Source organism: Gymnodinialimonas ceratoperidinii, from assembly GCF_019297855.1.
GTDB classification, from domain to species: Bacteria; Pseudomonadota; Alphaproteobacteria; order Rhodobacterales; family Rhodobacteraceae; genus Gymnodinialimonas; species Gymnodinialimonas ceratoperidinii.
This window is the reverse complement of record NZ_CP079194.1, coordinates 2,178,195-2,634,547: the sequence shown is the minus strand read 5'-3', so window position 1 is coordinate 2,634,547 and position 456,353 is coordinate 2,178,195. Positions and strand designations below refer to the sequence as shown.

The following is a 456,353-nucleotide window of genomic DNA, read 5'->3' as shown; positions in this document are numbered from 1 at the left end:
GGGGAGAGGGCGGTGACCGCGCCAATGCCCTCGTCCGAGATCATTTTCTGAACGCCTCGTATCGTCAGGCCGCGATCGTGGAGGAGCACCTTGATACCGCCGACCAACTCCATGTCGGCGGGGCGGTAGTAGCGCCGCCCACCGGCGCGTTTAACCGGTTTGATTTGCGGGAATTTCGACTCCCAGAACCGCAAGACGTGAGCGGCAACATCCAGCCAGTCAGCGACCTCGCGGATCGTGCGGAAGGCTTGCGCGGATTTGGCCATGTCTCACGTCCTCTGCTCCGACACGCCCGTGCAATCAGGGAAGCGCGCCGATAATCGGTGCCTCTGCCGGCTTGCCCTCTCGCGGGACAATGCGGCCCTCGTGCTACTTGCGGTTGCCCGCTGCAACACGGTCTTTCATCAGGTGCGACGGGCGGAACGTCAGCACGCGGCGCGGGCTGATCGGCACTTCTTCCCCGGTCTTCGGATTGCGTCCCACGCGGGCGGTCTTGGAGCGGACCGAGAAGGTTCCGAACGAGGAAATCTTGACCTGTTCCCCGTCCACCAATGCGTCCGACATCATCTCCAGAACACGCTCCACCAACTGCGCACTTTCGTTGCGCGACAGACCGACTTCGCGGAACACCGCTTCGCTCAGGTCCATGCGCGTCAAAGTTTTTGCTGACATCAATTCCGTCCCCCTGTTTCCGCAGCAGGATGAATTATGCGGTTTATTTAGTCAATCCAGTGTGTTGCGGGGTGACGCTTCACCGGCAGATGAACGCTTACCAGCGCAGCACCACGGAGCCCCAGGCAAGACCGCCGCCGATGGCTTCCGTCACCAGCAGATCACCGGGCTTGATGCGCCCTTCCTGAACGCCCACGGACATCGCCAGCGGGATGGAGGCGGCCGACGTATTGCCATGGTCCTGCACCGTCACGATGCACTTATCCATTGGCAGTCCGAACTTCTTCATCGTGCCCGAGATGATGCGGATGTTGGCCTGATGCGGCACGACCCAGTCGACATCGGGGATGCCGACGCCGGCTTTCTCTAAGGCGGTGGAGGCAGTTTGTGTAAGCTTTTCAACAGCGTGGCGAAAGACTTCCTTGCCCTGCATCTTCAGAACGCCGGTGGTCCCGGTGCTCGACACGCCGCCGTCGACATAGAGCAGATCCTTAAAGGAGCCGTCGGAATTCAGATCGGTGGCGAGGATGCCGTGATCCTCCGAGGTGCCGGCGCTCTCACGCGCTTCAAGGATCAGCGCGCCCGCGCCGTCGCCAAACAAAACGCAGGTGGTGCGGTCCGACCAATCCATGATCCGGCTGAAGGTTTCGGCCCCGATCACCAGCACCCGCTTTGCCTGGCCCGAGACGATCAAGGCGTTGGCATTGGCGAGCGCGTAGACGAATCCGGCGCAGACGGCCTGCACGTCGAAAGCGAATCCCTTGGTCATGCCAAGCCCCGCCTGCACCATAGTGGCGACCGAGGGGAAGGTGAGATCCGGGGTCGAGGTGGCGACGATGATCGCATCAACGTCCGCTGCTTCAAGCCCCGCATGGGACAGCGCTTTTTGCGCGGCGGCCACGGCCATCTGGCTTGTCGTCTCGCCTTCGGCGGCGAAGTGGCGCCGCTCGATTCCCGACCGCGACTTGATCCAGGCGTCCGACGTCTCCAGGCCTTCCATCGCTTCGAACTCGGCGTTCGGGACCACCCGCTCGGGAAGGTAGTGGCCGATACCAACGGGAACCGCACGGAGTGTCATTCGGATGATTCCTCTTGTTGGATGGCGAGTGTCGCGGCGGCCTCTGATTGCGCGATGCGCGCGGCCAGCCGTTTGTGAAAGCCCGTGGCCGACAGCTGTGCCGCAAGCTGGATCGCCGCGGCGACGCCGGTCGAATCGGCAGAGCCATGGGACTTTACCACAGTGCCGTTGAGGCCGAGGAACACGCCGCCGTTGACCCGGCGCGGGTCGATGCGTTTCACCAGCCGCCGCAAGGAGGTATAGGCCAGCAGCGCCGCGATGCGGGAGAAGGGGGTCTTCTTGAACGCTTCGGACAATTGCTCGCGGATCAGGCGCGCGGTGCCTTCGCCGGTCTTCAGCGCGACATTGCCGGTGAAGCCATCGGTCACGATCACGTCGACGCGGTCCGAGGGCAGGTCTCCGCCCTCCACGAAGCCAACAAATTCGAAATCGGCGGCCGGGGCCACGCGCTCGATCATGTCGGCGGCGACCTTCAGCTCGGCGCGGCCCTTGTGCTCTTCCGTGCCCACGTTCAGCAAGCCGATGCGCGGCCGCACGAGGTCGAGCCCGTTACGCGCATAGCTCGCGCCCATCAGCGCATATTGCAGCAGGTCCTCGGCATCGGCGCGGATATCGGCGCCCACGTCGAGCATCACGTTGAAGCCCGAAGGGTTGCGCGAGGGCCAGAGGCAGGCAATGGCGGGGCGGTTGACGCCTTCCAGCTTGCGCAGGCGGATCATCGAGATCGCCATCAGCGCACCGGTGTTGCCACAGGACACCGCGACCGAGGCCTCTCCGGCCCGGACTGCTTCGATCGTCGACCACATGGAAGTGTCTTTGCCGTTGCGCATCACGTGGGACGGTTTGGCGTCCATCGTGACCACGCCCTTGGCGTGCCGGATCTCGCAGATCTCGGCCAGGCCGCGCTTCTTGGCGATCAGACGTTCCAGCTCGGGACCGTCACCATGCACGATGAAGCGCAACTGCGGGTTGGCAGCCGCAGCTTTCGACAGGCCGGAGACGACAGCGCCGGGGCCAAGATCGCCCCCCATCGCGTCAATGGACAAGACGGTGTCTTCCACCGCACCTTCCGTTAACGCTGCACCATCGCTCATGTATTCCGGCCCGCCTCAGGTCAGGCGGCAGTTAGGCCGCGTCTTCGTCAAGATCGACTTCGTCTTGTACGACAACGTCACGCTCGTTGTACACGCCGCAGGAAGGGCAGACGTGATGCGGGCGCTTCAGCTCGCCGCAGGACGGGCATTCGTTGGGGTTTGCTGCAGTCAGTGCATCATGTGCGCGACGCATACCGCGCTTGGAGCGCGTGATCTTACTCTTGGGGACAGCCATGTCACAACCTCGGGTTTGGGACCGCGCCGCCCACCGTTGGGCCTTGCGTCTCTAATCTAAATTTCGTCTCGCGTGCCGATTGTCTGGTGTCACTTTCAGGCCGGACGCGAAGCTTCGCGGCATGGCCCAGGCGACATCAAAACCGGGGTGCGAATGAGGCCGGGAACATACTCTGATTCCGCAGCCATGCAAGCCCTATTCCCCAATGCCGTTCAGAGCAATGGGTGACCTGCATTCAGCCCTCTTTTTCAGGGTCTTCGTCGGCACTGCTCAGCTTATCGCGCAGCGCGGCGAGGCCGGCAAGGGGCTTGGCGTCCTGATCGGTCATCGGCGCGACGCCCGGCGCGGCGAAAACCGCCTCGCCCAGTTCGACACCTTCGGCGCGCGGATAATCGGGCAGGGCAAGGGCAAGCGCCTCGGACATCAGGTCGTGCAGGTTCAGCTGCTGCGGCAGGGGCTCGGGCGTATCATCCTCGGGGATCTCGAAATCCTCCTCGGTCGGCTCGGGCATGTCGGCGAGGTAGCGGCGCTCGACCTCCGTATCGATCCGGGTGGTGACAGGCTCCAGCGTGACGACGCATTCCTGCACCGCCGTCGCGCCGAGGGTGGCCTTCAAGTGCCAGTCGTTCTTGCCAGAGGGCTGCAACACCCCTTCCAGCCGCAGCTTGCGAAGGCCGAGCAGGGACAGGTCCTCGGCGATTTTCTTGCGGACTGCCGCATCGGGTTCCACCGAAAACGTCGTATCCTTGGCGCGGCCCAACCGCGCGAGGGCCAGAACTTCAGGTTTCATGGGGCCTCCGGCATCAATAAATTCGGGGCATCATCAGAAGGTGAGGGGGCTTTGCTTGCCCCAAGCGCGCCCCTGCGTTAAGCCGATATTCAGCTTCGTGTGCGTTCGCAAGTCGTGTACGGTGCCCTCGACCTGTTTTGCCGCGCGCAATCAGGCCCCAACGAGAGCCCCCTATGGGGCCACAGAGCATGTTCAGGCAGGACCATTCGTGATGCGTCAGTCTTTCTTTTCCACCCTCCGCCCCGCGATCCGGCGCGTTGGATTTGGTTTGGTCCTCGCAGGCGGCCTTACGGCCTGCGCGGCGACATACACCAATCACGGCTACGTTCCCCCGCCCGAGGTGCTCTCTGAAATCAACATCGGCAGCACGCGTGAGCAGGTGGCCGAAGCCGCAGGCTCGCCCGGCACTGGCGGCGTGATGCGGGACGAGGCGTGGTTCTACACCCAGTACCGTGTGCGCAATTTCACCTACAACGCCCCCGAAGTGATCGAGCGCGACATCGTCGCGATCTCCTTCAACGAGGGCGGCCGGGTCTCGAACATCGAGCGCTTTGGTCTGGAAGACGGCCAGCTGGTGCAATTGTCGCGTCGGGTCACGGAAAGCTCGGTCCGGGATATCTCGTTCCTCAGCTCGATCCTGTCCAACTTCGGCCGGATCAACATCGGCGACGCGCTCTCCGACTAAGCCTCTTGCGCGCCGCTGCGGCACTGCCCATCATCTTGGAAACGAAGGCTGACAGCCCATTGCCGCCGCGATGGAGATGGCTGTGGAACGCCGGGCCACTGGGTTCAGGAGCGAGCCGATGGTGACACCTCTCACCCCGCGCTTCGGTGCGCGACTGGCCACGAGCGAGGCCGATTTCGCGGCCGCGCGCGCGCTACGGGCCCGGGTGTTTCACGGCGACAGGGGGGACCGTTTCGATGCGATCTGCCGCCATGTTCTGGTCGAGGACAGCCTCGACGGCAGCCTCGTGTGCTGCTTTCGGATGCTGCATCTGGAGAACGGGACCGAGATCGGCCGCAGCTATTCCGCCCAGTATTACGAGCTCTCGGCGCTGTCGCAGTTCAGCGGACCGATGGTCGAGATGGGGCGCTTCTGCGTCGATCCCGACCGCCACGATCCCGACATCCTGCGCGTCGCCTGGGCTGCGATGACGGCCTATGTGGACGCACGCGGGGTGGAGATGCTCTTCGGCTGCTCCTCCTTCACCGGCACCAGCGCGCGCGCCTATTACGACGCCTTCGCGCTGCTCAAGGACCGCCACCTCGCCCCGAAGTGCTGGCTGCCGCGGGTCAAGGCGCCCTCGGTCTTCAAGTTCGCGGCCCGGTTGCGCCGCAAGCCCGATCTTCGCGCCGCGCAGGCGGTCATGCCGCCGCTTCTGCGCACCTATCTCCTGATGGGGGGGTGGGTCAGCGATCATGCGGTGATCGACGATCAGATGAACACGCTGCACGTCTTCACCGGGCTGGAGATCAGCGCCGTCCCGCCCGCCCGCGCGCGCCTGTTGCGCAGCCTCGCGGGGGAGGGGCCGGTTTTCCACCATTAGCCAGACGTGCCCCGACCCATTAGCGTGATGGCGAAACACGATTGGAGGTTACATGTCTGAATCCACGCCGGAAACCACGCCTGAAACTGGCGCCGCCAACCCGGTCTTGGACCTGCTGGCCCGTACGCCCGCGCCTGAGCTTGTCGGCGGTCTCTCGATCCCCGACCTCCGCGCCCGTCCGATCACCGTGCGCTACGGAGAGGGCAAGCCCGGCATCTCCGCCCTGTCGGGCGCAACCCTGCCGCTGTTTCTCGGAGCAGTTCTGGTGCTGCTGTCCTTCATCGTGGTGATCAACGTCATCCGTCTCGGAGAGGTGAGCCTGAACGCCGGCATGGGTATCGTGCTGCCACTGGTGATCGCGGCTTTCGTGGCGGGGCCGGCGCTGCTGCGGGCTCGCGCCGGCAACCTGCAATGGCGGCGCGAAGCCAGCATCTTCGCGGATAGGGTCGAGGTCTCCGACCGCACGGGAGAGCATGACGTCTCCTGGAGCGCGCCGCTCTCCGAGTTCAAGGACGTGCACCAGGCCTTCACCTATATCCCGGCCCGTAACGGCGAGGGCGACGGGCTGGAGCTGGAGGTCGTCCACCTGCGCCATCCGGAGGCGGGGAAATCAATCTACGTGTCCGGCACGCGAAAGGTGACGATGGGCGGCATGAGCTTTTCGGACATGATCAAAGCCGGACGCGAAGGCCGCAAGGAAGAGGTGACGGCCGCCGTCGGCGACACCCGCAATCCCGCCGTCGAGGCGCTCGTCGCGGAATTGGTGGAACTGACAGGCTTGCCCCTCACGCCGGACTTCAAGTGATGCGGCCCCCTTTGACCTAGACGCAACCGGGCGGGGCCGCAGCGTAGCGCGGCTGCTACCCGAACTGCGATGTATGTTGGCGCGTGACGTCTTCGAGCCTGAGAAGAGCCGCTGCGAGCGGGAACAGGCGCGAGCCCTTCGCGCTGCCTCTCCCGTCGCCGCGCCGATGGCACCGAGACACGCCACGTCACCGAACCCATACCGCCCAGGGCAGCGCACGACCGCCTTCACCGCACAAGCAACGCCGGCACCTGCGCTGGGCGGCGTCGGCGGCGGGACCAGCAGGTATCTAGCCAGGTCCCGCCCAAGGGGCGCAGCTCGGCCCCTGTGCCTCGCTTGAAACGGGCCAGACCGGGCGCGAGGCTCTTGTCAGCGGCGCCGAGGTCGATCCGCTCGGCCCCCATGGCCTGCAACTCGATCATCGCGCGCCACATAAGGGCCGGTCCGGCCGACATCCTGCGCCCCTCCGCGGTGCTCCAGCCGATCTGGTAGGTGGCCTGCCGCCCGTGGCGCAGGAACAGCATGGCCCCGACGCGGTGGCCCATGTGGTAGGCGGTGAAAACCTGCACCGCGCCCGCCTGACAGGCGGCCATGGCCGCGATCATGTCGGGCGGCAGAGGCTGGTACCACTTGCGCAGCGATTGAATGGCCTCGGCCTTGAAGAGCCAAAAGCGCTTGTCGGGCGGCATCGGGCGGCGCTGGATCACGAGGTTCTGTGCTTGGCCATGGCGCAGCCTGTTGCGCCACTTCTGGTGCAGCCGCGCCGCCATTTTGTCGAGGCAGGGATCAAGCGTCAGTTCCGCCACGATGCGTGGCGCGAAAAGCCGGTGATACCCGGCGGCAGCCAAGGCGCGGGCGTCCGCCTCGGTCTCGGCGTTCACGACGAGGTGTTTGGCATCCAAGGTCTCTCGTAATTGCGCCGCGTCAGACCTCGATAGCTGCAAATCGGCCCTTGACAGAAGCGCCAGATCGCCCACGAAACGCAGCCTGCGCCGCAGAACCACCGCGCGGCGCGGACCCAGTTCCACCATCTCGCCGTCTCCGCCGACCAGTCGCGTCGCCGCGAGCCAGAGGGGGCTTTGCTGCAGCGGCATTCGCGGGACGGGATCGCGGGCGCCCGCGCCTTCAGGGGGCGGAAAGCGCCTGACAGCTTGCGCGGGCAGCGGAGCGGTTTTCTCGGAATAGGCATCGAACATAAGGGGAACATTGCCCCCGATTCCATGAACCCCCAGTTAACGCGGCCGCAAAAAACGCCGCCGCGCTTTTCAAGCCGCTCTAGGCCGTCAGCCTTCCAGCACCACCAGCGCGTGACGCTTCCTGCCGGCACTGAGCTTGATCGGCGTGCCGAGATCGCCGGCCCCGATGACCAGACCGGCATCACCCAGGGCCTCGTCATTCAGGCGCGCACCGCCCTCGGCGATCAAGCGCTTGGCGTCCTTGCCGGATTTGGCGAGGCCCGAGCGGGTGATCAGCTGCACCACGGAAATTCCGTCGCCCACGTCTGCCGCGCTCAGCGTCAGGGTGGGGAGGTCATCGCCCGTGCCGCCCTTCTCGAACACCTCTCGGGAGGTCGCCTCGGCAGCCTCGGCGGCCTCAGAGCCATGGAGGAGCGTCGTGACCTCGTTGGCGAGGATCACCTTGGCGGCGTTGATCTCGGCGCCTTCCAGCGCGCCCAGGCGCTCGCATTCCTCGACCGGCAGCTCGGTGTAGAGTTTCAGGAAGCGGCCCACGTCGGCGTCGGTCGTGTTGCGCCAGAACTGCCAGAACTCGTAGGGGCTGAGCATGTCGCCGTTCAGCCAGATCGCGCCGCCTTGCGATTTGCCCATCTTGCGCCCGTCCGAGGTCGTCAGGAGCGGCGTCGTCAGCCCGAAGATCTCCTTGTCGATCACCCGGCGCGTCAGGTCGATGCCGTTGACGATATTGCCCCATTGGTCGCTGCCGCCCATCTGCAGGATGCAGTCGTGGCGGCGGCTAAGCTCAAGGAAATCATAGGCTTGCAGGATCATGTAGTTGAACTCGAGGAAGCTCAGGGACTGCTCGCGGTCCAGCCGCGACTTCACCGATTCGAAGCTCAGCATCCGGTTGACGCTGAAGTGACGCCCGATGTCGCGCAGGAAATCGAGGTAGTTCAGCCCGTCGAGCCATTCGGCGTTGTTGAGCATCACCGCCTTGCCCTCGCCGTAGTCGAGGTAGCGCGCGAAAACGCGGCCCATGCCCTCGATATTGGCGTCGATCTGCTCGGGCCCCAGAAGCGGGCGCTCGTCGGCGCGGAAGCTCGGATCGCCCACCTTGGTGGTGCCGCCGCCCATCAGGGTCAGGGGGCGGTTGCCTGTCTTCTGCCACCAACGCAGCAACATGACGTTCAGCAGGTGGCCCACATGCAGCGACTGCGCCGTTGCATCATAACCGATATATGCCGTCAGAGGCCCTTCCAGAAGCTTTTCGTCAAGGCCTTGCAGATCGGTGCAATCGGCCAGGAAGCCGCGCTCGACGATGATGCGAAGGAAGTCGGATTTGGGCTGGTAGGTCATGGTGGCTTGGGTCCAGAGTAAACATGGGGGCCGGGATACGGCGCGGATGAGGTCTAACGGGAATGACAGGCAAGGAAAAGAGGGCCGGAAGGGCTGGCGCGCAGATGCCTTCGATTTGGGCGGCGGGCGCGATGTCGGGCACGTCTTTCGACGGGGTGGACGTGGCGGTGCTGCGAACGGACGGGGTCGAGATCGCGGCTTTTGGCGAGACCCGCGAGGTCGCTTATTCCGAGGCCGACCGCGCGGTCCTGCGCGGCGCGATGGGCGCCTGGCCCGGAGAGGCGCGCGCCGATGCGGCGGCGCGGATCGTCGAGGCGGCGCATATCGCGGCCATGGTGGATCTGCCGGCGGTGGATTTGCTCGGCTTCCACGGTCAGACCCTGGCCCACGACCCGGCCGGAGGGCGCACCCATCAGGTCGGGGACGGTGCCACGCTGGCCCGGGCGCTCGGGGTCGAGGTGATCTGGGATTTCCGCAGCAGCGATATGGGTATGGGCGGGCAGGGCGCGCCGCTCGCGCCGTTCTATCATTGGGCCTGTGCCCGCTGGATCGGCGCCAAGGCCCCGGTGGCGTTCCTCAACCTCGGCGGTGTCGGCAACATATCCTGGGTGGACCCGGGCATCGCGGCCCCGGAACTGCCCGGCGCGTGCGTGGCCTTCGACACCGGCCCGGCCAATGCGCCGATTGACGACATGATGGTGCAACGCGGCCTCGGCGCCTTTGACGCCGGAGGGGTGCTCGCCCGCGCGGGAGAGATCGACCTCGCGCTTCTGGAGGAGACCTTGAGCAGCCCGTGGTTCGACATCGCGCCGCCCAAGGCGCTTGACCGGGACGCTTTCGCGGACGTCGGCGCCGCCGTGGCGCGGTTGAGCGACGCCGACGCGGCCGCGACCCTCACCGCCGTCGCCGCCGGCGCGGTAGCCCGCGCGATGCCGCATCTGCCCTCCCGCCCCGAAGACCTGTTGGTGACAGGGGGCGGACGGTTGAATGCGACGTTGATGGAGATGCTGAGAGAGGCCACCGGTTGCAAGGTCTGGTCGGTGGACGAAGTGGGCCTCGACGGGAACGCGCTGGAGGCTCAGGCTTTCGCTTATCTCGCCGTCCGCGTGGCGCGCGGGTTGCCGACCTCGTCTCCGACCACCACCGGTGTGGCCGCGCCCGTGGGTGGCGGGCGGCGGTCGCGTCCTGCGGGGGCGGTCTTGGGGTAAGGCCGCGGTTGGTGCGCCTCTGCTGGGCGATGCGCGCGGTGATGGGGTGGGATTGAGTTGTATTGGCCAAGATGAAGGGGGAGCGGGCGCGCCCGAGTGGCGGGCGTGGGGGCTTGCGGCGTAGGGGTGGCGTGGTGCGCCTTGTTGGTGGCTCAGGGGCAGAGGGGCAGGTGGATCATCACCGCGGTCCCCAGGGGGCCGGTCCGAATCCGCAGGGCGCCGCCGGATTGCTCGGCAAAGCCCATCGCGGTGGAGAGGCCGAGGCCGGAGCCTTTGCCGACGGGCTTGGTGGTGAAGAACGGCTCTGCGGCGCGGCTGGCGACCTCAGGGTTCATCCCCGGTCCGTCGTCGGCGATGGTGAAACGCAGATGGGCATCCTCGGGGTTTTCGGCCGGGTCGCTCCCCGCCTCGGTGGCAGGTCCAGCGATCAGGTCGACCGCGACCGTGATCGACCCCTCGCCCTCGACCGCTTCCTGCGCGTTCAACACCAGATGGAGCAGCGCCTTGTGGAGGCGCCCGGCATCGGCAAGGACGCAGGCCGGTTGCTCGGGCCAGCGGTGCTCCAGCTGGATGCGGGCCGGCAGCATGCGCCGCGCCATGACGCAGAGGTTCTTGGCGATCTCGCGCGCGTCGTGGCGCTCGACCTCAAGGCGGGTCCGTTGGGCGAAGGCCAGCATTTGCACGATCAACTCGCTCGCGCGGTTGCCCGCCTTGCGCGCATCGCTCACCAGCGCGTCCTTTTCCTTGGCGTCTTCAACCTCGTTGTAGAGCTCCAGATTGCCGAGCATGGCGGTCAGGATGTTGTTGAAATCATGCGCAATCCCGCCAGAGAGCCGCCCGATGGCCTCCATCTTCTGCTCATCGAGGTTGCGCTGCGTGGCGCGCCGCAATTCGGCGCGGGCCTTGCGGGTCGAGATCAAGGTCATCGTGTAATAGAGGCCCACCACGGCGCAGAGCACCGCGATCAGGCCCTGTTCCAGCGCGGCGACCCCGGATGGCATGAAGGAGTAGGCCGCGATCACCACCAGCATCCAGCCGACCAGAACATCGAAGGTGCGTGCGAAATCCGGGGTTTCGGGGCGGTAGAGCGTGAAGATCGCGAAGGCGATCACCGCCAGTGCCGCGCAGAAGGACAGGAAGGGATCACCCGCCACCAAGAGGTAGACGGGCATTGCCAGGTAGATCAGCGTGAGCAGGCAATACCCCCCGACGCAGAGCCGTTTCTGCCATCGTGCCGCCATGCCGCGCGCGGTCAGGGCGTGGTAGTTCGCGGTCAGGGCAAGGAGATAGGCCGCCGCCCAGACGGGCCCGAGGCTCGTGCCCTCATAGGCCCAAAGCGCAATGCCACCGATGATGATGCCAAAGCACCGAACGAGCAATTCGCGCCGCGAGCCGAACTCGGAGTGGAGCAGCAACGCGAGGTCGGAATCGATCGCATGGCGGTCGAATGAGAGCTCATTCGAGGTCGGTCGTGACATGGGGAGAGTACCTGTCCGTGGGTAGGGCAAAAATACCATACCCACGGACCGGCGCGCTTGTCATCCCGAATTTTCGGTAATTCTTCTCGGGGCTTAAGCGCTCATCCCCGGAGAATGGAGCGGCCTGCGTAGACGGCGGTTTCCTCCAGCTGCTCCGCGATGCGGATCAGCTGGTTGTATTTCGCCAGCCGGTCCGAGCGCGCGAGCGAGCCGGTCTTGATCTGACCGCAGTTGGTCGCCACGGCGAGGTCGGCGATGGTGGCGTCCTCGGTCTCGCCCGAGCGGTGCGACATGACCGAGGTGAAGCGCGCACGGTGCGCCATGTTCACGGCGGCGAGCGTTTCGGTCAGGGTGCCGATCTGGTTCACCTTCACCAGAAGCGAGTTCGCGGCCTTGCGGTCGATCCCGTCCTTCAGGCGGGCGGGGTTGGTGACGAAAAGGTCGTCGCCCACCAGCTGCACCTTGTCGCCGAGTGTCTCGGTCAGTGCAATCCAGCCCTCCCAGTCGTCCTCGCCCATGCCGTCCTCGATGGAGAAGATCGGGTAGTCGGCCACCAGGTCCGCGAGGTATTTCACGTTCTCCTCGCTGCTCAGGCTCTTGCCTTCGCCCGACAGCTCGTACTTGCCGTCCCGGTAGTATTCCGTGGCCGCGCAATCGAGCGCCAGCACCATGTCGTCGCCCGGCTTGTAACCTGCCTTCTCGATCGACTTCAGTACGAAATCCAGCGCGTCGCGGGTGCTGGAGAGGTTGGGCGCGAAGCCGCCCTCGTCACCGATCCCGGTGGAGAGGCCCGCGGCCGACAATTCGCCCTTGAGGGTGTGGAACACCTCCGAGCCCATCCGCACCGCTTCCGCGATGGAGGTGGCGGCAACCGGCATGATCATGAATTCCTGGATGTCGATCGGGTTGTCGGCATGCTCGCCGCCGTTGATGATGTTCATCATCGGCACCGGCAGCACATGGGCCATGGTGCCGCCCACGTAGCGGTAGAGCGGTTGCGCGGTGAAATCGGCGGCCGCCTTCGCGGTGGCCAGCGACACGCCGAGGATCGCGTTGGCGCCCAGACGCCCCTTGTTGTCGGAGCCGTCGAGTTCGCACATCGTCTGATCGACGGCGACCTGCTCGGTCGCGTCAAAGCCCACCAGCGTGTCGGCGATCTCGCCGTTGACCGCCTCGACGGCGGCCAGAACGCCCTTGCCCTTGTAGCGGTCCTTGTCGCCGTCGCGCTTCTCCACCGCCTCGTAGGCGCCGGTCGAGGCGCCCGAGGGCACGGCGGCGCGGCCCATGGTGCCGTCTTCCAGCGTGACATCGACCTCCACCGTCGGGTTACCCCGGCTGTCGAGGATCTCGCGGGCGTGGATGTCGATGATAACGCTCATGGGCGGCTCTCCTGAAGAATGCTGTTGCGGGCGCTATAACAGAGGAGCGCCCTCACGCGAAGCGCTGTGTTAGCGGTAACATGACGCACAGGCGCGCCCCATGCGCAGCGCGTCCTCGCGCAGGCTCACCCCTGCAAGGAAAGCCGCTCGCGCCAAAGCGTGTAGAGTCCGGTCGCAATCACGATGCCAGCGCCGATCAGCGTCCATTGGTCGGGGCGCTCGTTGAACACAACGAAGGCGAGGATCAGCGCGAAGACCAGTCGCGTGTAGCGGAACGGCGTGACGGTCGGGATGTCACCCACCCGCATGGCCGCGGTCACGGCATAATAAGCCACCAGCGCGAAGACGAGCGCGGCGCACAACTGCGCGGTCAGAAGCGCGTCGGGCAGGGCGGCGCCCCCGGTCCCGGCCAAGAGGATCAACCCCGCGATCCCCGCCGCAAGAAACCCCCAAGCGGCCAGCAAATGCGTCGAGACCTCGCGAGAGATCGCCCGCGTCGCCAGGTCCCGCCCGGTCAACCCGATGACAGCGCCAAGCGCCCAGAGGCTGTTTGCGTCAAACCCCTCGAGCCCCGGCCGCACGATGATCAACACGCCGACCAGACCGATCAGGATCGCGACCCACCGCCGCCACCCGACGCTCGCACCCAGAAACAACGCCGCGCCCAGGGTGACCATCAAGGGGTTGGCCTGGATGATCGCGGACAGAAGCGACAGGTCGATTACCGAAAGCGCAAAGGTGAAACACATCGTGCCGAGGATCTCTGACATCAGCCGAAAGACGAAGGGTCGGGTAAAAAGCGCCCGATCGGCGATCCGCTCGCCCTTGATTGCCGCCCAGACGCCGAACACCAGCGCCCCGCCAAAGCCGAAGATCGCCACGACCTGTCCCACCGGCAGCGCGCCGAGGGTCAGCTTGATGAAGGTATCCGCCAGGGCGAACCCCAACATCGCCAGCGTCATCCAGCCCATGCCCTTGAGATTGTCCATCCGCGCGCTCCGCCCTGTCATTGTCGACGAGAGCCCTACGCCCGTTCCCCGGCAGGCGACACCCCCCATTTCCCCGTTCTTCAAATATCCTGGGGGTCTGGGGGCAAAGCCCCCATAAAACCCTCCACGCCCCACGCACCACCAAAGCCAAACCACAACCGCACAGCCAATGGCCCCGCCAAGGCGCGAGCCTACTTCTTCTTCAGCGGCACCCCGTAAAGCTCCAACCGATGCCCCTTCAGCCGATAGCCCAGCTTCTCGGCAATCCGCTCCTGTAAGGCCTCAATCTCGGGGTCGACGAATTCGATCACCTCGCCCGAATTCATGTCGATCAGATGGTCATGGTGGTCGCGCTCGGCATCCTCGTAACGAGCGCGGCCGTCGCCGAACTCCAGCTTGTCGATGATCCCGGCCTCCTCGAAGAGCTTCACCGTCCGGTAGACCGTCGCGATCGAGATTTTCGGATCCACCGCCACCGCACGCGCATAGAGCTCTTCGACATCCGGATGATCGTCCGAGCGCTGCAACACCCGGGCGATGATCCGTCGCTGCTCTGTCATGCGCAGACCCTTGGCAGCGCAGCGGTCCTCGATGGTGTCGGTCATGGCGGGGTCCTCGCGCGGGATCACTGGATGGCGGCCTCCGGCCAAACGCCCGAAGTGCGCCGGGGTCTAGGCGATTCACCCGCGCGGATAAAGCCCCCGCGTCGCCGCGCCCTTGCACTGGCCCGGCCGCCTGCAACGCCACCCGCAGCCCGCCTTGACACCGCCGCAGCCGCCCGGCACTGCCGACGGGCACGCTACAGGGGACGACAAGGATGGACCGAAAAACGCAGATCGACGCCTTCGGCGCGATCTCTCTCACCGGCTTCGCGCTGCTTCTGGCCTTCAACCAGGTGATCATCAAACAGGTCAACGAGGGCCTGCAACCGGTCTTCTTCGCGGGCCTGCGCTCGCTCGGCGGCGCGGTGGTGATCTTCCTCTGGATGAAAGCCCGCGGCCTCTCCGTGGCGATCAAACCCGGCACCGTGCCGGCCGGCCTCGCCATCGGCGTCGTCTTCGCCTTCGAGTTCATCTGCCTCTTCTGGGCGCTCGACCTGACCAGCGTCACCCGCACCTCGGTGATTTTCTACACGATGCCCATGTGGCTGGCGCTCGCCGCCCATTTCCTGATCCCCGGAGACCGCCTGACCCCGATGAAATCCGCAGGCCTCGTGCTGGCCTTCATCGGCGTCGTCATCGCCCTGACCCTGCGCGGCGACAGCGCCGGAGAGACCTCTCTGCTCGGTGATTTCCTGGCACTCCTGGGTGCCATGGCCTGGGCCGCCATCGCGCTCTGCGCGCGGGCCACGAAGCTCAACCAGGTTCGGCCCGAGATGCAATTGCTCTGGCAACTCACCGTCTCCGCCCCGGTGCTGCTGCTTGCCGCGCTGTTCTTCGGCCCGCTCCTGCGCGAGCCCGAGTTCATCCATTGGGTCGGCCTCGGCGCCCAGATCCTCGTCATCGTCTCGGCAGGCTTCCTGTTCTGGCTCTGGCTTCTGTCGATCTACCCGGCCAGCTCCGTCGCCGCCTTCTCGTTCCTGTCTCCGGTCTTCGGCGTCGGCCTCGGCTGGCTGATGCTGGACGAACAGGTGGGCGCCGGCCTGCTCGTCGCGCTGACCCTCGTCTGCCTCGGCCTGATCCTGATCAACCGCCCCCCGAAACGGCGCTGAGCGCCCTTCATCTTTTCAAAAATACGGCGGGGAGTTTGAGGGGCTGGCCCCTCAATCCCACGCCGGCCGCCACGCCCTCACGTACCGCAGAACGTCCGCGTCACCGCCTCCGACGGGGCAGGCGCGGCCTGCAGGTCGGCAATCTCGGGCCGGTCGTTGAACGGGTCGCGCAGCGCCGCGTTGAGCCGGTGGAACGGCGCGTAATCTCCGCCCACGGCGGCCTGTATCGCCTCTTCGACGCGATGGTTGCGCGGGATCAGGGCCGGGTTCACCGCCTGCATCCGGGCCATCCGCTCTGCCTCGGACACGCCTTCCTCGGCCAGTCGGGCACGCCAGGTCTCCAGCCAGGCCGCAAGCGGTCCAGGGGCCGCCCAGGCCTCGGCGGCGCGCTCCGGCTCGGGGCCCGAGAGCGCGCGGAAGCTCCGGGTGAAATCGGCGCCGCCTTGCTCCATCCGCGCCAGAAGGTCGAAGGCCAGCGCGGCATTCTCCTCGCGCGCGCCCTCCAGTCCCAGCTTCGCGGACAAGACACCCTGCCACGCCGCATCGAAGCGCGCGGCAAAGCCGTTCACTGCCTCGGTGAAGGTCTCGATGGCCGCCTCGCGGTCCGGCATCAGCGGCAACAGCGCCGTGGCCAGTTGCGCGATGTTCCATGCCGCGATCTGCGGCTGCTGGGCGTAGGCATAGCGGCCGAACTGGTCGATGGACGAGAAGACCTTCATCGCCTCGTAGGTATCCATGAAGGCGCAGGGGCCGTAGTCGATGGTCTCGCCCGACAGCGCCATGTTGTCGGTATTCATCACGCCGTGGATAAAGCCCAGGCCCATCCAGCGCGCCACCAGTTCCGCCTGTGCCTGCATGACACCATTCAACAGACCCAAAGGCCCCTCGGCACCGGGATAATGGCGCGCGATCGTGTGATCCAGAAGCGCCTGCAACGCCTCCACATCGATGCGGGCGGCGAAGAATTGGAACGTGCCCACGCGGATGTGAGAGGAGGCGACCCGCGTCAGTACCGCGCCCGGATAGGCCCTCTCGCGGAGCACGGTCTCCCCGGTGCTCACCGCCGCGAGGGCGCGCGTGGTGGGAATGCCGTAGGCCGCCATCGCCTCCGAGACGATATATTCGCGCAGCACCGGCCCGAGCCAGGCGCGCCCGTCGCCGTTGCGTGAATAGGGGGTCGGGCCCGCGCCCTTCAACTGTACGTCAAACCGCGCGCCATCGGGTGCCACGACCTCGCCCAGCATCACAGCGCGCCCGTCGCCCAGTTGCGGAGACCAGCCGCCGAACTGATGCCCCGCATAGACCTGCGCCAGCGGCGCCGCGCCCTCGGGCACCTCGTTGCCGGCGAAAATCTGCGCCAGCACCTCCCGGTCGTCGCCCAGCGTGATGCCGAGCCGTGCCGCCAGATCCTCGTTCACCGCGATCAACTCGGGCTCGGCCACCGGCGTCGGCGCGAGGCGGGTGTAGAAACGGTCGGGCAGGGTGGCGTAGCTGTTGTCGAAGGGAAAGGCGGGCATGGCGGGTCCTTTGAAGCTGAAGCGCCCTCCGCATGTAGGGGCTTTGACCGGTCGGGCCAATGGGCGGGCGCAAGGGCGCGCTATGCCTATGCCCCTCACGGAGAGCTTCGTCGCACCTCGATCACGACCGGCAGGCTCCGAAACTGTCCCAGCGCCCGGCGCGCGATGGCGTGGGTCTCGATCACGACACTGCCCCCGCTCCCGGCCCCCTCGACCGGGCGCAGAACCGCGTCTTCCGGCTCGAACCAGAGGTAGGTCTCATGGCCCAGCACCGTCCCGGTGCCATCACCCGGCGCGCCATTCAGGGTGATCCCCATGACAGAGGTCTCCGCCCCCTCGGCAAAGGGCGCCTCGGGCGTGGAGGAGCTCAGCGTCAGGCTCAGGCGCGGGGGCAGGGGAAAGCCCAGGTGCATCTGCGCGAAGGACAGTGTGACGTCTCGGGCGCCGATCTCGGGCGGCGCGCTCTCGGTCAGGGTAAGCGTCACCCCCTCCAGCGTCAGAAGCGCGAGGGCTGGGCCGTCGGCCATCGCGGGCTGGCCGAGCGACAAGAGCGCGGCGGCACAGGCAACCCCGGCCGCCCGCGCCGTCACAGACGCCCGATCCGCTCGGTCAGCAGCTCGAAGAACCCGTCCGCATCCAGATCCCCGATGAAAAGCGCGTTCTTCTCGCGGTCGGTGACACCCCACCAATCGGCGACCGTCATGCCGCGCGTCAGCGGCGAGGTCACTTCGATCTCCACGTTGATGTGACGGCCATGGAACAGGTCGGGACGGATCAGGTAGGCGATCACGCAGGGATCATGGAGCGGTGCGCCCGCACTGCCGTATTTTTCCTTGTCGAACCGCTCGAAGAAATCCGTCCATTCGGCGACCATCGTGCCCGGACGCGTGCCGAGATCGCGGAAGGCCTGCACCCGCGGCGCGGTGGTCAGCGCCTTGTGGGTCACGTCGAGCGGCATCACCACGATGGGACGGCCGCATTTGAACACGATTTCAGCGGCTTCCGGGTCGACGTAGATGTTGAACTCCGCCGCCGGGGTGATGTTGCCGACCTCGAAATAAGCGCCGCCCATCAGGATGATCTCCTGCACCCGCTCGACGATGTCGGGCGCGCGCATGAAAGCGGTCGCGATGTTTGTCAGCGGCCCCATCGGGCAGAGCGTCACGCTTCCCGCAGGCTCATCGCGCAGGGTGTCGATGATGAAATCCACCGCGTCCTTGTCCTGCAAGGGCATCTGCGGCTCGTCCATCGCAGGCCCGTCCAGGCCGGTCTTGCCGTGCACATGCTCTGCCGTCACCAGCGGCTGTTTCATCGGCCGGTCGCAGCCGGCGAAGACCGGCACATCGGGCCGTCCGGCCAGCTCCGCCACGATCCGCGCGTTCTTCGCGGTCAACTCCAGCGGCACGTTGCCGGCAACGGCGGTCAGGCCCAGAACCTCGACCTCGGCAGAGGCGAGCGCCAGAAGGATGGCTACCGCGTCGTCCTGTCCGGGGTCCGTGTCGATGATGATCTTGCGTGCCATGGTCTCTCCTCCAACGCCGGCATCAAAGAGCAGCGCCCGCACAGATGCAAGACGCCACGCGCGCGCCGGGTGACGCGCGGTCCGCCTGCCGCGCTTGCGTCGCGCGCGTCCGCAGCCGCCACAAAAGCACCGCCCTTGTCGCCTGCGACTTGACGGGACGCGCGCGGCGGCGCATCTCACGATCCATGCGTATCCTGATCTACATCCTTGCGGCGCTTGTCGTCGTGACCCTTGCCGCCGCGCTCTATGTCCGTCTGGCGCCCGTCGACACCGCCCGCTGGCATGTCGACCCCGAGACGGTGACGCCTCCCACCACGCCCAACTACGTGCTGCTCGCAGGCGACCGCGCCGTGGCGATCGACGCGCCCTCCCTCTCGGTCGCGGGCCGGTTGCAGGCCGCCGCCGAAGCCGAGGGCGCCACGCTTGTCGCCGGAAGCCTCGGCGAAGGCTTTGCCACCTACATGGTCCGCTCGCGGCTGATGGGCTATCCCGATTTCATCTCGATCCGCTTGGTGCCCGAGGAAGAGACCACGCGCCTCCACCTCTTCTCCCGCTCGGCCTATGGCAGGAGCGATTTCGGCGTGAACACCGCGCGGGCGCAGCGCTGGCTGACCGCCGCACGCGGCGAAGGGAGCACGGTGTAATGGTTGTCAGCACCCTCCCGCGGGACCGCCTGCGCCAGATCACCGACCGGTTCGAATACCTCGAAGCGCAGCTCAACGGCGGGCCTGATGCCTCCGATATCGCCAAGATCAGCCGCGAATATGCCGAGCTGAAACCCGTCGTCTCCGAGATCGAAACCTACGAACAGCTTCTGGCCGATCATGCCGAGGCGCAGGAGATGCTGGAAGACCCGGACATGAAGCCCCTCGCGCTGGAGGAGCTGCCGCGTCTGGAAGCCGCCATCCCCGAGGCCGAGAAGAGCCTGCAACTGGCGCTTCTGCCCAAGGACGCCGCCGACGCGCGCCCGGCGATGATCGAGATTCGCCCCGGCACCGGCGGCGACGAGGCGGCGCTCTTCGCCGGGGACCTCCTGCGCATGTACACCCGCTACGCCGAGGCGCGGGGCTGGCGGCTGGAGATCGTCGACCTGCAGGAAAGCGATCTGGGAGGCATCAAGGAATGCACCGCGCGGGTGGAGGGCGAGAACGTCTTCGCGCGGCTGAAGTTCGAAAGCGGCGTCCACCGCGTCCAGCGCGTGCCCGAAACGGAATCGGGCGGCCGCATCCATACCTCGGCGGCCACCGTCGCGGTGCTGCCCGAGGCCGAGGAGGTCGATATCGAGATCCCCGCCACCGACATCCGCATCGACACCATGCGCGCTTCGGGGGCAGGGGGCCAGCACGTCAACACCACCGACAGCGCCGTGCGGATCACCCATGTGCCAAGCGGCATCGTCGTGGTCAGCTCCGAGAAGTCGCAGCACCGCAACCGCGAGATCGCCATGGCGACGCTCCGCACCCGGCTTTACGATCTCGAACGCCAGAAGGCCGATGACGCCATGGCCGCCGACCGCAAGGCGCAGATCGGCTCGGGCGACCGCTCCGAGCGCATCCGCACCTACAACTTCCCGCAAGGACGGCTGACCGACCACCGGATCAACCTCACGCTCTACAAGCTCGATGCCGTCATGCAGGGCGATCTGGACGAGATCGTGGACGCGCTGACCGCCGAGGATCAGGCCATGAAACTGGCCGAGATGAACGGCTGACGTGACCCGCCTTCGCGACATCCAGACCGCCTACATCGACGCCGTGAAGGACTTCACGAGCCTCTACGAGGCCGGGCGCGAGGCGAGCCTCGTGATTACCCATCTCACCGGCATGAGCCGCACGCAGCAAAGCTTCAGCGGCAATGAGCCCTTCACCGGTGACATGGCGCGGTTCGAGGCGATCATCGCGGCGCGCCTCAACCGGCAGCCGCTGTCGCAGATCTTGGGCCAAGCCCCGTTTCGCGACCGGATGTTCCGGGTGACACCTGATGTGCTCGCCCCGCGCGCCGATACCGAGGTGCTACTCGATGCGGCGCTTGCCACCGCGCCGCGCGCCATTCTCGACCTCGGCACGGGGCCGGGCACCCTTGCCCTGACGCTTCTGGCGGAACTGCCCGAGGCCCACGCCATCGCAAGCGACATTTCCTCCGCCGCGCTGGCTGTCGCCGCTGATAACGCACAGGCGCTGGGCGTGGCCGACCGGGTGCGCTTCGTGCAAAGCGATTGGCTGGCCGCCATCGAGGGCAGTTTTGATCTCATCGTCTCCAACCCGCCGTACGTCGATGCCGAAACCTACGCCCGTCTCGCCCCCGAGATCACCCGGTGGGAGCCAGCCATCGCGCTCACACCCGGCGGCGACGGGCTGGACGCCTATCGCATCATCGCGGCCGAGGCGCCCGCCTTCCTGCGCCCCGGTGGGCATCTCATGGTCGAGATCGGCTTCGATCAGGGCGCGGCGGTTGCGGCGCTCTTGGAGGCGGCCGGCCTGAGCGACATCCGCATCGACGCCGACCTGAACGGAAAATCGCGGGTTGTCAGCGGAGTTCAGCGCTAAATCGCCGCGTTTATGGGGCGAAATGGCCGTTTCGCGTTATTTTTGACTAGACTCACCCCACCCCACATGTTTACTCACCTGCAAGCGTGATCCGAGGCTTATCGAGCCCGCCGCGCTTTTCTCGCCAGATCGCGCAGTGCCACACCCCGGCACAGACGACGCGCAGACTGAGACTTCCCGGGCCCCGCCAATGGTGCGATGTGGCCGCCAACCAGGACCACTGGATTAGTACACACATGAGATCTTCGAAGAACCGCTCGCGGTCCAAAGGTAACCGCAACCGCAATGGCTCGGTTGGGAATATCGTCAATCGGGTTTTCGACTCGTCCGGCCCCGAGGGCAAGGTGCGCGGTACGCCGCAGCAGATTGTCGATAAGTACAATCAGTTGACCCGCGATGCGCAGCTCTCCAACGACCGCGTGGCAGCCGAAAGCTTCCAGCAGCACGCCGAGCATTACACCCGCCTTCTGGCGCAGGCGCAGCGCGAGCAGGAAGCCAAGCAGGCGCAGCACCAGCAGAACCAGGGCGGCGGCAACCAGAACAACAACCAGGGTGGCAATAACAACCAGGGTGGCGGCAACCAGCAGGGCGGCAACGACCAGCAGGGCGGCAACCAGGGGAATAACCAGGGCGGCAACAACCAAGGTGGCGGCAACCGTCGCAGCCGGGGCGGCAACCAGGACAACCAGCAGGGCAACCAGCAGCCCCAGGACCAGTCGTCCGAGCAGAAGCCCGATCCCGCCAAGGCCGAACAACCCTCCGAGACCCAAGGCTCCTTCGACGCGGTGATTGATCCCGCCGAGGGCGATAGCGGCCTCGTCGAGACGCCCGAGAGCGCCCCCAAGCCCAAGCGCCCGCGCACCCGTCGCCGCAAGGCCGACACGCCCAAGGAGGCACCGGCAGCCGAGGCAAACGCGGCAAGCTCCGACGGCAAGGACGACAGCGGCAGCAACGGCGGCGACGACAAGCCGTCCTCCGAAGCCGCCGAATAAGCAAACACCGTGTGGTTTCATCCCGACAAAGGGGCCTTCGCGGGCCCCTTTTTTCGTGCGTGGAGGCCTCGTCGCCTCCGCCCGATTGCGCGTCAGTCTTCGGGCTTGATCACATCCGTCATCTGCCGCGCCAGCGCGCAGAAGCCCTCCAATGGTACCTGCTCGGCGCGGTCGGTGGGCTTCAGTCCGGCTGCGGTCAGGCGGTCCTCGATATCCGGGGTTAGCCCCTTCAGCGCGGCGCGCAGCATCTTGCGGCGCTGGCCGAAGGCCGTGGCCACCACGCGGCTCAACACGCGGGCGTCGGCCTCGTAGCGCGGCTCGGGCAGGGCGGTCAGATGGACCACGGCGGAATGCACCTTGGGCGGCGGCGTGAAGGCCTCGGGCGGCAGGCTCATCACGATCCGCGCATCCGTGCGCCACTGCGACAGGATCGCCAGCCGGCCATAGGTCTTGGAGCCCGGCTGCGCCACGATCCGCTCGGCGACCTCGCGCTGGAACATCAGCGTCAGGCTCTCCCACGGCGGCGGCCAGGAGGCCGGGGTGAGCCAGCGCACCAGCAGCTCGGTGCCGACGTTGTAGGGCAGGTTTGCCACGATCTTGCGCGGGGCCGACAGCTCGGCCTCCCAATCCAGCTCCAGCGCATCGGCGTTGAGCACCTTCAGGCGGCCGGGGTAGGCGGCCTCGATCTCGGCCAGCACCGGCAGGCAGCGGGGGTCCTTCTCCACCGCCACGACGCGCCGCGCGCCCTCGGCCAGCAGCCCGCGCGTCAGGCCACCGGGGCCAGGGCCGACCTCCAGCACATCCGAGCCGCTCAGATCCCCGGCCAGCCGGGCGATCTTGGCGGTCAGGTTCAGATCCAGCAGGAAGTTCTGCCCCAAGGCCTTGCGCGCCGACAGCTCGTGGGTCGCGATCACCTCGCGCAGCGGCGGCAGGTCGTCGATGCCGCTCATGCCAGCCCCCCGAAACCGGCCCGCGCGCGGGCCATGTCGCGCGCCATTTGCAGCGCCGCGATCATCGAGGTCGCATCGGCCACGCCCTGTCCCGCGATGTCGAAGGCGGTGCCGTGGTCGGGCGAGGTGCGGATGAACGGCAGGCCGAGGGTCACGTTCACGCCGCCCGCGAAATCGATCGTCTTGATCGGGATCAGCGCCTGGTCGTGGTACATCGCCACCGCCGCGTCATAGCGCGCGCGGGCGGCGGCGTGGAACATCGTGTCAGCCGAGGCGGGGCCGGCAAGGTCCATCCCCTCGGCGCGCAGGGCATCGAGGACGGGGGCGATCATCTCGATCTCCTCGCGCCCCATCGCCCCGCCTTCGCCCGCATGGGGGTTCAGCCCTGCGACCGCGATGCGCGGGGCGGGGATGCCGAAGTCCTGTTTCAACGCGGCCTCGGTGATGCGCAGCGTCTCGCGCAGGACCTCGGGCGTGAGCGCGCCCGGCACGTCCTCTATCGCGATGTGGATCGTCGCGGGCACCACGCGCAATTCGGCGCAGGCGAGCATCATCACCACCCGCTCCACCCCCGCCAGATGGGCGAGGTATTCCGTGTGGCCGGGAAAGGCGAAGCCCGCGCCGTCCTTCAGCGCTTTCTTGTGGATCGGCCCGGTTGTCAGTGCCGAGGCGTCGCCGGCCCGAACCAGCTCCACACCGCGCGCGATCACGTCGATGACGCCCTGCGCATTGGCCGGGTCGGGCGCGCCCGGCACGGCGGGGGCGGCAAAGGCATGGGGCAGGACGGGCAGGCCGTCTTCGCTGGCGATCGCCGCTTCGGCGGGGTGGTCGATCTCGACGATCCGTGCGCCCTGTCCGGCCAAATGGGCCGGATCACCGATCACGAAGAACGGCAGCGAGGCGCCAAGGGCCGCCCAGGCGCGGGCCGCGATCTCGGGACCGACCCCGGAGGGCTCGCCCACCGAAACCGCGACAGGGGCCGTCGGTGAAGGGGTCATTCAGTTGACGTAGTTGATGCGGGCCTCGGCGCGCAGTTCTTCAAGGTAATTCGCCGCCAGACGCTGCAACTGCTGCCCGAAGAGCCCCCCACGGATGGCGTCGATCCCGGCCTCGGGCTCGGCGCTGACCCGGTCGCAGAGCATGACCGCCAGCAGCACCGTGCCGTTGTTGCGGGTCACGGCGGTCGACATCTCGTGGTTGTCGAGCGTCCGGATCGCCAGCGCGATGTCCTCGGGCACCTGCGCGGGCGGCACCGACTGACGCTCGAACCCGCCGGGGATCACGCCGTTGAAATCGTTGCAGACGTCGACGGCATTGTTGAGCCGCGCGGCCTCGGCCAGCGCTTCTGGCGTGCGGCCGCCGGGCAGGGCGATGGTGACGTAATCGATCGCGGTGATGGGCAGGCGCGGCGAGGTGACCTCGCGCTGGCCGCGGAACTGGAACAGCGCATAGGCCTGACCGCCGCCAAGGGGCACCGGCTGCGTCACCTGGCCGTAGCCCATGCCCATGAACATCTCGCGCAGGCCCTCGGGCAATTCGTTCAGCGGACGCCAACCGGTCACACCGCCCGCCTCGCGGGTGGGGGCGGCCGAGAACCGCTGCGCGGCCTGCGAGAACCGCTCCACGTTGCCGTTGAGGTCACGGCCCAACCGGCCCAGTTCCGACTGCAGGTTGGCCTGGTTATCCGGGGTCACGGGAATGATGATCTCGGCCAGCGAAATCTCGATGCCGCCGCCCAGAACCGTACCAAGCTCCAGCGCCCGTTCCACGTCTTCGTCGTCGATCTCGACGATCGGGCGGAACCGCGCGTTGACGACATTGCGCCACGTGATGCCGTTGGCCACGAAGTCGCGCACCGTCTCCGGCGCGATGCCCTGCTGTGCCATCTGGCGCAGGAACTGCTCGGCGCCGAGGTTGGCACGGGCGGCGAATTCCTCCAGCCCGGTCTCGATCGCTTCAGGCGACGCTTCGGCACCCACCGCAAGGGCGGCGTCCAGTTGCAGGCGCTCGTTGACCAGCGCCTCGATCGCCTGTTGGCGCAGATCGCCCTGGGCGTTCAGCACTTCAAGGAAACGCATCCGCTGGCTGATCTCGAAGTTGGTCACCACGCTGTCGTTGACCTCGACGGCGACCGAGAAGGGGTTCTGGGCCTGCGCCGGGGTGCTGACCGCGCCGCCCAGGCAAAGTGCCGCGACCAGCGCCGCGCCAAGACCTGTTGCCCGCCGCATACGGAGTGCTGCCATGAGTATGCCGTTCATCCGTGAACCCCTGTCCGTTCCTACCTGCCCACCGCTTTGCGCGGGGGCGTCATCCATTCGCGACCCTTGCCGGGTCATCATCCGCGACAACTGCGCGCCACCGAGCGGCCTTCGCGACCGGCCCCGAAACCCGCAAGTGATACCGTCAGGCCAAAGCTGGTCGACGGCTCCACCCTGCTCGAAGACGTATATCGCCGCGAGACCGAAAACTCCATATCCAGACACTCATTCCCGTAGCCCAGGGTCAGGCCGGTCCGCGTGGCTTCGTTGTCGATGAAGTCATAGCGGAAATCCAGCCCTGCGTCCCACCCGCTGTCGAGCGTGTATTCGCCCTCGAACGCCAGCTCGGCCAGCGGGTCGTCGCGCTGCTCCCCCGCGTCCGCATCGAGGAACGTATAGGTTGAAACCACGTCGGTGCGCGCGCCGCTCCATGCGAGGGCGAACTCGCTGGAGGTGAAATCGAGCGTGGTGTCGAAAAGCGAGCGGCTGATGATCTGGAACTGGTCGGAATAGCTTACATGCGCCGCGAGGAGGAAATCCGACTGCACCCCGTCGAGGCCTGAGCCGTCGGTGAATTGTCCCTCGTCCTCGGCGCGCAGCACGACGCCGCCGCCCACGCCCACGCTCCAGCCGGAGGGCGCGACGCGGTTGTAGGTCAGGCCGAGGTTGGCGCGCGTGCCGGTCTCGCGCCGGTCCGAGCCGGGCAGCCGGTCGAGCGCGAAGAGGTTGGCCTCGTCGAATTCCACGATGAAGCTGTCCTCGTTGGGCGCGGCCTCACCGATGGTGTCGGACCAGACCAGTTGTGCCACCGGCTCGATCACGTGGCTGACGCCGGAGCCGGTGACCGCCTGCAACGGATAGCGCAGGGTCACGGCGGTATAGGGGGTTAGCCGGTAGACCGTCGTGTCGAAGGAGCTGTCTTCCTGCGTGTTGTAGATGCCACCGTGCAGCGCGCCCTCGACCGTGGCCAGCAGGCCGCCGAAGGTCTCGGACCGGCGCCAGTCGAGCGAGCCGGTCACCCGGAACACGTCGCGCCCGTCATCGCCGTCGACGTCCGAGTAGCGGTAGAACCCGGTGCCCTCCAGTTCGGCGGTCAGGATACCGCCCACGACCGGCGGGGTGATGCGACGGGTGATCTCGGCATGGGCGACGCGGGTCGGCAGGGTCTCGTTGTCGACCCCGTCGCGCAGGGATTGGTAGAGGGTGGCCGAGGCCTCGACATATTCATCCCGCGCGACCCGGCTCAGGCGGGCGTAGCTTTCCAGGATGGTCGGGCTGTCGAAGCCATAGGTGGTCAGGTAGCCCCGGTCGCTCACCGCCTGCACTTGCAGGTCGAGCGTGAAGTCGCGCGGCACTTCGAAGCTGGCGTCGGCAAACAGGTAGGCGCGGGTCGCATTGTCGGTCAGATCGTCCCACGACACTGCGCCCTCGGCCTCCAGCTCTCCGTTGCGGAACGCCTGCCGGTAGCGCAGCTCCACCGTCTGGCTGCCAAGCCCGATCCAGGGCGTCACGGTAATGTCCGCATGGTCGCCCAGCTCGATGAAATAGGGCACGCGCAGTTGCGTTCCGGTCACATCATCCGCGTTAATCGACGGCGCCAGAAAGCCGGTCGCGCGCTCCAGCGTCGGGTCGGGCAGGCGCATCCGGGGCAGGAAGAAGACGGGAATACCCATCACCCGGAACTGCGCGTTCTCGAAATAGAGCTGCTGTTCCTCGGCATCGTGGACGATCTGCCGGGCGCGGATTTCCCACAGGGGCGTCGGGTTGTCGAAGCAGACCTCGCAGGAGGAAGCGACGGCCTGGTAGAGCTGCGTATAGCGGCCCTCGGTATGGGTGATCTCGGTCGCGGCGATCTGCAACTGACGGTCCAGAACCAGCCGCGCCGATTGCAGGACGCCGTCTTGCAGGTCAGCGGAAAGTTGAGCGAAATCAGCCACAAAGACCACGTCGCCGGTCTCGTCCACCAAGGTTAGCGGGCCTTGCACCCGCAGGTTGTCCGCCGTGCCGTCATAGGTGATGGATTCCGCGCGCAGGCGCATACCGTCGTAGAACACCTCCACCGCGCCAAGAGCCGTCACGGTGCTGCTGCCGTCGAAGCGGATGTTGTCCGCGATCAGCGTCGCCGGCGCAGAAGATTGCTGTGCCGCCCCCGGCGAGCAGAGGCAGAGTAGCGCGGCCATAGCGGCCGCCGTCATATGTCCAACGCGCCGGGTCACCCATCCTCCGTATGCAATAAAAAGCCGAGCGCCAAGAGGATTGCTGCAATTGGTGGCGTCCAGGCCACGAGAGGGGCCGCGACCTGTCCGGATTCGCCAAGCACTTCGGCAAAGCGCCGGATGAAGACGACGCCGAACCCCAGCAGGATCGCCGACAGCACCATGACCCCGGTTTTGCCGAACCGCGTGTGGCGCATGGTGAAGCCCGCGCCGATCAGGACCATCGCGGCCAGCAGCAGCGGCGAGGACAGCTGCATCTGGAACCAGGTGCGATGTTGCAGCGCCGCGAAGCCCGCGTCGTTGAGCTGCCGGATGAAGGCGGGCAGCTCGAAGATCGGCACCGTCTCGGGGTCGCCGAAACTGTCGCGGATCTGCTCGGCGGTCAGGGTCGAGGGCAGCAGCAGCGTCTCGAAACGGCGCGCATCCGCCTCGGCGTTGAGAGAGCCCGCCACTGGCCAGCGCTTCACGTCGGTCAGCGTCCAGGCGTCGCGCTCCAGAAGCGCCTCGCGGGCGTCCATCCGCTCCAGCAGCAGGCCATCGGCATCAAAGGTGAAGAACGAGGCGTCAAAGAGATGCGTGCCCTCGGAATTGGTCGCCGAGGCGCGGATCACCGTCTGCTCGCTGCCCACCCCCTGCCGCAGCCACAGGCCTTGGCCGGTGACCGAGACCGACCGGCTCTCCGAACCCAGAAGCCGCGCCAGCGTGACGTCGTATTGCCGCGCCGTGGCCGCCACCAGCGGGTTGAGGATCAGCAGCGACAGCCCGCCGATGATCAGGGCCACCACGACGGGGGAGGCCGCCGATTTCAGCGCCGAGCGCCCCGAGGCACGCACCACCACCAGTTCCGACGTCCGCGCCAGCCCGAGGAACAGGATCAGTGTCGCCAGCATCACGAACAGGGGCATCAGCCCGTTGAGGCTCCGCGGAAGGTTCAGAAGCGCCAGCTGCAGCACCGCGACGAAGCCCTGGTCGGTCCCGAGGCGGCGAAGCTGATCGGCCATGTCGATGGGCAGCAGGATCGCCACGAAGACCGCCAGAACGATCCCGAAGGCCACCATGAAACGCCGCGCGATGTAGAGGTGCAGTATCATGCCGGAATGCTCCGCCAACGGGTCGACCGGCGCATCGCGAGCGTCACCATGCCCGCCGCGATCAGGGCCGACAACGCAGGTTGCGCATAGGCCATCGGCCAGGCCTCCGCATCGGCGCGCACCGCCGCCTCTCCGGCATTGCGCACGATCTGCATCGGCAACACGAGCGCCACCGCGACCAAGATCTGTTTCCACACCCCGAAGCGCGAAAAGCTCCCGAGCATCAGGGATGCCGCTCCGATCAGCGGCACGAAGATCACGAACAGCGATTGCGCCAGCCTGTCGTGCCCCTCGAACACCATCTTCGCCAGATCGAGGTTCAGCGCAGCGGCCAATTCCGCGTCCGCCGTCAAAAGCAGCGGCGTCGGCAGTTCGCGCACATCCACGCGCCGCCGCCCGCCATCATTCAGCAGGCTGTCCACGCTATAGGTGAAATCATTGAACGAAATCGTCGAGAGGCGGCCGGTCTCGAGGTCCAGCGTCTGCGCCAGCCCGTCGAACATCACCAGCCGCGGCCCGGTTTCCGAGCGCACCAGCAGCGCATTCGTCGCCGTGTAAGTCACCTCGACGCCCTCGGTCGAGGTGTCCTGCAGGAACAGGTCGCGAAACTCGCCCAAGGGGCTGATGTCGCGAATGTAAACCGTCAGGCCATTGCCGGGATGAATAAACTCGCCCGCGCGCAGGAACCGCCCCGTCAGATCGTCGCGCACCTCCGCTTGCCGCTGTACGAATTGCGACCGCGCCGAAGGGGCGAGGACATTGCTCAGCAGCGCCACCAACAGCGCCATCAGCAAGCCGAAGGCCAGCACCGGCCGCAACAGCCGCAGCGCCGACAGGCCGGCGGTCTGCAACACCACCAGTTCCGAGTCACCGATCAGCCGGTTGAAGATGTAAAGCGTCGCCACGAAGGCCGAGACGGGCAGGATCAACTGCACGATCCATGGCAGCGTCAGGGCCGAGAATTCGAGGAAGACGCCCACGTTCTGTCCGTCCGCGATCAACGAGTCGAACAGCCGCGCCGCCTGGTTGACCCAGTAGACCGACACCAGCACGAGGCTGAAAAATCCGAACAGCATGACAAGCTGTCGCAAAATATACCGGTCGTATTGACCCAAGGGTCATCCTCCGAAGCAATCAGGAGCCAGACTGGCACCCCCCACATGCGGTGTCCGGATGGCAGCCCGACCGCGTCATCTATGTTTTAGATGAGTTTTTCAGCCTTGCGTAGGGGCGATCTGGCCAAGGGCGGCACAGCGCCCTAAGGTCTGGCGCGAATGTCACGCTTTTCGCCCATCAGGAGCCTTGAATGACCGACCTTTTGTCCATCGATTATGTTGAAACCGACCTTGATGCCCTCGCTGACGCGGACGGCAAGCTGGCGATTCTCGTCACGCCCGATGGCAAGCTGGATCCCGCCGGTCGGCGGGTGAACCGTCTGACCAAGCAGGCGGTGGCGCGGCTGGTGGACTCTGAGGCATGGGAGAAGGTGAAAACCGGCGAAGGCTTCACCATGGGCTTCCCCGCCGGTCTCGCGGCCGAGGCGTTGCTGGTCGTGAAGCTCGACCGTCGCCCCTCCGTCGCCGATGCCCGCAAGGCGGGCGCTTCGCTTGCGAAGTTCAAGGGCAAGGCAGCGCTGACCCTTTGCGCCGGCGCCTACCAGCGCGCCGCCGACATCGCGCTCGGCCTCGCGCTGCGCGCCTACGGCTTCGACGACCACCTCACCAAGGAAAAGCCCGAGGCCAAGGGCGTCACGATCCATTGCGCCAAGCCTGACGAGGTCAAACCCGAGGCCGAGACCGCCATGGCCGTGGCCGAGGGCGTCTTTTTCACCCGCGATCTGGTGAATGAGCCCGCCAACGTGCTGACCACCACCGAATTCGCCAACCGCCTCTCGGCGATGACCGACCTCGGGCTGGAGGTCGAGGTGCTGGAAGAGGCCGAACTGGCCGAGCTTGGCATGCGCACGCTGCTGGCGGTGGGCGAGGGCTCGGAAAGCCCCTCCAAGGTCGTGGTGATGAAATGGAACGGCGGCGGTGACGAGAAGCCGCTGGCGCTGGTCGGCAAGGGTGTCGTCTTCGACACCGGCGGCATCAGCCTCAAGCCCGCAGGCGGCATGGAAGACATGACCATGGACATGGGCGGGGCGGGCGTCGTCTCGGGCGTCATGCGCACGCTGGCGCGACGCAAGGCCAAGGCCAATGTCGTGGGTGTCGTGGGCCTCGTCGAGAACATGCCCGACGGCCGCGCCACGCGCCCCGGCGACGTGATCCGCTCGATGAAGGGCGACACCGTCGAGGTCATCAACACCGACGCCGAGGGGCGTTTGGTCCTCTGCGACATCATGTGGTACGCGCAGGAACGGTTCGAGCCCGCCGGCATGATCGATCTCGCCACCCTGACCGGCGCGATCATCATCGGGTTGGGTCACGAGAACGCGGGCGTCTTCTCCAACTCCGATGCGCTCTCGGGCGCATTCCTGAAGGCCGCCGGTGCCGAGAACGAGGGCGCCTGGCGGATGCCTCTTGGGGATGCCTATGACAAGCTGCTGAAATCGCGCGTGGCCGACATGGCCAACGTGGGCGGTCGGGCCGCAGGCTCGATCACCGCGGCGCAGTTCCTGCAGCGCTTCGTCAAGGACGAAACGCCCTGGATCCACCTCGACATCGCGGGCGTGGCCTCGGTCAAGTCCGAGACGGCTCTGGCTCCGAAGGGTGCCACGGGTTGGGGCGTCATGGCGCTCGACCGGCTGGTTCGGGATGATTATGAAAGCTGAAGTTCTGCATGAAGAACGGCGCGTAAGTCATGGGTGAGGCGTATTTTTATCACCTCACCCAGTCGCCGCTCGACATGGCTTTGCGGATACTTCTGGGCAAATCGCTGCAGGCCGGTTGGCGGATCGCGATCCGCGGCCGGACCGAGGCGACGCTCGATCGGCTCGACCTCGCGCTCTGGTCCGTGCCGCCCGATAGCTTCCTGCCCCATGGCCGCGCGGGTGGCGACCATGATGCCGCGCAGCCGGTGCTTCTGACCACCGGAACGGCGGGCAATGATCCGACCTGCCTCGTCACCATCGAGGGCGCGCAGGTGGACCCCGCCGAAGTGGGCGCAATGGAACGGGTGATGGTGCTCTTCGATGGCTTCGACGAGGGCGCGGTGCAGGTTGCGCGCGAGCAATGGAAGACCCTGACGGCGGCGGGCTGTGCGGCGAAATACTGGTCCGAGGCCTCGGGCCGCTGGGAGATGAAGGCCGAGAGCCCGCGCGCCTAGCGCTCGAGGATCAGCCGGCCGTCGGCGATCTCCAGCCGGGAGAAGCGGTTGAGGTAGGTCATGCCCAGAAGGCTCCCCGACATGTCGCCACCGTTGACGATGACGCGGACGTTTTCATCGACGATGCCGCCCAGCGACAGGGTCTCGACCCTTGTGGGGGCGGTTTCCACCCTGCCGTTGGCCGTGGTCGCGCGCCCCGAGAAGATCAGGTCATCGGTCTTGATCCCCGCGCGCACCGCGTCCGGGAGGCTCAACACGATGGCCGAGGCGCCGGTATCGACGACGAAGCGGGTCGGCACGCCGTTGACCTCGAGCGTCAGGTAGAAATGCCCGTCCGAGGCCCGCGGCACCGTGATCGCGCCGCTCTGCATCACCGATTGCCGCGGTGCGATCTGGTTGCTGATCTCGGTCCAGAGCCCGACGGCGACGATGGCGCCGAGGAAGATGAACCCCCAGACCGCGAGGTAGCGCGCCATCTTGCCCAATTGTCCGCGCTGCCCCCACAGGAAATACCCCGCCACCGCGCAGAGCAGGACGATCAGGTAGATCAGGCGGGGAATATCCTCGGTTTCCATCAAAGGCTCCTCTCGGAGAACATATAGCGACGGATCAGAAAACTTGCAGGTCTCGGAAGCCGTCAATGACGAACTGCACCGACAGAGCCGCAAGGAGCATGCCCAGAAGGCGGGTGACGACGTTGATGCCGGTGGGCCCCAGCAGCCGCTCCAGCGGGGTGGCGAGCATGAACAGGAAGAAGACGAGGACGATGACCAGCGCCATCACCGCATGGATCGCGATGATGTTGAGCGTGGTGTCGTCCTGACCGGTCAGAAGGATCATCGTGGCGATGGAGCCGGGCCCCGCGATCAGCGGGATGGCGAGGGGGAAGACGGAGGGGTCGTCGCCCTCGGGCTCGGCATCGGCGGTGCCTTGGCGGCGCTGCGTGCGCCGCTCGAACAACATGTCGAGCGCAGTGAGGAACAGCAGGATGCCGCCAGCCATGCGGAAGGCGGCCATGGAGATCCCCAGAAAACCCAGAACCGCCTCTCCGGCGAGGCCGAAGAGCGTCAGGAGGCCCGCGGCCACAAGGCAGGACCGGATCGCGATGGAGCGTCTTTGCCGCGTTGTCATGCCCTGGGTCAGCGCCACGTAGAGCGGCGCGAGGCCGATGGGGTCGATGATGACGAAAAGCGTCACGAAAGCGGGGATGTAGAGCGTCAGATCCATGTGCCCGACCTTAACCGGATTGCGCAGCAAAGCTGCATGACTTTTTCAAGGGCAAGGGGCGCTGCCCCTTACGCGTGCTTTTCCGGTGGAAAAGCCCGCTGACCCCGGAGTTGTAGGGCCAAGATGAAGGGGCTTCACCCTTTTGCGGCATCGAGCCTTGCCTGCGCCTTTTCCCAGAGGTCTTCGGCGCGCGCCAGACCCTCCATCACCTCGGCGTATTTCTTCTGCCAGGTGGTCAGCTCGCCCACGCGGGCGTCCTCGTAGAGGGCGGGGTCGGCGAGTTTCTTGGCCAGTTTCTCGCGCATGTCCTCGATCTTCTCGACCCGCGCTTCGGCCTTCTTCACTTCGGAGCGGAGCTCCTTGACCTGGTCCTGGGAGAATTTCTTCGGCTTGGGTTTCGCCGGTTTCGCGGGCTTGGGCTCGTTGCCCAGAAGGCTCTGGCGATAGGTCTCCAGATCGTGGGCATAGGGGGCTACGTGGCCATCCTTGACCAGCCAGAGGCGGTCGGCCACGAGGCTGAGCAGGTGCATGTCGTGGGAGACGAGGACCACGGCGCCTGTATAGGCGGTGAGCGCCTCGACCAGCGCCTCGCGGCTTTCGATGTCGAGGTGGTTGGTTGGCTCGTCGAGGATCAGCAGGTGCGGCGCATCAAGGGTGGCCAGAAGCAGCGAGAGCCGCGCCTTCTGGCCACCGGAGAGCTTGGCGACGAGGGTTTCGGCCTGATCGGCGCCAAGGCCGAAGCCCGCGAGACGGGCGCGGAGTTTCGGCGGCGCATCCTCGGGGCGCTCGCGGCGCAGGTGGTCGAGCGGGGTCTCGTCGAGGTGCAGCTCATCGACCTGATGCTGCGCGAAATAGCCGATGCGCAGCTTGGACGAGGCGGTGACGCGGCCCTCCATGGTGGCGAGCTTGCCGGCGAGCAGCTTCGACAGGGTGGATTTGCCCTGACCGTTGCGGCCCAGAAGCGCGATGCGGTCGTCCTGATCGAGGCGCAGGTTCAGGCGCTTGAGCACCGGCGTGTCGCCGTAGCCCACGGCGGCATTGTCCATGGCGACGATGGGGGGCGAGAGTTCCTCGGGCTCGGGGAAGGTGAAGACGGTGCGCGCGGCATCCTCGGGCGCGCGGATGGTCTCCATCTTCTCGAGCATCTTGACGCGCGATTGCGCCTGCTTGGCCTTGGATGCCTTGGCCTTGAAGCGGTCCACGAAGCTCTGCAGGTGGGCGCGTTGGGCGTCCTGCTTCTTGGCGGCGGCGGCCTGCACCGCGCGGCGTTCGGCGCGGGTCTTGGCGAAAGTGTCGTAGCCGCCGGTGTAATAGGTCAGCGTCTTGTCGGACAGGTGCAGGATATGGCCCACGGCGCGGTTCAGCAGGCCGCGGTCGTGGGAGATGATCAGCACCGTGTGGGGGTATTTCGCGAGGTAGGCTTCCAGCCAGAGCGCGCCTTCGAGGTCGAGGTAGTTGGTCGGCTCGTCGAGCAGCAGGATATCGGGTTGCGAGAACAGCACGCCCGCCAGCGCCACGCGCATCCGCCAGCCGCCGGAATAGGCGGAGCAGGGGCGTTGCTGGTCGGCGTGGCTGAAGCCCAACCCGCGCAGGATCGTGGCGGCGCGCGCCTCGGCGCCCCAGGCGTCGATGTCGGCAAGGCGGGCCTGCACCTCGGCGATGCGGGTGGGATCGTCGGAGGTGTCGGCCAGCAGCGCGGCGCGCTCGGTATCGGCCTCCAGCACCGTGTCGATCAGCGAGGTGTCCGAGGAGGGGACTTCCTGCGCCACGCCGCCGATCTTGGCGCCGGCGGGCAGGGTGATCTCGCCCGTATCAAGGCCCAGCTCACCGCGGATGATGCGGAAGAGCGTGGTCTTGCCCGTGCCGTTGCGGCCCACGATGCCGACCTTGTGGCCCGCGGGGATGGTGACGGAGGCGCCCTCGAGCAGAGTGCGGCCGGCGACGGAATAACCGATATCAGACATGCGTAACATGGGGCGCGGCCTAGCAGAGGCGCGGGGCCTCCGCTAGGGCTTCTGTTTAGCGTCCCGACAGCGCCTGTATCATCGCGCGGGCGTCGTCGGGCGGGCGCTGCTCGATGCGTCGGTTCACCCGGCCGTCGCGGCTGCGCGCGAGCAGCCCGTGATCGACCAGCGAGCGGCGCAGGAGAGCGTGATCGCCGAAGCTGTGGCGCGCGTTGAGCACTGCGTTGACCTCAGGCTCCGAGAGCTCCCGGCGCGGCGGCAGGTGATGCCACATGACCCAGAGGCACAGCGCCTGCACCATGGTCTGTTTCGGCCAGCGGGTCATCTGGCCGGTCTCGTCGAAACAACGCAGCGCGCGGCCCACGCGAGAGGAGGGGCGCGGCGCTTCCGGTGCAGGAGGGGCGGCGGCCCGGCGGGCCTGCTGATTGCGGTAGCCTGCGGCCTTGGCGATCAGGTCCATCAGCTTGGCGTGGCCGATGGGCTCGGCGGTGCTGTCGCGGGCAAGCGACGTGCGCAGCGACTTGGTGAACAGGGAGAGGTCCGCGATATAGAGCGGCTCGGGCGAACGGGTCATGGCAATGCCTTCCGGATACGTGCCTCCCCGCGGCGGGGGTCCGAGTGTCGCCCTTGTCGGTGGCACATGTCAGACATATGAAACCGGATCGTTCATGGCAGGTTTGGCGTGAGGCGCGCGCGCCCCGGCGACGACAGGGTGAACTGCTGACCCATGGGGCTTGCATAACGCGGGGCAGGGCGCGCGTAAACCGGGTCCGTGTCGAGAAGTCTTTCCAAAGCCGCGCGCCCATGCTAGCTGCGCCGCGAAATCTCAACCCACATCGGAGCTGCCCCATGGCCATCCAGCGTACATTCTCGATCATCAAACCCGACGCCACCAAGCGCAACCTGACCGGCAAGATCATTGCCAAGTTCGAAGAGGCCGGTCTGCGCATCGTCGCCTCCAAGCGCATCCAGCTGACGCTGGCCCAGGCGCAGGCGTTCTACGGCGTCCACAAGGACCGCCCCTTCTTCGACGAACTGTGCGAATTTATGATCTCCGAGCCGATCGTCGTTCAGGTGCTGGAAGGCGAAGACGCCATCGCGAAGAACCGCGAAGTCATGGGTGCGACCAACCCCGAGGAGGCTGCCGAGGGCACCATCCGCAAGGAATTCGCGCTGTCGATCGGTGAGAACTCGGTCCACGGCTCCGACGCGCCCGAGACCGCAGCCGAAGAAATCGCTTTCTTCTTCTCCGGTCTCGAGCTGGTCGGCTAAGCGACTGCGCTCAGGCGTTTGACAGATTGGAAGGGGCCGTGCCGACGCGCGGCCCTTTTGCTTTCGGAGCGGCCTTGCCGGTGCGCTCCAGGTGCTTGCGCAGCAGCGCCACGTTTCGGCGGTTGGCCTTGAAGCCCACGTCGAAGATGTCACCGATCAGGGGGATCGAGCCGATCACCGTGTCGATGCCGACATTGCCGGCCATGCGCAGCAGATGGGTGTTCGGCACGCCCAGATCCCGCGCTTTCCATAGGATGTAGCCTGCCGGTGCCAAGGCCAGTGTGTCACCGATGCCGGGCACGAGGCCAAGCAGCGAGTCGTAGCCCAGACGGATCGACGTGCCGGGGATGCGGAAGGCGCTGTCCATCTGCCCGGCGAGGGCTTCGAGACGCTCCAGTTCCTCCTGTGCGGTTTTCACGGCCATGGCTCAGGCCGACCGCGGGCTGCGCGCAATGATGTAGATCGCGTGGACGATGCCCGGCAGGTAACCCAGGATCGTCAGCAGGACGTTGATCCAGAAGTGCTTGCCGAAGCCCACTTCCATGAAAACGCCAAGCGGCGGCAAGATGATGGCGATGATGATGCGGACGAGGTCCATGGCGGGTGCTCCGGTGTAAGATCGTGTTCGATCTTTCAACGGATCAAGGCGCCTTAAGTTCCATGGTCACGCCTGCGCGATGCCTCTTGGGGTGGATCTAGATACTCGCCCAATCCGAGAACCGTACCGGGGTGGGGAGTTCCTTTTTCGGCGATTGTCCCTTCGCGGGCTTTGGCTTGTGGGTCGGCATTATACTGCTCCGTTTTTATCGTTGACCTCACGAAACGCTGCTCCGCAAATGGGGCGAACACCGGTACTTAAATGTGGCAGAAATGTGGCTGCGTCCCTAAGGCAACACCTGCGCGCGGCCCAAGATACCCGTGCTGCCCGGAGCAGATCCGACGGTGCCGAGGCTTCATCCAACATTCCACGCGGCTCGCGCGCTTTCCGTCGCGGAAATCGTAATTGTTTCAACGAACTCCACGATTTCTCACAGCTTTGTGGTGACGGTGCAGAGGTCGATAATCCCTGTGCATATGCGCACCAAAATTCGCGCAAAAATTGCAATTCGTGTCTGGAAGCACCGCGATCTTGGGTCCATATGCCTCTCATCGGCACGGGGCAGACAGGCCTCGACGCCGAAACCAAATCAACCATGGGCCGGCCCGAATCCGGCTCGCCATAACGTCACGCAAAGGACAAAAGTCATGAAAAAGATCGCCCTCATCGCAGCCCTCACCGCCGCCATCGCCGCTCCCGTCGCAGCTCAGTCGACCTCCACGGCGTTTGCCATCGCGCATTTCAACGCCTCCGCAGACAGCGCGTCGGAGGTTGTCGATTTCCGTGGCAACGAGAACGTCAAGCAAGTCTCCACCGACGGCACTTCGACGCTGGCGCAGACCTTCTCGGTCCTCAATCAATCCGCTGACACGCCTGCCGACGTGACCGGCACCAACGGCGCGACCGTTGTCTCTGGCGGCCCGGCTTACGGCGCCGACATCTTCGACCGCCTGAGCGCCGAAGACTAAGGGCACGACCAGACCCTTTTCTATGGTCTCTCCCGACCTGGGGCGTCCTTCGGGGCGCCCTTTTTCGTGGGGCGGGGGCGCCAGATTTCCCTTGGCCGAACGCAATCTCATGCTACCCATGCTGCATGCGACATCTCACCCCTACCACCGCCCAGACCGCGCCGCTTCTTGCGACGCTGACCGACATTCCCCGGCCCTCGGTGGCGGCCCATGCGCCCGCCGATCTGCTGCGCCGGTGCCCTGAAGCCGCCGAGACGCCGTTCTGCGATCTGCCGGATCTGGCCGAGCGCTTCGGCATCGCCGCGCTCCATGCCAAGGACGAACGCAACCGGATGGGCCTTGGCAGCTTCAAGGCGCTGGGCGCGGCCTATGTCATCGCCTGCGACGCGGAGCAGGGACGCGCGAAGGGGCAGGCCTATTACACCGCCAGCGCCGGCAACCACGGGCTCTCGGTCGCGGCGGGCGCGCAGGCGTTTGGCGCGCGGGCCGTCATCTACCTCGCCGCCACCGTCCCCCCGGCCTTCGCCGCCCGGCTCGAAGCGATGGGGGCCGAGGTCCGGTGGCGCGGCGATGTCTACGAGGACAGCATGGCCGCCGCGCAGGCCGATGCCGAAGCCGAGGGCGCGGTGCTTTTGTCGGACAGCTCATGGCCCGGATATACCGAGCGTCCGTGGCGCCTGATGGAGGGCTACCTCGTGCTGATGCAGGAGGCCGCCGCGCAGATCTCTGAGCCGCCGAGCCATATTTTCCTGCAAGCCGGTGTCGGCGGCCTCGCTGCCTCCGCCGCCGCCTATGCGCGCGAGGTCTGGGGCGACGCGCCGCGCATCATCGTGGTCGAGCCTGATGCGGCGCCCGCGCTCTTCGCCTCGGTCGAGGCCGGCGCGGCACAGGTCACCGAAGGCCCGGCCAGCGCCATGGGGCGGCTCGATTGCAAGGAGCCGTCGCTGATCGCGCTCAAGGGATTGGCCCGTGATGCCACTGATTTCATGCTGATTTCGGAGGAGGACGGCGCGAACGGCGCAGAGATCGCGGCGCAGGCGGGCCTGCCCTCCACCCCCTCCGGCGCGGCGGGCCTTGCGGGGCTTTGCGTCGCTACATCCGCGGCAGATCACGCCTCCGCCTTCGGTCTCGATGCCGCCTCGCGGGTTCTGGTGATCCTCAGCGAAGGCCCCGAGGGGTGAGCCCGCCGCGCGGCTTCCCGGCGGCCGAGTTCCGCGACCGCACCGCGCGGGCGCAGGCGCTGATGGCCGAGGCCGGATTGGACGCGCTGCTGCTCACCACTGAGCCGGAACTGCGCTATTACACCGGCTTTCTCACCCGTTTCTGGGAAAGTCCGACGCGCCCGTGGTTTCTCGTTCTGCCCGCCACCGGCGATCCCATCGCGGTGATCCCAAGCATCGGGGCGCATCTGATGGGACAGACGTGGCTTCAGGACATTCGCACGTGGCAAGCGCCTGATTACGACGACGACGGGATCGGGCTTCTCGCCCAGACCCTTTCCGACTGCGTGCCCGCCACGGGCCGGATCGGCGTGGCCGACCAGATGGAGAGCCATCTGCGGATGCCGCTTTCGGCGTTGCGCCGCTTGGAGGGCTTGCTCGGCGCGCGGCAGATCACCGGCGACGCCACGATCACCCGGCGTTTGCGGCTGGTGAAATCCGACGCCGAGATCGCCAAGATCACCGAGGCCGTCCGGATCGGCGACCGGGCCTTCGACCGTGTGGCCGAGATCGCGCGCCCGAAGGTGGCGCTGTCGCAGGTGTTTCGCGATTTTCAGCGGCTCTGTCTGGAGGAGGGGGGCGATTGGGTGCCCTATCTCGCCGGCGCCGCCGCGCCCGGCGGCTACGGCGATGTGATCTCTCCCGCCGATGATACGCCGCTCGCGACAGGCGATGTGCTGATGCTCGACACCGGCCTGATCCGTGACGGCTATTTCTGCGATTTCGACCGCAACTTCAGCCTCGGCCCGCCCTCGGACGCGGTGGCCGAGGCCCATGCCGCCCTGATCGAGGCGACACAGGCAGGCTTCGCCGCCGCCCGCCCCGGCGCGCGCATCTGCGACCTGTTCCACGCGATGAACACGGTCGTGAACCCGAACGCCGCGCGGGAGGGGGGCGGCGCTGACGCCGGTCGCTTGGGCCACGGTTTGGGAATGCAGTTGACGGAATGGCCCTCGATCATCGCCGCCGATGAAACGGTGCTGGAAGAAGGCATGGTCCTGACGCTGGAGCCGGGTGTTGCGCTGGCGGGCGGCAAGATCATGGTTCACGAGGAAAATATCGTCATCAAGAGCGGCGGCGCAAGTTATCTCTCGCGTCCGCAAGATAGGGAAATTCGTGTGATATGAACAGCTTACCCTATGTGCGCACGCTTGATCACCCCGCGCCGCTTGGGCTCGTGGTCCTTCAGGCAGATGAGAGCCTCGAGCATGATTTCCGCCGACTTCTTCCCGAGGATGCCGAGCTTCTGGTGACCCGCATCCCGTCCTCTCCCGAGGTCTCGCCCGAGGGTCTCGCGGCGATGGAAAGCGATCTCACCGCCGCCGCCAGCCTCCTGCCGCGCGGCACCCGGTTTTCGGCCGTGGGTTTCGGCTGCACCTCCGGCGCCGCCCAGATCGGCACCGCCGAAGTCGCCGCCCGGACCCGCGCCGGGGTCGATGCCGCCGAGGTCTCCGACCCCGTCACCGCCCTGATCGCGGCGTGTCATGCAATGGAGATCCACCGGCTGGCGCTCGTCAGCCCCTACGTCGAAGCCGTCTCGGCACGGCTGATGGCGGTCCTCTCCCGCGCGGGCATCGAGATCTCCGCCTTCGCCAGCTTCAACGAAGCCTCCGAGGCCCGCGTCGTCCGCATCGCCCCGGCCTCCATCGCTGACGCGGCCCGGTCCACCGCCGCCCACGCGCCCTGCGACGCGGTCTTTCTTTCCTGCACCAACTTGCGGACCCTCGATGTCATTGCCCCGACCGAGCGCGCCCTCGGCATCCCGGTCCTCTCCAGCAACCTCGTCCTTGCCTGGCACATGGCGCAGCTTGCCGGCCTCGACGCGCTCCGGCTCGACACGTGCCTGACGCGTGCGGCCCCCGCCTAATCCTGCGCGGCCCAATCCTGCAATGCGGCCACCACGTCGTTGGTCAGGGACTGCAGGTCTTCCTGCACCGCCAGCGCGGGGCAATCCTGCTTCATCCGCGCTTTCATGTCCCCGAGGCTGAAGCGGTTTGGCGCGTCGAGGGTCTTTAACTCGTCCCATGTCACCGGCACCGCCACCGGCGCGCCGGGGCGGGCGCGGAGGGAGTAGGGGGCCACCGCTGTCGATCCCCGCTCATTGCGCAGCCAGTCGATGAAGATCCGGTCCCGCCGTTTGGCCTTGGACATCGTCGCGGTATAGCGGTCCGGAGAATGGCCGGCGATCACATGGGCGAAGGTCTGAGAGAACAGCTTCACCGTGTCCCACCCGCGCGTACGCCGCAGGGCCATCCAGACATGTACGCCCTTGCCCCCGGTCACGATCGCGCCGGAGCGCAGGCCAAGCTCGGCCAGCGCGTCGCGCACCTCGAAGGCGGCATCGCGCACCCTTGGCCAATCCATCCCTTCGTCGGGGTCGAGATCGAACACCAGCCGGTCCGGCCGGTCGAGCCTGTCGACCCGCGCGCCCCAGATATGCGCCTCGATGCTGCCCATCTGCGCCGCTGCGATCAGGCTCTCGGGCCGGGTGGCATAGAGGTAATCGGCCTCGTCGCCGTCGCTCTCCTCGATCGCGATCTTCGAGAGGCTGTCCGGCATCCCGCCGTTGTCGTGCTTCTGGAAGAAACACTGCCCGTCGATGCCCGACGGACAGCGGAAGAGCGACAGCGGGCGGTGTCCTGCCAGCTCGATCATCCGCTCGCCCACGGTCTCGTAATGGCGGGCCACGTCGCCCTTGGTGCATCCGGCCTCGGGGTAGACCTGCCGGTCCGCGTTGCTGATCCGAACCCCGGCGACCTTGCTTTCCATGGTGGGAATGTCCTTCTTGGGTTGCTCCAGCCGCACCGCGCTGGCGGGTTTGTCGTGCCGCAGCCCGATGAAGCTGCCGTGGCGGATATGGCCATCGGCGGTGAATTCGGTGAAGTCGATCTCCGCCACCAAATCGGCGCGCACCCATTTCGCGGTGCGGGCGATCTCGTCCGGCGTGCCTTCGGCGGGCGGGGTCTTGCGAGGCGTCATCTCGCGCGCCAGCTCGCTCATCATGTCCTGCGAAAAACCGGTCCCGACGCGGCCCTTGAAGCGGAGCGTGTCGCCCTCGTGGCTCGCCAGTAGCAGCGAGGCGAAGGGCCGCCCTTTCTTGTCCGAGGGCGAATATCCCACGATGACGAATTCCTGCCGACGGGTGCATTTCACCTTGAGCCAGGACTTCGAGCGTCGTCCCCGATAGGGCGCATCGATGCGCTTGCTGATGATCCCCTCGGCACCGGCCTTGCAGGCACGCTCGAAAACCTCGGGTCCGCTGCCCAGAACATGCTCGCTCAACCGCAGCGGGCCACCCTGTGGCGCCCCGCTCAGCAGTTTCGCTAGCCTCTCGCGGCGATCCATCTGGCCCTCCTTGCGGAAATCCTTGCCATCGAGCGAGAGCAGGTCGAAAGCGAAAAACACCAGGGGCGCGCCGGTCTTGAGGGCGCTTTGCAACGACGAAAAGGCCGACCCCTCGATCCGGGCGGCCATGACCTCTCCATCAAGCAGCGCGGCGTCACAGGGCAGGGCATCGAAGGCATGGGCCAGCCCGTGGAAGCGGTCGGTCCAATCCTTGCCGGAGCGGGTGAACAACTGCACGCCGCCCTTGCCGATGGAGGCCAGACAGCGGTAGCCGTCGAACTTCGTCTCGTGCATCCAATCCTCGCCCGAGGGGGCGTCGCTCACCAGCGTGGCGAGCTGCGGTTTGACGAAAGCGGGCCGCTTGCGGCGGCGCTTGGGGGTGGTATCGGGCAACTCCTTGGCGGGGGCGTCCTCGGCGATTTCCGCCATGGTGCGCCCGGTCTTGACCGAGATCGCCTCGCCCTCGATCAGCGCGTTGGGGCGATCCTCGGCGTAGTCGTCACGCTCCTTGATCAGCAGCCAGTTCTCGCGCTTTTCCTTGCCGCGCATCCGCACGAGGGTCCAGCCGCCCTTCATGTGCGTACCTTGCAGGGTAAACTTCAGCTTGCCTTCCTTCAGCCCCGCCGCCACGTCGCCTTGCGGCGCCCAGGTGCCATCGTCCCAAAGCATCACGGTGCCGCCGCCGTATTGCCCCTTGGGGATCGTGCCCTCGAAGTTGCCATAGTCCAGCGGATGATCCTCGGTCCGGACCGCGAGGCGCTTTTCGGATGGGGCGGGCGAGGGGCCCTTGGTGACGGCCCAACTCAGCAGCACGCCGTCCCATTCGAGGCGGAAATCGTAGTGCAACCGCGAGGCCGCGTGTTTTTGCACGATGAAGCGATAGCCGCCCGCGCCCGAGCCGACCTGACCGCGCGGCTCCTCGGTCTGTTCGAAGTCGCGCTTGGTGTTGTAGGTTGCCAGTCTGTCGGGAGTATAAGCCATCAGGACGCCTTCTTGCGGGTGCCTTTCTTCTTGGCGGCCGTGCTCTTGCTGCTCTTGGCCTCCTTCAGGCTCTCCTTCAGGGCGCTCATCAGGTCGATGACGTTCTCACCGCCGCTTGGCGCTTCATCGTCGGTGCGCACCCGCGGCGTTTTCTTGTTCTTGATCTTGGCGTTGAGCAGTTCCTGCATCGCCTCGGCGTATTTGTCGGTATAGGCGCTGGCATCGAAAGGCGCGGTCTTGCGCTCGATCAGCGAGGTCGCCACGTCGAGCAGTTCCTTGTCTGACTCGTCGTCGGTGATGTCGGTGAAAATCTCGTCCGCCTCGCGTAGCTCGTCCTCGTAGCGGAGCGTTTCCATCAGCAGGCCATCGCCGCAGGGTTTGACCGCCGCGAGATACTCTTTCCCGCGCATGGTGACCTGACCAAGCCCGACCTTGCCGGCCGAGCGCAGCGCGTCGCGCACGACGCGGTAGGCATCCTGTGCCAGATCGTCGGCGGCGGTGATGTAATAGGGTTTTTCGAAATAAAGGGGCGGGATTTCACAAGCTTCGACGAATTGGACCAACTCGAAGGTCTTCTTGGTCTCCAACTTGATTTCGTCGATCTCCTCGGGGTCGAGCAGGATGTATTCGTCGCGCTCGACCTCGTAGCCCTTCACGATATCCTCGGCGTCGACGGGCCCGATGCCCGGCACCGATTTCTCATAGCGGATGCGTTTGCCCGACGGCTTGTGAATCTGGCGGAAAGAGACCCGTGCGCCGGTCTTGGTGGCCGAGAAAATTTCGACCGGAATGGATACCAATGACAGGCGGAGCTGTCCTTTCCAGAGCGCGCGGGGGGCCATAGCAACTTCCTTTCACAGGGGCGTGATTAGAAAAACGTATGATCCGCCAGTTGGTTCCGTGAAGCGCGCGGCCGCCGGTGTGGGCGACCGCGCGGAGGGTCTAGCCGCCCACCAACTCGCCGCCGTTGGGATGCAGCACCTGGCCGGACATGTAGGAGGAATCCTCGCAGGCCAAGAACAGGAGCGACGGGGCGACCTCGTTGGGTTGACCGGGGCGCCCGAGCGGAGCGTTCTTGCCGAAGTCCTCCACCTTGTCCTCGGGGAAGGAGGCGGGGATCAGCGGCGTCCAGATCGGACCGGGGGCCACGCCGTTCACGAGGATGCCGTCCGGGGCCAGCTTGCTTGCCATGGCCCGCAGGAACGACAGGATCGCGCCCTTGGTCGAGGCGTAGTCGATCAGCAAATCCTGCCCCTTGTAGGCCGTGATCGAGGTCACGCAGATGATCCGCGCACCTTTCTTGAGGTGCGGCAGCGCGGCCTGCGTCATGAACATCATGCCGAAGATATTGGTCTTGAACGTGCGCTCGATCTGCGCCTGTTCGATGGCGGTCGGGTCATCCTGCGCGTGCTGCTCGCCCGCGTTGTTCACAAGGATGTCGAGCTGGCCAAAGCGGCTCACGGTTTGCGAAACGGCATCCTCGCAGACGCTCTTCTCGCCGACGTCACCCTCGATCAGCAGGCACTCGGAACCCTCGTCCTCGACCAGCTGCTGCGTCTTCTTCGCGTCACGGTCCTCGTCCCGGTAAAGGATCGCCACCCGCGCGCCCTCGCGGGCATAGAGCACCGCCGTCGCACGCCCGATCCCCGAGTCGCCCCCGGTGATCAGCGCCACCTTGTCCTTCAGGCGCCCGGAGCCGCCATAGCGCGGCATGTATTCGGGCTGAGGGTTCATTTCGTGCTCCAGTCCCGGCTGCCGCTGCGGGCTCTCCATCGCGTCGAAATTCTGGCTGGTCATCTGAGAAACCTCCGTCGCTGACTGTTGCATCCGCACCCCGATGCCGCAGGAACCCCGCGCGTTCGGAAAGGCGATCGACGTCAGCTCAATCAATGCCGCGTGCGTTCAACGAGACAACAGGTGGCCGCGGAGGAGGGTTCCCAACGGCGATCAGCATGGCAAAAGCCTGCCGAGGAGGGGCGTGCGACCGTATAGATGGTTGGCGCGAGCGTGCTTTAATTTTTAGGGAATTTTGGCTCCGGCGGTAGGGATCGAACCTACGACAAATTGATTAACAGCCCGGAAGTGGCCGTACATCAAGTCATTGAAAAATTTGAGATTATCCCTGTATCCTTCTGAAAAGAAAGCAATTTCTGGACAGTCACGGACACGAGGAGACAAGCGAATGCCAGATGATACCCACGATTCGGTTTACACAGGGTCTACGTGTAGACCTGAACGCGCCCCACTGAAAATCACTCAAGCTGTCTTGAACGGCCTCGTTCCGCCAGCGTCCGGCTACAAGTTGGCGCAAGACACTTATCTGCCGGGGTTCGGTGTTCGTATTACGTCCAAAGGGGCGATCAGTTTCATTCTGAACTACCGCGCGTCCGGTCGGCTTCGGCGTTTCACGATTGGTAGATATCCGGATTGGACAGTGAATGCTGCCCGAAAGAGGTCGCAAGAACTGCGTAGAATGATCGACGTAGGGATCGATCCGATGGCCGAGAAACAGGACGCACGCCAAGCGCCCATCATCCGTGATTTGTTTGATCGCTACTGCCGGGACCACTTGCCCAAGAAACGCCCTTCAAGCCAGCAAACTGACCGCCAGATGTGGGAGAATTTCATCCTACCTGTTTTGGGGGCTTTGAAGGTAGCAGACCTTACTTTCGATCACTGCGATGCGCTCCACCGCAAGATATCGGCTAAGACGCCAATCCAAGCCAATCGAGTCATTGGCCTCCTTCGCAAATCCTGCAATCTGGCTATCCGTTGGCGTTGGATCGATCAGAACCCGGCGCAAGGCATTGCCCTGAATCCTGAGAACAAGCGGGAGCGATACTTGACGCCCTCTGAGATTGGCCAGCTCAACGACGCGATGGAAAAGCACCCTGAACAGACTTCGTGCGACATCATCCGGTTCTTGATCCTGACAGGGTGTCGTTCAGGTGAAGCGTTCCGGGCGCGCTGGGATCAATTCGATCCAGAGTACCGAGTTTGGACGAAGCCAGCCGCGACAACAAAACAGAAGAAGCTGCATCGGGTTCCGGTGTCCGGCACTGTTGCCCAACTGCTAACGCATCGTCGCGCCCAATCGGATAGCGAGTGGGTTTTTCCTTCTCATACTGGAAAGCCGTTCGTTACCATCCGACGGACATGGTTCAGCTTGTGCGAAGAGATTGGTCTTGAAGATGTACGGATGCACGACTTGCGCCATACGTTTGCAAGCCTGCTCGCCTCGCAAGGCACAAGCCTTCCGATCATCGGAGCGATGCTTGGCCACACGCAACCAAACACGACGGCCCGCTATGCGCACCTCTTCGATGACACCCTTGCAGCCGCTGCCGAAAGGGTAGCTTCGTCAGTGAGATAGCTCTTTCTTGAGGCCAAAAGGGGACAATTCAGGCGTTGCTATTGCAAACGAGGCCAAGCCGCGCCAATTCTTCAGTACGTCCACGAGATAGAACAATGAGCACAAATAGAGATAGCGCATAAAAGGATATGGGAGAGCTCCGGTTAGCAGACAGCTGCGACGACGCGACGGGCCCCATGGTGATGTAAGAGCGCTCAAACCGACGACATTAGACCGAAGCAAGGACGTGCAACCGTAACTTGAATCTTCCGTACCCGGACAGCGGGTCGGCATGGTTTGCAACGGAGGTCTCGTCGTGTCTGAACACCACAAGATTTTTCTCACAAAACAAGAAGCGGCGCATTTTCTTAGGATCAGCGTTCGCACCCTCACGCGCCGTGAAAACGAAGGCATGGGTCCACCACGTATCAAGCACGGCGCAAAAGTCGTCTATCGGCGGCAATCGCTAGAGCGCTGGCTTGAGGCCTTAGAGCGCCAACCTGTGCGCCTCCGGCTCTGACTTGCAGGATGCAAGGACAGCTGTCCACGCGCGCGACGCGCGCCCGTCAGGGAGCGGGCGCGGCGCGCGGGTGGTCAGGTGGCCGGAGGCCGCCTCTCGATAAGTAGTATCAAACGGTGACGTTTTGGGCGTGGGGAACACGGAATCCCGACGGAACGACAATCCCGGAGAATGAAATGTTCAAAATCAAAATAAGCCCTTTGGGGGTTACCGGCGGAGCTGCGGGCGGAAATGGCGGGCAACACGGCAAGCGTCAAAAGATCAACGGATGGTCACTGCAATCTGCACGGGGAAATACTCGCTTTCTGCGGTCCGTACTGGTCGATCAGCTCCCGCCGTTTGGACTCGCTTTCACCTTCACAATTCGCGATATGCCAACCCCTAAGGAATGGAAGAGACTAAAGCTGAAACTCGTCCGTGCCTTGAATGATAGGTTCGGGTGTATCTGCTGGCACATGGTCACAGAGTGGACGAAAGAGGGGCGCCCACATCTCCATGGATGCGCCTTTTGGATCGAGACCCATGCGGACATCGTTTGGGACCTTGAAGACGCATGGCTCGCGTACACGAAATGCTATGGCACCTCTGAGCGCGCGCAGTTGGTCAAGATCATCAGGGGGGCAGACGGTTGGTTCATCTACATGGCGAAACATGCCGCAAGAGGGCTTGGTCACTATCAACGCCAAGCAGATAGCCTCCCGCCTGAATGGAAGGCGCAAACAGGCCGTGTTTGGGGGCGCGGCGGCCGATGGCCTACCGACGTTCAAGAGAACAATGTCACGGCAGCCGAGTTCTATATGTTCCGCCGTTCGACGGAACGTTATGCGAATTCCAAGGCGCGGGCAGAACTCAAACAGGCCCTTAAGTATGGAAAGCCGCAACAAATCAAATCCGCACGGAAGCGTTTGGTGTTCCTTAAGAAGCTACGGAAGGCGTTCGGTGGCGGTGAAACGGCCAGCTCGATTAGAGGAATCAACGAGTGGGTGCCGTGGGAGGTTTCCGGCAAGTTGTTGCGGTTTGCCCTGAAGGAGAATGATACGAGGGGTAAAACTGAAGACATTGGTGAGATTTTTTCCTCGCATGGCCTCTGCGAAACAGACATTCCTTACTAGCCCGCCTGCGAGTGGCTTGCTGCGCGAGGTGACGGGACAGGGGGAATGTTGCGATAGAAGGGACGGGGAGAGGACCTTCGCTGCGTACTGCCCCAAGGCCTGCTGAGCGGACAAATCAGCCATTCGCAAATCCGGTCTCAGAATCTGCTATCGAACTAGTCGCTAATCTGGACAGGTAATATGTTTCAGATGCTACGCTGAAGTTTCAAAACTTCTGTATTTTTTCCATCGACGGTCACCCTATGTAAAACGCCATCAGCCTCAATTTCAAAAATGTGACGAACATATCCGAGATTGAGGGTCGGAACATTCTCTTGAATGCTGTCACTTTGAGGCATATCACCTATTCTTTCATCGTCACCAATGTGTCCAGGTCGGTAGCTCAAAAGCCGAATCGTCTTGGGTAGACCGCCCAATTCTTCAAAGACAGCTTCGACTGCAATCGCGGCCGCACCGTTTCGCGCAAGGACAACCTGCCTTCCAAAAAATGACCGTAATCTTCCACCGATCTCGGACCAAGCCGTCAGGTTCTCACTTATCGGTTTGCCAAGGAAAAAAGCGCCAAGGAGAACAGTCCAGATTGGAACCGTCGTCGTTGCAATGATCGTCAAGAACGCGGGTATATCGGCACCGGGGCCAATGTTCGCTTCTGCAAACTCACAGTCAAAATCACGCTCAAGACTGCGTCTAAAACGGTGACTTTCTTCTTCCCACGCGTCATCATCACCGCCGTAGGTTTCATCTATGATCAGGATGAAAATTTGTGAGCTTTCTTCTTTTGGCTGTGGCATCTGATTCCTCACGTTGGCTCTACATCTAACCAGCTTATGGAAGTCTAGTTTGAATAACGAGTCTTCTGCAGCATGAAACACGATTACACATTTTTCCGGCGTGTGATTGGCAAGCGGTCATTCGGTGGAGGTACGAGCTCGCAAGCGAACCCGTGGAGGAGAGGACGACCGGGATGGCCTGCATGATTTCAGGGGCGCTCACCTTGAGACGTCTCGGGTCTATTTTTTGCATGATAACGACGATGGCCTCGACCGCCCACAGGAGTTCGGATATGCCAAACAGGCCCAATGGGGCGACGATCGAGCTGGGAGGGATTAAACTTGAGTGCGCGCGTCAGAGAATTCTTCAGGCGTTGGATTATTCAAGCAGTTTCGGACCAATTCTACAGCTTCGGGACGGCGATCAGTTGGTCCGCACTCTCAAGTATCGGAAACTCGCGCATTGCACGGCTGACGATCATTATGCCGTTCGTCGGCTACCTCATCGTCTTCAACTCGACGCTTTCAGATTATTTTTCGACGATTCTGCCAGCGGATCTAGCGCACGAAAGTGGCGACCTCTGGACCTTCCTCTACTCCCGGAATCTCTACTTCCTTTATTTTGGCCTGCTGCTATTCGGGGGGGGTGTGGCCCTCTTCAACGTCGTTGCACCATCCCAAATACGTCGGTTCCCAGCAGCCGAAAGCTACATTGCGGCGATGGACACCATAAGGACGCCCAACTTGGTCATCGGGAGCTTCGAAAACACCATCGGCATGTATTTTGCTAGCCTCCACGGCGAAGAGCGAAGTTCAATGTTCGTCGCTCGAAGAATTGGCTTTCCCTCGGACGTAAGCGGCGACCTGCACCGGTTTGTCGAACGCCTGTTTCTGGCGACGGAGTTTTCTGACGAGGACTTCGAACCGGCCGAAGACCGACTCGGTAGTCGCTTTTGGACTGGCTCTGGCTACCTAATGACCGACGAAGTTTTGGACGTAGCATATTCAGGACGACGGGCGGACCGCATCTTGCATGTTGCTTTGTTGGACGAAGCCGTCGCACATCCGACCGACGTCTTCTACCTTGAGCATCGTGCGCTTGAGTATCACCGGAGCGCCGCGCGAATTATCGTCTTTCTGTTCTACGCTATGGGGTCGGCTTTGCTGGTCTTCCCATCAATCCTCACGAGCATTTTGATTTTGAAGTTTTGGTAGGCACTCGACCGACCATCTGCGGGGCAGGCCGCGCGGCGCCTTGCGTTTATGAACGACAGCAGTGCCAGAGCTGCACTGCAGCAATTCCAACGCTCGCGACTGTCCGGTTCGGGCCGAGAGCGACGCCGCGCGAGAGGCGACGAGGCGCTTGGACCTGCGGTGCAGCAAAGTTCGGGGACGAGTCCACCATGCCCATCGCAGTCTTGCCACTGAGCTGAATTCATGTCGTGATGAACGGCCATTTTTAGGCGTAACATTCGGAGAACCCTTTTGGCCGTATATAGGATTTCGTACGAAGACCTCCCCGGTGAGGAGTTCAAATCGCAAAGGGCCGTAACAGCCTACTTAAACGGCGAAGAGAAAGCCTGGTCGGCAATGCTAGATGTCCAGCAGGGGAACCTAGTTGCCTTGAATGTTCGAGGCCCAAGGAATGATATATTGACGCTTGGCCGAATTGTGGAAACGATAAGTGAACTACGCAATTTCGTTGGAGATGTGGAGGTCTTCAATCACAGGGCCGACGGCAAAAACAAGGCCTTAGCTTTGCCGCCGCCGAGCAAGTCTCCGGAAGGAGCAGCTATTCTCAGCCTATTTGGAAGCCATAGATCAGCAGCGGCGATCTATATGTTGGAGGCCTTTATGGTCGACAGTCGCTCCTTGCGGGTTGCGAACGGCCATCAAAACAATATGCAGAAACTTGAGCAGGGAAGAGTCGCTCTCCAAACAATAAGCGCTGTTTTGTCTGTCGTGCCAAACGCGGGCGATCTCCAACAAATGAAGGTCGGAGCAGTTCAGGCCGAGAATGAGCTCGCCAGAGTTCACGAGTTGATCGATGACGGTGCGGCGGCGAACGACGCCCACACGGAACAGTTTGGCAGGCTGTTCAGGGTGTTTAGATACCTTGAAGAACGTCGGGATCGAAAATTCATGAACGCCGGGGTGTCGCGGGCCCAGAAATTCGATGGGCGAATGGACGAATTTGAAGAGATGATTCAGCGATATCGCCAACATATGGAGCTCGATGCACCGGTTGTTCTCTGGGGCAAAAGGGCCGGGCAGCACAGAACACGGTCTGTTGCCGCGTTAAAGTGGTTTTTCGGGCTAGGAGTGGCGACTGTTGCCGCCGCGATTGTCACAGCCGTTGCTTTCGGTGATGAGATCGCTGCATCATTTTCGCGAGAGGTCTGCACCATTCGAGACGGAGTCCAGACCTGCGAAATCATGTTTAACTACAAGGGGCCTGTCCTAGTCGCCAGCCTGCTCGTGACATTCTCTGTGCTGCTCTGGGCCACGAGGCTGCAATATCGTATGTTTCTGAGCGAACGCCATCTTAGTCTTGATGCGGAGGAGAAGACAGCATTTGCGAAGTCCTTTGCTGCCATTACTCAGGATAAGTCAATTGCCATGGAAAACGAGAGCATCGTGCTTGCGGCGTTGTTTAGGCCTACCCCAGATGGGATCATCAAAGACGAAGAGGGAGGGCTCGACCCTTCAATCTCCGCAGCAGTGGCAAAATTTCTAAGTCGGTCCTGAGGCAATCACGCGCGCCCGCAACGAATGGCAACCTTGTCCGCTGTGCGGTCGTTGGTTCCGCTAAGGGGCGTGCTTTGGATGAAGGTCCGCTTCGGAGAAGCTGCAGCGCAGTTTTCATCTAGCCTGTGAACGTCTGGTTAGGGCCGTTCGCTACTCTTTTACCTATCGGGCAGTGCCTAGGGGGATCGAGAAGGGGGCCATGGCGAATGGTCCCCTCGGGGTCTGATCTTGGGGCAACGCTAGAGGGCAGCCCGACATCCCGCGCGTAAGACGCGCCGAGCAAAGCGAGGGTAGGTGCGGGGTGCCTTGGCGGCCTGTTTGCCAGAATCGTTAGAGAGCAGATTTTGTCGGCCAGTTCAAAGAGTGAGACTGGATGTCGCAGTTTACACAGCGTCTACATGAAAAGCCGACAACATTCCGGCCAATTAATCAATGACCGTAAGTAGCTGATTTTTGTGGTAAAACTGGCTCCGGCGGTAGGGATCGAACCTACGACAAATTGATTAACAGTCAACTGCTCTACCGCTGAGCTACGCCGGAACTGAGGGCGATATAGCAAGGGTCTTATGGGGCGTCCAGTGGGGGATGTCGGAAAATTTCACTCGGCGCGAAAAAGGCTGTTGGCGTGGAGTGGGGCGGGGGTGGTGATCCGGGCGCGGGTGTGGAGGTCGATGAGGTGGGCCAGCACGTTGCGCGCGGCGGCGGGCAGGAGGGCGGGGGCCACCTCGGTGTAGATGTGGCGGGCGAGGGTCTCGGCGTTGGCGGGGCCAATGTCTTGCAGGGCTGAGAGAATCTGGGCCTCGCGGGATCTGCGATGCTCCAGAAGGGCGCGGCAGCGGGCCTGTGGCTCGGTCACCGGGTCGCCGTGGCCGGGGTAGAAGACGCGGTCGTGGCGCGCCTCCAGCTTTTCGACCGAGGCGAAGAAGGCGGTCATGTCGCCGTCGGGCGGGGAGACGAGGGAGGTCGACCATCCCATCACCAGATCGCCGGAAAAGAGCGCGTCGCCGTAGGTGAAGCTGAGGTGGTTGGCCATGTGGCCCGGCGTTTCAAGCACGGTGATTCCGTCGAAGGCATCACCCTCGGTGATAGGCTCGTCGGGGGCGAAGGCCTCATCCACGCCTTCGCCGCCGCCTAGCGCCGCGCCGAGCTGCGTCATCACCGGGCTCCGCCCCCAGTCTGACGGTCCGGCGGCAAGCACCGGCGCGCCGGTTGCGTCGGCCAGCGGGCGGGCCAGCGGCGAGTGATCGAGGTGCGAATGGGTCACGAGGATCTTCGTGATCCTCTCCCCGGGCGCCAGCGCGTCGAGGATCGCCTGCAGGTGCGCACGATCGGCAGGGCCGGGATCGATCACGCAGACATCGCCCTCGCCAAGCAGGTAGGTCTGGGTGCCGGTGAAGGTCATCGGCGAGGGATTGTTCGCCGTCACCCGGCGCACGCCCGGTTCCAGTGTTTCGCTTTGCATGATTGGCCCCGTCCCGCTTAGATACGCCCCATGAAGCCATCGGCATGGATCAAGCGTTTCCTGCCCCGCAGCCTCTACGGGCGTGCGGCGCTGATCCTGATCGTTCCGGTGGTCACCATCCAGCTTGTCGTCAGTTCCGTCTTTCTGCAACGCCATTTCGAGGATGTGACGCGGCAGCTTACCAATGCGCTGAGCCTCGATTTCAACCTCCTGCTCGACACGTGGGACGCGGAGGGGCCGGAGGCGGCGGAGGCGCTGGCCTCGGCCCTGGACATCGAGATCACGACACCGCGTCCGATGTCTGACGATCAGTGGTATTTCTACGATCTTTCAGGCGTCGTGGTGATCGAGGTCCTGCGCCAGAACGTGCCCGGCGTGCAGGCGATCGACCTGCGCAGCAACGAGCGGCAGGTCTATGCTGTGGTCGAAACGGCGGGTGATCCCATAGCGCTGAGCACCACCCGGCGCCGTGCCTCGGCCGCGGCTCCGCACCAATTGCTGGTGATCATGGTGGGCACCGGGATCCTGATGACGCTGGTGGCTTACGTTTTCCTGCGCAATCAGCTGCGGCCGATCCGGCGTCTTGCGGGAGTCGCAGAGGCTTTCGGCAAGGGGCGGAGCCTGGAGTATCACCCCTCTGGCGCGACGGAGGTCCGCTCGGCCGGGCGGGCTTTCCTCGACATGCGGGGCCGGATCGAAGGCTACGTGGAGCAGCGCACGCTGATGCTTTCCGGTGTGTCCCATGATCTGCGCACCCCTCTGACACGGATGCGGCTGGCGCTGGACATGATGGAGGACGGCGCGGACCGCGACGCCTTGATCAAAGACGTAGAGGAGATGGAGACCCTCGTGGGCACCTTCCTCGACTTCGTGCGCGGCGACGCGTTGGACGACCCGAAACTCGTCGATCCTTTGGCGATCATCGAGCAGGTCGTGGAGAACGCCCGCCGGGGCGGCGGGGAGGTCAGCCTCGAGATGCCCGAGGCGGTCGACAAGGTGATGCTGCGGCCGCTCGCGATCCAACGGGCGGTCACGAACCTCGTGTCCAACGCACTGCGCTATGGCACCCGCGCGGCGGTGACGGTGGCGGTGCGGGAGCGGACGTTGCGGATCACGGTGGAGGATACCGGGCCGGGCATTCCGCCAGAGCAGCGCGAAGATGCCCTGCGGCCCTTCATCCGGCTCGACGCGGCCCGCAACCAGAACCTCGGCTCGGGCGTGGGCCTTGGCCTCGCGATCACCCAGGACATCACGCGACGCCATGGGGGATCGCTGGCGCTTGGAGAGAGCGCAAAACTGGGCGGGCTGCGGGTGGACCTGACCCTGCCGCGATGAGGCGTAACAGGCCGGGAAAACGGGGTTTTGGTAGGCCCGGCAGGACTTGAACCCGCAACCAAAGCGTTATGAGCGCTCTGCTCTAACCAATTGAGCTACAGGCCCCCGATGGCGCAGGACTAGCAGAGCGCTTTGGCACTTTGAAGAGGTCTTTGACGCGGCAAGGACACGCGCCCGTCAGGCGGCTTCGCGTTGCGCCATCTCGTGCAGGTGGTGCTTGAGGTTCTTGCGCCGCGCGTGGAGGCCGTAGGTCTCCAGGAACATCTCGGGCGCCTTGTGGCCCCGGACGTCTGTCATCGCCTCAAGCGCGCTGCGCCCGTGGACGTTGTGTTTCCACAGCGCGCCCGCCGTGTGGTAATGCGCGATCGTCTGACGCTGGCCTTCGCCGTTACCCAGACCCTGAATGTTGAAATTCATGTGCTGGCCCATCGTCACGACGGGCATACCGCGCAGGTAGCCAAGGATCGGCAGGGTGAACTGGTCGATGTTGGGGCGCGGGTAGTCGTGGGTCACTTCACGCTCGAAGCGCAAGGCCGTCTCCAACCAGTCGCGACCGAAGTTGAGCGATACGCCGTCGTCGGTCCGCTCCCGGAACACGATCACGCCCGCGTTAAAATAGGGCAGGGACGTCAGCTTGCGGCCCCCCAGAAGCTGCACCCGATCCGTGGGCAGGGGCATGTCGAAGGCGCTGTAGAAGGCCTCCCAATCCTCGTCAGCGCCTGTGGAAGAGGCGTAATCCGAGACACAGGCCGCGACCAAACCGTCGCCCAGTTCATCGGAAAACTCGACAGGCTCCGTCAGGACCGTGTCGGTATCGAGAAAGACCGAGATGTCGCAGTCGCGCGGCTCTGCGGCGGCGAGGATCTTGTTGCCGTGAGGGTAGGGCGAGAGCCAGGGCGCGTGACCGCCATTGGTGTTCGGGATCAGGCGAAGTTCGACATCAGAGGCTTCCAGAACCTCCAGCGTGAATTCCTTCATCTCGTCCCGGTAATCCTCGCGGACGTAGGCCACGGCCTTCTGATGCGGCATCAGGTGACGCTTGAGGGTCGAGGCCAGAAGCGTGGCTTGGGATTCGAGTTTGACACCATCAACGATGAAGAAAACTTCGGTCTTGGGGGGCGTTGTCACTGTGGTGCCTCGTCTTATTGGTTTCTCTTTTCTTTCGGCTACTGCTCGAATTTGTCTAAAATTGGGCGCATTGGGACACAAAGGGCGCGCTGTGGCGGTATTGTTGCGGTGAAGATTGGCGCGCGCCGCGCCTGATGTGCATGGACGGGACCCTTGCGGGCTGGTAACTGGGCGGCGTCTGCGAAAAGGGGCCTTCACATGAGCGACACGAAACCGGACGCGCTGACCTACGCGGCAGCTGGCGTTGACATTGATGCCGGCAACGCGCTGGTCGACCGGATCAAGCCCGCCGCTGCGGCGACGACGCGCTCCGGCGTCATGGCGGGCCTCGGCGGTTTTGGCGCGCTATTCGACCTCAAGGCGGCGGGCTATTCGGACCCGGTTCTGGTGGCCGCGACGGACGGCGTCGGCACCAAGCTGAAGATCGCCATCGACACCGGAAACTTCGACACGATCGGCGTCGACCTCGTGGCGATGTGCGTGAACGACCTCGTTTGCCAAGGTGCGGAGCCCTTGTTCTTTCTTGATTATTTCGCCACCGGCAAGCTGGACGTCGATGACGCAGCGCGCATCGTGGAAGGGATCGCGGCCGGTTGCTCGGCCTCGGGTTGCGCCCTGATCGGCGGCGAGACGGCCGAGATGCCCGGCATGTATGCGCCGGGAGATTTCGATCTCGCGGGGTTCTCGGTGGGGGCGATGGAGCGCGGGCAGACCTTGCCCGATGGCGTGAGCGAGGGGGACGTTCTGCTCGGCCTGAGCTCGGACGGGGTTCACTCCAATGGCTATTCGCTGGTGCGCCGCGTGGTCGAGCGTTCGGGCCTTGATTGGGACGCGCCGGCGCCTTTTGCCAGCACCAGCCTGGGGGAGGCGCTTCTGGCGCCGACGCGGCTCTACGTGAAGCCCGCCCTTTCGGCGATCCGCGCGGGCGGCGTCCATGCGCTGGCGCATATCACCGGCGGCGGGTTGACCGAGAACATCCCGCGCGTTCTGCCCGAGGGGCTTGGCGTCGACATCGATCTGGACGCATGGCCGTTGCCGCCGGTCTTCGGCTGGCTGGCTCAGGAAGGCGGCTTGGCGGAGGCGGAGCTTCTCAAGACGTTCAACGCGGGCCTCGGCATGGTGCTCGTGGTCGCGGAGGAAGCGGTTGAGGGGCTGACGTGGACCTTGCAGGAAGCCGGTGAATCCGTGCACCGCATCGGCACGGTCACGGCGGGCGAGGGCGTGCGCTACTCGGGCGCGCTTCTTTGAGCAAACGGGTTGCCATCCTGATCTCGGGCAGTGGCTCCAACATGGTGTCGCTGGCCAATTCGATGACCGGGGATCACCCGGCGCGGCCCTGTGTCGTGGTCTCGAACGTGCCCGGTGTCGCGGGGCTTCAGAAGGCGAAAGACCTCGGGATCGCAACGGCTTGCGTCGATCACAAGCCGTTCGGCAAGGATCGCGACGGGTTCGAAAAGGCGCTGTCGGAGGTCTTGCGGGACCACGCGCCCGACATCATCTGCCTTGCCGGTTTCATGCGTATCCTGACGCCCGGTTTCGTCGCGGACTGGGAGGGGCGGATGCTCAATATCCACCCTTCGTTGCTGCCGCTCTACAAGGGGCTCAACACCCATGCCCGCGCGATTGCGGCGGGCGACGCCGAGGCCGGTTGCACCATCCACGAAGTGACCGCAGCCCTTGATGACGGCCCGATCCTTGGACAGGCCCGGGTGGCGGTCGCGCCCGACGATACGCCGGACACGCTGGCCGCGCGGATACTGCCGTGGGAGCACCGCCTCTACCCGGCGGTGCTGGAACGGTTCGCGGCGGGCGATCGCACGCCGTTGTTCCTGCCGTAAGCATGACCCCTGCGCCTGCGCCGTTGCGAAATTTTCACATCGGCTTTTCATCTGTGCGCCACTGATCTACAAAAATATCACCCTGTTTCTTCATGAAGATCGCCCTCCTGTGCCGCATACAATCACGACGACCCAAGCCCTCGCAGACTATTGTTCCCGTGCGGCCACGCATCCCTATGTCACTGTAGACACTGAGTTTTTACGAGAACGCACCTATTTCGCACAGCTTTGTCTGGTGCAGGTGGCGCTTCCCGGCTCGGACGAGAGCGACGCGGTTTTGATCGACCCTCTGGCCGAGGGCATCTCGCTGGAGCCGCTTTACGATCTGTTCCGCAACCCCAACGTGGTGAAGGTCTTTCACGCGGCGCGCCAGGACCTGGAGATTTTCTTTGTGGAAGGCGGCGTCGTGCCCGCGCCGCTCTTTGACACGCAAGTCGCGGCGATGGTCTGCGGCTTCGGCGATCAGGTTGGATACGAGACGCTGGTGCGCAAGATCGCCAAGGCCGATCTCGATAAATCCTCCCGCTTCACGGATTGGTCGCGCCGGCCGCTGTCGGATGCGCAGAAGTCCTATGCGCTCGGCGACGTGACCCATTTGCGCCAGATCTACGAGCACCTCTCGGCGGAGCTGGAGCGCACGGGACGCACCCATTGGTTGCAGGAGGAACTGGCGCAGCTGACCGACGCGGAGAACTACGTCGTCGATCCGGAAAATGCGTGGAAGCGCTTGAAGTTGCGCACGAATTCAGGCCGCACGGTCGCCATCGCGCGCGAGCTTGCCGCGTTCCGCGAGACCTATGCGCAGGAAAAGAACGTGCCGCGCAACCGCGTGGTGAAGGACGACGCGCTTCTGGAGCTTGCCGGAACCAAACCCAAAACGGTCGCGGACCTCAGCAAATCTCGGCTGCTGCTGCGGGATGCACGCAAGGGCGCGATTGCCGAAGGGCTGGTTGCGGCCGTGGCGCGTGGCATGGCGATCCCGAACAGCGAGATGCCGAAGGTTGCCGCCGGTCGGGACCGTTCGAACCTCAACCCGGCGTTGGCGGACCTCTTGCGGGTGCTGCTGAAGGCCAAGGCGGAAGAGGCGGGCGTGGCGACGAAGCTGATCGCCTCGAGCGCGGATCTGGACGATATCGCCTCGGGCTATACCGACGGCAAATGGGCCTCGGGTTGGCGGAAAGAGGTCTTCGGGGCGGATGCGCAGCGGCTGCTGAGCGGCGAGATCGCGCTTTCGGCCAAGGGCCAGAAGGTCAAGATCGTCGCCGCCTGAAGCGGAACACTATCAGTAGGTTAACGGCGCCCGACGGAGCGGCGGTTGTTCTGCGCAATCACGGTGATCGCGCGGATGCCGGCGAGCTCTCCCACGGTCAGCTCGGCACCGACCGCGATGCGCTGGATCGCCGTCGCGGAGGGAGTGAGCGGCGGGGCGGCGCGGAACTCGTAGGTCAGCTCGGTCTGCGAGGCGTCGACCAGCACAAGTTCAGCGTCGAAATAGCCGTGACGCGGCACCAGCCCGGTGGCGCGCACGATGGCGCCCGAGGTCGTCTGTTCGACCGAAAGCTGCGTGACTTCGGACACAAGGCTGCGGCCGTCGACGATGATCTCGGTGGTCGCAGGATCGACCGCGATGCGTTGCTCGCGATCGCCACCGAACCAGTTCAACGGATTGATCCGGCTGTCACAAGCCGCAAGCGACAGGATGGCGGAGACAACAAGGATGGCGCGCAGCATGGATCAAACCCTCAGACAATAGCTTGATAAGATGCGTAAACGATCGCGAGAGGCTTGGAAACCCGGCCCGTGGGACACGCTCTTTACGACGTGCCCCGAACACCCTACCTCAGAGGGGTGTAAACCAACGCGCCGGAGACGCCCATGGCCAGCGAAGCCTTTGAAGAAATCGCCGAAACCTTTGAATTCCTTGACGATTGGGAAGAGCGCTACCGCCATGTGATCGAGCTTGGCAAAGCGATGGAGCCGATGGACGACGCGGTGAAAGTGCCCGCGACCAAGGTTGACGGCTGCGCGTCGCAGGTCTGGATCCTGCCACGGGTGGAGGGCCGGGTTTTCGATTTCCAAGGCGACAGCGACGCCATCATCGTGCGCGGCCTGATTGCGGTGCTCCACGCGCTCTATGGCGGACTGGACGTGAAAGAGGTTCTGGCGGTGGACGCTCCGGCGGAATTGGCGCGTCTGGGGTTGGACGAGCACCTGTCTTCGCAGCGGTCCAACGGGGTGCGCGCGATGGTGGAGCGTATACGTCTGTTGGCAGCCGAGCAGGCGGCGGCGTGACGCTTCGCGGGCGTCGGATCGAGTTGTATTGGCCAAGATGAAGCAGGGAGCGCGGTGAATGGCGCCGCGTCCGTGGCGTTCTATGCCGATCGGCAAAAGGAAAGGCCGCCCGGTGAGGGGCGGCCTTTTGCGTTGGTGATCTATTGCGATCTAGCGGTCCTTGATGTCCACGTAGTCGCGCTGCTTCTCGCCGGTGTAGAGCTGACGCGGGCGGCCGATTTTGAGGGCCGGGTCGTCAAGCTGCTCTTTCCACTGCGAAATCCAGCCCACGGTGCGCGAGAGCGCGAAGATCGGGGTGAACATCGAGGTGGGGAAGCCCATCGCCTCGAGAATGATGCCGGAGTAGAAGTCGACGTTGGGGAAGAGCTTTTTCTCGGAGAAATAGGGATCCGCGAGGGCCTGTTTTTCCAGCTCCATCGCAACCTGCAGGAGCGGGTTGTCTTCCACGCCGAGCAGGTCCAGCACCTCGTCTGCGGATTGCTTCATCACCGTCGCGCGGGGATCGAAGTTCTTGTAGACGCGGTGGCCGAAGCCCATCAGGCGGTAGCTGTCGTTCTTGTCCTTGGCGCGGGCAATGAACTCGGGGATGCGGTCGACGGTGCCGATTTCCTTCAGCATCTCCAGGCAGGCCTGGTTGGCGCCGCCGTGGGCCGGGCCCCAGAGGCAGGCGATGCCGGCGGCGATGCAGGCGAAGGGGTTGGCGCCGGAAGAGGACGCCAGGCGCACCGTGGAGGTGGAGGCGTTCTGTTCGTGATCGGCGTGAAGCGTGAAGATCCGGTCCATGGCGCGTTCGAGGATCGGGTCGACGACATATTCCTCGGCGGGGACCGCAAAGCACATGCGCAGGAAGTTCGCGGCATAGCTCAGGTCGTTGCGCGGATACACGAAGGGCTGGCCGATGGTGTATTTGTAGGCCCAGGCGGCAATCGTGGGCATCTTGGCGATCAGGCGGTGCGAGGCGATCTCGCGCTGGCGCTCATCGTTGATGTCGGTGCTGTCGTGGTAGAAGGCGGACATGGCACCGACGACGCCGACCATCACGGCCATGGGATGCGCGTCGCGGCGGAAGCCACGGAAGAAGTTGGCCATCTGCTCGTGCAGCATCGTGTGATGGGTGATCGTCGTCTCGAACTTCTCCAACTCGGCCTCGGAGGGCAGGTAGCCGTAGAGCAGCAGGAAGCACACTTCGAGGTAATGTGACTGGGACGCCAGCTGGTCGATCGGGTAGCCGCGGTGCAGAAGCTCGCCCTTGTCGCCATCGATGAAGGTGATCGAGGAGGCGCAGGCCGAGGTGGAGGTGAAGCCCGGATCATGGGTGAACACACCCGCCGTGCCGTAGAGCTTGCCGATGTCCACGACATCGGGGCCGAGGGTGGGCGAGTGGATCGGAAGATCGACGGAGTTTCCGTCGATGGTCAAAGTGGCGGTTCTGGTGTCGGCCATGGTCGTCCCTTCGTAAGGCGCGCGCGGCGGGATGCCGGCGGGAATTGGGTCCGGGAGGCGAGCCTCCAAACGGGTAGGGGGCGTCCGATCCACGCTCGGTCTTCCCCCGTTGATGCTGCCCTCGCGATCAGGCGAGGGAGGCGGCCTCGTCAAGGCGGGCGAGCGTTTCGTCCCGGCCAATGACAAGCATCATATCATACACACTGGGCGATACCGTCCGCCCGGAGAGAGCCGCCCTGAGCGGTCCTGCCAGTTTGCCGAATTTCAATCCGTGGGATTGCGCGGCGGCGTTCAAGACGCCCTCTAGCGTGTCACGGGACCAGCTAGCATTCTGCAACTGCGCAGTCAATTCCTTCAGTATACCACGGGATACCGGGTCGAGCGCAGCGCGGGCTTTCTCATCATAGTCGAATGGCCGATTCTCCAATACAAACCGCCCCTTATCGAGCAGATCAGGCAAAGACTTCGCCCGATCCTTGAGGCAATACATCGCACGGGTCAGCCCATCTTGCTGCGCCTGCGAAAGCTCAGACTGCCCGGTGAGTTTTAAGAAATGGTTGATCTGGGCGACAAGATCGGCGTCCTCGGTCCGGGCGATGTGCCAGCCGGTGACATTGGCCAGTTTCTTCATGTCGAGCCGCGAGGGGGATTTGCCGATACCGTCGAGGTCGAACCATTCCAGCGCCTGTTCGTCGGTGAACAGCTCGTCATCGCCGTGGGACCAGCCGAGCCGCGCGAGGTAGTTGCGCATCGCGGACGCGGGGATGCCCATCTCGGCATATTCCATCACCCCGGTCGCGCCGTGGCGCTTGGAGAGTTTCTTGCCGTCGTCACCATGGATCAGCGGGATATGGGCCCAGACCGGCTCGGGCCAGCCCATGGCGTTGAAGATTTGCACCTGCCGCGCGGCATTGTTGAGGTGGTCGTCGCCACGGATTACGTGAGTGATGCCCATGTCGTGGTCGTCCACCACGACGGCGTGCATGTAGGTGGGCGTGCCGTCCGAGCGCAGCAGGATCATGTCGTCGAGCGTCGCGTTCTGGATCGTGACATCGCCCTGCACGCGGTCGCGGATCACCGTGGTGCCCTCGCGCGGGGCCTTCAGGCGGATCGCGAAGGGGGCGTCGGGGTGCTCGCTTTCCGGCGTGTCGCGCCAGGGCGAGAGGAAGAGGGTGGAGCGGCCCTCGGCGCGGGCGGCCTCGCGGAAGGCGGCGATTTCCTCTTGGGTGGAGAAGCATTTGTAGGCGTGGCCTTGGGCCAGCATTTGCTCGGCCACTTCGCGGTGGCGGTCGGCGCGCTCGAACTGGCTGATCGCCTCGCCGTCGTAATCGAGGCCGAGCCAGTCCAGCCCGTCGAGGATCGCTTGCGTCGCCTCGGGCGTCGAGCGGGCGCGGTCGGTGTCCTCCACCCGCAGCACGAAGCGGCCGCCGCGGGCGCGGGCGTAGAGCCAGTTGAACAGGGCTGTACGGGCCGTGCCGATGTGCATGTAGCCCGTGGGCGAGGGGGCGATCCGGGTGACGATTTGCTGAGCGTCCGACATGTAGAAGACCTTTCCGGCCCTGGTCAGGCCGCGCGCGTTAACCTTTTGGCAACCATGATCTGGCACCTTTGGGGGCTAGGTAGCTTGGGCGCTTGATCCGGGCAAGGGCCGGAGGGGATCCGGCGCGGGCAAACAGGGTCGGTAACGATAGGCGGGCGTTTTGAACTTAGGCGCGGTGAACGCGGTCCAGCAGGGCCAGAGAGGTTCGTTGATGCCATGGTCCGCCGTGGCGCTAGGCCTGGGCGTGGCCTTGTACTTCAACGCGCGCGTCGAACCGGGCGTCGGGGCTTACGCCGTGGCGGTCGGCGTGGCGGCGGCGGCGGCCTGGCTCGGGGCGCGGCGTCGGGAGGTCTGGGGGCCATTGAGCCTGGCCGTGGTGCTCGCGGCCCTCGGGTTCTGCGTTGCGGGCGCGCGCGCCCATTGGGTGGCGGGGCCGGTCATCGACTTTCGCTACTACGGCGCGATCGAGGGTCGCATCGTGGGCATCGACCGCTCGTCCAGCGATGCGGTGCGGCTGACGCTGGACCGCGTGCGGCTCGACGACGTGCGCGATGTGCCGCGGCGGGTGCGGATCGCGCTCCATGGAGAGCAGGGCTACATGGTGCCTGTCCCGGGCGCGATTGTCTTTACGACGGGGCACCTCGCCGGGCCGAGCGGCGCGGCGGAGCCCGGCGGCTTCGATTTCCAGCGCCATGCCTGGTTCCAGTCCATTGGCGGGATCGGCTACACCCGCGCACCTGTCCTGCTGCTTGCGCCGCCCGAGGCGGGGTTTGCGCCGCTCTTCAGCTTGCGGATGCGGATGTCGGCCGCAATTCAGGCGCAGGTTCCGGGGCAACCGGGTGCCTTCGCGGCGGCCGTGCTGACCGGCGACCGGTCGGGGCTGTCGCTCGGCTCGATACAGGACATGCGCGACAGCAACATCGCGCATCTGCTGGCGATTTCAGGCCTGCACATGGGGCTGTTGACGGGCTTCGTCTACACGACCCTGCGCGCGTTGCTGGCCCTGATCCCGGCAGTCGCGCTGCGCTACCCGATCCGCAAATGGGCGGCTGCCGCGGCGCTTGGCTCGGGTGCGTTCTACCTCGCGCTGTCAGGGGGGAACGTGGCGACGGAGCGGGCGTTCATCCAGATCGCGGTGATGTTCACGGCGGTGCTGATCGACCGGCGCGCGATCACCCTGCGCTCGGTCGCCATCGCGGCGATCATCGTGCTGTTGCACCGGCCCGAGACGCTGATGTCGCCAGGCTTCCAGATGTCCTTCGCCGCGACCACGGCGCTCGTGGCCGCCTTCACGGCGCTGCAGGGGGCCACCTGGATGCGGAACTGGCCCGGGTGGGTGAAGGCCGGGTGGGCGTTGTTGACCTCGTCGATCATCGCGGGCGGAGCCACGGCACCCTTCGCTGCCGCGCATTTCAACCGGCTCGCCGTCTATGGCCTTGGCGCGAACTTGCTGACCGTGCCGATCATGGGGTCGGTCGTGATCCCCTGCGCGGTTCTTGCCCTGCTGCTGACGCCATTCGGGGCGGCATGGATGGCGTTCTGGATCATGGAACACGCGCTGGTCTGGATTCTCGGGGTGGCCGATCAAACGGCGCGCTTGCCCGGCGCGGTGCGGATGGTGGCCTCACCGCCCGACGCGGTTCTGCCGCTGATTGCGCTGGCGGGGATCGCGCTGTGCCTCTGGCGCGGGCCGGGGCGCTGGTTGGCGCTGGCACCAATGGCGCTCGGCGTCTTCCTCTGGCAATTCGCCGAGCGCCCGGCGCTGCTGATCTCTGAGCCCGGCGGGCTGGTGGGGCAGATGTCGCCCGAGGGGCGCGTGCTGAGCCGGTCACGGGGGGATGGCTTCGTGGCGCGTATCTGGCTGGAGAATGACGGCGACCGCGCCGATCAGGCCAGCGCCGCGAGCCGGGCGGGCTGGCACGACGCGGATCCCGGCTTCACCACCATGCTCGGCGATCTCAGCCTTTGGCACGGCACCGGACGCGCGGCATCGCGGCGGGTGGAAGAGGCCTGCGCACGCCATGATATCATCGTGGTGAACCTTCCACCGGAAGACCCGAGCGCCGCGCTCCAAAGGGCGGAACGCGAGACGCAGCGCCATCTGGCTGGGGCCGAGCCCGAGCGGCCCGCACCTTGTCTGCTGCTGACACCTCGCAATCTGTCGCGGACAGGCGCGCTGTCGCTCGGGATGGAGGGGGACGCACTGCACGTCGACACCGCGCGGGAGGGGCAGGGGGAGCGGCTGTGGTCGAACTGATCGACCTCGCCTGCCGCGCGCGCCGCGCTAGGTTGACCGCCATGGCCCGAATGCGAAAGAAAACCGATCTACCGTCGAAAACCTGCGCGATCTGCGGGCGGCCTTTTTCGTGGCGCAAGAAGTGGGCCGATGTCTGGGACGAGGTGCGCTACTGCTCGGAGCGCTGCCGCCGGGCGCGCTGATCTATTGCCGGGCCACCCCCCTTGGCTTACATCCGATAGGGAACTGGGCGGAGGGAGATCCAATGACAACGCGTGTGGAAAAGAATGGCCTGCAGGTGGCCGAGGAACTGGCAACTTTCGTGGAGACGCAGGCTCTGCCCGGCAGCGGCGTCAGCGCCGAGGATTTCTGGGAAGGGTTCTCGGACCTCGCCCATGACCTCGCCCCCCGGAACGCCGCTTTGTTGGCGCGACGCGACGAATTGCAGGACAAGATCGACCAATGGCACATCGCGCGGCGGGACACGGCCCATGATCCTGACGCCTACCTCGAGTTTCTCAAGGATATCGGGTACCTCGTGCCCGAGGGCGAGCCGTTTCACATCGACACCACGAAGATCGACCCCGAGATTGCAACCGTCGCGGGCCCGCAGCTTGTCGTCCCGATCACCAATGCGCGCTTCGCCCTGAACGCGGCCAATGCCCGGTGGGGCAGCCTCTACGACGCCTTCTATGGCACCGACGCCATGGGCTCGCATCCGCCGAAGGGTGGCTATGACAAGGGCCGGGGCGCGCGGGTCGTGGCCCGGGTCCGCGTCTTCCTCGACGAAACCTTCCCGATCGACGGCGCCTCCCACGCCGATGTGCGCCGCTATCATGTCGAGAAGGGCGCGCTGCTGGTCGATGACAAGCCGCTCTCGGACCCGGCGCAATTCGCGGGCTACCGGGGGCGCGCCAAGGCGCCGGACGCGGTGCTCTTGGTCAACCACGGGCTGCACGTGGAGCTGGTCTTCGACCGCGGCCACGTGATCGGCGCGCGCGATCAGGCGGGGCTGGCGGATGTGCGCATCGAAAGCGCCGTTTCCGCGATCATGGATTGCGAGGATTCCGTGGCCTGTGTCGATGCCGAGGACAAGGTGCTGGCCTATCGCAACTGGCTTGGCCTGATGAAGGGCGATTTGTCGGAGACCTTCGAGAAGGGCGGCAAAACCGTGACCCGCGCCCTCGCCGAGGACCGCGTCTTCACCGCGCCTGACGGGGGTGAGCTGACCCTCAAGGGCCGCGCCCTGATGCTGGTGCGCAACGTGGGCCACCTGATGACGAACCCCGCGGTACTGCTGCGCGATGGTTCGGAAATCTACGAAGGCCTGATGGACGCGATGGTGACGATGCTGATCGCCAAGCACGATCTGGCACGCGACGGCGGCAATTCCGTGGCCGGGTCGGTCTACGTGGTGAAGCCGAAGATGCACGGCCCCGACGAGGTGGCCTTCACGGATGAGATTTTCACCCGCGTCGAGGCCGCGCTCGGCATGGCGCAATATACCGTGAAGATCGGCATCATGGACGAGGAGCGCCGCACCTCGGTCAACCTCAAGGAATGCATCCGCGCCGCCAAGCACCGGGTGGCCTTCATCAACACCGGCTTCCTCGACCGCACAGGCGATGAAATTCACACCTCGATGGAAGCGGGTCCCTTCTCGCGCAAGGAGTTCATCAAGCGGAAGGGCTGGATCACGGCCTACGAAGATCAGAACGTCGACATCGGTCTGGAATGCGGATTGCGCGGCAAGGCGCAGATCGGCAAGGGCATGTGGGCCAAGCCCGACGAGATGGCCGCGCTCTTGGAGCAGAAGATCGAGCATCCGCGCGCGGGGGCCAATTGCGCCTGGGTGCCATCGCCCACGGCCGCGACGCTGCACGCGCTGCACTACCACAAGGTGAACGTGGCCGAGGTGCAGAAGAAACTGGAGGCCGGCGGCAAGCGCGCCTATGTCACCGCGCTTCTCGACATTCCGCTTGCCACCTACCGCCGCTGGACCCGCGAGCAGGTGATCCGCGAGGTGGAGAACAATGCCCAGGGCATCCTCGGATACGTGGTGCGCTGGATCGATCAGGGCGTCGGATGCTCCAAGGTGCCGGATCTGAGCGGTGTCGAGCTGATGGAGGACCGGGCGACCTGCCGGATCTCGGCGCAACACATCGCCAATTGGCTGCACCACGGCGTGGTGACGGAAGCCGAAGTCGGCGAGGTGTTCCGGCGCATGGCGAAGGTGGTCGATGAGCAGAACGCGGATGACCCGCTCTATCAGCCGATGGCGCCGGGCTATAACGGCATCGCCTATGCCGCGGCGCTCGATCTGGTGCTGAAGGGGCGACAGCAGCCCAGTGGCTATACCGAGCCTGTGCTGCACGCGCGCCGTCTGGAGTGGAAGGCGGCCTGAGGGAAGGGGGCGCTGCCCCCTTGGCGCATCCCGTGGATGCGCCTACCCCCGCCGTATTTTTGAAAAGATGAAGCGGCGGATTTCGTTGGAGTAGATAAGAAAACGCCCCGGCGCGGGTTGCGGCGGGGCGTGTCGTCGCGGCGTGCGCCAACTTTTACATTGGTGGGGGCGGCGGGGGCGGCATGACGGTGAAGAGCTGCGCCAGCTCGGCGACTTCGCCGGCCTTCTTCCAGCCGTCCTGTCCAGCCGTCCAGACCATCGTGTCGCGGGTCATCGAGCCGTCGCCGGCCATCTGACCCAAGGTGGCTTTCGAGAAGGGACCCTTGGTCGCGCCATTCTCGGCGATGTGCCAGACATGTTCGACCGGCGGCGGGGGCGGGGCCGCGTGGGCGGCCTGATGCGCCTGCTGGGGCTGGTGCATGTTGCTGGCCATCTGGTTGGCCATCGCCATGCCCATGCCCATGCCGAGCCCTTCGCCCATGCCGGAGCCGGGGGTGGAGGCGGCGGCGGCCATGGCCTCGGCGGTCTGGAACTGGGTGTATTTGTTCAGATCGCCGACAACGCCCATCGAGGTCCGCTTGTCGAGTGCCTCTTCCACCGCGGGGGGCAGGGAGATGTTCTCGATGTAGAGCTCGGGCAGGGTCAGGCCGTAGGAGCTGATGGTGGCGGAGATCTTCTCGGCCACGACCTCGCCCAACTGGCCGGTGTTGGCGGCCATGTCGAGCACCGGGATGCCGGAGCCTGCGACGGCCTGGCTGAACTGTTGGACGATGATGTTGCGGATCTGGTGGGTGACCTCGTCGGTGGTAAATTCACCGTCGGTGCCGACGATCTCGGTCATGAAGAGGCCGGCATCTTCCACCTTCACCGTATAGGTGCCGAAGGCGCGGATGCGGGTTGGGCCGAAATCGCTGTCGCGGATCATGATCGGGTTCTTGGTGCCCCACTTGAGATCGGTGAACCGGGCGGTGTTCACGAAGTAGATCTCGGACTTGAAGGGGCTGTTGAAGCCGTGATCCCAGTGCTGCAGGGAGGTCATGATCGGCATGTTGTTGGTCTCGAGCATATACATGCCCGGGGTGAAGACATCCGCCAGTTGGCCTTCGTGAATGAAGACCGCGACCTGTCCTTCGCGCACCGTCAGCTTGGCGCCGTACTTGATCTCGTGGCCATAGCGCTCGAACCGGTAGACCATCGTGTCGCGGGTGTCATCGGTCCACTCGATGACGTCAATAAATTGACCTTTGAGAAAATCCATAATGGCCATGCGCAAGCAACTCCCACTGAAATGTTGTTCGTTTTCCCGAATGATATAGGTACGACCGCCGCCGATCTACAGGGAAGTGGGGGAGGGAAACCTTACCGGGTTTTCACCCCTTCGGGCCGAGGTGGCGAAATCGGGGGCGGAATGAGTTGTATTGGCCAAGATGAAGGCGGGAGCGGCGCGCGGTAAGGTCTGGCCCGGGATCAGGAGGGGCCGCCGACGAGATCGGCCGCGATCGCGCGCACGATGGGGCGGGCCTCGTCCGGGGTCATGCCGATGGTGAGGCGGTCGTCATAGAGGATGCGCAGGAGCGCCTCGTCATGGCGGGTGAGGAGGGCAAATTCCTCGTCATCGTTGAAGATCGTCGGGCGCGCGGAGCGGCTGTCGTTGGGAAGGCCCAGGCCCTGGGCGATTTCCTCGTGGACGCATGAGCGGCGCAGGAGATCGGGGTGTTCGTCGCGGATCACGGCGATGGCGGCGATGTATTCGGAGGTGCCGGAGGGGGAAAAGGCGAAGATCGAACAATAGGTGAGGCGCCCCATGTTCTGGATCTCGCGGATGGTGGCGTCATTGATGCTCGGCACCAGCTGTCGCAGGAGCGGCTCGGAAGCAGCGAGGGCATCGGCGTTCATGTAGAGGACGTGGAAATTGCCGCCGGCGTTCACCGTGCGGATCGGATGGCCGGTGAGCCGGGCCAGACGGGTCGCGTAGGTGGAGAGGACGGACCGGTCCTCGGCCTGCTGGCCTGCCTCGACCGAGGCGCCGAAGTGCGGTTGCAGGCGCACGGGGCCGCGCCAGCGCCGCAGGGTGGAGGGGGTCTGACGGGCGACGAAGCGGCCGTTTTCAAGCTGGTATTCATCGTAGAGCGCGATGCGCTCGAAATTGGTGGCGAGATCCCCGGCGCCAAACGGCGCGTCAGGGCCGCCGCCATCGGTGCGCAGCAAACCGCGCCCGACGAGGCGGGCCTCGGCACCTCGATAATAGCGCGCGAGGCTCTGGCTGAGGTCGGAGGGCGCCTGCGGTTCCGGCACGGCTTCGGCCTCTTCCCGGGGTTCAGGCCGGGAGGAGGTATCGGGCGCGGAGGTGACGCAGGCCGAAAGGGCCAGCGTCAGCGCCACGGGAAAAGCCGTGAGAAGGCGCATGTGCCGGGCCTCAGTCCTGGGCGGTCGCGGCAGTGCCGTCGATCACTTCAGGCTCGGCCATGGGGCGGCGGGCCGAGGCGGAGGCGAGGGTTTCGCGCAGCTCGCGCTCCATCTTCTCCATCTCCGCTTCCGCCTCGCGGCGCTTGCGCTTGCCTTCGTCGGCGATCTCGAGGCTCTCGTTGATCGTGGAGATCAGCTCGGCGTTGGCGTGCTTGACCGCTTCGATGTCGAAGACGCCCCGCTCCATTTCCTGACGGACCATGCGGTTGCTCTCGCGCAGGTTCTCGGCGTTGCGGGTGAGCAATTCGTTGGTGAGGTCGGTGGCCTCCTTCACGGCGCCGGCCGCGGCGGCGGAGCGCTGGATCGTCACCGCCTGGGCCAGCTGCGTTTCCCACAGGGGAACGGTGTTCACGAGGGTCGAATTGATCTTGGTGACCAGCGACTTGTCGTTTTCCTGCACCAGCCGGATCGAGGGCAGGGACTGCATTGTGACCTGACGGGTCAGCTTGAGGTCATGGACCCGGCGCTCGAGGTCGTCGCGCGCGGCGCGTATGTCGCGCAGTTCCTGCGCCTTGATCACCTGGTCATCCTCGAGCGCGGCGTTCACTTCCGCTTCCTTGGCGGGGATCGTCTGCTCATCCAGCTCTTTCAGCTTCTCTTCACCGGCGGCGATGTAGAGCGCCAGCTCATCGTAGAAATCGAGGGTCTTTTCGTAGAGTTTGTCGAGGGACTTGATGTCCTTCATCAGCACGTGCTCGTGCTCCAGCAGATTGTCGGTGATCTTGTCGATCTGCTCCTGCACGTCTTCGTATTTTGCCATGAAATCGTGGATCGGCTTGGCCTTGCCGAAGAGACGCTCCCACCAGCTCTGCTTGCGGTTGGGGTCCAGCTCGTCGACCGAGAAGCCGCGGATGGTGCCGACGATCTCGCGCAGGCTGTCACCGGCGGGGCCGGCATCCTTGTTCTTCACGCCGGCCAGCATCGCCTGCGAGATCTGCTGCAACTCGGCCTGGGCGGAGGAGCCGAAGGACACGATGGAGTTCGTGTCGGTCATGTTGATCTCGGCCATGCGGGAGCGGATCTGTTCGCTGGTGGGCGCATCGGCCTCGGGCAGGGGGACCAGGTCGGCGGAGGGCTCGGGCAGCACGACGGCATTGAGTTCGTTAACCAAGGTTTCGACTTCCTGGGCTTTGGTATGGGTCTCGGATTGCATGGTCTTTATTCCTGTCGTTCCAGATATTTTGTTTCGCGGTTCAGTCGGTCTTGCAGGACCTCGATCTCCACGTCGAAATTCGTGCGGTCATCAATCAGAAGCGTTTCTTTGCGGGCAGCGAAGTTCTGTTCAAGATCATCGAGAAAGGCGATGTAGTCACTGCGCACCTTGTAGTCGGTCTTGCGGGTGTAGAGGTTGGCAAACTGCACCGTCGCGTCGCGCGCCCCTTTGAGGTAGACGCCAAGGTAGCGCCGCGCGGCATTGAGGTCGCGGGGGTCTTCCTCCACCTGCCGGAACAGCCCGCGGGCCACGTCCTGAAAACGCGCGACCCGGGCTTCGAGTTGCGGGTCGCGGACGCGCGCGATGGCGTCCTTTTGCTCGGCGAGAAGCTTCTCGGCCTCGTCGATCTTGCGCGCCACCCGGTCGGAGGTGAAGCTGTCCATCCCCTCCATGCCCTTGTTCTTCAGCGGGTCCAGCCCGAAGGAGAAGAGATGCAGGCCAGCGGCAAGGAAGCCTACGACATTGGCGGCGAAGAGCGCGCCGGGGCCGAAGTTCGAGCCGCCAAGGATCAGGAGCGCCACGCCGACGCCGGTGCCGACCGCGCCGAAAATCTTGCGCGGGATCGCGGGTTTGCGGGCGACCTTGCGCTCGTTGAAGGCATCCTCCGCGCGCACGCCGTCACGGGTCAACCACGCGGCCAGCATCAGGAGCGCGCCGCCAAGGAGATCGACGGCCATTTCAGTCACGCCCGAGTTGAACAGCACCGAGAAGATGGTGAGCAGCGGCAGGATGAACAGGATGTTCAGCTTCGCGCCGTGACGCATCGGCTTACGGCCGCGGAAAGGCGCGATCTCCATCTTCTGATGGGTCACCGTTTCACGCGGCGTCTCGCCATCGCGCTGCCCCGAGGGGCTGAACTCGCCGCCATACCGTTTTGCCATGCTAAAGCGCTCCGAATCCGCCAAAAATCGCGCCGAGGATCACGAGGACCAACACGAAGAAAGACACACCTTGAAGAAAGCTGGATGACATTTGCGCCCCGTCCTTGCCGTTTCGTTCTGCCTGCCACGATCGGCAAGCTGTGTCACCCGTCACGATATGCAGGTTTTCCGGCGAAAACCAGAGAGACAGGCGGTTCGCCGCCGGGTGGCGACGTCTCGGGGAAGAGATCGGGGCACAATCGCGTGATCGCAAGGGGCGCGCGGGGGGAAAGCGCGCCTCGGCCTCCCCCAATGCGGCGGGTCTGGCGCGGCGCGCTTGCGACTTGACGCCCTGCATCCGCAGGCGTAGGCCACCTCCCGTGGTGATTTGTGAACCGGATTGCGGGCCACGTTAAACATTCCGCTAAAGAGGTCGAGGCCGCTGCAAGGCAGCGCCGTCCCCGACCATAGACATGGGACCCAACGTTGTGGTCGCCCGATGAATGGAGAATGGGGTATGACAGATACCACCAAGAAAAACTGGTCCAAACGCACCCGAGCGGTGCATGCCGGCAGCCGCCGCTCGCAATATGGCGAACTGTCCGAGGCGATGTTCCTGACGCAAGGATTTGTCTACGACACCGCCGAAGACGCCGAGGCGCGTTTCATCAAGTCGGGAGACGATGAGTATATCTACGGCCGCTACGGCAACCCCACCGTGGCGATGTTCGAGGACCGGATCGCCGCGCTGGAAGGGGCGGAGGCGGGTTTTGCGACGGCCTCGGGCATGGCTGCGGTCTCGGGCGCGCTGACCTCGATGCTGCGCGCGGGCGATCACGTGGTCTCCTCGCGCGCGCTTTTCGGGTCGTGCCATTACATCCTCGACGAGATCCTCACCCGCTTCGGGGTCGAGGTCACTTTCGTGGACGGCGTCGACCTCGACCAATGGCGCGACGCGGTGCGTGCCGACACCAAGGCGGTCTTCTTCGAGTCGGTCTCCAACCCCACGCTGGAGGTGATCGACATCGCCGCCGTGGTCGAGATCGCCAAGAAGGTTGGCGCGACGGTGATCTGCGACAACGTTTTCGCCACGCCGGTCTTCTCCGACGCCTTCGCCCAGGGCGTTGATGTCGTTGTCTATTCCGCGACCAAGCATATCGACGGGCAGGGACGTTGCCTGGGCGGTGTGATCCTCGGCTCCGAGGAGTTCATTCGCAAGACGGTGGAGCCCTACCTCAAGCATACCGGCGGCGCGATGAGCCCGTTCAACGCCTGGGTCATGCTGAAGGGCCTCGAGACGCTGGACCTGCGCGTGCGCGCGCAAGCGGCCTCGGCGCAGGCGATTGCCGAAGCGCTCGACGGCGCGCCGGGCGTGGCGCGGGTGCTCTATCCCGGTCTCGCCGGGCATCCGCAGCACGCGCTTTGCATGAAGCAGATGGGGGCGGGCGGCACCGTTGTGGCGGTCGAAGCCGAAGGCGGGCAGGCCGGCGCCTTCCGGGCGCTCAACGGCATGGATATCTTCACCATCTCCAACAATCTGGGCGATGCGAAATCCATCGCGACCCATCCCGCGACCACCACGCACCAACGCCTGACCGACGAACAGCGCGCCGAGATCGGCGTGACGTCCGGGCTCTTGCGGCTCTCGATCGGGCTGGAAGACACCGACGACCTGATCGCGGATCTCCTGCACGCATTGGCGCCCGCATGAACGGCCTTATCATCCGCCCTTACCGGCCGGCGGACGCAATCCCGTTGGCCACGTTGTTCCACCGCGCCGTGCGCGAGGGGGCGGCCTGCGCCTATGACGCAGAGCAGCGCGAGGCATGGTCCCCGGCGCCGCCAACCGGCGAAGGCTGGCGCGCGCGGGTGGAGGAGGCCGAGACGATCGTCGCCGAGCGGGACGGCGCGTTGTTGGGCTTCATGACCCTTGATATCGACAGCGCCTACCTCGACTTCGCCTACGTCGCGCCTCAGTTCATGGGGCATGGCGTGGCCTCGGCGCTCTATGCAGTGATCGAGGGGCGCGCGCGGGTGAAGGGCCACAGGGTGATGGAGACCGAAGCGAGCCTGCTGGCAGAGCCGTTCTTCCGTCGTCAGGGATGGCGGGTGATCAAGCGGCAGGAAATCGAGCGCGGCGGGGTCAAGATCCCCAACGCCCGCATGGAAAAGCGCCTGATCCGGCGGTTCGCAGCCGCATGAAACCGTTCCTGATCCTGCAACTGCGCCCCGAAGACGCGGCCGCTGACGAAGAGTTCCAAGCCTTCATGGCGCGCGGCGGTCTGGCGGCAGACCAAGCGGCGCGCGTGCGGCTCGACGAAGCGCCGCTTCCCGCGCTTTCGTTGGATGATTACGCAGGTGTCATCGTCGGCGGTGGTCCGGGCTGCGTCTCGGACGACCCGGCGGAGAAAGACCCGCTGGAGGCCCGGATCGAGGCCGATATCATGGGATTGATGCCCGAAATCCTGTCCCGCGATATGCCGTTCCTCGGTTGCTGCTACGGCATGGGCATTCTCGGCGCGGCCCTGGGCGCGCCCGTCGGCAAGGGCCGCTTTGGCGAATCCATCGGAGGTGTCGCTTGCGAGATTACCGATGCGGGCGCGCGCGACCCCTTGCTGCGCGCGCTGCCGTCGCAGTTCCGCGCGCTGGTGGGACACAAGGAAGCGGTGGAGGCATTGCCCGAGGGCGCCGTACACCTCGTCGCCTCCGCCCCCTGTCCGTTCCAGATGATCCGGACGGGCAAGAACGTCTACGCCACGCAGTTCCACCCCGAAGCCCGGGGCGAAAACTTTGCCAACCGCATCGATATTTACCGAAATCGCGGTTATTTCGCGCCCGAAGATGCGGACGCGCTGTCGGATGCGGTCATGGCGGAAGAGATTACCGTGCCGGAAAAAATCCTCCGGAATTTCGTCCAACGCTTCGAGTAGAGGGCTCTTTCGCGGCGGAAATCGCGTAATTTGCGCGAATGCGTCGCAAATCAACGCTTGGGTTCCGGGTAAAAGTCGCCATATCTAGGGCACCTACAATTTTGCAAAAGGGGGTGGCACGTGAACGTTCATGTTAAGACCGCCGACCAGAAACCATCCACCGGCCAGGCCCAGGAAGCGCTCGATTTATTGAGTGCCTGGGCGGCGGAGGCCTCCTCGGAACAGATCGAAGCTTTGAGCCCGCAGATTGCGGGCCTGCTGCGCGCGCAGGGGATTTCGGCTGACTATCCGGCCGATTTCGCGCCCGATGCGGCCTACCTCGCGTCCCTGCCGGACCTCCAGAACGGCCCGGCGGCGCTGATCAAAGGTGCCCATCGGCGCATCCAGCATGTGGGGATCTCGAATTTCCGCCTGCCGATCCGCCACAAGTTGCGCGATGGCTCGCAAATGGCGCTGGAAACCTCGGTGACCGGGACGGTCAGCCTTGAGGCGGACCAGAAGGGCATCAACATGAGCCGCATCATGCGGTCGTTCTATACCCATGCAGAAGAGGCCTTCGGCTTCGATGTGATCGACGCCGCGCTGGATGATTACAAGGCCGACCTCGGCAGCTTCGACGCGCGCATCCAGATGCGCATGAGCGTGCCGATGAAGGTCCAAAGCCTGCGGTCCGGGCTCTCCGGCTGGCAATATTACGATGTGGCGCTTGAACTGGTGGAGCAGGACGGCGTGCGGCAGCGGATCGTGCACGTCGATTATGTATATTCCTCGACCTGTCCCTGTTCCCTTGAGCTTGCCGAACACGCGCGCGCCACGCGCGGACAATTGGCCACGCCCCATTCGCAACGGTCCGTCGCGCGCCTCTCGGTCGTGCTGGCGGGCGAGGGGCTCTGGGTTGAAGACCTGATCGAAATGGCCCGCCGCGCGGTGCCGACCGAGACGCAGGTCATGGTCAAGCGCGAGGACGAGCAGGCGTTTGCGGAGCTGAACGCCGCCAATCCGATCTTCGTGGAAGACGCCGCCCGCCTCTTTGCCGCGCAACTGCTGGAGCATCCGGGCGTGGGTGATTTCCGCGTGCTGGCGAGCCATCAGGAGAGCCTGCACAGCCACGACGCCGTGAGCCTTCTGACGGAGGGAGAGACATTCGCCGATGCGAGCCTCGACCCGAAACTCCTCGGAACGCTCGTCCATCCAAGCTAATGTTTTACACGAGCATCGGCTCGTAACTCATTGACATTAAAAAGCCCCCGCATATTCGCAGGGGCTTTTTTGTTTGTTGAGCTGAAAGGCTCAGCCGCGGCCATACCCCGCCGGGTCGGTGATGTTGCCGCCCCAGTCGCGATCGGTAATGCCCGAGCGATAGCCGCGCGGTGCGCCCCGGCCCAGACCGACCGGATCGGTGATGTTGCCGTTGTCCACATCGGTCACGCCGTAGGGGACACAGGCGGTGACACCCATGGCGCCCGCACCCAGACCGGCCAGACCAACGCTGCGCAGGACGGTCCGACGGTCGACGCGCTTCGAGGAAATCTGATCCGCCGACAGGGGTTTACCCTTCGAGGCGTTCTTGTGCTTCTTGTCGTCGTGGTTGTCGTCCATCTGGTGTCTCCCTTGCAAATCAGCTGAGTAATATGTCCGCCCCGGTGGTATCCCGGGTTGTCTTGTCAATTATCCTTGTCGGTCGCAGGCGCCGTATCGTGATCGGTCGCGGCTGCGTCGGAATCGCTATGGGCATCGGAATCCGTGCCCGGTGCCCCGGAGGCGGGGCCAGCCCGGCGCGGGTAGGTTGCGATGTCGCTGTCGTTGAGCGACTTCGCTTTGCCCTTGGGGTCATCCTTCGCCATAACATCCATCCCCTTCTGCGGCCCCGCGGATGTATTGCGGCGCCATTGATCCCGGCTGGAGCCGCAAAATATCGGCTCTCTCGCGTCTTTTGGTTGACGCAAGGGTAGCCGGAGAGGTGCATCAAATCAATTCTTTACTGCATGATGCCCCGCCACCCATGGCGAGGCTGACAAGCGCCCATTCCGCCAAGCGCCCGCTTGACAGCCACGGCTCGGCGCGCCAACGCTCCGCCCATGTTCGATCTGCGCCCGGTGGGCTATGTCCTTGGCCTTTTGGTCCTGACCCTCGGGGTGACGATGGCGGTGCCTCTGGCCGCTGACGTGCTGGCAGGCAACGGCCATTGGGGCGCCTTCGCGGAGTCCGCGGTCGTCACCATCGGGTTGGGCATGTTGCTGACGATGGCCTGCGCCAATGGCGTCACCGAGGGGCTGTCGATCCAGCAGACCTTCTTTCTGACCACGGGCGTCTGGCTGGTGCTGCCGCTCTTCGGCGCGCTGCCGTTCATTTTTGGCGAGCCGGACGCCCGGCTGGTGGATGCGGTCTTCGAAGCGATGTCGGGCCTCACCACAACCGGTTCCACCGTCCTGACCGACCTCGACAACCTGCCTGCGGGCCTGAACCTCTGGCGGGGCCTGATGCAATGGTTCGGCGGCATCGGGATCATCGTTGTCGCCATGGTGTTCCTGCCCGAGCTGCGGGTGGGCGGCATGCAGATCTTCCGCTCGGAATCCTTTGATACGATGGGAAAGATCCTGCCACGCGCGGGGGAGATCGCGAGCCGGATCTCGGTCATTTACCTCGGGCTGACGATTGCCTGCGGCCTTGCGTTTCTCGCGGTGGGCATGGAGCCGTTCGACGCGTTGATGCATGCGCTTACGACCATGTCGACGGGGGGCTTTTCGAACTACGACGCCTCTTTCGGGGCGTTTCAGGGTCCGGCCGAATACGTGGCCTCGGTCTTCATGATCCTCGCGAGCCTGCCCTTCGTGCGCTACATCCAGCTCGTCGCGGGCACCGCGCGTCCCTTCTTCCTCGACACACAGATCCGCGTCTACCTCACCATCATCGCGATCCTCACCGCGACGTTCACGCTCTACCGGCTGTTTCTTCTGGGCGATCCCATCGAAGTCGGGATGCGCGAGGGCATCTTCAACGTCACATCGATCATCTCCGGCACCGGGTATTCCAGCACGGACTACCAGCTCTGGGGGCCGATCGTTCCGGTGATGTTCTTCTTCATGGGCCTGATCGGCGGCTGCGCCGGGTCGACGTCATGCTCCATCAAGGTTTTCCGCTACCAGCTTCTGTTCGCGTCCATCTCGACACAGGTGAGGCGCATCTACGCGCCCCACGGCATCTTCGAGCCGCGCTTCGAGGGGCGCCCCGTGGCGGAGGAGGTCATCTCGTCGGTCATGGCCTTCTTCGTGCTGTTCTTCGTGCTTCTGGGCATCTTCTCGGTCGTCCTTGGCCTCACCGGGCTGGACGTGGTCACCTCGATCTCGGGGGCGGCAACGGCGCTTGGGAACATCGGGCCGGGGTTGGGGGACGTCATCGGGCCGAGCGGTAATTTCGCGTCGCTCAACGATGCGGCGAAGTGGATATTGGCCGCCGCGATGCTGATCGGAAGGTTGGAGATCATGGCGGTTCTGGTGCTCTTCACCGCGACCTTCTGGCGGACCTGACGTCTAAGCCGCCGCCGCAATCGCGCGGCCTGCCGCGACGCCGGATGACCAGGCCCATTGGAAATTGTACCCGCCAAGCCAGCCCGTCACATCCACCGCTTCGCCGATGGCGTAGAGCCCCGCAACCTGTTGGCTTTCCATGGTTTTGGACGAGATCCCGTCGGTCGCGATCCCACCGAGCGTGACCTCTGCCGTGCGGTAGCCCTCGGACGAGGTCGGCGTGACCGGCCACGCTGTCAGACGGTCGCAAAGCGCGCGCAGGGCGCTGTCGGATTGATCCGCGAGGTTGCCGCCGAGGTCCCATGCCTCGCCCAGATGTTGCACCAGTTTCTTTGGCAACAGATCAGCCAGCACCGTCGTCAGGGCCTTCGCCCCCACCTGCGTGCGCCGGGTGCGCAGGGTGTCGTAGAGGTCGATCTCGGGCAGAAGGTGCAGGGACAGCGTATCCCCCTCGCGCCAATAGGACGAGATCTGCAGGATCGAAGGGCCCGACAGCCCGCGATGGGTGAAGAGCATCCCCTCATCGAAGCTGGTGCCGTTGCACGACACGCGCGCGGGGACAGAGGTGCCGGAGAGGGCGGCGAAATGGGCCTTGGTATCGCCTTCGAAGGTCAGCGGCACGAGGCCGGGTCGGGTCTCGGTGATCCGGTGACCGAATTGTTCGGCAATCCGGTAGGCGAGGCCGGTGGCACCCATCTTGGGGATCGACTTGCCCCCCGTGGCCAGCACCAGATTGCGCGCGGTGACCGGGGTGGTTTTCCCCTCACGGCTCAACCGCACGTGGAAGAGACCGTCGCGGTGGGAGACCTCTTCGACGCCCGTTTGCAGCCAGAGCTTCGCCGCCCCCATTTCGGCCATGAGCATCGCGATGATGTCCTTGGCCGAGCGGTCGCAGAACTGCTGGCCGAGGGTCTTCTCATGGTAGGGGATGCCGTGGGATTGCACGAGGTCGAGGAAATCCCACTGGGTGTAGCGGCTAAGCGCTGATTTCGCGAAGTGCTTGTTCTCGCTCAGGAAGTTCTCGGGGCCGGTATAGATATTGGTGAAGTTGCAACGCCCGCCACCCGAGATGCGGATCTTCTCTCCCGGCGCCTTGGCGTGGTCGATCACCAAGGTATCGGGACCGGCGTAAGCGGCGCACATCAGGCCGGCGGCACCGGCGCCGAGGATGAGCGTGTTGACGTGGTGGGCCATGGCGGAACACTCGTGCTTCAGGCGTTGCCGGTGCGCCGATTGCAGGGGCCTGCGCCGCGCGCCGAACGCCGCGCGCGGGCGCCGTAGGGATCAGTCGGCGAAGTTGCGGCTGACGCGCAGCTGGTCCCAGGCCCAGACGACCTCTTGCAGCTTCTCTTCGTCCGAGCGGTCGCCGCCGTTCATATCGGGGTGCAGCACCTTGATCAGCGCCTTGTAGGCCTTGCGGATCTCGGGCTTGGTGGCGTTGTCCTTAATTTCGAGGATCTCCACCGCGCGCCGCTCGGTCGGGGGCAGGCGGCGGCCTTTGGAGCCAGCGCCGCGGCCCGGGTTCTGCGTCGCGTTCTGGCCCAGAACCTGGTGCGGATCCTCGATGCCAAGCCGCGACCAGGCGCGTTCTTCGGCCGAGCGTTTCAGCGGCTTGGTCGGGCGATCCCAGACGCGGTCACGGTCCATCTGGGCGTTCATTTCGGCCTCGGTGGTGCCTTCGAAGAAGTTCCACTTCAGGTTGTATTCGCGCACGTGCTCGCGGCAGAACCAGTGGAATTCTTCGAGGTTGTCGGGTCCCTTCGGCGCGCGGTACTGGCCTTGCTCCTGACAACCCTCACCCTCGCACTGGCGCTGCGATGTCTCCACCGCGCCAGACATGCCACGACGCCCGGTCCGACGCTTCTTCTTGTCGGACTTGACGCTAAGATCGAAATTGAAGGGATCTTTGTCGGCCATGGGAACGCACCTGTATTATTGGGAGTAAGCAGTTTAGTGTTTTGGCGGCTGAGGGGAAGGTCTGAGAGGGTTAAAATGACGACACGGGCAGAGAAAATTGAAGCAGCTTTGCGACAGGCCTTCGCGCCGCGCGTGTTGGAAGTTGTGGATGATAGCGAGGCCCACCGGGGCCACGCGGGATTTCAGGAAGGCGGCGAGAGCCACTTCAACGTTTTTCTCGAAAGCGAGAAGTTTCAGGGTGTTAGCCGCATCGCGCGGCACCGGATGGTGCATGACGCCATCGGCAAGGACCTGATGTCAGAGATCCACGCCCTGGCCCTGACGCTTCGCGACTAGGGGTTTTGGCGTCGCGTCGTCGGTCTTCCAGAGATTTGTCACCTCCTCGTCGCTGTCGTTGTCAGCTTCGTCCGCATCGTCGCTGTCGCCAACCTCGTCAGGCGTCTCGTCCGCGTCGGCCTCCAGCTCGATTTCATCGGCCAGCGACTCGTCCCGCGAGCCGTCCACGACCCGTTGGAACACCAGCAGGTTGCGGTAGACCGTCGTCTTGTTGGTCAGGCCCGCGCGCTCTTCCTGCGGCAGCGTATCGGCGCGCAGGTAGGTCCAGCCGTCGGCGGCCATCTCGTTCATCAGCTCCTCCACGGAGCGGGCGAAGAGCGCCGCGCCTTTCAGGCCACGCTGCTTGCGGGCTTTCTCGGGGGCGGGGACAACTTTGTATTCGGTTCTCATAAACGCCTCGGCTGCTGGTAAGGGCGGCGTTGTTTAGGCCGGACGGGTGAGAGGCGCAATGGCATTCCGGGCAGTCCGGCGGGGACTTGCTGATTTCCTGTGCGCAAAGCGCGGGCGAGCCTGCCCCGGCCAAAGTTAACCCCGCCGCCGGAGATCAATCCGAGCGGCGGGGTCATATGTGGGCGCCGACACCTTCAGGATCGGCATGAAACGGCTGTTCAGCCGTTCAGCTTCTGCGCCACGATCTGGTTGACCGCCTTCGGGTTGGCCTTGCCGCCAGTGGCTTTCATGACCTGACCCACGAACCAGCCCGCGAGCTTCGGGTTCTGCTTGGCCTTCTCGACCTGATCGGGGTTGTTGGCGATGATCTCGTCCACCGCGGCCTCGATGGCACCGGTGTCGGTCACCTGCTTCAGCCCCTCGGTTTCGACGATCTCCCCCGGCGAGCGGCCGGTGGTGTAGCTGATCTCGAACACATCCTTGGCGATCTTGCCCGAAATCGTGTCCGCGCCGATCAGCTCGATCAGTTCCGCCAGCTGCGCGGGCGTGACCGGACTGTCGGCAATCTGGCGCTCGTCCTTCTTGAGGCGGCCGAACAGCTCGTTGATGACCCAGTTCGCGGCCAGCTTGCCGTTCTTGGTGCCGGCGGTCACCGCCTCGAAATATTGCGCCGCAACGACATCGGCGGTTAGGACGCTGGCGTCATAATCCGACAGGCCGAAATCGCCGATGAACCGCGCCTTCTTGGCGTCGGGCAGTTCCGGCAAGTTCGCTTCGATCTCGTCGACGTAGGCCTGATCGAAGACCAGCGGCAGCAGGTCGGGATCGGGGAAGTAGCGGTAGTCGTGCGCCTCTTCCTTGGACCGCATCGAGCGCGTCTCGCCGCGGTCGGGATCGTAGAGGCGGGTTTCCTGATCGACCGTGCCGCCGTTCTCGATAATCGCGATCTGGCGCTTGGCCTCGACCTCGATGGCCTGCTGGATGAAGCGCATGGAGTTCATGTTCTTGATCTCGCAACGGGTGCCGAGATGCGAGAAATCCTGCGTCTCCTGGTATTTCTCGTACTGACCCGGCGCGCAGACCGAGACGTTCACGTCAGCGCGCAGGTTGCCGTTCTGCATGTTGCCGTCGCAGGTGCCGAGGTAGAGCATGATCTGGCGCAACTTCACCACATAGGCCGCGGCTTCCTCGGGCGAGCGGATGTCGGGCTTGGAGACGATCTCCATCAGCGCGACGCCGGTGCGGTTGAGATCCACGAAGGACAGCGCCGGGTCCATGTCGTGAATCGACTTGCCCGCGTCCTGTTCCAGATGGATGCGCTCGATCCGCACGATGCGGGCAGAGCCGTCGCCCAGTTCCACCAGCACTTCGCCTTCGCCCACGATCGGGTGGTAGAGCTGGCTGATCTGGTAGCCCTGCGGCAGGTCGGGGTAGAAGTAATTTTTCCGGTCGAAGGCCGAGGCGAGGTTGATCTCTGCCTTCAGCCCAAGACCCGTGCGCACCGCCTGCGCCACGCAGGCCTCGTTGATGACAGGCAACATGCCGGGCATGCCCGCGTCCACGAAGGCCACGTTGGAGTTCGGCTCGGCGCCAAATTTGGTCGACGCGCCCGAGAACAGCTTGGCGTTGGTGGAGACCTGCGCGTGAACCTCCATTCCGATCACAAGCTCCCAATCTTGCTTGGCGCCCGAGATCACGCGGGGTTTCGGTGTGTCGTAGGTCAGGTCGAGCATGGGAGCCTCCGGAAAGTGTCGGAGGTGGTTTAGGGCAGGGGCGGGGGCCGGGCAAGAGTGTGATGGAACACGAGCGGTCACCACACGTTGGCCTCCTGTAACCAAATAATAGGAGAGAAACGCCATGCCCGAGATGAGCAACGCAAAGATCCTGATCATGTCCACCCACGGTTTCGAGCAATCGGAGCTGGAGGTGCCGCTGAAAAAATTGCGCGACGCCGGCGCGGAAGTGCATGTCGCGGCCCCGGAATCCGGTGAGATCACCGGTTGGGACAACGACAATTGGGGCGACAAGGTCAGCGTCGACCTGACGATCGACCAGGTGAACCACGACGATTACCACGCGCTGGTTCTGCCCGGTGGCCAGATCAACCCCGATATCCTGCGCACCAAGTCCGAGGCGGTTTCGCTGGTCAAGAAGTTCGTCGATTCCGGCAAGATCGTCGCTGCGATTTGCCACGGCCCCTGGATGCTGGTGGAAGCCGGTGTCGTCGAAGGCCGCGAGATGACGTCCTACCCCTCGATCAAGACCGACCTGATCAACGCAGGCGCGAAGTGGGAAGACAGCGAAGTGGCGATTTCCAACGGGATCATCACCAGCCGCAATCCCGATGACCTCGACGCCTTCGTCAACAAGATCATCGAAGAGGTGAAGGAAGGCCGTCACGAACGCGACGCCGCCTGATTCTTTCGCGGGCTTGAACCGGCCCGATGAACGCTGGAAAGGCCGGAGCGCTATAGGGGCGCTTCGGCCTTTTTGCGTTGAAACGAGACATTTTGGGCGGGATTCAGCCGCTTTTTCCTGTCTGCACAGGCCTCTGGCTTGATTTGCCCCGTCTGGCCGCGCACCTCCGGTCGGTCTGCAAATGACTGCCATGCAAGAGTGATTAGAGTGATGAGTATCCTTTCCCGTATGACCCGCCTCGGCGTGAGTCTGATTGCCGTGATCGGCCTGACGGCCTGCAACGCCCTGTCCGATGTCTCGCTGCCGGGCTTCGAGAGAGAAGCCGCCGTTGTCGAAGTGCCCGTGATGCGGTGGGATCACCGCCCCGATGGCGCCTCCTGGACGGCAACCGCCTTCTCCGCGCTGGAAACCCATGCCGCCGTGCTGCCAACGGTGCTGCCGGCCGATATCGCCAACTGGTGCCCGGCCTACCCCGACGCCCCGCTGGAGAACCGGCAGGCCTTCTGGACCGGTCTCATGTCGGCGCTCGCCCGCCACGAGAGCACGTGGAACCAGCAGGCCGTGGGCGGCGGCGGTCGGTGGTTCGGCCTCGTCCAGATCAGCCCCGCCACGGCGCGGCACTACGGCTGCGCGGCCACCAGCGGTCAGGCGCTCCTCGACGGTGATGCCAATGTCGCCTGCGCCATGCGCATTTGGGCCCAGACGGTCCCGCGCGACGGTGTCGTTGCGGCCAGCCGAGGCGGTGTCGCTGCCGATTGGGGGCCCTTCGTTCAAGGCTCGAAGCGCGAAGAGATGCGACAGTGGATTTCGTCGCAGCCCTATTGCACCCTTTAACCTGCCTTTAGGGCGCGTCTGCCATGCTTGGGGGTGGGTCTGACCCAACCCCTTGCAAAACTGCATAAATTTCGGGCATGTACAGTCTGTGCCAAACCCGGGGGGGTGGCTGCCCATGGACGCTCTGCGTCTTTTCACAATCGCCGGCGTGCTTTCAGCCGCCGGGGCCTTCGCGCCCGGACTTGCCTTGGGGCAGGTGGAAGGCGTGGGTGAAGCGGTCGCAGAACAGGCCCAAGCGGCCGTCGAAGTCACGTCTGGCGTTGTCGGAGCCGACACGGTACTGGAAGGGGCCGAGCCGGGAGCGGCGACGTTGCTCCACGTGCCCGATCCGGGTGCCGAGGCCCCTGAGATTGACATCCCCGCCGTCGAAGAAGCCCCTGAAATCAGTGAGTTGGCGCCAGCATCCAGCCTGCGCCCGGTGCAGCGCGATATATGGGCCGTCCCGGCGGCCCGGTGGGATGAACACCCGCGCGGCGGACGTTGGACGCAAGCCGTCCTCTCGGCCCTGCGCGGTCCCGGCGCGTCTCTGCTTGAGACCGAGCCGAATGACATCCGCGCCTGGTGCCCCGGCTACCTGGAGGCCAGCCCCGAGCAACGCGCGGCCTTCTGGACCGGCCTGATCTCGGCGCTGGCGTGGCATGAAAGCACGCACAACCCGCGCGCCGTGGGCGGCGGCGGACGTTGGTTCGGGCTGGTACAGATCGCGCCCGCCACCGCGCGCTGGCGCGATTGCGACGTGGGCTCGGGCGAAGCCCTGCTGAGCGGGGCGGCCAATCTGCGCTGTGGCATCCGGATCATGGGCATCACCGTGCCGCGCGACAACGTGGTCGCTGAAGGCATGCGCGGCGTCGCGGCGGACTGGGGGCCGTTCCATTCCGCGCGCAAGCGCGAGGATATGAGGAATTGGGTGCGGGAGCAGGATTACTGCCAAGCGCCGGTGCCCTCCACGCGCCCGGTCATGCGGCCGCTGCTCACCCGTGACGGGGAGGGAGCCTCACCTCGGGATCGCACCCTGCCGCGGCCGACGCCGCGACCGGAGAGCATTTAGAAATAGGGTTACGGGGTCTCAGACCTGCTCGCGAACCGGGATACCGCGGTTCGTCGCCTCGCGGATGAGATCGTAGGGATCCGGCAGGCATTCGACGGGCAGGACGATTTCGGTGCCATCATCCAGCATCAGGCCGATCCGCGGGTTCTCGCTGCGCATGATGACCTTCAGGTAGGCGATCTGCGCGGTCGGGATCACGATGTCCTCCGCTCCGCCCATCACGCTCCACGCCGACCGCGTCATGCGAATGCCGTAGGTCGGCACGTTCATCAGCTGCCACAGACAGACCAGAAACGCCGGCACCATCAGGAGCAGCACGAGGCCGGGGGTGATTTGCCAGAGAAAGACGGAAAGGGCGCTCAGTCCTGCAAAGCTGAGGATGCTAAGGCCGGCGCTGCCGGGACGTGTGGCATATTCGAATGTATCGGTCATGGGATTGGATATAGAGCGGCAATTGTGCCGAAATCAGGGAAGGCGTGCGACCGGCGCGCGGCGCATTCGCGGCTTTCTCGACGTGGCGCAACGGGTGGAAGCGAGAGGGCGGGCGGAGGCTGCGCCGCGGGTCTCGCTCGATTGCCCGATGGGCAAGGCGAAGGCAGGCTGCTAGACCGGAGCCATGACCCACGCGACGCCTTCCTTGAGCCCTTCGATGACGCCCGCAGCCGGACGCATTCCGGCGCTCGACATTGCCCGAAGCCTCGCCTTGCTGGCCATGGCGGTATTCCATTTCGTCTTCGATCTGGAGATGTTCGGCCATGTCGCGCCCGGCACGGCGGGCACCGGGTTCTGGCGCGGGCTGGCGATCGCCACGGCGGGCTCGTTCCTTTTCCTTGCGGGGGTGGGGCTCTGGCTGTCCCACGGCGCGGGCATCCGGTGGCCCGCCTTCTGGCGACGCTTCGCGATGATCGCGGGGGCGGCCGCATTGGTCAGCCTCGGGACCTACATCGCGTTCCCGCAGGCCTTCGTCTTCTTCGGCATCCTGCACGCCATCGCCCTGTGCAGCTTGCTTGGGCTGCTGGTCCTGCGTTTGCCTGTGGTCGTCATATTGGCTCTCGCGGTGGCGGTGTTCTACGCGCCCGACGCGCTGCGCGGACCCGCTTTTGATGCGCCCTGGTGGTGGTGGAGCGGCCTGCAGACGGTGCGGGTGAGTACCGTGGACTACGAGCCGGTCTTCCCGTGGTTCGCCCCGGTTCTGGCCGGGATCGCGGCCTCCAAACTGGCGTCGCAGAGCGGATTGTGGGCGCGGCTTTCGAACCCGGCCCCCTCGCGCGCAGCGCGCCTTGCAGGGCTGCCGGGACGCTATTCGCTGGTGATCTACCTGATCCACCAGCCGATCCTCATTGGCCTGGTCTGGAGCGCCACATACCTGTTGCGGTAACGCGCACGCCTAGCGATCGGCCCGCGCGCTTAACGATTTCCCGTCAGGCCGCGCGCATGCGGGCGACCATCTCTCCAAGGTCCCGGCTCAGGTCCGGCGTGGCGGCCATGCGGTCCAGCGCCGTGGCCATCATGCCTTGGCGGTCCGCGTCGTAGCGGCGCCATGTCTCGAACGCGGTGGACATGCGCGCGGCGGTCTGCGGGTTGGCGCTATCCATCTTCAGGAGCCAATCGGTCACGAAGGTGTAGCCCGCGCCCGAAGGGTCGTGGAAGGCGGCCGGATTGGCCACCAGACCGCCCATCAGCGACCGGAACCGGTTCGGGTTCTGCCAGTCGAAAAGCGGGTGCTGGCTGAGCGCCGCCGCGGCGTTGAGCGCCTCGTTCGCAGGCGCGCTGGCGACAGAAATCATGAACCACTTGTCCATCACCAGACGGTCGTGCTGCCATTGCTCCTCGAAGGCTTTCGCGGCGGTGCGGTCACCGTCGCGGATCAGGACGGAGAGCGCGGCCAGCTGATCGGTCATGTTCGTCGCCCCATCGAACTGCGCGCGCGCCAGATCGAGGTTGTCGGGATTGCTGAGCAGCGACAGGGCCGTGTTGCGCAGGGCCCGCTTGCCGGCGCTCGCGGCGTCGGGCGAATAGGGCGTGTCCGGATCGACAGCGTTGTAGAAGTCCATCAGGGTGTCCTGCATCCACGACCCGAGCGCGCGCATATGCTCTGTCCGCACGTCGGAGATCAGCACCGGGTCAGGCACAACGCCCGCGTCCACCGTGGCTTGGGTGAGATCGTCCTCGGAGGGGAAAGTCAGCACCAGCGCCACGAAGGCCGGGTCCAGCGAGGCATCGGCGCAGAAGTCCTTCAGCGCCTGCCAGACCAGACGGCGGCGCGCTTCGGCCGCCGCCGAGATGTCACGCGCGCAGATCTCTTCCAGCAGCATCTCGCGGAGCAGGCTGCGCCCGGCTTCCCACCGGTTGAACGGATCGGTGTCATGGGCGAGGAGCAGCGCGCGGTCCTGAGTGCTCAACGGGGCGTCGAGAATGACGGGGGCCGAGAAGCCACGCAGCAAGGAAGGGACCACGTGATCTGGGGCCTTGCCGCCAGCGAGTTCGGCCAGATCAAAGTTGAGGTCGACACTCGGGCTATCGAGGTCGATCAGCGTGGAGGGCAGGATCTCGGTGCCGTCGCCCGCCAGAAGTCCCATGGAAACCGGGATCTTCGCAGGCTCTTTCATCGGTTGGCCCGGGGTCGGCGGCACCTGTTGCGAGAGGGTCATGCGCAGCGTGTCACCGTCGCGCGTCCATGTGGCCGAGACCTTCGGCGTGCCCGCCTGACTGTACCAGCGCTTGAACTGGCTCAGGTCCGTCGCGGCGATTTCTTCGAAGCAGGAGAGCCAATCCTCGATCGTGCAGGCCTCTCCGTCGTGGCGTTCGAAGTAGAGCTCGCATCCCGCCCGGTAGAGGTCCGCGCCCAGATAGGTGCGCAGCATACCGATCACCTCGGCGCCTTTCTCATAGACGGTCGCGGTGTAGAAATTGTTGATCTCGATATAGGTTTCGGGCCGGACATTGTGGGCGAGGGGGCCTGCATCCTCGCGGAACTGGCGCGCGCGCAGTTGCAGGACGTTGCCGATCCGCTCCACCGGCTCGGAGCGCATGTCGCCCGAGAACTGCTGGTCGCGGAAGACGGTCAGACCTTCCTTCAGGCAAAGCTGGAACCAGTCGCGGCAGGTGATCCGGTTGCCGGTCCAGTTGTGGAAATACTCGTGCGCGACGATGGCTTCGATGAAGGCATAATCGCGGTCGGTCGCGGTCTCGGGCGAGGCGAGGACATACTTCGAATTGAATATGTTCAGCCCCTTGTTCTCCATCGCGCCCATGTTGAAATCGTCCACGGCGACGATGTTGAACACGTCGAGATCATACTCGCGGCCATATTCCTCCTCGTCCCATTTCATCGATCGCTTCAGCGCATCCATGGCGTAGGCGCATTTGTCCTCGTCGCCCGCGCGCACCCAGATGTTGAGGTCGACAGGCTTGCCGGAAGCGGTGGTGAAATGATCGGAATGGGCCACCAGATCGCCCGCGACCAGCGCGAACAGATAGGCGGGCTTGGGCCAGGGATCGTTCCAGAGGCTGCCGTCAGACGCCTCGGGATTGCCGTTCGAGAGCTTCACCGGCAGGTCGCTGTCGATGTGGACGGTGAAAGGCGCCATGACGTCGGGGCGGTCGGGGTAGAAGGTGATCTTGCGAAACCCCTCGGCCTCGCACTGGGTGCAATACATGCCGTTGGACATGTAAAGCCCTTCCAGCGCGGTATTGCCCTGAGGGTTGATCTCAACCTCGGCCTCCCAGACGAACGGCGCGTTGGGGACGGGGCAGGTGAGGCCATATTCCGTCACGTCGGGAGAGACAGGCGCGCCGTCGATCGCAGCGGAGATCAGCGTAAGCTGCTCACCATGCAAGAAAAACCGGGGGTCCGTTGCTTCGGGATTGGGGCGAAACTTGATCCGGGATTTTACGCGGGTGGCGGTGGGATCGAGGGTGAAGAATAGCTCGACGCTGTCGATCAGGTAGCCAAAGGGAGAGTAATCGGCGAGGCGAACGGGCTGCGGGGCTTGGGTCATCTGGTCCTCCGGGACGTGTTGCGCGGAACCTAGGACGCAGAGCCGGGGGCTGCAATGGGGGGCCAGGCTTGCGTCGTTGCGGACGCCTGAAACCGCTTGCCGACCCGCTGCGCGCCACCAGAATAAACGAAAGGACCAGACCACCTCGGTAGTCTGATCCTCGCAACACGCCCTGCGCGCCAATTCGTGTAGGAGACGGGCCGGAGATCCCGACCGCCCCCAACCTCAGTAGGTGCGGATCAACCCGACCAGCTTGCCCTGCACCTTCACCTGATCGTCGCGGAACACCCGCGTCTCATAGGCCGGGTTCGCCGCCTCGAGCGCGATCATGCCGCCCTTGCGCCGCAGCCGTTTCAGGGTGGCCTCGTGATCCTCCACCAGCGCCACGACGATATCGCCGTTGTCCGCGGTCGAGCCTTCTTCGATCACCACGATGTCGCCGTCATTGATGCCAGCCTCGATCATCGAGTCGCCCTTGACCTCCAGCGCGTAATGATCGCGCCCGGTGCCGAGCATTTGCTCGGGCACGGCAACATGGGAGGCCACCGAGGAAATCGCCTCGATCGGGACACCGGCGGCGATCTTGCCCATGACAGGCAGGTCACGCGCGGCAGAGGCCCGGACAGCCATGGCGCCAGCGGGCGGATCGGTCTTGTCGCCCTCGATCACGCGGGGCGCAAAGCCGCTGTCTTTCATGGCATCGGGCATCTTCACGATCTCGATCGCGCGGGCGCGGTGTGCCAGACGTCGGATGAAACCCCGTTCCTCCAGGGCCGTGATCAGCCGGTGAATGCCGGATTTCGACCGCAGATCAAGCGCTTCCTTCATCTCGTCAAAGGAAGGCGGCACGCCATCGCGCTGCATCCGCTTGTGAATGAACTCCAAAAGATCGCGTTGTTTCCGCGTCAGCATGCCCGTCTCCCTCGCAATGTCGTAGCGTTTGGCGCCGTTTTTATGCCCCGGCGCGGTGCGCCGAAAACAAAGCAAGCACATTTCGTGCCTGTTCAGGGTATGTTCTACACCTGTTCCCGCCGACCTGTCAACGAATCGTCAAAACATCTGGTGCAGCGGCACGTATTCCACCATCTCGCCCGCTTGCGTGCGGGGCGCATCCACCGGCCGGACCAACAGGCCCGAGGCCCCCGAAAGCACCGTCAGGAGCGAGCTGTCCTGGCTGCCATAGGGCGTGATGATCGGCAGGTCTTCCCCGGCAGAGATTTCGGCACGCATGTAGTGCTCGCGCGGGCCATTGGCGGGAAGCTCGACCCCGAGGCGGGCGCGAAGGCGAGGCCGCGCACCGGCGGGCAGGCCCATCATTGCCTGCAACATCGGGATCAGGAACAATTCGCCACAGACCATGGCCGAAACCGGATTGCCCGGCAGCCCCAACAGGACCGCATCGCCCAAGCGCCCGGCCATCAGAGGTTTTCCGGGCCGCATGGCGACCTTGTAGAACGCCCGATCCAGCCCGCGCGAGGCGGCAACATCGCCCACAAGGTCGTGATCCCCCACGGAGGCGCCGCCCACGGTGACGATCAGGTCGGCTCCCGCGGCGAGGTCGAATACCTGCTCCAGGCTCTCGCGGTTGTCGCGCGCAATCGGCAGCAGACGCGCCTCGGCGCCTTCGGCCTCGATCCGCGCCTTCAGCCCGTAGGTGTTCGACGCGATGATCTGGTCAGGGCGCGGCGATTCTCCGGGGGTGACCAGCTCGTCCCCCGTGGCGATGAGCGCGACGGTTGGTCGACGCGAGACCTCCAGCAGCGGCACGTTCATCGAGGCCGCCAAGGCCACATCCGCGGGAGAGAGGCGGCGCGGCGCAGACATCGTATCGCCCGCGACAAAATCCGCCCCCGAGGGCCGCACGTTATGGCCCGAGCCGAGGTCACGCCCAAGGGTGATCCGATCGCCCTCGCGGCTCACGTCTTCCTGAATGACAACGCGGTCGGTCCCGTCGGGCAGGGGCGCGCCGGTGAAGATCCGGAGCGCCTCGCCGGGTCCGATCGTGCCAGACCAATGGCGCCCGGCCGGCGCCTCGCCCACGACCTTGAGGCGCCGCCCCGGGATCGCCTCGACGTCACGCAGGGCATAGCCATCCATGGCCGAGGCGCTGAACGGCGGCTGGTCGCGCGTCGCGGTCACCGGGGCCACCAGCACCCGCCCGCCGGCGTCGGTCAGGGCCACCCGCTCGGAGCCCACAGGCGCGGCAAGATCCAGACAGGCGGCCAGCGCGTCCTCAACCGAAATCATCGCGCCACTCCCCGCGGCGCAACGCCCAAGACGCCAAGGCCCGATCCCTTCTGGATCCAACGCGCTGTGTCTCGCGCGCGGCTCATGTCACCTCCGCCTCGAACCGGCCCGACTTGCCCCCGTCCTTCAGGACAACCCGCAACCCACCGACTTCCATGGTCTTCTCCGCCGCCTTCAGCATGTCATAAACCGTCAGCGCCGCGGTAGACGCGGCCGTCAGCGCTTCCATCTCGACCCCTGTCTGACCGGAGGTCTTCACGGTCGCCTCGATCCGGACGCCGGGCAGATTCGCGTCCACGACCAGATCGACCGCAACCTTGGTAATCGGCAGAGGATGACAGAGCGGGATCAGATCGGCGCAGCGTTTCGCCCCCATGATCCCGGCCAGCCGCGCAACGCCCAGAACGTCGCCCTTTTTCGCCGTGCCTTGCGCCACCAGATCGAGCGTCTCTGGGCGCATCCGCACGAACGCCTCGGCGACGGCAATCCGATCCGTGACAGCCTTGCCCGAGACATCGACCATATGGGCGCGGCCTTCGCCATCGAAATGGGTCAAACCGGCCATCAGCGGTCCCCGCGAGCGACGGGATCCGCCAAGAGCGCGCGCGTGGCGCCGGTCACGTCATCCTGCCGCATCAGGCTTTCCCCGATCAGGAAGGTCCGCGCCCCGTGATGCGCCATATCGGCAAGATCGGCAGGGGTGAAAAGCCCGGATTCCGAGATCACCATTCGGTCCTCAGGCACCCGAGCCGCCAGGGTCCGCGTGGTCTCCAGCGTGGTCTCGAAGGTGTTCAGGTTGCGGTTGTTGATACCCAGAAGCGGCGAGTTCAAATCCATCGCCCGGTCCAGTTCCGCGCCGTCGTGCACCTCGATCAACGCGTCCATCCCCCAATGCCGCGCGGCGTCCTCCAGCTCCGCCGCCTGCCCATCGCTGACGGACGCCATGATGATCAGGATGCAATCCGCGCCCCAGGCCCGCGCCTGGGCCACCTGGTAGGTATCGTAGAGGAAATCCTTCCGCAGGCAGGGCAGGTCGACCGCGGCGCGCGCGGCGACAAGAAACTCCGGCGCGCCCTGGAACGAGGGCGTATCGGTCAGGACGCTCAGACAGGTCGCACCGCCCGCCTCATAGGCTTTCGCCAGCGCCGGCGGATCGAAATCCTCGCGGATCAACCCCTTGGAGGGGCTGGCTTTCTTGATCTCGGCAATCAGGCCGTAGCCCGTCTCCTGCGCCGCCCAAAGCGCGTCGGCAAAGCCGCGCACACGCGGCGCGGCCTTTGCAGCCTCCTCAACTTCGGACCGGGACCGTGCAGCCTTGGCGGCCGCCACTTCTTCAAGCTTGTAGGCTTTGATCTTGTCTAGAATGGTACTCATCATTCCCCCTTAAGCCATCCCCCGGCCCGCGCCAAGATGCCCGCGGCCTCGGCGCGCGGCTCCTTCATCTTGGCTGGTACAACTCCGGGGCAGGCGCGCTTTTTTCCTTGGAAAAAGCCGCCAGGGGCAGAGCCCCTCGCGCCCTTGGGCGCCAATATATCGTGCCGCAGGCACAATTCCCGAAAGGGTCAGGCGCCCGAGGTGACGCGGGCGACCGCTTCGACAGCACGTTTCGCCGCGCCGCTGTCGATCGCCTCGCGCGCGATTTCCACGCCATCGCGCAGTTCCGTCACCCGACCCGCCACGATCAGCGCGGCCGCGGCGTTCAACAGAACAGCATCGCGGTAGGCGCCGGGCGCGCCGGCAAGCAGGTCGCGGAACGCCTGGGCGTTCTCGTCCGGACTTCCGCCGAGGATGTCCCGGAAAGGATGCACCGGCAGGCCCGCGTCTTCCGGGTGGACCACCCGCGACCGCAATTTGCCGTCCTTCAATTCCACCACGTCCGTCTTGCCCGAGATCGAGATTTCATCCGTCCCGTCCGAGCCATGCACCAGCCAGGCGGCCTCAGAGCCCAGTTCCTTCAATGTCTCCGCCATCGGGTAGATCAGGTCGATGGCAAAGGCGCCCGTCAGCTGCCGCTTCACCCCCGCGGGGTTGGTCAATGGCCCCAGGATGTTGAAAATCGTCTTGCAGCCGAGTTCCTGCCGGATCGGCATCACGTGCCGGACCGCGGGGTGATGCATCGGCGCCATCATGAAGCCGATACCGGCCTCGGCGAGCGACGCCTCGACCACCTCTGCGCCGACCATGACGTCGATCCCCATCTGGGAAAGCACATCCGCCGCGCCGGATTTGGACGAGAGGTTGCGGTTGCCGTGCTTGGCCACCGGCACGCCGGCGCCCGCCACCACGAAGGCCGTCGCGGTCGAGATGTTCAGCGTTCCCATGCCGTCACCGCCGGTGCCGACGATGTCCATCGCGCCCTCGGGCGCCGTGACCGAGACGCATTTCTCCCGCATCACCTGGGCCGCCGCCGCGTATTCTGCCACGGATTCGCCCCGCGCGCGCATCGCCATGATCAGCCCGCCCATCTGCCCCGCGGTGGCGGTGCCGTCGAACATGTGGCGGAAGGCCTCTTCCGCCTGGGCGCGCGAAAGGGGGCCCTCGGAGGCCGCGAAGATGATCGGCTTCATCAGGTCGGAAGGGGAGGCGTCGGTCATGCGGGCTCTTTCGTGAGGGTCAGAAAATTCTCGAGCATTGCGTGGCCGTGCTCGGATCGGATGCTTTCGGGGTGAAACTGGACACCCTCGATCGGCAATGTCATGTGGCGCAGGCCCATGATGGTGCCATCTTCCAGCTCCGCGGTGATCTCCAGCACGTCGGGCAGGGTGGCGCGGTCGACGACGAGGCTGTGATAGCGCGTCGCGTTCAGGGGCGAGGGCAGGCCGCGGAAGACGCCCTTGTCGGTATGCTTCATCGCGCCGAGCTTGCCATGGACGATCTCGGCATGCTGCACGACGCGGCCGCCAAAGGCCTCTCCGATCGTCTGGTGACCGAGGCAGACGCCCATCAGCGGCATCCCCGCGCCAGCCGCGGCCTTGGTGAGCGCGAGGCAAATGCCCGCGTCTTCAGGATATCCGGGGCCGGGGCTCAGCACGATGCCTTGCGCACCGGATGCCATCGCATCCTGCACGGTGATTTTGTCATTCCGCACCACGCGGACGTCCGCCCCCAACTCGCCCAGATAATGCACGAGGTTGTAGGTAAAACTGTCGTAGTTATCGATCAGGAGGAGCATCCCGGAGTTCCTTGACGAAGGGGCCGCAGAAAAGGGTTAAAGGCGGCGCGGGCCCACGCTATACATGTTTCAAAGCGAGCGGCAGGGGTCAAGCGACGGTACGCTTGCCTGCCCAGAAGAATAGCCGGGCAAACGGACCGGCAAAACGTGCGTGGGGTGTCTCGCGCCGAGCAGACAGGAGCAGGGCCATGGGCGGTCTGAGTATTGGCGTTTTCTGGGGATGTGTCGTGTCGGCATTGGGCCTTGCCGCCCTCTCGCTCAGCTTTCCCCTGCCGCCGGAACAAACGGACGACGTCACGATCACTGTGCCGATCACCCAAGTGGAAGACCCCGTGGCTGAGACCCCGAGTGCCCCCACGGTCATCGTGGAAGAGGCGCCCGACGCGGATGACGCGGTCGTTGCCGACCTCGACGCCGAAGACGACGCCGAGACCAGTGCCGACGCAGAGACGCCTGCTGTCGGCGAACCGGCGCCCGCGCCGGAGGCAACGCCGGCAGCCTCGCCCGAGGCCGACCCTGCGCTGGCCGAGACCGGAGCAGAGGCCGAGGCCGAGGAGAGCGAAAGCGAAACGCCCGCGCGGAACGACGAGGCCGCCCCCGCTACCGAAGTGCCCCTGCCGTCGGGCTCGGAGTTCAACCGTCCCCCGCCCGAGCCTGAAGCCGCCCTGCCGGAGCCTGACGCCGCCCCGATATCGGCCGCGCCGCAGGCCCCGGTTCTGGCCGGCAATGAAATCGCGCCGCGGTTCGACACCATGCCCGCCTCGCAGCCCTCGGTCGCCGCTCAGGCGCCCTCCGCGATCCGCAGCGCCCCCGCGGACGCCCGCGCGCCCGCCAGTCCCGCGACTTCCCCGGCGCCCGTGATTGCCTCGGGCCCAAACGCGTTGACCCAACCCGGTCTCAGCGACGGACCACAGGTCCGCACGGCGCGGCTGCCGCAGGTCGTGACGGCGCCTGAGCCGGAGCCTGAGCAGGTGCCGGCGCCAGAGCCTGAGATGCCTGAGACAGAGGCCGTCGCTGCGGCAGAGGCTTCGGCGGAGGTTGCAGAGGAGCCCGAGACCGCCGACGCGGGGCCCAACGTGCCCTTGGTCGATATCGAGACCCCGAGCTTTCCGACCGTCGTGGATGTGGAAGCCGTTGGAGGTGCCCTGCCAAGCGTAGGCGCGGCCGCCGCATCTGGGAGCCGATTGCCTCAAATCGCGCCCATCGCCACGCCCGAGGCGGCAGATGACGCGGCTGAGGCTTCGACGGAGGGCGAAGCGCCGGTGTCCGAGACCGTGATATCGGCCGAGGTCCTGCCCGCAATCCAGCGCTTCGCGGCAGATTTCGACCCGACAGAGGCGCGGCCGCTGATGGCCGTGGTCCTGATCGACGACCCCGAAAACCCGATGGATCTGGACACGCTTTCCGGCTTCAGCTTCCCGGTAGCCTTCGCCGTGGACCCCCTCGCGCCCGATGCCGAGGCGCGCGCGGCAGCCTTCCGCGCGGCGGGGTTTGAGGTGGTGATCCTGGGCACGGTGATCGTTGACGGAGCCACCGCTTCGGACATCGAGGTGGCGCTGGCCGGCGCGCAGGAGATCCTGCCGGAAGCCATCGCGGTGATGGACACGCCGGAGGGGCGCATCCAAGGCGACCGACCGGTGCTCGACGCCACAGTCGCAGCACTTTCGCGCAGTGGCCACGGCTTGCTGGCTTTCCCGCGCGGGTTGAATGCGGCAGAACAGACCGCCGCGCGCGAGGGGGTGCCGGGGGCGACGGTGTTCCGCTCTCTCGACGACGAGGACCAACGCGCCACGGTGATCACGAGGTTCCTGTCACGCGCGGCCTTCGCCGCGGCGCAGGAGGGGACGGTGATTGTCGTCGGGCGCACCCGCCCGGACACGGTAACGGCGCTGTTCTCCTGGGCCTTGAGCGGGCGGACCGAGGCTGTTGCCCTGGCCCCGCTGTCGGCCACGATGTTGCGGTCGGCGGAGTAGTCTCGACGTCTGGCTTTGGTCGGACGGTAATTTTGCGGAGCCTTCGGCGCGCCTCTTGTTTCAGGGGCTTTGCCCCCGTCCGAGGCCTGGTCGGCCTCGGCCTCCCCCACGCTCCCGCGGGGGGATATTTTGGGAACGGGGAAGATGGGGGCGGGCTGCGTCGGGCCGGGGCTACGCGTTGTTGCGGGTGAAGAGGCTGGCGTCCTCGGCGGCTTTGCGGATGGCTTGGGACTTGTTCACGGTTTCCATGAACTCGGCCTCCGGGTCGCTGTCGTAGACGACGCCACCGCCGGCCTGGATGTAGAGCTTCTCGTCCTTCACCACGGCGGTGCGGAGCGCGATGCACATGTCCATGTCGCCGTTGGCCGAGAAATAGCCCACGCCGCCGCCGTAGACGCCGCGCTTCTCGGGTTCCAGCTCGTCGATGATCTCCATCGCGCGGACTTTGGGAGCGCCGGAGACGGTGCCCGCGGGCATGCCTGCCATGAAGGCGGAGAGGGCGTCGTGATCTTCCGAGAGCTCGCCCACGACGTTGGAGACGATATGCATGACGTGGGAATAGCGCTCGACGATGAATTCCTCGGTCGGGCGCACGGTGCCGATTTTCGAGACCTTGCCGGTGTCGTTGCGGCCCAGATCGAGCAACATCAGGTGCTCGGCCAGTTCCTTCTCGTCGGCCATCAGGTCGGCCTCCAGCGCGCGGTCCTCCTCGGGCGTGGCGCCGCGGGGGCGGGTGCCGGCGATGGGGCGGATTGTTACTTCGTCATCGAAGACGCGGACCAAGATCTCGGGCGAGGCGCCGACGACCTGGAAGCCGCCGAAGTTGAAGTAGAACATGAAGGGCGAGGGATTGGTCCGGCGCAGAGCACGGTAGAGCGCGAAGGGGGGCGTCGGGAAATCCAGCGTCCAGCGCTGCGAGGGGACGACCTGGAAGATGTCGCCCTTGCGGATGTAGTCCTTCGCGGTCTCCACCGCCGCGAGGTAGTCCGCGTGGGTGAAGTTGGAGATCGGCTCGCCCAGGGGGCGGGCATCGCCCATCTCGCGCGCGGCGACCGAGGGCGCGCGTTCCAGGTCGCGCAGGGCGTCGGAGACCCGTTCGGCGGCCTGCGCATAGGCCGCGCGTGCCGAGAGGCCGCTCGATTGCCAGGCGGGTGAGACCACGGTGACCTCTCCCTTCACCCCGTCGAGCACGGCGATGACCGAGGGGCGGATCAGCACCGCGTCTGGCAAGCCGAGGGGGTCGGGGTTCACGTTGGGCAGATGCTCCACTAGCCGGATCATGTCGTAGCCGAGGTATCCGAAGAGACCCGCCGCGGCGGCGGGCAGATCCTCGGGCATGTTGATCGCCGATTCCGCCAGCAGCGCGCGGATCGCGTCGAGTGGCGCCTCGGCGCAGGGCTCGAAGCTGTCGCGATCATAGCGGGCGGTGCGGTTGATGCGTGCTTCCTCGCCGCGGCATTCCCAGACCAAATCGGGCTTCATGCCGATGATCGAGTAGCGCCCGCGCACCTCGCCGCCGGTGACCGACTCGAGGATGAAGGCATCACGCCCGGCATCGGTCAGCTTGAGCATGACCGAGACGGGCGTATCCAGATCGGCGGCAAGACGCGCGTGGACGAGCTGGTTTTCGCCCCGCTCCCAGGCGGCGCGAAAATCCTCGAAGGCGGAGAGTTGCGCCATGGGCGGGCCTCAGGGGAAAGAGGCGTGGACCGAGTTGATCACGCCCTGGTTCATGGAGATGCCCGCGTCGGCCTGCAGCGCCTGGCCGTATGCCTCGAAGATATCGGTGGCCATGGATTGCGCGATCGTCTGGTTCATGATCGTAAGCAGGACCGAAGTGTCTTCCCCGTCGCGGATGCCGGAATTGATGGCATCGAGGCGCACGATATGGGCGGCTTCGGCGCCGGGGATCATGACCACGTCGCCGGGCGCGTCGAGCTGGAAGACCTGCGCCACGGTGGTGGCGGGCAGGTCGGGCAGCAGGTCCTGGCGGCGGATCAGACGCTCCTCGGCGGTGTCACCGAGATCGTCGAGCGTCGCCCCTTGCGCCAGCTGTGCGACCAGCTGCGAGGCACGGTCGGCGACGGCTTCGCGCAAGGCGGTGGCCTGCCAGGCGTTTGCGACCTCTTGCTCGATTTCTTCCAGCGGTGGCAGGGCCGGGGGCACGATCTCGTCGAGGCGCAGCGCGAAGAGGCCGCCGTCGCTCAGGTCCAGCAGCTCGGGGAAATCGCTCTCCTCCACCGCGGCTGCCGCGTCGCGGAAGTTGTCATATGCGGCGATGCCTTCCTCGGAGGCTGTCGTGTAGTCGAGGGTGCCGAGGACCATCGCGGTGTCTTCGCCCAATTCCTCGAGCGTGGCGCCGGAGGCCAGCAGGTCATCGATCTCTTCCCGCATGTCATCGATGGCGCGGCGCGCGCCTTCCTGCGCCAGCTCGGCGCTGAGGTCTTCACGGGCATCCTCGAACGGCACTTCGGAGGCTTCGAGCACCGCGTTGACCCGGAAGATGGCGGGGCCAAGGGGCGTCGGCACGGGGCCCAGGATCTCGTTCTCGTCATCGCCGAAGATGATCTCGGCGGCGGCGTCACTCAGGTCATCGGGGGCAACCTCGCCCATGTCGACGTCGGCCAGCGTCAGGTCACGCTCTTCCACCAGCGTGTCGAAGTCCGTTTCGTCGGCGGCAATGGCGGCGAGCGCTTCCTCGGCGGCCTCGTCAGAGCCGAACACGAGACGTTCCAGCAGGCGGCGCTCGGGCTGCACATATTCATCAATGCGCTCGTCGTAGAGCTCTTGCAGCGCGTCCTCGTTGATCTCGACGTCATCCATAATGGCGGAGGGGATCAGCCACGCATAGGTGATCCGGCGCGCCTCGGGGCGGGTGAACCGCTCGGGGAATTCGTCGTAATAGGCTTCAAGCTGCGCGTCGGTGGGGTCGGCAATCGGCTCGGGCAGATCACGCTCGGTCACCGCGAGGCGGGTGAAGTCGCGGGTCTCGGACTGATAGGCGGTGAGGATTTCGGCAAAGATTTCCGGCGGAGTCAGCCCACCGATCACTGCCGTCTGCAACAGGGCGCGGGCCACGTCCTCGCGCGTGTCCTCTTCGAACTCGCGCGGGGTAGAGCCTTGCTGTTGCAGGACGAATTCGTAGGAGTTGCGGTCAAACTGGCCCGAGGTGTTCTGAAACGCCTGGATCTGCGAGATCTGCCGCGCCACTTCGCCGTCGCCCACCGAGATGCCCATCTCGGCCGCCTCGTGGCTGAGGGCGGCACGGGCGGTCAAACCGGCCAGAACCTGCTCGTCGATACCGCGCGCCCGGATCTGCGCGAAGCTCACCGCCTGGCCGCTCTGCGCGGACTGCGCGTTGATCTCGTTGTTGAGCGCACGGAAGTAATCCTCCGCCGTGATCTGCGCATTGCCCACGGCACCCACCTGCGAGGCGCCACCGCTGAACGAGCCGATGCCGAAACCGGCCAGGGCGACGAACAGAAGCCCGAGGAGGATCCAGACAAAGAGGGTCGAGACTTTTTTCGCAGCGGAGGTAGCCATTTTGATCAGGCCCTTTCAGTGGTTAGTTGCGCAAACGGATACGCATTTGGCCCAAGAGGAGCAAGGGAATGCTGACGCCTCGGGATAAGTCTCTGCGGCCTGGCTACAGGGAGGTGATCGGGGCGAGGCGATTTGCCAGCTCATCCAGCCCGGCACGATCGGCGTTGGCGAAAGCTACCCGAAGCGTCGCCTCGGCCTGACCGGCACCGCCCTGGGCGCGGGTGGGGCCGAACATGGTGCCCGGAAGCACCAGGAGATGCGCCGCGTCCACCAGCCGTTTCGCGACCTCGTCGGAAGGCATATCGAAGGGATGGCGCACGTAGGCGAAATAGGCGCCCGAGCCCAGAAGCTCCCACTCCGGCAGGCGCGCGAAGCTCTGACGCACCGCATCGCGCCGCGCCAGGATCTCGAGCCGTTCCCCCGCAAGCCAGTCGCGCAGGTTCTGCATGCCCCAAAGCGCGCCGACCTGGCCGATCTGGGGCGGACAGATGGCCACGGTGTCGAGGAATTTCTCCACCTCCGCCAGCCGCGCGGGCGAGGCCATGATCGCGCCGACCCGGTGCCCGGTCAGACGGTAGGCTTTCGAGAAGGAATACAGGTGGATGAAAGTGTCGTCCCAGTCAGGGTCTTCGAACAGCGCATGGGGCGCGCCTTCAGAGGAATGGAAATCCCGGTAGGTCTCGTCCACGATCAGCACAAGGTCGCGGGCACGCGCCAGGTCACGGAAGGCCGCGAGCAGGGCAGGGGGATATTCGACGCCCGCGGGGTTGTTGGGGCTCACCAGAACGATTGCCTTGGTGCGCGGCGTGATCAGAGAGGCGGCGCGCTCAGGGTCCGGCAACAGATCATCGCCGGTCGTTATATAGGCCGCCCGCACGCCCTGCATGTCGAGCCACATCTGGTGGTTGAAATAGAACGGCAGCGGCACGATCACCTCGTCGCCGGCCTGCGCGATCGTGGACATGACCGAGGTGAAGGCCTGGTTGCATCCCGATGTTATGGCAACCTGCGAGGGCTCGATCACGCCCCCGTAAGAGGCCGACCACTGCGCCGCCAATTCGGCCCGCAGGGCGTCATGGCCCAGAACCGACCCGTAGAGATGCACCGAAGGATCGCTCAGCACCGCGTCGGCCATGGCCTGCATCAGCCCCTCGGGGGGCGGATCGACCGGCGCGGCCTGGCTCAGGTTCATCAAGGGCCGCGAAGCGGGGAAGTCCTTGCACTCGACCCACCGACGGGCCTCCATGACGGGGGGCGGAAACGTCGCCTCCATATTCGGGTTCACCGGTTTCATGGCACGCTCCCCCCGGAGGGCGCACGCGACGCTCCTCCTTCATCTTGGTAAATACAACTCAATCCTGCGGCTCGAAACGGCACCCGAACATGAGACACTCCGGGCGCCGCAGATGCATCGCAGTCTCTTTGAACGGGCTCTTAGAACGGAATCTCGTCATCCAGATCCGACCCGCCGCCGCCAAAGCCGCCGCCGCCGCCCGATCCACCACGGTCATCACCGCCGAAGCCGCCACCGGAACCGCCACGATCGTCATAGCCGCCGCCACCACCGTAGCCGCCGCCACCACCACTGCCGCCGCCTTCGCCGCGCCCGTCGAGCATGGTCAACACGCCGTCGAAGCCCTGCAGGACGACCTCGGTGGAATACCGGTCCTGCCCGCTCTGGTCCTGCCACTTGCGGGTCTGCAACTTGCCCTCGATGTAGACTTTCGAGCCCTTGCGCAGGTATTGCTCCGCGATGCGCACAAGGCCCTCCTGGAAGATCGCGACCGAGTGCCACTCGGTCTTTTCGCGGCGCTCGCCGGTGTTGCGGTCCTTCCAGGTCTCCGAAGTCGCGATCCGCAGGTTGCAGACCTTGCCGCCGTTCTGGAAGCTACGCACTTCGGGGTCGCGCCCCAGGTTGCCGATTAGAATGACTTTGTTGACGGACCCGGCCATCGAATTCCCCCTCGTGGACTGCTGAGGCGCCCCGATTCCGGGCGCTTGGTTGGTGTCCGGTTAGACCATCCGATCAAGGTTAAGAAAAGCCTTAAACCTTTCGGAATTATCCTCCCCCTAGGAATAGCGCGTCCGGGGCGCTATATTCTGCCGCAAATCCACAAGTGAACCGAGGCCTGATGTTTCACCTGCGACCTTTCCCTGCGTCTGCCCGAGTGTCCTTGCGTGACCTCGCGCAGGGCACCGGCGCCATCCTTGCCGCAGGCGCTCTCGGCGCGTTGCTTGCGCCGTCCGCCTCCGCTCAAAGCGGGCTCGATCGACTGGACCGCGCGATGGGTGTGCTCGATGGGCGCGCGGCCACGCAATACGAGTTCTCCTCGCGCCTGCGTCCGGGCTCGGTCGAGACCCGCGCACTGCCGGAATTCGAGGGCGGCTATAATGGCCCGTTCCTGGAGGTCGCCCGCTCCGCGGCCCGGCGCCACGGGGTGCCGGAGGATCTGTTCCTGCGGCTCGTGCAGCAGGAATCGGGCTGGAACACGGCGGCGCTCAGCTCTGCCGGCGCGGTCGGTCTGGCACAGCTGATGCCGGACACGGCGGTTCTGCTTGGTGTCGATCCGGCCGACCCTGTGGCAAACCTCGACGGGGGCGCGCGCTACCTGTCGCAGCAATTCCGCCGCTTCGGCACGTGGCGATTGGCGCTTGCGGCTTATAATGCGGGTCCAGAGGCGGTCGAGCGCCACGACGGCGTACCGCCCTATGACGAGACCCAACACTACGTTCGCGTGATCCTTGGCACGCGAAGCTGAGCCGCCCGAGCCGCGCGACACCTCCACGCCCGGCGCGGATGCCCCGCGTGCTCTCGCCGAGGCGGAAGGCACCGCGGGACGGCTCGACGCCGTTCTGCGGCTGCTGGAGGCGGTGATGTTCTGCTGCCTCTCCACCCTCGTCGTCTTCTGGATCGCGGACCGGATGCGGGGCCTCGATTTCGAGCCCATCGTTGTCACGCCCTGCGTCGACGCCGCCTGCACGCCCCACACGGGACCAATAGCCTCGCGCCCCTTTGCCGCCTATACCGAGGCGCTGACGCCCTCCGGCCCGAGCGCCTTCTCGGCCGTCAATACCTGCGCCCAACTGGTCGAAACCCTCGAGCAACGTGGCGAGGATGGGGAAGGGGTGGGCCGGATCATCGAGTTGATGCGCAGCCGTGGCACCGTCGAGATCCTGTGGGCCGATGAGGCGACCCTGACGATCGTGCCCGGACCGCGGAACGACGGTTTCCTCGAAGTGATCCGCGACGGTCTTTCGATGGCGCCCTCACGCGGGTGCCATCCCATCAACTACAAGCCCGTGTTCTGGCCGTTGTTCCTTGGGTGGTCCCTGCTGGCTTGCCTGCGGGTGTTTCGCAACCGGCAGCGGGAATGGGCCAGTCGCTGAAGTGTTGCGGATGAAATGGCAGCTGAGAAGCGCCGGGGGCCAGCCCCCGGACCCCCGCCCGTATTTCTGAAAAGATGAAGGGTGCGGTGGGTTACAGGTGACTGAGAGGTGTGATGCGGGATCTTGGGTGACTTACGTCTCGGGGGTGTCGACTTCCGCGCCGAGGGCGATCAGGCGGGTTTTCAGGGAGGCAGCCCTCGGGTCGCCTGCTTCCAGCGCGTGGACATAGGCGTGGGTGAGGTAGAAGGCGGCGCCCTGAGCCTCGGTTTCCGCGTCTGCCGCGGCGACGTAGAGCGCGATGACCTCGGACCAGTCGCCGGTTTCCCGGGCCCGTCGGAGGGCGGTGTCGAACCGATCCGAGGCCAAGCTCAGCGCGCCGTTTCGATCTTTTCGGCGACCCAGGCATGGAAGAGATGCGTGGGCCCGTCCATCGCCGGGGAGAAACGCCCGCCGTCAAAGCCCTCCGCCGCGCGGCCCCGTTGCATGCCCTCGACGACGAAGATGTCTTCCTCGAACACATCCTTCCATTGCCGCGCGTTTCGGGCACGCAGGGCCGCATCGGTATCCGGGGTGGCATAGTAGATATGGACGTGCTCGCGGGTGCGGTTATGGGCGACGGGTTCGAGCACGATGGCATAGGCGTGATCGCGGTGAACTCCCATCAGCACGTTCGGGAAGACCGAGATATATTCCGCCCCGGCGTCCCAGTGGGGGCCGAGGTTCCGGAAGTCGGGGAAGACGGCGCCGTCCTCGCCCTTGAGTTGTCGATAGACGTAGGTGCCCTGACCGGAGAAGTGACCGGCCGCCTCAATGTGATAGTGATCCTCGAGCCGCGAGTAGGTGTTGAGCGCGGGATGCACCCAGGGCAGGTGATAGCTCTCGCAGTAGTTCTCGACGGCGAGCTTCCAGTTCGTCGCGAGATCGAGCGTGAAGCTGCTGTCCGGCCCGCCATGAAACATCGGTTGGTCGAACTCCGCCCATCGCTGCAACAGGTCCTCGTGGACCTCCTCGAAGGATGCGGCCGCGCCGGAGAGGTTGATGAAGACCACGTCACGCCAGATGTGGCTGCGCACTTCGGCGAGGCCGAGGGTGGTGCGATCAATGCCGGGGTGGGCGTTCTGTCCGGGGCCGCCCACATGGGGGGTAGCCACCAGCTTGCCCGCCTTGGAGTAGCACCACGAATGGTAGGGGCAGCGGATCGCGCCTTCGATCTTGCGGGGCTGATCGACGAGGATCATGCCGCGGTGGCGACAGATGTTGAAGAAGACGCGCAGCGTGCCGGTGTCATCGCGCAGGAGAAGGAGCGGTTGCCCGAGAAACTCGATCGGTTTCGCGTCACCCGCTTCGGGCACATCGGCGCCGACGGCCAGAGCGGCCCACTGATTGCGCAGAACGGCGTTGTTTTCCGCCGAGATCGTCTCGGGGTCGGTGTAATGGCTGTTGGGCAGGCCATGGGCGCGGTCGATGGGGGCCATTACGTCGGCAAGGGGGCGGATCAGATCATCAGGCATGGCGCAAACTCCGACTAAAGATTGCATTCAGCCTGTGTTCAAAACCGGGGGTGCGTCTTGCCAAATCCCGACAGAAAATGGGCATGCAAAGACACGCGCGCCCGTGACGGAGGCGGGCGCGAAGCGCTTTAGACGCGGAGGTAGCCGCCTTTTTCGCAAGGCGGCCACCGGGTCAGGTGCCGCCCAGAAGATCGGTCACCGAGGCGCCGGGGGGCAGGTCCAGCGCGGCGCGCAGGGCCGCGCGGCCGCGTGCCAGCCGCGAGGTGACGGTACCCGGTGCAAGCCCTGTCTTCTGCGCGATCTCGGCATAGCTCAGCCCCTCCATCGCGCGCATCCGCAAGAGGACCTGCTGATCCTGGGGCAAGGCGGCCAGCGCTTCCAAGGCCTCGGCACAGCCAAGCCGCGTCACCCCATCCGAGCCACGCGGCGCGGAAACCTCGTCGGGCGCCATCTCGGCGGGTTGCGCGAGGGAGCCGCGGCGATAGGCGCGGTGTCGCAAGGTCGCGAACGCATAGGCGCGCAGGTCATCGATCGGGGGCTGATCCGTTGCGCCCTCGGCCGCCATCGCCATCCGCGACCAGACCCGCAGCAATGTTTCCTGCACGAGGTCGTCTGCCTCATCGCCCGTGCGCGTCAATCGCCGCGCCGTCCGCTGCATGTCCGCCATCAATGCAGTGAAAGTGCGCGACAGGGGAAGGGCGGCTGTGGCGTCCTTCTCCCGCGCGGGGCGTGAGGGGTGGTGCATGGGGGCCTCGCAGGTCTGAAACGCGGATGCTTGATCGAACGCTGATCCCGCCTTGCCGCGACCGCAAGATGCGCCGCTCCGCGCGCCCGCTGGCGGCCGCTATCCCGCCCATGGCGGGCGATCCTTTGCCGATGGGGAAAACACCAGCGGGACGTTGCCCCTGTCGCGCCCTATATTGAGCAGGGAGCCGCCGACCGGGGCGATCCTTGGCGGCGCACCGGACGAAACTGGCCTCAGTAGGCTCTTCCCTCATAGATGCCCCACCGATCCCGGAGGGTCGCATCTGACACGCAACAACAAAGGGACCAATCCCATGCGAAACGATGACAATAAAATCCGCCTTGGCGTGATCTCCGCAGCCGCCGCGGTTGCAGGCTTGATGGTGACGGCAGGTCTTGCCGGTGCGCAGATCGCAGATGTCGATGCCGACCCCGATGGCATGGTCAGCTTCACCGAGCTTCTGATGATCATGCCCGATATGTCGGAAGAGGAATTCACCGCGCTGGATGCGGATGCCGACGGGGTGCTGAACGCGGATGAGATTGCCGCGGCGCAGGAAGCGGAACTGCTTCCCACGGAATAAGGCGAGCCTTCTCGGGACCTGTGCCACAAAGGCAGGTCCCGAGGTCGGACGCGGGGGCAGGGCAGACAGCCTCCGCGTCTTGATAATGCTTTGCGAATCCGTGGCGCGGCCTCGGAGAGGGTGTCGATGATCACCCGTCGAAGGGGTCGGCGATCGGTGCATAGCCCGGCAGGCTGCCGCGATTGAGCCCCCAGACTTCCGTCAGATAAGCGTCCTGCGCAATGACAATGCTATCGAGGGTCGATCGCGCCGCACTGCTTTCATCCGCCGCGTCGAGCGGCTCGATGGTCACGAACGAGAGCACCGTGTCGCTGTCCGCCACCTCGTAGGTGGTGAAATAGGCGGCAAGATCGCCGAAAATCCCGCCACGCCCGACGTCCTCAAAGACGATGCCTTCAGATCCGAAGCGCGCATGCAGATCCGCGCGGGTGGTCTCTGCGAAGGTGAGCCCGCCCAGACCGGTCGCAACCGGGCCCGGCTCGGCAGGACGCAACTCGATGAAGACAACGCCGCCGGTCTCGCTGTCGGCGATGGCGGTCATCATCACCCCGTCCAGCGCGGCCCAGACCGACCGTGTGTAGGGCGCCTGAACCGCGGTGTCGTCGGCTATCGGCATCGCCTCGGGGATCGGCGCGCCCAGGGTGAGGCCGTGCAGGCTCTGCGCTGCGGCGGGCAGGCCCGCGAGGCCCACGCCCAGAGAGAGAAGCATCAAGCGGGCAAGGCGCATCACGTGCCTCGGGCGATGGCCGCGACGCCGGTGCGCGCCAGTTTGATCTCGCCCAGGGGTCGCATCAGGTCGCAGAAGGCATCGATCTTTTCCGGCGTGCCGGTGATCTCGAAAACGAAGCTCTCCAGCGTGCTGTCGACAACGTTGGCGCGGAAGATTTCTGCGATACGCAGCGCTTCCACCCGGTGTTCGCCCTTGGCCACGACCTTGATCAGCGCCAATTCCCGGCTGATGAACGGCCCGTCCACGGTGAGGTCCGCGACCTCGTGCACCGGCACCATGCGGCCCAACTGCATCTTGATCTGGTTGATGATCTGCGGCGTGCCCGAGGTCACAATGGTGATGCGCGAGCGGTGCCCGCCATGGTCCACCTCCGCCACGGTCAGGCTTTCGATGTTGTAACCGCGCCCCGCGAAAAGCCCGATCACGCGCGCCAGAACGCCCGGCTCGTTCTCGACCAGGATCGCGAGGGTGTGAGTCTCGATCACGTCGGACAGATGCGACCGAAGATCATAGGCGGAATGGCTGGTGGAGCCTTGTTCGATGTTGAGAGCCATGGGGCGTTCCTTTTCAGGGCGATGGTGTCTGGGCTAGGGCATTTGCAGGCGGGGAAACGCCTCGGCCAAAGGGGTTGCAAAAGACGGGGCGTCGGTCTCGTCGACCGGGTCGGCCCCGAAGATGTCCGGGTGGGCCGCGATGTAATCTGCGTGGTGCAAACTGGCGGCAATCAGGATGGCGTCGGCGGGCGGGGCAGGCGGGAGCGTGCTGCTTGTCTCCGAGAGCGTGCGGTCGGGGGCGACGAAAGCGGTCTCCAACGTCAGATCGGGGTGATCCGGCAAATCGAAGAAGAGCGTCCAGTCGACGGAGACCTCTCCGGCAAAGATCGTCTCGGTCTCGCGAGCGCGGGGAGAGCCCTCGGAGCCCGCCGCAGCGCGCGTCTGCGCGAGGGTGCTTTCCCCCACCGTCAGCCCGTCGCTCTGTGGCGGCCGCATCTGCGCGCCGATTGCACCAAGCCCAAGCGAGAGGATGCGCCCGCCGCCATGCACGACATGGAGTTGCCGCTCGTAGGGCAGGGGATAGCGCGCCACGGTGCGGCCCTCGGCGGTCTGCAGCTCGAACGGCTCGCCCAGACGCGCCAGCTCGGCCGTCGGCATGCCGGGCAGCAAGCCGCGAAAGTCCTGTGCCGCTGCGGACAGGGCGAAGAAGCAGAAAAGGGCCGCGGTGCGGATCATGAGATCGGAACCCCGCAAGCCGGCTCCGGCGGAAGCTGCGGGAAATCGGCGTCAAAGCTCTCGAGGGTCTGGAACGGGTGTTCCTGCAGAACGAACGGTGGGGTTCCGTCGCGCAGGGCGTAGCGGTCGCCCGGAAAGACGCCGCCCTCCACCACGGTCTCGAACAGGTCCACCTCGTCCCAACAATGAAAGCCGCCGGGATCGAGCGGCCCAAAACCACCGGCCGGATATTCGTAGCAGACCTGCGCGCCACCAACGGGCAGATCGAAGAGATCCGAGCTGTCGAGCCCCCCATCGCGGCCCGTGTCACTCGAGCCGTCATTCTGCAGCTCGCGAAGCTCGGCGTCCGAATAGACACCCCACGAGCCGACGATCACCTCGGGCAGGTCGTGGTACCAAAGATAGGCGGTGCCATCCCCGGCGGTATATTCGATCTGGTTCCCCGAGCCGTCATAGAAATGCACCGTCCGCCCGCAGAGCAGGTCAAACAGCGCCTCCACGGCCTGAGCCTGGACGGGTAGGGGGGCTGCGACCACGACACAAAACGCAGCCGCCTGCAGTTTCCGAAGACCACTCACCCGTCCCATGCTCACACCAACACGCCGCCTGCGTCGCCGATCACGCCTTGGGTGTCGGCCTCGCCGAGAAGCATCTCGTTGTGGGCCTTGCCCGAGGGGATCATCGGGAAGCAGTTCTCGTGTTTCTCCACTACGCAATCGAAGATCACCGGGCCGTCGTAGTTGATCATCTCCATGATCGCATCGTCGAGGTCCTTGGGGTCGGAGCAGATGATCCCCTTGGCACCAAAGGCCTCGGCCAGCTTGACGAAATCGGGCAGCGCTTCGGACCAGCTTTCGGAATAGCGTTCTCCGTGGAGGAGTTCCTGCCACTGGCGCACCATGCCCAGGCGCTCGTTGTTGAGGATGAACTGCTTGAAGGGCAGGCGATATTGCACGGCGGTGCCCATTTCCTGCATGTTCATCAGCCACGAGGCCTCGCCCGCGACGTTGATCACCAGCGCTTCGGGGTGGGCAACCTGCACGCCGACCGAGGCCGGGACGCCGTAGCCCATGGTGCCGAGCCCGCCCGAGGTCATCCAGCGGTTGGGCGCATCGAAGCCGAGGAATTGCGCGGCCCACATCTGGTGCTGGCCCACTTCGGTCGTGATGTAGCGGTCGTGGCCCTTGGTCAGCGCCTCCAACCGCTCCAGCGCGTATTGCGGCTTGATGACGGTTTCCGAGGCCTTGTAGTCGAGGCAACGCACGGCTTTCCACGTCTCGATCTGCTCCCACCATGTCTTGACGGCGGCGCGCTCCGCTTTGCGGCCGCGCGCTTTCCAGACCTTCAGGATGTCTTCCAGCACGTGGCCGACATCGCCAATGATCGGGAAATCGGCGTGGATCACCTTGTTGATCGACGAGGGGTCGATGTCGACGTGGCCCTTGCGCGAGTTCGGCGAGAAATCCGAGATCCGGCCGGTGATGCGGTCGTCGAAACGCGCGCCGATGTTGATCATCAGGTCGCAGCCATGCATCGCGAGGTTGGCCTCGTAGGTGCCGTGCATCCCGAGCATGCCGAGCCACTTGTCGCCCGACGCCGGATAGGCGCCCAGACCCATCAGGGTCGAGGTGATCGGGAAGCCCGTCGCCTCCACCAGTTCGGTCAGCAGCGTGCTCGCCTCGGGGCCGGAGTTGATCACGCCGCCGCCGGTATAGAAGACGGGCCGCTCGGCGGTCTCCATCGCCTCGACGAGGCGGGTGATCATCTCGATGTCGCCCTTCACCTTGGGCTGGTAGTGGCTGACCTTCGCCTTCGGCTTTGTCGTGTATTCACCGGTCGCGAATTGCACGTCCTTGGGAATGTCGACCAGAACCGGGCCGGGGCGGCCCGAGGTGGCGATGTGGAAGGCCTGATGGATGGTGTCGGCCAGACGGTCGGTTTCCTTCACCAGCCAGTTCATCTTGGTGCAGGGGCGGGTGATGCCCACGGTGTCGGCCTCCTGAAAGGCGTCGGAGCCGATCATGAAGGTCGGCACCTGTCCGGTCAGGCAGACGATCGGAATGCTGTCCATCAGCGCGTCGGTCAGGCCGGTCACGGCGTTCGTCGCACCGGGGCCCGAGGTCACCAGAACGACGCCGGGCCGCCCGGTGGAGCGGGCATAGCCCTCGGCCGCGTGAACCGCGCCCTGCTCGTGCCGCGCGAGGATGTGGCGGATCGCGTTCTGCTGGAAAAGCTCGTCGTAAATCGGAAGGACAGCACCGCCGGGATAGCCAAATACCGTGTCGACACCCTGTTCCTTCAGGGCCTCGACGATCATCTTTGCTCCGGTCATCTGCTGTGACGTGCTCTGTGACATGGGCGCTTGATCCTTCTTTATCGCGCTTCATCGGTCGTGTGCGACTTTTGCAGTCCAAAAAAAAGCCCCCGGAGGAAGATCCGAGGGCGCATGGTTCCAGATATGGATGTCGTTACCGACCCATGCGCCTTTTTCCTACAAGTACGAGAATGCCGGACATTTCCGAGCCTCCTGATATCGCGTGGGCCGGACGTTATGACCGGGGGTTTTGCGCGTCAACAGCCAAACGCGCGAACCCGTGAAGAAAATGTCGTTTGAGCGGCGTTTTGCGCAACTAATATCGCGCGCTCGGCTTAACAGAACCTTCATCTCACCGTCACCGGACTGTCGTGGAGCCTCCCTAGATCGGCGTCAGACGCGCGAAGGAGCGCGGGCTGCCACAACGACACAGAGCTAGGACATCGAGATGAAACGCATCGATACAAGCGACATGAGCTGGGACGATTGGGACGCGCAGGTGCGCCCCGAGCCCGAGGTGACAGACTTCGACCGGGTGGTCGAAACAGCGATGACGCGCCGCGCCGTTCTGGGCTCGCTGGTGGCATTGGGCTCCGGCGCGGCGGTGATGGGCACCGCGATGCTCAAGGGCACCACCGCACATGCTTATGGGCAGTCCGACTTCCCCTTCGAGCCGATCCCCGCCTTCACCGACAACACCATCCACGTTCCCGAAGGCTACACCTGGCGCCCCGTCGCGCGGTGGGGCGACAAGCTCTTCTCCGACGCGCCGGAATTCGATAACGGCCATGGCGCCGAAGGCTCGGACCGGATCTTTGGCGAGAACACCGATGGCATGGAGCTGTACCGCGTCGGCGATGCCGAGGTGATCGCGGTCAACCATGAATACGTGAACCCCGCGCTCAACATCCCCGAGCGTGAGACACCGACCGAAGAAGACGTGATGACCCTGATGAACCTGCAGGGTGTGACGGTGATGGAAGTGGCGCGGGGCGAGGAAGGCTATGATGTCGTCGTCGACAGCCCGCTCAACCGCCGTATCCATCATAACACGCCGATGCGCATCTCGGGGCCTGCCGCCGGCCATGCGCTGCTGCAGACCTCGGCCGATCCTTCCGGCACCGAGGTTCTGGGCACGCTCAACAACTGTGGTTCCGGTCGCACGCTCTGGGGCACCTATCTGACCTGCGAAGAGAACTTCAACGGCTACTTCGGGTCCACGGACGCCGAGCTGGAACTGCCCGAGGGGTTTGCGCGCTATGGCATCCAGCACGACAGCCGCTATGCCTACGAGCTCTATCACCCGCGCTACGACATCGCGCAGGAGCCGAATGAAGCCCATCGCTTCGGTTATATCGTGGAGATCGACCCCGCCGATCCCGAGAGTCAGCCTGTCAAACGCACCGCGCTTGGCCGCTTCAAGCACGAGAACGCCGCGATGACTCTGGCCGAGGACGGCCGGGTTGTCGTCTATATGGGCGACGATGAGCGCGGCGAATTCATGTACAAATACGTCTCCAACGGCACCTACGTCGAGGGCGGCCCGACCGACGGTCTGCTCGACGACGGCACGCTCTATGCCGCGTCCTTCAACGAGGACGGCACCGGGAGCTGGCTGGCCCTGACCCCTGACACGACGGCCATGGATACGGCGATGATCTGCATCCACACCCGTCAGGCGGCCTCCAGTGTCGGCGCCACCACCATGGACCGGCCCGAGTGGGTGGCCGTCTCCACCACGCTCCCCGAAGCCTATTGCTGCCTCACCAACAACTCGCGCCGGGCCGAGGGCTTCACCAACGCCGGTGGCGACCTGGCCGAACCCGCCCCCGGCACGCCGAACCCGCGTGGTGAGAACCGTTACGGTCAGATCGTGCGCTGGCGTCCCGAGGGCGGCGACCACGGGGCCGATGCCTTCACATGGGACCTCTACGTCATGGCCGGCAACCCGGTCGTGGGCCTGGGGTCCTACGCGGGGTCGGACAACGTCACCGAGGGCAACATGTTCAACTCGCCCGACGGGATGCAGGTCGACAGCAACGGCCTGATCTGGATCCAGACCGACGGCGACGACAGCAACGAGGGGCCGTACTCCGGCATGGGCAACAACCAGATGCTGGTGGGCCACCCCGAAACCGGCGAGATCGCCCGCTTCCTCACCGGCCCGAGCGGATCGGAAGTGACCGGCCTGACCTGGAACAGCGACCGCACCGTGGCCTTCGTCGGCATCCAGCACCCCGGCGGCACATGGCCCGACGGCGGCGACAGCCTGCCGCGCTCGTCGGTCATCGCCGTCTGGCGCGAGGACGGCGCGGCGATCGGCTGACCACCGGGTCTATAGCTTGGAGAAGAGGGGAAGGGGGCCGCAGGACGTTGCGGCCCCCTTCGCGTGCGGGTGCCGCTGTGCGCGCGCTCCACAGGGTGAATCACCCCCGGCGTGAGACGGGCGTTGCGCACCCCTCGCGCTGGTCAAAAAAGCGGCAGGCGGCGCGGACGCTGCATCTTCTGTGAGCAACGCGCGGCATCGGGCGTCCGAGCCGGAGGGGTTCGCTGGCATCGAGACCCGTTACAGCCCATATTGGTAAACTTTTTTTACAAAACCCACACAAAGCCGCAGAAAAACTGTTTTCGGACGGCGAACGCTTCGCTAACGTGCCCTTACTTAAAAAATCCACCGGGCGTCCAGGAGGGGCGCTTGGGGACAAGATCCAAACGGGGAGGAATACCATAATGGATCGTCGTTCTTTTTTGCGGACTTCTGCAGTCGGCGGGGCAGCCGCTGCTTCCACCACACTCGCAGCACCGCTCTACGCGCAAGGCAACCGTGAACTGACGCTCGTGACGTCGGTGCCGGATGGCTTCGCGATCTTCGATGACGCCGCGCAGCTGGCCATCGACTACATCGCCGCCATGACGGACGGTCAGCTGACCTTCAACAAGAACTCCGCCGGTACCCTCGTGGGCGCCTTCGAGGTTTTCGACGCGGTTTCCTCCGGTCAGGCAGACGTCTACCACTCGGCCGAATACTACTTCCTCAACCAGCACCCCGCCTTTGCCTTCATGACCTCCGTGCCCTTCGGCATGACGTCGCAGGAAATGGCCAACTGGTACTACCGTCGCGGCGGTCAGGAAATGCACGACGAACTGTCGTCGCTCTTCGGCCTGAAGCCCCTGATGTGCGGCATGACCGCGATGCAGCCCGGCGGCTGGTTCAACACCGAGATCAACTCGGTCGAAGACCTCCAGGGTCTGCGTTTCCGTATGCCCGGTCAGGGTGGTCAGGTTCTCGGTCGCCTCGGCGCATCGGTCCAGAACATCCCCGGTGGTGAAATCTACCAGGCGCTGTCCTCTGGCCAGATCGACGGTGCGGAGTGGATCGGTCCCTACGCGGACGAGCGGATGGGCTTCCAGGAAGTCACCAACACCTACTATGCCGCTGGTTTCCACGAGCCCGGCTCGGCACTGCACTTCGGCTTTAACCAGGAAATCTGGGAATCGCTGACGCCGACGCAGCAGCAGGTCTGCAAAGTGGCAACCGAAGCCGCCCACGCGCAGAACACCGCGCTTTCGCTGGCCGAAAACGGTGCCGCGCTGGCCCGTCTGCAGTCCGGTGGCGTTCAGGTTCGCCAGTTCCCCGACGATGTGTGGGATGCCTTCGGCACCGCCGCCGCCGAGGTTCGCGAAGAGAACATGGGCGACGAGATCTACGCCAACATCGCGAACTCCTACTTCGAGAGCCTGCGCGAGTCCGCCGGTTGGTACGAGATCGCCGACGGCGAGTACCAGCGTCAGCGTAACCGCGTGAACAACGCCGGCTGATCGCTGCACCAACGCAAGTCCTCCCCCATTCTGCCTCGCGGCGGGGTGGGGGAATTTGCAATCGTCCTGACGCGCAACCGCCCCTTGGGTTGCGCTGCTGACCGAGACCGCTTCGGCTGGAGATTCTCAACATGCTAGATCTGATCCTTTGGGCTCTGACCGAGTTCGTGATGGCGCCGGTGAACATCGTGACCGCGCTGCTCAACCCGAGTTCCTGGCTCGACTGGTCCAATCCCGAAGCGCTGGCGCGGTTCATGTACTACGGGGCCTCGGTCGAGCTGTTTTTCGCGCTGTTCTTCATCTTCAGCGTCATCACCATCGTCGGTTTCTTCAAACGCGAGTTCCTCTGGGGATGCGTCCGCGTGCAGGAAGCCTTTGCCAACGCCATCGGCCGCACCGCCGCTTGGGTCGGCCTTCTGATGGTGCTTCAGCAGGTGATGATCGTCTTCCTGCAACGGATTTTCCGGGTGCCCGACATCTCCTTCGGGCCGCTTGGCATCACCTTCACGCAAGACCTGTCGTGGTGGGCGGAGGAGCTGAAGCTCTATAACGCCATCATCGTGACCCTCTGCGTGACCTATACCTTTGTGCAAGGCGGCCACGTGCGTGTCGATCTTGTCTATTCCGCCGTGAAATTCCGCACCAAGAAGGTGCTCGACATGTTGGGCGCGATGTTCTTCATGCTCCCCGTCGTCACGCTGACCTACATGTACGCGTGGTTCTTCATGTGGCGTCACCTCGTGGTGCCGAACCCCTCTGCGTCCGGCACGCTGGACCGCATGCTGATGCAGTCGCGCGCCCTGCGCTGGAACGTCGAGACCATCGGCTTCAGCCCCAATGGCTTCAACGCCTACTTCCTCTTCAAGGTGCTGATCGTGGCCTATTGCGTGCTGGTCTTCCTGCAGGCGTGGTCGATGTTCTGGCGCTCCTATCTCGAATGGAAAGAGGGCGAGGCGAGCGAGAACAAGTATCTCGACCGCGATTACCTGGGCGACGAGGCCGAAGAGCTCGAGCACGCCATCCACTCAGGCACGACCTGATCCACAACAAGACAATGCGCCAGCGATAGGCGCAGCATAGGGACGAAAACAGATGCTATTTGGATTGGACGGGGTAGAAATCGGCCTGATCATCGTGTTCCTCACCTTGTTTGGTGGGATCATGACAGGCTTCCCGGTGGCTTTCGCCATCGGCGGGGCGGGGGTGATCTCTTTCGCGATCATCGCGGCGTTGGACAGCTCGGGTCTGTTGATCCACCAGGCGGTGGACGTGCGCTCGGCCGACTACATGGCGCTGATCGCCGACGGGGTCCCGCGAGAGACCATCTCAACCTTCCGATACCCCAGTTTGCCAAGGGTTGAAGAGGCGCTCTTCACCGGCGGGTGGGAGACGGCGCTCGACCGCAACCTGTCGTTCATCGTCAACCGCATGAACGAGCGCGTGATCGCGGGCCAATCCATCGAGATCCTTCTGGCCGTCCTGATGTTCGTGATGATGGGCATCACGCTGGAACGCTCGAAGATCGCCAACGACCTGCTGACCACCATGGCGCGCGTCTTTGGCCCGCTGCCGGGCGGTCTGGCCGTTTCCATCGTGATCGTGGGCGCTTTCCTTGCCGCGTCGACCGGCATCGTCGGCGCCACCGTGGTGACCATGGGTCTGCTGGCCCTGCCCACGATGCTGCGCAACAACTATTCACCGGAGCTTGCGACCGGCGTGATCGCCGCCTCGGGCACACTCGGGCAGATCATTCCGCCCTCCATCGTGATCGTTCTGCTCGGCACCCTTGCCGGTGACCTCTACGCCACCGGGCAGGAGGCGCGCGCCGTGGCCGCCGGGTGCCGTGACGCGCTGACCTACCTCGGCCAGCCCGCCGTGCTCTCAGTCGGTACGCTCTTCCAGGCGGCGCTGCTGCCGGGGATCTTCCTCGCCTTCCTCTATGGCGCCTATTCCTTCGGCTACGCGCTGGTGTTCCCGTCGAAAGCGCCCGCGGTGCAGATGGGCGAAAGCACCGGAGAGCCGGTGACGCGCAGCGAAAAGCTGACGTGGTTCCTTGGCGTGCCCGCCGCGATCATCATCGGGGTGAGCCTTGCGGCGACCTCCGGCCTGATCGGCGGCCAGTCGATATCCGTCTCGGACATGTCCGACGGTGCGGCCAGTGCGTCGCTGCGCACAAATGTCTCTCCGCAATGTGCCGAAGGCATGATCGCGCTGCATGGTCAGGAGGCGTGGGACGCCGCCGTGGCCGAGCAGGCGGCGATCGAGGCTGCGGGCGATGATGCCGCCGCGACCGAACGGACCGATGAAGAGATGGTCGTCGCGACCGATGCCGCCCTTGCGGCGGTCGCGCCCATCGGCAGCGGTGTCGCGGCGCTCTTCACGCTGCTGGCGCTGACGCTGGCGCTGGCCCGTGGCATCTCGCCCACGGCCTCTCCGGTGCCGCTTCTGATCGGTGGGCTTGGCGTCGTACTGGCGTTTATCGCGGACATCCTGTTCATCGGGCCGCTGACGGGGCCGGGGGCGACGTTCCTGATCCTCGCCATCCCCTTCGCGCTGACGGCCTACGGCTGCTACTACGCGGTCGGGCGCTTGGCGCAGAACGAGCTCTTGCGCGTAGTCTTCCCACCGCTTGTGCTGATCGTGGCCGTTTTGGGCTCGATCCTCGGCGGGATCACCAACCCGACACCTGCGGCAGCGCTTGGCGCGGCAGGCGCGATCATGCTGGCGGCCTACCGCAAGTTCGGAGACGACCGGCGCGGGGCGAAGATCATCGTCGGGGCGGCTTTCGCCGTGGTGATCATGATCATCGTCGGGGTGAACTTCGACCTGCGCATGTCGCGTGAGGCGGTGAGCCTGGCCGACTGGATCGCTTATATCGTGACCCAGGCCGCCTATCACTTCGCGTTCTTCGGCCTGCTCTTTGCCTGCTGGACGCTTTTGCGCACGAGCGTTCTGGGTCCGGTGGTGCGCGAGACCGCGAAGGTCACCAGCATGGTCTTCACCATCCTGATCGGCTCGCAGGTGCTGAACCTGACGCTGATCGCCTTCGGCGGTGAGCACTACATCCAACAGTTCCTGCGCGCCTTCGATCAGGAATGGGTGGTGTTCCTGCTGGTGATGGCGATCCTGTTCTTCCTGGGCTTCGTGCTCGACTTCCTGGAGATCATCTACATCGTGATCCCCATCGTCGGCCCGGTGATCTATGGCGGCACGCTGGACCCGAAATGGGTGACGATCATGATCGCGGTGAACCTGCAGACCTCGTTCCTGACGCCGCCCTTCGGCTTCGCGCTCTTCTATCTGCGCGGGGTGGCGCCGAAATCGGTGACCACGGGCCATATCTACCGCGGCGTGCTGCCCTTCGTGGGCATCCAGGTGGTGGGCCTCGCGATCCTGTGGTTCTTCCCGGGGATCGTGACGATCGTGCCGGACCTGCTGCCGAACTGACGGTCGGCGGGCAATCGTAAAATCGGGGAAGGGGGGCCGTGGGCCCTCCTTTTTCGTTATGGCAGCGCGGAGGAGAGTGCGGACCCTCCGGGGGCCGTATTTGGGAAAAGATGAAGGGGCGGGCGATCAGGCGGCGGGCTCGATCAGGTCCCAGAGGTTGCCCCAGGGATCGCGCCATTGGGCGACGATGCCGTAGGGCTCGTGGCGCGGTGTTTCCAGCAGGGTGCCGCCGGCGCGCGTGATACGGGCTGCGTCGCGGGCGAAATCGTCGGTCTGGAGGAAAAAGCCCACACGGTCGCCGGCTTGGGCGCCGCGCGCGCGGTCTTGCTTGGGCGTTGTCGCCTGCGCCAGCAGAAGGGCCGGACCCTCCGGTGTGGGGGCCACGGTGACCCACCGTTTGCGGCCTTGGTCCTCGTCTGAGAGGAGCGTCCAGCCGAGGCCGTGGACGAAGAAGTCGATGCCGGCGTCGTAGTCCGGCACCAATAATGTCACCAGGCTCAGGCGCATGGGTTCAGTCCAGGGGGTCCTGATCGGAGGCGAAAGGCGCCCGCAGGCCGAGGTCTCCGCGCAGATCGGGCAGGGTGATCTGGGCCACTTGCTGCGCGATCGGATCGTTGGAGAGGGGATGCGTCTGGGTATCGTATTCTTCGGGCGCGCCGATGTCCTGCCACTGGCCGTTCACGTGAACCTCCAGCGCCGGGAAGTTCGCCTTGTAGCCCATCTTCGCCGAGCCGGGCACCCAATAGCCGAGGTAGACATAGGGCAGCACCGCTTCGCGGGCGAGGGCGACATGGTCGAGGATCACGTAGGTGCCGAGCGAGTTCTTCTGCAGCTCGGGCGCGAAGAAGGAATAGACGAGGCTCAACCCGTCATCGAGAATGTCTGTCAGGCAGACCGCGGCCAGCTCATCGGAGGCCTCATCGCGGTATTCGATGACCCGGGTTTTCACCGGCGTTTCCTCGATCATCGCGGCAAACTCGAAGACATCCATATCCGCCATGCCACCGTCGGCGTGGCGGGTGTCCAGGTAGTCACGGAACAGCGCGTATTGCTCTTCCGTGGCCCAGGCCGAGCGCGGGTTGCGGCTCAGCCCTTCGTTGCGCTTGGCGATCCGTCGATGGCTGCGCTTCGGCTCGAAATCCGCGACCCGGATGCGCGCCGACAGGCAAGCCGCACAATCAGCACAAGAGGGGCGGTAGAGCACATTCTGGGACCGGCGAAAGCCCTGCTTGCTGAGCGAGTTGTTCAGCGCCTCCGCCTGATCGCCTTGCAACGCGGTAAACAGCTTCCGCTCGCGGCGACTTTCCAGATAGGGGCAGTCCTGCGGCGCGGTCACATAGAATTGCGGCGCGATTGGCAGCGTATGGCGCATAAATTAAGGTCCCGTTTACTTCGCAACAGACTGCAACACGGGAGCGGCACGGCGCAACTTCTTTCTGGGACGTGGTTACCGCGCTGCAAAAAGACGCTCTTTTACCTCACGCGGCCGAGCAGTTGAGCATCACCGCACCGACCGCTTCATCGGGCAGGCCACGGTTGAGGGGACGGCCGATCATCATCGCGATCGAGATCAGTTGGACGACAAAGAACGTTGCGGCGAAAAGGTAGCTGCCGGTGTGGACAGCCGCCTCGGCGCTGGTCAGGCGCGCGCCGGTGGGGCCGCGCAACTCGATGTTCATCAACCGCATTCCGAGCGTGGCGGACCGGGCCTTGATCGTGCTCCACCGGTAGAGGAAAGCGACGCCAAGATGCACCGGCACCCAGAGCAGGAACGCGATTCCTGCTGTGAACAGGCTCAACAGCAGCATCATCACGAAGATGAGCGTGGCGTCGATCATCCACGCAAACAGGCGCTTGGGCACGACGCCCTCGTAGAAGGCGCTGTCATAGGTCGGATCGGGCAGGGCGGCACAGGACATGGTATGGGACATGGGGATTTGGCGGGGCCTTTGAAAGGGGAAAATGCCCCTGCGCGGTGCCACTCAAGGCCTCGCGCAGGGGATTGGCTGGGGAGCGGAGGCTCAGGCCTCGGCGCTGTCGTCGGACTTGGCGTTCTTCGCGCGATCTTCCATGAAGGCATCGAACTCGGACTTGTCCTTGGCATCGCGCAGACGTTGCAGGAAGGCCTCAAACGCGCCTTGCTCTTCTTCCAGACGCTTCAACGTATCAGCCTTGTAGGCGTCGAAGGCGCTGTTACCGGAAGAGTTGAACGTCGGGCTGTGGCGGCGAGATTTGCAGGATCCGTTGAACATGCGTTTGCTCCATATCATGTAGGCGAGAAGGGCGAGACCAAGCGGCCAGAAGAAGATGAAGCCAAGAACCATGGCAGCGATCCAGGCGCCTTTGCCGCGGGCATCCAGCCAGTTCTCCGCCTTGGAAAACCAACCCTGGCCTTGTTGCATGAGGGTGGGGGCGGTTGTGGTGGTCATCGGGGTGTCTCCTTTGGTGGGGTGCTCATGAATGTAAATGTTAATCACATTAACTCATATGGGAGGGCTGCCGATCCACGCAAGGGGCGAAGTAAATCTTTTTTACATTGGAGGGTGATTTGCGGCACGAACCGTAGAATGGCCAGCGGGCAGGGGACCGAATACCTCGGTCGTATCAACAAGATAGACCGGGAGCCGCGCGCCCAAGTCACGGCGCCCGTTCATGTGGCACTATATATGCGCTACGTCCACCAGCAGCGGGCCGCGCCTCAGTCCGCGCGACTGCGGCCCTCGAAACGCGGCAGCATGGCCGAGAAATCGCGCCCAAGGCCGTCTTCGTCCTCCACGAAGCGCCGATAGAGCGCTAGCGCGGCTTCCCCCATCGGCGTGTCGGCATCGGCGGCCTCGGCGGCCGCCTGCGCCAACCCGAGATCTTTCAGCATCAACTCCGCCGCGAAACCGGGCTGATAGTCGTTGTCCGCCGGGCTTTTCGGGCCGACGCCGGGGGCCGGGCAATAGGCGTTCATCGTCCAGCTGTACCCCGAGGAGGTTGAGACGACGTCGAACATCGCCTGCCGCGACAGGCCGAGTTTGTCGGCCATTGCGAAGGCCTCGCAGGTCGCGATCATGGTGACGCCGAGGATCATGTTGTTGCAGATCTTCGCCGCCTGACCGTTGCCCGCCGGGCCGCAGAGCACCGCTTTCTGCCCCATGATGTCGAAGAGCGGCGTGACCGTCTCGAAGGCCTCCTCGCCGCCACCCACCATGAAGGTCAACGTGCCGCTCGCCGCTCCGCCGACGCCACCCGATACGGGCGCATCCAGCCAACCGAGGCCCGCCGCCTCCGCATCCGCCGCCACCGCGCGGGCCGCGTCGACCTCGACGGTGGAGCAATCGACGAAGATCGCCCCCTTGGGCATCGCGGGAATGACCTCACTTGCCACCGCATGCAGGATGGCGCCGTTCGGCAGCATGGTGATGACCACATCCGCGCCCGCCGCCGCCTCGGCCGCGCTGGCGACAGAGGCCACCCCTTCGGGCACCTCAGCCGTCGTGTCGAAGCCCATAACCTCGTGCCCAGCCGCGACGAGGTTGGCGGCCATCGGCGCGCCCATGTTGCCAAGCCCGATAAATCCGATCCGCATCAGTCCATACTCCATTCATCTGCGCCGAGGGGCTGCAGCATCTGCGCCACCTCCATCAATGTCACATCCGCCGGTGCCGCGTGCTTCCACTTCGGCGAGCGATCCTTGTCGATGATCGCCGCGCGGATGCCCTCAAGGAAATCGCCCCGCTCCATCGACCGCGCGGTGAAGCGGTACTCGTTGCGCAAGGCATGCTCGATATCGTCGCGCATCCGCGCGCGGTGCACCAGCTCGATCGTGCAGGCCATGGCGAGGGGAGAGTTCCGCTGCATCTTCTTGAGGGCCGCCTCTCCGATCTCGGACGGCGCATGGGCAATATCGATCAACACGTCGCGCAGGGTCTCGCCGCCAAACAGGTGGTCGATGCCCGCTTGGGCTTCCTTGAGCGTGCTCTCGGGCGGGGTCGCGGCCGCCCGATCTACAGCCTCGTGATCGCCACTCAGCAACTCGGCCTTGAGCGCCGGCCACTCAGCCTCCGGCACGTAATAATCCGCGAACTCCGCATGAATCGCATCCCCCGGACCCATCCGGGTGGCCGTCACGCCCAGGTACTCCCCAAGCCGCCCCGGCGCCCGCGCCAGCAACAATGTGCCCCCCACGTCCGGGACCAGACCGATCCCGCATTCCGGCATCGCCATCTGCGAGCTCTCGCAGACGATCCGATGCGAGCCATGGCAGCCGATCCCCACGCCGCCCCCCATGGTGAAGCCCTGCATGAAGGCCACCACCGGCTTGGGAAACCGGAACATCTTGGCGTTCATCCGGTATTCGTCGGCCCAGAACCGTCTCCCGTACTCGAAATTGCCCGCCGTGCCGGTCTCGTACATCTCCTGAATATCGCCGCCCGCGCAGAAGGCGCGCTCTCCCTCTGCGTCGATCATCACCAGCGCCACAGCGTCGTCCTCGGCCCAGGCGTCCAGCGCGACTTCGATGGCAAGGCACATGTCGTAGGACAGCGCGTTCAACGCCTTGGGCCGGGTCAGCGTGATGCGTCCCGCGCGTCCCTCGATGCGAATATCAATGTCCTTCGACAAGCGCGCCTCCCTCAGGCTTCATCTTTTCATAAATACGGAAATCCAACCACGCCGCCGGGTGCCACCCTCAGCCGCGATCCGCCAGCATCTGCCGCGAAACGATCATCCGCATGATCTCGTTCGTCCCCTCGAGGATCTGGTGCACCCGCAAATCGCGCACGATCTTCTCGATCCCGTAATCGGCGAGGTAGCCATAGCCCCCGTGCAACTGCAGACATTGGTCGGCAATGCGCGAGCCGGCCTCGGTGCAGAACTTCTTGGCCATCGCGCAGGCCTTGGTGGCATCGGGCGCGCCCTGGTCGAGCTTCCAGGCGGCCTGTCGTAAGAACACCCGCGCTGCCTCCAACTCGATCTCCATGTCTGCCAGCCGAAACTGCAAGGCCTGGAACTGGTCGATGCTCTGGCCGAAGGCCTTGCGCTCGCCCATGTAGGCCAGCGTCGCGCGCAGCGCCGCCGCCGCCGCCCCAAGCGAGCAGGCCGCGATGTTCAAGCGTCCGCCGTCGAGCCCCGCCATGGCATAGCGGAACCCCTTGCCCTCTTCGCCAAGCAGGTTGCCGGCCGGCACCGCGCAATCGTCCATCTGCACCGCGCGCGTCGGCTGCGACCGCCACCCCATCTTGTCTTCCAGCCCGCCGAACGACAGCCCCTCGGCGCCGTCCTCGACGATCACCGCCGAGATCCCCCTCGGCCCGTCCTCCCCGGTGCGGCACATCACGATGTAGGCGTCGGAATAGCCCCCGCCCGAGATGAACGCCTTGGTACCGTTGAGCACATAGCCCTCGTTGCTGCGCGCGGCCCGCGTCTTCAGCGCCGCCGCGTCAGAGCCCGATCCCGGCTCCGTCAGGCAATAGGAAAACACGGTCTCCATGCTCAGCGCGCGGGGCAGGAAGGTCTCCTTCACCGCGTCCGAGCCGAATTTCTCGATCATCTTCGCGCACATGTTGTGGATCGAGAGAAATGCCGCGACCGAGGCGCAAGACTCCGACAGCGCCTCGAAGACCAGCGTCGCCTCCAGCCGTGACAGGCCCGAGCCGCCGTTCTCTTCACTGACGTAGAGGCCCGCGAAACCCAGTTCCGCCAGCTTCGGCCAGAGTTCCTTCGGGATGTCGCCCGCGCGTTCCCAGTCGCGCGCATGGGGGGCGATCTCGGCCTCGCCGAAGGCGCGCGCCATGTCGTAGACGGCCTGCGCTTCCTCGCTCAGTGCAAAATCCATGTCACTCCTCCCCGACACCAGAATTGAACGCTCGTTTAATTAACGAGTGTTACACGAGTATTGCAAGCAGATGCGCGGCGCGGATTTCCTCACAGATCGATGTGGAATTCATCGATCAGATGCGCCACCACGCTCCGCATCGCCGCATCGTGCGACCCGCCTGCCGCGCGGGTCCCGTCATAGACCTTGCGCTGCCGATCCGCGCTGGTCTCAAGGGCCATATCGCGCAGGCGCTGAACCTCGTCGATGCAATCCAGCACCTCGGCATCCTCCTCCACCAGCGCCAGCAACTCGTCCACCAGCTCCGGCAAGGGCACGACTTCGCCCCGACCGAAATCGATCAACCCCTCCTTGTTGCCGTATCTCTGCGCGCGCCACCGGTTCTCGTTGATTAGGAACCGGTCGTAGACCCGCCACCGCTGGTTCGTCCTGCGCAACCGCATCAGCATCCGGATGAGACACTGGATCAGTGCCGCCAGCGCAAGCTGATCCTCCAGCCGCGGAGAGACGTCGCAAATCCGCGTCTCGAGCGTTGGAAAATTCGCCGAGGGCCGCAGGTCCCACCAGATCTTCGAGCTGTCCTCGATCAGGTCGAGCTCGATGAGAAGCTCCACCATCCGTTTGTATTCGTCGATCGACGTCAGCTCCGGCGGCAGGCCCGTGCGGGGCATGTTGTCGAACACCGTCACCCGGTAGCTCGCCAGCCCGGTATCGCGCCCCTGCCAATAGGGAGAGGACGTCGACAGCGCCAGAAGATGCGGCATGAAGTAACTCAACTGCCGCATGATATCGACGCGGTCACTCTCCGACGGCAGGCCCACATGGCAATGGGCGCCGCAAATCAGCATCCGCTCACTCACGCTGCCCATGTCTCGGGCCAGCTGGTTATAACGGTCCTTGTCCGTGTGGCTCTGGTCCTTCCAATCGGCAAAGGGGTGGCAGGAAACCGCAACCGGCGCGAGGCCGAAGCGTCCGGCGCATTCCGCGACCGAGCTGCGCAGCCGGCGCAGGTCCCGCCGCGCGTCGGCAATCGTCGCGCAGACACCGGTGCCCACCTCGATCTGGCACTGCAGAAATTCCGGGCTCACCTGATCGGCCAACTCGTCGACGCAGGCCTTCATCAAGGCCTCCGGCGCCTCGACCAGCTCGCAACTCTCCTGATCCACGAGAAGGTATTCCTCCTCAATGCCAAGGGTGAAATGTTCATCGGTAAACCGCATCGCCAAGACCCTCCTCCTGCTTCCGTCAGCGTGGCGACGCGACCCTTTCTTGGCAAGGGCCGGGACGGGGAGGATGCGGCGAGATTCAGCCGAGCCTCCCGCGCGGCACGCGGCAGCGGGCGGGTTGCGTCGGTCAGGATTTCCGCAATCGCGGCCCGCGCAGTCTTGCGGCACATAAAGGCCACCGCTCCGCATCGGAGCCATTTCAGACCCACGCATTTCAAGGAACCCACATCATGAACCGCCGCGCCTTTCTCAAGACGACCCTTCTTTCCGCCCCCGCGATCCTCACGCTCTCCAGCCTGCCGGCGCGCGCCGGAGCCACCGGCTCCACGCTGATCGAGACCGCGGGCCTCTCCGCCTCGGGCAGCGCCGACATCCCGGGCTTTGGCCCCGGCGGCAACGGCCGCGTCTCCATGACCTTCACCTCCGGCCCGGCAATCGTCGCCCAATTCGGCCCCGCCGCGATCACCCGCCTCGTCAACGCAGCGAGCGGCGACCGCTTCGGCGTCCTGTTCAACGGCATCAACGGGGCCGCGAGCCACCAGACAGCATGGACCCTCGACGCCAACGCAGCCGCAGGGGCCCGCGCCCGGTTCCGCGTCGACGGCGGGCTGGAGGCCGAGGCCTCAGCCGTCATCGGCGGCGATCAGTACCAAGGCGCCGGCGTGGCCGCGATGATCCTCGCCGCCCTCTCGGCCGGTGCCACTCTGCGCAACGCGCCCACGAACCGCGTGCAGGCCCTGGTCCGCCCCCATGCCGCGCCTTCCGGCATGGCCTTCGGCCTTGAGGTTACCGTGCAGGCGACCTGAACCCGAAAAACCCTGCCTTCCACCGCGGTAAGGGTTTCCCGACCCGCCGCGGCGCGAAGGTAGGGTTTCCCGCAATCGCTCCGACGGCGCCCAAAAGCTATCCATGGAACAAGACATTCAAGGTGACGTTGACCCCCCAAGCACCCGCTCAGCAAAGGACACTGCCATGTTCATCCGCTCGATCCTCAGCATCGCTGTTGTCGCCAGCTTCGTCTTCGGCGCGGTGGCAGAGGCCTCTCCGCAACGCCCGACTACCGGTCTCACCGCCCAGATCGACGGGTTGACCGCACCGGCGCCCCGGACGGGCGCCCAAACCGGCGGCCTCGGCACAACGCGCTGACCCCCCACGACCCTTCTCCCAAACGACCCTCCCTGTTGGACTTCACCCCTCGGACCTCCCTCCGAGGGGCTTTTTTTTCACCACAGCACCCTCACCACGACACCCGCCCCCACTTCCCCGTTCTCCAAATATCCCGGGGTAGCCGTGCTTTAGCGCGGCAAGGGGCAGCGCCCCTTCACCTTCTTACAAAAAAATGAGGGGTCCCGAAGGACCCCTCACAATAGCCAACCGCCAAAGCGCCGACTTACTCCATGACGGGAATGGTAAACTCGCCACCTTCCTTGATGCCTGAGGGCCAGCGGGAGGTCACGGTCTTGGTCTTGGTGTAGAACCGGAACGCGTCCGAGCCGTGCTGGTTCAGATCACCGAAAGAGGATTTCTTCCAGCCGCCGAAAGTGTGGTACGCCAGCGGCACCGGGATCGGCACGTTGATGCCCACCATGCCGACGTTGACGCGGCTGGCGAAGTCGCGGGCGGCGTCACCGTCGCGGGTGAAGATCGCGGTGCCGTTGCCGTATTCGTTATCCATGGTCAGCTTCAGCGCTTCCTCGTAGGAGCCCGCGCGCACGGTCGAGAGGACCGGGCCGAAGATCTCCTGCTTGTAGATCTCCATGTCGGGCGTCACGTGGTCGAAAAGATGCGGGCCGACGAAGAAGCCGTCCTCATACCCCTGCAGCGAGAAGTCGCGGCCATCCACGACCAGCTTCGCGCCCTGGTCGACACCGGTCTGCACGAGGCGCAGGATGTTTTCCTTGGCCATCGGTGTCACGACAGGGCCGTAATCGACATCGTCACCGCTGGTGTAGGGGCCGACCTTCAGGGCTTCGATCTTCGGCACCAGCTTCTCGATCAGGCGGTCGGCGGTTTCCTCACCCACCGGCACGGCGACCGAGATCGCCATGCAGCGCTCGCCCGCGGCACCATAGCCCGCGCCCACCAGCGCGTCGGCGGCCTGGTCCATGTCGGCGTCAGGCATGATGATCATGTGGTTCTTCGCGCCGCCAAAGCACTGCACGCGCTTGCCGTTGGAGCAGCCCCGCCCGTAGATGTACTCGGCGATCGGGGTGGAGCCCACGAAGCCCACGGCCGAGATCGTCTCGTTGTCGAGGATCGCGTCCACGCTCTCCTTGTCACCGTTGATCACCTGCAACACGCCGTCGGGAAGGCCCGCTTCCTGCATCAGTTCCGCCAGCATCATCGGCACGGAGGGATCGCGCTCGGAGGGCTTCAGGATGAAGGCGTTGCCGCAGACGAGGGCAGGGGCCATCTTCCACAGCGGGATCATCGCGGGGAAGTTAAACGGGGTGATGCCGGCGGCCACACCCACGGGCTGGCGCATGGAATACATGTCGATGCCGGGGCCGGCGCCGTCGGTGAATTCGCCCTTCAGATTGTGGGGCGCACCGATGCAGAATTCCACGACCTCGAGGCCGCGCTGCACGTCGCCCTTGGCGTCGGGGATGGTCTTGCCGTGCTCGCGCGAGAGCGCCTCGGCCAGCTTATCCATGTCGCGGTGCAGCAGGCTCACGAATTTCATCATGACGCGCGCGCGGCGCTGCGGGTTGGTCGCGGCCCAGGCCACCTGCGCCTTCGCGGCATCATCGACCGCAGAATCGAGCTCTGCCTTGGAGGCCAGCGCCACCTTGGCCTGAACCTCGCCCGTGGCCGGGTTCCAGACGTCCTGCGTGCGGCCCGAGGTGCCGTCGACATGCTTGCCGTTAATCCAATGACCGATCTGTTGCATCGTTCTCTCCCAAAAGCAGTTGCGTTGGGGCGCTTATAAGCTTGCATTTGTGCCGGGAAAAGAGACAGGTTCGCAGGGTCATTTTGCAAAAATAGGCGTATGGCAGGAGGGCGCGGCACATGAACTGGGACGATCTGCGTATATTTCTCGCCACCGCGCGGGCCGAAAGCCTGACCGCGGCGCGTGGCAGCCTGCGGATGGATCCGGCCACCATCGCCCGGCGCGTTGCGCGGCTGGAGGCCTCGGCGGGCACGGCACTGTTCCTGAAATCACCCCAAGGCTACCGGCTGACCGAGGCGGGCCTGCGGCTCCTGACCCATGCCGAGGAAGCCGAAGCCGCCCTGTCGCGCGGGATCGGTGCGCTCACCGGCAGCGCCGAGCAGCTTTCCGGGGCCATCCGCATCGGCGCGCCCGATGGCTGCGCCACCTATCTGCTGCCGCAGGTCTGCGCACGCATCGCCGAGAAGCATCCCGGCCTCGATCTGCAAATCCTCGCCCTGCCGCGAATCGTGAACCTCTCGCGCCGCGAGGCTGACTTGGCGATCACGGTCAGCCGGCCCAAGACCGACCGGCTGGAAGGGGAGAGGCTGAGCGATTACAAGCTGTCGCTCGCGGCCTCCAAGGATTGGCTCGCCCGCAACGGCACGCCGCAGTCTCTGAGCGATCTGAAGAACCTTCGGATGATCGGCTACATCCCCGACATGATTTTCGACGCCGAGCTCGATTACCTCTCGACCCTGGGCGTCGACCGGGTGCCGCTGGCCTCGACCTCGGTCTCGGTACAGCTGGAAATGGCGCGTGCCGGCGGCGGGCTGGCGGTCGTCCATGATTTCGCACTGCCTGCGGCTCCGGAATTGCAGCGCGTCCTGCCCGACGCGGTGGCGCTGACCCGCACCTTCTGGCTGACAACCCACGCCGGTCCCAAGGATGCGCGGCTGGAGCGGATCACCGGCCTGCTGCGTGACGGCATCCGCGCGGAAATTGCCCGGCTGGAGGCCAAGACGGCCCCGCCCCAAGCCGCCGCGACAGTCCCCCGCCAGCGCTGAATGTCTTGACAGGTCGGCAAGTTAGCGACGACGCTGAACCATCATCTCGTGAAGGAGGCGCCAAGATGCTCGTACAACAGATCCTCAGGGACAAGGGCGGAGACTCGGCGGGAGGGGATGTCGTGACGATCACGCCCGACGCCTCTGTCGGCGACGCCGCGAAAGTTCTGTCCGCGCGCCGGATCGGCGCTCTGGTCGTCTCGTCCGAAGGCACCGATGTGGCGGGGATCTTGTCCGAGCGCGATATCGTCCGTGCCATCGGCGCCAACGGGCCGGGATGCCTCGCGGATCCGGTCACCACCCTGATGACCGCCGACATCATCTCGGCCACGCGCGACGAGACGGTGCAGTCGGTTCTGGCGAAAATGACCCAAGGCCGCTTTCGCCACATGCCGGTCATGGACAACGCCAAGATGGTCGGCCTGATCTCCATCGGGGACGTCGTGAAAGCGCAGCTGGCCGAGTTGTCGATGGAAAAAGAAGCGCTGGAAGGCATGATCAAGGGCTTCTAGCGCCGCAAAACCCGCGCTTCTGGTTGCAACCAGCCCTGCAATCGTGTTTGCGTCCTGCCCTAGTAAAAGGGGGGCGGCCATGCGCACAGGGCTTTATCCGGGGACATTCGACCCGATCACTTTGGGTCACGTCGATATCATCAAGCGGGCCTGCAAGCTGGTCGACAAGCTGGTGATCGGCGTGGCGATCAACCGCGACAAGGGGCCCTTGTTCTCGCTGGACGAGCGGCTCGCCATGGTCGAGCACGAATGTGCCAAGATGACCGACGCCTTCGGCACCGAGATCGTCGCCCACCCCTTCGAAAACCTGCTGATCGACTGCGCCCGCGACGTGGGCGCGGAATTCATCATCCGTGGCCTGCGCGCGGTTGCGGATTTCGAGTACGAGTACCAGATGGTTGGCATGAACCGGAAGCTCGATGCCAGCGTAACGACCGTATTCCTGATGGCGGAGGCCGAACATCAGGCCATCGCCTCGAAACTGGTCAAGGAAATCGCGCGTCTCGGCGGCGATGTGTCGTCATTCGTGACACCCTCCGTCTTCGAGGCGTTGAAAGAGAAATATCCCCGCTAGATGCGGTCTGACACTGTTGAAAGAAGGAGAGCCGAAATGGCCGACTACAAAGATCCCGAAAACACCATCCTGATCGAGCTGAAGGATGGCACCGTCGCCATCGAGTTGCTGCCCGACGTGGCGCCCGAACATTCCAAGCGGATGAAGGAACTGGCCCGCGAAGGTGCCTATGACGGTGTCGTCTTCCACCGCGTGATCGACGGCTTCATGGCCCAGACCGGCGACGTGCAGCACGGCAAGAAGGATGGCAACCTGCGCATGGCGGGCACCGGCGGCTCCGACAAGCCGGACCTTCCGGCGGAATTCTCCAAGCTGCCCCACTCGCGCGGCACGCTCGGCGCGGCCCGCTCGCAGAACCCGAACTCGGCCAACAGCCAGTTCTTCATCAACTTCAAGGACAACGATTTCCTCAACGGTCAGTACACGGTCTATGGCCGCGTGATCTCGGGGATGGAGCATGTCGACGCCATCACCAAGGGCGAGCCGCCCGCGAACCCCGATGAGATGATCGCGGTCAAGGTGGCCGCCGATGTCTAAGCACCTCGCGTCTGCAGGGGGCGCGCTGCTCGCGCTGCTCCTGACGGCGCCGCTTGGCGCCACCGGCATCGAGATCGACGTGGCCGGAGAGGCCGAGGGCACCATCGTCATCGACCTCTTCGAGGACGTGGCCCCGCTGCACGTGGAGCGGATCACCACGCTGGCCGAAGAGGGCGAGTATGATGACGTGGTGTTTCACCGTGTGATCGACGGCTTCATGGCGCAGACCGGCGATGTCGAATTCGGCAACCTCGGGCAGGACATGCGCTATGCGGGCCGCGGCGCCTCGACCTATGACGACGTGCCGGCCGAATTCTCGGACCTGCCGTTCGAGCGCGGCACCCTCGGCATGGCCCGGTCGCAGCGTCCGGACTCGGCCAACAGCCAGTTCTTCATCGTCTTCGAGGACGCACCGCACCTGAACGGGCAATATACCGTTTTCGGTCAAGTGGTTGAGGGCATGGACGTGGTCGACATGATCCGCCGGGGCCGGGGCCGCAACGGTGCCGTCACAGGCGAGCCGGACCGAATGACCGCCGTTCGGGTACTGGATTACGATCCCGAAGCGCCCGAGCCGGAAGAGGCAGACGAGGCCGCATCCGAGTAATCGCGGGCGCGCAACTCTGCGTGAGGCGGCCTGTATGGAAAGGCCGTCCTGTGACATCCTGAACGGGCGCGCCGCATCTGGCGCGCCCGTTTTTTGTGGCCGTTTGCCCGTGGGAGGATGTCATGCGCTGGAGTCTCGGACTGATCTTGGGCCTGTCGCTCGGCCTCTCGGCCGCCGCTCAGGGCATCGACCCCACGGCGGGATGGCCCAACACGGATTTCTCCACCGCGACGGTCGATCTCTCCGAGGTCCACTCCGGCGGCGTGCCGCGTGACGGGATCCCCGCCCTCGACGCGCCGAGGATGATCCCGGCCGGGGAGGAGACCGCGCTCGAAGGCGCCGAACCGGTGCTGACCGTGGCCCTCGACGGCGCCCCCGCCCGCGCCTATCCGCTGCGTTACCTGACCTGGCACGAGATCGTGAATGACATGGTCGGCGACCTCCCCATCGCGGTCACCTATTGCCCGCTCTGCAACTCCGCCATGGTGTTCGACCGCCGCGTGGCGGGCGAGGTCCTGAGTTTCGGCGTCTCGGGCAACCTGCGCCACTCGGACATGATCATGTTCGACCGCCAGACCGAAAGCTGGTGGCAGCAGGCCATTGGCGAGGGGATCGCCGGGGTCCATGCCGGGGCGGAGCTGGCGCAGCTGCCGGGGTGGCTCGAATCCTGGGACAGTTTCCGGCAAGCCTATCCCGAAGGGCTGGTCATGGCAGAGCCGCGTGGCTACCGGCGTCCCTACGGCCGCAACCCCTACGTGGGATACGACAGCTCCGGCTGGCCGTTCCTCTATTCCGGCGAGCAACCGCCCCACGGGATCGACCCGCTCGCCCGCGTCGTGCGCGTCGGGGACCAGGCCTGGCCGCTGGAACGGCTGGCAACGGAAGGATCGGTCGCCGAGGCCGGGGTGACGATCACCTGGGCGGCGGGCACTGCCTCGGCGCTGGACGCGGCACGGCTTGCCGAGGGCCGCGACGTCGGCCAGATCCGGGTCCGCGACGGGGCAGGGCGGGACATCCCCCATGACGTGATGTTCGCCTTCGCCTTCCACGCCTTCTGGCCCGAGGGCATATGGATGCTCAGGCGATAGCGCGGCCCATCCGCCCACGCGCCGCGGCTATGGCTTGATCTTCTCAGGGCCTTGGCCTAGCTGCCTTGCATGGCCAGACCTCCTCTTTTGCAGCTTTCCGACATCGCCCTGACCTTCGGCGGCGATCCCGTGTTTTCCTCCCTCGATCTCGTGGTGCAGGCGGGCGACCGCATGGCGCTCGTGGGGCGCAATGGCTCGGGCAAGTCGACGCTGATGAAGGTCATGGCAGGCCTTGTGGAGCCTGACGCCGGCAGCCGCGTCCTGCCCGATGGCACCACTGTGGGCTACCTTGAGCAGGAGCCCGATTTCACCGGCTTCGAGACGCTTGGCGACTTCGCCCTCGCCACCCTCGGCCCCTCCGAGGCCTGGCGTGTGGAGGCGGCGGCCGAGGGCCTCAAGCTGAACCTTTCGGCCCGCGTGGACGCGGCGTCCGGCGGGGAACGCCGCCGCGCCGCGTTGGCGCGTCTGCTGGCGGAAGCGCCCGAGCTGATGCTGCTGGACGAGCCGACCAACCACCTCGACATTGACGCCATCGAATGGCTGGAGGGCGAGCTGAAATCCACCAAGGCGGGTTTCATCCTGATCTCCCACGACCGCGCCTTCCTCAAGGCGTTGGCGCGCGGCACGCTTTGGCTCGACCGGGGCGTCGTGCGCCGCCGCGATGGCAATTTCGACGGTTTCGAGGAGTGGCGCGATACCATCTGGGCCGAAGAGGACATGCAGCGCCACAAGCTCGACCGCAAGATCAAGGCCGAGGCGCGGTGGGCCGTCGAGGGCATCTCGGCACGGCGCAAGCGCAACCAGGGGCGGGTGCGCGCCCTGGGCGATCTGCGCGCCGAACGCTCCGCCATGATCCGCCGCCAAGGCACCGCCGCGATGCAGTTGGAGGCCGGCAGCGCCTCGGGCAAGCGGGTGATCGAAGCGCGTGGGATTTCAAAGGCCTACGGCGAGAAGGTGATCCTGCAACCCTTCGATATCCGCGTCCTGCGCGGTGACCGCGTGGCTTTCGTCGGCCCCAATGGCGCGGGCAAGACGACGCTTCTGAAGATGCTGGTGGGCGAGCTCGAGCCCGACACCGGCAGCGTGACCCTTGGCACCGGAATCGAGATGGCGGTCTTCGATCAGACCCGCTCGGCGCTGGACCCCAACGCGACGCTCTGGGAGAGCCTGACCAACGATCCGCTCCTGGGTGTCTCGGGCCGCTCGGACCAGGTGCTGGTGCGCGGCGCGCCGCGTCACGTGGTGGGCTACCTCAAGGATTTCCTCTTTGACGAGGCCCAGGCCCGCGCCCCTGTTCGCTCGCTTTCGGGCGGTGAGAAAGCACGGCTCCTGCTGGCGCGGATCATGGCGAAGGAGAGCAACCTTCTGGTGCTCGACGAGCCGACCAACGACCTCGACGTCGAAACGCTGGACCTGTTGCAGGACCTGCTCGGCGACTACCCCGGCACGGTTCTGCTGGTCTCCCACGACCGCGATTTCCTCGACCGCGTGGCGACGGCCACGGTGGCGCTGGAAGGGGGCGGGCGGGCCGTCGTCTATGCCGGCGGCTGGACCGACATGCTGGCGCAACGGGGCGACAAGCCACGCCCGGATTCCGAGAAGGCGCGCGCCAAAGCCACCAAGGCGCAGGCCGCTCAAGCGGTTGAGAAGACGCCGAAATCCGCGCTCTCCTTCACCGAGAAGCACCGGCTGGAGGAACTCCCCAAGGTTATCGCCCGGCTCGAGGCCGAGATCGCCAAGCTCTCTGAATTGCTCTCCGACCCCGAGATTTACGCGACGCAAGCCGTGAAGGCGCAGAAGGCGCAAGATGCGCTGGCGGAGCGGCAGGCGAAGCTGGAAGAGGCCGAGATGGAGTGGCTGACGCTGGAAGAAAAAGCCGGTTAACGCATCACGCTCATTTGTGTGATCGCTACGCCAAGCCCCATCACCGCGATGCCCGTCAACCGCAGCCCCGTCACCGGGTGTACCTGCGCTCCGAAGAGGCCGAAATGGTCGATGACGGCGGAACTGACGAGTTGCCCCACGAGCACGAAAAAGACGGCGTTGCCGACGCCAAGGCTCGGCGCGACGAAGGTGATGCTGAGCACGTAGAAGGCCACCAGAACGCCGGCGAAAAACAGGTGCCTCGGCTGTCCGGGGATGGCGCGCAGCGCCTCCGGCCCGGTGACGAGCAGCGTCAGCACCGCCGCCGCGAAGGCCACGATGAACAGCACTGTCGCCGCCGCCGCCGGAGAGCCGATGTTCGCGCCCAATCGCGCGTTGAGGGCTGCGAGAATGGGGATGCCAATGCCGGCGGCGAACATGATGAGAACCTGCGTGGGCATCGCGTAACCTTTTGATCAGGAACAGATCCCGCCGATGGGCGCATCGTCCCACGGCAGGCGGATCGGCGTGCTATCGACCCGGTCGCGGATCGGGGTGACCGGCATGACCTGCCCGATCAGCGCCTCGAGCCGCGCGGTCCGCGCGCCCTCGGGGTCCGTAGCGCGACAGCAGACGTATTCCTCCACGAGCGAGGCCTGCTGCTCGTAGCCGTAGGAGAGGAAGGGGCGCGGGTCGTCGTTGGAGAAGAGGTAGGGGTCCTCGATCCGGGCATGCTCGGCGAAGGCGCGGAAAGGGTGGTAGCCGGTGATCTCTCGGTTCTGCCACTGCCAGACATGGGTCATCTCGTGGGCGAAAAACATCGCCGCGACGAGGCCGCGGGTGCCGTCGGGAAAGCGGGTGTAATCCTCGATCACCAGATCCTCGCGCAGGTGCAGCGTGTTGAAGAGCACGATGCCGCCGGTCTGCGAAGAGATCGTGGGGGTCTGCGGCGGCGGAAAGATGCGCTCGCGGCAGGTGACGGGGGGGCGCGTGGGGTAGGTCTGGGTGATGAGGCCGACGAAGGGATTGCGCGCGATGCGGACCGGGCGCGGGTCGAAGGTGTCGCCTTGCAGCTCGGCCATGTAGGCGGCCTCGGCGTCCGTGAGGGGGCGGCCGCAGGCAGCGAGCAGGAGGGTCGCGAGGATCAGGAAAGCGAGGCGCATGGGGCGAAGGTGCCGGGAATTGGGCGGGGGGACAAGGGTGGGGTCAGAACGTAATGTCGCGCAATACTGCTTGAAATATGTCGATCGTCGGAATTGCGAGGAGGACGTAGCCTACGATTGCGCAGGATACCGACAGCATTCGTGCAAATGGTCTTCGGGCAACTTGCCCTGTGTACCATTCACGCGACAATGCTCTGGTGTATTCCCCATGCGCACGAACCAGATCGACCTGCCGCCCGAACGCTCGTGCAAATCGAAGCCCGCGTTCCCCATTGGCATCTTCTCTCGTGTATTGTTCGATTAGCGTGGTGCACAACGACCAAGAGGTCTTGTTGTCCACATCGACCTCCATCGCTTGGATTTCTTCGATTGCGTATCCGCTCAATACCCTGTCCGCGAAGCTCAAGTCCGACTTCGCAAAGTCGAGTACAGGAGGGCGCAGCATCAGGAAAATCGCCGTGCCCACGAACAGACTAATGGCCCCGAAGAATGCCAAACGAAGCTTGACGAGGCTCGAGATCCAAAAGGGTGATGCGACGGTATCGTCGGCACCGGCCAGAAGGTCGAATGACAGGTAGGCAGCAACGCTATCATTGAAAATGATGAAGTAACCAATGAGAGGGATCAGCGCTACGACACGACTGATTTCGTTATTCGTCAAGCGTTCAACAGAGTTCCATAATAGGAAGGCGTTATTGAACGCTCGCCCCTTCAAACGTCCAGTTCCTCCACGAAACGCGCGTTCTCCTGGATGTACTGGAACCGCAGTTCGGGCTTCTTGCCCATCAGACGCTCCACCAGATCGCCGGTCTCGCCGGGCACGTCGTCGTCGACCGAGACGCGGATCAGCTTGCGCGAGTCGGGGTCCATTGTGGTCTCTTTCAGGTCCTTCGCATCCATCTCGCCCAGACCCTTGAAGCGCGAGACGTCGATTTTTCCCTTGCCACCCAAGCCCTTGGCCAGCATCTCGTCGCGTTCCTCTTCGTCGAGGCAATAGACGCGCTTGGCGCCTTGGGTCAGGCGGAACAGCGGCGGGCAGGCGAGGTAGAGGTGACCCGCGTCGATCATCGGGCGCATCTGGCTGAAGAAGAAGGTCATCAGAAGCGCCGCGATATGGGCGCCGTCGACGTCGGCGTCGGTCATGATGATGATCTTGTCGTAGCGCAGGTCCTCGAGGTTGAACTTCGTGCCCATGCCGACGCCAAGTGCTTGGCACAGATCGGAAATCTCGGCGTTCTGCCCCAGTTTCGAGGAAGCCGCGCCAAGCACGTTGAGGATCTTGCCCCGCAGCGGCAGCAACGCCTGGTTCTTGCGGTTGCGCGCCATCTTGGCGGAGCCGCCGGCCGAGTCGCCCTCGACGATGAACAGCTCGGTACCGCTGCGCGCGCCCTGGCTGCAATCGACCAGCTTGCCCGGCAGACGCAGCTTCTTGGTGGCGGACTTGCGCTGTGTCTCTTTCTCCTGCTTGCGGCGCAGGCGCTCCTCGGCGCGGAGCACGAGGAAGTCGAGGATCGCGCCCGCTTCCTTGGTGTTCTGGCCGAGCCAGTTGTCAAAGTGGTCGCGCACGGCCTGTTCGACCAGTCGCTGCGCCTCGGTCGTGGCGAGGCGGTCCTTGGTCTGGCCCACGAATTCCGGCTCGGAGATGAAGCAGGAGACCAGCGCGCAGGCGCCAGTCTGCAGGTCGTCGCGGGTGATGTTGGCGGCCTTCTTGTTGCCCGCCAGATCGCCGTAGGCGCGGATGCCCTTCAGGATCGCGGCCCAGAAACCGGCCTCGTGGGTGCCGCCCTCGGGGGTGGGCACGGTGTTGCAATAGGACTGGATGAAACCGTCGCGCGCGGGCGTCCATGAGATCGCCCATTCGACCGAACCGGGAACGGAGAAGCGCGACTGGAAGTCGACTTTCCCGGCGAAGGGTTTCTCGGTGTAGGTGGCGGATTTTCCCAATGTTTCCATCAGGTAATCGGAGAGGCCGCCGGGGAAGTGGAAGACGGCTTCCGTGGGCGTTTCGCCGTCGTCGATCGCCGATTTCCAGCGGATCTCCACGCCCGAGAAGAGGTAGGCCTTGGAGCGGACCATCTTCATCAGCCGCGCGGGCTTGAAGCGGTGCGAGCCGAAGATCTGCTCGTCGGCATGGAAGGTGGTGGTGGTGCCGCGCCGGTTGGGGGCGGCGCCGATTTCTTCCACCGGGCCGAGGGGGATGCCGCGCGAGAAGCGCTGCTCGACCAGCTTGCGGTCGCGCGCGACCTGCACGACCATCGAATCCGAGAGCGCATTGACCACCGAGGCGCCGACGCCGTGCAGGCCGCCCGAGGTCTGGTAGGCCTTGCCCGAGAACTTGCCGCCCGCGTGCAACGTGCAGAGGATCACCTCCAGCGCCGATTTGCCGGGGAACTTCGGGTGCGGATCGAAGGGCATGCCGCGGCCGTTGTCGCGGATGGTGACGGCGTAATCCTCGTGCAGCTCGACCTCGATCCGGGTCGCATGGCCCGCCACGGCTTCGTCCATCGAGTTGTCGAGGACTTCCGCCACCAGATGATGCAGCGCCCGCTCGTCGGTACCGCCGATGTACATGCCGGGGCGTTTGCGGACAGGCTCCAACCCCTCGAGAACCTCGATGGAAGAGGCGTCATAGGCCTGCGCGTCGGGCGTGCCGGAGAGGAGGTCATCAGCCATTGTACTGCTCTATATTGTGGGCGGTTTTCGCAATAATGGCAGGTTTGGGGGGCAGGGGAAAGACCACAGCGCGCCTGACGTGAGCGATAGAGACGCAAAACGCCCACCGGGAGGGCGGGCGGTGCAAGTCTTAACGGCGTTAACCTATTGAGGGTGTCAGCGCGTCGAGATCAGTTGGTGTTCGCCGGGGCATCGCCGGCGGTCATGTAGTAGGGGTCCGAGCCGTCGAAACCGAAGTAGTAGTTCAACATGCCCTCATCCACCACGTTGCGCTGGTAGGCGACGGAGGCCAGCGCCACGAGTTCCACGATCTCGTCCGAGGTGATCGTGCCTTCTTCCAGCGCTTCGATCCCGGCGGCAAGCTCGTTGATCAGCGTGTGGTTCATCAGCCCGTTGGCAATGTCGTAGGCGGCCTCGACGTCGGCCTCGGAATAGGCGCCGGTTTCGAGAATCGGCTCGAAGTGGTTGGCGAAGAATCGGATCCACTCATCGCTCAGCTGACGGGAGCGCAGTTCGGCGTCCATCCGCATCGCGAGATCGTCGAGGGCGTCGGTCATGATGGCCGTTGTCGCGATGGCCAGCCCAACCGCCGCCGAAGAGATGACCGTCCAGTCGACAGTGATCGCGCCGCGGTCCTCGCTCAGGTAATTGGTTACTAGTTTAAACAGGGTCACCAGGGGCCTCACATTTGCTGAGGCGGTTTTGGGGGATGAAAGGGGCAAGAATGTGGCGCTTTGAACACTGATCCGTGAACAATGGTGGCAAGGTTAAGCAACAATCCGCGCCTGTTTCGGGCTCTGACTTGCGGTCCGTGGGCGGCCGGACAATATGGCGTCATGCGTTTCCCGAGCTTTCATCCCCGCACCGTGATGACCGCGGCCCTGGCCGCCTGTGCCGGGCTTGGCCCCGCTGCGCTGACGGCGCATCCGCATATCTTCGTGGACGCCGGGCTGGCCCTTGTGATCGAGGAGGGGCGGGTGACCTCCGTCGAGGTGACCTGGGTCTACGATGAGCTTTACTCGTTGATCTTGATGGAAGATTACGACCTCGACGCGGATTTCGACCTCGCGCTGACCGAAGAGGAAGTGGCGCGGACCTTGGGGTTCGATCTCGATTGGTCCTACGGGTTCGAGGGCGGATTGGTGATGCACCGCGACGGGGCGGAGCTGACGCTTGGCGCGCCCGAGCCGGTCTCGCTCGAGCTGGTGGGCGAGGGACAATTGCGCACGACCCACCGCCGCCCGGTGGTGGATGAAGGCGGTGTCGCGCCCCTAGTGGCGCAGGTCTTCGACCCTGAGTTCTACGTGGCCTTCGAGATGACCGGAGACATGTCGGTGATTGGTGCAGAATGCGAAACGACGCTGGTGCGCGCCGATCTGGACGCGGCCTATGCCGGAATGGAAGAGGCGATGGACGCGATCGGCGGCGCTGTCGCGGCCGAGGACAACTTCCCGGCGGTGGGCGCATTGTTCGCCGACCGCGTGGCGTTCGATTGCGCGCCATGAGGGCGAAGGTGGCGCTGACCGTGGTGCTGGCCCTGCTGGCCGCCGGGGCGCTCCTGTGGCTTGTGGGCGCGGACCGCGTTGTCACGGCCTGGGCGCTGGACGGCCAGCGCGAGGCACAGGGCGCCATGGCGGGCGCCTTGCGCCGCCTGCGCGGGGGCGATCCGGCGGCGGTGCTCACGCTGATGGCCGTGTGCTTCGGCTACGGGTTCTTCCACGCTGCAGGACCCGGTCACGGCAAGATGCTGATCGGCGGCTACGGCGCGGCGCGGCAGGTCGGGGCGCTGCGCCTCTCGGCGGTCGCCATGGCCTCGAGCCTGGCACAGGGGGCCACGGCCATCGTGCTGGTCGGTGCCGGCGTCTGGCTGGTCGGCTGGAGCCGGGACGCGATGACGCGTATGGCCGACGAGATTTTCGCCCCCCTCAGCTTCGCCGCCATAGCCGCCGTGGGCCTCTGGCTCGTCTGGCGAGGCGCCCGCGGGATGTGGCGGTTGCAGCAAGCGGCGGGACAGGAGGGCCACCACCACAGCCACGATCACGACACACCAGCGCAGTACCACGCCGGCGACGGCCACATCTGCGAAACCTGCGGCCATTCCCACGGACCCTCTGCTGAAGACCTCGCCCAAGCCACTGGCTGCAAGGAGGTCGCGATCCTCATCGCCGCGGTCGCGATCCGGCCCTGCACCGGCGCGCTCTTCGTTCTGATCCTGACGGCGCAGATGGGCGCGTTCTGGGCCGGTGTCCTGGGAACACTCGCAATGGCGCTTGGGACGGCAAGCGTCACCGTCGTGGTGGCCATCGCCGCCGTCGGACTGCGCCGCGGCGCGCTGGCGAGCCTTGCCGAAAACGCGACGCTGGCGCGGGCGCAGGTGGTGCTCGAACTCGCCGTCGGGGCCCTCGTCGCCGTGATCGCGACGCAACTGGCCCTCGCCGCCCTCTAGACGTTGCCGCCCGCCGCGCAAACGCCGTGCCTTGCCCCCGCCGAGCGGCGCCCGTAAGGCTTTCAACATGTCTCTGAAATCCCACATCCGCGCGACGTTGAAACTGGGCCTCCCCCTGATCGGAGGTCAATTGGCGCAGGTCTTTATCGGCGTGACCGATACGGTGATGATCGGCTGGTACGGGGTCGAGGAACTGGCCGCCGTGGCGCTCGGCTCGTCCTATTTCCACCTGATCCTGATCCTCGGCATGGGCTTCGGTCTGGCGGTCATGCCGATGGTGGCCTCCGCTGCGGCGCGCGATGACGAGCAGCAGGTGCGCCGGGTCACGCGCATGGGTCTGTGGATCGCGCTCGCCTTCTCGGCGCTGGTGATGCCGCTCTTCTGGTTCTCGGAAAGCCTGTTCCTGATGGCTGGCCAGACGGCCGAGGTCTCGGCCAATGCGCAAACCTACCTGCGCATCGCCGGTTGGGCGATCTGGCCCGGCTGCCTGCTGATCGTGCTGCGTTCCCACCTCAGCGCTCTGGAGCGCCCCAACATCGTGCTCTGGGCATGGCTTGGCGGCGTCGCCCTGAACGCACTGATCAACTGGGTGCTAATCTTCGGCAACCTCGGCGCGCCGGAATTGGGCATCGCGGGGGCGGCCTCGGCCTCGGTCTTCACTCACCTGCTGATCCTTGGCATCCTCGCGATCTACGCGGCCCGCGCGGAGGGGTTGCGGCAATACACCTTGTTCATCCGCTTCTGGCGCCCCGATTGGGAGGCGCTCTGGCAGGTCTTCCGGCTTGGCTGGCCGATCGCCATCACGCTCCTGTCCGAGGCCGGCCTGTTCATGGCGACGATGATCATGATGGGCTGGATCGGCACGATGGAACTGGCCGCCCATGGCATCGCGCTGCAGGTGATCTCGGTGACGTTCATGATCCATATCGGGCTCAGCTCCGCCGTCACCGTGCGCGTGGGCCGCGCCTGGAGCCGCGATGACGCGCCGGGCCTGTTGAACGCGGCCATCGCGGCGCTGCTGCTGTCTTTCCTGACGGTCGCGGCGACGATGGTGGTCCTGATCACGCTGGCCGAGCCGCTGGTCGGCCTCTTCGTGGACCCGGCCGATCCGCTGCGCCCGCAAATCATCGCCATTGGGGCGAGCCTGCTGGTCGTGGCGAGCATCTTCCAGCTGGCCGATGCCGCCCAGGTCATGGCCCTCGGCCTGCTGCGCGGGGTGCAGGACACCAGCGTGCCGATGATTTACGCCTTCATCAGCTATTGGATAATCGGCGTACCGCTGGCCTACGCCCTGGGCTTCCCGCTTGGCTGGGAGGGTGAAGGCATCTGGGCCGGCCTCGCCATCGGCCTCGCCGTTGCCGGCCTGGTTCTGGTGATCCGCTTCTGGCGCATCGCCGCCCGCCTGAGCACGGCACAGACAACCGGGACGCAACCCGTCTGATCCGGGGTCCCGGAAACGCAGCAAACCCGGCACCTGCCAAAGCCTCTGGAATGTCTCGCGCATGGCCGAAGTCGTGCAGAAGAATGGATATTTGAAGAACGGGGAATGAGGGAAGAGGTGAGGTCAGCCCCCAGCCATGACCAGGGGCCTTCCCCGTTCACGGTCATCGGCTTCCCAGCCTGTACCGCTCCGACAGCATAAACGTCGCATGGTTAAAGAAGTGTTACCTGCGTCTTCCCTGTTCCAGAAATATCCCGGGGGGAGGGGCTATTCCTCTGGAATAGCCGCGGGGGGCAGCGCCCCCACCACGCACGCAAAGGGTCCTACCCCACGGCGCAGGCTCGCTTGCCGCGCACGACCGAGAATAGTCTCGCGATGCCGACGCAAGTTCCAACGACGATTGCTTGTCTGGTCTGTTCCGCTCACGCGCGCGCCAGGCCGCCCAGCACCCTGACCCAGGAGCGGATGCCGCGGTGGAAGCTTTCGACGTCGTATTTCTCGTTCGGAGAGTGGATGGCGTCGTCGTCCTTGCCGAAGCCTGCGAGGACGGAGTCCATGCCGAGAATTTCCTTGAAATGCCCGGCCACGGGGATTGATCCGCCGCAGCCGATGTAGGCGGCCTCCTCGGGCCATTCGGCGCTGAGCGCTTGGCGGGTCATCTCGAAGATCGGGTGGCTGGTGTCCATCTGGCTCGCGGCTGAGCCAATGGCAGGGGCGAAGCTGACAGTGCAATCCTCGGGCATCTGGGCCTGCACCCAATCGACGAAGTTCTCGTGCAGGCGCGCGGGGTCCTGGCCCGCGACGAGGCGGAAGCTGATCTTCGCGTGCGCCTCGGACGGCAGGACAGTCTTGAAGCCGGCGCCGGTGTAGCCGCCCCAGATGCCGTTGACCTCGGCCGTTGGGCGCGACCAGATCATCTCGAGCGCCGTGCGGTCCTTTTCGCCCGCCGGGTGGCTGAGGCCCACGGCGCCCAGAAACGCCTCGGCGTCGAAGTTCAGCGCCTCCCAGCTGTCGCGCAGCGCGTCGGAGATCTCGGGCACGCCGTCGTAGAAGCCGGGCACGGTGACGCGGCCGTTCTCGTCGTGCAGCGCCGAGAGGACGTCGGACAGCACCCGGATCGGGTTCATCGCGACGCCGCCGAACATGCCGGAATGCAGGTCGATGTCGGCGCCCTTGATGGTCAACTCTTCCTTCATCATGCCGCGCAACTGGGTGACGATCGCGGGCACCCCTTCGGCAAAGAGGCCGGTGTCGCAGATGAAGGCGAGGTCGGCTTTCAGCTCATCGGCATGGGCTTCCATGAACGGCACAAGGGAGGGCGAGCCGCTTTCCTCCTCGCCTTCGAGAAAGATCGTGAGGTTGGGCGGCAGCTTGCCGGTCTCGGCCTTCCAGGCGCGGCAGGCCTCGACGAATGTCATCAGCTGGCCCTTGTCGTCCGAGGCGCCGCGGGCGCGGATCACCTTCTTGCCGTTTTGCTCCTCGATCGCCGGGTCAAAGGGATCGCGGTGCCAGAGCTCCAGAGGATCGACCGGTTGCACATCGTAATGACCGTAGAAAAGCACTCGGGGCGCGTCGGGGGCTTCGGCGTCGGGGCCGCTGTGGGCGACGACCATCGGGTGGCCCGTCGTCTCGCGCACCGTCGCGTCGAACCCCATGCCCGAGAGGTCCTCGGCGAGGATCTGCGCCGCGCGGGCGACATCGGCGTCATAGGCGGGATCGGTCGAGATCGAGGGCACCCGGAGAAGCGCCATCAGCCGCTCCATCGCGGCGTCGAGGTCGGTATCTACACGGGCGAGAACGGCGTCGAGGGTCATGGGAGGCATCCTTTCGCGGAAATTTCGGCGCATCTTGGCGGCTGTGCGCCGGGGCTGCAACGCGATAGCCGGAGGCGTGTACGCGCACAGGTGACGGAGCAGGGGCCAGCGCGAGAGGGCCGCTGTTGTCGGGAATGTGATCAGCATTGATTACCGCGATCGCGGCGAGCAGGCGTAGCCTGTTGGCATCACGGGACCCAACTCCAGCAGGACAGCCAGACATGACAACCCGCCTTCTTCTTTCCGCCGTGGCCCTTGCGGCCACCTCCGGCGTGGCTTTCGCCGATGCCCATTCATGCACCTTCGAGGCCGAAGTCGCCGATTTCACCCAAGACCAGATCGACGCGCTCTATGAGTGCGTGCGCGACGACCTGCCCGCGGCCTATGGCGCCGGCGACAACGAGGTCGCGGCCACCTATCGCGAGTGGCAGGCCGCCTCCACCGGGCCCGCTGCGCCGGGATTTCACGGCGGGCGCTTCCTCAATACCTTCGTGAACGAGGTGGGCTACGCCGAATACATCCGCTACGAGGAGGATGACGAGGCCTTCGAGATGCCCGTGGGCTCTGTCATCGCGAAGGAATCCTACACCCTGCGCGACGGCGCTCCGCGCATCGGGCCGCTGTTCATCATGACCCGCGGCGAGACGGCGGAATACCCCGAGACCGATGGCTGGATCTATTCCGCGGTCCAGCCCAACGGTGACCCCATGGGCATCTCGCAGAGCTTCTGCCACGATTGCCACGGCGGCTTCGCCTTCGGTGACAGCCTGGGCTACCCGGCCCTGGAGGTCCGCCTCGGCCAATAAACGCCGCCTCGGTCAAGACAAGCAGCGGCCCCTGACCCGACGTTACGGGGCCGTTTCATCATTTGTTTCGCGGGTTTGACCCAGATCAAGGCCTGCCTCGCGGCAAAATGTAGCTTGGCGTTACGGGGGCAGGCGCAATATGTCTGGCCCATGGCGGGAATCCCCGTCAAAGCCATCGATCTGCAGAGGCGGTACGCGCCTCGAACAGGAGACCGCCAGTGAATTACGATTCCGCGCTCGACGCTGCCCTCGGCAAGCTGCACGAAGAAGGTCGCTATCGCACGTTCATCGATATCGAGCGTCGCAAGGGGCAGTTCCCCCATGCGATCTGGAAGAAGCCCGACGGCTCCGAGCAGGAGATCACCGTCTGGTGCGGCAACGACTACCTCGGCATGGGCCAGCACCCGGTGGTTCTGGAAGCGATGCACGAGGCGCTGGAGGCCACCGGCGCAGGCTCGGGCGGCACGCGCAACATCTCGGGCACTACGGTTTACCACAAGGCGCTGGAAGCGGAGCTGCGCGACCTGCACCAGAAGGAAGCGGCGCTGGTCTTCACCTCGGCCTATATCGCCAATGATGCCACGCTCTCGACGCTGCCCAAGCTGTTTCCCGGCCTGATCATCTATTCCGACGCGCTCAACCATGCCTCGATGATCGAGGGGGTGCGCCGCAATGGCGGCGCCAAGCGCATCTTCCGCCACAACGACGTCGCCCATCTGCGCGAGCTGCTGGAGGCCGACGATCCCGCCGCGCCGAAGCTGATCGCCTTCGAGTCGATCTATTCGATGGACGGCGATTTCGGGCCGATCGCGGAGCTGTGCGACCTCGCCGACGAATTCGGCGCGCTGACTTATCTCGACGAGGTTCACGCGGTTGGCCTCTACGGCCCGCGCGGCGCCGGGGTGGCGGAGCGCGACGGCCTGATGGACCGCATCGACATCATCAACGGCACGCTCGGCAAGGCCTTCGGTGTCCATGGTGGCTATATCGCGGCCTCCGAAAAGATGTGTGACGCGGTGCGCAGCTATGCGCCCGGTTTCATCTTCACTACCTCGATCCCGCCCGCCGTGGCGGCGGGGGCGGCGGCCTCGGTCCGGCACCTGAAGACGGACCAGGCCCTGCGCGACCTGCATCAGGAACGCGCCGCCGTGCTGAAGCTGCGCCTCAAGGGCATGGGCCTGCCGGTGATCGACCATGGCAGCCACATCGTGCCGGTGATGGTGGGCAACCCCGTCCACACCAAGGCGATCTCCGACGCGCTGCTGGCCGATTTCGGCATCTATGCGCAGCCGATCAACTACCCCACCGTGCCCCGCGGGACGGAGCGTCTGCGCTTCACGCCTTCGCCGGTCCACGATTCGGGCATGATCGACGGGCTGGTGCGCGCGATGGACGGGTTGTGGTCTCACTGCGCCCTGAACCGGCAGGATCTGGTTGGTTAATTAACTGCCTGATCGTTAAGCATGATTGCGCCAATTTGGCGCGCTCATCCCTAGTCCCTTAAGAATCCACAGAAATGGCGGCGCGATCTCGCCGAGGCATGCATATTCCCGGATCACCGGGGTGCATTCGTGCAACGCGCCATGGTATCTACCTTGCAAGGTGATCGAGGCCTTTGGGAATCGCGCCGATTGGGGTAACATATAGATCTACTAAGGCGCACCACTACTAGGCATAGTGGGTTAACCATAGAATCGGGGCAGGCCGCATGGGCCAGGACAACGGCCAGTATTGGGACCATGAAGCAGAGGGTCAGACCGCTGAGTCCGACCTGCGTGCGCTTGAGGTAACCGAGCCTTCGACGCCGCCGGCGTTCGATGGCTATGACCTCAACGATGTGCCCCTCGGCGACCTGATGCGCGGCGAACGGGCCACGCTGGGCAAGTCGCTGCTCGACGTCGAGCGCGAGTTGCGCATCCGCGCCACCTACATCGCCGCGATCGAAAACGGCGACGTGGGCGCCTTCCAGTCGCCGGGCTTCATCGCCGGCTACGTCCGATCCTACGCACGCTATCTCGGCATCGATCCGGAGTGGACTTTCCGTCGCTTCTGCGAGGGCACGGGCTTCCGCGGCATCCACGGCAACAGCAGCCAGCAGGGGACCGAGGCCAAGCGCATCGTCTCCGCCTCGCCGCGCCGGATGGACCCCAACGAGGTGATGGCCTCCTCCCGAATTTCCTTCGCACCCACGCGCGAGAGCCTGTTTTCCCGGGTCGAACCCGGCGCGCTCGGTTCGGTCGCCGTGCTCTTGGTGCTGGCGCTCGGCATCGGCTACGGCGCCTGGGCGATCCTGAACGACATTCAACGACTGCAAATCGCACCAATCGACGAGGCGCCCGCGGTGCCACTGGCACAGCTGGACCCGCTGGAGGGCGTCGGCGGCAACAGCTTCGGTGACGATCAGAGCTTCGACATCGCGCTGCCGGGCCCCGAGGCAAGCAACACGCTCTACCGCCCGCGCGCGCTGGAAGCGCCGGTGCTGACGCCCCGCGACGGGGCGCTGGCCACGCTGAACCCCGATGAGGTCGGCACGCTGCCCGCCGGATTGAGCGGTGCTTCGGCCGCCGCAACACCCGCAACGGCTAACGCTGCCGGCACCACCACGCCCGCCGAGACCGCATCCGGCAACGGCGCCGTACAGGTCACCGCTGGTCGCGCGGATGAAGTGATGATCTTCGCCACACGGCCGACCTGGGTGCGGATCACCTCGGCCAGCGGCGCGACGATCTACGAAGCGACGCTCAACGCCGGGGACAGCTACGTGGTGCCCGAGACCGACAGCGTGCCGCGCCTGCGCTCGGGCAATGCAGGCTCGCTCTATTTCGCGGTGAACGGCGTGGCGCTTGGTCCTGCCGGCACAGGCGCCACCATCGTGCGCGACGTGGAACTGACCGCCGATGCCGTGACCGCAACCTATACCATGGCCGATACCGACGCGGACCCGGACCTCACGCAGGTGGCCTCGCTGATGTTCGACGCCACGAACGTGCCCGACGTGGCCCCGGTCGTGCCCGAGACGCCACGCCCCGCGCCAGCGATGGCCTATAACCCCACCGGTCCCGCCGCCACGCCCGCGACACCCGAGCCGCAACCTCTGGCCCTGTTCCCGGAAATCCCCGCCGACGTCGCCGCCGCGATCATCGCCAGCAACGCGCTGCCGGTCACCGTGCTCACCCCCACCGACGCGGACGAGCGCCCGATCCCGCGCCCCTGAAGGTCGTAACCGCGCACCCTCCAGAACTCGCGCACCCTCCACGACTAGCGCATGGGCTCGACTCCGCTCTGCGTCCCCGCATCTTCATCTTTTCAAAAATACGGCAATACCGTCCTCGCCCCCGCGCGCGCCGGTCTTTTTTGCCGCGACGCCGCCTCGTCACATTGTCCCGCCCGCCCGAGGCCTCTATCTAACGTCCAAGCAGCGCGAAAAGGCCCGTCATGTCTCACAACCCGATCCGACCCTGGCGCAACATCGAGCGACGCACGAGCCGCCAGATCATGGTCGGCAATGTGCCCGTGGGTGGCGACGCGCCGATTTCCGTGCAGACGATGACCAACACGCTGACCACTGACGCCAGCGCCACGATCAAGCAGGTCATCGCGGCGGCCGAGGCGGGGGCGGACATCGTGCGGGTCTCGGTGCCCGATGCCGACAGCGCGCGGGCGATGAAGGAGATCTGCCGCGAGAGCCCGGTCCCGATCGTGGCCGACATTCATTTCCACTACAAACGCGGCATCGAAGCCGCGGAGGCCGGCGCGGCCTGTCTGCGGATCAACCCCGGCAACATCGGCGATGCGGCGCGCGTGAAAGAGGTGGTGCAAGCCGCCCGCGACCACAATTGCTCGATCCGCATCGGCGTGAACGCGGGCAGCTTGGAAAAGCACTTGCTGGAGAAATACGGCGAACCCTGTCCCGAAGCCATGGTCGAGAGCGGGATGCATCATATCAAGCTGTTGGAAGACAACGACTTCCACGAATTCAAGATCTCGATGAAGGCCTCCGACATCTTCATGACCGCCGCCGCCTACACGCAGTTGGCCGAGCAGACGGACGCGCCCTTCCATATGGGCATCACCGAGGCCGGCGGCTTTGTCGGCGGCACGGTGAAATCGGCCATTGGCCTTGGCAACCTGCTCTGGTCCGGCATTGGCGACACCATGCGCGTCTCGCTCTCCGCCGATCCGGTGGAGGAGGTGAAGATCGGCTTCGAGATCCTCAAATCCCTCGGGCTGCGCCACCGGGGCGTCAACATCATCTCCTGCCCCTCCTGCGCGCGGCAGGGGTTCGACGTGATCAAGACGGTCGAGAAGCTGGAGCAGCGGCTGGAGCATATCAAGACGCCGATGTCGCTCTCGATCATCGGCTGCGTCGTCAACGGCCCCGGCGAGGCGCTGATGACCGACGTGGGTTTCACCGGCGGCGGGGCGGGCAGCGGGATGGTCTATCTCGCGGGCAAGCAGAGCCACAAGATGAGCAACGACCAGATGGTCGATCATATCGTCGAGCAGGTCGAAAAGCGGGCGGAGGCAATCGAAGCCGCCCGCGGCGCGGAGGGTCCGGCTTTGGGCGCGGAGGCGGAAAAGGTCTAGCGCCAGGCTTGCCGCCGTCGCGCCGGTGGTGCGTGTCGGAATTGAGTTGTATTGGCCAAGATGAAGGAGCCGGTGGTTGAGAGCCGCGGGCCGGATCGCTAGGTTTCGAGGTGAGGGCAGAGGAGGCTCCGATGGGCTTGCAGGCAGTGGTGGAACGCAACGAAGACGGGATCGCGACGGCGCTGGATATCCTGACGCAAGCTTACGGCGACCGGGTGGAGCGGGGGCAGGCGCTGCGCGAGCAGCATGGCCACACAACGACATGGCTGCGCAACCAGCCGCCCGACGCGGTGATCTTTCCGAAGAGCACCGAGGAAGTGCAGGACATCGTGCGCATCTGTGCGACCCATAGGGTGCCGATCATCGCCTTCGGGACCGGTACCTCGCTTGAGGGTCATGTGAATGCGCCGGCGGGGGGAATCTCGCTCGATTTCAGCCAGATGGATGCGATCCTTGAGGTCCATGCCGAGGATATGGACGTCGTGATCCAGCCCGGTGTGACGCGCAAGGCGTTGAACGCGCATCTGCGCGATACGGGGTTGTTCTTTCCGATTGATCCGGGCGCCGATGCTTCGCTCGGCGGCATGGCCGCGACGCGGGCCAGCGGCACCTGCGCGGTGCGTTACGGCACGATGAAGGACAGTGTTCTCGCGCTGAAGGCGGTGTTGCCCTCGGGCGAGATCGTCAAGACCGCCGCGCGGGCGCGAAAGACCTCGGCCGGCTATGATCTGACACGGTTGATGATCGGCTCGGAGGGCACGCTCGGGATCATCACCGAGTTGACGCTGAAGCTGCAGGGCATTCCAGAGGCGACCTCGGCGGCGACCTGTTCCTTCCCGAGCCTCGAGGCGGCCTGCAATGCCGTCATCACCAGCTTCCAATATGGGCTGCCGGTGGCGCGGATCGAGTTGCTCAACGCCTTGCAGGTGAAGGCCTGCAACGCCTATTCCAAGCTGTCGCTGCCCGAGGCTCCCTTGCTGTTGCTGGAGTTCCATGGCTCGGAGAGCGGCGTGACCGAGCAGGCCGAGATCTTCGGCGAGATTGCCGGCGAGTTGGGCGGCACCGGCTATACGTTCACGACGCGCGAGGAGGACCGCAACAAGCTTTGGCAGGCGCGTCACGATGCCTATTGGGCGGCGCTGCAGCTGCGGCCCGGGGCGCAGGGCATTTCGACCGACGTCTGCGTGCCGCTCTCGCGCCTGGCCGAATGCGTGACGGCGACGGAGGCGAAGCTCGCGGAGCTCGGGATTACCGCTCCCATCGTGGGCCACGTGGGCGACGGCAATTTCCATACGCTTCTGCTGGTGGACATGTCCGACCCGGCGGAAATCGCCAAGGCCGAGGGCTATGTCGGATGGCTGGCCGAGCTGGCGATATCGATGGATGGCACCTGTACCGGCGAGCACGGGATCGGGCAGGGCAAGGCCAAGTATCTCGAGCGTGAACTGGGCGCGGGCGCCGTGGGCATGATGGCCGCGATCAAGCGCGGGATCGACCCGGACAACATCATGAACCCGGGCAAGATCCTGCTTCCCGCTGCGGGGCTGGCCTGATGGTGCGCCCGATCCGTTCGGCTGTCCCGTCTGCCCATGCCGAGCCGCATCTGTCCGGCCGTTCGGGCTGGCTGCGCGCCGCCGTGATGGGGGCCAATGATGGCATCCTCTCGACCGCCTCGCTGATCGCGGGGGTGGCCGCGGGCTCGTCGAACCATGCCACGATCATCCTCGCGGGTTTCGCCGGGTTGGTCGCCGGTGCGCTGTCGATGGCGGCGGGCGAATACGTCTCGGTATCGAGCCAGGCCGACGCGGAGCGCGCCGACATGGAGCGCGAGCGCGACGAGTTGGAGAACAACCCCGAGGCAGAACTGGCGGAATTGACCGCGATCTACGTGGAGCGCGGCCTCGCGCCGGATCTGGCGGAGCGCGTGGCGATCGACCTGACGGAAGTGGACGCGCTGACCGCGCATCTGCGCGACGAGATCGGCCTGACGGACCTGTCGCCGCCGCGTCCGGTTCAGGCGGCGGTGGTCTCGGCGCTGACGTTCGCTGCGGGGGCCGCGGTGCCGCTGGCGGTGTCCTGGGTGGCACCACTGGATTCGGTCGTGCTCTGGGTCGCGGTGGCGACGCTGGCGGCCTTGGGCTCGCTGGGCGCGCTCGGGGCGCAGGCCGGTGGCGCGCCGCAGGGGCGCGCGGCGCTGCGGGTGATCCTCTGGGGCGCTTTGGCGATGGCTGTCACCACGGCAATCGGGGCGCTGGTGGGGCAGGCCGTCTAGCGCGGTCTAGGCCCGGCTTTGCGGTGCCGGGCGTGCGTGTTTTTCCGAGAAAGACCGGCGCGCGCGCCGTTAACCCATTGCTAACCATTGGCCTTTAGCGTGAAGGCACGGTTTGGCATGACCTCGTCCACCTGACAAATCGCATGGTTGCTATCCTCGCACGGCCTTCGCAGGCGGTCTCTCTGGACGTGCGTGCCTCAGTCGGAGGACTTGATGTCAGTAAGTGCCCTGTCCCGTCGCCAGAAACGGCTGATGTTCCTGACGTTCGACTGGGGATTGGTGCCGATTGCGCTCTACCTTGCCTATGCGCTGCGTTTCGGGACGGCGCTGCCTCTGCAACAGATCCTTCCGTCGCTGCCGCAGTTCATGGTGATCGCGTCGCTGGCGCCCTTGCTGATCGTGGTCTACCGGCTGCCGTGGATCAAGCTGACGGCGCTCGACATCACGTCGCTTGTCCGCATCGCCTCGGCGGCGGCGGTTTTCGGCATCGTTGCGATGGCGGTGAGCTATGTCCTGACCCTCGGGGCGCCGCGGTCGGTCCCGATCATCTTCGCGGTGATGTTCTTCGGCCTCTCGGTCGGCGGCCGCACCGTCGCCTGCCTCCTGCTGCAACGCCCGTGGTTCCGTCCGGAAGGCGTGCCGGTGGCGATCTATGGGGCAGGGGCGGCGGGCATCCAGATGGCCTCGGCCCTGCGCCGCTGTGCCGAGGTGCACCCGGTCACCTTCGTGGATGACAACCCGGCGCTGCACGGGCTGATCATATCGGGCCTCTCAGTCGCGCCGCCCAAGCGCCTGCGCACCATGGTGGCGGGCGGCCACGTGGAGCGGGTGCTCGTGGCGATGCCGTCGCTTCCCAAGACAGAGCTCGACGCCCTGCTGACGCGGCTGGCGGATCTGCCCTGCGAGGTGCAGGTGCTGCCCTCCTACGTGGACCTCATTTCGGGGCGGGAGAGCGAGATGAAAACCGTCTCGCCAGAGGCGCTTCTGGGCCGGGACAAGGTCGCGCTCGACGTGCCTGACATCGCGACAGCCTATGCCGGACGATCGGTGATGGTGACCGGCGCGGGCGGGTCGATCGGATCGGAATTGTGCCGCCAGTTGCTCGACTGCAACCCGGCGCGGATCGTGTTGTTCGAGCGGTCGGAGTTGGCGCTCTACCAGATCGACCGGGAGATCCGCGCGCTTGCCGAGGCGCGGCGCATCGAGGTGGCGACACGGCTCGGTTCGGTCTGCGACGCGGGGCGGCTCCGCGCGGTTATGGCCTCCGACGGGGTAGAGATCGTCCTGCATGCGGCGGCCTATAAACATGTGCCGCTGGTCGAGGGTAACGAGCTGGAGGGCGCGCGGAACAACACCCTCGGCACGCAGGTCGTGGCGGCGGCGGCGGAGGCTGCGGGCTGCGAACGCTTCATCCTGATCTCGACCGACAAGGCGGTGCGTCCCACGAACATCATGGGCGCAAGCAAGCGGATGGCCGAGCTGGTGGTGCAAGACATGGCCTCGCGGCCGAGCGGCACGCGCTTCTCCATGGTGCGCTTCGGCAATGTGTTGGGCTCCTCCGGCTCCGTGCTGCCGCTGTTCCAGGAGCAGATCCGCAAGGGCGGCCCGGTCACGGTCACCCACGCAGAGGTCACGCGCTACTTCATGACCATCCCCGAGGCGGCGCGGCTGGTGTTGCTGGCAGGGGCCTATTCCACCGGCGGAGAGGTCTTCGTGCTGGATATGGGCAAGCCGATGCGCATCCTCGACATCGCCCGGCGGATGATCCAGATGTCCGGCGCCACGGTGCGCGAAGGGCGCGAGACCCACGGCATTCCGATCGAGATTTCGGGCCTGCGTCCGGGGGAGAAACTCTACGAGGAATTGCTGATCGACTCGGCCTCTCTCGTGGCGACCCCGCATGAGAAAATCATGGTGGCGCAAGAGCATAGCCTGAGCCAGATCGAAGTCGCGGGGATGTTGCGAGAGCTGCGTTCAGCCGTGGACGACGACGACGCGGGCCGGGTGCGCCGCACGGTGGCGGCTTTCGTGAAGGGGTATCAGGCGCCGAACGACGGCGCCGGTCCCAAGCCCCGCCCGACAGGGCTGACGGACGCGACCGCGCGGGCCGCGTCTGATGTACCGGCCTAGGCCGGGACCGCTCAGCGCAGGTCGATCGCGCGGCCGGTCCGCGCGCTTTCCTGCGCGGCCATGCCCATGCGCACGGCCGCCGCCCCGTCCGCCAAGGTGACCTGCGGCTTGGCGCCGTTGCGCACCACGTCGAGGAATTGGACGTGCTGGTAATAGGTCGATCCGTGGTGGTCGCCTGCCGTCAGGAGATTGGCGTCGACCGGGGTCTCGTGCACCACCTGTCCGGTCGCGGGCATCCGCGGGCTCACCACCACCTTGGGCACCGGCGCGGGGCCGAGGTCGGTGTTCCAGAACCGGGTCGGGCCGGGGACCTTGGCTTCGATCTTGCCGGCGGGACCGACGGCGCTGATCTCTTCCTGATAGGCGCTGCCCTCGGCGAACATGCACAGCTCCAGCATCGCGCGGGCGCCGCCGGCGAAGTCGAGGATCGCGTAGCCGTTGTCCCAGATATCCGAGGTCTCGCCGTCATAGACCTCGTCAAGGTGGTTGACCGATTGCCCGGCGCTGGCCATGACGCGGATCGGCTCGTCATCGAGGATCAGCCGCATGAGGTCGAAGAAATGGCAGCATTTCTCCACCAGCGTCCCCCCGGAATTCCGGTTGAAGCGGTTCCAGTCGCCCACCTTTTCGAGGAACGGAAAGCGATGCTCGCGGATCGTCAGCATCTTGATGCCCCCGGTCACCCCACCCGCCATCTCGCGGAACTTGGCGATGGGCGGCATGTAGCGGTATTCCATCGCCACCCAGATCGGCGCCTTGTAGCTTTCCAGCGCGGCGACCGCCTCGGCGTCTTCCGGCGCGGTGTAGAGCGGTTTTTCGCAGAGAATCGGCAGCGTCACCTGCGCGGTGATCTGCTTGAGTTGCCCGACGTGGCAGTGGTTCGGCGAGGCGATGACCAGCGCATCCAGATCATCGCGCGCCAGCAGCGCGTCGAGGCTGTCGCAGCGCACCGCATCGGGCGCCTGGGCCTGCGATCTCTCCGCCATCATGTCGTTGGGCTCGAAGAAGGCCGCCACGGAGGCGCCCTCTTGCAAACGGATGTTGCGGATGTGCTCCTGGCCCATCATTCCGGCGCCTATGAGACCGTATTTGGTCATGCTAACTCCCTCGTTTTGTTGGCCATTTCAGGCCTCCCGTGTCCGCCGACGCCCTCAGGGCACCCGCGCGTAATATTGTGCCTTCTCCGGATTGAACCACGTCCAGGACGCCTCGCAGGGGGCGCCGTTCTGGTCGTAGGCGCGGCGCTCGATGAAACCCGCGAGCGTGCCTGCCGCGAGCCCCAGTTCCGGCGGCGTCCAATCCGGCAATCGCGCGGCGCTGATCATGTCCTCGGCCTCGCGGATGTGCAGGCCGAGCCGGTCCGCGTAGGTCCGGTAGAGCGATTCCGAGACCGTGCGCGCGTTCAGCCCGGCCTCATCATGCCAGCGCAGATCGAGCCAGATTTCTTCGACCGCGACGGGGGTGTCGGCCAGAAACCGAAGCCGGCGCATTCGGATCCCTTCATCGTGGGCGCGCCCGATATCGGGCAGGGCGTCGGGCTTCGGCGCCTTGCGAATATCCAGAAGGCGCGCGGTCGGCAGGCCGCCGCCGGTGCCGCGCAGCTCGAGCCGGAAGAGCGCATAGGTGCCGATGTTCGTCGCACCGCCCAGTACGTAATTGCCCGATCCCTGCCGACGCTCGATCAACCCCCGCTCCTCCAGCAGGTGCAGGGCCTTGCGCAGGGTCGCCACCGCCACACCATGGGCGCGCGCCATTTCGCGCTCGGGGGGGAGCTTCTCTCCGGCGGCCAGCCGCCCCCCGCCGATGTCGATCGTAAGGGTCTCGGCGATGCGCAGATAGGTGGGCAGGGCGCCCGTTGCCTCGATGGGAGACCGGTCGGTTTTCGAGCCCTCGGACATCACGACCTCCCGCGCGGTTTCCGAAATTGATATACCATTGATATACCTCTCCCGGATTGCTACGCCTTGAGGTCAGAGGGGTCAAGAGCCCGCATCGGCGAAAGGGAGAGTGCACATGACTGTGGTTCCGGTCACATCCGCAGATCTGGACGCGGCGGAGGTCAGCTGGTTCGCAGCGCTCTGCTCGGACGACTACGAATTCCTCGGCGTGCCTGACGGTAAACTGCGCTCGTCATGGGACCATTGCAGCGGATTGGTGCAGGAGGCCGAGGCGCAGGGTTTCCGCAACATCCTCTGCCCCTCGTCCTATCAGGTCGGTCAGGACACGCTGTCCTTCGTCGCCGGTTGCGCGCCGATTACCAGCAAGATCAACCTCTTGGCGGCGGTCCGCTGCGGCGAGATGCAACCGATCATGCTCGCGCGGACCATCGCGACGCTCGATCACATGCTGGAGGGGCGGCTGACGGTGAACATCATCTCGTCCGATTTTCCCGGTGAGAAGGCCGAGAGCGCCTACCGCTACCAGCGCTCGCGCGAAGTGGTGGAGATCCTGAAGCAGGCCTGGACGCAGGACGAGATCAATTACCACGGCGAAGTCTATGATTTCGAAGGCCTGAGCACCGATCCCGTGCGGCCCTATCAGACCGGTGGCCCGCTGCTCTACTTTGGCGGCTACTCGCCGTCGGCGCTGGAACTCTGCGGGCAGCATTGCGACGTCTACCTGATGTGGCCCGAGCCGAAAGAGGCGCTGGCGCAGCGGATGCGGGACGTGAACGCGGTCGCCGAAACCTATGGCCGCACGCTGGATTACGGGCTGCGGGTGCATATGATCGTCCGCGATACGGAGGCCGAAGCCCGCGAATATGCGGAGCATTTGACCTCGAAGCTCGATGACGAATACGGCCAGTTGATCCGCGAACGCGCGCTCGACAGCACGTCGCTCGGGGTCTCGCATCAGGCCAAGGCGCGCGAATTGGCGGACAAGTTCGGCTACGTGGAGCCGCATCTCTGGACCGGCATCGGCCGTGCCCGTTCGGGCTGCGGCGCCGCACTGGTGGGCTCGGCCGATCAGGTCCTGACCCAGATCGAGGAATACAAGAAGATGGGCATCCGCGCCTTCATCTTCTCGGGCTATCCGCATATGGATGAGTGCAAGCACTTCGGCCGGCTCGTCATGCCGGAGCTGAAAACATGTTCATTGCCAGAGGTTTACGGGCGCGTCCCGGACTCGGTGCCAGCAACGCCATTGGGCGTGGGGGAGAGACGATGACAAAAGTCGAGATGGATCGGATTGACGTGGGCGGGGTTGAAATGTCCCGCATCGTCTATGGCATGTGGCGCTTGGGAGATGGCGAGGATACCTCCGCCGCCCATGTGCAGGCGAAGGTCGAGGCCTGTCTGGCGCAGGGCATCACGACCATGGATCAGGCGGATATCTACGGCGGCTACGAGGCCGAGGCCCTGCTTGGCCACGCGCTGAAGGCGGCGCCGGATCTGCGCGACAGGATCGAGATCGTGACCAAATGCGATATCGTGGCGCCGATCGGGAAGCATTCCGACAAGCGGGTGAAATATTACGACACCAGCGCGGATTACATCACCCGCTCGGTCGAAAGCTCGTTGAAGAACATGAACATCGACGTGATCGACCTGCTGTTGGTCCACCGCCCCGATCCGCTGATGGACCACGCCGACACCGGGGCTTGCCTCGACGCGCTGGTGGCATCGGGCAAAGTGCGCGCGGTGGGGACGTCGAACTTTCGCCCGTGGGATTGGGAGCTGTTGCAATCGGCGATGAGCACACGGCTCGCCACCAACCAGATCGAAGCCTCCGTCCTCTGCCACGTGCCTTTCACCAACGGCGACGTGGCCTTCCATCAGCGTCACGGCCAGCCGATCATGGCGTGGTCACCGCTCGCGGGCGGCGCGCTCTTTGGCGAGGAAGGGGCCGCCGTGAGGGCGGTTCTGGAGCGGATCGGCAAGGGGCATGGCGTCGGCGCGGAGGCGGTTGCGGTGGCATGGTTGCTGCGTCATCCGTCGCGGATCCTGCCGGTGATGGGGACCAATAACCTCAACCGGATCAGTGCCTTGTCGGACGCTCTTAAGGTATCTCTTGACCGTCAGGACTGGTACGAGATCTACACGGCGGCGCTTGGCCACGAGGTAGCCTGAGGCGCACAGGACGCGCGGTTGCGCCGCGCGTCGAAGCCCTGTCTCAGCCCCGTGCGAGGTGGCTGGCGCAGCCGGTCAGCGCGGCGTAATCGTCGCTGACCACGCAGACGCCGAATTGCTCCATGAAGGTCGAGAACCGGCCCTTGGAGCGGAAGGCGGCGGCGAATTCGAATTGCTCGAGGTAGGGCGCAAACGCGCGGGTGACGCCGCCCACGAGCGACACGCCGCCAAAGGGCAGATGCGACAGCGCGAGGTTCCCGGCCACGTCGCCCAGAACCTTCACGAACAGCGCGCCGGTGTCCGTCGCCAGCGCCTCGCCCTCACCAATGCGCGCCAGAATGTCCGCGGGATCGACGGTTTCGCCGTGAAGTGCCGCGTGAAGCTGGCTCACGCCCCGGCCGGACAGCACCTCTTCGACGGAGGGGTAGCCCTGCGAATCCGTCAGGTTCTCCAGCAGCGGGTGCAGCTCGGTGATCGAGGTCGGCAGGCTCACGTGACCGGCTTCGGACGGGGGCACGAACCGGCCCGCCTTGGTGTCGAAGACCGGGCAGGCGTTGAAGCCGGTGCCAAGGCCGATGACAAGTTTCGCCGCCGTTTCCGGCACTTCGGGCTGTGGCAGGATGGTTTCGAGATCCGCCTCCGCGATATTGCCGATGGCGTGGCCTTGCGCCTGCAGATCGTTGAGGACCGCGACATGCTCAGCCGTCAGCGCCTCGGCCAAGACGGCCTTGTCGATGCGCCAGTCAAGGTTGGTGAGCGTGCCGACACCGTCATGCACCGGGCCGGCCATGGCCACGCAGACCCCGGTGATGCCATCGGCATTCTGCCCGCTGTCTTCCAGATAGCGCGCGATGACCGAGGCGATCCCGTCGAATTCCGCGTTGCGATACCGCCGGACGCTGTCCACCTGGACCGTCGCCGCATCGGCCAATGCGACGCGGGTGTTGGTGCCGCCGATATCGGCGACCAGCGAGAGAGCTGGGGGAACCATAAGTCTATTTCCTTAACGCACTGTTAGCGCCACCAGTTTGCCAGCCTGACGCGCGCTGCGCCACCCAATAACCAGCCCGGCGGTCATGCCCACCATTTTGCCAGAGCGTGATAGGACGCTTTTGGCGTCCGTGCCAAGGTCTCAAAATCAACATGGACGAGGCCGAAGCGCTTCTCGTAGCCCAGGGACCACTCGTAGTTGTCGAGCAGGGACCAGACGAAGTAGCCCGCAACCGGCGCGCCTTCGGCGATGGCGGCGCGCACGGCGTCGAGGTGATCGCTCAGGTAGGCGATGCGCTCGGGGTCCGGGGTAGGGGCCGAGGCCATGCCGTTCTCGGTCACGTAGATCGGCAGATCGCCGGTATATTCGCGCGCCGTGCGGGTGAGGAAATCCTGCAGGCCGCGGGGGTAGATCTCCCAATCCATGTCGGTGAGGGGACCTTGCGTGCCCGCGTAATCATAGGCCGGCCAGGGCGCGTCGGTGCCGCGGAGCCGCTTGCGCGTGTAATAGTTAACGCCGACCCAATCCAGCGGAGAGCGGATGGTGGCGAAATCGTCCTGCCAGCCCTTCGGCAGATGCGGCTCCAGCCCCTCCAGCACCTCGGCCGGGTATTCGCCCTTGAACAGGCCGCCCAGGAAAAACCGATTGTAAATAGCGTCATAGCGGGTGGCGGCGGTGACGTCGGCGGCGCTGTTTGTCAGCGGCGTGGCCCATTCGAAGTTGCACACGGCGCCGAGGTTGCTGACGCCCAGACCCTTCATCACCTGCGTCGCGCGCCCGTGGCTGAGCAGCACGTGATGCATGGCGCGGGCGGCGGCGCGGATGTCGCGCATGCCCGGGGCGTGGTGGCCCTCGAAATGCGAAAGCCAACTGACGCACCACGGCTCGTTGATCGGGGCGGCGGACCAGGTCCGGTCGCCGATGCGCGACATGATGACTTCGGTGAAATCGGCAAACCAATCGGGCATGTCGGCGTTGCGCCAGCCGCCCAGATCGGCCAGCGGTTGCGGCAATTCCCAATGGTAGAGGGTCACGGCGGGCTTGATCCCGCGCTCCAGCAGGCCGTCGACAAGGCGGTCGTAGAAATCGAGCCCTTCGACATTGGGGCGCCCGCGCCCCTCGGGAAGAACCCGCGCCCAGGAGGTGGAGAAGCGGTAGACGTCGGCGCCGAGGTCCCGGATCAGGTCGAGGTCTTCGTCCATGCGGTGGTAATGGTCGCAGGCAAGCGCGCCATCCTCGAACCGCACGACATTGCCGGGGGTGGCGGCGAAGCTGTCCCAATGGGTCTGCCCGGCACCGCCCGCGGCGTGGCCTTCGATCTGGTAGGCAGAGGTGGCGACCCCGAAATCGAAGCCTTCGGGGAAATCGGCGCGGGTGAAGTTCATCGGATATCCTTAACGGCGTTAACTTTTCGGCGCGGTGCGCTCATGACGGGGCAGGGCCGGTGGACCGCCCGAGGCTCAGGTCGGTCTCCCACAGCTCCTGCAGCGGCGGTTGTGACGGGTTGTCGATCAGCGCCAGCAGCATCTCGGCGCAGCGCTCTCCGGCGGCGCGGATCGACGAACGGGTGGCGGTGAAGGCGGGCCCCTCGGGCGCGTTGATCCCGTCGTTGGCCATGTAGCTCAGCACATCATCGTGGCAGATGATCGAAATATCGCGCCCGGTGCGCAAGCCCCGCTCGCCGGCGGCGCGACGCACACCGATGGCGGTGATGATGGAGGAGACGAGGAAGGCCGTGGGGGCGTCGTCCTGATCCAGAAGCGCGCTGGCGGTGCGGTGGCCGTATTGCTCGGTCATCGCGGCGGAGTGCATGAAGGCGGGGTTCACCGGCACGCCGCGCGCGGCCATGGCCTCCTCGAACCCGCGGCGACGGCGCAGGGCGAAATCCAGCGTTTCCTGTCCGTTCAGCAGGCTGATCCGCCGGTGACCCAGATCCAGCAGCAGGTCCGTGGCCCGGCGAAAGGCGCGGGCGTTGGCGACATCGAGCCAGCTGTAGCCGGCAGGCTCGGCGGTGCGGCCGTGGACGACGAAGGGCAATTCCAGGTCCTGCAACAGCGCGATGCGCGGATCGTCGAGCTTGGGTGCCTGCACCATCACGCCATCGACGGAGGCATTGGTCGCCATCTGGCGGTAGGCGTCCTCCACTCCTTCAAGCGGCACCATCGAGAGCAGCAAATCATAGCCTTCGCGCGCATAGACCCCGCCCGCGCCGGTGATGAAGTCGGCGAAGATCGGGTTTACCAACTCCTCCTTGCCCGAGAGGGGGATGACGTGGCCGATCGCCATGGAGCGGCCGGTGGCCAGTTTCCGGGCGCGCGAGTTGGGCGTGTAATTCGCAGCCTTCGCGGCCGCCTGCACCCGCAGCCGCGTCGCCTCGCTCACCTCCGGATAGCCGTTCAGGGCGCGGCTGACCGTGGTCTGGCTCAAGCCAAGCTGTTCGGACAATTGCCTGAGGTTCATCGGTTGCGGGGCTTTCAAAGCGGTTTGGTAGCTTCCAAAGCTAGGGAAGGATGCCGGGGCTGTCAAAGAGGATTTTGACGCTCAGTCCCGTGAAAGGCCGGAAAATGAGGCGCTGCAAAGCCTCCGAAAAATCCGTTGACAGATGGTTTTTCTTGCGCGACTTTGCGCATGGTTCAAAGCGCTTTGAAAGCTGGTGGAGATCGGGGAGTTTGCACCCCGCAGCCCAAGGCGCAGGTTCAACTGACTGGGAGGTCACCAATGAAGACGATTTATCTCGCCAGCGCCGCCGCGCTGGCATTTTCCGCGAGTGGTGCACTGGCCGATGGCCATGTGTCGCATGTTTTCCCCGTGGGCGAGGGCGCCTTCAACTGGGATAGCTACAATGCCTATGCCGATGCCTTCGACCTGTCCGGTCAGGAGCTGACGATCACCGGTCCCTGGACTGGCGCGGACGCCGAGCTGGTGAACTCGGTCATCGACTATTTCGAGAGCGCGACGGGCGCGACGGTGCAATATTCCGGCTCCGACAACTTCGAGCAGGACATCGTGATCGCCACGCAGGCTGGCTCGGCGCCCAACATCGCCGTCTTCCCGCAGCCCGGCCTGATGACCGACCTCGCATCGCGCGGCGCGCTGACGCCGCTGGCGCCTGAAACCGCCGACTGGGTGCGCGACAACTACGCCGCGGGCGACAGCTGGGTTTCGCTCGGCACTGCTGCCGGCCCCGAGGGGGAGGAGGCGCTCTACGGCTTCTTCTACAAGGTCGACCTGAAATCGCTGGTCTGGTACTCGCCCGAGGCCTTCGAGGAGGCCGGCTACGACGTGCCGGAAACGATGGAGGAGCTTCTCGCGCTCAACGACCAGATCGTGGCCGACGGCGAGACGCCGTGGTGCATCGGTCTGGGTTCCGGCGGCGCGACGGGCTGGCCCGCGACCGACTGGGTCGAGGACCTGATGCTGCGCACGCAGTCGCCCGAGGTCTATGACGCATGGGTCTCCAACGAGATGCCCTTCGACGCGCCCGAGGTCGTCAACGCGATCGAGACCTTCGGCACCTTCGCGCGCAACGAGGACTACGTGAACGGCGGCGTCGAAGCGGTGGCCTCCACCGACTTCCGCGAAAGCCCGCTGGGCCTCTTCTCCTTCCCGCCCGAGTGCTACATGCACCGTCAGGCCTCCTTCATCCCGACCTTCTTCCCGGAAGACGCGGAGGCGGATTTCTTCTACTTCCCCGCCTACGAGGGTGAAGACCTCGGCTCCCCGGTTCTGGGGGCGGGCACGCTCTTCGGGATCACCGACGACAGCGAAGCGGCGCAGGCCTTCATGGCCTTCCTGCAGACCGAGATCAGCCACGAAGTCTGGATGGCGCAATCGGGCTTCCTGACCCCGCACCAGGGCGTCAACGCCGAGCTCTTCGGCTCTGACACCCTGCGGCAGATGAACGAGATCCTGCTCGATGCCACCACCTTCCGCTTCGACGCATCCGACCTGATGCCGTCCGAGATCGGGCAGGGCATCTTCTGGTCCGGCATGGTCGATTACGTCGGCGGCGAAGACGCCGCCTCGGTCGCGGGCCGCATCCAGGATCGCTGGTCCGAGATCCAGTAAACGCCTCAAAAGACTGCCGCTTCCCGCCGCGCGCGGGGGGCGGCCTTGGCCGGGGCTGCGGTGCCCGGCTTGCTTCTGCCTCCCGGCGCGGTAGGCTGGTCCACGCACATCGGAGGGCGCGCGCATGTCGCCAATTCTACAGGGCATCATCACGATCATTGTCGGTGTTGGCGGCTGCGTTGGCTATTTCTACGCAGCGAACCTCTTTCTCGACAAAGTGCTGTTCCCGGCCCGTGGCCCCAACGCCGGGCGCAACATCAACCGCGCCAACATGGTGCGGCCCTGGGTCTTCCTCTTTCCCGCCGTCTTCGCCCTCGGCCTCTATCTCATGTATCCGGTCGTGGGCTCCTTCGTGCGCTCGCTCTATGACCGCTCGGGCAACGACTTCGTGGGGGCGGGCAACTACGTGCGCCTGTTCAACAACCCCGATTTCCGACAGGCCTTCTTCAACAACATCCTCTGGGCGCTGGTCGTGCCCGCCGTCACCACCTTCATGGGCCTGCTGATCGCGCAGCTGACCGACCGGTTGAGCTGGGGCAACATCGCCAAATCGATCATCTTCATGCCGATGGCGATCTCCTTCGTGGGCGCCTCGCTGATCTGGAAGTTCGTCTACGCCCAGGACCCGGACCTCGGCATCATCAACGCGATCCGCGCCAGCTTCGGCGGCGCGCCGCTCGACCCGCTGCAAATTCCGTTCTGGAACAACTTCCTGCTGATGGTGATCCTGATCTGGATTCAGACCGGCTTCGCCATGGTGATCCTCTCCGCCGCCCTGCGCGGCGTGCCGGAAGAGACGATCGAGGCCGCCATCATCGACGGCGCCAACCCGTTTCAGGTGTTCTTCAAGATCAAGGTGCCGCAGATCATCGGCACCATCGTCGTGGTCTGGACCACGATCACGATCCTCGTACTGAAGGTCTTCGACATCGTCTACACGATGACCGGCGGTAACTATGGCACCGAGATCCTGCCGTCCTTCATGATGGATTTCATGTTCCGCGATGACGGGCAGGCGACGGCGGTGGCCTTCGTCATCATGCTGGTGGTGCTGCCGGTGATGATCTGGAACATCGTGCAAGCCCGCAAGGAGATGCGCTGATGGCCCACCCCCATCCGGCAGACGCAAGGAGCGCGCACAATGGATAACATTGCAGGCCAGAAATCCGGCCTCTCCATCGTCACCAACGTGGTGGTCTTCCTGATTGTGTTGATCTGGCTGATCCCGACCGTGGGCCTCTTCGTCTCGTCGTTCCGCGACCGCGAGCAGATCAGCGTTTCGGGCTGGTGGGAAGCGCCGTTCTCGGTCGAGTTGACCTACCGCACCCGCGCCGATGACGCGCCCACGCGCGACGGTGATCTCTACGTGGCACAGGGCAACATCTTCGAGACCGGAGAGGTGCAGGATCAGTTCACCTCGGGCGCAAGCTCCATCGCCGCCTTCGGCCTGCGCGGGCGTGAGCCGGGGGCCTTCGCCGCCGGTGAAACCGCCGAGAACAACGACGGCGGCACCGTGGTGGTCAACGCCGACGGCTCTTACGTCTACACCTCCACCGAACCGCTCGATGAGCGCGGCCCGCGGCTCTATTTCCTTGCCGAGACGCCGCCCGATTTCACCATGGGCAACTACGCCCAAGTGCTCACCGGCCTCGATGAGGAGGAACGCGCGCAGGAGATCGCGTCCGGGTCCAGTTTCGGCGAGCTGCTGTTTGAGGAGACGGGGATTTTCCGCAATTTCGTCAACACGCTGACCGTGACGATCCCGGCCACGATCATCCCGATCCTGATCGCGGCTTTCGCGGCCTATGCGCTGGCGTGGATGGATTTTCCGGGCCGTGGCTTCCTGATCGCCTGCGTCGTGGGGCTTCTGGTGGTGCCGCTGCAACTGGCGCTGGTGCCGCTGTTGAACCTGCACAACCAGATCGGCATCGGGCAGAGCTTCCTCGGCATCTGGCTGGCCCATACCGGCTTCGGGCTGCCGCTCGCCGTCTACCTGCTGCGCAACTACATGGTCGGCCTGCCGCGCGACATCATCGAAAGCGCCAAGGTCGACGGCGCGACGGATTTCCAGATCTTCACCAAGATCATCCTGCCGCTGTCCTTCCCGGCGCTGGCCTCCTTCGCCATCTTCCAGTTCCTGTGGACGTGGAATGACCTGCTGGTCGCCAAGGTGTTCCTGCCGTCGGCCGGGGATGCGCAGGTGATGACCGTGAAGATCGCCGACGATCTTCTGGGCTCGCGCGGCGGCGATTGGGGCATCCTCGCCTCGGCCGCCTTCGTTTCCATCGCGATCCCGCTGATCGTGTTCTTCTCCATGCAACGCTACCTCGTCCGCGGCCTGCTGGCCGGGTCGGTGAAGTAAACCCTCAACGCTTCGAGTAATTCATGACTGCAAACCTCGCCCTGTCGCCTGACCAGATCCTTGCCCCCGATGCCGATTGGTGGCGCGGTGCGGTGATCTACCAGATCTATCCGCGCAGCTTTCAGGACAGCAACGGCGACGGCATCGGCGATCTGAACGGGATCACCGCGCGCCTGAGCCATATCCAGAGCCTCGGCGTCGATGCGATCTGGATCTCGCCCTTCTTCACCTCTCCGATGAAGGATTTCGGCTACGACGTCAGCGATTATTGCGACGTTGATCCGATGTTCGGCTCGCTGTCGGATTTCGACGTTCTGATCGAGACGGCCCATACGCTTGGGCTGAAGGTGATGATCGACCTCGTGCTGTCCCATACCTCGGACCAGCATCCGTGGTTCATCGAGAGCCGGGCCGACCGCGACAACGACCGGGCCAATTGGTACGTCTGGTCCGACCCGAAGGACGATGGCACGCCGCCCAACAACTGGCTCTCGATCTTCGGCGGCTCGGCATGGCAATGGGACGCGGGGCGCGAGCAGTATTACCTGCACAACTTCCTCGTCTCGCAGCCCGACCTCAACTTCCACGAACCCGCGGTGCAGGACGCGCTGCTGGACGTGGCCCGTTTCTGGCTCGGGCGCGGGGTCGATGGCTTCCGCCTCGACACGATCAACTTCTACATCCACGACAAGCAGCTCCGCTCGAACCCGGCGCTGCCCAAGGAAGAGCGCGACGACACGATCGCCCCCTCGGTGAACCCCTACAATCACCAGCTGCACCTCTACTCCAAGAACCAGCCCGAGAACCTCGATTTCCTGCGCCGCTTCCGCTCGGTGCTCGACGAGTTTCCCGCCACGACCACCGTGGGCGAGGTCGGTGACGCCCAGTTCGGGCTTGAGATCATGGGCCAGTACACCGCCGGCGATGACCTCGTTCACATGTGCTACACCTTCGAGTTTCTCGCCAAGGAAAGGCCCACGGCCGCGCGGTTTGCCGATGTGCTCTCGCGCATCGACGCCGCCGCGCCCGACGGTTGGGCCTGCCTTGCCTTCTCCAACCACGACGTCGTCCGCCATGCCTCGCGCTGGGAACTGCCCCCGGCGGCCATGCGCGCGCTGACGACCCTGATGATGTGCCTGCGCGGCTCGCTCTGCCTCTACCAGGGGGAGGAGTTGGGCCTGCACGAGGCCGACGTGCCTTTCGAGGCGCTGCAGGACCCCTATGGCATTGAATTCTGGCCCGAATTCAAGGGCCGCGACGGGTGCCGCACGCCCATGGTCTGGGAGATGTCGAACCAGAACGCCGGCTTCAGCGAGGGCCAGCCCTGGCTGCCGGTCCCGCATGAGCATCTGTCCCATTCCGTCGCCGCGCAAGAGGCTGATCCCGGCTCTCTCCTGCACCACTACCGCCGCGCGATTGCCTTCCGCCACGCCCACCGCGCGCTGGTCAAAGGCACCCACGCGGACGTTCAGGCCAGCGGCGATATCCTGCATTTCACCCGCAGCCACGGCGACGAGACCCTGTTCATCGCGATCAACCTCTCCGGCGACCCCGCCGAGATGGCCGCGCCCGAGGGCAACTGGCTGCAGATCGGACAGGAACTCGGCTCCACCGGCCTCGCGCCGGACGGAAAATTGCATCTTGGTCCGTGGCAGCCCGCGCTCGCGCTGCGCATGAACGCTTAGTTAAGGGAGTCAGACGGATGGCCGAATTGAAGCTCACGGATGTCGAAAAGACCTACGGCGGCACCGTTCAGGTGCTGCGCGACATCAACCTCGAGATCGAGCAGGGCGAGCTTGTCGTCTTCGTCGGCCCCTCGGGCTGCGGCAAATCCACCTTGCTGCGGATGATCGCCGGTCTCGAGAAAATCACCGGCGGCACGCTGGAGATCGACGGTCAGGTCGTCAACGACGTTCCCCCCTCCGAGCGCGGCATCGCCATGGTGTTCCAGTCCTACGCGCTCTATCCGCACATGACCGTGCGCGACAACATGGCCTTCGCCCTGAAGATCGCGGGCGACGACAAGGCCACGATCAACGCCAAGGTGCAGGCCGCGGCCGAGAAGCTGCAGCTGGAGAATTTCCTCGACCGTCTGCCCAAGGCGCTTTCGGGCGGCCAGCGCCAGCGCGTGGCCATCGGACGCTCCATCGTGCGCGATCCCAAGGTCTACCTCTTTGACGAGCCGCTCTCCAACCTCGACGCCTCGCTGCGGGTCGCCACCCGCATTCAGATCGCGCAGCTGAAAGAGGAAATGCCCGACAGCACAATGGTTTACGTGACCCACGACCAGGTGGAGGCGATGACGCTCGCCTCGCGCATCGTGGTGCTTGCGGGCGGCGGCGTGGCGCAGGTTGGCGCGCCGCTGGACCTCTACGAGCGGCCCAATTCCACCTTCGTGGCGAAGTTCATCGGCTCTCCGGCGATGAACCTTCTGGGCGGCACGATTGTGGGCACCGGCGCGGTCACCACCGTGAAGACCCACGAGGGCGGCGGCACGATCACCTCCGACTACCCCTCGACCGAGGCCGACATGGGCGCCGAGGTCGAGGTCGGCATCCGCCCCGAGGACATGGAAGAGACCGCGACCGGGGATTTCGCCTTCGAGGGCAAGGTCGCCATCACCGAGGCCTTGGGCGAGGTCACGCTCCTTTATTTCGACACCGACGCCCCGGATCAGGAGCCCATCATCGGCAAGCTGCCCGGCATCCACAAGGACCTGCGCGGGTCCAACGTCAGGCTCACCGCCGCCGCCGACAAGGTGCACCTGTTCAAGGACGGCATCTCGCTGCTCTACCGTGATCAGAAGGTGTTCCTGCCGGGTGTTCAGCCCCATTGATCCCCGGCCATCCGGGCGGCCCGCGCCGAGGTCTGAGACCCGGCCGGGCAGGGCGCTTGGAAAGACCCTTTCGACTGTGAGATAATGGGCACGGGACACCCTTCAGCCCTGCGTTTTCGGCCTCTGGACGTGTTAGCGCTAACATGATAGCAGATGCCCAACCAACCTCACGGGAGGAGCTTCCATGCCGCTCGACAACCGCATTCAAGAGATCACAGACCGCATCATCGACCGCTCGCGCCCGACCCGCGAGCCCTATCTGGACCGGATGCGCAAGCTCGCCGAAGACGGCCCCCGCCGGGCGCATCTGACCTGCGGCAACCAGGCGCACGCCTATGCGGCGATGGAGGGCGACAAGGACGCGCTGGTGGCAGCACGGGCGCCCAATATCGGGATCGTGACGGCTTATAACGACATGCTTTCCGCACACCAACCCTTTGAAACCTATCCACAAAAGATCAAGGACGCCGCCCGCGCGGTGGGGGCCACGGCACAGGTGGCCGGCGGCGTACCAGCGATGTGTGATGGCGTCACCCAGGGCCAGGTGGGCATGGAACTCTCGCTGTTTTCGCGCGACGTGATCGCCATGGCCGCGGGCGTGGCGCTCAGCCACAACACCTTCGACGCGGCGCTCTACCTCGGGGTCTGCGACAAGATCGTGCCGGGCCTCGTGATGGCGGCGGCGACCTTCGGCTACATGCCCGCGCTCTTCGTGCCGGCGGGCCCCATGGTCTCCGGCCTGCCCAACGACGAGAAGGCCCGCGTGCGCCAGCAATTCGCCGCCGGCGAGGTGGGCCGCGACAAGTTGATGGAGGCCGAGATGGCCTCCTACCACGGGCCGGGCACCTGCACCTTCTACGGCACGGCGAACTCAAACCAGATGCTGATGGAATTCATGGGCCTGCATCTGCCCGGCGCCTCCTTCGTCAATCCCGGCACCCCGCTGCGCGAGGCGCTCACCGTCGCCGCGACCGAGCGCGCCGCTGCGATCACCGGGCTCGGCAACGCCTATACGCCGGTCTGCGACATCCTCGACGAGAAGGCCTTCGTGAACGGCCTCGTGGGCCTCATGGCCACGGGCGGCTCCACCAACCTCGTGATCCACCTCATCGCCATGGCGCGCGCGGCGGGGATCATTCTGGAATGCAGCGATTTCAACGACATATCCGAGGTGACCCCGCTGATGGCGCGGGTCTATCCCAACGGTCTGGCGGATGTGAACCACTTCCACGCCGCCGGCGGGCTCGGCTACATGATCGGCGAATTGCTCGACGCGGGCCTGCTCCACGACGACGTGAAAACCGCCGCCGGTGATGGCCTGTCGCTCTACACGCAGGAACCCGCGCTCGAAGACGGCGCCTTCCACTACCGCGCGGGCACCAAGTCCAGCCTGAACGAAAAGATCCTGCGCCCGGTGACCGAGCCCTTCGCGCCCACAGGCGGTCTGGCCGAGCTGAAAGGCAACCTCGGCATCGGCGTGATGAAAGTCTCCGCTGTCGACCCCGAGCGGCACTGCATCGAGGCACCGGCGGCCATTTTCCATTCGCAGGAAGCGGTCAAGGAAGCCTTCAAGATCAAGGAGCTGGACCGCGATGTCGTCGTCGTCGTCCGCTACCAGGGCCCCAAGGCCAACGGCATGCCCGAGCTGCACTCGCTCACGCCGCTGCTCTCGATCCTGCAAGGCCGCGGCCACCGCGTGGCCCTCGTCACCGATGGCCGCATGTCCGGCGCCTCCGGCAAGGTGCCCTCCGCCATCCATGTCGCCCCCGAGGCGCTGGACGGCGGGCTGATCGGCAAGCTGCGCGACGGGGACATCGTCCGCGTCGACGCCACGAAAGGCACCCTCGATGTGCTGGCCGAGGGGGTCGCGGACCGCGCGCCCGAGCCGGTGGACCTCTCCGCCAATACCCATGGCGTGGGCCGCGAACTCTTCGAGATCTTCCGCCAGTCCGCCGGTCCCGCAACCAATGGCGCCGGCGTGGTGGTCTGACACCGCCCCCGCGCCGCACGCTCGCTCCGGGCTTCATCTTGGCCCGTACAACTCCCGCCGGAGGCTCCCGTCCCATCCGCGACCGCCCCGGCCAATTGGAAAGACGCCCATGACCCCGCAAGCCCAATCCGTCGCCGCCCACCGCATCGCGGCCCTCGCACCGATCATTCCCGTGCTCGTCGTCAACGACCCCGCCCATGCCGCGCCGCTGGCCCGCGCGCTGGTGAAAGGCGGCCTTCCCGCCCTCGAGGTCACGCTGCGCACGCCCTGCGCGCTGGAGGTCATCTCCGAGATGGCCACGGTCGACGGCGGCGCGGTCGGGGCAGGGACGTTGCTCACCCCGCAGGATGTCGAGAACGCCAAGGCCGCCGGCGCCACCTTCGGGGTCTCGCCCGGCGCCACGCAGCGCCTGATCGACGCCTGCATCGCCAACGAATTGCCGCTGCTGCCCGGCGCCGCCACGGCCTCCGAGGTCATGGCGCTGTTCGAGCAGGGCTTCGACATGCTGAAGTTCTTCCCCGCCGAAGCCAATGGCGGCGCCCCCGCGCTCAAGGCCATCGGCGCCCCGATCCCGCAGGTCTCCTTCTGTCCGACCGGCGGCGTCAGCATGGCAAACGCCAAGGATTACCTCAGCCTGCCCAACGTCGTCTGCGCCGGCGGCTCCTGGGTCGCGCCGAAAACGGCAGTGGAGGCCGGCGATTGGGACGAGGTCGAACGCCTCGCCAAAGAGGCCGCCGCGCTCCCCCGCTGAGGGTTCCACGCAACGCCAAATAATTTTCTGCAGACGGTGCCGGACGCGGCGGCAAAACGCCGAAAAATCCTGCCTTGTCAGCAGACAACAGCCCGCCTGCGGCCTTCACCTGCTTGTGAGGTGTATTCACGCTGCAACACCTTAGCTGTGACCCGGAACCAGCGCCAAAACGATGCGTTGGCTTCACGGAACCAAAACAGTTTCCAGACACGGAAAAGAGGAAAACAGCTATGAAATACGCAGTATTCGCAGGCACGCTCACCGGCCTTCTCGTCCCCGCCGCAGCTTTCGCTGGCGGCGTTGCCCCGACACCCGCCCCGGCACCCGCGCCCATCGTGGCCCCCGTCGCGCCGCTCGGCACCGACTGGACCGGCGCCTACGGCGGTATCCAGCTCGAGTACGGCGACGTGCAGACCGACGACACCGCACCTACCGTCGGCGACCTTGACGGCGACGGCGCCCTCTACGGCGTCTTCGGCGGCTACCGCTACGACCTCGGCAACGTGGTTGTCGGCGCCGAGCTGGACCTGAACTTCGCAGACATCGCGCTGGAAGATTCGGGCGGCGCTGAGATCGGCACCGTGGAATCCGTCCACCGTCTGGGTGGTGAGGTCGGCTACGACGCAGGCCCCGCACTCTTCTACGGTACCGCTGGTGTGGCCCAGGCCTCCGCTGAAATCGGTGGCACCGACTATGACGACACCGGCTTCTTCTACGGCGCTGGCATCGACTACATGCTGACCGACCAGGTCACCGTGGGTGCGGAAGTTCTGCAGCACGAGTTCGATGACTTCGACGGCACCGGTCAGGACATCTCTGGCACGTCCTTCGGCATCAACGCGGCCTTCCGCTTCTAATCTGCGGCAAGCCACAAGATCGGCCCGCTCCCATCCCGGGGGCGGGCCTTTTTCATGGGTTACTCACGCGCTCCCGCGCTTACGCCGCCTTTTCCGCCAGCTTGCGCGCCGTGAAGGCAAAGAGCCGGTCCAGCGCCTCGGCAAAGATCTCGTCGGGCAGGGTCAGCGCGACCCGGATATGCCCCTTGGCCGCCTCGCCGAAGCTTTCGCCCGGCATGATCGCCACGCGTTCCTCATCCAGCAGCATCTCGCCGAACTCCAGCCCGCTCAGCCCCGTCGCGCGGATGTCGAGCATCACGTACATGGCGCCCGCCGGCGGGATCGCCTTGATCGCCTGCTGGTCGGCCAGCCGCGCCAGCACCATGTCGCGACGGCGGCGGAACGGGGCCGCGACCTCGGCCTCGACCTTCGGGCCGCGCGACAGCGCATAGGCGCCCGCGTCCTGAATATAGCCCGGCACGCCATAGGTCGTGTGCGTCGAGAGGTTGATCAGATGGCCGATCGCCTCCGCCGACCCCGCGATCCAGCCAAGGCGCGAGCCGGTCATCGCGTGGCTCTTGGAGAGCGAGCCCACGGTCAGCGTCCGTCCGAACATGCCCGGCATGCTCGCGAAGGGGCGATGGGTGCCCTCCCAGACCTGCGCGTCATAGACCTCGTCCGAGATCACCCAGAGGTCGCGCGCCTCGGCCACCCGCGCGATCCCTTCGAGGGTCGCGTCGGAATAGACCGCGCCGGTGGGATTGTTGGGCGTGTTGATCAACAGGCTCTTGGCGCCTTCGCTGGCGTCCATCAGGTCCGCCTCGCGCGGCTGGAACCCATCCTCGGGACGCGCCGCGACCGCGCGCGGCACCGCGCCGACGCCCCGGATCGTGCCGGGGTAGGTGGCGTAATAGGGGTCGAACAGCAGCGCCGTGTCGCCATGGTCGCAGGCAAGGCTGTGGGCGGCGAAGAGCGCCGACTGCCCGCCGGGGGTGATCAGCACGTTCTCGGGGCCATAGGGAATATTGGCGAGCGATTGCAGGCGGCGCGCCACCAGCTCGCGCAGGTCTCGGGTGCCGGGCACGGCCGCATAACCGGTGTGGCCGCCCCGTGCAGAGGCCGCCATCGCGTCGAGGATATCCGGCGCGGTGCGGGTGTCATGCTCTCCGATGGTGAGTTCCAGCACCGGCTCGCCGGCGTCTTTCAGGGCGCGCGCGCGGTAGAACAGGCTCCAGCCGTCGTCACCGCCGCCGGTGATGCCGCTGAGGCGATTGGAAAAGGCGGGCATGGTAGAACCTCCAAAAACCGGGTCACGGGAATTGCGCGAAGGTGCTGCGTCATTTCCCGTGGCGCAACCCCAAATTCCACGTCCCCCGGCGCACCGGTGTCGCGCGCGATCTTGTCCCGTCACGGCCAGCCGTGCTAGGGGATTGCCATGACACACACATTGTCCTGTCCCGGCTGTCTCATTATCCGCTAAGTCTTGCGGACCGGCTACGTGTGGTTTCCTCTTTTCTGCCCATCTGCTAGCCCGGTCTCGCGCTCTGTTCCCGCCTGCCCGAAAGCCTGATCCATGGTAGAAATCCGCCTCAAGAACTCGAAGTCCCGCAAGATCGAGGTGTTGCAGCCGATCATCCCGGGCAAGGTCTCGATGTATCTCTGCGGGCCCACGGTCTATGACCGCGCCCACATGGGCAACGCGCGCTCGGCGGTGGTCTTTGACCAGCTCTTCCGGCTGCTGCGCCATGTCTACGGCGCCGAAAACGTCACCTTCGTGCGGAATTTCACCGACGTGGACGACAAGATCAACGCCCGCGCGGCGGAAGAGGGGCGCGAGATTTCCGATCTGACCGCCGAGACCGCGCAATGGTATCTCGACGACACCCGCGCGCTTGGCGTGCTGGACCCCAACCACATGCCCCGCGCCACCGGCTACATCGCCGAGATGATCGCCTTCATCGAGGATCTGATCGCCCGCGATTTCGCCTATGCCCGCGACGGTCACGTGCTGTTCCGGGTGCGCCGCTTCGACGATTACGGCGCGCTCTCGGGCCGCTCGGTCGACGACATGATCGCGGGCGCCCGGGTCGAGGTCGCGCCCTACAAGGAAGACCCGATGGACTTCGTGCTCTGGAAGCCGTCGACCGACGATATTCCGGGGTGGGAGAGCCCATGGGGCCGGGGGCGTCCGGGCTGGCACATTGAATGCTCGGCCATGGCCCATGCGCTTCTGGGCGAGAGCTTCGACATCCATGGCGGCGGCGCGGACCTGATGTTCCCCCACCACGAGAACGAGGTCGCCCAGTCCTGCGCGGCGGGCCACGGCTTCGCCAACATCTGGATGCACAACGAGATGCTGCAGGTCGAGGGTCGCAAGATGTCGAAATCTCTCGGCAATTTCTTCACCGTGCGCGAATTGCTCGAGAAGGGCATCCCGGGCGAGGTGATCCGTTTCGTGATGTTGTCCACCCATTACGGCAAGCCGATGGACTGGACCGAGAAGAAGCGCGCCGAGGCCGAGAAGACCCTGCGGAAGTGGTATGGGTTGGCCGAGGCCGGCGACGCGGTGCCCGAGGCAGTCGTCACGGCACTCGCCGATGATCTCAACACTCACCAAGCCCTGGCGGTGATGCACAAGCTCAACGGCGCCGATCTCGGCGCGGCCCTGTCGCTGATGGGGCTGTGGAGCGGCACCGTGCCAGATTGGGCGCAGGGCGGCGATGCAGCAGATCTGTCGGCCTATGCCACCCGCCTCTCCGAGGCGCGGGAAGCCGCGATGCAAAGCAAGGATTTCGCGGCGGTGGACGCGCTCAAATCCGCGCTCACGGCCGCCGGCGTCGAGGTCCGCATGTCGAAGGAAGGCGTGGACCTTGTGCCGGGTCCCGACTTCGACGCCGCCAAGCTGGAGGGGCTCTGATGCTCACCCCAACACAGGTTCGCCCCCGGCCCGAGGGTGAGGGCGTCTTCGCCCCCGCCCTGGGGGGCGGGTCGGGGGCGAACCGGATCGCAAGCGATCCGGCGGCAACAAGTCTTTCCAATAAATTAAACAAAATCAGTGGCTTGCAAGTTTGTTCAAGCTTGCACACCCCCGCCGGAGGCCCCCGATGAGCAAAGACCGCCTCTATCTCTACGACACCACCCTGCGCGACGGACAGCAGACCCAGGGCGTGCAATTCTCCACCCCTGAGAAGATCCGCATCGCCGAGGCCCTCGACGCCCTCGGCGTCGATTATATCGAGGGCGGCTGGCCCGGCGCCAACCCGACCGACAGCGCCTTTTTCGACGCGGCTCCTACGACCCGCGCCCGGATGACCGCCTTCGGCATGACCAAGCGGGCAGGGCGCTCGGCCGAGAACGATGACGTCCTCGCCGCCGTGATGAACGCGGGCACCGGCACGGTCTGCCTCGTCGGCAAGTCCCACGATTTCCACGTCACCGAAGCGCTCGGGATCTCGCTGGAGGAGAACGTCGAGAACATCCGCGCCTCCATCGCCCATCTCACCGCGCAGGGCCGCGAGGCGCTTTTCGATGCCGAGCATTTCTTCGACGGCTACAAGGCCAACCCCGACTACGCGCTGGAATGCATCCATGCGGCCGTCGACGCCGGCGCCCGTTGGGTCGTGCTCTGCGACACCAACGGCGGCACGTTGCCCTCGGAGATCGCCGAGATCACCCGCGCCGTCATCGCCTCGGGCCTGCCCGGCGACCGCTTGGGCATCCACACCCACAACGACACGGAAACCGCCGTCGCGGGCAGCCTTGCCGCGGTGGAGGCGGGCGCGCGGCAGATTCAAGGCACGCTCAACGGTCTGGGCGAGCGCTGCGGCAACGCCAACCTCACCACCCTGATCCCCACGCTGCTGCTGAAAGAGCCCTACCGCTCGCGTTTCGAGACCGGCATCGCCTGCGAGAAGCTGGAGGGCCTGACCCAGATCAGCCGGATGCTCGACGACATCCTCAACCGCGTCCCGCACCGTCAGGCGCCCTACGTCGGCGCCAGCGCCTTCGCCCACAAGGCCGGGCTGCACGCCTCGGCCATCGTCAAGAACCCCGCGACCTACGAACATGTGGAGCCCGGCGTCGTCGGCAACGCCCGCATCATCCCGATGTCGAACCAGGCCGGTCAGTCGAACTTGCGCAAGCGGTTGGCGGACGCGGGGCTGGAGGTCGAGAAGGACAATCCGGCCCTGCCGCGCATCCTCGATACGATCAAGGAGCGCGAGGATCAGGGCTATAGCTTCGACACCGCCCAAGCCTCGTTCGAACTGCTCGCCCGCAAGGCGCTTGGCTTGCTGCCGGAGTTCTTCGAGGTCAAGCGCTACCGGGTGACGGTGGAGCGCCGCAAGAACAAGTACGACCGGATGACGAGCCTCTCCGAGGCGGTGGTCGTGGTGAAGATCGGCGACGAGAAAAAGCTCTCGGTCAGCGAGTCGATGGACGAATCCGGCAGCGACCGGGGCCCGGTGAACGCGCTCTCCAAGGCGCTGGCCAAGGACCTCGGGCCGTACCAGCGCTTTATCGAGGATATCCGGCTGGTCGACTTCAAGGTGCGCATCACCCAAGGCGGCACCGAGGCGGTCACCCGCGTCATCATCGACAGCGAAGACAGCAACGGCCGGCGCTGGTCCACCGTGGGCGTGTCCCCCAACATCGTCGACGCCAGCTTCGAGGCGCTGCTGGACGCGGTGAACTGGAAACTGATCCACGAGGGAGCCAAACCATGAGCGACGTGCCTCTGACTGCCGACGACATGGCGGCGCTGACGCCGCAACGGCTCAGTAATCTCGAGCGCTACGACGACGGCTTCCGCACCGTCGAGGTCGTCAACGCGGACGACAAGGTCTGGGTCCTGACCGCAGATGCAGATGGCGGCGACCTCACCACGCTGACCGAGCCGGGGCGCTTCGCGCAGACATGGGCCCGGCTCGCGCCGCATCTGGTAGGCCTCTCCGCCGAGGTCGGGACGCCTTCGGCCGAGGACGGCCTGCGCCACGAGATCGCCGTGCATCTGCCCGACGGCACCGCGTTGCGATGGGTCGGCCACGGCGAGGATAACGACGTCTACCATGCCACCGCCGCCTTCGGGATGGAGGGGGAGCGTGATTATGCGGACCTCGACCTCGAACAGGTGGATCAGGGGCATCCGATGATGACCGCGCCTCTGGGCGACTGGCCCTGATCATGCACACAGAACGAAAGCCCGCCTGATGAGCGCTTGGGACAAAGAGAGTTTCTTCAAGATCCACGCCGACCTGCCCCGCGAAGGGCCGGGCGAAACGGCGGATGTTGCCTGGGCCGCCGAGGTTGCCGATCTGCCGTCTGGCGCGAGGATCTGTGACGCGGGCTCCGGGCCGGGCGGCGACATCGGCGCGCTCTTGCGCGCGGCCGATGGCGGGCATGTGACGGCGATCGACGCGCATGCGCCCTTCATCGACGCCGCGCAGGCGCGGTGGGGGGCGGACAAGAGGGTCGATCTGGTCGCAGGCGATTACACCGAGATCACCGGACCCTTCGACTTCATCTGGTCGGCGGGCGCGGTCTATTTTCACGGCATCGCGGAATTGCTGCCGATCTGGCGGCCTGCCTTGGCGGAGGGCGGGGCGATTGCCTTCTCCGAACCTTGCCTGTTCAAGCCCGGCCCGGCCTCGGATGTGGTCAAGGCGATCTGGAGCGATTACCCGCGCCTGACCGACGCCGATGGCATCGCGGCGCAGGTGCGGCTGGCAGGCTTCGAGACCCTCGCCACGCGCAAGCTCTCGGACGTGGCGTGGCAGAGCTACCATGGCCCGATGGAGGCGCGCATTGCGGCGCTCCGGCCCGGTGCCGACACGCGCATGCATGCTGCGTTGGACGAGGCCGAGGCCGAGATCGCCGCATGGCGCGCCAACCGTGCGGAGACCGGCTACCTCCTGTCGGTGGTGAGGCCGCTGTGAGCCTGCAAGCCTGTGCCGATCTGGTGGCGCGCGGCGACCCGCGCCGGTTTCGTGCCGCGATGGCCGCCCCTCTGGCGGCGCGCGAGGTACTCCTGCCGCTCTATGCCTTCAACATCGAGGTGAGCCGCGCCCCTTGGGTGACCGAGGAGCCGATGATCGCCGAGATGCGCCTGCAATGGTGGCGCGACGCGCTGGAGGAAATCTCGGAGCGCCGCGCACGGCGTCACGAGGTGGTCGACGCGCTGTCTTTTCTGGATCCAGAGGGCGTGGCGGCGCTGGATCAATTGATCGCGGCGCGGCGGTGGGACATCTACAAGGAGCCGTTCGAGGATGAGGCCGCTTTCAGGCAATACATCCAACGGACCTCGGGCCATCTGATCGACACCGGGCTGCGCGCCCTTGGCGGTACGCCGACCCCCGCGACGGACGCGATTGGCTATGCCGCGGGACTGGCGCGCTACCTCGTGGCGGTGCCGGCGCTGGAAGCAAGGGGCCGCGTGCCGCTGCTCGACGGGCGACCGCAGGCGGTCGCTGCGCTGGCGAAAGCGGCGCTGGATGGATGGCCAAGGCGCGTGGATACGGCGATGCCAGCGCGCGCGGCGCTTTACGAGACGGCAGGGGCCAAGGCGATCCTGGCCCGCGTGGTCTCGGACCCGGTGGCGGTCGTCGAAGGGCGGCTGGCGCTGCCTGACGGGCGCGAGAAACTCAGCCTGATGGGGGCCGCATTCCTCGGGCGGATCTAGACCGGATGCGCCTTGGGGCGAAGGGCGAGCCAGATGAGTGCCGCGCCCGCCAGCACCAGGAACGGTGCCATGGCGATGTTGACCGAGGTCCAGCCGCGTACCACGTCGCCGCCGCCCGAATACATCAACACGCCCGAGCTCAACGACGCGATGAAGACCGAGCCGAAGACGATGAAGTCGTTCATGCCCTGAACCGCGCCGCGTTCCTCTGGTGCGTGAGCCGCCGTCAGCATGGCGGTTGCGCCGATGAAGCCGAAGTTCCAGCCGAGCCCCAGAAGGATCAGGGCGACGAAGAACTGGAACAGCTCGACCCCGCTCATCGCGACGATGCCCGCCGCCGCAAGCGCCACGAGGCCGACCGCAACGATCTTCGCGCTGCCAAAGCGCGCGATCAGGTGGCCGGTGAAAAAGGAAGGCGCGAACATGGCGATGACATGGGCGGAGACGACGTCGGCGGCATTGGCGGTGGTGAAGCCGCAGCCCACGACCGCCAGCGGCGTCGAGGTCATCATCAGGTTCATCAGCGAATAGGAGACCGCGCCGCAGATCATCGCGACGATGATCTTGGGATCGCGCAGAAGTTCCGCCCGCGAGCGTCCCTTGGGCGCGTCGGCCCGGGCGGGCTCGGGCTTGGGCAGCTTCAGGAAGGCAAAGAGACCGGAGCCCAGAACGTTGATCGCGAGGATGAAGGCGTAGGTGCCGATGAAGGGGATCACCGTCGCTTCGCTGGAGGCTTTCACCAGCTGCGGGCCGATCAGCGCCGAGAGAAGCCCGCCGGCCATGACATAGGAGATCGCCTTGGGCCGAAACGCGGACGAGGCGCGGTCCGTCGCGGCGAAACGGTAAAAACCCTGCGCCGACATGTAGATGCCGCTGAAGTAGGAGCCCACGAGGAAGACGGGGAAGCTGTTCGTCCAGAGCCCCGCCATGGCGATCGCCGCCCCGAGCCCGCCGCCGGTGGCGCCGATGTAGAAGCCCACCTGCCGCCCGTATTTCTGCATCAGGGGCGAGATCCAGGGTGCGGTGGTCATCGAGCCGAAGACGATCAGCGAGATCGGCAGGGTGGCCAGCGCCGGGTTGGGCGAAACCATCAGGCCCGCGAGGCCGCCGATCACGAAAAGCATCGGCATCTGGGCGCCGAGCAGCGCTTGCGCCATCACGAGGACGATGACATTGCGCTTGGCGGCGCTGTGCTCCTCGGGCGGAGTAGTGAGTGTACTGTCAGACATGGGCTCAGCGGTATAGGGTTTGCGCGGGAGCGTCCAGATGGGCTGACGTCGGACCCGTGTCTCGGGCCGGGAATTTCCGTATTTGGGAAAAGATGAAGGGGAGGGCGCATGGCGCAGGAGTGGGCGCGGATCGAGACCGAGGCGGATGTGGCGGAGGGTTTTGCGCATCTCTGCCGGATCGAGCCGCGGTTCGCGGTGATCGCGGGCCCCTTGCCGCTGCGCCGTCGTGCGGATGGGTTTGCCGCCTTGCTCAACGCGATCGTGGGCCAGCAGGTCTCCACCGCGTCGGCGGCGGCGATCTGGGGGCGGTTGCAGGCGGCCGGGCTTGATGAGGAGGCGGCGGTGTCGGGGGCCACGGAGGCTGATTTGCAGGCCTGCGGGTTGTCGCGTCCGAAGGTGCGCTATGCCAAAGCGCTGGCGGCGGCTCGGATCGATTACGGGGCCTTGCGTGAGGCGCCGGTCGAGGAGGTATTGGCGACGCTGATCGCGGTGCCGGGGATCGGGCGCTGGACGGCGGAGATTTACGCGAAATTCGCGCTCGGCCATGGGGATGTCTTCGCGGCGGGGGACCTGGCGTTGCAGGAGGGGGCGAAACTGCTGTTCGAGCTTTCCGCGCGGCCCTCGGAGAAGGAGATGCGGGCGATGGCGGAGGCGTGGCGCCCGGTGCGGGCCATTGCCGCCCGCGCGCTCTGGGCCTACTACCGGGAAAAGACCAAGCGAGAAGGTGCGATATGAAGAACGTGTTGGAATACGGAACCAAGGCCTCGAAATCGGGGGATGTGACCTCGCTCGTGGTGTTCCTCCACGGCTATGGCGCCGATGGGCGCGACCTGTTGGGGCTGGCCGATCCCTTGGCAGAGCATATGCCCAACACGGTTTTCGTGGCCCCTGACGCGCCCGAGCGCTCGGCGATGAACCCGGCCGGGTACCAATGGTTTCCGATCCCGTGGATCGACGGCTCCTCGGAGGCTGCGGCCGCCGAGGGCATGGCGCGAGCGGTGGTCGATCTGAACGCCTTTCTCGATCACGTCATGGAAGAGCACGGGGTCAGCGCGGCGGAAACGGCGGTGGTGGGTTTCTCGCAAGGGACGATGATCGCGCTTCATGTGGCCCCCCGGCGTGAGGAGGCCTTCGCGGGCATCGTCGGCTTCTCGGGCCGGTTGCTGGACCCGGAGACGCTGGTGGACGAGGTGGTCGTGCGGCCGCCGGTCTTGCTGATCCATGGTGATGTCGACGACGTGGTGCCGCCGCAATCCCTGCCGGAAGCCGCGCAGGGTCTGGAGACGGCAGGCTGGGAAGAGGTCTATGCCCATGTGATGAAGGGCACGGCCCACGGGATCGCGCCCGACGGGCTCTCGGTCGCGCTCGCGTTTCTGAAGGACAAGCTGCCGCGCTGAGCGCGCGGGACCGTCACCTGTGTGTCGCAAATGCACCCTAGAAGATGGGTGCGACCACATCATGTCGTTTTGCTTGCCCCTAGGTCGCGCCTAGATATAGTGGGGTTACGGCTTGGGCGGGTGCTCTCGCCCTGGAGCCAAAGCGGCGAACCGGGTGAGGTAGCTTTGTGATGCAGGTGCGGTCCAGCGACGAGACGGATTTCAAGACAACATTCATTCGTGCGCCGGGGGCGCTGAAGCAGAACCCGGCACTGGTGCTGAATGCGGATTACCGTCCGCTGAGCTATCTGCCGCTGTCGCTCTGGCCCTGGCAGGAGGCGGTGAAGGCGGCCTGGCTCGACCGGGTGCAGATCGTGGCGGAATACGACGAATACGTGCATTCCCCCTCGACGACGATCCGCATCCCCTCGGTCGTGGTGTTGCGGGACTACGTGAAGCCGCAGAAGCGGGTCGCCTTCACGCGGTTCAACCTGTTCCTGCGCGATCAGTTCAGTTGCCAGTATTGCGGAGCGAAGGGGGATCTGACCTTCGATCACGTGGTGCCGCGCGCGAGCGGCGGGGTGACGTCCTGGGAGAACGTGGTGGCGGCCTGTTCGCGCTGCAACTTGCGCAAGGGCTCGAAATCCTTGCGGCGCTCGGGGATGGCTTTGCGGCGGGCGCCGCGGCAGCCCGACGCTTCGGAGTTGCACAACCAGGGGCGGCGGTTTCCGCCCAATCACCTGCATGAGAGCTGGATCGATTTCCTTTACTGGGACACGGAACTGGAAGCCTAGGCGCGCGCGGCAGGGCTTCGGGATCGAGTTGTATTTGCCAAGATGAAGGGAAGCGTGGTGCGGGGTGACAGCGGTCGCGCCGGGCGCTAGCGTCGGCTCGAAATCTCAGTCAAAGGGAAGCTCCATGTCCGATCCGTTTTTCCAACCGCCCTCGGGTACCGATTTGCCGCGCTATGCGGGCGTGCCGTCATTCATGCGGCTGCCCTATCTGGCGGCGGAGGATCCGCGGCGGGGTGAGGTGGATATCGGTGTGTTCGGGCTGCCTTGGGACGGGGCGACATCGAACCGGCCCGGCGCCCGCCACGGGCCGCGCGCGCTGCGCGATGCCTCCACGATGCTGCGGGAGCGGAACCGGGCGACGGGGCAGATGCCCTTTCAGACGGCCAATATCGCGGACCTGGGCGATGTGGCGATGAGCCCGGTGGATCAGGATGAGGCGCTGGATAACGCGCAGGCCTTCGTGAAGGGGATGCTGGCGCAGGACATCCGTCCTTTCATGGTGGGCGGCGATCACCTCTGCACGCTGACAGTTTTGCGCGAGTTGCGCGCGGCGCGGGGCGAGGCCTTCGGGCTGGTGCTTCTGGACAGTCACACCGATCTCTACCCGCCGTATTTCGGGGGCAAGACACTGACCCATGGCAACCCGTTCCGGCAGGCGATCGAGGAGGGGTGCATCGACCCTGAACGCTGCGTCATGGCGGGGATGCGGGGGACGTCCTACAACACCTCGGACTTCGATTATGGCCATGAGAAAGGCGTGCGGATCATACCGATCGAGGAGTGCATGGAGCGCGGCTGGTCGGAGGTCATGCAGATCTGCCGGGACGTCGTGGGCGAGGGTCCGACCTATGTCTCCTTCGATATCGATTTCGTGGACCCCGCCTATGCGCCCGGCACCGGCACGCCGGAAGTGGGCGGTCCGACATCGTTCGAGGCGATCTCCTGCGTGCGGGCGCTGCGTGGGCTGGACGTGATCGGGGCGGACCTCGTGGAGGTATCGCCGCCCTTCGACAATGGCGGGATCACCGCGTGGTTGGGTGCCTCGGTGATGTTCGAGTTGATCTGCGCGATGCAGCCGGACTGAGGAAACCGCCCGTTTTCATCGGCAATCAGGCGCTTGAGCAGGAGGCTGATCGGCACCGAAAACCGCGGGTTTCCGCCCGTATGGCCGATCGAGGATGAGTTGTTGTCGGCGGTGTCGGTTTTGTTAGACATTCCGTTGCAGTGTCGGATAGAAGGGCGCCGTTAGCGCTAACGCAAATCGAGGAGGACCTGTGATGGTCTCGCGCGTAATTCCGGTCGACCCGTTTGATCTGGTCATTTTTGGCGGCACGGGTGACCTGGCCCGACGCAAGATCCTGCCGGCGCTGTTTCGGCGCTTCAGCGATGGGCAGATGCCGGAAGAGGCGCGGATCATCGGGGCAGCCCGGACGGAGCAGGACGGCGCGGCCTGGGCCGAATGGGTGCACAAGGCGCTGAAGGAATTCCTGCCCAAGGAAGAATGCGACAAGGCGCTGATCAAGGCGTTTCTGGAGCGGCTCGACTATCTGCCGATCGACGCCATGGGCGAGGGCGGTTGGAAAGAGCTCAAGGGCAAGATGCGCGATGGCGTGACCCAGGCGTTCTACTTCTCGGTCGGGCCGAGCCTCTTTGGGGCGCTGGCAGAGCGGCTCCACGCCCACGGCATCGCGCGCGAGGATGCGCGGATCGTGGTGGAGAAGCCCTTCGGCCGCGACCTTGCCTCGGCGCGCGCCTTGAACGCGACGCTGGCCGAGCATTTCAACGAGACGCAAATCTACCGGATCGACCATTACCTCGGTAAGGAAACGGTCCAGAACCTGATGGCGATCCGCTTCGGCAATGTCCTGTTCGAGCCGCTGTGGAACGCGCAATACGTCGATCACGTGCAGATCACCGTGGCCGAAGAGGTGGGCGTCGATGGCCGCGGCGCCTATTACGACAAGTCCGGCGCGATGCGGGACATGGTGCAGAACCACCTGATGCAGCTTCTCTGCCTGACCGCGATGGAGCCGCCCAACCGGTTCGAGCCCGATGCCGTGCGGGACGAGAAGCTGAAGGTGATCCGCGCGCTCGACCCGGTGGCGCCGGCTGACATCGTCCGTGGGCAATATGTCGGCAAGCAATCCTATCTGGAGGACGTGGAGGACCCATCTTCGCGCACCGAAAGCTACATCGCGATGAAGCTGCACGTCTCGAACTGGCGCTGGAACGGCACGCCGTTCTACCTGCGCACGGGCAAATGCATGAAGGCGCGCGGCTCGGAGATCGTGATCCACTTCAAGGACACGCCGCATTCGATTTTCGAGGAGGACGCCGGCAACAAGGCCAATGTCCTCTCGATCCGCCTGCAGCCCAACGAGGGCATCGATTTGCGGGTGACGATCAAGGAGCCGGGACCGGGGGGGATGCGCCTTGTGGACGTGCCTCTCGACATGTCGTTTGCCGATGCGCTCGGGCCCGACGTGGGCCATGTGCCTGACGCCTACGAGCGGCTGATCATGGACGTGATCCGGGGCAACCAGACGCTGTTCATGCGCGGGGACGAAGTCGAGGCCGCCTGGGCCTGGACCGACCCGATCATCGAGGGCTGGAAGGCCCGCGGAGAGAAACCAGTGCCTTACGAGACAGGCAGCTCGGGCCCGGAAGAGGCCCTGATGCTGATGCACCGTGACGGGCGACGTTGGAGGGATATCGTATGAAGGAATTTGTGGAATACCCCGACAGTGAACTGATGATGCTGGACCTTGCGGACCGGCTCACGGCGGAACTGGGTGAGGCGCTGCGCGGCAATGACAGGGCCACGTTCTGCGTGCCCGGCGGCACCACGCCGGGGCCGATCTTCGACGTGATGAGCGAGCAATCCCTCGAGTGGGACCGCGTCTTTGTCGTGCTCAATGATGAGCGGTGGGTGGAAGAAGATAGCCCGCGGTCCAACACGGCGCTCCTCAAGCGAAAGCTTTTGGTATCAAAGGCTTCCGAGGCGAACCTCATCCCATTGTTCAAGAATGGAATGGCCGCGGAGGATGCGATGGAGAGCCTCGCCGAAGGGCTGGAGCCGCATCTGCCGATCTCGGTCCTTCTGCTCGGGATGGGCGCTGACATGCACACGGCGAGCCTATTTCCCGGGGCCGACAACCTTATGGCTGCCCTCGACGCGGATGCGCCGTTGCTGATGCCGATGCGGGCCGAGGGCGCTGGCGAGCCGCGGATCACCCTGACCGCGCCGGTCCTGAACGACGCGCTGAACAAGCATGTGGTCATCACCGGCGCTGAGAAACGCGCCGCGCTGGAGCGCGCGCTGAAATTACCCCCCGAAGAGGCGCCGATCAGCGCGGTTCTGTCGGGCGCAACGGTCCATTGGGCGGAGTAGACACCATGGGTGAAATCTGGTCGGAACTGCGGGCGCATAATCGGGCGAAGTCCGGGCGCAACATATTGGACCTGTTCGATAAAAAGGGCAGGGTGGCGACATTTTCGGCCGAGGCTGATGGGCTTTACTTCGATTTCTCCAAGACCCAGTTGGACGATGGCGCGCTGTCTCTTCTGCTGGAACTGGCGCGCAACAAGGGCGTCGAGGAGCGCCGTCAAGCGATGTTCGCGGGCGATAAGATCAACGAGACCGAGGGGCGGGCCGTCCTGCACACGGCGCTGCGCGCGTCCGAGGGGCCGATCACGGTCGATGGCGAAGACGTCATGCCCGAGGTTCTGGACACCCGCGCCCGCTGTCTGGCTTTCGCCGAGGCGGTGCGCAGCGGCAGCTTCAAGGGTCAGGGCGGACGCTTCACCGACGTGGTCAACATCGGCATCGGCGGCTCGGACCTTGGGCCGGCCATGGCGACCTTGGCGCTGGCGCCCTATCACGATGGGCCGCGCCTGCATTATGTCTCAAACGTGGATGGCGCGGACATCAACGACGCCTTGCAAGGGCTTGATCCAGAAACGACTTTGGTGATCGTTGCTTCCAAGACCTTTACCACGATCGAGACGATGACCAATGCCAAGACCGCACGCGACTGGCTTGCGAAGACGGTCTCGGATCCCTCAGCGCAGTTCGTGGCCCTGTCGTCCAGCACGCAAAAGGCGGGTGATTTCGGCATCCCGGAAGAGCGGGTCTTCGGGTTCGAGGATTGGGTCGGCGGGCGTTATTCGCTCTGGGGTCCCATCGGCCTTGGGCTGACGATCGCGATTGGCAAGGACGCCTTCACCGGTTTCCTGAACGGCGCAGCGACGATGGACCGCCATTTCCAAGAGGCCGATCTTGCCGACAACCTGCCGGTCCTGCTGGCGCTTGTGGGCATGTGGCACAACCAGGTGCAGGGCCACGCGACCCGTGCCGTTTTGCCCTATGACAATCGCCTCAGCCGGTTGCCTGCCTATCTTCAGCAGCTGGAGATGGAGAGCAACGGCAAGTCCGTGGCCATGGACGGCAGCGCTCTCGATCTGCATTCCGGCCCCATCGTCTGGGGAGAGCCGGGCACCAACGGGCAGCACGCGTTTTATCAGTTGATCCATCAGGGCACCCGCGTCGTGCCCTGCGAGTTCCTTGTCGCCGCCAAGGGGCACGAGCCGGAACTGGCCCATCACCATCGCCTGCTGGTCGCCAATTGCCTGGCCCAGTCGGAGGCGTTGATGCGGGGCCGCTCGCTCGATGAAGCGCGAGAGATGATGGCCCGGAAGGGACTGGAAGGCGCGGAGCTGGAGCGTCAGGCCGCACATCGCGTCTTTGCGGGAAACCGACCGTCCACGACGCTGCTCTACGATCAGTTAACGCCGTTTACCCTTGGCCAGATCATCGCGCTCTATGAGCACCGGGTCTTCGTGGAAGGGGTGATCCTCGGAATCAATTCCTTCGATCAATGGGGCGTGGAACTGGGCAAGGAGCTTGCCATGGCGCTGGAGCCGGTTTTGACCGGGGAGAGCGACAGCGCGGGCAAGGACGGCTCGACCCTCGCGCTGGTCGAGAAGGTGAAGGCCGCAGGCGGGGTCTGATCCTGCCCCGGCCGTCAATGCCTATTCAACGCAGTTTCCGTTGCAGTACGGGATTTCGATATCGATCGGGATCTGCCATTCCTCCTCGGGCTCCGGCGAAGGCTCTGGCTCCGGCTCGGGGGCGGGCTCGGGGGCGTCCTCTACCGACATGCCGCAGACGTGATCGTTGTAATTGCCGAAGGTCGTGCCTTCGGGGAATAGGCCCGAAGCCCGCGCCCAGGCCAGCGCCCGGCGCTCGTTCATGATGATATTGCGTGTCAGCCCATTTTGACCGATGGCTACGGTGAACCGACGGCCGCCGTCGACGAAATGGAGCACCGGCTCGCTGGTGCCGCCGGCGGCGTTGCAGCGGCTCACCCCCACGAAACCGGCGACGGCGGGCGCGGTGAGGGCTGTTGTGGCCAAGGCTGCAGCGGCGACCACGCGCGTTAAACGTCTATTAAGTGTATGCATGAGACATTCCTTTCGAAATTGAATTTCAGGCGCGGCATCGCCCGAAACGCGGACACCGGAATAGGAAACGGATGTCCGGGCGGACGAAGCTCACCGCGAAATCATACGGTTACGCTACGTTAACGAAATTTCCTCAAGAGTGGGAAAATTTTATCAAAAGGAGGGCCTTGCGGCAATTGCGGGTATTCCGCAGGCATGCCTAGGCCTCGGAGATCGCGCCATCCTCGGCGACAAACGCCGCCCGTCCAGCTTCCGGGATCGGGTATCGACCCGGCGCGTCGGGGTTCAGCAGTACGACGACCGCACCCCCATGGGCGCAGCGAACGGGGGCAAGATCGGTCTCGATCCGCCAGACGGCGAAGTCGATGGTGAAGGACGTGTTGCGAAATGCGCTGACGCGGCCGGTGACGACGTAATCCTCTCCGATCAGCATCTCGGCGTCATAGGTGCAGGTCACTTGCTTGAGCACGAGACGCGGGTCGGTGGGGCCGTAGTCGGTGACCTTGCGGGCCTTGAGGAAGGGCAGGCGAAAGCTCTCGAACCAGCGCAGGTAGGCGGTGTGATTGACGTGGCCCAGGGCGTCGATCTCTCCGAACCGGACGCGGTCGGCCAGTCCGAAGTTCCACGGCGCGGGAATGCCGAGCGAGCGCAGGGCGTCGGTGGTCAGAGGCGTGTGATAGGGGGGCATGCAGGTCTCCGTCCGGGGCGTCTGGTTGGTCTTGTATCCCCCCGGCGCGCCCGGTAGCTCAAGCGGAAACTGGAGGGCAGCATGGCACGCATCGTCTTTGATCTTGATGGCACTCTGATCGACAGCGTCCCGGACATCGCCGCCGCCGCCAATGCGACACTGGCCGAGGTCGGTGTCGCGCCGTTGAGCCTCGCCGAGGCGCGTGGCTTCGTTGGCGAGGGGGCCGGCGTCTTCGTCGAGCGCATGGCGCAGGCCCGTGGCTTGAGCGAACCTGCCCGCCTGATGCCCCGGTTCCTGCACCACTACGAGCGTGCGGTCGGGTTGACGGAGATCTATCCGGGCGTGGCGGCCTCCCTGGACGCGCTGGCGCGCGCGGGTCACCGGCTTGGGCTCTGCACCAACAAGCCCGCGCGCCCGACCGAGGCGGTGTTGGCGCATCTGGGCTGGCAGGAAAGGTTCGAGGTGGTTCTGGCGGGCGACAGCCTGCCGAGCCGCAAGCCCGACCCGGCGCCGCTGAGGGCGGCCTTCGACGCCCTGGGCGACGGTCCGATGATCTACGTCGGAGACAGCGAGATCGACGCCGAGGCCGCCCGGCGGGCGGGCGTTCCCTTCCTGATCTACACGCCGGGCTACCGGTCAGCCGACCTGCAGGACCTGCCCCATGCGGCGGCTTTCGATGACTGGTCGGAGGTCTTGGCGATCGTGGCGACGATGGCATAGGCTCCGCCACGAGGGAGGATCGGCTCGATGAAAATCATGCTCTGGGCCTTCGGCGGCGTCGCCGCGCTGGCAATCGGTATCATCATCATCGCGGCCTGGGCGGTGTTCCGTCGGGACGCGGAGGAGCCCAACGCGCGCTATCGCCGCAAACGCCGGCCCGGAAAACCGCCGCGCCATGGACCGCGCCGGGGCGTGCCGAAATCGCGCTAGCGATTGGTTGTTGGGTCGGGAGATTTGGAGCGGGTAACGGGAATTGAACCCGTAACTAAAGCTTGGGAAGCTGCCGTGATACCTTTTCACCATACCCGCCGCTGAGCTTCGAGATACGCCGATAAGCGGTGTCCGTCAAGGTGGATGACAGAGGGTGGCGGGAGTGTGCGTAGGTGTATGAGTTTAGGATAGATCCCTGTTATGGTTGATTAATTCAGGCAGGTGTTGGTGTCTCTCAATTTTGTTTGACGTGTACGCGGGGCGCGCCTCTCGGAGCGGGTTTCTGGGGGATGGGGCGGGAGTGAGGGGCCAGCCCCTCACGCTCCCCGGGATATTTTGGGAACAGGGAAGGAGGGGGCGTGAGGCTAGGCTTGGTGCTGGTGGGGTTGAGGCGTGGTGTGTCGGTGGGGCTGCGGAAGCCTCGCGCGGCGGTTGACGCCGCTGTCGCTGACGCGCGGGTTTGGTGCGGGGTGTTGCCTGTTGGGTCGTCTGGGTGCTTGAGCGGGGTTAGCTGCGCCGGCGTCGGCGGCGGCCGCCTTCTCCGGGTTCGCCGCCTTGACCGAAGTGCACCGGCGGGAGCGTCACGACCTTCGAGAGTTCGGGGAAGGGGGCGGTGGCGTGGGGGATGGCGTTGGCGTTGACGAAGTGCTCCTGGAAACGGGGCTCGACGGCGGTCTCGATCTTGGTGATGTCGCCCACGACCTCCTCGATCCGGGTGCGGGCGGCGCGGTTGCACAGGGCGATCCGCGCGCCGTGGCCCGCGGCATTGCCTGCCGATTGCACTTTCTCCAGGGGCACATCGGGGATCATGCCGAGCACCATGGCGTGTTTCGGGCTGATGTGGGCGCCAAATGCCCCGGCGAGCACGACACGGTCGACCTTGTCGACGCCGCGGTGATCCATGAGCAGGCGCGCCCCGGCGTAGAGCGCGGATTTTGCCAGTTGGATGGCGCGGATATCGCCCTGGGTGACAGTGACGCGGGGGCCGCCCGTGGCGGTGGCATCGTGGATCAGATAGGCATGGGTGCGCCCCGTCGGCTCGCAGCGCGCCGTGCCGGTGGCCTCGGCGCTGCCGATCAGGCCGGAGGCGTCCAGAAGGCCTGCCATGCGCATCTCGGCCACGGCCTCGATGATGCCGGAGCCGCAGATGCCCGTGATCTGGGTCTCTTCGGGGAAGGCAGGATCATCGGACCAGAGGTCCAGCCCGATGACGCGGAAGCGCGGCTCCTTGGTCTCCGGGTCGATCTCGATCCGCTCGATCGCGCCGGGGGCGGCCCGTTGTCCGGCGCTGATCTGCGCGCCCTCGAAGGCGGGGCCGGTGGGCGAGGAACAGGCCAGCACGCCATTGGTATCGCCCAGTAGGATCTCGGCATTGGTACCCACGTCGACGATCAGCGCGAGGTCCTGGGAGGCCTGCGGCTCCTCTGCCAGCGTCACGGCGGCGGCGTCCGCGCCCACGTGGCCCGCGATGCAGGGCAGCAGGTAGAGTTGGGCGGTGGGGGCGATGTCCTGCAGACCGATGTCGCGGGCGTCCATCGTCAGGCTGTTCGAGGTCGCCAGTGCAAAGGGGGCCTGGCCGAGTTCGACCGGGTCGATCCCCAGAAGCAGGTGGTGCATGACCGGGTTGCAGACGATCACCGTCTCGAAGATCAGCCTTGGGTCAATGCCCGCCTCTTCGGCGATCTCGCGGGCCAGCGTGTTCAGCGCCTCCTGCACGGCCGAGGTCATTTCCGCGTCGCCGCCGGGGTTCATCATCACGTAGGACACGCGGCTCATCAGGTCTTCACCGAAGCGGATCTGCGGGTTCATCAGGCCGGACGAGGCCAGCACCCGTCCGTCGGAGAGGTCGCAGAGATGTGCCGCGATGGTGGTGGAACCCAGATCGACCGCGAGGCCGTAGAGCCCGCCCTCGTGATAGCCGGGCCAGACGCCGAGGATCTCGGAGGTTTCCTGCCCTGCCGCCGTGTGAACCGCGACCGAGACCTGCCAATGGCCCTTGCGCAACGCCGGTTGCAGGGTCTTGAGGACCGGCAGGCGGGCGGTGATCGGGCCGATGCCCCATTGCGATTGCAGCGCATCGGCGACGCGCTCGAGATCGCCGGAGGGCGTGTGCATGTTCGGCTCGATCACGTCGATCATCACCAGCCGGGTAGCAGGGTCCATGACGATGGGCTTGGTGGAGGCGGCCTTGCGGACCACCTGTTTGTGCACCTGGCTCTCGGGCGGCACATCGACGACAACGTCGCCTTCCACGCGCGCCTGGCAGCCGAGGCGGCGGCCCTTCTTCAGGCCGCGCACCCGGTCGTATCGCGCCTCGACCTCGTTCCATTCGCTCAGCGCGCCGTCATGGACGGTGACCCCATGCTTGGGGAAGTCGCCATAGCCCGGCGTAATCTGGCATTTCGAGCAGATCCCCCGTCCGCCGCACACGCTGTCGAGGTCGACACCCAACTGCCGGGCGGCGGTCAGGATCGGCGTGCCGACAGGAAAATGTCCGCGCTTGCCGGAGGGCGTGAAGATGACGAGGGGCTGTGTGTCGGGCATGGGAGGCATCTCGTGAAAAGCTCAATGGGCGGGCGGAAGGGTGAACATGCCGGTCCCGAACCACCAGATCATCAGTGGCACCGGCAGCACGGCGAGCGCAATGGTCAGGATCGTGCGAGCGGTATGGTAGAGGCGGCTGAGCCCGGCCATGATCATCAGCCCGCCGCCGCCACCGAGCACGACATTGCCCGGCAGGTTCAAGAGCAACGCCAGCGACAGGTAGCGGTAGCGGACGAGGGGTAGGGCGAGCCAGTCGGGCAGGCGGGCCTCAAGCTCGGCCTCGCGATCGCGCGGCGGCATTTGCGTGAGGCGGTGGACATATTGCCCGGCGCGCTTCAGGCCGAGGTCCAGCAGGAACCGCGACAGGGCGTCGTCCTTCAGGTAGCGGCCGAGAAGGTAAGCGAAGGTGAGCCCCAGAACCGTCGCCCCATAGACCGCGGGCGCGATGGAGGCACCGCGCAAAAGCAGGAGGGCAAGGCCGATTTCGACCCCCGGCACGAAGGGGGTGGCGATCAGCAGGGCGTAGACGATCAGGGCAGCGACCAGCAGCGCGCTTTGCATCCGCGAGGGTTGGCTTTCGGGCAGACGCTCGGCCATGTCCATCGAGAGGTTGAGCAGGTAATGCGCCAGCAGGGCCACGGCCCCGATCACCAAAAGACGCCGCAGCATGCGCAGCGCGGGCCAGATCCATTGGAAATTTCGGGGTGTGACGGGGTCCGTCATTGCAAAAGGCACCCCGAACGCAAGGATCGGGATGCCGTTAGAGGGTATCGTAACTGCGCGATCACCCGCGCGCACGGCGGCGGCCGCCTTCGCGCCCCCGGCGAGGGGCACTGTCGGGGTCCTTGTTGAAGGTGATCCATTCGGTGCCACCGTCATCATGGTTCAGCAGGAAGTTGGCGGCGCGGATGGCCTCCATCTCCTTGCCGGCGCGGGGCTTGGTGGAGCCCATGCCGAAGAGCTTCACGAAGGTCTCGTCGTCCATGTCCTCGGGCAGGACGATGCCCGCGGCTTCCACCAGCGCCTTTTTCTCGGCGATCTTCTTGGGGCCGATGGGCAGGGCCACCGGGTTCATGATCGCCGAGGTCATGCCGGCGCTGAAGGCCATGGGCAGGAAGGCGTTGTTGATGCCGTGGCGGTTGGGCAGCCCGAAGGAGATGTTGGAGGCGCCGCAGGTGGTGTTGACGCCCAACTCCTCGCGCAGGCGGCGCACGAGGGTGAAGACCTGATGGCCCGCCGTCGCCATGGCGCCGATGGGCATGACCAGCGGGTCGACCACGATGTCATGGGCGGGAATGCCGAAATCGGCGGCGCGCTCGACGATCTTCTTGGCCACGGCGAAGCGCACGTCGGGATCTTCCGAGATGCCGGTGTCGTCGTTGGAGATCGCCACCACGGGCACGTTGTACTTGGCCACCAGCGGCAGGACGAGCTCCAGCCGCTCTTCCTCGCCGGTGACGGAGTTCAGGAGCGGACGCCCCTCGGCCGCCGCAAGGCCGGCCTCCAGCGCGCCAGGGACCGAGCTGTCGATGCACAGCGGGCAATCGGTGACCGCTTGCACGACCTCGATCAGCTGCTTCATCAGCGGCGGCTCGACGAAGTTGTTGTCGGCGTAGCGGGGATCCTCGGCCATCTTGCCCGAGAAGACCGCGCCCGAGTTGATGTCGAGCACCGTGGCGCCTGCGGCGACCTGGGCGATGGCGTCGGCCTCCACGCGGGAAAAGTCGCCGTTCTCCAGCTCCTGGTTGAGGATCTTGCGGCCCGTGGGGTTGATCCGCTCACCGATGACGCAGAAAGGCTCGTCGAAGCCGATCACGGTGGTTTTGGTTTTCGACTCGATAACAGTGCGCGTCATTTATTCGCTTTCGGAGATAGGGTTGACGGGAGCGGTGGCCGCCCCCCCGTTGGCAATGGCCCACCGGGCGTTGGCCTTGATGCCGCCGAGGGGGAAGAAGTGAATGGACTCGATCAGGCTGTCGGGATGCGCGGCCTTGTAGGTCGCCAGTTCGGCAAGGATTTCATCGGGCTCGAAGGGCATGAGAAGCTTGGTGACGTCCTTGGCACGCTTCTGCAGCACCTGCAGGGAGTTGCCGACACCGCAGGCGATGGCGAACTTGATCAGGGTCTGCAGCTTGCCGGGACCGGCGATGCCCAGATGGATCGGCAGGGTGATGCCCTCTGCCTGCAAGCGCTCGGCCCAGGCGATGACGGGACCGGCCTCGAAGGCAAATTGCGTGGCCATGGCCATCTGCGCGTCGGTGCGCTCGGAGAAGTCCTGCTTCCAGCGCAGTGCCTCCATGACGCCGGCGTCGCCGGTCACGTCGATGTCGCGGTTGCCCTCGGGGTGGCCTGCGACGTGCAGGCGGGTGAAGCCCGCGCGGTCGAAGAGACCGGTTTCCAGAAGTTGCATGGAGGAATGGTACGCACCGCGCGGCTCGGCAATGCCGCCGGCGAGGATCAGGCCCTCGCGCACGTCGGCCTCGCCCTGATAGCGGGCGATCCAATCCGCGAGCGTGGCCGCGTCGGGGATGGAGCGGGCCGCGAAATGGGGCATCGGCTCGAAGCCCTCGGCGCGGATGCGGGCGGCGGTGGCGACCATGTCCTCGATCGGCGTGCCGTCGATATGGGCGATATAGACCCGCGTGCCGGCCGGCAGGTAATGGCGGAAGTCTTCGACCTTCTCGGCGGTGCGGGGCATCACCTCGATGGAATAGCCTTGCAGCAAGGCTTCCAGATCGGCGCTGGAAGCGGTGGGCGCGGGCGCCTGCTTGCGGAAGTTGAGTAGGGCCATGAGTGTCTCCCGGAGGGTGGTCAATTGCTTAAGCGGTCTTGGAGGGATCGTGCCCTTCGGCGTCGATCAGCGTCTTGAGGCGCGTGGTGTCGTAGGCGGCATCGATCTTGGCGACCTCGGCGGCGGCGGCCTCGTGCAGATCGCCCTCGGCCTCGCCCACCACGACGCGGTGGAAGCCCGCGAGATAGGCATCATCGTCCTTGGCGCCGACCTTCATGGCCGCGCGGTCGATCGCCTGCTCGAACCGCTCAGGCAGGGGCGCCTTAGCCCCGGAGCGGCCTTTGCCAATGATCACCTGCGCGGGGATATCGCGCCAGAAGACATGGGTGATGGCGGGCATGGCACACTCTCCGGTTGGGGCCGCGAATCCGGCCCGGGTTTCGGGCACCATAGGGGGCGGTTTGCGCCGGACCGGGCCTGTTTTCGACATCACGCGCTGACAAAACGACCTGCTTGCGCGTGGCGGCACCATAGCGGCGGGATGCGGGTTTCTGCCAGAGCGGGCGCGGGCCAAAACGCTCATCATCTTTATGAGGTTACGGCGGGGGAAGGCGGCGCGGGCGATCTCAACCATTGTTTGAGGCCGGTGAACCCGTTAGGTTCATTGGTAACCGAATTTGGAAAGGCCCGCGCCGATGTCGCCCAAGCGTCCCGGCGGTGACGGCCCGTTCCCCAGACCCGTTGCCCCGGTCATCCCCAAGGGAGAGCCCGGCGCGGCCCCGACTGTTGAACGGCGCGTCCCGCCCTCTGCGAAGACCCACAAGGACGGCCCCGATCCCGACGACCTCTATGCCGCGTTGGATCTGGGCACGAATTCCTGCCGGATGTTGATTGCGCAGCCCAAGGGCAGCCAGCTGCATGTGGTGGATTCCTTCTCGAAATCCGTTCAACTGGGCCAAGGGCTGGAGGCCTCGGGCCGGATGAGCCGCGCCTCGATGGCCCGCGCCGTGGGGGCGCTGAAGATCTGCCAGAAGAAGCTTTCCAAGCACCGGGTCGAAGTGGATCGCGCCCGGCTGGTGGCGACGGAGGCCTGCCGGCGGGCGGTCAACGGATCGGAGTTCATCGGTCTGGTGAAGCGCGAGACGGGGCTGGAGCTGGAGATCATCAAGCCCGAGGAAGAGGCGCAGCTGGCCGTCGTGTCCTGCGCGCCGCTGGTCTCGACCCGGACCGAGCAATTGCTGGTTGTCGATATCGGCGGCGGCTCGACGGAGCTTGTCTGGATCGACCTGAGCCGGGTGCCGAAGCTGGAACGCCCCAAGGCGATCATGCGCCTGCATCAGGGGTTCGATTACGACGACAGTGTCTTTCCCCGCGCCAAGGTGGTGGATTGGATCTCGATCCCGCTGGGGGTCGCCACGCTAAAGGACATGTATGACGATGTGACCGACGATGGCGCGCGTTTTGCCCTGATGTCGTGGTTCTTCGAGGAACAACTGGCCGAGTTTTCGCCCTATACCGATGCTGCCGAGCAGACGCTGAAGGGGTTCCAGATCATCGGCACCAGCGGCACGGTGACAACGGTGGCGGCCTCGCACCTGGGCTTGCGGCGGTATGACCGCAACAAGGTGGACGGCTTGCGGATGACCTCGACGCAGATCGATACGGTGATCAACGGCTACCTCGCGCTGGGCCCCGACGGGCGACGGCGCGACCCGCGCATCGGGCGCGACCGGCAGACGCTGATCATGTCCGGCGCCGCGATCCTGCAGGCGCTGCTGCGCGCCTGGCCCACGGACCGCCTTTCGGTCGCGGACCGCGGCCTGCGTGAGGGGCTGCTCTATGCGCAGATGAGCCGCGACGGGGTGCTGGAGGACGGGCCGTACTGAGAGTGTCGGGCGTCTTGGCAACGGATTGCGCCGACGCCGTCGTCGCCGGGGGGCAAATTTTCAAGGAAAAATTTGGCCTGACCGCTGGCGGGGGCGATGATTTCTTGGCATGGGGCGGTCTGGTCTGGCGGTGGGCTGCCATCGCCGATGCTTGGATTTGTGGCCAGTGGCGGTCTTGAGTTGTATTGGCCAAGATGAAGGAGCGCGGTGGCGCGGGTCTGCGAGCGTTGTATTACGATGCGAGGGCCGGAAGATTGGGCGCAGTGGCGCGAGGGTTGAGACGATGGTGAAGAATACGAGCGGGCGCGGTCAGCGCGATCTGAAGGTCAAGGTGAAGACCGCGCGGGGGCGCAAGTTGAGCTCGACCCGGTGGTTGGAGCGGCAGTTGAATGACCCCTATGTTGCCGCGGCCAAGCGCGATGGCTATCGCGGGCGGGCGGCCTACAAGATCATCGATCTGGACGACAAGTACCGCTTCCTCGTGCCCGGCGCGCGGGTGGTGGACCTGGGCTGTGCGCCCGGCGGCTGGTGTCAGGTGGCGGTGAAGCGGGTGAATGCCCTGGGCGAGAAGTCCGGCAAGGCTGTGGGTCGGATCATCGGGCTGGACCTGCAGGAGATGGAGCCGATCGCGGGTTGCGAGCTGCATCAGCTGGATTTCATGGAGGACGATGCCGATCTGAAGGTGAAGGAGTGGCTCGGCGGCCGCGCTGACGTGGTGATGAGCGACATGGCGGCCAGCGCCTCGGGGCACAAGCAGACCGATCACATGCGCATCATGGCGTTGTGCGAGGCGGCGGCGGAGCTGGCCTTCGACGTGCTGGAGCCCGGCGGCACCTTCGTGGCCAAGGTTCTGGCGGGTGGCGCCGAGGGGAATTTGCAGACGCTTCTCAAGCAGCGTTTCAAGAAGGTGGCGAACGTGAAGCCGGGGGCCTCGCGCGCCGATAGTTCGGAGAAATTCGTGGTAGCGACAGGGTTTCGCGGCCGCGGGTCGGAGGACGAAGAGGGCCACCAGATTTAGGTCTTGCCCCTGCGTCCACCCCATGGGATAGCGACGTGCCAACCGACATCCCCTCCAAGGAGCACCCAGATGGAGATTCGCGAGGCCCTCACCTTTGATGATGTTCTGCTGGTTCCCGGCAAGTCCTCGGTCCTGCCGTCGGACGCCGATACGCGTACGCGTGTGACCAAGAGCATCGCCCTGAACATTCCGTTGCTGAGCTCGGCGATGGACACGGTGACCGAGGCGCGCATGGCGATTGCCATGGCGCAGGCCGGCGGCATGGGGGTGATCCACCGCAACCTCGACGTGGAGGCGCAGGCGCGCGAAGTGCGACGGGTGAAGCGGTTCGAGAGCGGGATCGTCTATTCGCCGGTGACCTTGACGCCCGACCAGACGCTGGCGGATGCCAAGGCGCTGATGGAGCGCTACGGCTTCTCCGGTTTTCCGGTGGTGGACGAGAGCCGGCGGGTGCTCGGCATCGTGACCAACCGCGACATGCGGTTCGCGCAGGATGACGCGACGCCGGTGCGCGCGATGATGACGGCAGAGGATCTTGCGGTGCTGCGGGAGCCTGCGGACCGGGACGAGGCGATCTCGCTGATGCGCGCGCGGCGGATCGAGAAGCTGCTGATCACCGATGGTGACGGCGTGCTGACCGGGCTTCTGACGCTGAAGGATACCGAGCAGGCGGTGCTGAACCCCAATGCCTGCAAGGACCCCCTCGGGCGCTTGCGCGTGGCTGCTGCGACGACGGTGGGCGATGCGGGTTTCGAGCGCAGCCAGGCGCTGATCGAGGCGGGCTGCGACCTGATCGTGATCGACACCGCCCATGGCCACTCCGAGGGCGTGGCGAAGGCTGTCGAGCGGGTGAAGGCGCTGTCGAACGAGGTGCAGGTGGTCGCGGGTAACGTCGCCACCGGGGAAGCCACGCGGGCGCTGATCGACGCGGGCGCGGATGCGGTGAAGGTGGGCATCGGGCCGGGTTCGATCTGCACCACGCGGATCGTGGCGGGCGTGGGCGTGCCGCAGCTCACCGCGATTTCCGATTGCGCCGAGGCCGCGGGCGACGTGCCCGTGATCGCTGACGGGGGCATCAAGTTCTCGGGCGATTTCGCCAAGGCGATTGCCGCAGGTGCCTCCTGCGCCATGGTCGGCTCGATGATCGCGGGCACCGACGAGAGTCCGGGCGAGGTGATCCTCTACCAGGGCCGCTCGTTCAAGTCCTACCGGGGCATGGGCTCGCTCGGCGCCATGGCGCGGGGCTCGGCGGATCGTTACTTCCAGAAGGATGCGGCCAGCGACAAGCTGGTGCCCGAAGGGATCGAGGGGCAAGTGCCCTACAAGGGCTCGGCCGGCGCCGTTGTGCACCAGCTGATCGGCGGGTTGCGTGCTGCGATGGGCTACACCGGCAGCGCCACGGTCGACGAGATGCGGCGCAACTGCAAGTTCGTGCGGATCACCGGCTCGGGCCTGAAGGAAAGCCACGTGCACGACGTGCAGATCACCCGCGAGAGCCCCAACTACCGGATCGGGTAACGGCGCAAATGGCAGGGCGCGCAAACGGCGCGCCTGCTTGCCGTAAGGGTCCGCGCGGGTTCGCAGTTTCGGAGAGCCACTTCATGCAATTCTGGCATCACCTTGCCCCCGCCTTGCCGCGCGCCCATGGGAGCGAGGCGTTGCGCGCCGGGATGGGCGCCCTGATCGGGATCAGCCTCTGCGTGCTCTGCGCAGGCATCGGGGCGTGGTTTGAGGTCTCGTCGATCTTCCTCGTGGCGCCTTTGGGAGCGACGGCGGTGCTGCTGTTCTGCGTGCCGAACTCGCCCCTGGCGCAGCCCTGGTCGGCCGTCGTGGGTAATGTCAGCGCGGCATCCGTGGCGCTGGTTTTGGTGGAATTCGTACCGACGCCCTTGGTCGTCGGCTTGGCCGTCGGCGCGGCGATCACGGTGATGATCTTCCTGCGCGCGCTGCATCCGCCGGGCGGGGCGGTGGCACTTCTGACGGCGCTCTCGCCCGATGCGGCGCTGGCGGACGGCGCCTATTTCGCCCTTGTGCCCTTGGCGGTGACGACCGTGATCCTCGTGGTCAGCGCGACGCTCTACAATCGCGCCACGGGGCGCGTTTATCCCTTCCGCCTGCCCGCGGAAACAGGCCCGACGGAGGAGTCCCCGCGCCTCGGCCTGTCGAGCGCGCAATTGAAGACGCTGTTGGAGCGGTTCAACCAGTCCACCAACCTCGGTGTGGCGGACCTCGGGCGCTTGTTGGCGGCCGCAGAGGCGGAGGCTGCGCAGCACCGCTTCGACGGCATGACCTGCGGCGACGTCATGACCTCGGACCTCGTTACGATCCGCCCCGAGGCGCCGCTGCCCAAGGCCGCCCGGCTGTTTGAAACCCATCGGATCAAGAGCCTGCCGGTGGTGTCGGCGGGCGGCGCGTTCGAGGGGATCGTGTTGCAGGTGGATCTGTTGGAGGGGATTTCGACGCAGGACCGTCCGTTGCGGCGTAGGCGGACCGGGCAGCGTTTGGTGGCGGATGTGATGCAACCCGTGCGGTCTGTGCCCCATGATCTGCCGGTCGGGGTCTTGCTGGAGCGCTTGGCGGGGGCCAGCAGCGAGGTCGTGCCGGTGGTGAAGAATACGCGGCTGGTCGGGATCCTGACGCGCTCGGACATCATCCGGCTCCTGTTGCGCGGCCGCGAGGAGCGGGCTGCGGGCTAAGCGCGATGGGGTTAAGGCGCGCGGCGCTTTCCTCCTCTGGCGCCAGCGTGTAGATCTGGCAAACTGGCGGGACGGGTGGAGGCTCGGTCTCGACTACGTAGAAGAACATACACTGTAAGATCAATGACTTGTGGCCTCTTGTTAAAGTGATGGGTGAAAATGCAACCTGCAGCACGATACGGAGCGGCGATTGGCGTGTTGGACGCCTGGCTCGACGGCATGCCCGCGGAGCAGGCGTTGACGCGGTGGGCGCGGGGCGCGCGCTACGCGGGCTCCAAGGACCGCGCGGCGGTGCGTGACCACGTCTATGACGTGCTGCGGCAAAAAGGGGTGTGTGAAGCCCTCGGCGGCGCGGACGGACGTGGGCTGGTGCTCGGCTTGCTGCGCGCGCAGGGCGGCGATGTGGACGCGGTCTTCTCGGGCGTTGGCCATGCGCCCGCGCCGTTGACCGAGGCTGAGCAAGCCGCCGCCGTGCCGGCCTCTGATCCCGCGCTCAACGTGCCGGAATGGACGCGGCCCCTGCTTGTCGCCCGTGCCGGGGATACACTGCCGGAGTTGCTGGAGAGCTTTGCCCATCGTGCGCCGCTCTGGCTGCGGGTCAACCTGCGCCGCACCACGCGCGAGGCCGCGGCGCGGGCGTTGGAGGCCGATGGCATGGCCACGCGGGCCCATGGCGAGGTCGAGACCGCGCTTGAGGTCACCGAAGGCGCGCGGCGGTTGCGGCAATCGCTGGCCTACACGACGGGCTTGGTCGAGCCTCAGGATCTGTCGGTCCAACGCGCGATTGCGCAGGTGGATTGGCCTCACGACGGGACGATCCTCGATTTTTGCGCGGGCGGCGGCGGCAAGGCTCTGGCGATTGCGGATCGGACGGGCGCCGAGGTCTTTGCCCATGATGCCTTGCCGCAGCGCATGGCCGATCTGGAGCCGCGGGCAGAGCGGGCAGGGGTGCGGATCAAACAACTGGCAGGCGCCGATCTTGCCGCGCGGAGCCCATTCGATGTGGTCGTGACCGACGTGCCCTGTTCCGGGTCCGGCACATGGCGGCGCGACCCCGAGGCGAAGTGGCGCCTGACGCCTCAAGCGCTTGAAGATCTTGTGAAAACCCAGGCAGAGATCCTCGATAAGGCAAGCGCCCTGACCGCCGTCGGGGGGCGGATCGTCTACATGACGTGCTCGCTTTTCGAGGCCGAGAACGAGGCGCAGGTGGCAGGTTTTCTGGCGCGGCATCCGGAGTGGAAGGTTGGCGTCACGACGGTCGACACGCCGCTGACCGCATCCGACGGTTTTTTCAGCGCCGAGTTGATCCACGACCCCGCATAGCGCGCTCCAGATTTTCCTTGGTGCCGTTTCTCCGTTCATCTTAAGGTTAATTTAACCTTTTGGCTGAAAGCTTCACGCAAGGCCGGGTGCCGCGCGTGGGGTGCCACCACCGAGTTGGAGGCGAATGACAGGTGACAGACGAGACCGCTGATCGGGTTGTGACGGACGCACGCGGTATCAAGCCGTTTGTTCAGCCGGCGGTCCTTCTGGTTCTGGGTCTGGTCGCTGGCGCCGCGACCTTGCTCGCGCCGGGGGCGGAGTTGCGCTTCGGCCTGATGGCGGCAACCGGCGGGTTTCTGGCTGCCGCGAGCCTTGTCGCCCTGCGCGATATATGGCGCATCTGGCGGGTGCAGAACACGTTTCAGGCAGCCTTTTCCCTGATCCAGCACGATCCCGCGCCGTGTTTCTGCACGGACGACGACGGGGCCATCGTATTGCAGAACGCGGCCGCCGACCGTCGGTTTGGAGAGCGTCTTGGCCTGCCCATGGCGCGCGCCATCGCCAGCGTGTTGCCGAACGCGGCAGCCGTCGTTTTCAGGCAGGAAACGGCGCTCGGACGGCGTCCCTCGGCCCATGAAGTCATCGTCACACCCCGCGGCACGGTGCGGCTGGCGGCGCATCGGCTCAACGGCGGCGTGATCTGGCGGCTCGATGATCTGGCGGATGCGAATTCGCGGCAGGGGGAATGGATCGGCCTGCCGATGATGGTGGTCAGTCACAACGATACGGTCTTGTCGATGAATTCTGCGATGCGCGATGTCCTGGGCCGCCGCGCCACGACGCTGGAGGATGTCTTCCCGGAACAGCCGCTCGTGGCGGGGCGCCGCTCCAGCCTCTCGGGCGCGGATGGCAAGATCGAGGTCATTCCTATCGTGGTGCCGTCGAAGGATGGCCGCAGGGAGGTCTACGCCGTGCCGGGCCTGTCGGAACCTCCCGCGGCCTCTGTCGCGGCGCGGGCCTTCGAATCGCTGCCGGTGGCGCTCCTCCACATCAGCGCTGACGGAGAAGTGCAGGCCTCCAATTACCATGCGCAGAAACTTCTCGGGGTTGAACCGGGGACGACGGGACCGATGTCGCAATTCGTCGAGAACCTCGGCCGCCCGGTGAGCGATTGGGTGGCAGACACATTGGCCGAAAGGGTGCCGAACCGCTCGGAAGTGGCGCGGGCCAAGCAGCGCCGGGACGAGACGTTCCTGCAGATCTCGCTGAGTCGGATCGTCGACGGCACCGGCCCCTCGCTTCTTGCGGTGCTCCACGACGCGACCGAGTTGAAAACGCTGGAGCAGCAATTCGTCCAGAGCCAGAAAATGCAGGCAATTGGCGAACTTGCAGGCGGCGTGGCGCATGATTTCAACAATCTGCTCACCGCGATCACCGGCCATTGCGACCTGCTGTTGCTGCGCCACGATCAGGGGGATCAGGATTACGCCGACCTGATGCAGATCAACCAGAACGCCAACCGCGCCGCCAGCCTCGTGGGCCAGTTGCTCGCGTTCTCGCGCAAGCAGACGCTGGAGCCGGAGGTTCTGGACCTCGCGGATTCGATTGGCGAGTTGACCCATCTGCTCAATCGCCTCGTTGGGGAAAAGATCAAGCTTACGCTGTCCAATGATCCCGAGCTTCTGCCGATCCGCGCCGACCGGCGGCAGCTCGATCAGGTGATCATGAACCTCGTGGTAAATGCGCGGGACGCGATGCCCGACGGCGGCGAAGTGCGGGTGGAGACACGGATGGTGCATCTGACCGCGCCCATGTCACGCGATCAGGCGATCGTGCCGAAGGGCTCATATGTCACGATCCGGGTGCGCGATCACGGCCACGGCGTCTCGCCCGACAAGCTCAACCGGATTTTCGAGCCGTTCTTCACGACCAAACGCACGGGAGAGGGGACCGGCCTCGGCCTGTCCATGGCCTATGGCATCGTGAAACAGACCGGCGGCTATATTTTCGTGGACAGTGTTCTGGGCTCTGGCACGACCTTCACCATCTATATTCCGGCGCATCTGAAGTCGGGGGAGGGGCCGACGGTAGAACTGATCGAAAGCAACACATCCGAGTTGATCGAAACCGCCAACGAGGGGAGACCCGGCGTCGTCTTGCTGGTGGAGGACGAGGCTCCGGTGCGGGCCTTTGCCTCGCGCGCGTTGCGCCTGCGCGGCTACACCGTGATGGAGGCCGGCAGCGCGGAAGAGGCGCTGGAAACACTCTCCGACACGGGCCTGGAGGTCGATCTCTTCGTCACCGATGTGATCATGCCGGGGATGGACGGTCCGTCATGGGTGCGGAAAGCTCTGAAGGACCGCCCCGGAACCAAGGTGGTTTTCGTGTCCGGCTATGCCGATGACGCAATGGCGGAGGGATCGATGAGCGTGCCGGGCTCGGTTTTCTTGCCGAAGCCGTTTTCGCTTGTCGACCTGACCGAGACGGTGCGCCAGCAACTGCACTAAGGGACGAGATCACCGCCCACACGCGACCAGAGATCGAATTCCTCGGGCGCTTCTGTGTGCAGGCGCGCCTCCATCGCGGCGCTCAGGTCGACGGGCCGGGCAGGGGAGACGTTGCTGCGGCCCAATTCCAGCGGCGTCTTGAGCCGATCCTCCAGAAAGGAGACGGCGCGATCGAGTTGGTCGTGGCGGAAAAGATGGTCGACGCCGAGGCTGCCGTCCTCCGCCGAGACGAAACGCGACTGACGGCCAACCTTGGCAAATTCGGGCGGAGTATCCTCCAGCCAGGCATCGACGAAATCATCGAACGTTACTTCGGCAGTGGAGTTCTCGGTGCCGCTTATCTCGTCGCGCGCGCGGTAGCGATACCAACTCGAGAGCCAGCCAACAGGCTCGCGGACGACAGCCATCAATTCCAACTGCCGCTGGCCGCGCTGCTCGAAAAATTTCTGCAACTGGTTCCGGTAGCGCCGTACCGTGCAATGCTTCTGCTGAGGCGGGTTCAGGATCGCGGTGTCCGCATGGGGCAAAAGCGCCGATTCCAGTGCCGTCGTCCCCGTCTTCGGCACCGCCAGAAGCACCAGCCGCGCTTTCCAAAACACCAACACCGCCTGCACCCCTCAAGTCTTCCCAGTTTTCGTAACCGATTGTTAACGCCTTCGTGTGAATTATCACAGCACAGAAGATTTAACTTGAATTGTTCTCGTTTTGTTTGCTAGCTGCAATGTGAACAAGAGGTGAACATAACGAAGCCGGACCCGAGGGTGCTTTGCCCCAACCGGCCCCATTGCCGCCAGACCCTGCGGCATGACATAAGGATCTGAATTCCATGGCAACGGCGAACCTTCTCGACATGACCGATCGTAAATCTGCTGATAAGCAAAAAGCCCTCGACAGCGCGCTGGCGCAGATCGAACGCCAGTTCGGCAAGGGCTCTATCATGAAACTGGGCGGCGAGAATGCCATTCAGGAGATCGAGGCGACCTCCACAGGCTCCCTCGGGCTCGACATTGCCTTGGGGATCGGCGGGCTGCCCAAGGGGCGCATCGTTGAAATCTATGGGCCTGAAAGCTCGGGCAAGACGACCTTGACGCTCCACGCGGTCGCGGAAGAGCAGAAAAAGGGCGGCGTATGTGCCTTCGTCGACGCGGAGCACGCGCTCGATCCGCAATATGCCCGCAAGCTTGGCGTTAACCTTGATGAGCTGCTGATTTCGCAGCCCGATACCGGAGAGCAGGCGCTCGAGATCGTCGATACGCTGGTGCGCTCGGGCGCCGTCAGCATGGTCATCGTCGACTCGGTCGCGGCCCTGACGCCGAAGTCCGAGCTGGAAGGCGACATGGGCGACAGTTCGGTCGGGGTGCACGCGCGGCTGATGTCGCAGGCGATGCGCAAGCTGACCGGCTCGATCAATCGTTCGGGGTGCATGGTGATCTTCATCAACCAGATCCGCATGAAGATTGGCGTGATGTTCGGCTCGCCCGAAACCACGACCGGCGGTAACGCGCTGAAGTTCTACTCTTCCGTCCGCCTCGATATCCGCCGCATCGGCGCAATCAAGGACCGCGACGAGGTCGTTGGCAACTCCACCCGCGTCAAGGTCGTCAAGAACAAGGTGGCGCCGCCGTTCAAGCAGGTGGAATTCGACATCATGTATGGCGAGGGCATCTCGAAGAGCGGTGAGCTGATCGACATGGGCGTGAAGGCCGGCATCGTCGAGAAATCCGGCAGCTGGTTCTCGTACGGCGACGAGCGTGTGGGGCAGGGCCGGGAGAACGCCAAGCAGTTCATGAAGGACAATCCGGCCATCGCGCTGGAGATCGAGGACAAGATCCGCGCGGCCCACGGGCTCGAGTTTGACATGGACAAGGACGACCCCGACATGCTGGCCGACGACGAATAGCGCAGGCTACGCAGTTGTCCGGCATTCAGACGGGCGCCTGCCAAGTTTCATCTCGGTCCGGTCCCATTCCGGGCAGGGAGATGCGACGGAGAGGGTGGCTTTCACGGGCCGCCCTTTTTCGTTAGCGCGGCCGCCCCCGGCTTTTTCGCGTGGGATCATGGACAGGGCGGCGGGGCACGGTTACATCATGCGCCGCATCTTTAGCTTTGGAACCGCCGCGCCATGACCAGCCTGAATGATATCCGTTCGACCTTCCTCGATTACTTCGGTCGGCAGGGGCACGAGATCGTGCCCTCCAGCCCGTTGGTTCCGCGCAATGACCCGACGCTGATGTTCGTCAACTCGGGCATGGTCCAGTTCAAGAACCTCTTCACCGGGGTCGAGACCCGCGATTACGTGCGTGCCACCTCGGCCCAGAAATGCGTGCGCGCTGGCGGCAAGCACAACGACCTCGACAACGTGGGCTACACCGCGCGTCATCACACGTTCTTCGAGATGCTCGGCAATTTCAGCTTCGGCGATTACTTCAAGGAAGACGCGATCCGCTACGCGTGGGAGCTGATCACCAAAGACTTCGGCCTCGCCAAGGACCGGCTCTACGTCACCGTCTACCACACCGATGACGAGGCTTTCGAGATCTGGAAGAAGGTCGGCGTGCCCGAGGATCGGATCATCCGCATCGCGACCTCTGACAACTTCTGGCAGATGGGCCCGACCGGCCCCTGCGGCCCCTGCACCGAGATCTTCTACGACCACGGCGAGCACATCTGGGGTGGCCCTCCGGGCAGCCCGGAAGAAGATGGCGACCGCTTCATCGAGATCTGGAACATCGTTTTCATGCAGAACGAGCAGTTCGCCGATGGCTCGATGGTGCCGCTCGACATGCAGTCGATCGACACCGGCATGGGGCTGGAGCGGATCGGGGCGCTGCTTCAGGGCTCCCACGACAACTACGACACCGACACGATGCGCGCGCTGATGGAGGCCTCGGCCCATGCGTCGTCGACCGATCTCGACGGCGATCAGAACGTGCACCACCGGGTGATCGCGGACCATCTGCGCTCCACCTCCTTCCTGATTGCCGACGGCGTCATGCCCTCGAACGACGGGCGCGGCTACGTGCTACGGCGGATCATGCGCCGCGCCATGCGTCACGCGCATTTGCTCGGCGCGAAGGACCCGCTGATGTATCGCCTCGTGCCCGCGCTGGTGAGCCAGATGGGGCAGGCCTATGCCGAGCTCGGGCAAGCGCAATCGTTGATCACCGAGACCCTGAAGCTGGAGGAAGAACGCTTCCGCCAGACCCTCGACCGTGGCCTGAAGCTGCTGGATGACGAAGTGGCGAAGCTGCCCGAGGGTGGAAACCTGCCCGGCGAGGCGGCGTTCAAGCTCTATGACACCTACGGCTTCCCCCTCGATCTGACGCAGGACGCCCTGCGCGAGCAGGGGCGCGCTGTGGACACCGAGGGCTTCGACAGCGCCATGGCCGAGCAGAAGGCCAAGGCCCGCGCCGCCTGGAGCGGGTCCGGCGACGCGGCGGATGCCACGATCTGGTTCGACATCGCAGAGAAGCACGGCGTGACCGAGTTCCTGGGCTACGACACCGAAGTGGCCGAGGGCCAGGTCCTGGCGCTGGTGCAGGACGGCGCGACGGTGGATGCGGCCACGGGCAGCGTGACCGTCGTGGTCAACCAGACGCCGTTCTACGCCGAAGCGGGTGGTCAGGTCGGCGACACCGGCGTGATCCGCACCGAAAGCGGCGTCGTGACCGTGACCGATACGCGCAAGGTGGCGGACGTGTTCCTGCACATCGGCGAGGTGAGCGAGGGCGAGATCAAGGTGGGGCAGGGCGCGGAGCTGACGGTCGACCATGAGCGCCGCACAACCATTCGCGCCAACCACTCCGCCACCCACCTGCTGCACGAGGCGCTCCGCCGCGCGCTTGGCGATCACGTGGCGCAGCGCGGCTCGCTCAATGCACCCGATCGGCTGCGCTTCGACTTCAGCCACGGCAAGGCGCTGAGCCTTGAGGAGCTGGCCCAGGTCGAGGCCGAGGTGAATGAATACATCCGCCAGAACGGCGCGGTGGAAACTCGGGTGATGACCCCCGATGACGCCCGCGGCCTCGGCGCGCAGGCGCTGTTCGGTGAGAAATACGGCGACGAGGTGCGCGTGGTCTCCATGGGCGCGCTGGCGGGCTCGGGCAAGGGCACGGGCGGGGATACCTACTCGCTGGAGCTTTGCGGCGGCACCCACGTGGCGCGCACCGGCGACATCGGCGTTTTCGTGACCCTCGGCGACAGCGCCTCCAGCGCCGGCGTGCGCCGGATCGAGGCGCTGACGGGGCCGGCGGCGTTCGAGTATCTCTCCGAGCAGGATCACCGCATGGCCGCGCTGGCCCAGGAGCTGAACGCGCAGCCCGGCGATGTGATCGATCGGGTGAAGGCCCTGAAGGACGACCGCAAGAAGCTCGAGAACGAGGTGGCACAGCTGCGTCGTGAGTTGGCCATGGCCGGCGGCGCCAGCGCGCCCGAGGCGACCGAGGTCAACGGGATCGCCTTCCACGGTCAGGCGCTTTCGGGCGTGACGGGCAAGGACCTTGCTGGCATCGTCGACGAGCACAAGGCGCGTCTCGGCTCGGGCGCGGTGGTGCTGGTGGCCGATACCGGCGGCAAAGCGGCTGTGGCCGCTGGCGTGACCGATGATCTGAAAGACCGGATCAGCGCCGTGGATTTGGTGCGCGCGGCGGTCGTCGAATTGGGCGGCAAGGGCGGCGGTGGCCGGCCTGATTTCGCCCAGGGTGGCGGGGCCAGTGCCGAGAATGCCGAGGCGGCTCTTGCCGCGGCCAAGGCGGTTCTGGCGCAGGCGGGGTGAACCGTCGCGAAATAAAATAAACATGCGATAACAAAGGGAAGCACGATGCCTCAAGCCTATTGGATTGCCCATGTGACCGTGACCGACGACGCGGCCTACTCGAAATATGCCGCGCTGGCGACCGATGCGATCACCGCCCATGGGGGCTGTTTCCTCGCACGGGGCGGGCGCTCGATCCAGAAGGAGGGCCGCGCCCATCCGCGCAACGTCGTGGCGGTTTTCCCCTCGCTCGATGCGGCGAATGCCTGCTACGAATCCGAGGCCTATCAAGAGGCAATGACCCATGCGACCGGCGCGTCCGAGCGGGATCTGGTGCTGATCGAGGCGCCTTGACGCCCGCGAAAGACTTGACCCTGCCTGTCGCGCCCTAGTTTTCGCTGAGAATTTGGAGGCGCGCATGACGGCGATCTACTGGGCCCGGCGGGATTTTCGCCTGGCCGACAATCCGGCACTGGTTGCGGCCTGCGAAAGCGGCGCGGTGGTGCCGGTTTTCATTTGCGACGAGGTGGTGGAAAGCCACAAGGCCGCGCCGAAGTGGCGGTTGGGCCTGGGTGTCGCCGCCTTCGCAGAGGCGCTGCGGGATGCCGGTTCGAACCTGATCCTGCGGCGCGGCGATGCGCTGACCACCCTGCGCGCCCTGATCGACGAAGTGGGCGCCGACACGGTCCATTGGAACCGCCTCTATGACCCCGACAGCCGCAAGCGTGGCGAGGCCGTGAAAGCCGCCCTTGTCGAGGATGGCATCAAAGCCGTCAGCCACAAGGGTCACGTCTTGTTCGAGCCGTGGACGGTCGAGACTAAGACCGGCGGCTATTACAAGGTCTACACACCCTACTGGAAGTCCGTGCGCAACCGCTCTCCGGGTGAGACGCTGGACGTGCCCGATATTCCCGCGCCCGAGGCGTGGCCCGCCTCCGACACGTTGGAGGATTGGCAGCTTGGCGCCGCGATGGACCGGGGCGCGGCGGTGGTGGCCGAACATGTGAACGTCGGCGAGAAGGCCGCAAGGGAGCGGTTGGGCGCCTTCATGGCGGAGGGCATCGACGATTACGCCGATGCACGCGACAACCTAGAGAAGAACGGCACCTCGCAACTCTCCGAGAACCTCACCTACGGCGAGATCAGCGCGCGCCAGTGTTGGCACGCGGGGCAGCGCGCAATGGCGGAGGGCAAATCGGGTGCCGAGACCTTTCTGAAAGAGCTCGTCTGGCGCGACTTCGCCCATCACCTCGTCTATCACACCCCGCGCATCACCTCGGCCAATTGGCGCGAGGAGTGGGACGCCTTCCCATGGAACACCGACGAACGCCGCGACGAGGTGCGCGACTGGAAGCAGGGGCGCACGGGGATGCCGATCGTCGATGCCGCCATGCGCGAGATGTATGTGACCGGTCGGATGCACAATCGCGCCCGGATGCTCGTCGCCTCCTACCTGACCAAGCACCTGATGTGTCATTGGAAAATCGGGCTCGACTGGTTCGAGGAATGTCTGGTGGACTGGGACCCGGCGAGCAACGCGATGGGGTGGCAATGGTCGGCGGGCTCCGGCCCGGATGCGACGCCGTTCTTTCGAGTCTTTAATCCCGAGACCCAGGCGGAAAAGTTCGATAAGAATGGCCGCTATCGCCGGCGCTGGCTGGCAGAGACCTCGCAGCCCGCGTTGGAGAGCGCGCTGTCGTATTTCGAGGCGGTGCCGCGTTCGTGGAACCTGTCGCCCGATATGGGTTACCCCGATGCGCCCATCGTCAGCGCCTCGGAGGGCCGCGCGCGGGCCTTGCAAGCCTACGAGAACCGCGACACGGCGTGAAGTTCCGACCCTGCTGTGCCGTGAAGGGATCAGCTGCGCCGGAAAATAAATCTCGCCCCTTGCGCCGCGTCCCGTCATCCCGGAAATTGGCGTGGAAATTCTGGCCGCAACGACGGTCCGAGCGGAACGGGACGGGACAAAGCACATGCCCACGGGCGCGAAACTGGCCGGCAGCTTGCTGTTCTTCGCCGTGGCCTACGTGGCGGCGATGCAGGCGAAACTGACGTTGCCCGAAGGCACGCCGGCGACCTATTTCAACATCACGATCGCGGCCATCGGCTTCTGGCAGGGATGGATGGTCATGGGCAACCGCGCGGGCGCGGGCATGAGCCTTGCGGCGTCGAACGGCTTGCGGACCTCGTTGCAGATCGCCTTCTTCGCCATCGCGCTCTTCGCCCTGCGCACGATGTTCATCCGCTCCGCCAATCTGCGCTATGACAACCCCGAAGAGGCCGTGACCGCCTCGTTGGAGTTGTTCCTGGAGTACCTGACGCAGTCCCTGACCCTTGGCGTCTGGGGCGTGCTGCTGGTCGGCGGCGTCATCGCGGGCATCCTGACGGAATTCGCCGCGCGGGCCTGGCGCTAGATGGTGCCGATTTTCCTTTTCGGCACGTTGTGCCACCAGCCCCTGCTGGACCTTGTCGCGGGTGCGCCCGTCGCGATGGAGCCTGCGCGTTTGCCGGGCTACCGCGTGGCGTGGGTCGCGGGGAAATCCTGGCCGATGCTGGAGGCGCGCGCGGAGATGGCGGCCGAGGGTGCGTTGATCGCCCCCGGCGCAGAGGCGCTGGCGCGGCTCGATTTCTACGAGGCCTGTTTCGACTACACCCGCCGCCCGGTCCGGGTGCTCCGGGGCGACACCGAGATCGCCGCCGAGGCGTGGTTCCCGCCGGAGCAGGCGGGCACGCCGGGCGAGGACTGGTCGCTGTCGACATGGGCGGAGCTATGGGGCGAGATCCAGCTTCTGGCTGCAGGCGAGGTCATGCGTCAGATCGGCCACGCTGCGCCGCGCGATATCGGCGCGCGCTTCGGCATCATCCGCGCCCGCGCCGAGGCCACCGTGCGGGCCGGGCGGTGGCAGCGGCCGGGCCTCGTGGGGGCGGGCATGACCCGCGCCGATGTGACGGAACACGCCGTCGAGCACATCCACGACGGCTTCTTCAACACCGAGGAGCGCCGCCTGAGCCATCGGCGCTTCGATGGCGACACGCAGGGGCCGATCGGGCGCTCGGTCTACCGGGTCGCCGACGCGGTCACGGTGCTGCCCTACGATCCGTTGCGTGACCGCATCATGTTGATCGAGCAGTTCCGCATGGGGCCCTTCGCCAATGGCGATGCGGCGCCCTGGTTGCTGGAGCCTGTCGCGGGCATCCTCGACGCTGGCGAAACGCCCGAAACCACGGCCCGCCGCGAGGCCGTGGAAGAGGCGAACCTGACGCTTGGCAAATTGCACTACATCGGCCGCTATTATCCGACGCCCGGCGGCGTGGCGCAGGTCTTGTATTCCTACCTCGGCATTGCAGATCTGCCCGATGACGTCGCGGGCATCGGCGGACATGCCGATGAGGCCGAAGATATTCTCAGCCACCTCGTTTCCTACGATCTGGCCTGCCGGATGCAGGAGGAGGGCGACATGGCCAACGCGCCCCTGATCTTGTCGATGCAATATCTCATGCTGCACCGCGACCGCCTGCGCGCGGAAGCAGAGGCGGCCGGCGCGGGTTGAGTTCGTGACGTCGCGCGTCTACCTATGCCAAAGTTTCCCGCGCGCCTGAGAGGGCGATTGCATCACGAAAGGGCCCGCGCCATGACGATCCACACCGAGCTTGCGTCCGCGATCGGCAACACGCCTTTGATCCGCCTGCGCGGCGCCTCCGAGGCCACGGGATGCGAAATCCTCGGCAAGGCGGAATTCCTCAACCCCGGCCAGTCGGTGAAGGATCGCGCCGCGCTCTTCATCATTCAGGATGCTGTCAAGCGCGGCACCCTGCGGCCCGGCGGCACCATCGTCGAAGGCACGGCTGGCAACACCGGCATCGGTCTGGCGCTGGTCGGCGCCTCGCTCGGGTTTCGCACGGTGATCGTGATCCCCGAGACCCAGAGCCAGGAAAAGAAGGACATGATCCGCATCGCGGGGGCCGAGTTGATCGAAGTGCCCGCGGTGCCGTATTCGAACCCCGACAACTACGTGAAATATTCCGGCCGCCTGGCCGAGCGGCTGGCACAGTCCGACCCCAACGGCGCGATCTGGGCGAACCAGTTCGACAATACCGCCAACCGGCAGGCCCATGTCGAGATGACCGGGCCCGAGATCTGGGAGCAGACCGGTGGCAAGGTTGACGGCTTCACCTGCGCCGTGGGCTCGGGCGGCACGCTGGCGGGCGTCGGTATGGCGTTGCAGCCCAAGGGCGTGAAGGTCGCCCTGTCCGATCCGGAAGGCTCGGGGCTCTACAAGATCTACACGGGCAAGGAAGCGGGCGGGAACTCGATCACCGAGGGGATCGGGCAGGGGCGCATCACCGCGAACCTCGAAGGCTTCACGCCGGATGCCTGCTACAAGATCCCCGACGCCGAGGCGCTGCCGCTGGTCTATGACATCCTCGCCAACGAGGGGCTGTGTCTTGGCGGCTCTTCCGGCATCAACGTGGCTGGCGCGATCCGCATGGCGAAGGAAATGGGGCCGGGCCACACGATCGTGACGGTACTTTGCGACTATGGCACACGCTACCAGTCCAAGTTGTTCAACCCTGACTTTCTGCGCGAAAAGGGCCTTCCGGTCCCTGCGTGGATGGATGGGCCGGGCCGTGACGTGCCGACTGTATTCGCGGAGTAACCATGTTTCACGTCAGACTTCTTCTCGCGCTGTTCCTGGCGCTGACGCCGCTTGTCTCCGGGTTTTCCGGAAGTTTTTCCATCGGTGCCGCGCAGGCACAAACGACGACCGACGTGGTCGAGATCGACTACGAGGCCTGGGAAGAGGCCGCGACGAGCGCCGAGGCGTTGATCGACGGCTCCGTCGCCTCCACCTCGATGCTGGAGGCGCGGCGCGCGGAATTGGCCGAATGGCGCGCCCGGTTTCTTGAGGCCGACGCCCGAAACGAAGAGCGGGTCGCAACGATCCGGAGCCAGATCGAGGCCTTGGGCGCCGCGCCTGAGGAAGGCGAGACGGAGCCGGATACCATTGCCGCCCGCCGCGAAACCCTCGCCGAAGCGCTGCGCGAGGCACAGGCGCCGAGCCTGCGCGCCAGTGAGGCCTTCAACCGCGCCAACGGCTTGATCGCCGAGATCGACGCCATCGTCGTCGAGCGCCAGACCGAGGAGTTGCTGGAACTCTCGCCGACGCCGTTGAACCCGGTGAACTGGGCCACGGCGCTTGGGGCGCTCGCCGATCTGGCGGTCGAATTGCAGACCGACACCAGCGCGCGGCTGCAAGACCCCGATGTGCGCGAGGCGATCCAGGACGAAGCGCCGCTTCTGATCCTGCTGATCCTCATCGGCCTTGTGCTGATCCTGCGGGGGCGGCCGCTGATCTCGCGCCTTGGCGACCGTTTCCTTGACGCCGACCGCCGTCGTGGACGGGTGGCGCTTGGCTTCCTCGTGTCCCTCGGACAGCTGCTGCTGCCGGTCGCGGGCTTCCTGATGGTGGTCATCGCCTTCGAGGAATCCGGCCTGTTGACCGAGGCCGGAGAGGCGATCATGGATGCCGCCCTCGGCCTGATCATCGCGATCTACGCCGCGCTCTGGCTTGGCGGCCGGCTGTTCCCGAACCATCAGGAACGCGCCGCGGCCTTCGATGCGGACATGGAAATCCGCTGGCCCGCGCGCCGGGCGATCCTGTTCATCGGCCTGTTCATGGGCCTTGCGAACGTGGCCGAGGTTGTCGCCGCGCTCGAGGTCGTCCCGGTCGACGCGCGCGGTGTGCTGGTCCTGCCCGTCTACATCGGGCTGGCGTGGAGCTACTGGAGCTTCGCCCGGCTGATGCACCGCATCCGCACCGAGGCCCCGGAGGGCGAGGTGTCGAGCTTCAACCTCGCCGTCACCAACATCCTCGCACGGGTTCTGTCGCTTGTGGCCATCGTCGGGCCGCTGCTCGCGGCCATCGGCTTTCTGAATGCCGCCGAGGCCGTGATGGTACCCACCGCGATCACGCTCTTCATGCTTGGCGTGTTGCTGGTGCTGCAGGCGGTCGTGCGCGACCTCTACGCGGTGATCTTCCGCTCCACCGCCGAGGCCGCCTCGGAGGCGCTGTTGCCGGTGATCGTGAACTTCCTGCTCTTCCTCGTCGCGACCCCGTTCATTGCAATGGCGTGGGGCGTCCGTGCGGAGCGGTTGCAGGAGCTCTACGTGCGCATGTTGGAGGGCTTCACCTTGGGCGAAACCCGGATCACGCCGGGCGTCGTTCTGGCGGTGATCCTCGTTTTCGCGGCCGGTTTGCTGGTGACGCGACTGCTGCAGGGCGCGTTGAAATCCACCGTTCTGCCGCGCACGCACATGGACGTGGGCGCGCGCAACGCGGTCACGGCGGGCGTGGGCTATGTCGGCATCGCGCTGGCCAGTGTCATCGCCGTCACCAGCGCCGGGATCGACCTGACGGCGCTCGGCTTCGTCGTCGGTGCGCTCTCGGTCGGCATCGGCTTCGGCCTGCAAAACGTGGTCTCGAACTTCGTCTCGGGCATCATCCTGTTGATCGAACGCCCCATCAGCGAGGGCGATTGGATCGAGGTCGCGGGCAACATGGGGATCGTCAAGGATATCTCCGTCCGCTCCACCACGATCGAGACCTTCGACAAGACCGACGTGATCGTGCCCAACGCCGATTTCATCTCCGGCACGGTCACCAACTGGACCCGCGGCAATACCGTGGGGCGGGCCGTGGTGACGGTTGGCGTGGCCTACGGCAACGACACGCGCCATGTCTCGGACATCCTGATGGATATCGCCAAGAACCATCCCGGCGTGCTGACCTTCCCCGAACCGGGCGTTGACTTCCTCGGGTTCGGGGCCGATAGCCTCGATTTCCGGATGCGCTGTATCCTGCGCGATATCAACGAGTTGGTTGCCGTGAAGACAGAGCTCCACCACCAGATTGCCGAACGCTTCAAGGAGGAGGGCATCGAGATTCCCTTCGCCCAACGCGACATCTGGCTGCGCAACCCCGAAGCCTTGGCCCAGGCCGTTTCCCCGAAAGATGCCCCGGAATGACAACGACCGAGACCCTGTTTCTGGACGATCCCTACCGCACCACCGCCACGGCGCGGGTGATTGGACAGACGGAGGAGGGCGGTGTCATCCTCGACCGCACGATCTTCTACGCGCGCGGCGGCGGGCAGCCCGGCGACAGCGGCACGCTGGACTGGGAGGGCGGCCGCATCCCGATCGCGACGGCGGTGAAGGGCGAGGCGGGCGCCATCGTTTTGATCCCGTCTGAACCCGCAGCGCTGCCCCCGGTGGGGGCCGAGGTGGAACAGCGCCTCGACTGGGACCGCAGGCTTGGCCACATGCGCATCCACACGGCGCTGCATCTTCTGTCGGTGGTGATCCCGCTGCCGGTCACCGGGGGCGCCATTGCCGCCGACAAGGGACGGCTCGATTTCCATATGCCCTATGCGCCGGAAGACAAGAAGGTGCTGGAAGGGCAGCTCAACGCGCTGGTGACCCGTGATCTGCCGGTCCATATCGACTGGATCACCGAAGAGGAACTGGACGCCAAACCCGATCTGGTGAAGACCCTCTCGGTGCAACCACCCCGCGGTGCCGGTCAGATCCGGTTGGTGCAGATCGGCGAGGACAAGGCCCGCGTCGACCTGCAACCCTGCGGCGGCACCCATGTCGCGCGCACCTCCGAGATCGGCAAGCTCACGGTCACCAAGATCGAGAACAAGGGCAAACAGAACCGCCGCGTCACCATCGCCTTCGCCTCCTGAACCACGCGCGCCTGCGCGGGTTCCAGCGCCTCTCGCGGCGAGAGGCGAGGAGAGGCGTGGCAGCAGTTTGCCACGGCGGAAATTTCTCCCCGAAACCCCTTGCAAACCCATCACCATAGCCGCTAAACGCTCCTCCACGGACAGGTGGCCGAGTGGTCGAAGGCGCACGCCTGGAAAGTGTGTAGGCGGGAGACCGTCTCCAGGGTTCGAATCCCTGTCTGTCCGCCACCATCCCTTTCTGCATTAGTTTGATTGTGTCGCCGTGGGCGGTTCCGTGTTGATGCCTCGCAGGTCGGTCTGATCACATAGTTTGCCGGGGTGCGCATCCATCCAGTTTGGAAGCTGCCTCATGTTGGCTCAGGAAGATCTCACCGGTCAGTTCCTCCAGAAAATGGCTTCCCTTCAGGCGGTCCATCACGGGGCCCTTTACCTCGCTCAGATGCAGGCGGATGCCAGCCTCCTTGAGGCGGGCGTTGATGGCCTCCAACGACTCGAGCGCTGACAGGTCTATTTCATTAACCGCAGGAAACATCAGCACCACGTCAGTCAGCTCGCGTTTGTCGGCGGCGTAGCGCGACAGTTGATCCTCCAGAAACCGCGCGTTGGGGAAGTAGAGGCTTTCATCGATCCTGAGCGACAGCACGTGGGGTTGGACTTCGACTTCGTGCCGCAGCACGTTCCGGAAATGCTCGGTGCCGGGGACCCTCCCGACGACCGCCATGTGCGGGCGCGAGGTCTTGTAGAGGTGAACGATGATCGACGTGATCACGCCCGCGCTGACGCCGGCCTCGACCCCAAGCGCCAAGGTCAGCAGGATCGTCACAGTAACAGCTGCGAAGTCGGCATGGCTGAAGTGACAGGCGCGTTTGAGGATCGAGAAATCGACGAGGCTGAGGACGGCCACGATGATCGTGGCGGCAAGCGTCGCTTTGGGCAGAAAGTAGATCAGCGGTGTGAGAAACACGGCCGCCAGCGCCAGTCCGATGGCGGTGAACGCCCCGGCGGCGGGGGTTTCTGCGCCGGCATCGAAATTCACCACCGAGCGGGAGAACCCGCCGGTGACGGGAAAGCCCCCGGTGAAGGCCGCGCCGAGGTTGGCGCTGCCAAGGCCGATCAGCTCTTGATCCGGATCGATGCGCTGGCGTTTCTTCGCGGCAAGGGTCTGGGCGACCGAAATGCTTTCGACGAAGCCGATGATCGAGATCAGCAGGGCCGGCACGATGAGTTGCGACAGCAGATCGGGCGAGAAGGAAGGCAGGGTCAGCGGTGGCAGGCTTTGCGGCACCTCGCCCACGATGGCGACGCCCCGTTCTTGCAAGTCGAAGCCCCATACAATCAGCGTCGTCCCAACGATCGCCAGCACCGGTCCGAGCTTCGCGCCGATGTCCGCCAACCGCGGCCCCAGTCCGACCCGCCGCAACAGCGGTTTCAGCCCGCCACGGACCCAGAACAGGAAGGCCGTCGCGCTGACGCCCAGAATGACGGTCGTGGGGTTCACGTCGCGTAGATGCGTGCCGAGGCTCATGAAAATTTCGACGAGCGTGTGACCCTCGGCCTCGACCCCGAGGATGTGACGCAGTTGGCTTGCCGCGATCAGGATGCCAGAGGCGGTGATGAACCCGGCAATCACCGGATGCGACAGGAAATTGGCAAGAAACCCGAGCCGGAACAGCCCCAGAGCCAGCAACATCAGACCCGACAGGAAGGCCAGCGTCAGCGCCGCCGTGACGTAGCCTGCGGTGCCGCTCTCGGCGATGTTGCCCACGGCCGCGGCCGTCATCAGCGAGACGACCGCCACCGGTCCCACCGCCAGCGCACGGCTGGTGCCGAAGACCGCATAGAGCACGATCGGCGCGATGGAGGCATAGATCCCGGCCTCGGGCGGCAGACCGGCCAGCAGCGCATAGGCCAGTGACTGCGGGATCAGCATGATAGTGACAATCACGGCCGCAATCATGTCTCCGGCGAACTGGGAGCGATCATAACCCCGGCCCCAATCGAGGATCGGCAGATAGCGTGCGAGGGGCGCGAGGGTCATGAGAGCGGTTCCGTCAAGCAAGAGGAGAGGTCGCGGGAAACTGCAAAGACCTGCGCAAGCGCCGGCGCGGCTGCTGCCGGCGCTTGGGGCTCTCAGTCGAAGCGATTGACCGGCAATTTCAGGTAGTGATGGCCGTCATCCTCCGCCGGCGGGAGCCGCCCGCCGCGCAGGTTGATTTGCAGCGCCGCGAGGATGCGGTTTGGCAGCGACAGCGTCTCGTCGCGGGTCTGGCGCCGCTCGATATAGACCTCGCGTTCGGTGCCGTCCTTCACGTGGATGTTGTGCGCCTTGTGCTCGTCGACGGTTGCCTCCCACCTCGGCTCTTTACGGTCCTTCGTGCCGTAGTCGTGGCCGATATAGAGCCGCGTGTCGCCGGGCAGGGCGAGGATTTCCTGAATCGACTCCCACAGCTCTCCGGTGTCGCCGCCGGGAAAATCCGAGCGTGAGGTGCCCGCGTCAGGCTGCATCAGCGTGTCGTGCACGAAAGCCGCATCGCCACAGACATAGGAGATCGAGCCGAGCGTGTGGCCGGGCGACAGCATCACCTTTGCTTCCAGCTCGCCGATCTTGAAGGTCTCACCCTCCTCGAAGAGGTGGTCGAAATCCCGTTCCGCGTCAAAGGCATCGGGCAGATTATAGAGGTCCGCCCAGATCTTCGCGATTTGCGGCACCAACGCGCCGATGGCGTTCGGCGCGCCGGTGCGTTCCTTCAGTTGCGCCGAGGCCATGACGTGGTCAGCGTGGGGGTGGGTATCGAGCACCCATTCCACCTCCAGCCCGTGCTCCGCCACGAGGTCCAGCACCTGATCGATGGCCTCGGTGGAGAAGCGATAGTTCTTCGGATCGAAGTTCCACACCACGTCGATCAGCGCGGCTTTCTTGGTGGCAGGGTCGGCGCAGATATACTGGATCGACCCGGTGTCCGGCTCGTAGATGCCCCAGACGTCAGGACTCCCCGCGCCGGTCGAGGGGGAATGGCGCACAACGGGGGTGTTCAGGGGATCGCTCATCATACGGTTCCTTTCTTGCGGGGAAGGGAGAGGTCGGGGGTGTTTCGGGCGGCCCACATGCCGGCGAGCATGAAGGGCACGAAGATCAGGGTGCCCGTGGCCGCCATCGGCAGCGCGGTCAGGGCAGGGCCGGGGCAGAAGCCGCCCAAACCCCATCCGACGCCGAAGATCGCAGCACCGACAAGCAACGTCGGTTCCAGATCCTTGCGGGTGGGCAGCCGGAACTCGGTATCAAACATCGGCGCGTGTCGTTTGCGGAAGAGCCGGGCGAACCCCGGCGCCGTCACCGCGATGGCGCCACCCATCACGAAGGCGAGGCTCGGGTCCCACGTGCCGAAGAGGTCGAGGAAGTTCAGGACCTTGGCCGGATCGGCCATGCCGGAGATGATCAGCCCAAGGCCGAAGATCAGGCCCGAGAGAAGTGCGAAGATCTGTTTCATCTCACGCTCCGATCAGGTGCCGCATGACGAAGACGGTCACGAAGGCCGTCGCCATGAAGGTGAGGGTTGCCACGATCGAGCGGCCCGATCCCCGGCTGATGCCGCAGACACCATGGCCCGAGGTGCAGCCGTTGCCGTAGGTCGCGCCGAAGCCCACGAGGAGACCGGCGGCGGCCATGAGGACCGGGCTCGACGGCACCCATTGCTGCGGCCAGTCGCCCGAGACGAGCAGCCATAGCGGCGCGGCCAGAAGCAGGCCCAGAACGAAGAGCGCCGAGACGCCGCGGGCCTCTCCGTCCGAGGCGCGCTTGAATATGTTCGAGGTCAGCCCGCTGATGCCCGCGATGCGGCCGTTGGTGGCCATCAGCAGCACTGAGGCGGCCCCGATCATCACGCCGCCGCCAAGCGACAGCCAGGGGGTGAATTCCGTTTCCATCTTCCGTCTCCAACTGTCGCCCGCGATCTCGCGCCGGGCCGGACTTGTATCACTCTGCGGAGGATAGTATATTCGAACGGTATAATATTCAATGGACGTAATATGAAATTCTCTGACGACTTCCTCGACGGCGACATCTCGGGCGCTGCGGCGCTGATGACGATGCTCGCATCCGAGGCGCGGTTGCAGATCCTCTGCCGCCTGTTGAACGGCGAGCGGTCAGTGAATGATCTGGCGCAGGCCTGTGGGCTGTCGCAATCGACCATGTCGCAGCAACTCAAGAAGCTGAAAGAGGCCGGCTTGGTGGAGGGGCGCCGCGACGGGCAGACGATCTACTATAGCGTCAAGGGTCAGGAAGCCGCCGCGGTGCTGGAGGTGCTGCACGGGCTCTATTGTGACCGCAACAATTGATGTCGCGCGCTCAAGTGATCCCGGCGCAGCGAGCGCTCTCAGGCATTGGCCTTCTGGTCCGCATAGGATTCGACGAACTGGCCGATCTTCTCATCGGTCAGATCGATGCCGCGCGCCTTGCCCTCCTGCACCGCCGTCTCACCATCCCAACCCTTGTCAGCCGCCAACGCCATCAGCGTCATCGCGCCCGCGCGCTTGCCCGAGGCGCAGTGCAGGAACACCGGCTGAGGCAGGTCATCCAGCGACCGTCGGAACTCATCTACGAGTTCCGCATCAAGGCTGTCGGCAGTGACAGGGAAATGCAGGTAGTTCAGGCCCAACCGCTCGGCCTGCTGTCGCTCATCGTCGGGGCTTAGTCCCCCGTTCTCTCCCTCGGCGCGGAAGTTCACCACTGTCTTTGCCCCTGCCGAGGCCGCTTGCTTCAAGGTCTCGGTATCCGGGGTGAACAGCGCCACCGTGTGGTTTGGATCAATAGTTGCAATTTTCTGCGTGTTGTCCGTCATTCTTCCGTCTCCTGTTCAGTTGAGTAGCCAGCGGCAGTCCAGGCTTTCCAGCTTCCCGGGACATTTCGGATATTGGTGAACCCATGCGCTGCAAGCAGGCTCGAGGCGATGCTGGCGCGGAAACCACTGGCGCAATAGGTCGCGTAGGCCGCGGTCTTGTCGAGGCCGTCGAGTTTGTCGCGGAGCTCTCCCAGAAACGCGTGGGTGGCGTTGGGGATATGGCCGGCCGTCCATTCCTCGGGCTTGCGGACGTCGAGCGGCGTGACATTCTGGGCATCGTTCAGCTCATGCACAGACATCTGCGGGATTTGTTTAAGCGGTTTGCCGGCCTCACGCCAAGCCCCGATGCCGCCCGCCAGATAGCCGCCAAAGTCGGTAAAGCCAGTCCGCCAAAGCAAGCGCAGCACATTGTCCACGTCGGCGTCCTGTTCGAGCACCAGATAGATCGGTGCCTCGGGGTCGAGCAGCCATCCGGCCCAGACCGATAATTCAGGGCGGGCGCCGATGTTCAGGCTGCCGTCGATATATCCACCGCCAAAGGCCATCATGTCGCGCACATCGAGAAGCTGCGCGCCTTCCTGGGACAGGCGTTCGAAATCATCCACGTTCAGAGGAGGAATGCGCGGCAGGTTGCGCAGCACTTCCGGCCCACTGGAATTCACGTCCTTCATCCGAGGATAATGGGTCGGCACCGGCGGGGCGTCGTTCAGCATCTTGTCTTTGAACGCGTCGAGGTCCTCGATCTGCGCAAACCGGTTGAATCGCCGCTCGTATCCGATGGTGGAGGACATCCGGTCGCCGATGTCCGGGCCGCAGGCCGAGCCCGCGCCGTGACAGGGGTAGATGATCACGTCATCGGGCAGCGCCATGAATACGTCGCGCACGGTATGGAAAAGCCTCTCGGTCAGCTCCTCGGTCTGGTCATCGCCCAAGAGATCCGGTCGACCCACGCTGTCGACGAAGAAAGCATCACCCGACAGCACGCCCCAGGGCGTGTCCTTGTCACCATCGTAGAGCATGTACGCCATGTGCTCCGGCGTATGTCCCGGCGTAAAACGAGCCTGCATCCGCATCTCGCCGAAGGTGAACTCGTCGCCATCGCGCACAGGTTCATGGTCGAACCCGTACTCCGCGCCGCCTTCGCGGCTGACGTAAAGCTTGGCCTGTCCGCCGAGCCGATCCACGAGTTCGCGCGCCCCACTCAGGAAGTCGGCGTGGATATGTGTCTCGAAGACGTGGGTGATGGCCATGCCGAAGCGGCGCGCAGTCTCAATATAAATGTCGACATCGGGGCGCGGGTCGATCACCGCACAGACATGGGCCGCGTCATCTCCCAGAAGGTAGGAGCATTCGGCCACGCCGTCCGCGAGGATCTGTTCAAAACGCATCGTCACGATAGGTCCTCCTTGTTGAGGGAACGGAGGAAGGACGGCGGAGGTTCCAATATTCGCCGAACCTGAGGTGGAGTGAGCGGGCGATGCGCGCGCTGCGTACTCAACGGAGGGCCGGTTTTGGGGACACCGGAGGCGCCCTGACCTTCAATGAATTACCGGTCTGGGCCGACGATGGATGCGTCCAAATACCCTCGCGCGCATGTTCGAGCGGAAAACCACGAGGCAGCGTGAGAACGACACCGGGGTCTAAACGCTCCCTTCAGAACTGATCTCTATTGCGAGTCTTTCAACGTCTTCGAGGAAGCCGTCGATATCCTCACGCTGGGTGCGATGGTTGTTGAACGCACATCGCAACCCGTGCCTTCCTTGAACGGTCGTATCGGATGGGATCGCGAGGCCGCGTTCTTGGAGTCTCAGCATGATCTCGGTGTTCAGGGCCTTTGACGCTTCCTCGTCTTCAGCAATGTGACGGAAGCACACGATATTGAGGTCGACCGGCGCAATAAGTTCAAGCTGCGGGTGAGCCTTCACGCGATCGGACATATACCGCGCCAATGCAATATCCTTCGTGATCAGCCTGCCAAACTTGACAGCGCCCTTCTCCTTGAACGCCATCCAGATCTTCAACGCCCGAAACCCTCGGCTCAGCTCAAGACCATAGTCTGCAAGAAATTTGCCCGCTATCATCCCGCGCTCCTGCATTTGGAGATAGGGCCCGTGCATCTCGAATGTTGCAAAGTGCGCTTCAGGGTCCTTGATCAATACGGCCCCCGCTTCAAAGGGCGCATGGAGCCACTTATGTGGATCTATCGCAACTGATCCGGCTCGTTCCAAACCGTCCACCAGTTGCGCATGTTCCTGAGACAATCGCAGGACGCCCCCGATACAGCCGTCAACGTGGAACCAAAGACCTTCGCGTTCACAGACATCGGCGAGCGCGGTGAGGTCATCAATGGCGCCCGTGTTGGTCGTACCTGCCGTGCCGATCACGCAGGCGGGCTGTCGTCCCTGTGAGCGGTCATTGGCGATGGTCTCTTCCAACACGTCGAGCCGCATACGCTGGCGATCGTCGCTTGGAATTTCGACAAGTGCGTGCGCACCTAAGCCGAGGATCTCCAGCGCCTTTTGATGACAGCTGTGGACCTGATCGGACGCGTAAAACCGCAGCGGCTTCTCTAAGGAGGCAATGCCATCTTTGCGAACGTCGAAGCCCGCTGCCAAATTGCGAATGACGGTATGTGCCACGAGGTTTGCGACGGAACCTCCGCTGGTCAGCGTGCCACTTGCATTTTGGGGAAAGCCCGCGATTTCCTTCAACCAATCAACAACTTGCTGCTCAACCTGTGACGCGCCCGTATTGCCGCCTCCAAGATTGCTGCCTTCGACTGCGGCAAGAAAATCGCCGAGTGCGCCAGTAAAATTGCTGGATCCCATGTACCAGCCCCAGAAACGCGGATGAATGTTGCCCATGGCGTAGGCGGCAACGTTTTCGCGATAATCTTGATACACGTCGGCCAAAGGGGCCGGATCGTGGGGCATCGCGGTTTGAAGACGCGCCCGCACCTCATCGGGCATAGGGGTCCAGACAGGACGCTCGCGCACATGGGCCAAATGTTCAATCGCATCGTCCACCATCTGGTGGGCCATCAGGCGGGTCGCTTCCCAATCTTCGGGATCGAGTGTTTCTTCGATTAAATAATTCACAATTATGCCCCCAAAGCACGAAGCGTGCATCAAGGCCGGTGATAGAGCAAACCCTATGTTCTTGGATGGCGAAGCCGTCCAACCATTTCCGTAGGTCGTTCTGTAGCCAACGCAAGCGCACCTCCACCATCGCGACCCTCCAAAAACACCCGCCCGGAAACCCCCAGATCGCCACTGGTCATTCCGGACGGATTTGCGCAGTCTGGCCGTCAAACATCATCTACGCGGAGACACCCATGGCCTATTTGCAGAGCATTTTCCTCACACGCCGGGATCGCCCATGACGCGCATTGTCTCGATCGGCGAATGCATGGTGGAAATGGCTCCGACGGGGCAGGAGGCGACGTTCGAGAGGTCTTTTGCGGGCGATACGTTCAACACGGCTTGGTATCTCGCGCAGCTCGCGCCGGGTTGGCAGGTGGATTACCTGAGTGCTGTGGGCCAAGACAGCATTTCGGATGAATTCGTGGCCTTCGCGGCCGAGGCGGGGATCGGGACAAAGCACATCGCGCGCGAGCCCAAGCTTGGCATGGGTCTCTACCAGATCGAACTGACGGACGGCGAGCGCACCTTTCATTACTGGCGGGACACGTCGGCCGCGCGCAAGCTGGCGCGGGATGAAGAGGTGCTGGCGGAGGCTTTGCGGGGCGCCGATATCGTATTTTTCAGCGGCATCACCCTCGCAATCCTGACCGAGGAGGAGCGCGAAGTCCTTTTCGACACGATCTCGGAGGCGCAGGCCGATGGGGCCATCGTGGCCTTCGATCCCAACATCCGTCCGAACCTCTGGGACGATCCCGAAGACATGCGGGCCGCCATCATGGAGGCGGCGCTGAGCTCCGAGATCATCTTGCCGTCTTTCGACGAGGAAGCGGCCCATTTCGGCGACGCAGACCCCAAGGCCACGGTGAAGCGCTACCTCTCGGCAGGCGCGACCAGCGTTGTGGTCAAGAATGGCGCGGGCGTGGTGCAATATTCCTGCGGGGGCGAGGCGGGGTCTCATACGCCTGAGGCCGTGGCGGAAGTCACCGACACCACGGCGGCCGGAGACGGCTTCAACGCGGGCTTCCTCGCGAGCCTGATCGCGGGCAACAGCCCGGCAGAGGCCGTCGCGGCGGCCTGCAAGGTCTCGGGCAAGGTGATCCAGTCGCGGGGTGCGCTCGTGGGCGGCATCGGCTAGGCCTGCGCGCGATGTTCCGGTTCATCCATTCCTCTGACCTGCACCTCGGCAAACCGTTCGGGCGCTATCCCGAGGACGTCCGGGTGCGGTTGCGCCAGGCCCGGATGGCGTCGCTCGAGGTGCTGGCCGAGCGCGCCCGCGCCTCGGGGGCCGGACACGTCCTGCTGGCCGGTGATACCTTCGACCAGATGACGCCGGCGCCCAAGGTGATCCGGGATGCGTTGAACGCCACGGGTGCGGCCTCCGATATCACGTGGCTAGTCCTGCCCGGCAACCACGACCACGCCAATGCGACCGAGCTCTGGCGGACCTTCACGAAAGATGCGCCGCCCAATGTCACCGCGCTGCTGACGCCGGAGCCAGTGGCCTTGAGCGAGGACGTGACCCTCCTGCCGGCCCCGCCGACCGAGCGTCATCCCGGCCGCGACCTGACCGAATGGTTCAACGATGCGGCAACGGGCGAGGCGCTGCGCATCGGCTTGGCTCACGGCTCGATCCGGGGCTTTTCCTCGGAGGACGGCGGCGCCTCGGTGCTATCGGCAGACCGCGCGCGGGAGGCCGGGCTGGCCTATCTCGGATTGGGCGACTGGCACGGACAGCTGAAGATATCTGAGACCACGTGGTATTCCGGCGCGCCGGAGGCTGACAGTTTCAAGCATGACGCCGCCGCCACGGCGCTATTGGTGGAGCTTGACGGGCAGGGCGTGCGCGTCACACCGCAGCCCACCGCGGCGTTGAATTGGCGGGCGCTCGAGATCGACCTGACCGGCGAAGAGACCGAGATTTCGCTGCCGCAAGACGCGCGGTCCGATACGTTAATGTCGTTAACCGTGACGGGCCACGCGGGCCCGACCTTGCGCCGGAAGGTTGAAGCCGACATTGCGCAGGCCTCGCCGGATTTCCTTTGGGCGGAGGCGACCCTCGACGCCCTGCGGCTGATCCATGACACCTCCGATCTGGACCAGATCGACCGCCACGGCGCGCTCCGGGCGGCGGCGGACGTGCTCGCCGCCGAGGCCGAGGATACCTCGCGGACACCGGAGGAGCGCACGACCGCGCGCACCGCCTTGTCCTACCTTTTCTCTTACGTGGGGGAGGATTAGATGCGATTGCGCGCCCTCCACCTTGGAAACGTCCGGAAATTCGCGGGCAAGAAAGCCTCGGTCACCGGGATCGGCGATGGGATCACGGTGGTCTCGGAGGCCAATGAATTCGGCAAATCCACCTTTTTCGACGCCCTCCACGCGCTGTTCTTCGAGAAATACAGCTCGGCCGCCAAGACGGTCAAAAGCCTGCAACCCTACGCCAAGGGCGCCGTGGAAGTGGCCGCCGAAATCGAGACGGACGAGGGGCGCTTCCGGGTCGAGAAGACCTTCCTGCAGCGCAAATCGGCGCGTGTCCTGCGAATGTCAGACGGCGCGGTCATCGCCCAGGATGACGGCGCGGAGCGTTGGATCTCCACCGCCCTAGGCTCTGACAAGAACGGGCCTGCCGGGCTCCTATGGGTGCGGCAGGGCGCGATCGGGCTTGATCCTGACACTCGGGACGAGACGGTCAAGCAATTGGAAACGCGCCGGGATTTGCTCTCCTCCGTGAGTGGCGAGATCGACGCCATGACCGGCGGGCGCCGGATGGACCGGGTGATGAAACGCGTGGCGGAGGAGTTGAAGACTCTGGTCACGGCGACGGGCAAGCCCACCGGTGAGTGGCGCGCGCTGAATGGCGAAATCGCGCAGATGGAGGCCGAGCTTTCAGAGCTGGACGCGCAGATCGACAAGCTCTCAACCGCTCTCGACGCGCGCAAGCAGGCGGAGAACCTGTTGGCGCAACTCGACCAGCCCGATGCCCGCGCCGCGCGCGCGGCGGGCTTGGCTCAGGCCGAAGGGGCGCTGGAAGAGGCGAAGGCCCACGCAGGCCGGGTCGCGGCGGCGGAACAAGCGCACAAGTTGGCGCAGATCGAGGCGCAGACGGCGCGGGGTCGGTTGGATGAATTTCTGGCGGCGCTCGAAAGACTTGCCAGCGCGCATAGCGCCATGGAAGCCTCGCGCGGTGCCCTTGAGGAAGTCGCATCCCAAACGGCGCAGAAAGAGGCCGCGTTCGAGGTCGCGAAAGCGGCGGCGGATGGCTCCACCGCAGCGGTTACGGAGGCTCGCGGTGTTCTTGACGCTGCGCGCAAGCAGGCCGCCGCACAGGCCGCGAAGGCGCGGGCTAAGGGGCTGGAAAAACAGCTGCAACAGGTTGATGAGGTAGAGAAAAAACGCGATGCCGCCCGCGCAAGGATCGCAGCATCCGCTGCAACGCCGAAGTGGCTGGCCGCCGTGGAAGAGGCGCAAAACGCCGTCGCGGCGCAGACTGCCGCGGTCAACGCACAGGCCGCGACGCTCGCGGTCACCTATTCCGGCGCAGCCCGCGTGACGCAGGGCTCGGAGGTGCTGTCAGACGGCGTTCCGGTCATGCTTTCGGGGTCGACCGATTTCGAACTGCCCGGCATCGGGTCGCTGCGGGTCGACGTCCCCGACGGCGGGCGCGAGGCGGCCGACGCTCTCTCCGCGCGCAAGGCTCGTCTGGCGGAGGTCTTGGCAAAGGCGGAGGCGCAAACGCTGGCCGAAGCGCGGGACCTTGCAGCGGCACGCGCGCAGTGGGTTCAGAAATTGCAGACGGCGGAGGCGGTGTTGCAAACGCTCGCGCCGCAGGGGACCGCGCCGTTGCGCGCCGAGAAAGCCGCCGCCGATCTCGCCGGGGCAGGGGCTGACGATGCGCCGCTCCCCGCTCAGGATGCCTTGGAGGCCGCGCTCACCAAGGCGCAGGCGGAGGACGCGGAGGCGCAGGCCGTGTTGGCGCGCGCCAGTGCGAGCCATGCCGCCGCGCGCGAGGCGGCGATTCATTCGCAGGCGGCGGCGCAGGCGGCCCAAACCGCACTGGAAGCCGCGCAGGCCAAGGCGGGACACACCGAGACGCGGGATGCCACGAAGGCTGATCTCATCCGAACCGACGCGCAGGCACAGGAAAACGCGTCCGCGAAGGCCGAGGCTCTGGAGAATATGCGCGCGCAGGCGCCGGATCTGGGCACGGCGCAAGCCGAATGCACCCGCGCGCAGAACGCGGTCACGGCTGCGGAAGGGCAGTTGCAAAAGCTACAACTTCGCATCGCTGCCCTGTCAGCCGAAATCCACGCACAGTCCGAGGCGGGCATCGAAGAGACGCGCGATACGCTCTCGGGACGCCTGGACGCCGCGCGGGCGAAAGAGGCGCGTCTGGCGAACAAGGCAGCCGCGCTGCTGCGCTTGCGGGCGGCGCTGGAGGCCGAGCGGTCCGCGGCCCGGGACACCTATTTTGGGCCGGTTCAGAGGGAGTTGGCGCCGCTGTTATCGATCCTCTACGACGAGGCCGGGCTGCAGTTCGATACGGATAGCCTGTTGCCCTCGGGGCTGACACGGGCGCAGACGGAAGAGCGGTTGGACGACCTGTCAGGCGGTACGCAGGAGCAGATTGCGATCCTCACGCGGCTGGCTTTCGCCCGGCTGTTTCAGGGACAGGGACGGCACATGCCAATCGTGCTCGACGATGCGTTGGTCTACTCCGACGACGCGCGGATCGTGAAAATGTTTACGGCGTTAACCCGCGTCGCTCAGGAGCAGCAGATCCTCGTGTTCACCTGCCGGACAATGGCGTTTCTGGAACTGGGCGGCACGCGACCAGAGGTCGATATCCATGACCTTTGAGCAGATCAGAACCTTTCTCTGGGTCGCGCGGTTGGGCGGGTTCCGCAAGGCGTCGGAACGGCTGAACCTGTCGCAGCCCGCTGTCTCGACACGCATCTCGAACCTCGAGGCGGAGCTTCAGGTCCTTCTTTTCGACCGGGGGCCGGGGCAGATGATCCTCACCAAACATGGGCAGCAACTGCTCGCCTATGCCGAGCAGTTGCTCTTCGTAGAGGAGGAGATCAAGAACCGCGTCGGCAATGCGTCCGAGACCGAGGGTCTGTTCCGCGTCGGCGCCGCCGAGACCATCGCGCAGGCTTGGTTGCCGGACTTTTTGCAAGTCTTTGCAGAGACTTACCCGAGGGTTAACGTTGACCTGACCGTCGATATCTCGGGCTCGCTGCGCGACGCCTTGGTGGAACGGCGGTTGGATCTCGTCTTCCTCATGGGGCCGGTTTCGGAATTCTCGGTCAAGAACGTGGCGCTGCCGCAGTTCGATTTGCACTGGTACCGCGCGGCGCATCTGGGAGATATCGACTTGGGAGAAATCCCGGTCATTTCCTATTCCTCCCGGACGCGCCCGTACCGCGAGTTGACGACCGAGCTCGCGGGGCGCGTGGGCCCGAAAATGCGTTTGTTTTCATCGGCCTCGCTCTCCGCCAGCTTGCGGATGATCGCGGCGGGTATCGCCGTGGGACCCTATCCACGCGTGCTGGCCACGCCGTTTCTGGACGCGGGACAGGTGGTGGAATTCGATCCCGACCTGCCGCTCACACCGCTGGAATTCACCGCGTCCTACATGGCTGAGCCGCGTAGCTTTCTGATCGAGACCAGCGCCGAGATCGCCCATGACGTGGCCGAGAAATGGCATCGCGCGCATCCCGCGTAGTGATCCGAAAATTCTATCACCTCATATTTAAAATGATAATTTGATACGAAGCCGCCCCCTGTGACAAGCTAGGTCCGAGCCTATGGGGGACTCGATGAACCTGCGTGACGAACAAGATGTGACCAAGATCCGCGCGGCGATACGCGCGGGCTCGTTTACGGGCCATACCTCGGGCATGGCGCCCGGCAAATTGCAGTGCAATCTCGCGATCCTGCCGGCTGAATATGCGCTCGATTTCCTGCGCTTCTGCCAGCGCAATCCCAAGCCCTGTCCGGTCGTGGGCGTGAGCGAGACGGGCGACCCGATGCTCCCGACCCTTGGCCGCGACATCGACATCCGCACCGACGTGCCGCGTTACCGCGTGTTTCGTGACGGCGTGTTGAGCGAAGAGGTTAACGACATTAACGATCTGTGGCGCGACGATCTCGTGACGGTCGCGCTCGGCTGTTCCTTCACCTTCGAGAACGCGCTGATGCGCGCCGATATTCCGGTTCGCCATATTGAGGATGGGGTGAACGTGCCGATGTTCCGCAGCAACATCCCATTGGTGCCCGCCGGGCCCTTCCGGGGTGACATGGTCGTGACGATGCGTCCGATCCCCGAGGACCTCGTCACGCAAGCCCATGATATCAGTGCGAAATACCCTCAGGCTCACGGGGCACCGATCGCGACGGGGGATCCGTCTCAGCTTGGGATCGCAGACCTCTCAAAGCCGGACTACGGCGATCCGGTCCAGGTTCGCGCGGGTGAAGTGCCCGTCTACTGGGCCTGCGGCGTCACCCCGCAAAACGTACTTCTCGATGCGAAGCTCCCGCTTTGCATCACCCATTCCCCCGGTCACATGCTGATTTCCGATGTGGCCGAGGACGCCGAAACACCGATTTACCAACAATAAACGCAACAAGGAGAGACACCATGAAACATCTTTCAGCCATTCTCGTCGCGACCACCGCGCTCGCCGGCGCGGCGCAGGCGCAAGATCTGTCCGTCGTCGGCAGCTGGTCCGGCCTGCCGCTGCACGGTCAATACGAAGTCCCGTTCTGGACGGAAACCATGACCGAGGCGGGCTTCAACGTGGAGCTGACGACGCACAACCAGATGGGCCTGGGGCTGTCGGAAGTTTACCCTCTCTTGGGTCAGGGCGTTTACGACGTTGCGATGACCGTGGGCGATTACGCGGTTGGCGACGCGCCGGAATTGGAAGGCCTGGACGTGCCACTCGTCGCCTTGAGCGCGGATGAGGCGCGCGCGATGGTCGACGCGGCCCGTCCCATGGTCTCGGACATTTTCCGCGACCGGTTCAACGCCGAGGTTCTGGCGATTGCGCCTTACCCGCCGCAGGTTGTTTTCTGCAACGCCGAGATCACGTCGCTCGACGATCTGGAGGGTCTGAAGGTCCGCGCGTCGGGTCGGATGACCGCGCTTTTGCTTGAGGCGCTTGGCGCTGAAGGCGTGAACGTCGCGTTCTCCGAGGTCCCGGGCGCGCTACAGAACGGCGTGGTCGACTGCGCCGTGACCGGGGCCGGTTCGGGCTATTCCGCGGGCTGGTGGGAGGTTTCCACCCATCTGCTCCCGATCCCGCTCGGGGGATGGGACCCGGTCGTCACGGCGATGAACCTCGACACCTGGAACGGGTTGAGCGCAGATGCCCAGTCCACGATCCAGAGCCAGATCGCCGCCGAATTCGAAGACCCGGCATGGGCCTCTGCCCAGGACGCCTTGGTTAACGACATCGCCTGCCTGACCGGCAACGGCGAATGCCCGGCGGGTGAGGCGCGCGACATGGTGCTGGTCGAGGCGTCCGATGCCGACTTCGAACGCGCCCGCGAGGTTCTGACCACCGACGTGCTGCCCGATTGGGCCGAGCGTGCGGGCGGTGACTGGGCCGAGCGCTGGAACGCTTCTGTCGGTGAAGTTGTCGGCGTCACCATCGAATAATCTGACAGGGCGCGCGGGACGGCTCGCGCGCCCGATTTCTTAACAGGATTAACCCCTATGGAACTGGCCTTGATCGACAAGCTCCGCCGCCTCAACCGCCTGATCGCGCTGATCGTGGGCGTGGGCCTTCTGGGGGTTGCCGCCTTCGTCGTCCTCGACATCGCCATGCGCCAATTCAGCGAAGGTTTCGGGGGCACCGATGAAATCGCGGGCTACGCGATGGCGCTGGCCACCGCATGGGGCATGTCCTTCGCGCTGCTGGAAATGGGCCACGTTCGGATCGACCTTCTGCGGTCGCGCACCGGCACCACGGCGAAGGCCCTGTTCGACGTTTTCGCAATGATCTGCATGTCCGGCGTCGTCGTCATGGTGGCGATCAAATCTTGGTCCGTGGTGGAGCGGGCGTTGACCAATGGCAGCCGCGCCAACACGCCGCTCGAGACGCCGCTGATCTGGGTTCAGGCGCCATGGTTCGCCGGATGGGTCTGGTTCGCGATCATGTCCTGTCTTGTCACCCTCTGCGCGCTCAGCCTCGTTCTGCGCGGTCGATTTGCAGAGACCGAGCCCTTCGTGGGCGCTTTCTCCGAGCAGGATAGCCTCTGATGGTCACATATATTTCAGTCGGACTTCTCGGCCTCCTCGCGCTCTCGATTCCCGTGGGTATCGTATTGTTCCTGCTCGGTTTTGGGGTCGATCAGTTCTTCTCAAGCTTCCCGCTGTCGCGGGCGCTCGGCAACATGGTGTGGACGTCTTCGAACTCCGCCACGCTCATCGCGATCCCCTTCTTCGTGCTGTTGGGCGAGGTTCTTGTCCGCTCCGGCGTCGCGACCCGCACCTATGCCGCGCTTGATCGGTGGGTGAGCTGGCTGCCGGGCGGCTTGGTGCATGCCAATGTCGCGACCGCCACGATGTTTTCGGCGACCTCCGGCTCATCCGTGGCGACGGCCGCGACTGTCGCGACGGTGGCCATGCCGCAAGCCGAGAAGCTCGGCTACGACCCGAAGCTCTTTTCCGGCGCGATCGCGGCAGGCGGCACTCTGGGGATCATGATCCCCCCGTCGATCAACCTGATCGTCTACGGCTTCCTGACCCAATCGAGCATCCCGCAGCTGTTCCTTGCTGGCCTGATACCGGGCGTCGCGCTCGCGTTTGCCTTCATGGTCGTTGTGGCGCTGATCTGCCTGATCCGGCCGGAGTTGGGCGGCGTGCGGCGCACCTTCCCGTTCCCGCAAATGTTAAGGGCGTTAATAGATCTGGTGCCGATCCTGATCCTCTTCGGCCTCATCGTCGGCTCGATCTACCAGGGATGGGCAACCCCGACCGAGGCGGCGGCGGTGGGTGTCGCCGGTGCCTTCGTCATCGCGGCGTTCTTTGGCGGCGTGAACCTCACCATGATCCGCGAGGCGCTTCTGGGCACCATGAAGATCACCGCGATGATCATGTTGATCGTCATCGGCGCCTCCTTCCTCAACTTCACGCTCGCTTCCGCCGGTCTGGGGCGCGAATTGACGGCCTTCATGGAGGGTCTGGGACTTGGACCCTTTGGCTTCATCATGGTCGTGGTCGTGCTCTACATCGTCCTTGGCTTCTTCATCGAAACGCTTTCGTTAATGGTGGTAACCATTCCGATCATCGTGCCGATGGTGCTGGCGCAGGGCTACGACGCGATCTGGTTCGGCATCTTGATGATCGTGCTGGTGGAGATGGCCCTGATCACGCCGCCGGTGGGATTGAACCTCTACGTGGTTCAAGGCGCGCGGAAATCAGGTTCGCTGAATGAGGTGATGTTGGGCGCGATCCCCTTCGCGCTTGTCATGCTGGCCATGGCATTCTTGCTGATCGCCTTCCCGCAAATCGCGCTCTGGCTGCCGAACGCGCTTCAGTAGACCGTTAACGGCGTTTACGTTTTGACTGCGGGGGCCCGGGGCCGCCTGCAAACAGGAGAGAACTGACATGTGGCAATTCTGGGTAGACCGAGGTGGCACCTTCACCGACATCGTGGCCAAGACGCCCGAGGGGGACCTGAAGACGCACAAGTTGCTGTCGGAAAACCCCGAGGTCTATCCGGACGCGGCGGTTCACGGCATCCGCGAGCTTCTGGAACTCGGCCCGGAGGACGCCTTCCCCGAGGGACAGGTTAACGCCGTTAAGATGGGCACGACTGTTGCGACAAACGCGCTGCTGGAGCGGAAGGGTGAGCGCACGCTGCTCCTGATCACCCAAGGCCAGCGCGACCTGTTGCGCATCGGATACCAGAACCGGCCGCGCCTGTTCGATCTGAACATCAAGCTTCCGGAACTGCTCTACGACGATGCGATCGAGGTCACCGAACGCCTTGCCGCCGACGGTGAAGTCATCACGCCGCTGGACGAAGTTCGTGCGCGCGCCGAACTGCAGAAGGCCTATGACGAGGGCTATCGCTCGGTGGCGATCGCGCTGATGCATTCGTATCGGTTCTCCGATCATGAAAGCCGCTTGGGCGAGATCGCCGCGGAAGTGGGGTTCACCCAGATTTCCCTGAGCCATCAGGCCTCTCCCCTGATCAAGCTGGTCGGCCGGGGCGACACGGCGGTGGTCGATGCCTACCTTTCGCCGATCCTGCGGCGCTACGTGGATCAGGTCGCGGGCGCCCTGTCGCAAGACGCGCGCCTGATGTTCATGCAGTCCAACGGCGGATTGACCGACGCCTCGATGTTCCATGGGCGCGACGCGATCCTTTCGGGGCCCGCAGGCGGCGTCGTGGGCATGGTGCGCACGGCGGCGGCGCTCGGCTACGACAAGCTGATCGGCTTCGACATGGGCGGCACCTCGACCGACGTGTGCCACTACGCGGGCGAGTACGAGCGCTCGTTCGAGACCGAGGTCGCCGGCGTCCGGATGCGCGCGCCGATGATGTCGATCCATACTGTCGCGGCGGGCGGCGGCTCCATCCTCTCCTACCGCGATGGGCGCATGCAGGTGGGACCCGAAAGCGCCGGAGCCAATCCCGGACCGGCCGCCTACCGCCGGGGCGGGCCGCTGACGGTGACCGATTGCAACGTGCTGCTTGGCAAATTGCAGCCCGAGCATTTCCCCGCCGTCTTCGGGCCGAATGCCGACCAGCCGCTGGATAGCGCAGTCGTGCGCGAGAAATTCGAGGCTCTGCGCGCCGAGATCGGACCCGAGAAATCGGTCGAAGAACTGGCCGAGGGCTTCCTGCGTATCGCTGTCGAAAACATGGCTAACGCCATCAAGAAAATATCCGTGCAGCGCGGCTATGATGTCACGACCTATACGATGAACTGCTTTGGCGGGGCCGGGGGGCAGCATGCATGCCTCGTGGCAGATGCCCTTGGGATGGAGCGTATTTTCATCCACCCCTTCGCCGGTGTCCTCTCTGCCTTCGGCATGGGCCTCGCTGACATCCGTTCGATGAAGGAACAGCAGTTGGGGGCCGCGATTGGTGATGATGCCAGCGCCGCGATGGCCGCGCTCAGCCAGTCCGCGCGCGATGAGGTGGCGGCACAGGGGCTCGACGCGCAAGACATCCACGTGATCGCATCGGCACACATCCGGCCGCGTGGCGCTCAGCAGAGCCTGTCTGTGCCCTTCGGCTCGGCGCAGGAGATGACGGAAGCGTTCTCCGAGGCGCACAAGCAACGCTTCGGCTTCGCACCCGACACGTCCGACCTCTTGCTGGACGTGCTGGTTGCCGAGGCCGTGGGCGAGACCGGCGAAGGCGTGGCACTGCCCGATCCGGGCGCGGAGGCGCGGCAGGAAACGGCGGTGAGATGCGTCTCAGGCGGAGAGTGGCGCGACGTGCCCCTCGTCGACCGTACCACGCTTTCGGTGGGCGAAACGGTGACCGGCCCGGCGATCCTGACGGAGCCTACGGGCACCAACATGATCGAGGCCGAATGGCAGGCCACCGTCGCGGAAGGCGGCAACCTCATCGTCGAAAGGACCGTCCCGCTTGAGCGCGCGGAGGCCATCGGCACGCAGGTCGACCCGGTGATGCTGGAGGTGTTCAACAACCTCTTCATGTCGATCGCAGAGCAGATGGGCGCGACGCTCGCGAACACGGCCTATTCGGTCAACATCAAGGAAAGGTACGACTTTTCCTGTGCCATCTTTGACGAGGCCGGAGATCTGGTCGCCAATGCGCCGCATGTTCCCGTGCACCTGGGCTCCATGTCCGAAAGCGTTCGAACCGTGCTGCGCATCAATGCCGGCAAGATCAAGCCGGGCGACGTGTTCATGATGAACAATCCGTTCAACGGCGGCACCCATCTGCCCGATGTGACGGTCATCACCCCGGTCTTCGACGCGGACGGGACCCGGATCATCTATACGGTCGCTTCGCGCGGGCACCACGCGGACATCGGTGGCAAGACGCCGGGTTCGGCGCCCCCGGACAGCCGCGTGATCGAGGAGGAGGGCGTGGTGATCGACAACTTCCTTCTGGTGAAGGAAGGCACGTTGCAAGAGGCCCAGACCCGTGAATTGCTCGCCTCGGGCCAGTATCCCTGCCGCAATATCGATGAGAACATGGCCGATCTGGCGGCGCAGATTGCCGCGAACGAGACCGGTGCGGAGGAGCTTCGCAAGATCACCCGCCAATTCGGGCAGCAGACCATCCACGCCTATATGGGGCACGTGCAGGATAACGCCGAGGAAAGCGTGCGGCGTGTTCTCGACGTGCTCAAGGACAGCGCGTTCACTTATCCGCTGGATACCGGCGCACAGATCAAGGTGAAGATCTCGGTCGACAGGGAAGCGCGTTCCGCAACGCTGGATTTTACCGGCACCAGCCCGCAATCGGAGTTCAACTACAACGCGCCCCTCGCAATTTGTCGTGCCGTCGTGCTCTACGTGTTCCGCACCTTGGTGGGCAGCGACATCCCGATGAACGAGGGATGTCTCAAGCCGCTCAACCTTATCGTGCCCGAAGGCTCGATGATTAACCCGCTGCCGCCCGCGGCGGTGATTTCAGGCAATACCGAGGTGAGCCAGGCCATCGCCGACACGCTCTACGGCGCGCTTGGCGTGATCGCCGGGAGCCAGGGAACGATGAACAATTTCGTCTATGGCAACGAGCGTTACCAGAATTACGAGACGATCTGCGGCGGCACGGGGGCCGGCGACGGCTTCCACGGCACTTCGGCCGTTCATTCCCACATGACCAACACGCGGATGACCGATCCGGAGGTTCTGGAGACGCGGTTCCCCGTGCGGGTCGAGGAATTCTCGATCCGCAGCGGCTCCGGCGGCGCCGGGCGATGGCAGGGCGGTGAGGGGATCACCCGTCGCTTGCGGTTCAACGAGCCGATGACGGTGACCGTGCTGTCGTCGCACCGGGACGTGCCGCCCCACGGGGTGGCTGGCGGCTGTCCGGGCGGCGTGGGCGAGAACCTTGTGCACCGTGCCGATGGTCGCGTTGACGCGCTGAAAGGCAACGATCAGGCAGAGCTTGAGGCTGGCGATATCTTCACCATGCGCACGCCGGGCGGCGGCGGATACGGCGCGCCCTAGAAACTGGTGGCTTGTGGGGCGCGACACGCCTTGCAAGCCACGCTGGCGGGCGGGAGCTCAATCCAGATTGCGGATTACGCGCAGGGTCTGAAAATCCTCCTGGTCCGGCTCGGCCGCGACCAGCGTGGGGCGCGGCTGGTGCCTGGCGTAGCTATGGGCCTCCAGTCGCCCGAGCTCGCGCTTGACGAGTTCAACCTGGTAGAGAAGCTGCTCCTTGGACTCCCGCAGGCGGGTCAGGGCCGTTTCCAGATCCTGACGGCTGCTGAATTCGAAGCCACCGACCTCATCGACGGAGACGATGTTGAGCGCCGGGATCAGGACCCAATCCAGCGCGTCGCGGTAGGCCTTGGAATTGAGCCTGTCGAGGGGATGGCTGAAGCCGTCATCGTCGATCAGCGCGTCGTGCGGATTGCCTGCAAAAGTCCCGAAACGGACCAAAACGCGCGACGGCTTGTCCCCGTGATCGGAGTAGATCACCCGCAACTGGCTGAAGGAAATGCCGGGCAGGTTGAGGGTGAAATCCGGGTTCGAATAGACGCCGTCGCGATCCGAAAAACTGTCGAGGATCGGCCGGAGGGCGTCGACCAGTTCCTTGCGAAAAACCTCTTCGAAAGGTTTTTCCTTAACGAAAGTAACACGATGGCGGTGATCCGGCTTGGTAATGACGATAGCCACAGCAACCCACGGCTCTTTCGGAGCCGCGTTGGATAATGTGATGGACAGCCCGTCCGCAAATCGCGCCTCCGGAACCATGAATCCTCCGATTGTCAAAACCCTGTCAATTTATACTCAATAATCATTAAATTTGTATTAATGGTCAATTTTTTGCAGCGAAATTTTACGGTCAGAGCGCGCGACGCCGGCCGTCAAATCCGCGGGTCAAACGGCTCTCACATAGCCATAGATGCTCGTAACCGTGCCGCTGCGGTCCGTATTGGTGCGGCAGCGGCCTTCACAGGCGAGAAATGAGCCATCGCGGCACATCATCCGCGCGGAGAATTCAAACGGCGCGCCAGAGGACAAAGCGGCGTCCCAATGCTCTCGCATCATGCTGCGGTCGTCGTGATGGAACAGCTCGATCATGCCTTGGTCCGGCGGCAGCGGCGTATCGGCGTCATAGCCCAGGAGCGCTTGGAAACCGAGGCTCCAATAGGGCACATCGTTCACGGTGTCACAGGAGAAGAAGGCCTGACCGGCCTCTTTTTGCAGGCTTTCCAACTGGTTGATGAAGAGATCGGCCGAGGCATGTTCCGTCACATCACGGAAAATGCCGATCAGGCGTGAGGGCTTGCCGTCGGCATCCGTCATCCGCGTGCCCGCCGACTCGACCACCCGCGTCTTGCCCTGCGTGTTGATCAGCCTGAGCGTGAATTGGAACGGCTCACCGGTCTCGACACAGTGCTCGATGGCGTTTTCGACCGTGGCGCGATCATCTGGGTGGTAGAAGTTGATCCCGTTCTCGATCGAGGGCAGCGGATCGTCGGGACCAAGCCCATGGATTTTCCGGACCTCGTTGGACCAGAACAGCTTGTAGGTGTTCAGATCGACCTGCCAATGGCCGATCTTTCCGAGGCGCTGGATCAGTTCGACCGCGGTGCCGGTGGAGATGTCGTCGACGACCGTGGCGACGACGCCCATCACGTCGCCGGATTGGTTGCGGAAGGGGGTGACGTCGAGCAGCTTGACGGTTTGCCCGTCGTTGAAAACCACGTGCCGGTCGTCGCGGAACTTGAACACGTCGTTGCAGATCGACGCCAGCGACGCGAGCTCGACCGGCAGGGTGCATTGCGAGAGGTGGACGCCGGTGGCCGGAAGATCCTCGATATTGAACCGCGTCATTGCGGCAAGGGAGGCCCGGCGCACGATCAGCGCGTGGTCGATGACCAGAACCGGGAAGGGCACGACCTCCAGCGTGGCGGCCAGCTCGGTCGTGACCCGTTGCAGCTCCGAGGAATTGACCTGCAGTTCCTCGTTGACGGTGATCAGTTCTTCGTTGGTCGACTGAAGCTCCTCGTTGGAGGTTTCGAGCTCTTCATTCGTCGCCTGAAGCTCCTCGTTAGTGGATTGCATTTCCTCGTTGATCGATTGCAGTTCCTCGTTGGTGGTCTGCAATTCCTCGACCGTCTGTTGCAGCGCTTCGCGGGTCTGGGCGACCTCGACTTCCATCTGGCGAATGTAGATTTGCCGCTCGTTCTCGCTGAGCGCGTCGGTCTTTTCGACCTGCGGGTCCTTGGTGCGGGTTTCGAGCGCGACCAGAAGGTGGTCCTCGCCGGAATCCGATCCGTGCAGCGGGTAACAGACGCAGCGTGCCTGGTTGAAATCGGCCCCGGAGATATCGTGCCAACGGCCCGCGCGGCGCTCGCGGGTCTTCATGGCGGTGGCGATGAGGCCCTGGATCTCGTCGCCGAGGGGCTTGCGCAGGTTGCGGATGCCGATCCAGAGCGGCGCGTTCTCGGAAAGCTCGGTCAGATGCGAGATGTCGCCGATTACCCGGATCATCTCGCCGCTGTGGGTGATGACAAAACCGTTGGGCGCGACCGCACGGGCGAGCGTGTCGAACATGGCGGTGTCGGAGGGCGTGCGGTGCTGGCTCTGGTCCGAGCGGTTGGCGAACTGCGGCGGTGCCTTGCGACCATAGCCACCGCTGCCGACCTCGAAGCGCGGCGGATTGCTGACGCTGATGCGGCGCTTGGAGAATATCTTGTCCGCGCCGGCCCGCATCTCGAACAGGCTCTCCATGTTGCCGACGGTCTCGGAGGTGCCCAGAAACAGCATGCCGGTGCTGTTCAACGAATAGTGGATGCGATGCAGGACGCGGCTTTGCAGGGCAGCGTTGAAGTAGATCATGACGTTGCGGATCGACACGACGTCGACGTTGAGAAACGGCGGATCGTGGAAGATGTTGTGCATCGAGAAGAGCGTCACGGCGCGCAGTTCGGGCTTCACCTCGATGCGCCCCTCGTGGACGGTGAAGTACTTCTCGAGCATGGGTTCGGGAATGTCCGCCGCGGCGGTGATCGGGTAGGAACCGCGCCGCGCCACTTCCAGCGCGCGGTCGTCGATATCAGTGGCAAAGATCTGCAACCGCGACTTCTTGAGCCTTTCGATGCCGCCCATCGCCTCGGCCAGAATGATCGCGATGGTATAGGCCTCTTCCCCCGAAGCGCAGCCCGCGACCCAGATGCGGATCTGGCCGAGGTCCTTGCGGGCGACCAGTTCCTCGAACTCCTTGCGCAGGCAATCGAACTGGTTCTTGTCGCGGAAGAAGCGGGTGACCGAGATCAGCAGGTCGCGGTACAGCGCCTCCACCTCGTCATTGGAGGTGCGGCAATAGGAGACGTATTCGTCGTAATTGGTGATGTCCAAGGCCGACATGCGTCGATTGATCCGGCGCGCGACCGTGTTTTCCTTGTAGTCGCGGAAGTCCACATTGGTCCGCGCCAGCAGGATGTGGAACAGGTCGGACATCTTGCTCGGGCGTTCGTGAAGGCGGCGGAGCTGGTCGAAATTCCGCGGGCTCGCGAGGATTTTCGAGAGGTGCTCGCCAATCTGTTCCGGCGAAAGGGTCAGGTCGATGCAGCCCGTTTCCGTCGCCGATTGCGGCATGCCGCTGTATTTTGCCGTGGTCAGGTCCTGGGCGATGGTAATGCCGCCCGCTTCGCGCACCGCCTGCACACCGTAGCTGCCATCGCTGCCAGTGCCCGAGAGAACTACACCCACGCAATGCTCGCCAGCGTGATGCGCCAGCGAGGTGAACAGCCGGTCGGCCGACGGCTTGGGCGAGGCGGGATGGCCCGCAGGCTCCACCAGACGCAGCAGGCCGTCCTTGATCACGACGTCCGTGTTGGGTGGGGTGATGAAGATCGTATTGGCCTGAGGCTCGGTCCCGTCGGTTATCTCCACGACCGGCAGAGGCGTCTCGCGCGAGATCAGGGCGGTGAGCAGGCTCTTGTGGGTCGGCGACATGTGCTGCGCCAGAATGTAGACCGCGTTCACGTCCGGCGAGAGGTTCTGCACGAGGGTCGAGACAGCCTCCAGCCCACCCGCCGACGCGCCGATGCCCACGAAGAACGGCTGGTCATCGTATTGGTTTTCGGTCTGATTTTCCGCTGCGTCCTCGGTCACCGTCGATCTCCCCCCCTGCGTTGGGGGAAATCTGTCATAACGTCCTGAGAATTCGCAAGTGTGCAGTTCGGAGCCCTGCGGAGGAACCCCGCAGAACCCGGATTTCGAGGGTGAATAGGCTCAGATGTGACCCTGGGGCCGCAACTTCGGTGTTGCAGTTTGGCGCCAGTTAGCGCGACTCGAACGTTAACGTGCCGGTCAGCCTCTGGGGTCCCATGGCCGTCATCTCGACAACCAGCGCCCCGTCGGGGCCGGGGGCGAAGGCCACGCCTTGCCCGTCATCGGATGCCAGCTCCATCCGGGTCTCGGAATAGATACCCATGACATCCATCTGCGCGTCCTCAGCGCCCGAGAAAACCACGGCGCCCTGTGCGTTCGTGCCGTCAACCGCGACCTGCCATTGGCCCTCGAACCGGCCCTGAACCGTGGCGCAGCCGAGCGTGCCGCCCCAATCCATTTCGGACGCTGCAGCGGCGTCGAGCGTGCAGCGGATGCGCAGGCGGGCGCCATCGGGCGCGGTCAACCGCGCGGTGGTGCTCCACTCTCCCAACATCCAAGCGGGAATCTCGGCCATGGCCGGAACGGGGAGCGTGGTAGCAAGAGCCAGCAACAGAACTGAGGTGCGACGCATCAAATTTCCTTTCGACGGACCAGTCGGATCAGCGCAGGCAGAAACCAGAGCGCCGCGACCAAAGCCATCCATAGCGCCGAGATGACGAAAAGGCCAAACTGCGGCATCGAAGCGGTCGCACTCAGCAAAGTTGCGCCGAAGCCGAGCGTCATGATCAGGGTGGAGGCAACCATCGGCGGGCCTGCGAAGCCCAATGCCTCGCCCAAGCGCGTCCCGCGCGGCCCATTGGAGCGCTTCCAGCGGTTCAGGTAGTGAATGGTGTTATCGACCGCGATGCCGAAGGCCACGGTCAGGGCAATGGCCGCCGTCATCGTCATGCCCCGACCGGAGAGGTAAAGGACCCCCTCGATCGCCATCATCGGGAGCGCGCTGACTGCCGTGGCCAGCACGGCCAACGGCAGCGACCGCTGAGAGATCGCCACGACGAGGGTGATCGCCGCAAGCGCGATGTAGAACGACGAGCGCATCGCGTCGACGGTCTCGGGCACGACCTCATGGGCGAGCAGGGATTGCCCGGCCAAGCGTGCGACGCTGTCCAGCTCGGCCTCTTCAAGCCCGGTCTGCAAACGCTCCAGCTCGGCGCCGAAACGCTCGGGGCCATTGCCAAGCGGGACCAGAACCGGCAGCGCGACTGCAAGCCCGTCGTCGGCACGGAAGCGTTCGGGCACCATCGGCGTCTCGTCGTCATCCACGGCGCTCGGCCCGCTGAGTGCCAGAGAGGCGACGCGCGCGATCCGGTTGCCGTCCTCGGGCGAGAGGCCGGGTGAGCCGTCGGCGTCATCGATCATCACGAAGAGACTGGCGGAGCCCAGACCTTCTTCCTCCATGAATTGCAGATCATGCCCAAGGGGGCTGTCATCGCGAATATGTTCGGACAGGGAGAAGTCCGGCTCGGTGCTGTCGACGCCGGGGATCAGCCCGATCACCACGGCGAGCGCGATCACGGCCATGGTGCGCGGGTGGCGTAGGCCGCTTTGGGCCGGGGCCATGACGAGGGAGAAACCCGCGGGATGGTTGATCTCTCCGCGGATCAGGAGGCGGCTGAGAAGGGGAAACAGGAGGTAAACGGCGACAAAGCCACTGAAGACGGCTGCCGGGCCCCATACGGCGAGCCCCCAGAGCGCGTCGCTGCCTGCGAAACCGAAACTCGCCAGAGCCAGCGCCGAGGTGAGCGACGTCATGAAAGCCGCCGGCATGACATTGTGCACGGCCTTTTCGAGCCCGCCTTCCTCTCGACTGGCGTAAAACAGGTGCAGCGTGTCCGCGAAGGCCAGCACCATGACCAGCATCGGCAGGGTCGCAAGCCAAGGGTCGAGGGCGTGACCCGCCCATCCCAGAAGCCCGAGGAACCACAGAACGCCGCAGATCGCGGGCGGTGCGCAGACCGCCACGGCGCGGACCGAGCGCAGGATCAGTGCGGCGACGATGATGCAGATGAGTACGGCGACCGGGGTCACGAGCATCTGGTCGCGCAGAAGATTTGCCGAGATCTGACGCTCCACTTCGGCCTGGCCCACCGCGGCGACATCCAGAGGGGCTGCGGCCTCGATCAAGGCGGGCAGGGCGCTGGCGATGTCACCCCGCTCAGCGCCTTGCACCGCAATGACATGCAAGAGCGCCGCGTCCCGGGTGGAGCTGACCAGTGCGCCTGCGGCGGGACCGGCTTCGGCAAAGGTTTCGAAACGCTCCGCAAGGGGGGCGGTGTCATCGGCAAGGATCAGAGGCGTCGTCGTACCCTCGGCAGGCAGCGAGAAGAGGCTGACGACTTCGGACACCCCATCGGTGAACTGCAGGTCGAGGATCAGATCCTCCAACGCCGCAAAGGCCTCCGGCTCCGCGAGATCATCGGCGCGCACCAGAAGCGCCTCGTCCGCGGCGCCAAGCTCGAACCGTTCCTGAAACGCCTCGTAGGCGAGATAACCCTCGCTGTTGCCCGAAAGCGCGCTGATGACGTCGGCCTCGACCTCGAGCGAGCGTATGCCCCAAAGTGCAAGAAGTGTGATCGCCAGTGCCAGCAAGCCCCTCAGCCACCGCGCGGTGCTGATCCTTCTCGCAGATTTTGCGTCCGTCATCCGGTCTCGCCTGTTGTTTATCTCGGCACCACGGAAGCTGTGCCTCATTGGCTCGTTTCGTTGTCGTTGACCGAACGTAGCACGCAATGCCCAACTGACGAGATAGAGAACCGTTTGGACTATAATCAGGGTTTTGACAAATCACCTTGCGGCGCGCGGGCGCGTCCAAGGTGACTGGGGCCGGGCAGAAACCATCCGTCGATAGAGAATCCCGATTGAAGCCGGGGTGATTGATTGCGAAACTGGTGGCATGATCCATAAACTCGAAATGTTCATCGCCGTCGCGCGCGAGGGTCACTTCGGCCGCGCCGCCGAAAGCCTTGGCCTCACGCAGCCCACGCTCTCCACCGGTATCAAGCAGTTGGAAGAGATGTTGGGGGTGCAGCTGATCTTTCGCGGATCGCGTTACGGCGGGCTGACGCCAGAGGGCCAGCGCGCGTTGGTCTGGGCGCGGCAGTTGGTCAGCGATGCGCGCGCCTTCCGGCAGGAGATGCGCACCGCACGCCACGGGTTGAGCGGCATCGTGCGGCTCGCGGTGATCCCCACGGCGCTTACATGGGCCGCGCAACTCAGCGCGCGCTTCACCGCCGCGCATCCCAATGTGCGCTTCACGATCCTCAGCAGAACCTCGGTCGAGATCCTGTCGATGCTTGAAAACCTCGAGGTGGATGCGGGCCTCTCCTACCTCGACAACGAGCCCTTGGGCCGCGTCACGATGGAGACGCTCTATCAGGAGAAATACACGGTCGTCTGCCATCGCGAGAGCGATATCGCCTTGCAGGAAAGAGTCGAATGGGCGGACCTCGCGGGGGAGCGTTTGTGCCTACTCACGCCCAACATGCAGAATCGCCGGATCATCAACGAGAACTTCATGGCGGCCGGGATCTCTCCCGAAGCGCAGGTCGAGAGCAACTCCACCGTGGTGCTCGCGGCCCATGTGCAGGCGGGGGGCTGGATCACCGTCCTGCCGATCGACATGGCGCGGTTTCTTTGTGCCGGCAAACCGGAACTGGTGATCCGCGAGCTCGAAGGGCAGGGGATGGATCACGCCGTCGGCCTCGTCGCGCCGTACCGGGAGCCGCACACCCCGGTGCTCACGGCCCTGATCGCCGAGACACGGGCGCTGTCGAAGAAGGGCGTCAGCTCCGCTTAGGGCCGCTTTCCGGGTGCCGCGAGCGGGCGCCTTCTTGATTGAATATCTCAATCGTCCAACGGGATTGCGATATTGAATGCTGAATGACTGAGTCCCATACAACGGGCACACCATTCGGAGCACGCCATGTCAGCCTCGCCAGCCCCGCACGATCCATCCGAGATCAGCGAAATTATCCAACGAAACATGCACTTGGAGGGGCCTCTGCTGCCGATCCTGCATGATGTGCAGGCGGCTTTCGGCTATGTTCCCGATGCCGCGCGCGCGCCGATTGCCGAAGCGCTCAACATCACCGAGGCCGAATTGCACGGCGTCATCTCCTTTTATCACGATTTTCGGCGCAAGCCTGCGGGCGCGCGGGTCCTGAAAATCTGCCGTGCAGAGGCATGTCAGGCGATGGGCGCGAACGAGATGTCCGAGGCGTTGCTGGCCAAGCTCGGGCTCGGCTGGAACGAGACCGCGCCCGATGGCGGGCTGACGGTCGAGCCGATCTATTGCCTCGGTCTTTGCGCCTGCGGGCCGGCGGCGATGATCGACGGCAAGGTCAAGGGGCGCGTCACGGCCGAGGCTCTGGCGGCGGAGGTTGCGCGATGAAGGTCTATGTTCCCCGCGATGCCGCCGCAAAGGCGCTCGGCGCCGATGATGTTGCCGCCGCTTTTGCCGCCGCCGGTGCCGAGGTGGTGCGCAACGGGACGCGCGGCATGATCTGGCTGGAGCCGCTCGTCGAGGTCGAGCGGGATGGGCAGCGGATCGGCTACGGCGCGGTCACGGTGGATGACATTCCCGCGATCATGGACGGCAGCGCGGAGAGCCTCGGTGTCGTGGAAGAGATCCCGTTCTATGCGAAGCAGAACCGGCTGACGTTCCAGCGCTGCGGTGTCATCGACCCGCTCTCGCTGGCAGACTACGAGGCTCACGGGGGCCTGACGGGGCTGCGCAACGCGCTGGCGATGAGCGCCGAGGACATCACGACCCATGTCACCGAGTCCGGGTTGCGCGGTCGCGGCGGCGCGGGCTTCCCGACCGGCATCAAGTGGAACACGGTGCGCCTTGCCGAGGCGCCGCAGAAGTACATCGTGTGCAACGCCGACGAGGGCGACAGCGGCACTTTCGCGGACCGGATGATCATGGAGGGCGATCCCTTCTGCCTGATCGAAGGCATGGTGATCGCGGGCCTCGGGGTCGGCGCTACGAAGGGCTACATCTACCTGCGGTCCGAGTATCCGGATGCAATCGAAGTGATGAACGAGGCGCTGGTTATTGCGCGTGAAAACAACCTCTTGGGGCGCGTTCTTCACTCACCGCGTGAATTCGATATCGAGGTGCGCGTGGGCGCCGGCGCTTATGTTTGCGGTGAGGAAACCTCGCTGCTGAACTCGCTGGAAGGCAAGCGCGGCGTGGTGCGCGCGAAGCCGCCGTTGCCTGCGCTGGAGGGGTTCTTGGGCCGTCCGACCGTCGTCAACAACGTGATCTCGCTGGCGACCGTGCCGGTGATCTTCGAGAAGGGTGCCGCGCACTACGCGAGCTTCGGGCTCGGCCGGTCCAAGGGCACGATGCCGATCCAGATCGCGGGCAACGTGAAGCACGGAGGCCTCTTCGAGACCGCTTTCGGCATGCCGCTTGGCGAGTTGGTGAACGATATCGCAGGCGGTACCGCGACGGGGCGGCCGGTGAAGGCGGTGCAGGTGGGCGGGCCGCTCGGCGCTTATTTCGCGCCGGAGAAATTCGACACGCCCTTCGCCTACGAGCCCTTCGACGGCGCCGGCGGTTTGATCGGACACGCAGGTGTGGTAGTATTCGACGACAGTGCCGACATGCTCGGCATGGCCCGTTTCGCGATGGAGTTCTGCGCGATCGAAAGCTGTGGCAAGTGTACGCCCTGCCGCATCGGCTCGGTCCGGGGTGTGGAAACGCTCGACCGGATCGCGGAGGGAGACGCCACGGCGATCCCGCTGCTGGTGGATCTTTGCGAAACGATGAAGGACGGCTCTCTTTGCGCCCTGGGCGGCTTCACGCCCTACCCGGTGATGAGCGCGTTGGAGCAGTTCCCTGAGGAATTCGCAGGCGTGAAGGAGGCAGCTGAATGAGCGTGTCTTTGGCAGGTCTTTCGCCGACTGCGTCGGCGACCGGATGGGGGCGCTGCCCCCATACCCCCGGGATATTTGATGAACGAGGAAGCGCAGGGAGCGTGGTGGCATGAAGGATTTCATTATTCCGGACGATCGGGATTTCGGCACCCCTGCCAAGGTCGGGGCGCCGGTGACGCTGACCATCGACGGCTTCGCGGTGACGGTGCCCGAGGGCACCTCCGTGATGCGGGCGGCGGCCGAGGCGGGTCTGTCGATCCCCAAGCTTTGCGCGACCGATAGTGTCGAGGCTTTTGGCTCCTGTCGCCTTTGCGTCGTGGAGATCGAGGGGCGGCGCGGGACGCCGGCTTCCTGCACGACGCCGGTGGCCGAGGGCATGGCGGTACGTACGCAATCGTCCAAGGTGAAGAAGATCCGCAAGGGGGTGATGGAGCTCTACATCTCCGACCATCCTCTGGATTGCCTGACCTGTGCGGCCAATGGCGATTGCGAGTTGCAGGACATGGCGGGCGCCGTGGGCCTGCGCGACGTGCGCTACGAGGCGCCCGAGGCGGGCGGCCTGGCAAACCATTTCGAACCGCGTCAGGGCGGTGAGGCGAACCCGGAGTGGATCGCCAAGGACGACAGCAACCCGTATTTCACCTACGATCCGTCGAAGTGTATCGTCTGCTCGCGTTGTGTGCGGGCTTGCGAGGAGGTGCAGGGCACCTTCGCGCTGACGATCGAGGGGCGCGGTTTCGAGAGCCGGGTGTCTGCCGGCGGGCCGCTGGATGAGTTTCTGACCTCCGACTGTGTCTCTTGCGGCGCCTGCGTTCAGGCCTGCCCGACGGCGACGTTGCAGGAGAAGTCGGTGATCGAACTGGGCACGCCCGAGCGCTCGGTGATCACCACCTGCGCCTATTGCGGGGTAGGGTGCTCGTTCAAGGCGGAGCTGAATGGCGATGAGCTGGTGCGGATGGTGCCCTACAAGCATGGCGAGGCCAACCGGGGCCATTCCTGCGTCAAGGGTCGCTTCGCCTATGGCTATGCCAACCACTCGGACCGGGTGCTGAACCCGATGATCCGCGACAGCATCGACCAGCCTTGGAAGGAGGTCTCTTGGGAAGAGGCCATTGGTTTCGCGGCTAATCGGATGCGCGGGTTGCAGGAGAAATACGGGCGCAAGTCGATCGGGGTCATCACCTCCTCGCGCTGCACCAACGAGGAAACCTACCTCGTCCAGAAGCTGGCGCGAGGCGTCTTCCTCAACAACAACACCGATACCTGCGCGCGGGTGTGCCATTCGCCCACCGGCTACGGGTTGGGGCAGACCTTCGGCACCAGCGCCGGGACGCAGAACTTCGACTCGGTCGAGCATGTCGATGTCGCCGTGATCATCGGGGCCAATCCCACCGACGCCCACCCCGTCTTCGGCTCGCGCCTGAAAAAGCGGGTGCGCCAGGGCGCGAAGTTGATCGTCATCGACCCGCGCAAGACGGACGTGGTGCGCTCGGCCCATATCGAGGCGGCCCACCACCTGCCGCTGCGTCCGGGTACCAACGTGGCCGTGGTCACGGCGATGGCCCATGTGATCGTGGACGAGAAGCTCTACGACGAGGCCTTCATCCGCGAGCGCTGCGACTGGAACGAGTTCGAGGAATATGCCGAGTTCGTCCGCGACGTGCGCCATTCGCCCGAGATGACCGAGATGCTCACCGGTGTCCCGGCGGAGGAGCTGCGCGCGGCGGCCCGACTTTATGCGACCGGTGGCAACGGGGCGATTTACTACGGCCTCGGCGTGACCGAGCACAGCCAGGGCTCCACCACCGTCATGGGGATCGCTAACCTCGCCATGCTGACCGGCAACCTCGGGCGCGAGGGCGTGGGGGTGAACCCCCTGCGCGGTCAGAACAACGTGCAGGGTGCTTGTGACATGGGCTCTTTCCCGCACGAGTTGCCGGGCTATCGCCACGTGAAGGGCGACGAAGTCCGCGCCGTGTTCGAGAGCCGGTGGGGCGTGGAAATCGACCCGGAGCCGGGCCTGCGCATTCCAAACATGCTCGATGCCGCAGTGAGCGGCTCCTTCAAGGGCCTCTATTGCCAGGGCGAGGATATCCTGCAGTCCGATCCCGACACCCACCACGTGGCCGCCGGCCTCGCGGCTATGGAGTGCGTCATCGTCCACGACCTTTTCCTGAACGAGACGGCGAACTACGCCCATGTCTTCCTGCCGGGCTCGACCTTTCTCGAAAAGGACGGCACGTTTACCAACGCCGAGCGTCGGATCAACCGGGTGCGCGAAGTGATGAAGCCGCGCAACGGCTATGCCGATTGGGAGGTCACGCAGCTCTTGGCGAAGGCCATGGGGGCCGATTGGCACTACACCCATCCGAGCCAAATCATGGACGAAATCTCCGAGACGACGCCGGGCTTCGCCAACGTGAACTACGCGATGCTGGAAGAGCGTGGCTCGGTTCAGTGGCCCTGCAACGACGCGGCGCCCGACGGCTCGCCGATCATGCACGTGGACGGTTTCGTGCGCGGCAAGGGGCGGTTCATCGTGACCGAATATATTCCCACCGACGAGCGCTCCGGCCCGCGGTTCCCGCTTCTGCTGACGACGGGGCGGATCCTGTCGCAGTATAACGTGGGTGCCCAGACGCGTCGGACGGACAATGTGATTTGGCATGACCAGGACGTGCTCGAAATCCACCCCCACGACGCCGAGGTGCGCGGGATCAAGGAGGGCGATTGGGTCAAACTGGCCAGCCGCGCGGGCGAGACCTCGTTGCGGGCGACCCTGACCGACCGGGTCGTTCCGGGGGTGGTCTATACGACCTTCCATCACCCCGACACGCAGGCCAACGTCATCACCACGGATCATTCCGACTGGGCCACCAATTGCCCGGAATACAAGGTGACGGCGGTGCAGGTGGGTCTGTCGAACGGACCGACGGAATGGCAGCGCGAGTACAATGCGCAAGCGGCGATGTCGCGCCGGATCGAAACGGCGGCCGAGTGAAGGCCAGTCGCTCCATAGCGGCCGTGGCCCACGGAAAGGAGGGATCGCGCAAGGTCATGCGGTCCCTGCCGGAGGAGACGCCTGTCGCCGTGACAGTCAACGGAACGACTCAAGCGGTGATGATGTGCTCGCCCTCGGATCTCGAGGATTTCGCCGTGGGCTTTGCGTTCACCGAGGGCTTTGCAACCCCGGAGCAGATCGAGCGGGTGGAGATCGTCGAGCTTGAGGCGGGCATCGAGGCGCGTCTCTGGGTGGCAGATGCGGTGGCCGAGGCCCTCGGCGCGCGGCGGCGTGCGATGATGGGGCCGGTGGGCTGCGGCCTTTGCGGAATCGACTCGCTGGAGGAGGCACTGCGGGCCTTGCCGGTGCTGCCCGAGGGGCGCGCCATGGACGCGACGACTGCCGCCTCGGGGCCGGACCTGCTTCGCGATCACCAGCCGCTCCATGACCTCACACAGGCGGTTCATGCAGCAGGCTTCCTCGTGCCGGGGCAGGGGATCGTTCTGGCGTGCGAAGACGTAGGCCGCCACAACGCGCTCGACAAATTGGTGGGCGCGATGCAGCGCGAGAGGCTCGACCCCATGGCGGGCGCCATCGTCCTGACGAGCCGCGTCTCGGTCGAGATGGTGCAGAAGACGGTGCTGCTCGGCTGCCCGATCCTAATCGCCGTCTCCGCCCCGACCGCCCATGCGCTCCGCATGGCCGAGGCCGCCAACCTGACAATCGCCGCCTTCGCCCGCGATGGACGGCTCGAGACATTCACCCATTCGCAACGGATCGACCGGAGCCAGACTGATGCCGCATGACAAACTGACCCGCATGGCCAACCAGATCGCCAGCTTCTTCGCCACGCAGCCTGGCTCGGATCAGGCAGAGCGGGTGGCCACGCATCTCAACGATTTCTGGGGTCCTGAAATGCGCGCGGCCTTGAAGGCGCGGGCGGCCGAGGATGATACGGATCTGTCGCCGCTGGTCCGTGATGCGCTGCCGATGATTTGAGGCTAGGCGTCCGAGCCGCTGCCCGCGTCGGGAGGTGTGGGGAGGGCGGGATTGAGTTGTATTTGCCAAGATGAAGGAGCACCGGGGTGCCAGCGCCCTGCGTTCCGGGCTTGAGGCGCGGCCTCATCACGGGCTAGGGTGGTTTCAACATTTGACCCTAAGTTTCAAATAGTGGAACCATCCATGGCTGATACCCGCGCGCGCCGCCGCTACCGCTCTCAGGAGTGGTTCGATAATCCGAACAACCCAGGCATGACCGCCTTGTATCTGGAGCGGTACCAGAACCAGGCGTTCACCCGTGGCGAGCTGCAGGCGGACAAGCCGATTGTCGGGATCGCACAGACGGGCAGCGATCTCGTGCCCTGCAACAAGATCCACGTGTTCTTGATGGACCGGATCAAGGCAGGCATTCGCGATGGCGGCGGCATTCCGTTGGAGTTTCCGGTGCATCCGATCCAGGAGACCGGCAAGCGGCCCACGGCGGCGCTGGATCGCAACCTGCAGTATCTCTCGCTCGTGGAAGTCCTGCACGGCTACCCGCTGGATGGCGTCGTCCTGACGACCGGTTGTGACAAGACCACCCCCGCGATGCTGATGGGGGCGGCGACGGTCGACATCCCGGCGATTGCACTGAACGGCGGGCCGATGCTTGACGGCTGGTTCCGCGGCAAGCGCGCAGGCTCGGGCACCGCGATCTGGGAGGGGCGGCGCCTGCTGGCCACCGGCGAGATCGACTACGAGGAATTCATGCAGATGGCCTGCGCCTCCTCACCTTCGCTCGGCCATTGCAACACGATGGGAACCGCCTCGACGATGAACGCGCTGGCAGAGGCGCTCGGCATGACATTGCCCGGCGCCGCGGCGATCCCGGCGCCGTTCCGCGAGCGGATGGAGATGGCCTACCTCACAGGACGCCGCGCGGTGGAGATGGTGGAGGAGGACCTCAAGCCCTCCGACATCCTGACGCGCGCCGCCTTCGAGAACGCGATCAAGGTCAACACGGCGATCGGAGGCTCGACCAATGCGCCGCCGCATCTCCAGGCACTGGCGCGCCACGCGGGCGTCGAATTGCACGTCAGCGATTGGGAGAAAATCGGCCACGCGCTGCCGCTTCTGGTGAATCTGCAGCCGGCAGGCGAGTACCTGGGCGAGAGCTTCTTCCGCGCGGGCGGTGTGCCCGCGGTGATGGGCGAATTGCACCGCGCGGGGCTGCTGGATGGCTCGGTGATGACGGCATCCGGCAAGTCGCTGCAGGAGACGCTTGGCAGCTCGAAAAGTCGCGATGAGGACGTGATCCGCCCGGTGGACAACCCGATGCGCGAGGAGGCGGGCTTCGCGGTGCTGACCGGCAATCTCTTCGACAGCGCCCTGATGAAGACCAGTGTGATTTCCGCCGACTTCCGCGCGCGCTTCCTGAAGAACAACCGCTACGAGGGTCGCGCCATCGTCTTCGAGGGCCCGGAGGATTACCACGACCGCGTCAATGATCCCGATCTGGCCATCGACGATGACTGCATCCTCTTCATCCGGGGCGTCGGCTGCGTCGGCTACCCCGGGTCCGCCGAGGTGGTGAACATGCAGCCGCCCGATGCGTTGATCATGGACGGCATCAAGCATTTGCCCACCGTCGGCGACGGGCGGCAGTCAGGCACCTCTGAAAGCCCCTCGATCCTCAATGCCTCACCCGAAGCCACGGTCGGGGGCGGCCTCGCTTATTTGCAAACCGGGGATCGCGTCCGCCTGGACCTGAATGAGGGCACGTTGAACGCGCTGGTGCCTGACGACGAGTGGAACGCCCGCAAGGCCGCTTGGACCGCGCCGGAACTGCACCATCAGACCCCTTGGCAAGAGCTCTACCGTAAGCATGTCGGACAACTGGCAGACGGCGGCTGCCTTGAGCTCGCGACCGCCTATCAACGCATCGCCAAGGACCTCCCCCGCGACAACCACTGATCTGCCGCAGCTTCCCCGTTCCTGAAATATCCCGGGGGAGCTTGCGACCGCCAGGTCGAAAGCGGGGGCAGCGCCCCACTTCCCGCTGCCTCTCAGAACCGCCCGATATTCCAACTAAATTACGCTACAACCGCGACAGCGCGACCTGCAAATCGCCATAGCCCGTAAACCTGCGCTCAAAATCGAGCCCGAGGTCTGCCGCGTGACCTCGCGCTTTCTCGGTCAGCGCCGGATCATCGACCTGGGCCTGATAGACAAGCGTCGTGTAATTGCCGAAATACATGTCCCGCAACTCGGGATAGCGGTCGAGACCAAGGGGTTTCGTCACAAACGCATCGAACTGTTTGACCAGAAAGTCGGTCAGGTAAAAACTGGTGACTTCTCCGCGGGCTTCGAACTCCTGATTGCCCTCAAAGAAGGAGTAGCAATGCGGGCCTTCGAGCATCGAGACGCCCAAGGCTTCACAACGCGCTTGCAGCAGCCCGCCGGTGCCGCAATCGGCGTATAGCACGAAGACATCGTCATAGTCCGCGCGCCGGGCGCGTACCGCGGCCTCGACAGCATCCGGGATCGCGTCGGGCGTATTGTGCAGTTTCGCGGGCAGGCAGTGCAGGTCGAGGTGATCCCAATGGTTGAGCCGCTTCAAGGCCAGGACTTCATGGGCGAGGGCGCCGCAGGCAAGCAGGAGGACCCGCCCTGCCTTGGGGACAGCTAATCCGTGCTCAACGAGATCGGTATCGTCCATCATAATAGGCCTCCCGACGGGCCGGGGGTGTCTGGGCGCGGGACGGCTCGCGCGCCTCGCACGTCTACTCTGACATTATCGCAGCCAAGGAGGTTTCCCACAACCGACGTGACACGCGCGGTCATCGACGCGGGCGCTCCATACACCTGTATCCCGGTATCCTGAAATCAGCTAACAGTTTCAGATAGTTCACCTGTCTTTTTGGTCAGGTTTGGCATTTTCGTGCATCACGTTTGTTGCTCGGTGAGGGCATGTGTTCTACGCCTTCGGCACGGCAGACCGGTCTCTTCAGAGACTGCCCCCTTTGCCGTAAATCAGTTGAGTAACGAGTGCCGACGGGCCTGCGCTTTTGCGCGGTCCGTCACGAGTACCTTTGCAGAAGACGCGGGCCGAGGACGGTCAGCGCGATGCCTGCGAGGATGACGACGCCCGAGACGGCCTCGAGCGTGCCAAGTGTCTCGCCCAGGATCAGACCGGCTGTCAGGATCCCGACGAGGGGGATGCCAAGCGCGAAGGGCGTGACAAGCGCCGCCGGATGCCGCGAGAGCAGGCTGCCCCAGATCGAATAGCCGATGATGGTGGAGATGACGGCGACATAGACGACGCCGGCCCATCCCTGCAGGCTCATCGCCGCGATGGTTGCGAAGGGGGCCGGGCCCTCGATCGCCCATGAAAGGCCGAGCATCGGCAGGGGCGGGATCAGGCTGGCCCAGATAAAGAGTGCGGCCATGTTGACCCCCGGCAGTCGGCGAAAGACCATGTTACCGAGCGCCCAGGACAAAGCCCCGCACAGAACGAGCGCCAAACCGACAATGGTAACATTTCCCCCGCCGGCAATGCCGAAGCCCGCAAGGCCCATGCAAGCCAGCGCGATGCCGGTGACTTGGGGCCAGCTGACCCGTTCGCCATAAAAGAGAGCGGCGAGGATGATCGTGAGCGGGGCCTGGCTCTGCAGGATCAGGGAGGCGAGGCCCGCGGTGACATCAGCGCGCATCGCCATGAAAAGGAACGCGAACTGGCCGGTGTTGACCAACAGGCCGATCGCGATGATCGCCCGCCAGCTTGCGGGGCGCGGGAAAAACACGATCAGTGGGACGAGGATGAAGAACCGAAGTCCGACGAAAAGAAGCGGCGGCAGCTCGTCGAGCACCATTTTCATGGCGGTGAAATTCGACCCCCAGGCGAGGATCACGCAAAGAACCAACGCGAGGTCGCGCGGCGGCATGATGGTGCGGGTGTCGGTCATGGAGGCACTAGGCCTTTGCGGGACCGGACGTGCAACCGCTAAAGTAGGGCCGCCGCAGGATAATCTCGCCCCGGGAAGCCACAGCCAGAACGAGAAAGGCCTGCGAGGAGCTACCTCCCGCAGACCTTTCAATCGGTATCGCCGAGCGTGTCTTAAGCCGAGGCACCCATCTGGTTATGCTTGCGCGCGACCCATTCCTTGGCCGTTTCGACGGCCACCGCGGCGTCGCGGCAGTAGGCGTCGGCGCCGATGGCCTTGCCGAATTCGTCGTTCAGGGGCGCGCCGCCGACCAGAACGATGTAATCGTCGCGGATACCCTTTTCGTTCATCGTGTCGATGACGACCTTCATGTAGGGCATCGTCGTGGTCAGCAGGGCGGACATGCCGAGGATGTCGGGCTTCTCGGCTTCAAGCGCCTCGAGATAGCTCTCCACGGCATTGTTGATCCCGAGGTCCACGACCTCGAAGCCCGCACCTTCCATCATCATCGACACGAGGTTCTTGCCGATGTCATGAATGTCACCCTTCACGGTGCCGATCACCATCTTGCCGACCCGAGGCGCGCCGGTCTCGATCAGCAGCGGCTTGAGGATCGCCATGCCGCCCTTCATCGCGTTGGCGGCCATCAGGACCTCAGGCACGAAGAGGATTCCATCGCGGAAGTCATTGCCGACGATCGTCATGCCGCCGACCAGCGCCTCGGTCAGGATACGGTAGGGCTCCCACTTGCGCTCGAGCAGGATGTTCACACCTTCCTCGATCTCTTCCTTGAGGCCGTCGTAGAGGTCGTCGAACATTTGCGCGACGAGGTCCTCGTCGTTCAGTTCAGACAGGACAATGTCGTCTTCTTGATCAGACATGGGAAACGCTCCTGCTAACCGGCGCCGATGCCGGTGTTTTTTTCACTATCTAGATATTTCCCAACGTCGCGGGCGGCTGTTTGCGACATGGGGCGAAGTCTGTGCGACCAAGGTTGCGGATGTTCCTCAAATGTTCCACACTTGCCCGATGGATCATTCGGGCCGGCGCAGCATTGGAAGAGGGGTGGCGAGCAACCCTGTCGGGCGGTTCGAGCGCCACGGTCGGGAGGCTGTGGATGACGGGTGGGATCTTGTCGAAGAGCTGCCGCCCTTGCGCACGGAAGTGGCAGAGGAACGCGCGCGGCGCATTATAGCGCGCAATACCTCGCCAGATATATCCTTTGACCGTTCCATCAATCCCTACAGGGGCTGCGAGCACGGCTGCGTCTACTGCTTCGCGCGCACCTCGCACGCCTATCTGGGAATGTCGCCGGGGTTGGATTTCGAGACCAAGCTGATTGCGCGCCCGAACGCAGCCGAGCTTCTGGACGCCGAGCTGCGCCGGCCAAGCTACGTCTGCGACACGATCGCCATTGGCACCAACACCGACGCCTACCAGCCGATCGAGCGCGACCGCCGGGTGATGCGGGGCGTGTTGGAGGTTCTGCAGCAGTTCCGGCATCCGGTCGCCATTGCCACCAAGGGCGCGCTGATCGAGCGCGACGTTGATATCCTGTCGGAAATGGGAGGAGCGGCGCTGGCCCGGGTGGGGCTTTCGGTCACGACGCTCCAGCCCGAGGTGTCGCGCAAGATGGAACCGCGGGTGCCGTCTCCGGCGCGGCGGCTGCGCACGATCGAGAGACTGGCGAAGGCCGGGGTGCCGGTGCGGGTGATGATCTCTCCCATCGTGCCGGGACTTACCGATCACGAGCTTGAAGGCATCGTGACCGCGGCCCGTGACGCTGGCGCCGTAGCCGCGAGCATGATCCCGATCAGACTGCCGCGCGAAGTCTCGGACCTTTGGCAGTCCTGGCTCAGGGAGCATTACCCCGAGCGGGAGGAACGAGTAATGTCGAAGCTGCGCGACATGCACGGCGGCAAACCCTACGAGGCGGAGTTCGGCAAACGCATGCGGGGGGAGGGCGTCTGGGCCAAGCTGCTGCAGCAACGCTTCAACCGCGCCGTGCGCGCAGCGGGTCTGGCCGAGACGTTGCCCCCCTTGCGGCGCGACCTGTTCGAGGTGCCGCTCGCCCGCGGCGACCAACTCGCCCTGTTTTGAACGTGGATGGAGAGTTTTGCAAAACTCTCCCCCCGCCCTTGCAAGGGCGTGCGACAAAGCCTTGCAAGGCTTTGCGCAGACTTTTGCAAAAGTCTGGCGGCCGCCGTCAGATGGGGATGACGGGCTGTGCATTGCAGAACACCACGACCTGCGCGCTGTTACGGACGGCGGAATAGCCCCGGCGGCGCAGTTCCTGACGGAAGCGCGGCCAGCCGACGATCCGTTCGACATCGCGGGCTTTGCGGCGGACGACTTGGCCGTTGATCGCGGCGCGGGCCGAGAAAAGGTGTTCGATCCAACGCTCGGCTTCAAGCGAGGGTGCGACGGGCGGGGCGCATGAGAATAGGTCTTCCATGACATGGAGATCACCAGATCAAGGTTAAATGATCGTGAACGTGACGCTCAGGCCTGGGTCCGGCGCCGTCCGCGACGTTCTCGTGTCGGGCCGCCGCCGTTCTCTTCGGTCCCGTCCACGCCAGAGGAGAAGCCGCCCATTTCCTCGGCAATCTGCTCGAGGCTTGGCGCCGCGCCGCGCGGGGTGGTCTCCAGCGCTTCGCGCATATGGGCGAGATGTTCGGGTGTCGTGCCGCAGCAGCCACCGATGATCGTGGCACCGGCATCGCGGGCCAGCACGGCGTATCGCGCCATGAGCTCTGGCGTGCCGTCGTAGTGGATGTGGCCGTTCACGTACTTGGGGATACCGGCGTTGCCCTTCGCAATGATCGGGCGCGGATTGCCGGAGGCGCGGAAGCCCAGAACCGTGCGCAGCAGATCCGACGCGCCGACGCCGCAATTCGCGCCATAGGCCAGCGGCGCGTGCGACAGTTTTTCGACCATCGCGGCCATGGCGGCAGAGGTCAGGCCCATCATCGTGCGCCCGGCGGTGTCGAAGCTCATGGTACCGCACCACGGCATGTCCGCCAGTCGTGCCGCCTCGGAGGCCGCCTTGTATTCTTCGGGTGCCGAGATCGTCTCGACCCAGAGCACATCCGCGCCGCCAGCTTTCAGGCCCTCGGCCTGCTCGTGGAACATCTCGACTGCAATCTCGTGGGTGAGGGGGCCCATCGGTGCCATGATCTCGCCGGTGGGACCGACCGAGCCCGCCACGATGATCTCGCGTCCGGCCGTGTCGGCAACCTCGCGGCCGATCTCGGCGGCGGCCTTGTTCAACTCGTGCACGCGGTCTTGCGCGTCGTGCAGCTTCAAGCGCGCGGCGGTGCCGCCGAAAGAATTGGTGAGGAAGAGGTCCGAGCCTGCGTCGACAGCGCCTCGGTATAATCTGGTGATGCGATCGGGGTGATCCACGTTCCACAATTCCGGCGCGTCGCCGGACTGGAGGCCCATGTTGAACAGCGCGGTTCCCGTGGCGCCATCGGCCAGCAGCCATTCTCTGGAGGACAAGAGGCGGGAGAGGGGATCGGACATCGGACTACCTTGCTATCAAAAAACGCGCGCCCGCGAGGCATGGCGTGGGCGCGCGTTATGAGCAAGGCGCAAAATTTGCATGTTTGTCATGAGCCGCGCTCATGAGGGTCTTTAGGAACGCAAGGGCCAAGACCGCACCGGTCTTCAAGTGGTGAAGCGTGGCCCCGGTTGAGCGCGGCTCAGCCCTCGTCGACCAGCTGTGCTTTGGCGACCACCAGCAGCTCGTCGTATTTCGCGCGAACCTCTGTCTCGGATTTCTTGTCGCCCAGATCGGCCATGACCTTGCGCATCACGTCCTCGTGGCCGGCCTCTTCGAAATCGGCCTTCACCACCTCTGCGGCATAGGCGTTGGCGTCCTCACCGGTCTTGCCAAGCGCATCGGCGACCCAGAGACCCATCAGTTTGTTGCGGCGCGCTTCGGCCTTGAACTGCATCTCTGCATCGTGGGCATACTTGTTCTCGAAGGCTTTTTCGCGATCGTCGAATGTGGTCATCAAGGTCTCCATTTCGCGGGAATGTGGTGGTTGGTCCGACCTTAGCGCCCTGTGCGTTCCCGCCGCAAGCCGAAGCCTCCGGCCACGCTTGCGACACAACGCGCGATGACCTATAGCCACAGCCAATTGGTGGCCGCTGCCCTTGAGCCGCCCAACACTCGGGATAATGCGCATGGCACGCCGTAAGCTGGTCTATGAAGGCAAAGCAAAAACCCTTTACGAGGGGCCTGAGCCCGGCACCCTGGTGCAGTATTTCAAGGACGACGCCACCGCCGGCAATGGCGAGAAGCGCGACGTCATCGACGGCAAGGGCGTGTTGAACAATCGCCTGTCCGAGTTCTTCATGACCGGGCTTGGCAACATCGGCGTGCCGACCCATTTCATCAAACGCCTCAACATGCGCGAACAATTGATCCGCGCGGTCGAGATCATTCCGCTGGAAGTCGTTGTTCGCAACGTCGCTGCCGGCTCGATCTGCAACCGTCTGGGGATCGAAGAGGGCACGGCAATGCCGCGTCCGATCGTCGAGTTCTACTTCAAGAACGATGATCTCAACGACCCGATCGTGAGCGAAGAACACATCATCGCCTTCGGGTGGGCCGCGCAGCAGGATCTGGACGACATGGTCAGCCTTGCCCTGCGGGTGAACGATTTCCTGAGCGGTCTGATGTTGGGGGTCGGCATCAAGCTGGTCGACTTCAAGATCGAGATCGGCCGGATCTGGGATGGCGATTTCATGCGGTTGATCGTGGCCGACGAGATCAGCCCCGATTCGTGCCGGCTGTGGGATATCGAGACGGGCCGAAAGCTCGACAAGGACGTCTTCCGGCGTGACCTGGGCGATCTGGCAGATGCCTATACGGAAGTAGCGCGGCGCCTTGGCATCATGCCGCAAGGGCCTGCGGGCACGACGAAGCCCACGTTGATCAACTGACCTCTGCTCTCTTGGGCGGCTGTCGGATTACGTATTTATGAAAAGGTGAAGGAGCGGGTGCCATGAAAGCCGTTGTTACCGTGATGTTGAAACAGGGCGTGTTGGACCCGCAGGGCGCGGCGGTGCAATCTGCACTTGGCTCGATGGGGTTCGACGGGGTCAGCGGTGTGCGCCAGGGCAAGGTGATCGAGCTGGAATTGGCCGATGGCACCTCTGAGGCGCAGGTAAACGAGATGTGCGAAAAGCTGCTCGCCAATACCGTGATCGAGAGCTACCGCGTCGAGATGTCCGCGGTGGGAGAGAGCGCGTGAAAGCCGCGGTTCTTGTTTTCCCGGGCTCCAACTGCGACCGCGATCTTGCCGTGGGCTTCCGCCAGGCGGGGTTTGAGGTCGAGATGGTCTGGCACAAGGAAACCGCGCTGCCGGCAGGGATCGACGTGGTGGGCGTGCCCGGAGGGTTCTCTTACGGTGATTACCTGCGCTGCGGCGCCATCGCCGCGCAATCGCCGATCATGGCGGCGGTCATGGCATTCGCGGGCAAGGGCGGGCATGTTCTTGGCGTCTGCAACGGTTTTCAGGTTCTTTGTGAGACACGGATTCTGCCCGGCGTCCTGATGCGCAACAGCGGGATCAAGTTCGTCTGCCGTCCGGAGCAACTGGTGGTCGCGACGGCGTCGAGCCCGTTCACGGAGGCCTATGGTGCGGGGGATGAGATCACTGTGCCGGTGGCCCATCACGACGGAAACTACCAGATCGATGATGCGGGACTTGATGCCCTGCGCAGCGAAGATCGCATTGCCTTTACCTATGGCGACAATCCCAACGGCTCGCGCGCGGATATTGCCGGTGTGCTCAGTGCCAACCGCCGCGTTCTCGGCATGATGCCTCACCCCGAGCGCGCCGTCGATGCGGCCCATGGGGGCACCGATGGCGCGGCGCTCTTTTCATCGCTGGCGGGTGCGCTGGTCGCGGCCTGACCTGCGCGGGCACAGGGAGCGCTTGGGGGCGGGCAACCGCCGGTGTTCGGCGGCAGCCCTTGAGACGGCTTCTGGCGCGGCATAGTCTGGCGCCATGAGTCTCGCAGACCGCCCCGCACCGCCGTCCCGGCGCCGGCCGCGCCGCCCTTGGGTGTTGCGCGCCATGATGGCGTTGTTCCTGGGCGGGGCCATCGCGGTGATATGGATCTCGAACATCTGGCTTACGGAGCGGTTTACCGAAACCACCCGCAACCGCGCAGAAGTCCGGCTGGCGATCTATTCCGGCTCGGTCCTGTCCGAGATCCGTCGCCACCAGGTTGTGCCGCTGCTGCTGAGCCGTGACCCGTCGCTGATCCGCTCGCTCGAAGCGAATGATTACACCCAGACCTCGCAATACCTGATCTCCTACGTCGAGGATATCGGCGCGGCCTCGATCCTGCTTCTGGACCGCGAGGGACGGGTGGTGGCCGCAACGGATCGCGCGCGCATCGCCGAGCGGCGCAACGAGGATCCGTTCTTCGTCGAAGCCACACGCTCTTCTAACACCGTCTTCACCTCCAACGAGCCTGAGACCGGGCGCTTCGATTTCACCTTCTCGCGGCAGATCGAGAACGGCGATGGCCTGCTTGGGGTGATCCTTGTGGAGATCGACCTTGCCCGGCTTGTCGACCGCTGGCGCGGGGCCTCCGAGGCGGTGTTCCTCGCCAATTCGCAGGGAGAGATCATCCTCTCGACCGAGTCGCGCTGGCGCGGGCGCACCGAAGCCGAAGCCATGGCGTTGCGCGCGCCGCCCTCAGCCATCCAGCGCGCGCTGGAGGGGGCGGGGGACTGGGCCTTCGGCGACCCGGCGCCGGATTTCTTCGGCTCGGCCACGATCAGGCTCGAGTCGCGCATTCCGTTCCGGGGCTGGCGGATCGTCAGCTACACCGCCTACACCAGCGTGCGCGAGCGGGTGAACGGGGTTCTGGCGCTCGAGATCATGGGATTCGCGCTGCTGCTCGCCGGGGCCTTCTACGTGCTCAGCCGCCGCGCGCGGCTGCAGACGGCGGTATTGGCGCGCGAGTCGGCGGAGTTGCGGCGGCTTAACGGGCGTCTGCAGCGCGAGATTGCCGAGCGTCAGAGGGTGCAGCGGACACTGGAGGAGGCGGAGCTGAGCCTGCAACAGAGCCAGAAGCTCGCCGCCCTTGGCGAGATGTCCGCCGCCGTGTCCCACGAGTTGAACCAGCCGCTGGCGGCGATGAAGACCTATCTGGCCGGCGCCCGGCTGTTGCTGCAACGCAGGCGCACGGAGGAGGCCGCCTCCAGCTTTCAGCGCATCGACGACCTGATCGAGCGCATGGGCGCGATTACCCGGCAGCTGAAATCCTATGCCCGCAAGGGCGGGGATGCGCTGGAGCCCGTCGACATGCGCGATGCCCTGAAGGGCGCGATCACGATGATGGAGCCGCAATTGCGCACCGATACGGTTCACATCACCCAGAACCTGCCGCCCAAGCCCGCGATGGTCATGGCGGACCGTTTGCGGTTGGAACAGGTGATCATCAACCTCCTGCGCAATGCGCTCGACGCCATGGGCGGGGCCGAGGAGAAGGAGATCGACCTGATCATTGTAGAGGGCGACGAAGTCGTGCTGACGGTGCGCGACAGCGGACCGGGCATTGATGATCTGGAAGCCCTGTTCGAGCCGTTCTACACGACGAAGAAGCCCGGAGAGGGAGTCGGTTTGGGGCTGGCGATTTCCTCAGGCATCGTGAAAGACCTCGGCGGCCGTCTCACGGCGCGCAATGGCGAGGGGTCCGGCGCGGTCTTCGAGATCCGTTTGCCAGCGCTCAACAGCGCCTCGGATCGCTCTGCGGCGGAATGACGGGTCTGACGCGTGCAAGGATGGAACAATGGTCATGTCACCGGTGTTTTATTGTCAGAGGGGTTCGTACGAGCCCAAATCCGTGCGCGCCGGGTTCACGCTCTCGGTGTGCGTATCAGAAAAAACCTGCCTGACGGTGCAAAGCACGATAGGGTATGAATAAATCGCCTTGCGGTGGCGCAAGTAACGGCGGGGGCCGCAAAGGCCCGCAAGAAGCCGGAATGGCGTCAGGGCATTAATACCGCCCGAAAGGCCGCGAGACGCGGTGGGGCATGGAAGGAAGTCTCTATGAAGATCGCGATTGTAGATGATGAGCAGGACATGCGGCAGTCGATCAGCCAGTGGCTGGCACTGTCGGGATTTGACACGGAGACCTATGCCAGCGCGGAAGAGGCGCTGAAGGCGATCGGCGCGGAATATCCGGGCGTGGTGGTCACCGACGTGAAGATGCCCGGCATGGACGGCATGGCCTTCCTCAAGCGCCTGATGGGCGTGGACAGTGGCATTCCGGTAATCCTCATCACGGGTCACGGCGATGTGCCGATGGCGGTGGAGGCAATGCGTATTGGCGCCTACGACTTCCTCGAGAAGCCCTTCAATCCGGACCGGATGACCGACCTTGCCAAGCGGGCAGGGCAGCAGCGGCGCCTGACGCTGGACAACCGTGCCCTGCGGCGTGAGCTCTCGGACGGCACAGTCCTGATGCGCAAGCTGATCGGTTCGTCGCCGGTGATGGAGCGTTTGCGGGAGGATATCCTCGATCTCGGGCAGGCTGACGGTCACGTGCTGATCACGGGCGAGACGGGGACCGGCAAGACGCTGGTGGCCCATGCGCTCCACGCGGTGGGTCCGCGTGCGGGCAAGCAATTTGTCGTGCTGTCCTGCGCCGCGCACGAGGAGGAGGAACTCTCCGCCAAGTTGTTCGGCCCGGTGGGCGAGGATCAGGACAAGCCGCTGGTCGAACAGGCCCGCGGCGGCACGCTGGTGCTGGAGGATGTCGAGGCGCTGAGCCAGGCCCTTCAGGCGCGGCTTTTGACCTTCATCAACGATCAGGGCACGCCGGCCGAGACGCGCATCGTCGCGATCTGCAACGCGCCCGAACCGGACCAGTGCGAGGGCGCGCTCCGGCCCGATCTGTTCTACCGCCTTGCGGCGATGCGGATCGACCTGCCGCCGTTGCGCCAGCGAGGTGAGGATATCCTGACGCTCTTCACGCGTTTCGGCGAGCAGTTCTCGGAGGAATACGGCACCGAGGCGCCACAGGTCACGGCTCAGGAAGCGGCGCAATTGTTGCAGGCACCGTGGCCCGGCAACGTGCGTCAGTTGATCAACATCGCCGAGCGGGCGATCCTCCAGCAACGCCGGGGCTCCGGCTCCATCGCCTCGCTTCTGATGTCCGACAACACCCAGATGGCGCCACAAGCGATGGGTGAGGGCAAGCCGCTGAAGGAATACGTGGAAGCCTTCGAGCGGATGCTGATCGACAACACGATGCGGCGGCATCGCGGCTCGATCGCCAGCGTCATGGAAGAGCTGTGCCTGCCGCGACGAACCTTGAACGAGAAGATGGCCAAATATGGCTTGAGCCGTTCGGATTACCTTTAAGAATTCTAGATATCTGAGCGTCGATTTCGTGGTTCAGGGTAAGCTCCCACGCACTCCTGCGTATACATTTTTACAAAAGAACCACTCACTCCTTGACGTAAAGAAAGTGCAAGAAATGTCGATAAAGCGATTGTCGTTTTTTTGGGCGCAAGGCGAGTCGAGCGCTCCAGACGTTGTGAAGCGTTGCTGGGAAGCTTGGGGGAAGATGAATCCTGAGGTTCAGATAGTCATTTCGGACCTCGAGATGGCCTACGCACAGTTCGAGCGTTTGAAGTTGGGCTCTGTGCCAACGACTCATCAAGCGATTTCCGACATTTTCCGTGTTCAAGATATGTATGAGCATGGAGGAGTATATATTGACTGCGGGGTCGTCCCAATCAGCCCGTTACGTGACTGGAGTACAAAATTTTCTAGGTCTGGGTTCTTCGCGTTCCACAATCCTCACAGGCATAGGAGTATCGAAAGCTGGTTTCTTTATTCAGAGCGAGGCAATTTGATCTCGAAGAAGTGGCTTGAGTATATTCAGAGCTACTGGTCAATGCCTCGTCGCCCGCATCGATATCGGCATGAACTAGAAACAGGTCTAAAAGGGTGCTTTGCTAGAGCGCGGGCTGAGCTTGCGCGCCGATCTTATTTAGGTAAGCAAGGCCGTAGAATGCGGATATTTGAATCACCCGGGGTATCAAGGTTGGTAAATCCGGAGTTCGGTGGCCAGTTCGCTGTCTACCCCTATTTTTGGACACATGCACTGTTTGAGCTACTTCTCGAAGAAGATCCCGAAGTACGATTAGCTTGGGGTAAGACACCGAAGATTACTGGCTACAAAGAAGTAATGGTGCGCCACTGGCGAACCCGATACGACAGCATGAGTTCAGATGACTTCGCGACCATCGTTGAAGACTCGAATATGCAGAAGCTTATGCTCAACCACCTACCTCCAGCCCACCTGCTTGATACGATCTTACCACCTCTTCGATGACTTTGGGTCGGCTGTGCAGATAGGGTGTATGTCCCGACCGTCGTTTTCTGATGCGGCCGATCCGTTTCCCCATTGTCTTTTCACCGGTCGCCCCCTTAATGTGGCAGGACTGGCCGCAGGGTCAGACAACAGGTTCTCTGCCTCCTTGTAGTTCGTGCCGCGCGATGACGCCGCACCGGCAAGGGGCGCAGGTCACTTGGCCCAAGATCGCTTTCACGCACTTAGGGCCGTATTTAACCGCCGGCTCCATGACAAAAGGGCCGGCATGATTGGATGGCAGACCACATCGCGGTTTGACCACTCGGAGACGGCAGCGATGTATGGCCTCGGCGCAGATTTGGACGACGGAAAGCGGCTCATGGCCGCTTGTGGTCGTTCTGCTCGTGCCGCCAGATCCATCGCTCTAACAGCACAACGTGACACTTCATTTGCGACTTGCCAGGGCTATGCCCCGTGCAGGCGCGCGGGGCTGTCACGAGCAAGGATATCATGGCAAAAACAATGCTCATCGATGCCACCCACGCGGAAGAAACCCGCGTCGTGGTGGCGGATGGAACCAAGGTCGATGAATTCGACTTTGAATCACTAAACAAGCGGCAGCTCGCAGGTAACATCTATTTGGCAAAAGTAACGCGGGTCGAACCCTCGTTGCAGGCTGCGTTCATCGACTACGGTGGAAACCGGCACGGCTTCCTCGCGTTCTCGGAAATTCACCCCGATTACTACCAGATCCCGGTCGCGGATCGCGAAGCATTGCTCGCGGAAGAGCGTGCCTACGCGGAGCAACAGGCGAAAGAGGAGGAGGAGGAATCCTCTAAGCCCAAGCGTCGCCGTCGCCGCCGGCGCGGGTCCGAGACGAAGGCCGAAGACACCGGCAACGACGCCGTTGCAACGGGCGCGCCTTCGGGCATGGATGTTGTCGAACTCGACGGGGAAGCCGCTGAAGACGCGGCGAAGCTGGCCGAGGCCGTGGGCGGGGATATCGCCGGCGTTCAAGGTGCAGACGCGGGCGAGCCTGTCACGGAAACTGCCGAGGCCGAGGCTGACAGCAATGCCGCATCGGAGGATGCTTCTACGTCTGACGATTCGTCTGACGCGGATGACGAAACCGATGCGGACGCGGACGACAATGGCTCCGATGACAGCGACGACACTGACGACGACAGCTCGGACGACGACAGCGAAACCGTTGCCGACGACGATGATGTCGAGGAAATTCGCCCGGTCCGCAAACCGCGGCCGAAGAAGTACAAGATCCAGGAAGTCATCAAGGTCCGCCAGATCATGCTGGTGCAGGTGGTCAAGGAAGAGCGCGGCAACAAGGGCGCGGCTCTCACGACCTATCTCTCGCTGGCCGGTCGCTACTGCGTCCTGATGCCCAACACCGCGCGTGGGGGCGGGATCTCTCGCAAGATCACCAATGCCGCCGACCGCAAGAAGCTCAAAGACATCGCCACCGCGCTGGACGTGCCGCAGGGCGCGGGCCTGATCGTGCGCACGGCGGGCAGCCAGCGCACCAAGACCGAGATCAAGCGCGACTACGAATACCTGCAGCGCCAGTGGGAGCAGATCCGCGAGCTGACGCTGAAATCCATCGCGCCGGCGCCGATCTATCAGGAAGGCGACCTGATCCACCGCACCATTCGCGACCTCTACAACCGCGATATCGACGAGGTGATCGTCGACGGCGAGGCGGGCTACAAGCACGCCAAGAACTTCATGAAAATGATCATGCCGTCCCACGCCAAGAAGGTGAAACAGCACACGGGCGGTGTGCCTCTCTTCGCCAAGTACAAGGTCGAAGGCTACCTGTCGGACATGTTCAACCCGACGGTGCAGCTGAAATCCGGCGGCTACATCGTGATCAACATCACCGAGGCGCTTGTCGCCATCGACGTGAACTCGGGCCGCTCCACCAAGGAAGGCTCGATCGAGGATACCGCGACCAAGACCAACCTGGAGGCCGCCGAAGAGGTTGCCCGTCAGGTGCGTCTGCGTGACCTCGCCGGTTTGATCGTCATCGACTTCATCGATATGGACGAACGGCGCAACAACAACGCCGTCGAGAAGCGCATCAAGGAGAAGCTGAAGTCCGACCGCGCCCGCATCCAGGTGGGCCGGATCAGCTCCTTCGGCCTCATGGAAATGTCGCGCCAGCGTCTGCGCCCCGGCATGTTGGAGGCCACGACGCAGGCGTGCCACCATTGCCACGGCACCGGTCTCGTGCGCTCGGACGACAGCCTCGCGCTCTCGATCCTGCGTCTGTTGGAAGAGGAAAGCACCCGAGGTCGCTCGCGTGAGGTTCTGCTGACCGCGCCCGTGGGCATCGTGAACTTCCTGATCAACTTCAAGCGCGACTATCTCGATAGCATCGAAGCCCGCTCGGGCATGGCGATCCGGATCGAGGCGGACGCCTCGCTGGTCGTGCCGGACTTCAAGATCGAGAAGTTCAAGACTGCCACCCGCAAGATCACTGCCGTGGCGCCTGTCGTCTCGATGGATGCGGGCTTGATGGACGACATCGACGAGGATGTGCCGGAAGAGGCGGATCAGGTCGAGGACGCCGTCGAAGTCACCGAGGATGAACAGCCCAAGAAGAAACGCCGCCGCCGTCGCGGGGGCCGGGGCCGTCGTCGCAATTCCGATGAGAATGGCGAGAACAACGGCGAGAACGGTGAGAACAACGGCGATAACGGCAATGGTGACAACACCGCCGAGCAGAAGGCCGCTGACGCGGAGGCTAAATCCTCCGATGAGGCAGCATCCGACACCAACGCCGAAGCCTCCTCCGACGATGAGGAACAGCCCAAGAAGCGCCGCCGTTCGCGGCGGGGTGGTCGTGGCCGTAAGTCCGCCGAGAACGGCGATACGGATAACGGTGTGAATGGCGAGGCCTCTGGCGGTGACGCAGACAAGCCGGCCGAGACAGCTGCCGAGGCCCCCACGGACGCGGCGGCATCCGATGCCCCGAGCGATGCGGTTGAGGCCGCGGCCCCGGTGACGGAGCCCCTGCCGGACCCATCCGCTGACACGCCGGCGGTTCAGCCGATCGACGAGTCCGAGCCGCAGCCGATGGCGCCGGCCGCCGCGGCTCCGGCCGAGCCCGAGCCTGAGCCTGAGCCTGAGGTTGCCGCAGAGCCCGAGATGGCCGAAGCGGTCGCCGAAGCGGAAGCTCCGACCCCGGAAGCTGCGCCAGAGCCTGCGGCCGAGCAGTCGCAAGACGCGCCGGCCAAGCCGAAGCGCCGCGGTTGGTGGTCGCGCGGGTAACGCGCCAGACCTTGCATGAATGAAAAAGGGCGCCTCTCGGGGCGCCCTTTGTCGTTCCATGGCAGCGAAGTTCAGCCGGCGGTGTCGCGAATAATGTCCACGATGTCCTGCATGTTGGCGAGCGGGACATAGCCTTGCACAAGCTGGTCGCCAAAGACGAAGGAAGGCGTTCCGGTGATCCCCATCCGCTGCCCGAGGGCGCGGTTGGAATCGATGGTGCTTTGCACGATCGGGTTATCGATTTCCGCGAAGATCGCCTCGCTGTCGAGGTCCAGATCGCTCGCCAGGCGCGCCAGCGCCAGCTCCGTCACGTCCGAGCGCATCGCCATCAGCGCGTCGCTCACCTGCTCGTAGGCCTCGCCGCCGAGCGCAAGACGCGTGGCAATGGCGAAGCGGGACGCCAGAACCGATTGCTCACCGAGGATCGGGAACTCCTTGGTGATGAAGCGGATGTTGCCATCGGTATCGACCAGCTCGTTCACCTCGGGATGCGCGCGGCGGCAATAGCTGCACCGGTAATCGACGAACTCCACGATCACCACGTCACCATCGGGGTTGCCCCCCACGTGATCGAAGGCGGAGTTGAAGATCGCGGTTTCGTTCTCGGCCACGGCCACTTCCTGCGCGGCGGCTTCCTCGGCAGCCTGACGCTGCTCCAGAACGGCGATGGCCTCCATCAGGACCTCGGGGCTCTCCAACAGGTACTGGCGCACCTCCTCCCGGAAGGTCTGGCGCTCGGCCTCGGTCATGTCGCCAATATCGGTGGCGGCAACCGGGCTGGCCAGAAGGGCCAGGGTGGCCGCGCTCATCATCAGTCGTTTCATCATGCTCTCCGCTCGAAATGCTTTGGCCTCCGTCTATCACATCACGCCGGGGCCGCCATTGACGAATGCATCCGTGGGTGGTCTCACACCATTGTGACAACTCAGGAGGCCCGATGCGCCAGTCGACCCGATCCGAAGTAGACCCGTTCATCGTGATGGACGTCATGGAGCAGGCCCGCGCGGCGGAAGAGGCGGGGCGCCATATCATCCACATGGAGGTCGGCCAGCCCGGCACCGGCGCGCCCAAAGCCGCGCGGGACCGGCTCGCAGCAGAGATGGCGGCGGGCCCTCTGGGATACACCGTGGCCTTGGGCCGGCCGGACCTGCGCGCAGGCATCGCGGCCCTCTATGACGAATGGTACGGCATCGATCTGGACCCGGCGCGGGTGGTCCTGACCGCCGGCGCGTCGGGAGCCTTCATCCTAGCCTTCACCTCGCTGTTCGATGCGCGCGCGCGCGTTGCCTTGGGGGAGCCGTGCTACCCTTCCTATCGGCAAATCCTCTCGGCCCTGTCGCTGGAGCCGGTCGGGTTGCAGACCCACGCCGAGACGCGGTTCCAGCCGACGCCGGATCATCTGGACGACAGCCTCGACGGTCTGGTGGTGGCAAGTCCGGCCAACCCGACGGGGACGATGCTCTTCAAGCCGGAGTTAACGGCGTTAACCGAGGCCTGCGCCGACCGGGACATCTCGCTGATCTCGGACGAGATCTATCACGGCTTGCAATACGACGCCCGCGCGGTCAGCGCGCTGGAGGTCACCGACGACGTCTATGTCATCAACTCCTTCTCGAAATATTTCTCGATGACCGGCTGGCGGCTTGGCTGGATGGTGGTCCCGCCCGATCACATCCGCACCGTGGAGCGTCTGGCGCAGAACATGTTCATCTGTCCCTCTCACGCCGCGCAGGTTGTGGCCTTGGGCGCCCTATCCCCCGAGGGCCGGGCCGAGTTGGACCAGCACCGCGACACCTACGCCCGCAACCGCGTGATCCTGCAAGACGGGCTGCAAGCGGCAGGCCTGAGCAACACCGCACCGGCGGACGGCGCCTTCTACGTCTATGCCGATGTCAGCCACCTCACGGATGACACGCTCGCTTTTGCCGCGCGCATTCTGGACGAGGCCGGTGTCTCGGTGACGCCGGGACTGGACTTCGACAAGGCGCGCGGGGCAGGGACGTTGCGCTTCAGCTATGCCCGCGCCACCGATGATATCGAGGAAGGTGTCGCGCGCCTCACGCGGTTCTTCGACAGCCTCTAGGAGCGCGCGGGAAGGTCGGCTAACCTGCGGCAAAACACACGAAGGATCCAACCCGTGGTTCGAGCATTCCTGATCGCTGTCCTCCTCTGCCTCGCCGCGCCCCTTGGCGCACAAACCCTTGGCGCTTCGGCCCGGGCGCTGCCCGATGCCTCCTCTCTGGAGGGCGGGCGGCGCGGCACGGAACTGCGCCTTTCGCTCAGCCAGGCGGTGCCGTTCCGGGTCTTCACGCTGGACGATCCGATGCGCGTCGTCGTCGATTTCCGCACCGTGGATTTCAGCGCTCTGCCCGAGGGGTTCAACGCGGCGCAGCTGGTCGAAAGCGTCGCCATGGGCGGCGCGTCGAGCCCCGGATGGTCGCGCATGGTGCTGACGCTGAACGCGGCCCAGTCACTCGACGTCGCGGCGATGGAGACCGATGAAGAGACAGGCCAAGCCATTGTAACGATTTCGCTTTCTCCCACCGATCCGGAGGCCTTCGCGGAAGCGGCCGGGCCGCCGCCCGGCCTTGATGCGGTGCTTCTTCCCGTCGTCTCCCACGCGCCGCCGGCTGCTGATGAGACCTTCACGGTCATGCTTGATCCCGGCCACGGTGGCGTCGATCCCGGTGCGCTGCGTGAGGGTTTGACCGAGGCCGATCTGATCCTCTCCTTCGCCCGCGAGTTGCGCGAGGTGATGCGTCGCACGGGCCGGATCGAGGTCGCGATGACCCGCGATGCGGATGTCTTCGTGCCGCTGCCCACGCGGGTGACGCTGGCGCGCGCCGCGGGCGCGGACCTTTTCATCTCGATCCATGCGGACGCCATCACCGTCGGACGCGCGCAGGGGGCGACTGTCTACACGCTGTCGGACGAGGCCACCGACGCCGCCACCGCCGCGCTGGCCGAACAACACGACCGGGCGGACTTGTTGCAGGGCGTGGACCTGACCGGCTCGGACGACGAGGTCGTGGGCGTGCTCCTGGACCTCGCTCGGATCGAGACCGCGCCCCGGTCGCAGGCTTTCGCCGATATCCTGGTGCAAGCCATTGATCGCGCGGGCATCGACCTCCACGCACAGCCGCGGAGCGAGGGCGGCTTCTCGGTCCTGAAGGCGGCCGACTTTCCCGCGGTTCTGCTGGAGATCGGTTTCCTCAGCGAAGGCGGAGACCTCGAAAACATCCAGGACCCGGCATGGCGTGCGCGGATGCAGGCGGCGATCACCGGCGCGGTGCTGGCATGGTCCGAGGCGGATGCAGCCGCCGGTGCGCTCAGGCGCCAGTGAAGCGCGCCAACCAGACGGAATGGCCTTTCAATTCGGCATCCTCAGGGCGAAACCAGACGACCTCGAAGCCATGGGCAGCCAGCAAGGCGCGGTATTCATCGGGCGCGAGGCTCGCATGGTAGACGGGGCTGTCACCAACCTGGCCGATGGCCTCTCCCTCAGCCGGGCCGGAGGTGAAGAGCAGCCGCGCCTCCGGCGCTGCGTGAGCCGCGAAGATTGGGAACATGGCGCGCTGATCGTCCATGGACAGGTGAAAAAAGCTGTTGAACGCCAAAAGGATGTCAAAGCGGCGGCGCAGGTCCAGCGCGCGCATGTCAGCCTCGATCCGCGTCACCTCGGGCACACGCGCGGCGCATTCCGCCAGCATCTCGGGCGCGCCATCGACGCCGCAAACCCTGTCGCCTCGGGCGATGAACCATTGGGCAATCGGTTGACCCGAACCGCAGCCCAGGTCCAACACCTCCAACGGGGCAGCACGGTCTGCCACACAGGCGGCCAATGCCGGGCGCTCCCATAGCGATCGGTTCCGCTCACGCGCCCATCGCGCGGCCTCGATCCGGTAGGTTGTCAATATATCTTCCGGCCCCATCTCTACTCCCAAGGCGCCACGATTTCGCGGCAGAAACCCGCCCACTTCGTTTTGACCGCTGCGCTTGCGCGCTGTATACCATGGGCAATCTTGGGGAAGCAGGCACATCATGCGATTCATATTCGGTTTCTTCGGCGCGATCTTCAGTGCCGTGACCCTTGGGCTTGTCTTCGCCGCATTGGGCGTGGGCGGGCTCATCTTCATGTATTCGCGCGGGTTGCCCGATCACGAGACGCTGTCGCAATACGCGCCGCCGACGATCAGCCGCATCTATTCGCGCCAAGGCATGATCGTGGACGAATTCGCCACCGAACGTCGCCTGTTCACCCCCGCCGAGGAGATCCCCGATCTCGTCTCCTACGCCTTCGTCTCTGCCGAAGATCGCAATTTCTACAGCCACTCGGGCTATGATCCCCGTGCCATCGTGGCGGCGTTTGTCGATGCAGTCCGCTCGCGCGGGCGCGACGTGCGCGGCGCGTCGACGATCACGCAGCAGGTGATGAAGAACTTCCTGCTCGACGGCTCGCGCACGGTCGAACGCAAGGTGCGCGAGATCATCCTCGCGGCCCGGATCGAACGGACGCTCAGCAAGGATCGCATCCTCGAGCTTTACCTGAACGAGATTTTCCTCGGGCAGAATTCCTATGGCGTGACCGCCGCCGCGCAGACCTATTTCAACGCGACGCTGGAGGACCTGACACTGGAGCAGGTGGCGTTCCTCGCGGCCCTGCCGCAGGCGCCGTCCCGCTTCCACCCCGTCGATGACTACGAGCGCGCGATCAACCGGCGCGATTACGTGCTGCGCGAGATGTACGAGAACGGCTACGTCAGCCGCGAAGAGATGGAGGCCGCACAGGCTGCGCCTCTGGAAACCGTGCAGGGCGGCCATATCGAGGCTTATCGCCTGACCCGCCCGCCGCGGAACTACTTCACCGATGAAATCCGCCGCCAGCTGAGCGCCGAGTACGGCGCGGACGAGTTTTTCTCGGGCGGCTACGCGGTGCGCTCGACCATGGACGAGAGCTTGCAGGAAGTAGCGGAGGCCGCGCTTCGGCAGGCATTGGAGCGCTACGACCGCAACCTTGGCACATGGCGCGGTGCCGTCGACACCATCGACCCGGCGGAACTAACCGAAGAGGCCAGCTGGCGCGCGGCGCTGGCGAGCGCGGATATCGCCCGCGACGTTGACGGCTGGTTCGCCGCGGTCGTGCTGGAGGTCGGCGACAGCGCGGCCCGGATCGGGATCGAAGGCGTCGAGGAAGACGAGGACGGCCATTTCATCCCGGCAGAGGATGTGACCTGGGCGCGCCCGCTGCGCGAGGACGGATCGCGGGGCGATACCGCTCGGGTCGCCGGTGACCTGCTTAGCGTGGGCGATGTCGTCCACGTGCGCCGCATGACCAGCGACAGCGATGGCAGCTTCATCCGCTGGACCCTGCGCCAGATCCCGGAAGTGCAGGGCGGCTTCATGGCGATGGATGTGCATACAGGCCGTGTACTGGCGATGCAGGGCGGCTTCTCCTACCAGTATTCCAGCTTCAACCGCGCGACCCAGGCGACGCGGCAGCCGGGTTCGTCTTTCAAACCCTTCGTTTACGCCGCCGCGCTGGACTCCGGCTACAGCCCCAACACCATCGTCATCGACGCGCCGATCGAGGTGGAGACCGGCGAGGGCATCTGGCGGCCGCAAAATGCCTCGCGCCAGTTTTATGGGCCGTCGCCCCTGCGCACGGGGATCGAGCGTTCGCGGAACCTGATGACCGTGCGCCTTGCACAGGACGTCGGCATGGCGACCGTGGCCCGCTACGCCGAGCGCTTCGGCGTTTATGACGACATGCAACCCTTCCTCGCGAACGCGCTTGGCTCGCAGGAGACGACGCTGTTCCGCATGGTGGCGGCTTACGCGATGTTCGCCAATGGCGGCGAGCGGGTGGAGCCGACGCTCGTGGACCGGATCCAGAACCGCTATGGCGAGACGGTCTATCGCCACGACCAGCGCCTGTGCCCGGATTGTGAGCTGACCGAGCTGGATGAAGGTCTGGCACCGCGCATCGTGTCCACGCGCGAGCGGGTGATCGATCCGATTACGGCGTATCAGCTGACCTCGATGATGCGGGGCGTCGTCGATCGCGGCACCGCATCGGGCACGGTGAACCTGCCGGTCCCCACGGCGGGCAAGACCGGCACCACCAACGAGGCGCGCGACGTCTGGTTCGTGGGCTTCACCTCGAACATCGTGGCGGGCTGCTATATCGGCTACGACCAGCCCGAAGGCCTTGGGCGCGGCGCCTCTGGCGGTGGCATGTGCGGCCCGGTCTTCCAGCGCTTCATGCTCGAGGCGATCGAGGAATACGGCTCGGGCGACTTCCCGGTCCCTGAAGGCGGCCAGTTCTTCCCCATTGACCGCTTCTCGGGCGCGCGCCTGCCCGATGGCAGCCAAGGCAACAACGTGGTCTACGAGTTGTTCCGTGCCGGAGAAGAGCCATTCCAGGGCATCCTCTCGGCAATTGATGGCGGGTGGGCGATGTCCTCGGATATCCCGATGTTCACCCAAGGCGACGATGGCGGCGGCGGGGGCCAGGGCACCCTGGTGGAAACCTCGGACGGGGACACCGCGCGGGTGCCGACGAATACCGGTTTCGGCACGTTGAGCTCGGGCGGCCTCTACTGACCACCGCGTGACAGACTTTTGCAAAAGTCTGCGCAAAGCCTTGCAAGGCTTTGGCCGCCCGACCGATGCGCGGAGTGCCTTGAGGGTTGCGCGGCGCTGGTCTATCCCTGCGTGAGCAATTCTGAGAGGCACTCCCATGCGCGCCGAGACCCAAGCGAACATTGAAAAGATCCGCAATTCGTTGACCCTGTTGGGACAGCGCATGGATATCGAGACCGCGCCGCACCGGTTGGAGGAATTCAACGCCCGCGTCGAGGATCCGGACCTCTGGAACGATCCTGCCAAGGCGCAAAAGCTGATGCGAGACCGGCAGATCCTCGTCGACAAGTTGAAGCAATATGAGACAATCAAGCAGGGCGTCGATGACAACGCCGAGTTGATCGAACTGGGCGAGATGGAAGGCGACGACGAAGTCGTGGCAGAGGCGGAAGCCGCCCTCGCAGCCCTTGTCGAGGATGCCGCCGCCAAGGAGCTGGAAGCGCTGCTCGACGGCGAGGCCGACAGCAACGACACGTTCCTCGAGATCAACTCGGGCGCCGGCGGTACTGAGAGCTGCGACTGGGCCTCCATGCTGGCGCGGATGTATACGCGGTGGGCCGAAAAGCAAGGCTACGACGTGGAACTGCAAAGCTTCAGCGCGGGGGAAGAAGCGGGCATCAAGTCGGCCGTCTACAAGATCAGCGGGCACAACGCCTATGGCTGGCTGAAATCCGAGAGCGGCGTGCACCGCCTCGTCCGGATCTCGCCCTTCGACAGCGCCGCCAAGCGTCATACGTCTTTCACCTCGGTGAAGGTCTACCCGGTGGTCGACGACAATATCGAGATCGAGGTGAACCCGTCCGATATCCGCATCGATACCTATCGCTCCTCGGGCGCGGGCGGTCAGCACGTGAACACGACCGACTCGGCGGTGCGGATCACCCACCACCCCACAGGTATCGTCGTGACCTCTTCCGAGAAGTCGCAACACCAGAACCGGGACATCGCCATGAAGGCGCTGAAATCGCGGCTCTACCAGATCGAATTGGACAAGCGCTCGGCCAAGGTCAACGAGGTCCATGAAAACGCGGGCGATGCGGGGTGGGGCAACCAGATCCGGTCTTATGTTTTGCAGCCCTACCAGATGGTGAAGGACCTGCGGACCTCCTACGAGACATCGGATACGCAGGGTGTGCTGGACGGCAATATCGACGGGTTGATGGCGAGCGTGCTGGCCATGGATGTGTCGGGCAAGAGCCGCGCCGAGGCCAACGCCGAAGATTGATCGCGGCCGTCTCTGCGTGTGGCGGGCCGAAGAATGCCGTATTTGTGAAAAGGTGAAGCGGGGAGGGTGCGCCCATGGGAGAGCTGTGGCGTCTTGGGGCGCGGGAGTTGTCGCGCAAGATTGCAACGCGCGAGATTTCCTGCGTTGAGGTGATGCGGGCGACGCTGGCGCGGATCGATGCGGTGAATGGCGCGGTCAACGCCATCGTGTCGCTGCGGGACCGCGAGGCCCTGATGGGTGAAGCGCGGGTCGCCGATGCGGTGGGCGGCTCAGGTTGGCTCCATGGCATACCCGTGGCGGTGAAAGACCTAGTGGCGGTGCGCGGCGTTCGCTCGACCTGGGGATCGCGGCTGCTGGCCGACAACGTACCGGAGGTTGATGACGGCTTGGTGCGGGCCCTGCGCGGGGCGGGGGCCATCGTGATCGGCAAGACCAACGTGCCGGAGTACGGGTTCGGTTCTCATTCCAGCAACGCGGTGTTCGGCGTGACCCGGAACCCGTTCGATCTGACACGCACAGCCGGAGGCTCTTCGGGTGGTGCGGGTGCGGCGCTGGCGACCGGCATGGTGAGTATCGCGGACGGATCGGACATGATGGGCAGCCTGCGTAACCCGGCTTCTTGGAACGACGTTTACGGCTTTCGTCCCACGGTCGGGTTGGTGCCGGGTGAGCCGCGCGATAACGTGTTGCTGCACCGGCTGGCGACGCTTGGACCGATGGGACGGAGCGTCGGAGACATGCGGGCGCTGTTGGAGACCATGGCGGGGCGCGAGATCGCAGATGTGCCAGCGCCCGAGGCGCCGCGGATCGCGTGGCTCGGCGATTGGGGCGGCGCCTATGGCATGGACGAGGGGCTGCTGGAGGCCGGTCAGGCGACGCTGGAGCGTGCGGCGGCGATGGGCTGGCGCATCGAGGCCGTCGCGCCGCCGATGCGGGCGGAGGACCTCTGGGAGAGTTGGACGACCCTCCGTTCTTTCGTGGTGGCGCAGGAACTGGGGCGCTATTGGCGCGATCCCAAGACGCGCGCCCTGCTGAACGCACAGGCGATCTGGGAAATCGAGCAAGGCCTGGCCTTGAGCGGCGACCGGGTGGAGCGCGCCGGGGCCATTCGGCGTGATTGGCTTGCCGCGCTGGACGGGCTCTTTTCGCGCTACGACGCCATCATGCTCCCCGCGGCCCAGATGTGGCCGTTCCCTGCGGAGTGGGATTGGCCGCGCGCGTTGGCAGGGCAAGCGACGGACACCTATCACCGCTGGATGGAATGTGTCGTGCCGGCAAGCCTCGCCGGTTTGCCCGCGATGGCTTTGCCGGCGGGCTATGGACCCGGCGGCTTGCCCCACGGGCTGCAGTTGATCGGTCCCGCCGGGCTTGACGCGAAGCTGTTTGCCATGGGGGCGCAGTGGGAAGAGATGGTCGGCCCGCGCGTCGTGAGAGACCCGGCCTAGCGCGCTTGGCGTCTGGGGTGTGTTGCTGCGGTAGGTCTCGGCACTGGCCGCGGTTGCAGCGCTGGACAGGCTCTCGCAGACAGACTTCTGAAACGAAAAAAGCCGGGCAAGGGCGCCCGGCTTTTCCGTGAACTTGATAGCAGCTTATTCCTTGGAGGAAGGCACCGGGCCAGCGGCTGCAGGGCGCGGGATCGACGAAGAGGAATTGTCGGGCGCCGACGAGGTGTTGCCGGTGGAAACCGGGGTGCGCGAGCTTGGCGTCGGGTTGTTCGCGCCGGTCGACAGCGGATCCTCGGCGCGCTGGACGGAACCCTCGAAGTGGGCGCCGCTCTCGATCGCGATGGTCTTGTGGATGATGTCGCCTTCAACGCGCGCCGTGGAGGTCAGACGGACCTTCAGGCCGCGCACACGGCCCACGACGCGCCCCGTGACGACGATGTCGTCGGCCACGATCTCACCTTCGATGTTGGCGCTTTCGCCAACAGTCAGCAGATGCGCGCGGATGTCCCCCTGGACGGTGCCTTCGACCTGGATGTCACCGGTCGTACGCAGGTTGCCCACGATCGTCAGATCGGTGGACAGCATCGAGGGTTGCGGCTTGGTCTTGCTGCCGGCTGCAGAAGAGGTGTTCGATTTATTCATGGTATCTCCAGAAGAGTTGCCCGTTGCCCCGGTCGAACCAGCACTGGCGGACCCGGACGACGCGTCGCCGGTCTTGGGTCCGGGTTCATTGATCTTGGATTTAGAAAACATTGCGTCCTGCCCTTATGAACGTCATCGGATTTACAGGCGTGCCATTGCGGTGCACTTCGTAGTGCAGATGGGTGCCTGTGCAACGGCCCGTGCAGCCCATATCACCGATGTGGTCCCCAGGCGAGACCCTTTGCCCTTCGCTCACGCGAAGTCGTGACATGTGGGCGTAGCGAGTCATAAATCCGTTGGCGTGTGTGATCTCTATAGCATTGCCATATCCGCTCATACGTCCAGCGTGGGTTACAACGCCCGCGCCACCGGCAACAATCTGCGTACCGCGGGCACCGGCGAAATCGACGCCGTTGTGCATCCGGCGCGAGCCGTTGAAGGGGTCACCGCGGGGGCCGAAGCCGGAGGTGTTGCGATAGGAGCCATTGACCGGGTTGGCGAACGGCAGGCGTTCGGCGGCGATCCGGTACATGTTGATGCGGTCGAGGCTGCCCAGAACCTCGTTCGCGCGCTCCGACAATTCGTCGGCAGGCTCACCCGAGGTGGAGAGGATCGGTGTCAGGGGGCCGCCCTGGCCGGAATAGCCGCGGCGGACCGAGTCGATCAGGTCATCGGTGTTCATGCCGGCGGCGCGGAACATCTCGTCCAGCGGCTCCATGGAGACGGCGACGGCCTCTTCCAACTGGCGGAACACCCGCTCGGACCGCTCGCCATCAAGGGCCGCCTGGAAGTGGAGGCGATTGATTTCTTCTTCGGCCTCGGCCACCAGCGTGTACCCGGTGTCGCGCTCCTGCGCGGTCAGTTCGAGGGCCTGGTTGAGGAAGGCGAGGGTCTGTTCCAGCTCGCGCTCACGCTCGGCGGCGGTCTGGACGGTGCCGGTATCGGCTTGCAGTTCCGACTGCAGGGCGGCCTGGGCCACGCGGGCCTCGTCACGCTCCTGGATCGTGCGGCGGAGGGTGGATTGGATTACGTCGACCGCGATTTCCAATTCGCGGGAGCGTTCTTCGCTGTCGAGAAGCTGCGTCTGCATCGCCGAGACCTGATCCATCGCCAAGGCGAAACGGTCTTGTGCGGCGCTGGCTTCGGCGGCGCGGGCATCGCGCTCGAGCGCCAGTTGGTTCAGACGGACCTGGTAGGTTTCCTGTTCGCGTTCCGCGAGATCGCGGGCACTGCCGGAGGAGATGGAGTCGATCAGAAAGAACGACGTGACGATGACGGTCCAGCCCACCGCGACGGCGGACCCCAAAATCATACTTGCCTGCGTGATGGGCCGGAGGCGGATGAACCGCGTCCCTTCTTCCGACTTCAGAAAAAGCCGTTGTTCCGGCAGATGCCGGTCAAGCGCCGCATTCACGCGGCCTAAAAGCCGAGAGTTCACTGTTTTTACGCCTCGCTACCCCTTGTGCATCTCTGCGATCGCCATCGTGTCCCAAGCGGCCGCCGCAGCAGGCTTGGGGATAAGCCACGCTGCGCTTTGTGCCAACACTGTAATTCATAGGGTCTAAAAAGGCACCGAAAAAACGCGCATTTGCGGCGGAAAATTGCCGATCCGCGCGCGATTTCTTCTATCAGACGTGTCGGTTAGGCGGATTTCCCGTCGGCGAGCGGCCAGTAGAAGTCTGGCGGCAGGCCTGCTTCAGCGCGCTTTTCCTCGTTGAATGGGGGCTTCAGCGGGCCGTGGAAATAGCGCTGGACGAGGGTGTGAAAGGCCTCTTTCGGATCGAGGTCGTGGCGCCCGCAAAGGAAGTGAAACCACTTCGAGCCATAGGCCACGTGGTGGACTTCTTCGGCATAGATCACCTCCATCGCGGCGACGGCTTGGGCCGCGGCGGGATCGGATTTGCGGGCTTTCTCGAAGATCCGGATCATGCCGGGCGTCACATCGAGACCGCGCGCCTCGAGCACCATGGGCACCACGGCGAGCCGTCCCATGAGATCCTCTGCCGTATCCTCGGCCGCGCGCCACATGCCGGCATGGGCAGGAAGGGCGCCGTAGTGGGAGCTCATGGCCTCCAGGCAATCGGCGATCAGGTTGAAGTGTTTTGATTCCTCGTCCGCCGCACGCACCCAATCGTCGAAGAAGCCGATGGGAAAGGGGGTGTCGGAGAACCGGGCGATGAGGTCCCAATGGAGGTCCACCGCGTTGAGCTCGATATGCGCCACCGCGTGGAGGATCGCGATGCGCCCCTGGGGCGAGCCCGGTTTGCGGCGCGGCACGTCGCGGGGATCGAGCAGCGCGGGCTCGGCGGGCCGGGCCGGTGCATCGGGAGGGTTTGCGCGTCCGATCTCGGGCTTGGCCCCGGTATCGCGCGCGGCCTGCCACTGGGCCGCGTAGTCCCGCGAAAGCGCGGTCTTGGCGCGGGCGTCAGCGGTGCGCAGGACGTGATCGGCCATTTCGGCGAGGGGGATCATGGGGGCGGGACCTTCCGGTTTGAGCCAAGTGGCGCGGCTTTGCCGCATTGATTTCATGGATGGGGGCGCTGCCCCCGCAATCTCTTGTTGCAGGCAACAAGAAATTGCTCCCCCGGGATATTTGACGAACGGGGAAATGGGGATGTCGGAATGAATTCAGAGCGCGCGGGCGGCTTCGAGGACGTCGTCGGCGTGGCCCGGGACTTTCACCTTGCGCCAGATCTGGGCGATCTTGCCTTCGCCATCGATCAGGAATGTCGTGCGCTCGATGCCCATGAATTTCCGACCGTACATGTTTTTCTCGACCCATGTGCCATAGCGCTCGCAGGTGTCGCCCTCGGCGTCGGAGACCAGCGCCACGGAGAGGGCGTGTTTCGCGGCGAATTTGTCGTGTTTGGCGGCGGTGTCTTTGGAGATGCCGATGATCGTGGTATTGGCCTCGGCGAAGGCGCTCTCCAAGCCGGTGAAGGCGATGGCCTCCTTCGTGCAGCCGGGGGTGTCGTCCTTGGGGTAAAAGAAGAGGACGACGGCCTTTGGCTGTTGCTCGGACAGGGTCAGGGTGCCTCCGCCATCGCGGGGAAGGGTGAAGTCAGGGGCGGGTTGGCCTGTCTCGAGCATGGGGTGTCCTTTTCTCGGCGTGGTTATTCGCGTTGCAAGCTAGGGGATTTGCGCGAAGAATAAAGGCCGAACAAGAGGCGATGCAGGCATGGACGAGAGTGACGTAGGGCAGGGCCGGGACCGGCAGCGGCGCGGGCGCGTCGTGCTGCTGGCGCTGGCGGCTGTTGTCTTGCTGGCACTAGGGGCGGTCTGGCTGCGGCTGACCGTGGCGCCGATGAGCCTGCCTGACGGCGTTCAGGCGCGTGTGGAGGCCCGGATCAACGGTTCGATGGCGCTTGGCGATGTGTCGGTGGGCGACATGGTGCTGGCGCTGCCACAGGGCGGGCGGGCGCCGGCGCTCGAGTTCCGCGACGTGGTGATGACGACCGAAGGCGGCGAGGAGCGCGCGGCGTTCCCGGTGTTGCGGTTGCGGTTGGCGCCGGGGCCCTTGGCCATGGGGCAGATGCGGATCCAGCGGATCGTCGTGGTTGGCGCCGGGTTGAACCTGACGCGCAGTGCCGATGGGCGCATGGAGCTCGATTTCGCGGGGCAGCGCGCGGAGGAGCGGGCCGAGCGTACCATCGTGGAAACTCTGGCGCTGCTCGATCTGATGTTCATGCGCGACGTCTTTGCCGGGCTGGAAGAAGTACGCGGCGAGGGGATGCAGGTCAGCCTGTCGGACGCCGAAACGGGGCGTGATATGCGCCTTCACGGGGCCGAGGTGAGCCTGACCCGCGATGACGGCCAGATGCAGCTTCAGATCGATGGCGAGATTGCCGGCAGTCGCGATGCGCTGTTGAGCGTGACTGTGGCGCGGGATACGCGGCGCGGCCTGACCGAGGTTGCCATGGCTTTCGATACGCTCGCGGCGCGGGATCTCGCGGCGCTCTCCCCGGCCTTGGCCTGGCTCGATCTGATGCGCGCGCCGATCGATGGAGAGCTGACGGCCGCGATGGGGGACGACGGCGCGCTCGGCGCGCTCGGGGGCTGGCTGGAGATCGGCGCGGGGCAGCTGACCCTGCCCGGCGCTGAGGCACCGCTTCCTTTCAATGCGATGGAGGCGCGGCTGACCTTTGATCCGGACACGCGGCGCGCCGTGTTCGAGCAGTTGATGATCAGCGCGGACCAACTCTCGTTTGAGGCGCGCGGCCATGCGGATGTGACGGGGCAAGGCTCTGTATTCACGGGGCAATTCAGCCTGCAGAATATCGTGGCGAACCCTGAAGGCATGTATGACACGCCCGTCGAGGTCGACGGCGCGGCGTTGGATTTACGCCTCAGCCTCGGGGAAGCGGTGGGTGTCGAGGTGGGACAGGCGACGGTCTATGATGGCGATCTGCGACTGAGCGCGCACGGCAGGGCGGTGGCGGCCCCCGACGGCCTTTCCCTGTCTTTCGACGCGAGCCTGGATGAGGCGGATGTGGCGGCGATCTTGTCCTATTGGCCCGCCACGGCGATCCCTAACACGCGCTGGTGGGTCGAGGATCGGATGCTGGCCGGCACCGCGACCGGGGCGGATCTCGCGTTCCGCTTGCAACCGGGTGAGGCGCCGGTCCACGAGTTGTCCTTCGACTTCTCGGGGGCCGATCTGATCGCTCTGCCCGCAGGTCCGCCGATCCGGAACGCGGCGGGATTTGTTCGGCTGGAGAACGACCACCTTTGGGTGACCCTCGACCGCGGCGAGGTCAGCGCGGAGGGGCAGGGCGCGGTGGCGCTTGGTGGCTCTCGTATGGAGATTGCCGATGTCTCGGTGCCGGGGCCACTTGCGACCTTTGATCTGAGCATCGCGGGCACGGTGCCGGACCTGATGCATGTGCTGGCCGGGCCGCCCTTCGCGGTGCTGGACGTCAGCGGCTACACGCCGGATGAAATCGGAGAGGGCCGTATTACGGCCGAGGCAAGCCTGGCAACGGAGTTGATCGCCCGGACGGAGGCCACGGGGCTGGACGGAATGGACATCGATGCATCGGGCATCGTGACGGGCTACCGCGCCACGGAGCTGATACCGGACCGCACGCTGACATCGGAGCGGATGACGGTGACGATGACCTCGGAGCAGCTTTCGGTCGGCGGGCGGGGCGCGCTCGACGGGGTGCCCGTGACCGGGCAATGGCGCGTTTTGCTGGACGCGGACGCCCCGCCCGGCAGCGTCGTGGAAGCGCGCGCGGTGGTGGATCGGGCGGCGTTGACGACCTTCGGCGTCGACCTGCCCGAATGGCTGATCTCGGGGCAGGGGGCGGCGGATCTGACCGTGTCATTGCGCGCCGATCAACCGGCGGAATTGCAGGTGCGCTCGGACCTCGACGGCATCGCGCTCGCCATTCCGCCGCTGGCATGGCGTATGCCGGCCGAGCGCACCGGAGATCTCCGGGCCGAAATAACTCTTGGCCCGCAACCCGAGGTGCGCTCGCTCACGCTGGACGGCGCGGGCCTCTCCCTGGAGGGGGCGGTGACGCTGACCGAGGACGGTTTCCTCAACCGGTTCTCCGCCGGGCGTTTTCGGCTTGGTCAATGGCTCGACGTGCAAGGCGGGCTGGTGGGGCGCGGCGATGGGGCGCCGGCGATCGAAGTCTCGGGCGGGGTGCTTGATTTCCGCACCATGCCCTCGCTCTTGGGCGCGGGGGGCAGTGGCGATACGGAAAGCGTCGGCCCGCTCAGCGTGGTGTTGGACCGGATGCAGATCACGGAAGGCATCGCGCTGACCGATCTGCGCGCGGACCTCGATGGCGGGTCGGGCAGCGGCCAGTTTCGGGGGCAGGTCAACGGCGGCGCGACGGTTAACGGCCAGTTGGTGCCGAGCGCCAATGGGCCCTCGGTGCGGATGCAATCGGGGGACGGCGGCGCGGTCCTGCGATCGGCCGGGATATTCGAGAACATGCACGGCGGCGCCTTCGACCTGATCCTCGCAGCGCGCGCCGAATCCGGGCAGTACGACGGGCGGCTGACGATTGACGGCCCCCGTCTGCGCGACGCGCCGGTGATGGCGGAGTTGCTGAACCTGATCTCCGTCGTGGGGCTGTTGGAGCAGCTATCGGGGGACGGCATCAATCTGGGCGAGATCAACGGCGCGTTCCGGATCACGCCCTCGGCGATCACGGTGCAGGAGGGCACGGCCGTCGGCCCCTCGATGGGCATCTCGATGGACGGGGTCTATGACGTGGCCAGCGGCCGCTACGAGATGCAGGGCGTGGTCTCTCCCTTCTACATCGTCAACGGCCTTTTCGGCGCGCTTTTCGCCACCCGCCGTGAGGGACTTTTCGGCTTCAACTATCGCCTGATCGGAGATAGCGAGGACACAAGGGTCACGGTGAATCCCCTCTCGATTCTCACGCCCGGCATTTTCCGAGAAATCTTCCGCGCGCCGCCGCCGGACTTCAGCAACTAGGCCTGCCGATGAAACTTGATGATTTCGATTTCGATCTGCCCGAAGCGCTGATCGCAACCCGCCCGGCGCGGCCGCGGTCGGCGGCGAAATTGCTGGTCGCCGATGGCGCTGAGACGCGCGATCTGACGGTTGCCGATCTGCCTTCGCAGCTGCGTGCGGGGGATCGGCTCGTGCTCAATGACACGCGCGTCATTCCGGCTCGGCTCACCGGCACGCGCACCCGGATGAGCGCGCAGGGAGAGGTCACCGCGAAGATCGAGGTGACCTTGATGGAGCCTCAGGCGGACGGCACATGGGCCGCGCTTGCCAAACCCATGCGCAAGCTGAAAGTCGGCGAAAACATCAATTTTTCCGATAGCTTGCAGGCCGAAGTTAAGGCAATGGATGAAGGTCTGAGGCTTGCCTTCAACGTCACGGGCGATGCGTTCGAGACCGCGCTCAACGCCGCCGGGGCCATGCCACTGCCACCCTATATCGCCGCCAAACGCGCACCCGATGCCCGCGATCACGAGGACTACCAGACCATCTGGGCCAAGCGGGCCGGTGCCGTCGCGGCGCCCACGGCCAGCCTGCACTTCGACGAAGCGCTGATGGCGGCGCTCACGGCGCGCGGTGTCGATATCTCCTTCGTGACGCTCCACGTGGGCGCAGGCACCTTCCTGCCGGTCACGGTCGAGGACGTGACGCGCCACAAGATGCACGCCGAATGGGGCTCGGTCAGCGCCGAGGCGGCCGCGCAGATCAACGCGACCAAGGCGGCGGGCGGGCGGATCATTCCGGTCGGAACCACCGCCCTTCGCCTGATCGAGAGCGCGGCGCAGCACGGCACGATCCACCCCTTCGAGGGCACGACCGAGATCTTCATCTACCCGGGCTACGCGTGGCAGATCACCGACGCGCTGATGACCAACTTCCACCTGCCCAAATCGACGCTGCTGATGCTTGTCAGCGCGCTGATGGGCAAGGCGCGGATGGACGAGGTCTATGCCTACGCCATTGCGCAGCAATATCGGTTTTTCTCCTACGGCGACGCCTCTTTGCTGATTCCGTCGCAAACCGACCAGACGCAGGACGCGCGCCCAAGTTAGGCCCGCCCCGACACGCCCCCGATCACCAGACTATTTTAAAGGCACGCCACCATGGTTCTCGTCATCCGCAGCGCTTGGGCGCTTTTGTTCGGCATGTTCCTCCTGCAGATCGGCAACGGTCTTCAGGGCTCGCTCATGGGTGTGCGAGGCGCGATCGAGGGGTTCACGACCTTCCAGCTCTCGCTCATCGGTTCGGCCTATTTCATCGGCTTTCTCGGCGGCTCCAGCATGGCCCCCAAGTTCATCGCGCGGGTGGGGCACGTCCGGGTCTTTGCGGCGCTGGCCTCGTTCATCTCGGCCATCGTGATCTCCTATCCCATCGTGGCCGACCCCTACATCTGGATGATCCTGCGGGTGGGCATCGGGTTCTGCCTCTCCGGCGTCTACGTGACCGCCGAATCCTGGCTCAACAATTCCGCCACGAACGAGACGCGCGGCCAGTCGCTTTCGGCCTATATGCTTATGCAGATGTTCGGCCTCGTCGCGGCACAGGGCATTCTGGCGGCAGGGGACCCGAGCGATTGGTTGCTGTTCATCATCCCGTCGATCCTCGTGTCGCTCTCGTTTGCGCCGATCCTTCTTTCGGCGACCCCGACGCCCGCCATCGAAGAGACGCGCTCGATGTCGCTCCGCCAGCTCTATGACGCCTCGCCCTTCGCCTCGATCGCCATGCTTCTGATGGGCGGTGTCTTCGCCGGGCAATTCGCCATGGCGCCGGTTTATGCGACGCTAATCGAATTGAACCTGCAGCAGCTTTCGGGCTTCGTCTCGGCGATCTTCATCGGCGCGATCATCTTCCAGTACCCGATCGGCTGGATGTCCGACCGGATGGACCGCCGCGCCTTGATCGTGGGGGCGGCGGGACTTGGCGTTCTGACCTCCATCGCCGGCATGTTCTACGGCGACAATTACCTTGCGCTTCTGGTGGTGGCGACGCTCTCGGGCGGGCTGTCGCAGCCGCTCTACGCGCTGATCATCGCCTACATCAACGACTACCTCGAGCCCGAGGACATGCCCGCGGCCTCCGGCGGCATGATCTTCGTGAACGGGATCGGAGCCATCTCGGGCCCGCCGATCATGGGCCTCTTGATGAGCTATTTCGGGGCGGGCGGCTTCTGGCTGTTCCTCGCCGTGGTGCTGGCGTCCATGTCGATTTACGGCGTCTTCCGGATGACGCAGCGCGCCTCGGCCTACGTGGAAGAGGATGATTACGACGCGGTGCCCTACGCCTCGATCATGCCCGGTACCGCCTCGCCTGTGGCTTTGGAGGCGGCGCAGGAGTACTATGTGGAGGCCGCCGAAGAAATGGCGAGCGATGGAGATGAGGAGCCTCAGCCATGACCCACGCCGCCGATGTACTGGATTTCTGGCTGAGTGCCGGACCTGAGAAATGGTACGTTCAGGACGATGCCTTCGATCAGGAAATCCGCGACAAGTTCGGCCAGACGTGGCGCGCGGCGAATGGCGATCACCTGCCCAATTGGGCCGGCGACGCCGATGGCGCCCTGGCCCTGATCATTCTGCTGGACCAATTCCCCCGCAACATGTTCCGCGAGGACCCGCGCGCCTTTGCCACCGATGAGAAGGCACTGGAGATCTCGGGCAAGGCGCTTGCCCATGGGTGGGACCGCGAAACTGACGAGCCGCAGCGGCAGTTCTTCTACATGCCCTTCATGCATTCCGAAAACCTCGATCATCAGGACACCTGCGTCGAGCTGATGGACAGCCGGATGGAGACAGGCAACAACGCGCTGCACGCGCGGGCGCATCGCGAGATCATCAAGCGGTTCGGTCGTTTTCCCTACCGGAACAATGCCTTGGGCCGCGAGACGACCCCCGAGGAGCAGGCCTTCATGGACGGCGGTGGCTACCGCGCGATCTTTCAGGAAGTCGAGGGGAACCATTCGACCTGAGGCGGCGTTCCCCTTGCATTGAAGGGAACATCCGATGTCGCAACCGATCCAGAAAGCTTCGCCCGCCTTGGGCAAAATCCTCTTCACCGTCGCGGTGATTGCGGTCGGTCTCGTGATCGCGTCGCTTGCGCAGTCCAGCGCCCCTCTCTCCGAGATGCCCCTCTGGATGCGGCCCGCCGGCTGACGCCAACACAGCTCCATTCTTGGCCTCGAAAGCCGTCATGAAGCTATGTTCAGCGCGCATTGCGGCCTGCGACCTAGCGTCAATTGTCGGGTCTGAGGAAATGGTTTAACGTTGAACAAATTTGCAACGACCGTGACCTCTCAGACCCGGAGAAGACCCAAATGGCCGCACAAAACTTCGACCTCATCGTCATCGGGGCGGGCCCAGGCGGCTATGTCGCCGCGATTCGCGCCAGCCAGCTCGGGCTGAAGACGGCCATCGTGGAACGCGAGCACATGGGCGGCATCTGCCTCAACTGGGGCTGTATCCCGACCAAGGCGCTTCTGCGCTCCTCCGAAGTGTTCCACCTCATGCATCGCGCCAAGGAATTCGGCCTTTCCGCAGACGGCGTCGGCTACGATCTGGACAAGGTCGTCGATCGCTCGCGCAAGGTGGCCAAGCAGCTGTCGGGCGGCGTGGCGCATCTGATGAAGAAGAACAAGATCACGACCTTCATGGGCGAGGCGACGATCCCTTCGAAGGGCAAGGTCTCGGTGAAGACTGACAAGGGCACCGAAGAGCTGACCGCGAAGAACATCGTGCTGGCCACCGGCGCCCGCGCGCGGGAGCTTCCGGGCTTGGAGGCCGACGACAAGCGCGTCTGGACCTACAAGGCCGCGCTCAAGCCGCCGCATATGCCGAAGAAGCTGCTGGTCATCGGATCCGGTGCCATCGGGATCGAATTTGCCAGCTTCTACAATACCTTGGGCGCTGACACGACGGTTGTCGAAGTGATGGACCGCGTGCTGCCCGTGGAAGATGCCGAGATCTCGGCCTTCGCCAAGAAGAGCTTCGAGAAGCAGGGCATGAAGATCATGCAGAAGGCGATGGTCAAGAAGCTTGACCGCGCTGACGACAAGGTGACGGCCCATATTGAGATCGACGGCAAGGTCGAGAAGCAGGAGTTCGACACGGTGATTTCCGCCGTGGGTATCGTCGGCAATGTCGAGAACCTCGGGCTGGAAGATCTGGGCGTGAAGATCGACCGCACCCATGTCGTCACCGATGAATACTGCCGCACCGGCGTCGAGGGGCTCTACGCCATTGGCGACATCGCCGGCGCGCCGTGGTTGGCGCACAAGGCCTCCCACGAAGGTGTCATGGTGGCCGAACTGATCGCGGGCCAGAAACCCCATCCGATCAAGCCCGGCTCCATCGCCGGTTGCACCTATTGCCATCCGCAGGTGGCCTCCGTCGGCATGACCGAGGCGCAGGCGAAGGAAGCGGGTTACAAGGTCAAGGTCGGCCGGTTCCCCTTCATCGGCAACGGCAAGGCGATCGCCTTGGGCGAGCCGGAAGGTCTGATCAAGACCGTCTTTGACGAGAAGACCGGAGAGCTTCTGGGTGCCCATATGGTCGGCGCCGAAGTGACCGAGCTGATTCAGGGATACGTCGTGGGCCGCCAGTTGGAGACGACCGAGCAGGACCTGATGGAGACCGTCTTCCCGCATCCGACGCTGTCGGAGATGATGCACGAAAGCGTGCTCGACGCCTATGACCGGGTCATCCACATCTAGGCGCAGCCTTTCAGGTTCACACGCAATAAAAAAACGGGCGGCCCGATGGGACCGCCCGTTTTCTTGTTATCTTAGGCGCTCTATTGCACCGTGATCGGCAATTCCGCCAGGACGCGCCGGTCCGGATCCATGAAGTATCGCAACACGTAGGCGCCCGGCGTTTCCGGCACGTTCAGTGTCAACGTGGTGCCGTCCTGGGTCCGCGAATAGCTCTCCCAACGCGCACCGCCGTCCGCGCCCGCGCGGCCTAAGGCGATGAAATCGCGAGGGTAATTCGGCCCCGTCCAAGCGACTTCCACGGTGCCGCCGGCCTGGGCCGTGGAGGGGGCCGTCAGGGTCGCTGCGACATCGTTCAGCGTGATCGGCACCTCGGCGATCGCCACGCGGTCCTGATCGATGATGTAGCGTACCACGTAGCTGCCCGGCTCGGACGGCATCCGTACTTGCAAAGGCGAGCCCTGATCGGTGCTTGTATAGGCCTCCCACCGGGCGCCGCCGGTCGAGCCTTCGCGTCCTACGGCGATGAAATCGCGCGGATAATCCGGCCCGGTCCAGCCGATCTCGACCATTGAGCCGACAGCCGCCGAGGCGGGCACCGTCAGCGTCGCCGCGGGCGCCGTGAGGGTGATCGCGGCCTCTGCCTGCACCACGCGATCCTGATCGATGAAGTAGCGGATCACGTATTCGCCGGCAGTGGGCGGGGTGACGAGCGTGAGCGGCGATCCTTCCTCGGTCCTTGCGTAATTATCCCACCGCGCACCGCCTTCCGCGCCCACGCGCCCGATGGCGATGAAATCACGCGGATAGTCCGGTCCGGTCCAAGCCACCTCGATGGTCGACCCGGCCTCGGCCGTGGCGGGCGCGGTGATCGAGGCGGCGACTTCCGTCAATTCGATCTGCGCCTCGGCCAGCACGCGGCGGTCCTGATCCACGAAGTAGCGGATCACGTAAGCGCCCGGTTCCGGTGGCATCTGCAAGCGGACGACAGCGCCTTCCTCGGTTCGCGTGTAGTTGTCCCACCGCGCGCCACCTTCAGCGCCCACGCGCCCGATGGCGATGAAGTCACGCGGATAGTCCGGCCCGGTCCAAGCCACCTCGATGGTCGACCCGGCCTGAGCCGTGGCGGGCGCGGTGAGCGAGGCGGCGACATCGGTCAGTTCGATCTGCGCCTCCGCCAGCACGCGGCGGTCCTGGTCCACGAAGTAGCGGATCACGTAAGCGCCCGGTTCCGGTGGCATCTGCAGACGGAGGACAGCGCCTTCCTCGGTCCTTGTGTAGTTGTCCCACCGCGCGCCGCCTTCCGCGCCTACGCGCCCGATGGCGATGAAGTCACGCGGATAGTCCGGTCCGGTCCAGGCGACCTCGATGGTCGATCCAGCCGGAGCTGTGGCAGGCGCGGTGAGCGTGGCGGCGACATCGGTCACCGTGATCGGCACCTCGATCAGCGACGAGCGGTCCTGGTGCACCACGTATTCCAGCACGTAGTTGCCGGGCTCCGTCGGCATCAGCAACCGTAGCGGAGAGCCTTCGCTGGTGCGCGTCGTGTTGTCGAAACGGTAGTTCCCCTCGGCGCCCACCCGCGAGATGCCGATGAAATCGCGGGGATAATCCGGCCCCGTCCAAGCAAGCTCGATGGTCGAGCCCGCCGCCGCTGTTGCCGGTGCAGTGATGCTCGCCTCAACCTCCGTGATCGTGATCGGCACCGTCGTGATCGCACTGCGGTCCTGTCCTTCCACGTACTCAAGGATGTATTCTCCGGGTTCCGTGGGCATCAACAGAGGCAACGTCCGGCCTTCCGAGGTGCGCGTGGTGTTGACGAAGCGGTAGTTGCCTTCCGCGCCGACCGGCGTCACGCCAATGAAATCGCGCGTATAATCCGGTCCGGTCCAGGCCACCTCGATGGTCGATCCCGCCAGCGCCGTCGCGGGCGCGGTCAGGGTCGCCGTCGCGGGGGTGACAGTGATCGGCACGGTGGTGATCGCGCTGCGATCCTGACCCTCGACATATTCCAGCATGTAGTCGCCGGGCACCGATGGCATGAGCACCCGCAGCGGAGAGCCCTCGGACGTGGGTGTCGTGTTCACGAAGCGGTAGTTGCCGGTGCCGTCGACGGGCGTGATGCCGATGAAATCCCTCTCGTAGTCAGGCCCCGTCCAAGCGACTTCGATGGTCGCCCCCGCCACGGCGCTGCCCTGTGCGGTCAGGCTGGCCGAGGCCGGCGTCACGGTGATCGGCACCGCCACGACGCGCGTGCGGCCTTCGCCGAGGACATATTCCAGCTCGTAGTCGCCGGGGACCGAGGGCATCAGCAGCCGGGACGGGTTGCCTTCGTTCGTCCGCATGGTGTTGGCGAAGCGATAGTTTCCGGTCTCGCCCACGGCGGTGATGGCGACGAAATCGCTCGGCGCATCGGGTCCGGTCCAGCCGAGTTCGATGGTCGATCCGGCCACGGCACTCGCAGGCCCGGTGAGGGACGCCACCTGCGCCACCACGTTGATCGAGGCGCGCGCCAGGATCACGCCGTCCTGTCCCATCCGGTAGCGCACTTCGTAGAGGCCCGGCTCGGTCGGCGCCGTAAGGCTCGCGATCTGTCCGTGCGACGTGGGCCGGCGGCTGGCGGTATAGCCGTGCGTGCTGGCTTCGGGCTCGGTCACAACGATCATGTCGTTGGGGTAATCCGGGCCGGTCCAGACCACCTCGAACTGGCTGCCGATGCTGACTTCTTCGGGCACCTCCAGCGTCGCGGTCACGGGCGTAGACAGGATCGGCGCGCGGGCGATGACCTGCCGTGTCGAGGCATCCGTGTAGCGGATCTCGAACGGGCCGGCCTCCGCAGGCATCAATACCGTCGCGGGGTTGACCGTGGCATCAAGGGTCACGGGGTTCACATATTCCGTGCGCGGTGCGCCCACCGGCGCGACGGAAAGCGTGTCGCCGGGGTTCGCGGGGCCGGTCCATCCCACCTGGATCGTGGAGCCCATGGGCGCCTGCGCGGGATTGGTCAGGGTCGCCGATGCGACGGGTTCGGGGAAGACGACGACGATCTCTCGCGGTTGATCCACCACGACGAAATCGACGCTTCGTTCGATCTCCTGCGCGGTCCAATAGGCCGTTACCCGGTAGGCACCGCGGCTCATCGAAAAAGTCGCCGGGTTGGTGGTGACCGGGTTGGTATGCAACGGCTCCACGTCCCAGATCACGGGGTCGGTGATCGTCACGCCGCCCACGTCACCGATGCGGGCGACAAAGTCGATCTCGACGGTCAGGGCGGGCAGGGGGATGATCACCTCCTGCGGGGCATTCGGCTCGACCGTGAACCGCGTCTCGTGGCGGGTGCCGGCGTTCGCGCGCTCCACCTCAAGCCGGTATTCTCCGGGCAGAAGGGCCACGTTGCCGCCCGGGGAGACGACCGGCCCAAGGAGCACCGTGTCCTCGCTGTCATAGAGCGTCCAGGCCAGTTGCGACGCGGGCACCGACATGTCGGGCAGCACCCGCGCGGTGAAGGTGACCTGGCTCGTCTCGATGATCGGCGGCATGGCCACGATGACGAGATCGGTCTGCCCTTCGATGACGGTAAACGAAGTCTGGTAGGTCTGCGGCCCGTCCGGCTCCACCCGCGTGGCCTGTGCCACATAGGTGCCGGGGAAGAGGCTCACGTCGATGGCGGGGCCGGGGGTGCCTTCGCTGACGACATCTCCATCGGCGCCGATGAGGGTCCAGCTGACGGGCCGTGTCGGCAGATTGCCTTCCGGCAGAACCTGCGCCTCGACCCGCATCGGGGTGGGCGAGACAGTCACGACCTGCTCCAGCGCCTGGCCGAGTTCGGTGGCGTTGTCCGCGGTCAGAAACTGCCCGCCGGTGTTGTCAGCGATGCATTGCATTTGAGCGCGGGCCTCGGGCTCGGAGGCGACGTCGAAGCCGATCACATGGGCGGTGAAGTCGACCCCGGTGGCTTCCAGCTCCGCCGCGATCGCGCAGGGGTCGGGGTTGCAGTTCTCGATCCCGTCCGAGACGAGGATCACGGTCGCGGCCTCTTCGGTCGAGCGCAGGCTTTGCGCGGCGGCGATCACGGCATCGGTCATCGGGGTGCGGCCGCGCGGGTTGATCGCGTTGACGGCGGCGAGGATCTCGTCCTGCGTGCCGGGGGCGGGGGCTACGATGGTCTCGATATCCGCGCAGCTTCCCCGTTGCCGATGGCCGTAGACCGTCAGCCCGAGCGAGACGTCATCGGCCATGTCATCCAGCATTTCAGCGATGACGGTGCGTGCGATGACGATCTTGTTGACGCCGTCGATCTGCCCCCACATCGAGCCGGACCCGTCCAGAACGAGGATCGTGTTCGGCCGGTCCGTGGCCTGAGCCAGGGCGGCGAGGGGGAGCATCAGGAAAGTCAGGAGAGCAATGAGAAACGCGCGCATGAATATCATCCGTTCTGAAATATGAACTGAGCGCCGGGCAGAATCCGGCTTGGGTTCACGCTAACGTGTCCTCGATGATCGTCAAAGTGCGGGTTTTCCGGACTGCCCGACGCGCGGATCTGGGCGGCTCCTCGCTTGACGAGGCGCGGCAAAGAGAAGATGCACAGCCCATGGACGCATCCTCTCATCGTACGCCGTGGCTGCTGATCGCGGCGCTGTATCTCACCGGACTGATCGCCGGGATGCAGTTCACCAAGGTTTCCCTGACGCTGACAGGACTTGCGGAGGTCTACCCCGGCTGGCCTGTGGCTTTTGCCGTGTCGGGCGTGGCGGTGATGGGCATCCTCTTTGGCGTCATGGCGGGCGGCTTCACGGCGAGCATCGGCCCCCGGCGCGCTATCTTGCTGGCGCTCGGCACCTCGGCGATCGTCGGCGGCGTCGAGGCCTTCTTGCCGCCGTTCCCTGTGTTCATGGCCCTCCGGGTGATCGAGGGTGCCGGGCACCTCGTGCTTGTGGTCGCGGTGCCCACGCTGATGGCGCGCCTCGCCGCGCCCAAGGATCGCGCCATGGTGATGGGCCTCTGGGCGACGTTCTTCGGCGTGGGCTTTGCCGCCGCAGCGCTTACGATGGGGGACAACCTGTCGGCTGCCTACGGGGGCCATGCGATCTTCGCGGCGATCATGTTCGGCGTGCTGTTCACCATGCTCCCCAAGGGTGTCGTCGTGGTGCGCCGCCCCTTGCCGCGCCTCTCGGATCACCTGATGATCTACCAGACACCCCGCCTGTTTGCGCCCGGGCTCGGGCACGGCATCTATGCCTCCCTCTTCCTGGCGTTGGTGACCTTCATGCCGTTGGCCCTCGACGCATTGTGGCTGGCACCGATCTTGCCCCTCGCGGGGATCCTTGGGTCCTTTCTGGCGGGCTTTCTGGCGCGCTGGATCGCGCCGGGCACGCTTGTCTGGGGCACCTTTCTGACGATGGCCATCCTTTTCGCCATAACCCTCGTGTCCGGCCCGGCCGCGCCCTACGTGCTGATCGTGGCCTTGGGCGCAAGCGGCATCGTGGCCGGCGCGGGTTTCGCCGCCGTGCCATGGCTCAACGCAGCCGACGACGACCGCGCGCTGGCCAATGGTGCGCTCGCGCAACTCGGCAACATTGGCACTTTCACCGGCACACCGGTTCTCGCCGCCATGGCGACAGGCGCCTACCTGCCGGTGGCGATTGGCGTCAGTCTGGTGGCGGCAGCTGTCACCTACCTTGCGTATCGGGCTGCTCGTTCCTGAAATGTTCCTCTTTTTCTATTGGAGACTCGCACCGTAGCCCCTATGTGTTGCGAGATCGTTAATCGGGGGCGAGCATGGCTGAATTGAAGAACATCGAGGTACGCGGCGCGCGCGAGCACAACCTCAAGAATATCGATCTTGATATTCCGCGCGACAAGCTGGTGGTGATCACCGGCCTGTCCGGCTCGGGCAAATCCTCCATCGCTTTCGACACGATCTATGCCGAGGGCCAGCGCCGCTATGTCGAGAGCCTCAGCGCCTATGCGCGGCAATTCCTTGATATGATGGAGAAACCCGACGTCGATCACATCAGCGGCCTCAGCCCCGCGATCTCGATCGAGCAGAAGACGACCTCCAAGAACCCGCGTTCCACCGTCGGCACCGTGACCGAGATCTACGACTATCTGCGCCTGCTTTTCGCGCGCGCGGGCACTCCCTACAGCCCCGCCACCGGCGAGCCGATCGAGGCGCAGCAGGTCCAAGACATGGTCGACCGCGTGATGGCGATGGAGGAGGGCACGCGCGCCTACCTGCTGGCGCCCATCGTGCGCGACCGAAAGGGCGAGTACCGCAAGGAATTCCTCGAGCTGCGCAAGCAGGGCTTCCAGCGTGTGAAGGTGGACGGAGAGTTCTATGAGCTGGACGAGCCACCGACCCTCGACAAGAAATTCCGCCACGACATCGACGTCGTGGTTGATCGCATCGTGGTGCGCGAAGGCACCGAGACGCGTCTTGCCGACAGCTTCCGCACCGCGCTGGACCTCGCCGACGGTATCGCGGTGCTCGAGATCGCGCAAAGAGGTGAGGGCGCGGAGGGGGAAGAGCCGCCGCGCTACACCTTCAGCGAGAAATTTGCCTGTCCCGTCAGCGGCTTCACGATTCCCGAGATCGAGCCGCGCCTGTTCTCCTTCAACGCGCCTTTCGGCGCCTGTCCGACCTGTGACGGCCTGGGACAAGAGCTGTTCTTCGACGAAGGGCTGATGGTTCCCGACAAGGCGCTCTCGCTGGAGAATGGCGCCATCGCGCCTTGGCGCAAGGGCAAATCCCCGTATTTCGTGCAGACCATCGAGGCCATCGCGCGGCACTACGGTTTCGATCCGAAAACCAAGTGGAAGGATCTCGATCCGGCGATCCAGCAGGTCTTCCTGCGCGGCTCCGGCAAGGAAGAGATCAAGTTTCGCTACGACGAGGGCGGCCGCGTTTATCAGGTTGAGCGTACTTTCGAGGGCGTGATCCCCAACATGGAGCGCCGCTACCGCGAGACCGACAGCGCGTGGATCCGCGAAGAATTCGAGCGCTTTCAGAACAATCGTCCATGTGGCGATTGCGGTGGCTACCGCCTGCGCCCCGAGGCGCTCGCCGTGAAGATCGGGCCGCGCGACAACCTGCTTCACGTGGGTCAGGTCGTGCAGATGTCGATCTCGGAGGCCTTGGCCTGGGTCGAAACTGTGCCGGACGCCTTGAGCAATCAGAAGAACGAGGTTGCGCGCGCGATCCTCAAGGAAATTCGCGAGCGGCTCGGGTTCCTGAACAACGTGGGCCTGCAATACCTGACGCTATCGCGCAACGCGGGCACGCTCTCGGGTGGTGAGGCGCAGCGTATCCGGCTGGCCTCGCAGATCGGCAGCGGGCTGACAGGCGTGCTCTACGTGCTCGACGAGCCCTCCATCGGCCTGCACCAGCGCGACAACGACCGGCTGCTGACGACGCTGAAAAACCTGCGCGATCAGGGCAATACCGTGATCGTGGTGGAGCATGACGAGGAAGCGATCCGCGAGGCGGATTACGTCTTCGACATCGGCCCCGGCGCGGGCGTCCATGGCGGCCAGATCGTGGGCGAGGGCACGCCTGAAGACCTGATTGCCAACCCGGCGTCGATCACCGGCGATTACCTTGCTGGTCGTCGCGAGATTGCCGTGCCGACCAAGCGGCGCAAGGGCAACAAGAAGAAGCTGCAGGTGGTCAAGGCGACCGGCAACAACCTGCAAAACGTGACGGCCGATTTCCCGCTCGGGCAGTTTGTCTGCGTTACCGGTGTTTCGGGGGGTGGCAAGTCGACGCTCACCATCGAGACGCTGTTCAAGACCGCCTCTATGAAGCTCAACGGCGCGCGGCAGACGCCCGCGCCTTGCGAGACGATCAAGGGGCTGGAGCACCTCGACAAGGTGATCGACATCGACCAGCGCGCCATCGGGCGCACGCCGCGCTCGAACCCGGCCACCTATACCGGCGCCTTCACCCCGATCCGCGAATGGTTCGCGGGCCTGCCCGAGGCCAAGGCGCGCGGCTACAAGCCCGGTCGCTTCAGCTTCAACGTCAAGGGCGGCCGCTGCGAGGCCTGCCAGGGTGATGGTCTGATCAAGATCGAGATGCACTTCCTGCCCGACGTCTACGTTGAATGCGAGACGTGTCGCGGCCAGCGCTACAACCGCGAGACGCTGGAGATCCGCTTCAAGGGAATGAGCATCGCCGATGTGCTGAACATGACGGTCGAGGATGCGCAGGAGTTCTTCAAGGCGGTGCCTTCGATCCGCACCAAGATGGACGCGCTGATGCGTGTGGGCCTTGGCTACATCAAGGTGGGCCAGCAGGCGACGACGCTCTCGGGCGGCGAGGCGCAGCGGGTGAAGCTGTCGAAGGAACTGGCCAAGCAGTCCACCGGCCGCACGCTCTACATCCTTGACGAGCCGACGACCGGTCTGCATTTCGAAGACGTGCGCAAGTTGTTGGAAGTGCTGCATGAATTGGTCGATCAGGGAAACTCGGTCGTGGTGATCGAGCACAACCTCGACGTCATCAAGACCGCAGACCATATCATCGATATCGGCCCCGAGGGCGGCGACGGCGGCGGCATGATCGTGGCTAAGGGCACGCCGGAGCAGGTGGCGAAGGTGGAGGCGTCCCACACCGGGCGCTACCTCGCGCCGATGTTGGAAGCGCGCAAGGTCGCGGCGGAATAGGCCGCTTCACCGCTTTCCAGGCTAGAAACGGAAACGGCCCGCGCGTTCGCGCGGGCCGTTCTTGTATGGCGTGGAGGCAGGACTGCAGTAGCTGGCTTCAGGCCTCGACCATCAGCGCGTCGAGCCCGTGGAAATGGTAGATGTCGCCGTAGTGGGGTTTCTCGACCAGCCGCAGATCGGGGCAGCGCTCGAAAAGGATCGGCAGGGCGATCTGCAACTCCAACCGAGCGAGCGGCGCGCCGACGCAGAAGTGCAGGCCCGCTCCGAAGGCCAGCTGAGCCGGGCCGCTGCGGTCGGGCTGGAAGCTGTCGGGGTCGGGGTAGACCTCCGGGTCGCGGTTGGCCGCGCCGAGCAGCAGCGCCACCTGGTCGCCACGCCGGAAGGTATGACCCATGACCTCCACCTCCTCGTAGGCGGTGCGGGTGAACATATGCAGCGGCGGGTCGATGCGCAGCAGCTCCTCGACGAATTTGGCAGGCTCCTCCGGGGGGCGGTGGCCTTCTTCAAGGCAGAGCTTCATGCCGTTGCCGATGGAATGGACCGTGGCCTCGTGGCCGGCGTTCAGCAGCAGGATGCAGGTGGTGATCAGCTCGTCGGTGGAGAGTTTCTCACCGTCCTCTTCGGCGGCGATCAGGGCGGTGATCAGGTCGTCGCGCGGATCGGCGCGCTTGCGCTCGACGTAGTCGCGCATGAAGGCCACGAATTCCTCCGTCGCCTTGGCGGCGGTGTCCTCGTCGGCGCGGGTGCGGCCCGCCTGATACATCATCACCATGGCGTTGGACCAGCGCAGCAGCTCGGGCGCCATCTCCTCGGGCACGCCGAGGAGGCGGGCGATGATGGTGACGGGGAGCGGGCGGGCGAAGCTGTCGAGCAGGTCGTGGGGGCCTTCGGGGAAGGCGTCGATCAGATCATGGGTGAGCTGCGTGATCTCGGGCGCCAGTTCCTTGATGCGGCGGTTGGTGAAGGCGCGCAGGACGAGACCGCGCAGGCGCGTGTGGCGCGGCGGCTCCAGCTCGAGCATCGAGTGGGCCTCGACATCGTAGAAGGGCTTGAGGTGGTCTGGCACCGGCAGCGCCTCCACCGGTTCGCGCCCGAAGCGCCGGTCGCGCAAGATCGCGTTGGTGGCGGCATGGGTGGTGGTGCAGGCCATGGCGTAGTCGTCCCAATAAAACAGGGGGTCATGGGCGCGGGCCTCGGCGTAGAACGGGTAGGGGTTCTGGACGAAAGCCGGTTCGGTCGGGGATTGCTGGAGCGTGATCATGGCGGTCTTAAAAGCGATCGACGCCCCACATGGTAGGGGGCGTCGCGCATTTTTTCCGTATTTTAGAAAAGGTGAAGCAGCTCAGTCCGCGCCGCGCACCGGGATCGCCGTGGAGGGGGCCGGATCGACCAGCCGCTGGATCAGGAAGATCGCGGCCGCCGTGGCGATGCCGGCGAGGTCGGTGGTCCAGCCGCCCGCGATCAGCAGGAGCGCGGCGAAGATTAGGCCGATCCGCAGGAACCAGACGGAGTTCTTGCCGAGGAACCAGCCCTGGATGCCCGAGGTCAGCAGGAAGATGCCCAGAATGGCGGTGATCCCTGCGCGCAGGATATTATACCACGCCGGGGCCTGGTGCATCATCTCGCCCGCCACTTCGACCGCGGGGCCCTGCATCAGCAGGTTGCCGTTGTAGAAGAACATGAAGGGCACGATGAAGGCCGCGATGCCGATCTTGAAGGAGGCGACCGAGGTCTCCATCGGGTTGGCGCCGGAGATGCCGGCGGCAGCGTAGGAGGCGAGCGCCACGGGCGGGGTGATGGCGGAGACCACGGCGAAGTAGAAGACAAAGAAATGCGCCGTGAGTTGCGGGATGCCGAGGGAGACGAGGCCGGGTGCCACCACGGAGGCCGCCACGGCGTAGGCGGCGGTTGTGGGCATGCCCATGCCGAGCAGGATCGCGATGCACATGGCGAAGAAAAGCGCCAGCAGTTGGCTCACCCCCGCGAGGTCCAGCAGCACGGCAGAGAAACGCGCGCCGACGCCGGTGAGGGAGATGACCCCCACGATGATGCCCGCGCAGGCGCAGACGGCGATGATCTGGATCGACATGACGCCGGCGATTTCCAGCCCGCGCATCATGCCCTTGATCCCGAGGCCCATGGTGGCGTCAGGCGCCATGAACTCGGAGATCGAGACATAGGCGAAGGCCAGCAGGATGATGATGCCGGTGATCAGTGCGAGGGTGCTCATCAGCGCGCTCTGATCCGCGCCGGGGGCGGGCGTCGGCGAGATGATCCAGACCACGGTAAGGATCACGGTCATCGCGGCGATGGCCAGCACGAAGAGCCGTTGCAGGCTCCAGTTCCCGCGCGGCGAGAAATGTTCGGGCGCCGCCCATGAGACGACCACGGCGGCGACGGTGGCCAGCGTGCCCGCCCGGATGACCGAGTAGCCCATGAAGAGCGCGAAGATCAGGATGACGATCGGCAGGAAGAGGAAGACCTTGCGGGCCATCTCGCGGAACTTGGGCAGCTCGTCCTCGCGCATGCCGCGCATGCCGAGTTTGGCGGCCTCGAAATCGACCATGAAGTAGATTGACGCGAAGTAGAGCACCGCCGGGATCAGCGCGGCGATGGCGATGTCTTGATAGGGGATGCCGGTGATTTCGGCCATGATGAAGGCGCCCGCACCCATGATCGGCGGCATGATCTGGCCCCCGGTGGAGGCGGCGGCCTCGACTGCGCCGGCGGTCTTCTTGTGGTAGCCCACCTTCTTCATCAGCGGGATGGTGAGCGAGCCCGTCGCCACCACGTTGCCGGCGGAGGTGCCGTTGATCATGCCCATGAGGCCGGAGGCGAAGATCGCCACCTTGGCCGGTCCCCCGCGCGCGCGGCCGGCGGCGGCGAAGGCGAAGTTCACGAAGTAATCGCCCACCTTGGAGGCCTGCAGGAAGGCCGCGAAGATGATGAAGAGGATGATGTAGGTGGAGGAGACGGCCGTCGTCGGCCCGAGGATGCCCGCGTCGGTGTAGACGAAGCCGAAGAAGCGTTGCCAGTCGTAGGGGTTCTGCACGGCAAGGATGCCGGGCAGCAGGTGCGCGGTGAAGGTATAGGCGAGAAAGACGCCGGTGATGATGACCAGCGCAAGGCCGGCGACGCGGCGCGTCAGCTCGAGGATCATGGCGGAGCCAGCCGTGGCCGCAAAGGCCACGCCGATCGGCACGAAGGAGGTGCCGACGGAGTTGCGCGCGGCGGTGGAATAGATCGGGATCAGGTAGAGCGCGACGACGAGGGCGCAGATCGCCAGCACGATGTCGGAGGCCGCGAAGGAGCCGCGGCCCTGACGTTCGAACCAACCGAGCACGATGGCGCCGCCGGTGGCGACGAGGAGCGGCAGGCCGAAGTGGTAGACCTCCGCCTGGTAGATCGGCGTGCCGGGGAAGGCCGCCCATGTGGTCAGCCCGCCCATCTGCGGCAGCTCGCCCCCGTTGATCTGGCCGATGAAGCCGAAGACGGTGAAGCCTGCGTAGAGGGCCGGGAGCGCGAAGAGGGCGGCGAGGGCGGAGGTGCCCCGGGTGCTCCGGTCGCTCGCGGCGTCATGGCCGAAGGTGTGGGCGGAGAACAGCAGGAAGCCGAGCGCCAGCGCGCCAGCAATGTGGACGATGCGGAAGTTCCAGGTCTCCAGCGGGAATTGCGGAAGGAAGGGCAGGTCGATCCCGGTCATGGCGGAAATCGACAGGCCATTGAGCGCGGCCATATGGAAGCCCGCGTAAATCACCGAGAGGATTCCGACGAAGAGGAAGGCGCGGCCCTCGAACAGGCGGCGGTTGCTCTCGACCGGTTCTTCGTCCACGCCCTGCGCGATCACGGGGCCTTCGATGTGATCGACCGGAAAGGGGTTTTTGGAGTGATCGGTCGCTGTGTGGTCGGTCATAGAGGTGTCCCTTGGGATCGGTGCGCATGGGCCTGGGGCCGGGTCTCGGGCGAGGCGGGGTCACGTGGCGCTTGTAGGCTCACGGACGAGAAATTCTGAAGGTGGATGGGCTCGGCTTCGCCGCGGCCAGCGTGTCGCGGTTCTCGCGGAGCCTTTCGTGAGGCTCTAACGTTTCCCGCGCGAATATCGGGCCAAAGCTGTGCGACTGGAGCGCCATCGGAGTCGGGCTGCGGGAAAAGGGCGGGCCGTTGCAGGCCCGCCCAATCCGTCAACTCAGTTGCCGTGGATCATGTCGTCGGAGATCTCGGCACCGGCGTTCTCGATGAACCAGCGCGCGGCACCGGGGTGCCACATCAGGACGTTGTTCTTGTCCCAGTTCTCCGGCAGCGTCGCCCGTGCGGCGCCGTGGATTGCCTGCATCCGCTCGTTGTCGGACATCACGATGTCGACGACTTCGTAGACGAAGCTCTCGGGCAGATCGCAGTTGGCGATGGTGAAGTTCCACATCGACACCGATTGCGCGTCTTCGGTCAGCGTCTCGTAGGTGCCGGCCGGGATCGTGAAGGGCGAGACCGGGAACTCTTCCATGATCGTCGCCTGCTCTTCTTCGGTGAAGGCGATGAAGTTGATGTCGGTCTGGACCTCGAGCTGGCTCACCGCGGGGGTGGGCACGCCGGCGGCGAAGGCGATGACGTCCAGCAGGCCGTCCTGCACCTGACCGCCGAGGTCGGTCCAGTTGCCGTTGCGGCGGTCAAACTCGACGCCGAGCGTCTCCATCATGCGCGGGAAGTAGGTGTCGGAGGTAGAGCCGGCAGGGCCGAAACCGATGCGCGCACCCGCGGGGATGTCGGAGATCGTCTCGATCCCAGACGACGCAAGCACGGTGATCGCGAAGGGCGTCTGGTACATCGGGAACATCGCGCAGGCGTTGGTCATCTGCAGGCCGGGGGCGATGGGGTTCGTGCCTTGCAGCGATTCCGCGGCCGGGCCCATGGTGGTCATGCCAAACTGCGCCTCGCCGGTGTGCACCAGCGCCATGTTTTGCATCGGGCCGCCGGTGATCTCGCTGCCGCCGGAAATGCCAAGCTCGTCCGCGACAAGGTTTGCCCAACCGGAGCCATAGGCGAAATAGGTGCCGCCCTGACCCGCGGTGCCAAGGGTGAAGTTCTCGGGCCAGCCGGTGCGGTCGACATGGCTGTCGGCGAATGCGGTGGTGGCCACGAGAGCGGTAGACAGCGTCAGTGCGCCCAGTTTGGTGAAAGTCATGATATTCTCCCTAAGATATCTGCGATCGGACTCCCGACCCGATCGCTTGCACTTTTGGTGTGTGCATTACGTCTACCCTGCAACCGGGCATCTGTCATCTGTGCGGGAAATCGGTGGGGGTTGCTGCATGGATGTGTGGAAATCTACCCATCGGTGCGGAAGCAGTGGGTGGAATTCCACACATTCACCTGCGAGAGGGACTTGAGGTAGCGCTCGATCTAGGAGAAGGGCGCGCCAAAATTCCTTGCAAGGAATTTGTCAGAGCCTTGCAAGGCTCTGCGGAAAACCCTTGCAAGGGTTTTTCAGCCCTCGGCGTCGGGGCGGAAATCACTGCGGTCCAGCCCGTGTTTCTGCATCTTGTCGTAGAGCGCCTTGCGGCTGATGCCGAGCGCCTCGTAGGTCGCCTTGATCGACCCGGCCTGCGCGCTCAGCGTGGCGGCGATCAGGCTGCGCTCGTGGGCGGCCATCTGATCGGCCAGCCGTCCAACGCCCGGTGTCGCGCCGGTCTCGCCGAGGCCGAACCCCAGGATGGCCCGCTCCGCTTCGTTGCGAAGCTCGCGGATGTTGCCGGGCCAGTCGCGGGTCGCGAGATCAGCCAATGCATCAGGCGAAATCGGCGGGACCGGTCGGCTATGGCGGGTGGAGGCTTCGGCCAGCAGGATCTGGAACAGGCTCGGGATATCCTCGCGGCGCTCGGCGAGGGGCGGCATCCGCAGGGTGACGACGTTGAGCCGGTAGAGAAGATCATCACGGAACGTGCCCTCGCGCGCGGCCTGCGCCAGATCCCGGCGCGAGGCCGCGATGACGCGCAGATCGAGCGCCACCGGCTCGTTTGAGCCCAGGGGCGTGATCTCCCTGTCATGGAGGGCGGTTAGGAGTTTGCCTTGCAGGGGCAGGGGGATGCTGTCGATCTGGTCAAGGAAAAGAGTGCCACCGCGGGCGTGTTCGAATTTGCCGTAGCGAGCGCGAGTAGCGCCCGCGAAAGCGCCCGGCGTGTGGCCGAACAATTCGCTCTCGATCATCGTGTCGGGAAGGGCGGCGCAATTGACCGCCACGAAGGGCCGCTCGGCCCGACGCGAGGCGGCGTGGAGCGCGCGCGCGGCGACCTCCTTGCCGGTGCCTGTGGCCCCTTCGATCAGCGCATCCGCGTCCGTCTCGGCCACGGCGCGAAGTTGCGCGCGGAGTTGCGCCATGGCAGCGGAGCGTCCGTTCAGCATCGATGCGATCGGGTCGGCACCCCCGGCCCCCGCCGCCTGCGCCTTCAGCGCACGCACTTCCATCGTCAGCCGGCGTTTGTCGAGCGCGCGCTCGATCGTTTCCACCAGTCGCGCCGGATCATAGGGTTTCTCGATGAAATCGTAAGCGCCCATCCGGATGCTTTGCACGGCCAGTCCGACATCGGCGTGGCCGGTCACGAGGATCACCGGCAAGTCCGGGTCGCGCGACAAGGCCTCGGCCATCAAGGCGGTGCCATCCATGCCCGGCATGCGGATGTCAGTTATCAGAACGCCCGGGAAATCTGCCGTGATGTGCTCCAGCGCCGCTTCGGCCGTGGCGCAAGCGATCACCGGCAGATCGGCGAGCGTCAGGGTCTGTTCTCCCGCGATCCGCAGGTCGGTTTCATCGTCCACGAAAAGGACCGGTGCCTCATTCATTGCGCTGCATGCTCCTGCGCCTCAGGGGTGGCGCTCTCCAGGGTCACGCGAAATATCGCGCCGCCGTCGGGGTGGTTTTCGGCCCAGAGCCGTCCGCCGAAATCACCGATGATGTTGAACGAGATCGACAACCCGAGGCCAAGCCCCTGGCCGGGCTCCTTGGTGGTGAAGAACGGATCAAAGGCCTGCGCCAGAGCCTCTTCCGAAAGGCCGGGGCCGATATCTCGCACGGCGATCTCGGGGGATGCGCCGCCGCGCAGGGCGATGTCGATCTGCGGCGCCTCGACCTCCGCCATCGCATCCAGCGCATTGCCCAGAAGGTTCACCACGACCTGTTGCAGCCGCACGCGGCCCCCGCGCACCCAGATTTCCGTCTCCGGAGGCGTGTAGCGGATATCCACGCCGCGCAGGCGGGGGGCCATCAGCTCCAACGCGTCGTCGATGACGGGGCCCAGGGGGACCGGGCCGGTTTTCTCTCCGGGGCGCCGCGCGAAGTTGCGAAGGTGCTTCGAGATCGAGGCCATGCGATCCGCCAGCCCGCTGATCCGTTCGATATTGCGCTGCGCATCCTCCATACGGCCGCGATCCAGGAAGGTGCGCGCGTTCTCGGCATAGGATTTGACCGCCGCCAGTGGCTGATTGAACTCATGGCTCAGCGCCGCCGACATCTGTCCGAGCGCTGCCAGTTTGCCCGCCTGCACCAACTCTGCCTGTGTCTTGCGCAGCCGCGCCTCGGTGGCCCGGCGCTCTTCGACCTCGGTCTTCAACTCGGTCGTGCGCTCCGCCACCCGGGCCTCCAACAAGGTCGCGAGGGAGCGCTCGGCTGACAGGCGCTCCACCAGACGCGCGCGGCGCGCCAGGACCGTCGCCAATACAAGCGCCACCATGATTACCACCAGCGACAGCAACAATACCGCAGTCCACGCGCGCTGCACGGCGGGACCGGTGGGCGTCAGGATCGACACCCGCCAGCTTGCGGCGGCGATCAGCGAGGTCTGGCTGACGAAGCTCTCGCGTCCGATCCGCGCGACCTCCAGCCCGAAGCCCACGTCCGGGTCGAGCGGCGCGGTCTCCATCTCGAGCCGGGTCAGCATCGACACGGGATATTGCCGGGTCCGCGCGATCTGCGACATGACCCAATCCTGGATCGGAGCAGTCCGGCGGAAGCGCCATTCCTCCCGGTCGGACATGAAGATCACGTTGTTTACATCGCGCACGATGAGGGTGGAGCCGGACTGCGCCCAAGCCTCCTCGAAGCCGTCGATGCGCAGCTTGACCACGACGACGCCGATCACCTGCGTATCCTCGATCACCGGCGACGCGAAGAAATAGCCGCGCTGTCCCGATTGCGTGCCAAGCGCGTGGAAGCGCCCCAGACCTGCGCCCATCGCGTCCACGAAATACGGGCGGTAGGAGAAGTTCGCGCCGACAAAGGAATGCTCGGTCCGGTAATTCGACGCAGCCACCGTGCGGCCCTCGGTGTCGAGCACGTAGATGTCGGAGACATCCAGCGACAGGGCAGACTGGCGCAGGAGTTCATTGGCAAAGGGGACGATGCCCTCGTTGTCGGGCTCTGCCAGAAGTTGCGGCAGGATCGGGCGATCCGCGATCAGGGCGGGCAGGGCCTGCGTACGCTCCAACGCGCCACGCAGAACTTCGGTCGCAAGCCGCAGGGTCGCGGCATCCTCCGCACCCGCTTGCCGCAGGTAGAACCGCTCGATCCGGGGGTAGGCCGCGAGGATCGCACCCAAGGCAATCAGCGCCAGCAGGGCCACCATCCAGATCGCGCGCCGGGGCCGGTTGGGCATCCGCGGCGTCAGTCCCGTCGGGTCGCCCGCATCGCTTGCACGCGGAGCCGCGATGGAGTCGCGCTCAGGCAGGGCATCGGGCTGCGGCGTTGGGGCAGGGCGGTCGTTCATGGGGATTATCTATGGCAGGCAGCCGCCGCAGTTGCCAGAGCCGCAGCGGGCCATCCGCACCCGTGGACACTGCAGACGTGACACGAAACCCCGCCAAGCAGACAAGACCCTTCAACCCCACGTCACCGATAGGGAAACTTTCCCCGCGCACGACCGCGCGCGTCGATGGAAAATCGAAAACGCTTGTGCTTATCTCGACCCATAAAGCCGCCACGCAAAACGACGTGGCCGCGCGACTGGAGGATAACTTGATGAAATTTACGTTTTCGGCCTTTGCAACCACCGCGATCGTCGGCCTGACCGCCGGGGCTGCATCCGCGCAGGACGTTTCCTGCGGCGGTATCGGCGCGGCGGGCCAGTGGATGGGCGGCGCGGCTGAGGCCTCCGACATTACCACCAGCGAGGGACCCCTGACGCTCGAAGCATTGCCCGTGACGCAGGGCGGGAACACGGTCGGCTATTTCTCCATCTCCGAGACCACCGAGGTCCGGGTCGAGGCGCAGCCCGTCGACGGCGGCGACAGCGTGATCGAACTCTACGACGAGGCCGGCACCCTGATCCTGACCGACGACGACAGCGGCGGCGCATGGGCCTCGCGCGCTGAAACGACCCTGCAACCGGGGTCCTATTGCCTCGCCACGCGCGGCTATGCCGATGGCGCGCTGACCACCGACATGCGCGTCGGCCGGCTGGAGCATGAGGACATCACCCAAGGCCTGAGCGGCGGCTTCTTCGGCGGCGGTGATCCCTATTTCGTGGGCGTCGATGCCTGCACCTCGGATACTCAGGCGACGCTTCTGGGTACCGGACCGATCGACGGGCAACTCACAGATGACGGCGTGACCGCCATCAACACGATATCCGAGACGCCCTACTACCGCTTCACCCTCGCCAATCCGCAGGCGATCTCCGTCCGGGCCGAGAACCCTTCGGCGGATCCCTACATCTATTTCTTCGACGGCGATGGCACGCTCATGGCGGAGAACGACGACTACGAGTCACTCAACAGCCGGATCGATTTCACCACGCCCCTGCCGGCCGGCACCTATTGCATCGGCATGCGCGCGCTCTCGAACCCGGATGTCCCCGTGACGCTCTCGGTCGTGGGTTACGACGCTGCCGCCGCGCTGGCGGAACTTTATGACACGGGCGAGGCGGCGCCGCCCCTTGATGGGTCCTACCCCGTCATCGATCTGGGCGTCTTGCCCGGCCGCTCGGTACGCGATGCACAGGTCAGCGGGCGTCAGGCCACGTGGTACGCCTTCGAGGTGCCCGAGCAGGGGGCGCTGGTCGTCAACGCGGTCGAGGTGACCGACAGCGACCCGCTGCTTATCCTCTACGATGATCTGGGTCAGGAGGTCGCCTACAACGACGACCATGGCGGCACCCTCAACAGCCAGATCACCGCTCGCGTTCAGGCCGGCCGCTATATCCTCGCGGTGCGCCAGTACTCCGACAATTATCAGGGGATCATCCGCATCGCGACAGAGCGCTATATTCCCGCGCCTTGACGAGAATGACAGCAAAGAAAGGGCCGCCCTCCGAACCGGGGGCGGCCTTCGCGTTCCTGGAGCTCTCTCAGGCTGCGGACAGCGCCTCGATGATGCCGCTGAAATCCGCCGCCTTCAACGAGGCTCCACCAACCAGCGCACCGTCAACGTTGGACACCGCAAAGATCTCCGCCGCATTACCCGGCTTGACCGAGCCACCATAGAGCAGCGGGATCGCATCGGCGGCACCGCCCCGGCGCGTCGCCAGTTCGGAGCGGATATGATCATGAACCTCGGCAATCTGTTCCAGCGTCGGCGTCCGGCCCGTGCCGATTGCCCAGACCGGCTCGTAGGCCACCACGATCTGCTCCGGCGCGGCGCCAGACGGGATCGATCCCGCGACCTGCGAGGCAACCACCTGCAACGTCACGCCGGCATCACGCTCGGCCTCGGTCTCACCGACGCAGACGATCGCCACCAGCCCCGCATCGATCGCAGCGGTGACCTGCAGCGCCACATCGGTGCTGCTCTCGCCATGATCCGCACGGCGCTCCGAATGGCCGAGGATCACATGGGTGGCGCCCGCGTCCGCCAGCATCGCCGCCGAGATGTCGCCGGTATGGGCGCCCGATCCCGCGCTGTGGCAGGTCTGCCCCCCCACGTAGAGGCTCATCAGGCCCGCGCGCGCCGCCATCGGCGCGATCAGCGTGGCAGGCGGGCACAGGAGGACCTCGCATTGCGCCGCCTCCACGACCTCCGCGAGGGCGTCGACCTCCACCAGATCGGCCGTCATGCCGTTCATCTTCCAATTGCCTGCCGCCAGTTTCCGTGCCATCGCAACCTCCATAGCTATACCGGACATGTCGTGGCAGGCCCGGCCCAGAAGTCAACCCGACAGGAGATCGCCGATGATCCCGCACATTGACGCCAAAGCTCTCTCCGCCCGCGCGCCCGAGGCGCTCTCGGCCACGCGCCACGGCGCTGAGGAGGTGGGCTTTCTCACCCTCCATAACACGGCCCTCGACGCAGAGCAGGTACACGCGGCCCTCGACGCCTACCGTGCTTTCTTCAAGGGAGACGCGGCCAACAAACAGGCGGTCAACATGGATGTCACCGGCTCCAACCGCGGATGGGGCGGGGCGGGCTCGGAGCAAGTCGACCCGCAAGCCAACCCCGATTACAAGGAGGTCTTTGATTGCGGCGTGGAACTGCCTGCCGATGATCCCTTCGCGCGCCTGCCGGTCTATGCCCCGAACCAATGGCCGCGCGAGCCCGCAGGCTTCCAAACCACGATCGAGACCTATTTCGCGCAGGCCCGCGCGATTTCTCTGAAACTGTTGCAAGGCATCTCGGCTGCCATCGGCGCCGATCCCACCTTCTTCGCCGACAAGTTCACCAAGCCAATGGCGCTGCTGCGCGGCAACTATTACCCCGAGCGCCCGGCGTGGGCCGGAGACCGCGACTTCGGCATCGCCGCCCACACGGATTACGGCTGCCTCACCTTGCTCGCGACCGACGGCCAACCGGGGCTGGAGGTTCAACTGCGCGATGGCACCTGGGCGCCGGTTCAGGCTGATCCGGGAACGTTCATCATCAACTTCGGAGAAATGCTGGAAATGTGGACCGGCGGCCAGGTCCGCGCCACGCCACACCGCGTCATCGGCGGCGCGCAGGAGCGCCTCTCGATCCCGCTGTTCTTCAATCCCGCCTTTGACACGAACGTCGCGCCCCCCGAGGCGCCCCCCATCGAAGCGGGAGAGCACCTCTCCAGACGCTACATGGAAACCTATTCCCACCTCCAGGATGGGTCGTGACCGTACAATGCGCGAGCCTCTTCCTTCATCTTGGCCTTACAACTCCGGGGGGCTTGGGGGGCTGGCCCCCCATGGGCGCTAAAGAAGGCACCGGCGGCCATAAAGGCACGTCTCTAAGCCAATCCCGCCTACAGATGCGCCAAGGCCCGACGCGCCCAATCAACGGCTACGTCAGGATTATCCATCCCGGCTTCCGGCATCGTCCAGTAAGGCATCGCGGTAGGCTTTCGCTTCGCGCCTTCGCGCTCATAGGTCCAGCGGCGGCAGCCCTCGGACTCCAGCACCTCGCGAAAATCGCCGGCACCTTTCAGGTAAAGCTGTCCGTCGGACATCAACAGGGCAAAGATCGTGCCGTCATGGTAGATGCAAAGCCCGCCCATCATCTTGCGGGTGCTGAGCGAACCGAGGCCCGAGAAGAGTTCTACCGCGAAGGCAATCTCTTCATCCGAAACGCTCACGAGTCCGACTGCTCGGCCTGAAGCTCTTCCACGTCCTTGAACTTGATCGACTCGCCGCAGCCGCAGGCGTCGGTGACATTGGGATTGCGGAACTGGAACGAGGCCTCCAGCAAGCTGACCTCGTAGTCGATCTCGGTGCCGAACAGGAACATCTGCGCCATCGGGGCAATCATCACGCGGGCGCCATCCTGCTCGACAACCTCGTCCAGAGGGTCGATCTCGGTGACGTATTCCATCGTGTATTCCATGCCCGCGCAGCCGCCTTTCTTGACGCCGATGCGCAGACCTTGTGTGCCGCCCTGATCCATCAGCTTGGCGATCTGCCTGGCGGCTCTTTCCGTCATGGTGACGGCTTGTTTTCCGGGAATCCCGAACATGGCGCTTCGCTTTCCTTTGACTGCTTGCCCCTAATGTAAGTGCCAGGCGGCGCTTTCTCAAGCCTGAGCGGTTTACTCGGACATCACTGCATCATCGGCATGATCATCGCGAGCGGCACGGCCACTGCAAGCCCCCAGGCGAGGCTGATCGCGCTGCCCAGAAACAGACGCCGGCGCCCGGTCCGGTCGCGCCCGGCGAAGCTCAACCCGAGGTAGAGGCCCTTCACCGCGACCACCGCGGCCGCCCAGATCGGCCAGCCACCGATCAAAAGGACACATAATATCGCGCGCTCGGCCCATCCCATGACGACCCCGATCCCCGATCCGTCCCCACGTCCCGCAACCAGCATTGCCACCGCGTATTGCCCGCCGCGTGCGGCGAAAAGCACGCCCGCTGCGATCATGTAGAGCAGCGGCAGGGGCTCGATCGCGGACAGCGGGCTCTCGGGCCAGATCTGCGGCGCCATCAGGGCGATCCCGGCGATCGAGGCGATGTGCAGCAATTGATCCGCCACATAGGCGCCAAGCCCCTCGGGCATGGCGTAGGTCTTCACGATGTCGATCCAGAGATGCAGCGTCGCGAGCGCAAGAAACCACGGATTCAGCGTCAGCGTCGTCAAAACCATCGTGCCAAGGACCAGCCCGATATGAGCCGCCATGGCGATGGGGCGCTTCTTGTTGACCACCATCCACGTCGTTTGCAGCACGTAGTCCGCGATCACATGGGCAAGGAACAATGCCGCAAAGGTATAGGCTGCCATGTCTGCTGCGTTTCCTGTCTGCCCGGGCGCAGCACTGCCACGCCCCCGCGACGGCGTCCGCTGCGCCGCGCTCTTCCCGTATATTCCCCTTGGGTACACGATGGCAGGGGCGCGCCCGGCGGGCAAGCGCGGCGCGGCGACTTCAACCTATGGAATGCCTGACTTTACACGGAGGCGCGGATCGGTCTGCGACGCAGCGCTCAAGCGCCGCGTATCTGATTTACATGAAGCCCAGTTCCAGCCGCGCCTCGTCGGACATCATGTCCATGCCCCAGGGCGGCTCCCAGGTGAGCTGCACATCCACCTGCTTCACACCGTCCAGTGGCTCCACCGCGTCGGCGACCCAACCGGGCATTTCTCCCGCCACCGGGCATCCGGGGGCGGTCAGCGACATGATGATCGTCACTTCGTTCTCGGCCCCGATGTCGATCGTGTAGATCAGGCCGAGATCGTAAATGTTCACAGGGATTTCAGGGTCATAGACAGACCGACAGGCCTCCACGATGGTGTCGTAGAGGGGGTGGTCGGTGCTGGAGGGCGCAATCAGCGGCGCGCCTTCCATCTGTGGTGTCTGCTCGGTCATGGTTGGTCCCGGTTCAATATCTGAGCAAAGATATAAGGATTGCGGGGGAGGGCGTAAAGGGAGGCGCGGCAAGGAAGTGGCGCGGGCATCGCGGCAAAGGGTCCCTTCACGGCGCCTTTGCAATCCTCGCGGCGCGACGCTATGGGCTGGCCCATGACACAGCGCTTCTCCTTCAGCCTCAACGCGACCTCGGGCAAGGCCCGCACGGGCGTCATCTCCACCCCCCGCGGCGAGATCCGCACACCGGCCTTCATGCCGGTGGGCACGGCGGCGACGGTGAAGGCGATGATGCCGGAAAGCGTGGCCGCGACGGGTGCCGACATCCTGCTTGGCAACACCTATCACCTGATGCTGCGCCCCACGGCCGAGCGGATCGCCAACCTGGGCGGGCTGCACCGCTTCATGAACTGGGACAAGCCGATCCTGACCGACTCGGGCGGCTTTCAGGTGATGAGCCTGGCCGATCTGCGCAAGCTGACCGAAGAGGGGGTGACCTTCCGCAGCCATATCGACGGCTCCAAGCACCTGCTCAGCCCCGAGCGCTCGATGGAGATCCAGAAGCTGCTCGGCTCGGACATCGTGATGTGCTTCGACGAATGCCCCGCACTGCCGGCTGATCGCGCGGCGCTTGAAACCTCCATGCGGCTCTCGATGCGGTGGGCCGCGCGCTCGAAGGAGGCTTTCGGCGACCGTCCGGGCCATGCGCTCTTCGGGATACAGCAGGGCGGTCTGGAGGAAGACCTGCGTGAGGAAAGCGCGAAGGCGCTGCGCGAGATCGAGTTCGACGGCTACGCCGTGGGCGGCCTCGCGGTGGGCGAGGGGCAGGAGGCCATGTTCGGCTGCCTCGAATTCGCGCCCGATCAGCTGCCGACCGACAAGCCGCGCTACCTGATGGGCGTCGGCAAGCCCGACGACATCGTGGGCGCCGTGAAGCGTGGCATCGACATGATGGACTGCGTTCTGCCGTCGCGCTCGGGGCGGACCGGACAGGCGTGGACCCGGCGCGGGCAGGTCAACATCAAGAACGCTCGCCACGCCGACGATCCGCGCCCGCTGGACGAGCACTGCACATGCCCCGCCTGCCGCAACTATTCCCGCGCCTACCTGCACCACGTGTTCCGCGCGCAGGAGATGATCTCGGGCATGCTGCTGACCTGGCACAACCTGCATTACTATCAGGAGCTGATGCAGGGGATGCGCGACGCCATCGCGGAGGATGATTTCGCAGGCTTCGAGGCGCGCTTCCACGCGGACCGCGCACAGGGCGATATCGCGCCGCTCTGAGCGCATTCTCGTAACCGCCCGTTGAGCCTCGCGCGAAAGTCATCGGGGCCGGAATGCGCGCTGGAGTTCGCCTCGGGCGCGCTTCGGGTGGCGCCAGCTATCCCCAACATTTGGCGGTTTACCTTAGGCGAACCGCCAAATGTCGGTTGTGTCGTAGGGCCTGCGGGTGCACAATCTTCACCAAATCGCGCGGTGTCATTGCTTGTAATCGCTCCCGCGCACCCCAAGTTAAGAAGTCCTGAAGATGGAGGGGGCCGGGCTGCCGCAGAAGCGGGGCTTTGACCCTCGGCCGAATACCAAGGAAGTAGGCATCATGTCCGAACAATCGATCTATCCCGTCCTTCCCCTGCGCGACATCGTCGTGTTCCCGCATATGGTCGTGCCGCTCTTCGTGGGCCGCGAAAAATCCGTGCGGGCGCTGGAGGAAGTGATGCAGGACGACAAGCAGATCTTGCTGTCGTCGCAGCGCGATCCTGCAGAGGATGACCCAAGCGCAGAAGATATTTTCACCAATGGCGTGCTGGCCAATGTGTTGCAGCTGCTCAAGCTCCCCGATGGCACCGTGAAGGTGCTGGTCGAGGGCCGCCGCCGTGTGACCATCGACGAATTCACCTCGACCGATCCGTTCTTCGAGGCCGCGGCGACCGAGCTGTCGGAATCCACCGGCGATCTCGAAGCGATTGCCGCGCTGACCCGGTCGGTCGCGGAAGAATTCGAGCGCTATGCGAAGGTCAAGAAAAACGTGCCGGAAGAGGCGCTTACCAGTGTTTCCGAGGCCCATGACCCGGCCAAGCTGGCGGATCTCGTCTCGGGCCATCTGGGCATCGAGGTGGAGCAGAAGCAGGAGCTTCTCGAAACCCTCGAAGTCGCGGCGCGGTTGGAGAAGGTCTATGGCCTGATGCAGGGGGAGATGTCTGTCCTGCAGGTCGAGAAGAAGATCAAGACCCGCGTGAAGTCGCAGATGGAGCGGACACAGCGCGAGTATTACCTCAACGAACAGATGAAGGCGATCCAGCGCGAGTTGGGCGATGGTGACGAAGGTGAAGGCGAAGTGGCCGAACTGGCCGAGCGCATCGAGAACACCAAGCTGTCGAAAGAGGCGCGCGAGAAGGCGGATGCCGAGCTGAAGAAGCTCAAGAACATGTCGCCGATGAGCGCCGAAGCCACGGTTGTGCGTAACTACCTCGACTGGATGCTGTCCATCCCGTGGGGCGTGAAGTCGCGCGTGAAGAAGGACCTCGGACGCGCCGAGAAGGTGCTGGATGACGACCATTACGGTCTGGAGAAGGTCAAGGAGCGCATCGTCGAATACCTCGCGGTGCAGCAGCGCTCGAAGAAGCTGAAGGGGCCGATCATGTGCCTCGTCGGCCCTCCGGGCGTGGGTAAGACCTCGCTCGGCAAATCGGTCGCCAAGGCCACGGGACGCGAGTTCATTCGCATCTCGCTCGGCGGTGTCCGCGACGAGTCCGAGATCCGTGGCCACCGTCGGACCTACATCGGCTCCATGCCCGGCAAGATCATCCAGGCGCTGAAGAAGGCGAAGACCTCCAACCCGCTCATCCTGCTCGATGAAATCGACAAGATGGGGCAGGACTTCCGCGGCGACCCGGCCTCGGCCATGCTCGAGGTTCTGGACCCGGAGCAGAACTCCACCTTCGTGGATCACTACCTCGAGGTGGAATACGACCTCTCGAACGTGATGTTCCTGACCACGGCGAACTCCTACAACATGCCGGGCCCGCTTCTGGACCGGATGGAGATCATCCCGCTCGCCGGCTACACCGAGGACGAGAAGGCCGAGATCGCCAACCGCCACCTGATCGCCAAGCAGGTGAAGAACCACGGTCTGAAGGCCAACGAGTTCACGCTCGAGCCCGAAGCCCTGCACGAAATGATCCGCACCTACACCCGCGAAGCGGGGGTGCGGAACCTCGAGCGGGAGATTGGCAAGCTGGCGCGGAAAGCCGTGACCAAGATCGTTCGCAAGGAGGTTGAAGAAGTCGTCGTAACTCCTGCTAATCTCGACGAATTCCTCGGCGTGAAGAAGTATCGCTACGGGCTGGCGGAGGATGCCGACGCCATCGGTGTCGTCACTGGTCTCGCTTATACTTCCGTCGGCGGCGACCTGCTGCACATCGAGGCGCTGAAGCTGCCCGGCAAGGGACGGATGAAAACCACCGGCAAGCTTGGCGACGTGATGAAGGAATCCATCGACGCAGCCGCAAGCTACGTGCGTTCCATCGCCCCCGAGATCGGGGTGAAGCCGCCGAAGTTCGACCGCATGGACATCCACGTCCACGTGCCCGACGGCGCGACGCCCAAGGATGGGCCGAGCGCGGGCCTTGCCATGGTGACCTCCATCGTCTCGGTGCTCACCGGTATTCCGGTGAAACGGGACATCGCGATGACGGGCGAGGTCTCGTTGCGGGGTAATGCGATGCCGATCGGCGGGTTGAAGGAGAAGCTTCTGGCGGCTCTGCGCGGCGGCATCACCACGGTGCTCATTCCGCAGGAGAACGAGAAGGACCTGGCCGACATTCCGGACAACGTGAAAGAGGGGCTGAACATCATCCCCGTCTCCCACGTCTCGGAGGTGCTGAAACACGCGCTTGTCGAAACGCCCGAGCCGATCGAGTGGGATGAGGCGGCAGAAGAAGCCGCAGCAGCCGCCGCCGCGCTTGCGCGCCGGGATGAAGGCACCGCCACGACCCATTGAACCGACGGGTGAGCGGCAGCTCGCAAGGCACTGAAAATAAAAGACCCGCAGTCCCCGAGGGCTGCGGGTCTTCTTGTTTCTTCAGCGTAATGCGGTGGCAGAGGGCGCTCAGGCCACTCCGCGCAGCGGCTTAGTGGTGCAGCGCCAGCAATACGAAGAGGATCGCGAAGATAGGCACGAGGATGCCCTGGCTGGAGGCCGCGGTGTCAACGACAACGACTTCCTCAGGTACGACGGTCACAACGCCGCCAGCGTGGGCAGCAGTGGCAAAAATGGCAACCGCGGCAGCGGCGATCAGAGCTTTTTTCATTATAGTCCCCCAGGGGCTGAGTATCAGATTTGAAGCGGCAGCCTTGCAGAGCCGCGCTCGGATAAGAGTTTGGCAAGAAATTACCTGCCTGTTCAATGCGAAGACGCTACGTAAAGGCTCGTGCAGGAGGTTGGATCGGCAGCCGTGACCCGAAAGCCACGAAATCCGGGGTCAGAGCGGCGTATGTCACAGGTCACTGTGTCATTCCGACAACGCCGACGGGCAGATCGCGCGGCGATTCGGGTGATTCGTTGCGTTGACGCTGCGTAAGCGCCCATGCTCGGGCAACCGTTTGAATTCCAAGGGAAGGCGATCGTGGGACAGGGCGTCGGACGGAGAAAGATCTTGGCAGGGGCCGCTGCAGGGCTGGCCACGCCGTTTCTGTCCGCACCGCTCACCGCCCAGATCACGCCGCGCAGCTTTGCCGGTCGCAACACAATCGACCGGGGCGAGGCGGCAACCATCCTCCACGTGCGCACGGCAGAGCCGGTGCTCGCCATCACCTTCGATGACGGCCCGCACCCCTATCACACGCCACACCTGCTCGACATCTTGGCCGAACGGGGAATCCGCGCGACCTTTTTCGTCATCGGACGCAACGCCGTACGCTACCCTTTGATCTTGCAGCGTATGCTCGCGGAAGGGCACGAGATCGGCAATCACAGCTGGTCACACCCCGATCTGCACGGCCACTCCGATGCCTCCGTGCTGAGCCAGATCGACCGCACCAATCAGGCGGTTGTCGATGCCGTCGGCCGCCCGCCGGTTCTCATGCGGCCGCCCTATGGCAACCTCTACAATCGGCACCGGATGCTGCTGTTCGAGACGCGCGGCATGCCGACCGTTCTATGGTCCGTCGACCCGTTGGACTGGCAGCACCCTGGCTCCGCCGTCGTCACGCAGCGCATCGTCGGGCGCTGTCACCGTGGCGCCGTGATCCTTGCCCACGACATCCACCGCAGCACCGTGCGCGCCATGCCGGCGACGCTTTCGGGCATCGGTGAGCGAGGGTATCGCTTCGTGACAATGTCCGAGCTGATCGGCTGGCCCCGTTGGGACCGCCGCCGCCTGCGTCTGATCTAGGCAACAGACGCATCCCGACCCGCGGGGCAGGCTAGCCCCATCACCCAATTCGCGCTATGGTGTTTCCAGAGCAGAAACAATTTGCGCCGATGTCCCCTTGGGGTGAGCGCAAAGCAAGGTAACGAGGCATATCCCATGGCGACGAAAACAACCCGCAAGCGCAAGTCCACCTCCGCTGGCCCGCGCCGCTCCAGTGCGCTCGGCGCCAGATCCGCTGCCAAGACAAGCGCCCCGGTGAGCGCCGCGAAAGCCGCGCCGCAGGTCGAGACCAAGGCAGACGCACCCGCCGCCGACCCGGTCATCACGCCCGCGGCCGCCCCCGCCGACACGCCTGACACGACGCCCGCCACGGACGACCGCCTCAAGCGCCCCGACCTGATCGAAGCTGTCGCCAAGCGCGTCTCGCTCAAGCGGTCCGAGGCGAAGATGGTCTTCGATGTCGTCCTCGACGAGATCGGCAAAGCGCTCGATGCCTCGGACGAGGTCGTGGTCCCGCCGCTCGGCAAACTGATGGTCAAGAAACGGATGGAAAAGCCCGGTGGCGACATGCTGACGCTGAAGCTGAAACGCGCCGCGGCCGACCCGGCAGCAGGCGACGTCGCCCCCCTTGCAGACACCGATCAAGATAGCTAAAAGCGCGCTCAGGTCGGGTGATTAGCTCAGTGGTAGAGCGCTTCGTTCACATCGAAGATGTCAGGAGTTCAAATCTCTTATCACCCACCACCATTTTCTCATTTAGTAACAATCGCTTAACTTGAGCCTCTCTTCATTTGTATAGGGCTGCAAGAAATATTGCAGGCATCACGGACCACTGAGCCTTCAATGACTGATGTTGTCCCCCCAAATTAAAGGGAGAAACTTGATGAGAAATTTCGGTGCCGCTGAACCTAGACATCAGCGTCGTGTGGCGGCGGTAGCCATCCCTATCGGTTTTTTTGTCGGGTGCGTGTGGAACATGCTGGCGCAGCAACTTAGTTTGTTCGCTGCGGTTAGGGCGTTCACTAGTATTACCTTGTCGCATGGCATCGGTGAAGCGCTAGTCTGGGTGCTCATGTGCTATTTCAACGGGATGGTCACTCTTTTCGTGCTGGTGAAGTTGGGGAGCATGGCTAGTAACCTGTTGGGCACGCAGTTTTGACCTTGTCGATTGCATTGCAATCCTTGAGACAACATAGGCGGATGCTGCGAAGCGCTTGTAATTAGTGCCGGTTGGTACATAGCTCACCAAGACGGATCGGCTAAGCTTTTCATAAGTATCGGTATTATGTGTCGTGCGGAGAATTCAAATCTCTTATCACCCACCAAACTACCTCCTTTGCGGGGTAGGCACCGACCTCACCTTATTCTCGCTTTATAGGCCTCTGCTTCGAGCAATGCGCTGAATGTCGGCATTTTCCACACTTGATCTGCGACGGCGGAGCGGCGATGAAATCGGAGAGAGTCCGACCGTCACTCGGACGCCGAGGAGGACGCTTCGATGCGCGATCTGCCGCCGCTCTACATCCTGCGCCACGGACAGACTGCTTGGAACGTCGAGGGGCGCTTTCAGGGTCGGCTCGACGCCCCGCTGACGACACTCGGCCGCGCGCAGGCGGCACAGCAGGGGCGCATCATCGCGGCGCAGATCCTACCTTCCCCTCCAGAACCCGCTGTGCGGCTCAGCCCCCTCGGCCGTGCGCAAACGACATGGCACCTCGCGGCCGCAGAGGCCAATTTCAATGCCCCTGACGTCGCCGTTGATGAGATGCTGGCCGAGGTTCACATGGGCGCTTGGCAGGGGTGTCTGCGCCAAGACCTGCTGCCCGAGACAGCGACGCCCGCCGATGTGTTCGATGCTTCCGTGAACACCCCCGGCGGTGAAACCTTCGCTGAGCTGCACGCCCGCCTCGACACGTTCCTGCAGAGACTCACCGGCCCCACGATCTGCGTCACCCATGGCATTGCCTCGCTCGTCCTGCGCGGCCTCGCACGCGGCCTCACGCGCGAACAAATGGCGGGGCAGGGGTATGAACAGGGCGTGGTCTACCACCTGCAAGACGGGCAAGAACGCCGATTGCTGCCGCCCGGACAGATTTGAGCCAGATTGCTCTTGCCCGCCTCAAATCCTCGCGCTATCACGCGCTCCGTGGGGTCGTTAGCTCAGTTGGTAGAGCGCTTCGTTTACACCGAAGATGTCGGGAGTTCGAGCCTCTCACGACCCACCATCCTTTCTTTCCCGTGCGAGCCTGTCCCGTTCTGAATGGTCTGTTGGCCCGACCTTGCGGCCCGCTGCGCGGTCCTCTGGGTCGGGAGTTCGAGCCTCTCACGACCCACCATCCTACCTTGGAAAGGCGCTACCGACACGCCATCACCCGCGTCTCCGCTCCAACCGTCGGGGAATCCAGCAGTTGACCCATCACCGGCTCCCTTGCCAGACTTGGCGCGACCTTTCCAAAGGAGCGCGCCATGATGGATCCCGAGACCCCGCAAAAGCCGATCAACGCCCCTGGCCATGGGCAGCCGTTGCAATCGGCGATCATCATCTATGCCCTTTATGGCGGCGGGATCGTCTTTCCCCTCGCTGCGCTGGCCGGATTGATTTTCGCCTATGTGGAGCGTGGCAAGGACCCGGTGCTCGACACCCATCTCAACTTTCAGATCGCGACCTTCTGGTGGGGGCTTCTGGCTATTGTCGTGGGCTTCGTCCTCGCCTTCGTGCTGATCGGCTTCGTGATCTGGGCCTTCTGGTTCCTCTGGCTCATCGTCCGCCTGATCACCGGGTTCCAGCTGGCTCAGGCAAATCAACCGATCTCGGGAACCGAGGCGATGGGATTGAAGGCCGTTTAAGTGCGCTGGCGCACGTTAGCTGCGGAATGTCTGAGGATATGCGCGTCATCCGTTAGGTGCTATCTATGCTGCTCTGATCAAGGAGCACGCTCATGAGCTGGAATCCCATCCTCGATACCCATTATCCGATTGGCACGGATGTGGACGCGATCGAAACCGTCATCGTTCCCCGCACCCGTGACCTCGGTGCCTTCGAGGTCCGCCGCGCGCTGCCGGCGCGGGAGCGTCAGATGCTCGGGCCGTTCATTTTCTTCGACTCGATGGGTCCGGCAGAATTCCTGACGGGGCAGGGGGTCGACATCCGCCCGCACCCGCATATCGGCCTCTCGACGGTGACCTATCTCTTCGAGGGCAAATTCCACCATCGCGACAGCCTCGGCACGGACCAATGGATCGAGCCCGGCGCGGTCAACCTGATGACCGCCGGCCACGGGATCACCCATTCCGAGAGGGTCGACGGCGATATGTTGAAAGCGCCCTACAGGCTCTCGGGGCTGCAGACGTGGATCGCGCTGCCGGAAGACGTCGAGGATGGTGCCCCTGATTTCGCCCATGCCACCAAGGCCGACCTGCCGCTTCTGGAGGCCGAGGGAAAGCAACTCCGCCTGATCCTCGGGGACGCCTATGGAGAGCGCGCGCCGGTCGCGACCCCCTCGCGCATGTTCTACGCCGACGCGCTGTTGGAGGCCGGGGCAACCCTGCCGATGCCCGAGGACCACGAGGATCGCGGGGCGTTTGTGCTCGACGGGTCCGTCTGCGTGGCCGGGCAGGTGTTCGAGAAGGGACAGATGCTGGTCTTCCGCCCCGGAGACCAGATTGCGCTGCAAGCGGGCGAGGCGGGCGCGCGGTTGATGATCCTTGGCGGCGACACGCTGTCTGGGCCGCGCCATATCTGGTGGAACTTCGTGGCATCCTCGAAAGAACGGATCGAGGCCGCGAAGGAAGCATGGCGCGCGGGCGACTGGATGCACGGACGGTTCCAGCTTCCGCCGACAGACAACGCCGAATACATTCCCCTGCCGGGTTGAGCCGCAAAGGACCCGAGCAGCGCCCGGCGAGGCCGTGTCGCACCCATGCTGCCTTTCGGCGCTTTCGATCTTGCTTCGCGTGGTGGCAAAAGGCACCAATTGAGCAGGGCCGCGCCCGTGGCCTTGCTGCTCGCCCGAGAGCCTCCGACATTTGCTCATACTGGTAGTACATTGAAATGATTAACGCATGATGAGTGCGCGCCTGTGACCACTCCGGATAACACACCGCTTCGCGCCATCGTGCTGATCCTCGTCGGCATGGCCAGCATCTCGGTCAACGACATGCTGATCAAGTTCCTTTCCGGCGGCTACCCGCTGCATCAGATGGTCTTCATCCGATCGATCATCGGCATTCTCGCCACCTCGGTCTTCGTCTGGTTCGAGGGCGGCTGGCGGATCCTCAAAACCGACCGCCCCGGCCTGCACCTGATCCGCGCCTGTCTGATCGTTTCGGCCAACATGATCTACTTCGCGGGTCTTTCCGTCATGCCGCTTGGCGTGGCGACGGCGCTGTTTTTCGTGGCCCCGCTCTTCATCACGATCCTTGCGATCCCCGTCCTTGGAGAGAGCGTCGGCCGGCATCGCCTCACCGCGCTTCTGATCGGGTTTGCCGGTGTCGCCGTGATGATGGTCCCCGCCACGGACTGGTCCGACATCCCGCGCGCGGCGATGCTTCTTCCGGTCATCGCGGCCGCCTGTTACGCGGGAATGCAGGTGATGACCCGCAAGCTCGGCGCGAAATCTGCCGCATCTGCCATGGCGATCTACATTCAGGTCGCGTTCATCGTGGTGTCCAGCGTGTCATTCCTCCTCGTCGGAGATGGGCGCTACGCGGAAGGGCTCGAGAGTGAGAGCCTGACCTTCCTTCTCCGCGCCTGGATCTGGCCGGCTCCAGAGGACCTCTGGCTCTTTGCCGTCCTTGGCGCCATGTCCGCGATCATCGGCTACTGCCTCTCGGCGGCCTATCGCCTCGGCAATGCCGCCACGGTCGCTTCCTACGAATACGCTGCCCTGCCGATGGCGATCGCGCTTGGTTGGCTCGTCTTCGGAGAGCGGCCGGGATGGGTCATGCTTCTGGGCACCGCATTAATCGGCGGAGCAGGGCTCTATGTTTTCGCGCGCGAGAGGCGCAAGTCAGGCGTTGGCCCCGCCGCCGAACGCCCCTTGCGCCGGGGCTGATGCGGGAGATCGGCCTCGGGGCAAAAGAAACGCGATTTAGCATGCATCACACGCTTGACCGCACCGCGCCCCGACGCTATCCCCACGCTCACGCGCGGTTGTAGCTCAGTTGGTTAGAGTACCGGCCTGTCACGCCGGGGGTCGCGGGTTCGAGTCCCGTCAACCGCGCCACTTTCTCCCTCTAGAATATCCTACGGCGCTTCGCGCCTTGGTCCGCCTCATCAGGCACAACTCACGCGGCACCTCGTCTGGCGTCAGGCGCGATTTACCGCGCTCAACCAACGCTTGGATCACCACGAGACACCGCCGTTTCGAACGCGAAGCGATTACCCGAAAAACCCTCAGTTTCCCGCTTGACCGCACCGCGCCCCGACGCTATCCCCACGCTCACGCGCGGTTGTAGCTCAGTTGGTTAGAGTACCGGCCTGTCACGCCGGGGGTCGCGGGTTCGAGTCCCGTCAACCGCGCCACTTTCCCCTCCCTCAGGTTTCAAGGCCCATCAGGTCGCGTGGAAACGTGGCGCGTTGCTCGTCATGCACATCAAAAAAACCGACAGCCGCTTGCGCCGCCATCGGTTTCTCAAATTCCTCAAGTAGTCCCGCCGACCGTTAACCGCGGTGGATCCAGCCTCCGCCGAAGATGCGGCCACCCTCGGGCGCGTAGAAAACGCAGGCCTGACCGGGGCTGACGCCTTCTTCGGCCACGATCAACTCCACCTCCGCCTCGGTCGCCGAGATCGGCCGGATAACCGCACCCCGCGGCGGGCGGGTGGAGCGGATCTTGACGTCCAGCTCCCAAGCGTCGCGGCTGTCGAAGGGCTCGTCACCGAGCCAGTTGATCTCGCGCACCGGCACCGTCCGCGTCGAGAGCATCTCTTTCGGGCCGACCACCACCTGACGGGTGTCGGGGTCCAGTTTCACCACGTAAAGCGGGTCTTCGAGACCGCCGATCCCCAGACCACGGCGCTGTCCGATCGTGTAATGGATCACACCCCGGTGCTGTGCCAGAACGCGGCCCTCCAAGTCGACGATATCGCCCGGATCCGCCGCTCCGGGGCGCAGCTTCTCGATCACGGCCGCGTAATTGCCGTTGGGCACGAAGCAGATATCCTGACTGTCGGGCTTGTCCGCCACGCTCAGCCCGTATTTCGCCGCAAGCGCCCGGGTCTCGGCCTTGCTTTCAAGATGACCGAGCGGGAAGCGCAGGAAATCGAGCTGTTCCTGCTTGGTGGAGAACAGGAAATACGACTGATCGCGCGCGGCATCGGCGGCGGAATGCAGCTCCGCCTTCTGCGCCCCCATCTTGCGCTGGATATAGTGTCCGGTCGCCATGCAATCGGCGTCGAGGTCCTTGGCCGTCTCCAGCAGGTCCTTGAACTTCACCCGCTCGTTGCAGCGAATGCAGGGCACCGGCGTCGCGCCGGCAAGGTAGCTGTCGGCGAATTCGTCGATGACCGCGTCCTTGAAGACGTTCTCGTAATCCAGCACGTAATGGGGGAAGCCCATGGTTTCGGCCACCCGCGCCGCGTCCTGAATGTCGCGCCCGGCACAGCAGGCGCCCTTCTTGGCCAGCGCCGCGCCGTGATCGTAGAGCTGCAGGGTGACGCCCACGACGTCATAGCCCTCGTCCGCCAGTTGAGCGGCCACGGCAGACGAATCCACGCCGCCCGACATCGCGACGACAACGCGGGTATCGGCGGGCGCTTTTGCAAATCCTAACGAATTGAGACCGTTGGGGCTGTCGAGTGCCATGAACTGGCTCCTGCGCTTGGGGGTTCGGGGCGGAATATAGGAAAAAGGCAAGGTATCACAAGGCATCCTTACCCGATGTTAAACCTCATCGGCCATCAATCGTGCAGATCAACGAATTTTGAGGCTGAGATGTATATCAGGAAAATTCAGGGGCCGCACGCGGTATCGCTGCCCGATGGCAGCACGATGACCCGCTCGGACCTGCCGTCACCCAAGACCACGCGGTGGGTCGCAAGCCGAAAAGCCGCGGTGGTGCGCGGCGTCGCCCATGGGTTGCTCACCGCGGAAGAGGCGATTCGCACCTATTCGCTCTGCGAAGAGGAATTGGAGAGCTGGACGAATGCCGTCGAGCGACACGGAGAAAAGGCTTTGAAAACAACGGCAATACAGCAATTCCGCGAAAGCGAATAAAACGGAAATTGATCTTTTTGCGAAATCTCTGGGGCGAGGTAACTTGGTGTTAACCATTTGGGCGAAAAATAGGCACATCGGATGAGAGTTACCTGGAGTTAAGCGTATGCGCGTTCTGTTAGTCGAAGACGATCCCACCACGTCGCGAAGCATTGAAATGATGCTCAAACACGCGAACCTCAACGTTTACTCGACCGACCTTGGTGAAGAGGGAATGGATCTCGCGAAGCTCTACGATTACGACATCATCCTTCTCGATCTCAATCTCCCCGATGTTTCCGGCCACGAGGTTCTGCGCCACCTGCGCACCGCACGGGTCGACACGCCAATTCTGATCCTCTCGGGCCTCGATGACCCTGAAAACAAATTGCGCGGCTTTGGATTTGGCGCCGACGATTACCTGACAAAGCCCTTTCACCGGGAAGAACTCGTCGCCCGTATCCACGCCATCATCCGACGCTCCAAAGGGCACGCGCAATCGGTCATCGACACGGGCCGGATTTCCGTCAACCTCGATGCCAAGACGGTGGAGGTGGCCGGCGCACCGGTCCATCTGACCGGCAAGGAATACCAGATGCTGGAGCTTCTCTCGCTGCGCAAGGGGACGACGCTCACCAAGGAGATGTTCCTCAACCATCTCTACGGCGGCATGGATGAGCCCGAGCTGAAGATCATCGACGTCTTCATCTGCAAACTCCGCAAGAAACTGGCCGAGGCAACCGGTGGTGACACTTATATCGAGACGGTTTGGGGACGGGGCTACGTGCTGCGTGACCCGGTCTCGACGGCCGAGTTGGACATGGACATGGCCGCAACCGCCTGAGCGGGGCGCTTGCCTCGCGGCAAGTTGCTGAGGCTGAGCGGTACCAAATGGCCCGACAGGCGCAAGAAGAAGCGACAAGCGGCTCGAATGTTCGGGCCGCTTCTTAATTGGCGGGCGTGATCAAGCTTGAGGCATCGGGAACATCGAGTGGGGCGCAAGGTTCACCTTTGGGGCGCGCCGAAACACTGGACCAATCCCGCGCTGCCTCCTATCACGAAGACCACGCAGTTGCAGCTTTGGGGGCGGGCATGTCTAATCCAACTCAAGAGGCCTCGGCCCGCGCGGCCAAGCTCTCGCCGACCCAGGCAGAAGAGCGTTTGGCGGAACTCGCTGAGATCCTCACGCGCGCCAACACGGCCTACCATGGCGAAGACGCGCCCGATCTCAGCGACGCGGAATACGACGCGCTCAAACGCGAAAACGCCGCGATCGAAGCCGCGTTCCCAGACCTGAAGCGGGCCGACAGCCCCTCCGATCAAGTGGGCGCAGCACCGGCGGAAGGCTTCTCCAAGCTGACCCACAGCCAGCGCATGCTGTCGCTGGCCAATGCCTTCGACGACGCGGATGTGACCGACTTCGTGGCCGGTATCCGTCGTTACCTCAACCTCGACCCCAAGACGCCCCTGGCGTTTACCGCGGAACCCAAGATTGACGGGCTCTCGCTTTCGCTGCGCTACGAGAACGGCACGCTTGTCTCAGCGGCCACCCGCGGTGACGGAGCGGTGGGCGAGAACGTCACGGCCAACGCTCGCACCATCGACGATATTCCGCAGCAGCTTGAAAACGCGCCTGAAATCCTCGAGGTGCGCGGCGAGGTCTATATGAGCCACGCCGATTTCAGCGATCTCAACGCGCGTCAGATCAAGGCCGGCGCCAAGCCTTTTGCCAACCCGCGCAACGCGGCGGCGGGCTCTCTGCGGCAATTGGATCCGGCGATCACCAAGGCGCGGCCCCTCAGGTTTTTCGCCTATGCCTGGGGCGAGCTGAGCGCGCCTCTCGCCGAGACGCAATCCGGCGCGCTGGAGCGATTGCGGGAGCTCGGTTTCCAGATCAACGACCGCACCCGGACCTGCCACAGCAGTGACGAGATGCTGGCGCATTACGCGACGATCGAGGAGGATCGCGCGGGACTGGGCTATGACATCGACGGTGTCGTCTACAAGGTCGATGACCTCGACTATCAGCGGCGCCTCGGGATGCGCTCGACGACACCGCGTTGGGCGATTGCCCACAAGTTCCCGGCGGAGCTGGCGTGGACGACGCTGGAGGCCATCGACATCCAGGTGGGCCGCACGGGGGCGCTCAGCCCAGTGGCGCGGCTGACGCCGGTGACCGTGGGGGGCGTCGTCGTCTCAAACGCGACGCTGCACAACGAAGACTACATCGCCGGCCGCGACGCCAACGGCGCGCCGATCCGGGATGGCAAGGACATCCGCGTGGGCGACCGTGTGCAGGTGTACCGTGCCGGCGACGTGATCCCGAAGGTCGCGGATGTTGATCTGTCAAAACGGCCTGCCGACGCTGAACCCTACGTCTTCCCGACCGATTGCCCGGAGTGTCAGTCCGATGCGATCCGCGAGGAGGGCGACGCCGTGCGCCGTTGCACCGGCGGTCTCATCTGCCCCGCACAGGCCGTTGAGATGTTGAAGCATTTCGTCAGCCGTGCGGCCTTCGACATTGATGGTCTGGGCGCGAAGCAGGTGGAGGCATTCTACCTCGACGGATGGGTGGCTGAGCCGGCCGACATCTTCAAGCTCAAGCAGAATTACGGGCAGGGGCTGCAACAGCTCAAGAACCGCGAGGGATGGGGTGAGAAATCGGCGACCAGCCTGTTCAATGCGATCGACGACAAACGCAAGATCGCGCTGAACCGCCTGATCTTCGCGCTCGGCATCCGCCATGTGGGCGAAGTGGCGGCGAGCGATCTGGCGCGCCATTACATGTCTTGGGAGGCCTTGGCAGAGGCCCTCGACGCTGCCGCGCCTGCCGCCGAGGCGCATCTGCGCGCCGAAGCGGCCGTCGTGGCGGAACGCAAGGCCGCCGCGCAGGCTGGTCGTCGCGCGTCACTCCAGCCCGAGCGGGACAAGGCCTGGGCGGGGACGCATGTCAGGGCCAAGGCGGCGTGGGACGACTTGATCGGCATCGACGGGATCGGCGCGACGGTCGCAGTATCGCTCGTCACCACGTTGCAGCAACCGCGCGAGCGCGCCTCGATCGAGCGGCTCATCGCGGAACTCACCGAAATCGAAGCCCCGAAGGCGCGCGCGACACAAAGCGCCGTGGCCGGGCTGACGATCGTCTTCACCGGCGCGCTCGAGCAGATGACCCGCGCGGAAGCCAAGGCCCGCGCCGAGGCGCTCGGTGCCAAGGTGTCGGGATCGGTTTCGGCCAAGACCGATATCGTCGTGGCGGGGCCGGGAGCCGGGTCGAAAGAGAAGAAGGCGAAGGACCTCGGGATCGAACTTCTGACCGAGGAGCAATGGCTCGACCGGATTGGCGATGGCTGACCATCTGCCAAAGGGCCGGCCTGAAATCCTGTTTCCGCTGTTCGCCGGGTTGGAGACACTCGATGGTGTCGGGCCTAAGACGGCCAAGCATTATGGCGGCATTCAGGTCGCGACACCGCGCGATCTGATCTTCACGCTGCCCGCGGGCGGCCTGGATCGCACCCGCCGCGCCTCGATCCGGGATGTCCCCCTGCCGGGACCCGTCACCGTCGAGGTCACCATCGGCACCCATATGAAACCCAAGGGACGCGGGCCCTACCGGATCGAGGTGGAGGACGCGCAGACCTCGTTTCAATTGGTGTTCTTTCACGCCAAGGGCGATTACCTCGAACGCCAACACCCGCCGGGCGCGCGTCGCGTAGTGTCCGGCAAGGTCGAGCTTTACGACGGCATCGCCCAGATGGCGCATCCCGATCATATGCTCCCGCCCGAGGAGGCCTCCGCCATTCCTGCCTACGAGCCGGTCTACCCGCTGGCACAGGGCCTGACCCAACGTGGCGTTCACAAGGCGGTGCAATCGGCGCTGGCAAAGGTGGAGCATCTTGGCGAATGGATCGACCTCAACACCGTCAAGGACCGCAAATGGCCCGCTTGGGCGGATGCGATTAATGCGGTCCATGCGCCACAAGATGCCAGTGACCTGAGCCGCGTCGCGCTGCCGCGCGAGCGTTTGGCCTATGATGAGCTGTTCGCGCACCAGTTGACGCTGGCACTGGCGCGCAGCACGCGCCGTCGCAAGCCCGGCCTCGTCAGCGCGGGCGATGGTCGTCTGCGCGAGAAGGTGTTGCAGGTGCTGCCCTACACGCCCACCGGGGCGCAGCTTCGGACGATTGCCGATATTGCCGAGGATATGGCCACGCCGCACCGGATGAACCGCTTGCTTCAGGGGGATGTCGGCGCGGGCAAGACGCTCGTGGCCCTGATGGCGCTGCTGGTGGCGGTGGAGGCCGGAGGGCAGGCGGTGATGATGGCCCCGACCTCGATCCTCGCGGGGCAGCATTACCTGAACCTGAAGCCCCTTGCCGACGCGGCCGGCGTGGTCTGCGAGATCTTGAGCGGTGCCGACAAGGGCAAGGAGCGGCGTGCGAAGCTGGAAGCGCTGGCGCGCGGCGATATCCACATCCTTGTCGGCACCCATGCGGTGTTTCAGGATGACGTGTCCTTCAAGAGCCTGCGCCTCGCCGTGGTCGATGAACAGCACCGCTTCGGCGTCCGCGAACGGGTGCGGTTGAGCCAGAAGGGCGAGGCGGCAGATGTGCTTGTCATGACCGCAACGCCGATCCCTCGGACCCTAAGCCTTGCACAATACGGCGACATGGATCTGAGCGTGCTGGACGAAAAGCCGCCCGGACGCACGCCGGTGAAGACGGCCCTCGTCTCGACCGCGCGGATCGGAGAGGTCGTGGACCATTTGCACAAGGCGCTGGACGCGGGGCGGCAGGCCTATTGGGTCTGTCCGCTGGTCGAGGAGTCCGAGGTCTATGACGCGACGGCCGCAGAGGAGCGCTTCAAGATGCTCCGCGCGGCCTTTGGTGAGGGTCGGGTGGCGCTGGTCCACGGGCAGATGAAGCCGGCCGAGAAGGACGCGGTCATGGCGGCGTTCAAGGCGGGCGAGACGCAGGTCTTGGTGGCCACCACGGTGATCGAGGTGGGTGTCGATGTGCCCAATGCGTCGATCATGGTCATCGAGCAGGCCGAGAACTTCGGTCTGGCACAGCTGCACCAGCTGCGCGGCCGAGTGGGGCGTGGCGCTGCGGAATCGACTTGTCTGCTGATGTATCGTGCCCCCTTGGGGGAGACCGCAACACGGCGGTTGCAAGTGATGCGCGAGATGGAGGACGGATTTCGCATCTCGGAAGAGGATCTGGCGATCCGAGGGGCGGGCGACGTGATCGGCACCGCGCAATCCGGCCTGCCGCGGTTTCGGGTGGCAAATCTCGAGGAGCAGGCGGCGCTCATGGCGCTGGCCCAGAAAGATGCCCGCGCCCTGTTGGCGCTCGACCCTGATCTGGAGGGCGCGCGGGGGCAATCGGCCCGTGTTTTGCTGTGGTTGATGGAGCAGGACAAGGCGATCCGCCTCTTGGGTGTGGGCTGAAAAAAAGCACCGTTTCTCCCTCCATCGATGAGAACAAACCACGTTTTGTACGCAAATGTTCTCAAAAAGTTCTTTACAATTTTAACGACCCGTGGGAACAAAGGTGCAACAGAGACGTTAGCCAGTCGAACGCGACGTTAACTCAGGAAGGAAACGCCACCATGATTGCTCAAGCGAAACAGATCGTTGTCCGGTCCCGTGAAACGCTGATGTACGATTTGGCGGGTGTCGTCGCCCTCGCGGGCATGACGATGGGTATGCTTCTGCTGCCGGGTCTTGTCTGACGTCTCGATCGAGTTCTGCCTGCGATCCACGGGTTTGTTCGCGCCTCTTGTCCCGGCGCAAGCGTTTTAGCCTTACCCAGTCCCTTGCCTCGGGACGCCACGGATACGCATGACTACGCCGCCATCCTTGTCCGGGATGCGCGGCGTTTTTTTGTGAGGTGGGCAGATCCTTGCAAGGATCTGTACAATCTTTTGCAAAAGACTGGCTGCGTCAGGCGCAGGCGGCGCGTTCTGCTTCGGCCATGGCTTCGGCCGTGGCTTCCAGCGATAGCATGATGGAGGCGTGGCGATTGCGGTATTCGCGCGCCGGCTCCAGCACCTCGTATCCTTCCCACGGTGACTGCGGGGGCGCGCCGCCGTCTTTCAGCATGGCGCGGAGCGCGTCTCGCGCGGCTTCCACCTCGATCCGGGTGCGTCCGATGACATGTTTGCCCAGCAGCGCTGCAGCGGCCTGACCCAGGGCGCAGGCCTTCACGTCCTGGGCGAAGTTTGAGACCCGGCCATCCTCGAGCGAGAGGCTGACGGTTACGGTGGAGCCGCAAAGTGGCGCGCGCTTCTTGACCTGTGCCTGCGGCGCTTCAAGGGTGCCACGATGCGGGATATCCGCCGCCAACGCGAGAATGCGCTGCGAGTAGAGCTTGATCAGGTCGGTGTCGCTGGCCATGGCTTTGCCTTTCGGGTCCGTCTTGCCTTAAGTAGCGGCGCTTGGACAATTTGCAAAGAGGCCGCTCCGAATGACCCGATTTGACCCCGCAAGCCTGCGTTATGACGCCAATGGCCTGATCCCCTGCATCGCGCAGCAGGAGGGCACTGGCGAGGTGCTGATGATGGCGTGGATGAATGCCGACGCCGTGGTCAAGACGCTGGAGACCGAGCGGGTGACCTATTGGAGCCGGTCCCGTCAGGCCTTCTGGGTCAAGGGCGAAACCAGCGGTCACGTGCAGACGCTGGTGGACCTGCGCATTGATTGTGATCGGGACTGCCTGTTGGCGATCGTGCGGCAGGAGGGAGCCGCCTGTCATACGAACCGGCGGGTGTGTTTTTACACGTCGGTCGTGGACGGGGAAGAAGTCGAACTGATGGCGCCGATGAAGTGACCGGGACGGTTCGGTTCCGTGACGTGAGAGGTGCGGGCGGTGTGCGGTGTGTTGTTGGATCGCGCACTTCACTGGGGGGCCAGCCCCCAGACCCCCGGCCGTATTTGTGAAAAGATGAAGGGGTCAGAGGCCGACCATGTGGCGGATGTCCTGCGGGGAGGCGCCCTCCGCCCGGTAGGTGCGGATGGCGCGGGCGTCGTCGCGTTTGGCGAGGCGTTTTCCGGCGTCGTCACGGATCAGGCGATGGTGATGGTAGATCGGGGGGGTGAGGCTCAGTTTCCACTGTAGGAAACGTTGCAGATAAGTGGCCTCATAAAGGTCCTTACCGCGGGTGACATTGGTGACGTGGCTCTCGGCATCATCGATGACGACCGAGAGGTGGTAACTGGCGGCGAGGTTCGGGCGGGCGAGGATTGGGTCTCCGACGTGGGACATGAGGTATTCTGCCGTGACCTTGTGGGTGCCTTCATGTGCCGGGCCGGTCTCGGTGAAGGTGGGCATCTGCGACGGCGTGCCGATGGCTTTGGACAGGTCGTAGCGCAGGGCGTCGGTGTCGGTACGCTCAGAATAGGCACGATCCCGGCAGGTGCCGGGGTAGATGCGGCCGTCGGGGCCGAATTCCGGCACGCCTTCTTGCGGTGCAGAGGCAGCGGCAGTGATATCGGCGCGTGAGCATCGGCAGGGGTAGACCGCGCCGGTATCGGCGAGGGTCTGAATGGCGTCGCGATAGCTGTCGAAATGGTCCGATTGGCGGCGGAGCCCATCCCAGGAGAGGCCGAGCCACCTGAGATCCTCGTAGATCAATTCCTCCCACTCCGGGCGCGCGCGCGATTGGTCGAGATCGTCGATGCGCAGCAGAAACTGTCCGCCCGCCGCGCGTGCCATGTCATGGGCGAGGATCGCGGAATAGGCATGGCCGAGGTGCAGCGGCCCGGTGGGAGAGGGGGCGAAGCGGGTAATCACGTGCGGCGGAAGACGTAGACCGTGGACATGACGTCGATGCCCGGGAGATGCGGGCCGCGTTCTTCAGAGACCTTTTCGATGCTGTCGGCTTGTGCGTCGAGAGCCGCGGGGAAGGCGGGCGTATCGAGCGCGACATCATTGAGGGAGATCACGAAGTACCCTCCCGTGGGCAAGGCTTGGATCAGGGGCGCGATGACCTCGGCCGGGGCGGCGCCGGGGCCGATGGCGCCGATGGCGGTGATCGCGCGGTAGGCGTTAGGTTCTACCGGGGGCGGTGCATCGGCGGAGGCGCGGGTCAGGTTGCGGTAGATCTTCTTGGCGCGGGCCTTGGCGAGCATGGCCTCGGAAAGATCGATGCCGTCGATGATGGTAAAGCCTTCAGCGTGGAGGGCGGCGCCCGACAAGCCGGTGCCGCAGGCAAAATCAAGGATCGGTGTGTCCTTTGGCAGGTCGGTCGCGGCGAGGGCCGCGGCGCAGCGGGCAGGGGTGGCGTAGGCGTTCTCGGTGAGTTCGTCCTCGTAGGTCTCGGCCCACTTGTCATAATAGTCGCGCACGCCGTCGCCCTTGAGGTCGTAGACCTTGGAGAGGAAGGGTTTGTCTGCCATGGGCGTTGCTCCGTTCCTTGACGCGGGTCGCGCCGTCCGCTGTTATTGCGCGGCTGCGGCCTCCGGCCCGAGCCAATCGGTCCAGGCCGCCTTGGCGCGGTCGGTATAGGCCTTATAGCGGTCTTTGCGGCCCCTGCGTCCACCTTTGAGGCCTTCCACAGGAGGAAAGAGCCCGAAGTTCACATTCATCGGCTGGAAGGTCTTTGCTTCGGCGCCCCCGGTTATGTGGGTCACGAGCGCACCCATTGCGGTCGTGTCGGGGACATCGGCGAGGGACTGGCCGAGGATTTCGGCCGCGGCCATGCGTCCGGCGAGCAGCCCCATTGAAGCGCTTTCGACATAGCCCTCTACGCCGGTGATCTGGCCCGCGAAGCGGATGTGCGGCTTCGAGCGGAGGCGCATCTGGCCGTCGAGCAGGGTGGGCGAGTTGATGAAGGTGTTGCGGTGAATGCCACCGAGCCGCGCGAAGGAGGCGTCCTGCAGGCCGGGGATCATCGTGAAGACCCGTTTCTGCGCGCCGTAGGTCATCTTGGTCTGGAAACCCACGATGTTGTAGAGCGTGCCAAGAGCATTGTCGCGGCGCAGTTGGACCACGGCATGGGCCTTGGTCTGCGGATCATGGGGATTTGTCAGGCCCACCGGCTTCATCGGGCCGTAGCGCAGGGTCTCGCGGCCGCGTTCGGCCATGACCTCGATCGGCAGGCAGCCGTCGAAGTAGCCGGCGGTCTCGCCTTCCTTGAACTGGGTTTTCTCGGCGTCCAGAAGCGCGTCGATGAAGGCCTCGTATTGGTCCTTGGTCAGGGGGCAATTGATGTAGGCCTGCTGTTCTTCCAGCGTCTCGCCCTTGTCGTAGCGCGATTGCCGCCACGCCACGTCCATGTCGATGCTGTCGGCGTAGACGATGGGGGCGATGGCGTCGAAAAAGGCGAGGGCGTCCTGACCGGCTTCCTTGGCGATGGCCTCGGCGAGGGCGCTGCCGGTCAGGGGGCCGGTGGCGATGATCGTGGGGCCGTCCTCGGGCAGGTCGGTGACCTCTCCGGCGGTGATCTCGATATTGGGATGGGCTTGCAGCTTGGCGGTGACGGCTTCGGCGAAGGGATCGCGGTCCACGGCGAGGGCGCCGCCGGCTGGCAGCTTGTGGGCATCGGCGGTGTGCATGATGACCGAGTTCGCGGCGCGCATTTCCCAATGCAGGAGGCCCACGGCGTTCTGCTCGTCATCATCGGAGCGGAAGGAGTTGGAGCAAACCATTTCGGCCAGGTTGCCGGTGCGGTGCGCGAAGGTTTCGACCTTCGGGCGCATCTCGATGATGCGGGTGCGGATGCCGAGGTTGGCGGCTTGCCAGGCGGCTTCGGAGCCGGCCATGCCGCCGCCGATGATGGTGAGCTGTGGGTTCTGTGTCATGGGGGGTGATGTAGGGATTTCTTGTCGAAAGGGAAAGCCTGAAGGCTTTACGACATGCTTGGGACTTGGGGCGGAGGTGAGCCTGCCCCTTGGACGGGGCGCCCGGGTGAGAGGACGTTCGTTTGCTGAGAGGCCGTTTGCGGGCAGGTCTGCCGCAAACAGGCCAGTGCAAGGGTGAGGGCGAGTCGGGCGGTGCCTCAAGGACAAGCCGCGCGGGCGCGCGGTGCTGCGCATCCTTGACCCACCGCCCGACTCACTCGGGGTCGGCGAAGTGTGTCAGGGACGCAGGGCGAACCGACCGGGGCCGTGGGCCGCGAGCATCAGGAAGCCGCCGGCGATGGTCCAGTTCTTGAAGGCGATGGTGCTCTGCCAGGGGTCGTCCATGAGGATATGGAAGCCGCTGGTGAGGATGCAGTAGCCGGCGGCAAGGATCGCCAGCGGACGCGTCGCCACGCCGAGGGCAATGCCGATACCTGCGAAAGTTGTGAAGAGGCCTGAGGGCCAGAGCAACCAGGCGGGCAGGGATGCCAGCGCAAGGAGCGCTTGGGCGCCCTCGGGCGACATCAGTTTTTGAACGGTACCGGCGAGGAGCAAGGCTGCGAGCAGGAGCCTGCCCACAAGCGCCAGCGCGTCATTCACCGCGCGATTCCAGTGCGGCGGCGATGCGCTCCTGCGCGGTGGCCTGACGCTCGGCAGCGGCCAGTTGACGCTCCTGCATCGCGATCTGTCGGGTCTGGTTGGCCTCGATCTGCTCGTTGGTCTTCTGGAGCCGGCGCCCACGGGGGATGCCCACGATCAGCATGATCGCGAACATCCCGATCAGGGCGGTCATGGCCAGCGGCAGGAACACGCCGGGGTCAAACATCGTCGCCGGTGCCGTCGCTCGCGTCGTCTACCGCTGCGCCGCCGTCGCCGCCGATCACTTCGGCATCCTCGACCGCATCCTCGTCGCCCTGATCGGCGATGTAGGCCACCGAGACGATGTCCTCGCCCTTTGCCGTGTTGAAGACCTTCACGCCACCTGCGGAGCGCGAGCGGAAGGAGATGCCCTCGACGGGCACCCGGATGCTTTGGCCGGTGGAGGTGGCCAGCATGATCTGGTCGTCCAGCTCGACCGGGAAGCTTGCGACGAGGGTGCCGCCGCGCATCGCCTTGTCCATGGCACTGACGCCCTGGCCGCCGCGCCCGCGCACGGGGTAGTCGTGGCTCGAACTCAGCTTGCCTTGACCACCCGAGGTGATCGTCAGGATCAGGTCCTCGGCTGCGGACATCTCGGCGTAGCGCTCGGGCGAAAGCTCGCCCTCGGGCACCTCGTCCTCGTCGCTCTCGGTCTCTTCGGTGACACCGGCCATCAGGCGGCGCTGTTTGAGGTAGGCGGCGCGCTCGGAAGCCTCGGCTTCGAAGTGGCGGATGATCGACATCGAGACGACCTCGTCATCCTTGCCAAGGCGAATGCCCCGCACACCGGTGGAGGCGCGCGAGTTGAACACCCGCACCGCCGTCGCCGGGAAGCGGATCGCGCGGCCCTGTTTCGTGACCAGCATCACGTCATCGTCGTTCGAGGCGATGCGCGCGTTGATCAGGCGCCAGCCCTCGCTCTCGCCTTCGAATTTCATCGCGATCTTGCCGTTCCGCATGACATTGGCAAAATCGCTTAACGCGTTGCGGCGCACGGTGCCGCGGTCGGTGCAGAAGACCACCTGCAGCTCGTCCCAGTGATCCTCGTCGCGGTCCACCGGCATGATCGCGGCGATGCCGGTTCCGATCTCGATCGGCAGGATGTTGACAATGGCCTTGCCGCGCGAGGCGCGCGAGCCCGAGGGCAGGCGCCAGGTCTTGAACTTGTAGACCATGCCGTCGGTGGTGAAGAACAGCAGCGGCGTGTGGGTGTTGGCGACGAACATCGACGTGACCACGTCGTCATCCTTCATCGAGCCGCCAGAGACGCCCTTGCCGCCGCGCTTCTGGGCACGGAAATCGGCCAGCGGCGTGCGCTTGATGTAGCCGCCCTGGGTGATCGTCACCACCATGTCGGCGCGTTCGATCAGGTCCTCGTCGTCCATGTCGCCGGACCAGTCGACGATCTCGGTGCGGCGGTCGACGGCGAATTTCGCGCGCACTTCCGACAGCTCGTTCGAGATGATCTCGAGGATGCGCTCGCGCGAGGCGAGGATGGCGAGGTAGTCCTTGATCTTGCCGGCGAGTTCTTCCAGCTCGTCCGTCACTTCCTTCACGCCAAGTTGCGTCAGGCGTTGCAGGCGCAGCTCGAGAATGGCGCGGGCCTGGGTTTCGGACAGGTTGTAGGTGCCGTCCTCGTTGGCCTTGTGGGTCGGATCGTCGATCAGCTTGATGAACGGCAGGATTTCCTCGGCCGGCCATGCGCGCGTCATCAAGGCGGCGCGGGCCGCGGGGGCATCGGCGCTGGCGCGGATCGTGGCCACGACCTCATCGACGTTGGAGACCGCCACGGCCAAGCCGCAGAGCACATGGGCGCGGTCGCGGGCCTTGCGCAGCTCGAACGCCGTGCGGCGGGCCACGACCTCTTCGCGGAAGTCGAGGAAGGAGGTGAGGAAGGCGCGCAGGGTCAGCTGCTCGGGACGGCCGCCGTTCAGTGCCAGCATGTTGCAGCCGAAAGAGGTCTGCATCTGGGTGAAGCGGAACAGCTGGTTCAGCACCACCTCGGGCGTGGCGTCGCGTTTCAGCTCGACCACGACGCGGACACCGATCCGGTCACTTTCATCGGCGACGCCGGAGATCCCGTCGATCTTCTTGTCGCGCACCAACTCGGCGATCCGCTCGATCATGCTCGCCTTGTTCACCTGATAGGGAATCTCGTCGATGACGATGGCGTAGCGGTCCTTGCGGATTTCCTCGACCCGCGTCTTGGCGCGGATGATGACGCTGCCGCGACCCTCGAGATAAGCCTTTTGCGCGCCGGAGCGGCCAAGGATGATCCCGCCGGTGGGGAAATCCGGGGCCGGAACATATTGAATCAGTTCCTCCGACGACAGGTCCGGCTTCTCGATCAGCGCCTGACAGGCATCGATCACTTCGCCGAGGTTGTGGGGCGGGATATTGGTCGCCATGCCGACGGCAATGCCGCCCGCGCCGTTGACCAGCATGTTCGGGAAGCGCGCGGGCAGGACCGTGGGTTCCTGCTGCTTGCCGTCGTAGTTGTCCTGGAAGTCGACGGTGTCCTTGTCGATATCCTCCAGCAGGAAGGCGGCGGGCGCGTCCATGCGCACCTCGGTGTAGCGCATGGCGGCGGGGTTATCGCCGTCCATGGAGCCGAAGTTGCCTTGACCGTCGAGCAGCGGCAGCGACATGGAGAAATCCTGCGCCATCCGTACCAGCGCGTCGTAAATCGCGCCGTCGCCGTGGGGGTGATACTGACCCATGACGTCGCCGACCGGGCGCGCGGACTTGCGGTAGGCCTTCTCGTGGGTATTCCCGGTCTCGTGCATCGCGAAGAGGATGCGACGGTGCACGGGTTTCAGCCCGTCGCGCAGGTCGGGGATCGCGCGCGAGATGATCACCGACATCGCGTAGTCGAGGAACGAGGTCTTCATCTCCGCCGAAATATCGATCGAAGGGCCGCTGAATTCAGGCCGTTCAGGCAGAGTTTCCCCGCCGTTTTCAGGGGGTTCAGGAGTGTCGGTCATATGTCCGCCCGTTCGTCGTGTTATACGCTATATTTTGTTGAGCAGACTATAGCTTCCCCCGATATGGGGTGCAATGGCGCGATGAACCCTCTGCCGAGGGGAAAGCTCTCTGCCGGAACGGGAGCCACGTCTACGCGCGGGCGCGCGCCGCTGCGATCCAGACACCGGCGAGCACGAGGCAGAAGATGCCGTTCCAGCTTGCCATCGACAGGCCGAGGAAATGCCAGGCGGCCTCGTTGCAGAGCACGATCTGCGGGCCGGTTGTGGTGTCGAACAGGTCCTCGGTGGACAGGCTGCCCACGTCCTGCGCGGCGCCTGCGCCACAGACCTGCGGGCCGTCCCACCACGCGCGCTCGACGCCCGTGTGGAGAAGCGCGATGCCTGCATTCACCGCCATGCTCGCCGCGCCGATCCAGGCGATGACGGCACGGGGAAAGACGACGCCCACAAGCGCCAGACCAATGGCGATCCGGTGCGGCCAGCGTTGCCAAAGGCACATGGTGCAAGGCAGCAGGCCAACCCAGAACTGGAAGTAGAACGCCCCGAGCAGCAGGGCGAGGGATCCCAGACCCGCGAGGGCAATCAGGTTACGACGTGTGGCAAGATTGGTCATATTCCGAGCCATCCTCTGATCAGGCTTATCAATGTGGCGCCGGCAAAGATCAGCGAGGCGATCCAAGCCGTGCCAAGCAGCATCCCGAGCACGACAAGGATGCCGTCGCGTTGCAGCAGGCCCATGGAGATCGCCACCACGGCGATGCCGGGGACGGTGTTGGTGGCGGGCAGGGGGACGAGGATCGATGCGCTGAACAGCACCAGCGCCAGCCCTACGATCTGATCCAGCGGCGTGCGTGTCAGCGCGATCAGGCGCGGACGGCTGATGGCTTCGATCCGGCGCAGCCAGGGCCCGGCGCGCAGCGACAGGTTCGTCAGCGCCTCGGCGGGGATGACGCGACGGCCCAGACGCTCGGGCAGCCAAGGAGATTTGCGTCCAAGCAGGATCTGCGCCGAGATGAACATGAGTGGCAGGGCGACGATCTGCGGGATGCCGTAGAGAAAGGGAATGCAGCAGGGGAGCGCAAGGACGAGAAGGAAGAGGCCGAAGGCGCGCTCGTGAATTTGCGCCATGACCCAATCGAGGGTCACCGTTTCACCCCGGGCGGCCACGGCGCGTGCTTCCTCGGCCAATTGGCTGAGCCGCTGCGAGATCGCCAGGGCGTCATTGGATTGAGCCGTCATACGCTTGTCTCCGCTCGATGCGCGCGGTCTCCACGCCGTCGCTCGAAACCGCTTAACCCAACTCTGCCGCGCTCACCAGTCTGCGAGGGCAGGGCACTCGCAGATTTGATGGCGTTCTGCATTAGCACTGGACGAGGTTCACCGGCTTCGCTAATCAGCCCGGCAAGGGCCCGAGTGGCGGAATTGGTAGACGCAGGGGATTCAAAATCCCCCGCCGCGAGGCTTGTCGGTTCGAGTCCGACCTCGGGTACCAGCCCTTCCGAAAACTGACGCAAGCACGCGTGTGCGACGCCGTGCGTGTCCGTTCTTTCCGGTTTCAATCCGGGGTGTCACCGCCGTGATCTGCGGTCCTCGCAACCGTTCCCGGACACTCGGCGAAATGTGGCAGAGCGCCGCGTCCGATCGGTCGCAATGTGGCAACAATGGGGCAGCCTGTGAGGTGGTTCGAGCCACCTCGTCAGACGCTCCGATCGGCCACCCCACTGATTCGTATCAAAATTTAGGCAAACCGGTGATCTCGAAGAAAGGACCTGTCTAAAAGGTCAGGTTTTGCCCGAGGGCTTGATCACGGAACGGCAACACATTGTTTCCGTTAGGTTGATGAACGTTTGTTGCGGGATGCTGAACAGTAATCCGCCTATCGGACGATGCGGTGAGAACCCGTCCGCCGCACGACGCTGCGGCAACACGTGATTGGGCCAAGAAATTAAGGATTTCTGGAATGTGGCAATTTTATGATCTCGAAACAATCCGGCCCTGATTTAGCCCCAACCTTCGTCGCGCTTGCCCGATTCTGACCCAAATGTTGACGTGATCGGTCAAATTTTTGCTTCTCCTGCGGCGCTGGTTCGGAGTATCTCCAAGGCAGCCCAACTGGGGGGCGATGTCTGCAAATAGGCCACGGGGGCGGCCGCACACGAATGCTGCGCGCAAGCGCGGGAGGGGTGTTGCCGTTGAAGTACCGGTCAGCAAAGGCCGGATTGGCAATCGGTACGTCTAGCGTCCTTCAGGGCGCCGGGTTCGCCTGTCGAGAACTGCCTCTCGACACTCTCCTTCCAATTGGATTTTTCGTGTGCGTGCCGCCCTTTGGGTCGCTCAGCATCGCATGCAGTTGAATATATTTTTCCCCGCTTGAGCGGGGAGGTCCGGCGTTCGGCCGGCAACAGGAGAGTGCGAGATGACGAATTTCACTGACCCGGCAAATCTGGATCAATTGATCGGACTTTGGGACTTCCGCGAAGGCAACGAGACGGCTGACACGGGACTGGATGACGGCATCGCGCAGGACGGGGAGACGGTGAACTATCCCCCCGATGGCTCCAACGCGCAGGCGGCGAGCTTCGGTGGCGGCTATCTCCACGTTGGCAGCGGCAGCAACAGCAACCCGACTGTCTTCGATGTGAACGCCGACGGCAGCAGCGCCGCCGACGACGAACAATTCAACCTCGATCGCGGCACCCTGGAGGTCCAGTTCATCCAGACAGAACAATCGGGTAGCTCCGAGGACGTGATCCTTTCGCGCGGCGAGGAGAAGATCGAAGAGGACGACGAAGGCTTCTTCGAGATCCGCGTCACGAAATACGGCGAGGTCGAAGCCTACCACAATACGAACAAGGGCGACGCCGAGGTCGAACTCTCGACCAGCAAGGAATTCTTCTGCCCCGGCGATGTGGTCAACGTGAAGTACAGCTTCGACGTGGCCACGGGCGCGACTCTGACGGTGTCGAACGTGACCGCGGGCACGACCGAGACGATCACGGTCGAAGAGTCGGGCCTGACCTTCGATCTGACCGACAACGACGACGAGGAATTCACCTTCGGCGCGCGCGAGTCCGAAGACGGTGAATACGACAAGGAATTCCAGGGCAAGATCGATTACGTCGCGCTCTACACGACCGAGGGCGGCGCATCGGGCCCTGACGGTCCGGACGGCATCGTCGACGGCGAGGAATTCGGCGAGGTCATGATGCCGGGTTACGACGACGCCAACGCACCGACCGACAATGGCGGCGACATGATCGACGGCGACGACGGGCTCGACGACGTGATCATGGGCAATGGCGGCGATGACAACATCCACGCGGGCCTCGGCGACGACACGGTCTTCGGCGGCGCGGACGACGACACGATCTCCGGAGATCAGGGCGATGATCTGATCATCGGCGACGGCACGGCCGGCGCCCCTGTCTCCATGGTGCGCGAGAGCTTCGAGTGGGACAAGGCGCCCGATCCCAACGGGCCGGGCGCCATCGAGGACGGCGATCCGATCACCGGTTTCACCCAGAACACCGGCAACGTCGACGTGGCCTTCTCGATCGTGATGGCTGACGGTTCCGTTGACAGCGAATTCGCCGACAACAAGCAGCACGTCGATGACATCATGGATGATGGATCCGACGTCGATGAATACAGCTCGCTGTCGAGCGAGGCCGAGTACAAGGGCGACCGCGAGGCCTATCAGCTCGAGTTTTCGGACCCGGTCCAGAACGTCTCGTTCCGCGTCAACGACATCGACGGCGACGGCGTGGTGAAATTCACCGCCTATCTTGATGGCGAGCCGGTCGAATTCCAGCTGGAAGGCGGCAAGGAGCTGACGCTGCTGGATACCGACGGCGTGGCCGGCGTGGACACCGCGGATTCCGACGGTGGCTACAAGGACGACGATTCCGACTACTACTCGGTGCTGGTTACGATCCCGGGCCCAGTCGATCGCATCGTCATTGACCACAGCCAGGACGGCTACAACGACAGCGGCATCAACGTCACGGACGTCTACTTCGACGCGCCCGAGGGCGAAGAAGTGCCCTTCGGCGACGACAGCCTGCTCGGCAGCGTTGGCGACGACACGATCTACGGCGACAACGGAGACCAAGTTACCGGAGGCGACCGCTTCCCCGATTGGCCGCAGGATATCTCCAACGTCGTGTTCTACTTCGACACCGACAACGACGGCACCTACGACGTGGCCGTGAAGGTCGACGGTTTCCCGGATGAAGGCTCTGACAAGTTCATCAGCAACGATCTGGATGATTACTACGACCAGATGCTGGCATTCGTGACGGCGTCCGACCCGGCGCTCGAAGGGCTCGACCCGGTTCTGGGCGTGTCGATCAAGGGCGGCACGGAAGAGACGCAGTTCTATGCCGTCGACGGCAACAGCAATGGTCCGCTGCCCGATCCCGGCCCGACGCTCAACACCGGCTCCGGCACGGAAGAGCTGAAGTACGATTATTTCTTCAAGGAATATGATCCGACGATCCCACCCTCCGGTCCGGCGCAGGGCGGCGGAGACGACACGCTGATCGGCGGTGAAGGGGATGACAACCTCTATGGCGAAGGCGGCGATGACAGCATCGTGGCTGGCGCGGGCGACACTGTCGTGGGCGGCTCCGGCGACGACAAGATCGTGGTCGACGCCGATGAGATCGACGGCGCAGGCACCAAGACCGGCGCGATCGACGTCGACGGCTCCACCGAGGGCACCGACAACGATACGCTCGACCTCACCGATTTCGTGTCCTACCGCAATCTGAGCGAGACCGTTGACCCGGATGGCGACTCCACGTCCGGCTCTGTCGAGGTGGAGAACGGCGATGGCGATTGGGTCGATGTGACCTTCGCCGAGATCGAGAACCTTATTCTGCCGCCTGAGTACAACGCCGATCCCGACGCGGTGGATGATAACATCCCGGTGGACGAGGACGAGTCCGTCACCTTCAACCCGCTGTCCAACGATAGCGATCCGGACGGCGATACGCTGACGATCACCGAGATCTCCGATCCGGCGAACGGCACGCTGACCGACAACGGTGACGGCACCTATACCTATGAGCCTGATGAGAACTACAACGGGCCTGACAGTGTGACCTACACGGTCTCTGACGGGAACGGGAACTTCGACACGGCGACGATCACCTTCACCGTGGCACCGGTCAACGATGATCCGGACGCGGTGAACGACTCCGACTCCACCGATTTCGAGACCGAGGTCCAGATCAACCTGCTGGCCAATGACAGCGACGTGGACGGCGACAGCCTGACCGTGACCAGCGCAACGGTTCCGCCGAGCCAAGGCTCGCTGACCGAGGTGAGCAACGGCGTCTACACCTTCAAGCCCGCGGACGGGTTCGAGGGCACGGCGACGGTGTCCTACACGATCTCGGACGGCATGGGCGGCAGCGACAGCGCCGTGCACACCATTGAAGTGGGCGCGGATCCCACGCCGCCCGACGGCATCGTTGACGGCGAAGACTTCGCCGAGGACATGGGCCCGGGCTATGACGATGCGAACGATCCGACAGATGGCGGCGGCGACCAGATCGATGGCGACGACGGCGATGACGACGTGATCGAAGGCAACGGCGGTGACGACACGATCAACGCGGGCCAAGGCTCTGACACCGTTTCGGGCGGCACCGGCGATGACAGCATCATGGGCGGCGCATCGGACGATGGCGACGACCTGAGCGGCGACGACGGCGACGACACGCTGAAAGGCGAAGGCGGCGACGACACCCTCGACGGGGGTGACGGAGACGATTCCATCGAAGGCGGCACCGGCGATGACACCATCACAGGTGGTGACGGCTCGGATGACGTGGTCGGCGGGGACGGCGACGATGTCATCAACACCGGCGGTTCGGACCCGGCGACGGATCTGGCAACGCCCGACATCCCGCCCTTCATCGTCGGCGCGCCCGGCGATGCCGATCCCGACGACGACAAGGACACCGTCGACGGCGGGGCTGGTGACGACACGATCTCGACCGGTGACGACGCCGACATGATCTTCGGCGGCACCGGTGAGGACGTCATCGACGGCGGCATCGACGCCGATACCATCGACGGTGGTGCGGACAACGACTCCATCATCGGCGGCGAAGGCTCGGACTCGATCCTTGGTGGTGGCGGCGACGACACCATCTACGGCGGGCTCGACAGCACGGCGCCGGACGTCCTGAACGTGGCGGATGACGGTTTCAATTCGCCCATCGGTCCCGATCCCGTCGACAACAATGGCGACGATTACATTGAGGGCGGTCAGGGCAATGACCTGATCTTCGGTCAGGATGACAATGACACAATCCTGGGCGGCACCGGCGATGACACCATCGACGGCGGCGTGGATGACGACAGCATCCTCGGCGGTCAGGGCGATGACGAGATCGAAGGCGGCCACGGCCAGGACTTCATCCAGGGCAACAACGACAATGACCTGATCTCGGGCGGTCGCGGCTCCGATACGCTGGAAGGCAATGCGGGCGATGACACGATCATCGGCGGCGCGGGCGACAGCATCATCGGTGGCGGAGATGCCGACAGCATCGTGATCGACCAATACGAAGTGGACGAGAACGGTGACAATGACACCGCGATCTACGTCGACGGCAGCACCTTCGGCACCGATGTCGATACCCTCGACCTCACCGGCTTCGTCTCCTACCGCAACCTCGTGGAAACCGTCGACGCCGACGGCGACAGCACCTCGGGTACTGTGGAAGTGAAAAACGACGAGGCCGAGTGGGTTCCCGTGACCTTCAAGGAGATCGAGAACCTGATGCTGCCGCCGAAGGCCCCCGACATGGTGGTCGACGGTGAGGAGTTCGGCGAGGTCATGAACCCCGGCTACGACGACGCCAACGCGCCCACCGATGGCGGCGGTGACCAGATCGACGGCACCGACGGCGACAACGACAGCATCCGTGGCAATGGCGGTGATGACACCATCAACGCTGGCGAAGGCAACGACACCGTGGACGGTGGCGCCGACGACGACAGCATCCGCGGCGGCAATGGCGATGATATCGTCATGGGCGGCGAGGGCGACGACACCGTGCGGGGCGAAGATGGCGATGACACCGTCTCGGGCGGCGCGGGCAAAGACTCGGTCACCGGTGGCAAGGGTGATGACGATCTGAGCGGTGGTGCAGGTGACGACAGCCTCACCGGCGGCTCGGGCGACGACACCATCGATGGCGGTGAAGGCGACGACACCATCACCGGCTCCAGCGGCGCTGACAGCATCACCGACATGGATGGCAACAACGAGATCAACTCGGACAATCCAGGCTCGTTCTTCCCTGACCTCGGCACGCCGATCGGCACGCCCGGGACCGGCTTCGACGTCGTCGCACCCGACCCCGATCCCGACAACAACAAGGACACCATCACCACCGGTGCCGGAGACGACACGATTAACTCGGGCGACGACGCCGATCTGATCGATGCCGGAGACGGGGACAACGTGGTCGACGGCGGCTCCGATCGGGACACCATCACCACGGGCGCGGGCGACGATAGCATCACCGGCGGCGAGGGCGATGACCTGATCAATGCGGGCGATGGTGACGACACCATCGACGGTGGCACCGGCATCCCGGCGGTGAACTTCATCGATGAGCCGAACGAGGGCTTCCATCCTGATCCCATCCTCGACAACGGTGACGACACGATCAACGCCGGCGCCGGTGACGACGTGGTCAACGGTGAGGACGACAACGACCTGATCGATGGCGGCACCGGCGACGACACGCTGGACGGTGGCATCGACGACGACACCATCATGGGTGGCGACGGCGAAGACGTGATCATCGGCGGGCAGGGGGCGGACAGCCTCGACGGTGGTCTCGGAGACGATGTCTTCAACGTGGGCACCTTCACCGATCCCAACGGCTCGGGCGACTATGTCGAAGGCGCGGGCGATACCATTGTCGGCGGCGAAGATCCCGGCGACGGCGATGTCGACACGCTCGACCTGACCGGGGCGGGCTCGCTCAAGGTGGTCTACGAGGACAGCATCGATCCGCTCGGCACGCCGGGTGAATCGGGCACGGTGATCTTCTACACCGACAACACCCAGACCGAAGAGGCGGGCCGGCTCGAGTTCAAGGAAATCGAGAACGTCATTCCCTGCTTCACGCCGGGCACGATGATCGCCACACCTCGGGGCGAAGTCCCCGTGGAAGGCCTGCGCGAAGGCGACAAGGTCATCACCCGCGACAACGGCATCCAGGAGATCCGTTGGACCGGCAACCGGACCTTGAACCGGCAGGAACTGGCGGAAGGCAACAACCTCAAGCCGATCCTGATCAAAGCCGGATCGCTTGGACGCAACCTGCCCGAGCGGGACATGCTGGTCAGCCCGCAACACCGCGTGCTGGTCACCGGCGAGACACCGCAACTCTACTTCGAGGAGAGCGAGGTTCTCGTCGCCGCCAAGCATCTGGTGGGCAAGCAAGGCGTGAGCGTCATGGAGACGATGCGCACGACCTACATCCACTTCATGTTCGACCGTCATGAAGTGGTGCTCTCGGACGGCGCCTGGACGGAGAGCTTCCAACCCGGCGATCAGTCACTGGGCGCGATGGGCGAGGCGACACGCGACGAGATCATCGCGCTGTTCCCCGAGCTGGCGACCGAAGGTGGCTTGACCGACTACGCGGCCGCGCGCCGCTCGCTAAAGGCTCATGAGGCAAAATTGTTGCGTCTCTGACGGGCCTGAGGGGCCGCGCGTCGCTCGCACCGCGCGCGGTCCTGCCGAAACTGCAGCCATCATGGGGCGCGCGTGTGTGTTGCGCGCTCCATCGTGAGTACCAAGACAGTGTCAGTAACGAGTATCGCGGGCGACCTCAGGGGCTGAGGTCGTCCGTTTTTTTCTTGCTGGAAGCGGCGCAGCTAGCGTTGCGCCCGCCAAGCGGCCCAGGCCTCGGGCGTGTCGAGATCCACGGTGGCGCGCGCGTCCTTGAGCGGGATCAGCGCCACGTTATGGGCGTGAGCGGCAAGGATCGAGCGCGCGCCCTCATCGCCTTCCAGCTTCTCTAGCATCTTGAGATATTTCGCCGCGAAGACGACGGGCTGCCCCGGTGTGCCATCAGCGCTCGCGGCGCGCACGATAGGGGCGACGCCCTGCGCGTGTAGGCCGAGCAGAAGATGCAGATCGCCCGCCGTTATCTCGGGCATGTCGGCGAGCGCGATCATCACGGGACGGTTCTTCACCCCGGACACACCTGCGCGGATCGAGGCGGCCATGCCATCGTCGTCCGTAGCCTCGACAATATCGACATCGACCCCTTCCAAGGCGGCGCGCCGGTCGGGCTGGTCGGGCCCAAGAACCACACGCGTGTCGCCTGCCTTCACGCAGCGCTCTGCCATCAGGCGCAGCAGCGGCTTGTCCTCCACGTTCTCCATCAGCTTGTCGCCGCCCCGCATCCGGGTGGAACTGCCGGCCGCAAGCAGGATGATCAAACCACTCATCCGCGCATCCGGGTGTTGTCCGCATCATAGATCGGCGTGGTGATCAGACGGGCGGGGCGCATGTGGCCGAGGATCTCGATCTCGACCTCCAGCCCGTCGGTCGCCTTGTCGCGCGGCACGAAACCGAGCGCGATGGATTTTGACGTGGTGTGGGAATAGCCGCCGGAGGTGCAGAAACCCACGACCTCTCCGTCGATGGAAATCGGCTCGTAGGCCACCACGTCGGCGTCATCTGCATCGACCTCGAAGGCCGCAAGTACGCGGTCGGGCGGTGAGGCCCGGTCGGCTTCCGCCGCGGCGCGTCCGATGAAATCCACGTTCTTTTTCCACGAGATGAAGCGGTCCAGCCCGGTTTCCGCCGGGGTATAATCAGGCGAGAATTCCCGCATCCACGACCCGAAGAACTTGTCGAGCCTGAGCGACATCATCGCGCGCATCCCGAAAGGCCGCATCCCGAAATGCTGTCCCGCGGTCCAGAGCACCTCCCACAGGGCGCGCTGCTCCATCGCGTCGACGTAGATCTCGTAACCGAGATCGCCTGTATAGCTGACCCGCTGCACGATGGCGGTGGAAAAGCCGATGGGAAGCTCGCGCACATCCATGAACTTCATGTCGCTCACATCGAGGCGGGTGACAGCCTGTAGCACGTCGCGGGCGTTGGGCCCCGCGATCTGAAACCCGGTGCGGCGGTCCGAGACGTTGGTCAGGCTCACGCCCTCATCCGCCGCGTTCTGCTCGAACCAGCGCATGTGGTAGTCCTGCGCCCCGTAGGACCCGGTCAGCTGGAAGCGATCCTCGGCAAGGCAGGAGACGGTGAAGTCGCCAATGATCCGGCCCTTGGGTGAGAGCATCGGGGTGAGGGCGAGACGCCCGGGGGCGGGAATGCGGCCTGCCATGATCCGGTCGAGCCACGCCCGCGCGCCGGGGCCGGTGACTTCGTATTTGCCGAAGTTCTGCACCTCGTTGATGCCCACGGCCTCACGCACCGCCTTCACCTCGCGTGCCGTCGCCTCCCAAGCATTTGAGCGGCGGAAGGAGGGCACCTCGTAGCGCGGCTCGTCGCCTTCGGCAAAGTAATTGGGCACCTCCAGCCCGAATTGCTGGCCCCAGACCGCGCCCATGGCATCGAAGGCGTCGTACATCGGCGTGGTGCGGAAGGGACGTGCGGCGGGGAGTTCCTCGTTCGGATAGACCACCGAGAAGCGCGTCTGGTAATTCTCGACAACCTTGGGCAGCGTGTAGGCCGGGGTCAGGATGCGGCCGAAGCGGGCGACGTCCATCGCCATGACGTCACGCTCGGCCTCGCCCTCGACCATCCATTGCGCCAGCGACAAGCCGACGCCGCCGCCCTGGCTGAAGCCCGCCATGACGCCGCAGGCCGACCAGTAGTTGCGCAGGCCCGGCACCGGACCGACGAGGGGGTTGCCGTCGGGGGCGAAGGTGAAGGGGCCGTGGACGACGGACTTGATGCCGGCGCGCTCCAGCACCGGGAACCTGCGGAAGGCGAAGGCGATGGAATCCTCGATCTTGTCGAAGTCATCGGGCAGCAACTCATGGCCGAAATCCCACGGCGTGCCATCGACGGACCAGGGGCGGCAGGGCTTCTCGTAGAAGCCGATGCAGAGCCCGCGTCCTTCCTGTCGCAGGTAGCTTTCGCCCGCCGGATCCATGACGTGGGGATGCTCGCTGTCGCGCTCGTAGATCTCGGGCGTCTCCTCGGTGACGAGATACTGGTGCTCCATCGGGTGCAGCGGCAGGTAGCAGCCCGCCATGGCCGCCACTTCACGCGCCCAAAGCCCCGCCGCGTTGATCAGGTGCTCCGCGATCAGCGTGCCCTTGTCAGTCACGATCTCCCACGATCCATCCACACGAGCGTTGGTTTCCAAAACCTTGGTATGGGTATGGATTTCCGCCCCGCCCATGCGCGCGGCCTTGGCATATGCATAGGTCGTCCCGGAGGGGTCCAGATGCCCGTCGAGCGGGTCGTAGAGCCCGCCGAGGATGCCGTCGATATTGGTGATCGGCGCGAGCTTCGCGATCTCCTCTGGTGAGACAATTTCCGTCTCCAACCCCATGAACCGGTGCTTGGCGCGCTCGGCCTTCAGCATGTCCAGCCGTTCGGGCGTGTCGGCAAGGGTGACACCACCCACGTGGTGCAGGCCGCAGGAAAGCCCCGTCAGCTCCTCCAACTCGCGATAGAGGCGGATCGTGTAGCCCTGAAGCGCCGCCATGTTGGTGTCGCCGTTGAGCGTGTGAAAGCCCCCCGCCGCGTGCCAGGTGGAGCCGGAGGTGAGCTCGGAGCGCTCCAGCAGGGTGACGTCCGACCAGCCAAGCTTGGTCAGGTGGTAGGCCACCGAGCAGCCGACGACGCCACCGCCGATGATGCAGACATGGGTATGGGATTTCATGGCAAGGCCTCCTGTTGATCTCGGCCATCTGAGGGCAGGGGGCATGGCCCGGCAAGTCTGATTGCGACATTGACGTGTCTGCCGCAGACGGACCCGCGTGTAGGCGCGTCGGGATGAGTTGTATTGGCCAAGATGAAGCAGGAGCCGCGTTTTACCGTCGGGCGAGGGCGTCCTGCAGCAAGGTGGTGACGGCTTCCGGGGGCACATCGCCGGTCACAAAAGCATCGCCGATCGCGCGGGCGAGAATGAAGCGGAGTTGGCCCGCGACCACCTTCTTGTCCTGTCCCATGAGGGTGACGAGGGCCTCTGCGCTCGGCAACTCGCCGGGAATGTCGTGGAGGTCCTTCTTCATCCCCATCGCCGCGAGGTGAGCGCGCACGCGAGACGGCGCCTCTTGCGCGCAGAGGCCAAGGCGGGCGGAAAGCTCGAAGGCGAGCGCGCAGCCGATTGCGACACCTTCGCCGTGGAGCAGCCGGTCGGAGTAGCCGGTCGCGGCTTCCAAGGCGTGGCAGAAGGTATGTCCAAGGTTGAGTAGCGCGCGGTCGCCTTGCTCGGTCTCGTCGCGGGCCACGATATCAGCCTTCATCTGCACCGAGCGGCGCACGGCCTCTTGCCGGAGTGCGCTGTCACCGGCGGCCATGGCAGGGCCGTTTTCCTCGAGCCATTCGAAGAAGGTGGCATCACCGAGCAGCCCGTATTTCGAGACCTCCCCGTAGCCCGCGAGGAAATCGCGCGGCTGAAGGGTGCCGAGCACGTCGATATCGGCCAGAACTAGCGCGGGCTGGTGAAACGCACCGATGAGGTTCTTGCCCTGCGGCGCGTTGATCCCGGTCTTGCCGCCGACGGAACTGTCGACCTGAGCCAGAAGCGAGGTGGGGATCTGCACGAAGCGGATGCCGCGGCGGTGAATCGCGGCGGCGAATCCCACGAGGTCTCCGATGACGCCGCCACCGAACGCGATGACGATATCGTTGCGCTCGACCCGTTCGGTCAGCAGCCAATCGGCGATCCGTTGCAGATGCGGCCAGGATTTGGTGCTTTCCCCCGGCGGCAGGACCAGCGCTTCCGAGACGAGGTCGGCTGCGGCGAGCCCCTCGCGAAGGGTGGCGAGGTGAAGGGCTGCAACGGTCTCCTCGGTGACGATCCAGACCTTCGGGCGCGCCAGGAGGGGCGCGATGTGCGCACCGGCGGCACCAAGCAGGCCCGAGCCGATTTCGACGGTATAGGAGCGGTCGCCCAGATGGACGGGCACGGTCTCGATCATCGGGATGTCGTCTCCAATAGCGTGCCGTTACTGCGGAGGATTTCGAGCACCTTGTCCGCGGTCGCGTCGATTGACCATTCGGGGCGGACCGTCACCTTGTCGGGCGCCAAGGCGTATGCGGGCGTGCGGGCCTTGAGCAGTTCCGCCAGCGTGGCGCGCGGGTCATCGGTGTGCAGCAGCGGGCGATGGGTCTTGTGTTTGACCCGCGACCACAAGAGCGGCAGATCAGCCTCCAGCCAGACCACGGAGGCCTGCTCAAGAAGCATCTCGCGGTTGGCGGGCGAGAGCCATGCGCCGCCGCCGGTGGACAGGATGCAGGGCGGGCCGTCCAGCAGCCGCGCGATGACCTGACCTTCCTTTTCGCGAAAGAAGGGCTCTCCATAGCGCTCGAATATTTCGGCAATCGTCAGCTGCGAGGATTCCACGATCTCCACGTCCGAGTCGCGCATCGGCACGCCGAGCGTGGCCGAAAGCGCACGCCCGATGGCGGTCTTTCCGGCCCCCATCATGCCAATAAGCACAACGCTTCTGGCCAGTTCTCCCGCAGGCTGTGGCACGCTTTCGCCCATGGCTGAAAAAAATCCCCCGATCAGTGGCGAAATCTCGCCGTCCATGGCTTATATGATGTCGCAAGCGGCGGCAAACGCCGATGGCATCCCGACAGAGGGTTGCAGGAATTTCGCAGGGGCAGGTGGCACATAATGGGTCGGATCATCATCTTGGTTCTGGTTTTACTTCTTCTCGGCGCGGTGGCGCTGGTGGGATATGCCTACTCGGGGCTGATGCAGCCTGACGTGCAGACGGTCACGCAACCGGTTGATCTGGATGTGGATTAACGGCGTTAACCTCTTCGCCGGCGCCTGCCTTCTGGCGAGCGTGGCTGTCGCGCAAGACAGCGAGACCGGGGATCTGCCGCCCCTAGGCGAACCTGACTGGCTTTCCGACACGATCACGCGCCCCCACGCCAATATCGCCAGTGACGCGTCGGTTCCGGCGATTTCCGTGCTGCCTCTGGATGCCGTGCAACTGGACGCCGTGGGCCTTTTGCCGAGCACGATAACCGGGCTCCCGGCAGGGCTTTGGGGCGCCTCGGACATCGAGACATTGGCCGAGTTGATGCGCGGGCAGCCGGTGCAGGGCCTGCCCGCGATGCAGAGCTTCACGCAAATGCTGGCGCTAGCGGAACTAGATGCACCCCTAGGCGCCCCGGCGGAGGGCTCGGAGTTGTTCCTTGCCCGGCTCGACATGCTGCTGACGCGCGGCGCGCTGGATCCGGCCCAAGCCCTGATGGAGCGGGCAGGGCCCACGGACCCTGCCGTCTTCCGGCGCTGGTTCGATGTCTCGCTTCTGACCGACCGGGCCTCGCGCGCCTGCGCCGCGATGAACGCAAATCCCGACATTGCCCCGACACTTCCGGCACAGATATTCTGTCTGGCCCGCGGCGGCGACTGGCCCGCGGCGGTCCTGCTGTTGGAAACCGGAGAGGCCCTGGGCCAGATCAGCGAGGATGAGGGAGACCTGATTGCCCGGTTCCTCGATCCGGAACTGGCCGAGGGTCAGCCGCCCCTGCCACCGGACAGCAACCTGACAGCGTTGGAATTCCAGATGCGCATGGCCTTGGCCGAGCGCCCCGATGCAACCGGCCTGCCGTTGGCTTTCGTCCACGCTGATCTCAGCGTCCTTGCCGGCTGGCGTGCGCAACTGGACGCGGCCGAAAGGCTCACCCGCTCGGGCGCCATTGCCCCGCAACAATGGCTCGCGATCTATACCGCTCAGGCTCCCTCGGCCTCCGGCGCGGTCTGGGACCGGGTTGCCGCCGTTCAGGCCTTCGATGCGGCGCTCCTGGCGGGAGATGCGGTGGAGACAAGCAACCGGCTGGTGCCCGCATGGGAGGCCATGGGCGGCGCGGGTCTGCAGGTGGCCTTCGCCGATATCTACGCCGACCGCCTTCTGCGCACGCCTCTGACGGGCGAAGCGAGCATTCTGGCGCGCCGCGTGGGCCTGCTGTCGCCGATCTACGAGGAAGTCGCCCAAAGCGCCGAGGCCCAGGACGCGGAAGAGAGTTTTGCCTTCGCCATCGCCCGCGGCCTGCCGCCCGAGGCGCCGACGGATCCGTCGCCAACCTACCTGGCCCTCGCAAGCGCTTTCGCGGACCCGCTGCCGCCCCATCGCTACAGTCACTACCGGCGTGAGAACCGGCTTGGAGAGGCGCTCTTGCGCGCAGCGCAGGTCCTCGGTTCCGGCACGGCAGACGCCGATGACACCGCGGATGCGCTGGTGCTCTTTCGCTCGGTCGGGCTGGAGGATGTCGCCCGCCGGACCGCGCTTCAACTCCTGCTGATGGAGCGTTGAGCCATGGCCGCCCCTGGTGCCGCGCCTGCAACCGACGCTGACTGGATCGCCCTCTACCTCGATGCGGCCGCCGCCGAACAGGGCGCCGCGCGCAACACCTTGCTCGCCTATGGGCGCGACCTGCGCGATGCGATGGGAGCCCTGGCCAAAGGCGGGGGCTTCGCCAGCGCCGACCGCGCCGCGCTGGAGGCCTATCTCGTGGGTCTCGATGCGCAGGGCCTCGCCGCGGCCACGCGCGCGCGCCGGCTGTCGTCACTGAAGCAATTGTATCGTTTCGCCCATGAAGAGGGCTGGCGCGCCGACAATCCGACGCTCCAGATCATCGGCCCCGCGCGGGTGCGCAAGCTCCCCGGCACCTTGTCCATGGCAGAGGTCGATGCGCTGCTGGAGGCCGCCCCCGCCCATGGCCGCACGGAGGCGGAGCGTTTGCGCAACCAGTGCCTGATGCAGATCCTCTACGCCACCGGTCTCCGCGTGACCGAACTTGTCTCGCTTCCCGTCTCCGCCCTGCGCGGCGATCCGAACATGTTGCTGGTCCTGGGCAAGGGCGGTAAGGAGCGGATGGTGCCGCTCTCGCCACCAGCACGCGCCGCCATCGCGGCGTGGCTCACCCACCTCGACGCGCAGGAAGAGACAGAGGCCCAAAGCCCCTTCGCCTTTCCATCCCGTGGCAAATCCGGACACCTCACGCGGGTGCGTTTCTTCACCCTGATCAAGGAGTTGGCTACGAAAGCCGGCATCGATCCAGCCGGCGTCACGCCCCATACCCTGCGCCACGCCTTTGCCACCCATCTTCTGCAGAACGGCGCCGATCTGCGGGCGATCCAGACCCTTCTGGGGCACGCGGATATCGCCACGACCGAGATCTACACCCACATCCTCGACGAGCGCCTGCGCCAACTCGTCCTCGAAAAGCACCCGCTCGCGCGCTAGCGCTCCCCCCGCGCTTCATCTTTTCTTAAATACGGAAATCCCCACGCCGCCCCGCACGCGCCCTTGAACGCTTGGCGACGCGGCCCCATAACCTCCCCATGGAAAACGACACCCCCTTTTTCGATCCGACCGCGCTGAGTGATCCAACCACCTGGATCGTCGCCGCGGTGATCTTTGCCTTGCTGATCTTCTCGGGCTTCTTCTCCGGCTCCGAGACAGCGCTCACGGCGGCCTCGCGCGGCAAGTTGCGCTCCATGGCCGACAAGGATGACCGCTCCGCCAAAGGGGCGCAGAAGGCGTTGGATCTCAAGGAAGACAACGAGCGTCTGATCGGCGGCATCCTTCTGGGCAATAACCTCGTGAACATCCTCGCGACCTCGCTCGCGACGGTGCTTTTCACGACGCTGCTTGGCGAAGGCGCCATCGTGGCCGCGACGCTGGTGATGACGGCGCTGGTGCTGATCTTCGCCGAGGTGCTGCCCAAGACCTATGCCATCACCAACCCCGAAACCTCCGCCGCCCGCATCGCGCGGCCGATCGCGCTGATCATCGCGTTGATCGCGCCGGTCGTCACCGTGGTCCGCTTCGTCGTGCGCGGCGTGCTGCGCCTCTTCGGCCTGCGGATCGAGGCGGGCGCCAACATGTTGTCGGTCCGCGAAGAGATCATGGGCGCGTTGACCATCGGCCATCAGGAAGGCTCGGTCGAGAAGGAGCAGCGTGACCGGCTTCTGGGCGCGCTCGATCTGCATGAGCGGACGGTGGAAGAGATCATGCTGCATCGCTCAGGCATCGAGATGATCGACGCCGACGCCGACCCGCAGGAAATCCTCAGCCAGGCGCTGCAATCCCCGCACACGCGTCTGCCCGTGTTCCGCGACGACCCCGAGAACATCGTGGGCGTCGTCCATGCCAAGGACCTTCTGCGCGCAATTGACCGTCTGACGCGGGGCGAGAACGCGCCGGGCCTCGACAGCTTCGACATCTCGGCCGTCGCCATGAAGCCCTATTTCGTGCCGGAAACCACGACGCTCGACGATCAGATGCGCCAGTTCCTGCGCCGCCATACGCACTTCGCGCTCGTCGTGGATGAATATGGCGCGCTCGGCGGGTTGATCACGCTGGAAGATATCCTCGAAGAGATCGTCGGAGAGATCACCGATGAGTTTGATACCCCCGAGGCGCCGGTCCTGCGGCCCGATGCGGCGGGCAATTATACGATCGACGGCGCCATGACGATCCGCGACCTGAACCGCGCGACGGATTGGTCGCTGCCCGATGAAGAGGCCAATACCGTCGCGGGCCTCGTCATTCACGAGGCGCAGACGATCCCGCTGCCCGGCCAGTGTTTCGCCTTCCACGGCTTCCGGTTCGAGGTGGCGGGCCGCGATGCAAATCGGCTGACCAAGCTGAAAATCCGGCGCCTGTAGGGGCAGGGTGGAAGGCTCACGCGGCCCGTTAGGGCGTCTCTCGAGGCGCTCCCGCACGTCTTGGCGGGCGCTTGTTTGGAAATTTACACGTGAAAATTCATACGCTTAACGGCAACGCCAAATAATATCCCCTTTTTCTGAAACTCTTGTCGTTGTGGCTCCGTGTCTCCTGATGCCGTCGGGAAAACACCGGCGTATCCAACCAGGAGTTACTCATGACCTTCAATATCAAATCCAGCACACGCACCGTAACCGCCACCCTCGCCGGTGGCTTGATGGCCGTCGCCATGGCCTCCGGTGCCTTCGCGCAGTCCAACCCGACCGTGGGTGGCGCGCCGATGCTGGCCGAGCGCAACATCGTCGAGAACGCGGTCAACTCGCCGATCCACACGACGCTCGTCGCCGCCGTCGTCGAAGCCGGTCTCGCCGAGACCCTCTCGGGCGCTGGCCCCTTCACCGTATTCGCGCCCACCGACTCGGCCTTTGCCGCTCTGCCCGCCGGTAGCGTCGAGGCATTGCTCGAGCGTCGCAACCGCGACCGTCTCACGCAAATCCTGACCTGCCACGTCGTTCCGGCCGAGGCGTTCTCCAACACCATCGGCGGCATGATTTCCGGCAGCGGCGGTGCGCATCGCATCGAGACCGTCGGCGGCTGTGTCTTCACGGCGCGAATGTCGGGCGGCAACATCACGATCGAAGACGAGCAGGGCCGCGTTGCCACGGTCACCATCGCTGACGTTGATCAGTCCAACGGCGTGATCCACGTGATCGACACGGTGCTTCTGCCCTCCGCCATGTAAGGCGGCGGCCTGAGTGCCAATTAAACCAACCGCCCGGCCAGAATGAGAATGCTACAGCATGATCTGGCCGGGAGCCCCGCGCGGCGGCGAGCCGGGTGGCGATCAAAAGCCACCGCGATCTCGGACCTCTGGCCTCGTTTCCAGGCCGACTTCACTCGCTCCCGCGCAATTTCATCATCAACCGGAGGACGACCATGCATCGACGCGCTTTCCTTATCTCAGGCACCAGCCTGTCCCTTGCGACCCTCGCGGCGCAGCCTCTCCGCGCCGATGTCATGGCCGAAGGCCCGTTCGAGGTCACCCGGACCGAGGCCGAATGGCGCGCCATTCTCTCGGATGCCTCTTATGCCGTGATGCGCGAAGGCGCGACGGAGCGGGCCTATTCCAGCCCGCTGCACGAAGAATTCCGCGCCGGCACGTTCCATTGCCGGGGCTGCGACCTGCCGCTCTATTCGTCGGAAGTGAAATACGACAGCGGCACCGGCTGGCCGAGCTTTACGGAAGCCCTGCCCAATGCCATCGGCACGATGGAAGACCGCAGCTTCATCTTTCAGGTGCGCACGGAATGCCATTGCCGCCGCTGCGGCAGCCATCTGGGCCACATTCTGGATGATGGTCCCCCGCCCGCGGGCCTGCGTCACTGCCTGAACGGGGTCTCGCTGGTCTTCCGCACGGCCTGACACCCGGCCTCGACGCTCGGACGAACCCGGCCTTACCGCGGCATCAATCCTTGCCGCGGTAGGGCTCGACGTATTGCAGCGCCATGTCCCAGGGGAAGAAGATCCACGTGTCCTGCGACACGCCGGTGATGAAGGTATCGACCATCGGCTCGCCCTCGGGCTTGGCGTAGACCGTGGCGAAATGCGCCTTCGGATAGAGCGAGCGGACCAGTTCCAGCGTCTTGCCGCTGTCCACCAGATCATCGACGATCAGAACGCCCTCGCCATCGCCCATCACTGCGTCGTCGGGTGATTTCAGCACCTTCGCCTCGCGGCGCTGGTCGGCCTTGCCGCCGCCCGAGTGGTAGGAGACGACCGAGATCGTGTCGACGGTGCGAATGTCCAACTCGCGCGCGACGATCATCGCGGGCGCCATGCCGCCGCGGGTGATCGCCACGACCGCGCGCCAACCGCCGTCATCGGGGCCCTTGCCGTCCAGACGCCAGGCCAGCGCGCGGCTGTCGCGGTGGATCTGGTCCCAGGAGATGTGAAAACCCTTTTCGTGGGGAAGCTGCGTGCTCATCTCACTCGCCCTTCTTCTCGAGGCTCATGTCCGGCGCCTCGGGGTTCTTCATGCCGATGACGTGATAGCCCGCGTCGACGTGGTGGACCTCGCCGGTCACCGCGCTGCCCAGGTCCGACAGCAGGTAAAGCGCCGATTTGCCGACTTCCTCCTGCGTGACGGTGCGGCGCAGGGGCGAGTTGTTCTCGTTCCACTTCAGGATGTAGCGGAAATCGCCGATGCCCGATGCGGCCAGCGTCTTGATCGTGCCCGCCGAGATCGCGTTGACGCGGATGCCATCGCGGCCCAGGTCCTCGGCCAGATACATCACCGAAGCCTCCAGCGCGGCCTTGGCCACGCCCATGACGTTGTAGTGCGGCATCACCTTCTCGGCGCCGTAATAGGTGAGCGTCAGCAGCGAGCCGCCTTCGTTCATCATCTTCTCGGCGCGCTGGCAGACAGCGGTGAAGGAATAGACCGAGATGTTCATCGTCATCTCGAAGTTCGCGGGCGAAGTCTCGACATAGCGGCCGCGCAACTCGCTTTTGTCCGAGAAGCCGATGGCGTGAACGACGAAATCGAGGGTGCCCCATTCCTCTTCCAGTTTCTTGAACAGCGCGTCGAGCGAGGCCTCGTCACTCACATCGCAAGGGATCATGAGGTTGGAGCCCAGTTGCTCGGCCAGCGGACCCACACGCTTGAGCAGCGCATCGCCCTGATACGAGAACGCCAGTTCCGCGCCCTCCGCGGCGACCGCCTTGGCGATCCCCCATGCGATGGATTTATCATTCGCCAGGCCCATGATCAGACCCCGTTTACCGTCCATCAAACCCATCGTGCTGTCCCATTCGCTTATACGTTTGTTGACACTCTCTTAGGGCGTCGCCTGCATGGCATCAAGAACTAGGCGCGTCGCGGTGGCTCTTGCCGGTCGTGCTGTTGCCCGCTAGCTCAGGAGAGGAAACCCGATCTGGAGGCAGGGAATGAACGAGAGAACCGGTATTTTTGCAGGCGATGACCCCTTCGTTCTGGCACAGAGCTGGCTGGCGGAAGCCGAAGCCGCCGAGCCCAATGACCCCAACGCGATCGCGCTTTCCACGGTGGACGCCAGCGGGATGCCGAATGCGCGAATGGTGCTTCTGAAAGAGATCGAAGCGCCGGGCGCGGGGCAGGGCGGGTTCGTGTTCTACACCAACTACGGCTCCGCCAAGGGGCAGGAGATCGACGCCACCGGCAAGGCCGCCTTCGTGATGCATTGGAAGAGCCTCCGCCGTCAGGTGCGCGTGCGCGGCACGACCGAGAGGGAAGAGGGGCCGCAGGCTGACGCCTACTACAAGTCCCGCTCGCTCAAGAGCCGTCTGGGTGCCTGGGCCTCGGACCAGTCCAAGCCGCTGAAGAGCCGCACCTCGCTGATGGCCGATGTCGCCCGGATCACGGCCGAGAAAGGCACCGATCCCGAGCGCCCGCCGTTCTGGGGTGGCTTCCGCATCATCCCGACCGAAATCGAGTTCTGGGCCGACGGCGCGTTCCGGCTGCATGATCGGTTTCAATGGCGCCGCGCCGGTCCGGATCAGCCATGGACCGTCCAGCGCCTCAACCCCTAGTTTACCCTAAGGCAACCTGACTTTAGTGTTGCCAATATGCAATTTCACGTAACGTGAAATTGCAACCCTTTGAAATCGTGCCCTTGTTTGGGCTTGTGCGCACCCCCCATGATGCCACCATTAACCATGTTTAATGCGGTAGGAGAGTTCGTCTTGGGTTGCGCAGAAAGCAGTGCCAACAGCGCCAAGGTAACGGGCCAGGTCAAGTGGTTTGACACCACGAAAGGGTTCGGCTTCGTGCTGTCCGATGAGGGCGGCCCGGATATCCTTCTGCATGCCAATGTTCTGCGGAATTTTGGCCGGGGCTCCATTACCGAGGGCGCGCGCGTCATGTTGCGCGCTCAAACCACCGACCGGGGCGTTCAGGCGGTTGAGGTCATCGCGATCGAGGCGACCGAGGAAGAGCTGCCGGTGCGCACGCGTCCGGCGCCCGAGCTTCCAGACGCCACGGATGTCCCCCTGGTTGCCGCGCGGGTGAAATGGTTCGACCGCGAGAAGGGGTTCGGTTTCGCCAACGTCTTCAAGAAGTCCGAAGATGTGTTCGTTCACGTCGAAGTGTTGCGGCGCTCCGGGTTTACGGAGTTGCAGCCGGGCGAGGCGATTGCCATGAAGGTGGTCGAGGGTCCGCGCGGCAAGATGGCTGCCGAGGTGCGTACCTGGGACGCGATATAGGCGCCTCTCTCCGATTGCGGGGCGATGGCGCTGCGACGGCAACGAGACGAGGTCTGATCTGATGCGAAACGCCCTTCCCGGACTGATGACATTCGCGGCGACATTGGCCACGGCGGCGGCTCTCGCGCAGCCGGCACAGGCGCGGTGCAGCGAAGACCGTGTGGAGCTGCGCGGCGATTGGGGAACGGCGCGATTCCGTGTCGAAGTGGCCGACGACGTGCAGGAACGCGCCCGCGGCCTGATGCACGTGGCCGAGATGCCACGGCTGGCGGGGATGCTCTTCGTCTATGACCGACCGCAGCACGTCAGCTTCTGGATGGAGAACACGCTGATCCCCCTCGACATGATTTTCGTAGGTGAGACGGGCGAGGTCCTCAACATTCACGAGAACGCCATCCCGCTCGACCGCACCCCGATCCCGGGGGGCAGTGATGACATCGTCTATGTGCTCGAGATCAACGGCGGCATGGCCGAGACCCTGGGCATCGATGTGGGCTCTGAAATGCGCCATACCTCTGTTGCGCAGGAAACGGCGCTCTGGCCCTGTTCCGACTAAGATATCGGGCATGAGGGCTTGCACACCCTGCCTGTCTCTGGATAAGAGCAGCGCACGGTCGGGGCGTGGCGCAGTCTGGTAGCGCACCTGTTTTGGGTACAGGGGGTCGTGAGTTCGAATCTCGCCGCCCCGACCACTTTTCCAGCAGATCCCGGATTTCGTAGCCAAAGGGCTCGGTATCTCCGCATATGGTGTTGTCTGTGACTTTTCTGTCATAGGGGCGCTATATGTTGTGTCTGGGGAATCTCACCGGAATCTGCGGGGGATCTGTCGCGAGTCCGAGGGTGCCTTACGCTACGTGACATGCACGCCGTCGGCTATCCCGCCTGCTTTAAAGGAAAACCCTTTAAAGGTTAACGCGCAGCCCTCGGTGACGGAATCACCCGGGCCTTCGAGGCGGATACAACTGGGCTCGATTGCAAGATTTTTTTCCTGTGGAATTTTAGGAAAAAGAGATTGACCGGCTTGGTCCAAATACGTCACTTAGTGTTTGTCGGCTCAAGCGCTACCACATATAGCGCATGTCGGCGGGGGCAGAGGGACACCTCAGCAAGGACGATACGGAAACACGATTTGACTGCCGACCGCGGCTCTACTGCGGGCGACCGGACAGATGCGCGTCTTCGATTGGTTATCCGCTCCGCAGAAATAGAACGGTCAGAGGGCAGAAGACCCTGGCAGACCGCTTTTCAATGGGATTTGGGCCGGCAGGCTCTGGTGAGAGATAAAGAGGCAGATTCATGAAGATTGAACGGCGATTTACCCGCGACGGCGCAGATGTTTACGCGGACCAGACTTTCACGACGACGACGTCGGAAATTCGCAACCCGGACGGGACGGTCGTGTTCAAGCTCGACAATGTCGAGGTGCCCGCTGGCTGGAGCCAGGTCGCGTCGGATGTGATCGCCCAGAAATACTTCCGCAAGGCAGGCGTTCCTGCCGCGACGAAGCCCGTGAAGGAAAAGGGTGTGCCCGTATTCCTTCAGCGCCGCGTGGCCGACGAGAAGGCGTTGGAGGCTATGCCGGAAGATCAGCGTTATGGTGGCGAGACGTCCGCCAAGCAGGTCTTCCGGCGCCTTGCCGGTGCATGGGCCTACTGGGGCTGGAAAGGTGGCTACTTCACCACCGAGGCCGACGCGCAGGCCTATTTCGAGGAAATGCAGCTGATGCTGGCGCGCCAGATGGCCGCGCCCAACAGCCCGCAGTGGTTCAACACCGGCCTGCATTGGGCCTATGGCATCGACGGTCCAGCGCAGGGCCACCATTATGTCGACTACAAGACCGGCAAGCTGACGAAATCGACCTCGTCCTACGAGCACCCGCAGCCCCACGCCTGCTTCATTCAGGGCGTGCAGGACGATCTGGTGAACGACGGCGGCATCATGGACCTCTGGGTCCGCGAGGCGCGCCTGTTCAAATACGGCTCGGGCACCGGCACCAACTTCAGCCATCTGCGTGGCGAAGGTGAGAAGCTGTCGGGTGGCGGCAAATCCTCCGGCCTGATGGGCTTCCTGAAGATCGGCGACCGCGCGGCGGGCGCGATCAAGTCCGGCGGCACCACCCGTCGGGCGGCCAAGATGGTCATCGTCGATGCCGATCACCCCGATATCGAGGAATTCATCGACTGGAAGGTGCTGGAAGAGCAGAAAGTGGCCTCCATCGTCGCCGGCTCCAAGATGCACGAGAAGATGCTCAACGGGATCTTCGGCGCGATTAAGACGTGGGACGGCTCGCTCGATGACGCCGTGGACCCCACCAAGAACGAGGCGCTGAAGCAGGCAATCCGCGAGGCCAAAAAGGTCGCGATCCCCGAGACTTACGTGAAGCGCGTGCTGGATTATGCCAAGCAGGGTCACACCTCGATCGAATTCCCGACCTACGACACGGATTGGGACAGCGAGGCCTATAACTCGGTCTCCGGCCAGAACTCCAACAACTCCATCCGCGTGACCGACGCCTTCCTCAAGGCCGTCGAGAACGACGGCGACTGGGAGCTTCTCAACCGCCGCGATGGCAAGGTCGCCAAGACGATCAAGGCCCGCGATCTGTGGGAGAAGGTCGGCCACGCTGCCTGGGCCTGTGCCGATCCCGGCATCCAGTACCACGACACCGTCAACGCCTGGCACACCTGCCCGGAAGACGGCGAGATCCGCGGTTCCAACCCGTGCTCCGAGTACATGTTCCTCGACGACACGGCCTGTAACCTCGCCTCGATGAACCTGCTGACCTTCTACAACAACGGCACGTTCGACGCGGAAAGCTACATCCACGCCTGCCGTCTGTGGACGCTGACGCTGGAAATCTCCGTGATGATGGCGCAGTTCCCCTCGCAGGAAATCGCGCAGCGGTCCTACGACTTCCGGACCCTCGGTCTCGGCTTTGCCAACATCGGCGGCCTGCTGATGAACATGGGTCACTCCTATGACTCCTCCGAGGGCCGTGCCCTCTGCGGCGCGCTCACCGCGATCATGACCGGCGTGGCCTATGCCACCTCCGCCGAGATCGCTTCGGAGCTTGGCCCCTTCGCTGGCTATGCGAAAAACCGCGAGCACATGCTGCGGGTGATCCGCAACCATCGCAACGCGGCCTACGGCAAGACCGACGGCTACGAGGCGGTCAACGTGAACCCCGTCGCGCTCGATCACGCCAACTGCCCCGACCAGACGCTGGTTGGTCTTGCGAAACAGGCATGGGACGAGGCGCTGACCCTCGGTGAGGCCCATGGCTACCGCAACGCGCAAGCCACGGTCATCGCGCCCACCGGCACCATCGGTCTGGTGATGGATTGTGACACCACCGGCATCGAGCCCGACTTCGCCCTGGTGAAGTTCAAGAAGCTCGCCGGCGGCGGTTACTTCAAGATCATCAACCAGTCGGTCCCGGCGGCACTGGAAGGCCTCGGCTATTCCTCCAGCCAGATCGAAGAGATCATCGCCTATGCGGTCGGCCACGGCACCATCGGTCAGGCCCCCGGCATCAACCACACCAGCCTGATCGGCCACGGCTTCGGCCCGGCGGAAATCGCCAAGATCGAAGAGGCACTGCCTCAGGCATTCGACATCCGCTTCGTGTTCAACCAGTGGACCCTCGGCGCGGACTTCTGCACCGAAACCCTTGGAATCCCTGCGGAAAAACTGAACGATCCCACGTTCGACCTGCTGCGTCACCTCGGCTTCTCCAAGGCCGATATCGAGGCGGCAAACGATCACGTCTGTGGGACCATGACCTTGGAGGGCGCACCGTTCCTCAAGGACGAGCACCTGAGCGTGTTCGACTGCGCGAACCCCTGCGGGAAGAAGGGCAAGCGGTACCTGAGCGTGGATAGCCATATCCACATGATGGCCGCCGCCCAGTCCTTCATCTCGGGTGCGATCTCCAAGACGATCAACATGGCCAACCACGCCTCGATCGAGGATTGCCAGAAAGCCTACGAGCTCTCCTGGTCCCTCGGCGTCAAGGCCAACGCGCTCTACCGTGACGGCTCCAAGCTGTCGCAGCCGCTCGCCGCGGCCCTGGTGGAAGACGACGACGACGCCGCCGAAATCCTCGAGACCGGCACACCGCAGCAGAAGGCCAACGTGCTGGCCGAGAAGGTCGTGGAGAAGATCATCGTCAAGGAGATCGCCCGCGGCCGCGAGAAGATGCCTCAGCGTCGCAAGGGCTACACCCAGAAAGCCATCGTGGGCGGCCACAAGGTCTACCTGCGGACCGGCGAATATGCCGACGGCAACCTGGGCGAAATCTTCATCGACATGCACAAGGAAGGTGCCGGTTTCCGGGCGATGATGAACAACTTCGCCATCGCGGTTTCGGTCGGCCTGCAATACGGCGTACCGCTGGAGGAGTTCGTGGACGCCTTCACCTTCACCAAGTTCGAGCCCTCGGGCATGGTGCAGGGCAACGAGACGATCAAGAACGCGACCTCGATCCTCGACTACATCTTCCGCGAGCTGGCCGTGTCCTATCTGGACCGCACCGATCTTGCCCACGTCCAGCCCGAAGGCGAGACCTTCGACAGCGTGGGTCGGGGACAGGACGAGGGTGTGCGCAACTTCGAGGAAGTGCCGGGTTCCCGCGCCACGTCCGCCGTCGATGTGCTCAAGCAGGTGGCTTCCACCGGCTACCTCCGCAACCGCGCCCCGCAGGAGCTTCACGTGCTGCAGGGCGGCGTCAGCACCGATCCGGTCGCCACGCTGGAAACCCTCGTGCCCGAGACCAAGTCGGGCGGCGGGACCATGGCGGCAGCCACGTCGACCACGGCTGTCTCCACCGGCTCCGTCTCCATCGACGCCCGCACAAAGGCAAAGATGCAGGGTTACGAGGGCGAGGCTTGCGGCGAATGCGGCAACTATACGCTGGTGCGCAACGGCACCTGCATGAAGTGCAACACCTGCGGCGGGACGTCCGGGTGTAGCTGACACAACACCGGGGGCGGCACTGTCCGCCCCCGTTCCCATTCGGGTGCCGGGGTCCTCACCAGACCCGGCACCTGAGTTCCGGGGCGGGTGCGCTCGCCCTTGACGCTGATCAGGCCGCAGGCAGAACACGACGGGCAGTCAAATATGAGAGTCTGGTTAGCGAACCTCGGGGAGGGCCTGGTGCCCTCCCTTTTTTCTTTTCCACGTAGCGCCGGACACGTGTTTTCTGAGCAATCACAACAGGTTCCAATGTGACGCTGACGTGATGGCGAGCAGCGCGAGGGCGCTTGCCGAAGATCGCGCGGCGGGCGATAGTCTCGGCCATGCGGTCGTTTTTCCTCACCTGGCTACTTTGCACAATGATCGCGGCGCCGGCGCGTGCGGAAGACGTGCTCGTGTTTGCCGCCGCCAGCTTGGCCGGGCCCCTCGATGCGGTGGTGGCGGATTTCGAGCGCGACACCGGCCATGGGGTTTCGGTTTCCTACGGCGGGTCATCGACGCTGGCCCGACAGATCGAGGCTGGTGCCCCCGCGGATCTGGTTCTCCTCGCCAATGAAGACTGGATGGACCAACTGGAGAACGCTGCGCTTCTGGAACCGGAGACACGGCGGGCGCTGCTCAGCAACTGCCTCGTGCTCATCGGCGCAGACGGAGCCGCGGCGAGTTTTGACACGCTCGCGCAGGATATCGGATCCGAGCGATTGGCGCTCGCCCTGACCGACGCCGTGCCCGCCGGAATTTACGCCCGTGCCGCGCTCGAGGCGCAGGGGCACTGGGACGACGTGCGCGCTCAGGTGATTGAGACCGACAACGTCCGCGCCGCGCTGCAACTGGTCGCGCTCGGCGCGGCGCGCTACGGGATCGTTTATGCCACCGACACCGCCCAGGAACCGCGCGTGACGGTCCTCTCGGAAATACCCGAGGCCACGCATCCCGCAATCACATACCCCGTGGCCTTGACCCCAAGGGGCGGAGAAGCCGCGGAAGCTCTCTTGCAGGCCCTGACCGGACCCGCCGCGCGGGCGATATTCACCGAGGCAGGGTTCGGGGTGGTCGCGGAATGAGTGGCTTTCTTGGCCCCGCCGAATGGGAAGCCGTGGCGCTATCTTTGCGCGTCGCCCTGACGGCGACGGCCTTCAGCCTCCCACTTGGGATCGTTGTGGCCTATATCCTTGCCCGCAAACGCTTTTTCGGCCACGGGCTTCTTAACGGGCTGGTCCATCTGCCGCTGATCCTGCCGCCCGTCGTCACCGGCTACCTGCTCCTGATCAGCTTTGGTCCGCAGGCGCCTCTGGGGTCTTTGCTGGAGGCGATGGGTCTGGGCGTGGCCTTCCGTTGGACCGGGGCGGCGCTGGCGGCCGCGATCATGGCGTTCCCGCTGATGGTGCGTGCGATCCGCCTCTCGCTGGAGGCCGTGGACCCGAAGCTGGAAGAGACAGCCAGCACCCTTGGCGCGTCAAGGTTAAGGGTGTTTACCACGATTACCTTACCGCTCATGGCGCCGGGCATCCTGACGGGGACGGTCCTCGCCTTCGCCAAGGCAATGGGCGAGTTCGGCGCGACGATCACCTTCGTGTCCAACATCCCCGGCCAGACCCGCACCGTCCCCTCGGCGATCTACGCCTTCTTGCAGGTGCCCGGTGGCGAGGGTGCGGCCTGGCGGTTGGTCGTCGTTTCGGTCGTGGTGGCGATGGGCGCGCTTCTGGTGTCCGAGATCATGGCGCGGCGGGTCGGCAAGCGGATCGGGCGGCAGGATGCTTGAGGTCCGGATCAAACACGCCTTCCAAGGGTTCACCCTCGATGTGGACTTCGAGGCGCCGACCGGCGTGACCGCACTCTTCGGCCGATCTGGCGCCGGAAAAACGAGCGTTGCCAAGGCTGTAGCGGGTGTTCTTCACGCAGACGAGGCGCGGGTCAAGGTGGCCGGTGGTGCCATCGACGGCTTGCCGGTTCCGCGACGCCGCATCGGCTACGTCTTTCAGGAACCGCGCCTCTTCCCGCATATGTCGGTGCGCAACAATCTGCGCTACGGGATGCGCGGGGGCGCGATGGGGCCAATTGTCGAGATGTTGGGGATCGGCGATCTTCTGGACCGCCGCCCCGGCGCCTTGTCGGGCGGCGAGGCACAAAGGGTTGCAATCGGGCGCGCCCTGCTGAGCCAACCGCGGTTGCTGATCCTCGACGAGCCGCTCGCGGCGCTCGACGACGCACGCAAGGCCGAGATCCTGCCGTACCTCGAACGGTTGCGCGATGACGTCGGCATCCCGATCCTCTACGTCTCTCACTCCGTGGCCGAAATCGCGCGTCTCGCCACCACGGTCGTCGCGATGGAGGCTGGCCGCGTCATGCGCGTGGGACCAACTGCCGAGGTATTGTCAGACCCCGACGTGGTGCCGATCATCGGCGTGCGCGAGGCAGGGGCCTTGGTGGAAGTCACTGTCGCCGCCCATCACGACGATGGGTTAACGGCGTTAACCTGGTCCGCCGGAGAACTGCTGCTTCCCCATGTTTCGCAGCCGGTCGGCGCAAGATTGCGCGTTCGCATCGAGGCTCAGGACATCATGCTTGCGGCGTCTCGGCCCGAGGGTATATCGGCGCTGAACGTGGTCCCGGTCACGGCAATCGCGCTGCGCGACGGAGCGGGGCCGGGGGTCATCGTGCAGCTGCGCGCGGGCGATGACCTGCTGCTCGCCCGCGTCACCGGGCGCTCTGCGAAGGCAATGGCACTGGCGCCGGGATGGCAGGGCTTTGCCGTGGTGAAATCTGTCGCCGTCGCCGCCGGGAACATCGGCAGCGCGGGCTGATCCTGCTCCAGCGGCCTGATGCCTATTCCGCCGCGATCTTGATCACCGGCTCCATCCGCTTGAGGATATCGTCGGCGAGATGGCACTTGATCTGATGACCACTCGCCAGCGTCTTCATCGGCGGCACCTGCTCCTCGCAGAGGTTGCCGGGCACTTCGGATTTCCAGTTGCACCGCGTCTGGAACGGGCAGCCGGGGGGCGGGTCCATGGCCGAGGGGATGTCGCCTTCCAGCACGATGTGCTTTTTCTCGACGGAGGTATCGGCGATGGGCACAGCCGACAAAAGCGCCTCGGTGTAGGGATGATAGGGCGGGCTGAATACCTGGTTCGTGTCACCGATCTCCACCACATGGCCGAGGTACATCACCATCACCCGGTCGCTCAGATACCGCACGATGCTGAGGTCGTGGGAGATGAACAGCAGCGTGGTCTTCTCGCGGCGTTGGATCTCCATCAGCAGGTCGGTCACGGCGGCCTGTACAGAGACATCGAGCGCCGAAACGGGCTCGTCCGCCACCACGATATTGGCGTCACCGGCAAAGGCGCGGGCGATGCCGACGCGCTGTTTCTGGCCGCCTGACAGCTGACGCGGCATCCGGTCCGCGAAGGCGCGCGGCAGCTTCACGAGGTCGAGCAGTTCCAGCATCCGGTTGCGCCGGTCGGCATCGCTTTTGCCGATCTTGAAGACCTCGAGCGCGCGGATAATCTGACGGCCCACGGTCATCGAGGGGTTGAGCGTGTCGAAGGGGTTCTGGAACACCATCTGCACGTTCGAGACTGTCTTTGTGTCCCGCTCCTCGATCGCCGTACCCTGGATTTCCTTGCCGCCCATGACGATGGTGCCATCGGTCGCCGTCTCCAGCCCCATCAGCACTTTCGCGAGGGTGGATTTACCGCAGCCGGATTCGCCCACGATGGCCAACGTCTCGGATTCGCGGGCCTCGAAGCTTAAGGTTTCGTTGGCTTTTACGACTTTCTTGTCGCCGCCTCCGAAGAGGGCGTTGGCTGCGACCTCGTAGTATTTCTTCAGGTTGTCGACCTTCAGGACCACGTCGCCGATGGGGGCCTTTTCGGTTGTCGCGGCAAGCTCGATCGGGGCGTTCCAGTCGATCTCGTCAAAGCGGATGCAGCGGGTTGCGTGGCGATCGTTGCCGGGCACCGTGATCATCGGGATCGGCTGCGCGTCGCAGCGGCCTTCGACGAAATAGTCGCAGCGGGGGCCGAAGTTGCAACCGGGCGGGCGCTCGTGGGGCAGGGGGAAGTTGCCGGGGATCGCCACGAGGGGGCGCGCGTTCTTGTCGGCGCCGGGCAACGGGATCGAGCGGAAGAGCGCCTGCGTATAAGGGTGCTGCATCTCGTCGAAGACATCCTCGATGGAGCCGGTCTCCACCGCCTCGCCGGAGTACATGACGCAGAGCCGGTCGCAGGTTTCCAGCACCAGCCCGAGGTTGTGGGAGATGAACAGCATCGAGGTGCCGTATTTCTCGCCCAGACCCTTCACCAGATCGACGATGCCCGCTTCCACGGTCACGTCGAGCGCCGTTGTCGGTTCATCAAGGATCAGCAAGGAAGGCTTTGACATCAACGCCATAGCGATCACGATACGCTGTTGCTGGCCGCCGGAAAGCTGGTGCGGATAGCTCTTCAGCATCCGCTCGGGGTCGGGCAGGCGGACGTCGCGCACCACTTCCAAAGCGAGATCATAGGCGTCTTTCTCGGAGGCGCCTTCGTGGATCATCGGCACTTCCATCAGCTGCTTGCCGATCTTCATGGCCGGGTTCAGGGAGGCCATCGGCTCCTGATAGATCATCGCGATCTCGGACCCGCGCAGGTCGCGCAGCTCTTCGGGCGACATCTGGTTCAGGTCTCGGCCCTTGAACTTGATGGTGCCGCCGACGATGCGCCCGTTGACGCCCAGATCCTGCATGACGCCAAGCGCCACGGTGGATTTGCCGCAGCCGCTCTCGCCCACCAGACCCATCGCTTCGCCGGGCATCACCGTGCAGGAGAAATCCATCACGGCGGGGATTTCGCGCAGGCGGGTGAAGAATGAGATCGAGAGATTCTCGATTTCCAGAATCGGGCCGTCGTAGCGTTCCGGGACAGCTTTGACGTCGTCTGCGATGGTATCGACCATGTTAGTTTTCCTTAACTGACCGGCCTGTCGGCGGCTGTGACTTTGGTACACCGGGCTGTACACACCCTGTGCATACGCGCGGCGCATCATGCGCGCCGCGCGGCGGACCGATCAGTCCTTCAAGCTTTCTTCGCGCAGGCCGTCGGCCAGCAGGTTGAGGCCAAGCACCAGCGTCATCAATGCCAGCGCGGGCGGCAGGGCCGGGTGGGGGTAGATCGTCAGCAAGCGGCGGCCCTCGTTGATCGTCGAGCCCCAGTCCGGCGATTCCGGGCTGACGCCGAGGCCGAAGAAGCCGAGCGTTCCCAGAAGGATCGTGGTGTAGCCGATGCGCAGGCAGAAATCGACGATCAGCGGCCCCCGCGCGTTTGGCAGGATCTCCCACAGCATGATGTACCATGGGCCTTCCCCACGGGTCTGCGCGGCGGCCACGTAGTCTCGGGTTTTGACGTCCAAGGTGATGCCGCGCACGATGCGGAACACCGTGGGCGAGTTCACGAAGACCACCGAGACGAAGACGATCAGCAGGTTGCCCGCCACGTCGAAGCCGTCGAGCGCCTCGGGCCAGAAGCGCAGGGGCGCGTCGGGATCGCTGGCATTCGAGATGAGCGAGAAATAGGCCCAGAAGCCGACGAGCGCCGCGATCCCCACGTAGATGTTCCGTTTCATCGGCGCGGTGTGGAAGCGCGAGTTGAACAGGACGATCAGGAACAGGATCGGGAACAGGAACAGGACCATCGACATGTACTGCGGCACGCCCGCTGCCACGATTTCAGGCGTGACGAGCAGGAAGAACAGCAGGATGACGGGAAAGGCGAGCGCGAGGTTGGCGATGAACGTCAGCGCCGAGTCGAGCCGTCCGCCGAAGTAGCCCGCTGGCAGGCCGAGGGTGATGCCGACCATGAAGGCGAAGAGCGTGGCGATGGGCGTGATCCGCAGCACGTCGGCGGCACCGAAGAACACGCGGCTGAAGACATCACGGCCGAGGTTGTCCCCGCCCAGGAGGTAGTAGGGGTAAACGCCCTCCTCCAGCTCGTTGTCGGGCAGGGGGGTGCCGGGCAGGTCGTTGCGCAGGCCCGAGATCAGGTCGATCGCGCCATGGGTCGGCACCAGCGGGAAGACCCCGGAGAAGATCGCCGCGAAGACCCAGAACATTACGAGGAAGAACCCCGCCATGCCGATGGGGCTGTCGAACAGCTTGCCGTAGAGGCCGAGCTTGCGCTTGTAGGTGATGGAGATGGCGAAGGTCACGATCAGCGCAATCCAGACCGGCAGAAGACGTTCCGCCATGGCACCGAGGATGCCTTTCTGCTCGATCGTTGGCAGGACGATCCCGCCGATGATGAAGCCGGCGCAGCAGGCCACGAAGAGCAGCACGGCGTATTTCATGACCATCAACGCGTAGTCGATGGGCGTCTTGCGCACGGACATGGTGCCGTCGCCGTTGAACTCCAACTCTCCCGCCCGCACGCCTGCGATGGTCAGCACGAAATTCGCGAGGAAGCCCACGATGAAGATCGCCACGGACAGGAGGATCAGGGGGTTGAGAAAGGCTCCGAAGGAGCCGGACCAGGTCAGTTGTTCCATTGCTCTGGCTCCTTAGGAAATGCGAATGCGCGGGTTGAGGAAGACGTAGCCGATGTCCGAGATCAGCTGCGTGAGCAGGACCACGAAGACGGCGACGATGGAGCAGGCCAGAAGCAGCTCGATATCGTTGTTCGATGCCGCCTGGACCATGGTCCAGCCAAAGCCGTTGTAGTTGAACAGCGTCTCCACGATCACCACGCCGGTCAGCAGCCACGGGAACTGCAGCATGATGACGGTGAAGGGCGCGATCAGCGCGTTGCGCAGCGCGTGCTTGAGCACGATGTTGCGGAAGCTGACACCCTTCAGGCGCGCGGTGCGGATGTATTGCGCGGTCATCACCTCGGCCATGGAGGCGCGGGTCATCCGTGCGATGTAGCCCATGCCGTAAAGCGCGATGGTGGTGACGGGCAGGGTGAAGTTCCAGAAGGTGATGTCTTCCATCGCCGAGCGGGCCGAGCCCAGGAACAGCGTGCGCCGGTCGCCAAGCCAGCCATCGCCGCCAAGCCAGCCCCATTCCGTGAGAACGCCGGAAACGCCCGCGGTGGTGGAGGCAAAGAGCACGATGAAGATCACGCCCGACACATATTCCGGCGTCGCGGTCGAGGCGATGGAGAAAGTGGATAGCGACCGGTCAAGGCGCGAGCCTTCGCGCATGCCCGCGAGGATGCCCACCAGAAGCGCCGCCGGCACCATCAGGCCGAAGGCCCATCCCATGAGTTTGAGGGTCAGCAGAAGGCGGCCGGGCAGGACGTTCTCGACCTCTTCATCGGAGACCGTGGAGAAGCCGAGGTCTCCTTGCAGGAGGCCGCAGAAGGTCGGGGCGTCTTCGGGATCGCTGTCGAAGTCGATGCAGCGGCCGGTCACTTCGCCGGTATCGGGGTCTACGCGGGTCCATCCGGGCACCACGCCCAACCATTCTCCGTAGCGCAACAACATCGGGCCGCCATAGCCGTTGCGATCGAGCCAGCTGACGACTTCTTCGTCGGTCATGCGGGCGTTGCCTTGGGTCTTCGCGAGTTTCTCGAGGTTGGGAAACAAGTTGGTGAGAAAGAACACCACGAGTGTCAGGCAGAGTGCGGTCAGAATCATCACGCCGGTACGGCGGAGGATGAAAGCCCCCATTAAAGTATCCCCTGTGTCTGGGTGGCACGGGCGGCAAGTTGCGTTGCGTGCGGCACCTTGATGGCACGGTCCAGGCCTCTGTCAGTGGTGGACGGGTCTGGTTTGGCCGGTACGGTCAGCCTCGGGCGAGGCTTGGTCTTCAAGAGAAACCGGCGCCCGCGAGATACGCGGACGCCGGTCATTGGTTTGGTTCAGGATTCAAAGCCGACGTAATGCGGGTTGATCTCGAACTTCGCATGCATCGCGGCGTTCACCACACCGGGGCGGGCGTGGTTGTAGAGCGAGCGCCAGTAGGGCTGAATCGTGACGCCCTCTTCCTGCATGATCGTCTCCAGACGGACCATGATCTCGCGGCGCTCGTCCGCGTCCTGGATGCCGTTGGCCTCGGTCAGCAGGCGGTCGAACTCTTCGTTCGAGAAGCCGCTCTCGTTCCACGGCACACCGGTCCGGTAGGCGAGGTTGAGGATCATCACGCCCAACTCGCGGTGGTTCCAGTTGGTCGAGCTGAACGGGTAGGAGGTCCAGTCGTTCCAGAAGGTGGAGCCGGGGATGATCGTCCGCGTGACGTTGAAGCCTGCGTCGCGCAGCTGCGCGGCGACGGCGTCGGTGGTGTTCTTGCGGTAATCATCGTCGATCGAGATCAGTTCGAACTCGGTATCCGCATGGCCGGATTCCTCGAGCAGCGCGCGCGCCGCTTCCGGATCGAAGACCTGCGGCGGCAGCTCGGCGTATTCCGGGTGGATCGGGCAGACGTGGTGGTTTTCCGCCGGAACACCCTGGCCGTTCACCCCGAGATCGAGGCAGACCTGGTTGTCGACCGCCATCTGGATGGCGTTGCGCACGCGCACGTCATCGTAAGGGGCGTTGTTCTGGTTCGGACGGATCACGACGGTCGCGGCCGTGATGACCTCGCCCTTGTTCCAGCCGATCGCGTCGAAGAGGTCGATGAATTCGCCGACCGTCTCGTAGGTCATGTCGAATTCGTCGGCCTCGGCGCCCGCGAACCATGCGGCCGGGTCCTGGCCCAGGTCGACGAAGACGATTTCGTCGAGGTAGGTGTCGCGCCAGTAGGTGTGGCCTTCCTTGCGCACCAGGCGGGCCTGCACGCCGACCTCGTATTCGGCGATCTCGTAGGCGCCGGTGCCCACGCCGTGATCGGCAGGGTTGGTGCCGATGTAGTCACGGTGCTGGATTGCCGAGGGGTAATCGGCGATGCCGGGCACGAAGGTGATGTCGGGGGAGGGGTAGGTGACGCGCACGGTGTGCTCGTCCACGACCTCGATCGCGCCTTCGCGGGCGACGCCGGTGTCGGGATCGACCAGCTCACCCATACGGGTGGCCATGGAGTTGCCTTCAACGGTGCTGTCGCAGAAACCGATGATGTTGGCCGCGACGTCTTCGGCGGTGAAGGGATCGCCGTTGTTCCACATGATGCCCTGACGCAGGTTCAGGGTGTAGACGGTGGCGTCTTCATTGGCTTCCCAGCTGTCGAGCAGGACACCTTCGAAGGAGCCGTCGTTGTGGTATTCGATCAGGTATTCGGTGATGCCGCGGGTCACGTTGCCCATCTGCGACCAGTCATAGGTCCGCGGATCCTTGAGGGCGCGCACTTCCTGCTGGATGCGCAGCGTGCCGCCCATGGCGGGCGTGACGCGGTGGCCATCGGCCAGCGCGGGGCGTGCGCCGATCAGCGAGTAGGCGGCAGCGGCCGTCACACCGAGAGCCGTGGCGCGCACGAGGAATTCGCGGCGGTCGAGTTTGCCGGCCTTGTGCTCGGCGGCATACATCTCGGCGACGGGATGGGTCGTCAGACCGCCCTCGGCGCGCGTGTGGGTAAAGTCTTTCATAAGTCGTCGTCTCCCTGTGACGTCATTATCTTGTTTTCGTGTCGTCTCAAAACCGCGTGCCGAGGCGCTTGCGACCAGGGCTGGCCGGGCTCAAAGCCAACTGATGCCATTAGCAACTGTCTCGCGTGCCAGCGTCAATCGTCAGTTTCGTCATCTTTGGTTCATTTGCGACATCTGTTCCCAACAAAACCGACATTAGGTCAGGATGCAACCGGTAAGGTGTATACAGGTACGCAAACTCTCGTGATGGGCCTGCGCTTGGTGCGATGGCGCGATCACGCGCGGAGTTTCGGCTTGCGAAATTCGCTCGGAGGACGGCCGACGGCCTGGCTGAAGGCGCGGGTGAAATAGGCGGCAGAAGAAAATCCGAGCTGTTGCGCGATTTCGCGCGCCGGCAGATCCGTGTCCAGAAGCAGGCGCCGGGCTTCGTACATGATGCGCTCGTTCAGAAGTGCCAGCGCCGGGCGCCCGGAGGCGTCGCGACAGACCCGGCTCAGATGTGTCGGCGTGACCTGCAGCGCTTTCGCGTAGCTCGCGACGCCCTTGCCGGAGCGGAAGTCCGCTTCCATCCTTGTGGCAAACATCTCGGCCAGGCGGTGGGAGGCGTCGCGCATGATCATCCCCTCCTGCCGCGCCAATTCGCGCGCCATCCACGCGGAGACGAGAAGGGAATAGGCCGTCAAAGCCTGATCCATCGCGGGCGCCTGGGCGGCCAGCTCACCCTCGATCTTCTCGATATGAGAGGTGAGAGAGGCCTGGCTCTCGATGTTGGAGACCCGAAGGTGGAAGGGATCCTCGGGCAATTGAAGGCTGTTGTCCGGGGGCAGGCAGAGCTCGAGCCCCTGGGTCTGCGAGGCCAGTTCCAGCGCCATCGTCACCCGCGCGGGGACGAAGACGGCGGTGTTGGGACCATAGCCGCGGGTGACGCAGTTGACCGTGACGCGCCCTTGTCCGCGCGTGATCCAGTAGAGGCGGTTGCGCGGGGAGGAGTGCAGAAGCTCGACACGCCACGCGCCCTGCATGCGCAATTTGCCCAAGGAGGCGACGGCATGAACGGTGGGTTTGCGGGAGGTCTCGAACATGGGGGAAGGGTAGCGGGGGGCGCGGGTGCTGCCTAGGGGCGATCTTCGGGAAAATGCGGGGTGGGGTGGAGGTTATCGGAGCGGAGGTTATCGGGAGGAAGGGGGGCGCTGCCCCCACGACGCGGCTGCGCCGCGGCGTTCCCCCGGGATATTGTCAGAACGGGGAAGGGGTCAGGGTAGGGTGATCTGGGTCCAACCCTTTGTGTTCGAGCGGAGCCAGGAGCGTTGGCGTTTGGCGTATTGCCGGGTCGCGATCACCGCGGCTTCCCGCGCGGCTTTGAGCGTGAGGGAGCCTTGCAGGTGGGCGATGAGTTCCGGTGCGCCGATGGCCTTGGCCGCGCCGCCGGCGTCCGGCCACCGGGGGAGGTTGGCTTTGGCCTCATCCAGGGCGCCGCCCGCGATCATCTGGTCGAACCGCCGGGCGATGCGGTCGTTCAGCCAGTCTCGGTCGGGCATCAGGGCGAGAGCACTGGTGGCGTGCAGGGGCAGGAGGGGCGGCGCGGTCTCGTCCTGCCAATCGGAGAGGGGACGGCCGGTGGCGCGCAGCACCTCCCACCCGCGCTGGACGCGCATGCGGTTATTGCAATCGATCCGGGCGGTGAGGGTCGGGTCTTGCGTGGAAAGCTCGTTCAGGAGCTGGTCGAAGGGCAGCGCGTCGGCCTCTGCGCGGATGTCGCGTGGAACGGCGGGGATGTCCGCCAGGCCTTGGGTGAGGGCGCGGAAGTAGAGGCCGGTGCCGCCCACGATGACGGGGTTCCAGGCGAGAAATGGCGTGACGTCGCGGAGCCATTGGCCGACGTCGTAATGCGCCGTGAAGGGCACGTGGCCGAAAAGGTGATGGGGGGCTGCGGCCTCCTCCGTCGCGGAGGGGCGCGCGGTGAGGATGCGCCAGCCGTCGTAGACCTGCAGCGCGTCTGCGTTGACGATGACGCGGTCCTGGGCCTGGGCGATCGAAATGGCCAGCGCCGTCTTGCCTGACGCCGTCGGGCCCGCGATCAGAACCGGTTTGTCCGGGGCGATGGTGGAGATATCGATCAAGGGCTTACCAGATGTGCGTCAACTTCGGCAAAACCACCCTATCGGGCGTTGAACCGGCGGGCCATTTAGATCATTGTGCGCCGCAATATCAAACAAGGATCAGCTCCATGCCAAATGATGTCACCTCTGACGCAAATTCCGGGGACGACGTTCGCTACACGCGCGTCATGTTGAAAATCTCCGGCGAGGCGTTGATGGGCGACCAGGGGTTCGGGCTGCACCCGCCCACGGTGGAGCGTATCGCGCGCGAGATCCAATCGGTGCATGCGCTTGGGGTGGAGATCTGCCTCGTGATCGGCGGTGGCAACATCTTCCGCGGGTTGCAGGGCAGCGCGCAGGGGATGGAGCGGACCACCGCGGATTACATGGGAATGTTGGCCACGGTGATGAACGCGCTGGCGATGCAGGGGGCGTTGGAGAGCCTTGGGGTCTACACGCGGGTCATCTCGGCGATCACCATGAACGAGGTGGCGGAGCCTTATATTCGCCGCCGCGCGATCCGGCACCTGGAGAAAAAGCGTGTCTGCATTTTCGCCGCGGGCACCGGGAACCCCTATTTCACCACCGATACCGCGGCGACGCTGCGCGCCTCGGAGATGGATTGCGAGGCAATCTTCAAGGGCACCAAGGTGGACGGCGTCTACGACAAGGACCCGGCCAAGCATGCCGATGCCAAACGCTATGAGAGCGTCACCTATGACGAGGTGCTGGCGCAGCATCTTGGCGTGATGGACGCGAGCGCGATTGCCTTGGCGCGGGAGAATGACCTGCCGATCATCGTGTTTTCGCTCGATGAGCCCGGCGGCTTTCGCACCATCCTGTCGGGGAAAGGCACCTTTACCCGCGTTCACGACTAGGCGCGGCTTGGCCTGCCAATCGCGGGCTTTGCCAGGCGCGCAGGTTTGTTGTCTGACGCGCGACCAGGCGTTTCTGGCGCGCGGGCTCGGGCACCGGGCGGGCGGTTTGTCCCGTCAGCTCAATCAGGGCATCCAAGCTGTCGACGGCGAAGATGTCGGTGATTTCGGCGATTGCGTCCTCTCCGATGGATTTCACCGCTTCGGGTCCGAGGAAGAGGGATTCGGCCCAGATGCCGTGGGCGCGGACAACCTCGTGACGGTCGAAAAGCATGTGCCAATAGCAGACGGGACTGTCTGCGGCCCCTTGTGAAATGCCGGGATGGTCCAGCAGCCGCTTGGCGGGGAGCAGGACTTCATCGGTATCGAACATCCGCTGCACGATGGGCGAGCGCACGAGGATGCGGTGTTGCGGCGAGACGGAGAGAGGCTGCGTTGGCAGGCCGCCGCCCAAGGCGCCCTGGCTGATCACGATCGGTGCGTGGCGGCCGGGGGTGGCCAGCATCTGGCCGCCGATCCAGCGCAGAATCTGTGGGCCGTTGTCGGCCGTATCAACCAGATCGCCGGGGCGCAGGAACTCGATCCGGATGGGTCCTCTCGGTGTGTCGATCAAGGTGCCGGAGGCGAAACAGACGGAGGTATTGTCGACCGAGTAAGTCGTGTAGGCGCCGACGTAATTCGTCGTCGCGGGGGCTTTCAGTTCGATCTTCGTGATCTGCATGTTGTCGAGGGAGCCGCGATCTTCCCAATCAACGATAAAGGTGTCGCCGTTCGGCATCTGCTTCACGATGACTTCCATCGACGTTCTCGAGCCGTCCTTTTCGGTGATGACCGTGTCGTAGAGGATCGAGGTATCGACCGGGCCGGAATAGCTGCCCTGGCTGGTCGTATAGCTGATCGAATCCCCCGTGCCGCCCTCATCATCATAGAGGACGCCGTCATCGCCGGCGTCGAACTGCGTCACCGAGATCAATTCCATGTCGTTGACGTCGTAGGTTCCCTTCACCGCGTCGGCGTTGTCGGTGTCCCAATCACTTTCATCATTATCCATGATGGCGAAATTGCCGATGAAGATATGGTTCACTGTCGAATACGACATCGCGCGCCTCCTTGGGTCAGAGGCGGTGACGGTAGGGATCAAAGGTAAAGAAGCCGTGCACGGGCGCGATGAATCAGACCCCAGATGGAGTGTTGTCGAACCTCCCCGCGGCAGGTTACAAGCGACGGCAGTAAAGAAACAAAAGCAGGCCAGGATAACATGTCCGACGATTTCATGCTCGACACCGATGATCTGGAGCGACGGATGGAGGGGGCGATTTCTTCGCTTCGCACCGAATTCGCCTCCTTGCGGACAGGACGCGCCAGCGCCTCGATGCTGGAGCCGGTGATGGTTGACGCCTATGGCGCGATGACCCCGATCAACCAGGTTGGCACGGTCAACGTGCCCGAGCCGCGGATGGTGACTGTCAACGTCTGGGACAAGGGCCTTGTGGGCAAGGTCGAGAAGGCCATTCGCGAGAGCGGGCTCGGGATCAACCCGCAGCTTAACGGCACCATCATCATGTTGCCGATCCCGGAACTGAACGAAGAGCGGCGCCGCGACCTGACCAAGGTGGCGGGCACCTACGCCGAGAACGCCCGCGTGGCGGTGCGCAACGTGCGCCGTGACGGGATGGATCAGATCAAGAAGGCCAAGGCCGACGGACTGAGCGAGGATGACCAGAAATTCTGGGAAACCGCCGTGCAGGAACTGACCGATACGTTCATCAAGCGCGTCGACGATCAGTTGGAGACCAAGCAAGAAGAGATCATGCAGGTCTGAGCGCGCCAAGGGTGACGGCGCGCCGGTCCGAACAGGCCGCGCGCCACCCCTTTCCCGACGATGACGCACTGAGAGGACGTCACATGTCTGATACCAGCAAGTCACCCAAGCACGTCGCCATCATCATGGACGGCAACGGGCGATGGGCGCAGATGCGGCATCGGCCGCGGCTGGTGGGGCACCATGCGGGCGCCAAGCGTGTGCGGGAGATCGTCCGGGCAGCGCCCGATCTGGGGGTCAAATACCTCACGATCTTTGCTTTCTCGACGGAAAACTGGAAGCGGACACAGACCGAAGTTGCGGGGCTGATGAAGCTCTTCAAGCGCTACATCCGGCGCGAGGCCCAGAATCTGTTGGACGAGGGTGTCCGGGTGCGCTTCATCGGAGACCGCGTGCGGCTGGAGCCTGCGCTCGTCGACCTGATGGACGGGTTGGAGCTTTTGACCGCCGACAACGACCACGTGCACCTGACGATCGCCCTGAATTACGGCGGTCGGGACGAGGTGGCGCGGGCGGCCAAGCGCCTTGCCTATGACGTTTCCATGGGCAAGCTGGACCCGCGCAACGTCTGCGATGAAACCTTCCCGAAATACCTCGACACCCATGTGTTGCCCGACCCCGATCTGGTGATCCGCACATCGGGAGAGGCGCGGATCTCGAACTTTCTTCTCTGGCAATCGGCCTATGCGGAATATGAATTCATCGACACGCTCTGGCCCGATTTCACGGCGGAAGTCTTTGCGGATGTGGTGCACCGCTTCGGCCTGCGCGACCGTCGCTTCGGCACCGTGAAGGCGTGAGCGCGACCATGGCGAAGGGTGGACCAAAATTTGCGGATCTTCTGCCGCGTATCGTCTCGGCGGTGGTTCTGCTGACGGTGGCAGGCCTTGGGCTGTGGCTCGGCGGCGTGGTGCTGGCCATTTTGCTGTCGATCTTCGGCGCGGTGATGATGTGGGAATACTTTCGCCTGATCATCCGCCTGAAACAGCCCGTCGCGATGGGCTGCACGGTGCTCAGCTCCTCCCTGCTGGCGCTGTCATTGATCCTGGAGCACCGCCTGGTGACCGATAATGACGGCGTGCTGGCGGTTTCCCCGATGGCGGTCGCGGTGATGGCCTTTGCCATGATCGTCACGGCCATACCGGTGCGCAAGAGCCGGCTGGAATCGATCTTCGGCGCGATGATCCCGCTGGCGACATTCCTGTTCTTCTATCTCCACCAGTCGGTTCCGCTGGTCATGTGGGTCGTGGTGGCCGTCGTCATCTCCACCGATGTCTCGGGGTATTTCTTCGGCAAGTTGATCGGCGGGCCGAAGTTCTGGCCAAGCCTCAGCCCCAACAAGACATGGTCGGGCACGGCGTCCGGATGGGTCATGGCGGCGCTGATCGCGGTCGGGCTCAGCCTCTATGCCTCCGATCCGGTGCCGACGATGATCGTCGGCGTCGTCTTCCTTGTGGCTGTGGCGTTCGCGGCGCAGATGGCGGACATCGCGGAATCCGCGCTCAAGCGGCGGGCAGGGGTCAAGGACAGCTCCAACCTGTTGCCGGGGCACGGAGGGGCGCTGGACCGGTTTGACGGCATGCTCGGCGCGTTCACCATCGCCGGATTGGCCTTTGTTTTCGCGGGTTACGCGGTGATCTCGTGAAGCGAGTGAGCGTTTTCGGGGCCACCGGCTCCATCGGCCAGAATACCCTCGACCTGATCGCCCGAAACCCGGAGGCCTACGACGTCGTGGCCCTGACCGGCGCGCGCAATGTCGCGCAACTTGCAGCCGACGCCCGCAAGGTGAACGCCCAAATCGCCGTGACCGCGGAGGAGGCCTTGCTGCCGGATTTGCGCGCGGCGCTGGAGGGCTCGGGGATCGAGGCGGCGGCCGGAAGCGCGGCGTTGCTGGAGGCTGCGGACCGCCCGGCGGACTGGATCATGTCGGCCATCGTGGGGGCCGCCGGCCTCGCACCCGGTTTCCGCGCGCTGCGGCACGGGACGACACTGGCGCTTGCCAACAAGGAAAGCCTCGTGACCGCCGGGCCGCTTCTTCTGGCGGAGGCAAAGCGCCACGGCGCCACGATCCTGCCGGTGGACTCCGAGCATTCAGCGGTTTTCCAAGCCCTCGTGGGCGAGGATATAGCGGCGGTCGAGCGGATCATCATCACCGCCTCGGGCGGGGGGCTCCGCGACTGGCCCGAGAGCGCCCTGGCCAGTGCCACGCCCGAGGATGCGGGGGCGCATCCCAATTGGGACATGGGGCATCGGATCACCATCGACAGCGCCTCGATGTTCAACAAGGCCATGGAGCTGATTGAAACCAAAGAGTTTTTCGGCATCGCGCCCGAGAAGATCGAGACCGTGGTGCATCCGCAATCCTTGATCCACGCCCTCGTGGGCTATTGCGACGGCGCCCTGATGGCACACCTCGGGCCGCCGGATATGCGCCACGCCATCGGCTATGCGCTGCACTACCCCGACCGGGCGCATCTGCCTGTCGCGCGCCTCGACCTCGCGCAGATCGCAACCCTTGAGTTCCACGCGCCCTCCGACAGCCGCTATCCGGCCCTTCGCATCGCGCGCGAGGTCATGGCCGCCGGTGGCGCTCACGGTTGTGTGTTCAACGCGGCCAAGGAAATTGCGCTCGACGGGTTCCTTGCAGGCAGCGTCGGGTTCATGGATATGTCTGCCGTGGTGGCGGAGACCCTTGACGCCATGTCGTCACGGGCCAGCCTTTCAAATGCCCCACAAACCCTTGAGGACGTCCTCAACATTGACCATATGGCCCGAGAGACGGCCCAACGAATAATCGAGCAACGCAAGGCGAAAGCGCCTTAATCCGCAGGAAAGAGACCGCCTAGATGGAATTCATCCCCGCCTTCGGCAGCTTCGGCTTCACCCTTCTGGCCTTCGTCGCTGCCCTCTCGATCATCGTGGCCATTCACGAATACGGCCATTACATCGTCGGCCGCTGGTCGGGCATCCATGCGGAAGTTTTCTCCATCGGCTTCGGCCCGGTCCTATGGTCCGGCACGGACCAGCACGGCACGCGTTGGCAATTGGCCGCCTTGCCCTTTGGCGGCTACGTGAAGTTTCTGGGTGACGCCAATGCGGCCTCGGCCGGGCATGACGGCACCATGGACGACATGGACGCGGTGGAGCGCCGCCGCTCCATGCCCGGCGCGCCGCTCTGGGCGCGGGCGGCGACCGTGGCGGCGGGTCCGATCTTCAATTTCATCCTCTCCATCGCGATCTTCGCGGGCATCGTCCTGATCGGTGGCCGCGCGGCGGATGAGGCGATCGTGGGCGGGCTGGTTCCGGTGCCCGAGGAAATTCGCCTTCTGGAACAAGGGGATGAGATCACCGCGATCGAAGGCGAGCCGGTGTCCTCGCTGTCGGATGTCTACGAGTTGAGCCGTTCGCTCGACCCGCAGCGCAGCGTCACCTACGACATCCTGCGCGACGGCGATGCCCTGCAAGTGGACGCCGCCTTCCCGCTGCTGCCCATCGTGGGCTCGGTCGCGCCGCAGTCCGCGGCCATCGCGGCCGGGATCGAAGAGGGCGACGTGATCATGTCCGTGGACGGCACTCCGATCTACGGGTTCTCGCAACTGCGCGCCGCGGTCGATGCCTCGGAAGGGGCGGACCTCGACCTGACGGTCTGGCGTGACGGCGATACGCTGGATCTCACCCTCGCGCCGCGCTCCACCGATCTGCCGACGGCGGAAGGCGCGTTCGAGACCCGCTGGCTGATCGGCATCACCGGCGGGCTGATCTTCGAGCCTGAAACGGTCTCGGTCGGGCCTTGGGACGCGCTGACCTACGGGGCGAACCAGACATGGTTCATCATCAATTCGTCGCTCTCCGGTCTGAAACACATCATCACCGGCGCGATTTCCACCTGTAACCTGCAAGGTCCCCTCGGCATTGCCGAGACCTCGGGCGCGGCCGCGTCGCAGGGTCTGGACAACTTCATCTGGTTCATCGCGGTGCTGTCGACGGCGGTGGGCCTGTTGAACCTGTTCCCGATCCCGGTGCTCGACGGCGGCCACCTCGTGTTCCACGCCTACGAGGCGGTGGCGGGCAAGCCGCCTTCGGACAAGGTTCTGAAGGTCTTCATGGCCGTGGGCCTGACCCTGCTCTTGTCCTTGATGGTCTTTGCGCTGACCAACGACATCTTCTGCCCCTGACGCCTTGGCGGCTCTGCCCCCGGAGCGATGACGGCACGGGGCAGGGGGCGCGCGGCAAGGGCGCCACGGGCCGTTAATCATTAAAACTCCGCCTGTCGGCCAAGGTATCGCCACATTTCGAGCCGATATCTGACCTATCGCAATTTTTTGGGACCAGATGACATGCGTTACCTGACCGACAGCACCCGCGGCATGACACATCTTTTCATGCTCAACACGGACCGTTTCCTCGCGCCGCTGCTGATCGTGGCCGCGCTGACGCTCGCGGGCTGGATCCTGGGCATCTCGGGGCCGTTCTAAGGCTTTCCCCTCAATCGGTTACCGATTTCAAGGCGGCGGCGCATTCGTGCCGACCGCCTATTTTCGTTGGCGTTTCGCGTGTCGGACTCGCCACAGGTTGTGACAAACCTTTGAAAAGACACAACCCATATGCCCACAGGGGTTTGACTACCCGCTAAGCGCAGGATACCCACGTCTTGTCTGCTATTTTGACCAAAGGGTGGGATTCCATGGTCCTTCGTGCATTTGCGCACTTCACGTCTCGTATGGGGCGGCTGCTGGCCCCGGTATTCGTCGTGCTGTCACTTGTTGCTGTCGCCGTTCCGGCTGACGCGCAATCGTTCCGTTTCAACAGCTTTGACGTGCAGGGGAACTTCCGCACCAACGATGCCTCGGTGTTGCAGGTTGCGGGGATCGAGCCGGGCTCGACCGTCACGGCGGGGCAGGTCAACGACGCGCTGCAGCGGCTGCAGAACTCCGGTCTCTTCGAGACTGTCGAGGTCGCGCCGCGCGGCAACACGCTGGTCATCACGGTCGTGGAATATCCCACGATCAACCGCATCGCCATCGAGGGGAACCGCCGTCTGGACGACGACGAGCTGCTCGTGCTGCTGGAATCCACCCCCCGCCGCGTCTTCTCTCCGATCACCGCCGAGCGGGACGCCGCCGCGATTGCCGAGGCCTACCGCGTCACCGGCCGCCTGACCGCGACCGCCACGCCGCAGATCATCCGCCGCGACGAAAACCGCGTCGACCTCGTTTTCGTGGTCTCCGAAGGCTCCGTCGTCGAAACGCAGCGCATCGCTTTCGTAGGCAACCGCGACTATTCCGACCGCCGCCTGCGGCAGGTGCTGGAGTCGACGCAGGCCGGCCTGTTCCACGCGCTGATCCGCTCGGACACCTTCATCGAGGACCGCATCGCGCTCGACCGTCAGCTGCTGACCGACTTCTATCAGGATCGCGGCTACATCGACTTCGCGATCCAGTCCGTCACGCCCGAACTCAGCCGGGACCGGGGCGCCTATTTCGTGACCTTCAACATCCGCGAGGGTCAGAGCTACCGGATCGGCAACCTCTCGGTCGTCTCCGAGCTGCCCGGCGCCAATGCGGCCGATTTCCAGAACATCATCAACATCCGCCAAGGGGTGCGCTACAGCCCGCGTGTGATCGACAATGTCATCACCCGGATGGAGAACCTCGCCTCGGATCAGGGCTTGCGGTTCGTTCGCGTCGAGCCGCGCCTCGTGCGCGACGATGCCAACCTCGTCGTCAACGTGGAATTCGTGATTTCGCGCGGCGAGCGTGTCTTCGTGGAGCGCATCGACATCGAGGGCAACCAGACGACGCTCGACCGCGTCATCCGCCGCCAGTTCGACGTGGTGGAAGGCGACCCGATGGACGCCCGCCAGATCCGCGCCGCTGCCGAGCGCATCCGTGCCACCGGCTTCTTCGCCGATGTGCAGGTTGAAGGTCGCCAGGGCACGACGCCCGAGCAGGTGATCGTGGACGTCGACGTGGAAGAGCAGCCCACCGGCTCGCTCGGCTTCTCGGCCAGCTACTCCACCGACGGTGGCGCTGGCCTTGCCGTGAACTTCGCGGAAGAGAACTTCCTTGGACGCGGGCAGGCCCTTGCGGTTGGCTTCAACACCACCTCCGGCTCGCAGTCGCTGAACTTCTCCTTCACCGAGCCGGCCTTCCTGCGGCGTGACCTGGCGCTTGGCGTCAGCGCTTACTACGCGATGTCGAACGACGACGATTCCGACGCGGAATCCACCACCTACGGGGTCGGCACCAGCCTTGGCTTCCCGGTGAGCGAAAACAGCCGCCTGCGCCTGTTCTACAACTACGATCACGACGAGATCACGGGCTATGACACCGACGACTCGCTGATCCTGCGCAATGAGGCCGAGTCTGCCGACACCTCGCGGGTTGGCTTCACCTACAGCTTCGACAACCGTGACACCGGCTTGAACCCCAACGCGGGCGTCTTCCTCGCGTTCACCGGTGAATATGCGGGCCTCGGCGGCGACACCGAGTTCCTCCGTGCCCGCGTGCGCGCACAGGCAGAGACCCGCATCATGCGCGAGGAAGTGACCCTCCGCGCCACCTTCGAGGGCGGGGCGATCACCGCCTTGGACGACGGTACACGCGCCTCCAACCGCTTCTCGCTCAACTCGCGCCAGCTGCGCGGCTTCGAGAGCGGCGGCACCGGCCCCCGTGACACGGGTGCTGCGAACGACAACGCGCTTGGTGGCAACTACTTCGCCGTGGCCCGGTTTGAAACCGCGTTCCCACTGGGTCTTCCCGAGGAATATGGCATCTCCGGTGGCGCCTTCTTCGACGTGGGCTCTGTCTGGGGTCTTGATGATACCATGGGCTCCTCGGGCACCGTCGACGACGACTTCTACCTGCGCTCCACGGTTGGCCTCTCGGTCTTCTGGGATACGGCCCTCGGCCCGCTGCGGTTCAACTTCTCGCATCCGCTGGAGTATCAGGACTACGACCGGACGCGGAACTTCGACTTCACGGTTGAGGCGCGTTTCTAAGCCCGATGGGTAGCCTTTCGACACTTCTACGCGCCGCTGCCCTCGGGGTGGCGGCGCTTGTCGTCCAGACGGGCGACGGGCGGGCTCAGCCCGTGGCGTCACCCGAGACCGCCATTCTCGTGCTCAACCAGGACCGGTTGCTGACCCAGACCGAGTTCGGGCAACGCATCCAGACCGAGCTGGAAGCCGCCTCGCAAGCGCTCGCGGCCGAAAACCGCCGGATCGAGGCGCAATTGACCGAGGAGGAGCTGGACCTGACCGAGCGTCGGCCCTCCATGACGCCCGCGGATTTCCGCGCCCTCGCCAGTGAATTCGACGCCCGCGTCGTGGCCATCCGCGCTGCGCAGGATGCCAAGGGGCGGGACTTGCAGGCGCAATCTGAGGCCGCGCAGCAGCGCTTTTTCGAGGAGACTTTCCCGGTGCTGCTGGAGATCATCGAGGCCCGCGGTGCCGCGGTCCTGCTCGACAGCCGCACGGTTCTCTTGTCGGCAGGCTCCGTCGATATCACCGATGCCGCCATCGCGGCGATCAACGAGGCTCTGGGCGACGGGGGCGAGGAGCCTCTGATCGCCGTGCCCGGCGTGGCGCCGCTCGAACAATAGCCCCTTCTTGCCGAGGCTTGGCGGAGTTGCTAGGCCACGGTCCACAAACAAATTCGGAGACCAGCCATGACGGCAGACGTTCAAACCACCGCCGACATCGACCTGATCCAGCGCATCCTGCCGCACCGCTACCCGTTCCTGCTGGTCGACCGGGTGCGCGACATCGTGCCGTTCAAGTCCGCCGTCGGCATCAAGAACGTCACCGTGAACGAGCCACATTTTCAGGGGCACTTCCCCGGTGTGCCGATCATGCCGGGCGTCACCATCGTCGAGGCGATGGCCCAGACCGCCGCCGTGATGGTGGGGGTCTCGGCCGATCTCGCCGACAAGAACTTCCTTGTCTATTTCATGGGCATCGACAGCTGCAAATTCCGCCGCAAGGTGGTGCCGGGCGACGTGCTGGAGCTTTCTGTCGAGGCAACGCGCGGCAAGGCCGGCGCCAAGGTCTGGAAATTCGCGGGCAGCGCCACGGTTGAAGGCGAATTGGCCTGCGAGTGCAGCTTCACCGCCATGATGGATATCCCTGCGGAGGCCAGCTGAATGGCCATCGACGCCACCGCCCAGATCCACCCCAGTGCGGTCATCGAGGAGGGCGCGACCATCGGCGCGGGCTGCCGGATCGGCCCGTTCTGCGTGGTCGGCTCCGAGGCGACGCTCGGCCGGGGGGTGGTGCTGAAATCCCACGCCATCGTCACCGGCTGGACGGAGATCGGGGACGACTGCGAGATCTTCCCCTTCTGCAATATCGGCGAGATCCCTCAGGACAAGAAGTTCGGTGGCGAACGCACGCGGCTGATCGTCGGCGCGCGCAACCGCATCCGCGAGGGCGTGACGATGAACACCGGCACCGAGGGCGGTGGCGGCGTGACCCGCGTGGGCGATGACGGCCTGTTTCTCGCCAATGCCCATGTGGCCCATGATTGTGTCGTGGGCGACCGGGTCATCATGGTCAATTCCTCGGCGCTGGCGGGCCATTGCGTGGTCGGCAATGACGTGATCATCGGCGGCCTGTCGGGTGTGCACCAATTCGTCCGCGTCGGTCACGGCGCGATCATCGGCGCGGTCACCATGGTCACCAATGACGTCATTCCCTACGGCCTCGTCCAAGGGCCGCGGGGCAAGCTCGACGGCTTGAACCTCGTGGGGCTGAAGCGCTCGGGCGTGGCAAAGGCCGACATCACCGCGCTGCGCGCCGCGCTTCAGGCGCTGAAGCAGGGCGAGGGCGCGAGCTTTCAGGAACGCGCGCGCCGCCTTGGCGAGAGTGAGGACATCGACAGCGCCTACGTGCGCGAGATCGTGGATTTCGTTCTGGGCGACAGCGACCGCTCGTTCCTGACGCCGGAGTGACGCCGATGCGCGCGATCCTTGCAGGCATGGGCGCTTTGCCGGGGCTCTTGCTGGAGGCCGGACCCGCCGAAGTGGTGCGCTTCAAGGGCGTCAGCGTCGACGTCGAGCCGACCATCGAGGCGCGGTTCGAGCAGTTGGGCCTGCTCTTCGAGGAGTTGCGCAAACGCGGCGTGACGGAGGTCTGCCTCGCTGGCGCCATGTCCCGACCGCCGCTTGATCCTGTCGCATTCGATCCGTTGACGGCCTCGAAGATGCCTTTGCTGATGCAGGCGATGGGCCAAGGCGACGATGCCTTGTTGCGGGCGGTGATCAGCGTGATCGAAGGCGCGGGCTTCAGCGTCGTGGCCGCCCACGAGTTGCGCCCCGACCTCGTCGCGCCCGCGGGGCAGATCGCGGGCAAGCCATTGGCGGAACAGGACGCGGCCCGCGCGCGCGCCGTGCTGGATGCGCTCGGCTCGCTTGACGTGGGCCAGGGGGCTGTTGCTGCCAAAGGTCAGGTGATCGGGATCGAGACGTTGCAGGGCACGGACGCGATGCTGGCCTTTGTCGGGCAGACCAAGCCCAACTCCGGCGGTGTCTTCGTCAAGCGGCCCAAGGCCGGGCAGGACCTGCGCGTCGACATGCCCGCCATCGGCCCCGAGACGATCCGCAACGCCGCCGCCGCGGGCCTTTCGGGGATCGAGATCGCCGCCGACAGTGTCCTGCTGCTGGACCGCGAGGCGATCCTCACGGCCTGCGCCGAGACCGGCCTTAGCCTCTGGGCGGGGCCTTGAAACTCTTTCTCGTGGCCGGAGAGCCTTCGGGCGACCGCCTCGGCGGCGCGCTGTTGGCGGGCTTCGACGATCTTGGCGTCGCGGTTGAACCCGCCGGTGTCGGCGGCCCGATAATGGCGGCGCAGGGGATGCGCTCTCTCTTTCCCTACGAGGAACTGGCCGTCATGGGCTTGGCGGAGGTCTTGCCCAAATACAGGGCCCTCAAACGCCGCATCGTCGAGACGGCCCAAGCGGTGGCGGACAGCGACGCCGAGGCGCTGATCACCATCGACAGCCCGGATTTCGGGCTGCGGGTGGCGAAACGCGCGCGGGCGGCCAATCCTCGGTTGAAAACCATTCACTACGTGGCGCCTTCGGTCTGGGCGTGGCGGCCGAAACGGGCAGAGAAGATGGCCCGCGTGATCGATCACGTGCTGGCGCTGCTCCCGTTCGAGCCGCCCTACATGGAAGCCGCGGGCATGAGCTGTGATTTCGTCGGGCATCCGGTGGTGGCAGAACCGCGCGCCAGCGCCTCGGACGTCGCGGCGTTTCGCGCGGCCTATGGGCTCGGGGCCGAGCCAATCGTGTTGGTGCTGCCGGGGTCCCGCAGCTCCGAGGTCGCGCGGCTGGCACCGATCTTCGGCGAAGCGCTCAGCGGGATCGACGCGCGTCTGGTCCTGCCCACGCTGCCCCATACGCGGGAGGCCGTCCTCTCCCTCACGGCGGACTGGCCGCAGCGCCCGATCATCGTGGATGCCGCCGACGCCGATCAGAAACGCGCGGCCTTCGCGGCCGCCGATGTGGCGCTTGCGGCCTCCGGGACCGTGTCGTTGGAGCTGGCAGCCAACGGCACGCCGATGGTCATCGCCTACGACATGAACTGGCTTACCCGTGCGATCATGAAACGCGCGATCCGCATCGACACGGTAACGCTGGTGAACCTCGTCTCCGAGACCCGCGCGGTGCCTGAATATCTCGCCGAGAACTGCCGCCCCGACGCGATCCGCGAGGGGGTGCGCGCGGTCATGGCCGGAGACCACGATCAGCAGGCGGCCATGGCGCTGACCATGGAGCGTCTGGGGCAGGGGCAAGAGCCCCCCGGCACCCGCGCCGCGCGCTCGGTTCTGGCGGCACTGGGCAAGTCTTAACGGCGTTAACCGGTGAAGTCGGCGGGCGCGGCCCCGGCAAGGCGGACCAGTACTTTCGGATCGATTGCGAAGATATGGCGTGGCGTGCCCGCTGCCGCATAGACGACATCGAAATCGAGCAGGCGCGGGTCGTACCACGCCTTGATCGGCGACAGATGCCCGACGGGAGAGACACCGCCGATGGCAAAGCCCGTTTGCGATCGGATCAGACCGGCATCAGCCTTGCCAAGCGGCGCGCCCGCCACGGCGCTTGCCTGTCTGTCATCGACGCGGTTTCCGCCTGCGGTCACGAACAGCACGGCCTCGCCACTGTCTTCGTCGCGGAAGATGATCGACTTGGCGATCTGGTCCAGATGACAGCCCGCGGCCTGCGCCGCATCTGCCGCCGTGCGGGTGCCGTCCGACATCTCGAGCACCTCCACCGCGACGCCCGCTTCCTCCAACGCGCGCCGCACGCGCCTCAACGACTTTGACACTGTCCCGATCCCCTGCCATTCCATCGGCACCCTAGCTAATTCCATTCGGACCGAACCGAAAGACCGCCGATGCCCTTCGCTGCCCGCCTGACCCGTTCGCCCTTGGCCCATGCTCCGGATCGCGGTGACGAGGCGCTGACCCACACCCATGATCTCGCACCGGAACTGGCGGAATTGATCCGGGGCGCCGCCGGGTCTTCGCCCTACCTCGCCGAATTGATCCGCAAGGAGGGGCACTGGCTGTCCCACGCGTTGGAGGCTGAGCCCGAGGAGGTCATCCAGGGGCTGATCGAGGACACGCGGACATTTGATCTCAAAACCATCGACGCGGGCCTGCGGCAGTTGAAACGCCGCGCGGCGCTGATCGTGGGTCTGGCGGATTTGGGCGGCGTCTGGGGGCTGGCGACCTTGACGCAGGCGTGGACGGATTTCGCCGACGCCTGCGTTGCGGCGGCGCTTTGTGTCCACGTGGCCGCGCAGGCGCGGCGCGGCAAGATCCCCGGCCAGCGCGAAGAGGACGCCTTCCGCGACGGGGCCGGCATGGTGGCGCTGGCGATGGGCAAGATGGGCGCGGGCGAGTTGAATTATTCCTCCGACATCGACCTGATCTGTCTCTTTGACGAGACCCGGTTCGATGGCCCCGCCGAGGAGATGGAGGCCCGCGCGGGCTTCATCCGGGCGACCCGCGCGATGGCGGCCACGCTCAACGATCCGACCGAGGAAGGCTACGTCTTTCGCACCGACCTGCGCCTGCGCCCGGATGCGTCGGTCACGCCGGTCTGCATCTCGATGGCGGCGGCCGAGCGTTACTACGAGGGCGAGGGGCGCACGTGGGAGCGTTCCGCATATATCAAGGCGCGTCCCGCGGCAGGCCACATCGCGGCGGGGGAGAAGTTCTTAACGGCGTTAACGCCTTTCGTCTGGCGCAAGCATCTGGATTTCGCGGCCGTGGCTGAAACCATGGACATGCGGCAGCGCATCCGTGACCACAAGGGGCTGCACGGCATGGCGCTGGAGGGGCGCAACCTCAAGCTTGGCTACGGCGGTATCCGCGAGATCGAGTTCTTCGCCCAGACCCGCCAGCTTGTCGCCGGGGGGCGGGACCCGAGCCTGCGCCAACCGCGCACGGTCAAGGCGCTGGCCGCTCTGGCGCGTGCGGAATGGATCACCCGCGACGATGCCAGCGCGCTGGCCGATCACTACGCCGCCCTGCGCGAGGCCGAGCATCGCCTACAGATGATCGATGACGCCCAGACCCATTCCCTGCCGAAAACACCTGAGGGTTTCGACCGCCTCGCGCGGCTCAGTGGGGAGGGCGATACGGCCCGCTACCGCGCCGCTCTGGAAGACAGGCTCGCCGCCGTGGCGGAGCTGACTTCGGACCTCTACGCATCGAAATCCGGCACCAGCGTTGCACCGACGTTGTCGGAGGAGGCTCAGGCTATCGTGGCCCGTTGGCCGGGCTATCCGGCCCTGAAATCGGCGCGGGGGCAGGCCATTTTCGAGCGGCTCAAGCCCGATCTGCTGAACCGGTTCAGCAGGTCCACCCGGCCGGACGAGGCGCTCTCGAACTTCGACGGGTTCCTGCGCGGCCTTCCCGCGGGCGTGCAGATCTTCTCGCTCTTCGATGCCAACCCGAGCCTTGTCGATCTGCTGGTCGATGTCTGCTCCACCGCGCCGGGGCCTGCCGCCTATCTCTCACGCCACAGCCGGGTGCTCGATGCGGTTCTGGTGGGTGATTTCTTCAGCCCGTGGCCGGGCGCTGCGGGGTTGCGCGAGGAACTGGCCGAGGCGCTCGAACCGCTTGATTACGAGGCGCAACTCGACACCACGCGACGGTGGCAGAAGGAGTGGCTCTTCCGCGTGGGCGTGCACATGCTGCGCGGCCTGATCGACGCGGATGACGCGGCGCAGCAGTATTCCGACGTGGCCGAGGCTGTCGTCTCGGGCCTCTGGCCCTGCGTCTGCGCCGATGTCGCGCGCCGTCACGGGGATGCGCCGGGGCGCGGCGGCGTGGTGCTTGCCATGGGCTCGCTCGGGGTGCGCGAGATGACGGCGACGTCGGACCTCGACCTGATCGTGATCTTCGACGCCCAAGGGGTCGAGATGACCGAAGGCCGCCGCCCGCTGGACCCGCGCGGCTGGTTCGCCAAGGCAACCAAGGCGATGATCACCGCCCTCAGCGCGCGCACGGGCGAGGGGAAGCTCTACGACGTGGACATGCGGCTGCGGCCGTCGGGCGGGCAGGGGCCGGTCGCCACGGCCCTCACGTCTTTCGAGCGCTACCAGCGCGAGGAGGCTTGGGTTTGGGAGCACATGGCGCTGACCCGCGCCCGCGTCGTGGCGGGCGATCTGAGCCTCGCGCGGGATGTCGATGGCATTCGCCGCAGCATCATCGAGGGCCGCAAGGATGACCCGGCGGTCCTGCCCGAGGCGACCGAGATGCGCGCCCGGCTGCGCGACGCTGGACGGGCCGGCAGCACATGGGCCGTGCGCGATGGTGCGGGCGGGATGCAGGATATCGCGCTGGTCGCGCAGGCGCTTGCCCTGAAGGCCGGCGCTCCGGTGGAGGGGACGCTCGCGCAGCTCGAGGCGGCGCAGGAGGCGGGGCTGATCACCCCGGAGCAGGCCCGGCAGTTGACCGCATCCTACCAGCTTTTCCGGCAGGTCTCGCAAGGATCGCGCCTGCTGACCGATGCGCCGATCGATGTGGATAACGTGGGCGAGGGCGGACGCACCCTGTTGCGCCGCATGGCTCAGGTGCCGTCCACGGAGGCTCTGGTGACGCAGTTGGACCAATCTCGCGCGGCGGCGGCCGATATAGTTTCGGAAATACTGACAGCAAGCGAGTGAATATCATGGCACGAGACAAGGACCCCATCGACCCCAAGGGTCTGATCCGGGAGGCATTCCGCATCGACGGGATCTCGGCGCCCGAGTGTCGCTCGATCTTCGTGGATTGGGCGCTGAGCGTGAAGGCCGATGACCACGCCCCGCTGATCCAGACGCTGCTGTCCCGTCACGAAGACGTGCCGGACGCGCATCCCATGAAGCAGGTGCTGCAAGAGGGGCTGGCCGCCAAACCCGCCAATGTGCGGCGCGGCGGCAGGGCGGCGCGGTTCACGGAGAGCTAGGTCGCGCGCGTTATGCCTTCACACGGGACGCGTGGCTGCCCCGTTCGCGGTAGGGCGTCGTGTCGTAATGGGCGCGGTAGCATTTCGAGAAGTGGGACGGTGAGGCAAAGCCGCAGGCCAGCGCCACGTTGATCACGCTCATGTCGGTCTGCATCAGCAGGTTGCGTGCCTTGCCGAGGCGCAGTTCCATGTAATAGCGCTTGGGCGAGCGGTTGAGGTAGCGGCGGAACAGCCGCTCCAACTGGCGCGTCGACATGCCCACGTCCATCGCAAGCTGCGCCGGGCTGATCGGCTCCTCGATGTTCTGCTCCATCATGCGGATCACCTGGCCCAATTTCGGGTGCCGCACGCCGATCCGCGTGGGGATCGAGAGCCGCTGCGTGTCCTGATCGGTGCGGATCGAAGTGTAGATCAACTGATCAGCCACGAGGTTGGCGAGATCCTCGCCGTGATCCTCGGCGATCAGCTTCAGCATCAGGTCGATCGAGGCGGTGCCGCCCGCCGTGGTGATCCGGTTGCCATCCACGACGAAGACCGATTTCGTGAGCGTCACCTCTTCGAATTCCTCGGCGAAGCTGTCCTGATTTTCCCAATGGATCGTGGCGCGTTTGCCGTCCAGAAGCCCGGCCTTGGCCAGCGTATAGCCCGCCGTGCACAGACCCGCGATGACGGAGCCCTTGCGCGCCTCGCGGCGAATCCAGCTCAGCAGACGCTTGGTCGTGGAGCCTGCGACGTCGATGCCGCCGCAAAGCAGGATCACGTCATCGCGGTTCACTTCTTCAAGCCCGGTGTCGAGCCGGAACCATGTCCCGGCAGAGCATTGCGCATATTCGCCGCCTTCACCGGCCAGCGTCCATTGATAGAGTTCCTGACCAGACATGCGGTTTGCGATGCGCAGCGCTTCTACCGCAGAGGCGAAGCACAACATGGTAAACTGGTCCAACAAAACGAAGATAAACCGCTTGGGGCCTTCGCTCGGGCGCAACCGGGCACCTTTGTCTGTCATGCCGCATCTCCCTCGGCTGCCATCTTCCGCCCGAGGCTGTGCCGCGGGTGGCGTAACCGAAACCACTAAAGCAGAGCGCACGCAATCCCGCGATGTAAATTTCAAGGGGGAGGAATGATGAAATCCGGGATTGGAAGCCACCCGCGCCTTGTGTAGAGAGGTCGGCGATCCCTGCGACATTGGAGAACGTTATGACCGCAGCAAGCAGCTGGACCAAATCTGACTGGCGCGCCAAGCCGCGCATTCAAATGCCTGACTATCTGGATGCCGAGGCGCTTGGCGCCGTCGAAGCACAGCTGCGCCAGTATCCGCCCCTCGTCTTTGCCGGCGAAGCGCGCCGGTTGCGGGACGAGCTGGCCGCCGTGTCGCGCGGCGAAGGCTTCCTGCTGCAAGGCGGCGATTGCGCCGAGAGCTTCGCGGAATTCTCCGCCGACAGCATCCGCGACACCTTCAAGGTCATGCTGCAGATGGCGATGGTTCTGACCTATGGCGCGAAAGTGCCGGTGGTGAAGATCGGCCGCATGGCGGGCCAGTTCGCCAAGCCCCGCTCGGCCCCGACCGAAGTGCAGAACGGCGTGGAGCTGCCCTCCTACCGGGGTGACATCATCAACGAGCTGGAGTTCTCGGAGGCCGCGCGCATCCCGAACCCCGCTAAGATGCTGCAGGCCTACACCCAGGCGGCGGCCTCTCTGAACCTCGTGCGCGCCTTCTCGACCGGTGGTTTCGCCGACATCCACCACGTCCACTCCTGGACGCTCGGCTTCACCGACAGCGAGGATGCCGCGAAGTACCGCGAGCTGGCGAACCGGATTCAGGATGCGCTTGATTTCATGACCGCGGCGGGCCTGACCTCCGAGAACAACCACGAGCTCTCGACGGTGGATTTCTACACCTCCCACGAGGCGCTTCTGCTGGAATATGAAGAGGCGCTCTGCCGTCTGGATTCGACCTCCGGCAAGTGGCTCGCGGGGTCCGGCCACATGATCTGGATCGGCGACCGCACCCGTCAGCCCGACGGCGCCCACGTGGAATTCTGCAAGGGCGTGCAGAACCCCATCGGCGTGAAATGCGGCCCGTCGCTGACGCGTTCGGACCTCAAGGAACTGCTCGACACGCTGAACCCGAACCGCGAGGCCGGGCGCATCGTGCTGATCAACCGCTTCGGGGCCGGCAACGTGGGCGATCACATGCCCAAGCTGATCCGCGCCGTGGAAGAGGAAGCCCACCCCGTCGTCTGGACCTGCGACCCGATGCACGGCAACACGATCAAGTCCGACAGCGGCTACAAGACCCGCCCGTTCGAGAGCGTGCTGCGCGAAGTGCAGGAATTCTTCGCGGTCCACGGCGCCGAGGGCACGATCCCCGGCGGCGTGCATTTCGAGATGACCGGTCAGGACGTGACCGAATGCACCGGCGGCGTGCGGGCCGTGTCCGACGAGGACCTGTCCTCGCGCTACCACACCGCCTGCGACCCGCGCCTGAACGCGTCCCAGTCGCTGGAGCTGGCGTTCCTGGTGGCGGAGGAGCTTTCGGCCAACCGTGACGCGATGCGCGCGACGGCCTGAAAGCCTCTATAGGACGAACAGGAACGGCGGGTGGCGCAGGCCAACCCGCCGTTTTTCATGTGGCGATGGTCATGGCGGTGTTTAGGAGAATGGCCGCGCCTAGGACAGACCACCGTCGATGACCTGAAAGACGGGCCGTTTGCGGGTGACGGCATCGCCTTCAGGCTGCGTCGCCACGGCCTGCGGCGCGCCCCCCGATCGCACCACGCGGGTCGCCGTCAGCTGCCCCCGCGCCGTGTTGCCCATCGGCCCGATGATCGGACCGACCTCGGGAATGTCGAGCGACCAGCTGCCCGTCACCGCGAAACGTCCGCGCAGGTCTGTCACGAACGGCGTGGCAGCGGCGCGTTCGGAGTAGATCGCGAGCCCACGGGTCAGGGCGCCGCGCGTATCGGCCAGCGGCAGGATCGCCATCAGGGCCTCGGGCACGGGGCCTTTCCGCTCAACGCGCGCCAAGGCGAGGATGCTGACCACCGGCGTGGCAATCGCGTTTTCGGCAGCATCCATGGCGCGGTTGCGGTCGTCCAGTTCGAACAGCGCACGAAACGGCATGCCGCGCAGCTCCATACCGGCCCGCGTGGACAGCGTCGCGCCCGCCAGCCGCATCCGCACCGTGCCGGCCCGTGGCCGCTCCAGCACGCTGATGCGTGACAGGTGACGGGTGAGCGCGGCGGGGCTGATCTCGACCCGTCCGGGGGCGACGCGGTCGCCGCGCAGCTCATCCCAGTAACGCAGGACGCTGGTGATCCGACCGTCGAGGTCAGGCAACCCGTGGGACGTGTCGCTGAGGTGGCTCATCATCTGCTCTCCATGCGGGGATGTCGGTGCGAACATCCGGGGACCGACAGCACGCCCCTCCGGCGCTTGCCGTCGGGTTCAGGCGGCGCGTCCTATCGCCGTGCTGCACATCTGGTCCTTTATCGAATACACTGATTAAAATTGTCCGGGCAGGGGGAGATTTAACAGATGGTTAACGCCGAGGAACATCGCGATGGGTGAGGGGGCGCTTGCGTCGATGACGGCCTTCGCCAGCGCCGAGGGGGCGGCGGACGGGGTCTCTTGGTCGTGGGATCTGCGCTCGGTCAATGGGCGCGGGCTCGATCTGCGGCTGCGTCTGCCCGATGGGTTGACGGCGTTGGAGCAACCGCTGCGCGCGGCCCTGCAAAAGGCGCTGACACGGGGCAACGTGACCCTCGGCCTGCGCGTCAATCGCGTCGCATCGGCCGGCGGGCAGCTCTCGTCCGAGGCTCTGGACGCGGCGCTCGAGTTGATCTCCGAGGTGGAAGCGCGCGCCAACGGCGGCCTGACCCATTCCACCGCCGTCGACGTGCTGAACATGCGCGGCGTGATGGACGGCGCCGACGCCATGGCGATGCCCGACACGGAGGTGTTGATGGCCGAGGCGCAGGAGCTGATCGCAGCCTTCGTGGCGATGCGCCGGACCGAAGGCGCGGCGCTGGCGCGCGTCATGTCCGAGCAACTCGACCAGATCGCGGCGCTGACCCGGGCCGCGCGGTCCGCCGCGCAGGCCCGCACCGAGGCGCAGGGCAACAGGCTCCGCGCGCAGGTCGCCGCCCTTCTGGCCGAGACCGAGATCGTGGACGAGGCACGGCTGGCGCAAGAGATTGCCGTCCTCGCCGTCAAGGGCGACGTGATGGAAGAGATCGACCGCCTCCGCGCCCATGTCGACGCCGCGCGCGATTTGCTGGACCAGGGCGGGCCTGTCGGGCGCAAGCTGGATTTCCTGATGCAGGAGTTCAATCGCGAGGCGAATACCCTTTGCGCGAAGTCCGGCGACACCGCCCTCACGGCCATTGGACTTGACCTGAAACTGACCATCGATCAGATGCGCGAACAGGTTCAAAACGTGGAATGAAAATGGCACAGACCAACCGACGCGGCCTTCTGATCATCCTTTCGTCACCCTCCGGCGCAGGCAAATCCACCCTCGCGCGGCGCCTGATGTCCTGGGACGAGACGCTCAGCTTCTCTGTCTCCGCCACCACCCGCGATCCGCGGCCCGGCGAGGTCGACGGGCAGGACTACCGCTTCATGCCCGAGGCCGAGTTCAAGGCGCTGGTGGCCGACGGCCAGATGCTGGAACACGCCCATGTCTTCGGCAATTTCTACGGCTCGCCCATGGCGCCCGTCGCCGAGGCGATCGAGGCGGGACGCGACGTGCTCTTCGATATCGACTGGCAGGGCGCGCAGCAGATCCGCAACTCGGATCTTGGTAAACACACGCTCTCGATCTTCATCCTGCCGCCCTCGATCCCCGAGTTGAAGAAACGGCTGGAGGGCCGCGCGCAGGACAGCGCCGAGGTGATCGACAAGCGGATGCGCAAGAGTTGGGACGAGATCAGCCGGTGGGATGCCTACGACTACGTGCTGGTCAACGACAACCTGCTGATGACCGAGGAGCGCCTGAAAACCATCATCACCGCGGAGCGGCTGCGGCGTGAGCAGCAACCGGGCTTGCAGGCTCACGTGCGGCAATTGCAGGCGGAATTCGAGGAGTTGGGTCAATGATCTACGCATTGGACGGGGTCAGCCCCGATATCGCCGAGGATACATGGGTCGCGCCCGATGCGAATGTCATCGGCAGGGTCGTGCTGGAGGTCGGCGCGAGCGTCTGGTTCGGTTGCACCCTGCGCGGCGACAACGAAGAGATCCGTGTCGGTGCGGGCTCGAACGTTCAGGAGAACGTGGTGTGCCATACCGATCCGGGCCTGCCGCTGATCATCGGCCCGGATTGCACGATTGGCCACAAGGCCATGCTGCACGGATGCGAGATCGGGGCCGGAAGCCTGATCGGGATGGGGGCGACCGTGCTGAACGGCGCGAAGATCGGGGCCGGTTGCCTGATCGGCGCCGGCGCGTTGATCCCCGAAGGCAAGGAGATCCCGGACGGCTCGCTGGTGATGGGGATGCCGGGCAAGGTTGTGCGAGAGCTTGATGAGGCCGCGCGGGCGGGCCTGCTCGCCTCGGCTGATAACTATCGCCAGAACATGCGCCGTTTCCGGGCCGGGCTGCGGCCGGCCTAGGTTGCCGCGACTTGGGGTGCGCGTCCGCCGGACAAGCCGTTTCGTGCCGCTGTTCGCGCTGTCATCAGGACGTCGACATGCGAAACGACTCGGCCTCGGCAAAGTAATTCACCGTTGAGCCAAGCGCTTGCGCAGCGCGTAAAAGCACCGGGAACTGGGCGTCGGAGGGGCGGAGCACGCGTCCTTCCCGCGCCGCGCCCGAGCGCAGGAGTTCCCACAAATTCTCGTCGATGTTGAGCCGGGGACCTGTCGCCTCAAGCTGCCAGTTTCCCGACGGGTCCGGTCCGATCCGCAGCGAGCCGCCCATGGGCAGGGCCGCTTCGGCGCAGAGCAGCATCAGAAGCGCCATCTTGGTTTCCTGCCGTGAACGGTCACCATCCGCCATCCAGACCGCCGCGATGCGGCTTTGCTTGAAGTAGCCGTCGACGACCGTCGTGGCCTCCCGCAGCGACGTGATTTGCGAAGGGTCCGCGCCGCCGAAAGCCAAGCGGAACATGCGGATGCGCGCCTCTCCCGCGCGCACGGCGTCGCGGATCAGCTCCACCTCCGGCCCATCGGCCTTGCCGGTCATCTCCAGCAGTTCAACCCCATTGCCGATCGCGCCCAAAGGGTTAACTAGATCATGACACAGTCGCGAGGCCACGAGATCGGCCAAACCAGAGACCGGATCGTTTTTTTGGTCTCGCATAACAAGGGCCTTTCACGCCATGGACAAGGAAAACTCAGCCGCCGCGGAGATCACCGCGATCCTCGAGCCCGGCATGTATGTGCGCAACCCCAATGCGCCGGAGTGGGGCCGCGGGCAGGTGCAATCCAATATCGCAGGCCGCGTCACGGTGAATTTCGAGCACGAGGGCAAGCTGGTGCTGGACGGCCACAAGGTCGCGCTTTCCATCGACTATTCCTCCTGATCTCAAGAGATCACGCTAGGGTAGAATGGTTAAGACACCTTTAATAGCCTCGAAGCCGCTTCCGCTGCATTGATCGCACGTCCAACTTGCAAATGGGGGGCAGCTTGCTAAACCCGCTCTTCACCGCGGTCCCGATCCGGGTTCTCTCCGCGCAGCCCTTGGAAACCCGTGTCGAGACATGCAGATAGACGAGCCGCATCTGGAACTGCGATTGGCCAAGACGCCCGCCGACCTGCGTGCCGCGCAGCGGCTGCGCTATCAGGTCTTCGTCGCGGAACTGGGAGGCTCGGGGCCGATGGTGGACCACGAGGCGCAGCTGGAACAGGACCGCTTCGATCCGTTCTTCGATCATCTCCTGCTGCTCGATCATCGCCGCGCCGCCGGCGACGAGGTTGTCGGCGTCTACCGCCTGATGCGTTCAGTGGGGGCCGAGGAGGCCGGGCAGTTCTATTCCGAAGACGAATATGACCTCGGCGTCCTGCGCCGGAGCGGTCGTCGGCTGTTGGAGCTTGGGCGCTCCTGCGTCCATGCCGATTACCGGGGCGGCACGGCAATGCTGCACCTGTGGAACGGGCTCGCGGCCTATATTGCCGAGCATGGGATCGAGGTGATGTTCGGCGTGGCCAGTTTCCACGGCACCGATCCTGCGCCGATCGCGGGGCCGCTATCGCTGCTCCACCATCGGCACCTTGCCCCGTCCGATATCCGTCCGAAAGCCCGCGCCGACGGGTTTCAGCCGATGCCGCTGATCGCAGCCGACGCGCTGGACCGTCCCGCCGCGATCCGCGCCATGCCGGCGCTGATCAAAGCCTACCTGCGGCTCGGCGGGTTTGTGGGTGAGGGGGCTTACATCGACCGCGCCTTCAACTGTATCGACGTCTGCCTCGTGATCGACGTGGCCCGGATGTCGCCGACCCACCGGGCGATCTACCAGAAGGGCGCGCGGCCATGAGCCTCTCCGTGAAAACGCCGGCCCCGGCGCGGGCGCTCGGGCCCATGGCGCTCCTGCGCGCGTTCCGCCGCGCCACGCCGCTCCTCCTTGCGCTGGCGATCTGCTTTCCGCTTCTCCTCCTCCTCCGCCTGCCGGAGCGGTTGATCTGGGGCCTGCGCCGACCGGTAACGCCTTATGTTACCCAAGGTGTCTGCCTGCTGGCGTGTTGGAGCCTCGGGCTGAAGCGCAAGGTCATTGGCGCCCCGATGCGCAGCCCCGGCGCATACGTTGCCAACCATGTGAGTTGGCTCGATATCTTCGTGCTCAACGCCGGCAAGCGCATGTATTTCGTGGCCAAGGCAGAGGTCAGCGTCTGGGGAGGGATCGGCTGGCTTGCCCGCGCCAATGGTACCGTGTTCATCCGCCGCAACCGGGCCGAGGCGGCAAAGCACACGCGCCTGTTCGAAGACCGGCTGATTGCCGGGCATCAATTGCTGTTCTTCCCCGAGGGCACCTCCACCGATGGGCAACAGGTCTTGCCGTTCAAGACGACGCTGTTCGAGGCCTTCTTTGCCGAGCGCTTGAGGCCGCATCTGTGTGTGCAGCCCGTCACGCTCTATTACACCGCGCCGCCCGGGGCGGACCCGCGCCATTACGGCTGGTGGGGTGAGACGGAGTTCGCCCCGAGCCTGATGCAGATCCTCACCACGCCCGGACGGGGGCAGGTGGAGGTGATCTACCACGACCCGATCCCCGTCGCCGGTGCCGCGAATCGCAAGGCCCTGGCAAAGCAGGCGGAAGATGCGGTCCGCGCCGGATTCGATGCGGCCCGCGCGGCCGGTTAGTGCGTAGGTTAACGTAGCGGGGCGGTCAGCGCTTGGAGGGCGGCGATGGGATCGTCGTGGCGCCAGATCTCGGGGCCGATGGCGAAGAAATCCGTGACCGAAGCGAGGGAGCCCACGAGGTCTTCCGTCAGGGCGCCTTCCGCCACCACGGGGACTTCGATCATCTGCGACCACCAGGCAAAGAGATCATGCTCGGCGCGGCTGCCGTCGCCCAGATCGCTCTCGCCCACTGGTCCGAAGGTCACGTAATCGGCCCCGGCTTCCCCGGCGTTCATCCCGTCATGGCGCGAGGTGCCGCACGCCGCGCCGATGATCGCATCGGCGCCGAGGGTTTTGCGTGTGTCGCGGACGCTGCGCGCGCCGTCGAGCAAGTGCACACCGTCAAGCCCGAGCCGTTCGACGAGTTGGATATGGCGATCGATCACGAGGGGCACGTCGCGGGCATGGGCCACTTCGCGGCATTGGTCGGCGGCGCGAGACAGCGCGGCCTCGTCCTCGCTCGCGAGCGCAAGGCGCAGGCAGGCAACATCGACACTATCGAGCAGCCGGGCGAGGACCGGCGCAAAGACCTCGGCTTCGAAGGCGGTCGGGGTCACGAGGTAGAGTTGCGGGGTCTCTGGGGGCTCTTGTTCGTCCATGGTGCTCTTCATGTGGTTCGAGTGACGCGCCGGTCGGCCTCGCGCTGATACAATCCCGCGTCCGTCGGAGCAATGGTGGAGGCGGGCAGGGCGCGTGGTGCCGGGCTCTGTCTTGCGCGAGGGGCGTGGCGCGTTTATGGGCAGGCCCATGTCAGATCAGCCCACCGCCTCCGCGCCCGTCACCCCCTCCGGCCAGCCTGCCTTCATCCTGGTGCGCCCGCAGATGGGCGAAAACATCGGCGCGGCCGCGCGGGCGATGTGGAACTTCGGCCTCGACCGGATGCGCGTCGTGGCCCCGCGCGATGGCTGGCCGAACGAGCGCGCCGTGGCGCTGGCCAGCGGCGCCGGGCGGCTTCTGGACGAGGCGCAACTTTTCGACGATCTGCCGGGCGCGCTTGCTGATCGTACCTATGTTTTCGCGACGACCGCGCGCGACCGGGGACTGACCAAGCCGATCGTGACACCCGAGCGTGCCATGGCGCAGGCCCGCGAGATCATTGCCCAGGGCGGCAAGGTAGGCGTGTTGTTCGGCCCCGAGCGCGCAGGGCTGGAGAACGCCGATATCGCTCCGGCCGATGCCATCATCTCGGTCGATGTGAACCCGGCCTTCCCCTCGCTCAACCTCGCGCAATGCGTGCTTTTGTGTGGGTACGAGTGGCAGCGGCAGGCATCCTCGGTGCCGCCGGAGGTCATGGCGCTGGCCAAGACCGATTTCGCCAGTGGTCTGGAGGTCGAGAAGCTCGGCGCCCATTACGAGGAGCGTCTGGAAGAGGCGGGGTTCTTCTGGCCGCCGGAGAAGGCGGAGAGCATGAAGCTGACCCTGCGCAACCTCTGGGGCCGGTTGAGCCTGACGCGCGCCGATGTGCAGACGTTGCATGGGGTGATGCGGCAGATGGTGCGGTGGGCCGAGGGGCGGCGCAAGGATTTGTGAGCGGATGGGGGTTCTGCGTCCGGGCAGTGCGGGTTTGGGGTCTGTTGACTGGGGCGCTGCCCCAGACCCCGGGATATTTGAAGAACGGGGAAGGGGTGGATGTGCCGCCTTTCTGGCGGTCGGGCGGAAGGTCGCGGGCGCTTGAAGGGGGCGCGTGCGCGCGATAGGTCATGGAGCGATACCAGATGAGGGACGCGCCATGGCAGGTCAACGCAGTATTTTCGAGGACGTTGAAGGGGCGCAGAAGCCCGCGGCGACGCCGGGCGGTGTGAGCCGCGACCGGGGGCGCGGGCGGTCCCGGGTCAGGGTTTTCATCATGGTGCTGTTCGCCATGGTCGTGGTGCAGATCGCCGTGGGCGGGCTGACGCGGCTGACGGACTCCGGTCTCTCGATCACCGAATGGGCGCCGATTACCGGCGCGGTGCCGCCGCTTGATGCAGCGGCCTGGGATGAGGCCTTCGAGGCCTACCAGAGCACCACGGAATTTCAGGAGCAGAACCGGGGCATGAGCCTGTCGGAGTTCAAGGTGATCTATTGGTGGGAATGGGGTCATCGCCAATGGGCGCGGCTGATCGGCGTTGTCTGGGCGGTGGGTTTCGTGGCGCTTTTGGCGACGAAGTCCGTGCCGGTGGGATGGACCGGGCGGCTGCTCTGGCTCGGCGCGCTCGGCGGTTTGCAGGGGCTCGCGGGCTGGTGGATGGTGGCCTCGGGCATGGCGCCGGGAATGTTCGACGTGGCCTCCTATCGCCTTGCGGTGCATCTGGGTCTTGCGTTCCTGATCCTCGCCCTGATGGCCTGGTACATCATGCTGCTCGGCCGAGCCGAGGCCGAATTGATGAGAGCGCGCCGGGATGGAGACCGCAAGCTTGCCGGTATGGCGACGGGCCTGTTGCATCTGACAGGATTGCAGATCCTTGTCGGCGCGCTGGTCGCGGGCATCGACGCGGGCCGCAACTTCATCGACTGGCCGCTGATGGCGGGCGCCTTCACGCCGCCGGACATGTGGGCGATCGAGCCGTGGTTCCGCAACCTTTTCGAGAATGACGGTACGGTGCAGTTCTTCCACCGGATCATCGGCTACACGCTTCTGGCCTTCGGGATCGGCGCCTGGTTTGCCGCGCGCCGCTCGGCCCGCGCCGCGACCAAACGCGCCTTCGACTGGGTTGCCGTCATGATGTTTGGCCAGATCGTTCTGGGGATCGTCACCGTGATGAACTCGTCGCCCTGGTATTGGGCCATTACCCATCAGTTCGGCGCCGTGGTCCTGATCACCCTGATCATGCGGGCGCGGTTCCTGTCGCGCTATCCCTTGCCGCAATCCGTCAGGGGAGCCGTCCGATGACCGCGTTGCAGGAGTTGCTGGCATTCAACCGCACCACCGAGGCCCTGGGCCAGGTGATGGGCCGGTTGGGGTGGGATCAGGAGACATTCATGCCGCCCGGTGCCGCCGAACAGCGCGGCGAGGAGATGGCGGCCTTGGAGGGCGTTCTCCATGCCCGCCGGACCGATCCGAAGGTCGGCGAGTGGCTGGCTGCGGCCAAGCCTGAGACCGAGGCCGAGGCGGCGCAGCTGCGCGAGATCGGCCGCGGACACGCGCGCGCCGTAAAGGTGCCGGCGGAACTGGCGTCGGAACTGGCGCGGTTGACTTCGGTGAGCCAAGGCATCTGGGCGCGCGCCCGCGCGGAAGAGGACGTCGCGGCTTTCCTGCCGACCTTGAGCCAGGTTGTCGCGCTGCGTCGCGAGGAGGCTGCCGCCATCGCGGACGGGGGCGACCTCTATGACGCCTTGCTGCAGGACTATGAACCGGGCGCGACGGCAGCCGAGATTGCCGCGCTCTTCGACCGGATGCGCCCGCGCCTGAAGGACCTGCGCAGCCGGCTTGCGGGGGCCAAAATGCCCACGCCGTTGCAAGGGCATTTCGCGGCGGACGCGCAGATGGCGCTGGCGCACGAGACGGCGGAGCGCTTCGGCTATGATTTTGCCCACGGCAGGCTCGACCTTGCCGTGCATCCCTTCAGCTCCGGCTCCGGCGCGGACGTGCGGATCACCACGCGGGTCGACGAGGGCGAGCCGATGGGTTGCCTCTATTCGACGATCCACGAGGTCGGCCACGCCTGCTACGAGCAGAACATCGCGCCGGCCTTGCGGCTCAGTGCCTTGGGGCAGGGGGTCTCCATGGGGGTGCATGAGAGCCAGAGTCGGATTTACGAGAACCAGCTGGGGCGCTCACCGGAGTTCTGCAGGTTCCTCCACGGGCGGATGGAGGCGCATTTCGGTGCCCTGTCAGCGTCGCAGGAAGAAATCGCCCGGGTCATCAACCGGGTCGAGACCGGGTTCATCCGGACCGAGGCGGACGAGGTGCATTACAACCTCCACATCATGCTGCGCTTCGATCTGGAACGGCAGCTTTTCGACGGTACGTTGGAGGTCGCGGACCTTGAAGAGGCGTGGAACGATCGCTTCGCAGCCGACTTCGGGATGACGGTCGACAAGCCCTCCAACGGGGTGCTTCAGGACGTGCATTGGTCAGTTGGCCTCTTCGGCTATTTCCCGACCTACACGCTTGGCAATGTCTACGCGGGGTGCCTTTACGCAGCGCTAAGGCGGGATGTGCCGGGGCTTGATGCGGCGTTGGCTGCGGGCGATCCCGCACCGGCGCTCGATTGGTTGCGCGAACGACTGCAACGCCATGGCGGGCTGCGCACACCGCGCGAGACGATTGAGCATGCGACGGGGGCCGAGATTTCCGAAGAGCATCTGCTCGCGTATCTCGAAGCGAAATACGGCGCGCTCTTCGGCCTGTGAGAGCCTCGGACCCTTGGGTCCGAGGTGACGCGGCAGGAGCTTTGAAATTCGGAGCTTTAATAGAAGCCGGTGTAGCGGAACAGGCGGTCGGTTCCGTCGCCGCTGCCGCCGAAGTGGAGGCGCAGACCGATGCTGGCGGTGCTTTCTGCTTCGCTGTAACCGTCGCCGAAATCATTGGTGCTGCTGCCCAGGGAGCCATGGATCTCCAGCGTCTCGACAGGTCGGTAGGAGAGGCCGAATTCCGTGCGGGAATAGTAGCCGTTGTCGCCGTCATAGATGTTGCGGCGCAGGCGAAGGTAGGGCGAGAGCCCCGGGGCGATCTCGGCTTCGGCGGCGAAATCATAGAGCCAGCCGTCCAGGGGATCCTCGTGAAAGCTCGCGACGCGGCCCTCGAGGCGGAAGTTGCCGGGCGTCCAGAGTGCCTCGGCGCCCAGGGCGCGGCTCTCGGTATCGCCGAAGTCGTCGAAGGACGCGAAGACCGCGAGGCGCAGGTCTGCGCGGGCGTCGTGGTAGAGGTGCAGATCGATCCCCGTGTAATCGGCCACGGTGCCGAAGTCCGCATCGGCCTCGGCGTCGGACACCCGGTTGAGACCTGCCTGCACCCCGAGGGCGCCGAAGCTGTAGGCCACGTCGCCCGACAGGCTGAGCAGGGTGAAATCACCCAGATCCTCGACCTCAACACTCGTCGTGTGAAGCCCGAAGGTTGCGCCGTCGAAGCCCTGGGCTTGCGCGCCGGTTGCCGCGATTGCCAAGCCTGCGGCAAGGCTGAAAAATCTGATCATCTGTCTTTCCCCCGTGTCGTGCGAGGAAAGGGTCACTCAGATCTGCGCCAATTGGGAGGGCGTTTCTCGAGAAAGGCCGAGATTCCCTCCTCGGTGTTGTGATCGAGCATGTTGGTGACCATCACCTCGCCGGTGAGCGCATAGGCGGCCTCGATCGTCAGGTCGGCCTGCTCGTAGAAGGCGCGTTTGCCGATGCGCACCGCAGACGAGAGCTTGGCGGCCACGGTTTCGGCGAGTTCCTGTGTTGCTGCGTCCAGTTCATCGGACGGCGCGACGCGGTTGATCAGGCCAACCTCGCGCGCACGCGCGGCATCGAGGAATTCGCCGGTGGTCAGCATTTCGAACACCTGCTTGCGCGGCATGACGCGGCTGAGCGCCACCATGGGGGTGGAGCAGAAGAGGCCGATGTTGACGCCGTTGACGCCAAAGCGCGCGTCCTCCGCCGCCACGGCCATGTCGCAGGAGGCCACGAGTTGGCAGCCTGCCGCAGCAGCCAGCCCATGGACCTGCGCGATGACCGGTTGCGGCAGGCGGGGCAGGGTCTGCATCAGCGTCGAACAGCGATCGAAGAGGTCCTTCCAGGCACGGGCGCCGTCGTCCTCATCCTGGCGCGCCGCCTGCATCTGCTTGAGGTCATGGCCCGCGCAGAACACCCGGCCCGCGCCTTTCAGGATGATGACCCGCTGTCCGGTGTCCTCGGCGAGCCTGTCCAGCGCGTCTTGCAACGCCGCCAGCATCTCGTCGGAGAGCGCGTTGAGGTTGCCCGGCGAGTTCAGCGTGAGATGGGTGGTCGGGCCGCGATCCTCGCGGATCACCAATGGATCGGACATATGGCGGGCCTCCCTTGCGCTGCCATGAGGTTTTGGAAAAGGTAGCCGCCAAACAGGACGGGGGGAAGCGCCGTGGGCGTCATGATGCAGGCCGAAGAGATCGCAAGTTACCTGGACGAGGTTTTCCCGCAAGTCAGGGGCGATTTCGTGATCGAAGCGGTGGAGGAGCGTGCCGTGCGGGTGCGGATGCCCGTGGCGGAGCGTCATCTGCGCCCCGGGGGCACGGTCTCGGGGCCCGCGATGTTCGCGCTGGCCGATGTCTCGGTCTACATTGCGGTGCTGGCGATGAAGGGCCGTGAGGCGCTTGCCGTCACGACCGGCGGCTCGTTCGATTTCATGCGCAAGCCCGCGTTCGGTGCGGATCTGATTTGCGAATGTCGGCTGCTGAAGATTGGTCGCGTTCTGGCCGTGGGCGAGTGCCTGATCTTTTCGGATGGCATGGAGGAGCCTGTTGCGCGGGCCTCCATGACCTATTCGATGCCGCCGAAATGAGGCGGGCGCCGGGGTGAGTCCTTGATGGCGCCCCTTGCGAGGCGCTGAAGGGGCGCTGCCCCTTGGCGGTTTTTCCTTGCGGAAAAGCGCGCCTACCCCGGAGTTGTATCGGCCAAGATGAAGCAGGGAGCAGGTCAGCCCGGCGCCGCGCCGCGGTGCAATTCGCGGATCGTTATGGCCTCGGTTTCAAAGGCCGCTTTCAGGATCGGGATGGCGGCGTGGGGGTCGGTGTTGCCGCACATGAAGATGTCGAACGCGCCGTAGCCGATCTCGGGCCACGTATGGCAGGCGATGTGGGATTCCGCGAGGACCGCGATGCCGGTGACGCCCTGGGGGCTGAAGCGATGGCTGTGGAGGTGCAGGAGCGTGGCGCCGGTGGCCTGCGTGGCGTCGCGCATGGCCTGCTCGATGATCTCCGGGTCGTCGAGGTTCCGGCCTTCATGGATGTCGATGATCAGATGGGTGCCCGCATAGGTCTCGGCACCCTTGTGGGTCAGGTGGGTAGCTTGCGGCGGGTCGTTCGGGGGCAAATGCGTCATGAAGGGAAGATGGGCGTGGCGCGGTATGAGCTGCAAGGGGAAATGCGTATGGGTGTGACGCAAGGGAAAAAGGGCCGGATTGAATGGGGTAAAATGATACCTTAATTGTAAGTATTTGTTATTGCAGTGTTTTGGGGTGGTGACGGGCCTTGACGCGGGCGGTGGAATGCTTAGAAGACAGGCATGTTGAGGGGGCGGCTGCCCTCTTTCGTTTTTCTTTGGTGCCGCTGGCGCCGACCCGTAAGGAAAATACCGATGAAAACCTTCTCTGCCACGCCGGCAGATATCGACAAGAAATGGATCCTGATCGACGCCGAGGGCGTTGTTCTGGGCCGTCTCGCGTCGGTCATCGCCATGCGTCTTCGCGGCAAGCACAAGCCGTCCTTCACGCCGTCCATGGACATGGGCGACAATGTCATCGTCATCAACGCCGACAAGGTGCAGGTGACGGGCAACAAGCGCGACAAGCCGAACTACTGGCACACCGGCTACCCGGGCGGCATCAAGTCCCGCACCACCGGCCAGATCCTCGAGGGCAAGTACCCTGAGCGTGTGCTGATGCAGGCCGTCAAGCGCATGCTGCCCGGCGGCAAGCTGTCGCGCCAGCAGATGACCAACCTGCGCGTCTATGCGGGTGCCGAGCATCCCCATGAAGCCCAGGATCCAATCGTTCTCGACGTTGCGTCGATGAACTCCAAGAACACACGGGGAGCGAAATAATGGCCGAGACCCTGACATCGCTCGAAGAGCTCAAAGGCTCTGTCGAGGGCGTTGACGCAGCAGCGCCTGCCGCCGAGACCATCACCCGTGAGCCGCAGCGCGACGCGCTTGGCCGCTCTTACGCCACCGGCAAGCGCAAGGACGCGGTCGCCCGCGTCTGGATCAAGCCCGGCTCCGGCAAGATCACCGTCAACGGCAAGGACATGCCCGCCTACTTCGCGCGCCCGGTTCTGCAGATGATGCTGCGCCAGCCCTTCACCGTTGCCGGTGTGGAAGGCGAGTTCGACGTCATGGCAACCGTCAAGGGCGGTGGCCTTTCCGGCCAGGCTGGCGCGGTGCGCCACGGTGTCTCCAAGGCGCTGCAGCTTTACGAGCCCTCCCTGCGTGGTGCCCTGAAAGCGGCAGGCTTCCTGACCCGCGACAGCCGCGTTGTCGAGCGGAAGAAGTTCGGTAAGGCGAAAGCCCGTAAGAGCTTCCAGTTCTCCAAGCGCTGATCGCTGGCATATCGAGATCAAATCAAGCGCGGCTTCGGTCGCGCTTTTTTTGTGCCTGACGCTCAGGCAAGGTCTGTATCGCCCGCGCGGTGTGGCGAAACCTCTTGTGTCGGAATGCGCGACGGGCAATCGTGGCGGCAGGACGAGGGGGAGCTTTTCACCATATGGCACGCGGCTTGACGAATGACGCCAAGCAGGGGCTGATCATTGTCAGCCCGGCGTTGATCTACGCGCTGTTGCTGCTGGCGGTGCCGCTGCTGACGATCATCCTGTTCAGCTTCTGGACGCAGAACTTCCTGACCATCGACCGCACGCTGACGCTGGAGAACTACCGCGAGGCGCTGACCGATCCGCTCTACCGCGCGCTGATGTTGCGGAGCCTCAGGATCTCGGCGAGCGTGACGGCGGTGACGGTCGTGCTGGCCTTCCCGATCGCCTATTTCATCAGCTTCAAGGTGCGGCCCGAGCGGAAGGCGCTCTGGCTTTTCCTGATCACCATTCCGTTCTGGACCAGCTACCTGATCCGCATCTTCCTCTGGCGGGTGATCCTCGCCTACGACGGACCGGTGAACGGAACGCTCATGGGATTGGGCATCATCGATCAGCCGCTGTCGTTCATCCTCTATAACGCCAATGCCGTGATCATCACGCTGGCCCATGCCTTTGCGCCCTTCGCGATCCTGCCGATTTTCGTGAGCCTTGAGAAGATCGACCGCAGCCTGCTGGAGGCGGCGCGGGATCTGGGGGAGGCGACGGTGATGACCTTTATGCGCGTCACCCTGCCGCTGGCCATGCCGGGGGTGCTGGCCGCCGTGCTCATCGTCTTCATTCCCACGGTAGGGGACTACGTGACGCCCCGGCTCGTCGGGGGATCGGGCGGCACGATGATCGCCAACATGATCTATGTGCAGATCTTCGACCTCTCGAACCGGCCGATGGGGGCGACGCTGGCGGTCTTTGCCATGGCGTCGGTCACACTGACGCTGGCCTGGGGGATCATGCGGGTGCGGTTCTGGGTCCATTTGAGCGACCGTTTGGGTGGGGGGCTGACCGGGACGGGCGCGGCGGCGCTGGCGGCTGTGATCGACATTGGCTTGCTTTGGTGGCTGCTGACAAAAGGCCACGACGTCTTCGGCCCGGCAGGGAGCCTCGGGTTGATGGCGGCGATCATGGGCGGCGGTGCCATCGCCATTGCCGTTTTCGTGCCGAAAGGACGGTGGGGAATATGAGACTGTCCGCCCTCGGTGTCTTTGCCGTGCTTTACCTGATCTTCCTCTACGCGCCGATCCTGTTGTTGCCGATCTTCGCCTTCAACGACGGCACGGTGATCGCCTTCCCGCTGCAAGGCTTTACCTGGGGCTGGTTCGCGGAGTTGCGTACGATCCCGGCGCTCCACGAGGCGACGCTCAATTCGCTGATCATCGCGGTGTCGGTGGCGGTGCTCTCGACCTGTCTTGGCCTCTTCGCGGCGCGGGCGGCGACGCGGTATGACTTTCCGCTGAAGGCGGGCATCATGGGCTTCATCATGCTGCCGCTGGTGCTGCCCGAGGTTATCGTGGCGATCTCCCTGCTGGTGGTTCTGATGCAACTGGGGCTCGATACTTCGATCTATACGATCATCGGCGGCCATACGTTGCTCTGCATGCCCTTTGCCATTGCGATCCTGCAGGGCAGCTTCGCGGGCCTCGACCAGAGCCTGGAAGAGGCCGCGATCGATCTGGGCGAGACCCGGGCGGGCGCGTTCCGGTTGATCATCCTGCCGCTGGTCACGCCTGGGATCATCGCCTCGATGCTGATCTGTTTCATCATATCGCTGGACGAATTCATCATCGCCTTCTTCCTGTCGGGCAATGAGCCGACCCTGCCGGTCTACCTCTGGGGGCAGTTGCGTTTCCCGGCGCGGCTTCCGGTGGTCATGGCGCTCGGCACCATCCTCGTGGCCCTCTCGATCATCCTGCTGATCGTGGCCGACATCTTCCGCCGCCGGGGCTTGCGCCGCGCGGGGCACACTGACGCCGGAGGGTTCTTATGAGCCTCAAGACATCCCGAGAGCCGCTGATCACCCTGTCAGGGGTGCACAAGTATTACGGCGATTATCACGCGCTGCGCGACATCACCGCCGAGATCGGGGCGGGCGAATTCTTCTCGCTGCTTGGGCCGTCGGGTTGCGGCAAGACCACGCTGCTGCGCGCCATTGCAGGGTTCGAGGAGATTTCCTCGGGCGTGATCTCGCTCTCGGGCAAGGACATGGCCGGGGTGCCGCCGAACCTGCGGCCCACCAATATGGTGTTCCAGAGCTATGCGATCTTCCCGCATCTGAGCGTGGCGCAAAACGTGGGCTTCGGCCTGCGGCGCGCGAAGATGTCGGCGGCGGAGAAGAGCCGCGCTATCGGCGAGGCGCTGGAGATGGTGGGGCTCGGCTCCTATGGCGGTCGCGCGGCCCATGCGCTCTCGGGCGGGCAGCGGCAACGGGTGGCACTGGCGCGTGCGTTGATCCTGAAGCCGAAGGTGCTGCTGCTGGACGAGCCGCTCTCGGCGCTGGACCGCAAGATGCGCGAAGAGATGCAGGTGGAGTTGATGAAGCTGCAACGCGAAGTGGGGATCACCTTCGTGCTTGTAACCCACGATCAGGAAGAAGCGCTGGTCATGTCGGATCGGATCGCGGTGATGTTCGAGGGCGAGATCGCGCAGCTCGACGATCCCGAAGTGCTCTACCGGCGCCCCGCGAATCGGCGCGTGGCGGACTTCATCGGGGTGATGAATTTCCTGCCCGCCCATGCGACCGGAGAGGGCGTCAGCGTGGCCGGTCTCGGGACCATGGCGCTGGAGCCCGCGCAAATGCCGAGCGGCCCGCTATCGGGGGCCTGCTCGGTCGGCCTGCGGCCCGAGACGCTCTCGATCCTCTATGACGGGGAAGTGGCTCGGTCGCGGGAGACCCAAGGGGTGATCGACGAGGTCGTCTACTACGGCGACATGACCTATTACGACGTCCGGCTCGAGGGCGCCGAGGCACCGGTGCGAATCTCGATGCGCAACGTGGTGGGGCGCGATGTTCTGGACGTGGGCGCCCGCACGCGCGTGGCCTGGGACCCGCGCGCCATCGTGGCCTTCGACGGGTAATATCGTCGCGACGCGCAGCGTTTGGCGCGGGCCGGGGAATTGAGTTATATTGGCCAAGATGAAGGGGAGCGGTGCGGCTGATCGCGCCGCGCGGCGATTATTTGCGGACGATGTAGGCGGTGGCGCCGTTCCCGTGCGGCGTGGCTTCGATGAAGCTGTGGCCTTGCTCGGCGCAAAAATGTGGCACGTCGATGAGCGCCGCGGGATCGGTGGCAATCAGGCGCAGCGTGGCGCCGGACGGGGCCTTGGCCAGTGCCTTGCGGAGGCGTAGGACGGGCAGGGGACAGAGCAGGTCTCGGGCGTCGATATCTTGCATGGGCTCGGAATAGGGCGCGGGGTGCTTGGCGTCCACGGGAATGTGACCGTATCGCCTCGTGACGGGGCGGCGTGCGCGGCATAAGGGTGGGGCATGTTTGGAATTGATCTCTTCGACGCGTCGCTTTTGCCGGCGATCTTCGTGGCGCTGACGGCGGGCGTGTTGAGCTTCCTCAGCCCCTGCGTGTTGCCCATCGTGCCGCCCTATCTGGCCTATATGGGCGGGATCTCCATGGCGGAGTTGCAGAGCGAGGCGCAGGCGTCGCGGCGCAAGGCTCTGCTGGCGGCCGTGTTCTTCGTTCTGGGCCTGTCGACGGTGTTCATCTTCCTCGGGTTCACCGCGTCGCTTCTGGGGCAGTTCTTCCTGCAAAACCAGTTGCTTCTGGCGCGAATCTCGGGCGTTGTCGTGATCATCTTCGGACTGCATTTCCTCGGCGTCTTTCGCATCCCGCTGCTGGATCGTGAAGCGCGGCTGGATGCGGGCGACCGAGGCGGCTCGATCCTTGGTGCCTATGTTCTGGGCCTTGCCTTCGCCTTCGGCTGGACCCCCTGCATCGGCCCGCAACTCGGCGCGATCCTGTCGATTGCGGCGCAGGAGAGCAGCGTCGAGCGCGGCACGCTGCTGCTTGGCGTCTATGCCCTCGGCCTCGGCCTGCCGTTCCTCGTGGCGGCGGCCTTCATCGACCGGGCGCAGGCCCTCATGGCACCGCTCAAGCGCCACATGGTGCTGATCGAGCGGATCATGGGCGTGCTGCTGATCGCCGTCGGCCTGGCGCTTGTCACCGGAGCCTTCTCGGCCTTCGCCTTCTGGCTGCTCGAAACTTTCCCGGCACTCGGCCAATTGGGCTGATCGGCCCTAGCCCTGCCGCAATCGGCGGCTATGCTGCGGCCATGAGCTCCGTCACGCGCAGACATGTCCTTTATATTCCGGGCTTTGACCCCGTGCCGCCGCGGGCCTACCGCGAGCGGTATCGCCGCGAGGCGCTGCGGCAGGCGGAGATTTCGGGCTTCGACATCACCCAGAGCAGCGCGGCCGATGGCGCCCGCTTCGGTTGGCACGTTGACGCGCGGATGGAAGGCGTTGATGTCAGCGTCGATCTGGAGGTGCTCTACTGGGCCGACATCGTGCGCGCCGGCATGGCGGCGGGGGTCTGGGCGACTTACCGGCAGATGGCACGGACGGCATGGATCTACATCAGCATGGGCGCGCTTTTCAGGCTCATGCGGTTGCGCAAGGGGCCGGTCATCGCGGCGCTCTATCCGGTCGCGGTGCTTTTGGGACAAGCGGTTCTTGCCATGGCTATCGTGGCTTGTGCCGCTTGGGGCGGAGTCGCAGTGGGCGGGTGGCCGTTTGGCCTCGTCGCGGGCCTTCTGGGGCTCGCCGGGGCGGTGTTCTTCCTGCGCTGGTGTGCGCGACGCGACCACCTTCTGGCCTGGTACCTGATGAAGGACTACGCTTTCTCGGCCCGGTTGCGCGGCGCCTATCCGCCGGAGCAAGAGGCGCGGATGGCGGAATTTGCCGATCGCATTGCCGAGGTATTGCAGGGTGACGTCGATGAGGCGCTTGTCGTCGGTCACTCCTCAGGCGCCTATATCGCCATCTCGGTCCTGGCCGACCTGATCCGAGCCGGACGCCTGCCTGCGGACGGGCCGACGCTCTCATTGCTGACGCTCGGCCACGTGGTGCCCATGGTGAGCTTCCTGCCAGACGCCCACCGTCTGCGCCGCGACCTCGCGTTTTTGGCGGGGCAGGATGTGGCTTGGGTTGACGTCAGCGCGCCGGGTGACGGCTGCGCCTTTGCCCTTTGTGATCCGGTGGCGGTCACGGGCGTCGCGCCAGCGGAGAAACGCGGCCCGCTGGTGATTTCGGCGGCCTTCACGCAGACACTCAGCGCGGCCCGGCGCCAGGCGTTGAAATGGCAACTCTTCGAGTTGCATTTCCAGTACCTCAACGCGTTCGACAACTTGCCCGACAGCGCTGATGCCTACGATTATTTCCGCGTCACGGCAGGGCCGATGACACTCGGTGGCCGCTTTGCCGGGCGCGCGGCCTCGGCCAGCCGTATCGAGACGCCGGTCAACGGATACACAGATACATGAGCGATCTGCCCCCCAAACCCCGCGCGCGGGCCGAGCGTGTTTCGCTTCTGCGCTACCTGCGGCTGTTTCGGCAGGACATCCTCTCGGCGCAGCCCGCGCGGCTCTACCACGCGTGGATGGCGGAGTTTCGCACGCCGTTCTTTCGGTCCTACATGATCAATGAACCCGCGCTTGTTGACGAGGTCCTGAAGGCGCGGCCGATGGATTTTCCGAAGTCCGACCGGGTGGGCGAGGGGTTGCGGCCGCTTCTGGGCGAAAGCGTGTTTCTGACCAACGGCGAGACCTGGCAGCGGCAGCGGCGGATCATCGATCCGGCCTTCGAGGGCGGGCGCCTGCGCGATACCTTCCCGGCGATGTGGGCGGCGGGCGCGGCCTCGGTCGAGCGGATGGCACAGGGGTTGCCCGGTGTCGTGGAGATCGAGGAGGAAATGTCCCACGCGGCTGCCGATGTCATCTTCCGCACGCTCTTCTCGCTGCCGATCGAGGCCGAAATCGCGGGCCGCGTGTTCCACCAGTTCCGCGCCTACCAGCGCACGCAGCCAATCCTGAACGCCGCAGCCTTCGTGCCGCTCCCGCGCTGGTTTCCGCGTGGGCATCGCGCCAGCACCCGCCAGACGGCGCGCAATATTCGCGCGCTGATCACCGAGATGACGGCGGCGCGCATGGCCGAGATCCGCGCGGGCACCGCTCCGGACGATTTGGCCACCAAGATCATGACGACCCCGGACCCGGTAACGGGCGCCTGTTTCACCACCGATGAAATGGTGGATCAGGTGGCGATCTTCTTTCTTGCCGGACACGAGACTTCGGCCTCGGCGCTCGGGTGGGCGCTCTACCTGTTGGCGCGCTACCCTGCGTGGCAGGAAAAACTCGCTGAAGAGGCGCTGGCGCTGCCGGAAGAGCCGGATTTTGCCGTGGTCTCTAAGCTCAAACTCACCCGCGACGTGTTCCGCGAGGCGCTGCGCCTTTACCCGCCGGTGCCGATGATGGTGCGCGAGACGACCTGTCCCGAGACCTTCCGCAAGCGGCCGGTGAAGAAAGGGTCGCAGGTGGTGATCTCCCCCTGGCACTTGCATCGTCAGGATCGGCTCTGGGACAACCCCGATGGCTTTGATCCCGGACGCTGGCATACGGAAAACGGCAAGACCTGCATGCGCGAGGCTTTCATACCCTTCTCCGCCGGCGCGCGGGTCTGCACCGGGGCGGGCTTCGCCATGGTGGAGGGTCCGCTTCTCCTCGCCATGCTGCTTCGCGCCTTCCGGTTCGAGCGGATCGAGGGCGATGATCCGGTGCCGGTGGCTTACCTGACGGTTCGGGCGAAAGATGGCATCCGGCTGCGGGTCAGTCGCCGCTAGCGGGCGGGCTGCCCTTGCCGGGGCCGGAGGAGAGGATCTCGACCGGCAGCGTGTTGCAGAAGACGATAATGTGGCCATTGTTTTCCAACGCGCGATACTTGCGCCGCCTCAGCTCAGCCTTGAACCGTGCCATGCCGACGGCTGTTTCCACATCTTTCAGGGAGGTCCGGAACAGCCCGCCGTTGCGTACGGCAGGGCAATCGAAGGTCTGGGCGATCCAGAGATCAGGATCCTGCGGGCTTGGGGGCGTCTGTCGCATGACTCCGGCGTAGCACGGGCCGGTTAACGGCTGCTTAACGCGACGCGGCTTTTGCCTCGAGCAAGATGTAGACCCGGATCGCCGAGGCGAGCCCCGCGCTCACGCCGCGGGCCGCGTCGATTTCAGCCACGAGCGCGTTGACAGAGACGCCGCGTGCCTCGGCAAGGCTTTGCAATTCCTCCCAGAAAGCGTCTTCCAGCGAGACAGAGGTGCGGTGCCCCTGAAGCGTGAGGGAGCGCTTGCGCGGGCGGGCGGAGGCGGCTGGCAGGCTCATGGATCACTCATCGCGCTCATGCCCATCCAACCGTTTTTTCAGCATCGCGAGGCGGGCGGCCTCTGCCTCGCGCTCTTCCTTGCTGCGCCCGTGCTTGACGGCATTTTCATCGGCCTGCCGCCGGGCCGCGTCCCGCGCGCGCGCCTTGCGCACGCGGTTGAGGTTCACCGGCCGATCAGCCATGGCGCGGGCTCATTTCGGGCCGATCATCTGCTCGGGCCGCACGACGCGGTCGAAGGTTTCCTCGTCCACGAAGCCAAGCGCGATGGCCTCCTGCTTCAGGGTCGTGCCGTTCTTGTGCGCGGTCTTGGCGACGGTCGTGGCATTGTCGTAGCCGATGGTCGGCGCCAGCGCCGTCACCAGCATGAGCGACTCGTTCATGATCTTCTCGATCCGCGCCTCGTTGGCCTCGATGCCGCTCACGCAATTGTCGGAGAAGGCCACGCAGGCATCCCCGATCAGCTGCATGGACTGCAGCACGTTGTAGGCCATCATCGGCTTGTAGACGTTCAGCTCGAAGTGCCCCTGCGAGCCCGCGAAACCCACGGCGGCGTCGTTGCCGAAGACATGGGCGCAGACCTGGGTGAGCGCCTCGCACTGGGTCGGGTTGACCTTGCCGGGCATGATGGAGGAGCCGGGCTCGTTCTCGGGCAGCATCAGCTCACCCAGACCACAGCGCGGACCGGAGCCCAGAAGACGGATGTCGTTGGCGATCTTGAAGAGCGCGGCGGCGGTGGCCTTGAGCGCGCCCGACATGGCAACCATCGCGTCATGGGCGGCCAGCGCCTCGAACTTGTTGGGGGCGGTGACGAAGGGCAGGCCGGTGATCCGCGCCATGTTGGCGGCGACTTCCTCGCCCCAACCCCTGGGCGTGTTCAGCCCGGTACCGACGGCGGTGCCGCCCTGGGCCAGCTCGTAGATATCGCCGAGCGCGGTTTCGACGCGTTCGATGGACTTCTTCACCTGGTGTGCATAGCCGCCGAATTCCTGCGCCAGCGTCAGCGGCGTGGCGTCCATCGTGTGGGTGCGGCCGATCTTGATGATGCCCTCGAACTCCGCCACCTTCTTCTCCAGCGCCTCGTGCAGCTTGCGCAAGCCCGGCAGGGTCACGTCGCGCGCGGTCATCGCGGTCGCGATATGCATGGCGGTGGGGAAGGTGTCGTTCGACGACTGGCCCATGTTGCAGTGATCGTTGGGGTGCACCGGGTCCTTGGAGCCGATCTCGCCGCCGAGGATCTCAATCGCGCGGTTGGCGATCACCTCGTTGGCGTTCATGTTGGACTGGGTGCCGGAGCCCGTCTGCCAGACCACCAGCGGGAAATTGTCGTCCAGCTTGCCGTCGATGACCTCCTGCGCCGCCTCGATCATCGCGTCGCCGATACCGGCCAGCTTGTCACGGGCCTGGTTGGCCTCGGCGCAGGCACGCTTGATCACGCCGAGCGCGCGGACGATGGCGACGGGTTGCTTCTCCCACCCGATGGGGAAGTTTAGGATCGAGCGTTGCGTCTGCGCGCCCCAGTACTTGTCGGCGGGGACCTCCAAGGGGCCAAAGCTGTCGGTCTCGGTGCGGGTCTTGGTCATGGGCATGTCTCCGGTATGCATTTGTATGCCGTCTACCCGCGGTGCGTCCGGGCGTCCATGCGACAGCTTTGCGTTCGGGCGAAACGATACACGCGGGCGGGGGGCATGTTCCACCAGATCTTCGCGCTCTCGCGCCATGTCAGGCCCAGTTCCTCGCGCACGGCACGGGCGAGCGGCGGTTTTGGCCCGTAGGTGAATTGCACGAACTCACCGCCCGGGGCCAGCAGCCTGAGCGCTCCTCCAAGGATGGCGCGTTGCAAGCCTATGGGCATCGACAACAGTGGCAGGCCAGAGATCACGGCCTGTACATTGCGCAGGGGCAAGGCGCCGCACTCCCCGGCGCTCATCTGGTGCAGGTTGAGTCCCGGAAACCGGGCGCGCAGACGGTCGCAGAATTCGGGGTTCATCTCGATCGAATGACAGGCCTCGGGCGCGATGCCGGAGGCCAGGATTGCCTGGGTGATGTTACCGGTGCCCGCCCCCAACTCGAGGACCGGGCCACGGGCGGGGTCCAACTCGCGGGTCATCTCGGCGCATAGACCCGGGGCCGAGGGCGCGAGCGCCACGATCTGATGCGGACGGCGCAGCAGCTGGCCCATGAAAAGCGCGGTGTCGCTCATTCCCATGGGGCACTCCCGCATCGCGCGTCAGTGATTGCGTCGGAACGTGTCGAGACTGACGACCTCGGCCTCTTTCGGAGCGTCAGAGCGATCATCCGCACCAACATCAGGGCCGTCATCGGGCGTACCGGGGCCATCGGGAGAGGGATCGTCGCCGTTGCTTTCCTCATCGGTCTGCTCGAACCGCCAGCCGAACTCAACGGACGGATCCACGAAGGTTGCAATCGAATCGAAGGGCACCTTCAGCCGCTCGGGCGCATCGCCGAAGTTGAGCGTGATCGAGAAGCCGTCTTCGGACACCTGCAGATCGTCATACCAGTTCTGGATCACGATCATCATCTCTTCGGGATAGCGTTCCTTCAGCCAATCGGCCAGTTCGACGTCCTCGTGGCGGGTGTCGAAGGTGATGAAGAAATGATGCTCGCCGGGCAGTCCCTCCCGCGCGACCTTTCCGAGAACTTCACGGATCACGCCGCAGACGGCCTCGTGCATGAGGCGGCCGTAGGGAATGCTCGGAGAAGTGCTGTCGGTCATGCTGCATCGGCCATGGTTGGGTCTGTCAAAGGGCGGGTAGAGATTTCCACTTTAGAAGATTCGGCCCCGGATGTAAGGCGCGGTTTGCGACGCGCGGCGCTGCAGCACTGGCGACGCATGACAACGCCACGTACGGGCCGCGCAAGGGACACGCGAAAACGCCCGGTGCAGTCGTCTGAAATGGTGGGGAGATTAAGTGCAGGCTTCTGTTGCCAGGTGCCTGCGAACCCCGCCTGATGCGGCTAGGCATCAGGGCTTAAGTTCGGCGACTAAGGCAGCTTACGCTGCGATAGCCATTGCCGGAGCACGGTTGTCATTTGCAACTGTACGATTTGAACCGATAACGGTGGTATCTCACCGGGACAAAGCTAACCCCTTTAGACGTTCGTCGATCCTATTTCGACCCCATGCCCACCTGCAAATGACAGGTTTTGTTGGTGGAGTCGCCGGGTACCGCCCCCGGGTCCGATCCGCTTATTACGAGCGCGTTTATGTCCATAGTCCCTTGCGGAACAAGCAAGATATAGGCGGGGTGGGGCCTGCGTTCAAGAGGGAGTATCGGGCGGAAGCTGCGCTTCGAGAAGCGCTCTTACGGTGCCTTTCCGCGTGGCCTCTGCCATCATCTCCATCACTTCCGGCAGGCGGTTATCCTTGCCCGACCGCGATTTCGCGGCCTCATCCATCCGCCAGCGGAACAGACGCCAAAGCGCTGCCTTCAGGGCGTCGGCCAGAATGTCGTTCGACATCTCGCGGCTGATCGCCATCAGCGCTGTGGCGCGGATCGTGTAGTTGGTTTCGATATCAAGGACCTCGGCGGCCGCGACCTGACGTTCGAGCGCCACGATATAGGCGCGCGCCTCGACCGACAGCGGTTTGTCGCCCTCCAGCCGCGCGGCAACCCGCAGCAGGGAAAATGCCAGGTCAATATCGTCGTCGCGGTTTTCGAGCTTCAGGGGTGACACCATGGTGCCGACGCCCGAGCGGACCTCGACCAGACGCTCGTAGGCCAGCCGCTGCAACGCTTGCCGCACCGGGGTGCGCGACACGGCGAATTCTTCCGCGAGGGATTGCTCGTGCAGCACGGGGCTTGCCGTGGGCGGCTCCAGACAGATCCGTTTGCGCAATGCTTCGGCGATAGAATCGGCGTTGTGTTTAGACATTATCGCGTACCTTGATCAGGGAGTTGCGGCTGCTTTTGGGATAGGTGTAAGTGTATACATGTTCAAGTGAAAGCGTATAAAAACAATGTCCCATTCCGGAATTCTCCATTCTTCTCCTGATCCTTCCGCCACTTCGTTTCGTGGCTCCATCCGTGTCGTCGCAGATCATCCCTTCGGCGGGAAAGTCGCAATGACCGGGTTCCCGGGCCTTGAGACCAGCGTCGACGGCTCTGCCGTGTTCACCCCCGAGATGTGCCGCGAAACGCTGGAAGGGCTCTACGCCGAGGGCGCGCGGGGACTCGTCGTTTTGGTCGAGCGCGATGAGTTGCCGGAGGAGGGGTTCACGTTGCTGGAGGCGACGGCGGCGGAAGTCGGCCTGACGCTGACCTATCATCCGATCGTGGATTACGCGACGCCGTCCGAGGTTCTGGCACACACGTGGGCGGCGCAACGCCCCACGCGCGAGGCGCTTTTGCGCCAGGGCGGCACCATGGCGTTCAGCTGCCAGTACGGGGCAGGGCGCAGCGGTCTGATGGCGTGCTGGACCCTGATGGAAGGCGGGCTCACCGCTGACGAAGCCATCGCCAAAGTGCGGCAACAGTTCCCCGATGCCGTGGAAAGCGCCGAGCAGGAAGCATGGCTCAAAGCCTGTAAAACCTGACCCGTCCGGCGTTCGGTAAAATTTTTCTTTTTTACCCGCGTAAAATATCTTGCGTCTCTGCTGTGGGCATGTATACATGTTCACAAGAGGACGCGAGCTGATGGAAGCGTGCCTGGAGAAATCCAGTTTCACTTGCGCCCTTACCCTACGGCCGCCGCCAGCTACCCGTGTCATGGCGGCGGTTGTAGGGAACTTAAGGTGAGGAAATAGGTTCATCTCGTGTGTGTGTGATGAGTTGAATGAGTGACTGCTTGTTGGCAGACCATGTGACCTGATACCGGAGGGGTCCGAGCGCTAGGCGCTCTCAGGTTCACAAGGCCGCAACAAGAAACGCGCCCCGATCATTCGGGGCGCGTTTTTTTTGGTTTCCAAAGGCTTGCGTGCTTTCATTGAAGTTGCATCGCAAGGGTAGGGCCGGCGCGGACGCCGACCCTTGGGGCTTGATCAGAAGCCCGCCTTGATGCGCTCGAACGCTTCCGCCTGACGCTCGCGCTGCTCGTTAGAGATCGGCAGCTGCGCCAGAACCGGCACCGTCACTTCACCCAGACCCGAGGCTTCCAGCGCCTCGGCGCCCAGGGCCTGCAGGGCGGCGTCATTGGCAGAGCCGAAGCCGCTGTCCAGAAGCGGTCCGGCGGAGGCGTCGGACAACAGGGCGTTCACGTAGTCATAGGCCTGCGCTTCCTCGCCGGCACCCTCGACCATGTTCACGTAGCCGCAGAGCCAGACGGATGATCCTTCGGTCGTGTTGCGCGAGAAGCCGACGTTGAAGCCTTCCTCGGCCATGGCGACGGGCACTTCGTTCCAGACCCAGGCCGCCAGAACCTCGCCCGAGCCGATCAGCTGGCTGATCTCGGCGGGGTCGGTCCAGTATGTGCGCAGGTTCTGGTGGATGCCGCGCAGCCACTCGGTGGCGGCCTCGAACTCGGCATCGCTCACGTCGGACCAGTCGGTGACGCCGGTGGCGAGATAGGCCAGCGCATAGGCGTCGTCCACGTTGTCGGGGATCGACAGGCGGCCGGCATAGGCGGGGTTGTTGAAGATCTCGAGGCTGGTCACGTCTTCCTCGGACAGCTCATCGGCGTTGTAGGCCACGGCGGTGGAGCCGTAGTCCGTCGGCAGGAAGTAGAGATCTTCCGATCCCGACAGAACGTCCTGACCGACGAGGTCGGCGTTAAGGGTCTCGAAGGCCTCGATCTGCTCGGCGTCCCAGGGCTCGATGATGCCCGAGGCCTGCCAGCGCGGCACCGAGCCGGCGCAGATATGGGTCACATCAGACTGGAAACCGGCCAGCAGGCGTTGAAACGCTTCATCCTCGTCGCCGAAGAAGACAAACTCCGGCGCGCCGCCGTGGGTGTCGATGTAGGACTGGTGAAACGCCGGATCCTCGAAGCCGGAATAGTCGAACACCGTCAGGTTCTGGGCGGCGGCGGGAAGGGCCGTGGCGAGTGCCAGGGCCGAAGTCAGAAGGGCAGTTTTTTTCATGGTTTGGGACATCCCTGTTGTGGTCTTGCTTGTCAGGCTGGCATGGAGACTAGGGCCGGGGGCGGGCAATCTCAAGCGATTCAGCATGGCGCCATCGCGACAGCGGATGAGCCCCCGGCGCGTTCCCGCTCAGGCGCTGGCGCCCTTGGCGCGGGCGGCGAAGACCGACTGTGCGAGGGTCTTGGTATAGGCCTCCAACTCGGTCAGGGCCGAGGCCACCGCCGCGCCGTCACGGGCTTCTGCCGCATCCGCGATCAGGCTGTGCAGCCGTACGATCTCGGCGCGGTTGCGGGCCGTGAAGGTGATCATGTTCATCAAGGGCTGCATCGCCTCGACCGCGCCGGCCAGTTGATAGGACATCACCGGGTTGTCGGCGCCGTCCACCAGCGCCCGGTGAAAGGCCACGTCCGAGGCGCAGAAGGCCTCGTCGCTCAGCCCCGGCTGGCCCTGCCGCAACGCCTCCACGCGCATCGTCGCCAGATGATCCGCCGTGCGCCGGGCCGCCGACAGATCGGCGCAGGCCCGCTCCAGCGCGAACCGCGCCTCGCAGGCGGTATCGAAGCCCACCTCGTTCATCCCCAGAAGCAGCGTCGAGGTCGTGATATGTTGCCCGTAGGCGTCCTCGTAGGAGAGCCGATTGACGAAGGCGCCGCCGAACGCGCCCCGCTGCGTGCGGATCAGCGATTGCGCCGCCAGCCGCTTGAGTGCCTCGCGCACGGTGGACCGCGAGACCTCGAAGGTCTCGGACAGTTCCGCCTCCGAAGGCAGGCGCGTGTCCACGATCAGCTCGCCCGCGATGATGGCATCGCGAATGGCCGAGGCGATCTGCGCCGAAAGGTCGGCTTTGGAATTCGGATCGATTTTCATTTGTCAGACATTTAATTGTCTGACATCACTTTGTGCAACCGGAATCGCTCTCATTGGCCGACGCGCCTCAGGATCCCTGACGATGACCCACGCTTTCAAATCGGCCCTCTGGCTCACGTTCTTCTCCATCATCCTGATCTCATGGGTGGTGCTCTACCAGATGAGCACCGGAATGGGGCTGGACCTCATCGGTCGCCCGACCATGGACATGGGTGCGATGGACATGGGGACGAGCGAGATGGGCGCGATGGAGATGCAAGCCGCGCCGATGGGCGGGATGCCGGCTTCTGACATGGCCGCGAGCGACATGCCTGCCATGGAATTGCCTGCCGCCGACATGCCCGCGATGGACATGTCCGCGATGACCCGTTTCAACCCGCTTTTCGGCATGTGGACCCTGATGATGGCGGCGATGATGCTGCCCACGCTGGTTCCCACGCTTACCAATTACGACCGGCTGATCACCTCCGCCGACGGCACGCGGGCGGGGTGGCTTGGCGTGCTTGCGGGCTATTCCATCGTCTGGATCGCCATGGCCGCGCTGTTCGCGCTGACCCAGATCGCGCTCCTGCGCGCCGGGGTGATCGACATGATGGGGGTCGCCTCCAACACATGGATCGCGGGCGGATTGCTGATCCTCGTGGGCGGCTTCCAGTTCACCCGCGCGAAAGAGGTCTGCCACGGCGTCTGTCACGCCCCGATGACCTATTTCCTCGGCCATTGGCGCACCGGCTTCTCTGGCGGCCTGCGCATGGGCCTCGGCCTCGGCACTTTCTGCGCCGGCTGCTGTTGGGGCTTCATGGCGCTCGGCTTCGTGGGCGGCATGATGAGCCTGCTGTGGATGGGCCTCGCCACGCTGTTCATGGTTTTTGAGAAACTGCCCCAGATCGGGCACTATGTAACCAAGCCCCTCGGGGCGGCACTGATGATCGGTGGATTGGGCGTGCTCGCGTACCCCTACATCGCCGCATAGGGAGAGAAGATATGAGCACCAAGAAACGCCCCGACGCCGATCGCCTCGCGGTCAGTCAGCGCATCGACAGCCGCATGGACAACCCCAAGCGCCGCAAGATCACGCCGCGCGATTGGGCGATCAAGGGCGAGTTGATCCTGAACTGCTCCTGCACCGTTTTCTGCCCCTGCGTCGTGTCGCTCGGCAAGCACGAGCCGACCGAGGGTGACTGCAAGGCCTGGATGGGCATTGCGATCGACGAAGGCCACTTCGAGGGCGAGGATCTTTCGGGTCTCAACGTCGGCCTGATGGTCTATATCCCCGGCCGCATGGCCGACGGCGGCTGGCAGGTGGCGGCCTATGTCGACGATCGCGCCAGCGGCAAGGCGTATCAGGGCCTGCTCGAGATCTTCTCGGGCGCGGCTGGCGGCACCACGGGGCTCTTCACGCTGCTGGTCTCCGACATCGTCAATGCCGAGCGCGAGAAGGTCGAGATCACCCGCGAGGGCAACAAGCGCGGGCTCTTCGTGGGCAAGAAGATCCAGGGCGAAGTGCAGATGATCGACGGCGGCAACCCCGAGCATCCGGTGATGATCACCAATTCCAAGTACTGGATGGGCCCCGATATCATCGCGGCCAAAGGCCTCAAGAGCCGCGTGCGCGACTTCGGCAAGATGTGGGATTTCTCCGGCAAATCCGCGGAGATCTGCCCGATTGACTGGTCCGGCTCCGCCGGCGGCGGGCGGTGAGACGCGGTCGCGATGCGCGCCTGACCGGCGCGCGCCCTGCGGTTTCAGGGGCGGGGGGAGAGCTAGCGCGTCTCGGCCATCGCGGCGTACTCGGCGCGGTCGATGTAGTTGAAATCGACAAGACCCCAGGACGTATCCTCGGGGCTGTCGAGCGACAGCACGACCGAGATGTAGCGCCCCTCCACGCCCGATCCGAGCGGCATCGCCGTGGCCTCTCCCTCGATGGCGAAGGGCACCACGGCCTGCGCCCTGTCGTTGTAGCGCACCGGAAGGATCATGCCGTCCCAAGCAATGCCCGCCGCGCCACGGTCCCCGTCGAAGAGCTCGGCCGGGTCTTCGGTGCCGCTCTGCAGGCCGTGAAAGAACGCTGCGTTGGTCTCGTTGGCGAAGGGCGCGATCATGTCCACGTCCTGGAACTGGAAACCCGTCAGGATCGCGGCCGCAACCCGCTCCGGCCCGATGGTCTGGGCATGTCCCGCCGTGGTTGCTGCGAGAACGGCTACCGCGGTCAAAAATACTTTGTTCATGGAAAATCCTCTGGGTTGATGCCGACCATCCTATTCGGACCCAGATCGTCTCGCCAAGGTAAGGAGACCCTCCGATGGCTCTGATCTCTCCCTCCCGCCGCCTGCGTCGCACACCGTTCTCCGACGGGGTCGAAGCCGCGGGCTGCAAGGCCTTTACCGTCTACAACAGGATGCTTCTGCCCACGGTGTTTCGCAGCGTGGAAGAGGACTATCGCCACCTGAAGGAGGCGGTGCAGGTCTGGGATGTCGCGGTCGAGCGGCAGGTGGAAATTCGCGGCCCCGACGCGGGCCGGTTGGTGCAGATGCTCACCCCCCGCGACCTGCGCGGGATGCTGCCCGGCCAATGCTACTACATGCCGGTGGTGGACGAGACCGGTGGGATGCTCAACGATCCAGTGCTGCTGAAACTGGCCGAGGATCGCTGGTGGATTTCCATTGCCGACAGCGACCTCTTGCTTTGGGTCAAGGGCGTGGCGCAAGGCTATCGCCTCGACGTGCTGGTTGATGAGCCGGACGTGTCGCCCCTTGCCGTTCAGGGCCCGCGCTCGGACGATCTGCTGGCCCGTGTCTTCGGCGACGCGGTCCGCGACATCCGCTTCTTCCGCTTCGGCTGGTTCGATTTTCAGGGTCACGACATGCTGATCGCCCGCTCCGGCTACTCCAAGCAGGGCGGCTTCGAGATCTACGTCGAAGGATGGGATCTGGGCATGCCGCTCTGGAACGCGCTGATGGAGGCGGGGGCCGAGCTCGACGTGCACGCCGGCTGCCCCAACGGGATCGAGCGGATCGAGGGCGGGCTGCTGAGCTACGGCAACGACATGACCGACGACAACACCCCCCACGAATGCGGCCTCGGCCGTTTCTGCAACACCGCGACGGCGGTAGGCTGCATCGGCCGCGACGCGCTATTGCGGGTTGCCAAGGAAGGGCCCGTGCAGCAGGTCCGCCCCATCGCCATCGATGCGCCCTCGCTGCCCGGCTGTGACCGGGTCTGGCCGCTGATGGCCGGCGACAAGCGCGTGGGTCAGGTGACCTCCGCCGCGCTCAGCCCCGATTTCGGCGAGGGCGTGGCGATCGGCATGGTCCGCATGACCCATTGGGACGCGGGCACGCAGCTCCACGTCCAGACCCCGGAAGGCGCGCTGCCCGCCGAGGTCAGAGAGAAATTCTGGATTTGATTGCAGCAGCTTAAGGTGCAATCTTGACGCAACACTTGAAGGAGTGACCCCATGACGTTCAACGCGTTGATCGTAGAGAAGAACGACGAAGGCAAGACCAGCGCCTCGGTCCAGCAAATCACCGAGGATCGCCTGCCCGAGGGCAATGTGACGGTCGCTGTCGATTATTCGACCCTCAACTACAAGGACGGCCTGTGTGTCGGCCCCGGCGGCGGGTTGGTGCGCCATTACCCCCATGTCCCTGGCATCGATTTCGCCGGCACGGTCGAGGCCTCCGACGATGACCGCTACAGCCCCGGCGACAAGGTCGTACTGACCGGCTGGCGCGTGGGCGAGATGCATTGGGGCGGCTACGCGCAGAAGGCCCGCGTCAACGCGGACTGGCTGGTGCCGCTCCCGGACGGCCTCACGACCCGGCAGGCCATGGCCGTCGGCACCGCCGGTTTCACCGCCATGCTCGCTGTCATGGCACTTGAAGATCACGGTCTAACCACCGGAAATGGCGAAGTTCTTGTGACCGGTGCAGCGGGTGGCGTGGGCTCGGTCGCGACTGCCATCCTCGCCGCCAAAGGACATGACGTCGCCGCAGTCACCGGCCGGCCCGAGCAGGAGGATTACCTCAAGTCCCTCGGCGCCAGCCGCATCGTGCCGCGCGCGGAGCTCAACGAGACCACCAAGCGCCCGCTGGAAGCCGAGACCTGGGCCGGCTGCGTCGATGCCGTCGGCGGTGACATGCTCGCCCGCGTTTTGGGCCAGATGAAATACGGTGCCTCCGTCGCCGCCGTGGGTCTCGCAGGCGGGGCGGGACTTCCCGCCACCGTGATCCCCTTCCTGCTGCGCGGCGTGAACCTGCTCGGCATCGATTCCGTCATGCAGCCCTACGACAACCGTCTCCGCGCCTGGGAAGCCATCGCCCGCGACCTGCCGATGGACAAGCTCGAGGCCATGATCGAACCGGCCACGCTATCCGACCTCCCGGACCTTGGCCGCGCGATCCTGAAAGGCGGCGTCCGAGGCCGCGTTGTTGTTGATGTGAACGCATAATGGTTCAAACGAATTCTGAAAACTTAGCCCGCGTTGTATATATCGCGGGCCAGGGCCACAGTGGCACCACGCTGCTCGATCTCGCATGTTCCTCGGGCGGGATCTCCGTCAGCCTCGGAGAGTTGCAAATCAGCCTGGGGCTGGAAGCCGCGGACGTCACATCCCAAATCTGCTCATGCGGTGCGCCAACTTTGGAATGCACACTGTGGGGTCCGTATTTCAGCGGTATTGAAGGCCTCGATCGGAACGAGCGGTTTAAACGCATCATGGAGGCAGCGTCAGAATTGGTGGGACCTGAAGGTCTCGTGGTGGATAGCTCCAAAACCATTGCGGGCTTGCGTCGGGTCGCACCGCTTGATCCCTTCGTACTCCACACGTCCAAGGACATGCGCGCCTACATTTCTGCTCAGCTCAAACGCGCGGATCGGATTGGAAAGCGTCGCCCGAGAGCTATCGATGAAGGCATAAGCTGGTGGCGTCAAAACGGCCGTATCCGAGACGCAATCCAGGAGCTGAACCTCTCTTCTCTGACGACGACGTACGAAGAAATCTGCCTCGCGACACAAACCGCTGCCGACCGCATCAATGCCTTCGTCGGCGCGCAACTGGTCGACGCAGAGAACGTCTTATCATCGCAGAATCACCATATCATTTCCGGTAATGGCATGCGGACGTCTCATGGCGGAAAGCTGCGGTACGACTATCGCTGGATGCGCGAGTCCGATTGGCTATTGCCTTACATGGTTCTGCGCTCGGCCCGTAAGCAGAACGAACAACGCTACAAGACCTGACCTCACAGAGGGAGGGCGCTGCCCTCCTTCAGCTCTTCCATCACGAAACTAGCCGAGACGTCGCCCATGTCGACGCGGGCGATCAGGCGTTGGTAGAGCCTGTCGTAGTCCGCCATGTCCGCCACCCGCGCGCGTAGGAGGTAGTCGAGGTCGCCGGTCATCCGGTAGACGCCGAGGATCTCGGGCATGGCGCGCACGGCGCGGCGGAATTTCTCCAACCAGTCGGCCGAGTGATGGCCGGCACGGACCTGAATGAACACCATCAGTCCCAGACCGACCGCATCCGGATCGACAACCGCGACGCGGCCTACCAGAACGCCGCGCTCTTCCAGCGCCTTGACGCGCCGCCAGACCGCGTTGCGCGACAGGCCGACGTGCTGGCCAAGCTCTTCAAGCGGTTCGTCGCAGCGGCGTTGCAAACGGGCGAGGATGCGGGCGTCTATTGGGTCAATATTTGCCATAAATCCATTCTAGTGGGAATTTATCCACACGTCACGCGGAATGCGCGCAAGATTTGGGAGCGTATCACGCGCCCCATGTGGCACCATGGGTCAAATAAAAACCTACAGGAGCCTCCCGATGATCCGCCGTATCTTCCTCGACCATCCCGCTGACGTGGATGAAAGCTATTTCGAGCATATGGCCTTCGCGGGCACCTTCAGCTTCAAGCTTTTTCTCGCGGCGGGCGCGGCGGCGGTCCATGCCCTGATCCCCTGCATGTTTGAGAAGACCGCCAGCAAGCTGATCGCTGAGATGTATGCGAAGACCCATAACCGGGGCGCGTGAATGTGCCGTTGGGCGGCGTATCTTGGCGACGCGATCTATCTTGAAGAATTATTAACCAGTCCCGGCCATTCTCTGATCACCCAGAGCCGTGCGGCGACGGAATGCAAGACGGCGATCAACGCCGATGGTTTTGGCGTGGCGTGGTATGGGGATCGGGCGGAGCCGGGGCTTTACCGCGACGTGTTCCCGGCGTGGTCGGACCCGAACCTCGCGTCGCTCGCGCGCACGGTGCAAAGCCATGCGTTTCTGGCCCATGTGCGCGCCTCCACCGGGGCGGCGACCAGCCGCAATAATTGCCATCCGTTCACCTACGGGCGGTGGAGCTTCATGCACAACGGCCAGATCGGCGGCTTCGACCGGTTCCGACGGCATGCGGACATGGGCGTATCCGACAGGCTCTACCCCTATCGCAAGGGCGCGACCGACAGCGAGTTGCTGTTTCTCTATGCCTTGGAGGGCGGGCTCGACAAGGACCCGATGGGGGCGATGCTGAACGCGCACCGCGCGCTGGAGGCGATGTCGCTCTCGCAGGGAACGACGCCACACCTGCGCAGTTCCGCCGCGTGGTGCAACGGCGCGCGGCTCTTTGCGCTGCGCCTCTCCTCTGATCGCATCGCGCCCTCGGTCTATTACCGGTGGAGCGACAGCCGGAGAGGGTGGGCCGTCGTCTCGGAGCCGCTGGAAGTCGGGCAGGGCGGTTGGGCGGAGCTGCCGCCCGGTCACGGGGCAATCTTCGAGGGGGATACCGTCGAGGTTGTAGAGCTCTCCTAGATCGAGCCCGCCTCGACCATGTAATTGTTGGCAGAGCACATTGCCGCGTCGTCCGACGCGAGGAACAGGGCCATGCGGACCACGTAAACCGGGTCGATCGGGTCGGGCAGGCATTGGCTCTCAAGATGCGCGGCCAAAGCTTCCTCGGTAACCCAGAGATCCTTCTGGCGCTCGGTCATGATCCAGCCCGGCACGATCGTGTTGACGCGGATGCGGTGCTGCCCAAGGTCACGCGCCATGGAGCGGGTCAGCCCATGGACCGCCGATTTCGCCGTGGCATAGGCGGGAAAGCCGCCGACGGCCTCCATCCACGAATTGGACCCCATGTTGATGATCGAGCCTTTGCCCGCCGCGATCATGTCCGGCGCCACGGCCTGGATGGCGAAGAACTGGTGTCGCAGGTTGGTGTTCTGGCGCTCGTCCCAATAGTCCGGCGTGACCTCTTCCCACGTGTGGCGGTCGTCACGGGCCGCGTTATTGACCAGCACCTCCGCCGGCCCATTGGCCGCGGCCAACTCGGCGAATGCCGCGCGCAGGGCGTCGATGTCGCGCAGGTCGCAAGCCGCGAAGGTGGCGCCGGTTTCCTCCGCGACGGATGCGCCGGCGCTGGCGTCCATGTCGACAAAGCCCACCTTGGCGCCTTGCTCGGCGAAGGCCCGTACCATGCCCGCGCCGATCCCTGACGCGCCGCCGGTCACGAAGACGGATGCACCTTCGAGGCTAGGATAGCGGGCGAAACGGGGTTCGGACATGGGGGCCTCCGGAGGAATTTCGGTTGAGAGGGCGGTCAGTTACGCGCTGTTGTTCAACGCCCAGAAGGTGAGCATCGTATCCTCGCCCGCGCGCATGGCATGGGTGACGCCCGGCGGGTTGTAGAAGGTGCCGCCTGCGCCGACCGTGGTCCAATCCTGCCCCTCCTGCCGGAATTCGCCGGGGGTGAGGGTCAGGTAGGTCTCCTCCGGGGGGTGGCTGTGATCCGGGTAGCGCACCTCGGCGGCGAGCAGCGAGACGCCAAGCCAGACGTCCGAGCGCCGCTCCAGACCGCCGGGCCCCACGATCATCGCATTGGCGTGACCCGCGTCGAAACCGTCGCTGGCATTGGGGTTGTCACCCTCGCGGCGCGTCCAGACCAGATGCGGCGCGAGATCGGAGAAGCTGACCGCGAGCTCCTGCAGGAGGTAGTCGGAGAAATGCTCCGGATCGAGGAGATAGGGAAGATGCTCGCGCGCAAGTTCGGGCATTTCTTCGCCTTCGTCGCCGGGCGCTCCCGGCTCCGTCAGCGCCGCGAAGACGCTCCGCACCACGCGCCGCGCCTCGGGGTCGTGGGTATGGGCCGTGAAGGCCTGATCCGCGTGTTCCAGAAAGGTTTGCAGCAGGGTCGAACGATCAGTCATGGCAGCGCCTTTTCAGGAGGGATGCACTCAAGCGGTCCGCCCCCAGACCGCATCGGCGGGGGCGGTATCGCATCAGATGTTGAGCGCCTTGTTCAGGTTCTCGTCGATCTTCTCGAGGAAGCCCATCGTCGTCAGCCAGCTCTGATCCGGGCCGACCAGAAGTGCCAGATCCTTGGTCATGTGCCCGGCCTCGACCGTTTCCACGATCACCCGCTCCAGCGTCTCGGCGAATTCGGTCAGCTGCGCGTTGCCGTCGAGCTTGGCGCGGTGCTTCAGGCCGCCGGTCCAGGCGAAGATCGAGGCGATGGAGTTGGTCGAGGTCGCCTTGCCTTCCTGATGGTTGCGGTAATGGCGCGTGACGGTGCCGTGGGCGGCCTCGCTCTCGACGATCTTGCCGTCGGGCGTCATCAGCTGAGAGGCCATCATCCCGAGCGAGCCGAAGCCCTGCGCCACCACGTCGGACTGCACGTCGCCGTCGTAGTTCTTGCAGGCCCAGACAAAGCCGCCGTTCCACTTGATCGCGCAGGCCACCATGTCGTCGATCAGACGATGCTCGTACCAGATGCCTTTCTCTTCGAAGGCCTCCTTGAACTCGTTGTCGAAGACCTCCTGGAAGATTTCCAGAAAGCGACCGTCGTATTGCTTGAGGATGGTGTTCTTGGTCGAGAGGTAGACCGGCCAGCCGAGGTTCAGGCCGTAGTTCAGCGAGGCGCGGGCGAAGTCGTAGATCGACTTGTCGATGTTGTACATCGACATGAAGACGCCGGCGCTGTCGGCCTTGTACACCTCGTGCTCGATCTCGGTGCCGTCTTCGCCGGTGAACTTCATCGTCAGGGTGCCGGCGCCCGGAAACTTCATGTCCGTGGCCTTGTACTGGTCGCCGAAGGCGTGGCGGCCCACGACGATCGGCTGTGTCCAACCGGGCACGAGGCGGGGCACGTTCTTGCAGATGATCGGCTGGCGGAAGATCACGCCGCCAAGGATGTTGCGGATCGTCCCGTTGGGCGATTTCCACATTTTCTTGAGGCCGAATTCCTCGACCCGTGCCTCGTCCGGGGTGATCGTGGCGCATTTGACCGCGACACCGACTTCCTTGGTCTTCTCTGCCGCGTCGATGGTCACCTGGTCGTTGGTGCGGTCGCGCTCCTCGATGCCCAGATCATAGTAGAGCAGATCGATGTCGAGGTAGGGCAGGATCAACTTGTCCTTGATGAACTGCCAGATGATGCGGGTCATCTCGTCGCCGTCCATTTCGACGATGGGGTTGTCTACTTTGATCTTGGTCATGATGGCGGTCCTGTTGGGGAAGTCGGTTCAGTTCGTTTAGAGCGAAGCACTCGCACGGAATCAAGGTTGCAAGCCGGGGCGCATCTGCAAATGGCGCCTCGGCACGGCGATTATTGCAGCCGTTTTGACTAAGATAGTCCGCAAGATGAATTGGCGACCGGAAACTGCCTTATACTTGGGCAGCACCGCCGAGCCCGCGCCCGGCGATGCCTTAGACGTCACTTACCCGATGATGCCGTTGAGCGTCGCGCTCGGGCGCATTACGGCGGCGAGCTTCTCGGGGTCGTTCAGGTAGTAGCCGCCGGTGTCGGCGTCGCTGCCTTCGGTCGAATCCAGCTCGGCGAGGATCGTCTCTTCGTTCTCGGCCAGAGCCTTCGCCATGGGCGCGAACTCAGCCGCGATCTCGGCGTCGTCGGTCTGAGCGGCGAGAGCCTCGGCCCAGTAGCGGGCGAACCAGTAGTGGCTGTCGCGGTTGTCGGGCTGGCCGACCTTGCGCCCGGGCGAGCGGTTGTCGTCGAGGATGCCCTGGGTCGCGGCGTCCACCGCATCGCCGAGGACGCGCGCCTTGGCGTTGCCCTTGGCGTCCGCGAGGAAGGTGAAGCTCTCACCGAGGGCGCAGAACTCGCCCAAGCTGTCCCACCGCAGGTGACCTTCGGAGTGGAGCTGCTGCACGTGCTTCGGGGCCGATCCGCCGGCGCCGGTCTCAAACAACCCGCCGCCCTGCATCAGCTTCACGATCGACAGCATCTTGGCCGAGGTAGCCAGCTCGAGGATCGGGAAAAGGTCGGTCAGGTAATCACGCAGCACGTTGCCGGTCACGGCGATGGTGTTCTCGCCCTTTGTGATCGTCTCGAGCGAGGCGCGGGTCGCCTCACGCGGGGCCATGATCTCGAATTTGTCTTCGACACCAGCGGCTTGCAGGATGGGCTTCACGTATTGGATGAGCTGCGCATCATGGGCACGGTTCTCGTCCAGCCAGAAGATGGAGCGGAAACCGGTGGCTTTCTGACGGTCGATGGCGAGCTGGACCCAATCCTCGATCGGTGCCTTGCGGGTGGAGGCAGAGCGCCAGATGTCACCGGCCTTCACGGCATGGGAATGCAGCACGGTGCCGTCGGACGCGATCATCTTGACGGTGCCATCTTCGGGGATCTCGAAGGTGGTGGGGTGAGAGCCGTATTCCTCGGCCTTCTGCGCCATCAGCCCGAGGTTCTGGACCGTGCCGGCGGTTGCCGGGTCGAGGGCGCCGTTCTCTTTGAAGTACTCGATCGTCTCGTCATAGACCGGCGCGTAGGAATTGTCGGGGATGACGCAGACGGCATCGGCCTCGTTCCCGTCCGGGCCCCATCCCTTGCCGCCGGCGCGGATCAGTGCGGGCATGGAGGCGTCGATGATCACGTCCGAGGGGACGTGCAGGTTGGTGATGCCCTTGTCGCTGTCGACCATGTACATCGGCGGACGCTCGGACAGGGTGGTGTCGATGGCGGCCATGATCTCGGAATGGCCGTTCACGCGCTCCAACAGGTCGCCGAGGCCGGAGTTGGGGTTCACGCCAAGCTCCGCCATCTCGTCGCCGAACTGCTCGAAGACCGGGGCGAGATACGCGCGCACCGCGTGGCCGAAGATGATCGGATCCGAGACCTTCATCATCGTGGCTTTCAGGTGCAGCGAGAACAGGATGCCCTCCTGCTTTGTCTTCTCGATCTCCTCGGCCAGAAAGGCGTCCAGCGCATCGGCGCTCATGAAGGTCGCGTCCAGCACGGTGCCCGCGGGGTAGGAGAGGCCGTCTTTCAGGACCATCTCCCCCTGCGCGGTTTCCAGCACGATCTTGGCCGACGTCTCATCCGCCAGCGTGATCGATTTCTCGTTGGAGACGAAATCGCCGCCCGACATGGACGCCACGCGGGTCTTGCTGTCGGCGCTCCAGACGCCCATGCGGTGCGGGTTCTTCTGGGCGTAGTTCTTCACCGCCGTGGCGGCGCGGCGGTCGGAATTGCCTTCGCGCAGGACCGGGTTCACGGCCGAGCCCTTGATCGCGTCGAACCGCGCGCGGATCTCCTTCTCCGCGTCGGTCTTGGGGGCTTCCGGGTAATCGGGTATGTCGTAGCCCTTGGCCTGAAGCTCGGACACGGCGGCAACCAGCTGCGGCACCGAGGCAGAGATATTGGGCAGCTTGATGACATTGGCATCGGCCGTCTTGACCAGTTCACCCAGAGCGGCGAGGTCGTCGGAGACGCGCTGCTCCTCGGTCAGCTTCTCGGGGAAACTCGCAAGGATGCGGCCCGCGAGGCTGATGTCCTTGACCCCGACCGAGATATCGGCGGCCTTGGCAAAGCGTTGGATGATCGGCAGCAGAGAAGCCGAGGCCAGCTCGGGTGCTTCGTCGACGCGGGTGTAGATGATGTCAGGAGTTGTCATGGAACGGCCCTCTGGGTGCATGTGAGTTGCGCACCGTGTAACGGATCAGGGGCCGGAGGCAAAGTGCGTATACCGTTGCATACCGGGGCGCAGTGTCGCGGGACAGGCGCTGGCGGGGACGTTGTGAGGGGAGGAGCGGCGGCGGGTGAGGTTGCGCGCCACGCCGGCTCAGCCCTTGGGCAGAGCCGCTTCGGCCGCCCTGATCTTGTCTTCGAGGAATTTGCGCGCCCGCGCCTCGGCCTGGATCACCCGCACGGCGGTCCGAAACAGCTCCTCCGTGGTGGGGGAGGAGCTGCCGACCACCTGGGCCACCGCTTCGGGAATGCTCTCGTCGTCCAGCGCGACCGCCGTCTCACAGGCGTCGATCGCGAGTTTCTCGGCAAGATCGTTCGCAAGACCCATGGGATTTACCGTGTGTTCTCGGTCAGCCGGCGGCGCACATAGGCCTGCACCGTCTCGATCATCGGATCCATGTAGGGATCCTCGAAGAAGTGGCCGGCGCCTTCCATTTCCTCGTGGGTGATGGTGATGCCCTTCTGCTCGTGCAGTTTGTCCACGAGGATGCGGGTATCCTGTGGCTTTGCCACCCGGTCGGCGGTGCCGTTGATCATCAGGCCCGAGGCAGGGCAGGGCGCGAGGAAGGAGAAGTCGTACATGTTGGCGGGCGGCGAGACCGAGATGAAGCCGGTGATCTCGGGGCGGCGCATCAGGAGCTGCATCCCGATCCAGGCCCCGAAGGAGAAGCCCGCAACCCAACAATGCTTGGAGTTGGGGTTCATCGACTGCAGGTAATCGAGCGCCGAGGCGGCGTCGGAAAGCTCGCCGATGCCCTGGTCGTATTCACCTTGGCTCCGGCCCACACCGCGGAAGTTGAAGCGCAGCACGGTGAAGCCCATCTGGTGGTAGGCGTAATGCAGGTTGTAGACGACGCGGTTGTTCATCGTGCCGCCGAATTGCGGATGCGGATGCAGGATGATCGCGATGGGGGCGTCTTTTGCCTTCTGGGGGTGGTAGCGGCCTTCGAGGCGGCCTTCTGGTCCGGGGAAAATAACCTCGGGCATCCACATCTCCTACTTGTCTTGCCGGCTCAGGGGGGCGGGCGCGCGGTTTCTTGACGGGCCGCGCGGCTCTCCCTAGAACGATTCCAATATATGCGCGGGCGTCTGACCGCGCAAAGGTTGCATCGCAGTTAAGCGCGGGGCGCGAAAAGGTCAATCATTCAAGCGCATGAGCGCGCGGATTGCAGGGCCATTGGCAGGAGCGATTGAATGAAGCTGAGCACCAAGGGGCGCTATGCGATGGTGGCAATGGCCGATCTGGCCTTGCAGGAGGACGGTGTGCTGACGCCGCTCTCGGAATTGTCGAAGCGCCAGAACGTGAGCCTGCCTTATCTGGAGCAGCTTTTCGTGAAGCTGCGCCGCGCCAAGCTGGTGGAATCGGTGCGGGGCCCCGGCGGCGGCTATCGGTTGGCGCGGACCCCCTCGGACATTCGCATCGTCGAGGTTTTCGAGGCGGTGGATGAGACCGTCAGCGCCATGCACACGGGCGCCGGCGCGTCCGGCGGCGCCTCGGGCAGCCGCGCGCAGAGCCTGACCAACCGGTTGTGGGAGGGGTTCTCGGCCCATGTCTATGTTTTCCTGCATCAGACGCGCCTGTCGGACGTGGTGAAGAACGAACTCTCGCCCTGTCCCGCCGTGCCCAACCTGTTTGAACTGGTGGACGAATAGCCCCATCAGGCGCCACGGCCGCCGCCGTCGCCTCTTGGGGCGGATGTCGGAGTGAGTTGTATTGGCCAAGATGAAGCCCCGACGATGTCGAACCGGAGTGTGAGATGAGAGCGCGCAGTTACCTCGATTGGAACGCCACGGCGCCGCTGCGTCCGGAAGCGCGCGCCGCGATGGGCGATGCGATGGATCTGGTGGGCAATCCCTCGTCTGTGCACAGCGAAGGGCGCGCGGCCAAGGCAATGCTGGAGCGCGCGCGCGCGCAGGTGGCGGAGGCGCTTGGGGCGCAGGCGGCGGACATCGTCTTCGTCTCGGGCGCGACGGAGGCTGCGGCCTTGGCGATGGCCGGGCGCGGGCTGGCGATATCGGCGGTGGAGCATGACGCGGTGCGGGCCTGGGGCGAGGAGGCTCTGCCTGTCGATGAACGGGGCCGTGTGCGCGTCGCCGATCCGGCGCGCTCCTGCCTCCAGATCGCCAATTCCGAGACGGGCATTTTGCAGGAGTTGCCCGAAGGTCTGGCGGTCAGCGACTGGACGCAGGGCTTTGGCAAGGTGCCGCTGGCTTTCGATTGGGCCGGGATCGACATGGCCTTTGTCTCTTCCCACAAGATCGGCGGCCCCAAGGGTGTCGGCGCCCTTGTGATCCGTCGCGGCCTTGATCTGCAAGCCCAGATCAGGGGCGGCGGGCAGGAGATGGGACGCCGTCACGGGACCGAGAACCTCATCGGGATCGCCGGATTTGGCGCGGCCGCAGAGGCTGCGGCAAAAGATTTGGCCGATGGGCTCTGGGAGCCGGTGGACAAACTTAGAATATTTCTAGAAAAGACTCTGGAAGATGGCGCAAGATCGACTATTTTAGTCGGGAAAGGCGTGAACCGTCTGCCCAACACCTCGATGTTCATCACCGAGGGCTGGAAGGGCGAGACGCAGGTCATGTCGATGGATCTTGCAGGATTTGCCGTTTCGGCGGGGTCTGCCTGCTCCAGCGGCAAGGTGAAGATGTCGGGCGTGTTGCGCGCGATGGGATATTCGGAGGCTCAGGCCGGCAGCGCGTTGCGGGTGTCCCTGGGGCCTTCGGTATCGAAAGAGCAGGTCGCGGCGTTCTGTGACGCGTGGCTGACCGCTCGGGACAGGAAATTCGCGCGGTGACGCGTGGGACAGACAATTCGCGCGGCAACGCGCATGACGGAAATTCGCGCGGCGACGCGCTTGGAGGTGGATCATGAGCGCACTCGATATCGATGAAGTTCAGGTGAAAGAGGGCGTCGACCAGGAGACGGTCGAAGCGGTCAAGGGCCTGGGTGGCGCCTACAAGTATGGGTGGGACACCGAGATCGAGATGGACTACGCGCCCATCGGCGTGAACGAGGACATCGTGCGTCTGATCTCCGAGAAGAACGAAGAGCCCGAGTGGATGCTCGACTGGCGTCTGCAGGCGTTCAAGCGCTGGAAGCAGATGAAGGAGCCCGAGTGGGCGATGGTCGATTATCCCGCCATCGACTACCAGGCGCAGTATTACTACGCGCGGCCCAAGAGCATGGAGACCAAGCCGAAGTCGCTCGACGAGGTCGACCCCAAGCTGCTGGAAACCTACCAGAAGCTCGGCATTCCGCTGAAGGAGCAGATGATCCTTGCCGGCGTCGAAGGGGCCGAGGAGGCACCCGCCGAGGGCCGCAAGGTGGCCGTCGACGCGGTCTTCGACTCGGTCTCGGTAGGCACGACCTTCCAGGCGGAGTTGAAGAAGGCGGGCGTGATCTTCTGCTCGATCTCCGAGGCGATCAAGGAGCATCCGGAGCTGGTCAAGAAGTACCTCGGCTCGGTCGTCCCGATCACCGACAACTTCTTTGCGACGCTGAACAGCGCGGTCTTCTCGGACGGCTCCTTCGTCTACATCCCGCCCGGCGTGCGCTGCCCGATGGAGCTCTCCACCTACTTCCGCATCAACGCCGAGAACACCGGCCAGTTCGAGCGGACGCTGATCATTGCCGACAAGGAGAGCTACGTCTCGTATCTTGAAGGCTGCACCGCGCCGATGCGCGACACGCATCAGCTGCACGCTGCCGTGGTGGAGCTGGTCCTGCTGGACGACGCCGAGATCAAGTATTCCACGGTGCAGAACTGGTACCCGGGTGACGAGAACGGCAAGGGTGGCATCTACAACTTCGTGACCAAGCGCGCCGATTGCCGGGGCGACCGCTCGAAGGTGATGTGGACGCAGGTCGAGACCGGCTCGGCTGTGACCTGGAAATACCCCTCCTGCATCCTGCGCGGCGACGACAGCCAGGGCGAGTTCTACTCCATCGCCATCGCCAACAACATGCAGCAGGCCGATACCGGCACCAAGATGGTGCACCTGGGCAAGCGCACGAAATCGCGGATCGTCTCCAAGGGGATTTCCGCGGGCCGCGCCCAGAACACCTATCGCGGCCTCGTGTCGATGCATCCCAAGGCCAAGGACAGCCGCAACTATACCCAGTGCGACAGCCTTCTGATCGGCGACAAATGTGGCGCCCACACGGTGCCGTACATCGAGGTGAAGAACAACTCGAGTCGGGTGGAGCATGAGGCCACGACTTCGAAGGTCGACGACGACCAGATGTTCTACTGCCAGTCCCGCGGCATGGACGAAGAAGAGGCCGTGGCGCTGATCGTCAACGGTTTCGCCAAGGAAGTGCTGCAGGCCCTGCCGATGGAATTTGCCATGGAAGCGCAGCAGTTGGTCGCAATCTCTCTGGAAGGCAGCGTGGGTTAAGCCCGCGTCACCGAACGGTAGACCGCGAATGCACCCTGAGGCTGAGAGGCTCTCACTTTCGGTTTCAGCGGTCAGTCCTTTAACGGGAGGCAAGCAATGAGCGTTGGATTTCAGCCCGAGCGAGCGCGGGCGCTGATCGACATTCTGTCGCCTGACCGTTTGACGCGGGTTGTCGACATTGGTGCCAATCCGCTGGATGAGACGCCCTACAAGGGGCTCTTGTCCATCGGCGGCTGTGACGTCTGGGGTTTCGAGCCGCAGGCCGGGGCGTATGACAAGCTGATGGCGGCCAAGGGCGCTCATGAGCACTACATTTGCGCGGCGGTCGGAACTGGTGAACCGGCGGAATTGAAAGTCTGCTCAGACGTCGGCTTTACCTCTCTGCTGGAGCCAAGCCGCAGGTTCGTCGAGGCCACCGGACAGTTCGCGGACCGCATGCGGGTCGTGGACCGGATCGAAGTCGAGACGTCCCGTCTGGACGACCTCGAGGAGCTTCCTGAATTCGATCTCCTGAAGATCGATATTCAGGGCAGCGAGCTGGCCGTGTTCCAGAACGGCGCAGGGAAGTTGTCAAAGGCTCTCGCCGTCATCACCGAGGTGACGGCGGTTCCGATGTACGAGGGTCAGCCTGTTCTGGCGGATCAATTGACGGAGCTTGGGCAACACGGCTTCCTGCTGCACAAGTTCTTGTTTCTCAAGGAGATCGGCTTCCGCAATCCGTGGTCCGCGCGATTGAAGCGGTCCGTTTATCGCAGCCAATTGGGCGATGGCGATGCGGTTATGGTGCGCGGGCTTCTGGACCTGCAGGGGCTCGAAGACGAAGAGCTCAAGCATCTCGCGATCCTTTGCGACAGCGTGCTTTTGACCCAGGATCTTGGTGTCACGGCCATGGTCGAACTGATGCATCGTGGCGTCATCCAGGAGACCCAATTGCATGACTACATGGATTTGCTGCCCGGGGCAGGGCCTCGGCCGGCGGAGACGGCAGCGCAATGATCGAGACGCGGGTTCAGAATGGCATGACGCAAGTCGAGCGTCTGATCTCAGACGGCACGATGCCGCGCGGGTTATCCGTGGGATCGGCAGATTTCGACGTTGCTGATCTGCGCCTGACAGAGGCCGAGGTTGACGGGCGCGAGGTCTCTTTCGTCACCAACATGGAGCGCGATCCGATCCAGCGTGCGCATCGCAATGGGCATTTTTACGAGCCGGACGAGTTGGGCTTCATCCGCCAACACCTCCCCCCAGGCGGCACCTTCCTCGATATCGGGGCCAATGTCGGCAATCACTCTCTCTATGCCGGGCTGTTTTGCGGGGCCGGGCGGATCATTCCGTTTGAACCCAATCCTTTGGCCTACCGCCTGTTGGTCTTGAACCTCGTCATGAATGGCCTGCAGGAGCGGACCGTCTTCGATTACGTGGGCTTTGGGGCCTCGGACGTGGACGGCGAGGGCTTCACGATGACCGAACGGCACAAGAACCTCGGCGCGGCGCGGATGGTGCCCGGCGATGGTGAGATCGCGACCCTGCGGCCCGATGACTTCCTGCGTGACGAGACGCCCGATTTCATCAAGATCGACGTCGAGGGCATGGAGATGGCCGTGCTGCGGGGGTTGCAGAAGACGATCCGGCGCACCCGGCCCGTGTTGCTGGTCGAAGTGGACCGGGACAACATCCATGACTTCGCCGATTGGCGTCTGGCCAACGGGTTCGACCTGCCGGCGTCGATCAAGCATTACAAGGATAACCGGAATTTCCTCTGCGTGCCTGAAGAGCGCTCGGCTGAGCTGAGCCGGAAAGTGGGGCAGGGATGAGCGATCCGATCCGCCTCTATTACTGGCCCGCGCCGAATTTCGGCGATGCCCTGAGCCAGTTGATCGTCGCCCATGTCTCGGGGCGCGAGGTCGTGAACGCGCGGCCGAAGCAGGCCGAGTTGTTTGCCCTCGGCTCGCTCATGCACGTGATCTCCCGGCATTGGACCGATCACGCGCGGGGTGAGGGGCCGCTCTTGTGGGGGACGGGGCTTCTCAACCCCTTCTACCGCAAGGATTTTCTTGAAAACGTCCGCGTGCGCTTGCTGCGCGGCCCGATCTCGGCCGCTTTCCTGCGGCTGAAGATGACCGAGTTCGGCGATCCGGGGTTGCTGGCGGATGAGGCCCTCGGCCCGGTCGAAGAACGCCATGACCGGGTGGCGGTCGTACCGCACCACAGCCAGATGGAAGACCCCCGCTTCGTCGACATGGTGGAGGCCGACCCGGCGCTGCACCTGGTCGACGTGCGCCTTGACCCCGCAACCGTCTGCCACCAGATCGCAAGCTCGGCCCATGTCTTCTCGGCCAGCCTGCACGGGCTGATTGTTGCTGACGCCTACGGGGTGGCGAACACCTGGATGGACCCGGACACCCAGGGGCGGTTGAAATACCACGACTACGCGGCCTCCATCGGGCGCGACATGATCGCGCCTGTCGAGATTGATGACGTCCCGAAAGCGGCCCGCGCCGCGAAGGACAGGCCGTTCCCCTATGCCGAAGGTATCGCGCGTTGCCGTGAGAGCCTTCACCGACATTTTCCGGCCGAACTGCGCGCCGGAACCAACCCATGAAGAGGAAATAAGATGCTGAATATCAAAGGCCTGGCCGTTGAACTGGAAGAAGAAGACAAGCAGATCCTGAAAGGTGTGGATCTGGAAGTGAAAGCCGGAGAGGTCCATGCGATCATGGGGCCGAACGGCTCTGGCAAATCCACGCTCTCCTACGTGCTGTCCGGCAAGGGCGGCTACGAGGTGACTGGTGGCGAGGCGACGCTCGACGGTGAAGACCTGCTCGACATGGACCCCGAAGAGCGCGCGGCCGCGGGCCTGTTTCTGGCGTTCCAGTACCCGGTGGAGATCCCCGGCGTCGGCAACATGACCTTCCTGCGCACCGCGGTAAACGCGCAGCGCAAGAGCCGCGGCGAGGAGGAGATGTCGGCAGGTGAATTCCTCAAGCTGATCCGCGCCAAGGCCAAAGAGCTGAAGATCGACGCCGAGATGCTCAAGCGCCCGGTCAACGTCGGTTTCTCGGGCGGTGAGAAGAAGCGTAACGAGATCCTGCAGATGGCGATGCTGGAGCCCAAGATGTGCATCCTCGACGAGACCGACTCGGGCCTCGACGTGGACGCGATGAAGCTCGTCTCCGAGGGCGTGAACGCGCTGCGCAGTGAGGGCCGTGGGTTCCTCGTGATCACCCACTACCAGCGCCTGCTGGACCACATCAAACCCGACGTCGTCCACATCATGGCCGACGGTCGCATCGTGAAGACCGGCGGACCGGAGCTGGCCCTCGAGGTCGAGCAGAACGGTTACGCCGACATTCTGGCGGAGGTAGCTTAAATGGCCAATCCGGCACCCAAACCTGATCTGACCGAAGCGCGGATCGCCGCGCTCGAGATGCCCCGCAACGGGACGGACGCCCGCGAGGCCGCCCTGGGGCGTGTTCGCGCAATGGGTCTGCCGACGCGGCGGGACGAATACTGGCGCTACACCGACCCGAGCACCCTGACGCAGGCCACGGCCCCGCGCGCGGCGGTCTTCCATGACCCCGCCGAAACCCCGATGTTCAACGATATCGACCGCCTGAAGGTGGTCTTCGTCGATGGTGTCTTCGACGCGAAGAAATCCGACGACCTCGCCATGGCGGGGCTGGAGATCGAGCGGCTCGAGGATGCGCTGGCCAAGGACATCCACTGGGCCAAGGACGTCTACGGCACGCTTGAGGAGGCCGGCCAGAACCCGGTCCCGCGTCCCCTCGCGGCGCTCAACACCGCCTTTGCGACCGACGGTGTCGTGATCCGGGCGACCGCCAAGGCAGAGAAGCCCGTTGCGCTGATCTATCTGCACCGCGACGACCGCTCCGACGCCATGCTGCACCATGTCGTGCGGGTGGAAACCGGTGCGGAGCTGACGTTGCTCGAGGTTGGCCCTGCCGCGGCGCGGTTCAACAGCGCGATGGAAGTCGACGTGGCCGATGGTGGCGCCTTCCACCACGTCCGCGCTCAGGGTCGCGACCACGAGCGGCGTGCGGCCACGCATATTTTCGCGCGGGTCGGTGCCGAGGCGCTCTACAAGTCCTTCACCACCACGGCCAACTCCGTGAACACCCGCAACGAGCACGTGATCGAGATCGTGGGCGACAATGCGACGGCCCACGTCGCGGGCGCGGCGCTCGGCGATGGCAGCGCCGTGCCGTTCCACCACGACGACACGGTCTTCATCACCCATGACGCGGTGGATTGCGAAAGCCGGCAGGTGTTCAAGAAGGTGCTGCGTAACGGTGCCGAAGGCGTGTTTCAGGGCAAGATCCTCGTGAAGGCGGGCGCCCAGAAGACCGACGGCTACCAGATCAGCCAGTCGCTGCTCCTCGACGAGGACAGCAGCTTTCAGGCCAAGCCGGAACTCGAGATCTACGCCGATGACGTGATCTGCTCGCACGGGTCCACCACCGGCGCGATCGACGAGACGGCGCTCTTCTACCTGCAATCGCGCGGTGTGCCGAGCGAGCAGGCGACGGACCTTCTGGTGCTGGCGTTCCTTGCCGAAGCGATCGAGGAGATCGCCGATGAGGCCCTGCGCGACGATGTCAGTGCGCGGCTGGAAGAATGGCTCGTACGCAGGCGGGCTGGCTGAACCATGAGCGTCAGTCAGGATATGGTCGCCACATGGCGCAGGCCGCGCGCGGTGATGCGCAAGCTGCTCTCCATGGGCGTGCGGGAGGATCGCGCGCTTGCGATCCTCTTTGCGGCCTGCCTGATGATCTTCGTGGGCCAGCTGCCCCGGTTGCAGCGGGCGAACACGCTGGAACAGCAGGAGTGGCTGGCGACGGCCTCCAAGGCGTCGGACAAGGTCGCGACCTTTCAGGCCGAGATCGCCATCACCGGCTTCGCCTGGCTTCTGGTCTGGCCGCTTCTGTTCTACCTGATCGGCGGGCTGACCCACATCATCGCGCGTCTTTTCGGCGGTCGCGGCAGCTTTTATTCGGCCCGTCTGGCGTTGTTCTGGGCGCTTCTCGCGTCGAGCCCCGCGTGGCTCTTCCATGGGCTGGTCTCAGGCTTCATCGGCCCCGGTCCGGCGCAGCAGATCGCGGGCGTGATCGTCATCGGCTCCTTCCTCACCTTCTGGAGCATCGGCCTGCGCGAGGCTGAAACCAATCCGACCGGAGCATTGGCATGATCCCGGTTCACCACCACACGGTCCGTTGGGCCGAACAAGACACGGGCGGTCCCTCCCATGAGCTATGACGTCGAAGCAATCCGCGCCGATTTCCCGATCCTTGCGCGGGAGGTCAACGGCAAGCCGCTGGTCTACCTCGACAACGGGGCCTCGGCCCAGAAGCCGCAGGTGGTGATCGACGCGATCACGCAGGCCTATGCGCAGGAATATTCCAACGTCCACCGGGGGCTGCATTACCTCAGCAACCTCGCGACCGAGAAATACGAGGGCACCCGGGGCACCATCGCGCGGTTCCTCGGCGCGGCCGACGAGGACGAGATCATCTCTACCTCCGGCACCACCGAGGCGATCAACATGGTCGCCTATTCATGGGCCATGCCGCGCATGGAGGCCGGCGACGAGATCATCCTCACCGTGGCCGAGCATCACGCCAACATCGTCCCATGGCATTTCCTGCGCGAGCGGCAAGGGGTGAATCTGGTCTGGGTCGATGTGGACAGCAACGGCGACCTTGATCCCCAGGCCGTGATCGACGCCATGGGACCGCGCACGAAGCTGGTGGCCCTGTCTCACATGTCCAACGTTCTGGGCACGGTCTTCGACGTGAAATCGGTGGTCGACGCGGCCCACGCGCGCGACATTGCCGTGCTGGTCGACGGGTCGCAGGCGGCCGTGCATCTGCCCGTAAATGTCGATGAGATCGGTGCGGATTTCTATGCCATCACCGGCCACAAACTCTACGGGCCGAGCGGCTCCGGCGCGATCCACATCAAGCGCGCCCGGATGGAGGAGATGCGTCCCTTCATGGGTGGCGGCGACATGATCCGCGAGGTCAGCCGCGAGGTCATCACGTGGAACGACCCGCCGATGAAGTTCGAGGCCGGCACGCCGGGTATCGTCCAGCAGATCGGTCTCGGGGTCGCGCTGGAATACATGATGGGCGTGGGAATGGAGAACATCGCCGCCCATGAAGCGGACCTCGCGACCTATGCGAGCACGTTGCTCCATGGTCTCAACTGGTTGAATGTGCAGGGAAATTCGAAAAACAAGGGTGCGATTTTCAGCTTCACCATGCCCGGCGCGGCCCATGCCCATGATATCTCGACCGTGCTCGACAAGAAGGGCATCGCGGTGCGCGCGGGCCATCATTGCGCGCAGCCTTTGATGGAGCATATGGGCGTCAACGCCACCGCGCGGGCCTCCTTCGGGATGTACAACACCCGCGCCGAAGTGGACGCGCTGATCGAAGCGCTGGAGCTCTGCCACGAACTTTTCGGCTGAGCGCGACGCTTCTCCGGCGCCGTTAAGGCGTTAAGGGTATCGTAACACCCCTCTGCCAGCATGGAGGCCTCCGCCACGAGAGGTCGCCATGGAAGAGCAGGAAGCCGATGAGCCGTCGGCAAAGGTCTATTTGAACGAAGAACGCCGCTTCCTGCCGGAGGAGCTCTTCTTTTCCCGCTCTGATCCGCGCGGTGTCGTGACCGGCGGCAACGGGGTCTTTGTCCGGGTCAGCGGCTATTCGTGGGAAGAACTGATGGGCGCGCCGCACAAGACGGTGCGCCATGAAGATATGCCAAGGGCGGTCTTCTGGTTGATCTGGAGATCGATCAAGGCCGGACAACCCATTGGCGCTTATGTGAAAAACCGGGCCAAGGATGGCCGCTACTATTGGGTGTTCGCCATCGTCATCGCCGAGGGCGAAGGTTTCGTCTCGGTGCGGCTGAAACCCACCAGCCCGATGCTCGACACGGTGAAGGCGCTTTACGCCCGCATCCGGGCAGCCGAACTGGCAGAGGACATCGAGCCCGAGCAAAGCGCGCAGGCGCTGCTCGCGGAATTGGCAGAGCTTGGATTTCCCGACTACGGCAGCTTCATGTCCTATGCCCTGTCGCAGGAAATCCGGTCCCGCGATGCGCATCTGCGGCGCGGGGCCAACAGCCAGATGGAACGCTTTGCCGAAACCCTGACGCAGCTGGACACGATCCGGAAGGAAGGCCGCGCCATCGTCACTGGCTTCAAGGCCATCGAAGGCTCGCCGAAGAACATGCGCATCCATGCCACGCGGATGGGCGAAAGGGCGGCACCGCTCGGGGTGATCTCGACGAATTTCGACGATATTTCAAACAATATCAAATCAGGTATCCGGCCGTTCCTCGACGGACTGGATCATATGGCGGACCGACTGTGCGCCGGGCTTTTCGTCAATTGCGCCTTCAGCATGTTGAGCGAGATCATCGTACAATTCGCCGAGGAGCCGGATCACGACATTGCCACCGTGACACGGGCCGAAATGGCGCGTCTTGTCGCCGAGCGCCCGCAGCGGCGGGCCGAGGGAAAGAACGTGCTGCACGAGGTCCTGAAGGAAATGGCTTGTTTCGAGGCCGCGTGCCGGATGCTGAAACGCACGCTCTCGGGCCTCAACATCATGCGGGTGATGAGCGAGATCGAGACCGCAAGGATCGGTGATCCCACCGGCAGCATGAGCGAGATCATCCTTCGGCTGCAACGGTTCCAGAGCCTGACCCACAGCAGCCTGCAAGCGATCGAAGCGCGGAACGGCCAGATCCAGAGCTTGCTGCGCAACGAGATCTACACGCGAGAGGCCGCGTGAGAGCGCGTGTAGCCACGTCAGCGGTCGGGTTCGATCAGCCCGAGGCCGCGCAGGTAGATGCCGATCCCGGCCTCCAGCAGATCTTCCGGCGGGAAGGGCGCATTCGCACCGGGCCGGCCACGGGCGAAGAGTTCGACAACGCCGTGGGACATCGCCCAGATATGGGCCGAGAACATCGACGACGGCGGCCGTTTTTCGGGCGGGATATGCTCGGACAGGGCGTCGGCCGCGTGCTCCAGCACCGCGCTGGATTTTCCAGCTGCCGCCGCCAATTCCGGTGTCGCGTTGACGGAAGTGCCGGATTCGAACATCGCCATGTAATGACCGGGATATTTGCGGGCGAAGGCGAGGTAGGCGCGGCCTGTCGCCTCGAATGCCGCGAGGGCCGAGGGTTGGCCGCCGTTGAAGGCGTGGTTCATCAGATCCGCAAAAATCTCGTGCCCCTGCAGCGCACATTCCGCGATCAGCGTCTCGCGCCCGTCGAAATGGCGGTAGACCGCCGCCGGGGTCACGCCGGCGGTCTTGGCGGCCTCTGACAGGGTGAAACCCGTCGGGCCTTTTTCCTCGATCAGCTGCAAGGCCGCATCGACCAGCGCCTGCTTGAGGTTGCCATGGTGGTAGCCGCGCTTGGGCATCAGGCGGTCTTCGCGCCGGGATCGGACCACATTTCCGGCCCTCCGGTGATCTTCGGATCAGGCGCGCCAACCCGCGCCTCGTCCTTCCCGTCGTAGTCCAGCCCCTGCAGCACGGCGCGGATCACGGCAAGACGCGCGCGGCGCTTGTCGTCGGAGCGGATCACCGTCCAGGGCGCGGCGGTGGTGTGCGAGCGTTCCAGCGTCTCGGCAATCGCGGCGCTGTAGGCGTCCCATCGTTTCAGGCCTTCCACGTCAATCCAGCTGAGCTTCCATTGCTTCAAGGGATCTTCCTCACGCGAGAGGAACCGGCGCAATTGCTCGGCGCGGCCCACGTTGAGCCAGATCTTGGTCAGGTGGATTCCGTCGTTCACAATGGTGCTCTCGAAGCCCGGAAGCTGCGCGAAAAACGCCTCGCGCTGCGCCTCGGTGCAGAAATCGAAGACCTTCTCCACCACGCCGCGGTTGTACCAGCTGCGGTCGAAAAGGCTGATCTCGCCGGCAGAGGGCAGGTGTTGGATGTAGCGTTGGAAATACCACTGCCCGGCTTCACGCTCGGTCGGCTTGCTGAGCGCTATGACATGGGCCGCGCGGGGGTTCAGGTTCTCGCGGATGCGCTTGATCGCGCCGCCCTTGCCGGCGGCATCGCGCCCCTCGAAGACAACCGCGACCCGCGCGCCGGTCTCGCGCACCCAGGAGAGCATCTTGACCAGTTCGATCTGCAGCGCGGCCAGATCCTCTTCGTAGTCGTCCTTGTCCATCCGTTTTTCATAGGGATAGGAGGGATCGAGCATGCGGTTCTTCTTGGCGCCCTCGATCTGGGCGCGCACCCAATCGGGGGCCTCTTCATCGAAGTAGGTGCTGATTGCGCCGTCGAAGGGTTTACTCATGGCTCGGGCCTGCTCTCGCGAAATGTTATTATTTATTACATTAGGTGTGCCGAGGCCGTTTCGCAATGAAACAAAGCAAATTCAGCGCAGGCCGGCCCGCTGTGCGAGGCGGTCGATGGCGGCCTCAAGGGCCTCGGGCGCGGCGTGTTGGGGCATGTGGCCCACGCCGTCGAGCACGGTGAGGCGCGCATCAGGGATTTGCTGGCTGAGCGGGATCGAGTGGATTTCGAGCCCCACGGTCGTATCGGCATCACCGTGCAGGATCTCGGTCGGCACGTCGATGCGCGCGTAGTGGGGCACAAGGGCCTCGATCTGCGGCAGCAGGTCAGCGCGCTGACGCGCGTTCTCCAGCAGGGAGAAGCGGCGCAGGGTCAGGCCGGGACCGAAGTGTTCGCCGTAACCCTCGGGCGCGGTCTGCGGTTTGAACACCGCCTCGACGTTCTCGGTCACGATGCGCTCAGGCACCCAGGCGGCCAGCAAGGTGGCCATGATCGGCCCCGCGACGGGATGCGACAGGAGGCGGTAATAGGTGCTGATGCCGGTGTCCCAGGGGTTCGTCGCGCCCGCCAGAACGACCAGACCGGCCAGCACGTCGGGACGCTCCACGCCCCAGGCCACGGCGACGGCGCCGCCGAAGGAATGGCCGACGACCATCGGGTTATCGGCGCCGATGGCGGTTGCCGCATCCGCCAGAAGCCGCGCCTGATCGGTGATCGAGGCGCCTTGGCCGATCATCTCGGTATAGCCGAGTCCCGGCCGATCAAAAGCGATGACCCGGTAGCGGTCGCGCAGGCGGCCGACCATGTCGAAGGTCCAGTCGTTGAGGTTTCCGCCGGAGCCGTGGATCAGCACGACGGCGGGGCCTTCGCCTTCGTCGATATAGTGCACGCGGGTGCCGTTCACCTCGACGAACTGGCCCGCCGGCGGATAATCCGCCTCGGCCGCGGCCTCGTTTCGGCCGGCGCGCCATACCGTGAGCAGGGCGACGAGGATGAGGGCACAGAGGAGGATGCCGAGGAGCGCCAACACCAGTTTCACCGCCGCAAGTCCGTCGAAGCGAGGCCAATCTGGTCCATGTCGTAGGGCGTCGTCAGGTACAATTCGCTCACCCAATTGCCGTAAAGCAGATGCGCGTGGGATCGCCAGCGGTTCATCGGTTGGCGCGTCGGATCATCGTCAGGGTAGTAGTTGACCGGCACGTTGATCGGCGCGCCCGCGGCGGCGTCGCGGTCATATTCCTGCTTCAGGGTCTCGCTATCGTATTCGAAGTGGTTGAAGACGTAGAGCGCCCGGTGGCCGGCGTCCTCGACCAGCGCCGGGCCGACCTCGTCCGAGCCGATCAGCGTGGTGAGCCCGGCGGCGGCCACCTCCTCGGCGCGGACCTCCGTCCAGCGCGAGACCGGCATCAGCACGTCGTCCGAAAAGCCGCGCAGGTAGGGCGAGGCGGGCGCGCGGTTCACATGGCGGAAGCAGCCGAAAGCCTTGGCGTCGAGCATGTGTTTCTTGACGCCATGGAAGTGGTAGGCCATCGCCATGCCGCCCCAACAGATGCCGAAGGTCGAATGGACATGGCTCTGGGTCCAGTCCATCACCGTCTTCAGCTCGTCCCAATAAGTGACCTCTTCGAAGGGCAGATGTTCGATTGGCGCGCCGGTGATCAGCAGCCCGTCGAACTTCTCGCCGCTAGCCTGCACCTCGGAGAAGGGGCGGTAGAACTCGTCCATATGCTCCGCCGAGGTGTTCTTGGAAGCGTGGTCCGACATCCGGATCAGCGACAGCTCGATTTGCAGGGGCGAGGCGCCAATCAGGCGCGCGAACTGCGTCTCGGTCTGGATCTTCTTCGGCATCAGGTTCAACAGCCCGATCCGCAGCGGACGGATGTCCTGCTTGGACGCCGCATCCTCGGGCATCACCATCACGCCTTCGCGCGACAGGATGTTATAGGCGGGCAGGGTATCGGGCAGTTTGATGGGCATGGTTTCGTCTCTTGGAAGGCGTCTTTGGCAGGAAGCAGGATCTAGGCGCTCGGGCGCGGCTTGGCCAGCGCGCGGGCGATCATCTCTTCGGCATCATGGGCGTCGCGCACGGCTTCGACCTCGCCCGCGGTGACGCTGACGCCCCAGTTCTTCGCCATCGCCGCATAGAGCGGCGCGCGGCTGTGGATCACGCGGCTGAAGGCGTGGACGGCGAAATCGTCCGGGTCCACCTGCGCCTCGGACAGGCCGTGGGTGTCGAGATACTCAGACCACAAGCTCTCCAGCAGCTCGGGCTGGTAATAGATCGGCTTGGGGTTCAGCTTGAAGCGGCGGATCAGCTCGGCGTCGTGGCCCTCGGGGGTCTCGATCCAGATCATCAGCAGGCTGGCGGCGAGGGTGCGCAGGACCTCATCGGCGGGATCGGATGGATCGACCACCGCGCAGATGGAGCCGCCGGTGTCGCAGATGAAGTTCTCGTAGCCATAGAGCGACGACGCGCGCAGCACGAAGGGCACGGTGTCGAGCAGCGCGTTCACCTCCGCCCGGCGGTGCAGTGCCTGACGGCGCTTGTATTCATCGAAGGGCAGCCCGCCCTTCGCCGGATCGCCGGGTTTGCCCAGAAAGGTCGAGAGCGGCGCGAGGTTGCCGAAGGTGATGTTGGAGCCGATGTAGATGCTGTCCGAGCGCAGGAGTTCCGCCAGCATCGGCACCTGCATTGCCTGCGCCTTGAGGTTGTCGGCGATATGCTCGCCCATGTAGGCCGTGCCGATCCGGTAATCGACGGAGTAGTGAAACCAGTCGCCGCTTTCGCGCAGCTTGTTGGAGAGCACTGTCTTGCCGAGGCCGGACATGCCGAAGACGGCGACGCGCTTGGCGGGAGCGTCGAGGAAGGCTTGCGGGCTGTCGTAGATCAATTCCATCGCCGATGCTTGCCACGGGCGCTCGACCCAAGGCAAGCGGGGGACGGGCTTTTTGCGGATGTGGGTGGCGGGGGGCTTCGGCGGTTGGCCGGTGCCGTCAGGGCAGCTTTTGTGGCCCCGTCACCGGTCCGGGCTTGCCTTGCAGCCAGCGCAGGAGACGTCCGTCGAGGATCAGCAGGCCCAGAGCGAGCAGACCGAAGCCCGCGAAGGCTTGGGGCGCGAGGCGTTCCTCCAGCACCAGCGCGCCGAGCACGATGGCCACGGGAGGGATCAGCAAGGTGACCAGCATCGCGTTGCCGGTGCCGACCATGGCGAGGACGCGGTAATAGAGCAGGTAGGCGATGGCGGTGCCGAAGACTGCAAAATATCCCACGGCGAGGTAGGTCCGGGGCAGGGCGGGCCACGCGGGTGCGCCGTCCACGATCAGGGCCACGGGCAGCAGGATCACCACGGCCCCCGTCAGCATCCCGGCGGCTGCCACGGCGGGCGAGAGCCCCATCAGCCGCTTGCGCGCCCAGGCGCTCGCCAAAGCGTAGGAGAGCGTCCCGCCCAGAACCGCCAGCTGCGCGAGGCTGCGAATGTCGAACTGGCGCAAGCTGTCGAGCCCGATGGCCACCGTGACGCCGAAGAAGGCCACCGAGACCCCGGCAATCTTGCGCAGGGTGAGGCGCTCATCCGCGAAGAAGATCGCCGCCACGAGGACGCCGAATATCGCCGTGCCCGCGTTGAAGATCGAGGTCAGCCCGGTCTCGATGAATTGCTGCCCCCAGGCCATCAGCGCGAAGGGAATGGCGTTGTTGAGCAGCCCCATGACCAGAAACGCCCTCCAGATCCGCAGGTCGCGCGGGACAGACTGGCGCCGGAGAAGCACGTAACCCCAGAGGATCACGCAGGCCCACAGCACGCGATGGACCACGAGCGTGAGGAACGGAAGCTCTTCCAGCCCCAGTTTGATCGACAGGAACGAGGCCCCCCATATCAGGGCCAGTAGCCCCATCTCGGCCCATGCGCGGGTGCTGAGAGAAGTCTGTGTCATGGCAGCGGTCTAGGGCGATTTCCTTGAGCACGCGACCCGGAACCTGCGCCAAGCCAAAGAAAAACCCCGCGGCCCTGAGGGGGGCGCGGGGTTTGGGTCGTTGGAGGTCTTGGGGTTGGTTAGAAGGAGTAACCGATACGAATGCCGACGCCGATCGCCGAGTTGTCCTCGAAACTACTGCTTGCAAGAACAGCACCGGTAGTTGGATCGGCCGCCAGGACGGTCTCCGCATCACCGAGCCAGCTGTATTGAACGCCACCTGTAATCTCGAACGTCCCGGGGTTGTACGATAGCGCCAGCCCGATCGCGGTGCGGCCATCGGTCGGACCGAGGTTGCCAGAATATCCGCCATTCGACGTTTCGTGCGTCACGCTGATGGCACCCGACAACTCATCCGTAAGTTGCCGACCGATGCCGAGAGAGTAGGTGTAAACATCATTCTCATAGTCCACGAGCGATGAACCAGAAGGATTGCCGGCTGTTGTGGTCGCAGCATTGTAGTTGGTTGGAGTGATGTCGAACTCTGACCAATCGACCCAACGTACCGATCCAAACAGCAGCGTTCCCTCTGCGATGCCAGACTGAGCTTCCAACGTAAGCGACTGCGGGATCGTCGTTTCGAACGAGGTCCCAAGAGCGGCGCCACCAGCAATCGCCGGTGAGCTCTCCGTTGCTTCGAATGTATGGTTAGTTGCGGAATGGTAGGTGAGAGCGACGCGCAGTGCGATCTCGGGCCGCTCATAGGCAGCACCCAGCATATAGCCGAGCTCTGTCGAGCCGTTGGCGTCCATTTCGTACGGCTCGAGGGCAGCAGGTGCTGTCAGGTATACATTCCCATCTGCGCTTACAGCACGAAGGCCGCCATAGATAGAAAAGCCTTGGTCGAGCTCGTACCGCAGGGCAACGGTCAGAGCTTCAGACGAGATATTGCCCTCGCTACCAGCAAGCGGGTAGGTGCCCGATCCATATGCAACGTCGGCGCCGATCGGACGATCGAAGATGATTGCATAGGAAAGGTCGTCGGTAATGTCATCGCGATATCGCAGGGCAAAATCGACATAGGATTCTGCTATGTCACCGGAGTCCTGTCCGACGCCTGTCCCCGAAACATCCGG

The 456,353-nt window shown here is 64.8% G+C and carries 414 protein-coding genes, 10 tRNA genes, 1 other RNA gene, 1 pseudogene and 1 riboswitch (2 of these 427 cut by a window edge); of the genes and pseudogenes, 235 read left to right on the top strand and 191 right to left on the bottom strand.

Translation table 11 applies throughout. From position 1 onward, the window contains the following. The 6 genes from KYE46_RS12710 to KYE46_RS12685 form a co-directional block, all read right to left on the bottom strand. Positions 1 to 266, bottom strand: the beginning of a protein-coding gene (locus KYE46_RS12710) for a MerR family transcriptional regulator (RefSeq protein WP_219000987.1). 502 nt of this gene lie to the left of the window's left edge; the window shows 266 of its 768 coding nt (coding positions 1-266); it begins with the start codon at positions 264 to 266; its stop codon lies beyond the left edge, outside the window. A 103-nt stretch (positions 267 to 369) separates the two neighbouring features. Beyond that, a complete protein-coding gene (gene ihfA, locus KYE46_RS12705; protein ID WP_219000986.1) occupies positions 370 to 672 on the bottom strand; it encodes an integration host factor subunit alpha in 303 nt (100 codons plus the stop codon). Positions 673 to 769: 97 nt separating this feature from the next. Then, complete coding sequence (locus tag KYE46_RS12700) at positions 770 to 1,750, bottom strand: beta-ketoacyl-ACP synthase III (protein ID WP_219000985.1); 981 nt, start codon at positions 1,748 to 1,750, stop codon at positions 770 to 772. Then, positions 1,747 to 2,844 (bottom strand): phosphate acyltransferase PlsX, encoded by a 1,098-nt coding sequence (plsX, locus tag KYE46_RS12695; RefSeq protein ID WP_219000984.1) that lies wholly within the window; start codon positions 2,842 to 2,844, stop codon positions 1,747 to 1,749. Before plsX ends, KYE46_RS12700 begins: the two co-directional genes overlap by 4 nt. A 31-nt stretch (positions 2,845 to 2,875) precedes the next feature. Next, positions 2,876 to 3,079, bottom strand: coding sequence for a 50S ribosomal protein L32 (rpmF, locus tag KYE46_RS12690; RefSeq protein ID WP_219000983.1), 204 nt, complete (start codon positions 3,077 to 3,079; stop codon positions 2,876 to 2,878). 235 nt (positions 3,080 to 3,314) lie between these two features. Further along, positions 3,315 to 3,869 (bottom strand): YceD family protein, encoded by a 555-nt coding sequence (locus KYE46_RS12685; RefSeq protein ID WP_219000982.1) that lies wholly within the window; start codon positions 3,867 to 3,869, stop codon positions 3,315 to 3,317. A 211-nt stretch (positions 3,870 to 4,080) separates the two neighbouring features. Between KYE46_RS12685 and KYE46_RS12680 the strand changes: the two genes are divergently transcribed. The 3 genes from KYE46_RS12680 (at position 4,081) to KYE46_RS12670 (ending at position 6,221) form a co-directional block, all read left to right on the top strand. Beyond that, positions 4,081 to 4,554, top strand: a complete 474-nt coding sequence (locus KYE46_RS12680; protein WP_247716832.1) for an outer membrane protein assembly factor BamE — start codon at positions 4,081 to 4,083, stop codon at positions 4,552 to 4,554. A 118-nt stretch (positions 4,555 to 4,672) separates the two neighbouring features. Next, positions 4,673 to 5,416: a GNAT family N-acetyltransferase gene (locus KYE46_RS12675; RefSeq protein ID WP_219000980.1), complete on the top strand. Its 744-nt coding sequence runs from the start codon at positions 4,673 to 4,675 to the stop codon at positions 5,414 to 5,416. A gap of 52 nt (positions 5,417 to 5,468) precedes the next feature. After that, positions 5,469 to 6,221: a hypothetical protein gene (locus KYE46_RS12670; RefSeq protein ID WP_219000979.1), complete on the top strand. Its 753-nt coding sequence runs from the start codon at positions 5,469 to 5,471 to the stop codon at positions 6,219 to 6,221. Between the two features lie 227 nt (positions 6,222 to 6,448). Here KYE46_RS12670 and KYE46_RS12665 read toward each other — a convergent pair whose 3' ends face one another. Both KYE46_RS12665 and tyrS read right to left on the bottom strand, forming a co-directional pair. Continuing rightward, positions 6,449 to 7,315: a GNAT family N-acetyltransferase gene (locus tag KYE46_RS12665; protein WP_219000978.1), complete on the bottom strand. Its 867-nt coding sequence runs from the start codon at positions 7,313 to 7,315 to the stop codon at positions 6,449 to 6,451. Positions 7,316 to 7,504: 189 nt separating this feature from the next. Beyond that, entirely contained in the window at positions 7,505 to 8,752 is a 1,248-nt protein-coding gene (tyrS, locus tag KYE46_RS12660; RefSeq protein WP_219000977.1) for a tyrosine--tRNA ligase, read from the bottom strand. Between the two features lie 104 nt (positions 8,753 to 8,856). Between tyrS and KYE46_RS12655 the strand changes: the two genes are divergently transcribed. Beyond that, the gene (locus KYE46_RS12655; RefSeq protein WP_247716831.1) at positions 8,857 to 9,960 is read left to right on the top strand and encodes an anhydro-N-acetylmuramic acid kinase; all 1,104 of its coding nucleotides are present in this window, start codon (positions 8,857 to 8,859) and stop codon (positions 9,958 to 9,960) included. A gap of 152 nt (positions 9,961 to 10,112) precedes the next feature. On the opposite strand, the gene KYE46_RS12650 is transcribed toward KYE46_RS12655, so the two are convergent. The 4 genes from KYE46_RS12650 to KYE46_RS12635 all read right to left on the bottom strand — a co-directional run bounded on the left by KYE46_RS12650 (position 10,113) and on the right by KYE46_RS12635 (position 14,411). Next, positions 10,113 to 11,438 carry a sensor histidine kinase gene (locus KYE46_RS12650; protein ID WP_219000975.1) on the bottom strand — a complete coding sequence of 442 codons (1,326 nt, stop codon included), beginning with the start codon at positions 11,436 to 11,438 and terminating at the stop codon, positions 10,113 to 10,115. 101 nt (positions 11,439 to 11,539) lie between these two features. After that, positions 11,540 to 12,817: a phosphopyruvate hydratase gene (gene eno, locus KYE46_RS12645; RefSeq protein WP_219000974.1), complete on the bottom strand. Its 1,278-nt coding sequence runs from the start codon at positions 12,815 to 12,817 to the stop codon at positions 11,540 to 11,542. A 125-nt stretch (positions 12,818 to 12,942) separates the two neighbouring features. After that, complete coding sequence (locus KYE46_RS12640) at positions 12,943 to 13,806, bottom strand: DMT family transporter (protein WP_219000973.1); 864 nt, start codon at positions 13,804 to 13,806, stop codon at positions 12,943 to 12,945. 191 nt (positions 13,807 to 13,997) lie between these two features. Beyond that, positions 13,998 to 14,411 carry a Fur family transcriptional regulator gene (locus KYE46_RS12635; protein WP_219000972.1) on the bottom strand — a complete coding sequence of 138 codons (414 nt, stop codon included), beginning with the start codon at positions 14,409 to 14,411 and terminating at the stop codon, positions 13,998 to 14,000. Positions 14,412 to 14,623: 212 nt separating this feature from the next. Between KYE46_RS12635 and KYE46_RS12630 the strand changes: the two genes are divergently transcribed. Next, the gene (locus KYE46_RS12630; RefSeq protein ID WP_219000971.1) at positions 14,624 to 15,517 is read left to right on the top strand and encodes a DMT family transporter; all 894 of its coding nucleotides are present in this window, start codon (positions 14,624 to 14,626) and stop codon (positions 15,515 to 15,517) included. A 77-nt stretch (positions 15,518 to 15,594) separates the two neighbouring features. Here KYE46_RS12630 and KYE46_RS12625 read toward each other — a convergent pair whose 3' ends face one another. The 3 genes from KYE46_RS12625 to KYE46_RS12615 form a co-directional block, all read right to left on the bottom strand. Continuing rightward, complete coding sequence (locus KYE46_RS12625) at positions 15,595 to 17,034, bottom strand: protein adenylyltransferase SelO (RefSeq protein ID WP_219000970.1); 1,440 nt, start codon at positions 17,032 to 17,034, stop codon at positions 15,595 to 15,597. Between the two features lie 95 nt (positions 17,035 to 17,129). Further along, positions 17,130 to 17,624 carry a hypothetical protein gene (locus KYE46_RS12620; RefSeq protein WP_219000969.1) on the bottom strand — a complete coding sequence of 165 codons (495 nt, stop codon included), beginning with the start codon at positions 17,622 to 17,624 and terminating at the stop codon, positions 17,130 to 17,132. Further along, a complete protein-coding gene (locus tag KYE46_RS12615; protein ID WP_219000968.1) occupies positions 17,621 to 18,556 on the bottom strand; it encodes a nucleoside hydrolase in 936 nt (311 codons plus the stop codon). The genes KYE46_RS12620 and KYE46_RS12615 overlap by 4 nt, the downstream gene beginning before the upstream one ends. A 185-nt stretch (positions 18,557 to 18,741) precedes the next feature. Between KYE46_RS12615 and KYE46_RS12610 the strand changes: the two genes are divergently transcribed. The 4 genes from KYE46_RS12610 to KYE46_RS12595 all read left to right on the top strand — a co-directional run bounded on the left by KYE46_RS12610 (position 18,742) and on the right by KYE46_RS12595 (position 22,094). Then, positions 18,742 to 19,200: a DUF1499 domain-containing protein gene (locus KYE46_RS12610; RefSeq protein WP_219000967.1), complete on the top strand. Its 459-nt coding sequence runs from the start codon at positions 18,742 to 18,744 to the stop codon at positions 19,198 to 19,200. Then, positions 19,200 to 20,267 carry a peptide chain release factor 1 gene (gene prfA, locus KYE46_RS12605; RefSeq protein WP_219000966.1) on the top strand — a complete coding sequence of 356 codons (1,068 nt, stop codon included), beginning with the start codon at positions 19,200 to 19,202 and terminating at the stop codon, positions 20,265 to 20,267. The genes KYE46_RS12610 and prfA overlap by 1 nt, the downstream gene beginning before the upstream one ends. 1 nt (position 20,268) lies before the next feature. Further along, positions 20,269 to 21,102: a peptide chain release factor N(5)-glutamine methyltransferase gene (gene prmC / locus KYE46_RS12600; RefSeq protein WP_247716830.1), complete on the top strand. Its 834-nt coding sequence runs from the start codon at positions 20,269 to 20,271 to the stop codon at positions 21,100 to 21,102. A gap of 236 nt (positions 21,103 to 21,338) precedes the next feature. Continuing rightward, positions 21,339 to 22,094, top strand: coding sequence for a DUF4167 domain-containing protein (locus tag KYE46_RS12595; protein ID WP_219000965.1), 756 nt, complete (start codon positions 21,339 to 21,341; stop codon positions 22,092 to 22,094). A 92-nt stretch (positions 22,095 to 22,186) separates the two neighbouring features. Here KYE46_RS12595 and rsmA read toward each other — a convergent pair whose 3' ends face one another. The 6 genes from rsmA to lptF form a co-directional block, all read right to left on the bottom strand. Continuing rightward, entirely contained in the window at positions 22,187 to 23,044 is an 858-nt protein-coding gene (rsmA, locus tag KYE46_RS12590) for a 16S rRNA (adenine(1518)-N(6)/adenine(1519)-N(6))-dimethyltransferase RsmA (protein ID WP_219000964.1), read from the bottom strand. Further along, positions 23,041 to 24,042 (bottom strand): 4-hydroxythreonine-4-phosphate dehydrogenase PdxA, encoded by a 1,002-nt coding sequence (gene pdxA, locus KYE46_RS12585; RefSeq protein WP_219000963.1) that lies wholly within the window; start codon positions 24,040 to 24,042, stop codon positions 23,041 to 23,043. Before pdxA ends, rsmA begins: the two co-directional genes overlap by 4 nt. Next, positions 24,043 to 25,302, bottom strand: coding sequence for a peptidylprolyl isomerase (locus KYE46_RS12580; RefSeq protein WP_219000962.1), 1,260 nt, complete (start codon positions 25,300 to 25,302; stop codon positions 24,043 to 24,045). A 77-nt stretch (positions 25,303 to 25,379) separates the two neighbouring features. Continuing rightward, positions 25,380 to 27,482: an LPS-assembly protein LptD gene (locus KYE46_RS12575; protein ID WP_219000961.1), complete on the bottom strand. Its 2,103-nt coding sequence runs from the start codon at positions 27,480 to 27,482 to the stop codon at positions 25,380 to 25,382. 32 nt (positions 27,483 to 27,514) lie between these two features. Next, entirely contained in the window at positions 27,515 to 28,609 is a 1,095-nt protein-coding gene (gene lptG, locus KYE46_RS12570; RefSeq protein ID WP_219000960.1) for an LPS export ABC transporter permease LptG, read from the bottom strand. Beyond that, a complete protein-coding gene (lptF, locus tag KYE46_RS12565; RefSeq protein WP_219000959.1) occupies positions 28,606 to 29,724 on the bottom strand; it encodes an LPS export ABC transporter permease LptF in 1,119 nt (372 codons plus the stop codon). Before lptF ends, lptG begins: the two co-directional genes overlap by 4 nt. Before the next feature lie 191 nt (positions 29,725 to 29,915). Between lptF and KYE46_RS12560 the strand changes: the two genes are divergently transcribed. Both KYE46_RS12560 and KYE46_RS12555 read left to right on the top strand, forming a co-directional pair. Further along, complete coding sequence (locus KYE46_RS12560) at positions 29,916 to 31,382, top strand: leucyl aminopeptidase (protein WP_219000958.1); 1,467 nt, start codon at positions 29,916 to 29,918, stop codon at positions 31,380 to 31,382. Positions 31,383 to 31,411: 29 nt separating this feature from the next. Continuing rightward, entirely contained in the window at positions 31,412 to 31,876 is a 465-nt protein-coding gene (locus KYE46_RS12555; RefSeq protein WP_219000957.1) for a DNA polymerase III subunit chi, read from the top strand. Here the strand turns inward: KYE46_RS12555 and KYE46_RS12550 are convergent. From KYE46_RS12550 to KYE46_RS12535, 4 genes are all read right to left on the bottom strand, one after another. Continuing rightward, positions 31,873 to 32,451, bottom strand: coding sequence for a retropepsin-like aspartic protease family protein (locus KYE46_RS12550; protein ID WP_219000956.1), 579 nt, complete (start codon positions 32,449 to 32,451; stop codon positions 31,873 to 31,875). The genes KYE46_RS12555 and KYE46_RS12550 overlap by 4 nt on opposite strands. Positions 32,452 to 32,485: 34 nt before the next feature. Continuing rightward, entirely contained in the window at positions 32,486 to 33,103 is a 618-nt protein-coding gene (locus KYE46_RS12545) for a MarC family protein (RefSeq protein ID WP_219000955.1), read from the bottom strand. A 134-nt stretch (positions 33,104 to 33,237) separates the two neighbouring features. Then, positions 33,238 to 35,076 carry an ABC-F family ATP-binding cassette domain-containing protein gene (locus KYE46_RS12540; RefSeq protein ID WP_219000954.1) on the bottom strand — a complete coding sequence of 613 codons (1,839 nt, stop codon included), beginning with the start codon at positions 35,074 to 35,076 and terminating at the stop codon, positions 33,238 to 33,240. Between the two features lie 46 nt (positions 35,077 to 35,122). Continuing rightward, on the bottom strand, positions 35,123 to 35,641 hold the full coding sequence (locus tag KYE46_RS12535) for a DUF2087 domain-containing protein (protein WP_219000953.1): 519 nt from the start codon (positions 35,639 to 35,641) through the stop codon (positions 35,123 to 35,125). Between the two features lie 275 nt (positions 35,642 to 35,916). Here KYE46_RS12535 and ndk point away from each other — a divergent pair, with 275 nt between their 5' ends. Beyond that, positions 35,917 to 36,339 (top strand): nucleoside-diphosphate kinase, encoded by a 423-nt coding sequence (gene ndk, locus KYE46_RS12530; RefSeq protein WP_219000952.1) that lies wholly within the window; start codon positions 35,917 to 35,919, stop codon positions 36,337 to 36,339. A gap of 10 nt (positions 36,340 to 36,349) precedes the next feature. Here the strand turns inward: ndk and KYE46_RS12525 are convergent, their stop codons facing one another. Both KYE46_RS12525 and KYE46_RS12520 read right to left on the bottom strand, forming a co-directional pair. Beyond that, on the bottom strand, positions 36,350 to 36,763 hold the full coding sequence (locus KYE46_RS12525; RefSeq protein WP_219000951.1) for a DUF4112 domain-containing protein: 414 nt from the start codon (positions 36,761 to 36,763) through the stop codon (positions 36,350 to 36,352). A gap of 3 nt (positions 36,764 to 36,766) precedes the next feature. After that, positions 36,767 to 36,937 (bottom strand): YqaE/Pmp3 family membrane protein, encoded by a 171-nt coding sequence (locus KYE46_RS12520; protein WP_219000950.1) that lies wholly within the window; start codon positions 36,935 to 36,937, stop codon positions 36,767 to 36,769. 647 nt (positions 36,938 to 37,584) lie between these two features. Between KYE46_RS12520 and KYE46_RS12515 the strand changes: the two genes are divergently transcribed. From KYE46_RS12515 to KYE46_RS12500, 4 genes are all read left to right on the top strand, one after another. Further along, entirely contained in the window at positions 37,585 to 37,905 is a 321-nt protein-coding gene (locus KYE46_RS12515) for a hypothetical protein (protein WP_219000949.1), read from the top strand. 125 nt (positions 37,906 to 38,030) lie between these two features. Next, positions 38,031 to 39,086: a pyridoxal-phosphate dependent enzyme gene (locus KYE46_RS12510; RefSeq protein WP_219000948.1), complete on the top strand. Its 1,056-nt coding sequence runs from the start codon at positions 38,031 to 38,033 to the stop codon at positions 39,084 to 39,086. Then, positions 39,083 to 40,252, top strand: a complete 1,170-nt coding sequence (locus KYE46_RS12505; protein ID WP_219000947.1) for a M24 family metallopeptidase — start codon at positions 39,083 to 39,085, stop codon at positions 40,250 to 40,252. The genes KYE46_RS12510 and KYE46_RS12505 overlap by 4 nt, the downstream gene beginning before the upstream one ends. Further along, a complete protein-coding gene (locus KYE46_RS12500) occupies positions 40,249 to 40,992 on the top strand; it encodes a maleate cis-trans isomerase family protein (RefSeq protein WP_219000946.1) in 744 nt (247 codons plus the stop codon). The genes KYE46_RS12505 and KYE46_RS12500 overlap by 4 nt, the downstream gene beginning before the upstream one ends. On the opposite strand, the gene ligD is transcribed toward KYE46_RS12500, so the two are convergent. The 3 genes from ligD to KYE46_RS12485 all read right to left on the bottom strand — a co-directional run bounded on the left by ligD (position 40,989) and on the right by KYE46_RS12485 (position 45,248). Next, entirely contained in the window at positions 40,989 to 43,451 is a 2,463-nt protein-coding gene (ligD, locus tag KYE46_RS12495) for a DNA ligase D (protein WP_219000945.1), read from the bottom strand. The two genes, KYE46_RS12500 and ligD, sit on opposite strands and share 4 nt — an antisense overlap. Continuing rightward, on the bottom strand, positions 43,451 to 44,293 hold the full coding sequence (ku, locus tag KYE46_RS12490; RefSeq protein ID WP_219000944.1) for a non-homologous end joining protein Ku: 843 nt from the start codon (positions 44,291 to 44,293) through the stop codon (positions 43,451 to 43,453). The genes ligD and ku overlap by 1 nt, the downstream gene beginning before the upstream one ends. Positions 44,294 to 44,393: 100 nt before the next feature. Further along, positions 44,394 to 45,248: an SDR family oxidoreductase gene (locus tag KYE46_RS12485; protein WP_219000943.1), complete on the bottom strand. Its 855-nt coding sequence runs from the start codon at positions 45,246 to 45,248 to the stop codon at positions 44,394 to 44,396. Positions 45,249 to 45,633: 385 nt separating this feature from the next. Between KYE46_RS12485 and KYE46_RS12480 the strand changes: the two genes are divergently transcribed. The 3 genes from KYE46_RS12480 to KYE46_RS12470 all read left to right on the top strand — a co-directional run bounded on the left by KYE46_RS12480 (position 45,634) and on the right by KYE46_RS12470 (position 48,435). Then, positions 45,634 to 46,824 carry a tyrosine-type recombinase/integrase gene (locus KYE46_RS12480; protein WP_219000942.1) on the top strand — a complete coding sequence of 397 codons (1,191 nt, stop codon included), beginning with the start codon at positions 45,634 to 45,636 and terminating at the stop codon, positions 46,822 to 46,824. Between the two features lie 295 nt (positions 46,825 to 47,119). Further along, entirely contained in the window at positions 47,120 to 47,323 is a 204-nt protein-coding gene (locus KYE46_RS12475) for a helix-turn-helix transcriptional regulator (RefSeq protein WP_219000941.1), read from the top strand. Positions 47,324 to 47,499: 176 nt separating this feature from the next. Continuing rightward, positions 47,500 to 48,435 (top strand): hypothetical protein, encoded by a 936-nt coding sequence (locus tag KYE46_RS12470; protein WP_219000940.1) that lies wholly within the window; start codon positions 47,500 to 47,502, stop codon positions 48,433 to 48,435. 185 nt (positions 48,436 to 48,620) lie between these two features. On the opposite strand, the gene KYE46_RS12465 is transcribed toward KYE46_RS12470, so the two are convergent. Further along, the gene (locus tag KYE46_RS12465) at positions 48,621 to 49,226 is read right to left on the bottom strand and encodes a hypothetical protein (RefSeq protein ID WP_219000939.1); all 606 of its coding nucleotides are present in this window, start codon (positions 49,224 to 49,226) and stop codon (positions 48,621 to 48,623) included. Positions 49,227 to 49,547: 321 nt separating this feature from the next. On the opposite strand from KYE46_RS12465, the gene KYE46_RS12460 reads away from it, so the two are divergent. Next, positions 49,548 to 50,420 (top strand): hypothetical protein, encoded by an 873-nt coding sequence (locus KYE46_RS12460; RefSeq protein WP_219000938.1) that lies wholly within the window; start codon positions 49,548 to 49,550, stop codon positions 50,418 to 50,420. Positions 50,421 to 50,690: 270 nt separating this feature from the next. Continuing rightward, on the top strand, positions 50,691 to 51,953 hold the full coding sequence (locus tag KYE46_RS12455) for a DUF6161 domain-containing protein (RefSeq protein WP_219000937.1): 1,263 nt from the start codon (positions 50,691 to 50,693) through the stop codon (positions 51,951 to 51,953). 465 nt (positions 51,954 to 52,418) lie between these two features. On the opposite strand, the gene KYE46_RS12450 is transcribed toward KYE46_RS12455, so the two are convergent. Both KYE46_RS12450 and KYE46_RS12445 read right to left on the bottom strand, forming a co-directional pair. Then, positions 52,419 to 52,493: transfer RNA gene (locus KYE46_RS12450), tRNA-Asn, on the bottom strand. Between the two features lie 58 nt (positions 52,494 to 52,551). Next, positions 52,552 to 53,415, bottom strand: coding sequence for an MBL fold metallo-hydrolase (locus tag KYE46_RS12445; RefSeq protein ID WP_219000936.1), 864 nt, complete (start codon positions 53,413 to 53,415; stop codon positions 52,552 to 52,554). Positions 53,416 to 53,445: 30 nt separating this feature from the next. On the opposite strand from KYE46_RS12445, the gene KYE46_RS12440 reads away from it, so the two are divergent. Next, on the top strand, positions 53,446 to 54,750 hold the full coding sequence (locus KYE46_RS12440; protein ID WP_219000935.1) for an ATP-binding protein: 1,305 nt from the start codon (positions 53,446 to 53,448) through the stop codon (positions 54,748 to 54,750). Between the two features lie 28 nt (positions 54,751 to 54,778). On the opposite strand, the gene KYE46_RS12435 is transcribed toward KYE46_RS12440, so the two are convergent. Both KYE46_RS12435 and KYE46_RS12430 read right to left on the bottom strand, forming a co-directional pair. Further along, positions 54,779 to 54,855 (bottom strand) — tRNA-Ile (locus tag KYE46_RS12435). Between the two features lie 72 nt (positions 54,856 to 54,927). Then, entirely contained in the window at positions 54,928 to 55,878 is a 951-nt protein-coding gene (locus KYE46_RS12430) for a hypothetical protein (RefSeq protein ID WP_219000934.1), read from the bottom strand. A gap of 198 nt (positions 55,879 to 56,076) precedes the next feature. Here KYE46_RS12430 and purM point away from each other — a divergent pair, with 198 nt between their 5' ends. From purM to rnd, 3 genes are all read left to right on the top strand, one after another. Next, a complete protein-coding gene (gene purM / locus KYE46_RS12425; RefSeq protein ID WP_219000933.1) occupies positions 56,077 to 57,126 on the top strand; it encodes a phosphoribosylformylglycinamidine cyclo-ligase in 1,050 nt (349 codons plus the stop codon). Beyond that, positions 57,123 to 57,716, top strand: a complete 594-nt coding sequence (gene purN, locus KYE46_RS12420; RefSeq protein WP_219000932.1) for a phosphoribosylglycinamide formyltransferase — start codon at positions 57,123 to 57,125, stop codon at positions 57,714 to 57,716. Before purM ends, purN begins: the two co-directional genes overlap by 4 nt. Before the next feature lie 109 nt (positions 57,717 to 57,825). Next, complete coding sequence (gene rnd / locus KYE46_RS12415; RefSeq protein WP_219000931.1) at positions 57,826 to 58,986, top strand: ribonuclease D; 1,161 nt, start codon at positions 57,826 to 57,828, stop codon at positions 58,984 to 58,986. Positions 58,987 to 59,006: 20 nt separating this feature from the next. Here rnd and KYE46_RS12410 read toward each other — a convergent pair whose 3' ends face one another. Further along, positions 59,007 to 59,447 (bottom strand): hypothetical protein, encoded by a 441-nt coding sequence (locus KYE46_RS12410; RefSeq protein WP_219000930.1) that lies wholly within the window; start codon positions 59,445 to 59,447, stop codon positions 59,007 to 59,009. Positions 59,448 to 59,591: 144 nt separating this feature from the next. On the opposite strand from KYE46_RS12410, the gene KYE46_RS12405 reads away from it, so the two are divergent. Then, positions 59,592 to 60,008: a SufE family protein gene (locus tag KYE46_RS12405; RefSeq protein ID WP_219000929.1), complete on the top strand. Its 417-nt coding sequence runs from the start codon at positions 59,592 to 59,594 to the stop codon at positions 60,006 to 60,008. A 150-nt stretch (positions 60,009 to 60,158) separates the two neighbouring features. Here KYE46_RS12405 and gltA read toward each other — a convergent pair whose 3' ends face one another. Continuing rightward, on the bottom strand, positions 60,159 to 61,451 hold the full coding sequence (gene gltA / locus KYE46_RS12400; protein WP_219000928.1) for a citrate synthase: 1,293 nt from the start codon (positions 61,449 to 61,451) through the stop codon (positions 60,159 to 60,161). Positions 61,452 to 61,578: 127 nt separating this feature from the next. Beyond that, positions 61,579 to 62,991: a glutamate--tRNA ligase gene (gene gltX / locus KYE46_RS12395; RefSeq protein WP_219000927.1), complete on the bottom strand. Its 1,413-nt coding sequence runs from the start codon at positions 62,989 to 62,991 to the stop codon at positions 61,579 to 61,581. 211 nt (positions 62,992 to 63,202) lie between these two features. Between gltX and KYE46_RS12390 the strand changes: the two genes are divergently transcribed. The 3 genes from KYE46_RS12390 to KYE46_RS12380 all read left to right on the top strand — a co-directional run bounded on the left by KYE46_RS12390 (position 63,203) and on the right by KYE46_RS12380 (position 67,631). Further along, on the top strand, positions 63,203 to 65,248 hold the full coding sequence (locus tag KYE46_RS12390; protein WP_247716828.1) for a ComEC/Rec2 family competence protein: 2,046 nt from the start codon (positions 63,203 to 63,205) through the stop codon (positions 65,246 to 65,248). 41 nt (positions 65,249 to 65,289) lie between these two features. Next, the gene (locus tag KYE46_RS12385) at positions 65,290 to 65,430 is read left to right on the top strand and encodes a DUF2256 domain-containing protein (protein ID WP_219005105.1); all 141 of its coding nucleotides are present in this window, start codon (positions 65,290 to 65,292) and stop codon (positions 65,428 to 65,430) included. A gap of 62 nt (positions 65,431 to 65,492) precedes the next feature. Next, the gene (locus KYE46_RS12380; protein WP_219000925.1) at positions 65,493 to 67,631 is read left to right on the top strand and encodes a malate synthase G; all 2,139 of its coding nucleotides are present in this window, start codon (positions 65,493 to 65,495) and stop codon (positions 67,629 to 67,631) included. Between the two features lie 154 nt (positions 67,632 to 67,785). Here the strand turns inward: KYE46_RS12380 and KYE46_RS12375 are convergent, their stop codons facing one another. From KYE46_RS12375 to KYE46_RS12360, 4 genes are all read right to left on the bottom strand, one after another. Then, on the bottom strand, positions 67,786 to 68,898 hold the full coding sequence (locus KYE46_RS12375; RefSeq protein WP_219000924.1) for an SPFH domain-containing protein: 1,113 nt from the start codon (positions 68,896 to 68,898) through the stop codon (positions 67,786 to 67,788). Between the two features lie 200 nt (positions 68,899 to 69,098). After that, on the bottom strand, positions 69,099 to 70,037 hold the full coding sequence (locus tag KYE46_RS12370) for a DUF2927 domain-containing protein (RefSeq protein WP_219000923.1): 939 nt from the start codon (positions 70,035 to 70,037) through the stop codon (positions 69,099 to 69,101). Positions 70,038 to 70,047: 10 nt separating this feature from the next. Then, the gene (locus tag KYE46_RS12365) at positions 70,048 to 71,250 is read right to left on the bottom strand and encodes a toxic anion resistance protein (protein WP_219000922.1); all 1,203 of its coding nucleotides are present in this window, start codon (positions 71,248 to 71,250) and stop codon (positions 70,048 to 70,050) included. 5 nt (positions 71,251 to 71,255) lie between these two features. Beyond that, positions 71,256 to 72,191 carry a 5-bromo-4-chloroindolyl phosphate hydrolysis family protein gene (locus tag KYE46_RS12360; RefSeq protein ID WP_219000921.1) on the bottom strand — a complete coding sequence of 312 codons (936 nt, stop codon included), beginning with the start codon at positions 72,189 to 72,191 and terminating at the stop codon, positions 71,256 to 71,258. A 349-nt stretch (positions 72,192 to 72,540) separates the two neighbouring features. After that, a riboswitch (SAM riboswitch) is annotated at positions 72,541 to 72,619 on the top strand. 68 nt (positions 72,620 to 72,687) lie between these two features. Between KYE46_RS12360 and metZ the strand changes: the two genes are divergently transcribed. The 4 genes from metZ to folE2 all read left to right on the top strand — a co-directional run bounded on the left by metZ (position 72,688) and on the right by folE2 (position 76,300). Then, the gene (gene metZ / locus KYE46_RS12355) at positions 72,688 to 73,881 is read left to right on the top strand and encodes an O-succinylhomoserine sulfhydrylase (RefSeq protein ID WP_219000920.1); all 1,194 of its coding nucleotides are present in this window, start codon (positions 72,688 to 72,690) and stop codon (positions 73,879 to 73,881) included. Further along, a complete protein-coding gene (locus KYE46_RS12350; RefSeq protein WP_219000919.1) occupies positions 73,878 to 74,372 on the top strand; it encodes a GNAT family N-acetyltransferase in 495 nt (164 codons plus the stop codon). Before metZ ends, KYE46_RS12350 begins: the two co-directional genes overlap by 4 nt. Next, positions 74,369 to 75,100 carry a glutamine amidotransferase gene (locus KYE46_RS12345; protein ID WP_219000918.1) on the top strand — a complete coding sequence of 244 codons (732 nt, stop codon included), beginning with the start codon at positions 74,369 to 74,371 and terminating at the stop codon, positions 75,098 to 75,100. The genes KYE46_RS12350 and KYE46_RS12345 overlap by 4 nt, the downstream gene beginning before the upstream one ends. Before the next feature lie 120 nt (positions 75,101 to 75,220). Further along, complete coding sequence (gene folE2 / locus KYE46_RS12340; RefSeq protein WP_219000917.1) at positions 75,221 to 76,300, top strand: GTP cyclohydrolase FolE2; 1,080 nt, start codon at positions 75,221 to 75,223, stop codon at positions 76,298 to 76,300. Positions 76,301 to 76,390: 90 nt separating this feature from the next. Here folE2 and KYE46_RS12335 read toward each other — a convergent pair whose 3' ends face one another. Next, entirely contained in the window at positions 76,391 to 76,699 is a 309-nt protein-coding gene (locus KYE46_RS12335) for a hypothetical protein (protein ID WP_219000916.1), read from the bottom strand. 65 nt (positions 76,700 to 76,764) lie between these two features. Then, the gene (locus tag KYE46_RS12330) at positions 76,765 to 76,944 is read right to left on the bottom strand and encodes a hypothetical protein (RefSeq protein WP_219000915.1); all 180 of its coding nucleotides are present in this window, start codon (positions 76,942 to 76,944) and stop codon (positions 76,765 to 76,767) included. A gap of 234 nt (positions 76,945 to 77,178) precedes the next feature. Here KYE46_RS12330 and KYE46_RS12325 point away from each other — a divergent pair, with 234 nt between their 5' ends. Further along, positions 77,179 to 78,627 (top strand): TrkH family potassium uptake protein, encoded by a 1,449-nt coding sequence (locus KYE46_RS12325; protein ID WP_219000914.1) that lies wholly within the window; start codon positions 77,179 to 77,181, stop codon positions 78,625 to 78,627. A 3-nt stretch (positions 78,628 to 78,630) separates the two neighbouring features. On the opposite strand, the gene KYE46_RS12320 is transcribed toward KYE46_RS12325, so the two are convergent. Both KYE46_RS12320 and KYE46_RS12315 read right to left on the bottom strand, forming a co-directional pair. Further along, entirely contained in the window at positions 78,631 to 79,821 is a 1,191-nt protein-coding gene (locus tag KYE46_RS12320) for a BaiN/RdsA family NAD(P)/FAD-dependent oxidoreductase (protein WP_219000913.1), read from the bottom strand. 90 nt (positions 79,822 to 79,911) lie between these two features. Further along, complete coding sequence (locus KYE46_RS12315; protein ID WP_219000912.1) at positions 79,912 to 80,544, bottom strand: J domain-containing protein; 633 nt, start codon at positions 80,542 to 80,544, stop codon at positions 79,912 to 79,914. Positions 80,545 to 80,619: 75 nt separating this feature from the next. Here KYE46_RS12315 and KYE46_RS12310 point away from each other — a divergent pair, with 75 nt between their 5' ends. Further along, complete coding sequence (locus KYE46_RS12310; protein ID WP_219000911.1) at positions 80,620 to 80,880, top strand: BolA family protein; 261 nt, start codon at positions 80,620 to 80,622, stop codon at positions 80,878 to 80,880. Here KYE46_RS12310 and KYE46_RS12305 read toward each other — a convergent pair. Together KYE46_RS12305 and gatB are read right to left on the bottom strand one after the other, a co-directional pair. After that, positions 80,842 to 81,270 (bottom strand): DUF4177 domain-containing protein, encoded by a 429-nt coding sequence (locus tag KYE46_RS12305; protein ID WP_219000910.1) that lies wholly within the window; start codon positions 81,268 to 81,270, stop codon positions 80,842 to 80,844. The two genes, KYE46_RS12310 and KYE46_RS12305, sit on opposite strands and share 39 nt — an antisense overlap. Before the next feature lie 218 nt (positions 81,271 to 81,488). Beyond that, entirely contained in the window at positions 81,489 to 83,003 is a 1,515-nt protein-coding gene (gatB, locus tag KYE46_RS12300; RefSeq protein ID WP_219000909.1) for an Asp-tRNA(Asn)/Glu-tRNA(Gln) amidotransferase subunit GatB, read from the bottom strand. 124 nt (positions 83,004 to 83,127) lie between these two features. Between gatB and KYE46_RS12295 the strand changes: the two genes are divergently transcribed. The 3 genes from KYE46_RS12295 to KYE46_RS12285 all read left to right on the top strand — a co-directional run bounded on the left by KYE46_RS12295 (position 83,128) and on the right by KYE46_RS12285 (position 85,570). Next, positions 83,128 to 83,688 (top strand): type 1 glutamine amidotransferase domain-containing protein, encoded by a 561-nt coding sequence (locus KYE46_RS12295; protein ID WP_219000908.1) that lies wholly within the window; start codon positions 83,128 to 83,130, stop codon positions 83,686 to 83,688. 210 nt (positions 83,689 to 83,898) lie between these two features. Next, on the top strand, positions 83,899 to 84,522 hold the full coding sequence (locus KYE46_RS12290; protein WP_219000907.1) for a lytic transglycosylase domain-containing protein: 624 nt from the start codon (positions 83,899 to 83,901) through the stop codon (positions 84,520 to 84,522). Positions 84,523 to 84,637: 115 nt separating this feature from the next. Further along, entirely contained in the window at positions 84,638 to 85,570 is a 933-nt protein-coding gene (locus KYE46_RS12285) for a transglycosylase SLT domain-containing protein (protein ID WP_219000906.1), read from the top strand. A gap of 18 nt (positions 85,571 to 85,588) precedes the next feature. Here the strand turns inward: KYE46_RS12285 and KYE46_RS12280 are convergent, their stop codons facing one another. Beyond that, positions 85,589 to 86,002 (bottom strand): hypothetical protein, encoded by a 414-nt coding sequence (locus KYE46_RS12280; protein ID WP_219000905.1) that lies wholly within the window; start codon positions 86,000 to 86,002, stop codon positions 85,589 to 85,591. Between KYE46_RS12280 and KYE46_RS12275 the strand changes: the two genes are divergently transcribed. Both KYE46_RS12275 and KYE46_RS12270 read left to right on the top strand, forming a co-directional pair. Beyond that, positions 86,001 to 86,177 (top strand): hypothetical protein, encoded by a 177-nt coding sequence (locus tag KYE46_RS12275; protein ID WP_219000904.1) that lies wholly within the window; start codon positions 86,001 to 86,003, stop codon positions 86,175 to 86,177. The genes KYE46_RS12280 and KYE46_RS12275 overlap by 2 nt on opposite strands. Positions 86,178 to 86,219: 42 nt before the next feature. Next, on the top strand, positions 86,220 to 86,948 hold the full coding sequence (locus tag KYE46_RS12270) for an acetyltransferase domain-containing protein (RefSeq protein ID WP_219000903.1): 729 nt from the start codon (positions 86,220 to 86,222) through the stop codon (positions 86,946 to 86,948). Between the two features lie 43 nt (positions 86,949 to 86,991). On the opposite strand, the gene pepN is transcribed toward KYE46_RS12270, so the two are convergent. From pepN to KYE46_RS12235, 7 genes are all read right to left on the bottom strand, one after another. After that, positions 86,992 to 89,571: an aminopeptidase N gene (gene pepN, locus KYE46_RS12265; RefSeq protein ID WP_219000902.1), complete on the bottom strand. Its 2,580-nt coding sequence runs from the start codon at positions 89,569 to 89,571 to the stop codon at positions 86,992 to 86,994. A gap of 225 nt (positions 89,572 to 89,796) precedes the next feature. Next, on the bottom strand, positions 89,797 to 90,483 hold the full coding sequence (gene lexA, locus KYE46_RS12260; protein ID WP_219000901.1) for a transcriptional repressor LexA: 687 nt from the start codon (positions 90,481 to 90,483) through the stop codon (positions 89,797 to 89,799). A 138-nt stretch (positions 90,484 to 90,621) separates the two neighbouring features. After that, on the bottom strand, positions 90,622 to 91,818 hold the full coding sequence (locus tag KYE46_RS12255; RefSeq protein WP_219000900.1) for a molybdopterin molybdotransferase MoeA: 1,197 nt from the start codon (positions 91,816 to 91,818) through the stop codon (positions 90,622 to 90,624). Between the two features lie 82 nt (positions 91,819 to 91,900). Continuing rightward, entirely contained in the window at positions 91,901 to 92,383 is a 483-nt protein-coding gene (gene moaC / locus KYE46_RS12250; RefSeq protein ID WP_219000899.1) for a cyclic pyranopterin monophosphate synthase MoaC, read from the bottom strand. Beyond that, positions 92,383 to 93,195, bottom strand: a complete 813-nt coding sequence (gene trpC / locus KYE46_RS12245) for an indole-3-glycerol phosphate synthase TrpC (RefSeq protein WP_219000898.1) — start codon at positions 93,193 to 93,195, stop codon at positions 92,383 to 92,385. Before trpC ends, moaC begins: the two co-directional genes overlap by 1 nt. 185 nt (positions 93,196 to 93,380) lie before the next feature. Beyond that, positions 93,381 to 94,412, bottom strand: a complete 1,032-nt coding sequence (gene trpD, locus KYE46_RS12240) for an anthranilate phosphoribosyltransferase (protein WP_219000897.1) — start codon at positions 94,410 to 94,412, stop codon at positions 93,381 to 93,383. Further along, positions 94,409 to 94,990 (bottom strand): anthranilate synthase component II, encoded by a 582-nt coding sequence (locus KYE46_RS12235; protein ID WP_219000896.1) that lies wholly within the window; start codon positions 94,988 to 94,990, stop codon positions 94,409 to 94,411. The genes trpD and KYE46_RS12235 overlap by 4 nt, the downstream gene beginning before the upstream one ends. 188 nt (positions 94,991 to 95,178) lie before the next feature. Between KYE46_RS12235 and KYE46_RS12230 the strand changes: the two genes are divergently transcribed. Continuing rightward, entirely contained in the window at positions 95,179 to 96,963 is a 1,785-nt protein-coding gene (locus KYE46_RS12230) for a divergent polysaccharide deacetylase family protein (protein WP_219000895.1), read from the top strand. Between the two features lie 171 nt (positions 96,964 to 97,134). Here KYE46_RS12230 and trpE read toward each other — a convergent pair whose 3' ends face one another. The 4 genes from trpE to KYE46_RS12210 form a co-directional block, all read right to left on the bottom strand. After that, complete coding sequence (gene trpE / locus KYE46_RS12225; protein ID WP_219000894.1) at positions 97,135 to 98,643, bottom strand: anthranilate synthase component I; 1,509 nt, start codon at positions 98,641 to 98,643, stop codon at positions 97,135 to 97,137. Between the two features lie 9 nt (positions 98,644 to 98,652). After that, a complete protein-coding gene (locus KYE46_RS12220) occupies positions 98,653 to 100,506 on the bottom strand; it encodes a peptidylprolyl isomerase (protein WP_219000893.1) in 1,854 nt (617 codons plus the stop codon). Positions 100,507 to 100,609: 103 nt separating this feature from the next. Further along, entirely contained in the window at positions 100,610 to 101,800 is a 1,191-nt protein-coding gene (locus tag KYE46_RS12215; protein ID WP_219000892.1) for an aminotransferase, read from the bottom strand. A gap of 140 nt (positions 101,801 to 101,940) precedes the next feature. Continuing rightward, a complete protein-coding gene (locus KYE46_RS12210) occupies positions 101,941 to 102,459 on the bottom strand; it encodes a single-stranded DNA-binding protein (RefSeq protein ID WP_219000891.1) in 519 nt (172 codons plus the stop codon). A 221-nt stretch (positions 102,460 to 102,680) separates the two neighbouring features. Between KYE46_RS12210 and KYE46_RS12205 the strand changes: the two genes are divergently transcribed. Together KYE46_RS12205 and KYE46_RS12200 are read left to right on the top strand one after the other, a co-directional pair. Further along, the gene (locus tag KYE46_RS12205) at positions 102,681 to 103,265 is read left to right on the top strand and encodes a lytic transglycosylase domain-containing protein (protein WP_428845060.1); all 585 of its coding nucleotides are present in this window, start codon (positions 102,681 to 102,683) and stop codon (positions 103,263 to 103,265) included. Beyond that, positions 103,249 to 103,893 carry a hypothetical protein gene (locus KYE46_RS12200; protein WP_219000890.1) on the top strand — a complete coding sequence of 215 codons (645 nt, stop codon included), beginning with the start codon at positions 103,249 to 103,251 and terminating at the stop codon, positions 103,891 to 103,893. The genes KYE46_RS12205 and KYE46_RS12200 overlap by 17 nt, the downstream gene beginning before the upstream one ends. A 132-nt stretch (positions 103,894 to 104,025) precedes the next feature. Here KYE46_RS12200 and KYE46_RS12195 read toward each other — a convergent pair whose 3' ends face one another. The 3 genes from KYE46_RS12195 to KYE46_RS12185 all read right to left on the bottom strand — a co-directional run bounded on the left by KYE46_RS12195 (position 104,026) and on the right by KYE46_RS12185 (position 106,149). Beyond that, complete coding sequence (locus KYE46_RS12195) at positions 104,026 to 104,259, bottom strand: hypothetical protein (RefSeq protein WP_219000889.1); 234 nt, start codon at positions 104,257 to 104,259, stop codon at positions 104,026 to 104,028. 2 nt (positions 104,260 to 104,261) lie between these two features. Then, positions 104,262 to 105,404 (bottom strand): aromatic ring-hydroxylating oxygenase subunit alpha, encoded by a 1,143-nt coding sequence (locus KYE46_RS12190; protein ID WP_219000888.1) that lies wholly within the window; start codon positions 105,402 to 105,404, stop codon positions 104,262 to 104,264. 172 nt (positions 105,405 to 105,576) lie between these two features. Then, entirely contained in the window at positions 105,577 to 106,149 is a 573-nt protein-coding gene (locus KYE46_RS12185) for an RNA polymerase sigma factor (RefSeq protein WP_219000887.1), read from the bottom strand. Between the two features lie 313 nt (positions 106,150 to 106,462). Between KYE46_RS12185 and KYE46_RS12180 the strand changes: the two genes are divergently transcribed. Continuing rightward, positions 106,463 to 106,732, top strand: coding sequence for a hypothetical protein (locus tag KYE46_RS12180; protein ID WP_247716827.1), 270 nt, complete (start codon positions 106,463 to 106,465; stop codon positions 106,730 to 106,732). Positions 106,733 to 106,862: 130 nt separating this feature from the next. Here KYE46_RS12180 and KYE46_RS12175 read toward each other — a convergent pair whose 3' ends face one another. Genes KYE46_RS12175 through KYE46_RS12155 form a run of 5 tightly spaced genes read right to left on the bottom strand, consistent with a single transcriptional unit; the run spans position 106,863 to position 111,047 of the window. Continuing rightward, positions 106,863 to 107,441, bottom strand: coding sequence for a hypothetical protein (locus KYE46_RS12175; RefSeq protein WP_219000886.1), 579 nt, complete (start codon positions 107,439 to 107,441; stop codon positions 106,863 to 106,865). 17 nt (positions 107,442 to 107,458) lie between these two features. Next, positions 107,459 to 108,016 (bottom strand): acetolactate synthase small subunit, encoded by a 558-nt coding sequence (gene ilvN / locus KYE46_RS12170; protein WP_219000885.1) that lies wholly within the window; start codon positions 108,014 to 108,016, stop codon positions 107,459 to 107,461. Between the two features lie 33 nt (positions 108,017 to 108,049). After that, positions 108,050 to 108,691: a hypothetical protein gene (locus KYE46_RS12165; RefSeq protein ID WP_219000884.1), complete on the bottom strand. Its 642-nt coding sequence runs from the start codon at positions 108,689 to 108,691 to the stop codon at positions 108,050 to 108,052. Further along, positions 108,688 to 109,227: a hypothetical protein gene (locus tag KYE46_RS12160; protein ID WP_219000883.1), complete on the bottom strand. Its 540-nt coding sequence runs from the start codon at positions 109,225 to 109,227 to the stop codon at positions 108,688 to 108,690. Before KYE46_RS12160 ends, KYE46_RS12165 begins: the two co-directional genes overlap by 4 nt. 53 nt (positions 109,228 to 109,280) lie before the next feature. Beyond that, the gene (locus tag KYE46_RS12155; protein ID WP_219000882.1) at positions 109,281 to 111,047 is read right to left on the bottom strand and encodes an acetolactate synthase 3 large subunit; all 1,767 of its coding nucleotides are present in this window, start codon (positions 111,045 to 111,047) and stop codon (positions 109,281 to 109,283) included. Between the two features lie 406 nt (positions 111,048 to 111,453). Here KYE46_RS12155 and KYE46_RS12150 point away from each other — a divergent pair, with 406 nt between their 5' ends. The 4 genes from KYE46_RS12150 (at position 111,454) to KYE46_RS12135 (ending at position 118,271) form a co-directional block, all read left to right on the top strand. Beyond that, positions 111,454 to 113,331 carry a PhoX family protein gene (locus KYE46_RS12150; RefSeq protein ID WP_219000881.1) on the top strand — a complete coding sequence of 626 codons (1,878 nt, stop codon included), beginning with the start codon at positions 111,454 to 111,456 and terminating at the stop codon, positions 113,329 to 113,331. 404 nt (positions 113,332 to 113,735) lie between these two features. Next, positions 113,736 to 114,824 carry a TRAP transporter substrate-binding protein gene (locus tag KYE46_RS12145; RefSeq protein ID WP_219000880.1) on the top strand — a complete coding sequence of 363 codons (1,089 nt, stop codon included), beginning with the start codon at positions 113,736 to 113,738 and terminating at the stop codon, positions 114,822 to 114,824. A 131-nt stretch (positions 114,825 to 114,955) separates the two neighbouring features. After that, positions 114,956 to 115,864, top strand: coding sequence for a TRAP transporter small permease subunit (locus KYE46_RS12140; protein WP_219000879.1), 909 nt, complete (start codon positions 114,956 to 114,958; stop codon positions 115,862 to 115,864). A gap of 52 nt (positions 115,865 to 115,916) precedes the next feature. Then, the gene (locus KYE46_RS12135) at positions 115,917 to 118,271 is read left to right on the top strand and encodes a TRAP transporter large permease (protein WP_219000878.1); all 2,355 of its coding nucleotides are present in this window, start codon (positions 115,917 to 115,919) and stop codon (positions 118,269 to 118,271) included. A 126-nt stretch (positions 118,272 to 118,397) separates the two neighbouring features. Here KYE46_RS12135 and KYE46_RS12130 read toward each other — a convergent pair whose 3' ends face one another. The 8 genes from KYE46_RS12130 to KYE46_RS12095 form a co-directional block, all read right to left on the bottom strand. Then, positions 118,398 to 118,778, bottom strand: coding sequence for a VOC family protein (locus KYE46_RS12130; RefSeq protein ID WP_219000877.1), 381 nt, complete (start codon positions 118,776 to 118,778; stop codon positions 118,398 to 118,400). A gap of 4 nt (positions 118,779 to 118,782) precedes the next feature. Beyond that, a complete protein-coding gene (locus KYE46_RS12125; protein WP_219000876.1) occupies positions 118,783 to 119,643 on the bottom strand; it encodes an arginyltransferase in 861 nt (286 codons plus the stop codon). A 106-nt stretch (positions 119,644 to 119,749) separates the two neighbouring features. After that, positions 119,750 to 120,202 carry an RDD family protein gene (locus KYE46_RS12120; RefSeq protein WP_219000875.1) on the bottom strand — a complete coding sequence of 151 codons (453 nt, stop codon included), beginning with the start codon at positions 120,200 to 120,202 and terminating at the stop codon, positions 119,750 to 119,752. Positions 120,203 to 120,292: 90 nt separating this feature from the next. Beyond that, positions 120,293 to 120,700 (bottom strand): DUF2852 domain-containing protein, encoded by a 408-nt coding sequence (locus KYE46_RS12115; protein WP_219000874.1) that lies wholly within the window; start codon positions 120,698 to 120,700, stop codon positions 120,293 to 120,295. A 269-nt stretch (positions 120,701 to 120,969) separates the two neighbouring features. Further along, a complete protein-coding gene (mmsB, locus tag KYE46_RS12110; protein WP_219000873.1) occupies positions 120,970 to 121,845 on the bottom strand; it encodes a 3-hydroxyisobutyrate dehydrogenase in 876 nt (291 codons plus the stop codon). Next, positions 121,845 to 122,879 carry an enoyl-CoA hydratase/isomerase family protein gene (locus KYE46_RS12105; RefSeq protein ID WP_219000872.1) on the bottom strand — a complete coding sequence of 345 codons (1,035 nt, stop codon included), beginning with the start codon at positions 122,877 to 122,879 and terminating at the stop codon, positions 121,845 to 121,847. Before KYE46_RS12105 ends, mmsB begins: the two co-directional genes overlap by 1 nt. Positions 122,880 to 122,946: 67 nt before the next feature. Beyond that, a complete protein-coding gene (locus tag KYE46_RS12100) occupies positions 122,947 to 124,092 on the bottom strand; it encodes an acyl-CoA dehydrogenase family protein (protein WP_219000871.1) in 1,146 nt (381 codons plus the stop codon). A gap of 89 nt (positions 124,093 to 124,181) precedes the next feature. Next, positions 124,182 to 125,312, bottom strand: coding sequence for a carboxylate-amine ligase (locus KYE46_RS12095; protein ID WP_219000870.1), 1,131 nt, complete (start codon positions 125,310 to 125,312; stop codon positions 124,182 to 124,184). Positions 125,313 to 125,548: 236 nt separating this feature from the next. On the opposite strand from KYE46_RS12095, the gene KYE46_RS12090 reads away from it, so the two are divergent. Both KYE46_RS12090 and KYE46_RS12085 read left to right on the top strand, forming a co-directional pair. After that, positions 125,549 to 126,124: a hypothetical protein gene (locus KYE46_RS12090; RefSeq protein ID WP_219000869.1), complete on the top strand. Its 576-nt coding sequence runs from the start codon at positions 125,549 to 125,551 to the stop codon at positions 126,122 to 126,124. Positions 126,125 to 126,227: 103 nt separating this feature from the next. Next, complete coding sequence (locus KYE46_RS12085) at positions 126,228 to 126,464, top strand: hypothetical protein (RefSeq protein ID WP_219000868.1); 237 nt, start codon at positions 126,228 to 126,230, stop codon at positions 126,462 to 126,464. A 244-nt stretch (positions 126,465 to 126,708) separates the two neighbouring features. Here the strand turns inward: KYE46_RS12085 and KYE46_RS12080 are convergent, their stop codons facing one another. Beyond that, the gene (locus KYE46_RS12080) at positions 126,709 to 128,208 is read right to left on the bottom strand and encodes a CoA-acylating methylmalonate-semialdehyde dehydrogenase (RefSeq protein WP_219000867.1); all 1,500 of its coding nucleotides are present in this window, start codon (positions 128,206 to 128,208) and stop codon (positions 126,709 to 126,711) included. A 119-nt stretch (positions 128,209 to 128,327) separates the two neighbouring features. On the opposite strand from KYE46_RS12080, the gene KYE46_RS12075 reads away from it, so the two are divergent. The 7 genes from KYE46_RS12075 to KYE46_RS12045 all read left to right on the top strand — a co-directional run bounded on the left by KYE46_RS12075 (position 128,328) and on the right by KYE46_RS12045 (position 134,456). Then, positions 128,328 to 129,254: a LysR family transcriptional regulator gene (locus KYE46_RS12075; protein WP_219000866.1), complete on the top strand. Its 927-nt coding sequence runs from the start codon at positions 128,328 to 128,330 to the stop codon at positions 129,252 to 129,254. A 65-nt stretch (positions 129,255 to 129,319) separates the two neighbouring features. Further along, positions 129,320 to 129,766 (top strand): CBS domain-containing protein, encoded by a 447-nt coding sequence (locus tag KYE46_RS12070; protein ID WP_219000865.1) that lies wholly within the window; start codon positions 129,320 to 129,322, stop codon positions 129,764 to 129,766. A gap of 79 nt (positions 129,767 to 129,845) precedes the next feature. After that, positions 129,846 to 130,340, top strand: coding sequence for a pantetheine-phosphate adenylyltransferase (coaD, locus tag KYE46_RS12065; protein WP_219000864.1), 495 nt, complete (start codon positions 129,846 to 129,848; stop codon positions 130,338 to 130,340). 36 nt (positions 130,341 to 130,376) lie between these two features. Continuing rightward, positions 130,377 to 130,877: a peptidylprolyl isomerase gene (locus KYE46_RS12060; protein WP_219000863.1), complete on the top strand. Its 501-nt coding sequence runs from the start codon at positions 130,377 to 130,379 to the stop codon at positions 130,875 to 130,877. Further along, positions 130,870 to 131,484 (top strand): peptidylprolyl isomerase, encoded by a 615-nt coding sequence (locus KYE46_RS12055; protein ID WP_219000862.1) that lies wholly within the window; start codon positions 130,870 to 130,872, stop codon positions 131,482 to 131,484. The genes KYE46_RS12060 and KYE46_RS12055 overlap by 8 nt, the downstream gene beginning before the upstream one ends. A 122-nt stretch (positions 131,485 to 131,606) precedes the next feature. Beyond that, complete coding sequence (locus tag KYE46_RS12050) at positions 131,607 to 132,572, top strand: DUF3179 domain-containing protein (RefSeq protein ID WP_219000861.1); 966 nt, start codon at positions 131,607 to 131,609, stop codon at positions 132,570 to 132,572. A 69-nt stretch (positions 132,573 to 132,641) separates the two neighbouring features. Then, positions 132,642 to 134,456 carry an ABC-F family ATP-binding cassette domain-containing protein gene (locus tag KYE46_RS12045; protein WP_219000860.1) on the top strand — a complete coding sequence of 605 codons (1,815 nt, stop codon included), beginning with the start codon at positions 132,642 to 132,644 and terminating at the stop codon, positions 134,454 to 134,456. Here KYE46_RS12045 and KYE46_RS12040 read toward each other — a convergent pair. The 5 genes from KYE46_RS12040 to KYE46_RS12020 all read right to left on the bottom strand — a co-directional run bounded on the left by KYE46_RS12040 (position 134,453) and on the right by KYE46_RS12020 (position 138,945). Further along, positions 134,453 to 134,896, bottom strand: coding sequence for a DMT family transporter (locus KYE46_RS12040; protein WP_219000859.1), 444 nt, complete (start codon positions 134,894 to 134,896; stop codon positions 134,453 to 134,455). The genes KYE46_RS12045 and KYE46_RS12040 overlap by 4 nt on opposite strands. A gap of 15 nt (positions 134,897 to 134,911) precedes the next feature. Continuing rightward, the gene (locus KYE46_RS12035) at positions 134,912 to 135,598 is read right to left on the bottom strand and encodes a hypothetical protein (protein ID WP_219000858.1); all 687 of its coding nucleotides are present in this window, start codon (positions 135,596 to 135,598) and stop codon (positions 134,912 to 134,914) included. 43 nt (positions 135,599 to 135,641) lie between these two features. Then, on the bottom strand, positions 135,642 to 136,259 hold the full coding sequence (locus KYE46_RS12030; RefSeq protein ID WP_219000857.1) for a hypothetical protein: 618 nt from the start codon (positions 136,257 to 136,259) through the stop codon (positions 135,642 to 135,644). A 50-nt stretch (positions 136,260 to 136,309) separates the two neighbouring features. Then, entirely contained in the window at positions 136,310 to 138,271 is a 1,962-nt protein-coding gene (gene parE / locus KYE46_RS12025) for a DNA topoisomerase IV subunit B (RefSeq protein ID WP_219000856.1), read from the bottom strand. Positions 138,272 to 138,441: 170 nt separating this feature from the next. Next, positions 138,442 to 138,945 carry a hypothetical protein gene (locus KYE46_RS12020; protein WP_219000855.1) on the bottom strand — a complete coding sequence of 168 codons (504 nt, stop codon included), beginning with the start codon at positions 138,943 to 138,945 and terminating at the stop codon, positions 138,442 to 138,444. A gap of 195 nt (positions 138,946 to 139,140) precedes the next feature. On the opposite strand from KYE46_RS12020, the gene KYE46_RS12015 reads away from it, so the two are divergent. The 3 genes from KYE46_RS12015 (at position 139,141) to KYE46_RS12005 (ending at position 142,158) form a co-directional block, all read left to right on the top strand. Beyond that, the gene (locus tag KYE46_RS12015) at positions 139,141 to 139,776 is read left to right on the top strand and encodes a DUF1007 family protein (protein WP_219000854.1); all 636 of its coding nucleotides are present in this window, start codon (positions 139,141 to 139,143) and stop codon (positions 139,774 to 139,776) included. Continuing rightward, a complete protein-coding gene (locus KYE46_RS12010; protein WP_219000853.1) occupies positions 139,773 to 140,717 on the top strand; it encodes a nickel/cobalt transporter in 945 nt (314 codons plus the stop codon). The genes KYE46_RS12015 and KYE46_RS12010 overlap by 4 nt, the downstream gene beginning before the upstream one ends. A 67-nt stretch (positions 140,718 to 140,784) precedes the next feature. After that, the gene (locus KYE46_RS12005; RefSeq protein ID WP_219000852.1) at positions 140,785 to 142,158 is read left to right on the top strand and encodes an MATE family efflux transporter; all 1,374 of its coding nucleotides are present in this window, start codon (positions 140,785 to 140,787) and stop codon (positions 142,156 to 142,158) included. Between the two features lie 422 nt (positions 142,159 to 142,580). Here KYE46_RS12005 and KYE46_RS12000 read toward each other — a convergent pair whose 3' ends face one another. Beyond that, a complete protein-coding gene (locus KYE46_RS12000; RefSeq protein ID WP_219000851.1) occupies positions 142,581 to 143,972 on the bottom strand; it encodes a dipeptidase in 1,392 nt (463 codons plus the stop codon). A gap of 221 nt (positions 143,973 to 144,193) precedes the next feature. Between KYE46_RS12000 and KYE46_RS11995 the strand changes: the two genes are divergently transcribed. The 7 genes from KYE46_RS11995 to KYE46_RS11965 all read left to right on the top strand — a co-directional run bounded on the left by KYE46_RS11995 (position 144,194) and on the right by KYE46_RS11965 (position 153,767). Beyond that, positions 144,194 to 144,778 (top strand): recombinase, encoded by a 585-nt coding sequence (locus KYE46_RS11995; protein ID WP_219000850.1) that lies wholly within the window; start codon positions 144,194 to 144,196, stop codon positions 144,776 to 144,778. A gap of 218 nt (positions 144,779 to 144,996) precedes the next feature. Continuing rightward, positions 144,997 to 146,220 carry a 5-aminolevulinate synthase gene (hemA, locus tag KYE46_RS11990; RefSeq protein ID WP_219000849.1) on the top strand — a complete coding sequence of 408 codons (1,224 nt, stop codon included), beginning with the start codon at positions 144,997 to 144,999 and terminating at the stop codon, positions 146,218 to 146,220. A gap of 266 nt (positions 146,221 to 146,486) precedes the next feature. Beyond that, positions 146,487 to 147,992, top strand: coding sequence for a helix-turn-helix domain-containing protein (locus KYE46_RS11985; RefSeq protein WP_219000848.1), 1,506 nt, complete (start codon positions 146,487 to 146,489; stop codon positions 147,990 to 147,992). A gap of 221 nt (positions 147,993 to 148,213) precedes the next feature. Beyond that, a complete protein-coding gene (gene ispG, locus KYE46_RS11980; protein ID WP_219000847.1) occupies positions 148,214 to 149,365 on the top strand; it encodes a flavodoxin-dependent (E)-4-hydroxy-3-methylbut-2-enyl-diphosphate synthase in 1,152 nt (383 codons plus the stop codon). Positions 149,366 to 149,496: 131 nt separating this feature from the next. After that, a complete protein-coding gene (locus KYE46_RS11975; protein WP_219000846.1) occupies positions 149,497 to 150,918 on the top strand; it encodes an FAD-binding oxidoreductase in 1,422 nt (473 codons plus the stop codon). Further along, positions 150,918 to 151,637 carry a VIT1/CCC1 transporter family protein gene (locus KYE46_RS11970; RefSeq protein ID WP_219000845.1) on the top strand — a complete coding sequence of 240 codons (720 nt, stop codon included), beginning with the start codon at positions 150,918 to 150,920 and terminating at the stop codon, positions 151,635 to 151,637. Before KYE46_RS11975 ends, KYE46_RS11970 begins: the two co-directional genes overlap by 1 nt. Positions 151,638 to 151,850: 213 nt before the next feature. Then, positions 151,851 to 153,767, top strand: coding sequence for a polysaccharide biosynthesis protein (locus KYE46_RS11965; protein WP_219000844.1), 1,917 nt, complete (start codon positions 151,851 to 151,853; stop codon positions 153,765 to 153,767). Between the two features lie 11 nt (positions 153,768 to 153,778). Here KYE46_RS11965 and KYE46_RS11960 read toward each other — a convergent pair whose 3' ends face one another. Together KYE46_RS11960 and KYE46_RS11955 are read right to left on the bottom strand one after the other, a co-directional pair. Continuing rightward, a complete protein-coding gene (locus tag KYE46_RS11960) occupies positions 153,779 to 154,864 on the bottom strand; it encodes a Gfo/Idh/MocA family protein (RefSeq protein WP_219000843.1) in 1,086 nt (361 codons plus the stop codon). A 54-nt stretch (positions 154,865 to 154,918) separates the two neighbouring features. Next, a complete protein-coding gene (locus KYE46_RS11955; protein ID WP_219000842.1) occupies positions 154,919 to 155,665 on the bottom strand; it encodes a GntR family transcriptional regulator in 747 nt (248 codons plus the stop codon). A 115-nt stretch (positions 155,666 to 155,780) separates the two neighbouring features. Here KYE46_RS11955 and KYE46_RS11950 point away from each other — a divergent pair, with 115 nt between their 5' ends. Beyond that, a complete protein-coding gene (locus KYE46_RS11950; protein ID WP_219000841.1) occupies positions 155,781 to 156,935 on the top strand; it encodes an LLM class flavin-dependent oxidoreductase in 1,155 nt (384 codons plus the stop codon). A gap of 11 nt (positions 156,936 to 156,946) precedes the next feature. Then, entirely contained in the window at positions 156,947 to 157,837 is an 891-nt protein-coding gene (locus tag KYE46_RS11945) for an aldo/keto reductase (protein ID WP_219005102.1), read from the top strand. 43 nt (positions 157,838 to 157,880) lie between these two features. Here KYE46_RS11945 and KYE46_RS11940 read toward each other — a convergent pair whose 3' ends face one another. From KYE46_RS11940 to KYE46_RS11930, 3 genes are all read right to left on the bottom strand, one after another. After that, positions 157,881 to 158,828, bottom strand: a complete 948-nt coding sequence (locus tag KYE46_RS11940; RefSeq protein ID WP_219000840.1) for a glucokinase — start codon at positions 158,826 to 158,828, stop codon at positions 157,881 to 157,883. Between the two features lie 83 nt (positions 158,829 to 158,911). Next, positions 158,912 to 160,213: a GH1 family beta-glucosidase gene (locus KYE46_RS11935; RefSeq protein ID WP_219000839.1), complete on the bottom strand. Its 1,302-nt coding sequence runs from the start codon at positions 160,211 to 160,213 to the stop codon at positions 158,912 to 158,914. Between the two features lie 40 nt (positions 160,214 to 160,253). Then, positions 160,254 to 161,288: a substrate-binding domain-containing protein gene (locus tag KYE46_RS11930; protein WP_219000838.1), complete on the bottom strand. Its 1,035-nt coding sequence runs from the start codon at positions 161,286 to 161,288 to the stop codon at positions 160,254 to 160,256. Between the two features lie 258 nt (positions 161,289 to 161,546). On the opposite strand from KYE46_RS11930, the gene KYE46_RS11925 reads away from it, so the two are divergent. From KYE46_RS11925 to KYE46_RS11890, 8 genes are all read left to right on the top strand, one after another. Beyond that, positions 161,547 to 162,896 (top strand): ABC transporter substrate-binding protein, encoded by a 1,350-nt coding sequence (locus KYE46_RS11925; RefSeq protein ID WP_219000837.1) that lies wholly within the window; start codon positions 161,547 to 161,549, stop codon positions 162,894 to 162,896. Between the two features lie 124 nt (positions 162,897 to 163,020). Next, positions 163,021 to 163,998, top strand: coding sequence for a carbohydrate ABC transporter permease (locus KYE46_RS11920; protein WP_219000836.1), 978 nt, complete (start codon positions 163,021 to 163,023; stop codon positions 163,996 to 163,998). Between the two features lie 39 nt (positions 163,999 to 164,037). Then, complete coding sequence (locus tag KYE46_RS11915; RefSeq protein ID WP_219000835.1) at positions 164,038 to 165,258, top strand: carbohydrate ABC transporter permease; 1,221 nt, start codon at positions 164,038 to 164,040, stop codon at positions 165,256 to 165,258. Positions 165,259 to 165,281: 23 nt separating this feature from the next. Further along, on the top strand, positions 165,282 to 166,943 hold the full coding sequence (locus KYE46_RS11910) for an alpha-amylase family glycosyl hydrolase (RefSeq protein WP_219000834.1): 1,662 nt from the start codon (positions 165,282 to 165,284) through the stop codon (positions 166,941 to 166,943). A 17-nt stretch (positions 166,944 to 166,960) separates the two neighbouring features. Then, positions 166,961 to 168,094: an ABC transporter ATP-binding protein gene (locus tag KYE46_RS11905; protein ID WP_219000833.1), complete on the top strand. Its 1,134-nt coding sequence runs from the start codon at positions 166,961 to 166,963 to the stop codon at positions 168,092 to 168,094. Between the two features lie 184 nt (positions 168,095 to 168,278). Next, entirely contained in the window at positions 168,279 to 170,084 is a 1,806-nt protein-coding gene (gene edd / locus KYE46_RS11900) for a phosphogluconate dehydratase (protein WP_219000832.1), read from the top strand. A 109-nt stretch (positions 170,085 to 170,193) separates the two neighbouring features. Continuing rightward, positions 170,194 to 170,835 (top strand): bifunctional 4-hydroxy-2-oxoglutarate aldolase/2-dehydro-3-deoxy-phosphogluconate aldolase, encoded by a 642-nt coding sequence (eda, locus tag KYE46_RS11895; RefSeq protein WP_219000831.1) that lies wholly within the window; start codon positions 170,194 to 170,196, stop codon positions 170,833 to 170,835. 230 nt (positions 170,836 to 171,065) lie between these two features. Then, positions 171,066 to 171,692, top strand: coding sequence for an outer membrane protein (locus tag KYE46_RS11890; RefSeq protein ID WP_219000830.1), 627 nt, complete (start codon positions 171,066 to 171,068; stop codon positions 171,690 to 171,692). Between the two features lie 79 nt (positions 171,693 to 171,771). Here KYE46_RS11890 and KYE46_RS11885 read toward each other — a convergent pair whose 3' ends face one another. Beyond that, a complete protein-coding gene (locus KYE46_RS11885; protein ID WP_219000829.1) occupies positions 171,772 to 172,959 on the bottom strand; it encodes a pyridoxal phosphate-dependent aminotransferase in 1,188 nt (395 codons plus the stop codon). A 285-nt stretch (positions 172,960 to 173,244) separates the two neighbouring features. Here KYE46_RS11885 and cysS point away from each other — a divergent pair, with 285 nt between their 5' ends. The 5 genes from cysS to KYE46_RS11860 all read left to right on the top strand — a co-directional run bounded on the left by cysS (position 173,245) and on the right by KYE46_RS11860 (position 178,347). Further along, positions 173,245 to 174,588: a cysteine--tRNA ligase gene (gene cysS / locus KYE46_RS11880; protein WP_219000828.1), complete on the top strand. Its 1,344-nt coding sequence runs from the start codon at positions 173,245 to 173,247 to the stop codon at positions 174,586 to 174,588. A gap of 187 nt (positions 174,589 to 174,775) precedes the next feature. Beyond that, entirely contained in the window at positions 174,776 to 176,395 is a 1,620-nt protein-coding gene (gene cimA / locus KYE46_RS11875) for a citramalate synthase (RefSeq protein WP_219000827.1), read from the top strand. Continuing rightward, on the top strand, positions 176,392 to 176,850 hold the full coding sequence (locus KYE46_RS11870; RefSeq protein ID WP_219000826.1) for a hypothetical protein: 459 nt from the start codon (positions 176,392 to 176,394) through the stop codon (positions 176,848 to 176,850). Before cimA ends, KYE46_RS11870 begins: the two co-directional genes overlap by 4 nt. Before the next feature lie 28 nt (positions 176,851 to 176,878). After that, entirely contained in the window at positions 176,879 to 177,604 is a 726-nt protein-coding gene (locus KYE46_RS11865; protein WP_219000825.1) for a class I SAM-dependent methyltransferase, read from the top strand. Beyond that, positions 177,601 to 178,347, top strand: coding sequence for a squalene/phytoene synthase family protein (locus KYE46_RS11860; protein WP_219000824.1), 747 nt, complete (start codon positions 177,601 to 177,603; stop codon positions 178,345 to 178,347). Before KYE46_RS11865 ends, KYE46_RS11860 begins: the two co-directional genes overlap by 4 nt. On the opposite strand, the gene KYE46_RS11855 is transcribed toward KYE46_RS11860, so the two are convergent. Continuing rightward, entirely contained in the window at positions 178,344 to 179,576 is a 1,233-nt protein-coding gene (locus tag KYE46_RS11855) for an MFS transporter (RefSeq protein ID WP_219000823.1), read from the bottom strand. The genes KYE46_RS11860 and KYE46_RS11855 overlap by 4 nt on opposite strands. 108 nt (positions 179,577 to 179,684) lie before the next feature. On the opposite strand from KYE46_RS11855, the gene KYE46_RS11850 reads away from it, so the two are divergent. The 7 genes from KYE46_RS11850 to pgi all read left to right on the top strand — a co-directional run bounded on the left by KYE46_RS11850 (position 179,685) and on the right by pgi (position 186,756). After that, positions 179,685 to 180,311, top strand: coding sequence for a DNA-3-methyladenine glycosylase family protein (locus tag KYE46_RS11850; RefSeq protein ID WP_219000822.1), 627 nt, complete (start codon positions 179,685 to 179,687; stop codon positions 180,309 to 180,311). Then, on the top strand, positions 180,308 to 180,973 hold the full coding sequence (locus tag KYE46_RS11845) for an alpha/beta hydrolase (protein ID WP_219000821.1): 666 nt from the start codon (positions 180,308 to 180,310) through the stop codon (positions 180,971 to 180,973). The genes KYE46_RS11850 and KYE46_RS11845 overlap by 4 nt, the downstream gene beginning before the upstream one ends. A 170-nt stretch (positions 180,974 to 181,143) precedes the next feature. Further along, a complete protein-coding gene (locus KYE46_RS11840) occupies positions 181,144 to 181,746 on the top strand; it encodes an HNH endonuclease (protein WP_219000820.1) in 603 nt (200 codons plus the stop codon). 124 nt (positions 181,747 to 181,870) lie between these two features. Beyond that, on the top strand, positions 181,871 to 182,830 hold the full coding sequence (gene speB / locus KYE46_RS11835) for an agmatinase (RefSeq protein ID WP_219000819.1): 960 nt from the start codon (positions 181,871 to 181,873) through the stop codon (positions 182,828 to 182,830). 193 nt (positions 182,831 to 183,023) lie between these two features. Then, the gene (gene zwf, locus KYE46_RS11830) at positions 183,024 to 184,466 is read left to right on the top strand and encodes a glucose-6-phosphate dehydrogenase (RefSeq protein WP_219000818.1); all 1,443 of its coding nucleotides are present in this window, start codon (positions 183,024 to 183,026) and stop codon (positions 184,464 to 184,466) included. Continuing rightward, positions 184,463 to 185,137: a 6-phosphogluconolactonase gene (gene pgl / locus KYE46_RS11825; protein ID WP_219000817.1), complete on the top strand. Its 675-nt coding sequence runs from the start codon at positions 184,463 to 184,465 to the stop codon at positions 185,135 to 185,137. The genes zwf and pgl overlap by 4 nt, the downstream gene beginning before the upstream one ends. A 5-nt stretch (positions 185,138 to 185,142) precedes the next feature. Beyond that, positions 185,143 to 186,756 carry a glucose-6-phosphate isomerase gene (pgi, locus tag KYE46_RS11820; protein ID WP_219000816.1) on the top strand — a complete coding sequence of 538 codons (1,614 nt, stop codon included), beginning with the start codon at positions 185,143 to 185,145 and terminating at the stop codon, positions 186,754 to 186,756. Positions 186,757 to 186,777: 21 nt separating this feature from the next. Here pgi and KYE46_RS11815 read toward each other — a convergent pair whose 3' ends face one another. Both KYE46_RS11815 and KYE46_RS11810 read right to left on the bottom strand, forming a co-directional pair. Continuing rightward, on the bottom strand, positions 186,778 to 187,161 hold the full coding sequence (locus tag KYE46_RS11815; RefSeq protein ID WP_219000815.1) for a DUF4175 domain-containing protein: 384 nt from the start codon (positions 187,159 to 187,161) through the stop codon (positions 186,778 to 186,780). Between the two features lie 247 nt (positions 187,162 to 187,408). Next, positions 187,409 to 187,897, bottom strand: a complete 489-nt coding sequence (locus tag KYE46_RS11810; protein WP_219000814.1) for an acyl-CoA thioesterase — start codon at positions 187,895 to 187,897, stop codon at positions 187,409 to 187,411. 81 nt (positions 187,898 to 187,978) lie between these two features. On the opposite strand from KYE46_RS11810, the gene gph reads away from it, so the two are divergent. Both gph and KYE46_RS11800 read left to right on the top strand, forming a co-directional pair. Further along, entirely contained in the window at positions 187,979 to 188,617 is a 639-nt protein-coding gene (gph, locus tag KYE46_RS11805; RefSeq protein ID WP_219000813.1) for a phosphoglycolate phosphatase, read from the top strand. Between the two features lie 27 nt (positions 188,618 to 188,644). Further along, positions 188,645 to 188,827 carry a hypothetical protein gene (locus KYE46_RS11800; RefSeq protein ID WP_219000812.1) on the top strand — a complete coding sequence of 61 codons (183 nt, stop codon included), beginning with the start codon at positions 188,645 to 188,647 and terminating at the stop codon, positions 188,825 to 188,827. 25 nt (positions 188,828 to 188,852) lie between these two features. Here KYE46_RS11800 and KYE46_RS11795 read toward each other — a convergent pair. The 6 genes from KYE46_RS11795 to KYE46_RS11770 all read right to left on the bottom strand — a co-directional run bounded on the left by KYE46_RS11795 (position 188,853) and on the right by KYE46_RS11770 (position 194,502). Beyond that, positions 188,853 to 188,926: transfer RNA gene (locus KYE46_RS11795), tRNA-Gly, on the bottom strand. 408 nt (positions 188,927 to 189,334) lie between these two features. Further along, positions 189,335 to 191,371 (bottom strand): ASKHA domain-containing protein, encoded by a 2,037-nt coding sequence (locus tag KYE46_RS11790; RefSeq protein ID WP_219000811.1) that lies wholly within the window; start codon positions 191,369 to 191,371, stop codon positions 189,335 to 189,337. Between the two features lie 21 nt (positions 191,372 to 191,392). Beyond that, positions 191,393 to 192,094, bottom strand: a complete 702-nt coding sequence (locus KYE46_RS11785; RefSeq protein WP_219000810.1) for a hypothetical protein — start codon at positions 192,092 to 192,094, stop codon at positions 191,393 to 191,395. Between the two features lie 61 nt (positions 192,095 to 192,155). Next, a complete protein-coding gene (locus KYE46_RS11780) occupies positions 192,156 to 193,226 on the bottom strand; it encodes a dihydropteroate synthase (RefSeq protein WP_219000809.1) in 1,071 nt (356 codons plus the stop codon). Then, positions 193,227 to 194,162 carry a methylenetetrahydrofolate reductase gene (locus KYE46_RS11775; RefSeq protein WP_219000808.1) on the bottom strand — a complete coding sequence of 312 codons (936 nt, stop codon included), beginning with the start codon at positions 194,160 to 194,162 and terminating at the stop codon, positions 193,227 to 193,229. 28 nt (positions 194,163 to 194,190) lie between these two features. Next, positions 194,191 to 194,502 carry a virulence factor gene (locus KYE46_RS11770; RefSeq protein WP_219000807.1) on the bottom strand — a complete coding sequence of 104 codons (312 nt, stop codon included), beginning with the start codon at positions 194,500 to 194,502 and terminating at the stop codon, positions 194,191 to 194,193. 295 nt (positions 194,503 to 194,797) lie between these two features. On the opposite strand from KYE46_RS11770, the gene KYE46_RS11765 reads away from it, so the two are divergent. The 6 genes from KYE46_RS11765 to KYE46_RS11740 all read left to right on the top strand — a co-directional run bounded on the left by KYE46_RS11765 (position 194,798) and on the right by KYE46_RS11740 (position 203,472). Beyond that, entirely contained in the window at positions 194,798 to 195,988 is a 1,191-nt protein-coding gene (locus tag KYE46_RS11765) for a Ppx/GppA phosphatase family protein (RefSeq protein ID WP_219000806.1), read from the top strand. 283 nt (positions 195,989 to 196,271) lie between these two features. After that, positions 196,272 to 197,006, top strand: a complete 735-nt coding sequence (locus tag KYE46_RS11760) for an RlmE family RNA methyltransferase (RefSeq protein ID WP_219000805.1) — start codon at positions 196,272 to 196,274, stop codon at positions 197,004 to 197,006. A gap of 69 nt (positions 197,007 to 197,075) precedes the next feature. Continuing rightward, positions 197,076 to 198,524 (top strand): IMP dehydrogenase, encoded by a 1,449-nt coding sequence (gene guaB / locus KYE46_RS11755; protein WP_219000804.1) that lies wholly within the window; start codon positions 197,076 to 197,078, stop codon positions 198,522 to 198,524. 83 nt (positions 198,525 to 198,607) lie between these two features. Further along, positions 198,608 to 199,702, top strand: a complete 1,095-nt coding sequence (locus KYE46_RS11750; RefSeq protein ID WP_219000803.1) for an HPP family protein — start codon at positions 198,608 to 198,610, stop codon at positions 199,700 to 199,702. Positions 199,703 to 199,861: 159 nt separating this feature from the next. Beyond that, a complete protein-coding gene (locus tag KYE46_RS11745; protein WP_219000802.1) occupies positions 199,862 to 201,025 on the top strand; it encodes an RsmB/NOP family class I SAM-dependent RNA methyltransferase in 1,164 nt (387 codons plus the stop codon). Between the two features lie 131 nt (positions 201,026 to 201,156). Then, entirely contained in the window at positions 201,157 to 203,472 is a 2,316-nt protein-coding gene (locus KYE46_RS11740) for a hybrid sensor histidine kinase/response regulator (RefSeq protein ID WP_247716826.1), read from the top strand. Here KYE46_RS11740 and KYE46_RS11735 read toward each other — a convergent pair. After that, positions 203,469 to 204,071 carry a sulfotransferase family 2 domain-containing protein gene (locus tag KYE46_RS11735; RefSeq protein WP_247716825.1) on the bottom strand — a complete coding sequence of 201 codons (603 nt, stop codon included), beginning with the start codon at positions 204,069 to 204,071 and terminating at the stop codon, positions 203,469 to 203,471. The two genes, KYE46_RS11740 and KYE46_RS11735, sit on opposite strands and share 4 nt — an antisense overlap. Positions 204,072 to 204,298: 227 nt before the next feature. Here KYE46_RS11735 and recA point away from each other — a divergent pair, with 227 nt between their 5' ends. The 10 genes from recA (at position 204,299) to KYE46_RS11685 (ending at position 216,202) form a co-directional block, all read left to right on the top strand. Further along, positions 204,299 to 205,372: a recombinase RecA gene (recA, locus tag KYE46_RS11730; RefSeq protein ID WP_219000800.1), complete on the top strand. Its 1,074-nt coding sequence runs from the start codon at positions 204,299 to 204,301 to the stop codon at positions 205,370 to 205,372. Positions 205,373 to 205,594: 222 nt separating this feature from the next. After that, positions 205,595 to 208,246, top strand: coding sequence for an alanine--tRNA ligase (gene alaS, locus KYE46_RS11725; protein ID WP_219000799.1), 2,652 nt, complete (start codon positions 205,595 to 205,597; stop codon positions 208,244 to 208,246). A gap of 45 nt (positions 208,247 to 208,291) precedes the next feature. Next, positions 208,292 to 208,579, top strand: coding sequence for a DUF1330 domain-containing protein (locus KYE46_RS11720; protein ID WP_219000798.1), 288 nt, complete (start codon positions 208,292 to 208,294; stop codon positions 208,577 to 208,579). 64 nt (positions 208,580 to 208,643) lie between these two features. Beyond that, complete coding sequence (locus KYE46_RS11715) at positions 208,644 to 210,053, top strand: cryptochrome/photolyase family protein (RefSeq protein WP_219000797.1); 1,410 nt, start codon at positions 208,644 to 208,646, stop codon at positions 210,051 to 210,053. 91 nt (positions 210,054 to 210,144) lie between these two features. Continuing rightward, positions 210,145 to 210,639, top strand: a complete 495-nt coding sequence (locus tag KYE46_RS11710) for a TrgA family protein (RefSeq protein WP_219000796.1) — start codon at positions 210,145 to 210,147, stop codon at positions 210,637 to 210,639. Between the two features lie 3 nt (positions 210,640 to 210,642). Further along, positions 210,643 to 211,776, top strand: coding sequence for a gamma-glutamylcyclotransferase (locus KYE46_RS11705; protein WP_219000795.1), 1,134 nt, complete (start codon positions 210,643 to 210,645; stop codon positions 211,774 to 211,776). 81 nt (positions 211,777 to 211,857) lie between these two features. Next, complete coding sequence (locus KYE46_RS11700; protein WP_219000794.1) at positions 211,858 to 212,883, top strand: cysteine synthase A; 1,026 nt, start codon at positions 211,858 to 211,860, stop codon at positions 212,881 to 212,883. 2 nt (positions 212,884 to 212,885) lie between these two features. Next, entirely contained in the window at positions 212,886 to 215,252 is a 2,367-nt protein-coding gene (locus KYE46_RS11695) for a DUF3772 domain-containing protein (RefSeq protein WP_219000793.1), read from the top strand. Next, positions 215,249 to 215,974 (top strand): alanyl-tRNA editing protein, encoded by a 726-nt coding sequence (locus KYE46_RS11690; protein WP_219000792.1) that lies wholly within the window; start codon positions 215,249 to 215,251, stop codon positions 215,972 to 215,974. The genes KYE46_RS11695 and KYE46_RS11690 overlap by 4 nt, the downstream gene beginning before the upstream one ends. Positions 215,975 to 216,112: 138 nt before the next feature. Continuing rightward, positions 216,113 to 216,202, top strand: a tRNA-Ser gene (locus tag KYE46_RS11685). Positions 216,203 to 216,275: 73 nt separating this feature from the next. Here KYE46_RS11685 and KYE46_RS11680 read toward each other — a convergent pair. From KYE46_RS11680 to KYE46_RS11665, 4 genes are all read right to left on the bottom strand, one after another. Continuing rightward, a complete protein-coding gene (locus tag KYE46_RS11680; RefSeq protein WP_219000791.1) occupies positions 216,276 to 218,012 on the bottom strand; it encodes a SulP family inorganic anion transporter in 1,737 nt (578 codons plus the stop codon). A 92-nt stretch (positions 218,013 to 218,104) separates the two neighbouring features. Further along, positions 218,105 to 219,022 (bottom strand): MBL fold metallo-hydrolase, encoded by a 918-nt coding sequence (locus KYE46_RS11675; RefSeq protein ID WP_219000790.1) that lies wholly within the window; start codon positions 219,020 to 219,022, stop codon positions 218,105 to 218,107. Continuing rightward, positions 219,022 to 219,462 (bottom strand): YeeE/YedE family protein, encoded by a 441-nt coding sequence (locus tag KYE46_RS11670; protein ID WP_219000789.1) that lies wholly within the window; start codon positions 219,460 to 219,462, stop codon positions 219,022 to 219,024. Before KYE46_RS11670 ends, KYE46_RS11675 begins: the two co-directional genes overlap by 1 nt. A gap of 1 nt (position 219,463) precedes the next feature. Further along, positions 219,464 to 219,898, bottom strand: coding sequence for a YeeE/YedE family protein (locus tag KYE46_RS11665; RefSeq protein WP_219000788.1), 435 nt, complete (start codon positions 219,896 to 219,898; stop codon positions 219,464 to 219,466). Positions 219,899 to 220,000: 102 nt separating this feature from the next. On the opposite strand from KYE46_RS11665, the gene KYE46_RS11660 reads away from it, so the two are divergent. Then, the gene (locus KYE46_RS11660; RefSeq protein ID WP_219000787.1) at positions 220,001 to 220,309 is read left to right on the top strand and encodes an ArsR/SmtB family transcription factor; all 309 of its coding nucleotides are present in this window, start codon (positions 220,001 to 220,003) and stop codon (positions 220,307 to 220,309) included. 38 nt (positions 220,310 to 220,347) lie between these two features. Here the strand turns inward: KYE46_RS11660 and KYE46_RS11655 are convergent, their stop codons facing one another. From KYE46_RS11655 to KYE46_RS11645, 3 genes are all read right to left on the bottom strand, one after another. Continuing rightward, entirely contained in the window at positions 220,348 to 220,812 is a 465-nt protein-coding gene (locus KYE46_RS11655; RefSeq protein WP_219000786.1) for a protein tyrosine phosphatase family protein, read from the bottom strand. After that, a complete protein-coding gene (locus tag KYE46_RS11650) occupies positions 220,809 to 222,200 on the bottom strand; it encodes an MBL fold metallo-hydrolase (RefSeq protein WP_247716975.1) in 1,392 nt (463 codons plus the stop codon). Before KYE46_RS11650 ends, KYE46_RS11655 begins: the two co-directional genes overlap by 4 nt. Positions 222,201 to 222,452: 252 nt before the next feature. After that, positions 222,453 to 223,910 carry a pyridoxal phosphate-dependent decarboxylase family protein gene (locus tag KYE46_RS11645; RefSeq protein ID WP_247716824.1) on the bottom strand — a complete coding sequence of 486 codons (1,458 nt, stop codon included), beginning with the start codon at positions 223,908 to 223,910 and terminating at the stop codon, positions 222,453 to 222,455. Positions 223,911 to 224,190: 280 nt separating this feature from the next. Between KYE46_RS11645 and KYE46_RS11640 the strand changes: the two genes are divergently transcribed. The 9 genes from KYE46_RS11640 (at position 224,191) to KYE46_RS11600 (ending at position 237,129) form a co-directional block, all read left to right on the top strand. After that, positions 224,191 to 225,090 carry a sugar kinase gene (locus KYE46_RS11640; protein ID WP_219000784.1) on the top strand — a complete coding sequence of 300 codons (900 nt, stop codon included), beginning with the start codon at positions 224,191 to 224,193 and terminating at the stop codon, positions 225,088 to 225,090. An 11-nt stretch (positions 225,091 to 225,101) separates the two neighbouring features. After that, entirely contained in the window at positions 225,102 to 226,193 is a 1,092-nt protein-coding gene (locus KYE46_RS11635; RefSeq protein WP_219000783.1) for a metallophosphoesterase family protein, read from the top strand. Continuing rightward, entirely contained in the window at positions 226,194 to 228,812 is a 2,619-nt protein-coding gene (locus tag KYE46_RS11630) for an AAA family ATPase (protein ID WP_219000782.1), read from the top strand. It abuts the gene before it with no gap. Next, complete coding sequence (locus KYE46_RS11625) at positions 228,802 to 229,680, top strand: LysR family transcriptional regulator (protein ID WP_219000781.1); 879 nt, start codon at positions 228,802 to 228,804, stop codon at positions 229,678 to 229,680. The genes KYE46_RS11630 and KYE46_RS11625 overlap by 11 nt, the downstream gene beginning before the upstream one ends. Positions 229,681 to 229,774: 94 nt before the next feature. Then, positions 229,775 to 230,575, top strand: a complete 801-nt coding sequence (locus KYE46_RS11620) for a putative hydro-lyase (RefSeq protein WP_219000780.1) — start codon at positions 229,775 to 229,777, stop codon at positions 230,573 to 230,575. A gap of 20 nt (positions 230,576 to 230,595) precedes the next feature. Further along, positions 230,596 to 231,618 carry a TRAP transporter substrate-binding protein gene (locus tag KYE46_RS11615; RefSeq protein WP_219000779.1) on the top strand — a complete coding sequence of 341 codons (1,023 nt, stop codon included), beginning with the start codon at positions 230,596 to 230,598 and terminating at the stop codon, positions 231,616 to 231,618. 57 nt (positions 231,619 to 231,675) lie between these two features. Further along, complete coding sequence (locus tag KYE46_RS11610) at positions 231,676 to 232,221, top strand: TRAP transporter small permease subunit (RefSeq protein WP_219000778.1); 546 nt, start codon at positions 231,676 to 231,678, stop codon at positions 232,219 to 232,221. Then, the gene (locus KYE46_RS11605; protein ID WP_219000777.1) at positions 232,221 to 233,504 is read left to right on the top strand and encodes a TRAP transporter large permease; all 1,284 of its coding nucleotides are present in this window, start codon (positions 232,221 to 232,223) and stop codon (positions 233,502 to 233,504) included. Before KYE46_RS11610 ends, KYE46_RS11605 begins: the two co-directional genes overlap by 1 nt. Positions 233,505 to 233,571: 67 nt before the next feature. Further along, positions 233,572 to 237,129: a hydantoinase B/oxoprolinase family protein gene (locus KYE46_RS11600; RefSeq protein WP_219000776.1), complete on the top strand. Its 3,558-nt coding sequence runs from the start codon at positions 233,572 to 233,574 to the stop codon at positions 237,127 to 237,129. A 57-nt stretch (positions 237,130 to 237,186) separates the two neighbouring features. On the opposite strand, the gene KYE46_RS11595 is transcribed toward KYE46_RS11600, so the two are convergent. From KYE46_RS11595 to KYE46_RS11580, 4 genes are all read right to left on the bottom strand, one after another. Continuing rightward, complete coding sequence (locus KYE46_RS11595; RefSeq protein ID WP_219000775.1) at positions 237,187 to 237,882, bottom strand: hypothetical protein; 696 nt, start codon at positions 237,880 to 237,882, stop codon at positions 237,187 to 237,189. 126 nt (positions 237,883 to 238,008) lie between these two features. Continuing rightward, a complete protein-coding gene (locus KYE46_RS11590; RefSeq protein ID WP_219000774.1) occupies positions 238,009 to 241,254 on the bottom strand; it encodes a chemotaxis protein CheB in 3,246 nt (1,081 codons plus the stop codon). 169 nt (positions 241,255 to 241,423) lie between these two features. Then, positions 241,424 to 241,885 carry a hypothetical protein gene (locus KYE46_RS11585; protein ID WP_219000773.1) on the bottom strand — a complete coding sequence of 154 codons (462 nt, stop codon included), beginning with the start codon at positions 241,883 to 241,885 and terminating at the stop codon, positions 241,424 to 241,426. Further along, positions 241,885 to 243,957: an efflux RND transporter permease subunit gene (locus KYE46_RS11580; RefSeq protein WP_219000772.1), complete on the bottom strand. Its 2,073-nt coding sequence runs from the start codon at positions 243,955 to 243,957 to the stop codon at positions 241,885 to 241,887. Before KYE46_RS11580 ends, KYE46_RS11585 begins: the two co-directional genes overlap by 1 nt. Before the next feature lie 250 nt (positions 243,958 to 244,207). Between KYE46_RS11580 and KYE46_RS11575 the strand changes: the two genes are divergently transcribed. From KYE46_RS11575 to KYE46_RS11545, 7 genes are all read left to right on the top strand, one after another. Next, positions 244,208 to 245,110, top strand: coding sequence for a LysR family transcriptional regulator (locus KYE46_RS11575; RefSeq protein WP_219000771.1), 903 nt, complete (start codon positions 244,208 to 244,210; stop codon positions 245,108 to 245,110). Positions 245,111 to 245,236: 126 nt separating this feature from the next. After that, the gene (locus tag KYE46_RS11570) at positions 245,237 to 245,704 is read left to right on the top strand and encodes a formate dehydrogenase subunit gamma (protein ID WP_219000770.1); all 468 of its coding nucleotides are present in this window, start codon (positions 245,237 to 245,239) and stop codon (positions 245,702 to 245,704) included. Next, entirely contained in the window at positions 245,701 to 247,197 is a 1,497-nt protein-coding gene (locus KYE46_RS11565; RefSeq protein WP_219000769.1) for an NADH-ubiquinone oxidoreductase-F iron-sulfur binding region domain-containing protein, read from the top strand. Before KYE46_RS11570 ends, KYE46_RS11565 begins: the two co-directional genes overlap by 4 nt. A 109-nt stretch (positions 247,198 to 247,306) precedes the next feature. Next, positions 247,307 to 250,198 (top strand): formate dehydrogenase subunit alpha, encoded by a 2,892-nt coding sequence (gene fdhF, locus KYE46_RS11560; protein ID WP_219000768.1) that lies wholly within the window; start codon positions 247,307 to 247,309, stop codon positions 250,196 to 250,198. Positions 250,199 to 250,254: 56 nt separating this feature from the next. Continuing rightward, a complete protein-coding gene (fdhD, locus tag KYE46_RS11555; RefSeq protein ID WP_247716823.1) occupies positions 250,255 to 251,004 on the top strand; it encodes a formate dehydrogenase accessory sulfurtransferase FdhD in 750 nt (249 codons plus the stop codon). After that, complete coding sequence (locus tag KYE46_RS11550; RefSeq protein WP_219000766.1) at positions 250,994 to 251,197, top strand: formate dehydrogenase subunit delta; 204 nt, start codon at positions 250,994 to 250,996, stop codon at positions 251,195 to 251,197. The genes fdhD and KYE46_RS11550 overlap by 11 nt, the downstream gene beginning before the upstream one ends. 183 nt (positions 251,198 to 251,380) lie before the next feature. Then, the gene (locus KYE46_RS11545; RefSeq protein ID WP_219000765.1) at positions 251,381 to 253,150 is read left to right on the top strand and encodes an IlvD/Edd family dehydratase; all 1,770 of its coding nucleotides are present in this window, start codon (positions 251,381 to 251,383) and stop codon (positions 253,148 to 253,150) included. Between the two features lie 124 nt (positions 253,151 to 253,274). Here the strand turns inward: KYE46_RS11545 and KYE46_RS11540 are convergent, their stop codons facing one another. The 3 genes from KYE46_RS11540 to KYE46_RS11530 all read right to left on the bottom strand — a co-directional run bounded on the left by KYE46_RS11540 (position 253,275) and on the right by KYE46_RS11530 (position 256,001). Next, positions 253,275 to 253,898, bottom strand: a complete 624-nt coding sequence (locus KYE46_RS11540) for a DUF1638 domain-containing protein (protein WP_219000764.1) — start codon at positions 253,896 to 253,898, stop codon at positions 253,275 to 253,277. 358 nt (positions 253,899 to 254,256) lie between these two features. Beyond that, a complete protein-coding gene (locus KYE46_RS11535; RefSeq protein ID WP_219000763.1) occupies positions 254,257 to 255,141 on the bottom strand; it encodes an EamA family transporter in 885 nt (294 codons plus the stop codon). Positions 255,142 to 255,293: 152 nt separating this feature from the next. After that, on the bottom strand, positions 255,294 to 256,001 hold the full coding sequence (locus KYE46_RS11530; RefSeq protein ID WP_219000762.1) for a corrinoid protein: 708 nt from the start codon (positions 255,999 to 256,001) through the stop codon (positions 255,294 to 255,296). A gap of 130 nt (positions 256,002 to 256,131) precedes the next feature. On the opposite strand from KYE46_RS11530, the gene KYE46_RS11525 reads away from it, so the two are divergent. Next, positions 256,132 to 257,220 (top strand): PA0069 family radical SAM protein, encoded by a 1,089-nt coding sequence (locus KYE46_RS11525; protein ID WP_219000761.1) that lies wholly within the window; start codon positions 256,132 to 256,134, stop codon positions 257,218 to 257,220. Positions 257,221 to 257,326: 106 nt separating this feature from the next. Here the strand turns inward: KYE46_RS11525 and KYE46_RS11520 are convergent, their stop codons facing one another. From KYE46_RS11520 to KYE46_RS11510, 3 genes are all read right to left on the bottom strand, one after another. Beyond that, complete coding sequence (locus KYE46_RS11520; protein ID WP_219000760.1) at positions 257,327 to 257,575, bottom strand: N-(5'-phosphoribosyl)anthranilate isomerase; 249 nt, start codon at positions 257,573 to 257,575, stop codon at positions 257,327 to 257,329. A gap of 47 nt (positions 257,576 to 257,622) precedes the next feature. Next, positions 257,623 to 258,645, bottom strand: coding sequence for a betaine--homocysteine S-methyltransferase (gene bmt / locus KYE46_RS11515; RefSeq protein WP_219000759.1), 1,023 nt, complete (start codon positions 258,643 to 258,645; stop codon positions 257,623 to 257,625). A 179-nt stretch (positions 258,646 to 258,824) separates the two neighbouring features. Beyond that, the gene (locus tag KYE46_RS11510) at positions 258,825 to 259,139 is read right to left on the bottom strand and encodes a DUF1476 domain-containing protein (protein WP_219000758.1); all 315 of its coding nucleotides are present in this window, start codon (positions 259,137 to 259,139) and stop codon (positions 258,825 to 258,827) included. Between the two features lie 172 nt (positions 259,140 to 259,311). Here KYE46_RS11510 and purC point away from each other — a divergent pair, with 172 nt between their 5' ends. The 7 genes from purC to KYE46_RS11475 all read left to right on the top strand — a co-directional run bounded on the left by purC (position 259,312) and on the right by KYE46_RS11475 (position 268,764). Next, positions 259,312 to 260,073 (top strand): phosphoribosylaminoimidazolesuccinocarboxamide synthase, encoded by a 762-nt coding sequence (gene purC, locus KYE46_RS11505; protein WP_219000757.1) that lies wholly within the window; start codon positions 259,312 to 259,314, stop codon positions 260,071 to 260,073. A gap of 62 nt (positions 260,074 to 260,135) precedes the next feature. Continuing rightward, a complete protein-coding gene (purS, locus tag KYE46_RS11500) occupies positions 260,136 to 260,384 on the top strand; it encodes a phosphoribosylformylglycinamidine synthase subunit PurS (protein ID WP_219000756.1) in 249 nt (82 codons plus the stop codon). Continuing rightward, a complete protein-coding gene (gene purQ, locus KYE46_RS11495; RefSeq protein WP_219000755.1) occupies positions 260,381 to 261,049 on the top strand; it encodes a phosphoribosylformylglycinamidine synthase subunit PurQ in 669 nt (222 codons plus the stop codon). The genes purS and purQ overlap by 4 nt, the downstream gene beginning before the upstream one ends. 94 nt (positions 261,050 to 261,143) lie before the next feature. After that, complete coding sequence (locus KYE46_RS11490; RefSeq protein WP_219000754.1) at positions 261,144 to 262,913, top strand: sensor histidine kinase; 1,770 nt, start codon at positions 261,144 to 261,146, stop codon at positions 262,911 to 262,913. A 288-nt stretch (positions 262,914 to 263,201) separates the two neighbouring features. Next, positions 263,202 to 264,518: a sigma-54-dependent transcriptional regulator gene (locus KYE46_RS11485; protein WP_219000753.1), complete on the top strand. Its 1,317-nt coding sequence runs from the start codon at positions 263,202 to 263,204 to the stop codon at positions 264,516 to 264,518. Positions 264,519 to 264,546: 28 nt separating this feature from the next. Then, positions 264,547 to 265,497, top strand: coding sequence for a capsular polysaccharide synthesis protein (locus KYE46_RS17600; RefSeq protein WP_428845059.1), 951 nt, complete (start codon positions 264,547 to 264,549; stop codon positions 265,495 to 265,497). A 489-nt stretch (positions 265,498 to 265,986) separates the two neighbouring features. Further along, the gene (locus tag KYE46_RS11475) at positions 265,987 to 268,764 is read left to right on the top strand and encodes an Rne/Rng family ribonuclease (protein WP_219000751.1); all 2,778 of its coding nucleotides are present in this window, start codon (positions 265,987 to 265,989) and stop codon (positions 268,762 to 268,764) included. Between the two features lie 71 nt (positions 268,765 to 268,835). Here the strand turns inward: KYE46_RS11475 and KYE46_RS11470 are convergent, their stop codons facing one another. Beyond that, complete coding sequence (locus KYE46_RS11470; RefSeq protein WP_219000750.1) at positions 268,836 to 269,588, bottom strand: DsbA family protein; 753 nt, start codon at positions 269,586 to 269,588, stop codon at positions 268,836 to 268,838. A gap of 113 nt (positions 269,589 to 269,701) precedes the next feature. On the opposite strand from KYE46_RS11470, the gene KYE46_RS11465 reads away from it, so the two are divergent. Next, positions 269,702 to 270,847: a pyridoxal phosphate-dependent aminotransferase gene (locus KYE46_RS11465; protein ID WP_219000749.1), complete on the top strand. Its 1,146-nt coding sequence runs from the start codon at positions 269,702 to 269,704 to the stop codon at positions 270,845 to 270,847. Between the two features lie 54 nt (positions 270,848 to 270,901). Continuing rightward, positions 270,902 to 272,107: an N-acetylmuramoyl-L-alanine amidase gene (locus KYE46_RS11460; RefSeq protein ID WP_219000748.1), complete on the top strand. Its 1,206-nt coding sequence runs from the start codon at positions 270,902 to 270,904 to the stop codon at positions 272,105 to 272,107. Here KYE46_RS11460 and KYE46_RS11455 read toward each other — a convergent pair. Beyond that, positions 272,094 to 272,678: a class I SAM-dependent DNA methyltransferase gene (locus tag KYE46_RS11455; RefSeq protein WP_346345204.1), complete on the bottom strand. Its 585-nt coding sequence runs from the start codon at positions 272,676 to 272,678 to the stop codon at positions 272,094 to 272,096. The genes KYE46_RS11460 and KYE46_RS11455 overlap by 14 nt on opposite strands. A gap of 124 nt (positions 272,679 to 272,802) precedes the next feature. Here KYE46_RS11455 and KYE46_RS11450 point away from each other — a divergent pair, with 124 nt between their 5' ends. The 3 genes from KYE46_RS11450 (at position 272,803) to KYE46_RS11440 (ending at position 278,076) form a co-directional block, all read left to right on the top strand. Beyond that, positions 272,803 to 275,367, top strand: a complete 2,565-nt coding sequence (locus KYE46_RS11450) for a penicillin-binding protein 1A (RefSeq protein ID WP_219005099.1) — start codon at positions 272,803 to 272,805, stop codon at positions 275,365 to 275,367. A gap of 136 nt (positions 275,368 to 275,503) precedes the next feature. Further along, positions 275,504 to 276,631, top strand: a complete 1,128-nt coding sequence (prfB, locus tag KYE46_RS11445; RefSeq protein WP_219000746.1) for a peptide chain release factor 2 — start codon at positions 275,504 to 275,506, stop codon at positions 276,629 to 276,631. A 74-nt stretch (positions 276,632 to 276,705) separates the two neighbouring features. Next, a complete protein-coding gene (locus KYE46_RS11440; RefSeq protein WP_219000745.1) occupies positions 276,706 to 278,076 on the top strand; it encodes an amidase in 1,371 nt (456 codons plus the stop codon). Between the two features lie 144 nt (positions 278,077 to 278,220). Here KYE46_RS11440 and KYE46_RS11435 read toward each other — a convergent pair whose 3' ends face one another. From KYE46_RS11435 to KYE46_RS11420, 4 genes are all read right to left on the bottom strand, one after another. Then, entirely contained in the window at positions 278,221 to 278,829 is a 609-nt protein-coding gene (locus tag KYE46_RS11435; protein ID WP_219000744.1) for a bactofilin family protein, read from the bottom strand. Continuing rightward, entirely contained in the window at positions 278,819 to 280,156 is a 1,338-nt protein-coding gene (locus tag KYE46_RS11430; RefSeq protein WP_219000743.1) for a M23 family metallopeptidase, read from the bottom strand. The genes KYE46_RS11435 and KYE46_RS11430 overlap by 11 nt, the downstream gene beginning before the upstream one ends. A 203-nt stretch (positions 280,157 to 280,359) precedes the next feature. After that, positions 280,360 to 281,190: a ferritin-like domain-containing protein gene (locus tag KYE46_RS11425; protein ID WP_219000742.1), complete on the bottom strand. Its 831-nt coding sequence runs from the start codon at positions 281,188 to 281,190 to the stop codon at positions 280,360 to 280,362. Positions 281,191 to 281,346: 156 nt separating this feature from the next. Beyond that, positions 281,347 to 281,808 (bottom strand): peroxiredoxin, encoded by a 462-nt coding sequence (locus KYE46_RS11420; protein WP_219000741.1) that lies wholly within the window; start codon positions 281,806 to 281,808, stop codon positions 281,347 to 281,349. 88 nt (positions 281,809 to 281,896) lie between these two features. On the opposite strand from KYE46_RS11420, the gene KYE46_RS11415 reads away from it, so the two are divergent. From KYE46_RS11415 to lpdA, 6 genes are all read left to right on the top strand, one after another. Next, entirely contained in the window at positions 281,897 to 285,172 is a 3,276-nt protein-coding gene (locus tag KYE46_RS11415) for a YhdP family protein (protein WP_219000740.1), read from the top strand. An 8-nt stretch (positions 285,173 to 285,180) separates the two neighbouring features. Next, on the top strand, positions 285,181 to 286,260 hold the full coding sequence (queA, locus tag KYE46_RS11410) for a tRNA preQ1(34) S-adenosylmethionine ribosyltransferase-isomerase QueA (RefSeq protein ID WP_219000739.1): 1,080 nt from the start codon (positions 285,181 to 285,183) through the stop codon (positions 286,258 to 286,260). Positions 286,261 to 286,311: 51 nt separating this feature from the next. Continuing rightward, positions 286,312 to 287,601, top strand: coding sequence for an MFS transporter (locus KYE46_RS11405; RefSeq protein WP_219000738.1), 1,290 nt, complete (start codon positions 286,312 to 286,314; stop codon positions 287,599 to 287,601). Continuing rightward, complete coding sequence (locus KYE46_RS11400; RefSeq protein ID WP_219000737.1) at positions 287,598 to 288,173, top strand: DUF924 family protein; 576 nt, start codon at positions 287,598 to 287,600, stop codon at positions 288,171 to 288,173. The genes KYE46_RS11405 and KYE46_RS11400 overlap by 4 nt, the downstream gene beginning before the upstream one ends. 34 nt (positions 288,174 to 288,207) lie before the next feature. Next, entirely contained in the window at positions 288,208 to 288,357 is a 150-nt protein-coding gene (locus tag KYE46_RS11395; RefSeq protein WP_219000736.1) for a hypothetical protein, read from the top strand. A gap of 161 nt (positions 288,358 to 288,518) precedes the next feature. Beyond that, complete coding sequence (lpdA, locus tag KYE46_RS11390) at positions 288,519 to 289,913, top strand: dihydrolipoyl dehydrogenase (RefSeq protein ID WP_219000735.1); 1,395 nt, start codon at positions 288,519 to 288,521, stop codon at positions 289,911 to 289,913. Between the two features lie 80 nt (positions 289,914 to 289,993). On the opposite strand, the gene KYE46_RS11385 is transcribed toward lpdA, so the two are convergent. After that, the gene (locus KYE46_RS11385; protein WP_219000734.1) at positions 289,994 to 294,331 is read right to left on the bottom strand and encodes a VWA domain-containing protein; all 4,338 of its coding nucleotides are present in this window, start codon (positions 294,329 to 294,331) and stop codon (positions 289,994 to 289,996) included. Between the two features lie 170 nt (positions 294,332 to 294,501). On the opposite strand from KYE46_RS11385, the gene KYE46_RS11380 reads away from it, so the two are divergent. After that, positions 294,502 to 295,614: an MFS transporter gene (locus tag KYE46_RS11380; protein ID WP_247716822.1), complete on the top strand. Its 1,113-nt coding sequence runs from the start codon at positions 294,502 to 294,504 to the stop codon at positions 295,612 to 295,614. A 74-nt stretch (positions 295,615 to 295,688) separates the two neighbouring features. Beyond that, complete coding sequence (uvrA, locus tag KYE46_RS11375) at positions 295,689 to 298,574, top strand: excinuclease ABC subunit UvrA (protein ID WP_219000733.1); 2,886 nt, start codon at positions 295,689 to 295,691, stop codon at positions 298,572 to 298,574. Positions 298,575 to 298,671: 97 nt separating this feature from the next. On the opposite strand, the gene KYE46_RS11370 is transcribed toward uvrA, so the two are convergent. The 5 genes from KYE46_RS11370 to KYE46_RS11350 form a co-directional block, all read right to left on the bottom strand. Next, complete coding sequence (locus tag KYE46_RS11370) at positions 298,672 to 299,835, bottom strand: cytochrome P450 (protein WP_219000732.1); 1,164 nt, start codon at positions 299,833 to 299,835, stop codon at positions 298,672 to 298,674. An 81-nt stretch (positions 299,836 to 299,916) separates the two neighbouring features. Beyond that, entirely contained in the window at positions 299,917 to 302,487 is a 2,571-nt protein-coding gene (locus KYE46_RS11365) for a TRAP transporter permease (protein ID WP_219000731.1), read from the bottom strand. A 273-nt stretch (positions 302,488 to 302,760) separates the two neighbouring features. Further along, positions 302,761 to 303,753, bottom strand: a complete 993-nt coding sequence (locus tag KYE46_RS11360) for a TAXI family TRAP transporter solute-binding subunit (RefSeq protein WP_219000730.1) — start codon at positions 303,751 to 303,753, stop codon at positions 302,761 to 302,763. 302 nt (positions 303,754 to 304,055) lie between these two features. Next, positions 304,056 to 305,408 (bottom strand): sigma-54-dependent transcriptional regulator, encoded by a 1,353-nt coding sequence (locus KYE46_RS11355; protein WP_219000729.1) that lies wholly within the window; start codon positions 305,406 to 305,408, stop codon positions 304,056 to 304,058. Next, entirely contained in the window at positions 305,405 to 307,327 is a 1,923-nt protein-coding gene (locus KYE46_RS11350; protein WP_247716821.1) for a sensor histidine kinase, read from the bottom strand. The genes KYE46_RS11355 and KYE46_RS11350 overlap by 4 nt, the downstream gene beginning before the upstream one ends. Positions 307,328 to 307,578: 251 nt before the next feature. Between KYE46_RS11350 and KYE46_RS11345 the strand changes: the two genes are divergently transcribed. Then, a complete protein-coding gene (locus KYE46_RS11345) occupies positions 307,579 to 308,838 on the top strand; it encodes a PPC domain-containing protein (protein ID WP_219000728.1) in 1,260 nt (419 codons plus the stop codon). A 67-nt stretch (positions 308,839 to 308,905) separates the two neighbouring features. Here KYE46_RS11345 and tpiA read toward each other — a convergent pair whose 3' ends face one another. Further along, positions 308,906 to 309,652 carry a triose-phosphate isomerase gene (gene tpiA, locus KYE46_RS11340; RefSeq protein ID WP_219000727.1) on the bottom strand — a complete coding sequence of 249 codons (747 nt, stop codon included), beginning with the start codon at positions 309,650 to 309,652 and terminating at the stop codon, positions 308,906 to 308,908. 73 nt (positions 309,653 to 309,725) lie between these two features. On the opposite strand from tpiA, the gene KYE46_RS11335 reads away from it, so the two are divergent. Continuing rightward, the gene (locus tag KYE46_RS11335; protein WP_219000726.1) at positions 309,726 to 310,631 is read left to right on the top strand and encodes an isopenicillin N synthase family dioxygenase; all 906 of its coding nucleotides are present in this window, start codon (positions 309,726 to 309,728) and stop codon (positions 310,629 to 310,631) included. Positions 310,632 to 310,759: 128 nt separating this feature from the next. Here KYE46_RS11335 and KYE46_RS11330 read toward each other — a convergent pair whose 3' ends face one another. The 4 genes from KYE46_RS11330 to KYE46_RS11315 form a co-directional block, all read right to left on the bottom strand. Further along, a complete protein-coding gene (locus KYE46_RS11330) occupies positions 310,760 to 311,089 on the bottom strand; it encodes a TfoX/Sxy family protein (RefSeq protein WP_219000725.1) in 330 nt (109 codons plus the stop codon). Continuing rightward, positions 311,086 to 311,466 (bottom strand): HesB/IscA family protein, encoded by a 381-nt coding sequence (locus tag KYE46_RS11325; RefSeq protein ID WP_219000724.1) that lies wholly within the window; start codon positions 311,464 to 311,466, stop codon positions 311,086 to 311,088. The genes KYE46_RS11330 and KYE46_RS11325 overlap by 4 nt, the downstream gene beginning before the upstream one ends. Positions 311,467 to 311,549: 83 nt before the next feature. Continuing rightward, positions 311,550 to 312,227 (bottom strand): DUF3307 domain-containing protein, encoded by a 678-nt coding sequence (locus KYE46_RS11320; protein ID WP_219000723.1) that lies wholly within the window; start codon positions 312,225 to 312,227, stop codon positions 311,550 to 311,552. 220 nt (positions 312,228 to 312,447) lie between these two features. Beyond that, positions 312,448 to 312,810 (bottom strand): SUF system Fe-S cluster assembly protein, encoded by a 363-nt coding sequence (locus tag KYE46_RS11315; RefSeq protein ID WP_219000722.1) that lies wholly within the window; start codon positions 312,808 to 312,810, stop codon positions 312,448 to 312,450. 153 nt (positions 312,811 to 312,963) lie between these two features. On the opposite strand from KYE46_RS11315, the gene tgt reads away from it, so the two are divergent. Beyond that, the gene (gene tgt / locus KYE46_RS11310) at positions 312,964 to 314,094 is read left to right on the top strand and encodes a tRNA guanosine(34) transglycosylase Tgt (protein ID WP_219000721.1); all 1,131 of its coding nucleotides are present in this window, start codon (positions 312,964 to 312,966) and stop codon (positions 314,092 to 314,094) included. Between the two features lie 313 nt (positions 314,095 to 314,407). After that, positions 314,408 to 316,810, top strand: a complete 2,403-nt coding sequence (gene lon, locus KYE46_RS11305; RefSeq protein ID WP_219000720.1) for an endopeptidase La — start codon at positions 314,408 to 314,410, stop codon at positions 316,808 to 316,810. A gap of 130 nt (positions 316,811 to 316,940) precedes the next feature. Here the strand turns inward: lon and KYE46_RS11300 are convergent, their stop codons facing one another. Continuing rightward, the gene (locus KYE46_RS11300) at positions 316,941 to 317,120 is read right to left on the bottom strand and encodes a hypothetical protein (RefSeq protein WP_219000719.1); all 180 of its coding nucleotides are present in this window, start codon (positions 317,118 to 317,120) and stop codon (positions 316,941 to 316,943) included. A gap of 345 nt (positions 317,121 to 317,465) precedes the next feature. Between KYE46_RS11300 and KYE46_RS11295 the strand changes: the two genes are divergently transcribed. The 11 genes from KYE46_RS11295 to KYE46_RS11245 all read left to right on the top strand — a co-directional run bounded on the left by KYE46_RS11295 (position 317,466) and on the right by KYE46_RS11245 (position 323,706). Beyond that, a complete protein-coding gene (locus KYE46_RS11295; protein WP_247716820.1) occupies positions 317,466 to 318,203 on the top strand; it encodes a polysaccharide deacetylase family protein in 738 nt (245 codons plus the stop codon). Positions 318,204 to 318,338: 135 nt separating this feature from the next. Continuing rightward, positions 318,339 to 318,836, top strand: a complete 498-nt coding sequence (locus KYE46_RS11290; RefSeq protein WP_219000717.1) for an HU family DNA-binding protein — start codon at positions 318,339 to 318,341, stop codon at positions 318,834 to 318,836. A 15-nt stretch (positions 318,837 to 318,851) separates the two neighbouring features. Beyond that, positions 318,852 to 318,926: transfer RNA gene (locus tag KYE46_RS11285), tRNA-Val, on the top strand. 139 nt (positions 318,927 to 319,065) lie between these two features. Beyond that, the gene (locus KYE46_RS11280; protein ID WP_219000716.1) at positions 319,066 to 319,341 is read left to right on the top strand and encodes a hypothetical protein; all 276 of its coding nucleotides are present in this window, start codon (positions 319,066 to 319,068) and stop codon (positions 319,339 to 319,341) included. Positions 319,342 to 319,680: 339 nt separating this feature from the next. Next, positions 319,681 to 320,280: a histidine phosphatase family protein gene (locus KYE46_RS11275; RefSeq protein WP_219000715.1), complete on the top strand. Its 600-nt coding sequence runs from the start codon at positions 319,681 to 319,683 to the stop codon at positions 320,278 to 320,280. Positions 320,281 to 320,331: 51 nt separating this feature from the next. Continuing rightward, positions 320,332 to 320,407: transfer RNA gene (locus KYE46_RS11270), tRNA-Val, on the top strand. 241 nt (positions 320,408 to 320,648) lie between these two features. Beyond that, the gene (locus KYE46_RS11265; protein ID WP_219000714.1) at positions 320,649 to 321,029 is read left to right on the top strand and encodes a DUF4870 family protein; all 381 of its coding nucleotides are present in this window, start codon (positions 320,649 to 320,651) and stop codon (positions 321,027 to 321,029) included. 92 nt (positions 321,030 to 321,121) lie between these two features. Continuing rightward, a complete protein-coding gene (locus KYE46_RS11260) occupies positions 321,122 to 322,057 on the top strand; it encodes a pirin family protein (protein ID WP_219000713.1) in 936 nt (311 codons plus the stop codon). Between the two features lie 204 nt (positions 322,058 to 322,261). Further along, positions 322,262 to 323,236 (top strand): DMT family transporter, encoded by a 975-nt coding sequence (locus KYE46_RS11255; RefSeq protein WP_283095195.1) that lies wholly within the window; start codon positions 322,262 to 322,264, stop codon positions 323,234 to 323,236. A gap of 94 nt (positions 323,237 to 323,330) precedes the next feature. Continuing rightward, positions 323,331 to 323,407, top strand: a tRNA-Asp gene (locus tag KYE46_RS11250). Between the two features lie 222 nt (positions 323,408 to 323,629). Continuing rightward, positions 323,630 to 323,706: transfer RNA gene (locus KYE46_RS11245), tRNA-Asp, on the top strand. A 138-nt stretch (positions 323,707 to 323,844) separates the two neighbouring features. Here KYE46_RS11245 and mnmA read toward each other — a convergent pair. Continuing rightward, positions 323,845 to 324,987: a tRNA 2-thiouridine(34) synthase MnmA gene (mnmA, locus tag KYE46_RS11240; RefSeq protein ID WP_219000712.1), complete on the bottom strand. Its 1,143-nt coding sequence runs from the start codon at positions 324,985 to 324,987 to the stop codon at positions 323,845 to 323,847. Positions 324,988 to 325,116: 129 nt separating this feature from the next. Here mnmA and sciP point away from each other — a divergent pair, with 129 nt between their 5' ends. The 5 genes from sciP (at position 325,117) to KYE46_RS17555 (ending at position 331,107) form a co-directional block, all read left to right on the top strand. After that, positions 325,117 to 325,398 carry a CtrA inhibitor SciP gene (gene sciP / locus KYE46_RS11235; RefSeq protein WP_219000711.1) on the top strand — a complete coding sequence of 94 codons (282 nt, stop codon included), beginning with the start codon at positions 325,117 to 325,119 and terminating at the stop codon, positions 325,396 to 325,398. Positions 325,399 to 325,504: 106 nt separating this feature from the next. Continuing rightward, positions 325,505 to 326,221: a response regulator transcription factor CtrA gene (gene ctrA, locus KYE46_RS11230; RefSeq protein WP_219000710.1), complete on the top strand. Its 717-nt coding sequence runs from the start codon at positions 325,505 to 325,507 to the stop codon at positions 326,219 to 326,221. Between the two features lie 248 nt (positions 326,222 to 326,469). After that, a complete protein-coding gene (ligA, locus tag KYE46_RS11225; RefSeq protein ID WP_219000709.1) occupies positions 326,470 to 328,728 on the top strand; it encodes an NAD-dependent DNA ligase LigA in 2,259 nt (752 codons plus the stop codon). Next, positions 328,721 to 330,823 (top strand): ATP-dependent DNA helicase RecG, encoded by a 2,103-nt coding sequence (gene recG, locus KYE46_RS11220; RefSeq protein ID WP_219000708.1) that lies wholly within the window; start codon positions 328,721 to 328,723, stop codon positions 330,821 to 330,823. The genes ligA and recG overlap by 8 nt, the downstream gene beginning before the upstream one ends. Positions 330,824 to 330,984: 161 nt before the next feature. Continuing rightward, complete coding sequence (locus KYE46_RS17555) at positions 330,985 to 331,107, top strand: hypothetical protein (protein ID WP_283095194.1); 123 nt, start codon at positions 330,985 to 330,987, stop codon at positions 331,105 to 331,107. 211 nt (positions 331,108 to 331,318) lie between these two features. Here KYE46_RS17555 and KYE46_RS11215 read toward each other — a convergent pair whose 3' ends face one another. Continuing rightward, positions 331,319 to 331,771: an iron-sulfur cluster assembly scaffold protein gene (locus KYE46_RS11215; RefSeq protein ID WP_219000707.1), complete on the bottom strand. Its 453-nt coding sequence runs from the start codon at positions 331,769 to 331,771 to the stop codon at positions 331,319 to 331,321. Between the two features lie 70 nt (positions 331,772 to 331,841). On the opposite strand from KYE46_RS11215, the gene hisI reads away from it, so the two are divergent. After that, positions 331,842 to 332,204 (top strand): phosphoribosyl-AMP cyclohydrolase, encoded by a 363-nt coding sequence (hisI, locus tag KYE46_RS11210; RefSeq protein ID WP_219000706.1) that lies wholly within the window; start codon positions 331,842 to 331,844, stop codon positions 332,202 to 332,204. Between the two features lie 123 nt (positions 332,205 to 332,327). Here the strand turns inward: hisI and gluQRS are convergent, their stop codons facing one another. The 8 genes from gluQRS to KYE46_RS11170 form a co-directional block, all read right to left on the bottom strand. Further along, complete coding sequence (gluQRS, locus tag KYE46_RS11205; protein WP_219000705.1) at positions 332,328 to 333,167, bottom strand: tRNA glutamyl-Q(34) synthetase GluQRS; 840 nt, start codon at positions 333,165 to 333,167, stop codon at positions 332,328 to 332,330. Next, on the bottom strand, positions 333,164 to 333,772 hold the full coding sequence (locus KYE46_RS11200) for a class I SAM-dependent DNA methyltransferase (protein WP_219000704.1): 609 nt from the start codon (positions 333,770 to 333,772) through the stop codon (positions 333,164 to 333,166). The genes gluQRS and KYE46_RS11200 overlap by 4 nt, the downstream gene beginning before the upstream one ends. Positions 333,773 to 333,814: 42 nt before the next feature. Beyond that, positions 333,815 to 335,176, bottom strand: a complete 1,362-nt coding sequence (trmFO, locus tag KYE46_RS11195) for a methylenetetrahydrofolate--tRNA-(uracil(54)-C(5))-methyltransferase (FADH(2)-oxidizing) TrmFO (protein WP_219000703.1) — start codon at positions 335,174 to 335,176, stop codon at positions 333,815 to 333,817. 276 nt (positions 335,177 to 335,452) lie between these two features. Continuing rightward, the gene (locus KYE46_RS11190; RefSeq protein ID WP_219000702.1) at positions 335,453 to 335,815 is read right to left on the bottom strand and encodes a DoxX family protein; all 363 of its coding nucleotides are present in this window, start codon (positions 335,813 to 335,815) and stop codon (positions 335,453 to 335,455) included. Continuing rightward, positions 335,808 to 336,041 carry a hypothetical protein gene (locus KYE46_RS11185; protein ID WP_219000701.1) on the bottom strand — a complete coding sequence of 78 codons (234 nt, stop codon included), beginning with the start codon at positions 336,039 to 336,041 and terminating at the stop codon, positions 335,808 to 335,810. Before KYE46_RS11185 ends, KYE46_RS11190 begins: the two co-directional genes overlap by 8 nt. After that, positions 336,034 to 338,838, bottom strand: a complete 2,805-nt coding sequence (gene gyrA, locus KYE46_RS11180; RefSeq protein ID WP_219000700.1) for a DNA gyrase subunit A — start codon at positions 338,836 to 338,838, stop codon at positions 336,034 to 336,036. Before gyrA ends, KYE46_RS11185 begins: the two co-directional genes overlap by 8 nt. 130 nt (positions 338,839 to 338,968) lie before the next feature. Beyond that, on the bottom strand, positions 338,969 to 339,451 hold the full coding sequence (locus KYE46_RS11175) for a disulfide bond formation protein B (RefSeq protein WP_219000699.1): 483 nt from the start codon (positions 339,449 to 339,451) through the stop codon (positions 338,969 to 338,971). Next, a complete protein-coding gene (locus KYE46_RS11170; protein WP_219000698.1) occupies positions 339,448 to 340,077 on the bottom strand; it encodes an exopolysaccharide biosynthesis protein in 630 nt (209 codons plus the stop codon). The genes KYE46_RS11175 and KYE46_RS11170 overlap by 4 nt, the downstream gene beginning before the upstream one ends. A gap of 168 nt (positions 340,078 to 340,245) precedes the next feature. Between KYE46_RS11170 and KYE46_RS11165 the strand changes: the two genes are divergently transcribed. Together KYE46_RS11165 and KYE46_RS11160 are read left to right on the top strand one after the other, a co-directional pair. Further along, a tRNA-Leu gene (locus KYE46_RS11165) sits at positions 340,246 to 340,330 on the top strand. A 924-nt stretch (positions 340,331 to 341,254) separates the two neighbouring features. Next, entirely contained in the window at positions 341,255 to 347,569 is a 6,315-nt protein-coding gene (locus KYE46_RS11160) for a Hint domain-containing protein (RefSeq protein ID WP_219000697.1), read from the top strand. Positions 347,570 to 347,751: 182 nt separating this feature from the next. Here KYE46_RS11160 and KYE46_RS11155 read toward each other — a convergent pair whose 3' ends face one another. The 4 genes from KYE46_RS11155 to KYE46_RS11140 form a co-directional block, all read right to left on the bottom strand. Continuing rightward, positions 347,752 to 348,330 (bottom strand): nucleotidyltransferase family protein, encoded by a 579-nt coding sequence (locus KYE46_RS11155; protein ID WP_219000696.1) that lies wholly within the window; start codon positions 348,328 to 348,330, stop codon positions 347,752 to 347,754. Further along, positions 348,327 to 350,738 carry a GcvT family protein gene (locus KYE46_RS11150; protein WP_219000695.1) on the bottom strand — a complete coding sequence of 804 codons (2,412 nt, stop codon included), beginning with the start codon at positions 350,736 to 350,738 and terminating at the stop codon, positions 348,327 to 348,329. Before KYE46_RS11150 ends, KYE46_RS11155 begins: the two co-directional genes overlap by 4 nt. Positions 350,739 to 350,889: 151 nt before the next feature. Continuing rightward, positions 350,890 to 352,002 carry a 3-dehydroquinate synthase gene (aroB, locus tag KYE46_RS11145; RefSeq protein ID WP_219000694.1) on the bottom strand — a complete coding sequence of 371 codons (1,113 nt, stop codon included), beginning with the start codon at positions 352,000 to 352,002 and terminating at the stop codon, positions 350,890 to 350,892. Then, positions 351,999 to 352,616, bottom strand: coding sequence for a shikimate kinase (locus KYE46_RS11140; protein ID WP_428845057.1), 618 nt, complete (start codon positions 352,614 to 352,616; stop codon positions 351,999 to 352,001). Before KYE46_RS11140 ends, aroB begins: the two co-directional genes overlap by 4 nt. Before the next feature lie 87 nt (positions 352,617 to 352,703). Here KYE46_RS11140 and KYE46_RS17550 point away from each other — a divergent pair, with 87 nt between their 5' ends. From KYE46_RS17550 to msrB, 6 genes are all read left to right on the top strand, one after another. After that, on the top strand, positions 352,704 to 352,838 hold the full coding sequence (locus tag KYE46_RS17550) for a hypothetical protein (protein WP_283095193.1): 135 nt from the start codon (positions 352,704 to 352,706) through the stop codon (positions 352,836 to 352,838). Continuing rightward, positions 352,828 to 354,354, top strand: coding sequence for a hypothetical protein (locus tag KYE46_RS11135; protein ID WP_219000693.1), 1,527 nt, complete (start codon positions 352,828 to 352,830; stop codon positions 354,352 to 354,354). Before KYE46_RS17550 ends, KYE46_RS11135 begins: the two co-directional genes overlap by 11 nt. Positions 354,355 to 354,357: 3 nt before the next feature. Then, complete coding sequence (locus KYE46_RS11130) at positions 354,358 to 355,287, top strand: tyrosine recombinase (protein ID WP_219000692.1); 930 nt, start codon at positions 354,358 to 354,360, stop codon at positions 355,285 to 355,287. Between the two features lie 98 nt (positions 355,288 to 355,385). After that, positions 355,386 to 356,714, top strand: coding sequence for an HlyC/CorC family transporter (locus KYE46_RS11125; protein ID WP_219000691.1), 1,329 nt, complete (start codon positions 355,386 to 355,388; stop codon positions 356,712 to 356,714). Positions 356,715 to 356,929: 215 nt separating this feature from the next. Then, positions 356,930 to 357,514, top strand: a complete 585-nt coding sequence (locus tag KYE46_RS11120; RefSeq protein ID WP_428845056.1) for a fasciclin domain-containing protein — start codon at positions 356,930 to 356,932, stop codon at positions 357,512 to 357,514. Between the two features lie 194 nt (positions 357,515 to 357,708). Beyond that, the gene (msrB, locus tag KYE46_RS11115) at positions 357,709 to 358,194 is read left to right on the top strand and encodes a peptide-methionine (R)-S-oxide reductase MsrB (protein WP_219000690.1); all 486 of its coding nucleotides are present in this window, start codon (positions 357,709 to 357,711) and stop codon (positions 358,192 to 358,194) included. 43 nt (positions 358,195 to 358,237) lie between these two features. On the opposite strand, the gene gpt is transcribed toward msrB, so the two are convergent. Together gpt and fabI are read right to left on the bottom strand one after the other, a co-directional pair. Next, positions 358,238 to 358,756, bottom strand: a complete 519-nt coding sequence (gpt, locus tag KYE46_RS11110) for a xanthine phosphoribosyltransferase (RefSeq protein WP_219000689.1) — start codon at positions 358,754 to 358,756, stop codon at positions 358,238 to 358,240. Position 358,757: 1 nt separating this feature from the next. Next, on the bottom strand, positions 358,758 to 359,570 hold the full coding sequence (gene fabI, locus KYE46_RS11105; RefSeq protein ID WP_219000688.1) for an enoyl-ACP reductase FabI: 813 nt from the start codon (positions 359,568 to 359,570) through the stop codon (positions 358,758 to 358,760). 148 nt (positions 359,571 to 359,718) lie between these two features. Between fabI and pdxH the strand changes: the two genes are divergently transcribed. The 8 genes from pdxH to modC all read left to right on the top strand — a co-directional run bounded on the left by pdxH (position 359,719) and on the right by modC (position 368,789). After that, entirely contained in the window at positions 359,719 to 360,339 is a 621-nt protein-coding gene (pdxH, locus tag KYE46_RS11100) for a pyridoxamine 5'-phosphate oxidase (RefSeq protein ID WP_219000687.1), read from the top strand. 126 nt (positions 360,340 to 360,465) lie between these two features. Next, positions 360,466 to 361,011, top strand: coding sequence for a cold-shock protein (locus KYE46_RS11095; RefSeq protein WP_219000686.1), 546 nt, complete (start codon positions 360,466 to 360,468; stop codon positions 361,009 to 361,011). A 61-nt stretch (positions 361,012 to 361,072) separates the two neighbouring features. Continuing rightward, positions 361,073 to 361,567 (top strand): DUF192 domain-containing protein, encoded by a 495-nt coding sequence (locus tag KYE46_RS11090; protein WP_247716819.1) that lies wholly within the window; start codon positions 361,073 to 361,075, stop codon positions 361,565 to 361,567. A 59-nt stretch (positions 361,568 to 361,626) separates the two neighbouring features. Beyond that, positions 361,627 to 361,703, top strand: a tRNA-Pro gene (locus KYE46_RS11085). 604 nt (positions 361,704 to 362,307) lie between these two features. Continuing rightward, positions 362,308 to 365,985: a vitamin B12-dependent ribonucleotide reductase gene (locus KYE46_RS11080; RefSeq protein ID WP_219000685.1), complete on the top strand. Its 3,678-nt coding sequence runs from the start codon at positions 362,308 to 362,310 to the stop codon at positions 365,983 to 365,985. 323 nt (positions 365,986 to 366,308) lie between these two features. After that, the gene (modA, locus tag KYE46_RS11075) at positions 366,309 to 367,049 is read left to right on the top strand and encodes a molybdate ABC transporter substrate-binding protein (protein ID WP_219000684.1); all 741 of its coding nucleotides are present in this window, start codon (positions 366,309 to 366,311) and stop codon (positions 367,047 to 367,049) included. Beyond that, on the top strand, positions 367,046 to 367,747 hold the full coding sequence (gene modB, locus KYE46_RS11070; RefSeq protein ID WP_219000683.1) for a molybdate ABC transporter permease subunit: 702 nt from the start codon (positions 367,046 to 367,048) through the stop codon (positions 367,745 to 367,747). Before modA ends, modB begins: the two co-directional genes overlap by 4 nt. Beyond that, positions 367,740 to 368,789, top strand: a complete 1,050-nt coding sequence (modC, locus tag KYE46_RS11065; RefSeq protein WP_219000682.1) for a molybdenum ABC transporter ATP-binding protein — start codon at positions 367,740 to 367,742, stop codon at positions 368,787 to 368,789. The genes modB and modC overlap by 8 nt, the downstream gene beginning before the upstream one ends. 22 nt (positions 368,790 to 368,811) lie before the next feature. On the opposite strand, the gene KYE46_RS11060 is transcribed toward modC, so the two are convergent. The 6 genes from KYE46_RS11060 to miaA all read right to left on the bottom strand — a co-directional run bounded on the left by KYE46_RS11060 (position 368,812) and on the right by miaA (position 377,599). After that, complete coding sequence (locus tag KYE46_RS11060) at positions 368,812 to 370,926, bottom strand: dipeptide ABC transporter ATP-binding protein (protein WP_219000681.1); 2,115 nt, start codon at positions 370,924 to 370,926, stop codon at positions 368,812 to 368,814. A 111-nt stretch (positions 370,927 to 371,037) separates the two neighbouring features. Continuing rightward, on the bottom strand, positions 371,038 to 372,510 hold the full coding sequence (locus KYE46_RS11055; RefSeq protein WP_219000680.1) for an ABC transporter permease: 1,473 nt from the start codon (positions 372,508 to 372,510) through the stop codon (positions 371,038 to 371,040). Positions 372,511 to 372,522: 12 nt separating this feature from the next. Beyond that, on the bottom strand, positions 372,523 to 373,632 hold the full coding sequence (locus KYE46_RS11050) for an ABC transporter permease (RefSeq protein WP_219000679.1): 1,110 nt from the start codon (positions 373,630 to 373,632) through the stop codon (positions 372,523 to 372,525). Positions 373,633 to 373,823: 191 nt separating this feature from the next. After that, positions 373,824 to 375,479 (bottom strand): ABC transporter substrate-binding protein, encoded by a 1,656-nt coding sequence (locus KYE46_RS11045; protein ID WP_219000678.1) that lies wholly within the window; start codon positions 375,477 to 375,479, stop codon positions 373,824 to 373,826. 275 nt (positions 375,480 to 375,754) lie between these two features. Further along, positions 375,755 to 376,561 (bottom strand): helix-turn-helix transcriptional regulator, encoded by an 807-nt coding sequence (locus KYE46_RS11040; protein WP_219000677.1) that lies wholly within the window; start codon positions 376,559 to 376,561, stop codon positions 375,755 to 375,757. Between the two features lie 171 nt (positions 376,562 to 376,732). Beyond that, complete coding sequence (miaA, locus tag KYE46_RS11035) at positions 376,733 to 377,599, bottom strand: tRNA (adenosine(37)-N6)-dimethylallyltransferase MiaA (protein ID WP_219000676.1); 867 nt, start codon at positions 377,597 to 377,599, stop codon at positions 376,733 to 376,735. Between the two features lie 107 nt (positions 377,600 to 377,706). Between miaA and pyrH the strand changes: the two genes are divergently transcribed. Continuing rightward, a complete protein-coding gene (gene pyrH / locus KYE46_RS11030) occupies positions 377,707 to 378,456 on the top strand; it encodes a UMP kinase (protein ID WP_219000675.1) in 750 nt (249 codons plus the stop codon). Here pyrH and KYE46_RS11025 read toward each other — a convergent pair. Beyond that, complete coding sequence (locus KYE46_RS11025) at positions 378,437 to 379,552, bottom strand: Hint domain-containing protein (RefSeq protein ID WP_219000674.1); 1,116 nt, start codon at positions 379,550 to 379,552, stop codon at positions 378,437 to 378,439. The two genes, pyrH and KYE46_RS11025, sit on opposite strands and share 20 nt — an antisense overlap. A gap of 159 nt (positions 379,553 to 379,711) precedes the next feature. On the opposite strand from KYE46_RS11025, the gene frr reads away from it, so the two are divergent. From frr to lpxB, 12 genes are all read left to right on the top strand, one after another. After that, positions 379,712 to 380,275 (top strand): ribosome recycling factor, encoded by a 564-nt coding sequence (frr, locus tag KYE46_RS11020; RefSeq protein ID WP_219000673.1) that lies wholly within the window; start codon positions 379,712 to 379,714, stop codon positions 380,273 to 380,275. A gap of 83 nt (positions 380,276 to 380,358) precedes the next feature. Continuing rightward, on the top strand, positions 380,359 to 381,075 hold the full coding sequence (gene uppS / locus KYE46_RS11015) for a polyprenyl diphosphate synthase (protein ID WP_219000672.1): 717 nt from the start codon (positions 380,359 to 380,361) through the stop codon (positions 381,073 to 381,075). A gap of 8 nt (positions 381,076 to 381,083) precedes the next feature. After that, positions 381,084 to 381,920 carry a phosphatidate cytidylyltransferase gene (locus tag KYE46_RS11010; RefSeq protein WP_219000671.1) on the top strand — a complete coding sequence of 279 codons (837 nt, stop codon included), beginning with the start codon at positions 381,084 to 381,086 and terminating at the stop codon, positions 381,918 to 381,920. Next, positions 381,917 to 383,098: a 1-deoxy-D-xylulose-5-phosphate reductoisomerase gene (dxr, locus tag KYE46_RS11005; protein WP_219000670.1), complete on the top strand. Its 1,182-nt coding sequence runs from the start codon at positions 381,917 to 381,919 to the stop codon at positions 383,096 to 383,098. The genes KYE46_RS11010 and dxr overlap by 4 nt, the downstream gene beginning before the upstream one ends. Before the next feature lie 23 nt (positions 383,099 to 383,121). Next, positions 383,122 to 384,450, top strand: a complete 1,329-nt coding sequence (rseP, locus tag KYE46_RS11000) for an RIP metalloprotease RseP (RefSeq protein WP_219000669.1) — start codon at positions 383,122 to 383,124, stop codon at positions 384,448 to 384,450. A 162-nt stretch (positions 384,451 to 384,612) separates the two neighbouring features. Beyond that, positions 384,613 to 384,750 (top strand): hypothetical protein, encoded by a 138-nt coding sequence (locus KYE46_RS10995; protein ID WP_219000668.1) that lies wholly within the window; start codon positions 384,613 to 384,615, stop codon positions 384,748 to 384,750. Between the two features lie 209 nt (positions 384,751 to 384,959). Next, a complete protein-coding gene (gene bamA / locus KYE46_RS10990) occupies positions 384,960 to 387,275 on the top strand; it encodes an outer membrane protein assembly factor BamA (protein WP_219000667.1) in 2,316 nt (771 codons plus the stop codon). Between the two features lie 5 nt (positions 387,276 to 387,280). After that, positions 387,281 to 387,877, top strand: a complete 597-nt coding sequence (locus tag KYE46_RS10985; protein ID WP_219000666.1) for an OmpH/Skp family outer membrane protein — start codon at positions 387,281 to 387,283, stop codon at positions 387,875 to 387,877. A 66-nt stretch (positions 387,878 to 387,943) separates the two neighbouring features. Beyond that, a complete protein-coding gene (gene fabZ / locus KYE46_RS10980) occupies positions 387,944 to 388,417 on the top strand; it encodes a 3-hydroxyacyl-ACP dehydratase FabZ (RefSeq protein WP_219000665.1) in 474 nt (157 codons plus the stop codon). Continuing rightward, complete coding sequence (gene lpxA / locus KYE46_RS10975; RefSeq protein ID WP_219000664.1) at positions 388,418 to 389,224, top strand: acyl-ACP--UDP-N-acetylglucosamine O-acyltransferase; 807 nt, start codon at positions 388,418 to 388,420, stop codon at positions 389,222 to 389,224. 5 nt (positions 389,225 to 389,229) lie between these two features. Continuing rightward, complete coding sequence (locus KYE46_RS10970) at positions 389,230 to 389,997, top strand: LpxI family protein (protein ID WP_219000663.1); 768 nt, start codon at positions 389,230 to 389,232, stop codon at positions 389,995 to 389,997. Next, entirely contained in the window at positions 389,994 to 391,124 is a 1,131-nt protein-coding gene (gene lpxB / locus KYE46_RS10965; protein WP_219000662.1) for a lipid-A-disaccharide synthase, read from the top strand. Before KYE46_RS10970 ends, lpxB begins: the two co-directional genes overlap by 4 nt. A 5-nt stretch (positions 391,125 to 391,129) precedes the next feature. Here the strand turns inward: lpxB and KYE46_RS10960 are convergent, their stop codons facing one another. After that, positions 391,130 to 391,600 (bottom strand): YbaK/EbsC family protein, encoded by a 471-nt coding sequence (locus KYE46_RS10960; protein ID WP_219005092.1) that lies wholly within the window; start codon positions 391,598 to 391,600, stop codon positions 391,130 to 391,132. A gap of 69 nt (positions 391,601 to 391,669) precedes the next feature. Here KYE46_RS10960 and glnE point away from each other — a divergent pair, with 69 nt between their 5' ends. Both glnE and KYE46_RS10950 read left to right on the top strand, forming a co-directional pair. Next, positions 391,670 to 394,453, top strand: coding sequence for a bifunctional [glutamate--ammonia ligase]-adenylyl-L-tyrosine phosphorylase/[glutamate--ammonia-ligase] adenylyltransferase (glnE, locus tag KYE46_RS10955; protein WP_219000661.1), 2,784 nt, complete (start codon positions 391,670 to 391,672; stop codon positions 394,451 to 394,453). 5 nt (positions 394,454 to 394,458) lie between these two features. After that, complete coding sequence (locus KYE46_RS10950; RefSeq protein WP_219000660.1) at positions 394,459 to 394,734, top strand: hypothetical protein; 276 nt, start codon at positions 394,459 to 394,461, stop codon at positions 394,732 to 394,734. A 10-nt stretch (positions 394,735 to 394,744) separates the two neighbouring features. Here KYE46_RS10950 and KYE46_RS10945 read toward each other — a convergent pair whose 3' ends face one another. After that, positions 394,745 to 395,740, bottom strand: coding sequence for a GlxA family transcriptional regulator (locus KYE46_RS10945; protein WP_219000659.1), 996 nt, complete (start codon positions 395,738 to 395,740; stop codon positions 394,745 to 394,747). Between the two features lie 191 nt (positions 395,741 to 395,931). Here KYE46_RS10945 and KYE46_RS10940 point away from each other — a divergent pair, with 191 nt between their 5' ends. After that, complete coding sequence (locus tag KYE46_RS10940; RefSeq protein ID WP_219000658.1) at positions 395,932 to 397,305, top strand: class II 3-deoxy-7-phosphoheptulonate synthase; 1,374 nt, start codon at positions 395,932 to 395,934, stop codon at positions 397,303 to 397,305. A 99-nt stretch (positions 397,306 to 397,404) separates the two neighbouring features. Here the strand turns inward: KYE46_RS10940 and KYE46_RS10935 are convergent, their stop codons facing one another. Further along, positions 397,405 to 398,103 carry a PAS domain-containing protein gene (locus KYE46_RS10935; protein WP_219000657.1) on the bottom strand — a complete coding sequence of 233 codons (699 nt, stop codon included), beginning with the start codon at positions 398,101 to 398,103 and terminating at the stop codon, positions 397,405 to 397,407. A gap of 193 nt (positions 398,104 to 398,296) precedes the next feature. Between KYE46_RS10935 and KYE46_RS10930 the strand changes: the two genes are divergently transcribed. Genes KYE46_RS10930 through KYE46_RS10920 form a run of 3 tightly spaced genes read left to right on the top strand, consistent with a single transcriptional unit; the run spans position 398,297 to position 400,349 of the window. Further along, a complete protein-coding gene (locus tag KYE46_RS10930; RefSeq protein ID WP_219000656.1) occupies positions 398,297 to 399,181 on the top strand; it encodes a YicC/YloC family endoribonuclease in 885 nt (294 codons plus the stop codon). A gap of 2 nt (positions 399,182 to 399,183) precedes the next feature. Next, positions 399,184 to 399,834, top strand: coding sequence for a guanylate kinase (gene gmk, locus KYE46_RS10925; protein WP_219000655.1), 651 nt, complete (start codon positions 399,184 to 399,186; stop codon positions 399,832 to 399,834). Continuing rightward, entirely contained in the window at positions 399,831 to 400,349 is a 519-nt protein-coding gene (locus KYE46_RS10920) for a gamma carbonic anhydrase family protein (protein ID WP_219000654.1), read from the top strand. The genes gmk and KYE46_RS10920 overlap by 4 nt, the downstream gene beginning before the upstream one ends. Before the next feature lie 64 nt (positions 400,350 to 400,413). Here KYE46_RS10920 and KYE46_RS10915 read toward each other — a convergent pair whose 3' ends face one another. Then, positions 400,414 to 401,037, bottom strand: coding sequence for a histidine phosphotransferase family protein (locus tag KYE46_RS10915; RefSeq protein WP_219000653.1), 624 nt, complete (start codon positions 401,035 to 401,037; stop codon positions 400,414 to 400,416). Positions 401,038 to 401,056: 19 nt separating this feature from the next. Between KYE46_RS10915 and KYE46_RS10910 the strand changes: the two genes are divergently transcribed. From KYE46_RS10910 to olsA, 3 genes are all read left to right on the top strand, one after another. Continuing rightward, the gene (locus tag KYE46_RS10910) at positions 401,057 to 401,260 is read left to right on the top strand and encodes a DUF3553 domain-containing protein (RefSeq protein ID WP_219000652.1); all 204 of its coding nucleotides are present in this window, start codon (positions 401,057 to 401,059) and stop codon (positions 401,258 to 401,260) included. Between the two features lie 178 nt (positions 401,261 to 401,438). Further along, entirely contained in the window at positions 401,439 to 402,212 is a 774-nt protein-coding gene (gene olsB, locus KYE46_RS10905; RefSeq protein WP_219000651.1) for an L-ornithine N(alpha)-acyltransferase, read from the top strand. Further along, positions 402,209 to 403,036, top strand: a complete 828-nt coding sequence (gene olsA / locus KYE46_RS10900; RefSeq protein ID WP_219000650.1) for a lyso-ornithine lipid O-acyltransferase — start codon at positions 402,209 to 402,211, stop codon at positions 403,034 to 403,036. Before olsB ends, olsA begins: the two co-directional genes overlap by 4 nt. Before the next feature lie 8 nt (positions 403,037 to 403,044). On the opposite strand, the gene KYE46_RS10895 is transcribed toward olsA, so the two are convergent. Next, on the bottom strand, positions 403,045 to 403,674 hold the full coding sequence (locus KYE46_RS10895; protein ID WP_219000649.1) for a thiamine phosphate synthase: 630 nt from the start codon (positions 403,672 to 403,674) through the stop codon (positions 403,045 to 403,047). Positions 403,675 to 403,822: 148 nt separating this feature from the next. Between KYE46_RS10895 and KYE46_RS10890 the strand changes: the two genes are divergently transcribed. The 3 genes from KYE46_RS10890 (at position 403,823) to KYE46_RS10880 (ending at position 407,410) form a co-directional block, all read left to right on the top strand. Further along, on the top strand, positions 403,823 to 404,605 hold the full coding sequence (locus tag KYE46_RS10890) for an RNA methyltransferase (protein ID WP_219000648.1): 783 nt from the start codon (positions 403,823 to 403,825) through the stop codon (positions 404,603 to 404,605). Positions 404,606 to 404,804: 199 nt separating this feature from the next. Further along, positions 404,805 to 405,947, top strand: a complete 1,143-nt coding sequence (gene ctaA / locus KYE46_RS10885) for a heme A synthase (RefSeq protein WP_219000647.1) — start codon at positions 404,805 to 404,807, stop codon at positions 405,945 to 405,947. After that, positions 405,944 to 407,410 (top strand): carboxypeptidase M32, encoded by a 1,467-nt coding sequence (locus KYE46_RS10880; RefSeq protein ID WP_219000646.1) that lies wholly within the window; start codon positions 405,944 to 405,946, stop codon positions 407,408 to 407,410. The genes ctaA and KYE46_RS10880 overlap by 4 nt, the downstream gene beginning before the upstream one ends. Positions 407,411 to 407,466: 56 nt before the next feature. Here the strand turns inward: KYE46_RS10880 and KYE46_RS10875 are convergent, their stop codons facing one another. Beyond that, positions 407,467 to 408,192, bottom strand: a complete 726-nt coding sequence (locus KYE46_RS10875; RefSeq protein WP_219000645.1) for a hypothetical protein — start codon at positions 408,190 to 408,192, stop codon at positions 407,467 to 407,469. 32 nt (positions 408,193 to 408,224) lie between these two features. After that, complete coding sequence (locus KYE46_RS10870) at positions 408,225 to 409,022, bottom strand: enoyl-CoA hydratase (protein ID WP_219000644.1); 798 nt, start codon at positions 409,020 to 409,022, stop codon at positions 408,225 to 408,227. A gap of 81 nt (positions 409,023 to 409,103) precedes the next feature. Here KYE46_RS10870 and KYE46_RS10865 point away from each other — a divergent pair, with 81 nt between their 5' ends. Continuing rightward, entirely contained in the window at positions 409,104 to 409,514 is a 411-nt protein-coding gene (locus tag KYE46_RS10865) for a PaaI family thioesterase (RefSeq protein WP_247716974.1), read from the top strand. Positions 409,515 to 409,648: 134 nt separating this feature from the next. Here KYE46_RS10865 and speD read toward each other — a convergent pair whose 3' ends face one another. Next, entirely contained in the window at positions 409,649 to 410,053 is a 405-nt protein-coding gene (gene speD, locus KYE46_RS10860; protein WP_219000643.1) for an adenosylmethionine decarboxylase, read from the bottom strand. A 255-nt stretch (positions 410,054 to 410,308) separates the two neighbouring features. Between speD and rplM the strand changes: the two genes are divergently transcribed. The 5 genes and pseudogenes from rplM (at position 410,309) to KYE46_RS10835 (ending at position 414,387) form a co-directional block, all read left to right on the top strand. Further along, a complete protein-coding gene (rplM, locus tag KYE46_RS10855) occupies positions 410,309 to 410,773 on the top strand; it encodes a 50S ribosomal protein L13 (protein WP_219000642.1) in 465 nt (154 codons plus the stop codon). Continuing rightward, positions 410,773 to 411,267 carry a 30S ribosomal protein S9 gene (gene rpsI / locus KYE46_RS10850; protein ID WP_219000641.1) on the top strand — a complete coding sequence of 165 codons (495 nt, stop codon included), beginning with the start codon at positions 410,773 to 410,775 and terminating at the stop codon, positions 411,265 to 411,267. The genes rplM and rpsI overlap by 1 nt, the downstream gene beginning before the upstream one ends. A 164-nt stretch (positions 411,268 to 411,431) precedes the next feature. Next, positions 411,432 to 412,244 (top strand): annotated as a pseudogene (locus tag KYE46_RS10845) (ABC transporter permease); the annotation flags it as partial. A 248-nt stretch (positions 412,245 to 412,492) separates the two neighbouring features. Beyond that, positions 412,493 to 413,299: an ABC transporter permease gene (locus tag KYE46_RS10840; RefSeq protein WP_219000639.1), complete on the top strand. Its 807-nt coding sequence runs from the start codon at positions 412,493 to 412,495 to the stop codon at positions 413,297 to 413,299. Then, positions 413,296 to 414,387 (top strand): ABC transporter ATP-binding protein, encoded by a 1,092-nt coding sequence (locus KYE46_RS10835; protein ID WP_219000638.1) that lies wholly within the window; start codon positions 413,296 to 413,298, stop codon positions 414,385 to 414,387. The genes KYE46_RS10840 and KYE46_RS10835 overlap by 4 nt, the downstream gene beginning before the upstream one ends. Before the next feature lie 97 nt (positions 414,388 to 414,484). Here KYE46_RS10835 and KYE46_RS10830 read toward each other — a convergent pair whose 3' ends face one another. Next, entirely contained in the window at positions 414,485 to 414,703 is a 219-nt protein-coding gene (locus tag KYE46_RS10830) for a sulfurtransferase TusA family protein (protein ID WP_219000637.1), read from the bottom strand. A 93-nt stretch (positions 414,704 to 414,796) separates the two neighbouring features. Between KYE46_RS10830 and KYE46_RS10825 the strand changes: the two genes are divergently transcribed. From KYE46_RS10825 to KYE46_RS10815, 3 genes are read left to right on the top strand one after another with little or no spacing between them, the layout of a single operon-like run. Further along, positions 414,797 to 415,552 (top strand): cytochrome c biogenesis CcdA family protein, encoded by a 756-nt coding sequence (locus KYE46_RS10825; protein ID WP_219000636.1) that lies wholly within the window; start codon positions 414,797 to 414,799, stop codon positions 415,550 to 415,552. Between the two features lie 41 nt (positions 415,553 to 415,593). Beyond that, positions 415,594 to 416,802 carry a hypothetical protein gene (locus KYE46_RS10820; protein ID WP_219000635.1) on the top strand — a complete coding sequence of 403 codons (1,209 nt, stop codon included), beginning with the start codon at positions 415,594 to 415,596 and terminating at the stop codon, positions 416,800 to 416,802. Continuing rightward, positions 416,799 to 418,157, top strand: a complete 1,359-nt coding sequence (locus tag KYE46_RS10815) for a cytochrome P450 (RefSeq protein ID WP_219000634.1) — start codon at positions 416,799 to 416,801, stop codon at positions 418,155 to 418,157. The genes KYE46_RS10820 and KYE46_RS10815 overlap by 4 nt, the downstream gene beginning before the upstream one ends. Here the strand turns inward: KYE46_RS10815 and KYE46_RS10810 are convergent. From KYE46_RS10810 to KYE46_RS10775, 8 genes are all read right to left on the bottom strand, one after another. Then, a complete protein-coding gene (locus KYE46_RS10810; RefSeq protein ID WP_247716818.1) occupies positions 418,144 to 418,416 on the bottom strand; it encodes a hypothetical protein in 273 nt (90 codons plus the stop codon). The two genes, KYE46_RS10815 and KYE46_RS10810, sit on opposite strands and share 14 nt — an antisense overlap. Before the next feature lie 34 nt (positions 418,417 to 418,450). Further along, positions 418,451 to 418,690, bottom strand: coding sequence for a ribbon-helix-helix domain-containing protein (locus KYE46_RS10805; protein ID WP_219000633.1), 240 nt, complete (start codon positions 418,688 to 418,690; stop codon positions 418,451 to 418,453). A gap of 3 nt (positions 418,691 to 418,693) precedes the next feature. Beyond that, on the bottom strand, positions 418,694 to 418,873 hold the full coding sequence (locus KYE46_RS10800; protein ID WP_219000632.1) for a DUF4169 family protein: 180 nt from the start codon (positions 418,871 to 418,873) through the stop codon (positions 418,694 to 418,696). A gap of 9 nt (positions 418,874 to 418,882) precedes the next feature. Further along, on the bottom strand, positions 418,883 to 420,271 hold the full coding sequence (gene fumC / locus KYE46_RS10795) for a class II fumarate hydratase (protein WP_219000631.1): 1,389 nt from the start codon (positions 420,269 to 420,271) through the stop codon (positions 418,883 to 418,885). A gap of 32 nt (positions 420,272 to 420,303) precedes the next feature. Continuing rightward, on the bottom strand, positions 420,304 to 420,897 hold the full coding sequence (locus KYE46_RS10790) for a class I SAM-dependent methyltransferase (RefSeq protein ID WP_219000630.1): 594 nt from the start codon (positions 420,895 to 420,897) through the stop codon (positions 420,304 to 420,306). Between the two features lie 21 nt (positions 420,898 to 420,918). Continuing rightward, positions 420,919 to 421,425 carry an SspB family protein gene (locus tag KYE46_RS10785; RefSeq protein WP_219000629.1) on the bottom strand — a complete coding sequence of 169 codons (507 nt, stop codon included), beginning with the start codon at positions 421,423 to 421,425 and terminating at the stop codon, positions 420,919 to 420,921. A gap of 195 nt (positions 421,426 to 421,620) precedes the next feature. After that, positions 421,621 to 421,978, bottom strand: a transfer-messenger RNA (tmRNA) gene (ssrA, locus tag KYE46_RS10780). Further along, positions 421,971 to 422,585: a GntR family transcriptional regulator gene (locus KYE46_RS10775; protein ID WP_219000628.1), complete on the bottom strand. Its 615-nt coding sequence runs from the start codon at positions 422,583 to 422,585 to the stop codon at positions 421,971 to 421,973. The genes ssrA and KYE46_RS10775 overlap by 8 nt, the downstream gene beginning before the upstream one ends. Before the next feature lie 190 nt (positions 422,586 to 422,775). On the opposite strand from KYE46_RS10775, the gene KYE46_RS10770 reads away from it, so the two are divergent. Continuing rightward, positions 422,776 to 423,246 carry a protein-tyrosine phosphatase family protein gene (locus tag KYE46_RS10770; RefSeq protein ID WP_219000627.1) on the top strand — a complete coding sequence of 157 codons (471 nt, stop codon included), beginning with the start codon at positions 422,776 to 422,778 and terminating at the stop codon, positions 423,244 to 423,246. Positions 423,247 to 423,690: 444 nt separating this feature from the next. Here the strand turns inward: KYE46_RS10770 and KYE46_RS10765 are convergent, their stop codons facing one another. Both KYE46_RS10765 and KYE46_RS10760 read right to left on the bottom strand, forming a co-directional pair. Continuing rightward, entirely contained in the window at positions 423,691 to 424,728 is a 1,038-nt protein-coding gene (locus KYE46_RS10765; RefSeq protein ID WP_219000626.1) for an extracellular solute-binding protein, read from the bottom strand. 129 nt (positions 424,729 to 424,857) lie between these two features. Continuing rightward, the gene (locus KYE46_RS10760) at positions 424,858 to 425,595 is read right to left on the bottom strand and encodes a FadR/GntR family transcriptional regulator (protein WP_219000625.1); all 738 of its coding nucleotides are present in this window, start codon (positions 425,593 to 425,595) and stop codon (positions 424,858 to 424,860) included. 82 nt (positions 425,596 to 425,677) lie between these two features. Between KYE46_RS10760 and KYE46_RS10755 the strand changes: the two genes are divergently transcribed. Together KYE46_RS10755 and KYE46_RS10750 are read left to right on the top strand one after the other, a co-directional pair. Next, positions 425,678 to 426,568 carry a DUF2182 domain-containing protein gene (locus KYE46_RS10755; RefSeq protein WP_219000624.1) on the top strand — a complete coding sequence of 297 codons (891 nt, stop codon included), beginning with the start codon at positions 425,678 to 425,680 and terminating at the stop codon, positions 426,566 to 426,568. A gap of 11 nt (positions 426,569 to 426,579) precedes the next feature. Further along, positions 426,580 to 427,296 carry a DUF1326 domain-containing protein gene (locus KYE46_RS10750; protein ID WP_219000623.1) on the top strand — a complete coding sequence of 239 codons (717 nt, stop codon included), beginning with the start codon at positions 426,580 to 426,582 and terminating at the stop codon, positions 427,294 to 427,296. A gap of 62 nt (positions 427,297 to 427,358) precedes the next feature. Here KYE46_RS10750 and KYE46_RS10745 read toward each other — a convergent pair whose 3' ends face one another. Further along, positions 427,359 to 427,823: a hypothetical protein gene (locus KYE46_RS10745; protein WP_219000622.1), complete on the bottom strand. Its 465-nt coding sequence runs from the start codon at positions 427,821 to 427,823 to the stop codon at positions 427,359 to 427,361. 74 nt (positions 427,824 to 427,897) lie between these two features. On the opposite strand from KYE46_RS10745, the gene KYE46_RS10740 reads away from it, so the two are divergent. From KYE46_RS10740 to KYE46_RS10730, 3 genes are read left to right on the top strand one after another with little or no spacing between them, the layout of a single operon-like run. Then, entirely contained in the window at positions 427,898 to 429,001 is a 1,104-nt protein-coding gene (locus KYE46_RS10740; RefSeq protein WP_219000621.1) for a dimethylsulfoniopropionate demethylase, read from the top strand. Positions 429,002 to 429,052: 51 nt separating this feature from the next. Further along, positions 429,053 to 430,045, top strand: a complete 993-nt coding sequence (gene acuI / locus KYE46_RS10735) for an MDR family oxidoreductase (protein ID WP_219000620.1) — start codon at positions 429,053 to 429,055, stop codon at positions 430,043 to 430,045. Continuing rightward, positions 430,045 to 430,836, top strand: a complete 792-nt coding sequence (locus tag KYE46_RS10730; protein ID WP_219000619.1) for a hypothetical protein — start codon at positions 430,045 to 430,047, stop codon at positions 430,834 to 430,836. The genes acuI and KYE46_RS10730 overlap by 1 nt, the downstream gene beginning before the upstream one ends. A 2-nt stretch (positions 430,837 to 430,838) precedes the next feature. Here the strand turns inward: KYE46_RS10730 and KYE46_RS10725 are convergent, their stop codons facing one another. Continuing rightward, on the bottom strand, positions 430,839 to 431,297 hold the full coding sequence (locus KYE46_RS10725) for an Lrp/AsnC family transcriptional regulator (RefSeq protein WP_219000618.1): 459 nt from the start codon (positions 431,295 to 431,297) through the stop codon (positions 430,839 to 430,841). 118 nt (positions 431,298 to 431,415) lie between these two features. Here KYE46_RS10725 and KYE46_RS10720 point away from each other — a divergent pair, with 118 nt between their 5' ends. Beyond that, entirely contained in the window at positions 431,416 to 431,622 is a 207-nt protein-coding gene (locus KYE46_RS10720; RefSeq protein ID WP_219000617.1) for a DUF6356 family protein, read from the top strand. Further along, positions 431,623 to 432,393 (top strand): class II glutamine amidotransferase, encoded by a 771-nt coding sequence (locus KYE46_RS10715; protein ID WP_219000616.1) that lies wholly within the window; start codon positions 431,623 to 431,625, stop codon positions 432,391 to 432,393. Here KYE46_RS10715 and KYE46_RS10710 read toward each other — a convergent pair. The 6 genes from KYE46_RS10710 to KYE46_RS10685 form a co-directional block, all read right to left on the bottom strand. Next, positions 432,390 to 433,145: an SDR family NAD(P)-dependent oxidoreductase gene (locus KYE46_RS10710; protein WP_219000615.1), complete on the bottom strand. Its 756-nt coding sequence runs from the start codon at positions 433,143 to 433,145 to the stop codon at positions 432,390 to 432,392. The genes KYE46_RS10715 and KYE46_RS10710 overlap by 4 nt on opposite strands. 39 nt (positions 433,146 to 433,184) lie before the next feature. Beyond that, the gene (locus KYE46_RS10705) at positions 433,185 to 433,787 is read right to left on the bottom strand and encodes a dimethylsulfonioproprionate lyase family protein (protein WP_219000614.1); all 603 of its coding nucleotides are present in this window, start codon (positions 433,785 to 433,787) and stop codon (positions 433,185 to 433,187) included. 72 nt (positions 433,788 to 433,859) lie between these two features. Continuing rightward, positions 433,860 to 435,074 (bottom strand): NADP-dependent isocitrate dehydrogenase, encoded by a 1,215-nt coding sequence (locus tag KYE46_RS10700; RefSeq protein WP_219000613.1) that lies wholly within the window; start codon positions 435,072 to 435,074, stop codon positions 433,860 to 433,862. Between the two features lie 222 nt (positions 435,075 to 435,296). Then, the gene (locus tag KYE46_RS10695; RefSeq protein WP_219000612.1) at positions 435,297 to 437,492 is read right to left on the bottom strand and encodes an NADP-dependent isocitrate dehydrogenase; all 2,196 of its coding nucleotides are present in this window, start codon (positions 437,490 to 437,492) and stop codon (positions 435,297 to 435,299) included. Between the two features lie 168 nt (positions 437,493 to 437,660). After that, a complete protein-coding gene (locus KYE46_RS10690) occupies positions 437,661 to 437,894 on the bottom strand; it encodes a hypothetical protein (protein WP_219000611.1) in 234 nt (77 codons plus the stop codon). A 5-nt stretch (positions 437,895 to 437,899) separates the two neighbouring features. Next, positions 437,900 to 438,553 (bottom strand): alpha/beta hydrolase, encoded by a 654-nt coding sequence (locus tag KYE46_RS10685; RefSeq protein WP_219000610.1) that lies wholly within the window; start codon positions 438,551 to 438,553, stop codon positions 437,900 to 437,902. 207 nt (positions 438,554 to 438,760) lie between these two features. Between KYE46_RS10685 and iscR the strand changes: the two genes are divergently transcribed. The 11 genes from iscR (at position 438,761) to KYE46_RS10630 (ending at position 449,784) form a co-directional block, all read left to right on the top strand. After that, positions 438,761 to 439,219: a Fe-S cluster assembly transcriptional regulator IscR gene (iscR, locus tag KYE46_RS10680; RefSeq protein ID WP_219000609.1), complete on the top strand. Its 459-nt coding sequence runs from the start codon at positions 438,761 to 438,763 to the stop codon at positions 439,217 to 439,219. A 104-nt stretch (positions 439,220 to 439,323) separates the two neighbouring features. Beyond that, positions 439,324 to 440,364 (top strand): cysteine desulfurase family protein, encoded by a 1,041-nt coding sequence (locus tag KYE46_RS10675; RefSeq protein ID WP_219000608.1) that lies wholly within the window; start codon positions 439,324 to 439,326, stop codon positions 440,362 to 440,364. Between the two features lie 73 nt (positions 440,365 to 440,437). Further along, complete coding sequence (sufB, locus tag KYE46_RS10670) at positions 440,438 to 441,967, top strand: Fe-S cluster assembly protein SufB (RefSeq protein WP_219000607.1); 1,530 nt, start codon at positions 440,438 to 440,440, stop codon at positions 441,965 to 441,967. Positions 441,968 to 442,063: 96 nt separating this feature from the next. Further along, entirely contained in the window at positions 442,064 to 442,963 is a 900-nt protein-coding gene (locus KYE46_RS10665; RefSeq protein ID WP_219000606.1) for an FkbM family methyltransferase, read from the top strand. Further along, positions 442,960 to 443,781, top strand: coding sequence for an FkbM family methyltransferase (locus KYE46_RS10660; RefSeq protein ID WP_219000605.1), 822 nt, complete (start codon positions 442,960 to 442,962; stop codon positions 443,779 to 443,781). The genes KYE46_RS10665 and KYE46_RS10660 overlap by 4 nt, the downstream gene beginning before the upstream one ends. Continuing rightward, entirely contained in the window at positions 443,778 to 444,569 is a 792-nt protein-coding gene (locus KYE46_RS10655) for a polysaccharide pyruvyl transferase family protein (RefSeq protein ID WP_219000604.1), read from the top strand. The genes KYE46_RS10660 and KYE46_RS10655 overlap by 4 nt, the downstream gene beginning before the upstream one ends. A 12-nt stretch (positions 444,570 to 444,581) precedes the next feature. After that, positions 444,582 to 445,337, top strand: coding sequence for a Fe-S cluster assembly ATPase SufC (gene sufC / locus KYE46_RS10650; protein WP_219000603.1), 756 nt, complete (start codon positions 444,582 to 444,584; stop codon positions 445,335 to 445,337). After that, positions 445,338 to 446,630 carry a SufB/SufD family protein gene (locus KYE46_RS10645; RefSeq protein WP_219000602.1) on the top strand — a complete coding sequence of 431 codons (1,293 nt, stop codon included), beginning with the start codon at positions 445,338 to 445,340 and terminating at the stop codon, positions 446,628 to 446,630. A gap of 3 nt (positions 446,631 to 446,633) precedes the next feature. Continuing rightward, entirely contained in the window at positions 446,634 to 447,173 is a 540-nt protein-coding gene (locus tag KYE46_RS10640; RefSeq protein WP_219000601.1) for a YIP1 family protein, read from the top strand. 57 nt (positions 447,174 to 447,230) lie between these two features. Beyond that, entirely contained in the window at positions 447,231 to 448,454 is a 1,224-nt protein-coding gene (locus KYE46_RS10635) for a cysteine desulfurase (protein WP_219000600.1), read from the top strand. An 88-nt stretch (positions 448,455 to 448,542) separates the two neighbouring features. Beyond that, positions 448,543 to 449,784, top strand: a complete 1,242-nt coding sequence (locus KYE46_RS10630) for a PAS domain-containing protein (RefSeq protein WP_219000599.1) — start codon at positions 448,543 to 448,545, stop codon at positions 449,782 to 449,784. A gap of 17 nt (positions 449,785 to 449,801) precedes the next feature. Here the strand turns inward: KYE46_RS10630 and KYE46_RS10625 are convergent, their stop codons facing one another. The 7 genes from KYE46_RS10625 to KYE46_RS10595 form a co-directional block, all read right to left on the bottom strand. Next, positions 449,802 to 450,419 (bottom strand): TetR/AcrR family transcriptional regulator, encoded by a 618-nt coding sequence (locus KYE46_RS10625; protein ID WP_219000598.1) that lies wholly within the window; start codon positions 450,417 to 450,419, stop codon positions 449,802 to 449,804. Then, positions 450,419 to 451,306 (bottom strand): polyphosphate kinase 2, encoded by an 888-nt coding sequence (ppk2, locus tag KYE46_RS10620; RefSeq protein ID WP_219000597.1) that lies wholly within the window; start codon positions 451,304 to 451,306, stop codon positions 450,419 to 450,421. The genes KYE46_RS10625 and ppk2 overlap by 1 nt, the downstream gene beginning before the upstream one ends. 81 nt (positions 451,307 to 451,387) lie before the next feature. After that, entirely contained in the window at positions 451,388 to 452,344 is a 957-nt protein-coding gene (locus tag KYE46_RS10615) for an alpha/beta fold hydrolase (protein ID WP_219000596.1), read from the bottom strand. After that, complete coding sequence (locus tag KYE46_RS10610; RefSeq protein WP_219000595.1) at positions 452,341 to 453,282, bottom strand: homoserine O-succinyltransferase; 942 nt, start codon at positions 453,280 to 453,282, stop codon at positions 452,341 to 452,343. The genes KYE46_RS10615 and KYE46_RS10610 overlap by 4 nt, the downstream gene beginning before the upstream one ends. 41 nt (positions 453,283 to 453,323) lie before the next feature. Further along, positions 453,324 to 454,196, bottom strand: coding sequence for an ATPase (locus KYE46_RS10605; protein WP_428845090.1), 873 nt, complete (start codon positions 454,194 to 454,196; stop codon positions 453,324 to 453,326). Between the two features lie 103 nt (positions 454,197 to 454,299). Continuing rightward, on the bottom strand, positions 454,300 to 455,238 hold the full coding sequence (locus KYE46_RS10600) for a DMT family transporter (RefSeq protein WP_219000593.1): 939 nt from the start codon (positions 455,236 to 455,238) through the stop codon (positions 454,300 to 454,302). Between the two features lie 119 nt (positions 455,239 to 455,357). Beyond that, positions 455,358 to 456,353, bottom strand: the 3' portion of a protein-coding gene (locus KYE46_RS10595; protein WP_219000592.1) for an OmpP1/FadL family transporter. The gene runs 153 nt beyond the window's last position; only the last 996 of its 1,149 coding nucleotides appear in the window; its start codon lies off the right edge, out of view — the gene reads right to left on this strand; the stop codon is at positions 455,358 to 455,360.

Coding starts and splice junctions, on each gene's coding strand:
- KYE46_RS12675 (WP_219000980.1), top strand. CDS start 4,673: ATGGTGACACCTCTCACCCCGCGCTTCGGTGCGCGACTGGCCACGAGC.
- KYE46_RS11010 (WP_219000671.1), top strand. CDS start 381,084: ATGGCGAAGGGTGGACCAAAATTTGCGGATCTTCTGCCGCGTATCGTC.
- KYE46_RS12280 (WP_219000905.1), bottom strand. CDS start 86,002: ATGACCGATACATTCGAATATGCCACACGTCCCGGCAGCGCCGGCCTT.
- KYE46_RS11160 (WP_219000697.1), top strand. CDS start 341,255: ATGACGAATTTCACTGACCCGGCAAATCTGGATCAATTGATCGGACTT.
- KYE46_RS12290 (WP_219000907.1), top strand. CDS start 83,899: ATGAGTATCCTTTCCCGTATGACCCGCCTCGGCGTGAGTCTGATTGCC.
- KYE46_RS10805 (WP_219000633.1), bottom strand. CDS start 418,690: ATGAGCCTGCCAGCCGCCTCCGCCCGCCCGCGCAAGCGCTCCCTCACG.
- KYE46_RS11040 (WP_219000677.1), bottom strand. CDS start 376,561: ATGTTCGAGACCTCCCGCAAACCCACCGTTCATGCCGTCGCCTCCTTG.
- KYE46_RS12010 (WP_219000853.1), top strand. CDS start 139,773: ATGAGGGCGAAGGTGGCGCTGACCGTGGTGCTGGCCCTGCTGGCCGCC.
- KYE46_RS12465 (WP_219000939.1), bottom strand. CDS start 49,226: ATGCCACAGCCAAAAGAAGAAAGCTCACAAATTTTCATCCTGATCATA.
- KYE46_RS11300 (WP_219000719.1), bottom strand. CDS start 317,120: ATGAAAAAAGCTCTGATCGCCGCTGCCGCGGTTGCCATTTTTGCCACT.
- ctaA (WP_219000647.1), top strand. CDS start 404,805: ATGGCAGGTCAACGCAGTATTTTCGAGGACGTTGAAGGGGCGCAGAAG.
- KYE46_RS11490 (WP_219000754.1), top strand. CDS start 261,144: ATGAGTCTCGCAGACCGCCCCGCACCGCCGTCCCGGCGCCGGCCGCGC.
- mmsB (WP_219000873.1), bottom strand. CDS start 121,845: ATGCGGATCGGATTTATCGGGCTTGGCAACATGGGCGCGCCGATGGCC.
- KYE46_RS10660 (WP_219000605.1), top strand. CDS start 442,960: ATGATCGAGACGCGGGTTCAGAATGGCATGACGCAAGTCGAGCGTCTG.
- eno (WP_219000974.1), bottom strand. CDS start 12,817: ATGAGCGTTATCATCGACATCCACGCCCGCGAGATCCTCGACAGCCGG.
- gatB (WP_219000909.1), bottom strand. CDS start 83,003: ATGCTCGACCTGACCTACGACACACCGAAACCCCGCGTGATCTCGGGC.
- fabI (WP_219000688.1), bottom strand. CDS start 359,570: ATGGGTTTGATGGACGGTAAACGGGGTCTGATCATGGGCCTGGCGAAT.
- KYE46_RS11325 (WP_219000724.1), bottom strand. CDS start 311,466: ATGTTCGGGATTCCCGGAAAACAAGCCGTCACCATGACGGAAAGAGCC.
- KYE46_RS10770 (WP_219000627.1), top strand. CDS start 422,776: ATGACCGGGTTCCCGGGCCTTGAGACCAGCGTCGACGGCTCTGCCGTG.
- KYE46_RS12595 (WP_219000965.1), top strand. CDS start 21,339: ATGAGATCTTCGAAGAACCGCTCGCGGTCCAAAGGTAACCGCAACCGC.
- KYE46_RS11680 (WP_219000791.1), bottom strand. CDS start 218,012: ATGACCCTCGCGCCCCTCGCACGCTATCTGCCGATCCTCGATTGGGGC.
- gyrA (WP_219000700.1), bottom strand. CDS start 338,838: ATGACCGACACTCCTGAACCCCCTGAAAACGGCGGGGAAACTCTGCCT.
- KYE46_RS11475 (WP_219000751.1), top strand. CDS start 265,987: ATGGCAAAAACAATGCTCATCGATGCCACCCACGCGGAAGAAACCCGC.
- pgi (WP_219000816.1), top strand. CDS start 185,143: ATGGGTGAAATCTGGTCGGAACTGCGGGCGCATAATCGGGCGAAGTCC.
- KYE46_RS10775 (WP_219000628.1), bottom strand. CDS start 422,585: ATGTCTAAACACAACGCCGATTCTATCGCCGAAGCATTGCGCAAACGG.
- KYE46_RS10755 (WP_219000624.1), top strand. CDS start 425,678: ATGACCCACGCTTTCAAATCGGCCCTCTGGCTCACGTTCTTCTCCATC.
- KYE46_RS10705 (WP_219000614.1), bottom strand. CDS start 433,787: ATGACTGATCGTTCGACCCTGCTGCAAACCTTTCTGGAACACGCGGAT.
- prfB (WP_219000746.1), top strand. CDS start 275,504: ATGCGCGCCGAGACCCAAGCGAACATTGAAAAGATCCGCAATTCGTTG.
- KYE46_RS10685 (WP_219000610.1), bottom strand. CDS start 438,553: ATGCCCGAGGTTATTTTCCCCGGACCAGAAGGCCGCCTCGAAGGCCGC.
- lptG (WP_219000960.1), bottom strand. CDS start 28,609: ATGATACTGCACCTCTACATCGCGCGGCGTTTCATGGTGGCCTTCGGG.
- KYE46_RS10890 (WP_219000648.1), top strand. CDS start 403,823: ATGTCAGATCAGCCCACCGCCTCCGCGCCCGTCACCCCCTCCGGCCAG.
- pepN (WP_219000902.1), bottom strand. CDS start 89,571: ATGACCCAAGCCCCGCAGCCCGTTCGCCTCGCCGATTACTCTCCCTTT.
- KYE46_RS11150 (WP_219000695.1), bottom strand. CDS start 350,738: ATGAAATCCCATACCCATGTCTGCATCATCGGCGGTGGCGTCGTCGGC.
- KYE46_RS12060 (WP_219000863.1), top strand. CDS start 130,377: ATGGCCGACTACAAAGATCCCGAAAACACCATCCTGATCGAGCTGAAG.
- purM (WP_219000933.1), top strand. CDS start 56,077: ATGAGCGACACGAAACCGGACGCGCTGACCTACGCGGCAGCTGGCGTT.
- lexA (WP_219000901.1), bottom strand. CDS start 90,483: ATGCTGACGCGGAAACAACGCGATCTTTTGGAGTTCATTCACAAGCGG.
- KYE46_RS12040 (WP_219000859.1), bottom strand. CDS start 134,896: ATGCCCACGCAGGTTCTCATCATGTTCGCCGCCGGCATTGGCATCCCC.
- KYE46_RS11905 (WP_219000833.1), top strand. CDS start 166,961: ATGGCCGAATTGAAGCTCACGGATGTCGAAAAGACCTACGGCGGCACC.
- pdxH (WP_219000687.1), top strand. CDS start 359,719: ATGAACGAGAGAACCGGTATTTTTGCAGGCGATGACCCCTTCGTTCTG.
- KYE46_RS11200 (WP_219000704.1), bottom strand. CDS start 333,772: ATGGCAGACAAACCCTTCCTCTCCAAGGTCTACGACCTCAAGGGCGAC.
- KYE46_RS10910 (WP_219000652.1), top strand. CDS start 401,057: ATGGACAAGGAAAACTCAGCCGCCGCGGAGATCACCGCGATCCTCGAG.
- KYE46_RS11970 (WP_219000845.1), top strand. CDS start 150,918: ATGGTGCGCCCGATCCGTTCGGCTGTCCCGTCTGCCCATGCCGAGCCG.
- KYE46_RS11550 (WP_219000766.1), top strand. CDS start 250,994: ATGCCGCATGACAAACTGACCCGCATGGCCAACCAGATCGCCAGCTTC.
- KYE46_RS11920 (WP_219000836.1), top strand. CDS start 163,021: ATGTCGCCAATTCTACAGGGCATCATCACGATCATTGTCGGTGTTGGC.
- msrB (WP_219000690.1), top strand. CDS start 357,709: ATGCATCGACGCGCTTTCCTTATCTCAGGCACCAGCCTGTCCCTTGCG.
- KYE46_RS12375 (WP_219000924.1), bottom strand. CDS start 68,898: ATGGCCATTATGGATTTTCTCAAAGGTCAATTTATTGACGTCATCGAG.
- eda (WP_219000831.1), top strand. CDS start 170,194: ATGACCCCGCAAGCCCAATCCGTCGCCGCCCACCGCATCGCGGCCCTC.
- KYE46_RS10675 (WP_219000608.1), top strand. CDS start 439,324: ATGAGAGCGCGCAGTTACCTCGATTGGAACGCCACGGCGCCGCTGCGT.
- KYE46_RS11785 (WP_219000810.1), bottom strand. CDS start 192,094: ATGACGGACCCCGTCACACCCCGAAATTTCCAATGGATCTGGCCCGCG.
- KYE46_RS10745 (WP_219000622.1), bottom strand. CDS start 427,823: ATGAACAAAGTATTTTTGACCGCGGTAGCCGTTCTCGCAGCAACCACG.
- KYE46_RS12070 (WP_219000865.1), top strand. CDS start 129,320: ATGCTCGTACAACAGATCCTCAGGGACAAGGGCGGAGACTCGGCGGGA.
- KYE46_RS12095 (WP_219000870.1), bottom strand. CDS start 125,312: ATGCGGTTTACCGATGAACATTTCACCCTTGGCATTGAGGAGGAATAC.
- KYE46_RS10895 (WP_219000649.1), bottom strand. CDS start 403,674: ATGGACGAACAAGAGCCCCCAGAGACCCCGCAACTCTACCTCGTGACC.
- KYE46_RS10950 (WP_219000660.1), top strand. CDS start 394,459: ATGGCACGAGACAAGGACCCCATCGACCCCAAGGGTCTGATCCGGGAG.
- aroB (WP_219000694.1), bottom strand. CDS start 352,002: ATGATCGAGACCGTGCCCGTCCATCTGGGCGACCGCTCCTATACCGTC.
- KYE46_RS10915 (WP_219000653.1), bottom strand. CDS start 401,037: ATGCGAGACCAAAAAAACGATCCGGTCTCTGGTTTGGCCGATCTCGTG.
- KYE46_RS11865 (WP_219000825.1), top strand. CDS start 176,879: ATGAGCGCTTGGGACAAAGAGAGTTTCTTCAAGATCCACGCCGACCTG.
- KYE46_RS11750 (WP_219000803.1), top strand. CDS start 198,608: ATGCAATTCTGGCATCACCTTGCCCCCGCCTTGCCGCGCGCCCATGGG.
- KYE46_RS10765 (WP_219000626.1), bottom strand. CDS start 424,728: ATGAAAAAAACTGCCCTTCTGACTTCGGCCCTGGCACTCGCCACGGCC.
- KYE46_RS10970 (WP_219000663.1), top strand. CDS start 389,230: ATGCGCGCGATCCTTGCAGGCATGGGCGCTTTGCCGGGGCTCTTGCTG.
- KYE46_RS12210 (WP_219000891.1), bottom strand. CDS start 102,459: ATGGCCGGGTCCGTCAACAAAGTCATTCTAATCGGCAACCTGGGGCGC.
- zwf (WP_219000818.1), top strand. CDS start 183,024: ATGGTCTCGCGCGTAATTCCGGTCGACCCGTTTGATCTGGTCATTTTT.
- KYE46_RS12410 (WP_219000930.1), bottom strand. CDS start 59,447: ATGCTGCGCGCCATCCTTGTTGTCTCCGCCATCCTGTCGCTTGCGGCT.
- KYE46_RS12405 (WP_219000929.1), top strand. CDS start 59,592: ATGGCCAGCGAAGCCTTTGAAGAAATCGCCGAAACCTTTGAATTCCTT.
- KYE46_RS11940 (WP_219000840.1), bottom strand. CDS start 158,828: ATGGTTCCCCCAGCTCTCTCGCTGGTCGCCGATATCGGCGGCACCAAC.
- KYE46_RS10600 (WP_219000593.1), bottom strand. CDS start 455,238: ATGACACAGACTTCTCTCAGCACCCGCGCATGGGCCGAGATGGGGCTA.
- moaC (WP_219000899.1), bottom strand. CDS start 92,383: ATGGCCGGTTTGACCCATTTCGATGGCGAAGGCCGCGCCCATATGGTC.
- KYE46_RS12285 (WP_219000906.1), top strand. CDS start 84,638: ATGGACGCTCTGCGTCTTTTCACAATCGCCGGCGTGCTTTCAGCCGCC.
- KYE46_RS12050 (WP_219000861.1), top strand. CDS start 131,607: ATGCGCTGGAGTCTCGGACTGATCTTGGGCCTGTCGCTCGGCCTCTCG.
- fabZ (WP_219000665.1), top strand. CDS start 387,944: ATGACGGCAGACGTTCAAACCACCGCCGACATCGACCTGATCCAGCGC.
- KYE46_RS11470 (WP_219000750.1), bottom strand. CDS start 269,588: ATGAAACGACTGATGATGAGCGCGGCCACCCTGGCCCTTCTGGCCAGC.
- KYE46_RS12015 (WP_219000854.1), top strand. CDS start 139,141: ATGACCGCGGCCCTGGCCGCCTGTGCCGGGCTTGGCCCCGCTGCGCTG.
- KYE46_RS10945 (WP_219000659.1), bottom strand. CDS start 395,740: ATGACAGACAAAGGTGCCCGGTTGCGCCCGAGCGAAGGCCCCAAGCGG.
- KYE46_RS10710 (WP_219000615.1), bottom strand. CDS start 433,145: ATGTCCGAACCCCGTTTCGCCCGCTATCCTAGCCTCGAAGGTGCATCC.
- edd (WP_219000832.1), top strand. CDS start 168,279: ATGCCGCTCGACAACCGCATTCAAGAGATCACAGACCGCATCATCGAC.
- KYE46_RS12310 (WP_219000911.1), top strand. CDS start 80,620: ATGACGACACGGGCAGAGAAAATTGAAGCAGCTTTGCGACAGGCCTTC.
- KYE46_RS11415 (WP_219000740.1), top strand. CDS start 281,897: ATGGACGAGAGTGACGTAGGGCAGGGCCGGGACCGGCAGCGGCGCGGG.
- KYE46_RS11810 (WP_219000814.1), bottom strand. CDS start 187,897: ATGCCCCCCTATCACACGCCTCTGACCACCGACGCCCTGCGCTCGCTC.
- KYE46_RS11850 (WP_219000822.1), top strand. CDS start 179,685: ATGGCGCAGGAGTGGGCGCGGATCGAGACCGAGGCGGATGTGGCGGAG.
- KYE46_RS10750 (WP_219000623.1), top strand. CDS start 426,580: ATGAGCACCAAGAAACGCCCCGACGCCGATCGCCTCGCGGTCAGTCAG.
- KYE46_RS12035 (WP_219000858.1), bottom strand. CDS start 135,598: ATGCGCCTCGCTTTCCTGATCCTCGCGACCCTCCTGCTCGCTGCCTGC.
- modB (WP_219000683.1), top strand. CDS start 367,046: ATGAGTGGCTTTCTTGGCCCCGCCGAATGGGAAGCCGTGGCGCTATCT.
- KYE46_RS12630 (WP_219000971.1), top strand. CDS start 14,624: ATGGACCGAAAAACGCAGATCGACGCCTTCGGCGCGATCTCTCTCACC.
- KYE46_RS12440 (WP_219000935.1), top strand. CDS start 53,446: ATGAAGCCATCGGCATGGATCAAGCGTTTCCTGCCCCGCAGCCTCTAC.
- KYE46_RS11090 (WP_247716819.1), top strand. CDS start 361,073: ATGCGAAACGCCCTTCCCGGACTGATGACATTCGCGGCGACATTGGCC.
- KYE46_RS12330 (WP_219000915.1), bottom strand. CDS start 76,944: ATGGCGAAGGATGACCCCAAGGGCAAAGCGAAGTCGCTCAACGACAGC.
- recA (WP_219000800.1), top strand. CDS start 204,299: ATGGCAACGGCGAACCTTCTCGACATGACCGATCGTAAATCTGCTGAT.
- KYE46_RS12350 (WP_219000919.1), top strand. CDS start 73,878: ATGAACGGCCTTATCATCCGCCCTTACCGGCCGGCGGACGCAATCCCG.
- KYE46_RS12190 (WP_219000888.1), bottom strand. CDS start 105,404: ATGCCTGATGATCTGATCCGCCCCCTTGCCGACGTAATGGCCCCCATC.
- KYE46_RS11400 (WP_219000737.1), top strand. CDS start 287,598: ATGACCCACGCCGCCGATGTACTGGATTTCTGGCTGAGTGCCGGACCT.
- KYE46_RS11885 (WP_219000829.1), bottom strand. CDS start 172,959: ATGCCCGCCTTTTCCAATCGCCTCAGCGGCATCACCGGCGGCGGTGAC.
- KYE46_RS11720 (WP_219000798.1), top strand. CDS start 208,292: ATGCCTCAAGCCTATTGGATTGCCCATGTGACCGTGACCGACGACGCG.
- KYE46_RS11965 (WP_219000844.1), top strand. CDS start 151,851: ATGTCAGTAAGTGCCCTGTCCCGTCGCCAGAAACGGCTGATGTTCCTG.
- KYE46_RS10690 (WP_219000611.1), bottom strand. CDS start 437,894: ATGGGTCTTGCGAACGATCTTGCCGAGAAACTCGCGATCGACGCCTGT.
- KYE46_RS12150 (WP_219000881.1), top strand. CDS start 111,454: ATGAAACGCATCGATACAAGCGACATGAGCTGGGACGATTGGGACGCG.
- KYE46_RS10645 (WP_219000602.1), top strand. CDS start 445,338: ATGGCCAATCCGGCACCCAAACCTGATCTGACCGAAGCGCGGATCGCC.
- KYE46_RS11910 (WP_219000834.1), top strand. CDS start 165,282: ATGACTGCAAACCTCGCCCTGTCGCCTGACCAGATCCTTGCCCCCGAT.
- KYE46_RS10630 (WP_219000599.1), top strand. CDS start 448,543: ATGGAAGAGCAGGAAGCCGATGAGCCGTCGGCAAAGGTCTATTTGAAC.
- KYE46_RS11260 (WP_219000713.1), top strand. CDS start 321,122: ATGAGCTGGAATCCCATCCTCGATACCCATTATCCGATTGGCACGGAT.
- KYE46_RS11055 (WP_219000680.1), bottom strand. CDS start 372,510: ATGGAACAACTGACCTGGTCCGGCTCCTTCGGAGCCTTTCTCAACCCC.
- KYE46_RS11280 (WP_219000716.1), top strand. CDS start 319,066: ATGAGAAATTTCGGTGCCGCTGAACCTAGACATCAGCGTCGTGTGGCG.
- KYE46_RS11120 (WP_428845056.1), top strand. CDS start 356,930: ATGACCTTCAATATCAAATCCAGCACACGCACCGTAACCGCCACCCTC.
- KYE46_RS10640 (WP_219000601.1), top strand. CDS start 446,634: ATGAGCGTCAGTCAGGATATGGTCGCCACATGGCGCAGGCCGCGCGCG.
- gltX (WP_219000927.1), bottom strand. CDS start 62,991: ATGTCGGACGCTCAGCAAATCGTCACCCGGATCGCCCCCTCGCCCACG.
- KYE46_RS10815 (WP_219000634.1), top strand. CDS start 416,799: ATGAGCGATCTGCCCCCCAAACCCCGCGCGCGGGCCGAGCGTGTTTCG.
- KYE46_RS10985 (WP_219000666.1), top strand. CDS start 387,281: ATGGGTAGCCTTTCGACACTTCTACGCGCCGCTGCCCTCGGGGTGGCG.
- KYE46_RS11760 (WP_219000805.1), top strand. CDS start 196,272: ATGGTGAAGAATACGAGCGGGCGCGGTCAGCGCGATCTGAAGGTCAAG.
- ppk2 (WP_219000597.1), bottom strand. CDS start 451,306: ATGAGTAAACCCTTCGACGGCGCAATCAGCACCTACTTCGATGAAGAG.
- KYE46_RS11935 (WP_219000839.1), bottom strand. CDS start 160,213: ATGAACTTCACCCGCGCCGATTTCCCCGAAGGCTTCGATTTCGGGGTC.
- KYE46_RS10940 (WP_219000658.1), top strand. CDS start 395,932: ATGACCGCAGCAAGCAGCTGGACCAAATCTGACTGGCGCGCCAAGCCG.
- KYE46_RS12235 (WP_219000896.1), bottom strand. CDS start 94,990: ATGCTCCTCCTGATCGATAACTACGACAGTTTTACCTACAACCTCGTG.
- KYE46_RS11675 (WP_219000790.1), bottom strand. CDS start 219,022: ATGAGCGATCCCCTGAACACCCCCGTTGTGCGCCATTCCCCCTCGACC.
- KYE46_RS12390 (WP_247716828.1), top strand. CDS start 63,203: ATGCCATGGTCCGCCGTGGCGCTAGGCCTGGGCGTGGCCTTGTACTTC.
- pyrH (WP_219000675.1), top strand. CDS start 377,707: ATGCCAAATGATGTCACCTCTGACGCAAATTCCGGGGACGACGTTCGC.
- pgl (WP_219000817.1), top strand. CDS start 184,463: ATGAAGGAATTTGTGGAATACCCCGACAGTGAACTGATGATGCTGGAC.
- fdhD (WP_247716823.1), top strand. CDS start 250,255: ATGCGGTCCCTGCCGGAGGAGACGCCTGTCGCCGTGACAGTCAACGGA.
- trpC (WP_219000898.1), bottom strand. CDS start 93,195: ATGATGAGTACCATTCTAGACAAGATCAAAGCCTACAAGCTTGAAGAA.
- lpxA (WP_219000664.1), top strand. CDS start 388,418: ATGGCCATCGACGCCACCGCCCAGATCCACCCCAGTGCGGTCATCGAG.
- KYE46_RS11995 (WP_219000850.1), top strand. CDS start 144,194: ATGACAACCCGCCTTCTTCTTTCCGCCGTGGCCCTTGCGGCCACCTCC.
- KYE46_RS10610 (WP_219000595.1), bottom strand. CDS start 453,282: ATGCCCATCAAACTGCCCGATACCCTGCCCGCCTATAACATCCTGTCG.
- KYE46_RS12140 (WP_219000879.1), top strand. CDS start 114,956: ATGCTAGATCTGATCCTTTGGGCTCTGACCGAGTTCGTGATGGCGCCG.
- KYE46_RS11915 (WP_219000835.1), top strand. CDS start 164,038: ATGGATAACATTGCAGGCCAGAAATCCGGCCTCTCCATCGTCACCAAC.
- KYE46_RS10920 (WP_219000654.1), top strand. CDS start 399,831: ATGATCTACGCATTGGACGGGGTCAGCCCCGATATCGCCGAGGATACA.
- KYE46_RS11405 (WP_219000738.1), top strand. CDS start 286,312: ATGGTTCTCGTCATCCGCAGCGCTTGGGCGCTTTTGTTCGGCATGTTC.
- KYE46_RS11930 (WP_219000838.1), bottom strand. CDS start 161,288: ATGAACCTCAGGCAATTGTCCGAACAGCTTGGCTTGAGCCAGACCACG.
- acuI (WP_219000620.1), top strand. CDS start 429,053: ATGACGTTCAACGCGTTGATCGTAGAGAAGAACGACGAAGGCAAGACC.
- KYE46_RS12625 (WP_219000970.1), bottom strand. CDS start 17,034: ATGCCCGCCTTTCCCTTCGACAACAGCTACGCCACCCTGCCCGACCGT.
- KYE46_RS11385 (WP_219000734.1), bottom strand. CDS start 294,331: ATGCGCGCGTTTCTCATTGCTCTCCTGACTTTCCTGATGCTCCCCCTC.
- purC (WP_219000757.1), top strand. CDS start 259,312: ATGGCACGCCGTAAGCTGGTCTATGAAGGCAAAGCAAAAACCCTTTAC.
- KYE46_RS11845 (WP_219000821.1), top strand. CDS start 180,308: ATGAAGAACGTGTTGGAATACGGAACCAAGGCCTCGAAATCGGGGGAT.
- rpmF (WP_219000983.1), bottom strand. CDS start 3,079: ATGGCTGTCCCCAAGAGTAAGATCACGCGCTCCAAGCGCGGTATGCGT.
- KYE46_RS11650 (WP_247716975.1), bottom strand. CDS start 222,200: ATGCGTTTTGAACAGATCCTCGCGGACGGCGTGGCCGAATGCTCCTAC.
- cimA (WP_219000827.1), top strand. CDS start 174,776: ATGAGCAAAGACCGCCTCTATCTCTACGACACCACCCTGCGCGACGGA.
- KYE46_RS12555 (WP_219000957.1), top strand. CDS start 31,412: ATGGGTGAGGCGTATTTTTATCACCTCACCCAGTCGCCGCTCGACATG.
- KYE46_RS11315 (WP_219000722.1), bottom strand. CDS start 312,810: ATGACCGAGCAGACACCACAGATGGAAGGCGCGCCGCTGATTGCGCCC.
- KYE46_RS12470 (WP_219000940.1), top strand. CDS start 47,500: ATGTTCAAAATCAAAATAAGCCCTTTGGGGGTTACCGGCGGAGCTGCG.
- KYE46_RS11585 (WP_219000773.1), bottom strand. CDS start 241,885: ATGCGTCGCACCTCAGTTCTGTTGCTGGCTCTTGCTACCACGCTCCCC.
- KYE46_RS10700 (WP_219000613.1), bottom strand. CDS start 435,074: ATGACCAAGATCAAAGTAGACAACCCCATCGTCGAAATGGACGGCGAC.
- bmt (WP_219000759.1), bottom strand. CDS start 258,645: ATGTCCGATCCCCTCTCCCGCCTCTTGTCCTCCAGAGAATGGCTGCTG.
- KYE46_RS11890 (WP_219000830.1), top strand. CDS start 171,066: ATGAAATACGCAGTATTCGCAGGCACGCTCACCGGCCTTCTCGTCCCC.
- KYE46_RS12000 (WP_219000851.1), bottom strand. CDS start 143,972: ATGACCCTCGACGCCGTTCTCGCCCGTGTAGATACCGACCTCGACGCC.
- KYE46_RS12090 (WP_219000869.1), top strand. CDS start 125,549: ATGAACCGCCGCGCCTTTCTCAAGACGACCCTTCTTTCCGCCCCCGCG.
- cysS (WP_219000828.1), top strand. CDS start 173,245: ATGGTAGAAATCCGCCTCAAGAACTCGAAGTCCCGCAAGATCGAGGTG.
- KYE46_RS11080 (WP_219000685.1), top strand. CDS start 362,308: ATGAAGATTGAACGGCGATTTACCCGCGACGGCGCAGATGTTTACGCG.
- KYE46_RS12335 (WP_219000916.1), bottom strand. CDS start 76,699: ATGGACGACAACCACGACGACAAGAAGCACAAGAACGCCTCGAAGGGT.
- KYE46_RS12125 (WP_219000876.1), bottom strand. CDS start 119,643: ATGCGCCATACGCTGCCAATCGCGCCGCAATTCTATGTGACCGCGCCG.
- KYE46_RS11770 (WP_219000807.1), bottom strand. CDS start 194,502: ATGCCCGCCATCACCCATGTCTTCTGGCGCGATATCCCCGCGCAGGTG.
- KYE46_RS12610 (WP_219000967.1), top strand. CDS start 18,742: ATGCGTATCCTGATCTACATCCTTGCGGCGCTTGTCGTCGTGACCCTT.
- KYE46_RS12165 (WP_219000884.1), bottom strand. CDS start 108,691: ATGATCCGCACCGCGGCCCTTTTCTGCTTCTTCGCCCTGTCCGCAGCG.
- KYE46_RS11540 (WP_219000764.1), bottom strand. CDS start 253,898: ATGATGGACGATACCGATCTCGTTGAGCACGGATTAGCTGTCCCCAAG.
- prfA (WP_219000966.1), top strand. CDS start 19,200: ATGGTTGTCAGCACCCTCCCGCGGGACCGCCTGCGCCAGATCACCGAC.
- recG (WP_219000708.1), top strand. CDS start 328,721: ATGGCTGACCATCTGCCAAAGGGCCGGCCTGAAATCCTGTTTCCGCTG.
- KYE46_RS11140 (WP_428845057.1), bottom strand. CDS start 352,616: ATGGACGGCGAGATTTCGCCACTGATCGGGGGATTTTTTTCAGCCATG.
- KYE46_RS10730 (WP_219000619.1), top strand. CDS start 430,045: ATGGTTCAAACGAATTCTGAAAACTTAGCCCGCGTTGTATATATCGCG.
- rseP (WP_219000669.1), top strand. CDS start 383,122: ATGGAATTCATCCCCGCCTTCGGCAGCTTCGGCTTCACCCTTCTGGCC.
- KYE46_RS12130 (WP_219000877.1), bottom strand. CDS start 118,778: ATGCGCCTGAGCCTGGTGACATTATTGGTGCCGGACTACGACGCCGGC.
- ndk (WP_219000952.1), top strand. CDS start 35,917: ATGGCCATCCAGCGTACATTCTCGATCATCAAACCCGACGCCACCAAG.
- KYE46_RS12220 (WP_219000893.1), bottom strand. CDS start 100,506: ATGGCTACCTCCGCTGCGAAAAAAGTCTCGACCCTCTTTGTCTGGATC.
- KYE46_RS12520 (WP_219000950.1), bottom strand. CDS start 36,937: ATGGACCTCGTCCGCATCATCATCGCCATCATCTTGCCGCCGCTTGGC.
- KYE46_RS12550 (WP_219000956.1), bottom strand. CDS start 32,451: ATGGAAACCGAGGATATTCCCCGCCTGATCTACCTGATCGTCCTGCTC.
- KYE46_RS11960 (WP_219000843.1), bottom strand. CDS start 154,864: ATGACCAAATACGGTCTCATAGGCGCCGGAATGATGGGCCAGGAGCAC.
- KYE46_RS11435 (WP_219000744.1), bottom strand. CDS start 278,829: ATGTTTTCTAAATCCAAGATCAATGAACCCGGACCCAAGACCGGCGAC.
- KYE46_RS10865 (WP_247716974.1), top strand. CDS start 409,104: ATGATGCAGGCCGAAGAGATCGCAAGTTACCTGGACGAGGTTTTCCCG.
- KYE46_RS12155 (WP_219000882.1), bottom strand. CDS start 111,047: ATGTCACAGAGCACGTCACAGCAGATGACCGGAGCAAAGATGATCGTC.
- KYE46_RS12485 (WP_219000943.1), bottom strand. CDS start 45,248: ATGACCAGCCAGAATTTCGACGCGATGGAGAGCCCGCAGCGGCAGCCG.
- KYE46_RS12700 (WP_219000985.1), bottom strand. CDS start 1,750: ATGACACTCCGTGCGGTTCCCGTTGGTATCGGCCACTACCTTCCCGAG.
- KYE46_RS11635 (WP_219000783.1), top strand. CDS start 225,102: ATGTTCCGGTTCATCCATTCCTCTGACCTGCACCTCGGCAAACCGTTC.
- KYE46_RS12655 (WP_247716831.1), top strand. CDS start 8,857: ATGCCTTCGATTTGGGCGGCGGGCGCGATGTCGGGCACGTCTTTCGAC.
- KYE46_RS10870 (WP_219000644.1), bottom strand. CDS start 409,022: ATGTCCGATCCATTGGTGATCCGCGAGGATCGCGGCCCGACCACCCAT.
- trpE (WP_219000894.1), bottom strand. CDS start 98,643: ATGGCGCAACTCTCCGCCTTCGAGGATTTTCGCGCCGCCTGGGAGCGG.
- speB (WP_219000819.1), top strand. CDS start 181,871: ATGTCCGATCCGTTTTTCCAACCGCCCTCGGGTACCGATTTGCCGCGC.
- KYE46_RS11545 (WP_219000765.1), top strand. CDS start 251,381: ATGGCTGATACCCGCGCGCGCCGCCGCTACCGCTCTCAGGAGTGGTTC.
- ku (WP_219000944.1), bottom strand. CDS start 44,293: ATGGCCCCCCGCGCGCTCTGGAAAGGACAGCTCCGCCTGTCATTGGTA.
- KYE46_RS12115 (WP_219000874.1), bottom strand. CDS start 120,700: ATGACCACCACAACCGCCCCCACCCTCATGCAACAAGGCCAGGGTTGG.
- KYE46_RS11050 (WP_219000679.1), bottom strand. CDS start 373,632: ATGGGGGCTTTCATCCTCCGCCGTACCGGCGTGATGATTCTGACCGCA.
- KYE46_RS11630 (WP_219000782.1), top strand. CDS start 226,194: ATGCGATTGCGCGCCCTCCACCTTGGAAACGTCCGGAAATTCGCGGGC.
- KYE46_RS11575 (WP_219000771.1), top strand. CDS start 244,208: ATGATCCATAAACTCGAAATGTTCATCGCCGTCGCGCGCGAGGGTCAC.
- KYE46_RS12640 (WP_219000973.1), bottom strand. CDS start 13,806: ATGGACAATCTCAAGGGCATGGGCTGGATGACGCTGGCGATGTTGGGG.
- sciP (WP_219000711.1), top strand. CDS start 325,117: ATGTATATCAGGAAAATTCAGGGGCCGCACGCGGTATCGCTGCCCGAT.
- KYE46_RS11840 (WP_219000820.1), top strand. CDS start 181,144: ATGCAGGTGCGGTCCAGCGACGAGACGGATTTCAAGACAACATTCATT.
- KYE46_RS10790 (WP_219000630.1), bottom strand. CDS start 420,897: ATGGGAATGAGCGACACCGCGCTTTTCATGGGCCAGCTGCTGCGCCGT.
- rsmA (WP_219000964.1), bottom strand. CDS start 23,044: ATGAGCGGCATCGACGACCTGCCGCCGCTGCGCGAGGTGATCGCGACC.
- modC (WP_219000682.1), top strand. CDS start 367,740: ATGCTTGAGGTCCGGATCAAACACGCCTTCCAAGGGTTCACCCTCGAT.
- olsB (WP_219000651.1), top strand. CDS start 401,439: ATGCAGATAGACGAGCCGCATCTGGAACTGCGATTGGCCAAGACGCCC.
- KYE46_RS11345 (WP_219000728.1), top strand. CDS start 307,579: ATGAAATTTACGTTTTCGGCCTTTGCAACCACCGCGATCGTCGGCCTG.
- KYE46_RS12320 (WP_219000913.1), bottom strand. CDS start 79,821: ATGGCCCACCACGTCAACACGCTCATCCTCGGCGCCGGTGCCGCCGGC.
- KYE46_RS11870 (WP_219000826.1), top strand. CDS start 176,392: ATGAGCGACGTGCCTCTGACTGCCGACGACATGGCGGCGCTGACGCCG.
- KYE46_RS11745 (WP_219000802.1), top strand. CDS start 199,862: ATGCAACCTGCAGCACGATACGGAGCGGCGATTGGCGTGTTGGACGCC.
- KYE46_RS12080 (WP_219000867.1), bottom strand. CDS start 128,208: ATGCAACAGATCGGTCATTGGATTAACGGCAAGCATGTCGACGGCACC.
- olsA (WP_219000650.1), top strand. CDS start 402,209: ATGAGCCTCTCCGTGAAAACGCCGGCCCCGGCGCGGGCGCTCGGGCCC.
- KYE46_RS12500 (WP_219000946.1), top strand. CDS start 40,249: ATGAACAGCTTACCCTATGTGCGCACGCTTGATCACCCCGCGCCGCTT.
- KYE46_RS12180 (WP_247716827.1), top strand. CDS start 106,463: ATGCGAAACGATGACAATAAAATCCGCCTTGGCGTGATCTCCGCAGCC.
- KYE46_RS10995 (WP_219000668.1), top strand. CDS start 384,613: ATGCGTTACCTGACCGACAGCACCCGCGGCATGACACATCTTTTCATG.
- KYE46_RS12270 (WP_219000903.1), top strand. CDS start 86,220: ATGACGCCCGCAGCCGGACGCATTCCGGCGCTCGACATTGCCCGAAGC.
- KYE46_RS12525 (WP_219000951.1), bottom strand. CDS start 36,763: ATGGCCGTGAAAACCGCACAGGAGGAACTGGAGCGTCTCGAAGCCCTC.
- alaS (WP_219000799.1), top strand. CDS start 205,595: ATGACCAGCCTGAATGATATCCGTTCGACCTTCCTCGATTACTTCGGT.
- sufB (WP_219000607.1), top strand. CDS start 440,438: ATGAGCGCACTCGATATCGATGAAGTTCAGGTGAAAGAGGGCGTCGAC.
- KYE46_RS12005 (WP_219000852.1), top strand. CDS start 140,785: ATGTCTCTGAAATCCCACATCCGCGCGACGTTGAAACTGGGCCTCCCC.
- KYE46_RS11525 (WP_219000761.1), top strand. CDS start 256,132: ATGTTCCACACTTGCCCGATGGATCATTCGGGCCGGCGCAGCATTGGA.
- KYE46_RS11370 (WP_219000732.1), bottom strand. CDS start 299,835: ATGATCACGCTCCAGCAATCCCCGACCGAACCGGCTTTCGTCCAGAAC.
- KYE46_RS11620 (WP_219000780.1), top strand. CDS start 229,775: ATGAACCTGCGTGACGAACAAGATGTGACCAAGATCCGCGCGGCGATA.
- KYE46_RS11135 (WP_219000693.1), top strand. CDS start 352,828: ATGTGGATTAACGGCGTTAACCTCTTCGCCGGCGCCTGCCTTCTGGCG.
- speD (WP_219000643.1), bottom strand. CDS start 410,053: ATGACGCATTTGCCCCCGAACGACCCGCCGCAAGCTACCCACCTGACC.
- KYE46_RS12615 (WP_219000968.1), bottom strand. CDS start 18,556: ATGGCACGCAAGATCATCATCGACACGGACCCCGGACAGGACGACGCG.
- KYE46_RS11580 (WP_219000772.1), bottom strand. CDS start 243,957: ATGACGGACGCAAAATCTGCGAGAAGGATCAGCACCGCGCGGTGGCTG.
- KYE46_RS11265 (WP_219000714.1), top strand. CDS start 320,649: ATGATGGATCCCGAGACCCCGCAAAAGCCGATCAACGCCCCTGGCCAT.
- KYE46_RS11155 (WP_219000696.1), bottom strand. CDS start 348,330: ATGAGTGGTTTGATCATCCTGCTTGCGGCCGGCAGTTCCACCCGGATG.
- purS (WP_219000756.1), top strand. CDS start 260,136: ATGAAAGCCGTTGTTACCGTGATGTTGAAACAGGGCGTGTTGGACCCG.
- KYE46_RS11175 (WP_219000699.1), bottom strand. CDS start 339,451: ATGACCAATCTTGCCACACGTCGTAACCTGATTGCCCTCGCGGGTCTG.
- KYE46_RS11570 (WP_219000770.1), top strand. CDS start 245,237: ATGTCAGCCTCGCCAGCCCCGCACGATCCATCCGAGATCAGCGAAATT.
- tgt (WP_219000721.1), top strand. CDS start 312,964: ATGACACAGCGCTTCTCCTTCAGCCTCAACGCGACCTCGGGCAAGGCC.
- KYE46_RS12045 (WP_219000860.1), top strand. CDS start 132,642: ATGGCCAGACCTCCTCTTTTGCAGCTTTCCGACATCGCCCTGACCTTC.
- iscR (WP_219000609.1), top strand. CDS start 438,761: ATGAAGCTGAGCACCAAGGGGCGCTATGCGATGGTGGCAATGGCCGAT.
- KYE46_RS12295 (WP_219000908.1), top strand. CDS start 83,128: ATGCCCGAGATGAGCAACGCAAAGATCCTGATCATGTCCACCCACGGT.
- KYE46_RS11335 (WP_219000726.1), top strand. CDS start 309,726: ATGATCCCGCACATTGACGCCAAAGCTCTCTCCGCCCGCGCGCCCGAG.
- KYE46_RS10720 (WP_219000617.1), top strand. CDS start 431,416: ATGATCCGCCGTATCTTCCTCGACCATCCCGCTGACGTGGATGAAAGC.
- KYE46_RS12445 (WP_219000936.1), bottom strand. CDS start 53,415: ATGCAAAGCGAAACACTGGAACCGGGCGTGCGCCGGGTGACGGCGAAC.
- KYE46_RS11660 (WP_219000787.1), top strand. CDS start 220,001: ATGAAATTCTCTGACGACTTCCTCGACGGCGACATCTCGGGCGCTGCG.
- KYE46_RS11360 (WP_219000730.1), bottom strand. CDS start 303,753: ATGACTTTCACCAAACTGGGCGCACTGACGCTGTCTACCGCTCTCGTG.
- KYE46_RS12575 (WP_219000961.1), bottom strand. CDS start 27,482: ATGGCCGCGCTACTCTGCCTCTGCTCGCCGGGGGCGGCACAGCAATCT.
- KYE46_RS11655 (WP_219000786.1), bottom strand. CDS start 220,812: ATGACGGACAACACGCAGAAAATTGCAACTATTGATCCAAACCACACG.
- KYE46_RS11600 (WP_219000776.1), top strand. CDS start 233,572: ATGTGGCAATTCTGGGTAGACCGAGGTGGCACCTTCACCGACATCGTG.
- KYE46_RS11275 (WP_219000715.1), top strand. CDS start 319,681: ATGCGCGATCTGCCGCCGCTCTACATCCTGCGCCACGGACAGACTGCT.
- KYE46_RS11775 (WP_219000808.1), bottom strand. CDS start 194,162: ATGGCCCTACTCAACTTCCGCAAGCAGGCGCCCGCGCCCACCGCTTCC.
- tyrS (WP_219000977.1), bottom strand. CDS start 8,752: ATGACCTACCAGCCCAAATCCGACTTCCTTCGCATCATCGTCGAGCGC.
- KYE46_RS12580 (WP_219000962.1), bottom strand. CDS start 25,302: ATGAACGGCATACTCATGGCAGCACTCCGTATGCGGCGGGCAACAGGT.
- gph (WP_219000813.1), top strand. CDS start 187,979: ATGGCACGCATCGTCTTTGATCTTGATGGCACTCTGATCGACAGCGTC.
- KYE46_RS12230 (WP_219000895.1), top strand. CDS start 95,179: ATGGGCGGTCTGAGTATTGGCGTTTTCTGGGGATGTGTCGTGTCGGCA.
- rplM (WP_219000642.1), top strand. CDS start 410,309: ATGAAAACCTTCTCTGCCACGCCGGCAGATATCGACAAGAAATGGATC.
- KYE46_RS10785 (WP_219000629.1), bottom strand. CDS start 421,425: ATGACCGACAGCACTTCTCCGAGCATTCCCTACGGCCGCCTCATGCAC.
- queA (WP_219000739.1), top strand. CDS start 285,181: ATGAAACTTGATGATTTCGATTTCGATCTGCCCGAAGCGCTGATCGCA.
- sufC (WP_219000603.1), top strand. CDS start 444,582: ATGCTGAATATCAAAGGCCTGGCCGTTGAACTGGAAGAAGAAGACAAG.
- KYE46_RS11670 (WP_219000789.1), bottom strand. CDS start 219,462: ATGAAACAGATCTTCGCACTTCTCTCGGGCCTGATCTTCGGCCTTGGG.
- KYE46_RS11215 (WP_219000707.1), bottom strand. CDS start 331,771: ATGGCCAGCGACACCGACCTGATCAAGCTCTACTCGCAGCGCATTCTC.
- KYE46_RS11790 (WP_219000811.1), bottom strand. CDS start 191,371: ATGCCCGACACACAGCCCCTCGTCATCTTCACGCCCTCCGGCAAGCGC.
- KYE46_RS10665 (WP_219000606.1), top strand. CDS start 442,064: ATGAGCGTTGGATTTCAGCCCGAGCGAGCGCGGGCGCTGATCGACATT.
- KYE46_RS12480 (WP_219000942.1), top strand. CDS start 45,634: ATGCCAGATGATACCCACGATTCGGTTTACACAGGGTCTACGTGTAGA.
- KYE46_RS11420 (WP_219000741.1), bottom strand. CDS start 281,808: ATGCTCGAGACAGGCCAACCCGCCCCTGACTTCACCCTTCCCCGCGAT.
- mnmA (WP_219000712.1), bottom strand. CDS start 324,987: ATGGCACTCGACAGCCCCAACGGTCTCAATTCGTTAGGATTTGCAAAA.
- KYE46_RS11640 (WP_219000784.1), top strand. CDS start 224,191: ATGACGCGCATTGTCTCGATCGGCGAATGCATGGTGGAAATGGCTCCG.
- plsX (WP_219000984.1), bottom strand. CDS start 2,844: ATGAGCGATGGTGCAGCGTTAACGGAAGGTGCGGTGGAAGACACCGTC.
- KYE46_RS11025 (WP_219000674.1), bottom strand. CDS start 379,552: ATGTCGTATTCGACAGTGAACCATATCTTCATCGGCAATTTCGCCATC.
- KYE46_RS11950 (WP_219000841.1), top strand. CDS start 155,781: ATGACTGTGGTTCCGGTCACATCCGCAGATCTGGACGCGGCGGAGGTC.
- KYE46_RS11465 (WP_219000749.1), top strand. CDS start 269,702: ATGCGCCAGTCGACCCGATCCGAAGTAGACCCGTTCATCGTGATGGAC.
- KYE46_RS11595 (WP_219000775.1), bottom strand. CDS start 237,882: ATGGTTCCGGAGGCGCGATTTGCGGACGGGCTGTCCATCACATTATCC.
- KYE46_RS17555 (WP_283095194.1), top strand. CDS start 330,985: ATGATTGCTCAAGCGAAACAGATCGTTGTCCGGTCCCGTGAAACGCTG.
- ihfA (WP_219000986.1), bottom strand. CDS start 672: ATGTCAGCAAAAACTTTGACGCGCATGGACCTGAGCGAAGCGGTGTTC.
- KYE46_RS11625 (WP_219000781.1), top strand. CDS start 228,802: ATGACCTTTGAGCAGATCAGAACCTTTCTCTGGGTCGCGCGGTTGGGC.
- pdxA (WP_219000963.1), bottom strand. CDS start 24,042: ATGACCCCTTCACCGACGGCCCCTGTCGCGGTTTCGGTGGGCGAGCCC.
- KYE46_RS11060 (WP_219000681.1), bottom strand. CDS start 370,926: ATGGTCGATACCATCGCAGACGACGTCAAAGCTGTCCCGGAACGCTAC.
- KYE46_RS12665 (WP_219000978.1), bottom strand. CDS start 7,315: ATGCCGCTGCAGCAAAGCCCCCTCTGGCTCGCGGCGACGCGACTGGTC.
- coaD (WP_219000864.1), top strand. CDS start 129,846: ATGCGCACAGGGCTTTATCCGGGGACATTCGACCCGATCACTTTGGGT.
- modA (WP_219000684.1), top strand. CDS start 366,309: ATGCGGTCGTTTTTCCTCACCTGGCTACTTTGCACAATGATCGCGGCG.
- trpD (WP_219000897.1), bottom strand. CDS start 94,412: ATGACCGACGCCTCCCCTTCCGACCTGATGAAGCCGATCATCTTCGCG.
- KYE46_RS11395 (WP_219000736.1), top strand. CDS start 288,208: ATGTCGCAACCGATCCAGAAAGCTTCGCCCGCCTTGGGCAAAATCCTC.
- KYE46_RS12185 (WP_219000887.1), bottom strand. CDS start 106,149: ATGCACCACCCCTCACGCCCCGCGCGGGAGAAGGACGCCACAGCCGCC.
- KYE46_RS11695 (WP_219000793.1), top strand. CDS start 212,886: ATGTTTCACGTCAGACTTCTTCTCGCGCTGTTCCTGGCGCTGACGCCG.
- KYE46_RS11855 (WP_219000823.1), bottom strand. CDS start 179,576: ATGTCTGACAGTACACTCACTACTCCGCCCGAGGAGCACAGCGCCGCC.
- KYE46_RS11690 (WP_219000792.1), top strand. CDS start 215,249: ATGACAACGACCGAGACCCTGTTTCTGGACGATCCCTACCGCACCACC.
- KYE46_RS11290 (WP_219000717.1), top strand. CDS start 318,339: ATGGCGACGAAAACAACCCGCAAGCGCAAGTCCACCTCCGCTGGCCCG.
- guaB (WP_219000804.1), top strand. CDS start 197,076: ATGGAGATTCGCGAGGCCCTCACCTTTGATGATGTTCTGCTGGTTCCC.
- KYE46_RS11715 (WP_219000797.1), top strand. CDS start 208,644: ATGACGGCGATCTACTGGGCCCGGCGGGATTTTCGCCTGGCCGACAAT.
- KYE46_RS10825 (WP_219000636.1), top strand. CDS start 414,797: ATGTTTGGAATTGATCTCTTCGACGCGTCGCTTTTGCCGGCGATCTTC.
- KYE46_RS12325 (WP_219000914.1), top strand. CDS start 77,179: ATGTTCGATCTGCGCCCGGTGGGCTATGTCCTTGGCCTTTTGGTCCTG.
- KYE46_RS11425 (WP_219000742.1), bottom strand. CDS start 281,190: ATGATCCCCCTCGCCGAAATGGCCGATCACGTCCTGCGCACCGCTGAC.
- KYE46_RS10830 (WP_219000637.1), bottom strand. CDS start 414,703: ATGCAAGATATCGACGCCCGAGACCTGCTCTGTCCCCTGCCCGTCCTA.
- KYE46_RS12345 (WP_219000918.1), top strand. CDS start 74,369: ATGAAACCGTTCCTGATCCTGCAACTGCGCCCCGAAGACGCGGCCGCT.
- gpt (WP_219000689.1), bottom strand. CDS start 358,756: ATGAGCACGCAGCTTCCCCACGAAAAGGGTTTTCACATCTCCTGGGAC.
- KYE46_RS11380 (WP_247716822.1), top strand. CDS start 294,502: ATGGACGCATCCTCTCATCGTACGCCGTGGCTGCTGATCGCGGCGCTG.
- glnE (WP_219000661.1), top strand. CDS start 391,670: ATGCCCTTCGCTGCCCGCCTGACCCGTTCGCCCTTGGCCCATGCTCCG.
- KYE46_RS11510 (WP_219000758.1), bottom strand. CDS start 259,139: ATGACCACATTCGACGATCGCGAAAAAGCCTTCGAGAACAAGTATGCC.
- KYE46_RS11565 (WP_219000769.1), top strand. CDS start 245,701: ATGAAGGTCTATGTTCCCCGCGATGCCGCCGCAAAGGCGCTCGGCGCC.
- ligA (WP_219000709.1), top strand. CDS start 326,470: ATGTCTAATCCAACTCAAGAGGCCTCGGCCCGCGCGGCCAAGCTCTCG.
- KYE46_RS11955 (WP_219000842.1), bottom strand. CDS start 155,665: ATGTCCGAGGGCTCGAAAACCGACCGGTCTCCCATCGAGGCAACGGGC.
- KYE46_RS11520 (WP_219000760.1), bottom strand. CDS start 257,575: ATGGAAGACCTATTCTCATGCGCCCCGCCCGTCGCACCCTCGCTTGAA.
- KYE46_RS11320 (WP_219000723.1), bottom strand. CDS start 312,227: ATGGCAGCCTATACCTTTGCGGCATTGTTCCTTGCCCATGTGATCGCG.
- ligD (WP_219000945.1), bottom strand. CDS start 43,451: ATGGCTTATACTCCCGACAGACTGGCAACCTACAACACCAAGCGCGAC.
- KYE46_RS11975 (WP_219000846.1), top strand. CDS start 149,497: ATGGGCTTGCAGGCAGTGGTGGAACGCAACGAAGACGGGATCGCGACG.
- trmFO (WP_219000703.1), bottom strand. CDS start 335,176: ATGACACAGAACCCACAGCTCACCATCATCGGCGGCGGCATGGCCGGC.
- KYE46_RS10820 (WP_219000635.1), top strand. CDS start 415,594: ATGAGCTCCGTCACGCGCAGACATGTCCTTTATATTCCGGGCTTTGAC.
- KYE46_RS10695 (WP_219000612.1), bottom strand. CDS start 437,492: ATGACAACTCCTGACATCATCTACACCCGCGTCGACGAAGCACCCGAG.
- KYE46_RS12365 (WP_219000922.1), bottom strand. CDS start 71,250: ATGCAATCCGAGACCCATACCAAAGCCCAGGAAGTCGAAACCTTGGTT.
- KYE46_RS12515 (WP_219000949.1), top strand. CDS start 37,585: ATGAAAAAGATCGCCCTCATCGCAGCCCTCACCGCCGCCATCGCCGCT.
- KYE46_RS12145 (WP_219000880.1), top strand. CDS start 113,736: ATGGATCGTCGTTCTTTTTTGCGGACTTCTGCAGTCGGCGGGGCAGCC.
- KYE46_RS12380 (WP_219000925.1), top strand. CDS start 65,493: ATGACAACGCGTGTGGAAAAGAATGGCCTGCAGGTGGCCGAGGAACTG.
- KYE46_RS12510 (WP_219000948.1), top strand. CDS start 38,031: ATGCGACATCTCACCCCTACCACCGCCCAGACCGCGCCGCTTCTTGCG.
- KYE46_RS11615 (WP_219000779.1), top strand. CDS start 230,596: ATGAAACATCTTTCAGCCATTCTCGTCGCGACCACCGCGCTCGCCGGC.
- KYE46_RS11530 (WP_219000762.1), bottom strand. CDS start 256,001: ATGTCTGATCAAGAAGACGACATTGTCCTGTCTGAACTGAACGACGAG.
- KYE46_RS12370 (WP_219000923.1), bottom strand. CDS start 70,037: ATGCGCCTTCTCACGGCTTTTCCCGTGGCGCTGACGCTGGCCCTTTCG.
- KYE46_RS10880 (WP_219000646.1), top strand. CDS start 405,944: ATGACCGCGTTGCAGGAGTTGCTGGCATTCAACCGCACCACCGAGGCC.
- KYE46_RS12385 (WP_219005105.1), top strand. CDS start 65,290: ATGGCCCGAATGCGAAAGAAAACCGATCTACCGTCGAAAACCTGCGCG.
- KYE46_RS17550 (WP_283095193.1), top strand. CDS start 352,704: ATGGGTCGGATCATCATCTTGGTTCTGGTTTTACTTCTTCTCGGCGCG.
- KYE46_RS10625 (WP_219000598.1), bottom strand. CDS start 450,419: ATGCCCAAGCGCGGCTACCACCATGGCAACCTCAAGCAGGCGCTGGTC.
- KYE46_RS10635 (WP_219000600.1), top strand. CDS start 447,231: ATGAGCTATGACGTCGAAGCAATCCGCGCCGATTTCCCGATCCTTGCG.
- KYE46_RS12055 (WP_219000862.1), top strand. CDS start 130,870: ATGTCTAAGCACCTCGCGTCTGCAGGGGGCGCGCTGCTCGCGCTGCTC.
- KYE46_RS11700 (WP_219000794.1), top strand. CDS start 211,858: ATGACGATCCACACCGAGCTTGCGTCCGCGATCGGCAACACGCCTTTG.
- KYE46_RS10800 (WP_219000632.1), bottom strand. CDS start 418,873: ATGGCTGATCGGCCGGTGAACCTCAACCGCGTGCGCAAGGCGCGCGCG.
- KYE46_RS10740 (WP_219000621.1), top strand. CDS start 427,898: ATGGCTCTGATCTCTCCCTCCCGCCGCCTGCGTCGCACACCGTTCTCC.
- KYE46_RS11045 (WP_219000678.1), bottom strand. CDS start 375,479: ATGAAAGACTTTACCCACACGCGCGCCGAGGGCGGTCTGACGACCCAT.
- KYE46_RS11485 (WP_219000753.1), top strand. CDS start 263,202: ATGAAGATCGCGATTGTAGATGATGAGCAGGACATGCGGCAGTCGATC.
- uppS (WP_219000672.1), top strand. CDS start 380,359: ATGTCTGATACCAGCAAGTCACCCAAGCACGTCGCCATCATCATGGAC.
- KYE46_RS12085 (WP_219000868.1), top strand. CDS start 126,228: ATGGAACAAGACATTCAAGGTGACGTTGACCCCCCAAGCACCCGCTCA.
- KYE46_RS12305 (WP_219000910.1), bottom strand. CDS start 81,270: ATGAGAACCGAATACAAAGTTGTCCCCGCCCCCGAGAAAGCCCGCAAG.
- KYE46_RS11365 (WP_219000731.1), bottom strand. CDS start 302,487: ATGACCGACCACACAGCGACCGATCACTCCAAAAACCCCTTTCCGGTC.
- KYE46_RS12540 (WP_219000954.1), bottom strand. CDS start 35,076: ATGTTACGCATGTCTGATATCGGTTATTCCGTCGCCGGCCGCACTCTG.
- KYE46_RS12650 (WP_219000975.1), bottom strand. CDS start 11,438: ATGTCACGACCGACCTCGAATGAGCTCTCATTCGACCGCCATGCGATC.
- KYE46_RS12075 (WP_219000866.1), top strand. CDS start 128,328: ATGAACTGGGACGATCTGCGTATATTTCTCGCCACCGCGCGGGCCGAA.
- gltA (WP_219000928.1), bottom strand. CDS start 61,451: ATGGCCGACACCAGAACCGCCACTTTGACCATCGACGGAAACTCCGTC.
- KYE46_RS10840 (WP_219000639.1), top strand. CDS start 412,493: ATGAGACTGTCCGCCCTCGGTGTCTTTGCCGTGCTTTACCTGATCTTC.
- KYE46_RS10875 (WP_219000645.1), bottom strand. CDS start 408,192: ATGATCAGATTTTTCAGCCTTGCCGCAGGCTTGGCAATCGCGGCAACC.
- frr (WP_219000673.1), top strand. CDS start 379,712: ATGTCCGACGATTTCATGCTCGACACCGATGATCTGGAGCGACGGATG.
- KYE46_RS11605 (WP_219000777.1), top strand. CDS start 232,221: ATGGTCACATATATTTCAGTCGGACTTCTCGGCCTCCTCGCGCTCTCG.
- KYE46_RS12670 (WP_219000979.1), top strand. CDS start 5,469: ATGTCTGAATCCACGCCGGAAACCACGCCTGAAACTGGCGCCGCCAAC.
- KYE46_RS11170 (WP_219000698.1), bottom strand. CDS start 340,077: ATGACGGCTCAATCCAATGACGCCCTGGCGATCTCGCAGCGGCTCAGC.
- KYE46_RS12535 (WP_219000953.1), bottom strand. CDS start 35,641: ATGACCCGTTCGCCCGAGCCGCTCTATATCGCGGACCTCTCCCTGTTC.
- KYE46_RS12560 (WP_219000958.1), top strand. CDS start 29,916: ATGACCGACCTTTTGTCCATCGATTATGTTGAAACCGACCTTGATGCC.
- KYE46_RS12175 (WP_219000886.1), bottom strand. CDS start 107,441: ATGCTTCTCTCTCTGGGCGTGGGCCTCGCGGGCCTGCCCGCCGCAGCG.
- KYE46_RS11125 (WP_219000691.1), top strand. CDS start 355,386: ATGGAAAACGACACCCCCTTTTTCGATCCGACCGCGCTGAGTGATCCA.
- KYE46_RS12215 (WP_219000892.1), bottom strand. CDS start 101,800: ATGAAACCGGTGAACCCGAATATGGAGGCGACGTTTCCGCCCCCCGTC.
- KYE46_RS11665 (WP_219000788.1), bottom strand. CDS start 219,898: ATGGAAACGGAATTCACCCCCTGGCTGTCGCTTGGCGGCGGCGTGATG.
- KYE46_RS12135 (WP_219000878.1), top strand. CDS start 115,917: ATGCTATTTGGATTGGACGGGGTAGAAATCGGCCTGATCATCGTGTTC.
- KYE46_RS11945 (WP_219005102.1), top strand. CDS start 156,947: ATGGATCGGATTGACGTGGGCGGGGTTGAAATGTCCCGCATCGTCTAT.
- KYE46_RS10760 (WP_219000625.1), bottom strand. CDS start 425,595: ATGAAAATCGATCCGAATTCCAAAGCCGACCTTTCGGCGCAGATCGCC.
- KYE46_RS10715 (WP_219000616.1), top strand. CDS start 431,623: ATGTGCCGTTGGGCGGCGTATCTTGGCGACGCGATCTATCTTGAAGAA.
- fdhF (WP_219000768.1), top strand. CDS start 247,307: ATGAAGGATTTCATTATTCCGGACGATCGGGATTTCGGCACCCCTGCC.
- KYE46_RS12680 (WP_247716832.1), top strand. CDS start 4,081: ATGCGTCAGTCTTTCTTTTCCACCCTCCGCCCCGCGATCCGGCGCGTT.
- KYE46_RS11780 (WP_219000809.1), bottom strand. CDS start 193,226: ATGACGCGCACTGTTATCGAGTCGAAAACCAAAACCACCGTGATCGGC.
- KYE46_RS11355 (WP_219000729.1), bottom strand. CDS start 305,408: ATGAATGAGGCACCGGTCCTTTTCGTGGACGATGAAACCGACCTGCGG.
- KYE46_RS12315 (WP_219000912.1), bottom strand. CDS start 80,544: ATGGCCGACAAAGATCCCTTCAATTTCGATCTTAGCGTCAAGTCCGAC.
- KYE46_RS11925 (WP_219000837.1), top strand. CDS start 161,547: ATGAAGACGATTTATCTCGCCAGCGCCGCCGCGCTGGCATTTTCCGCG.
- metZ (WP_219000920.1), top strand. CDS start 72,688: ATGACAGATACCACCAAGAAAAACTGGTCCAAACGCACCCGAGCGGTG.
- gmk (WP_219000655.1), top strand. CDS start 399,184: ATGGCACAGACCAACCGACGCGGCCTTCTGATCATCCTTTCGTCACCC.
- KYE46_RS11185 (WP_219000701.1), bottom strand. CDS start 336,041: ATGTTTGACCCCGGCGTGTTCCTGCCGCTGGCCATGACCGCCCTGATC.
- KYE46_RS10935 (WP_219000657.1), bottom strand. CDS start 398,103: ATGAGCCACCTCAGCGACACGTCCCACGGGTTGCCTGACCTCGACGGT.
- KYE46_RS11800 (WP_219000812.1), top strand. CDS start 188,645: ATGAAAATCATGCTCTGGGCCTTCGGCGGCGTCGCCGCGCTGGCAATC.
- tpiA (WP_219000727.1), bottom strand. CDS start 309,652: ATGGCACGGAAACTGGCGGCAGGCAATTGGAAGATGAACGGCATGACG.
- KYE46_RS11095 (WP_219000686.1), top strand. CDS start 360,466: ATGTTTAATGCGGTAGGAGAGTTCGTCTTGGGTTGCGCAGAAAGCAGT.
- rpsI (WP_219000641.1), top strand. CDS start 410,773: ATGGCCGAGACCCTGACATCGCTCGAAGAGCTCAAAGGCTCTGTCGAG.
- KYE46_RS10930 (WP_219000656.1), top strand. CDS start 398,297: ATGGGTGAGGGGGCGCTTGCGTCGATGACGGCCTTCGCCAGCGCCGAG.
- bamA (WP_219000667.1), top strand. CDS start 384,960: ATGGTCCTTCGTGCATTTGCGCACTTCACGTCTCGTATGGGGCGGCTG.
- parE (WP_219000856.1), bottom strand. CDS start 138,271: ATGGCTGATGACCTCCTCTCCGGCACGCCCGACGCGCAGGCCTATGAC.
- KYE46_RS11765 (WP_219000806.1), top strand. CDS start 194,798: ATGTCGCCCAAGCGTCCCGGCGGTGACGGCCCGTTCCCCAGACCCGTT.
- KYE46_RS11440 (WP_219000745.1), top strand. CDS start 276,706: ATGGGAGAGCTGTGGCGTCTTGGGGCGCGGGAGTTGTCGCGCAAGATT.
- KYE46_RS10725 (WP_219000618.1), bottom strand. CDS start 431,297: ATGGCAAATATTGACCCAATAGACGCCCGCATCCTCGCCCGTTTGCAA.
- KYE46_RS11130 (WP_219000692.1), top strand. CDS start 354,358: ATGGCCGCCCCTGGTGCCGCGCCTGCAACCGACGCTGACTGGATCGCC.
- ctrA (WP_219000710.1), top strand. CDS start 325,505: ATGCGCGTTCTGTTAGTCGAAGACGATCCCACCACGTCGCGAAGCATT.
- KYE46_RS10655 (WP_219000604.1), top strand. CDS start 443,778: ATGAGCGATCCGATCCGCCTCTATTACTGGCCCGCGCCGAATTTCGGC.
- KYE46_RS12635 (WP_219000972.1), bottom strand. CDS start 14,411: ATGACCGACACCATCGAGGACCGCTGCGCTGCCAAGGGTCTGCGCATG.
- KYE46_RS12120 (WP_219000875.1), bottom strand. CDS start 120,202: ATGTCCCATACCATGTCCTGTGCCGCCCTGCCCGATCCGACCTATGAC.
- KYE46_RS12255 (WP_219000900.1), bottom strand. CDS start 91,818: ATGATTTCGGTTGAGGACGCGCTGGCCGCCTGTCTGGATCTTGCCGCG.
- lon (WP_219000720.1), top strand. CDS start 314,408: ATGTCCGAACAATCGATCTATCCCGTCCTTCCCCTGCGCGACATCGTC.
- hisI (WP_219000706.1), top strand. CDS start 331,842: ATGACCCGATTTGACCCCGCAAGCCTGCGTTATGACGCCAATGGCCTG.
- KYE46_RS11535 (WP_219000763.1), bottom strand. CDS start 255,141: ATGACCGACACCCGCACCATCATGCCGCCGCGCGACCTCGCGTTGGTT.
- KYE46_RS12275 (WP_219000904.1), top strand. CDS start 86,001: ATGGGATTGGATATAGAGCGGCAATTGTGCCGAAATCAGGGAAGGCGT.
- ilvN (WP_219000885.1), bottom strand. CDS start 108,016: ATGGCTCTCAACATCGAACAAGGCTCCACCAGCCATTCCGCCTATGAT.
- KYE46_RS11610 (WP_219000778.1), top strand. CDS start 231,676: ATGGAACTGGCCTTGATCGACAAGCTCCGCCGCCTCAACCGCCTGATC.
- KYE46_RS11985 (WP_219000848.1), top strand. CDS start 146,487: ATGGGCCAGGACAACGGCCAGTATTGGGACCATGAAGCAGAGGGTCAG.
- KYE46_RS12545 (WP_219000955.1), bottom strand. CDS start 33,103: ATGGATCTGACGCTCTACATCCCCGCTTTCGTGACGCTTTTCGTCATC.
- ispG (WP_219000847.1), top strand. CDS start 148,214: ATGTCTCACAACCCGATCCGACCCTGGCGCAACATCGAGCGACGCACG.
- lpdA (WP_219000735.1), top strand. CDS start 288,519: ATGGCCGCACAAAACTTCGACCTCATCGTCATCGGGGCGGGCCCAGGC.
- KYE46_RS10810 (WP_247716818.1), bottom strand. CDS start 418,416: ATGCGACAGACGCCCCCAAGCCCGCAGGATCCTGATCTCTGGATCGCC.
- KYE46_RS12100 (WP_219000871.1), bottom strand. CDS start 124,092: ATGGATTTTGCACTGAGCGAGGAAGCGCAGGCCGTCTACGACATGGCG.
- uvrA (WP_219000733.1), top strand. CDS start 295,689: ATGGCTGAATTGAAGAACATCGAGGTACGCGGCGCGCGCGAGCACAAC.
- KYE46_RS10835 (WP_219000638.1), top strand. CDS start 413,296: ATGAGCCTCAAGACATCCCGAGAGCCGCTGATCACCCTGTCAGGGGTG.
- KYE46_RS12685 (WP_219000982.1), bottom strand. CDS start 3,869: ATGAAACCTGAAGTTCTGGCCCTCGCGCGGTTGGGCCGCGCCAAGGAT.
- KYE46_RS11350 (WP_247716821.1), bottom strand. CDS start 307,327: ATGAACGACCGCCCTGCCCCAACGCCGCAGCCCGATGCCCTGCCTGAG.
- fumC (WP_219000631.1), bottom strand. CDS start 420,271: ATGACCAAGACCCGCACCGAGACCGACAGCTTTGGCCCCTTGGAGGTC.
- KYE46_RS12360 (WP_219000921.1), bottom strand. CDS start 72,191: ATGGCAAAACGGTATGGCGGCGAGTTCAGCCCCTCGGGGCAGCGCGAT.